Source organism: Echinicola jeungdonensis (assembly GCF_030409905.1).
GTDB classification, from domain to species: domain Bacteria; phylum Bacteroidota; class Bacteroidia; order Cytophagales; family Cyclobacteriaceae; genus Echinicola; species Echinicola jeungdonensis.
Window position 1 is genome coordinate 1,502,742 of the sequence record NZ_JAUFQT010000001.1, and the last position, 461,373, is coordinate 1,964,114.

Below are 461,373 nucleotides of genomic sequence, written 5' to 3' on the forward strand. Positions count from 1 at the left end.
TAGAGGGCCAAAGGTTTTTGGATATAGGCCAACTGATTGAGGGTCATTATTTCAAATAACTCTTCCAGAGTCCCAATTCCTCCAGGCATAGCAATAAATCCATCTCCCCGTTCTGCCATAAGCCATTTCCTGTCTCGCATGGTCTCTACCACAGTTAATTCAGAGCATCCATGGTGTGCAACCTCAATATCTACTAATTTTTGGGGAATGATGCCATACACTTTTCTACCTACCTCCAACATTTGATTGGCCATTACCCCCATCAGGCCTACTTTACCTGCACCATACACCAAATCCATTTTTCTACGAATCATTTCTTCAGCCAACCGGATGGCGCCTTCTTCATAAACAGGGTTCTTTCCCTTTTGGGACCCACAATAAATGGTGATTTTTTTCATTTTGAATCAATTAACTAACCTTACCTTTTACGAAGAACAAAAAAAATTTCAGGTTCACAAAGACTTGGGGGTTATTAGAAAAAAAAGAATTAAGTAACCGCTCATGGAAGATAAAAAAACAATTTCCGTAAAGTTTAAAAACCTAGCTTAAGGAGGGGCCATGAATAGAAATTTTAATATTTGGCCAACCACAGCTCCTTATTAATTTTCAAGCATAAAGCCTAATATTTCCGCAATTGTGCTGGTAACATAAATATTCAATAAAAAGTCAGGGATCCGCTTCAGCGGCAAGTTTTCAGGAATCCACCTTTGATCAACAAGTGGGCGGGAATTTGATTTAACTCTTCTATTTAAATAATTTTATCCATCTAAATAAAAAGCGAATAATCTGATTGAGAATTAATTCAAAACAAATTGCCAGAATTACTGCTGGAAGCCTTTTAAGCCTTCAACAAAATAATCCTGGGGTTGCATCCAGTGAGCCTTGAATTGCAATGTCCACACAACCGTTAACGGTTGAACTATCACGAAATTACTTGCAGGAATTTAAATAATCAGAAGGCATTAAATGGAATTCCAATTCCCCAAAAAATTTTACTTATTTTTGATCTATGAAAATTTGTTTTGCCACCAATAATCCCAAGAAGCTGGAAGAAGTTCAAGCCGCTTTGGGGCAGGAATTTGAAATAGTTTCTCTTAAGGAAATCGGTTGTGAGGAGGAATTGCCAGAAACCGGTGATACCCTGGAACATAATGCCTTCGAAAAAGCGAGATATGTATATGAAAACTATCAGGTAAGCTGCTTTGCAGATGATACAGGCTTGGAAGTAGAAGCACTAAATGGAGCTCCAGGGGTATATTCAGGGAGGTATGCTGGGGAACCCCGAAGCGATGCCCGGAATGTTGAATTGCTATTAGAGAATTTAAAGGGAAAGGTAAACCGAAAAGCCCAATTCAAAACGGTAATTGCCCTAATCTTATCGGGCAGGGAACACCAGTTTGTGGGGATTGCCAAAGGGGAAATCACTCTTCAAAAATCCGGTGAAGGAGGATTTGGATATGATCCGGTGTTTTTGCCTGAAGGGAGAAACCGAACTTTTGCAGAATTGTCTATGGAAGAGAAAAATGCCATCAGCCACCGGGGTAAAGCTGTACGCAAGCTGGTAGACTATTTGAACAGCTTCCGTTAATATTAGCCAACTAAGGCTTTTTCTAACAACATAATGCCATGAACCAACCCTTTATTGTAGGAATCACAGGAGGAAGTGCTTCCGGGAAAACCCTTTTTTGGATCAATTGCTGCAGGCTTTTGACCCGGAAGAGGTATGCCTGATCTCACAGGATAATTACTATAAACCAAAGGACCAACAGCCTGTTGACGAACATGGTATCCCTAATTTTGACACCCCCTACTCGATTGATTTTGACCAGTATTCCGCTGATATTTTAAAAATCAGGCAAGGGGAACAGGTTTTCCGGCAAGAATACACCTTTAACAATCCCAAAGCCACCCCTAAAATTCTGACCTTTAAGCCTGCTCCGGTTGTGGTGGTGGAAGGCATTTTTGTGCTTTATTATCCTGAATTGGCCAAACTACTGGACTTAAAAGTGTTTATTGATGCCAAAGATTATATTAAACTCAAAAGAAGAATTGTAAGGGACAAAGTGGAAAGGGGTTATGATTTGGATGATGTGCTTTATCGATACGAAAACCATGTCATGCCCAATTACGAAAAATACATTGAGCCATTTAAGCATGATGCTGACTTGATCATCCCCAATAATGATGATTTTGAAAAAGCCCTTGAATTGGTAAAAACCTATTTGAAATCCAAAATAGTTTAGCTGCCTTCTTCACTTTGATTTAGATACAAAAAAGCCATCCAGTATTTTGGATGGCTTTAATAAATGAAAACAAACTCTTTTTTAATCCTCACCCATAAATGGATACCGGTAATCGGTAGCAGTAACAAAGGTCTCCTTAATAGTCCTCGGAGAGACCCATCTGAGGAGATTGATCATTGCACCAGCTTTGTCATTGGTGCCTGATTTTCTGGCTCCCCCAAACGGCTGTTGACCTACCACGGCCCCGGTGGGCTTGTCATTGATATAGAAGTTTCCGGCAGCATTCCTCAACTTTTTGGTGGCCAGTTCAGCAGCATACCGGTCATGAGAAAAGATAGCACCGGTAAGCCCGTATGGTGAAGTTTTATCCACCAATTCCAAAGCAGTTTCAAATTGCTCTTCATGATAAACATATATGGTAAGCACCGGACCAAAGATCTCTTCACACATGGTGGTGTACATGGGATCCTGGGTGACAAAAACGGTAGGTTCAATGAAATAGCCTTTACTTTTATCATAATTTCCCCCAGCTATCAATTCCACTTCTGGAGCCTCCTTGGCATTATCAATATACTTGGAAATTTTATCAAAAGCCTTTTCATCAATTACCGCATTGAAGAAATTGGTAAAATCTTCCGGACCACCCATTTTGACCGTTTTCAAATCTTCCAGCAGGTATTTTTTGACATCTTCCCAAATATTGGCAGGCATATAAGCCCTGGAAACAGCAGAACATTTTTGTCCTTGGAATTCAAAAGCTCCCCTTAACAAGGCCGTAGCCACTTGTTTGGGATCTGCAGATTTGTGAGCAATGACAAAGTCCTTGCCACCTGTTTCCCCTACAATTCTAGGGTAGGATTTATAGGTCTCAATATTTTCCCCGATGGATTTCCAAATGGTTTGGAATACTGCAGTGGAGCCTGTAAAGTGGATTCCCGCAAATTCCGGATGTTTGAAAATCACTTCTCCCGTAACAGGTCCATCCACATAAATTAGGTTGATCACCCCATCAGGCACTCCTGCTTCCCGGAATACTTCCATTAATACATTGGCTGCATAAATTTGGGAATAAGCCGGTTTCCATACTACTGTATTCCCCATCATGGCAGGGGCAGTAGGCAGATTTCCTGCAATGGCCGTAAAATTAAATGGGGTTAGGGCAAAAACAAATCCCTCCAAGGGACGCTGTTCTGTCCTGTTCCAAACCCCATTCCCGGAGATGGGAGGTTGTTCTTCATAAATATTAGTCATGTATTTTACATTGAACCTCAGAAAATCCACTATCTCACAGGCAGAATCAATTTCCGCCTGAAATGGATTTTTGGACTGCCCCAACATGGTGGCAGCATTCATCTTATCCCTGTAAGGTCCTGCAATTAAATCGGCTGCTTTTAGAAATACCGCAGCCCTTTGTTCCCATTCCATGCATTCCCAAGCCTCTTTAGCACCCAAGGCTGCATTGATGGCTTGCTCAACATGGGAGGCATCTCCCTCATGAAAGTATCCCAAAATATGTTGGTGGTCATGAGGAGGGGACAGTGGTTTTTTATTTCCTGTCCTTACTTCCTCACTGCCAATATACATGGGAACATCCACTTCCTTTGCACGGGCAGCTTTGAGAGCTGCTTGCAGCGAGGCACGTTCAGGAGTGCCTGGAGCATAGCTATTTACCGGTTCATTTTTGGGTTCCGGTACGTTAAAGAAACCTTTGAGCATAAGCGTTTGAGTTTTTATTCTGTCCTACACAAATATAAAAACTCCCACGGGAATTCCTCATTTCAAGTCAGGAAAGGCAAATCATAATAAATATTCCAGTTCTTTTAATTCTGTAATCGTATAGGTGGGCTCTGGATCACAATCCCTATTTCTCGGATTAAAAAACACTTGATCGATCTGCGCATTTTTGGCCCCTAGAATATCTGAAGAGGGATTATCTCCTATCATGAGGCATTCCCCTGCTTGAGTCCCCAAGCGACTAATGGCAAATTCAAATATTCTTTTGTCAGGTTTTTTGTGCCCAGTTGTTTCAGCTGTTACCACCAAATCAAAAAAGGAGGTTAACCCGGAAGAATTTAATTTAAGGGATTGGCTTTCATTGAAGCCATTGGTGATAATATGGAGTTCGTATTTGGCCTGCAAATAAGCCAAAATCTCCTTGGAATGTGGAAATAAATGGGGTTTAGTAGATGTTCGATGGAGAAAATCAGCCTCCATTTCTTTAGGTACTGTGATTTTTTCAAGTCCTAATAATTCAAATATCATTTTAAACCTTACCTTCCTTAAGGTGGATTTATCAATCTTCCCTTTATTAAAGTTTTCCCACAAACCATCATTTACATGTGAAAAAGCCTTGTAAAATTCCAATTTTGAGGCAACCCCTAGTTCCAACAAAGCATAAATTTCATAAAGCTCCGCAAGGGATTCCTGTACATTTCGGTTATAATCCCAAAGGGTATGATCCAAATCAAAGAAGAGGTGTCGGTACTTTTTCAAAACGGGTGGTACTATTTATCTGTAGGGATTGTTTTCAATTTTATTGATGGCAAGTTCTCGGTTGGACCTTAAAATCTCATAAATTTCCTGGTCATGGATCAAGTTGGCATCTTTCTGAATAAACTTAAATATTTGACCAATAATATCGATGGCCTCATCCAAAATATAGTAGAAAGTCCATTGGTCCACCCTGTGGCTACCCACCAAACCGGCATTTTTAAGGTAGGCCAGATGGCGACTGGTTTTGGTTTGGGTAAAATCCAGGATATGCTCCAGATCGGAAATGCACAACTCTTTATTTTGAATCAAAAGGTGAATAATCCGGACGCGCGGTTCTTCAGAAAGGGCCTTAAAAACCCGCATTCCATAACTTAAACTTATATTTTTAAGGCGCATTTAATAACTTTTAACGAACAAACCTGTTGTCAAATTAAGAAAATACAGGGAAAATAACCTATTATAGCGTTTGAATTTGAATTGAAAGACTAAACCCATTAACTTCAATGGTCGTTAGTCATTAAAAAGGAAGATTTTGAAAAACCGGAGCCCACACTTGACTTTATTTTTGGTGATAATCCTGTTTGTCCTCGGAGGGAAACAGGCCATGGCACAAGAAACTCAAGAACCAAAAGTTGTGCAGCTGTCCGGTATAATTCTGAACGCCGACAGTACCAATGCCATTTCGGGAGTTAACGTATATGTTCCAAAAAAAAGAAGAGGAACCAGTTCCAATCAATTCGGTTATTTTTCATTGCCGGTAGTTCCAGGAGATAGCGTTGTCTTCAGTTTTGTTGGCCTGAAAAAACAAAGCTTAATTGTCCCAGATGACCCAAAGGGGGATAAAATTAGCTTAATTCTGACCATGGTGGAGGATGAAATAGCCCTTAGCGAGGTGGAAGTAATGCCTTATCCGACAGAAGAAGAATTTAAAAGGGCTGTTTTGGCCATGAATGTGGAAGAAATGCCTTTGGATAAAGAAAGCTTAAGCCCCACATTACTCCTAAAATGGGCTGAAGAAATGCCTGCCTCTAGTTATGAAAATTTCCGGAGCTTCCAGAGCGGCCAAATGCAACAAATCCAGGACCGTTATGGCCCAAGATCCTTCCCATTACTTAACCCATTTGCCTGGGCTAAATTCATCAAGTCCATTAAGGGCGGAGATCTAAGTAATGACGATTAAGCAAATAATAAGGTTTAGTGACTAACTTCCAATTGGATATGTTTATTAACCTTTAGTGGCAATATATCTTCTCCACATTAATCAATCTTTCAAAAATTGAATCCTACCCTTTACCAATAGGCAACACTTAATTTTCGGTTCATATCGAATCGAGGTGGGTTTTATATATTTGTCCACAACAAATTAAACCAAATAGTAATGAGAAAATCCCTTTCAGTGGTGCTCCTTCTTTTTATAAACAGCACCCTGCTTTTTGCCCAACAGCAGGAAAAACCCAAATTGGTCATTGGAATTGTAGTGGATCAAATGCGCCAGGAATACCTTTTTAAATATTATGATCGCTTTGTAGATGGAGGGTTTAAAAGGTTAATGCAAGAAGGGTATATGATGAAAAACGCGCATTATAACTATATCCCCACCTATACTGGCCCAGGTCATTCTTCAATTTATACTGGAACCACCCCGGCCAATCACGGGATAATTGCCAACAATTGGTATTCCAAAAAACTTGGAAAAACCATTTACTGCGCTTCAGACAGTACAGTATCGGCAGTGGGAGGAACCGAGGAAAATGGTAAAATTTCTCCCAGAAATTTACTGACAACTACGATTACGGATGAATTGATGTTGTCCACCAACAAAAGTTCAAAAGTTGTTGGCATTGCCATCAAAGACCGGGGAGCTGCACTTCCTGCAGGTCATATGGGCCAAGCTTATTGGTTGGATAAGGAAACAGGGGAATTTATGACTTCCAATTATTACCGGGAAAAATTACCTGAATGGCTAATTCAATTTAATCAACAGAAATTACCCTCAAAATATTTGTCTAAGCAATGGGAAACCCTTTTTCCTGTGGCAACCTACCGCCAAAGTATTTCGGACATAAATGATTTTGAAGCACCTTTTAATGGAAAAGAAACCACCGATTTCCCCTATAATCTTTCAGAATTACAGGACAAAAACGGAGGAATAGGCCTAATTGCAGCTACCCCCTTTGGCAATACCCTGACCTTGGATATGACTTATGCAACCTTGGAAGGAGAAAATCTTGGAAATGGAGAAAGTACAGACTTTTTGGCTTTGAGCTTTTCCTCCACCGATTATGTAGGACACCGCTTTGGTCCAAGTTCTGTGGAATTGGAAGATACCTATTTAAGGTTAGACCGGGATCTGGAAAAGTTCTTTACCTATTTGGATGAAAATTACGGAAAGGATAATTACTTGCTTTTTCTTACAGCTGACCATGGCGTGGCTGATATAGTGGGTTATATGGAAAGTGAAAACATTCCATCGGGAAGTTTTAACAGCCGCTTTGCACAAACCCAGTTAAAGGGATTTGTGCAAAACCATTATGGAGAGGGTAACTGGATCCTCAATATCTCAAATGAACAAATTTTTCTAAACAGACCTTTGATTAGGGAAAAAGAAATGGACCTGAAAAAAATCCAAAGGGAAGTGGCGGACTTTGTTTTAAGATTTGAAGGAGTCAAAGAAACCTACACGGCTTCCGAAATGAAGAAAATGGAATATACCTTTGGTAGAAAACATCTCTTGCAAATGGGGTTTAACCATAAATCCTCTGGAGATATCCTGATCGCTCTTGAACCTGCCTGGTTAAGCAACTCCTACCGGGGCACTTCACATGGAAGCGGATACACTTACGACACGCATGTTCCAATACTCTTTTATGGATGGAAAGTCAAAAATGGACATTCTGCCCGTTATTGCACCATTACCGATATTGCTCCAACCTTATCCATGTTATTGAATATCAGGCTTCCAAATGGGGCCACAGGCCAACCTATCTTGGAAGTACTGGATTAAACTTATTCAAAAGAATAATGGTGATGAATTGAGTTACTTATTTGGAAAAAATCCCTTTAATAAGGATTTAGTGAAGTGTAAAATTGGAATCCAAAACCATTAATAAAATTTATTTTAATATTCGAAATGATGAATTAGTAATTAGACGTTAATTCATCATTTCGAATTCACCCATTCATCCCTTTGCAACTGATTTTTTTCGGTTAAATTTTAGGAATAGGCTACACTTACCTGGCTTCGGGAAAACTATAATTTATTAAAATCATCTTATCCACACCTTTTCCACATATTTTCCAGTCCTTGTCTGGATCCATATATAGTGAATTCCAGGAGGCAAATCTTTGATCTCAAACTCAAATACACCCTTTTTAGGCTCAATTTCCCTAATTTTTTGCCCCAAAGTATTAATAATCGTCAGTGTTAACACAGGGGACAGACCTTCAAGCTGAAGATGGATATCTCCATCTGAAGGATTTGGAAAAACTTGAATATTTTTTTGTCCACTTTCTTCATTATTCAAATCTGTAATTAGATTTACATTCACCTCCATGGATTCCCCTGGACCTTCATTGCATTCATTCATAGGGGTAACTGTAAGCACAAAATCTCCCTCATTTTCCCATTGAACCATAACATTTGCGGTCCCCTGGCCAGAGGCAATAACTCCTCCACCACCAGTACTCCATTGATAATTGATCCCAGGTACCTCCGGCACTTGGTATTCCTCTTCGGTAAGCCCTACTATTGCTGAACCATTAATTGGCTTGGGTTGCTGTGGTGCTTGACTCACTTGAACCGTCTTTTGATAAACTACTCCTTGGCCGCAGGCATTTCGTGGTCGGACCTTTATATATTGCGTGCCTGTTTCAGTCCAATCCACCAAAACACTGGACAATCCTTGCCCTTCCTGAATGACCCCTCCAGTAACTTCCCAGATATATTCTGTACCATCGACCTCCTCTACTTCATATGCCCCTAGACTATTCATGCAAGAAACCCCTTCTCCAATTATTTCTGTAATGGCTTGCGGAGAAGTGGAAACCAAAACCTCAAGACCAGTGGTAGGGCCATTACCGCATTCATTTTGCCCCCTGACCAATACTGCATTTCTACCAGGTGTATCCCACCTTACGACCACTCTGTTGGTTCCCTGACCTTCCAAAATGGTTCCCCCATCAACACGCCATTCATATACCACATCAGGATCCAGGTCATCTTGAACTGAATAAATTTGTTGACTTAAGCAAATATTATCCTCCCCAAAGATGGTACTGGGCTCTAAGGGCACCAAACAACTATATTCATAAAAAGTCCCATTTTCACCAGCAGCATAACCTTTATTCAGATCCCCAAAACTGATACTTCTAAAATCCTGAAATGTACCCGTGGAATTAACTTCCCAAGTTTCTCCTTTATCTTTGGTTTGCAACATCAAACCATTCGCCCCTGCAATAAAGCCAACGGATTCATCCAGGAACTCCACCGCATACAGGTTTTCACCTGAAGGTATATCAACAGCTCCCCAAGTCGATCCTGCATCCGTGGTTTTAAATGCTAACCCCTGTTTTCCCACTACAATGGCAGTCGTATCATCCAAAATGGCCAAATCCATCAAATCTTGAGAAGTACCCAAATCCAGGGTGACCCAATTTTCCTGATCAACCGTCCTGAGAATTTTCCCTGCCTGCCCTGCCACCAAGCCGGTATCCGCATTAAAAAAATCTATATCTCCAAAATCTCCAAGACCACTGTTCACATCAACTTGTTCCCAGTTTACCCCCCGGTTACTGGTTTTGGACATATATCCCTGCTCCCCTACTATATATCCTTGGTTTGCATCAAAAAAATGTACCCCATAGAGATGATTTTCTGTACCGGGATTTAATGCGGTCCAGGATCCACCGGAATTAGTAGTGTTTAAGATAGTGCCATTATCCCCGGCTACATAACCAAAGGCCCCAGAAACAAAATCCAAAGCATGGAAGGGCAATGAAAGTGGCCTGGAGCGATCTGTAAAAGAAGCTCCCCCATTGCCGGTCAATAAAATGAGGCCATTATCCCCGATAAGATACCCTCTGGATTCATTAGAGAATTGGATGGCGTTAAAGTCATTATTTCTACCGGACATTCTTGGTGACCATCCCCCTCCTGAATTACCTGAGGAAATTAAAACTCCCGAATTGGCCACCGCATAAATATCACTGCCCAAAAGCTTAAACCTGATGGAATTTATATCTTGATTGGTTCTACTGTTTACTTCTGAAAAGGTAAGCCCACCATTGGTAGTGCGGAGCATGGTACCATTGACACCTCCTACTATCCCTAAATCGGAATTTAATTTACTAAACACCACCCTCCTATAATCTATTTCGGTTCCACTTTGGATAAAAGTCCAATCTTCTCCCGCATTAATGGTCTTAATAATCAATCCCCCGTCACCTACGGCATATCCTGTTGTGTCATCAGTAAAATAAATATCATACAATGGAGATTGAAAGTTCTGGGGAAGTGCAGACCAGCTTTCACCCCCATCAACAGTTTTCAAAATTTCTGCATCAGAACTTGCCACATATCCTGAATCGGCATTGATAAAATATAATCCATTTAAATCTGCCTGTGTCCCACTAGTAGAAAGCGTCCAGGAAAGGCCTCCATCTTCAGAAAGAAAAATCAAGCCCTCCTCAGCACTAATTACCACAGTTTCTTGGGATAAAATCTGAACATTAATTAAAGCGGATGGGGTTGGTAAGGATATTAACTCCCAATCCTGTCCTCCATTTTCTGTCTTAAATATTTTACCATTTTCTCCTACAATTAACCCCATGTCTTCATCAAAAAAGTCCAAGCTTAACATATGGTTTTTTATGGGGGATTTTTGCTCCGTCCAGCTTAAGCCTCCATCAATGGTTTTTAAAATAATCTCTTCCCCTGCTAGGAAGGCAGTTTCTTCATTTACCCAATGGATATCTTCAAAATCATTCCCCCAGCTTCCTATTCTCCTCCAGGATTGGGAAAAAGCAGTTTGAAAAATGAAGGCTATCAAAAAAAATAAAAGTAGTATTCTTTTCATAGGAAGATTGAAATATAACAAGCGCTGTAGTACAAAAATAAAATTTTATGGGATTATAAAAAGGAGATTGATAGAAATAAAATAGGACTAATTTTATAAGCTTGATAAAAAACCTACTAAAATGCAGTCCATTTTTTACGGTTTGCAGTAATCATCCCATCTAAACTGGGGCATTCCCCTTTCCTGGCAGGGTAGGATAAAAAAAAGAGGCCTCTAAGCCTCCTTTTAAATAATGTTAACGTTTTCTTTTTTACCGGTCTTTTGCACCCACGGAAATCATTGCGCAACGGAATCCGATATGGTTTGTGGCTGAATCCTGATGCATAAATCTCCTAGTACCAGGAGAAAGCCAATAGGCAACATCTCTCCAGGATCCTCCTTTGTAAACCCTGTAATTATTATCAATTAGAGTAGTACCATAGTTGGATGCATCATCTAAGGTTCCATCTCTCCTCAATGGGTTCAAATCTTCAAAATCCTGGTACGAAAGGGGACGATAAACATCTTCCACCCATTCATTCATATTTCCAGCCATACTATACAGCCCAAAATCATTGGGAGGAAATTCGTAAACATTAGTAGGGATGATTTCACCATCATTGGTGATACCTCCGGAAATACCAGCATAGTCACCCCTTCCTCGTTTGAAGTTGGCTAAAAAATCTCCCTGGCGGGACTTCCTTTTAACATCATATGGGTTTCTTACGCCTCTTCCATCCCATGGATATATTCTACCAAACTCTTGGTTTTCATCCAAATACTGGGTTCCTATCATGGCTTTTGCTGCATATTCCCACTCTGCCTCATTAGGCAAGCGGTAGCTGGGCAATACCACACCGCGCTCAATAAGTTGAGTTCTGCTCATGGCTGAATCCAACTCATTTTCTTTCCGGTATAATTCGTTTACATAAATGGTCCTCCACTTGGCATATGCATTGGCTTGTACCCAACTTACTCCAGCTACAGGATAAAAGTTAAAGCCAGGATGCCTAAAATAGTAAGTGGCATAAACATCATTATAGGACAAAGCCTCGGACCAAACCTCTTCATCGGGTTCCAAATTATTGAGGGAATCCGTGCTTACCCTTTTTTTCATATTGAAAAGAAACTCCTTGTAATCCACATTGGTAACCTCCGTTTCATCCATATAAAAGGAAGCAATTGTCACTGTCCTTTCGGCATTGTCTCTAAATGCCATTACATCTTCCTCTTGGGTACCAATAACGGCCCTGCCTCCCTGAATATATTTTAATTTAGGTCCAACCACTTGGTCTTTTAATTTAACCACGGTAAACTGGGTGGTATCCTCTAAATCGAAATTAAATTCTGCTCCAGTGGAAGCACTTACCTTTCCAGGATCCCCTGCAGTCCTTCTCCCATATGTTGGTCCGTTCTTTTTAGCACAGGAATCCAATAAAATCATCGAAAGCACTGCCAGTGCTACGATAACAAGGTTAAAATTCTTTTTTCCAAACACCATGTGACAATCGATTTTTGCCCTAATCTAAAATATTATGCTAATATATAATCATTAATGACTTAATACAATACATTCTCATATTCCTTATGTAATGTAAAACGGTTTTTGGTCATTTCCTCATGAATAATATCTCAAAAAATATTGACTTTTGCTATATATCCACTTTAACTTTTCATTTCATTTAACCATTTCTTGGCAATATTGACCGTTTTCACCCCGCTTATTGTAAGAATTAAACGGTTTTTATGCTCTTTTATTTTACATTTTTTTGGCTGAGTTTGAATGTACCGAAGAATATTCCCGAAAATATCAGATTTAAAATAACTTTCCCTAGTACTGGGAACAAAGTAACATTTCATCAAATTATTTTTCAGCACCAATTTTTCGAAGCCCAATTTTTCGGCCATCCACCTTAGCCTTACGGTTTCAAAAAGGGAATCGACCACATCTGGAATGGGCCCAAAACGGTCCTTGATTGACAAGGCAAATTTTTCAAGCTCCTCTTCAGTTTTGATATTGTCCAGTTTAGAATATAGGCTCAGCCTTTCTGAAATGTTAGTGACATAATCCTCAGGAATCAATAATTCCATATCTGTTTCTATCACACAATCCTGAACCAGAATCTCCACTTTTTCTTTAAGATCCTCTTCAAATAATGCCGCAAATTCATTTTCCTTCAACTCCTGCACGGCCTCATCAAGGATTTTATGGTACATATCAAAGCCTAGATCGGTAATAAAGCCGCTTTGTTCGGCACCGAGCATATTTCCGGCACCACGGATATCAAGGTCTCGCATGGCCACCTTAAAACCATCACCCAATTCAGAAAACTCTTCCAAAGTTTGAAGCCTTTTTCTTGCCTCAGGGGTTAAAACAGACATGGGTGAGGTCAACAAATAACAAAATGCCTTTTTATTACTCCTGCCAACACGGCCACGCATTTGGTGAAGATCACTCAGTCCAAACATATGGGCCCTGTTGATGATAATGGTATTGGCATTAGGAATATCCAGACCTGATTCAATGATATTAGTAGAAACCAGTACATCATATTCCCCCTCAATAAATTTTATCATTACCCTTTCCAGGTTTTTTCCATCCATTTGCCCATGAGCACCCACCACCCTGGCATCTGGGACAAGACGCATTATCAGATTGGCAATAGAGTCAATTTCACCCACCCGGTTATGAACAAAAAAGACCTGGCCTCCCCGGCGTAACTCATAGGCAACTGCATCACGTATCACCTCCTCTTTAAAGGTGTGAATTTCAGTGGTTACTGGTTGGCGATTGGGGGGAGGTGTCGCAATGACTGAAAGGTCTCTGGCCCCCATCAAAGAAAAATGGAGAGTTCTGGGGATTGGCGTGGCCGTAAGGGTCAGCACATCAACATTTACCCTTAACTCCTTGAGGTGATCTTTAACTTTAACACCAAATTTTTGTTCCTCATCAATGACCAATAAACCCAGATCTTTGAATTTGATGTCTTTATTGACAATCCTGTGGGTTCCCACCAAAATATCAATTTCGCCAGAAGTAACCTGTTCAGCAATGGTTTTAACCTGTTTGGTGGAACGGAACCGATTGATAAAATCCACTTTTACAGGAAAATCCTTCAACCTTTCCTTTATGGTCCGGTAATGCTGCATGGCCAAAATGGTAGTCGGCACTAAGATCGCCACCTGCTTTCGGTCGTTAATGGCCTTAAAGGCAGCCCTGATGGCCACTTCTGTTTTGCCAAACCCCACATCCCCGCAGACCAACCGGTCCATAGGGTAAGCCTTTTCCATATCATTTTTCACATCATAGGTGGCGGTAGCTTGGTCTGGTGTGTCTTCATATATAAAAGAACTTTCTAGCTCTACTTGCAGGACACTATCTGTATTATATTGATATCCGGAAGCATTTTTCCTTTTTGCATAAAGGGATATCAGATCTTTGGCAATATCCTTGACCTTCCTTTTAACCTTTTTCTTTTTGTTTTCCCATTCCTGGGAGCCTAGCTTGGACATGGTGGGCATGGTCCCTTCCTGGCCTGAATATTTGGATATTTTATGAAGCGCATGGAGGTTGACATACAATAAATCATCATCCCTAAACACCAGCCGAACCGCTTCCTGAAAATTGCCATTAATTTCCACTTTTTCCAGCCCTGCAAACCTTCCCACCCCATAATCCACATGGACCACATAATCACCTGCCTGAAGGGTTTTCAGTTCCTTTAGGGTTAGCGCTTTTGATTTGCTTGCCTTCTTTTGGGTTTTGTACCGGTGAAAACGCTCAAATATTTGATGATCGGTATAACAGGCAATACGGACTGAAGGGTCTATAAAACCTTCCCTTAAACTAATCAGCAAAGATTGCACTTTCAGGGTCGGGTCTAATTCCTCAAAAATATTATGCAGTCTTTCGATCTGTTTTTCGCTTTCGGAACAAATCACATTTAGCAATCCCTTTCGCTCATTTTCAACCAAATTTTCCACCAAAAGGTCAAAATTCTTATTGAAAGAGGGTTGAGGCTTGCTTTCCAGGTCAAATGCCTTGGCTCCTTTTAAATGAAACTGGTTTCCAAATTCAATCTTGGTAAATCGCCGGATAGCTTCAGCAAAGGCATCACCATCATCAAATAGGTCTTTTGGCTTTATCAAAAGCGGGTTTTTGTCAGTTTGCCCGAGAATTTGATCAAACTTTTGGGTTGCTTTTTGAAAGGAATTATCCAACACATCCAAGGTAAGTTGGAAATCCTTTATCCAAATGGTGGTTTGATCTGGGAGAAAATCCAGGAAAGATTGCCTCACCTCCTGAAGCAACCTTGTTTGAACATTCGGGATGATGCTGATTTGCTTTAACTGGTCAGTGGATAGTTGGCTTTCCGGGTCAAAACTCCGGATACTTTCGATTTCCTTTCCAAAAAGTTCTATCCTATAGGGTTGTTCACTGGCATAACTAAATACATCTATGATCCCTCCCCGTATGGCAAACTGACCCGGTTCATATACAAAATCTGTTTTTTCAAAATCATAGGTGCTAAGCAATTCCGCAATAAACTCGGTATCCACTTTTTCTCCCACCTTGGCAGAAAACGTATTGTCTGACAAGGATTTTTTATTGATTACTTTTTCATAAAGGGCCTCAGGGTAAGTGACAATGATTTCCTGCTCAGGTTCTTTGGATAGAATTTTGTTCAGAATTTCTGCCCTAAGAAGTACATTGGCATTTTCCACCTCATCATATTGATAAGGCCTTTTATAGGAAGAGGGAAATATTAGAATCTCCTTATCCTCAAACAACTCCTGTAAATCACCCGCAAGGTAAGCTGCTTCTTCCTTATCGTGAGCAAGGATAAGCTGGAAGCCTCCTACTTTTTTAGATAAAACAGCGGTCAAGACCATATCCAAACTTCCGGAGGCCTTCTTTAATTGAAAGGAATTTCCAGGATGGGATTGGACAGTGGTGATAAAGGTATTGATAAATGAATCTTCCTCGTAAAGGGACAGAAATGCTTTTTTATCCAAGATTGTAATAAATTCTTTTTGTATTAATGCTACTAATCTATTAGCCTGCAAGTTAGGAAAAACCTGCTTTTTCACAGGCATTTCCCAAGTGAACTAATTGAAAATAAATTGGTATCTTAAATTATAGTTTCCACGTGAAGAGTTGATTCCCAACTTAATCGATAGTATTACAAATCCAAGAGTAAGGGCTAGTAGTCGGTTATGGTCTGCAAATTGGTTAGTTCCCAATTAGACAGTACCCCAGTTCCCCAAATAAACTGGATCTTATCAATTTTTAAGTTTAGTGAAAACCGTTAATTTACTTCATGTCGTCTTAAGAAGATAACCAGTCCTACACATAGGGTGAAAATCCTCCATTTTAACAGGACATTTCAACCACATTGTTGATGAAAAGAAAAATTAAAGAAAATTGGTTCCAAAAATTGGAAAAGTTACATCCCTATCAAACCTTGGTTTATCTAGGAATGGTAGGGAGCGGATTGATTTTTTTATTCCTCACATTGGCCTATATGTATGCCATCTGGGGCCATAATATCAATCAGGCCTTTCATATTCCCTTTTCATTTTGGATAAGCACTGGACTCATTCTTTCAAGTAGCTTGGTGGTAGAGCGAATGGTAAAGTACTATAAAAAAGATAAAATGAAGTACCTGGAAGTATCCCTTTGGGTCACTTTTATTCTTGGGATATTGTTTTCCTTTTTTCAATTTTTGGGATGGAGGGCATTGGCACGGATGGGGTTAAATTTTACAGGAATACCATCCGGAAGTTATCTTTATGTATTGACAGGGATTCATATTTTCCACCTAATTGGTGTATTGATCTATGCTATTTGGCTAATTGTGGAGGTTCACAAAGCAGTAAAAGACCCAGTAAAAGACCTAATCCTTTTCACAAATCCCTTTATTAAGATGAAATTCAAGCTATTTGTTACCTATTGGCATTTTATGGACGCTGTTTGGATGGTACTTTTTTTGTCTTTTGGTTTACATTTTAGTTTTTTTTCGCCTAAATCCATGTTTATCCAAATAATTTTTTCAAATTTTATTTATCACATTTTAAACCAAACCTTTTATGGCAAATAAAAACTATGAGGTCAACCTTAACCCTGACTGGATCAAAAAGTATATTAAAAAGATCCTGTTGGGATTGATCATTGTTATTGCAGCTTTTACATCCACTTTTACAGTGGGGCCGGAGGAAGAAGGAGTTGTGGTCCAATTGGGCAAATACAACCGGACTGTTCCTCCAGGCTTGAATTTCATCTTACCATTTGGAATTGAAAAGATGCATAAAATCCCCGTGCAAAGGCAGTTAAAACAGGAATTTGGATTTAGGACCACAAAGGCCGGTCAACGGAGTTCTTACACTAAAGAAGGCTACCGTGACGAATCCATGATGCTTACTGGCGACCTCAACCTTACAGACGTGGAATGGGTGGTACAATACCGTATTGATGATTCCTACAAATACCTTTTTAAAGTACGAAATGCCGACAAAACCCTTAGGGACATGTCTGAAGCAGCCATGCGGAAAATTGTCGGAGACCGTACCGTAAATGAAGTACTGACAGTGGGCAGGCAGGAAATTGCAACAAGTGTAAAACAACTCCTTCAAGAACTATGCGATGAATATGAGAATGGTATCCGTATTGATCAGGTGGTGTTACAAGATGTCAACCCCCCAGATCCTGTAAAACCTTCTTTTAATGCGGTCAATGAAGCCCAACAGGAAAGGGAGACCTTGATCAACCAGGCTGAAGCAGACTATAACCGTATCATCCCGAGGGCAAAAGGGGAAGCGCAGGAAACCATTGAACTGGCCGAGGCATTTGCCCTAAACAGGGTCAATAGAGCAAAAGGGGAAGCCAACCGCTTTCATGCTGTATTCAAATCATATATCAAAGCTCCGGAAGTTACCAAACAGAGAATTTATCTGGAAACCATGGAAAAAGTTCTTCCAAAACTAGGCAATAAAGTCATCGTGGGTGAACAAGGTAACAATGTTTTACCCTTACTTAATCTGGACAAGAAAGGAGGTCAGAAATAATGAATAAGCGCATAATCATATATATCGTAGTGGGAATTCTTGCAATTCTTACCATCAATGGAAGCATTTTTATCCTGGATGAAACCCAACAAGCCATCGTCACCCAATTTGGGAAACCGGTAGGTGAACCCCGGACCAGCCCAGGTCTAAATTTCAAAATTCCCTTTTTGCATAAGGTTCAATTTTTTGACAAAAGGTACCTTGAATGGGACGGGGACAGAAACCAAATCACCACAAAAGACAAAAAATTCATCTTTGTGGACACTTATGCCAGATGGGAAATCACCAATCCACTTCAGTTTTTTATCCGGCTTAGGGATGAACGGTCTGCTCAATCAAGGCTTGATGATATCCTGGACGGGGAAACCCGGAATGCCATTGCCAATCACAATCTATTGGATGCTGTTCGTTCCACAAATAGAGACCCTGAAGTAACAGAAGAATTCATGGAGGAATTGGAAGTGTTAGAAGAGATTTCTGTTGGCAGACCAAGAATAGAGGAAATCGTCTTGGCCAAGGCTAATGAAAGGACTTCTGATCTGGGTGTTCGTGTCCTGGACTTTAAATTTAAAAGGATGAATTACGTAAACGAAGTACGTGACAGGGTGTATGACAGGATGATAAGTGAAAGAAACAGGATTGCTGACCAATTTCGTTCTGAAGGACAAGGAGAGGCCCGCATAATCCAGGGTAACAAGGAAAGAGATCTTGCCCAGATCCAGTCAGAAGCATACCGGAAAGCAGAGGAAATCAAGGGCCGGGCTGATGCGAAAGCCACTGAGATCTATGCGGAGGCCTATAACCAAAACCGCCAATCAGTGGAGTTATATAAATTCCTTCGGTCCATGGAAAGTTTTGAAAAATCATTGGATGAAAATACTACGATCATCCTATCTTCAGATAGTGAATTTTTCAAATTTCTGAATGAGCTGGATTAACAGAAGGATACCCTGATGGAATCTTTGGGCCATATTACTTCCAATTAGAAGGCCAATAATTGCGAATTAAACTGGGATTTATTTCCTTCAAAAAAAAGCTGAATAGTCATAAAAAAACCGCCCCACAATATGCAGGGCGGTTTTTTTTATATAATTGGTACCTGATTAAGCTACCCTTTTAGCTTCTTCAGAATTTTCTTTAGCAATTTCTTTTTTCATCATATCAACTACAATTGGCGTAGCAATATAAATCGACGAGTAGGTACCAATCAGGACACCTATCAACAAAGCAAAGGAGAACCCTCTCAATACTTCACCCCCAAAAATCAATAGCACGACAACTACGATAAGAGTAGTTGCAGAAGTGATCAAAGTCCTGGCCATGGTCTGGTTAATGGCATCGTTGAACATTTCCACCAATTTAGAGGTCCCTCTTGTGGCCACATTTTCCCGGATCCTGTCAAATACAATCACAGTATCATTGATGGAGTAACCGATCACTGTCAGCACCGCGGCAATAAATACCTGATCAATTTCAAAGGTGGCTCCCAATGCACTGGCGATGGCAAAAGCTGCCAAAACAAATAAGGTATCATGTATCAGGGCTATGATGGAAGCCAAAGAGAACTGCCATTTACGGAATCTCAAAAGGATGTACAAGAAGATCACCACCAAGGCAAAGAACATGGCTTCCATTGAGGAATTTTTAATGTCATCAGCAACGGTTGCCCCAACCTTTGAAGAACCAGTAATGGCAAATGAACTATCATCTAACTGGGTGGCATCATCAATAAATTCCAAACCTGTAATTTTGGCAATACCATCCTTCACTTTTGTTTCCACTTCTCGGTTAGCTTCGTCAGAATCTTCATTGATCAGGTAAGAAGTGGTCACTTTAATGACATTATTGGATCCATAAGTTTTGGCCTCAACGGATCCATCAAATTCTTTATCCAAGCCTGTTTTCAATTCAGATGCTGCAACAGGTTGGGTGAATTCTACGATATAAGAACGCCCACCGGTAAAATCAACACCGAATTTCAAACCATTGGTAGCCGCTACTGCCAATCCAATAACTATAATCGCAGTAGAGACGATATAGGCCACCTTTCTTTTGCCAAGGAAGTCAAAATTGATATTCCTAAGAACATTTTTAGAGAACGGTGTGGCAAAAGATATTTTGCTTTGATCTCCCCTTTTGCTCAGCCAATATACAATCACTCTGGTAATAAATACCGCTGAGAAGAAGGAAGAAGCAATACCGATCATCAATACAATGGCAAAGCCTTTCACAGGCCCTTGGCCCAAGGAGAAAAGGATAGCACCTGTAAGGAAGGTGGTTACATTGGAGTCCAAAATGGCACTGAAAGCTTTATTGTAACCACTGCTGATGGCCTGAAGCAATCCAGCTCCATTTGCCATTTCCTCTTTGATCCTTTCAAATATCAAAACATTGGCATCAATGGACATACCAATAGTAAGTACAATACCTGCAATACCTGGCAAGGTCAAAGCTGATCCCAATTGGGCTAAGATTCCCAGGATAAAGAAAATGTTAAATACAAGCGCTGCGGTAGCAATAAAACCACCTTTGGCATAATAGGCCATCATAAACAACACCACTATGGCCAAACCAGCAATCATAGAGTTGATCCCCTGGCTTTGGGCTTCCTTACCCAAAGTTGGCCCAATGATCGCTTCCTCTACAATTTTAGTAGGTGCAGGCAAAGTCCCTGACTTAAGAATATTGGCCAAGTCTTTGGCTTCAGTCATGGTAAAGTTCCCGGTAATTTCTGATTGACCGTTTGGAATTTCCCCTTGAACATTTGGTGCGGTATAAACATAGTCATCCAAAACCACCGCGATTCTTCTTCCTATATTTTCAGAGGTTAATTTTCTCCATTGTCTGGCACCATCTGCATTCATTTGCATGCTTACCGCCGGACGGGAAGACTGATCTAGCACCTGACGGGCATCGGTAATTACGTCCCCTTCCAATGGAGCCTGATTTGCTCCTCTTGGCGTTTTGATAGCATGAAGTTCCAAAAGCTCCATTCCATCTGCTTCCTGAGGTTTCACTGACCACAAGAATTTAAGATCACTTGGGACCATGGATTGAACATCTTCCCTTTCCAGGATATTGTTGATGGCCATAGTATCTTTCACCTCATATACCAATCCATAATTGGCTTTCAACAATGAGAAAAGTGGGGATACCTGGTTGGAAAGGGAATCTTCCTCTCCGCCACCTTCGGCAAGTTGTTTTTCAAGATCAGTTAGGGTGGTATCCCCTTCTGCCAAGGTAGTATCAGCTTCAACAGTCAGGGTACTTTTTTTGGATTGGGCTTCAGCAACCAATACAGAGTTGATTCTTTGAAGTACATTTCCAAATTCATTGAATTCAGCTACTTCCCAAAATTGAAGTTTGGCTACACCTTGCAATAGGTTCCTTACCCTTTCTTGGTTGTCCACTCCAGGAAGTTCGATCTGAATTCTTCCAGTACCTTTGATACGTTGAATATTGGGTTGGGAAGTACCAAAACGATCTATACGGGTTCTAAGAATATTAAAAGATCTTTCAATGGCATTTTCAACTTCCTTATCGATAATTTCCAAAATCTCGCTGTCAGTTGATTCCAAGGAAATTCTTCCCCGGTTGGCTGCAGTAGCATAAATGGTGTTCAATGGTTCACCCCCGGATTTTTCTTTCCAAGAACGGTAAAAAGGTCCACAAACTTTTCATCACTGGTTTTGGCCAATTCCTCGGCTTCTTCTACAGCGGCATTGAAAGGTTCATTTTTAGGATTGCCTGCCAAACCTTTGACAATCTCCACAGGGGATACCGCCAAGGTCACGTGCATTCCTCCCTGAAGGTCCAAACCAAGACCAAGTTCAGTTTCTTTTACTTCCTTAAAAGTATATTCTGCTCCCAGGAAATTATATACCGGCTCTCTCCAAACGGAGTCAAGATAAGATTGTTTTTTAGCGAAATTCACATTGCCTTCCTCATCTGTGGCATAGGCAATTGCGTCCTCTTGGACTGTACTCGATACATAGGTAAATGACAGATAGTAAAGACATAATGCTGTTACCACCACCGTCAAAAACACAATGAGGCCTTTATTTTGCATGATTATTAATTAATATGATTTAAAGTTGATTTTATTCAATAAATAGAGATAAGCCAGACCTGATGGGCCTGTTGAGGTAAAATTAAGATGAAAAAGAAATTATGGGGCGTTGGGAGATATTATGCACTCCAAAAGGATTTCTAAAAAATGACTTGGGTACCGAGCCATAGGGGCTTGTACTTGAATTCCAACATTTTTAAACCCAATAGTTTCATAAATAAGATGTAAACAACCCTGTTCCAATACAATTGAAAATGGAACAACGGCATCAACATCAACATCCAAAAAAGTTTGGTCCTGGGAAGAAGATGATTCAGCCTCCTGGCTTTTTTCCATCTGATCTTTTCCCCCTCCCTGAATGGGAGTAAAATAGGTGGAATTGGATATAAAAAAGCAGAAAAAGACCACTAACAGCATGGTCAGCCTTTCTTTCAACAAATTTTTATTTCTGCTTTTTTGAGTCATAACAGCAAATATAGAAAGTTTTCCAAAGACTCGCATTTTAAATGGTAAAAAATCCAAAACTTATAAAAAAGTTTACTTCCTATCCCTATCTGTAGTAAGAGTTGCCAGTTTATTCTTTTCTTTTCAGGATTTGAAAATGGTAAGACAATGTAAATTCCAGGTTGGTAGTCGTCATGTCAAATATTCTGTCCTGACCTTCTGGCCTGCCAAATTCATAAGAAGCTCTTGCTTCTGCCTGAAAGGTACTTTTTCCAAAAACCTTGGAAAGCCCTAATCCAGCAGTCAATCCGTACATCAATTTTTTGGGATCATCGCTCGGTTGACCATAGGTAGGCATAATGGGAATTTCCTCATTTTCTGTTTCAAATTCCCGGTGGGTATCCCTTGCATCAATCAATTTGCCAATATGGGTCCCCATTTTAATATGAAACCGGCCTGTATTCCCAAAATAAAAATTGGCTAACAATGGGATTTTAAGGTAATCAAATTGGGTTTCATTCCTGTCTCCCTGCTCGTTATATTCCTGGTAGCCGGTAGTCAGGTACTGGGCCTCAATTTGCGCCCCGGCATGATCCTTAAAAAAATGTTCAATGACCACCCCATAGATTTCCGTGCCTTTTATTCCACTAATTTTTTGGGAAGGCAAGGAGGGTATGGGCCGGTATTTCATACCGGAATAAGAAAGTCCCCCGCGAATTCCAAAGGTAGTTTGGGCATAGGTTTCAGCAGGGGAAATCAAAAACAAGCCCAAAGCAATACCCCCCAAAAAAACTGGAAACAAATGGATTTTGATGAATTGGTTCAAGAAATAGTCAATTTAAAATAGCTGGTATTATATAAAGGCAAGAATAAAAAATAGTCCCTTTACAGGACTACTTTTTCTTTCTCTTCTTGATGGCTTCCATGTCTTTCCTGTCTTTGAGTTTTTTATCCTCTACATTTTGGTTGAGGAACTCATTGATCTTGTCGATGGAAAAAGAACTTGAAATTTCTCCAAAAGAATTAATATTCATTTTAAACCCTTCTAGTTCAGGGTTTACTTTTGGGTTCTCTTCTTTTTTAGATTTTTTTGCCATGACTATTGGTCCTTTCCTTTAGATGATTGGTACAGGCACTAGAAATTAAAGTGCCTGTACCTCAATTATTGTTATTTTGCTTTAACTTCTAATTTATTTAACGCAAAATCAATCCTTTTGATTAGTTCATCCTTACCGATAATCACAAATATCTCCATCAAGTCAGGGCCAGCACCTACACCTGTGGCGGCAAGTCTCACCGCCTGCATCACTTTACCCAATTTAATTTCGTTACTTTCTGCCGATTCACTCAACATTGATTTGGCAGCATCTGGGGTAAATTCCCCCTTAAAATGCTCTAATTTTTCTTTAAAGGTGGTAAGAACTGTAACCACATCCTCATTCCATTTCTTACTGACTATTTTTTGATCAAAGCCTGTAGGAGCAATTAACAAAAACCTTCCTTCATTCCAAAGGTCACCAGGGAAAGTAGCCCTTTCCTTCATGATATTGACAATTTTTTCGGCTTTGGCCTGCAAAATATCAATCCCTTCCTTCTTCAAATCTTCCATCAGGTATTGGGCAAGATCATGATTGGATTTGGCTTTCAGGTATTGTTCATTGAACCATTTGGCTTTATTAATATCAAACTTGGTTCCTGATTTTCCAATTCTTTCCACGGAAAATGCTTCAATCAATTCATCCAAATTAAAAATCTCCCGATGGTCTCCGGGATTCCAGCCCAAAAAGGCCAAGAAATTGATAAAAGCCTCTGGCAAATAACCTTGTTCCTTAAATCCTTCAGAAATTTCACCGGTCTTGGGATCCTCCCAATTTAATGGAAAAATAGGGAACCCATGCTTTTCAGCATCCCTTTTGGACAATTTGCCGTTTCCATCGGGCTTAAGCAAAAGAGGCAAATGGGCAAACTGCGGCATGCTGTCCTCCCAACCCAAATATCGGTACAACAATACATGCAGGGGGGCAGAAGGAAGCCATTCCTCTCCACGGATCACATGGGTAATTCCCATCAAATGATCATCGACAATATTAGCCAGGTGATATGTAGGAATACCATCTGATTTCATCAGAACTTTATCATCCAAGGTGTTGGAGTGAACCATCACCCAGCCTCTGATCATATCATTCAGCCTGATTTCTTCTTTTCTGGGAACTTTTAACCGGATCACATAAGGTTCTCCAGATGCCAATCTTTCTTTTACCTCATCCTCAGGTAGCGTCAAGGAATTTTTCATCTGGGTTCTGGTAATGGCATTATATTGAGGAGATACCACCCTGGCTGCAGTCAACCTCTGCCTCATGGCATCCAGCTCATCAGGGGTATCAAAAGCATAGTACGCATAGCCTTTTTCAATCAGGTCCCAAGCATATTCCATATAAATGTTTTTACGCTCAGATTGCCTGTAGGGCCCATTTTCCCCTTGGTTCCAAGGACTTTCATCCGGTTGGATGCCCACCCAATCCAGGGTTTCCCGGATATAATCCTCAGCACCCGGCACGAAACGAGTTTGGTCAGTATCTTCTATTCTCAGTAAAAATTTACCGCCATGCTTTTTGGCAAATAGGTAGTTATACAAGGCAGTGCGGACACCACCGATATGCAAGGCTCCAGTTGGAGATGGGGCAAAACGTACTCGTACTTCTTTGTTCATCATTTTGATTTAATCCTTTGTAAAGGTAAAATTGACCGGAATTTTCCACCGGAAATTCAAAAAGCAAAGATACAAAAAAGATAGAGAAGGAAAGATAGAAAGCGGGGTTCTATCTTTCCTTTAAAAATTATACAAATAAAAAACACAGAAGAATAGCCAAACTCCTTGCCTAATATTTAAAGCAAGGCATGGAACTTGTCTTTCCCCTGAGCCGGTCATTACCCGCTAAAAAAGAATATCTGAAAGAAATTTCGTGGGCTCCGCCTGATTGGGCTTGGTTCAGCTGTGAAATGGTGAAGTCATAACTGTAACCAACTTCAATACCATTATCAAAGGAAAATCCCAAAAGACCAATGAGAGACTCATGGTTGGCTTTTCCGTTTATAACTCCGTTTTTTACCAACGGAATACCCCGATACCAGGCCCCCAGAACCACAGGATCCAAGTTCACTTGGGTTCCCAGGTCCAGTTGGTTAAAAGCTCCCTGTTTCTTGTAATTAAAGGCCAAACTCATTGTTCGGTTAGACGCCATTGAAAATGATCCTCCTGCCAAATCCCACTGAAATCCCCCGTGGGCTGAAATTTTCATGGGTAGGCGGCTTCGACTATCTTCCACAAATGACGTCTGTGGTTGTGTTAGGTGATGCCCTGCTATTCCCAGCCAAATCGACTGGGTATTGAAAAACATCCCAAAATTGTAATCCAAAAATTGATGCTTATTCCCATTTCCCAAGGATTCTCCACTTGGACCTATTGGTTGGTCATTGTCCACATCTAATTGGGATCCAAATACCAAATCCCCGAAATAAGCATCCCTGGAAACATAATTCGCCTGCCCCCCAAACCGAAGGTAGGAAGCCCTTCCCAACTGAAGCCGATAAGCATAAGAAAGACCAATTTCCTGGGTACTTAATTGAAGCTGACTTTGTTGGCTACTATTAAATAACAAGCCCACTCCACTATTGGCATCGAAAAAATAATGATCCAAATAAGCGGAATAAGATGTAATGTCCTGGTTCAAACCCGGCCATTGGTTTCGGTAATTTACCCCAACACGGGTTAATTCTGTAGCCCCCGTCATGGCGGGGTTTAGATAAAGCGGTGCCGCATAGAATTGGGAATACTGTATATCCTGCGCTTTTACAGAAAATGCAGTCATTAACAAGGTCAGTATAAGTAGCAATTTTTTCATAAACTACTTGATTAAGGTCAGCATCCCACTTTTTTGAACAACCTTATTGTCCAAATCAGCATAACTGATTTTGTACACATAATTTCCTTCAGGCATTATTTCCCCTTGGTAAATTCCATCCCAACCTTGGGAATCCATACCTTTGGAGGAAAAAAGCAACTCTCCCCAAGTATTGAAAATATACATCTCAAAACTGCTGATATTTTTGTATTTGGGCAGGAATGTATCGTTCAACTTGTCCCCATTGGGGGAAAAAGCATTGGGAATTTTCATTTTTGTCCCCCTGTCTTCCACAACTAGTGTATTAGCATGAACAGATTGACAACCATATGCATCCAGTACCCTTAAGATCACCTCAAAGGATCCTTTCTTTTTATATACATGACTGGGTGATCTTTCCTGACTGGATCTTCCATCTCCAAAATCCCATTCCCAGGTCAATACATCCTCAGCCAAAATACTTTCAAATTGTACAGGTTGGTTAACAACTATTTCTTCTGGGGCAATAAAACTATTTTGAGAATAATGGAAATTGACCCTTCCCTGAGTGGATGGAAAATCGGTTTTCAAAGATTTTTGAACCACGCAACCTTTACTGTCCTCCACCAACACTTTGATTTCCCGAGATTCAGAAAATTGAATTTCCCTGGTATTTTCTGCGCCATTATCCCAGAAAATTTTATAAGGCGAAACCCCTCCTTCAATGGAAACCCATGCTTCACCCGAAGCAAAACCGCTATTACAATCCATTTCCACTGCTGACTGCAATGAAATTTCCATCGCTTTGGGCTCTTGAATTACAAAAGAATCGGTCAGGGTACAACCTGAGGCATCTGTGATTTTTGCGGTATAGGTTCCGGGTTTTAATCCATCCCTTTCAAGTTCACCCTGGCCTTCCTGATCCATCCATTGAACTTGATATGGGGCAGCCCCTCCTTGAATGTCCAATTTTGCCCATCCATTTGCTGCTCCATTACAAGCCAAATCCTGAATTTGATGGGTTACATTTAATTCAGAAGAATTTTTAACTTCAAAATTTTGGCTTATGGAACATCCCTCCGCATCAACAACTTCCACCTGATAATCCCCAGAAGGAAGATTGTTAATTGAGGAGGAGGTTGCACCATTGGACCATTTATATCGGTATGGAGCGATCCCTCCTTTTATTTCCAGTGAAATAGCCCCCTGATCTTTTTTCCCACAGGAATTGGAGGTAATCGATTTCAATATTTCCATAGAAGTATTGGAGGCTTTGATTTCAAAGCTCAGCGTGGTGGAACAATTGTATTGATCACTAACTTTCACAGCATAAGAGCCAGGCATTAGTTGACCTGCTTTAAGCTCCCCCTCCAAGCCATGACTCCATTGAACATTATAGGGACCTCCCCTTCCCATCAGGATTTTCACTTCCGCAGAACCATTGGCTTCCCCACAACTGGATTGTTGGATTTGCTCCATCCTGGCTATTAGTGGATAGGGAGGTTGAATTAGGATTTCCTTGGAAGCCTCATTTCCATGACTGTCGGTAACTATTACGGTATATTTACCAGGATCCAAATTTTCTACTGTAGAAGTATATTCCTTCAAAGAAGGCCATTCATATTTATAAGGCGCCACCCCTCCTTCCACTGAAAGGATGATATGCCCTTTTTCCTCATAGGTACATAGTGCAAGTTTTCCAGACTCCTTAATAGAAATAGGCACTCCAGCACTGCCATGGACAACCATTGGCAGCATAAAGACCCAAATAAGGATCAATACAAGGAATCTATTTTTTAAAAAGGCACTATTCATGTAAACTTGGAAAATTGTTTCTTGTTTGAAGTTTTTAAAGTTGAATTTTTGCGTTATAAAATGGATTTTTTGTATTTCGTTATTTAGAATATTATTTTCCGTATTTTATATACACCTAAATGATATATTTCAAATAGGCGTTTGAACAGAAATAAACAAAATAAATATTCTATTTACAAAACCTAATTTCCAAATAAATCTTCAAAAGTTTCACTTAGAATAGTTCAATTTTTATTGATATATTACAATATTCAAAAAAGTGATATTATTCGGCTTTTTTATGAATTCAAATTGCATTCAGGTGCCGTATAAAAAATTTTGGTTTTTATTAATTTTTTTTGGTGAATTTCAAGCCAAACTTGAATCAAGATTTAAAAAAGCCCGGTAATGGTGAAAAATGCTTTTGTCCAAAGAATATTTTACTTTGAAGACACCCATAGAATTCACCAGGGCGCATAAATAATCTGTTTTAATAAATGATTATATGGGATTAAATAACAAATACCCCATAACTGAGTCATTAGAAAATCTTTAGAATAAAGGCCAGGGAAGGACTAAAAATTCAATAATGCCAATGTTAAACAGCCGATTAGCCATTTTTGGAAAATTTAATCACATGACATTTCAAGGTAGTTTCAATTAACTTGATGGCCACCTTATAATAATTCCACCAATTTCGGAATGCTGTTTTGTTAAATTTTCTTCACCTCTCCAGATTATTAATTCCCCTTTAATCTTAAAAAATATCCTCTGCAGATCACCCCAAAATGAACCTGTCATAAACCCCGAAAAAATTATTCACCCTGCTTAAATGGATTTAAAGACCAACAAAAGCACACCCAAAAAAAAATTATATAAAGAAAAAAGCCCAGAGAGTTGGCTCTGGGCTTTAAATAAAATATTACTATCAGGGCATTTGATTAGCCACAAACTTAGATATCAAAAATAACCATATCTATTTAATAATCAAACACTTATTTCATTATAACTCAAATTTTCAGATCAAATATCTATATCAACTTGATGGCGGAGAATATCATCAAAGGTCTCCCTTTTTCTAATCAATTGGGCTTTTCCATCCAAAACCAATACTTCAGCAGGTCTAAGACGGGAATTGTAGTTGGAGGCCATACTATATCCATATGCACCAGCATTTCTTATGGCCAATATATCTCCTTCTTTTACTTCTTTCAATTTCCTGTCTGCTGCAATAGTATCTGTTTCGCAGATATAACCAACAATGGTATATACCCTGTCAGGCCCCTCTATTCTGGAAATATTTTCAACCCCATGATAGGCATCATACATCATGGGTCTGATCAAGTGATTCAATCCGGAATCAACACCTATAAAGGTAGAAGCAGGGGTTGCTTTGATGACATTGGCTTGCACCAAAAGGTACCCGCATTCACTTACCAAAAACTTTCCGGGTTCAAACCAGATTTCCAGTTCCCTGCCATAATCCTTGCAAAACTCCTTAAATGCTACCGATACTTTTTTTCCTACGTCCATAATATCGGTGGTAATATCGGACTCTTTATATCCTACTTTAAATCCACCGCCAAAATCAAGGAATTTAAGATCTCCAAATTCCTTAGCCGCATCAAAAAGGATCTCGGCTCCTTTCAGGAATACTTCCGCATCCAAAATGTCCGATCCGGTATGGACATGGAGGCCTATCACCTGCAAATCATGAACATCAACAATTTTAAGGACATGCTTTAACTGCAAAATGGAAATTCCAAATTTACTATCAATATGTCCTACAGATATTTTGGCATTTCCCCCTGCAAGAATATGTGGGTTAAGCCGGATGCAGATAGGCACCGAGTTTCCATAATGGGTCCCAAAATGTTCCAGCATAGGGATATTGTCAATATTGATCATTACACCCAACTTCACAGCTTCCTGAATTTCTTCAAAGGAAACACTATTTGGAGTGTACATAATCTCACTCGGCTCAAAGCCAACATGCAAACAAAGCTTCACTTCCTCCACAGAAACTGCATCCACCCCGGTGCCGGCCTTTTTCATCAACTTCAGAATATTGATATTAGAAAGGGCTTTGGTAGCATATTTTATTTTCATATTGACAGATGTAAATGCTTCTTTCAATGCGGCTACCTGGTCCTGTATTTTTTGACCGTCGTATACGTAAACAGGGGTTCCGTGCTCCTTGGCAATATCCAAAAGCGGTACACCTTGAATCCGATATTGTTGATTGTTGACTTTCATGAGACTTAAAATTTGGAGGCCAAAGATAATCAAAAGATTAGCAAAACAGAACCCCATTCCTGTTGATTTAGTTGGATTATTCCAAGAAACCAAAAAAATCAACGTATAATCGAATTTCTCCATTAATAGAGCTCAATGAACCAAGGGCCTTCTTTTAGGGTTAAATTGTCAAAACTAAAAATAAATCTTCACCTAAATAAAGCAATCACCCTCAGTCCACTTGAAAAGTTTAATTGATTTAACAGAATCAAAACATCCCTCTGCCCTTAATAAACAAACAGAATTTCACACACCTAGGTATTACCCTGTTAAAAATTGTTAAGCGGCGGATATACTCCAAGATAAGCCATAAATTTGTATCATGTCCAAGTCCAAAATGAAAATCATTATCCTGCTCATGTCCCTGGCATGTTTGGGTTTGGTGGGTTTCCAGTATTACTGGGTTTCCAATGCCCTTCAAATCAATCAGGAGAGATTTGAGCAGAATGTTTACCAGGCTTTGGCAGCTAGTGCTGAAAAATTGGAAAAAGGAGAAACCAGTGACATCATCCTCAATGCCATTGCCAAAGATAGCACCATACAGAAATCCCTATTTCAGAAAATAGAGCCCATCCAGTTAAATGTAAGAAGACAGGTGGCCATCCGCAGGCCCTCCATGGTAGACTCCATTTTTAACCAACCCATGCCTCAAGTTTCCCAGACCTTTAAGCGGATCATTGCATCCAGAGGTGGGAAACCTCAAAATTTTCAGGAAATACAGAAATATTTTGACATGCCTCCGGCGGTGGCCAGTAAACTTTTCACTCCTGATGAAATGGAAATTTTCCTTCAGGAAAAACAGCGTTACCTGGACTTTGTGGCCAAAAGGGACAGTTTTGCACAAACCCGGGATTACTCGATGGACAGAGAAGCCTTTATCGTCGAGGAGTATAATGTTTCCAAGGATGTAGCCGAAACTATCGTAAAGGCCAATATGAAAATAGAACTTGTGGAAGTGGTTATGAGCCAATTGCTCTCCGAGGCCAAACAAAATATTTTTGACAGGGTGGACACCTCATTTGTCAAAAGGGATGTTCGGTCCCAATTGCGGAAAAGGGGAATAAACCAAGCCTTTGAATTGGCTATTATGCATCAGAATGACAGTTTGGTAGGTATCAACACCATTATTCACCCCGAAGAATTCAAGAAAAAGGGAATCAAAGCCCAATTATTTCCTGGAGATTTGGTGGGGGAAGATCATTTTATGATCATCAATTTCCCTGGAAAAAACACCTATTTACTTCAGCAAATCTGGTTACCCCTTTCCAGTTCACTGATCTTTTTGTTGATCATTATTTTATGTTTTGTATATGCCATCAAAGTCATAATCAGGCAGAAGAAACTTTCAGAAACCAAAAACGATTTTATCAATAACATGACCCATGAGTTTAAGACCCCCATTGCAACAGTCAGTTTGGCTGTCGAAGCATTACAGGACCCTGAACTTATCAACCAAGACACATTTAGATCAAGGTATCTTGGTATCATTAAGGATGAAAACAAACGCTTGGGCACTCAGGTAGAAAAGGTGCTACAGGCAGCCGCTTTGGACAAAAAGGATTTTAAACTGAAATTTGAACAGGTTAATATGGTCCAATTGGTCCAAGATGCTAAAAAGCATTTTGACCTCCAATTGGAAAAAAGGGGAGGCAGTTTAAAGACAGAGCTAGACATTCAGAACCCTTATTTGGTTGCAGATGCCTTTCACCTTTCCAATATCATCAACAACTTGTTGGACAATGCCAATAAATATACCCGTGAAAAACCAAAAATTGTGATCAAAGCCGAAGACAGCCCTGAGCAAATGACCCTCACCATTGAGGACAACGGCATCGGGATGTCCAAAGATGCGGTCAAAAAGATTTTTGAAAAATTCTACAGAGTTCCGACAGGCAATGTCCATGATGTAAAAGGATTCGGACTAGGCTTGGCTTATGTTAAAACCATGGTTGAAGAACATCAGGGACAAATTTCCGTAGAAAGTGAATTAAACAAAGGAAGTAAATTTACGATCAACTTACCCAGGAAAAAATGAGCAAAGCCAAACTTTTAGTCGTGGAAGACGACCCCAATTTGGGAGAAATATTACAGGAATACCTAACCATGAAAGGATATGACACCCTCCTTTGCAGGGATGGGGAAGAAGGTTGGGCTAACTTCAAAAAAGACCATTTCGACCTTTGCATTTTGGACATCATGATGCCAAAAAAAGATGGCTTTACCCTGGGAAAAGACATCAAAAAAGTGGAGGAAGACCTTCCCATCATTTATCTGACAGCAAAAAACCTCAAAGATGATGTCATAGAAGGCCTTAAAATTGGAGCCGATGATTACATAACAAAACCTTTCAGCATGGAAGAATTGCTGCTGAGGATAGCAGCAATTCTTCGCCGAACCCAAAAAGAGGACTCCACACAAGCTCCTCTGAAAAATTATCCATTTGGAGATTTAGTATTGCATTACGATGAGCAAATGTTGGAAGGACCTTCCGGGAATCATAAACTGACCTCTAAGGAAAATGAATTGATCCGCCTTTTGGCTGCTGAGCTTAACAAACCGGTCAACAGAAGCTATGCACTCAAACAAATTTGGGGCGATGACAGCTATTTCAATGCCCGGAGCATGGATGTTTACCTTAGCAAAATCAGAAAACTCCTCAAAGCAGATCCTAAAGTCCGGATTATCACCCTTCATGGAGAGGGGTTTAAAATGGTGGTCAAAGATGAATAAAACAGCTATTTCTTGTTGAATATTAAGCCTTAGAAGGAAGTACAAATGATATAGAAATTGAGAATGTGGTGTGAGAAACAGACGGAGAACCATTAAATTGTTCCCACACAATCCTAAATTCCACTTACTATTTTACAAATTCTCTTCATAGCTTCTTTCTCACTGGGCCACCATCTTATTTAGACTCTCTAAATTTTCAATATCCAGAAAATTCTGTATCAAATCGAATTTACATTTTAATTTTTCACCCAAAACCAAAAATGACTGCAAAAATAAAAACCGGCCTAGTAGGATATGGAAGAATTGGCGAATCCATCCATGCCCCATTGATTGACCACGAACCTTTATTGGAACTTACAGCAGTGGTAGAGAGGAACCGAGAAAAATCCAGAGAAAAATATCCTGATATTACCATTTACAGAAGCTTGGATGAAATGCTCATTCAATCTGAGATCCAAATGGTTATCATATGTACACCAAATGCAGAACACTTTCCACAAGCCAAAGCAGCACTGGAAGCAGGAAAACATGTTGTAGTGGAGAAACCAATTACAGTTACTTCAAAGGAAGCAGAAATTTTGGATAAATTGGCCAAGAGTAAGGGCTTGGTGCTTTCCGTATTTCAAAACCGCCGATGGGATGGGGATTTTCTGACGGTAAAACAATTATTAGAGGAAAAGGTTTTAGGAAGAATTCTTCATTTTGAATCCCATTTTGACCGTTTCCGCCCGAAGCCGAAAACCAATTGGCGAGAGAAAAAAGTACCCGGAAGCGGCATTTTATATGATCTGGGCCCCCACCTTATTGATCAGGCCATTCAATTATTTGGTATGCCCAGTTGGATATATGCAGAGATATTGCTCCAAAGATCAGGTGTAGAAGCTGATGATTTCTTTGAACTAACCATGATGTATGGAAACCTCAAAGTACGTTTGACTGCCAGCATCATGCTCAATGCCCCTTTGCCCAAATTTTTGATTTTAGGTGAAAAAGGAAGCTATAGCAAATATGGGCTCGATATTCAGGAAGCCGCTTTTAAAGCCGGAATTCAACCTGGAACCCATGATTGGGGCAGGGAAGCAGAGGAGGATTGGGGTAAAATTTTCCTGGAAAATGAATCCTATACTTACCCCACCCTGCCTGGAGATTATACCCGGTATTATAAAAACATTGCTAAAGCCATAAATGGGGAGGAAGAACTTAAAGTTAAGCCCGAAGAAGCTATTTTATCTATGAAAATCATAGAAGCAGCGCAAAAAAGTAATCAAGAGGGAAGAAGAGTCTTCAGTAGTGAGTTTTTGGACCAATAGCTAAACGAAAATTTCTACCCAAAATAATAATTGGCAAAGAGTTTGCAGTATGATAGAGTGAGGAAGAAACAAATATGTTAATATTATGAAAAAGCTATTTATCTTTTTCTTGACAGCCTTCCTACTTTTGCATACCAATGCCATGGCACAAATCAGTGCTGGCATTTACCAACTAAGTGATGGTACCTTTGCGGCAATAGGAAGTGACCCCGATAACAAAATGTTTGGAGAGGCTAGAATATCTGCAGGAGGAGATGTAGATGTTGAAGGTACTTTTGGATATAATTTTGTCCAAAAGGATGAAGTCAATTTTTATAGTGGTTTTCATTTGGGAATAGATGATCAGGGAAATGATAATGATATCTACCTGGGTATTCCATTGGGGGTTTTGGTTAAACCCTTTCCCACCACACGAAATTTTGGCTTCTTGTTAGAGGCTAGCCCTATCTTCCCAACCGGGGAAAGAAATAATTATTTTAGAGCAGGATTAGGCCTTAAATACACTTTCAGATAATTGAAACAAAAAAAGCTTGGCCCTAATATAAGGCCAAGCTTTTTTAATGATCGAAAATCACTTTTTATTTACAAGCAATCTTATTTACCCGATTGGCATGCCTTCCACCTTCAAATTCAGTATTAAGGAAGGTATCCACCATTTGCATCGCCAGATCATATTGGACAAATCTGGCAGGAACAGCAATGACATTGGCATCATTGTGTTGCCTGGCCAAAGCAGCAAGGTCTTCCTGCCAACAAATGGCCGCCCTGATTCCCTGGTGTTTATTAGCAGTAATAGCAACACCATTTCCACTTCCACATACTACGATTCCTTTTTCATATTCTCCTTCCTCGATTGCCCTGCACAAAGGATGTACATAATCAGGGTAATCAACGGATGCATCAGAATCCGGCCCAAAATCCTTGACTTCATATCCTGCTACTGTAAGATAATCGATCAATTTTTGCTTGTAATGAAAACCGGCATGATCTCCTCCAATGGCTATTTTTTTTGACATGATATTTTTGGTGTAATGTTTAATTTTCTTCTAAAGTTTCTTTCCTTCGCTTTCTTTCCAGCCTCTTGGCTATTATTATCCCTGTTTCATACAAGACCAATATGGGCATGGCTATCAATATCTGGCTGATCACATCCGGAGGGGTGATCACCGCAGAAAGAACCAGAATAGTAACAATTGCATGCCTTCTGTAGGCTTTGAGCATAGCAGAATTGACCAAACCAGATCTGGAAAGGAAGTAAATTACCACGGGCAATTGGAACATTACCGCTGAGGCAAGCACCAACATGCTCAAGGTAGAAATATAAGAAGTAATGTCAAATTCGTTAGAAATAGACATATCCAAACGGTAATTGGACAGGAAATTAATGGATAAGGGCGCTAATAGGAAATATCCAAAAGCCGCCCCCATAAAGAACAGCAAGCTCACAAAGAATACAGCTCCTGACGCTGCTTTCCTTTCCTGATCATACAGCCCGGGACTGATAAACCTCCAAACTTCCCAAAACACATAGGGAAAGGCAACAATTACCCCCACTACCAAACTAGAAGTCATGTGCATGGAAAATTGCCCGGTCATCTGCCGGCTTTGGAGGATAAAAGGAAGCTCATCAATGCATAATGCCGGAAGGTCAAAATAGGCTGATAATTTGCAAAACATCCGGTAAGTGAAGAAATCCACCCTTGATGGCCCCAAAATCACCTTCCCAAAGACCAGATTTTTGGCCAAAAAAGCCAAAACTGAAAATATCATCACTGCTGCAATGGACCGGAGCAAATGCCAACGCAACTGCTCCAAATGGTCCAGAAAAGACATCCCTTCTTCCTCTTCTTCCCGATATTGATCTAATGCCACTTCATTTAATTTTTAATACAATGGAAACTGAACCATCCACTCATTGACTTCATTTTTGATGGAGGCCAGGGCAGATTCATCCTCATGATTCATCAAGGTCCTGTCAATCAGTTCCACAATCTTTTTCATATCATCCTCCTTCAAGCCTCTGGTGGTGATGGCTGCAGTACCAATACGCATTCCAGAGGTTACAAATGGTGAACGGGTATCAAAAGGAACCATATTTTTATTGATGGTAATGTCTACTTTTCCTAGGGTTTCCTCTGCCACCTTTCCGGAAAGGTCTTTGTTCCTAAGATCTATCAACATCAAATGGTTGTCGGTACCACCTGAAATCAACTTATATCCCTTTTCCACAAAAGCTTCTGCCATTACAGCTGCATTTTTCTTTACCTGAAGTACATATTCCATATATTCGTCAGACAAAGCTTCCTGAAAAGCAATCGCTTTTGCCGCAATGATATGTTCTAATGGCCCACCTTGCATACCTGGGAAAACTGCAGAATCCAACAAACTGGACATTTTTCTCAACTGTCCTTTTGGAGTTTTAATTCCAAATGGATTATCAAAGTCGCCCCTCATCATGATCAGTCCCCCACGGGTACCTCTTAGGGTCTTGTGGGTGGTAGTAGTAACGATATGGCAATATTCCAACGGATCCCTCAGCAAGCCTCTAGCAATCAAACCCGCAGGGTGAGCAATATCAGCCAGCAAAAGGGCTCCTACTTCATCTGCAATCTCCCTGAACCTCTCATAATCCCAGTCCCGGCTATAGGCAGATGCACCGCAAATGATCAGCTTTGGTTGAACTTCTTTTGCTTTTTCAGCCACTTTATCCATGTTCACCACGCCGGTTTCTTCATCTACCCCGTAAAAATGAGGCTTATAATTTTTTCCGGAAAAGTTTACTGGAGATCCATGGGTCAGGTGACCACCATGCGAAAGATCAAAACCCAAAATAGCATCACCTGGTTTTAGGCAGGCTAAAAATACCGCTGCATTGGCCTGGGCTCCTGAGTGGGGCTGTACATTGGCCCAAGTGGCACCAAATAATTCTTTGGCTCGATCAATGGCAATTTGCTCTATTTCATCAACTACTTCACAACCTCCGTAATATCTTTTTGTGGGAAGGCCTTCTGCATATTTGTTGGTCAATACGCTACCGGCTGCTTCCATTACCTGTTTGCTGGTAAAATTCTCAGAGGCGATCAACTCGATACCTCTTTTCTGACGATCTTCCTCTTTTTGTATAAGGTCAAATACTACCTGGTCTCTTTTCATTTATATTGTATTGATTTTTTGGTCTTTGCAGATGGCCACTTTTTGTTCAACTATTTCCCAATACCATTGATTCAACTGGGAGCAGGTTGAATTTTGAATGCCCAAAATTAGTTCTAATCAATGTATTATCCAATTGATTAAGAAATTGCTTGCTTCAAAACCGCAGAATCCCATTCCTTTACAATTATATTCCCTTCATTTGAGATATGGATAAGGAATATATAATAATGAATTTTTAAAATTTAATATTGGAAAGATCAAACCTAGGCCATTTTCAGAATTACAAATCCAAAAATATTGGGCATCCGACCTTGCATAGGTCGAATTGCTGGAGGAATTAGGATTATCTTTAACCATCACCAAATTATCATTCCTCCCTTATATCTTTTATTTTTGCGTCATGATTGATTTTAATTACTCACCCAAAACGTATTTTGATGGAACGGGACCATCCGCCTTAATCGCCAAACTTTCCTATCCTGAAAGCCAATGGGGTGAAGAAATCAGTATTTATGCAGCAACACTAGATGGGGAAATATTCTACGAGGTGGTAGATTTTTATGGAAATGAATTCAAAACCAACCCTGAAAAATCAAGCAAACCTTTAACCTTACAAAACTTAATATTTTTAATTGAAACCCTGGAGGTAATTGATTTAAAAAACAAAGGGGATGTGAATCTTACCATTTCCGGTATACCGGAAGCAAAAAGTAATCTTTATCCGCAATTGGGGGATTATTTTGATGAAAAAAGAAAAAACTTTGGAATGTTATAATTAAATATCCCAAATGGTGGATGTCTCCTCCTCGACCTCATGGGATTGAAGCCAGTATTTATAAGTTTCAAACTCAATGCAGTCATGAAGCTCCATACCCCTATAGGTCATTTTTTTAATACTGGAAACAGGCAAAAAACTTCTTAGATCATTGGCTTGATCCAAAGTAAGCTGGGACAATTGGATCATTTGTTTATTATCAATTAGAATGGGAACAAGTTTATTCATGGTAGGGCAATTTGGTACTTATTCAAATTAAACAAATCAGTTTCAAATTATTGATATCAAGCAAATTACGTTTATGTTAATTAACTACACAAAAAACAGACCAGAACTTTGGAAAAAAGTCAAGCTAATACATTATTTTTTCCTGCCGCCAATGATTATCCCTCATAGTTCCTTCCAAATTCTTTAATAAGCCAAAAATAACCAGCAAATTTGTCTTGATTTAAAATTTGAAGGATTTCCCCTCCACAATATGACCAACCTTGTCCTAGTAATTCTATGTTTGATCATAGGCATATTGCTTCAGCACGTTAAAGACATGCCTGAAAATGCTCCCAAAGCCCTCAATACTTACCTAATTTATATTGTATTGCCTGCTTTGGCCTTGATGCATATTCCCAATATGGACTTAAACCCCCATTTATTGCTTCCTGTAATATCTGCCTGGATTAGCTTTGGGCTTTCCTGGTTAATTTTTGGATGGTTGGGCAGAAACTTTTCTTGGGAAAAATCCACCACAGGTTGTCTAGTCATTGTCTCCGGGCTTGCCAACACTTCCTTTATAGGTTTCCCTGTTATTGAGGCTCTTTTTGGAGGAGAAGGACTAAAAATAGCCTTGCTTATTGATCAAGCAGGTTCATTTATTATTGTAAGCAGCATTGCCATTATTGTTGCTTCCTTGTTCGGCCATGAAAGAAAAAGGAAACGTGATGTCACAAAAAAAATCCTGACCTTCCCTCCATTCCTGTTTTTTATCCTTGCCCTGGTCATGAATTTTTTCCAAATGGAATTTCAAGGAATGCCCCACGAAATCCTGGAAAGTTTTGCGGTGACTTTGACCCCTGTGGCACTGATTTCTGTAGGATTACAGGTGAAAATCAACGCGTCCACACTATCCTACCGCTATTTATGGTATGGGTTAGGATACAAATTGATTTTAATTCCGGGGTTTATTTTCCTGGTTTTCAGGTTCCTTTTTGACCCCAACGATCTTCTTTACAAAGTAAGTGTCATGGAGGCAGCCATGGCTCCCATGATTACTGGTTCGGTCATTGCCATCAACCACGACCTGAACCCCAAACTGGCCTCTTTACTTGTAGGAATAGGAATACCATTATCCTTTATCACCTTATTGGCCTGGTATGCTCTTTTGGCTTAAAATTATATTAGTACCTTTTATTCAGAGCCGCCGGATTTGGCAGTATCCGAGGAAGATTTGGATTTTGTACCAAAAGCCCCTTTGAAAAGATTCTTCACTTCATCTACTGCTTTATCTTTTGCTTTATCGACCACCTTCTCAGCTTCTTTTTTAGCACTGTCTTTTGCCACCTCTGCCTTTTGCTTCAATTCTTGTTTGACACTGTCTTCCCTTGCCTTGAATTGTTCGGTAAGTTCCTCTTTGATTTTTTCTTTTTCATCACCTGCCTTGGCTTTAAGCGTATTGGTCAGAAGAGACTCCATGCTGCTTTCCCCTGCCAAACTGATTTTTGGCTTTTGGTAGGTTCCACCCAAGTTGAAAGCCACAGGAATCATGGTTTCTTCATCAGCAGAGGTTCCTTCTAAATTGGAAAGAATATTATTGGCTGTACTTCCAAATTTTTTGGCAGGCACTTCCATATGCACCAAATAATTGATACTGCCATCAAAACCTGTGCTTCCCTGAACCTGAGCCTTATAATCCCATAATTTGACATCAAAAGGTTTAACATTCAGCATTCCTTCTTTGATCTCTGCGGTCAGGTTGAGGTTTTTGAATTGCAATGTATTACCCTCTTTTAATTTTGTTAGACTTGTAATACCTTCCACTATTTTGCTTCCCTTTAATGCCGCCTCTGCTACTTTTATAAGTCCCCTTCCATCCAATGAAGATAAAATCGGCATCATATCTTGCCCAAGGATACCGGAAAGCCTAAAATCGGTATTAAATTCCCCATCCATATTGACTGCCAGGGGCGCAAAGGCCTTGATAATATTAAAAGATTGAAAAGCTTTCTGAATGCTAAGCGACTGCACATTAAAATTCAAATCAAAAAGGGGCGTTTGGATATCTTGGGTATTATAGGAGCCATTGAGGGTCATTTGCCCGCCCAGAGTATTCAAAGCTGCATCCTTAAAAGTCAATATGCCGTCATCCAAAATCAGAACACCTCGTGTGTTGGTGAAAACCAAATTATCATAAAACACCTCATCCGCCTGCACGGTCATGGTAAAATCAATATTTCGGGGCAACTCTATAAGACTCAGTTCTGTGGTATCGGTTTCGGTGGCAGAGCTTTCAGTCATCCATTCATTCACATTAAAATGGGAAGAATTGATGTCCAGATTTCCGCTAAGGGTTCCTTTTTCCTCAAATAGGTAACTCATGTAATTACTAAGACTTCCCTTAGCCTTCACAGGACTTTCCCCTAGCCTTGCATCAAATTCTATCAAATTAACCTGCTCAGGGGAGAAATCCCCCAATGCCTTGTTGATCCTCACTCCTTGAGGCAAATCAGCATCTGTATAATAAAAATCAACTAATTCTACTTCCCCACGCGTATCCAATTGTCCATATTGCTTAGCCTCAACCACCTTGTAATTCCCCTTACTATCTATGTCAGCACGTACCTTACCTTCCATGATGACATTTTCCATCGGCAAAATGGTCAAAATTTTCCCTAAATCTGCAGATCCATGGATAACTGCATCCCAATTTAACTGATCAAAATCCTGAATTTTCAGGTTCCCTTCAACTTTTTCCCCCTCCAGTTCAAATCCAAAGGATGAAAGGTCCACCAAAAAATCCTTCATTTGGCCCGAAGAATTTGTAATGCTTGCCTTTCCATGGAGCTGGTCAATGGGGGCTGGGTAATCCTCACTTTTTACATATCCATTGTTCAAACTTATTTTGGCATCAATAGCTGGAATTACTTTGGCTACACTATCATATTTTCCCTTGGCTTTGGCATCGACATCCAACATGCCTTTCATATCCATGCCTTCTAATGGGAAAATAGAGGTAAGCTCTTCCAGATTTAATTGCCCTTTCAGTTGGCCATCCATTTTATAACTCACCAAATCCTCAAGAAGGAACCTGCCAGATATTGGATTGGATCCAACCTGAAGGCTAAATTCCGGAATATTAACCTGGGTGAGATCCAGATTTCCACTGCTGTTTTTAACTTCCAAATCAAGGTTGACATTTTTTACAGGTTGGGGAAGGTCGGGATATTGAAACATTCCTTGCTCCACCCTAAGGTTAATATCAAATTGGGGGATTTGTTTCTCTTGATAAGTCCCCTTGACAAAGCCTCCAAAATCCATTCGACCAGAGGTTTCCAATTCAGCAAAGGACTCAGTAAAAATTCCGGGTACCAATGATAGGATACTTTTGAATTCATTGTCTTTTCCTTCAAAAGTAAAATCCATATTCATTCCCTCATCTGGCATGGCAATAAAGCCGTCAAGCCCAAAAAGAAATTCATTTAACCCAAACTCACCCCTAGCCAGGCCAAATTTCATATTTTTCAAATCCACTTGGATTTCGGTATCAGCGGTGAATTTCTTTTGCGTCAGGTAATTGACATCTTCGTAATCCAGGCGGATAATTTGGGTTTCAACATCTGCCAAAAGATCATAAACATCCAGTGTAAAATCTCCACTTCCCGTCATATCGAAATCCGCCAAAGCCATAAAAAATTTCATCTGACGGTCATCATATATAAAGTTGACATCTTCTACTTCGATAAGATCAATTCCAAGTTTAAATGCAGAAGGCTCCTCGGGAATTTCTTCCTTTCCATCAGATACGGCAATGTCATAATTGGCCGTACCATCCTCTAAAACTTTGATATAAACGTTCCCTCCTTTGAGATGCAGCCCGGTTAATTCCGGATATTCATTAAATATTACTGACCAAAGGTTTAGATCCACTTGAAATTGATCCACACTAAGTAGTGTATCCTGTTCAAAAGGGGCATTTCCACTAATCCCGAAATCAGCCACAGTTGCAGAAATGGAAGGGAACCGCTTAAAGGAACTTAGGCTAACTTTATCTAAGTCATAATGGACCTTTGCATTAACGGATTTATCAATTTCCTGATCAATCCGAGCGACGATCTTGTCTTTAAAAATAATGGGGACAGTAAATAAAATAATGATAAAAATAGCCAATACAGCTAACAAGATGGATAGGAGTCTTTTCATAACTGATTTAGTTTATATTCCCGACCAGGCCTAATTTGGCCACATTGATAAAAATTGTCGGGTGGAAATTTACAAAATTTACTTCGACAAGTTAAAATTTTCCTTTAACAATATCGAATGACTCCACGCAGGCAAAAAAATATTTTCTTTTTGCTTTCCCCAGCTGAGGAAAGCTCAAACTGACATTAGTTTAAAATGGTAATCTATATTCTCCTGCTTTTGTTGGGAGATTTGTTTTCTCAAATGATAAAAGGCTTCCAATAAAGGTGCATTTTCCAATTTTCCAGCATCAATGGCTTTAAAACCTACTAATTCAATAAGCTTTTTTACCTTTAATTTATCCTCCCCCGGGTCACCACAAAAATAGGTCTCCTTCACCAATTCCAAGGGATCTGAATTAGGGTAATCCAAACCCAAATTATTAAATGCTTTAAACAGCTTTTTATATCCTGTAGTTTTTTGAATATAGCAGGTATTGCAGCCCAATTCAGGCTTATATTGCCCATTGGTGCAGTCAATTATTATCTTTCCGCTATCCTTATACTGTTCCAGGCACTCACATACCAAGGGTAAAAATTCATTTTCACAGCAAACCAACACCATATCAGCCTTTTCCATGGCTTGACAATAGCCAAAAACTTTGTCCTCCTGCATTTTTAGGATTTTCCACTCTATTTGCTTAGGAGCAAATTCTTCTCTCACTCCGAACACCACTCCTAAACCACGGGATAGATATTTATTCCCCAAGGTTGTTGAAAGTTTTGTTCCTCCAATTATTCCTAATGTCATTTCGTTTATTTATAATTTTTTACAAGAATATACCAATAAACTTAACTACAGAAGTTTCAATTTCTGAAATCAGGATTATAAGAAAATAAAACGAATGGGTGATTATTGTCAGTTAAGTTTACCTCCCCTACAATCAACTGAAAATTAGGAAATTATAATACATTAACCAAAATTTCGCTGATGTATTATTTAAACGAAACTTTTATAGCATTATTGTAAATGCAAACATCTAATTTTTGAACATAAAATGTATTGGCTTATTTAGGCTTCCATGCCTTATTAATTTCTTGATAAAGCCCCTTAAAAACATGAGGATTGGAAGCAATAATTTCCCTGCCAAATATATAGTCCTGCCCATTCTTAAAATCAGTCACTTTACCTCCTGCTTCCTGAACAATGATCGCCCCACCTGCAACATCATAAGAGTTAAGATTATATTCGAAATATCCATCCACCCGGCCACAAGCTACATAACACAAATCAACAGCTGCGCTTCCCAACCTTCTCAATCCATGGGTCTGTTTCATCAAACTTTTGAGAATATCCAAATAGTCATCGACTTTTTCGAAATTATTGTAGGGAAATCCGGTGGCAATCAAGCTGTCCCCAAGGTTTTCAGCACCACTAACTCTGATGGGGGTATCGTTGCAAAATGCTCCCCCTCCTTTTGTCGCATAAAAGCATTCGCTTCTATTTACTTCATAAACTACGCCGAGGATTACTTCCTCCTCTTTCTGGAGGGCAATGCTTACTGAAAACACTGGGATACCGTGAACAAAATTAGTGGTACCATCCAGAGGATCCACAATCCAATTGTATTTTTCTTTTTGGAAGTTTTTTGTTCCCTCCTCTGTGATAAACCCCGCTTCTGGCAATATTTTGGTCAAACAGGAAACTATCATCTTCTCAGCTTCTTTGTCCACATAAGAGACCATATCATTGAAGCCTTTATGTTCCACATCCTGCAGGTCAAAATTATGTCTTTCCCGTCTGATAAAACCACCTGCTTGTTTGGCAACGTCTATTGTTTTACTTAAAATCTCCTTCAAATCCATTTTATATTTTTCCCGATACAGTAAGTACTATTTCTCCCTTTATGGGATTATTTTCGTAATAACTGATTAATTCCTTAATTGTTCCTCTCACATTTTCCTCATAGATTTTTGTCAATTCTCTGGAAACACAAGCTACCCGATCTTCCCCAAAAGCTTCCTGAAATTGAGTCAATGTTTTTAATAAACGATAAGGAGATTCGTAAAAAACCATGGTACGGCTCTCCCCTTTTAACTGTTCAATCCGGGTTTTTCTCCCTTTTTTGTGAGGCAGAAAGCCCTCAAAAACAAACCGGTCATTTGGCAGGGCTGAATTTACCAATGCCGGCACAAAAGCGGTCGCACCAGGAAGGCAATTCACATCCCATCCTGCCTCCCGGACTGCCCTGACAAGCAAAAAACCAGGGTCAGAAATGGCAGGTGTTCCTGCATCGCTCACCAGGGCAAATTGCTCACCAGCCTCCATTCGCTGAAGCAGTTTTTCTACCGCCTTATGCTCATTAAAAATATGGTAACTCTGCAAGGGCTTTTGGATTTCAAGATGCTTAAGCAATTTTCCCGATGTTCGGGTGTCTTCAGCCAAAATCACATCCACGGATTGCAAAACCTCTATAGCCCTTAACGTAATGTCCTTCAAATTCCCTATGGGTGTAGGAACAAGAAAAAGGGGAATACGTCTTTCTTCGACCATTTTTAAATCTTATCAATGGCCTCCGCCAATTTACGGTCCTTTTCGGTTACTACATTTCCCTTATCATGAGTGGTCAATTCAATATGCACCTTGTTGTACACATTTTTCCAGTCAGGGTGATGTCCATGTGCCTCGGCCAAAAATGCTACCCTACACATGAAGCCAAAAGCCTCCTGGAAATCTGCAAATTCAAAAGTTTTGCTCAGTTTATTGTTTTTTTCTTCCCACATAACAGTTTTGAGTTAAAGTGAAATGATACCTTCTATTTTGGAAGCCTCATCATAAATGTTAAGAATGGAATCACTATCTGGCATCATGGCTTTGATAGTAACACTTACATAGGTTCCCTTGGCCGACTCCTTCAATTTAATATCATTATTAGGCAGCAAGGCTGCCACTTCGTCTTCTTTTCCATTTGGAACAATAAATTTAAACATATAAAGGGTCGGAAAAGAGGATTGCTCCTCCAGTTTTTGTTTAAACGCTTCCCTGTCAAATATTTTGTTCATAATGCTTCAATTTAACTCTTTAACATGATAGATAAAAAATTTAATCCAGAAACAAAAAAACCCACCCTCCTAGGAGAATGGGTTTCTTTTTAGCAAACTTTTTATTAAAAGAATTTATACCTATAATCTTTAACATCCGCTAGTTCCTCCACTGCCATCATGATCATATAGGCCGCCCTTTGGGAAGAAGTATTTTCCAATTGGTTTTGGTATCTGGTATAATCTGCAATTTCAGGGGCAGGGGTCATTGAATTTAATTTGGCTACAATCACACCTGTTTCTTCCTGGATAGGAGGGGTCATTTCTCCTGGTTCTTGAAGTCCGAAAATGGCTCCAATCGCCTTGGGAGCAAAACCAACGCCGGGAATTGTATTGGAATTTAATTTAAGATCCGGAGTGCTGCCCAGAGAGGCAAATTCAGGGTATACCTCCTTCATCGCTTCAAGGCTTTCCTTACCTTCCAAATTTTCTTTTATCTTGGCTGCTTTTTTCTCCTTTCTAACTTCTGCTAAAACCTGACTTCGGACCTGATCAAGGGAAGCATCTCCTTCTTTGGTTTTTGACTTTAAGGTAGCCACAACATAGGCATTGTCCAATTCAAAAACTTCTGAAACTTCGCCTACAGAAGCTTCTGCAAAAGCCCAACGCACAACTTGACGAGCACCGGATAAATTATTAAGGTTTCGGGCATTGGGGGATAATCCATTGGCACTCATTACCCGATAGCCATCCTCCTCCGCATTGTCCTTAAATTCTTGGGAATTTCCTGAATTTGCTGCGAAATAATCAGCATTACGGAACACTTCATTTCTAGTTTCCTCACTTGGACCTAGCTGAAGTTCAAGCGTGGCCAATTTAACAGAACTAGTCTGAGGCAATTCGGTTACTTTAATAATGTGGTAGCCATATTCAGTTTCCACTATTTCATCCATTAAGCCAGTAGACTTGGCAGCAAAAGTTGCATCGGCAAATTCTTCCACAAAATCCGCTTTGGCAAACCAACCCAAGTCTCCACCTCTTCGGGCGGTTCCATCCTGACCATATTGTTGAGCTGCGGCAGCAAAGTTGCCAGTTTCCTTGATTTCATTGAGTATATCCTGGGCTTGCTGTTTTACCGCTTCCTTTTCTGCACCTTCCATACCCTCTGTGCTCAATAGGATATGGCTGGCCCTCATTCTAGGGGTCCCGTCAAACCTATCAGTCACCTTATAGGCTACATAAGAAGAACGGTCTGTAATATACGGGCCATATACTTTTCCTTCCTCCGGAAATTCTACATTAGAACTTAGGGTATTGGGAAGCATATCCCCTGGACGATAAGTTCTAAATGGGGTTGAAATTTGGGAGTTTCTTAATACAAAGAGTGAATCATTATTGGTTGATTTCAGATCAGCAACCAACCGGTTCATATCTTGAACCACTGCAGCTGTATCTTCACCGCTAGGATGCAGGTTAAACTGCACATAATCGATATCTCTTGCATTGGAAACTTCAAACCTGTCAGAATGCTCTTTGAGGTAAGCCTTCAATTCCGAATCTGAAATATTAACAGCTGAATCAGAAATGACATAATAAGGCACAAATAGGTGCTGTACATCTGCTACGGCATTTTCCATTTTATGCTGCAACTTGGCTTCCTCAGAATTAGCAAAAGAGGATGAAGCCAAAAGATTGTCATATTTAATTCTCAAACGGGAATCTGCAAAAACCTTTTCCTGTTGGGCCCAGGCAGCTCTTTGTTGAGGACTGGCATTTTCAAGAGATTGCAAAAAAGCAATCAACTGTTGCCTGTCAAATTCTCCTGTTTCAGGGTTGGTTAGTTGTTGGCGCAATTCTGCAACAATATTTTTGCCCTGAACCATATCCACCAATTCGGCATCGGAAATTATCATTCCCAACTCTTGATATTGTTCAGTAAAAACTTTTTCGACCATCAGCGCTTGCCAAGCTTGCTCACGAATACTGTAAAGCTGGTTTTCGGAAGGATTCCTTCCAGTATTGCGCTGATAATTTTGCTTGATCTGTTCTACACGGTTGACATATTCCTCATAGGAAATTTCTTCCCCATTGATTTCCCCAACAACGGTATCCTGACCGCCCAATAACATGGAATTGGGACCCAATAGGTCACCGCCCACTAGGAAAAGGATCAACCCTACTGCAATTACACCTATTGCAAGACCTGTTCTCTGTCTGATTTCTTTTATTAATGCCATTCTTCTATTTTTTGAAGTGACGCAAAATAATTACATCTAGCGGTAAATTCAAAATATTATCGCTTCCAATAAATTACTTAATGCGAAGTATTATGTATTGATTTTTAATTTTACGGTATCTATGCGGTGGGCTTGTTTGGATACAATGGTAAAAGTAAAGGGGCCATATACCGCTGTTTCTCCTTTATGGGGAATATTTTCAGTTATAGAAAGGATAAACCCGGACAAAGTGTCAAAATCTCCAGTAGGAAGGTTCCAATCGTATTTTTCGTTCAAATAATCTATTTCATGCCTGGCACTGAGCAAATATTCATTTTCAGACAATTGCTGTTCAATCAGGTCATCACTGTCATATTCGTCTTCAATTTCCCCAAAAATTTCTTCAATAATATCCTCCATGCTGACGATCCCGCTGGTTCCGCCAAACTCATCCACCACCAAGGCCAAACTTTTTCTTTCTGATATAAACTGAACCAGCAATTCATTGACCAGGGCAGTTTCTGGAACAATGATAATTGGGGTAAGGATGTCCTGGATGTTTTTGGGTTTTTTGAATAATTCCAGATGATGGCAATACCCGATTACATCATCAATATTTTCCTTATAAACTATTATCTTGGAATGACCACTTTCTGTAAATGTATTTTTAAGGTCCAGGATGGAATCCTCTACATCTACAGCTACAATATCAGTTCGGGGCACCATGCATTCCCGAACACGGATGGTTTTAAATTCCACAGCATTGTCAAATATCTTAGTATCCAAATCCGTACTATCCTCTCCCTCGGTTTCCAAATGGTTTTGGATAAAACTGTTCAGGTCGGTGATTTTAAAAACGGGTTTATCCTCGCTGTAATCCAAGCGTAATATTTTTGTAATAAACACCCTGGAAAGACCAACGACCAGCCAAACCACTGGATACATCAGATAGTATATCAATAAAAAAGGAAGTGAAAAGAAGCTGAGAAGATTATTGGGGTTAAGCATGAAAATACTCTTGGGGATAAACTCAGCCGTTATCAGTACAATTATGGTGGACAGGATGGTCTGGATTATTAAAACAGAAGCCTGATGATCCAAGCCATCAGGCAGATAATAAACAATACTGGGCTCCAAAAGGTAAGCCATAAAAATACCATATACCACCAGGGAGATCGTATTGCCCATAAGGGTGGTACCAATAAATTGTCCAGGGTTTTTCACGAATCTGGAAAGGATTCTCCCAGTAAGGGTGCCTTGCTTGTTTTGCAGCTCAATATGCAACTTATTGGCTGAAACAAAGGCAATTTCCAGACCGGAAAAAAGTGCCGAAAACAATAAGGTAATCAGCACAATGACCAAATATTGATATTCCATTACTTCCTTTTTTTCTTCTGGGCAGAATTGCTTTTCCTTGCTTCTTGTTCCATGTTTTTGTTTTTTCGGTATTTAAACCAAAATAACAATACCACAGCAAACATGAAAATCGGATAACTGAAGGTAATTCCTTGTGTAATCGTCATATGGGTCCCGATGATCACCAACGCAGCTGATAATGAAAGCAATATGACATCTTTTAATTTCATAACTTATTCTTCTCCGGGCAATGGAATTTTGCTTCTTTCGATTTTATGGAATGTATATTCATTAAATTGCTGATCTGCTTCCATGCCCGTTCCATTAATGATGGTTCCGTCTTGCCTTTGCACGGTAACAAATTTTTCAGTAAAGATAATGTCCTTGTTGGGGTCCCAAAATAACTCCTCAGAATTCAATTTTTGATCCTTGATGATATTGTGCACCTCCACATCACCCTCTCCCATATACAGGTTATTTTTGCGATCATAAAACCCTCGGTCGGCACGAATGGTTGTACTCAATTCTCCATTTTTTTCAAAAAAATCTATGGAAATACCTTCAGGGAATTCAATATCCCCATTGGGAAATTCCAGCTGTTTATCTCCTGTCAATATGGTTCTAACTTTGGCTGAGTCACTATGGTAAAGTTCCATATTTGTGGTGATCCTTATGGGGCCTTCATAATTTTCCAGTTGACTAAGGTCCACATTTTCCCGGCAGGAAATCAGCAAAAAGAGGGCTAATATTAATTGTGGAATTGATTTCATTGCATTTAATTACCATAACGTATTATTCATTAACCAGTTTTCAATAAAAAAGGCGGTATGGGAACCGCCTTTTTCACTGGGAGGACAAATGCCCCTATTAATCTCTAGTACGTAAGGTTACAGATTGGCCTATCCAACATCCGGTGTTAATGGTCTGACCTACTTGGTATCCTTCGGTAAACAATTCTTCTTTGGAAGGAAATCTTGATTTGGCATTTGCCATTCCTTGGTTATCACCAGCTTTGACAAATGCTTCATAAGCGGCAATAAAGATTGAATAATCTTTTACCCGGCTTTGACCACCTCTACATTCATTGGAAGATCCCATATATAAGCTACCTATAAATGACCACGCATCTGAGGTTCTTTCGGAATCTAATTCTGCAGCTTTCAATGCAGATTGTCTGGCTGAAGATTTTTGTCCCAAATTGGCTTGTGCTTTGGCAAGATCATATTGAACTTCCGCTTTTTGCTTGTTGTTTTCTGCCAAAGTAAGGGCTCTTTCAAACATCTCAACTGCTTTTGCAAATTCTTTGCTTTGCAAGTATCTCAATCCCCTAACCTGAGAAGTGGAGAATGTAGGACTATCATTATCCACTACCTCCAAGGCCTTAGTAAATACAGGGGAGGAGGTACATTTATATTGAACGGCATACTGGAAAATCTGCTTTGCCAATTTTACATTGTTAGGATCTGCTTTCAGTTTTGGGCCCATTTTATTTTCGATAAAATCACAATCGATGATTTCCATGGCAACTAAGATCTGATCCAAAGTAGCTTTTGAGGTACTTACATCATTTCCTGCTTCTTCAGCTTTTTCCAGAGAAGAATATTGTTTCTCATAAATATTTAAAATTTCCTCAGGAGTATAAGCTTTGTTATAAGCAAAATTTCTGTAAACCAAATCAAAATAGGCAGGTACCAAGCCAGGAGACAGCTTTCCATGATGCTCCATTGCAGTTTCAAAATAACCTGCAGCATCACCTACTTTGTCCTTATTAGACTTATAGTATTTATATGCATAGTAGGCTTTATTCTCAATCCATTTTGCCTCGTTATTGTATTTTTCATTACGAAGGTCGTAAATAGTCATAACGGAATCCTGATATACACTGGCTTTTTCCTCATCAGTAGTTTTTTTGGCAGCTCCATCATATACTTCTACCCCATTGATATAAATGGCTTCATTCAGATCAGGAGCATTTACCAATAACCAATGTAAAGGCTTTGTGGCCGCAATATACTGTTCTGCTTTTCTATAATCATTATAGGCAGCATTATATTCCCTTGCCTTGGCCTCAAGTTTAGGATCTTCCGGCCAATTCCAATTATCTTGGGCTTGCACTAAACCCACCATTACAAATGATAATAACCCTATTAATGCAATTTTAGTTTTCATACTATATCTAATAATTATTCAAATACTTTTTGATAAAACCAACTGTTGTCATTGATGGAAAAACCCATGGAAACTTTGAGGTAATTTTCCCGAATATGGCCCTCTTCTGTATTACCTCTTCTCCCAACTTTTACCGCCAAATTCAACAGTGATAAACTGTTTACAGGAACTGATGCTCCAAAATTAATGCCAATATCGTTTATCTTATTTTCTCCTATCAAATAAGGAGTTTGTTCAAATTCCACTCCAGCGCGATAAGTAATTCGTTGAAAGACGCTTTCTATGGAATAAATATCTGGAGTAAACTCCCCCCCAAGGCCAATCTTAAAGGATTGGCCTAAATCGTCATTTTCTCCCTCAAAGGACTTGAATTTCGTAAAATCCTGATGCTGAGCTTCCAGACCGATCGCAAATTTATTAATTTTTTCGTAAGTTATACCATAACCTAACTTATTAGGCAAATAAATCTGTCCGCTATTATCATTATATAATAATTGCCCTTCCGAATCAGGATCATCTGCATCTCCGGAATTTGCTACTTTTGCAAATTTACTTCCGCTTATATCACCAAACGACTGATAGATCCCGCCGAAGTTTAACCTGCTGGATTTGGATAAAGGTAAGGCATAATGCACTCCCCCTTTAAATGAAACATCTCCTAAATTAAGCCTTTCGTAATACTCTGATCCAATACCTGTGGGCACCCCATCCTCATCCAATAAAGTCAGTTCTTGGGAGCGTACTGTAGAGCCAAATACATAAGAACCTTGAAAACCTAAATTAAAGTTATCGAAAAGTTCGAAGCCCGTAGAAAGGTACACTTCACTGATTCCGCCATCTCCTTCAATCCGACTCAAAGCATTATAATCTGAATTGACTACAGGGTTTTCATAAAGGTGGGCATAATCCACTTTGCTGATTTGATTGAGCCCTAACCCAATGGTCCACTTTCTGGGTTGTACCGGAAAGGACATAGCTACATAACTCAACCCCCCTCCATCAATATCGGCAGATTGATTGCCGGTATTGGCATTGATTCTTTTGTAATTAAAAGCAGCCTGAAAATTAAAAACATTATTTTTGACAGACAGGGCAGGGTTAACATGGTTAACCGACCATGCAGTTCCATAACTGATACCCATCCCCCCCATGGCCTGGTTGGTGGTCAGTCCGGAATTGTTTATCTCTCCAATACCAATAGAGCTGTAGGTCGAGGAATTGGACTGTCCAAGAACCTGATGATGAAATATGAAAAAGGCGAATAATACGCCCAATAAATGCAATCTAGTTTTTATCAACATTATAAATTAAAATTCTATTCAGTCCATACAGGACCAAATTGGGGATTACAAATATGTAGTCTTTTGTTAAGCTTTCAAAGAATTTAGCGTCACCTCCACAGATATATACCCTAAGATCCTTGTAACTGCTTTGATACTCTTTAATGATTCCTTCCAATTCCTGTTTTGTCCCATGATATACACCACTTTTCAAACAACTCAAGGTATCCCCGCCTATCAATTCTGGAGAAAGCTCCTCCGTGGAAATGGAGGCCAATGGCAATTTGGCCGTTTGTTGGTGCATAGCCAATAGCCGCATTTGGAGCCCAGGGGAAATTCCACCTCCAAGGTAATTATCCTTTGGATCAACAAACTCATAGGTTATGCAGGTTCCCAGATCAATCCCTAACACCGGACCCTTTCCGGCCAGGGCCCATGCCCCTACCGCAGCCGCAACACGGTCCAGCCCTAAAGTCTGGGGACTTTGATAGTTATTTTTGATGGGTAAACTTGTTTGGAAATCCAAAAAGAGAAAATCAAATTGGAAAACATCCTTCAACTCTCCTTTGTCCCATTTCACTGAACTCATGATAGCATTATCAAATTTTTCTTTCTGGACAAATGAGGCCACCTGGCCCAAGTTGCCAAAATCTTCCTCCCATAAGACCTCTTGGCCTGAAAACAGAGCTGTTTTGGTCCTTGTATTTCCAATATCAATAATTAAATTCCTCAAATTGTCGTTTTATTCAGGAGCTTGAATTAATTTGAATTCGGCTATCGGCACTTAAAGCCCCAAATTTGGCCCTAAATTAGTGAAATTAAAAAGTGGATATAAATCCCTTCCTTTAAAATTATATTTAACTCGAGTATTTTAACAAAATTTAACCCTATGACCAGCCCCGGTATATTTCATCTTGTTGGCTTGATGTCAGGAACTTCTGGAGATGGCCTTGATATGGCATATTGCAGATTTGAATTTAATGGCCAATGGAAATATGAAATTATCAGAGCTGAAACAGAAGCTTTTCCAAATGATTTAGGCAAAAAACTACAGAATGCTCCCAACTTTTCAGGCCTTCAGTTAAGTTTGTTGGACAGGGAGTTTGGCAACTGGATGGGTCAAGCTGTTAAAAAGTTTTGTCAAAAATTCCAGTTAAATGCAGATGCTATAGCCTCCCATGGACATACTGTTTTTCACCAACCTGAAAAAAAATTCACCCTGCAGATCGGAAATGGTTGGAGCTTGTCAAGGGCTAGTGGAATGCCAGTTATTTGTGATTTTAGAAGCCTGGACATCCAGTTAGGGGGACAAGGGGCTCCATTAGCCCCAATTGGAGACCATTATCTTTTTCCCAAATATGATTTTTGCCTCAACTTGGGGGGAATTGCCAACATTTCCATGATGAAAGAAAACCAGCGGATTGCTTTTGACATATCTCCATTTAATTTATTACTCAATTATTTGGCCGAAAAAAAAGGAATGCCCTATGATGACCAGGGAAAACTTGCCAGGAACGGGATGGTTGATCCGGAATTACTCAATGCCCTGAACCACCTTTCTTATTATGAACAAAAAGGAGCGAAATCCCTGGGTAGGGAAGATCTGGAAAAGGACTTTTTACCATTAATCAAAAATATGGATGCTTCTCCTGAAAATATTTCTGCCACTTTAGTGGAACATTACAGCATTCAAATTAGCAAATCCATAAAGGAATATTCCCTCAAAAAAGAACAACAGGTTTTAGTCAGTGGGGGAGGGGCTTATCACACTTATTTTATTGAAAAATTACAGCATAGACTGGGAAAGGATATAAAAGTAGTGGTTCCTGAAAAGAGCATTATTGATTATAAGGAGGCATTGATATTTGCCTTTTTGGGGGTATTGAGAATGAGAAATGAAGTCAATACTTTTAAATCAGTGACAGGAGCCTCTCAAAATAGCTGCGGAGGACTATTATTTGACGCAAATAAATAAAGCAGCGTTTTTTTTAGCCTTTTTTTATCCAAATCACATGTTTCATATAGAATTCGGTGTCAAATTAAGCATCAATCAGTATTTTTTATATTTTTGTACCACCACATAAAACCCTACAATAAATTAATGAATGAACTGCTAAAGAAGTTTGAAAACAAGCAGCCAGAAATTGTGTTTGAATGGAAGGATAGTGAGTCTGAAGCGGAAGGCTGGGTTGTGATCAACTCATTGAGAGGGGGAGCTGCAGGGGGAGGGACCCGGATGAGGAAGGGTTTGGACAGAAGAGAAGTCGAGTCTTTGGCCAAAACCATGGAGGTGAAGTTCACCATTTCCGGTCCTCCAATAGGCGGGGCAAAATCCGGAATCAATTTTGATCCAAATGACCCAAGAAAAAAAGCCGTCTTAAAAAGATGGTACAAAGCAGTCCTGCCTTTGTTAAAGTACTACTATGGCACGGGTGGAGATTTTAATGTGGATGAAATTCATGAAGTTATTCCCATTACTGAATCCTATGGTCTTTGGCACCCCCAAGAAGGGATTGTCAATGGACATTTCCACGCCACAGAACCCCAAAAAATCCGAAAAATCGGGCAACTTAGACAAGGGGTAAGAAAAGTTTTGGAAGACCCTCTTTTTACTCCGGTTGGATCCCAAAAATTCACCGTTGCTGATATGATTACCGGGTATGGAGTGGCTGAATCTGTCCGGCATTATTACCAGTTTTGGGGTGGTCGCCTCAAGGGGAAAAAGGCCATCATCCAAGGTTGGGGTAATGTTGGTGCCTCCGCGGCCTTTTACCTGGCATTGAAAGGGGTGAAAATAGTTGGCATAATTGACCGGAATGGTGGACTTACTAAAGCCAGTGGGTTCAACTTTGAGGAGATTAAGCCCTTATTTATCCACAGCAAAGGCCATCAACTGTTTTCAGACCACCTGGTTCCTTTTGAGGAAATCAACGAGCGCATTTGGGATATGGAACATGATATTTTCATCCCGGCAGCAGCATCCCGGCTGATCAATCATGCACAAATGGAAAGGTTGATCAAAGCTGGATTGGAAGTGGTCTCCTGTGGAGCCAATATCCCATTTGCTGATCCAGAAATATTTTATGGCCCAACCACTCAATTTGTTGATGAACGGGTGGCCCTCATTCCGGATTTTATTGCCAATTGCGGAATGGCCAGGGTTTTCACCTATTTGATGTCCAACCAAGCCGCTCATACGGATCGGGCCATTTTCAATGATGTCAGCAATACCATCCGGAAAGCATTAAAAAACACCCATCAAAGAAATTCCGGGCCAACCAAAATTGCCCGGTCTTCCTTTGAGATCGCGCTAGAATTGCTGACCTGAAGATCAGTACCCACCCTGAATTGAAAAGATTAACAAAAAATTAATTCATGTTAGCTTTCTCAATTTATTTTGGTTGGATTCAAGCAATTCAGTAGTTTAGGGATTCCAAATCCTACAAGCTACTTTTTTTTCCTAAAAAGGAAAAAGAATCATCTAAAAACTTGAAAAACAATTCAATTTCATTTTAATGAAACATATATTAATTGTATTTGGAGTCATTTTGGGAACTGTATTATTTACAGGAACCCCACAATCTTTGGCCCAAGAAAACCCCGAACCCACTCGAACCGAACACCACAGCACTGTAGATCATGATCAACCTGATCCTTCCCAAGCCTCTTCTGATGATCACCAGGGAGGTGTGCAGGCTCAAGCGCATGGGGAAGAACATGGAGAAGCCCCCCTTTGGCTGGTCATCCCTTTTGTTGCCCTTCTTTTGATGATTGCCACAGGACCATTATTTTATGAAGATTTTTGGCATCACAATTATCCGAAAATCGCCATTATCTTGGCCGTTATGGTGGTCTTATACTATTTATTTGTCCTTCATAATGTGCATGCACCTGTTCATGCCATGGCAGAATATGTTCAATTTATAGCCTTGCTATCCTCCCTATATATTGCATCTGGGGGAATACTAATTCAAATTGACAAGAAATCAACACCATTGGCCAATGTGGCCCTTCTACTGATCGGTGCAGCCATAGCCAACCTGATAGGTACAACAGGGGCTTCCATGCTTTTGATCAGACCTTTTATCCGGTTAAACAAAAACAACATTCAACCCTACCATATTATCTTCTTCATCTTTATGGTAAGTAATGTGGGAGGTTCACTGACACCCATTGGGGATCCCCCATTATTCCTTGGCTTCCTCAAAGGCATTCCATTCTTTTGGACATTGGAACATAACTGGCCGGCTTGGTTGATGGCCTTGGTTATCCTAGCAGGAGTTTTCTATTTTATCGACAAAAAATTAGGGAAAGCCAATGACAGTGGCATCATAGAAGAACCCGTATATTCCAATAAATTCGGCTTGGTTGGATCTAAAAATTTCCTCTGGCTTCTAGTCGTTATCATATCCGTATTCCTGGATCCCAATGTCATCGAATGGGTACCGGCTATCCATTATGATGGACAAAAATTTTCATTCCTCAGGGAAATCATCATGTTTTCTGTAGCCTTTTTCTCTTATAAGTTCGCAGACAGTAAAGCTATTAAAGGAAATGAATTCAATTTTGAACCAATCAGGGAGGTAGCTTTTATCTTTATTGGAATTTTTGGTACCATGATGCCAGCATTAGAGTTGGTAGGAAATTTTGCAAAATCTCCTGAAGGCTCTGCCCTCATTACCGCAAATACCCTTTATTGGGGAACAGGAATGCTTTCCGGTTTTTTGGATAACGCACCTACCTATTTGAATTTCCTGGCTGCGGCAATGGCCTCAAAAGGGGCAACAATAAGTAATGTTGCCATGGTCAAAGATTTTGCTGCCAATGGTTATGCAAATTCTGCCTTCCAACTAATGGCCATTTCTATCGCAGCGGTTTTCTTTGGAGCCATGACTTATATCGGTAACGGACCTAACTTTATGGTTAAATCCATTGCTGAGCAAAGCGGAATTAAAATGCCCTCCTTCTTTGGTTATATTATCCGTTATTCCATTCCAATTTTGCTGCCAGTACTGATACTTACCTGGCTAATATTCTTTGCGTTTGAATGAAATATTTAATCAATCATAAAAAAGGCATGGTTTCAATGAAACCATGCCTTTTTTTTTGATCTTAAAATTCAAATAAGCCCTGAATTTCCATCAAAAATTTTACTCACTTTGTACTTAATGTTAATATTATTTCAGGGCATAACTTCCCCTTTTATCTCTATTTTATTTGGGGACAAAAACCAGACTTTTTGTTGACTTTCTATTTTATAAGAATTTATGGTTTTCGTTTCCGGGTCTATAGATATTGTGGCTTGAGTAGATGATTGATAAAAAAAGTTCTCCTTTGAGGCTATAAATGCAATTTCTTTTACATTTTCAGAACCATCCAGATAGGTTATGGTAATATTTTTGACTTGAGCCTCCCTGTCAGGTTTCAACTGATGAATCTGCTGACCGTCTTTTCTTTGGGTTTGGTAAGCATCTTTCAAGGATGCCTTATTGATATCCGATTGGATAAATAAATCCAACTCTCTCCGCCAAGCTTCTTCATCCAGATAGACGGTCTCCCGTTTTTCTTCACCATTGATTTTAGACCATTTTTCCACCTTTTTTCCATCCAATTGTGAAATCTGCCGGTCCATAAATCCTTTCAAGGAAAAATATTCATTGATCTGGGTTGGATTAGCAAAAGGCTGCTCCTCTCCATTATTACAGGAAAAGAGCAGCCCCACTATTAAAATTAAATACAGTTGTATTTTCAATATCATTTATTTCAATAATACATCACCGGTCATATCAGCCGGGATTTCTACTCCCATTAATTTCAGAATGGTAGGAGCCAAATCCCCCAATTTTCCGTTTTTCACTTCCAAACGGTCATTTTTGTCGACCATGATACAAGGTACCAAATTGGTTGTATGGGCAGTATTCGGTGAACCATCTTCATTGACCATACAGTCACTGTTTCCATGATCAGCAATAACAATAACCGTATAATCATTATCCAAGGCGGTATTTACCACTGATTTGGTACAATCATCTACGGTTTCACAGGCTTTTACCGCTGCATCAAACACCCCTGTATGTCCCACCATATCAGGATTGGCATAATTCAGGCAAACAAAATCCACCTCTTTTTTGGCCAATTCCTTATTGATTTTATCGGTGATTTCGTGGGCACTCATTTCTGGTTGTAAATCATAAGTGGCCACTTTTGGAGAACTGCAAAGGATCCTGGATTCTCCATCAAATTCAGTCTCACGACCTCCGGAAAAGAAGAAAGTAACATGAGGATACTTTTCTGTTTCCGCAATCCTGATTTGCTTTTTATGATTATTGGCCAACACCTCTCCAAGGGTATTTTGAAGGTTCTCCTTGCCAAAAATGACTTCTACGTTTTTAAAGGTATCATCATAATTGGTAAAGGTGACATAATGAAGATCTAATTTATTCATTTTGTAATCTTCAAAATCCTTTTGGGTCAGTACCTGGGTGATTTCCCTACCACGGTCGGTACGGAAATTAAAGCAAATCACAACATCTCCAGATTCAATGGAACCTATTGCTTTTCCTTGATCATCAACATGGACAATTGGACGGATAAATTCATCTGTCACACCATTGGCGTAGGATTTCTTAACTGCGGCAAGGATATCTTTGGACTTTTCACCTTCACCATTGACCATGGCATCATAAGCCAATTTCACACGTTCCCAACGCTTATCCCGGTCCATAGCATAATATCGGCCAATTACAGTAGCGATTTTTCCAACAGCATTTGCACAGTGATTTTGGACATCTTCTAAGTACCCTAAACCACCTTTGGGATCAGTATCCCTTCCATCTGTAAATGCATGGATATAAGCTTCCTCCAGACCATTGGCTTTAGCGGCATCACACAGCCCTTTCAAATGATTGATATGGGCATGAACCCCTCCATCAGAAACCAATCCAATAAAATGAACTTTGGAACCTCGCTCCTTTGCCGTATCAAAAGCTTTTTTGAGGACAGGGTTTTCCTTTAATTTTCCCTCCTCCACGGCTTTGTTTATTTTGACAAGATCCTGATAAACCACTCTGCCGGCACCAATATTCATATGGCCCACTTCCGAGTTGCCCATTTGGCCTTCTGGAAGACCTACTGCCAAGCCAGAGGCTTCCAACAGGGAATGAGGATACTTTTCTAACAGATGATCAACAAATGGAGTATTGGCTTTGTCTATAGCTGATACTTCAGGGTTGGTCGCCATGCCCCAACCATCCAAAATCATTAGTAAAACTTTTTTATCCATGAGGCAAATATATAAATTTTATGCACAAAGCTATGCCTTATTTTGCCCTAAAAGCATAATTACCAACCCTCTAAACTGTTGATTATTTACTCTTTTACTTCGTTTTTACACAAATTTTGTCTTTTTTTGCTCGCTTTAAAAAGTTGGCCCTCAAACTTTCAGTTTTGGCTCAAATTTTGATTTCATTTTATTACAATGAATAAAATTTACAAATATATCCTATTTACCCTTTTCTTTGGGCTTTTTCTTTATTTACCAGATTCTTCATTGGGACAGGGTCAGCCTGTAGAAGAAATATCATTATCCATAAAAGCAGGGTCCAGCAAGGCTCTATCATCTTATTTTGGAGAAAATGTGGAACTCTCCATTAATGGCAATCAAGGGGATTACTCTAAAAACCAAGCCGAATTGGTCATTCGGGATTTCTTTAAAAAATTTCCTCCCAGTAATTTTGATATTGTACATAAGGGGAAATCCAGTAACCAAATACAATATTTTATTGGTTCATATCAAAGTAAGGAAATTCAATTTAGATTATTGATCAAATGTAAATTGAACAAGGAATCACCACGAATTTATGCCTTAGATATTAATAAAGAGTAGCGGGAGGGGAAGCTTTAGCCCAATAATATTTGACACCAAGAAAATAGTATCCTGAATAAAACTCAAAGATTTAGAATAGTTCTCTTAATCAAATTTGTTCAGAAATTGCAATTCCTGCCCTGAATTGAATGCAAACAAAAATTCCGGCCAATATTCTTATTTTTGTTCCTATCAGCCTACAATAAAGGGGAGCCTTTGTCTAATTTTCTTATTTTTACGTCGTGAAAGAAAATTATCTTACCCAGGAAAATATAGAAGCATTTATCCAATCAGCCTTCAAGGAGGACGTTGGAGAAGGTGACCATTCTACTTTGGCTGCCATTCCCCGTGATCAGGACGGAAGGGCCCAGTTAATAATTAAAGAAGACGGAATTATCGCCGGATTGGAATTGGCGGTGATGATTTTTAATTCATATGATCCCTCCCTTCAGATTGAGGTATTCTTAAAGGATGGACAACAGGTAAAAAAAGGGGATATAGGCCTTAAAGTTAAGGGAAAAGCCGCTTCCATTCTCACTACCGAGCGCCTAGTGCTTAATTGTATGCAGCGGATGAGTGGGATTGCTACAAAAACCCACCAACTCAGCGAAGTAATCTCCCATACCAAAGCAAAATTGCTGGACACCCGAAAGACTACACCTAATTTCCGGATGTTGGAAAAATGGGCTGTATCCATTGGGGGAGGGAAAAACCATCGTTTTGCTCTCTACGATATGATCATGCTTAAGGACAACCATATTGATTTTTCGGGAGGTATAGAACAGGCCGTTGCAGCTACTAGAAAATACCTCAAAGAAAATTTGCTTGATCTAAAAATTGAGGTGGAAACCCGGAATCTTGAGGAAGTAAAGGAAGTTTTAAGAGTAGGTGGAGTAGATGTCATCATGTTGGATAATATGAGCTTTGAAATGATGAAAGAAGCTGTTAGATTGATTAATGGAAAAATCCCTACTGAAGCCTCCGGAGGAATTACCGAAGAAAACCTCAAGGATGTAGCAGAATGTGGGGTGGATTATATTTCAGTAGGAGCTTTGACCCATCATGTAAAAAGTATGGACATAAGCCTAAAAGCCTATTGATTTTTTATTTAATAAAAGCCTAATAGCACCTGGGAAGCATGGAATATGAAAAGAATTTCATCAATTGCCTAATTGTACATAAACCGGAGGAAGGTTACCGGCTAAGTCATCACTTGCACCATTCATGTAAAGAAGCCAAAACCTTGGAAGTATTGTCAAACTGGGAAGAAGCTATTAGGTTTCTCGAATATGGCCATAAAGCAGATTTGATTATTGGTAGTTTTGAACTTACCGACCTCCATCCTTTTGTATTTGAAAAATTGGATAAAAAAATTCCTGTTATCTTCACATCCACCAAGCCCTTTGTTACCGAAAAAGCTTTTTCACTCAATTGCATGGATTTTTTGAATGATGACCCCAGTGAGGACAGGTTGGCCAAATCATTTGAAAAATACAAAAGACTTTACTCCCAGAATCAAATTTCCACTACTGGTACGGCACAAAGTCCTGATACTTCCCAACCAAAATCCCGCTTTTTAGTCAAATCAGGGGAAAAATTATTTTATAAAAACCCAAAGGATGTGGCTTTTTTCCTTGCCGAAGGAGGACTTACCTATTTGGTTGAAATGGACACAGGAGAAAAATTCATTGTGGACCATAAACTAAAAAACCTTGAAGACCAATACCTTGATCCGCAACAATTTTTCAGGATCAATAGAAGCATTATACTTAACATCAAAGCCATCCATTCCATAAAAAAATACCCCAATAACCGGTTACAGATTACCCCAAAGACCTCCTATCGTGATGAGATTATCGTCAGTAGGGAAAAAGTCAGCAAATTTAAAAATTGGATGAATCAGTAAGTGTCCATTGAGTATTAGGTAGTGTGAAAAAACATGGTTGATGCCCCCAACCACCGAATTCTTTATTTAATTGAAGAAATTGGGATTTTATTTTTAAAATACCACGTACAAATATCCATCCACCTAATCTGCAAATTGTAACTTCACCAGGTTGGCGTAAAATCCGCCGTCCTGATTGGCAAGAGAGTCATGGTTTCCCTCTTCTACAATTTCCCCATCTTTTAGTACATAGATTCGATCTACCTTTCTGATGGTAGACAATCGGTGGGCAATAATAATGGTAGTTCTTCCTTTCATTAACTCATCTAAAGCTTCCTGTACCAAAGCTTCGGATTCAGCATCCAAGGAGGAGGTAGCCTCATCAAGGATAAGGATGGAAGGATCTTTCAAAATGGCCCGGGCTATAGCAATTCGCTGCCTTTGACCACCGGAAAGTTTCACTCCTCTTTCCCCTACCAGGGTGTCCAAACCTTCAGGAAATTTACAAATAAACTGCCAAGCGTTGGCTTTTTTGGCTGCTTCCATTATTTCTTCATCAGAAGCATCCAGTTTGGCATAAGCGATATTTTCCCGGATACTTCCCCCAAAAGCAATACTTCCTGTGGAACGATCCCGATTTGGGAACGGAGTTGTTTGTAATTCCATTGATTGATGGCTTGCCCATCTATGCTAATTTCGCCTTGATTGATAGGGTAAAATTTTAGCAAAAGTTGGATAATGGTGGATTTTCCTGCTCCCGAATGGCCTGCTAAAGCTATTTTATCTCCAGGATTAATATCCAATTGAATGCCTTTCAATACGTCCACTTCAGGGCGGGTGGGGTAGTTGAACCTTACATTTTCAAAAGTAACTTTTCCTTCAATTTGGACATCCTGGTAATCAGTAAGGGAAACTTCGGGTTTTTCCTCCAAAATTTCCAGTACCCGCTCTGAGGAGCCAATAGCTTTTTGCACCTGACCGTAAATATCCCCCAAACCAGCAATGGAACCTCCAATGAAAGTGGTATATAGCACAAAGGAAACCAAATCACCAATACTCATGGCACCTGTACTGACCATCAAGGCACCATACCACATCACCGCTACAATACCTCCAAATAGGGCAAATATGATAAAAGAAATAAAAGCCCCTCTAAATCCTGCTGCCTTCAATGCAATTTTTACTACCCTATTTAGGCCTTTTTGATACCTATTGGTTTCATAATCTTCCCCGGCAAATGACTTTACAGTAGAAATAGATTGTAAGGTTTCCTCCACAATTACATTGGCTGAGGCCAATTCATCTTGGGTAGATTTAGACAGCTTTCGAATAAACTTCCCAAAAACCATGGCGATAATCACCAAAACAGGAAAGGTTGCCAACATAAAAAGGGTTAGCCTTGGTGTGGTCACAAATAGAAATACTGTACCTGCAAGCAGGGTGATTATCTGCCTAAATAATTCGGCCAAGGTTACTGAGAAAGTATCCTGCAATAAACTTACATCGGAGGTAATTCTGCTGATGAGCTCTCCTGTTCTTCTTTTATCAAAAAAAGTCATGGGCAAATGCACCATCCTATTGTAAAGGGAAAGCCGGATATCCCGCATGGACCTTTCACTTACTTGGGCAAAAAGCCAAACACGGAAAAAAGAAAAAACACTTTGAACAAATAATATCCCTATCAACACTAGAGCAATGCTGTTAATATCATTGAAAATCCAATCTTTACCTTGAGCAGTATCAATCAGTTTTCCAGCAACATGGGGAAAGGCCAATAAGGTAAGGCTTGATAGTAAAAGGAATAGCAGACCAACTATAAAAATGCCTTTGTAAGGCAAAACAAAATTAAAAATCCCAATTAGTTTGCTTAAGTTCTTTTTGTTCAGCTTCCTTTTTTCGTGCTCTTTCAGTGCTTTTCTTTTCTTGGCCATCTGCTATAAGATTCGTCAATTGTGGCTACAAATGTAACTGATTTGGTTTAGAAATGATAACAATCCGGACCAGCAAGCTTTATCCGTTACCTTTACTGCCGGGGCAAGATTTACGTATTATTTCTTTTTTTGGATGAAAATTGCGCGAAGTCTTCTCAATAATTGTTTTTCTTTTTGCCAGAAAAAACCAAACTGTCCAAATATAAAACCATAAAACAAAAGCATGATCTGGTACATGGGCAAAATCAATAGCAAATAAAGCAAGGTTTTCCAAAATCCACCTTTTTCCATATTAATCCCCAAAAATTGAAAAATAGGGGATTTAATAAAAAGAATGGTCAGCCCGGTACAAGCAAATACCAATAGCACCAACAAAACTTGCCTGATATTATTCAATTGCCATTTATCCTGAAGCTTGCTTAAAAAATTTTTCTGTTTCACCATTAATACCCGGTTTTTTTAATGGTTCAAATCAGATTGCTGACATCACCTGATTTGCATATTATTAGCTTCCATTTGAACAGTTTGATTTATTTAAGCCTCCATTTAAGGTTTGATGGTTTCCATAAGCAACAAAAAAAGCTGCCCTTTAGGACAGCTTTTAAATATTTACCATTGGAAAAGTCCATCATTCAGACTTTGCAGAGCTTGGTTTTTATATTTAGTGTCAACTAAGATGGATACATTGTGTCGGCTTCCTCCATAAGAAACCATCCTCAAAGGATAATCCACCAGAGCGTCCATTACTTCCTTGATAACTCCTTTGCTTTCTGCAATCAGATTTCCCGCAACGCAAATAATGCTTTGCTTGTAATCCAGTTCCACATTGCCGAATTTTTCTAACTCCGCAATGATGGCTTTCAAATAGGTATCATCATCGATAGTAACACTTACAGCAACCTCAGAAGTTGTGATCATATCTATTGGAGTGGTATATTTTTCGAAGATTTCAAATACCTTTCTCAAAAAACCATAAGCCAATAGCATACGGCTGGATTTGATCTTAATGGCAATTATTCCATCTTTGGCTGCAATGGCTTTCACACCTTGGCCAGTTTCTTTTTCTGTGATGGTAGTTCCGGCAGCTTCAGGCTGCATGGTATTCAACAGTTTAACCGGAACATTGTAGGTTTGGGCAGGCCAAATGGAGGCGGGATGAAGTATCTTGGCCCCAAAATAGGCCAACTCGGCCGCTTCATCAAAAGACAGCTGAGCTATAGGACGGGTTTGATCCACGATCCTGGGGTCATTATTGTGCATTCCATCAATGTCTGTCCAGATTTCCACCACACTTGCATTGATGGCGGCACCGATAAGGGATGCAGTATAATCACTACCTCCACGCTTCAGGTTGTCCACTTCATTGCGATGGTTTTTACAGATGTAACCCTGAGTAATAAAAATGGAGTCTTTGGAATAATTCTGTAAAATGGCCTTTAAACGCTCGCTGATTTTAGAAAGCTCAGGTTCACTTTTCTCATCAATGCTCATAAACTCCAACGCGGGAAGGAAAATGGCCTGAATATCCTGTTCTTCCAATAAGGTGTAAAACAACTTGGTAGAAAGCAATTCACCCTGGGCCAAAATATCCCTGTTGATGGCTTCATTGAAGGAGATTTTGAGAATAATGTTAAGAAATTCAAAATGTTCCTTGATGATCTTTTCCGCCTTTTTCTGGCTTGCTTCTGTCTTTAGCAATTCTTTATAGAAGGTAAGATAGTGCTCATGCAATGCATCTATCCGCTCTTTGGCCAAATCTTTTTTGCCTTCTGCCAAGGCATCACCAATGCCAACTAAAGCATTGGTAGTACCTGAAAGGGCTGATAGCACTACAATTTTTCTACCTGATTCTCTAGTGATCAGGTCCTTTACCTGATGCATCCTTTCGGGTTTACCTACGGAGGTTCCCCCAAATTTCATGATCTTCATTTGTAAATCTATAATGTTAATGGTTTAACTACTAAAAACTGCTCTTAAAAACCCAGCATCTTGACAGCGGTAATGGCGGCTTCATCTCCCTTATTACCATGTTTTCCGCCCGCCCTATCAAGGGCTTGCTTTTGATTATCCGGAGTCAAAACCCCGAAAATAACAGGTTTATTATATTTGATTCCCACATTGGTAATTCCATTGGCTACGGCATCGCAGATGAAATCAAAATGCTTCGTTTCACCTTGAATTACGCAGCCCAAACAGATGACTGCGTCAATTTCCTCTTCTTGGGCCATCCATTGTGCTCCTAATGTCAACTCAAAAGATCCGGGGACATTTTTCCGGATAATATTTCCCTTAATTGCCCCGTTTTTTAGCAGGGTTTCCATGGCACCTTGAAAAAGGCTTTCGGTAACTTCCTCGTTCCATTCAGAAACGATCAAAGCAAATTTTTTCCCACTGATATCCTGAATATTTTTTTCTGAGTGTTGGCTCAGGTTTTTTTGCGTACTCGCCATATTTTTAGTCTTGTCCAGTCAGTTATTGTATAAACACAAAAAAAGTAAGACCTTTTGGGCCTTACTCTTCAAAATGCCATATGGTACCACAAAGCATTACTTAGAAGCAAGGCCCTCCAAGCGTGCTTTATGTTTTCGTGCCAAATTATATTCGTATGAGTCGAAATATTTATTTTCGATAATTTCATAGGTATCTATGGCTGATTGCAACTCACCAGCAGCTTCATAAGCTACCGCCAGTTTGTAAAGGTACCTTGGGGTAAAGAATTTGTTCTCCTTATAATCTGCCGCTTTTTCATAAGCACTAATGGCTTCGCCAGTTTGCCCCAATTCCATATTGGCATCACCGATCAAAGAGTAAGCCTTGGCTTGCACAAAGAAATCATCAGAAGAGAATTCACTCAAATGGTCAATGGCTTGCTGGTATTCTCCGTCCTTCAAATAAATGGACCCTATATAAAAATGGGCCAAATTGGAAGCAGCGGTACCACTATATTCATCCACGATATTTAAGAAACCGGCATTTACCCCATCTCCATTTAGGGCATAGTTCAAGCTGTCCTGTTCAAAATAGTAAACTGCCTGGAACATTTCTGCTTGAGCTTCCTTATTCTTATTGGCCTTGTTAAACTGGAAGTACATGATTCCAGCAATTACCAAAATTCCAACAATTAGGATTCCTCCTACGATCCTGGAGTTTTTCTTCACAAAAGCTTCTCCTTTGCCCAATCGATCTGCAATCACATCGGGATTTTCCAGAAGCTCGTTAGCCTGCTCCTCCTGAGCCTGCGCCTGTTTGATTTCTTTCTTCGCCATTATTCTAAAATTTCAGTCGCAAATATAACGGTTTTCGTTAATTCGCAAACTATCATAATAAAGTCAGCCCGGAAGGGGAGATAAACTTCCTATTCGGGCTGACTTTAAAATCTCCATTATTTTATTCTTTTACAAAAGGATAATCCTCTTGCATATAAACGTCTTCAAAGGCTTTTTCACCATCAGGCCAAGGAGACTCTTCTGCAAATTTCACCGCATCGGCTACTTTTTGCTTCACTTTTTTGTTGATCTCCTCAATTTCATCTTCTGAAAGGATTTCATTTTCCAGGATGGTTTTCTTTACCTGCTCGATTGGATCCCTCTCTTTGTATGCTTCTACCTCTTCACGGGTCCTGTATTTTTGGGGATCGGACATGGAGTGACCTTTGTACCTGTAAGTACGGAATTCCAACAATGTTGGTCCTTCTCCATCTCTTGCTCTTTTTGCTGCTTCGGAAACGGCTTCATGAACTTCTTCCACATTCATAGCATCCACTGCAAAAGAAGGCATATCATATGATTCCCCGAGGGTAGATAGATCCTCTACATTGGAAGAACGTTTCACAGCAGTACCCATAGCGTAACCATTGTTTTCGATAACAAAGATTACCGGGGTTTTGTAAAGCATGGCCAAGTTAAACGATTCGTGTACCGCACCTTGTCTAACTGCACCATCTCCCATGTAGCAGATGCAAAGGTTTTTAGTTCCTTTGTATCTTTCGGCAAAGCCGATGCCCAGCCCCATAGGAACTTGAGCCCCTACGATACCGTGGCCGCCCATAAAATTCTTTTCTTTGTCAAATATGTGCATAGAACCACCTTTTCCTTTGGTAGTTCCGGTTGCTTTGCCAAAGAGCTCTGCCATAACAGCACCTGGGTCTGTACCCAGCCCTAGGGGATGCGCGTGATCCCTGTAGGCAGTGATCCACTTGTCATCTTTTTCAAGGGCAGTAATGGCTCCGGAAGCACAAGCTTCCTGACCAATATATAGGTGGCAAAATCCTCTGATTTTTTGTTGACCGTATAATTGGCCGGCTTTTTCTTCAAATCTCCTCATGAGCAACATGCTCTCATACCAGTAAACATAGGTATCTTTGGAGTATTTTACTTTGGTTTTAGTGGTTGTCGAACTCTTTTTCGCCATATCGTTTTCTATAAAATATGCTTATTAGGGGCCCAAATATAAATAAGTATTCACTGATTAGCAAAGGCTTTTATGATTCACAAATGACTATATGATAATTTCTTGGGGATTATATTACCATAGCCGGAACTAATATTACCATAAATGCCTAATGAACCGCTTTTCCCCACTTTATTGATCTCCAATTTATTAGCTTTAATAAGAAAGTTGCCGGAACTGTTTTTCACTAATTAAAAATGAGGAAAAAATGGCAACTACTTCTAAATAATTAGCCCACCTATCGGCTTTGGTCCATTGAATTAAAAAAGAGTTCTTTAAAAACATATGGTAAAACTAACCTTTTAATCCCCTTAGATTCTTTACTAACTTGATCTCATCTTTTACCTTTGCTGCACGCTGAAAATATTCCATTCCTACCATGCACCTTAAAAACCTCCGCCTTATTCATTTTAAAAATTACGCTCAGGCAGAGTTAACTTTTTCACCGGAAATAAACTGCTTTTTAGGAAACAATGGAAGCGGGAAAACCAATTTGCTGGATGCCATACACTACCTATGTCTTACCAAAAGCGCTTTTAATCCAGTGGACTTACAAAATATCCAGCACCAAAAAGACTTTTTTACATTAATTGGAAATTTTGAGTTAAAGGGAAAAGAACTTGAAATTAAATGCATACTAGAGGCCAAAAAGAAGAAACAAATCTTCAACAGTGGCAAAGCTTATGAGAAAATGAGCGAACATGTAGGACTATTACCTGTAGTTTTGATTGCTCCTGATGATACCGCACTTATTAAGGGTGGCAGTGAGGAGAGGAGAAAATTCTTTGATAGCTTACTTTCCCAATTAGACCGAAATTACCTTGCTCATTTGGTTCGATACCAGCATTTTTTAAAACAAAGAAATGCCTTGATCAAAAAATTTGCCGAACGGGACCGATATGACACCTCGCTCCTGGAGCCTTATGATCAGGAAATTGTTACTTTGTCAAAAAAAATATTTACTCAAAGGAAAAACTTTGCAGAACAGTTCAAACCAATTTTACTTCATCATTATGGAGAAATATCAGGGCAAAGAGAAGCCATCGATATCCGCTACGAAAGCCAATGCAACAGGGATGACTTTGAAAAAGAATTTTATCAATCCCTAAAAAAGGACCTGATACTAAAAAGGACAAATATGGGAATCCACAAGGACGATTTTGTTTTTGAAATAGATGATTTTCCTTTAAAAAAATTTGGTTCTCAAGGTCAACAAAAGTCTTTCCTGATTGCCCTAAAACTAGCCCAATTTCAGGTTTTCAAAGAGAAAAAGGAAACCAAACCTCTCCTGTTACTGGATGATATTTTTGATAAACTGGATGATTTCCGAATCAGCAAACTGATGGAATTGGTAGCTCATCACGAATTTGGCCAATTGTTTATCACCGACGCCCGACCAGAACGGACCCGAAAAATCCTTCAGGATATTGATGCTGATATTGCTTATTATGAAATTGAAAAAGGGGAAATACAGAAAAAAAATAATTAAAAATATAAATAGGTGCTTTTTCCTATTATCTAAAATTTAGTTGCGAACATCTTATCTTCACTTTCCAAACCCCACAGGTTCCAAATTATTCATATTTCGAAGAATCCAGGCTTGTCTTCGGTAGTTATATCCGGTAGGTTTAGCAGGGGACCATCGCAAGGGATTCGGTAAGATTGCTGCCATCATTGCTGCTTCCCCACGGGACAGTTGGGAGGCAGGTTTATGGTAAAATTGCTGAGCTGCAGCCTCCACCCCATAGATACCATCCCCCATTTCAATAACATTCAGGTAAACTTCCATGATCCTTTCTTTGGACCAAATCACCTCAATCAATAGGGTGAAATAAGCTTCCAAACCTTTCCTTAGGTAATTCCTTGCTGGCCATAAGAAAACATTTTTGGCTGTTTGGTTCGAGATAGTGCTACCTCCCCTTATCCTTTTACCGGACTGGTTATTTTCCATGGCTTTTTGAATGGCCTCGGTATCAAATCCAAAATGGTCCAAAAATTTTTGATCCTCTGCTGCAACTACAGCTTGTGCCATATGTCTTGATATGTCCTCAATGGAGACCCAATCTTTCTTAAACCGGACCTCCCGCTTTTCATCCATGCTCTGCTCCACCATCCGAATAACCATCAATGGCGTAATCCATACCGGAACAAACCTATAAAGGATTGTAAAACCAATGGAAAGAATAAAAAACCAAAGGATAATTTTTCCTATAAATCTAAGTAAAATCTTCATTTTAACTCATCCCGTTTTAATTTCCTCTAGCCTTAAGAAATTTTATAGCAGTAACAAAAGTGGGACCTTATGGCCTTTAATAATATCCCAAAAATTGGGAAATCAGCCCTGGGTTATATAACTATCTTTTTATTCCTTAAAATATTTTTTGCCTAAAAAAGATTGGGCAAGGCATTTTGAATACCTTGCCCCTAAATTTAAATATCAATATTTTAGTTTCCGAATAATCTTTTTCTACACGTACATTTCCCCCAGAAGTGGGAACATGTATAAGATTAACATGCTTTCTCCCTGAAAGTCATTTTCAAAATGGTTGAGGGTTACGCCTCATCCTCATCATCAAACTGGGAAAGGTCATAGGTTTGAGAAGCCAGGTAATGGGGATAAATTTTGAAATGTTGTTTTTTCACTTCCTCCACCAAAGCCTTTCTGAAATCATCAATATTGGTTCCATCCTCTGCAGCCATAAAAACAGGCTCAATCCCAGTTTTTTTTGTATAGACCTTTTTCAATTTGTCAAAATCTAAATAATTAGCCTCTTCTACCTCCAGCTCACTCATATTCATCAATTCCTCTTCAGAAGGCATTTTTGGTACCAAATCAATTTTGTTAAATACTAACAATATAGGTTTGTCCCCTGCGCCTAACTCATTCAGGGTTTGATTGACAACAGCAATATGGTCTTCAAAGCTGGGATGTGAAATATCCACAACATGGACCAGCAAGTCCGATTCTTGAATCTCCATCAAGGTGGATTTAAAGGACTCGATAAGGTGGGTTGGCAATTTTCGAATAAATCCCACTGTATCTGAAAACAAAAAGGGTATATTTTCCAATACCACTTTCCTCACCGTGGAGTCCACTGTTGCAAAAAGCTTGTTCTCGGCCAAAACATCGGTTTTTGTAACCAAATTCATCAAGGTACTTTTACCCACATTGGTATAACCAACCAAAGCCACACGAACAATGCCTTTCCTGCCTTTTCGTTGTGTTTCACCCTGCCTTTCAATTTTTCTGAGTTTTTCCTTGAGAGCAGTGATCTGGTTCCGGATGATCCTTTTATCCGTTTCGATCTCTTTCTCACCGGCACCACCCCGGGTGGAAGTCCCACCACGCTGCCTTTCCAAGTGTGTCCACATTCGAGTCAATCGCGGCAATAAATACTGATACCTGGCAAGTTCCACCTGGGTCTTAGCCTGGGCAGTCTTTGCCCGGTTTAGGAATATATCCAAAATCAACAAGGAACGGTCATATACCTGCACCTTCAATTCGTTTTCCAAATTCCTCATCTGGGAAGGGCTTAGATCATCATCAAAAATGACCATATCCACCTCAAAATGCTTTATATAAGCTTGGATTTCCTCCAGTTTTCCAGTCCCTACAAAATTTCTCACATCAGGTTTTTCCAAACGTTGGGTAAACCTATGGACCTCCCTGGCCCCAAGAGTTTCGGTGAGAAATGCAAGTTCATCCAAGTGCTCCTCCACCTCATGTTCGGATTGGTTTTGCCGGATCAAAGCTACTAAAACAGCTGTCTCCTCTTGAGGAGCTGTTTCTATCATTTTTTTTAATTTTCTTGTATATTTACTCATTCAGTTTAGTCCCCCTTATTTTGGGTTAAACGCTTATATTAATTTTATCTTGGGTTATTTTAATGCTTTTACGCCAAAACCCTATTATTTCTAACCTGTTAGGCTTATTATAACAAGTCAAAACAATTTTCAATTCCAGATTTGGACGATAATTATTTTATGCAAAATTAGTCTCCTTAGCCAAAAGAACGGAAATTTACGATTTGCTTTTGGAAATTGACCTAAATAAATCATGGAAATTAGAAATACACCCATTCAAGATGTTTTTGAAATTTACCCCAAAATATTTAATGATGCGAGGGGATATTTTTTGGAAACTTACCGGGAGGACCTTTTGGCGGAAAAGGGCATCAATACCCAATGGGTCCAGGACAATCAGTCCTTTTCTGTAGCCGGAACTGTCCGTGGGTTGCATTTTCAGCATGCACCATATGCGCAGGCAAAGCTTGTTCGTGTAATTAGCGGGAAAGTATGGGATGTATGCGTGGACCTAAGAAAAGATTCTCCTTCATTTGGCCAGGCCTATGGGGTAATTTTAGACGGGGTCAAGCACAATATGCTTTTTGTGCCCGAGGGGTTTGCCCATGGATTTGCAGTATTGGAAGATGCCGTTTTCACCTACAAATGCTCCAATTTTTATAATAAAGCCAGTGAAGGGGGGATCATTTGGAATGATATTGACTTGAACTTAGATTGGGATGTAAGTAATCCTATCATCTCAGAAAAGGATGCTGCATTACCTACATTAGAAGAATTTAAGCAACAAACTGGAGGAGGTCTTTAATGGGATTACTCGATCTGTTTAAATCCAATAAAAAAATAGAATCCTTGGATTTGTCCTGGTTGCAGGTGGATATGCATTCCCATCTTATCCCCGGCATAGATGATGGGGCCAAAACTCTGGAGGAATCCATTAATTTAGTCCAAAGGTTAAGGGGATATGGACTTAAGAAGCTGATTACCACCCCCCATATCATGACTGAATTTTATAAAAACACCCCAGAAACCATTACCAGAGGGCTTTTAAAGCTCCAACATGAACTTCAAAAAAGAGAAATTGATATCGAAATAGAGGCTGCGGCGGAATATTATTTGGACGAGGTTTTTATGGAAAAGGTGGAAAGGGGTGACCAGTTATTGACTTTTGGGGATCATTATATTTTGTTAGAAACGGGCTTTATCAACAAACCCCAAATGCTTTTGGATACTCTGTTTAAATTGGAAATGAAGGGGTTGAAGCCTATATTAGCCCATCCAGAAAGGTATCTTTACCTTCACCAGGACAACAATTTACTGGAATCTTTAATAGATAGAGGGGTGGCTTTCCAAATAAACTTGCTTTCTTTGACTGGATATTATTCCAAGCCCGTCAAATCCTTGGCAGAAAAATTAGTGGACAGGGATGCCGTCAAATTTATGGGAACGGATTGCCACAACACCCATTATCTGGATGCCCTGGAAAAACTTCCTGCCAATAAATACTATTCCAAAATCCAATCACTATCATTGTCTAACCCCGAACTATGAAAATATTAATTACGGGCATCACCGGGCTTCTCGGAAACCACCTGGCCAGGGAATTTGCAAAAGTAGGAGAAATTCATGGGCTAAAAAGGCCCAGTAGCCAACTCCGCTTATTGGGGAAGTTTGCTGAAGACATCCATTGGCATGAAGGGGATATCAATGATTATCAGTCCCTAATAAAGATATTTGATGGTATGGACCTGATCATCCATGCAGCCGGTTTGGTATCCTTTGATCCAAAAGAAGAAAAAAAACTCCTTAAGGTCAACTGCCATGGTACTGCCAATGTCGTCAATGCCATGCTGGAAGGGGGGCCAAAAAAACTTATTTACATTAGTTCTGTCGCCGCTTTGGGGAGAAGTCCTGAACTTCGTGTCATTGATGAAAACCATAAATGGGCGGAATCAGATTGGAATACCCCTTATGCTATTTCCAAGTACCTTGGGAGTTGGAAATTTGGCGGGGAGTCCAGGAAGGACTTCAAGCCATTGTAGTGAATCCTTCTATCCTCCTGGGAAAAATAAGTGACAAAAGGAGCAGCAGTTCCATTTATAATTATGTTCAAGAGAAAAACAAATATTATCCCCTGGGAACCATCAATTACATAGACACCAGAGATGCTGCTAAAATCACTCTTCAACTCTTCCAAAAAGAAACCTGGAATGAGCGGTTCATTCTCAACAAGGAAAGCATATCTTATAAAAAGTTCCTTGAAAAAATGGCCTATAGAATGGGGAAAACCCCTCCTACAAAGCCTTTAAAAAGGCCATTTCTAAAAATAGCCTTATTTGGACTTTGGGTAAAAAGGTTATTTTCCCCATCCAAAAACCCTCTTAATCGACAAACTGCGGCCATAGCACAGCAAAATTTTGAATTCGACAATAGAAAAATTAATCAGTTACTGGATTTTGATTATACGGAGCTAGAGGAAACCTTTTGTTGGGCCCTGAACGAAAAGTAATCCCATTTCGTTAAAATTCCGATATGAGGTCATACGGACCCAATTTTAAAATTTGTACCAATACCTATTTACACTACCGATAAATTGGTATCTTAAATATAAAATCAATTCAATACACATGACCGGAGATTTTGACCACAACTGGGATGAAGAAAAAGAATTGGTAAAGCGATTTGAGAACTCCCTGAAATCCAATTTAGATCTCTTCTTTGATGAGGAAGAACTGGAAGACATCATCCGGTTTTATTTTGATGCGCAGAAATTTAAAAAAGCGTTGAAGGCCAGTAAAATTGCCGTGGAAAAATTTCCATTTTCCATAGAAATCAAACTATTGCTAGGCCAGTGCCTGATATTCAATGATGAGCTGGAAGAAGGGCTTGATGTTCTGGAAAACCTCAACAATCTTTCCCCCAATAATGAAGAAGTCATTCTTGCTTTGACAAATGGGCTATTGCTAAATGGCAATGTCCGGGAGGCCATCCAAATCCTGGAGGAATTTATGCCGCTTGCAGAAGACAAGGCAGAGGTTTTTTATACCCTTGGAAATTTTTACCGGGCGGAGAACAACTTGGAGAAAGCGGCCTTTTATTATAAGGAGGCTGTAAAACAACGGATCAATCATGAAGATGCCCTTTTCCAGTTGGCAATGATCACTGAGGAAGAAGGTTCTTTTGATGAAATCCTTCAGTTTTATCAGGAATTTATCGACCAGGATCCCTACAGTGCCGGGGCTTGGTATAACTTGGGAGTGGTATACAATAGATTGGGAAAATTTGAAGAAGCCATTCATGCTTATGATTATGCCCTGATTATTGATGATTCTTTTGCTTCAGCTTATTTCAATATGGGCAATGCCCTGATGAACACCAAGCAATATGACAAAGCCATAGAAGCTTACCAAAATACCATTAGCTGCGAAGGTGCCAATGCTGAAAATTGTTGTTACCTGGCTGCAGCCTATGAAAAGACAGACCAGATTGACCTGGCGTTCAAATATTTCAAAAAGTCCGCTAAAATAGATACTGAATATGACGATGCCTGGTTTGGGCTGGGTATGTGCATGCTTAAAAAGGATAAATACTTTGAAGCCATCCATTATTTCAAAAAAGCATTGAAGCTTTCTGCAACAAACGCCAATTACTGGGTGGGACTAGCGGATGCAGAATATAACCTTGGAAACCTTCACGCCAGTTCGGAAGCTTATGAAGAGGCCATTAATCTGGAACCAGGACTGATGGAAACCTATATAAACTTATCTATCATCTACTTTGACCAAAACAGGTTTGAAGAGGCCATAGATGTGATTAAAGAGGGAATTGACGAACTTCCTGAGGAGGCAGAGCTCTATTACAGGCTAGTGGTATATCTATTAAAAACAGGTAAATACAAAGAAGCCTTTTCATATTTAGAAAATGCATTAACTTTGGATTTTGAACGACACGAAATTTTATATGAACTGATGCCTGAAATCAAGCATCAGAAAGCCATATATAAAATCATCGTTCAATACAAGGACGGGCTATAACCCTATCAAACTATTTACCTAAAATTTTAGAGAATGAATTACGTGCTGAAGAACGTACCCGAACGGACCGAAAAACCACGATCCAGAGGATACACCATGGCCATGGACAAGGGCCTCAGCCTAAGAGAAGTCCAGGATTTTATAGATTCTTGTGGAGATTATGTAGATATCGTCAAACTGGGCTGGGCCACTTCATATGTCACTAAAAATTTAAACCAAAAACTGCAACTTTATAGGGATGCTGGTATTCCCGTTTATTTGGGAGGCACCCTTTTTGAAGCTTTTATCATCAGAAACCAATTTGATGATTACCGTAGGGTGTTGGAAAAATACGATCTGGCATATGCTGAGGTATCTGATGGTTCCATTACCTTGGACCACAAGAAAAAATGTGAATATATCAGCATACTATCCCAGGATGTGACCGTTCTATCCGAAGTGGGGTCCAAAGATGCAGAAAAAATCATCCCTCCCTACAAATGGATTGAACAAATGCAGCAGGAACTGGATGCCGGTGCATGGAAGGTGATAGGTGAATCCAGGGAGGCTGGAAATGTAGGTTTATTTAGGGACTCAGGCGAGGTAAGGCAAGGTCTGGTAGAAGAAATCCTTACAAAAATCCCTGAAGAAAAGATTTTATGGGAAGCTCCTCAAAAAGCACAGCAGGTATGGTTTATCAAACTTTTGGGTGCTAATGTCAATCTGGGTAACATTGCCCCAAATGAGGTGATCCCATTGGAAACCATAAGATTAGGATTGAGAGGAGATACTTTTGACCATTTTCTTGACCTTTCCAACTGTTAAAAAATTCAAGCGGCTGCCATAAAATGCAGTCGCTTTCGTTTAATCCCTGATGAAACAACCTAAATATTACATCCTTAATTTTCTAAAAGGAATGGGAATGGGTGCGGCCGATATAGTCCCGGGTGTTTCGGGGGGCACTATTGCCCTGATTACCGGCATTTATGAAACCCTTTTGGATTCCATCAAATCCTTTGATTTAGAAGCCCTGAAACTCCTTGGCAGATTTAAAATTGCGGAGTTTTGGAAGCATATCAACGGTTCGTTTTTATTGGCCTTATTCGCAGGGATATTTACAAGTATATTTACCCTGAGCAAATTGATCACTTTTTTGATGGATAATCATCCTATCCCCCTGTGGTCTTTTTTTTGCGGATTGATCATTATCAGTTCATTACTAATTCTCAGGGATATCAAACAATGGAAAGCAGGAGTAATCCTGGCCATTCCCATAGGGGCATTGCTGGCTTTTTGGGTGACCAGTCTGCAGCCTGTGCATTCCCCTGAGGCGCTGTATTACACTTTTGTTGCCGGTGCTATTGCCATTTGTGCTATGATATTACCAGGCATTTCCGGAAGTTTCCTGCTTTTAATCCTGGGTAAATATGAAGCCATATTAAATGCCGTAAACCAAAAAGACTTTTTAACTTTAGGTTTATTTGCTGCGGGTTGTGCCATTGGGATCATGTCCTTTTCAAGACTGATTTCCTGGTTTCTGAAACACCATCATGCCAAAACCATCGCCTTGTTGTCGGGCTTTATGCTTGGATCCATCAATAAAATATGGCCCTGGAAAAAGGTGATCAGCTATCGGTTGACCAGCAGCGGAGACCAGAAACCATTTATTACTGAAAATCTTTGGCCCCACCATTATCTGACTGAAACGGGGCATGAATCCATGTTTTATATTGCTCTATTGGCCTTCCTTTTTGGAATCATTCTGGTGATTGGCCTGGAGCGAACTGCATATTATTTTAAAACAAAATGAGAAAATTCGGACTGATCGGCTATCCATTAAAACATTCCTTTTCCAAAAAATATTTCTCTGGGAAATTTGAAAAGGAAAACATTCAGGACTGCCAATATGATTTATTCGAAATCGACCAAATCGACAAATTTCCCGCGCTGATCGATGCTGATAATTCCTTGGAGGGGATAAATGTTACCATTCCCTATAAAGAACAAGTTATCCCCTATCTGGATGAGCTAGACCCTGGTTGTAAAGCTATTGGGGCGGTAAATTGCATCCATATAAAGGGAGACAAATTAAAAGGGTATAATACAGATTACATCGGTTTCAAAGCTTCCCTGGAAAAATGGCTGGATGGATCCCGCCCAAAAGCATTGATCCTTGGCACTGGAGGAGCCTCCAAAGCAGTAAAACAGGCCTTGTTAGACCTGAATTTGCCATTCCAAATGGTATCCAGAAAATCCCACAAGGAATCTGGCTTCATTACCTATGATGATCTCAAAACAGATCCAAATATTCTCGAAGAATATCCCTTAATTATCAATACCACTCCATTGGGAACTTTCCCCAATACCGAGGAAATGCCAGACATTCCTGTTGACAATATTAATGAGAACCATTGGGTTTACGATCTGGTATATAATCCTGAAAAAACATTTTTGATGAAGACCTTGGAATTAAAAGGTGCAAAAGTCAAAAATGGTCTGGAAATGCTGGAATTACAAGCAGAGGCAGCCTGGGAGATATGGAATAAGTAAGTGTCATTATTATGACCTTTCTAAAAAACATCCTTGAAGGGAGGGTTTGAAGTTTTTTAAAATGGTCTTTTGGCAACAGTACAAAGTAAGATGATTGAAGATTCCTAGTATGTGGTAAATGGAGTTTTTAGAATCTTAAAATTCAACCTTTTCCTCTCTTTCGGTCAATGCTATTTAAGAAAGTAAGGAAAACTCAAAACTCATTTTTAAATGTTCCAGACCAAATTATACCTCTGCCAATCAACTCCTTGAGTCTCACAAGGGCGAAAAGACACCATTTTTAACTAAAAAAAATGGTTAACAAAGATATAATTGTCTATCTTATTCAAGACAATAATTATTATCCTTTTTCGCCTATGCCTAGAGCCAAAGCTACCAAAAACGATTGTAAAATCTTCGTATTGGACACTTCTGTGATCCTGTACGCTCACAACTCCATCATGAATTTCGCAGAGCATGATGTGGTCATTCCCATTACCGTATTGGAAGAACTGGACCAATTCAAAAAGGGTAATGACTCCAAAAATTTTGAAGCAAGGGAATTTATCCGCCTGTTGGATAATTTGGCCAAGGACAAAATGATCCATAACTGGACCCCCTTAAATGGAAAAACCAAGGGGAATTTTAAAGTGATGATGAATGGGGATCACCCCCAAGAAAAGGCCACCATCAAAAATGCAATTGAGATTTTTGGGGAGGAAAAAAACGATCACAAAATCCTCAATGCAGCATTATCCCTCAAACATTCCGAAAAGGGCAGAAAGGTGATCCTGGTAAGTAAGGACATTAACCTAAGGCTAAAAGCCAAATCCCTTGATATCCAGGCTGAAGATTACGAAACTGGGAAAATCAAAAACATCTCCGAAATCGAAAATACCGGTAAGGTAGTCCTTGAAGGTATTGATCCAGATGTCATTAATCAACTTTATGAATCCCAGCAAGTGGATGCCAAAGCAGTGTTGGATCCAAAAAAAGAAAAGGCCAATACTTACTACATTCTGAAAAGTGATAAAAATTCGGTATTGGCATTTTACAATGCGGAAGACAATGTGGTGGAAAGGGTCGACAAAAAATTTGCCTACCATGTTAAACCCAGAAATGCGGAGCAAACCTTTGCCCTTAATGCCATCACCAATCCAAAGATAAAACTCGTCTCTATCCAAGGTGTAGCAGGTACTGGGAAAACATTATTAGCCCTTGCAGGGGCATTGGAACAAAGAAGGGACTTTAAACAAATATTTTTGGCCAGACCCATTGTCCCTTTGAGCAATAAAGACATTGGCTACCTCCCAGGGGATATCAAATCCAAACTCAATCCCTATATGGAGCCCCTATGGGACAATCTTAAATTCATCCAAAACCAATTCAAAGAAACGGATAAGGAATACCAAAAAATCACCGAAATGATCAACACGGAAAAATTGGTAATCCAACCTCTGGCCTATATCCGAGGAAGATCCCTATCCAATATCTTTTTTATCGTGGATGAAGCCCAAAACCTTACTCCCCATGAAATCAAGACCATCATCAGTAGGGCAGGCGAAAACACCAAAATCGTCTTTACAGGGGATGTACATCAAATAGACACTCCTTATTTGGACAGCCAAAGCAATGGCCTTTCCTACCTTATTGACCGGGTAAAAGCCCACCCACTCTATGCCCATATTAAACTTGAAAAAGGAGAACGTTCCGAATTGGCCAACCTGGCCAACGAACTTCTTTAAAATAAAATTCAAAAGGGTGGACTGTGAAAGCCCACCCTTTTGAATTTTGGGTTTATTAAATGGGTAATTTTTAACTCTCTGTTATGGTATTTAACTTGGCCAGAAAGCTGTTATAATATTGCCGGCCTACCTGTACGGTGGCCCCTGTTTTCAAATTAATCTCGCGGGTGCTAAAACTTTCAATTTGCCCCAATTGGACAATGTAGGATTTCTGAACCCTTAAAAATTGCTGTGAAGGAAGTTTTTCTTCCATGTCTTTCATAGATTTTCTAATTGTATAGTTACGGTTCTTAGTATAAATGGTCACCATATTCCCATTGGCCTCCACATAATAAATATCCTCGTATTCTACCCTTTCATAAGCATTATCTGATTTAATATAAACCGCATCTGTCACCAGATATGGGCTCTCTAGAGGCGGCTTGGCAGCCCCATCCGGTTGTGTAACATTGGTCCTCCGGTTATAAAGGACAATTTCCACTATAGCATGAATATCATTGGTATTGAAAGGTTTCACAATAAATCCTGCCGGATGTATTCTTTTTGCCCTTTCAATAATTGTTGGGTCACTGTAGGAGGTCACATATACTATTGGCGCATCCACCATTTGTTGGATGATTTCTCCCAACTCAATACCGTCCTTATCTCCTTTCAGCTTAATATCCATAAAAACCAGATCTGGCCGGTATTTTTTTATCACCTTGATAGCTTGGTTGGCAGAATTGGCAATGTCAATATTTACATAGCCCAAGAGTTCAAGGATTTCCTCAATATTTTCAGCAATATCCGGGTCGTCCTCTACAATCAGTATTCTTTCCTCTTTCATATGAATTTAATGTAGTTCTTTATTAGTTGATTTTGACCTTATAAAAACTTATCATCTTTATTATCAAATAATTATCTGTAGGAGTATGTACTAATTACATTATTTAATATTGAAAATCAATATATTAATCCAAAAAAACAATTTAAGAACTACATTTTTTATCCTATAAACTCATCATGTCTTTAAATCTTGCTGCTTGCCGCCTGCTAACTTCAATTCTTTCACCCCCTTTAAGGGTTACCACAAGTCCCCCATTGAACCAAGGCTCAATCTCTTCTACCCAGCTTAAATTTATAATATGTTTTCTACTGGCCCTGAAAAATGATTTATCATCCAAACGCTCATCAAGGGCATTGAGGGATTTATGGATCATAGGCCTGTTTTTGTCAAAATAAACTTTAATATAGTTACCATCAGATTCAAACAAACGGATATTGGATAGCCTTACAAACCAGCAACGGTCTCCATCCTTTACAAAAACCTGATCATCTAGTGAAAGAACTTTATTTTCCTGATCTGCGGAATCTGTTGTTTTATCCTCTATTTCTTTGTTGGAATCTTTTATTTTTTCTGACAGTTTCTGAATAGCTTCTGAAAGCCTGCCTGGTTCAATGGGCTTTAATAAATAATCCAATGCATTCACTTGGAAAGCTTTTAGGGCAAACTCATCATAAGCAGTGGTAAAAATGACATGAGGAACGGATTCCAACTCTGCCAGAAGGTCAAACCCACTTTTTTCGGGCATCTGAATGTCCAAAAACAGGACATCAGGTTTCAGCTCAGCTATTTTGATTTTGGCATCTTCTACATTAACTGCCTCCCCGACCACATCAATCTTTTCCATTTCAGAAAGCAGATTGATCAACTCCTTTCTGGCCAATCTTTCATCATCGATTACTAATGCTCGCATGTTATCTTTTATTTTTTTCTATTTTAATAAGCAACTTGGGAATTTTAATTTCAGTTACGACAAAACCTGTTTCACTGTTCTTAATATTAAAAGATGCCCGGTTTCCATAAATCAATTTCAACCTTTGAATGGTATTGGAAATACCATGTCCGCTACCATCATTTTTTCGGCCATGCCCCCCCTTTAGTTGTCCGGTATTTTTTACCCTAATATAAAGGTCTTCACTCAAGCCAATGTAGCACTGGATCAAGATACTCCCCCCTTCCATTCTATTAGAAATACCATGTTTGATGGCATTTTCCACAATGGTCTGTAACATCAGTGGTGGAATTTTATATTGATAGGCTTTTTCCTCAATTTCATATTCAACCTGAAGCCGCTCCTCAAAACGAATGCTTTCCAAATTCAAATAATCCCTTACAATATTGATCTCATCCTTAAAGTCAATGGTTCTTTTTTTATCCATGATAAGGGAGTATCTCAGGATGTTGCTGAGCTGGGTAATAGCAGATTTAGATTTAGGAGGATTTTCATCTATCAGTGCGCGGACACTATTGAGGGCATTGAAAATAAAATGGGGGTTCAGCTGATTTCTTAGTTGATTGAGCTTTATCTCATTGATCCTGGCCTGGTATTTTAGGGTAGTATTATAATTTTCCAGAAAATGATATAAGAAATACATCATTGCCCAAAGGATATAATACAAAAAACTGATGAACATATTGACTAACAAAACAGAGGGCTGTAGGTCTTCCTGCACCCGTAAAATGCCAAACAGCCAGTTTATCAGTACTGTGGCAATTACATTGGCAAAACTTAGGGCAATAAGAGCTAATGCCCCATTTACCAGCAATTTGGTCAGACTAAAATTAAACCAACCATGAGTTTTAATCACATATCGGAATAGGTGGGTGGATAATAAATAAAAAGCACCCAAGGAAAAATATGCTCCTATCTGTACAGAAGTAATTCCACGGATCAGGGAAACAAAAAATAAGTTGATCACTGCGAAACTTGACCAACCCAAAACCTGCAATATCCAATATAAACGGGTTCTATCCATGCTATTCCAAATATACTCAAGTCCATGGAAGTGGATAAGCTTTTTTTATCAATGGGGAACCAGCATGCTAAAAGGAAAATGCTTGGTTTTGAATTTATTGTATCAAGCTTCCTGGCCTAATTCCATTTTCAAAAATTTTGCTGTATAACTGCTGGGATGTTGACATACCTCTTCAGGTGTCCCTTGGGTAATGATCTCACCCCCTTTATCTCCACCTTCTGGACCCAAGTCAATAATATGGTCCGCTACCTTAATCACATCCAGGTTATGTTCAATGATCAGTACTGTATTTCCTTTTTCCACCAACCGGTTCAATACCGCAAGCAAATGTTCAATGTCTTGAAAATGCAATCCTGTAGTGGGCTCATCAAGTATATAGAAAGTCTTACCGGTATCTTTTTTGGAAAGCTCTGTAGCCAATTTTACCCGCTGGGCCTCACCACCTGAAAGAGTGGTTGCATGTTGCCCAAGGGTGATATACCCCAAACCCACATCATTCAGGGTTTGAATTTTCCTGAGGATTTTTGGTTGGTGATCAAAGAATTCCACTGCCTGTTCTACTGTCATATCCAAAACATCAGCAATGGATTTTCCTTTAAACCTTACTTCCAAGGTTTCTCGATTATATCGCTTACCCTTACAGGTTTCACAAGGTATATGTACATCCGGAAGGAAATCCATTTCAATTAATTTCATGCCAGCCCCTTCACAATCCTCACAACGGCCTCCTTTTACATTGAATGAAAACCTACCCGGTTTGTATCCACGAATCTTGGCCTCTGGAAGCCCGGTGAACAAAGCCCTAATATCAGTAAAAACACCGGTATAAGTTGCTGGATTGGACCGGGGAGTCCTGCCAATGGGGGACTGGTCCACCTCAATGACTTTATCCAAATGTTCCAACCCTTCAATGCTACCATGTTCCAAAGGTTCTCTTTTGGAACGGTAAAAATGACGGTTCATCAAAGGAAACAAGGTTTCGTGAATCAGGGAACTCTTGCCACTTCCTGAAACCCCAGTTACGCATATCATGGTCCCCAAGGGTAGTTTTAGATTTACATTTTTAAGATTATGGCCGCAAGCATGTTTGAGTTCCAGGCTATTTCCCGAACCATTTCTCCTTTGATCAGGCACAGGAATGGATTCCTGTCCATTGAGGTATTTTGCAGTAAGGCTATTTTGTTCTAAAATTTCCTGGGGGCTACCTTTGGCCACAATATGGCCACCATGTCTTCCTGCTCCAGGACCCATATCCACCACATAATCTGACTCGAGCATCATATCCTTATCATGCTCCACTACCAAAACCGAATTGCCCAAATCCCTTAAATCCTGAAGGGCTTTAATTAATTTGACATTGTCCCGCTGATGGAGTCCGATACTCGGTTCATCCAAAATGTACAATACCCCTACCAGTTGGGTACCAATTTGAGTGGCCAACCTGATCCTTTGGGCCTCTCCTCCGGAAAGGGTTTTCAAAGGCCTGTTAAGGGAAAGATAATCCAAGCCAATGTCCAATAAAAAACCTATCCTTTTGCGTATCTCCTTTAATACTTCCGATCCAATTAACTTTTGTTTTTCAGTCAAGTTTTCTTCCAGGTTCTCAAACCAATTCCCCAATTGCCGGATATCCATCATGGCAAGTTGCCCAATATGCTTTCCGGCGATCAAAAAATGGAGGGCTTCTTTTTTCAAGCGAAAACCTTCGCAATCAGGACAGTCCCTTGTGGTGGTAAAATCACTTACCCACCTTTGTGTCTTTTCTGTACCTCCTTCTTGTTGTTTTTTCAGGAAATTGACAATTCCTTCAAAAGAAGTATTCCATTTGGTTCCGGGGTATTTCACCGAGTCCACCTCCACATCCATATTATCCCCATAAAGCAACACATCTAATATTTCCGGATCCAACTTTTCGATCGGCGTAGAAATACTTGTTTTAAACCTTTTTAGGATGGCATCTATTTTTTTGAATATCCAAATATCCCTGTACTCACCCAGGGGGGCGATGCCACCTCTGGAAATGCTGAGTTTAGGATTTGGGATAATATTTTCTTTGGTAATCTCCCCAATTACACCCAAACCATTACAGGTATGGCAGGCACCATAAGGGCTGTTGAAGGAAAAGGTATTTGGAGCAGGCTCATCATAACTGAGGCCTGTAGTGGGATCCATCAAGTATTTTGAGAAATGATGCAAATTCCCATCCTCCTCCCTGAGCATAATCACCCCTTTTCCATGTTGAAGGGCTGTTTTTAGGGATTGGGTAATGCGGTACTGATCATCCTTCTCCGCAACCACACGATCCACCACAATTTCTATATCATGGATTTTATATCTGTCCACCTGCATTTTCGGGACCACCTCCATAACCACACCATCCACCCGGACTTTTGAAAAACCCATTTTTCGGATTTGCTCAAACAATTCCCGGTAATGCCCTTTTCTTCCTTTTACTACAGGAGCAAGAATATATAGTTTTTTCCCCTTAAGGTTAGCAAAAATCTGTTCAATGATCTGATCCTCGGTCTGACGAACCATTTTTTTGCCAGAAAGGTAGGAGTAAGCTTCTCCTGCCCGGGCAAATAGCAAACGCATAAAGTCATAAATCTCGGTCACCGTTCCCACCGTGGACCGAGGGTTTTTGGAAGTGGTTTTTTGTTCGATGGAGATCACAGGGGAAAGCCCGTTGATCTTATCCACATCTGGTCTTTCCATACCCCCTAAAAATGAGCGGGCATAGGCGGAAAAGCTTTCCATATACCTCCTCTGACCCTCTGAATAAATGGTGTCAAAGGCCAGGGAGCTCTTACCGCTACCGCTTAGCCCCGTAATCACCACCAATTTATTTCTTGGAATAATAAGGTCTATATTCTTGAGATTATGCTCCCTGGCTCCATAGATCTCAATTTGCTCTTCTACCGCTGCTTTTGTTTTCGTCATGAAAGGATGCTTTCCCTGAATAAGTTAATCAATTGACAAAAATATGGAATATTCACGGAATACCATTACAGTAACCTTTAATCCGATTTTTCTTCCTTTTGGTTTGTTAATTTTCTGGCTCATAACTGATTGTACCTCTCCCGGTTATTTTTTAGGTAATTTGATTTCGTACTCCTCTCCTTTTTTTAGCGTTAATTGTCCAGTTCTCAACCATGGATTATAAAGCTTCAATTCTTTGTAGGTACTATTTTGTTCCCTGGCCCATTTTGCCAAATCATCGATACTATTGGTTACCCTTATATTCCTAAAAGTAGGAAGGTGGTATTTATCCTTATCCCTTATATTATACCCATAATAACCAGGGTTTTCAAAAATTTCTTTAAAGGCCAAAACCCGAAAAACATACCGGCTGGTTTCCTCATTTAAGAGCAGGCCATAATAATCGGGCATAATTTGGTCATTCATCCTCCGGGTAAGCCCTCTTCTGCCCATATTATAACTGGCAGCAACTGAAGTCCAATTTCCAAACCTGTCATAACTATCCTGGAAATACTGGCAAGCAGCCGAGGTGGCCTTTTCCCAATGGTACCGTTCATCTACCTCTTCATTGACCTCTAGGCCATATTGCTTAGCTGTCCCTTCCAAAAACTGCCAAAAACCTCTTGCACCTGCCGGGGAGACCACATTTCTAAGACCTGACTCCACCAAGGCCACATACTGGAAATCCTTTGGAATATGGTTCTCAACTAGGATTTCCCTGATCCTTGGCAGATATTTCCCTGCCCTTTTCATCATTAATAAGGTATTGGATTCCCAGGAAACATTGACATAAATCTCGCGCTCCCAACGCTCTAAAATATCAGGTTGGTCCAAGGGAACTTCTTCCCCGGCAAATTCCAAATTTTCAGGCAAGGGGAATAGGGAAACATCGGGACGAACTGAAATACGGCCACCCTCTTGATTTTGAAACTTTTGGCCCAGACCACCATATCCATTCTTTTGGGCTATTAATATAAACAACAGGACAAACTGAATGGCAATTAAGCCATATATGAAGATTAAATGGTATTTTCTCAAAATCAAAAGTTGGGAGACAACAAATATTTGGTGTAAAATTCATCAATGACTTTTACGGCTTCGGATGCTGAATCCACCACCGAAAAAAGGTCCAGATCCTCTGGACTGATATTTCGATGTTTTTCCATCATAATTTCCTTTATCCATTGGATCAGTCCACCCCAAAATTCTTTTCCCACCAAAACTATGGGAAAACGGCCAATTTTCTTGGTCTGGATCAGGGTCATGGCTTCAAATAATTCATCCATGGTTCCAAATCCACCTGGAAGGACTATAAAGCCCTGGGCATATTTAACAAACATGACTTTGCGGACAAAAAAGTAATCAAAGGTGATCAGTTTGTCCTGATCGATATATATGTTGTTGAACTGTTCAAAAGGCAACTGTATATTAAGGCCAACTGATTTTCCCTTGGCTTGGTGGGCTCCTTTGTTACCGGCTTCCATAATCCCTGGACCACCTCCAGTAATCACCCCATATCCATGCCGAACGAGTTTGGCCGCAATTTCTTCTGCAATTTGATAATATTTATCCTCCTGAGGGGTTCTCGAGGATCCAAATATAGAAACACAAGGCCCTATTTTGGCCAGTTTTTCAAATCCTTCCACAAATTCGGACATTACTTTAAAAATAACCCAGGAGTTGGCACTTTTTATTTCACTCCAATCTTTTTCTTTAAATGCCCTTCTAATTCTTTCTTCTTCTGTCAATTCTAATTTATCTGATTCTTCCCTCATCTTCACTTTATTAAAAAACTTAACACTTTTTAAGCTTAAAACGGCCGTTTTTCTTATAAGGAATTTAGTTTTTTTTCATAATAAAAAGAAAATTCCCTTCATAATAATTTTTTATTAACAAAACCCTTCATTTCTCCACAACCTGTTGCAAAACAACAATTACAGACCTACTTTCGTGCGTTTTTTAACAATGTTTATGAATTTAAAGGAAAAGTCCCAGGCAGTCATTGAGTTATTCAATCAACTGGAAATGGAAACCCAAAAATACACATGCCAATCCAAACTCAATTGTTTCAAGGGGTGCAGCCAATGTTGTTCCCAACCCAATGTTTCAGCGACAGTGTTGGAATTTCTTCCCTTGGCATTTGAACTACACCGATTGGGAAAAGCAGAGGAAACCCTGGATCAAATTACTTCTAGGAAGCCGGAAGCCTTTTGTATAATATTAAAACAGTTAAGTCCCAGCCAGGATGCGGGTAAATGTTCCTTTTATGCCCAAAGAGGCCTTATTTGCAGGCTTTTTGGGAATGCAGCCAGATTGAACAAAAACGGAAAAAGGGAATTGATAACCTGCAAGTTATTAAAAGAAAAAAAGGCCCAGGAATTTTTTTCTTTATCAGAAAAACTAACAAACGGTTTGAACATTCCAATATCCAGGGACTTTTACCTTCAGCTTTATTCCATTGACTATCATCTAGCTGGCCAACAAATCCCCATCAATAAGGCCATTCAAAAATCCATTGAAGCGGTATTGTCATATTATTTTTATACGGAAGGAGAGGCAGTATGACCCCAGGAAAATTTTTTGAAGCGAGGTTTTAATGTATATTGTATTCCAAACCTTTTTTTTGAATAAATTTTTAATAATAACAATAGGATAATGCTAAACTTCTCCGAAATCGGCAATACAATCAAAAAACTGATTGAAGTTAGAATACAAATTCTGAAAAAGGATATAGAAGAAGAGTTGTCATCCATAGTCACTAGGATCACCATCTTAATCCTCATGGTAATTGCATCTATTTTGGTGCTATTATTTGCAAGCTTGGCCTTGGCTTTTTATTTTGGTGAACTAACCTATTCCAATTACCTGGGTTTTTTATATGTGGCCTTAATTTATTTATTGTTCTTTTTAATCCTCTATATTATCAAAGACCAAAGGGGATTACAGAATGGGATTCAGAATGTTTTGAAAAAGTTTGTCTTTTTCTCAAAGAATAACAAAAAGACCAATGACTGATTTAGACTTGAGACAACAAGCGGAGGATCTGGAAAAAGAACTCCAGCAGCAACTTGGATTTTCTTCCAAAGAAGTGGGTTCCTATGCAAAAGTAGGGGGGGCTGTATTGGCTGGAGGTCTGCTGTCCTATGGCATTACCCGGGCTATTAAGGGCAAAAAAAAGGACAAGACAGACGATATTCTCCGTGCCCTTGAGGAAAAAGGACTTATTGACAGCAGAGTTCTAAATAAAACAAAAAGGAAAAAGGCCTCAATTATGGGAGGCCTGGGCAAAAGACTTTTTTTGGTATTATTGGCTTTGGGAAAAGAAAAATTGATCGAAGAATTAAAAAAACGCCAAGCGCATGGTAAATAATACCAAGGGAATAGCCCAAAGGTTGCAACATCTACGCCAGACCGGAAAAAAAGGTCTGGCTTTGCTTATTGACCCCGAAAAAAGCCAAAACCTTGATAAACTAAAAAACATTACCAACATTGCCCAGAGTGGGGGGGCTGATTTTGTTTTTGTAGGGGGCAGTCAGGTCACAGAAAAAAACATCGACCTGACCATTGAAACCATCAAAAATGAATGTAAAGAAATTCCGGTCCTTTTATTTCCAGGCCATGTAAACCAAGTCAGCAAAGCTGCGGATGGAATTTTGTTCATTTCCTTAATTTCAGGAAGAAACCCTGAATTTTTAATTGGACAACATGTTGCGGCGGCACCATTATTAGCAAAATCAAAGCTGGAAATTTTGCCCACGGGCTATATGCTGGTGGATGGTGGGTCCTTGACCAGTGTACATTATCTCAGCCAAACCGTTCCACTTCCCAATGATAAACCCACTTTGGCCGTGGCTACTGCCTTGGCAGGGTCTTTTTTGGGATTACAGTATTTATTTATGGATGCAGGAAGTGGAGCCAAAAATCCAGTGTCCCAGAAATTGATCAAAGGAGTAAAAAACAATACCCATTGTCCCTTGATAGTGGGAGGGGGTATAGACTCAGTGGATAAAGCGAAAAAAGCCTGGTCTGCAGGGGCAGACTTGGTTGTAATGGGTAATGGCGTAGAAAAAAGCCCCGATCTTTTGACCGGGGCTTTGGATTATCTTCATCTTTATAACTTATCCCTGCACGTTAATTAGGGACTCTCTCCTTCTCATTTTTCCTGCCGGCAATCCATACATCATCTTAAATCTCCTGCAGAAATAGGCGGTATCTTTGTACCCCACTTCCTTACCAATATCACGGATGCTCTTTTTGGTAGTTCTAAGCAGCTCTACAGCTGCTTCCATTCTTTGGTATTCAATATAATCTTGGGGATTGATGCCTGTCAACATTTTGAAATATTGCCCTACATAATCTTCTGATACATTGGCCACCTTAGCTAAAACCTTATTGGACAAATCGCCCCCAATATTTTTCTTGATATAATTGAACATATCGATCAATCGGGGATCTTTGAAATAAGTGCTGTTGGTAGACATTTCTTCCACAAATAGCCTGTTTTTCAAAATATGACGAACCAGCTCCACTACTAATAATTCGGTATGGAGTTTAATTACCCTTTCTTTTCCGGGAGTATTTTGTTCAGACTCTTTTACAACATCTTCTATGATAGCGGCAATTTTATCATTGAACCTGATAATAAATGGAGGAATCCCTAAAGAATTAAAAAAATTAACCACATCAAAAACCTTGGCTTCAAAGCTTAATTGAGTAACACAATCTTCTTCAACGTTTTTGATGTCTTTAAAACTAATGGATTGAAGGTGCTTTTTCTTATTTTCTATAAAATTTTCATTAGAAAGTTCATTTCTTTTGGTAACCGTGCCATACGAAATTCTACAAGCCCTTCCAGCAGGAACAAAAAGGATTTCGCCTTCATTAACCAATTCTTGTTCATCCCCAAATTTAAGGGAACCATGGTGCAATAGGATTAAAGTATTTTCACTGTCCACATAATCTGTAATGGTAACTGGTCGTTCAACTTTATAGTTATTGCCTCTCGTGAACCGTACACCTACAGATTCTATGACTTTATTGTAATATTCCATGGCTGATGCCTTTTTAGTTTACCCTTTAAAAGTATAATTTTTTCTATTATCTTATTACAAAAATAAAGAAAAAATTAGCCTAAATAAAAAAAAGATATAAATATTAATGATTATGCCGCTTTTTTCAAATTGGACAATTTTTATCTTAATAGGTTCCTAGATATCACTATTTTTTGAATTTCGGAGGTACCTTCATAAATCTGGGTAATTTTAGCATCCCTCAAAAGCCGTTCTACATGGTATTCCTTAACATACCCATACCCTCCATGAACCTGAACCGCCTCTATTGTAACGTCCATGGCGACTTGAGAAGCATACAACTTGGCCATCGCACTTTCCTGTGAAAAAGGTTTTCCTTGGTCTTTAAGGCGGGAAGCTTTCATTACCAACAAACGAGCAGCCTCTATTTCGGTAGCCATATCGGCAAGTTTAAACTGTATGGCTTGATGTTGGCTGATGGCTTTTCCAAAAGTTTTTCGCTCCTTAGCATAAGACAAAGCCAATTCATATGCCCCGGATGCAATTCCCAATGCCTGGGCTGCAATGCCAATCCTTCCTCCATCCAAAGTCTCCATGGCAAAAGTAAAACCAAAACCCTCTTCACTAATCCTGTTGGCCAAGGGTACTTTTACATCGGTAAACATAAGGGAATGGGTATCTGAACTTCTAATTCCCAATTTTTCCTCTTTCTTTCCCACAGTAAAACCCTTCATCCCTTTTTCCAAAATAAAGGTGGATATTCCTTTGTAGCCTTTTTGAGGATCAGTCTGGGCCATAACCAAATAAATATCGGCCGATCCACCATTAGTAATCCAATTTTTAGTACCATTAATCAAGTAATGATCCCCTTGCTTGACCGCTGTAGTTTTTTGGGAAGTGGCATCAGAACCTGCTTCAGGTTCTGATAGACAAAATGCACCCAATTTTTTTCCACTGGCCAGACCCTTCAAGTATTTTTCTTTTTGCTCAATGGACCCGTACTTTTCCAGGCCCCAACAAACCAAAGAATTGTTCACTGACATGATAACGGCTGCTGAAGCATCAATTTTGGAAATTTCTTCCAAGGCCAAGGCATAAGAAATGGTATCCATACCCCCACCAAGATATTTGGGATCCACCATCATACCCATAAAACCCAATTCGGCCATATTTTTCACCTGTCTATGGGGGAATTTCCCTTGTGAATCCCTTTCTATTACCCCAGGAAGTAATTCACTATTGGCAAAATCCCTTGCTGCCTGTTGGACCGCCATTTGCTCTTCGGTTAGCTCAAAATTCATTTGGGTTTTTGGGCTTGGTTGCTTCAGGAATATAGCTTAAAAAAACAAAAGGGGCAATTTCTTGCCCCTTTCTCTAATGATATTATGTATTTGGATTATTAATCTCTCGCTCCAAAGAAAACGAATATATAATAAGCCAAGGTAGCCAGTGAGGCCAATGCAGCAACCACATAGGTCATCGCTGCCCATTTCAAAGCATCCTTGGACATTCCATATTCTTTTTCGGTTACAATATTCCTTTCTTGAACCCACGCCAATGCCCTGCGGCTGGCATCAAATTCCACTGGAAGGGTCACAAGTGTGAAAAGGGTCATGATACCATAAGCCCCGACCACAATGGCCCCAATGAATTCATAAGGCAAGCCGATCAAAAAGCCCCCAAACAAGGAGGCAATCAATACAATATTTAAAATTCTCCCGCTAGCATTTTGAAGGGGTACCATGGCAGACCTCAATTGAAGCCAGGAATAGGCTTTCGCATGTTGCACAGCGTGACCGCATTCGTGAGCAGAAACGGCTGTAGCAGCGGCATTCCTTCCGTAATAAACATCCGGGCTAAGATTTACCGTTCTGTTCTGTGGGTTATAGTGGTCTGTAAGTTTTCCCTCTACACAATTGACTTGCACATTACTTATACCATGATCTGCTAACATTAATTCGGCAATTTCCTTACCGGACAAATTAGCTTTCAGGGCAATCTGTGAGTACTTCCTGAATTTACCCTTCAGGCGTTTACTTACCACATAGCCAATAATCGCAAATACTACGACAATTAAAATTAATAGCATATTCTTGTTGTTTAAAACCTTATTTACTACGTAACTTCTCAGGCTTTAGTTTTGCTACCAAGGTAATTTTTGCTACCATAAATAATCCTAAGGCACCCAATAACAGCACCGTTAAAACCTGACTGCTGTGGATGATCACAGCAATAATTTTGCCTTCCTCTTCAGTAAGACCATATGTCATCAAAATAAAAGCTACAAGTGCATGAAAAGTTCCAATCCCCCCCTGAACAGGAGCTATCATGCCGATACTTCCCATCACCATGACCATCAAAACAGCGGAAGGGGACAAATTGGCAGTGCTTGGAATGGCAATGGCCACAAAGTACATCATCAAAAAATAAATGATCCAAATACAAGTAGAGGCCATCCAAAAACTTTTGGGATGGGTAACTTGCCGAAGGCTTTTCATTCCCTGAAAAAATTCCCGCATAAAATGTTGGAATTTTTGGACCAGTCCATGGTCCCTGTACCTTTTCCTAACCCAATTTAGGATGATTCCAATAAGGATCACCCCTCCCAACAAAAGGGGCATGTAACTTTTTAGGCTTACTGCCAAGGTTTCTAAACTGACCAGATCTCCAGCTAATTGGACAAAAACTTCATGTTCAACTACAAAGGCAAGAACCATTACCCCGAGCAAAAACAATAAATCTATCATCCTTTCCAAAATCACTGTACCCAGCAATTTACTTACCTGAAGATTATCGGTTCTTTTTAGCACCCCGCAACGGGCCACTTCGCCTGCCCGGGGAACCAGGAGATTAACCAAATAGCCCACCATCAATGCCCAAAAGGAATGAGATGATTTTACCTTTTTGCCAACATCCCCTTCAATGAGGAGCTTCCAACGCCATGCCCGGAGCCCATAACCTAATACGGAAATAAATACAGACATAAAGATCCAAAAGAGAGAAGCCTGCTGAAGTGCTTCCAACAGGCTTTCCATTTTCACATCTTTATACAAAAACCAAAAGATCCAAATGGCTACCACCAAGGAAATGCCTACTTGGATCCATTGCTTAGTACTAAGTCTCAATATTTATTATAATTTATTAGAATCATCTGGAAATACCACCAGGGGTTTATATTTTTTGGCTTCTTCGAAATCCATAGTTGCATAAGAAATAATAATCACAACATCTCCCACTTGGGCTTTCCTAGCTGCGGGGCCATTCAGGCAAACCATTCCACTACCTCTTTCTCCTTTGATCACATAGGTTTCCAGCCTTTCACCATTGTTTACATTGACAATTTGCACCTTTTCATTTTCAATGATATTGGCCGCTTCCATCAATTCTTCATCTATGGTAATGCTTCCCACATAATGTAATTCGGCCTGGGTAATCTTAACACGGTGAATCTTGGATTTCAATAACTGAATTTGCATGCTATTTTAATTTTACCGCAAATTTAATCAATATATTGGTAAATTGTCGATAAGTCTCACTTCTCCAATAAAAGAAGCCATACAAACCGAGTATTTTTTAGTATCATCTAATTCCCTGGGGTTGAAGCTATTCAGCTTTTTTAAAGAATCAGTTTCCACTAATTCAAAATACTCCAGTTTGGCCAGTGGCTCCTGATCAAACTTGCTTAGAACTTTTTCCTTTACCTCCAACCAACTTATACCCTTTAATAGTTCATCTTTTGCCAAATTAAGGGAATTAAATAATAACAAAGCGGCTTTTCGCTCCTCTTCTCCAAGCCTAACATTTCTGGAAGACATGGCCAAACCATCTTTTTCCCTAATAGTTGGGACCACTTCCACTTTCACATCAAATGAAAGGTCTTTTACCAACCTTTTGATAATAGCCACTTGCTGCAAGTCCTTTTGGCCAAAATAGGCATAATCAGGCTGGACTATGTGAAAGAGCTTTGAAACCACTATCCCTACACCATTAAAATGGCTTGGCCGAAACTCCCCCTCCAAGGTGTTTTCCAAATACCCAAAGTCAAACTTTAAAAGTGTTTCCTCTTGGTACATTTCTTCTATTTCTGGCAAAAAGACATAATCCACACCTTTATTTTCCAGCAATTCCAAATCCTTTTCCAGGGTTCTCGGATAATGTTCCAGGTCTGATGGATTGTTAAATTGAATAGGATTGACAAAAATGGAAGTTATGGTAATATCTGCGTGTGACCTCGCATGTTTTACTAATGAAATGTGCCCATCATGCAAAGCACCCATTGTAGGAACCAACCCTATGGAATTATTTTCCTTCCTATGGGCCAGTAAGGCGGATTTTACTTCTTCTTTTGTATGGAGGATTTTCAAAACACCAGGATTTACTTATACCAAAATAGAGGCAAAAGTAAATTATTCTGGATAAATACAATGGATTTTTACGTTTTTTTTTGTACCTTTGTAGTCCCGTATTATCCCTCAACTAAAAAAACAAGATATGTCTAAACTTCGTATTCTCTACGTTGCCAGTGAAATTAATCCATTCCTTCAAACTTCAGAAGTGGCCAACTTCGTGAGGGCCCTACCTCAGGCCATGCAGGAAAAGGGAATGGAAATCCGCATTCTTGTTCCAAGATTTGGTTTGATCAACGAAAGAAAGAACAGGTTGCATGAAGTAGTAAGGCTTTCCGGTATCAATATATCAGTAGGGGAGGAAGAAAAGCCATTGATCATCAAAGTGGCTTCAATTCCTAATGCCAAACTTCAGGTTTACTTTATAGATAATGAAGATTACTTCCAAAGAAAGAGTGTTTTCTTTGATAAGCAAGAAAAATTCTATGAAGATAATGATGAAAGAGCTATTTTCTTCTGTAAAGGTGTAATTGAAACTGTCAAAAAATTAGGTTGGGCTCCTGATATTGTCCACTGTAATGACTGGATGACCAGCTTGATTCCATTGTACCTAAAAACCACTTATAAAAACGAGCCATTATTCAAGGACACAAAATCCGTCTTTGCTATTTATAATAACGGATTTAATCATAAATTTGGCGATGACTTGTTGGAAAAGGTAAAAATGGTGGATATCGATGACAGCATTTTAGCCCCACTCAAGTCGAAGGACTATGAAGGATTCCTTAAAATTGGCATGGAGTATGCCGATGGGGTAGTCAAAGGTGACGAAATATCTGAAAGTCTTAATCAACTAATTGAAGAGTGCTCTAAAGACAAAAAGTGTGAGATTAACAACGAAGACGAAAAAGAACAACTTTTTGAAAGTTACTACAACATCTATAACGAACTTGCCGGCTAAACTGGCTTGCTCCTTATTACTTTCATTGACATTTGCCAGTTCATGTACCGATCCAACAGATATCGGCCTGGAACTGGATCCAAACACAAATCAGATAGGGGTTTTCTATAAAGAAATACCCCTTTCTGCTTCTTTGGTGTTGATAGATTCCGTCAATACCACCAATAGCAGTGTTCTGGTTGCAGGAGGGGACATTAGTTCCTATTTTGGCCGGACCGAATCAATAGGGTACAGTCGAATGGCTTTTAACCCTGTCACCACCAAACCTGGGGAAGATGCTATTTTTGATTCAGCGAGATTTGATCTGAACATTATAGGTCTCACCAGTGAGGATATGGATGAGCTCAAGTCCTTTTCCGCACACCAATTGACCGAGCCCATCTTGGACACAGTTTATTATAATTTTGATCAATTGGCCTATGAAGAAACTGCTTTTGCAACAGGATCCTTTGAACTGGAAGCCAATTCAGATACAACCGTTTCAATGGTGGTTGAAGAGGCCTTTGCCCAGGACCTATTCTCAAAATTACAGAATAATGATCCTGTTTTTGAGAATATCTTCACTTTTAGGGATTATTTTCCTGGCTTTGCCTTAAAAGGAAACCCGGATGAGGAAACCACCCTTACTATTCAAATGGGAAGTAGCACAGGGATGAGGTTGTATTACCATAGTGAAGGAGATACCACATCCACCGCATACAATATTACGACTTTCCAATCAAGACATTTTAACGGTGTAATTAGTGACCGCACAGGAACGCCAACTGAAATCGTACAAGTGCCAAATACAGCTTATGACCCCGGTGAATTAGCTGGTAGCAAGGCCAATTTAGGCCTAATTCTGAAGTTAGATATGGAACCATTGAGGACATTTTTGGATACCGCCCATAATATAAACCTCAATCAGGCAAGCTTGGAGATGGGGCCAACGGAAAATTTTTCTGACAGCAAATTACCACCAAGTAATCTGATTATGTATTTTGCAGATGAAAACAACAAAATCCAAACCCGGGAGGCGGATGGGGCTTTGCTTTCTGTACAGAGAGAAAACGCTCCTCAAGTTGCCACCGACAGTGAGGGAAATTATATTCCTGCAGTTTCTTCAGGCGGGTCAAGTGCTTTGATTTTTGATTCAGAAAAATATATTTATCAACAACAAATCACTTCCTACATTAATGCCTTGTACAGATTTGATGAGTTGGATAGGACCGACTTGCTCCTTTATCCCAGAACCCCATCAAATCCAAGTTACATAAATGATTTGGTAAGATCTTTGAGAGAGTATATCGTCAATCAAAATTCGATTTCTCTAAAAATTTACTATTCCAAATTACGTTAAAAATCAAAAAACTTCTTACCCCATTAAATTTCTATTTTTATGTGTGGAATTGTGGCATATGTAGGCAAGCAGGACGCTTTGCCTATCATCATCAAAGGCCTGAAAAGGCTAGAATACAGAGGTTATGATAGTGCTGGAGTGGCTTTATTAAATGACTCTGGACTAAGTGTTTACAAGAAAAAAGGCAAGGTTTCTGAATTAGAAAATTCACTAAAAGATAACGCTAATCTAAAGTCTCTTATTGGGATTGGCCATACAAGGTGGGCAACCCATGGGGAACCCAATGATGTGAATGCCCACCCTCATTATTCCTCTTCGGAAAATTTTGCCATGATCCATAATGGCATCATTGAAAATTACGAAGTGATTAAGACAGACCTCATCAATAAGGGGTATAAATTCCACAGTGAAACAGATTCGGAAGTTTTCATTAATTTCATTGAGGACATTTATAAAAAAAATCAGTGCAGCCTTGAGGAAGCGGTAAGACTTGCCCTTCAAAAAGTGGTAGGTGCTTATGCCATTGTCCTGATGAACAAAGAGGAACCTGATACTTTGATAGCCGCAAGAAAAGGATCCCCTTTAGTTATTGGTGTTGGGAAAGAGGAATATTTCCTAGCATCTGATGCGACCCCAATTATTGAATATACCAACCAAGTGGTGTATTTGGACGATTATGAAATTGCAGTAATCCGGAACAACAACCTTCAGATCAAAACCATTGAAAATGTAGAAACTCACCCCTATATCAACCAGTTGGACATGGAACTGGAAGCCATTGAGAAAGGTGGTTTTGACCATTTTATGTTGAAGGAGATATACGAACAGCCAAGGTCAATTGCAGATTGTATGAGGGGCCGTTTGGATGTTAAATCCGGAAGGTTGGTTCTTGGAGGTTTGCGGGATTATATGAAAAAATTCCAAAATGCTCACAGGATCATCATCACAGCTTGTGGAACTTCATGGCACGCTGGTCTGGTAGCTGAGTATTTATTTGAAGAATTTGCCAGAATACCTGTTGAGGTAGAATATGCTTCTGAATTCAGATACAGAAACCCGGTGATTAATGAAAGGGATTTTGTGATCGCCATTTCTCAATCCGGAGAAACAGCCGATACATTGGCTGCCATCGAGCTGGCCAAATCAAAAGGAGCAACCATCTTTGGGGTGTGTAATGTGGTTGGGTCTTCCATTGCACGGGCAACACATGCTGGATCTTATACCCATGCCGGACCGGAAATTGGTGTTGCCTCAACCAAGGCATTTACTGCCCAAATATCCGTTCTTTCAATGATGGCCCTAATGCTGGGATATCAAAGGGGTACTCTTCCAGAAGGACAATTTATCCAATTTCTCCACGAATTGGAAACGGTTCCTGCCAAAGTAGAGAAAGCATTAGCGCTTAATTCCCAGGTGGAAGAAATCGCAAAGCAATTTAAGGATGTCAGAAATTTCCTTTACCTGGGTAGGGGATATAACTTCCCTGTTGCTCTGGAGGGAGCATTGAAGTTAAAAGAGATTTCTTATATCCATGCGGAAGGATATCCTGCAGCGGAAATGAAACATGGGCCTATTGCACTTATTGACGAGGAAATGCCTGTTGTATTTATTGCAACAAGAGACAGCTCTTATGAAAAAGTAGTGAGCAATATCCAGGAAGTGAAAGCGAGAAAAGGAAAAATCATTGCCGTAGTGACAGAAGGGGATACAATGGTGAAGAAAATGGCCGACCATACCATTGAAATCCCTTCATCCCACGAAGCGTTCGTTCCTTTGATTTCTGTGATTCCGCTTCAACTCCTTTCTTACCATATTGCTGTAATGAGAGGTTGCAATGTGGATCAACCCAGAAATCTGGCCAAATCTGTAACGGTGGAATAAAATCTTTTAAGAAATATTACAAAGGCTCCAAATTTTTAATTTGGAGCCTTTTTTATTGCTTTACCCATTTGAGCACCTGTATTCCTGAAGGATGAATAAAAGAAATAAAATACAAACCAGCACTTTGTTCTTTTAAAGTGTTCTTTAAATCTTGAAATATCAACTTCCCCTTTCCCCTAAATTGGGCAATAAATGTTCCCTGACAGTCCTGGAGGTGAATTTTAAATTCATGCTTTAGCCATTTTTTTGAAACATTGAGATAAAGATTGCCCCCAGAATAGGGGTTGGGTCCAATGGCCAACCCTGTAAATTGAAAGTTTTGATTTTGTTCCAATTTAAAAACGGGACTGAAAATCCGCTTTCCATCTTTTTTTAGGATCTCAATCTGGTAATATGCAAGCTCCCCATTAATAATTCCACCATCCAAAAAAGAATAATCTTGTTTAACCTGATTTACCTTGGGATTAACCTTTCCAATTTTTTCAAAATGATCAATCCCACCCAAGGAACGGTACAGATAAAATAATTTTAAGCGATCCTTTCCTCCAATTTCCCAGAAAATCAGATTTCCCTTCTCAGATTGGTTTGCTCGATAATTCAACCAGTAAACAGGTAATATGGTGGCCACACGATAACTTCCTATGGTAAAGTCATTTCCATTTAATTCATCAAAGGACACCTCCCTTTTGGACCAAGCTTCTCCTCCAACCATTTCTCCTGGCAAATGCATACCGGGAGCTGCTTCTTGATTTCCCACGATCCTTAAATCATCCGCATCCTCCACTATCAGGTTATCAGCTGAAATTTTTAATTCCAAATCCTCCGTTCCTGCCATTGTACCAGAAAAAGTAAAATAACTGTTCAACTGATACAAAATAGGGGTGCCATCATCATCCTGGAAACCGGGATCTTGATTGACACCTTTCGCCTCATGATATTGTATGGTAATATCTGGATTTGAAGCACTATGATTTCCAACTAACTGCAATTTCCGAATCCCTCCCTCTTTTTGATCAATAAATGGGAATGTAGCATTTTCAGCGTTCAAAATTGACGGGATATTTTCATAATGAACTTCGGCCAAATTCAGCCATGTTCCGCCTGTATATTGATAAGAGCCCAAACCAGAAGTATTAAAAAAGAGATTATTGTTTGATAAATCAAGGCTCCCCTTGTTCATCAAAAAGTTATCAATCACCGTAATGTCATTATCCACCCTAATTTCACCAGCAGATTTATCAATCTCCAGCTCATCAACCTCCATAGCCCAATTAGACACATTCTGATCCTCATTTCCTGAAAAAATCAATGTTGTATTATTCTGTTGAACGCTTCCTCCTCCCAATTTTTCGAAGTCTCCTTTGACCTCTAGGGTGGAAGGTAATTCCTTAATCGCTGCTCCCGAAAAAAATAAATTTCGATATGTTTCAACTTCTCCAGAACCTGCCAATTCTGAGGTAATAAATTGCTGATTACCACTTTCCCCTTGATAGAAAACATTTCCTTCCAGGGATATGGTGGCTGCATTAATTTCAGGTTGGTTCCCTTTTAAAACTAAATTCCCACCTTCTTCTATTTCAAAAAGCGAGGAAGGCTGCGTAGAAGACCTGAAAGTTATTCCTTCAGAACACTTAGTTTCCAAGGTTGCCCCATCTTCCACAACCAAGTCACCATAAGCCCCTTCTCCAAAATCATCATTAGAATTGAAAGATAGGGTGGAACAACCTTTTTCTTCCATCCAATTTTGTACAACAGTCCCTGACTTAATAGTAAATTTGTTGGCTTTGAAAGGTTCATTAATGACAAATTCAGTTCCAACCCCTCCATCAAAAACGACTGAATAGGTACTATTTATTGAGAACCCGCTCCAAGCTCCCTCCTCAATAATAGTTCGGGAATCTCCCTTAAAAACTATTTTACTACCCAGGCTGTTTCCAATCCAATTATTGGTATTCCAGGCACCACGTGATGTTCCAGGGGCATCTCCTTCAAAAGCATTTAGACTACCATATATGTGCAGTTCCCAGCCATTAATATTAATTTTTTGGTCTGCCCCTATTGCAGCATTTAAATATAAACTTTTAACCTCCTCATCCTGCCTTAAAGTCACCAAGTGGGCATTTTCAATGTAAATGTCATAATCTTTATCGGGCTTTTTACTGGCAGCCACCCAATCACTTCCATTATAAATCTCCCAGATCTCTACTGCATCAAAATAACCAGAAGAAACCGTCCGGTAAGCATTCACCGTTTGGGCATCACAAGGGGCTGAGATTATCCCTCCGGTAATTAATATTACCGATATTATCTCGTACATTCGTTTCGGATAAAGCCTATCCAAAAAATGATTGTAGTCTAAAAAAGTCATAGTCAAAAAGTTAGCTTTGTAATAAATTTAACCAGATAATCTTATTCATGAAAAAAATTGCCTTATTTTTTTTACTTGTTTCATTGGATATTTCTATTCTACAAGCGCAAAATTACCAGGTCAGTTTGTTGACTTGCGACCCAGGGGAAGAACTCTACAGTGCTTTTGGGCATTCAGCAGTTCGTGTGAAGGACATATTGAGTGGCAGGGATTTAGTTTTTAATTATGGCACTTTTGATTTCAATACCCCTAATTTTTATCTGAAATTTTCGAGGGGAAAACTGGACTATATGTTAAGTGTAAGCACTTATCAGCAATTTATTGACCATTACACTTATCTGGAAAGGGAGGTAAGGGAGCAGGTACTGGATTTAAATCCGGAACAGACTGCCAGAGCAGTAAAATTTTTGCGGGAAAATTACCAACCTGAAAACCGGTTTTACCGCTATGATTTCTTTTATGATAATTGTGCCACCCGGATACGGGATTTATTTGAAGTGGTTTTGGGTGATCAATTGGAGTGGAAAGATCCTGGGGGAATAGAGGAAAAAACTTTCCGAACCCTAATTGATGAATATGTATATCCCTTACCCTGGGCAGATTTAGGCATTGACCTGGCACTAGGCAGTGTCATTGATCAAAATGCAAAAGAAAGGGAAAAACAGTTTTTGCCGGATTATATGGAAGCCGCATTTTCTAGGGCTGAAATAGTTGGGGATGGACCAACCAGGCCCTTGGTTAAAAAACAACAAACCGTCCTCAAACTTCCTCCAGTTAAAATTCCCGGGAGCATATTCAATCCATATGTCTTATTTTGGTTGGTAGCCATAATATTTATTATCATTACTTATATCGGTTTCAAAAAGAAGAGGCTTTATATCGGTTTTGATTTGGCCTTATTTGGGATTCTCAGCATTATCGGAATAGTGGTATTTTTATTATGGTTTTTTACCGAGCATACAGCTACAAAATACAATTGGAACTTGCTTTGGGCTTTTCCGGTCCACGGTTGTTTGCTTTATGGATTGACCCAGAAATATCCTGCCCAATGGGTAAGAAAATACCTTTTGTTTGCCCTTATTCTTGCCGATGCTGCCATAGTTTTCTGGATTATGGGCTGGCAGTCATTTCACCCTAGTATCCTGCCCCTGATATTGGTGGTTATCTTGCGGACAAATTACCTTTATTATAACTTGGAGCGATTAAAAGCCGCCGGAAGAAATGTTATGGTGAAATAAACTTTTCTTCTGTATTTTCATGTTACTCAAGGATATTGATTTATTATGGATTTTAAGATTATTTCCGAATATAGCCCTACCGGTGACCAACCCCAAGCCATTAAAAAATTATCAGAAGGAGTTAAAGAAGGCGATCCAGCCCAAGTATTATTGGGAGTTACTGGTTCTGGTAAGACATTTACCATAGCCAATGTTATTCAGGAGGTACAAAAACCAACATTGGTACTATGCCATAACAAAACCCTCGCAGCCCAGCTATATGGGGAATTCAAGCAGTTTTTTCCTGAAAATGCAGTGGAGTATTTTATTTCCTATTATGATTATTATCAACCGGAAGCCTTTATACCATCAAGTGGGGTGTACATCGAAAAGGATTTGTCCATCAATGAGGAAATCGAAAAACTTCGCTTAAGCGCCACCTCCTCTTTATTAAGTGGTAGACGGGATGTCATTGTCGTGGCCTCGGTTTCCTGTATTTACGGTATTGGTAACCCTGAGGAATTTGGAAAAAATGTAATCAAACTTCAGGAAGGCGATCGGATTCCCAGAAATCAGTTGTTGTTTAAACTTGTGGATATACTTTACAGCCGGGCCAACCATGATTTCAAACATGGAACATTTCGGGTAAAAGGTGATACCGTTGATATTTTTGTTGCCTACGCAGATTTTGCATACCGCATTTATTTTTGGGGCGATGAAATAGAAGCCATCCAAAGAGTAGAGCCGGAAACCGGCAAAAAAATCTCGGATGAAAAAATCATCACCATCTTCCCAGCCAACCTTTTTGTTACCGGCAAGGACGTATTGGATGTGGCCATTAAGGAAATTCAAGACGACCTGATGGCTCAAATTTCCTTTTTTGAAAAAGATATGAGGTTGGAAGAAGCCAGCAGGTTGAAGGAAAGGACAGAGTTTGACCTGGAAATGATGAGGGAACTGGGTTATTGTTCGGGCGTAGAAAACTATTCCAGGTATTTTGACAGAAGAGCAGCAGGAGCCAGGCCTTTCTGCTTGTTGGATTATTTTCCGGATGATTTTTTGATGGTGGTAGACGAAAGCCATGTAACCATGCCCCAAATCAGGGCCATGTGGGGAGGGGACCGCTCCCGAAAGGTCAATCTGGTTGATTTTGGTTTCAGGCTTCCTTCTGCATTGGACAACAGGCCTTTGAAGTTTGATGAATTTGAAAACCTTACCAACCAGATCATTTATGTCTCCGCCACACCGGCCGATTATGAACTCAATCAAACCGATGGCTTGGTAGTCGAACAAATAATCCGGCCAACCGGCCTATTGGATCCATTGATTGATGTTAGGCCCAGTGGAAATCAAATCGATGATCTGATGGAGGAAATAGATCAAACCATTCAACAAGGTGATAGGGCTTTGGTCACTACCTTGACTAAAAGAATGGCCGAAGAACTCCACAAATTTTTGGAAAGGGCCGGGATCAAATGCCGGTATATCCACTCAGAAGTAAAATCCCTGGATCGGGTGGAAATCCTCCGGGAACTTCGATTGGGGGTGTTTGATGTGCTGGTGGGGGTGAATCTTCTGCGGGAAGGATTGGATCTGCCTGAGGTTTCCCTGGTAGCCATCTTGGATGCGGACAAGGAAGGTTTCCTTAGAAATGAACGGAGTTTGGTACAGACCATAGGTAGGGCCGCAAGAAACGAAAATGGCCGGGTGATCATGTATGCAGACAGGACTACCAAATCCATGAAAAAAGCCATTGATGAAACCAAAAGGAGAAGATTTATTCAGATGGCATATAATGAGGAGCATGGCATCGTTCCTAAAACCGTGATCAAATCCCGTGAAAGGATTATGGGGCAAACTAAGGTTGCAGATAGTAAGAAGAATGCTAAATATTATGATGACCATTTCACCGATGAGCAATCCTATGCAGCGGATCCGGTGGTACAGTATTTGAGCAAGGACAAGCTGGAGAAATTGATTCCCCAAACCCAAAAACAAATGGAAAAGGCTGCCAAAGAGCTTAATTTTATGGAGGCCGCCCGCTTGAGGGACGAATGGGAGGGATTGAAAAAACGCTTGGAAGAGCTCAAAAGAATGGACGCATGAAAAAGAAGATCACCTTAATGGCCTTAGGCCTTTTTTTATTATTTTACTACCGTGCTGAAGCCCAACAAGCAGAAGGCAGCTATTTAATTTCAGGAGCTATTGACCTGGTAAGAACCGATGCACCAGGAGTGATCAGGAGGTACCAAATCGGAACAGAAATCAATTATTTCCACAGGCATTTCCTTTCCTTTTCTGGAGGTTACGAATTTAACTATAACCATTCCAACCAAGTAACATTGGGAGCCAGGGCTTACCCTTTTGAACCTCTTTTTGCAAGGATTAGGGGATTGGTTGGAAAAGAAAGTGATGTGGCAATTGGCTTGGGATATACTTTTAATGCTTCGTACCGTATAAGGTTTGAGGGTATGGTTGATTATTATGCCATTAGTAATGTGGCAGGATTAAGGGCTGGAATCAGCTTTTTAATTAGATAAACAAAAAAGGAAATGACACTTCGGGAGGTGACAAAACTGGCGCAGCAAGGCGAAGGGTTGCATATTGAATTCAAAAAGAAAGTGTCAAACCCTGAAAAAATAGTAAGGGAAGTCATTGCCTTGGCCAACACTGATGGTGGTTACCTGATGATCGGTGTGGATGATGACAAGACAGTGAGTGGTCATAGGTATATTGACGAAGAAGTATATGTCCTGGACAAAGCCATCAAAGACCTGATCCGTCCGATGGTCCAATATGAACAATGGATCATCCCCATCAATGAAAAGAAGGGCGTGGCTGTTTACCATTTTGAAAAAAGCCCCAAAAGACCCCATTATTTATATGAAGAAGGAAGGAAAAAATCTTTTGTCCGGGCAGATGACCGCACCATTCAGGCCAGCAGGGAAGTTTGGCAGATATTAAGAAGGCAAAAAAAGCCAAAAGATATCATCTTCAATTATGGAGAAAAAGAAACCAAGCTGATGCAAGCACTGGGGGACAAATCATCCATTACTTTAAAAGAATACTCCAAAATTGCAAAATTGCCCAGGTTTATTGCTTCCAAAACCTTGATAAGATTGGTTTTGGCTAATGTACTGGAAGTAGTTCCCCAGGAAAAGGAGGACGTGTATATGCTCAAAAATCTTCCATAACTTCCTCCAAAGCCGCTTGAACCAAATCATTTTCATATCCACGGTATAACAAAAACCGCTGAACCTTAGCTTTTCTTTTTAGGGGCTCATTGTTCGATGTGGATGCCCATTTCTTTTCGGCCAATTCCAAAAGCGTTTCCCAATATTCATCAGGGTTTATTTCTTTCATTCCTTCCTTGATGCAATTTTGGGTAAGTCGATGCTGTTGTAGGGCTTGTTGGATTTTTACCCTTCCCCATTTTTTAAGTTTAAATTTTCCCCGAACAAAGGCTTCTGCAAACCTGGATTCATTAACAAACCCTTCAGTGATCATTTCAGTAAGCAAGTCCTCCACATCACCTTTATTTAGTCCATACCCATATAACTTATCCCTTACTTCCTGCTGACTACGTTCCTGATAAGCACAAAAAGCAGCTATTTTCACCCTGGCCTGGGAAGGGCTCAGGGCTTTTTTGGGACGCTCGTTGGAATAATCTTTTCTTAGGAAGGACATTTTGATTAATTTTAGCCTCGAAACAATATTTGCCCAAAAAAATAGGGCAGTAATTATAGTTTAGATATCAAATATATTAAACCTAACACTAATTATCATGCGCAAAAAAATTGTTGCCGGAAACTGGAAAATGAACGGAACGCAGGAAGAGGGCCAAAAGCTCACTTCTGAAATTGTTAATATGGTCAAAGATGAGCCTGTAAATGATGTTACCATTGTATTGAACCCTCCATTTGTTCATGCCTCCAATGTCAAGAAATTGATCGGAGACGCTTCCAATATCTTTTTGGGCGGCCAAAATTGTTCTGACAAGGCTTCAGGTGCTTTTACTGGAGAAGTTTCCGCTCCCATCCTTGCCTCTTTTGGCGCTTCTTATGTGATCCTTGGTCATAGTGAAAGAAGAGAATATTTCAAAGAAAGCAATGAATTGCTGACTGAAAAGGTGAAACAAGCCTTGGAAAATGGATTGACCCCAATCTTTTGCTGCGGTGAACCATTGGAAATCAGAGAAGCAGGTACCCATGAAGCTTATGTAAAAGACCAATTGACAGAAAGTCTATTCGGACTGAGTGAAGCTGATTTTGAAAAAATTGTCATTGCTTATGAACCCATCTGGGCCATCGGCACAGGTAAAACCGCCACTTCTGAACAAGCTCAGGACATGCATGCAGCTATCAGAGCCCATATTGCTTCTAAATATGGTCAAGAACTTGCTGACAAAATTTCCATCCTTTATGGCGGAAGCTGCAAGCCCTCCAATGCCCAGGAAATTTTCTCCAAGCCTGATGTAGATGGCGGCCTTATCGGAGGAGCCTCCCTAAAATCCAGAGACTTTGTAGACATCATTAAGTCCTTCTAAATATTCTTTAACCCGGTTCATCTTTTGAACCGGGTTAATTTTTCTTCCTACCTTCATTTATTTAAACCATCTATTCCTCCACCATCATGGATTACCTGGAATTTAAAATCGAGTGTAAACCGGAATTTACGGAAATTCTAATTGCCGAACTGGCTGAAATTGGCTTTGATTCTTTTTTGGAAACTGATTCAGGACTGGAAGCCTATTCCCAGGAGGACCATTTTGACCGGGAAGCTTATCAAGAAATCCTGGATAGGTATCAGGAGGTTGCACAGATAAAAGTTATGGAAGGAAAAATGCCCAAGGTAAACTGGAATGAGGAATGGGAAAAACACTATGATCCCATTCAGGTGGGCAAGGAGGTTTATGTCAGGGCCTCTTTTCATCCCAGCAAAGAGGATGTCAAGCATGAAATCGTCATCAATCCAAAAATGTCCTTTGGAACCGGCCATCATGCCACTACCTATTTAATGCTTTCCCATCTGTTGGAAATAGACCATCAGGGAAAATCTGTCATTGACATTGGGGCTGGAACCGGAATTTTAGCCATCATGGCCCATAAGTTGGGGGCTAAACATATCGAAGCTTTTGATATTGACAACTGGTGCGTGGAAAATGGCAATGAGAATTTTGAACTCAATGGCATGGCCGGGGTCAAGATGGGTCATGGAACCATCAGAGAAGTCAATCCCCAAGGCCCATTTGATATTGCACTGGCCAATATCAACAAAAATGTATTGCTGGATGAAATGGAGGTATATGTTAATTTGCTTCCAACAAAAGGCTTCTTACTTCTCAGTGGTTTTTATGATCATGATATTCCAGAAATACAATTAAGAGCCGAATCCCTGGGCCTTAACCTAAAAAATCAAAAGGTTAGGGATAATTGGGCGGCTTTGGTTTTTGAGAAGGCGTAATTAGTATATCTGCACTGGTCCTAGTAGTCTCAAAGATCCAGAATAGGTCAACGAATTACACTAATTTGCGTGAATTTGATGGATTTCCAATTTTAAAAATGATTTCCTCCTTCATGTTTTCATTCGGACTATACTTGGGATGATCAGATAAGGGAGGTTTGAATACTAAAACAGTAGCCAAATTAATATTTTGTTCAGTTAGCAGTCTTCTCTTTGTATCCCGAACCTGGTACCTTGTACCCACTGACTTATTTATAATACCCTACCTTCCTCATCTCAACCTGATTTTTTTATTAACGTTACTCCCCTACTCTTCGCCAATAAAAATCTCCAAGCCACTATCCGTCAATTTGGTTGGAAAAATATCCAAATCCCGGCAACTTCCCCCGGATGCCAATTGGCCGGATTGAAGGGCAAAGCGGTAATGGTGCAAAGGACAAACTAATTCCAAATTTCCATTGATATGTCCGTCCCGAAGTGCTGCACCCCGATGCGGGCAAAAGGGCTCAAAGGCAAAAACCTTTTCCTCTATCCGGACCAAGCATATTTTGTTATCCCCCAATTTGGCCATTTGAATGGCATTTTCCGGCAACATACCCAAAACTGCTTCCTTGGTTTTTCCCAGAACAAATTTTTTCATAGACAATATTTCGTTTTCCTTTCTTTTGATTTATAATTCCAGGAATGCATAAAATCACCAAAATTCCCAAATTATTCTAATTTATGGGCCATTAATAAAAAATTAAGGATAAAGAAAAAATAATAAGTACCCTACCTTCTTTGAAATTTGTAAATTGAAACTTTCAACCAAAGGGAAATGCCATGAAAAATTTATTATTCCTTCCATTTATGATGATTGTATTTGGAGTTTTTGCTCAAGACCTGGAAGGAGCCTGGAAACTCACCCATCTCAACGGGGAGCCTGTCAAAGACCGGGAATGCGTAAAAATCTACCAGGATGGATATTTTGCCTTTGGGATTAAAACTTCAGATAACAATCATTTTTTAAATGCTGGTGGCGGATTATATTCGATCGAAGGGGAAGAATATAAGGAAACTTTTGATTTTTATACAGAAAATCCGGAATTGGTTGGCTCCACTCAGGATTACACTATGGACTTTGTGGATGAAAAATTGGTTTTATCCAGTCGAAGAATGGGAAAAAATTATATTGAGATTTGGGAAAAAATCTCAGAAAGAGAAGACCCTCTGGATGGCACTTGGGTAATTACTGGCAGGAAAAGGGACGGAGAAATCCAAACCATGACTCCCGGAGACCGACGAACCATTAAAATCCTGGGAGGAGGTAGATTCCAATGGATCGCTTTTAATTCTGCAACCGGTGAATTCAGCGGAACAGGTGGGGGAAATTATACAGCTCAAAACGGGAAATATACCGAATACATTGAATTTTTCAGCAAGGATGACAGCAGGGTGGGTGCTTCCTTAGGCTTCAATTATGAAATCAAAAACGGAGATTGGCATCACATGGGCTTAAGTTCTAAGGGGGACCCCATTTATGAGATTTGGTCCGATTACCGGAAAACTTACCTGGAAAAACAGAAATAAAAAGCCTCAAAAAGGGTAATGCTTCAAAAGGTTTTTTAAATTTTACTGGAACAATTCTACTTTATAAAATGGGGCCCAGGCAAACCAATATCCTATCATTTGAGGCATAGCCTTTAATCTTTCACCTTCTCTGGGCCCAGATACTGCTCTTCCCATGATATCCCATTGATTTCCTTCCTGGTCTTTTAAAATGGTGGCCCCTTTATTTTCTACTACCTCAAAATCCAATAATGTCCCATCCGGAAGCTTCCTATTAAATGCCACTATAAAGTTTTTAGTTTTATTGCCAACTATTACCAAATCATTAGTTCCAAACTGATCCAAGATCAAAGAATTGACCTCTCCAAACATTTCAATTCTGTAGGCCTTTACTGAATTTTCATGGATAATTCCTAAAACTCTTTCTTTTGGATGCAATCTATTGTCCCTTTTACTTACAGGAAAAAGGATAGTTTCATTTGTTCGGTAACTGCCATAAGGGTAAAAACCATAATTCCGGTTGTGTCCGGTAATAGTCGAGACAACTTTAGTTTGGGGAAACATTTCCCGCCAGTTTTTCCAGCTTGTTTCCACCAAATTAATGGTTTTTGGATTTTGGCCAGCCAAATCTCCATTTACTGCCTTTAGCAATATTTGGGACCAATTTGTGTCTGTAGCCCTATCATAGGGAATGATATTGGTATTATATAACAAACCTGAAACCCCAAAAGTGGTTTTCCCTTTCCCAATATTTCTATCCCAAGCTATTCCTGTTCCGGTTAGGGGGCAATAAATAACTGCCATTGAAATCTCATTGATGTCGTCATTGATGATTTCATGCCAATCAAGAATCCTGTGAGGATAAGCCTTTGCCTCATTAAGATCCACATAACCCAACACTAAATCCTCGTCACTTAAGTAAATAGCTTCAGATGCTGAAATGAAATTGGGATTGGTCAAGGCGGGAATTCCATCCTTTCCTGGCCCTCCATCAAATACCTCCTTGATTGGTATTAGCCAAGTAGTATCTTGTTTTGTTCCTCCAATCCCTCCTATGCTATTGGGACTATCGCCTTCAGTACATCCGGAAGAACACATTAACACCAACCAAACACTTGAAATTATTTTTTTTAAATTTTTCATAGCTACTCTAATTTAAACTTGTTCTTCCCCGCATCATTCCATGAAAATTGATAAAACAAGGATATATTATATTTATAAGTAGTTGTTAATTGAGTTCCTTTTAGATTTCGGTAAACTGGCAGGTCAACAGAAGCCCTAAGTGCAATATTTGGATGAAAACTTATATTCAAACCTGGGATAAGGTATCCCCATTTTCCTCCAGAGCCCGGAAAAACATTTTCATCAATCAAATCAACGGTTTGGCTTCTATACCTACCAAAAACAAAAATATCTGTCGGCCAATGGATCAAAAAATTATAATTAAGGCCCAAATTGAACATAAATTCATCACCGAACTGATAAACCTGACTTCCGTTATAATTTTTATTTTTTCCGGATTTCCTATAGGTAATCACCTTCATCAGGCTAAGAGAAGGCACAATAAATTTGGATTTTTGGAAGAAAATCCAAAAAAATGTATCCCATGAGCCCGATCCCGGTTGCATATCCGCAACCAATGTAAGCCCTTGGTTATTTTTAAAGTTGGTCTCCCCTGTGGGAATCTTTGGGCCTATCCCAACAATCCATTGTGAATTCGCAGGTTTATTGGGGTCAAGTAAATTATATTTCAATAACAAAATCATATCTCCCCAACCCTCCGTCAAAGTAATATCTTCCTTGCCTTGAAAACCTTTAATTCTCCTTTCTTGTCGGACATATGGGAATACACCAGTAATAGCAAAACGTTCGCTAATACCGTAATTAATTTCTAAAAGTGTTGATGTGGTAAATCGGCTCCGTGAATTATCATCCAGTAAAATCCTGAAATCCATCAGGTCCTTTAAAACATTCCTATCATAAGTCAGGAGAAATTGCAAGGATTTATCTTCTGCCGTTCCCAAACCAAGGGTACCTCCTAACGGAACACCCCCGGAACAACAAGCCTGGCCCAATAAATTGAAAGGCAAAAGGGTAAGAAACAGCAATAAAAGGAATAGGCCTATATTATTACACTTTCCTTTCATCTTTGTTTGTTCTTTTCCAAATTTCCATTTTTGTGAATTCATCATTTTATCCACCACCTCCTTGCACCAAACCTTAAGGTGAAATTCCATCGGGATATTTAACAATAGAATAGACGCTGGTACCCAGAATTCCTGACAGGGATTTTTAGCTCACTTTTATCGGTTTATCGGGAAATTCCATAAATTATCAGAAGACTATCATATTGATAGGGAATTCTGTATTTTGAAACTTATTGTTGTTTTCAGATTTTAATTAGAAAAAGATCCATATCCCTATTTCCCTTTACTCCTATTATTGGGATTCCCCTTGTCCTTTATAAAACTTCATATGAACAATTATTTAGAAAGCACCCATAACCTTTATAAAAAAGCAGCCAAGGAACCAATGCTGGGATTATGTTGCACAACAAACCCAGTATGGAATTTGCCTGGGCTTCATGTTCCGAAAATAATGCAAGAAATGAACTACGGATGTGGAACTACCGTCCACCCCCATGACCTCTCCAATAATCCAATTGTTTTGTATATAGGAATAGGGGGAGGGATGGAGCTTCTCCAGTTCGCTTATTTTACCCGCCAAAAAGCTAGTGTAATTGGTTTGGATGTTTTAGATGAGATGATTGAAGTGGCACATCATAATTTGGTGGAAGCAGAAAAATCCAACCCATGGTTTCAAAAGGAATTTATTTCTTTATTAAAGGGAGATGCTTTGTCTTTACCCCTGGCTGATCAAAGTGTAGATGTGACGGCGCAAAATTGCCTTTTTAATATTTTCAAAGAAAAAGAATTGGAAAAGGCAATTTCTGAGGCATACAGGGTGCTTAAACCAGGAGGAAGGTTAGTGCTTTCCGACCCTGTTTGTGATCAGCACATCCCTGAGGAATTAAGAAATAATGATGAACTTAGAGCTCAATGTATAAGTGGAGCAATTCCTATAAAGGATTATCTAAAACTGTTAACAGATCAAGGTTTTGGTACCATAGAAGTGAGGGCTAGACGGCCTTACCGGATATTGGCCTCAACCCATTTTCCTGAGGTAAAAAATGATATAATAATCGAAAGTCTTGAAATCTGTGCCATAAAAGACCCCATCCCAAAGGATGGTCCCTGCATTTTTACAGGAAAATCTGCTATATACCATGGTGAAGGAGAGTATTTCGATGATGAAAAGGGGCATATTTTATTTTACAATCAGCCATTAGCTATTTGTGATAAAACGGCGGAAGCCTTGAAAGGGCTTGAAAGAAAGGACATCTTCATAAGTGATTCTAGTTGGCATTATTCCGGAGGTGGATGTTGTTAAATTCTTTAATTTAATTCATTAGCAGTATATGAAAATAAATTAGTCACATGGACCAAAGGAAAATTTTTGAAAATTGGGTGAATGAGTATGAGAATGAGTTATATTCTTGGGCTTTTTATAAAACTTCTGAAAGGGAAGTTTCAGAAGATTTGGTGCAAGACACCTTTCTTTCTGCTTACAGGTCTTATAATTCGTTTAAAGGTAATAGCTCTCCTAAAACTTGGTTATTTAAAATTTTAAATAACAAAATCATAGATTATTATAGAAAATCCGCTCATTCCATTTTTAAGAATAAAGACCCTTCCCAAAATTTAGCCTTTCAAACTACCAATTCTTTATTTGATAATAATGGGAACTGGGAATTAAATGGATATGAAAATTTATGGGATGAAAACGAGCATTTGTTGGATAATGAAGCATTTAACAAGGTCATGGACACTTGTATGGATGATCTTCCCATTAATTGGAAAACGGCCGTTCTGATGAAATACAGATTGGAAAAAGGATACAAAGAAATTTGTCAGGAACTTAAGGTAAGCTCGTCTAATTATTGGCAAATAATCCATAGAGCAAAACTTTTCCTGAAAAAATGCATCGAGAAATATTGGTTTGATAAAATGTAAAGGGGAAGCCATATGAATAAGAAAATGAAAAAAATTTTAACTCCCATTTTCCTTCCTTGTATAAAAGCAACTGGGCTAATCGAAAAAAAAGAAATTGTTTCACTTACTAATTTGGAAAAAATTCGGTTGAAATTCCATCTTTCAATGTGTAATGCATGTAGCGCATATCAAAATCAAAGTAAAATTATTAACAAGACCATCCAAAGTTGGTTTGTTAATCACAAAAAAATTAATCATACACCTTCCAAAGTGAGAAAAGCCAGGATTCTTGAAATAATTGAAAATATATAATTTGTTTTTTGTCAGGATTAAATACCAGTCTCGTCTAATTGTCCAAAAGTGAAGGAGGCATTTTAATCCGTAATGGTTAAATAAATGTCTTCAAATCCATTTAATATGATCAATATAAAGAAAAGTTATGCGGACAATCAATTGGAAGAATGCAATTATCGCTGGTATTGCCGGTACAATTCTATTTGATGTACTAGGCTTTATTCTCACTGGACAGTGGTGGGATATTCCTAATTTACTTGGAAACAAAACAGGGTTAGGAAGTGCTTATGGTGTTTTCGGCCACTATGGTAATGGCATATTACTGGCCGTTCTTTATGCAGGAATAGCGCCATCTCTTTGGGGGCCGTATTGGCTAAGGCCCTTTATTTTCATTACTGCCCATACTATAGTTTTAGTTTGGTTATTTATGTTTCCTCTTTTAGGAGCTGGGGTAGCAGGAAGCAATGCAGGCCCAATGAAAGCCATCGGTTCTCTTTTAAGGCATTGGATTTATGTAGTCCCCTTCATTTTTCTCATTAATAAGGACTATTTGAAAATTGAGTCCAAAACCTAAAGAGATCAGCTTAAAATCTTACTGAAATATTTAAATAAGAGTTCAGGGTCAAAATTTTGACTCTGAACTCTTATTTACCAAAATTTCCATCTACCTAAAGGATAATTAAGAATAAAAAAATAAATCAGGAAAACCCGTAAAATACATCTAAGCCTTTTTTCCATTCAAAATTAATGGTCAAGGTTCAAAAGTGTACCTTCAATTGACTACTTTTATTCCCCTTCAGATTCCTTCATTCTCGGATGCAATTCCACCGGCTTTTCTGCCGATTTTTTCCGCATACGCATATTAACAAGTTCCACAGCAAGAGAGAAAAATACCGCAAAATAGATATAACCCTTTGGCACCTCCACATGGAATCCCTCTATCAAAAGCATCACGCCGATCAATATCAGAAAACTTAAAGCAAGGATCTGAAGGGTAGGATGTTTGTTGATAAAATCGCTTATTTTTCCAGCAAAGGCCATCATTATCAAAAGTGAAATCACCACCGCAATAATCATAATGATGACATGATCTACCAGTCCAACTGCGGTCAGGATACTATCAAAGGAAAAGATCATATCCAGGAGGATTATCTGAAACAAAACATTACCAAATGAAGCTCCTGAATTGGATTTCACCTTTTCAACCTCTCCTTCCATTTTATGGTGGATTTCCAAAGTGGATTTGAACAATAGGAATAAACCTCCCCCAGACAAAATTAGATCCCTGCCACTAAAGCCATGACCAAAAATGGAAAACAAGGGTTCAGTAAACTGGATGATAAAGGATATACCCAATAACAGACCCACTCTGAAAATCATGGCCAACATTAATCCCAGATTTCTGGCTTTGGCTTGTTGGTTTTCAGGAAGCTTATTGGAAACGATAGATATAAAAATGATATTATCTACCCCCAAAACGATCTCCAAAAATGTCAGGGTCAAAAGTGCTATCCAATTTTCCGATTGTAGAAAGATTTCCATAAAATAAAATATTTTTCTGGCCGGAAATTTAATAAAGCTTGACCATACAGCACCTACTGGAATTAATTTTTTAATTTTAGAGATACATTAAAAAAGGGGATTGGCCTGGATCGGAAAAAGTGAAGTTAAATAATATCAAATGAAAGCTGAAAAAAATAAAGTGGTCACTGTAGCATATGAACTACATGTTGATGATGGTGAAAGTGGAAATGTTTTTTGGGAAAGAGTAAATAAAGATCAAGCATTTCCATTTTTATTTGGAGCAGGAAACGTCCTTCCGGCTTTGGAAGAGGCCATTGCTGGCAAGTCAGTAGGGGATACCTTTGAGGTATTTATAGATTATGAGCATGCTTATGGGGATTATGATGAGAACAAGGTAACTATTGTCCCCAAAGCCAATTTTAAAGAAGAGGGCAAAAAAAACAAAGACTTGCTAAAAGTGGGAAAAGTTATCCCCATGCAGGATGAGCAGGGAAACCAATTGAGAGGAGAAATAATAAAAGTGGATTACAAAGGAGTACATATGGATTTCAATTCTCCACTGGCAGGATATGATTTATTTTTTAAAGGAGAAGTAGTTGCTATTCGTGATGCTGAACCCGAAGAGATCGAACATGGGCATGTGCACGGTCCAGGAGGGCACCATCATTAATTTTACCTATAAGGAAATCAAAAAAATAGATCTTTAGGAAAATGATTTCCTTAGGGCAATTTATGGAAAGGTGGCCCGGAAGTCATTTCCTTATTGATCACTTTTTTCAGATAGGTAAAGACAATAAAAGCAATCAAACTAAGGAAGGCTTTTCCCATAAACAAAAAGCCGGCAAACCATACCTGATCGGAATGGATCCTGTAAGGTTCATCAATAATTTTTAGGATTAAATTGACAAAATCCAATCCATTAAAGGCCAATAATCCCAATAACAAAAAAAGTACACACAACAGTGCAGCAATGCACTGCAATAAAATGATAAATATTCCCGACAATTGGTGGATAGGGTCTTTCATTTTTTAATCCAAATAAAAGCTCATTTACCTTAAATTTACCCAATTAAAATCAATACCGGTAGTGAATACCTTAGTTTTCATTTGCTTTTATTATCCTTCAAATACTTCCAATTTTTTGGTTTTCCTTCCTCCATATAATCAATGGCAGTTTTTAACCTTTTTTGCCTTGTACTTTTTGTTTTGGCCTCGGAGATCCAATCGATATATTCTTTTTGATGGGTATAGCTAAAATTCTCGAAGGATTCAAAAGCTTTGGCATTGGCAGAAAGGGCTTCCCGAAGATCTTCCGGTAATTGAAGGTCCTTCTTTTGGGCTAATTTTTTTGGAGGTTTTGCTCCTTTTTCATTGAGTTCCATGGCTTCATGCAAATAGGAAACCATCTCTTCATCAGATGGCAAATCAGCTAAAGCAGTAATCCTTCCAAGATGTCCCATCGCTGTTTCACCTAAGGCATTTTCCTGTAAAGCAGGATCCTTCATCAAGGTAGCCTTCCAAAATACAAAAGCACAATGCGCCTTAAAGGCGGCCATGCTGCACAGGATTTCATCCTTGTACATAAAATGCGGCATGCCCCACTTGATCGTTTCTTTTACCTCCGGGCACGCCTGGTGCACCAATGACCGCATATGAACCAAAAGAGGTTGTGCAAAAGAAGCAGATTTTCCAATGTATTCATCTATTCTAGGGTCATGCGAAGGGTGGAACACGGAATTTCCAGATGGTGTCATGACTTCAATCATTTGAAGATGAGGGTAATATAGGGTTGAAGTTATTGAAAAAATCTTTGGGGTGGAAAAACTTTGGTAACAAAATATCCAAAATTTATCATTTCTGAATTCTCCATTATTATTCATTTTCAAGGTTTTAGGCGCCAATAATCGTGGCTTTTTTCCTTGTTTATCGGTATATTACATGTAGGCATAGTTTTATCAACAAAAAACCCAACACACCATGAAAAAATTATTTGCTTTTATCTTTTTGGCCCTTTTTTGCGGCCAATTAATGGCCCAAGACAAATTTTATGCAATTCTGGAATTTATGGAGGTGGAAAATGATAAGGAGTTAGATTATTTGGAAACTGAAAAATTTTGGGAAAAAATCCACAAAAAAAGAATCGAAAAAGGAGATATCATTGGCTGGGACTTATGGCATTTAAAACCCGGGGGGGAAGATCAGCAGTACCAATATATGGTAGTTACCATGTTTGACAGTCCAGTTAAGATGCTGCAAGCAGGGGAAAACATTAGGGAGATGGCTTCCATGGCTTACCCGGATTTTACGGATGATATGATCCGCCAAAAATTCAATAACTCCATTACTTCAAGAGAACTATCCGAAAGATATTTTGTAGAGGTGCTTAAAGAAACTAATGGAAGTTTTGTGGCTGATATTGGATCAGTGGCGGCAATTACATTTATGCATGCCCATAAAGGCAATTTCGGAGATTATGAAAAAGCTGAAAAAGAAGTCTTTTACCCAGTTCATCAAAAAATGGTCGATAATGGTATAAAAGGTTATTGGGGACTTGGAAGAATTATTATCCCCTATGGAAGTAAAGCCAAAGCATCCCATTTGACTGTAAATATGTATAAAGATTATAGCCAATTTGTCAATAGCCTGGATACTGGTTGGGAAGATGTAAGTGATGAAACCAAAATGAAAGCTGAGGAAGGCAGAAAAACCAGAGATTTAAACTGGGTTTACCTTGGCAAATTAATCAGGATGGTAAGGTAATCCGAATAATTATATGTAAATTATAAGTATCCCAGAATCAAGTAATTTATTCAGCTAATCCTTCCGGTCAGAGACAGGGGCCGGAAGGAATGCTGAATTTTTTTTGTAAAACTTGGTAGGGAGATGGATCACTCCAATAACCTTTGGGGAGAGTAATAATTACCCTGTAAGAAAAAATGGGCTGGTCGGGATTTGAAATCCCGACCTACCGATATCAGGGAATCTGCAATCTTCTAACCGAAACATAGATTTGGTTTTTAGTGGTACCAAATGAAACCAAAAATGTATTAGGAAGATTTTATCCGCCCCAACTTTTCCGGTTGATCCGTGGGGATGAAAACCCTATCAATTTTTTTATAAGAAAGTCTTGATTGCAAATCAGGACCATCTTCAGGATACACCTTAATCCCTCCGGGTATAATAACGGTCCTCCAGCTTTTCTTTTATCCTCAAAAATTGTTGCCATTTAGGGTATTTTGTCACATCATGGATGGCCTGGACCTCCTTAAAGATTCTTTCAGCCAAATCATAATCACCCTTTCTAAACGCCTTAAAAGCATGTCTCATCACCGCCATGGCCCTGGCCTCCTCCAATTCTTTTTCTATTTGGTCAGTAGCAGAACGATGATGGCTGAATTCAATGCATTCAGGGCTAACTTTCACACTGGAAAAAGGAATCGGTGTCTTCAACACCATACCTTTCAAGGAAGTACAGCGACTGAGGGCAACATAGGCCTGTCCAGCTTCAAATGAACGATGAATATCCAAGATGGCCCTGTCAAATGTCAAGCCCTGACTTTTATGAACCGTGATGGCCCAAGCTAATTTTAGGGGAAACTGGGTAAAGGTGCCTATCACCTTGGCTTCCAAATGTTGCTTTTCCTCATCATATTCATATTCCACATTTTCCCATACCTCTCGCTCCACTTCGTAAAGGAACCCTTTTCGGTCCTCCACTAAAATTTTGTTTTTTTCTAATTCAGCCACCTTGCCTATCATCCCGTTATAATATTTTTCTTCCCCGTTATTTCGCATAAAAATCACCTGGGCACCAATCTTAAGGGTCAGGTCAATAGGGTCAAATGGTGCCATATTTAAGGGGAAATTATCTTTGATCTCAGCTTTATAAATCCGTGGCTCTTTGCGAATTTCTGCCAATTTTTGTTCGTTGATTTGCCCAATGGTGGCATTGTGGGTGCCAATCAAGACAAAACCCTGGTCCAAAAGATCAAAGTTATATTTCTGGGAAGTAAGATTTAGCCGGTCCAAATCCGCATAGGAATGATGATTTTCCCTGATTCGATTAAGGGTATTTTTAAAAGCCTCATCCTTTTGCCTATAAATCTTGTTAAGCCCAATGTGGATGGGATTTAATTTCTTAAATGCATGCGAACTAAAAAAATACCTTGACTCATAATGGGGGGCCAAAAACTCCCATTCCCTAGGCCTTACTACAGGAGGAAGTTGAAAGGGGTCACCGATGAAGATCATTTGAACCCCCCCAAAGGGCAAATGCATTTTTTTTCTGAAAACCCGCAACAATTGGTCTATCAGGTCCAATATTTCGACCCGAACCATTGACACTTCATCAATAACCAGTAACTGTAGGCTTTCCAAAACCTTGCGATGCTTTTTGCGGTAACGAAAATGGTCAAATATGGAATTACCTTTTTCCTTGGTCTTTACTTGCAATCTTGGATCACCAGGAAGAAAAATCTGCCGGGGGTCTATTTTAAAGAAAGAATGAATGGTTTTTCCTTTGGCATTGATGGCCGCAACTCCTGTGGGTGCTAACACAGCCATGTTTTTATTTAAGTTTATTCTCCTCAGGGTATGCAAAAAAGTAGTTTTACCTGTTCCGGCCTTTCCTGTCAAAAATAGGGACTTATCTGAAAACAAAGCCACCTCCAATGCCTGGATAAAATCCTGGTTTTGGGTATCCAATCCCTGTTGTTTAAAATCCTGATAAAGAATATTTTTTATGGAAGATGCCATAAGTTTGAATTTATATACCTGAATAAATTTCAGGATAGTTCCGGCAGGATCAATTTAATACCTGCTATATGGAAAACAAATATTACGCTGACAACAAAGCTCAACTGACCTTTTCTGATTCCTGAAAATTTCCTTTCAACCTTTTTTTCCAATAGCCCATTCTAAAATAGACAAAGGCAGCGGTGGAAGATATCCAGTTGGAGATCGGAAAAGCCCAATAAATCCCCACATGCCCCAAATCCGTATGATAGGCCAAATAATAGCCGACTGGAAACCGGATCACCCAGAGATTGAGCAGGGACACAAACATGGAGGCCTTGGTAAAACCTGCCCCATTAAAGGTCCCATTCATTACTTGTTGGACCCCTAAAAAGCCAAAACTGGGTCCCATTATTTTGATAAAAAGGGCGCCATCCTGAATTACTTTGGGTTCATTGGGCACAAAAAAACGAACCAAATCTTCTGCAAAAATAAATAATAAAATACCCACCCCGGTCAATCCAATAAAAGCCACTTTGGCACTGAGTAAACCTGTGTGCTCGGCCCTTTTGGTTTGTAAAGCGCCAATATTTTGCCCCACAAGGGAGGTGGTTGCAATAGACAAACCCAGTGCAGGAACGATCACAAAACTCAGTAAGCGGGCACCCACTCCGTAAGCGGCCACTACTTCACTGTTAAAGCTGGTCACCAAAACCACCATCATGGCCATTCCCAATGCCCTGGCAGATTGCTCTAAACTGGAAGGAATACCTAAACGGAAAAGCTCTTTAATCCATTTAAAATTAAGTTTCATTTCAGACCAGTGGATTTGGATCCCGTATTTCCCTTTCCAAAGCACATAAATCCCCACCACTGCAGATAATCCCTGGGTAATCACACTGGCTACTGCTGCCCCTGCCACTCCATAACCTGGAATGGGACCATAACCATAAATAAACAGCGGATCCAATCCCAGATTGAGCAAAACGGTAACCAAAATCACATATACAGGAAGCAAAACCTTCCCAATTCCTCGCAACAAGGATTGGAATACGAAAAATAAAAAAAGGAATACAAAGCCCAGGGAACTAACTTTAAAATAGGAAACAGCATCCTCCAAAATTTCCGGTCCGGATCCTATAAGTTTCATCAGTGGCCTTGCGGTATAAAACCCAGTCAAGGCTAAAAAAACAGACACTATAAAAACAATAAATACGGTTTGAGAGGAAATGAAATCCACCATCCTCTGGTTTTGGGAGCCTTTGTACTGTGAAACCAGGACCGTACCGGCCAATGTCAAACCCCCTCCCAGGGAAAGGATAAAAAATAGAATGGGAAAACTAATACTGACAGCAGCCACGGCATGCGCACCCAATCTCCCCAGCCAAAAGGTGTCAATTAACTGATAAGCAGTTTGGAGAACATTGGCCAGAATAATGGGGATCGCAAGACGAGTAAGGGCATGAAAGATCTTCCCTTCAGTGTATTTGCTTTCTTTAGGTAAGGTCATAAAATGAATTGCCCAAAGATAACCATTAGCAAAGAATTTACCCTTTGATCTAACTTTTACTTTTAAGCCTGGAATTTTTCTTCAAGCCAAAAACCTCCCCCCTTTGTATCCATTCTTTTCAATTAACTTCATTTGATCGACATTTCTTTTAAATTTGCTATTGTATTTCAAACACTTGTATTTAGCTCTTTTCTCTAATGCCTGGCAAGTTGGCTTTTGAAATATTTTTAGTTTATCAGGGAAGTATTTTTTAGATGCTGGGGTTTAAGTACCTTCGTGGTTCTGAAATAAATAAAACTTGAGATATACATGGAAATCAGTGGAAAAATAATCCAGGCCTTACAGGAGGTGTCCGGCAATGGCCGTAATGGTGTTTGGAGAAAAAGGGATTACATTTTGGAAACCAATGGGCAATATCCCAAAAAAGTATGCCTTACCGTATGGGGGGACAAAATTGATCAATTTGGTATGCAAGAAGGAGATGAGGTAACGGCAGGTGTAGAAGTTGAAAGCAGGGAATTTAACGGTCGTTGGTATACGGATGTGAAAGTATGGCGTGTAGATAAAAAGGGTGACAACCCAGCAGGCAATTCCGGTTCAGCACAAGCACCGGATGTAAGCACTTTTAACGACGAAAGTGGAGAAGATATTTTGCCATTTTAGTCTTTGCATCCTTTTCAAAAATAGTATATTTAAAGCGGTCTACGGGCCGCTTTTTTTATTCAGTAACCAATAAGTATATAGTATTATGTGGGATGATTTTGACGAAGAGGAAAATTGGGATGAAGGTGATGAGGATGATTTCAATAATGAACAAGAAAGGATTAAGCGGCACCCGGTCATGCGAAAAGCCCAGGATATTCTGGAACTTACCCAAGCTTTGGTGGGGGTATTGGATGAGCAAGCCAAGGAAATGTATGGCTCCTTTATGATGGAAGATGCCACTTTGATCTGTGGTAAGTTTGCCGGTGCCGAAGGAGTGGATGATTATATTCTCAAAATGGAAAATGCAGTTATCATGAAAGTGCATGCCCGGCATTTGAATTCCATGACTTATTCGGTAGCGATGGTGGATACTCATTCGGAGGAACATTTGCAATTGTTACGGGATGCTATTAATGATTTCAAAATGCTTTTTGTGGATTGGGTAAAAGACTTTGACCCCAGTAAAAAATTCGATGATGGATGGGGACTGTTTTTGGATTAGAGGAAGAAATAGAATTGGATAGGGAGAAATGGGCCCCCAGAAATCTGTACTTTTTTCAGTGGTGATTTATGAAACCTAAGTTGTACCACTTGGCTGTGCCGGGGGACTTCTGAAATTTGCAACCCTGGCTCTATAAATAATTAAAGACTTAAAGCTCAATTTCCATCGGGACGGAGGACCAACCCACAGAAAAACTAAAAACCATATTTAACAGCTTAATTCCCTCTTCTACTATTTTCTCCCAAAAAAATCAGGATAGGGCAGGATGCTCCCTTTTGCTATCATTATACTTTTGATAAAAATTAAGTTGATATGAAATTTTCTATAAAATCATTAATGCTGGTCAGTATTTTATTGAGCAGCCATCTTTTCTTAACAGCATGTGGTGGTTCCCAAGGCTCCTCCCAAGATTCCACAAATAATTCCGGTGAACACCGGGAGGGTATTGTTTTGGAGGAATTCCTATATAAAGAAGCTGACTTTCCACAATGTCACTCTGCAAGTTTGATTGAACTTGAAAATGGTGAGCTTTTGGCCACTTTTTTTGGGGGTACTAAGGAACGTCATCCCGATGTGGAAATCCGAATTGCAAGAAAAAAACCAGGTGGAGAATGGACAGACCCAGTGAGTGTGGCTGATGGTGTTCAACCTGATGGAACCCGCTTGCCCACCTGGAACCCTGTTTTGTTTCAGCCTGAGGGAGGTGATTTAATGTTATTTTATAAAATTGGACCTCACCCTAGTAAATGGTGGGGAATGGTAAAAACTTCCAAAGACGGTGGCCATACCTGGAGCGAAGCAGAAAAACTGGGAGAAGACCTGATCGGTCCTGTAAAAAATAAGCCCATCCAACTTGAGGATGGTTCCATTATAGCTGGTTCCAGCACAGAGGGTGATGGCTGGAAAGTGCATGTGGAACGAAGTACTGATGGTGGTAAAACCTGGGAAATCATTGGTCCGCTCAATGACCCAGAGAATGTAGATGCTATTCAACCTACTCTCTTAACTTATCCGAATGGAGATATTCAAATGCTTTCCAGAACACACCACAAAAAAGGAGGGTATATCTACGAAACCTGGTCAGAGGATGGAGGACTCACCTGGTCAAAAATGGAACCGACTATACTTCCCAATAATAATTCAGGTTTGGATGGGGTTACCCTGAAAGATGGCCGTCAAATTTTGGTTTACAATCATTCTACCCGTACCCAACCAAAGATGGGACATAAAGGCAGAGGCATCATAAATGTGGCTGTCAGCAAAGATGGCAAAAAATGGGATGCTGCACTTGCCCTTGATTACCTGGATGAACCTGGCAAGCAATTTTCTTACCCCGCAATAATCCAAACCTCGGATGGATTGGTGCATATCCTTTATACATGGCATAGGGTACGGGTCAAACATGTTGTAATTGATCCGGATAAATTGGAAACATTTCCTATTGAAGATGGAAAATGGCCAACCAAAAAAATCCCTTTTATTACCAGCACTGAAAAATAAAAATTACCCATATAAAAATGGAAAAAAGGTAAGCCCTACTGGTAGGGCTTACCTTTTTTGTCCCTAATTCTTCATAAGAGAATAATCTTAAGTTATTGATCCCATTGTGTAGGACCAGAACCACTTCTTATTGGAAATTCGACGTTGCAAAGGTCGAAAAGCTCTTGAATCCCGAATAGCGGGAAACACGAAAAGGATCCTTCCCAATGTGGACAAAGGTCCCTATTTGCTTTTAATTTTTGGCAAAAAAAAAGCTATGAACAAACTTCATAGCCTTTAGTCAATTAACAATAAACCCAAAATAACCTGCTGTAGGGGAAGGATTCGAACCTCCACGGGGCAGTTAGGCAAAACACGAGCTCGATATTTGCTTTATCCTGGATTCCCCACCTCTGAGACAGAGAGGCATGTCTGCCAGTTTCAACACCCTACAGTATGTAAGCTTTTAAGCGCTTTTCGCTTTGCTTTATATTACAAATGTAATACATGCTTGCTTACGTTGCAAATATAACAACAAATAAATTTATTTTTTACAGTATAATTAACAATTTAGCTAATTATTAATCAAATAAATAATTGAATATTAAAATCACCTGATCCAATTTCATTTTTAATAATTTTATAAAGCCCTAATAATCAATGAAAACAGGATTGAAAGGTTGGAAAGTGTTATTAAGTTTAAAATGTTGAAAAATTGTCCGGAGGAGATAGCTTTTTTGAAAATGTTTTAAGGTTTAATTTAAAAAGTTATTCCAACCATTTATAAGGGGCCATTCAGTTTTTTTAATCCTAATTTTATGCTACAAAATCATTAATCACTCTAAGGTAACCTATACTCCCATGTGGTTCCAACATCAATTTCCAAAACTCTTTCCAATGTGAATTCCCCAAAAAATACCTCCAATGATCATCACCAGGGCTATTCCTAGCAAAAGAAGGAAAACCCCCAGTGGCATTTCCCAATTTTCAGAACCTATCTTAAATCGAATATTTTTCTTAAAATCGATCATGGTGTAAAATAAAAAAGGACATCAGACCTAATTCAAAAAGCCCAATATCCCTTTATCAATTATTTATGGAATTAATCGTCAAGGGTTTCCTTCCAACCTTTCAGTTCTACCTCTTTAGCTGTTTCTTCCACCTTGATCCTCAAATCCTTTTTATATTTATCCATATTTTCAGCAACCCGGGCATCAAAAGCACCCACCATAGAGGCAGCCAAAATTCCTGCATTTTTGGCCCCATTGAGTGCCACGGTAGCTACTGGAATTCCTCCAGGCATCTGCAATATCGACAAAATACTGTCCCAGCCATCGATGCTGTTGGAAGACTTAATGGGAACTCCAATGACAGGAAGGGAGGTCAATGATGCCACCATTCCAGGCAAATGTGCTGCACCACCTGCTCCCGCAATGATGACCTTTACGCCTCTTTTTCTGGCATTTTCGGCATAATCAATCATCTTCATGGGTGTCCTGTGGGCCGATACGATGGTAAGTTCATAACCTACTCCCAATTCATCCAAAGCTCTGGCAGCTTCAGACATGATGGAAAGGTCCGACTTACTTCCCATAATGATTCCAACCTGTTTGCTCATTTTTTATGCTTTTATTTTAATAATATCTTTAATTTTCAGGGCTTTGTATTTCAAAGCCTCTACATTTTCCTCCAAAATAGTCACATGCCCCATTTTTCTAAAAGGTTTCGTGATTTTCTTCCCATAAAGGTGAATATAAACCCCTTTTTCATGGATGGCTTCATCCATGCCTTCCACCAATGCCTCTCCGGTGAATCCATCTTCTCCCAAAAGGTTGACCATGGCTGCAGGTGTTCTCAAATCGGTATTCCCTAATGGCATGCCCATCACTGACCGTAAATGCTGCTCAAATTGGGAAGTAAAATTGGCCTCAATGGTATGGTGACCACTGTTATGAGGTCTTGGGGCCACTTCATTGACAAGGATTTCACCGTCTTGGGTCACAAACATTTCAACTGCCAAAATGCCCACCATATCCAGTTTGGTCATTACATCTTTGGCCACCTCTATAGCTTTTTGGTTTACTTCATCAGAAATCTGGGCAGGGGCAAATAAAAACTCCACCAAATTAGCAGTAGGATGGAAGGCACATTCCACAGGAGGGAAAGCATTTAATTCACCCTGCTCATTGCGGGCTACGATGACCGAAATTTCCTTATCAAAATCCACCAGTTTTTCTACCAAACTGGGGGCTTCAAATGCTTTATCCAAATCCGCTTCAGAATGCAATACCTGCACCCCGCGTCCATCATATCCTTCTTTTCCCAATTTATTAACAGCTGGTAAAAAATCGGATTGGGCTTTTACAGCTTCCCTGTTATCCGTTAGGATAAAATCAGCCGTGGGTATCTGATGGTTCTTGTAGAACTGCTTTTGCTCCCTTTTATCCTGAATAAGTTTGATGATATGGGGTTGTGGAAAAACTTTTTTGCCCTCTTTGGCCAATTGCTCCAAGGCATCAGTATTGACATTTTCAATTTCTATGGTCAGAATGTCACAGTTTTTTCCAAACTCATAAACCGTATCAAAATCGGTCAGTTTACCCTGAGTAAATGCATGAGCAATATGACGGCAGGGAGCATGTTGGTCCGGATCCAAAATATGAATATCAATATTGTAGTTGATAGCTGATTGGATCACCATCCGGCCCAATTGGCCACCTCCTAAAATCCCTAAAGTCTTTTGCTGGTAATTCTCTTGCACTTGTTTTCCTTTTTTTGGTGAAAGATTCCCCAAAATTAAAATAAAAAACGCTATCCTTTTCAGGTATAGCGTTTTTTTCAAACCTTGAATTCAAATCAGATGGGCCTTCCTCCTATTAACCTCAATAAAACAGCAATAACTGCCAATACCAATAATATATGTATCAAGCCTCCAAGGCTATAGACAAAGGCTCCAAATATCCATCCGATCACTAAAATGATGGCAATTAAATACAATAGTGAGCTCATTTTCCTGGTTGTTTAGTGAAAACATTGATTTACAACCATTTAAGATCAATCTTTATGCCAAGAAAAATTCAATTATGAGGAATAAATCTAATCCCCATCAATTCCATAAGTTTGTGCGCATTGAAATTGGGGCAAGGACCTGGTTTGATTTTATAATCAAAGTTTATTTGGTCCTCCTGAATATCACTGTGAAAACTGAAATTGGCCAGGGATAGAATTTTTTCCTCAAGTTGGCTGAGCTCAATATCATGGGTGGAAATGATCCCTTTACAGTTGCTATCAGAGAGTTGCCTGATCAAGGCTTCACTTCCCATGACCCGGTCCGTAGTATTGGTTCCTTTCAGGATTTCGTCCAATAGAAAAAACACAGGTTCACCCTTTTCTGCAAAACTCAATAATTTTTTGATCCGCGACAATTCGGCATAAAAAGAACTTATACTCTCTCCCAGATTATCAATATTCCTCATACTGGTAAAAAGTTGAAAAGGACCACAAAGCAAATGTTTTCCCATAGGGTTGAGCCCCAAATTTACCATTACCAGATTAATGCCCAGGGTTCTCATAAAAGTGGTTTTGCCGGACATATTGGCCCCTGTAAGCAAAATAATTTTTTTATCCACCTTCATTTTAAGATCATTGCTGACACAGTGTTCCGGTTGGATCAAAGGGTGCTTGATTTGGATGGCTTCCAGAACCAGTTCATCTGTCCAATCCATTGAACCATCCAGCTTCTCTTCCCGGCTAAAGGCAGCAAGCGAAACCATTACCTGCCATTTTTCAAAAACCTCCTCCCAATTTTTGATATGGGGGGCATGTTTATCCTTCCACCTCTCCAGTCTCCAAAGCACAAAAATATCCACCCAAAATAGCAGGTTAAAAATCAAATAAATCATATTGCCACGGTTCAGCACCATAAAGCTTTGCTGTTCCAGGGATTTTAAAGCTTTGGAAGCCTTAAAGTCCATGTCAAATACCGGGCTTTGCAAGTCTTTTAAATAGAGGTTTTTAAAATCGATATGCTCAAGCTCATTGGCCCAGGCCGAAAAAGTCTTCAAATCCCCTTCATTAGGCATGGCTTTGGCAGCCATCATAAGGGGTTTAAAAACCAAACCCAAAAATCCAAAACCTATCAGGATCCAAACCCCTAAATAAGCAGAAGAAAAATCCCCTAGCAACCAGGCCATCAGAAAGAGGAGTCCTCCCATTGGGCCGATAATCATCGGAATTAGATAGCTTTTTTTCCAACTGCTCCGGGTATTTAGCCATTTATAAAAACTTCTCTTCGACTTTTCTTTTTTTATAAAAGCCTTTCCAATTGCCTCAAAATTTCTGATAAAATCCTCCTTCTCAGTCAATTCATGGATGGCCTGGTTTCTTTGCCGGGCTTTTGTCGGATTTGTGGAGGCTTTCATCCATTCTGCCAAGCGTCTTTGTCCACCCTCATTTACGGTATGATTGATCAATTGGAAAAGGGAATGTTGTCCAAAAAGATCCAGATCATCACAAAAGGGATGTTGCTTTTCTTTAAAAGTAATCCCTTGCTCAAATTCCTTTAAATCCCGTTTTTTCCTTTTCTCCTTTTGCCCTTCCATTTCCAAAAGGGCATTTAGGAAAGCTTCCTTGTCTTTTTGTTCGTTAAATAATAGGATAAAGTAGATGAATAGTGCACTCAGGGGAAAAAATAAAATTAATAGCCACCTGACCTCAGAAAGCCCTACTATCAATACTGCAGCCAATACAAAAAATACGATTAACCTGGCCAGGGCCATTCCTGCAATCTTTTGTTTACAGGCCCGCAATTCACGGGAAGGTTGGGTTGCATCAAAATCTATTGTCATGGTTTAAAGTTAATTATTCTTTCAAAAATTATTCCGCCTGGTCCTTTGTTTACTATTAAAATATACACCCTGTGCCTTCTAAGTTGGCAATATCTCCCTTATCCGTCCAATTACAAAAGGTAGTGCAAAATGTTGAATCATGAAATGCCCAAAAGTTTCGCTCAAATCACCTAATATATAATATGAAGAAGTGGATCAAAAAATATTCAAATTGGCAACATAGGCCCCTAAATGAAAAATTAAAAGGGATCCTGCTCATCCTTTTTCCACTAATATTCCTTGCGGTGGTAGTATTTGCTCCTGGTTGGTGGGCTTACTTGCATTTTAATTACCCTATTGGGATTCCTTATCTAATTGGCATTGGCTTAAGTATAATCCTTTTTTTCACGGGTTTTGGACTCTATATGTGGACCATAATATTATTTGCCCAGGCCAAAGGTAGCCAAACACCTATTTTGCCTACACAAAAATTAGTCACTACCGGCCCCTATGCCCATTCCAGAAATCCCATGGTCACCGGAACCATTCTTATGATATTGGGAATTGGAATAAGTCTGGATTCCTGGAGTTTTTTGGTCTTTGGACTAATTATTCCATCCCTTTACATATTGTACATCAAATTTGTGGAAGAAAAGGAGTTGGAAGCCCGATTTGGTGAGTCATACAAGAATTATAAAAAATCCACCCCATTTATTTTTCCCAATCTTTTTAAAGCACATTGAATTGTATTGGAAATATGTTTAAAAGTGTATTTGTTATTTAGTGACTGGGTTTCTATTGGTTTTTTTAGAAATCCGAAATGGAATCGCAGTGAGGAGTGCCCCCTTTTGAAGCTTTGCTCACAACCCAGTCCCAAAAACTCTCGGGATTCTTACTTTTTCATCAATGAAAAAAGTAAGACGAATAAATAAAATAATATTATGATCCTTAAAAGGGTAACTCTGGTTAAAAACCATTTTTTTTAATAGTTATTGCAAATAGATCTATTGGTAAGTTTCAAGCCTTCCCTATCCACCCCCAAATTATATTTGGAAATAAATAATACTTTTTTGGGGAATTAATTTCCACTTTATGTAAATTTATTTCTACTGCTTTCATATTCAAATCACCAACTACTATGGGTAAATATCAGATTGACCAAGGCAATAAATTCCGCTGTCCCTGGTGTGTAGGTTTCAAAGAATACATCAAATACCATGATGAAGAATGGGGCGTTCCGGTTTATAGCGACAGGGTTCATTTTGAATTTTTAGTTTTAGAAAGTGCCCAGGCAGGCCTGAGCTGGGCAACAATTTTAAAAAAAAGGGAAAATTACCGCAAAGCTTTTGCAGATTTCGATTACAAAAAAGTAGCCGAATTTTCTGATAGCAAAATTGATGAGCTGATGGAAGATGAAGGAATCATCAGGAACCGGCAAAAGATAGAGGCTGCTGTAAATAATGCCAGACAGTTTATGGAACTGCAAGCAAAAGTAGGCAGTTTCACTTCTTACATCTGGGATTTTGTGGACGGTAAGCCTATTGTCAACCAACTCACCAGTGTGGGGGATGCTCCTGCTTCCAGTCCCATTTCTGACCTCTTGGCCAAAGACCTCAAAGACAAAGGATTTAAATTCCTGGGAAGTACTACCCTCTACTCCCATATGCAAGCCACGGGGCTGGTCAATGACCACCTGATGCATTGCTTCCGGTACCAGGAAGTCAACCTCATGGCAAGATAAGGTTTGGAAGATTCTAAAATTAGAAGATTGAGATCAGTATTTAATTCCGGTTCGTATTTCCTAACATAAGACCCAAGACCCTATATTGAGCACTTTTGATAAACCCAATTCGATTTAAAATCGTCATTGAGAGATTAATATTTCATGATATAAAAGGACTGTATGAACCATGGTTCAAAGCGTTGCCATATCTCCCCGGCAAGGAAATCTATAATGTAACCTTAATAGATAAAAATACTCCATACCTAGGGATAACATATGCCATTCACATCAAGGGTGGGATTTGTAAGGCGGAAGCCTAATAAGCCCCAACTTTCAAGGACGGTTAAGGCAATAATCCTGTCCTTTTTTGTCGAATTCAGGATGTTACTAATATATAGCCCCTTGATACTAAAAATTGATCTTTATCAGTTTCTGTTCTGATTTTCAATCCATTAAAACAATTTCCAATTACCCGGAGCAAGAATAAAAATTTTTTCCACCTATATTTGTAGGATGAACAAAGTATTGTCCTGTATGTCCCACTTATTGCTGGTGCTTATGGTCATCAAAATTCTGACGGCCCCGGTAATTTATGTGGATTTTAAAATGCAACAGGACTATATCGCAAAGGTGCTTTGTATCAACAAAGACCAGCCTGAAATGCATTGTAATGGGCAATGTATATTGATGAAAAAACTCAATAAATCCGGTGCAGACCAAGATCAAGGTACCGAGCAAAACCCTTCCCAAAAACGGGCATTTGCTGAGCTTTTACCTAATACCAGCATCTTTACGTTTGCAGCGCAGGTAATTCCTGCTGACCATGTTTCATTTTTTGAGGACAACCTTCAGGAGGTTGACCTGGATACTTTTGTTCCACCACCTAGCTTGGGCTGAAACTTCCTTTTAAACCCTTTTTGGCCATTGTTTCCCAACAAGAGGATTTCGATTCTTCTTTCTTATGGGTAATGTGGGTTATTCATTTTATCTAAGTAAAATATTGCTCCCCTTTCACATAAATGGCTTCAAGGATTGAATGCCCAAATACATTATGGGGTCCCCTATAATAATAAGCCCCTTTTCTGGGCTGAAACGGGAAAACCATATTATACCAGGCATTCCTAATATCCTGATTTGGAGCTAAAATTCAATATTGGAATTTTACCATTCTGAAATAATGGTAAGGACCAATATTGGTCCATTTAGGTCGACCTCAGGTAAAATTAATATTCCATTCCTAAAAAATAAGCCCTCTCCATCCTTATGAAATACCTAATACAAATCGCTTTAATAACTTGTATCCAATTTGCAGCCATTGGGCAGGAAATCAGGGGAAAAATTATAGATGACCAATCCGGCTCACCAATCAGCGGTGCTGCCATCCAAGTGATTGGAAGCGAAAAAGGTACTGTTACGGATGCCCAAGGCCGATTTAGCTTAGAACAGCTACCGGAAAATAGCCAATTGAAAATTTCCTATTTGGGATATCTTAGCCAAAAGATTACCGTTTCTGGAAGCAAATCCCTTACCATCAGGCTGGAAGCTTCAGAAAAGCAAATGCAGGAAGTAGTGGTTACCGCCAACCGGGAAGCAAGTTTAAGGTCCGAGGTGCCCATCGCCATATCCAAAATATCCCCAAAAATCATCGAGGAAACCAAGGCCATCGCCCTTTATGAACTGGTCAATAAATCTCCCGGGGTATTGATGGTTAACCTTAACAATGAGCAGCATGCCATGGCCATCCGCCAACCCATGAATTATTCCAATTATTATCTTTATCTGGAGGATGGACTTCCCATCCGTCCAATGGGGGTTTTCAATCACAACGCTTTATTGGAAATCAACCAAATGGCTTTAGAAACCATTGAGGTGGTCAAAGGGCCGGTTTCTTCTATCTATGGACCTGAAGCTGTCGGTGGAGCGGTCAATTTCATTACTCAAAAACCCACCGCTGTTCCTACTGCTCAAATTGGATTCCAATTGGATCAGTTTGGCTATAAAAGGTTGCAATTTGGCGCAGGTGCACAAATGGGAAAATTCGGCATTTATGTGGGAGGTCTTACCAGCAAACAAAATGACAGCTGGATGGCCAATTCGGATTATGACAAGCACTCGGTCAATATACGGGCCGAATACCATTTCAAACCCCAAACCCGGTTGATCGGCACCCTGGCCTATGGAAATTATTTTTCCCAAACGGGCGGAAACGTGGACAGCATCGCATTTCACAGTCGTAAATATCCCAGCAATAATGATTTTACTTATAGGGAATCCATTGCACTTAGAACCCGCTTGACTTTGGAACAGGATTGGAGTGGCACCTCAAAAAGTTTCCTTACCCTATTTCACCGGGACAATGAAATGTGCCAAAACCCCTCATACCGCATCCGCTGGAACCAGGGTTCCACTACCGCCACCGGGGAAATCAATGCCAATAAATTCAAAAGTTATGGTTTGCTGACCCAACACAGCAAAAGGTGGTCCTTGCTGGATTCCAGATTGATGGTAGGAGGGATGTTGGATATTTCTCCCAATTATTACCAAGCCCACCAGATTGAACTTAATGCCATCATGAGGCCTGATGGGCTATCAGTAGAACGATATGAATTGGAGAAGGAAAGGCCTGATATTGTAAGGGCAGATTATGAAGCCCTGATCAGAAACAGTGCGGGTTATTTGCAATTTGATTTTAGTCCATTTTCGGCAATGAGAATTTCCACCGGACTTCGATATGACCGGATGTTCTTTACCTATGACAATTACCTCGATGAAAGCAGTGGGGAAAAAGCTTATCAACAGGTGACTCCAAAAATGGGCTTGACCTATGATTTTGGAAAAGACAAAGGAATCTATGCCAACTATTCCCAGGGCTTTGCCCCTCCGGGATTAACTGCCATTTTCCGCAAGAAAAATGGATCAGATGAATTTTACTATAACCTGGAACCTGCCCAATTCCAAAATTATGAAATCGGAGGATGGGCATCCTATTGGGAAAATAAATTGTACATAGATCTGGCCCTTTACCAAATGGACGGAAGGCATGAATTATTGAGTATCCGCCAGGCCGATGGATCCACAGATTATCAATCTGCCGGAAAGACCCTCCACCGCGGCTTTGAACTCGGCATTACTGCCAAACCCAATGATCAACTGCAATTCCGATGGAGTGGTACTTCCGCCCTGCACCGTTTTGAAGATTTTCAGATCAATGAAGATGGTTCCAAAGGAGTGGAAAACCTGGCAGGCTTTGAAATGCCTTCCTCTCCAAGGTGGATATGGAATACAGAACTCCGTTATCAACCCAACTGGCTGCCCAACTTTCGTTCTTCCTTGGAATGGCAACATGTTTCCGGTTGGTACCAAAACCAGGTCAATACCGTCAGCTATGATGGCTATGAAGTACTGAATTTAAGATGGGGTTATCAGTGGAAAGGCTTAGAGCTTTTTACCAATATCATGAACCTGACCGATGCCCTATATGCTTATAATGTTTCCTCAAATAATTCAGGGAATAGAACTAACTATTCCCCGGCAGCACCAAGAACCTTTGTAATGGGATTGCAGTACCGGTTTGTAGGGAAGAAGTAGATTTTGAGTCATCAGTCGACTGCCACAGTCGTCCTTCATCCTCCCTCGCATTGAAGTCTCGCCAAGGCTGGCGATATTGATTTACCGTTTCCTACTAAAAAATACCCTAATTCAGGTATTTTTCTAACAGGGAGCTAATTAATTTGCCTAAGGGTTGGGGAAATGAGGTAGATTTCTTAATCTTCAAATAGCGCTCAGGGATAAAATAGTTATTACATTATTCCGGTTGCACCACTAACAAGGGCTACTTTTGTTGTCATAATCCAAAGGGTTTGTAGGTGCAATAATTGGGATCATTATTATCCCCGGTATTCACTTATCTCAAATAAATGACCATCCGGATCTCGAAAAAAACATCTGGTTTCAGCTCCTCTTACAAATGGGGGCGTAATAAATTCAGCTCCCCTCTCTTTTAATATTTCGTAGGATTTATGGCAATCTTTCACTCGAATGGTATAAGAATGGCTGACTTTATTTTTAATTTCCGGAACAACAAAATGAACATCAGGCTTGTCTTGGGTTGGACCTCCAGGAGTAACCAGTAAAAGCCAATTCCCCAAAAATTCCAAAACCAATGAGTCCCCGCCATATTCCCTGAAAATTTTTGCTCCCAAGACATCCACATAAAAAGTTTTGGATTTAGCCATATCGGATACCACCAATATGGTAGTTAAAGCTGAGTCTTCAAATGGGTTGTTTGGCTTGTCAATCATATCTGAAAATAATAAACGGTATGGCCCATAAGTAGTTGTGTAGTTAGCGCTTATCTACGGCCCAGAAACACACCAAGGGGAAAAAGCATTCCCATAATCACCACTGAAACCAGACTGAGCTCCTTCTGTGGTCAAATTGCTTATTTTTTTGATACTGGCTTTATTTTAAATTCTTCAAAAAGTGCACTACTTCCTCTTCTTCCCAAAATCCTACTCTCTTATGAAACTCCCTGGATTCCTTGTCATTTAACCAAGTATCAGAACCTATTTGAGTACATCCTTTTTCTTTGCACCAAAATTCACCAATTCGCAAAAATTCCTTGGCCATACCCATTTTTCTAAATTCAGCCTCCACAAAAATTCCTTCTAAATAACCCGTTGGTGATTTTTCTGCACCTTCTACGTAATCAGTCCTTATGGAGAATATTGAAAACCCTACACACTTACCCTTCGGATCTTTTGCGATTAGAATATTATATTTTTCCGATTGAGTAGTCTGCTTAAGGAGATTTTCTAGTTGGGCTTTATCAAAATCCTTCCATAGTTTTTGACTCATCTTAAGAAGTTGGTCAAAATCCGAATTCTCAAATTGGAAATATGCTATTCGTTTCATCTTTGTTTTGTTGGCTGATATGGTTTTTTTCGGTATGAAACGATGGGGAAAGCGGACTGGGGTCGTATCCACCCACCCCAAAAGATGATGGGCAATGCTATTAAGTTTTCTCTTGGAGGGGCAGATCGCTGAGGTTTATAAATAATTAAACTTAGCGGACTTTCGCTTCTTGGCGTGTAACCCTTATCCTAAATTAACTTTATCAATCGTTTTTGAAATGATCCGGTTTTGCTTTGTTTCTTTTAATATACCCCAAATTATCAAGGAAATTACCAGAACAGCCAATCCAATTATTATTGATGTATAAGAACTTTTTATCCCATTAGCTACAATAGAGGGAGAAATATCACCTGCATGTGAGAAAGCATCAAAAGTACGCATCATATTCAATATCGGTCCTAAGATTCCTAAAAGTAAAGCAATGATCCCCATCAACCAGATCTCAAAAATACCAACAGCCTCCGGATTTTTTGTTTGGCGTAATTTCAAAAGTTTGATAAATCCAACAACGATAACAATCAAGCCGCAGGAAAGAGGCAGCCATGCATAAGGAGCCAAATCAAATAATTCCATCATCCTAATAAAATTTTAACCATGTTTTTTTATCCCTCAGAATGCTGAAAGCTTTTCCATAAACGACATTCCTTCGATTGCTTTATGATCTGAGATGGGCTCGGTTTTGATTTCCGTGAAATAGGTATCATAAACGGTCGCTCGTTCATGCTGCAAAGGAGTTGCACAAAAGCACATCTCTGTCCAATTAATTTTGCCACGCTCGTCTATGGTTGCTCTTTTCATCGAACTCACGATTTCAGGTCCATCCGGACGTTGTTTTTCTATCGTTCCATCTGTAAGTTTTTGATAAAACTCTCGTGCCTTATCGAAATTGAATTTTGCCTTTACTTGATAGATCATTACCCTACATCCTATTATTGAGAAATTTGAATTTCTTATGCTTCTATATATTTGGAAAGTTTGAATCGGTTTGCAGCTACCTGAAGGTGGCGATTTCGAAGAACTTCACTGTCACTTGCACCAAACTTTGATGGATGCACAAAGCTTGATTTAAAGACTGAACCGCCACTTTTGGGTAGGTGCTGTTATAGGGAGTTTATTTTCATTGTTGTTCGTTCATTTTGAATTCGATACCTTTTTTAAAGTATTAGGTTGAAAGTCATCACAGAGGTCCTTGACTTTGGCAGCAAAACTTTTAAACTCATTGCTTTCCCGCCATACCTGAATTGACTTTTCATTGTCCCAAGGTCCAAAGGAGATAAATCTCAAAGGATTTTTTTCATCTTGTAACAGATAAGCTTTTCCTGGGCCAGAGATGTTTTTTTCTGTCCAATTAGCAAATTCGTTCCACTCATTAATAAATTCTTTTTCTTTTCCAGGCTTTACTGTCCAAATGCCCAATGTATAAATGTCTTTAGGTTCGTTGTTATTTCCCATTTTACAATTAGTTAAGAGAGTTAACATTAAAATTAGCGGGATTAAATACTTTTTAGTCAGCTTCATTGTTTTTGCTTCTTTAAATGCACTACAACGTAAAGTGTTTTAAACGCAATCTAGGCAAAAAATAAACTATTTTCTTAAGACTATCAAGATTGCGTTTAAAACATAGTTGGACGGAGCCGGTGAACTGCTATGGGCATTTGTCTTTCATGGATCTTTTCTTGGCGGGAGTTTTCAGGAGGTTCTTTGGTTTCGCTGTTTAAAGCTTCTAGTTTGATTGATGGTTTTGCTGGAAAAAGGCATATTTTTCCCTGGGAAACCTTTTCCCTCCAATCTGTTCTTCATGATGTCAATGAACGTCCCGTTTATAAAGTTTCAGGGGCCTTTTTCTTTTGGTGAAGCAATCCCGAACACCATTTTTCCCCGTTTACAGCAGGGGCAAAGGAAGAAGTCCGGGCCCAGTACCTCTTCAAGTATCTCGTAAGTGGTCAGTCCCTGGTAGAAGGAGATGTACCCTGTCTTTTTCAGCAAGCTGAAGCAGGTTTCCATTTTGGTCCTGCTGTTTGCCGAGGCCATGATCCCGTAGTACCTGATCTTGTAAAATCCAGAAGGGAGGATGTGCTGCATAAACCTCCTTACAAACTCGTGGCAGCTGAGGCTCATGGTCCTGTTCCTGTTGTCCCTGTAGTCCTTCCACCTGAAACTGACCGCTTTCCCATCAGTCCATTGGATCCTGCTGTTGCTGATGGCCACGCGGTGGGTATACCTTCCCAGATAGCTGACCACCTGGTTTGCCCCCCTGAAGGTCTTTTTGATGTAGACATGCCAAAACTTTGCATAGGCTTCCCGCCTGAGAAGCCTTGGGTCGGCAAACAGTTTTGCCTGCTTTTCCGGTATCCTGAGAAGGTTTCCTTCCAACGCCCTGATAAGTTTTTCCATAAATACGCCCCTGTAAATAGCTGACAGTGCCTTCACCGGAACAAAGAACTTTTTATGGGCGACGATCCACTCCTGCCCATCGCTGTCCAGTCCCCCGGCAGGAACAAGCATGTGGATATGTGGATGGTAGGACAGGGACTGTCCCCATGTATGCAGCACCGCCATACAGCCGCTTTCAACCCCCAGAAAAGCGGGGTTCAGGGCAGCCTTTTTCACTGCGGCCGAAGAGGCTTCAAACAGGAGCTTGTAACCATACCGCTGGTTGGTATAAAAAAGCGGCCTGAGAAAGTCCGGGACGGTGAACACTACGTGAAAGTACCTCACCGGCAGCAACCTGCTCCTGAGCTTTTCTACCCATACCTGCTGTTTGATATACTGGCACTTGGGACAATGGCGGTTCCGGCAGCTGTTATAGCTCGTTTTGGTATGGCCACAGCTGTCACATGCCAGGGTATGGGAACCCATTTCAGATGTCCTGCAGGAAATGATGTCCAGATAGGCCTTGTACTGGGCGGTACACGGGCTGTTTCCTGAAAGAAAGGATTCTTTCTGCCCCAGAAGGATATCGGAAAGTTCTACCCCGCTGTTCCTCTTGTTAAGGATATCCATCACAGCTCGTCCAGGGGACTTTTGATCTGTGCCGGATTCAAGTTGGTCACATGCAGGTAAACCGTAGTGGTCCTGAGGGATTTGTGGCCCAACAGCTCCTGGATTAACCTGACATTGGTTCCCTGCTCAAGAAGGTGCGTGGCAAAGGAGTGGCGAAGGGTATGGAAAGAAGCATGCTTTGTTACCCCTGCGCATTCCATGGCTTTTTTTAAAACGCACTGTGCACTCTTTTCACTGTGGGGTTTGCCAGGTGTCCGGCCTTCGAAAAGATAGGTTTTGGGCCGGTAGTACCTGTAGTATTCCCGGAGCCTTTCCAACAGCCCTTTTGGCAGCAGGGTATACCTGTCCTTATATCCCTTTCCTCCCCTTACTTTCAGCTGCATCCTGTCACTGTCGATATCACAGGGCTTCAGGCTGATCACCTCGTTCAGCCTCAGACCGGAGGCGTAGGTGAGGGCCAGCAGGCAATAATGCTTTCTGTTCCTTATGGAGTTCAGTATAAGGGATATCTCCTCTTTCGAAAAAACAGAAGGGAGGAGTTGGGGCCGTCTGGGCCGCTTGATTCTTACCGGATCCCAGCTCCTGCCCAGGACATCTTTGAAAAGTATTTTGAACGCACTGATGGTCTGATTCACCCCTGAAGGGGACATTTTGTTGACTTCGACCTTATGGAAAAGGTATTCCTTTAACTTACCAATACTGATCTGTTCGGGGATCTTTCCAAAATGTTTGGAAACTGCCGATACAAGGCTGATGTAGGTACTGATGGTCCTGGGGGAATAGTTCCTGACCAACATTTCCTCATACATCCGTTGACGAAGACTTTTTTTTCCATGATGTTATTTATTTAATGGTAAAACATGGAGTGAATTTAGGGTAAATCACTGAAAATAAATTGGTTAACTGTTCAAAATCAAATAGCTACCGACGTAGGAGGTTTTGTTCAACTCACTTATATATCCGGATTTTCCAGACTTATCCACCGTATTCGGTTGGATAAGTCCACCCTTACCCCACAATAATACCCCATCTCTTTTTCCAAAAAAATACCCGGATTCAGGTATTTTTATTCCAAAAGGTCCATAATTCAGGGGAAGGGGATAAGCAGTTTTTAGGCTTCTGCTGTGGCCATTTTTGGATTGTTGCCGTATTTATTGGGGTAGGGATCGCCATCGGCCACCATCAATATCAGCAACCATATGGCCCCGATAAAGGGAATAAAAGCAATCAGAACCAACCAAGCGCTTTTGCCTATATCGTGAAGCCTTCTTACCGTTACCCCCAGACTGGGAAGAAAAATGGCCAGCAAATAGGTCAGGAAGATCGGTCCATAGGTAAATGCTCCAATTGTCCAGCCAATTAGGTTGTCGAGTAAAACGGCCGCTATGCTGATCAAAATATTAAAAAGGGTAAACATCCAGTATTCTTTCCTTCTGGCCCGGCCCTTAAAATCAGCATACTGGTGTAATCCTTTCAGGTAATAGTACATGATCAATCTTTTTTGGGTTCAGTGGTAAATTTTGTTAACCGATAGTTACTGAGAAAGCCTAATGGCAAAAACCCATGTTATCCTTACCAAAAAATTCTCTTTTCAACTTCTCTAATTAATATTACAAAAAACATTTGTGAATTACCAGCCGAACGCAACAATACTAACCCTTTTTTATGTATTTTATACTATGTTTTTTGTATTTCGAAAAATATACTTCAAAATCAAAACACGATATCTCCCATCCAGGATAGCCGGTTTTAGGGATATTTACCTGGCAGAACAGGAAACTTTGAACTTACATGGATTACCGGATTTATTCCAGGTTACCATTTTTCAAAAAATACATCCAAAAAAAGGAGACTTTTAAAGCCTCCTAATTAGGGTACAGACACTATTGGTATCCATTTACTTCGCCAAAGCTTGTTGCTCTAGCAATTCATCCAGATTTTCATGGCCCGCAGCAAATCCTTCCTGGAAGCCCATTTCAACGATTTTTTCCAAATCAGCTTCAGAAGAAAAGGTGATATCCACCTTTACCAGGGTTTTCCGGTCCTTGGCCTCAAACTGGACATCCCAATACATCTGGGGCATTTCATCAGTGATTTGACCATTTTCATCACAAAAAGCATCCTGACCTGCATAACGGTTTGGTGGATCTACTATTTTAAAATCAGCCCGGCTCCAATGTTTTTCCCCTTCCGGACCTTTCATGCAGTACAACCAATGGCCTCCTTCCCTGAAATCCATCTTTTTGGTTTTCGCTTTCCAGGGTTTGGGAGCCCACCATTGATCCAGCTGGGCAGGTTCCGTCCAGGCTTTCCAGACTACCTCCAGGGGAGCATTAAACTCCCTTTCCACTAAAATTTTCCGGTTTGCAAGGTCTTTTTTAAAATTGGTCTTATTCATCATCTTGCTCATTTAATGGGTCTAATAATGGGTCTAATAAATCATCCAATTGCTGGAACCTGTTCCTCCACATTTTTTGGAAAGGCTCCATCCAAATAGCAATTTCCGCCAGCTTTTCGGGCTGAAGCTGACAATATCTTTCCCTGCCATCCTTTTTGATCCTGATCACTTCACATTCTTCCAAAATTTTAACATGCAGGGAAACCGCCTGCCTGCTCATTTCAAAATGGGAAGCAAGAGAATTCAGATTCTGTGGCCGGTTGATTAATTGGGAAAGAATGCCCCGCCTGGTCGGATCTGCTATTGCCTGAAATACATCTCTTCGGGTTTCCATCTTTATTATTCCTTGCTTCTGTAAATTTATATGCAAGTATTTACTTGCGCAAATTTTAACCTGTTAATTTTCAATTAAATTGCATAAAAAAATCCCATCAGCTTCAAGGCCAATGGGATTTCCCGAATTATTGCGAAGCAAAACCAATTCAATAACTTGATCATAAATTGCTTTGCCCTTTAATATCCTTTATAAGTTCAGCTCTTTCAAAAAACGTCACTGCGAGGTTTGGAAAGGTGAAAACCGCAACCATCCCGACTATCCTAATACCTAACAGGCAGCTCACATCCTATTCCCCACGCGCACAAGGGTTCTTGCCATAGGCATCCCTTTGGGGATGGATGCTTGATCCATAACCCGGCCTTTTATTACCGAACTCAGGTTGAACGCTTAATTATTGGAATAAACCCGGGATAAAAACTCCCTGACTGAAACTGGTTTTTTCCCGGTAATTTTAAAGATATTTTGGTAAGTATCAGTGAATTCTCCTTCTTTAAATGCTCCGGCAAAACCGGCAAACATCCCGGCAAATTCATCAGTAACCCCGGCATTTTTAAGGGCTTGAAGGTATTCCTCTTCAGAAGGGGAATGGTAACTGATATTTTTGCCGGTAATCTCAGTCAATATTTTTGCAATCTCCTCAAAAGAAAGGGCTTCCTCATTGTTTATTACAAACTCTTTATTTTCATACCCTTCACCGCTCAGGACTTCCACAGCTACATTAGCCATATCCTCCCGAAGGGTAAAACTCACTGGAGCATCACCTGCCGGTAAATAGATCGTTCCAGTCTCCAATACTTTCTCGCCCATAAAGGCAGGCAACAGATCCATATATATGCCATGTTGCAACAGGGTATAATTCATGCCTGATTCCAATATCGCCTTTTCCGTTTTCAAATGGCTTTCCGCCACCGCAGCAATAGGAGAGCTTTCGGTTTCATTTTTCCTTTGAAAACTGGTATAAACTATATACTTCACCCCGGCTTCTTTGGCTGAATTGACTACATTCAAATGCAGTGGGGTCCGGTTTTGAATCTCACTGCCGGAAACAAAATATAATTTATCAATTCCTTTAAATGCAGCCAGTAAGCTTTCCTTATCTTCATAATTCCCTACCCGGATTTCCACTCCTTTTTCCTTAAGATCCGTGGCCTTTTCCGGATCCCTTACCAATACGGCTAAATCTTCTACCCCATTATCCAGCAATTTCTCGGTAACCATTCCGCCCAGGGCCCCGGTAGCTCCTGTAATTAAGATGCTGTTTTTCATTTCACTTGAATTTTAGTTGTTATTTAAATCTTTGCATGGAGCTATTAAAAAGATGGCTCCATAAAAAACTCCTCTTTGGAGGTTCTTACCTTTTTCATATTGACCAGCCAATCCTTATTTTCATCCCAGTATCCCAGGGGCAATAAAAGCACACTTTTGAGGCCTTTATCCTTTAAATCCAACAGCTCGTCCAAAGCTTCCGGATCAAAACCTTCCATGGGTGTGGCATCCACTTTTTGTTCTGCTGCTGCCGCAATGGCCAATCCAAAAGCAATATAAGCCTGCTTGGCCGCATGATGGGCATGCCATTCTTCAGATTTTTGGCTATACATGCCCCAAAGGTTATTTCTATAATCATCCATGGTATTGGATGGAAGCCCTCTTTGGTTTAATGTTTTCTTGAAAACCGAATCAATTTTGTTTTCGGTATAATTATCCCAGGCAGCAAAGATCAGCAGATGGGATGCATCTGTGATTTGGCTTTGCCCCATGGCTATGGGCTTTATTTTTTCTTTTAACTCCGGATCACTTATGACCAAAACACGGTAAGGTTGTAAACCTGAAGAGGAGGGTGCCAGACGGGCTGCTTCCAATATATAATTCAGTTTTTCCTCTGGGATGGTTTCCCCATTCATTTTTTTGGTTGCATAACGCCAATGCAAATTATCTAATAAGCTCATACTCTATTTTCTTTTTTGTTTTATGACGTCTCAAAATTACATATATTTGCTATACAAAAGTAAGCACTATACTTTTGTATATCGGTATACAAAAGTATAGCAACCTAATTCTTATGGAAAAAACAATCGACAAAGAAAAACTTCCTTTATGTTCGGGAGAATATGTCCTGGCAGTGAAGGATACCATGAATGTGATCAGCGGCAAATGGAAATTGCCCATTATCGGTTCCCTTAGTTATGGGGTAAAACGCTTCAAAGAGCTGGAAAGGGAAATCCAAAAAATCACCCCCCGCATGTTATCCAAGGAATTAAAAGAGTTGGAACTGAACAGTATTGTAAAAAGAACAGTTCATGATACCACACCTGTGACGGTAGAGTATGAATTGACCCCATCGGGAAAAAAAATCAAGCGGGTACTGGATGCCATGGTTGCTTGGGGCTTAGAGCATAGGGAAAATGTAATGGGTTAGCCTTCCAAAGCCAATCCATTACATTTGCTGTTTTAGAAGAGGTCAGGTGGTTTTGAACTGCTTTCGGTTTTTTCCTTTTGCCTTTAGGTATATCTCTAATTGGGCAGTTCAACCCTTCCTTCTCCTACTTTATTAACCTTAAATCAATCCTTCCAATAGGCATTTGGCCACCAATTCTGTGGTGGTGTTTATCCCCGTTTTCCTTAAAATATTCCTTCGGTGGGTTTGGATGGTATGAAGAGATAGGTTCAGGATTTTGGCCATTTCATTTGGACTTTGCCCATTGGCCAACATGCTGACAATTTGAGCTTCCCTTTTGGTCAACAATTTTGTCAGGGTATCATCTTGTGTTTCAGCATTATCAGGATCAAATATTCCAGGTTCAGGGTCAATATTGTAATAGGATTGTTTCCCATTTAAACTTAAAAATGATAATTTATCATTTTTGGTCAAACCCAAATGAGTGATATCAGTATGAACACTTAAAACATGCTCAATCTTTCCCTTTTCCGACACAGAAAGCGCATTGATTTGCAATAACATGGTACGGATTTGACCCTTTTTGTTTTTGATTTTATAAAAATACATGATCTTGTAAAAGGGCAAATCTTCTGGTTTTACAAAATTTTCAAAAAAGTCCTGCAATACCATTTCCTTCTTTTTGACCATTTCCATTTCCTCAGGCAAAATAGAGCCCAGCAACTTTTGTATGGAGGCCTCCTCGGGTTTAACTCCCAAAAATTCCTCTACATTGGGATGAACATAGTCCAATTCAAAATTATGCATGTTCATTATGAAATAGAAGAAGGAACCTGGTGTGAATAATGCAGCTATATGTTTTAACTGGTCAATGGCCTGATAGGGTTTATAATTATCAACTCGGTCCACATACCCCTCTTTCCATTGATTGAGCAGTTTTTCTATACTATTTTCCATTGATTGGCGAATTTATTGCTGTAATTGAACCTGCAAATATACCAATTTCAGAAAATAATCACCTGAAACTTAGCCAGATTGATTCAGAAATTTCAGGAAAAATCATTTATCCTCAATAAATGGCAGTTGGCTAACATCTAATGTCAACTTATTGATATTGTGATTTTTGGGTGATTTATTTCTAAATTACAATTCCGCAACTGCAGTACTTAATATTGGTTTTTATTTAGATTTTATGACAAGTATTTTTTACATATTTTAAAATGACTTACATCATTGATTTTAAAATTGTTTATCGCTAAGCCTGCTTAAGAACTCAGGATAACCCATGTTATCCATTTCTTCAAGTTGGCTTTCTCCTAAGATTTCCTGGACCAAACTGGTATCCAAATTCAAATCCTTTTCTCCAAACCATTCCAAACCGAAGGTAAACCAGGTTTTTCTAAAAACCTGGATCCGCGTATATTCCACCTGGCATCCAAATGGAGGAAATTGATCCATAGGAACCAATTGACAATGGCCATCTTGACCCTTTACCACTTTCATTCCCATTCTTGTTTTATGTACTGGGATCCAATTGTATTTTTTGTCCTGAATAATGGCTTTGGTTAATGGGTCATTGTTTACCGCATTAAAGCTCCACTTGACCCAGTCCTCAAAATATCCCAATGCTTTGGAAGTAAGCTTTCCTTTTTCCCTTTCCCCTAGGCGATGCTTGATTTCAATATTTCCTTCCCTCAATTTTACATTAATATCATGCTTATCAGGTAAAGGCAGGTAAAAATCAGTTCTGGAGGAAACTCCCTCCAAGGTGAGCCCCTGGGAAGAAAACCATTGGACGATTTCAGGATGTTTTTCTTTACTAAACCACCTTATTTCTTTGCTCCTAAACATAATCCAATTAGCTTATATTTTCAATCAACTAATTTACAATTTACCGGTATAAATCCGTATTAAAATCTTCTTTTTACCTCTATTGACTTTGTTTTTTTGCATTTTTGGGCTTCCTCATAAGGTTGGAGAATAATAAAAGTACCTGATAAAAGTCAATTTGATTGGAAGGAATTGGAAATATCATTTTGCAAGTTAAAATCAAAGGATATAGATAGGAAGGTCTGTTATAAGCTGCTGATTTCCCTAACCTCTATGGAAGTTCCTTTTCCTTCCAATACGGGGCAGCCTTTGGTAAGCTTAATGGCCTCATCATAGGACACTGCATGCACCAATATATAGCCCAACAAACAAACGTCTCCTTGCATATAAGGACCGGCATTAATTCCTCCCTGACCTTCCACAACCATTCCATCCAGGGTTAAATGGTTACCGCCCTCAGCTAATTTACCTTCCTTAGCCAAAGCACTGGTCCAATTCATCCATCGTATATTTCTGGTTTTAATTTCCTTATCCGTAACGGAAGTAACTGCTTCTTTTTTGGCCCGAATAAAAAAAACGTAAGTATTCATGTTTACCTTTTAAATACAAAAAATCAGTTCAACCAATTTTTTTTTAAGCTATAATTGGCCATCCAAACCATAAATATGGCCACAAGAATAATCAAAACCGGCATTACCACTGCAAGTGGTCCATACAAGTTAGGAGTTTTTGCGACAAAAAGACTATATGACATTTGAATTAAAACTGCTATCAAGGATACCCATAAAACAGGTTTAGACCATTTTTGCTTTAGCAACAATCCTATACACCCGAATACTCCACCAAAAACAGCAAAACCAAAGGCCAGAGTGGCCCAGGTAGGAAATGATTTATATATGCCTCTTTCCAGTTCAGTCATGCCAATCAAAGTGTCATCTGTGATATTTACATGCTGGATGAATGAACCCAGTCCCAATATATTCCAAATCAGCAAGAAAGTACTTACTGTCCAAAACCAAACAGGGATTTTCACATTTCTTGATTTCATGGCTTCTTTATTTAACGGGCATTAGATGTATTAATTTAAGGAAATTTACCTAATCTTCAGCTTACAAAATGATACAAACTCCCCCTTTATTTATCTCATTTACAATATATTACTGTTAATCTACTATTTCATTCATTAGACCTTAGTTTAAAGAGGAAATTTTTTTGGATTGGTATCGGCCAAAAAAGTCAAAGCTATCCTTATATTTATTACATTAAATTGAAAGTAAGTAATTAAAACCATAAAAGGGTGTTTTTACCCATTTATTTGGTATTAAAGTAAAATCCTTTTTAAAATAACGGAAAGAAAAATTTATTATGGAAAATAAGAAAGGAGCACCCCGTTTTCCCATGCCAATGAGAGGTCTCTTATTATTGGTAGGAATGTACACATTTGCCTGGGGTGCATTTTTCAAATGGTTTGGTGAACCACTATTGTCCTGGCTGGCAATACAAATTGAAACCCCCATTGCTACCAACACCAATGTTTTTGGATCTTTTGGCATGCTTATCGGTTTTTTGGTTTTCCTTAGTGCTTTTTACCCGATCAGCTGGCTGTATTTTATTTTGGCAGGAATAATTGGCAAATTAATATCCGGAGTTTGGTTTATTTTGGCTTATGGGGAACTGTTAGGGTTTAACAAAAGAACGCTTTTCCACCTTGGATTTAATGAATTCGCTGGAATGATCATATTATCAATAATTTTGATCCGGGCCCTGAAAGTCAAAAAATATTTAAAGACTCTTCCTGATTAGCAGGTCCATCAATCCAACAATAATATTAATAGAATGGTGATGATAATAATAGCACCAAGAGATAGGTAAACTCCTTTTTTTAAAGCCTTTGTTTCATTTTTTATATCTCTAAGTTCCTTTCTTAGCTCTTTCCTTTCAGCTTTATCCAGTTCTGAAAAATCCATCGCTTTGATTTCATTAATACGAAGGTTTATTTCTTCCAACCTTGCTTTTTCTTTCTCGGACAGTTCAATTTTTTCTTTCTTGTCCGTTTCTCCTTTGATTTCGGGTACAAAAGCGGTAAAACAAAACATTACCGCTAAGAAATAAGTAATTCTTTTCATATCAGTTTGTATTTATTACAAATGGTATTAAAATATACTATAAAAAAAATTTTTTTAAAACATTATTTTACTTTTTATGATTTTATAAATATTTATTAATTAGGATGGAATAATTTCAATTCCATTTCAATAAAAAAGCCCGGTAAATCACTTTACCGGGCCTTAATAAAAGGATTTGATCCTTTTTCTTAGGTCAATAAGATCAAGATCAATAATATTATGATAATGGCACCTACAGAAAGGTAAACTCCCTGCCCCATTGCTTTGGTTTCTTTATTGATGCCGCGGAGTTCTTTTTTCACATCTTTAATTTCCGCTTTGCTCATTGAAGAAAAGTCCATAGATTTGATTTCATCAACCCTGGATTTGATTTCTTCCAAGCGTTCCTCCTGTTCAGGAGTCAATTCTTTATCTTCTTTGTTTGACTTTTCCGGTGCCGACGCCATTGCAGCTGGAGCAAAAGCAGTAAATAGAAACATCACCGCCAAAAAGTATGAGAATTTTTTCATAGAGACATTAGTTTAGTTACAAACAGTTTTTAATACCAAGGGATTAATTTACAAAAATTAACCCCATTCCAAAATTCTTAAAAGCAATCCTGGCCCTTAAGGTTCGATTTCAATTTAGAAATTGAAACTAAGTTAATTTTTTTATTCAAATCAGGTTTTCCTTCCAAAAATTTTAATATCAAAACCCCAAATGGAAATTGGAATTATTCCCAACTTCCTCAATGCATATTATTGTTGGTGCCCAAAGAATATCCGGAGGTCCTTTGCTTTCCGTTATTATTCGTAATTTAGCCTCCCCCCGCCGGGATCTTGATAATCCAAATAGGGGAGTAATAAATTCCATTAAGCTAAAACGTACATTTTAAGCCAATTAATTCATGCCCAGTTCCGATAAGAAAAAACTTTTTCTATTAGATGCCATGGCCTTGATATACCGGGCCCATTTTGCCTTCAGCAAAAATCCACGGATCAACTCTAAAGGATTAAATACCGGAATCATGTTAGGTTTTACCAATACATTATTGGAGGTCCTGGAAAAACAAAAACCAAGTCATATTGCCGTGGCCTTTGATACGGCTGCCCCCACCTTCCGGCATGAACAATTTGAAGCTTATAAGGCCAACCGTCAGGAACAGCCGGAGGATATTGAAGTGGGCATTCCCTGGATCAAGCAGATTGTGTCGGCTTTTAAAATCCCAGTTTTGGAATTGGACGGTTATGAGGCTGATGACATCATAGGAACCTTGGCCAAAAAAGCCGAACACCGGGATTTTGAAATCTATATGATGACCCCTGATAAGGATTATGGCCAATTGGTGGATAAACATATATTTTTATACAAGCCTGCCTTTATGGGTAACAGTGTGGATATTATGGGCCCAAAGGAGGTTTGTGAAAAATGGGGAATTGAAAACCCTGATCAGGTCAGGGATATTCTGGGTTTGATGGGGGATTCGGTGGACAATATTCCCGGTATTCCCGGTATTGGTGAAAAAACGGCCAAAAAACTATTGGGAGAATATGGCACCATAGAGGAGCTGCTAAAAAATACTGACAAACTGAAAGGAAAACAAAAGGAAAATGTGGAAAACTTTGGGCAGCAGGGATTGCTGTCCAAGGAACTGGCCACGATAAAGCAGGATGTTCCCATTGATTTTGATCCCAAAGATTTGGTATATGATGGACCTGATGAGGAAAAGTTAAAGACGCTCTTTGGCGAGTTGGAATTCCGCACCCTGACTAAGCGGGTTTTTGGTGAAAGCCTTAAAAAGCCCAAAGTCAAAGTGGACGAGCAATTGGGACTATTTACGGGTGCTGAAGAGGAAGAGGAGGATGATAGTCCAGAAACTTCACCCATTTCGGCCCCCTCAGAATTAGATTCAATTTATTCCCTGGCCCATGATTACCACAAAATGGATAATCTGGAGGTTATTGAAGAATTGGTGGAATTCCTGGGAAGACAGGATGAATTCTGTTTTGACACCGAAACTACCGACCTTGATCCCAATAAAGCCGAGCTGGTGGGACTTTCATTTTCCTATGTTCCTGGAGAAGCTTTTTACATCCCCACACCTAAAGACCAGGAAGAGACCAAAAAACTGTTGGAACCATTAAGGAAGGTCTTTGAAAATGAAAAGATTATTAAAATCGGCCAAAACGTAAAATACGATGTTCTGGTACTTAAAAATTATGGTATCGATGTCAAAGGAAAATTATATGACACCATGCTGGCCCATTATCTTATAGAACCGGAGGGCAAACACAATATGGACTGGCTTGCGGAACATTACTTGAATTATAAACCGGTCTCCATTGAATCTTTGATAGGCAAAAAAGGAAAATCCCAGGGAAATATGCGGGATGTAGAGGTGGATAAAGTGGTGGAATATGCCTCAGAGGATGCTGATATTACTTTACAGTTGAAAAATAAGTTGAATCCAGATCTCAAAAAAAGCGGGCTGGAGAAATTATTTTATGAGGTGGAAACCCCATTGATCCCCGTTTTGGCTGTCATGGAATTTGAAGGGGTGAAAATTGATAAGGATAGCCTGGCAGAGCTGTCCAAGGCCCTTGAAAAAGAAAGTAAGGAAATAGAAAAAAAGGTCTATGAGATAGCAGGGGTGGAATTTAACCTTTCATCTCCAAAACAGTTAGGCGAGGTGCTTTTCAAAAAATTGGAATTGGATCCTAAAGCAAAGAAAACCAAAACTGGTCAATATGCAACTGGGGAAGAGGTGCTTTCCAAATTGGCAAACAAGCATGAAATTGCTCAGGCCATATTGGATTACCGGGAACTGGTCAAATTGAAATCTACTTATGTAGATGCCTTGCCTGCCTTGATCAACCCTAAAACTGGAAGAATCCACACATCTTACAATCAAACCGTAGCAGCTACAGGCAGACTATCCTCTACCAACCCTAACCTCCAAAACATTCCGATCCGTACCGAAAGGGGCAGGGAGATCCGGAAAGCTTTTGTTCCAAGGGATAAAGACCATGTCATCCTGGCTGCAGATTATTCCCAAATCGAATTGCGGATCATGGCAGCTTTTGCCAAAGATCAATCCATGACGGATGCTTTCAAAAGCGGCAGGGATATCCACGCTACCACTGCAGCAAAAATCTTCCAGGTGCCCTTGGAGGAAGTAACTGCAGAAATGCGTAGAAAAGCAAAAACAGCCAATTTTGGGATTATCTACGGCATTTCCCCCTTTGGACTGTCCCAGCGGCTAAACATTTCAAGAACAGAAGCAAAAGAAATCATTGATGCGTATTTCAAAGAATTTCCAGCAGTAAAAGAATATATGGATGCCTGCATCAAAAAAGCCCAAAAGGTGGAATATGTAGAAACCATCTTGGGTAGGAGACGCTATTTAAGAGATATCAACAGCAGAAATGCCACAATGAGAGGTTTCTCGGAAAGAAATGCCATCAATGCACCCATCCAGGGCAGTGCCGCTGATATGATTAAAGTCGCCATGATCAATGTCCATCAATGGATGAAAAATGAAAATCTAAAATCAAAGATGATCCTCCAGGTCCATGATGAATTGGTATTTGATGCCCATAAAGATGAAGTGGACAAACTGAAAAAAGAAATCCCCAAAATCATGGCAGAAGCTTTGCCCATAGAAGTGCCCATGGAAGTGGAAGTTGGGACTGGTAAGGATTGGCTGGAAGCCCATTAACTTTCGAATTGAAATATTATAAATTACCACTATAAAAAATTGATTTGATCGGCCAAATCAGAAAAACACAAACATGGCAAAGGTAAAAACTGCTTTTTTCTGTCAAAACTGTGGACAACAAAGCCCAAAATGGGTGGGTAAATGCAATTCTTGTGGCGACTGGAATACCTATGTTGAAGAAGTTATCCACAAGGAAGAAAATGGCCTGGGAAGCTGGAAACAGGGATCCTCATTATCCAAAAAGAAAAATTCGCCAAGAAAACTCCAGGAAATCAACTATGAGGAACATCCGAGACTGGTCACTTTTGACCCGGAATTAGACCGGGTACTGGGCGGGGGAATAGTCCCGGGATCCTTAACCCTAATTGGTGGTGAGCCCGGTATCGGAAAATCCACCTTGATGCTTCAAATTGCTTTGGTTTTAAAGAATACCAAAGTCCTTTATGTTTCCGGTGAGGAAAGCGAAAGCCAGATCAAAATGCGGGCAGACCGGATGCAGTACCAATCTGAAAACTGCTATGTCCTTTCTGCCACCAATACCCAAAATATTTTTCAGCAAATAGAGGCTTTGAAACCCCAGCTTCTGGTGATTGACTCCATTCAAACCCTGCACAGCAAGCATGTGGAATCCGCTGCGGGAAGTGTTTCACAGGTGCGGGAATGCACAGCAGAGCTGATGAAATTTGCCAAAGAAACGGGAACTCCTGTTTTTTTGATTGGGCATATCACTAAAGATGGAGCAATCGCAGGGCCTAAAATCATGGAACACATGGTGGATACTGTATTGCAGTTTGAAGGTGACCGGCATTTGTCCTACAGGATATTGCGGACTTCCAAAAACCGTTTTGGCGCGACCCATGAATTGGGCATATATGAAATGCGCAGTGAAGGGCTAAGGGGAGTGGCCAATCCGTCTGAAATCCTATTAAGCCAAAGAGAAGAAACCTTGAATGGAGTGGCCATAGGGGCCATGCTTGAGGGCAATCGCCCCATGTTGATTGAAATCCAATCTTTGATAAGTCCTGCTACATACGGCACTCCACAACGCAGCAGCACCGGACATGATGCCAAAAGACTGAACATGCTCCTGGCCGTATTGGAAAAAAGGGGAGGGATGCGACTAGGTCAACAGGATGTGTTCTTAAATGTGGCAGGTGGAATGCGGGTGGATGATCCTGGTTTGGATTTGGCCGTATGTGCCGCCTTGATATCCTCCTATGAAGACACTGCCTTATCTCCGGAAATTTGCTTTGCAGGAGAGGTTGGACTGGGCGGGGAAATCCGGGCAGTAAACCGGATTGAAAACCGGATCGCCGAGGCAGAAAAACTAGGTTTCAAAAAAATAATGGTCTCCAAATATGCCGTTAAAGGCGTATCTTTTTCCCAATTGGATATCAAAGTTATTCCGGTCACTAAACTGGAAGAAATGTACCAACAATTGTTTGAATAGAATCAATAATAATATTTCAATAAGTATTGATATGGAATTTTTCCAGAAAGAAATCAGATTAAAAGCTTATTCAAGAGGTTTTCACCTTATTACAGATGAAATTGTGGATAATTTACCAGAAATCCGCCAGATACAGCAAGGCAGGTTACAGGTTTTTATCCAACATACCTCGGCAGGCTTGACCATCAATGAAAATGCGGATCCTACCGTCAGAAAGGACTTTGAAACTTTCATTAATGACATGGTTCCAGAGAATTATCCACGGTTTATCCACACCTATGAGGGACCGGATGATATGCCTGCGCACTTAAAAAGCAGTTTTTTTGGTTGCAGCGTTGATATTCCCATTACTCGTGGAAAACTTAACCTGGGCACTTGGCAGGGAATATACCTGGGAGAATTTCGTGATCATGGAGGTCCCAGAAAACTGATATTGACTGCTATGGGTAGCTAAAAATAAATGTGGATAACTGTTTTAAAAGTTATCCACATTTAACATGTTAAATATGTGGAAAAGATGAAAAAATCTTGTTTATTCCACCAGATTAGCCACCATTTTAAGGTTGATGTCATAATAATTTTCAATATATAACTGGCAGGGGGGAAGCTCCTCCTTGGTATGTGAGGAAAGTACACCTACTACTTTCATTCCGGCATTTATTGCTGCAGAAACCCCGGAAAAAGAATCCTCGAACACCACACAATTATCTGGATGGGCTGATAAATTATCTGCAGATTTAAGATAAACTTCCGGTTCAGGTTTATGAGTGTTTACATCTTCACTGGCAAGAAAACTTTCCATCTTGGTATCCAAACCCAATCGCTTGATGATTAAATCCATATTGGCTCTAGGTGCGGATGTAGCTACTGCAGTTTTTATTCCATTTAATTTCAATCCATTTAAAAAATCCAAAAAACCTGGAATGGGATTTATCTGAGGCTCATAAATTTCCCTGAACAATCCTTCTTTTTCATCTTCCAATTTTCTGAATTCATCGCCTTTAACCTCTCTTTTGAGAAAGTGGTTAAAAATATAACTGTTGCTTTTACCATACATATGTTGAGCAAATTCCTCCTCTGAGGGATGAAGGTTTCTTTTGGCAAAGAATTTTTGGAAGGCTTGCGAGTGAAATGGATTGGTATGACAGATCACTCCGTCCATGTCGAATAATACAGCAAGATTTTTCATGCCACAAAACTACATTTTTTTTAACTTTTGAACATATAATCCATGGAATGGACCTCAAAAAGCTATTCAAGTGACTCACCAAATAGCTTCTGGGAAACATATAGAAGAAATATTAATTTTACAGCATGAACAGTGAAACAGGAAAATGGATCATTTTGGTAGGTATTGGAATGGTGCTCCTTGGAGTATTAGTTTATTTTTTCCATGATAAGCTCCATTGGCTGGGAAGATTGCCTGGGGATATCAGGGTGGAAAAAGAAAATTTCAAGTTTTATTTTCCCATCACTACCATGATCATTTTGAGCATTATTTTTACCCTGTTGCTACAATTATTCCGCTTCCTTTCGAAATAATCAGTTCCGGAGGCTTTCCGAGAAAAAATCCCTATTCCACAGGATTTTGGTAATGAAATTTACTTTATCCAAAATGTAATATACATTTTTAGGTACAAAAGGGCTTATTTTGGTTTGGTAATGGCCCGCATGATCCTTGTTGATGTCAATTTCAAAATCATTTTTTAACCGCAACAATTCCTTTGGAAAAAAAATACTAACATGGGTAGAAGTTGGAAATGACTTGACTCCAAAAATTTTTCCCTTATGGTGATATTGTTGAACAATATTTCTTTCCTGAAAGTATTTTTGGCTAATTATTAAAGCTGATTCTTGCCAAAAATGGGGATTAAATTGATGAATCAATACCATGTTATCTTTGACAAATCGATAATTCACCTGTTGATTGACAAAAATATCAGGAGATAAATTGTTTTTAATTCCCAGAAATTTCCAAAGGTTATTTATTTTTCTGGTATCCATATCAATCAGCTATTTTGGTTTTTTTCTACCAGCCTGAAATAATCCGTAGCCGTTGTGATAAAGGCTTTTCTTTCCTTTTCATCGGCCAGAATTTTCTTCCAGGCTCCGTTTATCTTCACTTCAAAATCCTTATCCTCTTCCAACAATAAAAACAGTTTTTTCACAAAGTCAAAATGAGCAAACCGGTCACCCGGTTCAAAAGAAATTTGTCCATTTTCCCGTTGATGCTGATCATGCCACCTCAATTGAATTTTATTTTGTTGAGAAAGGATTTCAGAGGGTTCTACGAAAATATAGGCTTCATCTCTTAAACGGCTAATAATAATGGAAAGGTTTATCAAATACAATTTTTTTGATTTAATCCGCTTTTTTAACCGGAAAATATCCATTTTTGCATCACGCCTGGTTTCCTTTTCATATTTAATTTGACGAACATTTTCAAAAAACAAACGGCTTGAGGCAGTAATGCGGGTTATTGAGGAATCACCAGAGTTATTGGCCCTTCTTTCATTAAAAAATGAAAATATCAATACTATGCAAAGAGAGGCCAATCCGAAGATTTTCATAATCCGGATCAACTCAGGAGTAAGTATGGGCTCAGCTTTCCTCATATAATAAATTTAACAATAAATAAGGGCAAATAATTGAGCACAAAGTCATCCCGTTGCATCCTTTTCGCATCCATTATTAATTTATGAGAACTAAAGTCCTATTTGATTTTTTGAATAGTTTCAACAATTCCCAGCTGCATATTACAAGTAAGGTTAACCAAGGGAAAAGGTTGAAGAGTTGATTTCTCATTCACAAAGTTCCCCGGTATTTTGTCACAAGAATTTGGCTTCCTTGAATTCTAAAAAGTATCCAATGATATAATTACAGATAAAGAGCTGATACCAAAAAAACAGCAATTTCAGTGCTGAATTAATTGTTTTATTCCATCACGGGAATAATTTCCTTTAACCCCTTCTTTTTCAATTAAATAATCAACAATCTCTTGATCACCTAAAGAATGGCTTTCCTGCAGGCCTTGGATAAGGGTTTTAAGATAATTTTCGTCAGGCCTCACCTTGGTAGGTATTGTCTTTTGATGCGTAAATGTAAATATTGGGGCATCAGAATCCTTTCCCAAATAAAGCAATTTACCATACCAGGCATTATCTCTGATGACCAGGCCACCTTTTTTTATGGCCATATCAAAATCAACATCGATTTGGGCGGCATCAGAATTCTCCTGCCTGATTACATCAATAAATTGGGAGCGTGTGATTAAATACATCCTTCCAAAAGTCGGGACCTTGACATCTTTTCTATTTCCAATAAACCCAACTCCTCCGTTATTCCAAATGGAAGCTTTCTTGGCAAAATAAAGCGGGTAATCAATTTTTATAGGCTTATTATCAAGGGGCAGGCTTTTATCAACACAGCCCAAATAAATCCTCCTGGCCCCATGGGGCCTTCCCCCTTCAATATAGCAGTGAAAGCGTTTTTCCTTCAAATTGGATCCGTAACTTGCATACCACAGGTAATCTTGCATGGCGGAAAATATAGATTAATCTGTATAAATGGAATCAAATATAATTTATCTCATCATTCTGATAATAATCCTTAGAATATTTCTTTTTATCCCCACTCCTATTATAAATTTAATGTATTTTTTTTACTATCAACGCCTCATTAACATAGTTTTTAATTGGTTTTATTAATTAAAAACATTATGTTTATTCCCCATTAATAAATAATACAGAATATTATTACTTTTACTTTCCAGCTGCAATAACTGCCAAATCCACTTTCTCTGCTCCTTCAGCCAAAAGTACATTTGCACAGGCTGACAGGGTAGCACCTGTGGTCATTACATCATCAACCAAAAGGATATATTTTCCTTGAATTTCCTGTTCATTTATTGGGGCAAAGACTCCTTCAACATTGATGATCCTATCCATCCTGGATTTTTTGGTTTGGGTAGATGTAAATTTCACCCTTTTTAAACATTCCTGCACGGGCAAATCAAGTATTTCCCCCAGGCCATCTGCAAACCTAAGACTCTGATTGTACCCCCTTCTTTTTAATTTGATAGGATGAAGGGGGACCGGAACGATCATATCCCAATTAAATTCACAGTCCGCCAATTGATAAGCAAATAACCTACCCAGTTCATTGCCCAACTCAGCTTTTCCCTTGTATTTCAGTTGGTGCAATAATTTTTGGCTGGTACCTTGTTTGGTAAACCGCAAAAAGGAGATAACCCTTTGGATATCACTTAAACCTTTTAATTTTTGGGACAAATCATTTTGATAGGGCCGTAAATAATATTTGGTCACCGGAAGCCGGGCAGCACAAATCCTACAAAGCTGATTTTCAAAATCAAAAAGACTTCTTTGACATAAACTACAGGTCCTGGGGAAAACCAAGGCCAAAAAATCCGTTAATATGGGGAAACGCATAAGGAAAAAGACTTGTTTCTTCTAATTGCCAGTGAAATACCTGTTATATTTGCTAGTTAAAATAAATGCCAGGGATAAGTTAATAAAATGGAACTTGGAATTCAACGGCTTCCCAAAGAACGGCGTTCCCAATTCCAGATTCGAATTTTCTATTTATCCCATAATGACTAAAAAGCGACTTGATGTTTAAAAAGGACCTGGAACTGGAAAAAAGGTGGGGAAAATTATTGGAAGGGATTAAAGATTTGATTGGAAAAAAACCAGCAGATCTTAATGGAGTCCTTTTTATAATAGGGGTGCAGGAACTGGGGCAGGGAGCCAGAAATTTCTCTAAAGAACAAAAACAGGACCTGATGCACATTGCCATCTGCAAGGTGCTGAGTTTGGCAGGTTTTTATGAATTGGATTTTATTGATCAAGATGGCTGGCCTCATTGGAAATTAATAAAAGAATTGCCCCATTTTGATACGCTAGAGCAGGAGAAACTTCTTAAAATCCAGGTCTTAGAGTATTTTGAAAAAGAATTTGACATAGAAATTAAATAAATAAAAATAACAGGTACAGTATATTGCCTGTTAAACCGGTAACAACAAATCCATTAAATATGAAATTCGTATCCTATAATGTCAATGGAATCAGGGCAGCCCTCAAAAAAGGTTTTGCGGAATGGTTAAAAGAAGCTGACCCGGATGTCATTGGATTACAGGAGGTAAAAGCTACCAGAGATCAAATTGACAACAAAATATTTGAAGAAATGGGCTATGAAGTTTTTTGGTACCCTGCTTCGAAAAAAGGTTACAGTGGGGTAGCCATCCTTAGCAAGATTAGCCCCAAACATATTGAATATGGTATGGGCATGAAAAAATATGATGAAGAAGGGAGAATGATCCGGGCTGATTTTGAAGATGTTTCTTTCATCAATGCTTACTTTCCTTCAGGAACAACCGGTGGTCCAAGGCAGGATTTCAAATACGACTTTTTGGATGATGTCTATGATTATACCCAAGAACTAAATAAAAAAATCCCTAATTTGATTTTAAGTGGGGATTACAATATCTGTCATAAACCAATAGATATCCATAACCCGGTGGCCAACAAAAACTCTTCTGGTTTTTTACCTGAAGAAAGAGCTTGGATGGACAAATTCACTTCCTCAGGATTTGATGATAGTTTCCGGCTTATGAATAAGGAACCGCATCAATACACTTGGTGGAGTTACCGGGCCAACGCTAGGGCCAATAACAAAGGATGGCGTATTGATTACCATATGACCGCTTCCCCATTAAGGGAAAGAATAAAAAGGGCAGAGGTATTACCTGAGGTGAAACACTCTGATCATTGTCCAATATTATTGGAAATTGATTAGACAAATAGTTTAAGTTAAAATAAAAAAAACGACAAAAGCTGAATGAAATCTTTCAAAATTTCTATTCCTTCACTTATAGAGAATATAAATATCATAGAAAGCTTCATTGATAATGCCAGGGAAAAATTCCAGATCAATGATGATATCTATGGAAACATTATGATTTCAGTAACAGAGTGTGTAAGTAATGCCATCATTCATGGTAATCGTAATGATGTCAACAAAACCGTCAAGCTGGAACTGGAATTTTTAGATGACCAATTGAAATTCATTATTGAGGATGAAGGAAATGGATTTGACTTTGAAAACCTTACAGATCCCACTTCTCCTGAAAACTTACAAAATCCTGGAGGAAGAGGCGTTTTCATCATGAAGCATTTGTGTGATGAGGTGGATTTTGAAGAGGATGGAAAAAGGACAGTGCTCACTTTTTACATGAATTAATTATGGCTATCCATTTCTTTAGTGAAGACATTGATTTCAACCTTCCCAAAAAAAACCTCACAAAAAGATGGTTAAGGGAGATAGCAAAAAACGAAGGATTTCAGATCACCGACTTAAACTATATTTTCTGTACAGACGAATATTTACACAAAATCAATTTGGATTACCTGGATCATGACACCTATACAGATATTATCACCTTTGACAATTCCGAATCAGAAAACATCATAGAAGGGGATATCTTTATAAGCATTGACCGGGTTAAGGAAAATGCCAATAATCAGGATCAGAAATTTGACACCGAACTAAACAGGGTCATAAGCCATGGGCTTCTGCACCTCTGTGGATACAAAGACAAAAACAAGGAAGAAGCGGAAATGATGAGAGAAAAAGAAAACCAATCCATCTCTTATCTGACTGAAATTACCGTTGACAAAGAAAATAACTAAACTGTTCCACGTGGAACAGTTTCTTAAATTATAAGGAATCAATTTCTAAAACCAGATGTTCCACGTGGAACAGTAGAAATAAAAAAACATATGTTTCCAGAATATGATGTAATTGTGGTTGGGGCAGGGCATGCTGGATGTGAAGCAGCACATGCAGCAGCAAAAATGGGGAGCAAGGTATTGTTATGTACAATGAACATGAATACCATTGCGCAAATGTCCTGTAATCCAGCCATAGGAGGTGTAGCAAAAGGGCAAATCGTCAAAGAAATAGATGCTTTGGGTGGAAAAACGGGAATCATTTCCGATAAATCCATGATCCAGTTTAGGATGCTCAACCGCTCAAAAGGTCCTGCTATGTGGTCTCCAAGATCACAAAATGATAGGATGCGATTTGCAGAGGAATGGAGATTGGCATTGGAAGCCACTCCAAATGTGGATTTCTGGCAGGAAATGGTCAAAGAATTGATTGTTAAAGACAACAGGGTCCTTGGGGTGAAAACAGGAATTGGCCTGGAAATAAAGGCCAAATCAGTTGTTCTTACCAATGGAACTTTCCTAAATGGAATCATCCATATCGGAGAAAAACAATTTGGAGGTGGAAGAACCGGTGAAGCTGCAGCCAAAGGGATTACCGAACAGTTAGTAGATTTGGGATTCGAAGCGGGACGGATGAAAACAGGAACTCCTCCGAGGGTAGATGGAAGAAGTCTGGATTATTCAAAAATGGAAATTCAATACGGGGATGAAAATCCGGAAAAATTCTCCTTTTCAGATGAAACAACTCCATTAAAAGAACAAAGATCTTGCTGGATCACCTATACCAATAAAGATGTCCATGAAACCCTGGAAACAGGTTTCGACAGATCTCCAATGTTTAATGGAAGAATCCAGGGCTTGGGACCAAGGTATTGTCCATCCATAGAGGATAAAATTAATCGATTTGCTGAACGGGATCGGCATCAAATTTTTGTAGAACCAGAAGGTTGGAATACAGTTGAAATATACGTCAATGGATTTTCTACTTCGTTGCCAGAAGATGTCCAATACAAAGCCATCAGAAAAATAGCAGGTTTTGAAAATTGTAAAATGTTCCGGCCCGGTTATGCAATCGAATATGATTTCTTTCCACCAACTCAATTAAAGTTGACACTGGAAACCAATTTAATTGAAAACCTTTTCTTTGCCGGACAAATCAATGGTACCACCGGATATGAAGAAGCAGCATCACAGGGATTGGTAGCCGGTATCAATGCGGCTCAAAAAGTAAAAGAAGAGGAACCATTTATCCTGAAAAGGTCGGATGCTTACATTGGTGTATTGATAGATGATCTTATCAATAAGGGCACAGAAGAGCCTTATAGAATGTTTACCTCAAGGGCAGAATTCCGTCTATTGCTTAGACAGGATAATGCTGATCTAAGGTTGACCCAAATGGGGCACTCAATTGGTTTGGCTTCAGATTCCAGATTGGAAAAAATGCTGGACAAAAAGAATGATACCTCCAAACTGATGAATGACCTAAAGCAGAAAAAACTTAGTCCTGGTTCCATTAATGAAGGTTTGGAAGAGCGGGAAACTGCTACAATAAGGGAAAAAATCACCGTTGAGAAATTACTAAAAAGACCCCAATTAGGCCTTTTGGATATTATGGAATTGGATGAAGATATAAAAGCCTACCTATCGAAATATAACAGGGATGTACTGGAACAGGCAGAAATCCAAACCAAATACAACAGTTATATCGAAAAAGAAAGGCAAATGGTAGAAAAGCTGAACAATATGGAAAACTTCAAAATCCCCCAAAATTTTGATTATTTATCCATCCCAGCTCTTTCTGCGGAGGGAAAACAAAAACTTAATAAAATAAGACCGGAAACATTAGGACAAGCTTCCCGAATAAGTGGGGTTTCCCCGGCAGATTTATCGATTCTAACAGTTTATTTAGGAAGATAAGATGTACGAAAGATTAACCAAATGTCCACTTTGCCAAAGTGGACTTTTTCTTAATCATTTGGTGGTAAAAGATCACTCGGTATCGGGTGAATCTTTTACCATTTGCAAATGCAGCAATTGCCATTTTTTATTTACCAATCCCCGCCCGGATCAATCCCATATTGACCAATATTACGAATCCAATAATTACATTTCCCATACTAACAAATCCACCAATCTGGTAAATATCATTTACAAATTGGTCAGGAAATTTACGCTTCAACAAAAAGTAAATTGGATTAATAAGTATTGTACAAATAGGGAAAGGCTTTTGGATTTTGGATGTGGGACTGGTCACTTTTTGGCAGAAGCCCAAAAAAAGGGATGGTTTACTGTTGGTTATGAACCCAACCCACAGGCAGCCCAAATTGCCGAAACCCAGCATCAATTACATCTATTAAAAAATCCAAAGAATATTGGCGAAGAAAAAAAGTTTGATGCCATTACACTATTTCATGTTTTGGAACATGTCCATGATTTGAGAGGAACAATGGATTTATTGCTTTCCAGATTGAAAAAAAGAGGAACATTATTTTTAGCAGTTCCCAATTTTGATTCACTGGATTCCCAGTTATATAAGGAAAAATGGGCATCCTTGGATGTGCCCCGGCATTTGTACCATTTTACACAGGAAACAATGACCCAATTAGCCAATGAATATGACTTACGAATTGTGGCCAAAGAACCCATGTTATTTGATAGTTATTACGTTTCTATTTTATCCGAAGAGATAAAAAAAAATAGGAAAAATTTTATAAAATCATTTATTACTGGATATAAATCAAACCAGTATGCAAAAATGAACAACAATAATTTCTCAAGTATTTTGTTTATCCTTAAAAAGAAATGAAAATAAAATTTCCTCAAATAATACTAGCCTTATTATTAGGTGCTGCCTGGATTTCCTGCGCAAGACAGAGTTCACCTACAGGAGGGCCTCAGGATGAAGAACCACCTCAATTACTAAATTCCAATCCCGCATCTCAAAGTTTAAATTCCAAACCGGATAAAATTGAGATGCAGTTTAATGAATTCATTAAAGCTGAAAATCCTAACAGAAATATCATCATCACCCCAAGAATTGACAGGGACAAGATGGAGGTCCTGGCCATCAAAAACAGGCTAAACATTAAACTCAACCAGGAACTGGAGGACAGTACAACCTATGTATTCAACTTCCAGAAAAGTATTCAGGATATCACTGAAAACAACCCAGCCCAAAATTTAAAACTTGTTTTTTCGACGGGCAATGAAATTGACAGTTTGAAATTTTCAGGAAAAGTAAAATATGTTTTTCCACCTAAAAATAAAGAAATCAAAGATGTATTGGTAGGCTTGTACAGAATTGAGGATGATACCATGGATGTATTCACGGATCCTCCATATTATCTCAGCCAAGCTGATTCTACTGGCAAATTTGAAATAACAAATATAAAAGCAGGAACTTATCTGGCTTATGCCTGGCATGATAGTAATAATACATTAAAGGCTGATTACAAATCGGAACAATATGGATTCATCAAAGACTCAATTCCCATTAACCAAAATATATCAGATGTCCATATCAATCTCTTCAGAGGAGATCTATCCGAATTGAAAATAAATAGGGCTAATTCCATAGGGAGTAATTTTGATGTAGTTTTAAGTAAAACACCTGCAGAGCTCCACGTGGAACACCCAGCTATCAATGATTCCCTTTTTTACAGAATTGATGAAAAAAACATCAGGTTCTATCATAATTCACTGAGAAATGACAGCACATTAGTTCACCTGAAAGTAAGGGATTCCGTAGGTAATAATATTGATACAACTTTTTATGCAGTTTTTGATTCAAGTGAGAGAAAGCCAGAGGACTTGGAATTAAAACTAAAATCAAATAAGGGTTTTTTAAAAACCATTGAAGCGGATATAATAGCCAATAAACCAATCCATAAAATACACTATGATTCCTTAATGGTACGATATGATACCGCCTCTTCTATTCCGCTGAATCAAAAACATTTCTATTTTCCGGACAGTACTAAAAGGACACATTTGAAATTCAGCTTGAGATTACCGGATTCTTTAGACTATACAAATTTCACCCTATTTGCGGCAGATTCTTCTTTTGAGGACATCGAGGGGAGTTTTAGTTCAAAGGAAATCAAAAACAATTATAAGAGGTTCAAAAATGAGGAATTGGCAGATGCTGTGGCAGGAGAAATCCAAACCAATGAATTACCCATCATAGTGCAATTACTGGACAAGCAGGGAGAGATTATCAAAGAAAGTTATCTAACCGAGAATTCTAAATTTAGATTTAGGAATATCCAAGCAGGAGAATATCAAATCCGTGCTATTATAGATAAAAACCTAAACCACCGTTGGGATCCGGGAAACCTTTACCTGGGAAAACAGCCAGAACCCGTGTATCATTTTACCAATCCAGAAACCAATTCCAGAAATGTTGTTTTGCGCGGGGGATGGACCAATGAAGGCATTATAATCCAACCTAACCGCCCATCCGGCCTGGTTAATGCCCCAACGGAAAAGGATTCCATACCGCTGTAAATTTCTTTTCAGGAGCAATAATTTATGTAGATAAGTATGGAATAGAATGTGAATAACTGTCCATAACTTATGGATAAAAATGAAGTTATCCCGAAAGGCCACTGCTTTTCGGGATCATTTTATTTGGCCTTGGGATAACCACTATTTTATTAACGCTTATCCACAATTGTACACACACCGATTAATTAACAAATAAGCCTGTAGCCAATTACCCACATTTACGCCATTAAATATCAAAAACCCTTAAGCTTAATAACTTACAAGTGCATAACTTGTGGAAGAAAGGTGAATAGGACATGGATAAACAGTTATAAAAATGTGGGAAAATAAATTAGGCCAGTTTACCCACAAATCCACACCTTAATAACCACTATAGTTTTTTTAAATAAATAATTAAATATAATATATAAGGTGTGGATGATTGTAAAGAAGTGAACAAACGTTTCTTGGGTTTTCCAAAGCTTTTTCATTTGGATTGTTAAAGAAATTTCTTTCTATGGATCATTTAAATATCAGGTTGATTTAGAAAGGTGTTTTAAAACCCATTTAAAAGCCTTGAAGTAAAAATAAGGGTAACTTATGCCCATGAGTAAATAATGGTTTTAAAAGCAAAGCAAATGGCTTTAAACAAGGAAATAAATGGAGATCAACTGAATAATTCCAACATCCTAAATTTAGCTTTTTTAATAGCCCTTCAATTCAACAGTTAGGACATGATTTAAAAAAGAAGATACGAATTGAAAATTTTTTCTTGAAAAATCTTGTACTTACCAGTATTTTGTAAATAAAACTAAAGACTGAGGGCATTTTTGAATTGGCCCTTAAATTGCTACTTAATGTTAGTAAATTGAGAAATTTTGAACCTGAAGATTGCAGCCATGGCTAAAAGAATACTGTTAGTTGGAATTTTGATGATTATTTCCTGTGCAGAACTTTGGGCTCAGGATAATATCCATTTTACGGATTTTTATATCTCAGCAGGATATAGAAACCAACCTTATAGCCAATTAAACCAAAATTTGTCCGGATCCGGGTATCAAACTTTTAACGAAAATACGGGTATTTTGGGGGCTGGAATATCTTATGTCAACCAAGGCCCCTTAGGATATTTTGTTGAGTCGGAATTTAACCTTAACCGGAAACAGTTCAGTAATGATGAGGTTAATTATCGGTATTTGCCCATCCATGTAACAGGAGGAATTCAGTATTACGTGGGCAATTGTCAAAATAAGGATTTTAGGGTTTATCCCAAATTGGGGGTTTTTTATGGAACCACATCTTTGGATTTGATTGCCAAAAATGTGAATGCTGATTTTGATCAGAATTTGATGGGAAATATGAACACAAGTTTCTTATATCAGCGAAATTACGGGATCAATTTCAGTCTCAATGCAGATAAACTTTTGGGAGCCTTTTTAAAACCCACCACCCAAATAGGGGTTTATTCACGGATGGGCATCCAAGTGGGGTATATGTGGAATATTATTTCCAGTGATACCAAGTTGAGGAGGAATTTCAATTCGGATTTAAGAAAGGACTTTGAAATTTCAAACGCCCCGGAATTTGATCCCAGCACTTTTTATGTGAAATTAAATTTTGCCATTGGAAAATTTGAAAAGATGAAAGAGCGATAATGAAAATTTGGATTAAGGATTTTTGAAGGTATAATTCTCCAATTTTCATTTTTAGGGATTGATCAAAATGAAAAACAATTCATATCGGTTTAATTTTTTTGATAATTTCCATATCCCAATTGATCTATTCATCCATTATGACCTCAAATCCCTTATCCCATTTTTAATCTCCAAAAAATGCTGGCCATTTTTTAATACTTAGTATGCATGCATACAAAAAAATATCTATATTACATAGAGAACATTTCAAACGGCCAATATCCATGAAACCTGAGGAAACCGTCGATTTTTATATCAAAACATCATGGCATGCCATTTCCAGGATGTACAATCAAAAAGCGGCGGAGCAGGAATTTACCACTTCCATAGGGTTTGTTCTGATCAACATCAATTCCCATGAAGGAACGCCAGCAACTAAAATTGCCCCTTTATTGGGACTTGAATCCAGGAGTCTTACTCGGATGTTGAAATCAATGGAGGAAAAGGGCTTGATCTGTAGAAAGCAAGATCCTTCTGATAAAAGATCTGTACGTATTTTTTTGACTGAGGAGGGAAAAAAGAAAAAGGAAATTTCCATACAGGCCATTCAGGAATTTAATGAATCCATCCGTAGTAAAGTCAGCCAAAATGAATTGGAGACCTTTTTCAAGGTATTCCGTAAAATCAATCAAGTTATAGAGAAAACACAAAATGAATCAATAAAACCTTCATCATAGATAAGGACCATTTTATTCAAAAATGAAACTGATATGAAAAGAACCATTCAAAAAGTAGCCATTTTAGGTTCTGGAGTAATGGGGTCCAGAATTGCCTGCCATTTTGCCAATATAGGCGTACAGGTATTGTTACTGGATATTTTGCCCAAAGCACCCAATGAGGGAGAAACCAAAAAGGGCCTTTCGTTGGAGGACAAGCCAGTAAGAAACAGGATTGTCAATGAATCCCTGACCAATACCTTAAAATCCAAACCTTCACCCATTTATGACCAATCCTTTACTTCCAGAATAAAAACGGGAAATTTTGAGGATGATCTGTCAAAAATAAAGAATTACGATTGGGTAATTGAAGTCGTTGTTGAAAAACTGGAGATCAAACAATCCCTTTATGAAAAAGTGGAAATGCACCGCAAACCGGGAACTTTGATTACTTCCAATACTTCTGGAATTCCCATGAAAATGCTTTGTCAAGGTAGAAGTGAAGACTTTCAGGAAAATTTTGCAGGGACCCACTTTTTCAATCCCCCTCGTTACCTCCGGCTATTAGAGATTATTCCTGGCCCAAAAACAAATCCTGATATCATCACATTTTTGATGGATTATGGCGACCGCTTTTTGGGTAAAGAAACCGTTTTATGCAAAGATACCCCCGCTTTTATTGCCAACCGGATTGGGGTCTACGCCATGATGTCCAGCATGCATCTGATAGAAAAAATGGGCTTAGGGGTTTCGGAAGTGGACAAACTCACAGGAACGGTAATAGGCAGGGCCAAATCGGCCACTTTCCGGACCATGGATGTAGTGGGATTGGATACCATGGTAAATGTCGCTAACAATCTCCATCAGGCTCTACAAAATGACGAATCCAAGGACCAGTTCAAATTGCCGGAGATAGTAAAAGTCCCTTATGAAAATAAATGGTGGGGAGATAAAACCGGCAAAGGATTTTTCCATATGATCCGGCATGATAATGGAAAAAAGGAATTGAAAGAGCTGGATTTTGAAAGTTTTGAATACAAACCTGTGGAAAAACCGGATATCAAAGCCCTTGGAGAGGCCAAAGATATTCAAGATGTTAAGCAGCGCATCAAATTTTTGGTAAACGATCAAAATACGGTAGGGGAATTTTATAGGTCCAGTTATTATGATCTTTTCAGGTACTGCTCGCTTAGGATTCCAGAAATAGCCGATCAACTTTTCCGCATTGATCAAGCAGTTTGTGCCGGCTTTGGCTGGGAATATGGCCCCTTTGAAAATTGGGATATCCTAGGTGTTCGGGATTCACTTAAAAAAATGGAAGCTGCAGGCCATCGTCCCGCTGATTGGGTTTTAGAGATGTTGGATGCCGGAAATGAATCTTTTTATCGTGTTGAAAATGGACAAAAGCAATATTATGATATTGCTTCGAAAACCTACCAGACTATTCCAGGGCAGGAGGAGTTTATTCAATTGGATACCCTCAGGGCAGGGAAGAAAAAAATCTGGGGCAATGCAGGAGCTAGCCTTTTTGACATGGGTGATGATGTGGTTTGTTTGGAATTCCATACCAAGATGAATTCCCTGGGAGCTGAAGTAGTGGAAGGCATCAATACTGCTATTAACATGGCTGAGAAGAATTATAAAGGATTGGTTATAGGAAATGAGGGAGCCAACTTTTCTGCCGGGGCCAACCTTTCAATGTTATTTATGTTTGCCGGAGACCAGGATTTCGATGAGATCAACCTGATGATCGCCCAATTTCAAAAAACCATGATGCGGGTCCGTTACAGTAGTGTTCCCGTTGTTATTGCTCCACACAATATGGCACTGGGGGGAGGCTGTGAAATGTCCCTTCATGCAGATGCGATCCAGGCTCATGCTGAACTGTACATGGGTTTGGTGGAATTTGGTGTAGGACTCATTCCTGCTGGCGGAGGTACCAAAGAAATGACCCTTAGGTTTTCCAATGAGCTCAAAGCAGGAGATGTAGAGTTGAACAGATTGCAGGAGTATTTTATGAATATTGCCACAGCTAAAGTATCCACCTCCGCAGTGGAAGCGCGGGCTTTGGGCTATCTGGAGGACAAGGATGATATCACCATAAACCGGAAACGGCAATTGGCTGAAGCCAAAGCCAAGGTGCTGGAATTATATGATGGAGGTTATACCCAACCCTTAGCCAATAAAAAAATAAAGGTTTTGGGTCAGACATCATTGGCGATGTTTGAAGCAGGTATCACTGGAATGCAATATGGTGCATATATTTCTGACCATGATGCCAAAATTGCCCGGAAACTAGCATGGGTCATGAGCGGTGGTGACCTCAGCCAACCTACGGAGGTAAGTGAACAATACCTTTTAGACCTGGAAAGAGAAGCTTTCCTTAGCCTGACAGGAGAGAAGAAAACCCTGGAAAGAATACAAAGTATTCTGTTTAAGGGAAAACCCCTTAGAAACTAGAGTAAAGATTAAAGAAGAAAGAATAATGACATGTAACTTTTTGACTAAAAATTAATTGATATGCACAATTTCAGAAATTTAAAGGTTTGGCAAAAGGCTGTTGATTTTGCTGTAAAAGTGTACTTCACCACAAAGGAATTTCCAAGTGAGGAGAAGTATGGAATAGTATCTCAAATGAGAAGAGCCAGTGTTTCTGTTCCGTCTAATATAGCAGAAGGCAGTGCCAAATCTTCCAAGAAAACTTTTTGTAATTCATTAGAAACAAGTTTGGGTGAAAGTTATGAACTTGAAACTCAACTGGAAATCAGTAAACGTGTGGGCTTAATTACAGAAGAAAAATCAACTTTACTTGAGGACGATCTTATAGAAATAAAAAGAATGATAAATGGATTTAAATCTAAAATTGAATCCCAATCTTGATTCTTTGATCTTTTCTCTTTGTTCTTATAAAAATATGACATTTAAAACGATAATGTAATGGAAGCATACATAGTAAATGGATATAGATCTGCAGTGGGAAAGGCAAAAAAAGGTGGGTTTCGGTTTTATCGGCCGGATGATTTGGCTGTTGATGTAATCAAACACCTTATTGCCCAAACACCGGGATTGGAAGCAAGTAGGGTCGATGACCTGATTGTGGGTAATGCGGTGCCTGAGGCAGAGCAGGGCATGCAAATGGGCAGGATGATTTCCCTTATGGCCTTGGGTAAAGTGGTGCCCGGCTTTATCATCAATAGGTATTGTGGTTCAGGCTTGGAAGCCATTGCTTTGGCAACGGCAAAAATCAAATCCGGCATGGCCAATTGTATTATTGCTGGGGGAACGGAATCCATGTCCCTGGTACCTATGACCGGGTACAAAACAGCATTGAACTGGACCATTGCCAGAGAACATCCGGATTATTACCTCAGCATGGGAATAACTGCCGAGGAACTGGCCAAGGATTATGATATTAGCCGGGAAGATTCGGATCAATTTGCTGTGAGATCACATGAAAGGGCATTGGATGCGATCAAATCCGGGAAATTTAAAAATGAAATTGTTCCCGTTCAGGTGGAAGAAACATTTGTAGATGAATCCGGAAAGAAAAATTCCAGGAATTTTACCGTGGACACCGATGAAGGCCCCAGACCTGGAACCAATATGGATGTGCTTTCTAATTTAAAGCCTGCCTTTAAACAAGGAGGCCAAGTAACAGCAGGAAATTCCTCCCAAACCTCTGATGGAGCTGCCTTTACCTTGGTGATGTCTGAAAGTATGGTCAAAGAGTTGAACTTGGAGCCGGTGGCAAAACTGGTCAGTTATTCCGTAGCAGGAGTAGATCCCAGGATAATGGGTATTGGTCCTAAAGAAGCTGTGCCCAAAGCGCTAAAACAAGCAGGAATGACTTTTAATGATATCAGTTTGGTGGAATTAAATGAAGCTTTTGCCGCGCAAGCTTTAGCGGTTATCAGGTCTTTGGACATGGATCCCGAAAAGGTAAATGTTAATGGTGGAGCTGTAGCACTCGGACACCCTCTGGGTTGTACCGGAGCCAAATTGACCGTCCAAATTATCAATGAACTTCGAAGAAGAAAACAAAAGTATGGTATGGTAACCGCCTGCGTTGGCGGGGGCCAAGGAGTTGCCGGGGTGATTGAGTTACTAAAGTAGATTTTAGTGTCTAGTAGTGAAAATTGGGTTTGAGCCTACTTACCGAATAGCGATTCCAAATTAGGTGTCTCACTAATTAAGCAGTTCTTTAGTTAGACAAAGCATTGAAAAACTAAAGGAGATAGGAGATTTTAGAAATAACCCATAACCACTTCTAACCTATAAATACTTTTAAAACGCAATATTATATAGATCTAAAAGTTTGGAAAAGGTCAATTTTTCTTGCTAAAGATATTTATGTTTTGACAGCAAATTTTCCAAATGAAGAAAGGTTTGGCCTAACTTCCCAATTGGGGAGAGCTTCTGTTTCAATTGCAGAAGGAGCAGAAAGAAGATCCGTAAAAGACTTAAAGAGGTTTCTTGATATTTCTTATAGATCCCTATGTGAACTTGAAAACCAACTGTGTCTTTCAAATTTGTCAAAATTAATAGGAAAGGAAAAGTTCCAATCTTTAGAAATAGAAATCAATGAAATTCAGAAAATGAGTTATGCTTTAATGAATTCAATCAAGACGGAAAAGTAGTATTCTCAATACTCACATCTCACTACTAAATGCTAATTCAATATGGAAACCACTAAAAAACAAACCATCAATGGCGGGGAATTCCTAATCAGGGAAACCCAGGCGAAAGATATATTTATTCCTGCAGAATTTTCAGAGGAACAGCGCATGATGGCGCAGGCTTGCCAGGATTTTATTGATACGGAGATTTTGGCCAATATCGAGAAAATCGATAGCATGAAGGACCCTAATCTTGTTCCTACGATTCTCAAAAAAGCCGGGGAATTGGGATTATTGGGCATTTCTGTTCCGGAAGAATACCAAGGCTTGGGCATGAGTTTCAATACCTCCATGCTGATCGCTGATATCATGGGGGCAGCAGGGTCCTTTTCTACCACTTTTGGTGCTCAGACTGGAATCGGGACTTTGCCCATTTTATTCTATGGGACTGAGGAGCAGAAACAAAAATACCTGCCCAAATTGGCTACCGGGGAATGGGCGACCTGCTATTGTCTGACCGAACCCGATGCAGGATCGGATGCCAATAGCGGTAAAACCAAAGCCACCCTCAGTGAGGATGGAAAGAATTACTTGCTAAATGGTCAGAAAATGTGGATTTCCAACGGTGGATTCGCAGACCTATTTATAGTCTTTGCCAAAATAGATGATGATAAAAACCTGACCGCATTTATTGTGGAAAAGGATTTTGGTGGGATCACCATGAATGAGGAGGAAAAGAAAATGGGTATCAAGGGCTCTTCCACCCGTCAGGTATTTTTTAATGATTGCAAGGTGCCGGAGGAAAATATGCTTTCCGAAAGGGAAAATGGGTTTAAAATAGCCGTTAACATTCTCAATATTGGACGCGCAAAATTGGGAGCCGGGGTGTTGGGAGGATGTAGGAGAGTAATTGACCTATCCATCAATTATGCAGCTGAAAGAAAACAATTTGGGGTGTCCATCAATACTTTTGGGGCCATTAAAGCAAAATTGGCAGAAATGGCCATCAAAACCTATGTCAGTGAATCCCTAAGCTATCGCTTGGGCCAAAATATTGAGGATAGAATTGATGCCCTCATTGAAGAAGGATTGGAGGTCAACAAAGCCAAACTCAAAGGGGTGGAACAGTTTGCCATTGAATGTGCCATTTCCAAAATTCATGGTTCTGAGGTATTGGATTATGTGGTGGATGAGGGGGTACAGGTTTATGGTGGAATGGGATATTCTGCTGAAGCACCTATGGAAAGAGCCTATCGTGATGCCAGGATTGCCAGGATTTATGAAGGAACCAATGAGATCAACCGCATGCTGATGGTGGGCATGGTATTGAAAAGAGCTTTGAAAGGGGATATTGATTTGATGGGCCCGGCCAAGGCTGTCTCTGAGGAATTGACTTCTGTGCCATCCTTTGATACTCCGGACGCATCGGTATTGTTTGCACCGGAAAAAGAAGAGTTGAAAAAACTCAAAAAGGTATTTTTGATGATAGGAGGTAAAGCTGCCAAAGACTTGGGTGAAAAGATTGAGGACGAGCAGGAAATTATGATGAACCTGGCCGATATCATGATTGAGGTTTATGCGGTGGAATCTGCTTTGCTCCGCACCGAAAAAAGAGTTAGCATCAAAGGGGAAGATGCTTGTAAACATCAAATTTCTATGGTAAGGGTTTATTTATCAGAAGCCATCGATAAAATTCAATCGGCAGGTAAGGAGGCCATTGCAGCTTTTACCTCCGGAGATGAACAAAAAATGATGCTGATGGGCTTGAAACGCTTTACCAAGATGGATCCTGTAAATACTAAAGTTCTCAGAAGGGATATAGCCAACGATATGATAGCAAAAGGTAAATATCCTTATTTTGATTAATTCTTTTATGATGTAAATTGGAATAAATATTTTTAGATCAATAAACTCTTTTAGTATTGAAAGCATTTGACAGGAAAAAGCACTGGGAGCATATTTATGAAACCAAAGGTCCGGAAGAAGTAAGTTGGTTTCAAGCCAAACCAAAAATTTCTTTGGACCTTATTAAAGAACTTGATTTGCCTGAGACAGCCCAAATTATTGATGTTGGAGGAGGGGATAGTTTGTTGGTGGATCATTTGTTGGAAATTGGATATAGGGATATTTCGGTCCTTGATATTTCGGAAATGGCCATCCACAAAACAGAGAAACGGCTGGGGCATAGAGCTGGATTGGTCAAATGGATTGTCAATGATGTAATACAGTTAAATACTTCGGATAAATATGATTTATGGCATGACCGGGCCACCTTTCATTTTTTTACCCAAGAGGATGAAATTAAAAAGTACATTGAAATAGCTTATAAAAGTTTGAAGGATAATGGCGTGCTTATTCTTGGGACTTTTTCTGATCAGGGCCCCAAAAAATGCAGTGGCATTGATATCCACCAATATTCAGAAAAACAGATGACAGATCTGCTGGAAAATTATTTTAAGAAAATAAAATGTTTCAGGGTAGATCACCCAACCCCCAAAGGTGAAATTCAGGATTTTCTTTTTTGTGTATTCCGGAAAATTCCACAAAAAAAAATAGATTGACTTTAATCGGACATTTCAGAATATCCATTTGTCCAAAAATGGACAGTGTTGATAAAAAATCCCACTAATAGTTCAAATTTGGCCTTTAAATAATTGGCACGGGTTTTATCAGGTTAATTTATTGCCTTATGACCAATGAAAACCCAAATTTTATTACTCTTTTTCCTCATATTATTAATATCAGGATGTGTTGATACGGAGGAAAAGGTGGATAATCCCACCAAAGTTAGCCAAGTGAATTTTGAGCTGGAATCTCAATCTTTATCTATGAAAGGAACTCCAATGGAAGTTAAGTTGGAGTTGGATAAACCGCTTTCCGGAGAAGAATTATTGCATATTCGGATCACAGGAAATGCCATATATGGACACCATTTTAATACCCAACCCGAAGCCCATCAAAATCTGATTCCCATCTCAATTTTACCCGGGACAAACAAGGTATTATTTACCCTGATTCCACTTCTCCCGGATGAAGAGGAGAAGATAATTTTTTTTACCATGGAGGATCCTTCAGGAAATCTAGCGCTGGGAAATAAAAAAAATTGCCAGGTAAGATTGGTTCCGCTAGTAATTAATCCTCCAGAAGAAACACCTGCCGTAATTTCTTTTGAAATTGAAAAAATAATCCTGGCGGAAAATCAGCAAACGGGAGTTAAAGTTCACTTGTCCATTGAAGGAAATGTTTACCAAAGTCGCTGGATAACATTGTCCATGATTGTTCCGGTTGGGAAAACATATGGAACAGATTTTTATACCAATCCCGGACCCGTTTTAGGGGAATTGGGATTATCAGTCAATCCGGGGGAAGAAAGAATTTCATTTACCATTTTTCCGGTTAATGACAGGGAAGTAAAAGGGGATTTTAGTATTCAATTTGAACTCCATTATCTTTCTGAAGGGCTTGAATTGGGAGAACCCAGGAGGGTAGAAATTGAAATATTAGAAGATGATATCATTCAACCCGAATTGATTCATTCCATTAAAAGTGTAAGGGAAAGATTCGAGGAATTTGAGGGAGACTGGTATTTCCCCGAGGATTATTATATCCAGGGTATAGTTACCTCTGCAAGCAATGTGGCCAATGATAAAACAATCTATCTGCAAGATGAATCAGGAGGGATAATGTTGCAATTTGTTTTACCAAAAATGGTTGCTTATGGGGACAAAGTCATGTTTAACTTGAAAAATGGCAGTGGAAAAATCGTTAATGAACAAAAAGCCATCACCGATATAGCGGACATAGTTGGGATTATACTTGGCAGAAACAGGTTCCTTGCACCTGAAATTGTCACCCTTGAGGATTTGGTGAATGGTAGTTTTCAAGGAAAAAAGGTCCAAATAGAAAATGTATCATTCCCTGCAGCCAATGGGATAGTAAAATGGGAAGGTACCCATTTGCTTAAAAATGAATCCCAAAATCAAACAGCAGTGGTCGCCACTTATGCTCATGCAAGTTTTGGACAACAAGTTTTGCCTGCAGGAAAATTAACTTTAACGGGAATCGTAGGAGATAGGAATTATATTTTGGTCCAGCATGAAGGAGATGTAATTCGGTAGGATTAATTGAAAGGGGTAAAAGCTAATTCAAACTTTTACCTTATTTTGTTTTAAAAGATTCTTACTTTTTGAAATTATCCCTTGAAGGAAAGCCTTATAATAGTTAAATTAAATGAGGGTATTTGGGAAAATAAATTTTTAATTATCCCAAATACCCTTACTCCCAATTCTTTTACTAAAATCCTAATCATAATGAAATACCTTCTTAGTAGTTTAATCCTGTTAATTGTAAGTTTTTTTTCTTGCAGCCCTAAGCAAGAAAAAGTGGAAAAAGTTGAAATGGAAATTGATTTCCCAATGGGAAAACTCATTGATCTTACTTATGAATTTTCCGAGGAGACGGTTTATTGGGTTACCTCAAAGGAATTTGAATTGGAAGAAGTAGCCAAGGGTCAGACTGAAAAGGGATATTTTTATTCGGCTTATAATTTTTCGGGAGCCGAGCATGGAGGAACCCATATCGATGCCCCTATCCATTTCGCAGAAAATGGCCAATCCGTAGATGAAATACCTTTGGAAAATCTTATGGGGAAAGCCATTAAAATCGATGTTTCCGAAAAAGCAAGCCAGAACCCTGACTATCAGGTCAGCCAATTTGATTTGGAATTTTGGGAAGCTGAACATGATCAAATTCCAGATGGAAGTATCATTCTTTTACAAACCGGATTTGGCAAAAAGTATCCTGATAAAATGGAATACCTGGGCACTGATCAAAGGGGACCAGAAGCGGTAAAAGACCTTCATTTTCCCGGTTTGGCACCGGACGCAGCCAAATGGCTGGTGGAAGAAAGAAATATTCATGCCATTGGCATTGATACACCAAGTATTGATTATGGGCAATCCCAAAACTTTGGAACCCATGTGGCCCTGATGACAGCCAATATACCGGCCTTTGAAAACGTGGCCAATCTTGAAAAATTACCAGCAAAGGACTTCCATATTATTGCACTGCCCATGAAGATCAAGGGAGGAAGTGGCGGACCCTTGCGGATAGTGGCCATTGTGGAATAAGTGATATTAAACTGTCATATATTTCCTCATGGCAGTTTGAAAATTAGGGAAGGTTAAGAAAGCCTCAATAAACTAAAGGAAATTGAATAGGTAAGGTGGTTTGTGGGACCAATAATCACGGATTAGGAAATAACCCAAGACCCATAAATCCATACTCACGACCTCTGTAAACTTTGGTAATGGTCTTAAAAATTATATTGAGTTTTATTGGAGTAATAATATTGGATAATACTTCTTTTGCCCAATCGGAATGTGCCTGTTGTACTCCATCCCACCGTCAATTTGATTTTTGGATCGGGGAATGGCTGGTATATGATACCCTGGGAAATAGGATTGGAAGAAGTAGCATTAAATTATTGGAGGATCATTGTCTGGTTAGCGAACACTGGAAAGGGGATAGTGGTGTAACAGGCAGAAGTTTTAATTATTTTAATGTAATGGATTCCACCTGGAACCAGATTTGGATAGACAACCAAGGGAATCATTTGGTTTTGAAAGGGAAAGGGCGAGAAGGAGAAATGGTGTTGTATGGCCAAGGCCCTTTAAATAATTCAGGCCCATCCCAAAAGCATCGAATAACCTGGACAGCCCTATCAAATGGAAAAGTTAGTCAAATCTGGGAAATTTTAGATGAGAATGGAAATGTTAAAAAGATGATTTTTAAAGGATTGTACCAAGGAAAATGACCCGTTTAAAGCAATTTATAGGTAAACACTTACAAACCTCAAAAGTCTTGTACCTGTTTTTATTAACCAATTTGGTTTATTTTTCAATGTTGTGGATGTCTATTCCTAAGGTGAACCGCTATGCTGATGGAATGAAAATCCTTGATATGATGCCGATGGGTTATAGTGAAATTTATGTTTGGAAACTAATGACTGTATTAGGTGAGGCCGGCAGGGATGCATATTTATATGATCAGATACCACTTGATCTTGTTTACCCCTTATTATTTGGGATATCTTATTGTTTGTTATTGGCCTATATATTAAAGAAAATTAACCTTTATAAATCAGGGGCTTTTTATCTGAGTTTATTGGCACCACTTGCAGGATTGGCAGATTACCTGGAAAACCTGGGGATTATTAATTTATTAATTAATTACCCTGATTTAACTTCTGCCGCCATAGCTTGGACTCAGTTTTTTACTTTGGCGAAAAGCATTTTGAGTTCCATTTATTTTATAGTTCTAATTATTGCCCTGGTAATTTGGATGCTGCGTATGATAAGAAAAAAAGGTTTTTCCAGATCAAAAATTTCCAATCCCAATTCATAAAAAAATTGATACATCATTTTAGATAAAACGGTTTCCTATGTAAATTAAGAGGGACCCTTAGAGGATATAAATTATTAGGAAAATGGAAAATGTATTTCATATTTTGAATGGGGATAACCTTCAGGACAAATTCCCCAAAAACCTTTTGGGCAATCAAATAGTTATCCGTGAATGTTTGGTAGATGGGGATGTTTCAGGAGAAACTTCCACAGAATTTTATGCCAACAGGGCCCATTTTATCAGTACCGCTTATGAAGAAATGGAGGAATCCGAATATTTTGAAAAGGTTGTTCCTGAACTGGAAAAGCTAAGGGAAATTCCGAAAAAGGCAGAGGTAAACCTGTGGTTTGAGGATGATTTATTTTGTCAGGTTAACTGTTGGTATGTCCTGGATTTATTAAAGGAAAATGGGCACCAAGGAGATTTGTATTTAGTAAGGCCACATACTGAGCTGATAGAAGGATTTGGGAAGTTGGATGAAAATGACTTAACCAGCATATTCAAATTCAGAAAAAAAATCAGCTCGAATGAGTTTGAAAAATGGGCCGCTTTTTGGGAGCTCTATAGGAAAGATGAAGAAGACCGGATGCTTCTGGAAGCCATAGAGCTAGAATCCTCCTTTCCATTTTTATTACCCGTGGTGGAAGCCCATCTTGCCAGGAAAGCCGTTGGCCATGATCCTGGAAGACCTGAACTGGTCCTAATGGATATTATGGACGAGCTGCAAACCCATGAATTTGAACCCGTATTTAAAGAATTTTCCAAAAGGGAAAGTATTTATGGTTTTGGGGATCTGCAAGTAAAAAGGATACTGGATAAGCTGATCATAAAGGGCTAGGGATTCACCAATCAACCTGCGCGGACAAGTTATCACCAAATAACTTGTCAGATTCCTTTTGACTTTTGATGTTGATTAAAAAAGCACGGTAAGGGTTATAACTAATTAAGCCATTATTACGCTAAAATAAAATTAGCTTAGTTTTTTAATAATTTTTAAGTAATCATATTGAAAAATGTTTTGAAATTATCATTTTGTAGAAGTAAACATTTTTATTAGCATGTTTTTTCAATAATAATTTTATTCTGTAACATAAACTCAAAATTCCATTATGAAAAGAATTAAAAAATTAGGGGTATTGCAGATTGCAAAGGTGGCTGCCATCATTTATTTTTTGGTAACGGCCGTATTTATGATTCCTATATCCCTTTTTTCAACTTTAACAGATGCAGGACCATTTGGTAGTTTGCCTTTTGGAGGTGGATTTATGTTCATCTTTATGCCTTTTGTTTATGGAATATTTTCGTTTGTGTTTACAGCAGTTGGATGTTTTGTGTATAACTTGGTATCCAGTTGGATTGGAGGGATAGAGATAGAAATAGGGGAAGACCCTAATGCAAATATAATTCGTCAAACCGAATAAAAATGCTTTCAAAAATTATGGGACTATTATCTGGAATCATTGGAAATGCCGGTATTGTTGACCGGGAAAAACTGGTAGAAAAATATAATAAGCTATTATTGGTAGATGAAAGGATAGAGATTGGCTTTAAATTGGTAAGGGACACTTTCATTTTTACCAACAAACGGTTGATTTTGGTAGATAAACAGGGTATGACCGGAAAGAAAACGGAATATCTTTCAATAGCATACAAGGCCATTTCCCGATTCAGTGTGGAAACCGGGGGAACCTTTGATTTGGATGCTGAACTGAAAATCTGGATTTCAAGTGAAAAGGAACCAAGCATTTCCAAAAAATTTAGCAAAGCAGTAGATGTATATGAGGTTCAGAAAATATTGACAAAAAATGTAATGGGGTAATCAAATGTATGTTTTTAATAGGATCCTTTAGGATACCCCAATGAAATATCGCCTGCAGTAACGAAATATTATTTTTTATTCTCAGTAATTCTAAGCCTCCCCTTTTTGGGGAGGCTTAGAAAAAAATATACCATCAAGGCAATTGTGAATAGCCATGCCTTGTTTTCCATAAAAAATATTTTTCAAAAAGAATTTTACCGAAATCATAGAAAATATTAGGAACCATAATGGCAAAATTCCGGGGTTTAAAAAGTTTATCGGTAAGGATCAACACTTCCTTCTTACCTGCATCCATGATACAGATGCCTGGTATTTTGCCCCAAGGTTTTTTCTTCAGGACTTTTTTTCCTTGTTGAACCCTGATAATATTCTCAGCTACAATTTTTCCTGTTTCATCTGAAGGATAACCGGTTTTTGGTCCGGAGAAAGGCACTTTTCCTGGTTGGAAGGGTAATTTAACATCCACTGCAATTCCTGCAGCCCAAACATTGGGCAATGAAACATGTCTATAATCATCTGTAACGGGGATATAGCCATTGGCATTGGCTTGTAAACCTGGGGAGTTTTGCACAAAATCTACCCCTACAAAAGGAGGCATCAGCATGGTAAAGCTGCTAGGTAATTCCTCACCGGTGGTCAGGATTACTTTGTCTTTTTGAACTTCTTGCACCCCAACTTCAGTCCTAAAATGAATATGAAACATTTTCATAAAGGATTTCAGCATAGTTTCGCCCCCGGCTATTCCATCGATACCGAAATGGCCCAAAAAGGTTTCTGGGGTGATCCAGTAAAGATCAACTTTTTTGCGAATATTCTGTTCCCTTAGCCATTTCTCGATGTTGAAAAGGAACTCGTAAGCGGCACCCATGCAACCTGCATTTTGAGTGGCTCCCACTACAATAGGGCCTGGGTTCTTTTTAAATTCCTCCAGTGCTTTTCTAATTTTCATAGCCCCAATTGGGGTTCCCACATAATGTGCATGCTCAGCCACCCCTGGGGCCACGTCATATTTAACTTTTGGCCCGGTCGCTATGACCAAATCATCGTAATGTACATCACCTTTTGTAGAATGGACAATTTGGGCATCAGGGTCTACCTTTATGGCCTCAGCTTCGATAAATTCCACACCTTTTTTCTTAAGAATGGTATCTTTTCTAAAAGAAATATCCTTGATTTCCCTTCGGCCAAAGGGTACCCAAATCAATGAAGGAATAAAGATGAACAAAGGAGATTTATCAATTACAATGACCCTTTGTTCGTCTTTTCCTTTTCTTTTGAGTTCAAGTGCGGCGGTCATTCCTGCAAAATTTCCGCCGATAATTACAGAAGTTTTCATGGCTTTTGGTCTTGATGGTATGTAATAAAAGTACCTACCAAAGCTTTATTTATCTGTAATATTTATTACATAAAGAATAGAAAAAATTATTGAACATTATACTTTCAAATAAGCCTTGGTTTCCTTTGAAAGTCCATTATATCGAATTCCAGCGGCAATAGAGATGATCAGGAGAATAGCTACGGTCCAATAAACCCAGGTGGGAACGGGAACAGGATCACCTTTGGCATAAGAATGGAGACCAGATAGGTAATAATTGACTCCAAAGGAGGTCATGATAATGGAAGAAAAAGCCCATAAGCTAGCAAGGTGGTAGACCATAAAATTTTTTAGTCCTGGGACAAGGCGCAGGTGTAAAACACAGGCATAAACCATGATGGATATCAAGGCCCAGGTTTCTTTTGGATCCCAGGCCCAATAGCGGCCCCAACTTTCATTGGCCCACACCCCGCCTAAAAAGGTTCCAATAGTTAGTAGAAAAAGCCCGATAGTAATGGACAACTCATTGACAATCGCTAATTCCAATAAACTATTCCACCAGTTTTTTCCGGAGCTATTGGGTCTAAAAATAATTAATAAAAGAGCCAACAAAGCCATTACGGCAGCAAGGGCCAATGGAGCATAACTGCTGACAATGATAGCCACATGGATTTTCAACCAATATGAATGAAGCACTGGCATTAGATTGGTGATTTCCGGGTTAAGCCATTCCAAAAAGGCTACAAAGAGTAAGGTGCCGGAAAATAACAAACCAAATGGAAGGGTAAACCTGGATTTTTTGGAAAAAATTAACCCAAAAATCAATGCTCCCCATCCAACAAAAACCAACATTTCAAAACCATCACTCCTGGGTGGGTGCCGGGCAATGTACCACCTGAGCCCCAAGTGGAAGGTGAAGGCTAACATCCCCAACCCGCTAAGTACCAGCCCGATTTTCCAAAGTACTTTGGATAGATTAGCATCATGAAAGGTTTTCCAAAGGGCGATTCCAAGCATTAGAATTCCAAGTACCCAAAAATATCCAAAAAGACGGCTGCCTAAATTTAATTTGGTATATAATAATTCTGCTTTAATCCGGTTATCCGATGGATATACTTCCTTACCGGCCTTTCGCTGGAAAAGATCGATATAATCCAGGGATTCTTCCGCTTTGGTCCATTTTCCCGTTTCAAGACCCTTTTGTAATCCCTGAAGGTAGATATTGGAAATATGTTTGACAAATTGCGCATCCTCCTCATCAAAACCCTGTTGGTAATTTTGCTTGGTGTACCAGGTATTGTTTTCATCCAATCGATTGGGAAAAAGCTTTAGAAAATCCCCAGTTAGCAAACCATAAAAAATATTGAATCGCTCATCAACTTCGAGAAGTTCATTGTCCCCTTCATTCCGTTCAGCCGGTTTAAGTAAATTGGCACGTTCTACCATTTGCTGTAACTTGTATTGCCCTTCTGGCCCCAGAAAATCCATAAAACTTATGGCAGGTTGGGGATCTATCCCCAATTCCTTGAAAATGTTGTAACCTTTTTCTTTATCAATCTTAATAATGGACATTTTGCTAAGCATTTCTGGGTACATCTGTACCGCCAGTAAAAACTGCTCAGGGCTTAAATGGATCCCATGTTCCTTCAATTGTACCTGGGAGCTTCCTGCTAATTTTCTAACAATTTCATGAGCCAGGGTATTTAGCGGTTTCATACGACCATCCAGGTCCTGGACGATGAGTTTTCCATATTCAGCTGCTTGCTTTTCCGGAATCACCCATTCAGGAAATTTTTTTTCTGCATGTAAGGGGATTGCAGAGCAAAAAAGGAACATTGGCAAAAGATATTTTGACTTTTTTATCTTCTTAAGTTGGGAATTAAGGTGTTGAAACCGGCTGTTTAATGTGAAAAGGCTAAAAAACATACCCAGAACCAGCAAAAAGTATCCAATATAAGTTAGCGTACTTCCTAAATAGTCCTGGTTGATGGAAAGTACGGTTCCTTTTTCATCTGTATCATAAGATGTCTGGTAAAACCTGTAGCCACGATAATCCAGGACATTGTTCATATAAATTCTAAAATCAAGGTTTTTTTGCCCATCTTTTACCACTACTTCACTGGCGTAGCTTGAAGGACTTTGGCTTCCGGGATACCTTTCCATCTGGAAATCTTTTAAATAAACCGAGAAGGGTAAAGTATGGGCTTTGGGACCATAGGTGATTTGATAGGTTTTGCCCTGATAATTGAATGTTTTCCAATCAGGGTCAAGTTTGACCAAAGGGAAATAGATTTGGTCAATGATTTTATTTTTATCGGCCAATATTTCAATTTTTACCGCATCAGGCAGATTTTCAGCAATTTTTGGATCTTTTTCTTCAACATACACCAGTTTGCTTTCTTCATTAATGGATTTTAACATAAAAGCCCCATCTTCCCACTGGTACAGGGTTCTCAATTGCAATGGTTTTTTCTCCCCAGCATGCAAAACCCCGATTTCTTGTGTACTCATTTGCATTATTTGAAGGTGAAGGTCACTGCTGATCATCCAGGTGCCGTCCCGCTTATACACCTTGATGGGGCTAGGTCCCTCTTTTTCGGTACCCAGGCTAATGTTTTTCATTGAAAGGGTCTTTCCCCTTGATAAAGTGATATCCTGTCGGCCTTCACCCAAGGTTAGGGCCAGGTCGAGGTAATCTTTATCTCCATTTTCAAATGCCATTTGGGCATTTGGAATATATTCTTTGATTCTGACATTAAAAGGTTGGTCGAATGGAATTGACACATTTTGAGGTTGAAAAGTGTGGGCTGTTAGCTTTAAAGGCATTTCAAATACCCGATGGCCATCCTTACCGATTTCTTTTATCTGCAAAAAGTGATCATTGGAATAATAGGTTTGCTCGGCTTTCCCTTCCCGTATATGGATGGTACCTGAATGGCTGAAATATCTGGTAATACCTGCCGCTATAATTATCAGTACAAAAGCAATGTGAAATAAACCTATGGGCCATTTTTGTCTGGTGAATAAGCGGTATTTTTTGATATTGGCCAAAAAATTAATAGCCAATAAAACCATGACCATTTCAAACCACCAGGATTCATAAACGGTATGCCAGGCAGTTGCAGTACCATAATCGTTTTCAATAAAAGTGGCAATTGCCATTGCTCCGGCAAATAGGATCAAAAGGAGAAGCATTAATTTACTGGAGACCAGCAACCGGAATATCTTCATATTAAATAAATTTCTACTTTAATTGGTTTTGAAAAGCCCGATGGGCTTTGTGCCTTGGGATGAATTTTGGATCATTCAGTGGATACCATTTCTACGGAATAACCTTCTTCCCGCTGTTTTCCTTCTTTTAGCCATTGGGGAACAACTTCCTCAAGAAACTCTTCCTTAGCAGCATTTTCTTTTTCTATATCTAATCCGATATAAGCTTGCAAAGCCTCAGTATCTTCAAAATCTGGCATTTCTACAGGCTTGTTGTGACCCAGGTCCGCCAGTAGCCTAGCCAATTTGATACGGGTTTCCTCGATGATGGAAGTTGCTGAAGTGACAATACTGCTAGTAGGAAGTGGGGCATGAAATGCAGCTCCATGTGAAGCTACAGCATAATCCCATCTCCATTGGGCATGACGGATACCTTGCTGGATTTCATCCATTTGTTCTTGTTTGGCCCCCAATTCCCAGGCTTTACCAGCTTCAATATGAGCTTTGGCGATGAGTCTCATTAATTTTTGGGATCCTTCTTTTATTAGACGTTGCCTTTCATAAACGTCCGTTATTAAATCTTCCTTCTTTTCTCTATGACATACAAAACAGGAATTTTCAACATTGCTAAGGGGGGATCCAATATGGTGGTCTGTAAATTTTTGCCCTCCTTCTGTTTTATAAGGCATATGGCAGTCAGCACAGGATACCCCTCTTTTTGCATGGACCCCTAAAGAATATAATTCATAGTCAGGGTGCTGGGCCTTTAGCATAGGGGTTTTACTGATTGGGTGAACCCAATCTGCAAATTCCAGTTTATCATAATAGGCTTCAACAGATTGCGCATCCATTCCATCTTTCCACGGAAAGGTGAGGTATTGGGCACCTTTTTTCTCTGGGTTATCTTTAACAAAATAATATTCCACATGGCACTGTGCACATACCAAACTCCGCATTTCCTGGTGGCTTGCGGCATTTATGTCCTTACCCATTGCCTCAAAAGCTTCTATCAAGGCAGGTCTTGTAATGGTTAAGTTCAAGGTTTCCGGATTATGGCAATCTGCACAACCAATGGGGTTAATAATTTCGGACCCAAAATCAGACCATTTCTTGCTATAAAATTCTGTTACCCCAATTTCTTTCATCAATCTGGGCACATCTGGACTTTTACAGGTCCAACAAGTACTTGGCATAGGACCTTCCCCAGGCTCCATTGGAGCGCCGGTTCGAAGGATATTTCTGATATCATTTACAGCATGGGCATGTCCTTTAGGTTGGTTGTATTCTTTGCTGAATCCATACCCTGCCCATAAGATCACTAGTTCTGGATCTTCCTCAAGGACCGCTATGTGACCACTGGTATTGTACATACTGTGGAAGGAAGTATCCTGGGTTTTCATGTAAGATTGGTATTGTCTTGGAAAATTAAGCCCCCAAATGGAATCTCGCGGTTCGATACCATTGATATCCACTTTAGGTTCATAGGCAAACCTGGCCTCGGTTCTGCGATCCATAATGGAATAAGCAAGCATGGCCAATAAAAAAACTAACACGGCAGTAATGATAAAAAGAATCCAGTTTTTCATAACCCTATTTGTTTGATTGCTGTTGGTCTTTATGTTTTTTCATGGAAGATTTTAACCAGGCTGGTATTACTTCCATTTCCTCTGATGTATATTCTTTAATAGGTTCAATCTGATAACCCACAGATGAAAGGCTTTTTATTTTACCATGGGGAACATCTCTATGACATTCCCAGCAAGTCCTGTCCGTACGGTTTTCACTATGATGTTCTACAAAACTCATCAACTTGGCATCAGTGACTTGGTCTTGGTGGCAGCGTATGCAATTACTTTGGATTACTGCTCTTGAAGGTTCCAAGGCCCTTATAACCTCCGGTTCTTGTCTTAATGTGAATATGGAGGCATGGTAAAGCCCATCTTTGGCCTTGAAAAAATATTTATTGAATACATTGTCATGTGGAACATGGCAGTCATTACAGTGGGCTACCTCCCGATGCGAGCTGTGGGTCCAGGTAATGTACTGGGGAGTCATTAGGTGGCAGTTTACGCATGCTTGTGGATCATCTGAAAGATAAGATGCGGCATTGCTTAACCTTAGAACATAAATTCCTAAGCCGAAAATGGCAGCTACTAGTACAATTGCAGGTTTTCTCCACTTGTGGGGAGGGATAAGGTTCCACCGGAATAATTTCCTTTTTGTAGTTTGCCAAAAACTCATACACTACTAATTAAAAAAAACATGAATCCATTATTACCCTTTAAAATATTGGGTGGCAATAGATTATTTCCTCAACAAATTAGGAAAATTTAATTAGGGATTAAAATGATAAAAGTCAGGGTTTATTGAATTATATTTTTGTGGGGGAATTAATTTTTTGGAAATATTAACCATGAAGGATCTGGGCAATTGTTTTTATATTTTTCAAGGTCACTTTCAGCACATACACCAAGGTAATCCCCTTCTTGCCCTTCCATATCTATCACCAATTGGAAATGAAGGTGAGGTGGCCAATTGCCATTTTCCTCATAGGCTCCAATATGTCCTATGATTTCCCCGGCCTTTGCTTTCTTTCCTTTTTCCAGCCCGGTAAGGTCTTTTTTCGACAAATGTCCAAAGAGACTATGGAAATAAATCCCTTCAATTTGATGTTTTAAAATGATTACTGGTCCGTAATTTCCCAATTCATCATGATCAAAAAAACTGTGAATTTCCCCATCCATGGGCACAAAAACAGGATGGCCTATATTGGCCCATATATCTACCCCCAAATGAATGTTTCGGTATTCTCCGGATGGAGTAGCAAACACAGGGCTTCTTTTGTAAAAGCTCCGATGTTCCAAATACCCTCCATAACCAAATTTTTTCCCATTTTTGTCCAATATCTCTGGCACATATTGACTAAAGCTAGCCATATCTGCCAAATTTAATTTTTCTAAATCATTATTGGATTCAGAAAAATCAAAGTATATTGTATTTTCTGGGGTCAACTTTTGCCCCATAATAGGGAAAAATGAGGCCTTTTTAAGTAAATGCTTAATTTTTTCCATCCCTAGTAATTTAAACAAAAAAATTTATTGTGAATTAATCGCCCTAATTATAAGGAAAATGGAGAATTATAGATTTCCCAAATTAATAGAAATCAAACAGGCTTATCAACGGATTATGGCCTATGTTCACCGTACCCCCATCATGACCTGCTCAACCATTGATAAAATGGCAGGTTGTGAAATATTTTTCAAATGTGAAAATTTACAAAAAGTGGGATCCTTTAAGGCTCGGGGTGCTACTAATGCTTTACTTAAACTTTCCCCAAGTCAAAGGGAAAAAGGCGTAGCCACCCATAGTAGTGGAAACCATGCTGCGGCCTTGGCCTTGGCTGCCAATCTTTGTGGTAATAAGGCCTACATCGTTATGCCTTCCAATTCCTCGCAAATAAAAAAAGATGCGGTAAAGGGTTATGGAGGTGAAATTATAGAATGCGAACCTGGGCAAAAATTCCGGGAGGCCAAATTGGAAGAGGTCCTTAGAAATACCGGGGCCAGCTATATTCCTCCTTATGATCATATGGATGTCATTGAAGGACAGGCCACCTGTGCCCTTGAGATGTGGGAAGAAAAGATTCCTTTTGATGCATTGATTACTCCTGTTGGGGGTGGAGGTTTATTTGCTGGTACCATTCTTACCACACATTACAAATCAAAAAAAACACCCGTTTATGCAGGGGAACCAAAAGGGGCTGATGATGCCTATCAGAGCTTTAAATCCAAAAAATATATTCCTTTAAAAAATCCCAAAACTATTGCTGATGGATTATTGACTTCTTTGGGTAAACGGAATTTTGAAATAATATTGGCACTTGGTGAGGATATTTTTACCGTTACGGACAAGGAAATTGTGGAAGCTATGCAATTGATTTTTGAACGGATGAAGTTGGTGGTGGAGCCAAGTAGCGCTGTAGCCCTTGCAGCCATATTGGCCAATAAGAAGGTTTTTGCAGGAAAGAAAGTAGGTTTGATCCTATCAGGAGGAAACATAGATTGGGAGCATTTACCATTTTAGCAAATAATGAAAATAATTAGGCCACAATGCCGTAAAGTTCCTTCAATTTTGCTACCGTGTAATCAATTTCTTCTATTGTATTGAAATGAGAAAACGAAAAACGAACTGCATCCCTTTTTGGGTCAGCTTCCAATGCCCTTAATACATGGGAGCCCACCAATGCCCCACTGCTGCAGGCAGATCCGCCTGAAACGGAAATTCCATTCAAATCCAAATTGAACAAAAGCATTCCTTCATTTTCTTCAGATGGAGGCAAGCTAACATTCAAAATGGTATAAAGGCTTTGGTCCATATCCCCCGAATAACCATTAAACTGAACCCCTGGGATAGCAGCTGTTACCAGTTCTATAAAACGCTTCTTCAGCATTTTGATATGGCTCCTACGGGATTCCATTTCTTCCTGGGCAAGTTCAAATGCTTTGGCAATTCCTACAATGCCATAAACATTTTCTGTTCCTCCCCGCATGCTTCTTTCCTGGGATCCACCTAAAATCAAGGGATGGATTTTCTTGTTTTTATTGACATATAAAATTCCTGACCCTTTAGGTCCATGGAACTTGTGCCCACCGGCTGCTACTGCGTCAACGGGTAAATTTTGGAGATCCAGGGAATAGTGTCCCATGGTTTGGACTGTATCCGAATGAAAAAATGCGCCAAATTCCTGGCAAAGCTTACCAATGGCATGCAGGTCACTAAGGTTTCCTATCTCATTATTGGCATGCATCAGGGATACCAAAGAGGAAGGGTTTTTTTCAAGTAGCTCCTTTAAATGTTCCAGGTTTAACTCCCCCTTTTTATCGAGATGAACATAACTCAATTGGATCAATCCTTTTTTTTCACAGGCTTCCAGAGTATGCAATACTGCGTGGTGTTCAATAGGGGAGGTAATAGCATGTTTTATGCCATAACTTTCTATTGCGCAAAGCAAAGCTGTATTATCCGCTTCGGTTCCCCCGGAGGTAAAGAATATTTCACCAGGGGAAGCGTTCAGCAGGTGAGCTATTTTTTTTCTGGATTTTTCAATAGCAGTGCGGACCTCTCGCCCATGCGAATGGACAGAGGAAGGATTGCCAAAGTGATTCCTCATATAAGGCAACATGGCTTCTAACACCCGCTCATCCAGAGGAGTAGTGGCTGCATTGTCTAAATAAACCTTCATTGGTACTTAGGGAATATTATTTTCTGGCTGATATCACTTCTTTGATATCGTAAATCAGTTTGTTGGCCAAGTGTTCTGCTGTAGCCAATGTTTCTGATTCAGAATATATCCGGATGATGGGTTCAGTATTTGATTTTCTTAAGTGAACCCATTCCTTTTCAAATTCAATTTTTACCCCATCAATATCATTAATAGGTTGTTTTTTATATTTCCTTTTTATTTCATCCAGGATAGCATCTACATTGATTTCCGGAGTAAGTTCTATTTTGTTTTTGGAAATATAATAATTGGGGTAACTCGCTCTCAAGCGGCTAATGGAATGGCCAAATTTGGCCAAATGGGTTAGGAACAAGCCAATGCCTACCAAAGCATCTCTTCCATAATGGGATTCGGGATAGATGACTCCTCCGTTGCCTTCCCCACCAATTACCGCTTGGGTGGCTTTCATTTTCTCAACCACATTTACCTCTCCAACTGCAGCTGCATTATAGCTTCCACTACGCTTTTCAGTTACATCTCTGAGAGCACGGGTAGAACTTAAGTTGGAGACAGTATTGCCCGGGTTATGGGAAAGGACATAATCAGCTACAGCTACCAAAGTGTATTCTTCTCCAAAGGGAGAACCATCTTCGGTCAAAAAGGCCAATCGGTCCACATCTGGATCCACCACAATGCCTAAATCAAATTTACCATTGTTGAGTTTTCCAGCAATATCCCTCAGATTTTCCGGAAGGGGTTCTGGGTTGTGAGGGAAATGTCCATTTGGAGTGCAGTACATTTCTTCTACCTGATCGACCCCTAATGCTTTCAATAGTTTTGGCAGGACAATTCCACCTGTAGAATTGACGCAATCGATCACCACCCTAAATCCACGGGAAGCAATTGCTTCTTTGTCCACAAGGGGAAGGTTGACCACATGTTCAATGTGGCGATCTATATAATCCTCTTTTAGTGTATACTTGCCTAGTTTTTTGACTTCAGCAAATGTAAAATCCTCCTTCTCTGCTTTTTCCAGGACCTCTTTTCCATCCTGGTCGGAGATAAACTCTCCTTTGCCATTTAATAATTTCAGGGCATTCCATTGAATGGGGTTATGGCTGGCCGTTAAAATGATTCCACCACCTGCTTTTTCCAAGGGAACAGCAAATTCTACCGTCGGGGTGGTACTCAATCCTAAATCTACCACATCGATTCCCAGTCCTTGGAGGGTTGCCGTTACCAATTTGGAAACCATGTCACCTGAAATCCGTGCATCCCGGCCCAACACAATCCTTGGATTGCCGGTTTTTTCAATTATCCAAGCTCCGTAAGCTGAAGCAAATTTTACAATATCCAAGGGGGTCAATGCCCCACCTACTTTACCTCCTATGGTACCTCTGATACCGGAAATAGATTTAATTAATGCCACTGGTTAAAGTGTTTAGTTGAAACAGAAAATTCCTAGGAAAAAACTAGGGATCAGGATGGATTATTATTTGAATTTTGCAAGTACTTTATTGACTTCTGAATCAGGATTGCCACAGTCCGAGCCTTCATCAACTTTTTTCCCACAATAACTGCAGGTTTCCCCATCTTTATTTAAATAGGGATTTTGAGAAGCGCAAGTTCCCTTAAACTTGCCATTTTTCAAAAATATCAGTCTTACAGACATCAAAATGAAAAACAATGCCACAAAACCTAAGGTCAATAATACAGTTGCCATATACAATTAATTTGCCCAAATTTACGTAATACTTTGAAAACGTCCACACAAATACAATAGTTTCACTAACTACCATGTCAACGACTTCTTTACGCAATTCCCAGTTAGAGGCTTTTGATCGATTATTGACCATAATGGATGAATTGAGGGAGCAATGTCCCTGGGATCGGAAGCAAACCTTAGACAGTCTTCGTCACCTTACAATTGAGGAAACCTTTGAATTATCCGATGCTATTTTGGATAATGATCTTGAGGAGATTAAAAAGGAATTGGGAGATATTCTCCTTCATATTGTTTTTTATTCAAAAATAGCCTCTGAAATTAATGCTTTTGAAATAGGGAACGTCATCCACAGTTTGTGTGACAAACTAGTCAGTCGTCATCCCCATATTTATGGAGATACCGAGGCAAATGATGAAGAGGCGGTAAAGCAAAACTGGGAAAAGATAAAGTTAAAAGAAAAAGGTAATCAAAGTGTCTTGGGAGGGGTTCCTCGATCTTTGCCTGCTTTAATCAAAGCCATGCGGATCCAGGAAAAAGCCCGGGGTGTAGGATTTGATTGGGAGGAAAAATCCCAGGTTTGGGAAAAAGTGGAAGAAGAAATGCAGGAATTCAAAGCTGAATTTGATGCTACCTCTGATAAAAAAGTGGATGCTGAGAAAGCCACAGGGGAATTTGGAGATTTACTTTTTTCCTTGATCAATTATGCCCGATTTGTGGATATCAATCCCGAAGACGCTTTGGAAAAGACCAATAGGAAATTTATCCAAAGGTTTCAATACCTTGAATCCGCTGCAAAAAAATCTGGCAAGAAAATTGGTGAAATGACTTTAGATGAAATGGATGTATTCTGGAATGAGGCTAAAAATCAATAAATTAAAGAATTATATGAGCTGCAATACTTTTTTGCAATAATAAATTTTTACTTTTGGGCCGTATCTTGAAGACATCGCCGAATACCCTTAAAGAATAACAATCACAATTCGCTTTGGCAAAAACAGACATCATCACACGGTTTTTAATCTGGCGGCTTAAACACATTAGTACCAAGAACTTTGTTTTAATCCTCAGTGGGATCATTGGCGTTTTATCTGGTCTGGCTGCTGTCATCCTGAAAGAATCCGTTCATATTATCCAAAATTGGTTGACAGAAGGATTTCACATTGAATACGCCAACTTCTTTTATATCATATATCCATTGATAGGGATTTCACTGGCTTATGGGGTGGGGAAATACTTGGTAAAAGATGTTGGGGGGCATGGCATCCCTGATATCCTTTATAATATATCCAAGAAGAATAGCCTTATTCCCCGGGTAAAAATGTACAGTCGGGTCATCACCTCCGGCCTTACGGTGGGTTTGGGCGGTTCCGTGGGATTGGAGGCACCAATCGTGGTGACCGGGGCCGCTATTGGTTCCAATTCGGGATCATTGATGCATTTGAATTCTAGAAAAAGGGCTTTGTTAATAGGTTGTGGAGCTGCTGGGGCTATTTCTGCCATCTTTGGTACCCCTATTGGTGCAGTGATTTTTGCCATAGAGGTGATTTTATTGGAAGTTAACCTAAGTTCCTTTATCCCCTTGTTGATTGCCTCGGTGACAGGCTCGTTGACTACGATGCTACTGATTGGCGAAGATATAATCTTCTCCTTTAATATCACTGAAAAATTCATTGCCGCCCATATGCCTTATTATTTGCTTTTGGGCATTATAACTGGATTGGTTTCCCTTTATTTTAACCGATCGGTGATGAAGACCGAAAGAATACTTGAGGGTTTCAAAAACCCATGGCTCAAACCACTATATGGAGGAGCCATTTTAGGGCTCATTATTTTCTTCTTTCCTCCCATTTATGGGGAAGGTTACGATATTTTGAATGCCCTAATTTCAGGTGAAACCCAAAATTTGCTGAACAGCAGTCCTTTTTTCTCTAAAATTGATAATCCCTATTTTATTTTGGTCTATTTGGCAATGATTATCATTGCCAAGCCCATAGCCGCTGCACTGACCATTGGCAGTGGAGGTAGTGGGGGGATTTTTGCTCCTTCCCTCTATGTGGGGGGTATTACTGGTTTTTTGTTTGCTTATAGCAACAACCTATTTGGACCCTATATTCCACTCCCATTAGCCCATTTTACATTGGTGGCCATGTGCGGGGTCATGAGTGGTGTGCAGCATGCCCCTCTTTCTGCGATATTCCTTATTGCTGAAGTAACAGGGGGATATGAACTTTTTGTCCCATTGATGCTTGTTTCTGCAATTTCGGTGGTAACAACCAGTTATTTTGATAAGAACTCTCTATATAAAAAGCAGTTGATTGAACAGGGTAAACATATCCCTGAGACCAAAGACGAGGAGGTACTGGGGCTTATCGATATCCGAAGAATCATGGAAAAGGATTTGCTTCCCATTAGGCCTACTGCCTATCTAAAAGATCTTTGTGGACTGGTGAAACTAAGTAAAAGGAATATTTTTCCCGTTGTTGATGAAGATGGGCAGTTAAATGGTATTATTACCCTTGACGATATCAGGGATATTATGTTTGACAGGAGTAGGCAGGAACAAACTCAAATCAGTGAATTGATGCATAGCCCGCCTGATACTATTAAGCCTTCGGAAAGTATGCGATCTGTAATGGAAAAATTTGAAAATACGGGGGCGTGGAATTTACCAGTAGTTGATAATGGCAGGTATATTGGGTTTATTTCCAAATCCAGGATTTTTAATGCCTACAGGAAAAGATTGGTACGACAACAACAGGAACAAGACCTTTAAAATTATCTTTGGTTTGCATACTTATCCACGGTCAATTTTCCGCTTGCAAAAGTGTGAAAATTAACCTACAGCAGTTTATCCACAAATTTCTACTTTAACAAAAACTTATAAATACTTGATATTTAGTGTTTTATAGGGTTAATTACTTTGTATGTGGATAAGTGTGGATAAATGTGGATAAAAATTAAATAAATGTATTTAGCACATTTTTAAGGCTTTAGGAACCTGTTTTTTATTGAAAATAATTAAATAAAAAAAAACAACAAATAATTTAAAATCCTGAAAACCTATGGGAACTTAGAATAAAATTCTGGCCTTAACTAACAAAGTTATATCAAAAAAATATTTTAATACAGAAGGTGGGATATTGTAACATACGGTATATACATACCAAAAATACAACAGATCATACTAGTTTAAGATTTTTGCAATTTGGAATTTGACAATCCCCATACAATACAAGGGAATGGCTGGTAATGGCAGATTCAAATTCCTTGCCCATGGCTTCCTTGATTAAATTAATCCTTTCATCCGAAAACTCCCTAATTTTTCGGCATTGGTTGCAAACATGGTGGTCATGATGTTTATAGGTTAAAGCCTGCTCATAGAGGGCAACTTTGTCTTTGAACTGATGTTTTACAGCCAATCCACATTCAACCAAAAGATCCAAAGTATTATATATGGTAGCCCTGCTTATTGAATAACCTTTATTGCGCATCAAGAGGAAAAGGCCTTCTACATCAATATGTTCGTCCTGGGGCAAGGCATATAATTCATCAATCACTGAAAAACGCTCAGGGGTTTTTCTGCTCCCATGCCTGAGCAAAAAGTTTTCAAATATTTTTTTTGCTTTCTCTATTATAGATTTTTCTGCCATAATCATTACTCTAAAGATTAAAGATGCAGGATTTTTTAGATTTATTCAAACAAGCCCAGTCCTCTAGGGATGGTTCTGCTCTTATTTGCTTTCATTCTAAATTATCCAGCTTTTATGGGGGGGTAATTCCGGAGAAAAAAGTGCTTTGCCGTTTACATAACCCTATATGAAAGACTCCAAATTATTTTTTATCTTATGACAGGAAAGCGATAATTAAATAAGCATGCAACCCAAATTTTACCCCATTCTTATTATTGTTTGCATGATATGCTTTGGCTCGGTTCATGCACAATTACCGGGCTTTTACATGAAAGAGGAAAAAAGAAAGGTCAAAATTCCTTTTTTTGATCATAATAATCTGGTAGTAGTGCCAGTTTCATTAAATAAAGGGGAACCTCTAAATTTTTTACTAGATACAGGAGTGAAATCTAATATTTTATTTAGTAAGGGCATTGGGGATGCTATGGGTTTGTTTTATACCCGCAAGTTGAATCTAATGGGCGCTGATGGCAAAACCGTATTAACTGCATTGGTATCTCCCAATAACCATTTTGATCTGGGCCCTGTAGAAGGGACTTTTCAGGCTATTTTGGTCCTTACTGAAGATTTTTTTGAATTGGATAAAGTGATTGGTGTCCCCATTCATGGTATCCTTGGTTATGAGTTTTTCAAATTCAATCCAGTAAAGATCGATTATGACAATCAGTTAATCTCCTTTTACCGGAAAGATGTATTTAAGTGTAAACCCTTTGGGTATAGGGAAATGAATCTAGATTTTGATAATTACAAACCCTATATCCAGAGCACCATTAAACAATACAATGGTCCTGATTTAGAGGCCAAATTGTTAATTGATACAGGGGCTAACCATGGCTTGCTATTAAATAGGGAAACTTCTGAAGACATTGTTTTACCCCCGGTAACCCTAGAAACACATTTGGGAAGGGCTTTAGGGGGAAATCTTTTTGGCCATGTGGGTCGGATAAGAAAATATTCCATGGGCAGATTAAGTTTTAAAAGGGTGATTACGTCATTTCCTGAAGAGACCGATTATTCTTCCATCATTATTGGTTCAGGAAGGAAAGGGAGCCTGGGTTCAGATGTGATATCCAGATTGCAGGTTATTTTTGACTATCCACGGGAAAGGTTATTTTTCAAGAAAGGGGGTAAATTTGGAACCCCATTTGTGTATGATATGAGTGGGATGGATGTGAAAATGGCCAGCCTCGAGGATCGGAAGTATTATATCAGTGAGGTACGTGAAAATAGCCCTGCGGAAAATTTAGGAATAAAACCAGGTGACGAAATTGTCAAAATCAATCAACTTCCCGCTGAATATTGGCAACTGCATGAAATCCTTGAATTATTGAAATCCGAAGAAGGAAAAGAAATCTTGCTTACCCTTAGAAGGAAAGAAGAGCAAGAATGGAAAATCATGGAAGTTTCCCTCACTTTGAAAAAACAGTTGTAAAGTTTATCTTATGCCTTGTTTTATTGATTGGTAATTTACCCTTATTTTGTTCTTTTAATAAGGGGATTAAATTATATTTGATCCTTAATTCCCTCAACTTTCTTATCTCATCATGGCAATAAATTCTGGAGCAATTCAACAAAATATACTCCTTACACTGAAAAGAAATTCCTTTTGCGATTTTGATTTATTGCACATATCACCTGCTTTTGAGAGATTGGGGAATGTTTTGGACAAGAAGAAAGATTGTCTAGAACATTTTGATAGCGTTTTCCCAACCCTTGAAAGGCCGGCATTGGAAACTTTGTTTCAATCGGCAAAAAGAGAAAAAGCCCTGGAAACTTTTTTATTTTCCGAACCCCATATTTTTCAAAAGGTCAATATATCTGGATATACCTTATCCGAAAACCCCGAACAAAACTGCCTTGTCAATTTATTAATTGCTCCGGTAGCTTTTAATCCAGAAATAAATTTACAATGGATCATTCACCCAGATGGGAAAACTGTTTATTTCAATAAGGAAGATATTGCTTCAGTAAGACCCAAAAACACTTCTGATCTTGCCAATTTCCTTGAATTAAAATTTCATTTTCTGAAAAAGGAATCCATTAGTTCCTTTTTGAAATCAAAAGGGACGGACCAGTTAGTGGTATATCCAGATCATATTATACTCAAAAAGGAAGAGCTTTATCAAGGGTATGAATTGATCAGCATATGCTATACCATTGATGAAAATGACCAAACAAATTATTTTAATGAAGATAAGGAACAGCTTATCCGCGCCAATTCAGGGGTGATTTATTATGAGCATGAAGTTGGGGATAAAAGGATCAATTGGTCAGGTGCCATCAAAGAAATACTAGGCTACTCCCTTGAAGAATTCAAGAGGGTATGTATTCTAGACTGGGGTGAATTTATACATCAGGAAGATTTACCATCCTTGTATACAGGATTTGAATCGGAATTTTTAGCAAAAAGTGTTTGTGAAGTAGTTTACCGTATGCGTCACAAGAACGGACAATATATTTATGTCCAGGATACGGCAAGAACTTTCTTCAATGAGAATACGGGCAAAAAAATGGTCATTGGAATGATCAAGGATATTTCCCAACTCAAGGAGATAGAGGAGGACCTCGCCGAAAACCAGTTCAAGTTAAATCAACTCACCGGAGTTGTACCTGGGGCGGTCTATATGCTGAAAACCAAGGATCTTGGCAGCCATCAATTTATTTTTCTCAGTGAGGGGATTTATCAACTTTTAGAGGTAGAACCGAAAGATTTTGGAAAGGATTATGAAAAGTTGATGGAAATGGTTCATCCCGAGGATTTGGGGAAATTGATTGAGGCGGATAAGAATGCGATAGAAACAGATTCCAAATTTGAGAATTATTTTAGAATCGTCTTACCTAATGGAAAAATCAAATGGCTTTATGGGGCTGCCAATCGACTGCATCAATATACCCAGGAAGGAATTTGGGCTGGGTTTATTGTTGATGTAACTTATACCAAGCAAAAGGAGGAGGAAGCCCAGTTAAATTTTCTAAGGTACAAATCCATTTATGACAATACCCCGCTTTCCATTTTGCACTTGGATACTGAGGGTAAAATTACCAGCGTTAACCAATCTTTTATCAAAAAATTCGGTATTACTAATGAAAGCATGATTTTGGGGAAAAATATCCTGGATTACCAGGATAAGCAACCCCTTTTCAATGCTTTCAAAGATGCTTTTAATACAGGGTCGGGTTTTTATGAAGGCCCCTATATTTCCGATTTTTCCAATAGCTTCTTTTATATAAAGTTGATGGTTGAAAAGACCGATCATGAAACAGGTTATCAAGCTACTTTGGAAGATATCACAGAGAAGGAATTTACCAATCAGGTTCTGAGCCGGGTAGCCGAAATATCAGCTCAATTTAATGAGGTGGATTTTTTTGAGGAGGTGGTCAAATTGCTTTCCATTAAACTTAATTTGGAGTTTTGTCTTATAGGAGAATTTGAGCCTAATACCGAATCTATCAAAACCATCGCAGTAGCGAAAGGGGGGAAAATCATTCCAAATTTCAAATATTCACTGGTTGGAACCCCATGCATGAAATCCATTGCTTCCAATGATGAAGTAACGATGATTTGTGAAAACGTGGCAGAGAAATATCCAGATGATCATTTTCTCATTGAGCACAAGATTCAATCTTATGGATCTATTGCCATAAAGGACAAATCTGGAAAGAAGATTGGGATATTAACCTTAATGGATACCCAACCTATCCAAAACCAAATTGGGGTAAGCAATATCATTACCATATTGGGAGACCGTACGGGAGCGGAATTGCAAAGGTTGAAGTACGAAAAAGAGCTTCGGGAATCTGAGCAACTTTATAGGAGCATTGCAGAAAACTTCCCCCAAGGAACTGTAGACGTTTTGGACAAAAATTTCAGATATATTTATACGGAAGGAAAGGAATATGAAAAAGAAAATATTAATCCTGCAGATTTAATTGGGGAAAACCATTTTTCTAAATTCTGTCCTAATACAGCGCAAAAAGCCAAATATTACCTTGATAAAGTTTTTAACAATCAAACGGTCACTTACGAGATTTCTTATGGGGGACAGCATTACCTGAAATTTGGAGTGCCTCTTCAAAATAATGCCGGGGAAATAGACCGGGTTTTACTTGTAACCCAAAATATTAGTGAAATAAAGGAAGCCGAATGTGAAAGAGAAAGGTTGATCCAAGACCTTAAATCCCATAATGAAGAGTTGCAGCGTTTTGCTTATATAGTATCCCATAACCTCAGGGCGCCTATTGTAAATATTACCGCCTTGTTGGAGATGCTTAATTATGAAAATCTTAATGACCCTGATAACCAAGAGGTTATTAAAAATCTCAAAGTTTCCACTTCCATACTCAATACGACCCTTAATGATTTGATCGAAGTGATTTCCATCCGGAAACAGAAAATTCCAAAAATTGAAACCATATCCTTTTCCCAATTGGTACACAATGTTGAAAAAAGCCTTTTCAAACAAATTTCAGATACCCAGGTAAAAATTAAAAAGGATTTTTCCCAGGTTAAAGAAATCAATTACGTATATGCGCATTTGGAAAACTTTTTGCTCAATTTTATGACCAATTCCATCAAATACCGCCATCCCGACAGGGTTCCTGAAATTCAAATTACCACTCGAATGCAGGATGACTACTGTGTGCTTTCTTTTTCTGACAATGGAATTGGAATTGATTTGGAAAGGTATAAGGACAGGTTATTCGGCCTATATCAAAGGTTCCATTCACATATTGAGGGCAAAGGCCTGGGGCTATATTTGGTAAGGGAACAACTCAGGGTCCACGATGGTAAAATAGAAATAGAAAGTGAAGTGAATGAGGGATCAACCTTTTGGGTATTTTTGAAAAATATGAAGCCTTCTCAGGATACTACAGCAAAACAAAATACTTTATTTGACAATTAAGCTAATCAAATTGAATTTTCCCCAACCCTTCTAACTCTTTTCCGTGATATTATCTAAATTCGAGCAACGTATTTAATAGATTATGAAAAAAGCAATTATTCCAATTCTGATTATTGCCGTTGTCGGCATTTTTGTGTACACCAAAGCGGTGGGTACTTACAACCAATTTGTTAAAACGGAAGAAAATATCAAAGGCCAATGGGCAGAAGTGGAAACCCAGTATCAAAGAAGATCAGACCTTATCCCAAATCTGGTCAATACAGTAAAGGGATATGCAGATTTTGAGCAGGAGACTTTGGAGGGTGTCATCAATGCAAGGGCCAAAGCTACATCTGTAAATATTGATGCCAATAATCTGAGTCCAGATAAAATAGCTCAATTCCAACAAGCTCAAGATCAATTGAGTGGCAGTCTAAGTCGCTTATTGGTGACTGTGGAGCGATATCCCAACCTAAAAGCCAATCAAAACTTCCTGGATCTCCAGGCCCAATTGGAAGGTACCGAAAACAGGATTTCAGTGGCCAGAAGGAAATTCAACCAATCCGTACAGGCTTATAATTCAAATTTGAGGACTTTCCCCAATAACCTCTTTGCAGACTGGTACGGATTTGACCAAAAAGGTTATTTTGAAGCCACAGAGGGTGCGGAAAATGCTCCTTCTGTGGAATTTTAAAAGAAATTATTTTTCCGCCAGCGCCTATAGCTGGCGGAACTAAATTCAACTATTATGGCTGAAAAACTATTTACTGACAAAGAAAAAAAATCCATTGTCGATGCCATTAAGGCAGCCGAAATGGAGACTTCTGGGGAAATCCAAGTTCATTTGGAAAGCCATTGTAAAGGAAATGTTTTGGACCGGGCAGCTGATGTTTTTGAGAAACTTAAGATGCACAAAACAAAACTGAGAAATGGGGTGCTCTTTTACCTGGCCGTGGAAGACCATAAATTTGCCATATTAGGGGACAAAGGCATCAATGCAGTTGTTCCCGAGGATTTTTGGGACTCCATTAAAGAAGAAATGATCAAAAACTTTAAAGAAAAAAAATTTGCACAAGGCCTCATCCGTGGCATAGAATTGTCCGGAAAAGAACTTAAGGAACATTTTCCTTATGATGAGGACAGTGATGAAAACGAACTCTCTGATGAAATATCTTTTGGATAATAATACCTTTAAACCGGTTTTCCTGCTTACTGCTTTACTTTTTTTATTTACACTTCCCATTTTGGCGCAAGGGGATTTCCCAGAAAAACCTTCACCACCCCGTCTAGTCAATGATTTTACCCAATCGCTTTCACAGGCAGAAAATCAAGCCCTTGAAAACAAACTCGAGGCTTATTATGATACTACCTCAACCCAGATAGCAGTGGTTTTGCTCCAATCTGTAGGCCAATATGATATTGGTGATTATGCCTTCCAGCTCGGGGAAAAATGGGGAATTGGGCAAGAAGGTAAAGACAATGGTTTATTGATCCTGGCCGCTATGAAGGACCATAAAGTTTTTATAGCTACTGGTTATGGAATGGAAGGAGCTGTCCCGGATGCAATCGCCAATCGGTTGGTGGACAATGTTATTGTCCCTGCCTTTAAAAGGGAGGCCTATTTTGAAGGTCTGAACCAAGCTACTGATATGGTGATAAAGTTGGCCGAAGGTGAGTACGATGCGGAAATGATCGAAAGTAAAGGAAATAATAGAGGTGCTCTAATCCTTTTTGGGATTTTTATTTTCATCTTTATTATTCTGCCATTTCTCAAAAACCGTAATGATAATAATAACCATATGGGAGGCCGCGGAGGTGGTGTGGACATGTTTACCTCCTTAATGCTGATGAATCTCCTTGGCGGAAGCAGTCGTGGGGGTGGCTTTGGTAACTTCTCCTCCGGAGGTGGAAACTTCGGCGGTGGGGGTGGAAGCTTTGGTGGCTTCGGTGGAGGTGGCTTCGGTGGTGGCGGAGCCGGAGGAAGCTGGTAGTAATCCACTTCCCGTTTTGTTTTGAGCCCCTTTCTTTAGATAAAAGAGCAAAGGGAAATTAAAAATGAGCTATTAAGAAATTCAAAGCAATTTCCTGATTATTTGGAGCTGGTCGGGATTTGAAATCCCGATCCCTCCCTAAAGGTGATTTGCAATCACCTTAAAAATGAATTCATTTGAATCTTTGTGCATAATACTGGGTATTTTGTACCCGTTTTTTGTCTTCAAACTAATGTCTTTTTATTGAAATCACCTCTTAGGTAATCCAAGCAAGTAAATAATGATACCTGGCCCTGATTTGACTTTTGCCATTTCCCAATTCATTTGATCACCATTTTTTAAATTCTTGATCAAATTTTCCATTTCTGAAAGGGAATAAGTGCGAAAAGATGAAACCAATCCATCCCACCATATGATCAAGGGGATAATTGGAAGCAAATAAGTAAACAACAATCTTTTCCATTTAAAGGGTCGAATGAATGGGGTGACAAGGAGAACGGTGATAGGGGAAATGAACATAGCAAATAAACTTTTTAGGCTTCTGTCCTGTCCTTCAAAAATGGCAATGGGGCATTGCTGATCAACAGCATTCTGTAATATTTTAGATGCATCTGACGGATTAAAATGGTGAAAAGTTAGAAAAAGAGTTCTTAATCCCTTTAAATTTTCCGGAACATCCCGGGCATCTACCGGATATGTAATGTAATTTATGTTTTCCTGCAGTTCATTTATTTTTTTAAAAGCCTTTTCATTTGGGAAATAGTCAGATAAGTTGATTTTTAGGTTCTCAATTTGGGATTTCAAAATTTGATTTAACCTGAACCAACCCCCACCAGAACCCGATCCCAGATCAATGATTTGAGGTTGGGGCAATTTAATTAGGCCTTTCATGATGATTGGCAAAATTGGCTCATACATGGGAGTGACATTTCCCAGAAAGCTTAAAAAATCCCTTTCATAGTCCCTCAAAAATCGAGGGAACCAATTTAAATCCTCCCATTCAAATAACTGTATCCTCTTCATTGGTTGAAAATGAAATGGTTTTATTTAGTTGTGTTGGCAATTATTTCATGATAAAATGTGGGTTGAGGATCCATTTCACATAAAGGGTAAAGTGCATCGACAAATTTTTTGCAGTGGGTGGATTGTCTATGGTACAATTGAGCCGCCTCATCTTTAAACGTCATAACATGGATAAATTTTGATGGATCATCCTTTTGTTGAAAGGATTTGTATAAAAGCGTTCCGGGCTCATTTTTTTGAATTTCCAATAGAAAATCACCAATAATGGAATGAACCTTTTCAAGAGATTGGGTTTTAACCTGGAAAGGAATGATAATATTTATCATATGGTTAAATTTTTAGGGTGAATTTTGCCTATATAATTTATCAAAAAATACGCATTAAAGTAAAAAATAGGTTTTTTATCTGCTTCACATATGGTTATAGTTACACCTTAAAAAAGAAAAAATAGCCTCTAACTAGGACAATAGTTTTTAATCCGTTTTAACAGGCAATTTCTTTTTATCAATTTCAGGCCGAAGGGAAAAAAAATAAACCCAGAAAATCAAAAGCAATTGAAAAGGAATTCTGAACCATAGATAAACAGTTCCAGGTCCATCATTTGCCCCAGATTGAAAATTTAAATTTTCCATTGCTGCATTGATATTGGCTGGTAGGATTAATATAAAAAAAAGGATTAAGAGCCAAGAGGTTGTTTTTCTCCAATTTTTCAAATGCAATCCTATTGCTGCAGCTAGTTCAAGAATGCCAGTCATCCAAATAATAGGAATTTTCATTGGGACAGGTTCAGGAATCATTTTAGCCATTCCTTCGGTGAACATAAAATGTCCCATGGAAGTAAATGCCAACATTCCAGAAATGGCAATTCTACCGGCTAAAGCCCAATTGACCCTTTTATTTCTGAGCCATTGAAAAAAAATTAACAGTAAAAATATGCTTAACAGGACAAAAAAGGGTTTCATAATTTTTCATTTTGTTTACCCCAAATTTCTAGTCAAATGGTAATTCATACAATGAACCTATGTTAAGAAATTTGTTTGCGAATCCGGCTCAATGCCTGGGGAGTAATCCCAATATAGCTTGCAATATATTTAAGGGGGATTTGACGGATTAAGGCGGGGCGGTCCTTAAACAAATTCAGGTATCTTTCTGTGGCTGACTCATTGAGCAATGACAGTTCCCTTTTGGATTTTTTCAGGAAAAGTCCTTCAGCCGCAAATCGGCCCAATACATTACCAATAGAGGTATTTGCGTACACTTCCTGCAAATCATAGTAAGTTAATTGCCAAAGAAGGGTTGGGGAAAGGGTTTCTATTTGGTAAATGCTGGGGCTTTGGGTCAAAAAAGAATCATATGCGCTCATAAATTCATTTTCAAAGCTAAATCCAAAGGTGCTCTCATTTTCCTCTCCAGGAATATAATAACGAACCATACCCGTTTCAATAAAAGAAAGGTGGTTTTCCACTTTTCCAAGGGGGAGGATTATTTGTTGGGATCCAAATTCCCTTTTTTTGAGTTTAGAGGAAAAGATTTTCCAATCCTCATCAGTAATTTGAACTTCCTTTTGGAAATATTCCCTGATTTTTTCCATTGATATGGCATATGGTTATCAAAAAAATGGATTTTATATTTCAATCATTATGGGTTTTGGAAGAACCAGCTACCAATCGATTAATTTCCTTCATTTCAGTTGGAGTAAGATACCTCCATTTCCCAACCGGAACATCCAATGGAATATTCATGATTCGGGTTCTTTTTAATTTGACCACCTCATAATCCAAATAGGCACACATCCTTCTGATTTGTCTGTTAAGCCCTTGGGTAAGGACTATTTTGAATTTGAATTTTCCGAGGGCTTCTACTTTGCACTTGCGGGTCTTCCTTCCCAAAATCGGAATGCCATTGGACATCCTATTGACAAAGCGTTGATTGATAGGTTTATTGACCGTTACAATATATTCCTTTTCATGGTTATTTCTGGCCCTCAAGATTTTGTTCACAATATCCCCGTCATTGGTGAGGAATATTAATCCTTCACTTGCTTTGTCCAATCGCCCAATAGGAAAAATCCTTTTTGGATGATTGATATAATCAATGATATTATCCTTTTCCCCTTTGGTATCTGTAGTACTAACGATTCCTACCGGCTTATTAAAAGCTAAATAAATAAATTCTTCTTTGGGCTTGGATACCAAATTTCCATCCACCCTAACTTCACTTTCTGGGTTGATTTTGGTTCCCTTTTCAGGGACTTTTCCATTAACGGTAATCCGTCCTTCTTCTAAAAGCGTATCCGCCATCCTACGGGAACAATATCCCACTTCACTCAAAAATTTATTTATTCTGACCAATTTTTCCTCCATAAAGCCACCGTCACTTTTCTTTTTCCAAAAATAAGGGATTAATCTTTAATTCGGTAAATCATGGGTTTTACCCTCGGTTCAATTTTCTCACCTTTACAATTATGGATTTGCTTATGGGTGTTTGGCTTTTGTCTGCAAAATGGTTTACCGGAACCAAAATATTAGTTTCAGGAAAATAGGCTGCCAGGTTACCTTGGGGGATTTTATAGGGAATTACTTTAAAATTTTGGGCCAATCTTTCCTGGCCCTCGTAGGAGGAAACCAAATCCACAATCTCCTGATTTTTCAGACCCCTATCATCCATATCATTTTGGTTCATAAAAACCACCCTTCTTTCATTAAAAATGCCCCGGTACCGATCATCCAAGCCATAAATGGTGGTGTTAAATTGATCATGGGAGCGAATGGTCATCAACAAAAGATCATCTTTTTCCATTTTATGTTCCGGAAGGCTGCAAATGGAAAAAGAGGCTTTTCCACCCGGTAATTTTGAAAAATCACCTTCGCGGGAATTGTTTGGAAGGTAAAATCCCAAATTTTCTGATCTTTTGGAATAATCTTCAAATCCATCCAGAACCTCTTCCATTTTTGCCCTGAGCAAATCATAATCAGATCCAAACTGATGCCAATTTATGGGGCTGTTATTTCCAAAAAAGGCTGAAGCTATTCCTGCGACAATTTCTGGTTCACTTAATAAATTTTTGCTTGCCGGTTCAAATTTCCCCTGCGAACGGTGTACTTTTCCCATACTGTTTTCCACCGTTACGTATCTTAACTGCCCATTTTCCTTATCCGCTTCAGACCTGGCTAAAGCAGGGAGAATAATGGCTGTTTTTCCCGTAACAAGGTGGCTTCGGTTCAATTTTGTGCTTATGGATACAGTGAGCTCACAGTTTTCTAAAGCTTGAGCCGTGTAAACTGTATCAGGGGAAGCAGATAAAAAATTTCCTCCCAAAGCGATAAATACTTTCGCTTTTTTTTCATGCATAGCCTGAATGGCTTTTACCGTATCTAGGCCTTCTTTTTCAGGTGGATCAAATCCAAAAACCTTTTTTAGGGATTGATTCAATGAGGGAGAAACATGGTGCATGATGCCTACGGTACGATCTCCCTGCACATTACTATGGCCTCTTACGGGACAAGTTCCTGCTCCTTTTTTACCAATGCTACCTTTTAGCAATAACAGATTGACACATTCTTTAACGTTTTCAACCCCATTTTTATGCTGGGTCAATCCCATGGCCCAACAAATGATAATTCTTGATTTATTGCTAAGCATTTGAACCGCTTCTTCTACCTTTTCCCCAGAAACTCCGCAGCACTCCAACAGGTCTCCAATATCATATTGATCCAAATCATCCATAAGCCCTTGAAAACCCGAAGTATAGTCTTGAATAAAATTTTCATCGAAAACAGCCTTCCCTTCCATGTGAAGCTTTTTCAGCCCTTTCATAATGGCTTTCAGGAGGGCTACATCCTGGTTGATTTTGACTTGGAGAAATAGGTCGGTCAATTTTGTGCCCGAACCTATCAAGCCATTCCATTCTTGTGGATTTTTGAATTTTAATAGTCCTGCTTCCTCCAATGGGTTGATAGTGATTATTTTACCACCTTGGTTTTTACATTTTTCCAATGCAGAAAGCATTCTGGGGTGATTGGTGCCGGGGTTTTGGCCAATAACAATGATAACCTCGGCCTCAGGAAAATCTTCTAAAGTCACAGACCCTTTGCCTATTCCTAAAGTTTCTTTAAGTCCAACCCCGCTTGATTCATGGCACATATTAGAACAGTCCGGCATATTATTGGTACCAAAAGCCCTGATGAACAGTCCATATAAAAAGGCCGCCTCATTACTTGACCTACCAGAGGTATAAAAAATGGCTTCATCTGGATGAGGTAATTGCTTCAGTTGCACTCCAATTTCATTAAAAGCCTCTTCCCAATGGATGGGTTCATAATGCACCTTTCCAGGGCGCAAAATAAAAGGTTGGGTCAACCTTCCACTTTTCCCAATTTCAAAATCCGTCCAATTTGAAAGCTCTTCTACGGAATATTGATCAAAAAAAGCTGCATCCACCTTTTTCGAGGTAGCTTCCTCTGCTAAAGCTTTTGCTCCGTTTTCGCAGTACTCTCCCAATTTTGATCTATGATCAGGATCCGGCCAGGCACAGCCAGGACAGTCAAAACCATCCTTTTGATTCATTTTAGAAAGTGTTTGGATAGACCGGATCAACCCCATTTCTTTTCGGGCATGATCCAAGGCTGCCCAAACACCGGGGATTCCTGCAGCATACTCTGAAGGGGAGCTTGTCTTTAATTGGCTGAATCCAATATTTCCGGTTAGGGAAATTTTGCGTTTAAAGGGAAGGCTCATAATTGGGTGTATATAAGGCTAGCCTAATTTATGGATTTTCCCGGAAAAATCGATTGATAAAATGGATCATGAGAAGTAATAAAAAACAACAAAACTTAAAGTCTTGGAAGCGAATGGGTCCAAGGCTGGAGACAATGGAACATCATAGTAAGGAGGATAAAAATTAAACCTTAATACCCAGAGTGCTATATTTGGGATAAAAATTGCTATCCCCAACTCCTCGTTTTGATTGGCGCTCATCTTTCCAAATCAAAGTCTTTTCAATTTCACCTTCAAAATCAGGGCAATTTCCATCACCTTGGCCGGTGATTCCTCCATCGGGCGCACAAACCTGCTGACATTCGCCATCATAGAGGTAGTCGAATTGGTCACAACAAGGTGAGGTGAAATAATAATATGTTTGACCATCCACCTCCCATTTCCAAACCTCTGTAGGAGGATTGCTGACTTCCTGCTGTGAAATGGTTTTTATTTTTGAAATAACACAATCAGGAACTCCTGCTTTCCAGGAGGTCTCCTCACAGGATGTGAGTGAAAAGGCAATTATCCAGGAAAGGATAAAGGATGAAATCAATTTGATTTTCATAAGAAAGATTTGATCAGAGTCGCTTCAAGTTTTAAAACGGATTTGAAGGAAGTAGGTTAAATTTCAGACTTTATTGTTCAATAATAGAATATAATTTCAAAGGAATGCTAAATGAAATCTTGATATTCTTTATAAAGGTATCAAGGTCAAAAAAACTTGAAGCGTTTTCCAGCCAGTTCATTAGGAACGTTGATCCCACCAGATCCCATTTTTTCTGTAAGAAATTCAAAGATAGGATGTTAGGTAAAAAAGGATTCCAGGTACTTAATGGGGTTTTAATAAAAAATACGTATATTTACGTAAATTAATATTTTGATTATGACTAGTCCGAAGTCTGAATGTGCTTTATGTCCCAATGAAAATTGTATCATAAAGAAAAGCCATCATCTAAGCGAGATGGCGGAATACATTGACAGAAAGCACAGCATGACCTGTAAAAAAGGTCAAAATTTCATTATTGAAGGGGCTCCGGTCCATGGTTTGTACTTTGTAAAAAAGGGCAAGGTGAAAGTGGCTAAAACGGGTTTGAATGGTAAAGAACAAATCGTTCGCTTAGCCAGGGACGGAGAAATAATTGGTCACCGAGGTTTTGGTGCAGGACATTTTTACCAAATCAGTGCTGTAGCATTGGAAGATACTCAACTTTGTAACTTCAATACAGATACATTGAATGAGATGCTGCACAAAATCCCTTCCTTAACTTTTGATTTGATGTCTTTTTATGCGGAAGAGCTGAACCGAAGTGAGACCAAGGTAAAGAAGTTTGCCCAAATGACGGTGAGGGAAAAGGTCATTGATGCATTATTATATATCAACCGAAAATTTGGCCAAAATAAGGGCTATCTCAATATACAATTGTCCAGAAAAGAAATTGCTGATTTTGCAGGGACAAACGATGAACAGGTCATTCGCGTTATTTCTGCTTTGAAAAAAGAAGGCCTAATAGTATCATCCGGAAAAAAACTAGGTATAAAAAACGTAGAATTACTTAGTAAGGAGATCTCCGACCACAATTTCTTTCTTGATAGCTAAACCTATTTAGTAATATTTTAAATATATATATTTTTTATAACCTGCCATATGGCAGGTTTTTTTATGGGTAAAAAAGCGGTTATTACCTGTGCGATATCATATTATCCCCAAGCCCTCCCCCGTAAGTTTGTAAAACAAATACGTAATAATACTTATTTAAATAACTCGAGTTACGTAAGTCAACCGAAAGCAACTAAACAATCTATCATGAAAAAATTTATTTACCTCACTTCAATTTTGGTTTGCCTTATCGCTTATAAGGCGACAGCTCAATTCACCCTATCGGCTGAAGTCCGACCCAGATCTGAATTCAGAAATGGTTTTAAGACTTTGACCGATGAAAGTAAAGATCCCGCTTTCTTTACAGAGCAAAGATCCAGATTGTATATGGATTATATGGACGATAAATTCAAATTCAAATTGGCTCTGCAAGACATTAGAATTTGGGGAGAAACTTCCCAGATTTTTAAAGAGGAGTATGGCAAAACTTTTATAAGTGAAGCTTGGGGGCAGTATTATTTTACCCCCACTTTTTCAGTAAGGGCGGGTCGTCAAATTCTTTCCTATGACAACCAAAGGTTTTTAGGAGGATTGGAATGGGCCCAACAGGGTAGAAGGCATGATGCCTTGCTCTTCCAATACGAAGGTATTGAAAACAAAACCAAACTACATTTGGGATTTGCTTATAACCAAGACGATGATGTTGCGGAACCAGGCTTTTTGCAGGCTCCAGGAGCAGATTTCTATAGTGTAGGTGGAAACTATAAGACCATGCAATTTGCCTGGTTCAATAAAGGATTTGGAAGTAGCAGCCTTTCCTTGTTGGCTTTAAATGCAGGGTATCAAAATGCCGCAGATAGTTCTGTTTCTTATAAGCAAACATTTGGAGCAATTGGGTCTACTAGCTTAGGGGCTGTAAAATTGGCCGGAGATTTTTACTATCAAACTGGATCACAGGGAGGAAATGACATCAGTGCCCTGTTGGCAGGTGTAAATGCCACCTTCAAAACTCCTGTGACTCCTTTGACCCTCGGGGTGGAATACATCTCAGGTGATGATGATCCTACTGATGGCAAAAGCAACAACTTCAGCCCTGACTTTGGTACCAACCACGCCCATAACGGTTTTATGGATTACTTCTTCGTAGGTCCTGCCAATGGAGCAGTGGGGGTAACAGACCTTTACCTAAAAACCAAATTCAATTTTGCCGGTGGTGCTTTGAAGGTGCATGCACATGAATTCCTGACCGGTTCTACTCAAGTTGCCGGTGATGGCTCTGAACTTGAAAAAACCATGGGAACTGAAATCGATTTGGTTTATGGTAAACAGCTAGCTAAAGGAGTGACCTGGAACATCGGTTATTCTCATATGTTCGCTACCGATACCATGGAAGCCCTAAGAGGAGGTGACAAAGGAGCCATTCAAAACTGGGCCTGGACCATGCTGACTTTCAAACCTACCCTGTTTACTTCTAAATAATTCAATTAAAAAGAATAAAGAAAACAAGTATGTTCTCAATCAAGCAAGTTACCGCTAAAATTACAATCCTGGCAGCTGTTGCCTCTACACTTTACAGTTGTGGAGGGAGTGGCACCAAGGGAAATACAACAGAATCGGTCGAGGAATCCAGTTCCTCGACCATACAACTGGAAATTGAAAAGCCACAGTTGACTTTTGGCTTCATCAAATTGACGGATATGGCTCCATTGGCAATTGCCAAAGAACTTGGCTATTTCGAAGATGAAGGGCTTTATGTCACTATTGAAGCGCAATCAAACTGGAAAAATGTGTTGGACCGTGTTATCGACGGTCAATTGGATGGTTCTCATATGTTGGCCGGCCAGCCCATTGCAGCCGGGGCTGGATTTGGCCGACAAGCGGAGCTAGTAACGCCTTTCTCCATGGACTTGAATGGTAACGGAATCACCGTTTCCAATGAAGTTTGGTCTAAAATGAAACCTAATGTGCCAACCAATGGAGATGGAAAACCAAAGCACCCCATCAAAGCGGATGCCCTAGCACCGGTTGTTCAAGAATACAAAAACAGCGGTCGACCATTTAAAATGGGTATGGTATTCCCGGTATCTACTCACAACTACGAGATCAGGTATTGGTTGGGTGCTGCCGGTATCAACCCTGGATTTTATACAGAGGATAATATCCAAGGCCAGGTGGATGCAGATGTTTTGCTTTCTGTAACTCCTCCGCCGCAGATGCCAGCTACTTTGGAAGCAGGTACCATTTATGGTTACTGTGTGGGTGAGCCTTGGAACCAACAAGCTGTATTTAAAGGTATCGGAGTTCCAGTGACCACTAACTATGACATTTGGAAAAACAATCCGGAGAAGGTGTTTGTAATGACCAAGAAGTTTATCGAAGAAAATCCAAACACTGCCATTGCTGTTACCAAAGCGTTGATCCGTGCAGGGAAATGGTTGGATACCCCGGGAAACAGACCTGAAGCAGTGGGTATTCTTTCTAAGTCAGCTTATGTAGGTGCCGACTCTGTAGTTATCGCCAACTCCATGACCGGAACATTTGAATTTGAAAAAGGTGACAAAAGGGAAATGAAAGACTTCAACGTATTCTTCCGTCACCACGCTACTTATCCTTTCTATTCTGATGGTATTTGGTTCCTGACTCAAATGAGAAGATGGGGGCAAATTCCTGAGAAAAAACCTGCTGACTGGTACAGCAATACTATCAAGGATATTTATCGTCCCGATATCTGGGAAAAAGCAGCCAAACTGTTGGTGGAAGAAGGACACCTGGAAGAATCCGAAATCCCACAAACAGATGGTTATAAAGCACCAACATCCGACTTTATTGATGGTAATACTTACGATGGAAAAGATCCGATCGGGTATATCAACAGCTTTGAAATAGGCAATAAAGATTAATTACTGTAGGGTTGAAAGGGCCAATGGGGTTTCTACTGCCCCGGCCCTTTCTTTTCAACTCCAAAAAAAGATCAATTATAGTACACGAAAATTGAAGACTCATGAAAGATAAAACATTAAAAACAATCAGATTTCTTGGACTGGGGTTTATTGAACCTGTCCTTAAGATAATCAATGGGGAAGAACCCAAAAAGAATGCAACGAATTTTGTCAAACAAATAATTTTCCCAATAGCTTCAATATTTGTATTTATTCTGGTATGGCACCTGGGAGCCACTGCCCTTTATAATATGGAAGCAGAAAAAAGAATAGAAAAAGCTAGAACAGAGCAGGGCGAGGAAGCAGCATTGCTGATGAAAGAATGTATTAAATCCGGAGATGTTAGCTGTCAGCCCAATACCCTGCCTTCACCTCATCAAGTGTATCAAGCCTTTAATGCCTTGTGGCAAGACCACATCATGATTTCTGACAAAAAAGAAGATTTCCAGGCAAAAGTGGCGGATACCAATGCCAAAAGAGAAGAAAAGGGGCTTGCCCCCATTGAATATACAGGCCGCCCTTCCTTTGTGGATCAGATCGGCACCAGCCTTAAAACTGTGGCAGCAGGTTTTCTATTAGCCTTGTTTATTGCAGTTCCAGTAGGCATTATTATCGGATTGAGTGATGTATTAAGAAATTCCTTCAACTGGTTGATCCAAATCCTTAAACCGGTTTCCCCAGTAGTTTGGTTGTTATTGGTTTTTATGATTGTAAAAACCCTCATCACCGATCCAAGTATGGACAAATCCTTTATTATTTCCTCCATCAGTGTGGGCTTATGTGCCATGTGGGCCACCTTGGTCAATACCAGCATGGGGGTGTCCAGTGTTGATAAAGATTATATCAACGTATCCAAAGTTTTGAAACTGAACATCGGACAGAATATTTTCAAAATAATTCTGCCTTCCTCGTTCCCACTGATATTTACCGGGCTAAGGATTACGGTTTCTGTGGCCTGGATGGTGTTGATTGCCATTGAGTTATTGGCCCAAAGCCCTGGATTAGGATCCTTCGTTTGGGAGGAATTCCAGAACGGCGCCAATGATTCCAATGCAAAAATCATCGTTGCCATGTTTGTCATCGGTATCATCGGTTTCCTGTTGGACAGGATCATGCTTACTGTACAGAACTTGATGACCTTTAACAAAGCCTAATCACTATGCCAATATTAGAATTAAAAAACGTATCGAAATCATTTGGCTCGGGACCTTCCCGGGTAGATGTCCTTTCCGATATCAACCTATCGGTAGAAGATGGAGAATTTGTAGCCATTGTGGGATTTTCCGGAAGTGGAAAAACCACCCTGATTAATATGGTCAATGGCTTGGAATTCCCGGACAAAGGAGAAGTTTTATTGCACGGTAAACCTATCACCGGTCCAGGACCTGACAGGGGTGTTATATTCCAAAATTACTCCCTTCTTCCCTGGTTGACAGTATATAAAAATGTGAAACTGGCCGTGGACGAGGTATTTCCTAAAATGTCCAAGAAAGAAAAGGACCAACATATCAGAAAATATGTGGAAATGGTAAATCTCAGCCATGCCATTGACAAAATGCCCAAGGAACTTTCCGGAGGTATGCGTCAGCGGGTTTCAGTGGCAAGAGCCTTGGCCATGAACCCTGAAGTGCTGTTAATGGATGAACCGCTCAGTGCTTTGGACGCTTTGACCCGGGGAACCTTACAGGAAGAAATTGTAAAAATCTGGAGCCAGGATCAAAAAACAGCCATCCTGATTACCAATGATGTGGATGAAGGGATCCTCATGGCAGACCGGATTATTCCTTTGAAACCAGGGCCAAAAGCCACCTTGGGACCAGAATTTAAAATTGACTTTGAGCGACCACGAGATGTGACCGAGATCAATAAAGATCCTCAATATAAAAGACTTAGAAATGATATCCTGGAGTACCTGATCGAGGTGGGATCCACCCGTAGGCAGGTAAGTGATCAGAAATACATCCTTCCTGATCTAAAGCCAACCATGCCCGGACGAGTGCGGTTTGGCAAAAAGAAAAAGAGTAATAAGGTAAAATATTTCTAATCGAAAAAAATTATCACCATGGAAGCATTACTAAAAAAAGAAAAACAATTAATACCGCATTTAGCCGGCAAGCCGGAAATGCTGGTATGTAAAGATATCCGAAAAGTGTACCCTACGCCAAAGGGTGATTATGTGGTACTTGATGATTTGCACCTTTCCATCAAAAAAGGAGAATTTGTCTCCATAATCGGACACTCAGGCTGTGGCAAATCCACCCTTTTGACCATGATTGCAGGGCTGAATGAAATTAGTGGCGGAAATGTAATTGTTGACCACGAACCCATACGGGGGGCTGGACCTGACAGAGCGGTTGTTTTTCAGTCCCCTAGCCTTTTACCTTGGTTGACGGCCTTGCAGAATGTAATGATCGGAGTCAACCAGGTTTTCCCTAAAGCCACCAAAGCTGAGAAAAATGACATTTGTAAGTATTATCTGAATAAGGTAGGGCTGGGAAATGATTTTAATAAAAAAGCAACTTCCCTTTCCCAAGGTATGCAGCAAAGGGTAGGTATTGCCAGGGCTTTTGCCTTGAAACCAAAAATACTCTTGCTGGATGAACCCTTTGGTATGCTGGACTCCCTAACCCGGGGTGAGCTGCAGGATGTGCTGTTAGAAATCTGGCAAAAAGAGAAAATCACGGCCGTAGCCATTACCCACGATGTGGATGAATCCATCTTTTTGGCCGATAGGGTCATTATGATGACCAGCGGACCTTATGCCAAAATTGGGGATGAATTGATCATTCCGTTTGAAAGGCCTAGAAACAGAAAAGACGTATTGGAGCATCCGGAATATTATGATTACAGAGGTTATTTGATGGATTTCTTAAACCACTAAACATACGCAAATGAACGAATTGAAGATAGTTAAAATTACCCACAAGGAGGCGGATATTAAAGCACGTGGGCTCTTCACGCTCCCTCATGAAGAGCGCTCCGCCTTTTATCTTCAACTTCGTGATTACTTCAATGTCCAGGAGGCATTGATTATATCAACTTGTAACAGGACGGAAATTTATTATGTCCATCCAGAGAAACTGGATCAAAAAATCATTAAACTTTTATGTGCCCTAAAAGGCCTCCAAGCTGCGGAATACCAACATTTTTTCTCCGCTATTTCTGATGGGCAACAGACCCTGAAGCATTTGTACCGCGTGGCTATTGGTTTGGAATCCCAGGTTTTAGGGGATATCCAGATTTTTGGCCAGGTAAAACAGGCCTATCAGGAATCCAATGATCTTGGCATGTGCCAAACCCTGATGCACCGTGCTTTACATACTTTGTTTTTTACACATAAACAAGTTTGCCAGGAAACGGAATTCAAAAACGGAGCAGTTTCAGTTTCCTACAGTGCTGTAAAACTCATAAAAAAGAAAAAGCTTGGTGGAGAAAACCCAAATATTTTGGTTGTCGGAGCCGGAAAAATGGGTGCCGATGTCTGCAAAAACCTTAATATGTTAGGTTTCCGGCAAATCAGCTTGACCAATAGGACCCTTCAAAAAGCTTTGGATTTAAAAGCCGAACTGTCCATGGAGGTCATTCCTTTCCATGAGTTTATTGGGATTTTGGATCAATTTGACATTGTGATCAGTACCATAGAATCCCCTAAGCCTATATTTACTTCCCCTATTTTAGATAAGGTTTCAAAAAAGAAACCTTTGGCTTGTCTGGATTTGAGTGCTCCTCAAAGCTTTGAAAATGGATTTTTAAATAGATTTTCAGGTCAATATTTCAACCTGGATCAAATCGGTCAATATTCCGAAGATACCCTGCAACAAAGACAAAAGGAGATTCCAAAGGTGGAAAAGCTTATCCTGCAGTCTATTGCAGATTTAAGCCAATGGGTAGAGGAGTATCATTTTACCCGACAGATCAAGCAGTTTAAATCCACCTTGGATCAACTTCGAAAAAGGGCCATGGCTGCTCATCTTAAAAAGTTGGACCCTGATTACCATGAACACATGGAGGAATTTTCCAAATCCCTAATTGACCTTATTGTCAAACTACCTGCTGTGCAGTTAAGGCAGGTATGTGAAAGGGACAGGGCCCATGAACTCAGTGAAACCCTCAATCACCTTTTTAATTTGGAACATCATCAATTCACTAACCATAAACAAAAACGATTATGAGCATTTTCAAATCCCTTTTCAAGAAAGAAAAAAGTCCTATTTCTCCGAAACAAAAAGAATTGGTACAGAGCACCTTTGGCCAAGTAGCTCCTATTGCTCCACAAGCTGCTGAGATTTTCTATAATAAACTTTTTGAATTGGACCCCAGCTTAAAAGGCCTTTTCAAGGGAGATATGAAAGAGCAAGGCAACAAGTTGATGACCATGTTGGCAGCAGCAGTAAAAGGCCTTGATGATATGAAAAGTTTGGTTCCCGTAGTACAGGATTTAGGTAAAAGACATGTGGATTATGGGGTGACCGATGAACATTATGATACGGTTGCGGAAGCCCTGCTTTATACCTTGGAAACCGGATTAGGAAAAGATTGGAATGGAGAAGTAAAAGAAGCCTGGGCTTCAGTATATACCGTTTTAGCGAAAACAATGAAAGATGCCGCCAAGGCAGCTTAATCAGGTCTACCCAAATCACCCTTCGCTTTTTCCAGGTTAAATTAATTTTTACGCCAAGGGCAACCTGGATAAAAAGTTGGTTTCCTAAAAAACACAGATTCAATTACCACTTAAACAACTAGCTTATGAAAACCACTACAATCCACAAAACAAAATGGTACCTGGCACTTGTATTGCTGCTGGGATTTGCCTGCCAACCTTTGCCTGAAGAAGAGTCTGAATCTACCAGTTCTGGAAAGATGTACTCTATTGAGGAAGCTTTTGAAATTGTCGCTGCAGAAAATGATGTCGCCCGTACTTTATATACCAAAGCCATAGTTGGAGAAGGGAAAAAGAATGGTCTAAAATTCCACGAAGACTGGGAAAAAGATGAAGTGGAGGCCGGTCCTCTTCCGGCTTTGTTCCTTAGAGGAATCGCCAGTGATATCAAAAAGAAAGGAGAAATTCCCCTAGGACTGTTTTTAGGCTCCGATTTCCCGGTTAGAAAGTCCAATAAGTTTGTCGGTAAACAAGCTGAATTATTTTCAGAGATCCGTCAAGATGGAAAGCCCAAATATTTTTATGATGAGGAAAGTAAGCTTTATACAGCCATGTTTCCTGATTTTGCAGGGGCCAAACCCTGTGTAACCTGCCATAATGAGCATCCTGAAACCACCAAAACGGATTGGAAAATGGGTGATATCATGGGAGCTACTACTTGGACCTATCCTAGCGATTCAGTTTCCTTTGAAGAATTGCAAGGTATGATCATGGCCTATAGAGATGGTGCTGCTGCTACTTTCCAAAAATACTTGGATAAAACAGAGACCTTCTCTGAAAATGAAACGCCCAAAGTTGGGGATGTATGGCCTTCTGCAGGGTATCAACTGCCTAGCCCTACAGAATTTTTGGACAGTGTAAACCACCTTTCCTCCAAAAATACCTTAAAGGGCATCCTGAAAATGTAAGTAAAAACCTTTCATGAGTCGGAGTTGATTGGGGTGGGCCGCAGCCAGGTAATGGTACACCCCAACTTCTCCCTCTATTAACTCCTTTCCCATGAGCAGATTAGCATTTCTTCTTACCGGAGGCATTCTTTTCCTCCTATTTATTCTTCAAGACCTGATGGGCTGGAGATGGGAATATTTGTATGAGCTTCAAGATGATCAAATGTATCGTCGTTGGTCTGGATTGGGATTGTCATTGATCATCCTTTTCCAGTGGACACTTAGCCTGGTCAGGACGCGACCCAATTGGGAAGAACTCAGCCTTAAATTTTATAATATCCATAACTGGGTGGGTGCGTTGACCCCGCTATTGTTTTACATCCATTCCATGCAACTGGGCTTTGCTTATTTGCTGGTGCTTAGTATTACCTTTTTTGGGAATTTTCTTTTAGGTATGATCAATCTGGATGTGCTTAAAAATAAATCCAAAATCGTGTTTCAGGGATGGATGATCCTGCATGTAGCCTGTTCTTTCTTTATTACCGGACTTACCATCTACCATATCTGGGTGGTATTTTATTACAAATAATATGGGAAAAGCCATTTCATTAAAAATCAAAAAGGTAATCAAGGTCACCCAGGATGCGGTGAGCCTGCATTTCAAACAACCTTTTTTCAAAAAAATCAAATATACCCCCGGCCAATTTTTGACCCTACTGGTGGACATAGATGGGGAGATAGTCAGAAGGTGCTATTCCCTCAACAGCGCACCTGGTGTGGATGATTATATCAGTGTTACCGTCAAAAGAATTAAGGACGGCAGGGTTTCCAATTTTCTTTTTAATAATATCAAAGAAGGAGACAAAATTAAAGTTTTGACTCCCATGGGGAATTTCACCACGAAGCCTGATAAAAACAAAAAGCGGCACCTTGTGCTTTTTGGGGCTGGAAGTGGAATTACACCCTTGATTTCCATCATGAAATCCATCCTCAACAAAGAACCTCAAAGTGTGGTATCCCTAATTTATGGCAACAGAGACCTCGAATCCATCATTTTTGATAAAGAGTTGGCCGAATATAAAGCCAACTTCAATGGCCGTTTAAATTTGATCCATATCCTAGATGATCCAAGGGGGGTGGAGGAATGCTACAAAGGCAGGGTGGAAAGAAGCCAGGTAAAAGGACTTCTTGAAGGTTTACCTTCCTTCCCTGAAGATGAAACAGAATATTATATCTGTGGACCCTCTGGTATGATGGTGGAGGCAGAAGAAGGACTTAAGGCTTGTGGCATACCGGAAGAGCGGATTTTTATGGAGAAATTTACTTCCCCACCACCATCTGCTGAAGAAACCAAGGCAGCTGGACCTTTACTGGAAAACAGGGAAGTTTCCATCATCCATAATGGCAAAACCTACGAAGTACCCGTCAAGGCTGGTACTACTATTTTGGATGCTGCCTTAGATGAAAAAATCAACCTGCCTTATGTATGTATGGATGGCATTTGTGGTACCTGTAAAGCCACCTGTACTTCCGGAGAAGTTTTTATGCGAAAAGGGCATGTGCTTAGCCAAAAAGAATTGGACAATAATGTAGTACTCACCTGTCTCTGCAAACCCCTGACCAACAATGTAGTTTTGGACTTTAAATAATCGGATATGATCGGCAACCTAGGACATTTATCCATCATCATCGCCTTTGTGGGCATTTCAGCAGCTATTTTTGCTTATTTCCAGGAAAACCAGGCTTCTCTGGAGAAGGATAAAAAAAGCTGGCAAATGGTTGCCAGAATTTGTTTTTCCCTTCACAGCTTGGCGGTATTATCCGCCATTGGGATATTATTTGCAATCCTTTTTGACCATCATTATGAATATGATTATGCCTGGCAACATGCTGCTAATGACCTTCCTGTGTATTATATCATTTCCTGTTTCTGGGAAGGCCAGGAAGGTAGTTTTTTGATATGGGCATTTTGGAATGTGCTCATAGGCATTTTCTTGATCCGTTCCTGTAAAAAATGGGAACCGAAGACCATGTTGGTATTTAGCGCGGTTCAGTTTTTTCTGGTTTCTATGGTATTGGGCATTCATATTTCAGATGGGATCAAAATTGGTAATTCCCCTTTTATGCTTTTAAAAGATGTTTCAGATAGTGAAATATTTAAAAGCAACCCAAATTTTATTCCCCAGGATGGAACCGGACTGAATCCCCTTTTACAAAACATTTGGATGGTTATTCATCCGCCAGTAATTTTTTTGGGATTTGCTTTATCCAGTGTGCCTTTTTGCCTGGCCATGGCGGCCCTTTGGCAAAAAAGGCCACAGGATTTTATTTACAAATCCAGTCCCTGGATCCTGGCCAGCGTAGGGGTTCTGGGAATTGGCATTGTGATGGGAGCTTATTGGGCTTATGAAACCTTAAATTTTGGGGATACTGGAATTGGGATCCGGTAGAAAATGCTGTTTTTGTGCCCTGGTTAGCCCTATTGGCCGCCACGCATGGAATGGTCCTTTATAGGAGAAAAGAAAAGGGGCTCCCTCTAACTTTGGCCCTTTCAATGGCCGGATTTATCCTGGTAGTGTATTCGACATTTTTGACCAGAAGTGGCATTTTGGGAGAGACCTCTGTCCATGCTTTTACGGACTTGGGATTATCCGGTCAATTATTATTGTTTCTCATTTCATTTGTCATAGCTGCAGTGGCCATGTTCTTGTATGGACGGAGACAATTGAAGGAAAATGAAGCCCAATCCTCCTTTTTATCCCTTGAATTCTGGATGATGTTGGGCATTTGTTTGTTTTGTCTTTCCGCTTTTCAGGTTTTGTTGCCCACTTCCATTCCGGTTTTCAACGTTTTATTGGAAATGCTGGGAATTGAAAAGAGTCTGGCACCTCCTGCAGACCAGGTGACCTTTTACAGCAAATTTCAAATATGGTTTGGGGTGGCCTTTTGTTTGGCTTCTGGCTTAGGCCAGATTTTTTATTGGAAAAGAATAGCCAGCAAGAAGATGTTGGAAAATGAATTGGGCCTACCTATTATCATCAGTTTGGTATTGACCTCCCTATTTGTTTTTCTGGCCAAAACACAGGATATCAGCTATATTTTTCTGATTGGATCGGCCATCTATCTGATTGCAGTCAGCCTTCAGATAATGGTTCCATTGGTAAAAAATATTCAAAGAACATCCCTTGGAGGCATATTGGCCCATGTGGGAATGGCTGTTATGCTCTTAGGCTTTGTCTATTCTGCTGGGCATCAGAAAATCATCAGTAAAAATATGGCCATTAATGCCCCTGAGAGCAATTTACCCGTCCATACGGTAAGGGACAATTTATTACTCAGTCAAAATGTCCCCAAACAAAATCAAGGATTCGAATTGATTTATAAGGGTGCCCACTACAAGGATAGGGAAACTGGAAAGCTAATCCCCGTCCAGACAACTTTGCCTACCTGGAATGATCATGAGAAAATTATTCAAAATGAATTTTCCAGTAATCTGGGTATTCATAAAGGGGATACCATCACTATTGACCCGGAAAATATATATTATAATATCAGGGTAAGGGAAACAGGCCGCTCAGGATTTACCCTTTCTCCCAGAATGCAAAACAATCCACAAATGGGATATATAGCTTCCCCGGATATTCAAAGTTTTTTTACCAAAGACATTTATACCCATGTCACCAATTTTCCTGATCCCGAAAAGGTAAGATGGAACCCAGCAGAAAAACGGAAAATAAGGGTAGGGGAATCGTTTGAATTGCAGGGGCTCCATTTGACCCTCAATGAGATCAATTTGAATGAAGATCCTCTGGGAATTCCTGAATCCGAGCAGGATTTTCCCTTAGAGGCTTCCGTCACCATTAGGGATCAGTATGGTGTTTACACTGCCAAGCCTATTTATCATATTGATGATAAACGGTCTGTTCGTTTATTTCCAGATGAGATCAAAGCAATAGGCACCAAGGTATTTTTAAGTAAAGTCGATCCGGAAAACCAACAATATGAACTAATGGTGATGACATCTCAGAGGGATTGGATCACGATAGAATCCATAGAAATGCCATTTATCAGTTTGGTCTGGATAGGAGCCCTTTTGATGACCATTGGAATTGGGGTATCCTTTTTTTTCCGCTTAGTGGAGACCAGAGAAAGCCAAATGGAGGAGGATTTTCTTTGGGAAGCTTCCTGGAACGGGCAGTCTTCTTCAAGAATTCAGGTCAAGCCAGAAACATCATTTAACACTTAAAATTTAAGTTCAGATGAAAATCAGCAGGAAAAGAAAAAGACAATGGATAGGTTTTGGGGTGGGGCTTTTGGTAACCACTGTTACCTATATTTTATTGAGTGTTCCTTCCAATGAGGACATGCTTTCTCTTGGGGAAATGAATACGGGCCATGAGGAGCTGAGCTGTGAATCCTGTCATACTCCTGCCCGGGGAAATGTATTCCAGCAAGCTCAGGCCAACTTGATGGTAGCAGTTGGACTTAGAAAAACAGAAGTGGATTTTGGTTCAAAAAATGTTGATAGGGAAAAATGCCTCGAATGTCATGACCGTGAAAATGACCGCCATCCACTTCATCGATTTGAGGAACCGCGGTTTTCTGAAGCCAGGAAAAATCTGGGGGTCACTGAATGTGAATCCTGTCATGAAGAGCATAACGGGGTCAGGATGACCCGTGTGGATATTGGTTATTGCGTCAATTGCCATGAGGATACCGAAATGAAAAACGACCCCTTGGATATCAGTCATAAGGATTTGATAGAAAGGGAAATGTGGAATACCTGTTTGCAATGCCATGACTTCCACGGCAACCATATCTATCATGCTCCTGAATCTATGAAAGATACCATTCCTGTATTGACGGTAAGAGAATATTTGGATGGAGGCCCCTCTCCTTATTCGGAAATAAAGAAATTTTTCCCTTTATCAGAAGAGGAATGGAAAGAAAAATATGGGGAATAATTAATTTCTGGGTTGATTATGGACAAGTCAATTTTAAATTGTAATGGTCCGAGGTGTTAAGACAATCTGCACCTGGACCAGATGAATATTCGATTAGTGCCTGGACAGAAGGTTTTAACTACTAAAAAATGCTGGTCCTGATTTCAAATCAGGACCAGCATTTGTATTCGAATTTTTGAATTAATTACAGCAGGCTCCAACCCAGTGCCCGGTTAACCGTGTCCCGGACAGCATCAAGAGCTGAATTGATGGCATCTTCAACGGCTAATATACCCAGTCCTTCTATAGTAAGGAGGACAATCCTTACACTGCTTTTTTGGATTTCAAAATAATGCTTGGCCTGGGCTTCATTGATTTTTCCTTCCAGTTTTAATTTTCCAATCAACTTCAAGTTTTCTGCTAAAACTTTGAGCTCTTGTTCGGCAAAAGGTTCTGCTTCTTTCCAATGCTTTTTGAGCACACCTTTTGCCCCTTTTATCATATTTTTCAACAATTCTTCAGTATCGATTTCTGCCATAACTTTTCTGGTTTAAAAGTGATTTATTTTGTTTTTTCTCCCCTTTTTAGGGCCATTTGGAATTTGATAATGGCTGTAAAGGCCGAATTAAAGGATTGCTGCAAAGGCCTTACTTGTTCAATGGTAGCAAAGCCCATCTTGTGCAATTCCTCCAAACTCTCCACCATGTTGCTCAGTTCTTCAATTTGTTCCCTGACAATGCGGTTTTTATCCACTGCATCAGCCCGGACTTTCAAGGTATTGAGGTCCACTTTTACCTCATCATAAAAGTTAGTAAAATGCTCATAGTCGGCATGATTGGTACCAACTACCCTTTCCAACTTTACAAAAAAGGTGGTTACCTTTTCTTCCAGTTCCGTGACTTTTTCATCTGTAATTGGATCATATTCACTGATCAAACGAACAGGGCCACAGCTCTGGGCCACAAATAATAGAATCGCAAAGAGGGGAAACCAATTACGGTAATTTTGTAGGTTATTGTTCATAAAAATATTGGGTTTAAAAATGGTATTTTATTTTTAAAAGAGATTTGGATAACTTTCCAATAAGCATTGATTATCACTGTTTTAATTTAATGAAAAAACAGGGATTTAAGAAGGTCTGACATGTGGAGGTTTTCTATTTTATTAGGCTAATCCAAATGGTTTTTTTGGGTCTTATTCCTTCGCGGTCTTCCCCCTTCAATTTCGCCCCTTCGGCTCCGCTTAGGGAACGCAGGGGCACAGGTCCTTGAGCGGAGTCGAAAAGACCGTGAAGAAGGACTGGTGGCTGAGCGGAGTTGAAGCCACCCGGCCCATTTCACTTTATTTTCTTTACCTCTGATTGCTTGAGGTCTATCAAAAAACCATTGACTACTGCAAAACATAATTCCCCATCCTTTTCCAGAAAAAAATGGGCTGGACCATCTTTGGTGGGAAATTGGGGAAAGTTTTCATTTTCCTTTAAGATCCTTAGAGGAAGGGAATGGTTTTGGTTTTCTGAAATATTTTTTACCCTGACCGCCAAATAGCCGTCTTTCAATAGTTCCAGGGCAGTTACTTGGGAGATTTCCCGGGTGCTATTAAATATTTTATTGTGAATTTTTCCAGAGACCCATTTCATTCCTGATGCATCCATTTCTTTGTAGCCATAAAAAACCGATAAATCTCCTATGTCTTCAAGGGTTCCAGAAAATAAAAAATCATCGCCAAAGCTGATTTCTTCCCTTTTTATGCCCAAATCCACTTGGTAACCATGACCTTCTCGATGAACGGTCAAATTTTTTATCAGGAGATCCAACAATTGCTCTTCATTATCCGGAATCCGGAAATAGTTTTCTACGGCATAATTTTTATAGGTCCCTTGGGCAATTTCATACAGGGCATTGAGCAGGATCATAAAGTTTAGTTGTCGGACATGCTGTTTTTCCGGGTCATTGGGATAGGCTCCGGATTCTATCAGGATGGTACTTGTTCCCCATTTTTGAAAATTATCCCCAAAAGCCCGGGGTTCGAAGGTATCATCATATTTGCCCAAATGATCGGGCAAAGTTTCCTGCATCAACCTTTTGATCCCTACAATTACTTTCATGGCATTAGCCCTGATTTCATTTACACCCTTTTCTGCATTAAAAGCTGGTGCCAAAACAGAAATGGTGGCAGGGTTGGCCGTTCCCTTGACATTATAGTAGTTGCTTTGGTCATGTAAATTAAATCCAAAATCAGGCTCTAATTCATCCCTGGCCTTTTTTAAGATCATGGCTTCAGGGCTGGCCAAACGTAAGGCATCCCGGTTCAGATCAATACCCAAAATATTTCTTCGCTGAAATACCGCAGCTCCATCTGGGTTTAGCATAGGAATAAAGTGCAACTGCAGATTTTCCTTTAGACTCTTGCGGATAACCAAAAACTCATCCCCGCTGCCTTCCAGAAAATTAAATAAATCGAAAAGGGCCATGGTGGCTGTGCTTTCATCCCCATGCATTTGGGACCATAGTAAAACTTTGGTAGGTCCTTCTCCATAGGACAGCTGGTAAATCGAACGGTTACCTACTGATTTGCCCAATTCCTCCATTTTAAAAACTTCTTTTCTTTTTTGGATTAATTTTTTGACCAGGGAAGGTTTAATTCGTCGTTTGGTAATGTCAGGCTCTTGATATTTTTCATAGGCATCTATTAAAAATTCAGGTTCCAGCCCTTTAAAAGAGGGAGAGGGACTTGAACAGGCGAAATTGATTAAGCTTGAAATAATCAAAGCCACAATACCCCAAAACCTACAGACTTTTAATTTTAACAACATGAAGGGACCTGTCATTCTTTTAAAATTTCATTTTTTATTATCAATCAAATTACTAAACTTCCGTATTAATAGAAGGGTTTTTCATTATTAACGGAATACTTTTATGAAACTACAGGTCCTTGTAAAAGAACTTTTTCTCAAACACACCTTTACCATCTCTTTTTTGAGCCGGGATGCTCAGGATACCCTGATTGTTTCCTTAGATGATGGGAATTATTTTGGATTGGGAGAGGCTACAACCAATCCCTATTATGGGGCAACTCTGGATAATATGAAAGCCTGTCTGGAAAAGGCAAAACCTATCGTTGAAGAAATGAAATGGAAAAACCCGGAGGAACTTTGGGACAAGACCAGGGAAATTTTTGTAGACAATCCATTTGCCCATTGTGCCTTGGATATGGCCGCCTGGGATTGGTATGCCAAAAGTAAAAGCAAAAAACTTTACGAGTTATTGGAGCTGGATCCCCGCAAAATCCCCACTACCAATTTTACTATAGGCATAGATACCATTCCAAAAATGATTCAAAAAATGCAGGAATTCCAATGGCCTCTTTATAAGATTAAGTTGGGCACCGACCATGATCTGGAAATTGTAAAGGAATTGAGGAAACATACAGGTGCTGCATTTCGGATAGATGCCAATTGTGCTTGGACCGCAGAGCAAGCAATTGCTTATTCTGATGAATTAAAAAAGTTAAATGTTGAATTTATGGAACAGCCCCTGGCGAGTGAGGATTGGGAAGGCATGAAGGAAGTTTTTCAACATAGCAAGCTTCCGGTAATTGCAGATGAAAGCTGTATAACAGAAGTGGATGTGGAAAAATGCCATGGTCACTTTCATGGTATAAATGTTAAATTAGTAAAATGTGGGGGCATTAGTCCTGCTTTAAGAATGCTTTATAAGGCTAAAAAGTTGGGTATGAAAACCATGATAGGCTGTATGACAGAATCCTCAGTGGGGGTTTCAGCCATTGCCCATTTGGCTCCTCTGTTAGATTATGTGGATATGGATGGTGCCATGCTCTTGGAAAATGACATTGCCAAAGGGGTTATTATCCGGCCAGATCAGGTGATTTTTCCTGAAGGATCTGGAATTGGAGCTGAATTGTTGGAATAAAAAATCACTTTGGTTAATGAAAGAACATCCTATTGCTCATCATATCGACCGTGTTATTAAAATATTGGGACAGGAGTTCCTTTATTTTAGTGGAACTGCTTATTTGGGAATTGGAACGGTTCGGGAATTTGAGGATTTGGTCCTTGAAGGAATAAAAAAATATGGTCCCAATTATGGGGCCAGTAGGTCAGGAAATATCCGGTTAGAGGTTTTTGATCAAATGGAGCATTATTTTGCTCATGGAGCTGGGGCTGAGGATGCAGCTTTGTTAAGCAGTGGGTTTTTGGCCGGGCAAATCACAATAAGGGAATTGGCCAAATTAACCCATGAATTGTGGGCTGCCCCTGATGCCCATCCTGCCATTATTCCGGAAGGGCAATATTTCCATGGTGATCAAAACATGGAGAAATTTGCCAGGGAATGCATTCAAAAAAGTCATCAAAAGAAAGGTAATTCTATTGGGATTCTGGTCAATGCTATAGATACCCTGTTTCCTGCTGTCCATGATTTTGAATGGACGAGAGATTTATCACCGGCAAACGAATATTTTCTTTTGGTGGATGATAGCCATGCTTTTGGATTGCTGGGGCATGAAATTTTTGGAACCTATCAGCAATGGAAAAATCTCCCGGCAAAATTGATAGTTTCTGGTTCCCTGGGGAAGGCACTTGGAATTCCTGCAGGGGTTATTATAGGCGAAAAAAGTTTTATTCAATCAATAAAAACCAACCCCTGGTTTATCGGTGCTTCCCCACCTGCCCCTGGTTTTTGTGATGCATTTTTAAAGTCAAAGCGGATTTATCTAAAGCAGCAGAGGATTTTGCTAGAGAAAATGGATTATTTTTTTGATCAGATTAAAGGTATCCATGGAATTAAATATGTAAATAACTTTCCTGTTGTCAGGCTGGGAAAAAATGGTTGGGCGGATAAGCTTTGGGAAAGAGGCCTCATCATTTCCTCCTTTTCCTACCCCAGCCCTAGTGATCCTCCTATGGAAAGGGCTGTTTTGTCCGCTTTTCACCAGAAAAGTGATTTAGAGTTTTTGGCTAAAACAATTCAAAAACTAAGCTGAAAGTTGACCCAAAAATTTTCAATCCTTTAATTCTTTAAAACACCCATTTTGGTAACAAAATCCCAAATGGTGATTCCCATGCTTACAGCAATGTTCAGGGAATGTTTAGTACCCAACTGTGGGATTTCCAAAACATGATCACTGGCTTTGATGACCTTTTCCTCAACGCCAAAAACCTCATTGCCAAAAACCAGGGCATATTTTCCATCCTTTTCAGGTCTAAAATCATTCAGTTTGATGCTTTTGTCCACCTGCTCCAAAGAACATATGACAAACCCTTCCTTTTTTAAATTTTCAATGGCTTCAGTTGTGTCTTTTACATATTCCCAGTCCACCGAATCGGTGGCTCCTAAGGCAGTTTTTTGGATGTCCCTGTGAGGGGGCTTTCCGGTAATTCCACAGAGATAAATTTTTTGCACCAAAAAAGCATCGGATGTCCGGAAGGCGGATCCCACGTTGTTGAGGCTGCGTATATTGTCCAGGATGATAACCAAGGGGATTTTTGGCTTTTCTTTGAACTCATCAACGGATAAGCGGTTGAGCTCATCCATGCTTAATTTTTTCATTCGGTTTTTGTTTACCTTTTTGAATCGATTAATTTCAGGCCTGAATAATTTCCAAAATTAACATAAAGATTTTAATCCGATAAAAAGATGGCCAAGGCGAAGGCAAAAGAAGCGAAAGAAACCCCATTGATGAAGCAATATAATTCCATTAAGGCCAAACATCCCGGTGCTTTGTTGCTTTTTAGGGTGGGGGATTTCTATGAGACATTTGGGGAGGATGCCGTTATTGCCAGCAAGGTGCTTGACATCGTGCTTACCAAAAGGGCCAATGGTGCTGCCAGCCATATAGAGCTTGCCGGGTTTCCCCATCATTCCCTGGATAGTTATTTGCCTAAACTGGTTCGTGCAGGAAACAGGGTGGCCATCTGTGACCAATTGGAGGATCCCAAAGAAGTCAAGGGCATTGTGAAAAGAGGAGTGACTGAATTGGTAACTCCGGGACTTTCCTTTAATGACAATGTGCTGGACAAGCGTCGTAACAATTATTTGGCTTCTTTGTATTTTGGAAAGCAGAGCTTGGGAATAGCTTTTTTGGATCTTTCCACCGGTGAATTTATGTGTGCAGAAGGGAACGAAAGTTATATAGAAAAGCTATTGCAGAGTTTTAGCCCTTCCGAAATTATTTACTCTAAAGCCGATAAAGCCAAGGCTGCAGAATTACTTAGGGACAATTATACTACTTTTCATTGTGAGGATTGGGTATTCCAGTACGATTATACCTACGAAAGGCTTACAGAGCACTTCCAGACAGCCAATTTAAAAGGTTTTGGAATAGAAACCATGGGCCATGGAATCATTGCTGCCGGAGCGGTGCTTTATTATTTGGAGGAAACAGAACATAAGGAAGTCAAGCACATTGCTTCCATTTCCCGGATTGCTGAGGAGAAATTTGTATGGCTGGATAAATTCACCATCCGGAACCTCGAATTGGTTTATCCGCAACAGGATGGCGGAGTGCCCCTGATCCATATTTTGGATCAAACCGTAACTCCAATGGGATCAAGGCAAATGAAAAAGTGGATGGTTTTGCCATTGAAGGAAAAGGAAATCATCGATGAGCGGCTGAAGGTGGTGGAGTATTTCCATGGTGAAGATGAATTGAGCGAAGAGATCCTTTCCTATTTGAAACATATTGGGGATTTGGAAAGGTTGATTTCCAAAGTAGCAGTGGGAAGGATCAACCCCCGTGAAATGAACCAGCTCAAAAAGGCCCTTAACAATACCCTTCCCATCAAGGATTTGCTCAAAAAACAGAAAAACCAAGCCTTGAAAAAGCTGGGCGATCAGATCAACTCCTGTGAATTTCTTTTGGAAAAAATCGACAAGGAATTAAAAGAGGATGCTCCCATGCTGACTCATCAGGGCGGAATGATCAAGGAAGGTGTGGACGAAGAGTTGGATGAATACCGCACCCTGGCAACTTCCGGTAAGGATTATTTGGTGCAAATTCAGCAGCGGGAAATGGAAAAAACAGGCATCAGCTCCCTTAAAATTGCCTATAACAAGGTATTTGGTTATTATTTGGAAGTATCCAATACCCATAAAAATAAGGTGCCAGCTGAATGGATCAGAAAGCAAACCCTGGTAAATGCGGAACGCTATATCACCGAAGAGTTGAAGGAATATGAGGATAAAATCCTTCATGCAGAAGAAAAAATGGTGGTATTGGAGCAAAAATATTTTATGCTTTTGGTGAAGGATGCGGGGGAATATGTATCCCAGATCCAGCAGAATGCCAGGATTTTGGCCACTTTGGATTGTCTGTTGAGTTTTGCACAAGTTGCAGCTGCAAATGGATACTGTAAGCCCAAAGTTTCCGATACGGAAACCCTTGAAATCAAAGACGGCAGGCATCCGGTTATCGAAAAGCAACTTCCTGTTGGGGAGGAATATGTGCCCAATGATATTTATCTGGACAACCAAAGCCAGCAGGTAATGATCATCACCGGGCCCAATATGGCAGGTAAATCTGCTTTGCTCCGACAGACTGCCTTGATCGTTTTGATGGCCCAAATGGGCAGCTTTGTGCCTGCCTCGTATGCCAGGATTGGGATTATTGATAAAGTATTTACCCGGGTGGGTGCGTCAGATAACCTGTCAAAAGGAGAGTCTACCTTTATGGTTGAGATGACGGAGACCGCAAGCATTCTCAATAATTTGTCAGATAGGAGCTTGGTATTGATGGATGAAATTGGCCGGGGAACTTCTACCTATGATGGGATTTCCATTGCCTGGTCTATAGTTGAATATTTGCATAACCATCCCCAGTACAAAGCCAAAACCCTTTTTGCCACCCATTATCATGAATTGAATCAATTGTCTGAGGATTTCCCTAAGGTTAAGAATTTCAATGTTTCGGTGAAAGAGGTAGGTGACAAGGTGATTTTTATGCGGAAATTGAAGCCAGGGGGAAGTGAGCACAGCTTTGGTATCCATGTGGCCCAAATGGCAGGGATGCCCAACCCAGTGGTTTTGAGGGCAGCAGAAATTATGGGTCATTTGGAAAAGGACAAAGACCTTCACCAGCAACAGGAAAGGGTGAAGGATTTGCCCAAAAACAATTTCCAGTTGAGCCTATTTGAGATGGATCCCAAATTTAAGGAAGCCCAGGAAATTTTGAATGCCATAGATATCAACACCATTTCCCCTGTAGAAGCCTTATTGAAGCTCAATGATATTAAAAAGAAATTAGAATAGAAATTAAATTGAAAATCAGCGAGGTAGGGTTATTAGCGGTATTTGTAATGAAAAAAATATTTGGGGAGGCCTTGCGGATTAAAAAATCCTGTTTACATTTGCACTCACAATACGGGAACAAACGGTCCCAAAAACATTAAATTCAAATAAGCGAAAGTAGCTCAGCTGGTAGAGCACGACCTTGCCAAGGTCGGGGTCGCGAGTTCGAATCTCGTCTTTCGCTCTCGAAGCCCTTGGAAGAAGGGCTTTCTTATTTCTGGAAAAAATTAATTCCATTTATAAGAAATAAACTTTTATATTGCCATGGCAAAAACTCTTGTAGGGTGGAGCTATGAAAAACTTTACTTCTATTCCCAAATAGAAGAAGCCGGGATGGTGGAATTGGTAGACACGCAAGACTTAAAATCTTGTGGGCGCTTAGCCCGTGCGGGTTCAAGTCCCGCTCCTGGTACAGAAGCCTCGCATTTGCGGGGCTTTTTGTATTTTGTGGGATTGGTATCAGGGGCAAGCTTAAATTTCAAATAAATGCCCTAGGTATTCGAAAAAATTTGCAAGGCCAAAGGTTAATAGCACAAAGTCCACGTTAGGAGCCCTATTTCTACCCTATGGAAAATTGAGCCCATCAGTTCAAAATTATCAATCTTTTTGCTTCCACTCTTAGAACTTTCAGAGTTCTAATCCTTTTCCAGTCATAACTAATATTGACCAAGTAACTTATTTATTTTCTGGATAAAGGGTAATTTGTTTTGGAATCAAAGAAAATCCAGGATATTGTTAGCCTAATTATTATTTATTGAAAATCAATTTAATCTTTCAAATATGTGGTCTAAAAAACTTTTATGGGTTTCGGTGTTTATACTTGGGTGTATTTTTTCGGCATTTTCGCAAAATAGGCAAAGGCCAATTAGAAAAGATGTGCCTTTGGGTGAAATCCGTTTGAGTGATCCTTGTATCCTGTCCGACAAAAAAACTTCCATATATTATATGACGGGAACTGGAGGGATGATGTGGAAAAGTAAGGATTTGAAAAAGTGGTCAGGTCCATTTAAGGTGATTGATATTGACCCTCAGTCCTGGATGGGGGAAAGGCCGCATATTTGGGCTGCTGAGCTCCATCATTATAAGGGCAAGTACTATTATTTTGCCACTTTTACCAATCCCAAAACTAACATCGATACGGTTGAGGAAAGGATCATAAAACGGCGAGCCAGCCATATTTTAGTAAGTGATCAACCGGATGGACCTTATGAGCCAGTTTCAGAATCCAATTATCTCCCTGCTGAATTATCCACTTTGGATGGAACTTTCTGGGAAGGTAAAGATGGAAAGCCATATATGATATACTGTCATGAATGGATCCAAAATGGTGATGGTACCATGGAGATGATAGAACTGAGTGCTGACCTGAGTCGCTCTATTGGGGATGGAAAGCTGCTTTTCCGTGCTAGTGATTCTCCTTGGAGCAGGAGGGAAGTTGATGGGAAGGTCATTCCCAATCAGGTTACAGACGGACCATATTTGTTCAGAACAGGTACCGGCAGATTGGGCATGATCTGGACCAGCTGGGTCTATGATGTGTATACACAAGGGGTGGCTTATTCCAAAAGTGGTCAACTGGAAGGCCCATGGGTACAGGAAGAAGCCCCCATTACTCCTCCCAATTTTGGGCATGGGATGCTTTTTCAAACTTTGGAAGGAAAATGGCTTATGTCAGTACATAGTCATAAAAGCATAGATGGAAGGTTTTACAGATATCCTAATTTGTTTGAGGTGGACCTTTCCGGTGATAAGTTGGTTGTAGGTGACCGTTATGAACCCTAAGGTTTAGGAATTCCTGTGGTCTTCTGGTTATGTGAAATTGTGCTATTCGGTATGTTCAATCCCGAATACACGGAAAATAGGATTTAAGTTAAAAGGAAAATGATGTTGTGGCTTATTTTCATCGCCAAAGCTTTTGGGATTAATGTCACCTCCCTCTTCCTATTTTCCAATCTTTTCCAATGAAAAGTGCCAAAGGCCGGTAATAGCGTTTCCTGAGGATTCATTCCTTGGGAAAGAGCTTTCAACACTTTAAATGAGTTTCATTGGACGGGCTGATTTTATCTGTATTCCAGTCTCTAAATTTCTCAAAATAAAGAGCAATTATCAGCCATAATATGAACCATACCTAGGGCATTTTTGCTTGAATTCTTCATTCCGTTAAGTGGATTAAAACCTGTCCTTACCATATTTTCCATTCCTAGCAACATTTTTTATAATCAACTTAACTTGCCAAACTACACAGGACAAAAAAATCTGATCCAATATTAACCTACTTTTCTTCCTGAATACTAGCGTTTTACAGAATTGTTAAAAATGAAATCCAGCCTAATATATTTTATCTAATATTGCTGATTTGATTTTATTATCGTGTTAATATTAAATTTACTGTAAAAAGTAAATTTATTTGTTGTGATATTTGCAACAAAAGTAAGTATGTATTACGTTTGTAATATAAAGCAAAGCGAAAAGCGCTTAAAAGCTTACATACTGTAGGGTGTTGAAACTGGCAGACATGCCCTCCGGTCTCGGGGGTGGGGAATCCAGGAAAAAGCAAATATCGAGCTCGTGTTTGCCTAACTGCTCCGTGGAGGTTCGAATCCTTCCCCTACAGCAGGTTATTTTGGGTTTATTGTTAATTGACTAAAGCTATGGGTTCTGTTCATAGCTTTTTTTGCTTAAAACTTAGACCATAAAGGGGCATTGTTCACATAGATAGAATAAGCTAATCTAGATTTGGCCCGCATTCGGTATTTGCATTTCCGGATCCCTCATTAATTGTATCTGCAATTCTGGGTAGTGATTTTTTAACCAGTTAACGATTTGGCATTATAACTACGGGGGCAGGGTATCTTCCAATTTTACAATCTTATAATTTCCACTTTTTCTTAAAATATTAAGGGGTTATGCTTTACTTCCAAAATGATTTTACAATTTCAGAATTAATTATCTGGTATTGAATTTTATGATTGAATTGGCCATATTGATAACTTATGGCACCTTATTCAAGGGCTTTTATATTTTTACACCAAACAATGAAATTATGAAAAGTGAAAAATCAAAAAATGGATTGTATTCCCATTTCCGCTTGAAAAGCAGTATGAGCTTTTTGATGGCTTTATTGGTATTTGTTTTTTCTTGTAGTGAAAGTGATGACGGTCAGATGCAAGGCCCTGAACCGGTTATGCCACCAGAGACCAGTATGGCTCCGGATATGAGTATGTTTGATGACGAGGGAGGCGAAGAGAATCGGGTCAATACCATCCAAAACTGGGCCTATGCTGCTATCAATGTAGGTGTTTATTCTTCCATATTATATTCCCATTTAATTGTTCCGGTAAGGGCATTTAAAGTGACTATCAACCAAGAGGCCCATTTTAATGAGGATGCAGGACTTTGGGTTTGGGAAAAAAGCTTTGAAGTTCCTTCCAGAGGTACTTTTTCCGTAAGGCTTACTGCAGAAGTAGATGGAACCGATGTCAGTTGGACAGGCTATGTGTCCAAATCCGGGGTATTTGAAAATTTTGTTTGGTTTGACGGAACTTCCAAGCTTAATGGAGAATCTGGAAAATGGAACCTTTATGAAAGCCCTGAAAATCCTGAAGCTTGGTTGTCAAACTCCTGGGAAATTGACCGGGAAGTAGGAAATGGAAATACTAGCTTTACAGTGGAAAAAGAAGGAAACCATCAGGGAAGCTCAATTACTTATTCCATTGAGAAAGGAGCAGATTATGACAGAACGGTTTTGATCAATGATGTGAGTAATTCCAATTTGGTCGAGGTGCAGTGGAACAAAGAATCTAAGTTCGGTCGGGTTAAAAGTGAGGCAAAATACGGCGATGAAATGTATCACTGTTGGGATGAACAGTTACAGGATTCGGAATGTCCATAAAAAAATAAGAAAATTGAATAAAGCCGGCAAAGGACAATTGCCGGCTTTTTTATGTTTTAGATTGTACTTCCTCCGCAACTGGATCCTGCACCAGCGGTGCAACCAAAACAGTGCTGGTTGACTACAATATTCCTTTGGCTTAATTCATTTTGTTCCCATTCTTTAATATGGCGACTATTTTTTGAGTCCACTTTTAAATCTAACATCTGGTTAAAGTCACAGTCGTACAAATAACCATCCCAACCCACCGATATGGTATTCCTGCACATGACATTTTGGGCAGCCATAGGATTAAAGGATTGGATCAACTTGTCCATATAATCTTCATAATTCCCAGAACGGACCAAGTAATCCAAAAAACGGCTTATGGGCAGATTGGTAATTGTGAAAAGTGAATTAAAATCTACTCCAGTGGCTTGCTTTAGCTTTTTTTTAAATTGCTCCTCCAAAGATGATTGATCAGGAGGTAAAAAAGCCCCTGTGGGGTTATAAATCAGGTTGAGTTCAAGGCCACTGTTTCCAAGGCCGTATCCTACCTTATTTAGCATTTTTAAGGCCTCAATAGACTTATTAAAAACACCTTCCCCTCTTTGGGCATCTGTTTTCCGAGCATTAAAATAAGGTAGGGAGGAAACTACTTCCAGCTGATGTTTTTTAAAAAAATCCGGCAAATCATAGTATTTTGGATTGGCCAAAATAATGGTAAGGTTACTGCGGACAATGATATGGGTATCACGCTTAATTTTTCTTATTTCCTCCACAAACCAACGAAAATTGGGGTTCATTTCAGGCGCCCCTCCAGTTAAGTCAATGGTCTGAATATCCTGTTTTTTGATTACTTCCAAACACTGTTTCATGACATCCCTGTCCATTATTTCTTTCCGGTCCGGCCCGGCATCTACATGGCAATGTTTACAGACTTGATTGCACATTTTTCCCAAATTAATCTGAAGAATTTCTATTTGGGTAGGTTTCAGTGGATATAAGTCTGCAGATTTGAGTTTGCTGGAAAAGGCCGTTTCTTCCTTCCCTGTTGGAATAGAGCTTTGAAGGAACTTGAGTTCGTATTTGGAATTGGAAAAGGGGTTGTTTTGTGCCTTGAGTGATTTCATTACATGGATATTTCTTTCACTTTATTCATCATTTGGGTGCCATGTACCAAACTAGCCCCTCCTCTAATGGCCGCTGCCACATGAACGGCTTCCATGATTTGTTCTTCGTCACAGCCTTTTTCCAGGGTGTCAGTAGTATAGGCATCAATGCAATAGGGGCATTGCAGGGCATGGGAAACCGCAAGTGCGATGAGGGACTTTTCACGGGCGGTCAGCGCCCCTTCCTTAAAAACTTCTCCATAATAGTCGAAAAATTTATCGGCAAGTGTTTTTTGGAATTCCCCTATTTTGCCAAAATTTTTAAGGTCTTCTGGATTATAATATGTTTTCATAGGTTATGAATTAAACTTATGTGAAAATATGGTTGAGTTGCTAAATTAAGTGCTTTTTAAAGATAGCTTTTTCAGCGTGAAAACGAATGGATAGTCCAATTGTTTGTTTTTATTTAGCCTTTGCACAGAACTTAGGGAGCATACTTTTTTGATGAATATAAAATCTGGCGTAAAAACTAAGATTAACTTTTGGTTATAGGTAGCGTTTATTGAAGTATGAAAAAGAAAAAGATCAAAAATGATAAAAAACAGGAAACCGAAGATTGGGACTTTTCAGAAGGATTTGGAGGCTTGCCAAATGATGCCGATCTAATGAAAAATGTAGGTTGTGCCAGTAGGAGGAAAAAGAAAAAGGATGGCTAAATCAGCCATCCTTTTTTTGTGAATATTAAGCTGGTTTCCCTTCAGGGTAATGATGGATAATATCTCTTTGTGGGAATGGTATTTCGATATCATTGGCCTCAAAGGCTTCCTTCATGGCTTCCATATTATCAAAATAGACCGGCCATAAATTAGCCGCATCTGTCCAAACCCGGATAGAAAGGTCAAGAGAGCTTTCCCCGAAGGAACTGAAAAATACTACAGGAGCAGGATCTTGGTGGATCCTTTCATCTTTTTCAAATACCCCAAGGATAATTTCCCTCACTTTTTTTAGGTCGGTTCCATAGGCAACCCCTACGCTAAATTCTGCTCTTCGGGTAGGTTTATTGGACATATTAATAATGTCCGAATTGGCCAATCCACCATTGGGAATGATAATATCTTTATTGTCGAATGATTTCATTTTGGTATACAAAATGTCAATGGTTTCCACGACACCCAAATGACCTTTTCCTTCGATTACATCTCCCACTTTGAAGGGTTTAAAAAGCAATATCAAAACCCCGCCTGCAAAATTGGCCAGGGAACCCTGCAAAGCCAGACCAATGGCCAAACCTGCGGCACCTATTATGGCCACAAAAGAGGTAAGTGGAATTCCCAATTGATAACCAATGGTTAAGAATAAAAGGATGTAAAGAATGGCACTTATAATACTGGATAAAAAATGGCTTAAGGATTTATCGGCGTCTTTTCTTTTATCCAGAACCTCTTGAAAAGCCCCCAATATCTTTTTGATGATAAAAGCACCAACAAGATAAATGATAATTGCATACAGGAGGTTTGGAACAATTCTCCATAGTAATTCTACCCCTTGATCGTAGATGGTTTGTAAAGTTTCTGCGTTGATGTCCATATAGTAAAAAGGTTAGTTTATTTTTTTTCTGATTTCTAATTTAGAATCAAATACAAGATAAAAATGTTTGACTAAATTATTAAAAATTAATTTTACCAAATAGAAAAAGTTTGACGGGTGGAATGAAAGGGGCCTTGGGCCTTCGGGATGATTTTAGGGTTTCTTTTGTTTACCATAATAAATGATAAAGAGAAAATGGAATTAGGCCAAAAAAGGGGGGAGATTATCAAACTCAAATAAATTGGCCTAGTTTTACATTAACGGAATTTGATTAAGCTTGAAGAAGAGATGCCCTTAAAGATTAATTCGATATTAAAAAGTCACCAACTTAGGGTGACCAATTGCAGAAGTGATGTATTGGATACTTTTTTGCATAAGGAAATGGCTTTATCTCATTCGGATCTTGAAGAAACTTTGCAGGAGAATTACGATCGGGTGACCATCTACCGAACCCTGAAGACTTTTTTGGATCATGACCTGATTCATAAGGTATTGGATGATACAGGGGTGGTGAAATATGCGCTTTGCACCCATAGTGCCTCAGAAGAACACCATGACCATGAACATGTCCATTTCAAATGTGAAAAATGTGGAAATACACAATGTATCGAAGAAATTTCCCTCCCGCAAATTTCCTTGCCAAAGGGTTTTGTGGGAAAAGAAATGAACCTATTGATACACGGTATCTGTGATAAATGTAGCTAACTAGCCTCCATGGGGCTAGTTGGTTTTTTTCTTTTGGGCTCATCTGAAGGCCAAATGACTCCTGGAGGAAGATCAATTTTGGGCGGAGTTGTGTCTTCTACCCCTCCATCACCATCATCTTTGTTGTTGTTTTTTCCTTTATCGAGGTTGACCCTGGTAAGTGTAGCCACAAAATAAATCAGCACCACATAGGCGATTCCACACAATATCATATCGATGATTAGGCTACTCATGGCTGATTGAAGTTTAGATTAATTTACCATTTTAAAATGGATAAGTCAATAACCTGAAGGCCTCTTGACCAGCTTTTTCCTATGGACTGGAAATTTGATTACTAATGGCCTATCCATTTGCTTAATAGGGGATATCATCGGATATTTGCGGTTCGAAAAATACCAATGCCATGATCGTTAAAACAAAAAAATATAAACTGGAAACTGGAACCTATATCAAAATGGGATTGAAGAATATCCTAAAAGAGCAGTGGTGGGTGATTTTGATTGCCTTAGCGATTGCCTGTGGTTATTTTTGGATTCCTTCCTGGTGGTGGATTGGCATGGCCATATTGGCTTATTTGCTGTACATCCTATTTTGGGTGATCCAATTTGCAGGAGTTACCCAAATGGAACAGAATAAGGTCATGTTCGATAGGTTGGCCTACGAAATTGATAGCCGGCAGGTACTTCTAAAAATCAATTCCAAGCAAGGAATGCCCATCAATTGGAATATGATTAAAAGGGCAGAAATAACTAAAGATGCTTTTGTGCTGGTTATGGGTAAAGCTCAGTTTATTCACCTCCCATTTAGAATATTCAATACCGATAATGAGCGGAAATTCGTTGAAACTATCCTTAAGAGAAAAGGATATATTTCATAAACATATAGCCGGCTTTGTCCGGCTTTTTTTATGGAAATGGTTTACAAAACCAAAGGAGAAATTAGGGGCCATGAAAACCCAACCAGGGTTTAAAACCTAAAAAGCCTCTTCAATATGGTACTTGTTGAGGGTAAAAAACAATCGGTCATTTTCCTGAAAACTCCGGTGGGGAGCTGCTTTTATATCAATTATTTTTCCTTCCTCATCCATTAGTTTGACAACTTGGTGATCTCCAAAAAATGCTGTTCGAAATAATTTGCCATTCAAGGGCTGTTCCTGACTTTTCTTGATTTTGGCATGTTCGGGCCTAAAAGTAATTCGCACTTTTTCTGAATAATTTTGAGATTCAGGATCTGCAATGAAGCCAAAGGAACTGTAAAACCCATCCTCTGTTGGGGTAGCTATGATCTCATTCATTTTCCCTATCATATTGGTCACATAGGGGTTGGCAGGTTGGTCATATATCCTTGCCGGGGAATCCAGTTGGAGAAGTCGGCCCTGGTGCAAAACAGCAATTTTGTCGGCCATAGAAAGGGCATCTTTGGAATCCTGGGTGGCAAAAATGACTGTAAGGCTAATCTCTTTTATTATCTCCATTAATTCTTCTGAAATTTGTTCTTTTAGCAGGGAATCCAAATTGCGAAAAGGCTCATCTAAAATCAAAATTTGAGGTTCTGAAACCAAAGCCCTGGCCAAAGCAACCCTTTGTTGCTGCCCACCGGAAAGTTGATGGGGGAATTTATTTTTAAGTCCTTCAAGCCCCATTTTTTTTAGGGTTTCAAGGGCTTTTTGATTAGCCCTTGATTTCTGATTTATGCCAGATTTTACATTTTCCAAAACAGAAAGCTGGGGAAACAAAGCATAATCCTGAAAAACCATTCCCAAATTCCTTTGATGAGAAGGCAAGGACTTTTTACTATCCAGAAAGGTGATATCTCCATGGTGAATGGTTCCTTTTTGAGGATGTTCCAAACCAGCAAGGATTCTTAGAAAACTGGTTTTCCCCGACCCGCTTTCTCCGATCAAGGCCAAAATCTCCCCTTCAGGGACCTTGAAGGAAATATCCAGCAAGGCATATTTTTCTGATTGGGGATATTTTTTACAGATATTTTCAATACTCAAAAGTGGCATGGTATTTTCAAATTTTATGCGATTCCAAACAAGCAGCAATTAAAATTTACTTATTGTTTGTGAATTATTATAAGAAAAAGGCGGATGGATCCAAAGCGAATGGGTGGTTACAAAGGTAGGCTTTATTATGGGAAGTCTTTAAAATCAGTCAAAGATTGATATGTATTTATGGCTTAAATGAAGCCAATAATCCCAGTTTTTATTGATCTGGTACTTCAATGATTATTATTTAAATTAAATCTAAATAAAGAAAAAAGTTCTTTATATTTGCAAGCAAATTTTCCACGAAAAAAAAATAGAAAGGGAAATGACCATTCAACAATTGGAATATGTTTTGGCAGTGGAGAAGCACCGTCATTTTGGCCATGCAGCAGAAGCTTGTTTTGTAACCCAACCTACTTTAAGTGCACAAATCCACAAACTGGAAAAGGAACTGGATATTGTAATTTTTGACCGGTCAAAAATGCCTGTCATACCTACCGAAATTGGTACCCAGTTGATCGTTTCGGCAAGGAAAGTGGTCGCTGAAAGCAAGGGGATTTATGAGATGATATCCCAATTAAAGGGCAATATCAGTGGAGAAATCAAATTGGGGGTTATTCCCACCTTAGCACCTTACCTTTTACATTTATTTGTGCAAGATTTTCTGGAAAATTATCCCCAGGTACAATTGCAGGTGGAAGAATTGATTACTGAAGAAATTGTCCGCAGATTGCGAAATGACGATTTGGACATTGGGATTGCTGTTACGCCCTTGGATGAGCAAGGGATAGCGGAAAAGCCCATGTTTTATGAAAAATTTTATGCCTATTTGTCCAAGGGACATCCACTTTTGGAGCAGGAAAAACTTTCTATTAATGATCTTGAAGGAGATGATTTTTGGATATTGAAACAAGGGCATTGTTTTAGGGACCAGGTACTGAAAATTTGTGACCAGCGCCAATTCCAAAGAATGAATTTTCATTATGAAAGCGGTTCACTGGAAGGGTTGCGGAATATGGTCAATCGGTACAAGGGGGTTACCCTACTTCCAGAACTGGCTACCTTTGATTTAAGCGAGGAAGAAAAATCCAGAATCAGGCCTATCAATGGAGAGCAACCTCCAACACGTGAAGTCAGCCTCTTATTAAGCAGAAATTTTTTGAAAAAAAGGATGGTGGAATTGCTTTACCAAGAAATTACCGGAGCCGTTCCTGAAGATATGACCTCCAAAGCCCATGGGAAGATTGTAAAATTTAAATAAAAGATGTAAGGCATTAGTTGGTAGAGGTTTATAAGTAAAGAGGCTTGGGCAGAAATCCGAATTCAGGAATTGGAAAATTCAAAATTCTCGATTCGTAATTCCTAATAAAAAATCCTCCCCTGTTAGCCCTATCCTATTTATCGGAGTAAATCCTTATTGTATTCAATACTTTGTATCCTATAAAATGGGATTCCCTTTCTAAAAATGTATTTTTGGTTTTTCTAAAATTCTTTAAAAATCCCAAATATGGCAGCAAAACAATATATTGAACAGCATAAGGATAAGTTTCTGCAGGAACTTCTGGATTTATTGCGGATTCCATCGGTAAGTGCTGATCCCAAGTTTAAAGAAGATGTTATAAAAGCAGCAGATTTTGTCAGGGAAAGCCTAATCCAGGCTGGGGTTGATCATACGGAAATTTTTACCACAGCAGGTTATCCGGTGGTTTATGGTGAAAAAATCATTGATCCCGCGGCACCTACCGTGTTGATTTATGGGCATTATGATGTGCAGCCAGCAGATCCTTATGAACTTTGGGAATCTCCCCCATTTGAGCCGGTGATCAAAAACACGGACATCCATCCCGAAGGAGCTATTTTTGCCCGTGGTTCTGCTGATGATAAAGGTCAAATATATATGCATGTAAAGGCTTTTGAAGCCATGATGGCTGAAAATGAATTGCCTTGCAATATCAAATTTATGATTGAAGGGGAGGAAGAAGTGGGGTCCGAAAACCTGGAAGTTTTTATCCGTGAAAATAAGGAAAAACTAAAGGCAGATGTGATTTTGGTTTCAGATACCAGCATGATTTCTCTGGACAACCCTTCTGTAACAGTGGGATTGCGTGGATTGGCTTATATGTTGGTGGAGGTAACCGGAGCCAACAGGGATCTGCATAGTGGGACCTTTGGTGGTTCTGTGGCCAACCCGATCAATGTGCTTTGCAGGATGATTGCATCATTGCAGGATGAAAATAAGCACGTTACAATTCCAGGTTTTTATGATAAGGTAGAGGAGCTATCTGCTGAATACCGGAGAAAATTAAACCAAGCACCTTTTAGTGAAGATGAATTTAAGCAGAAATTGGATATCAAAGACGTGGAAGGAGAGGCTGGCTTTACCACCCTGGAGCGGATTGGTATCAGACCCACGTTGGATGTGAATGGAATTTGGGGTGGATATATTGGAGAAGGTGCCAAAACGGTGCTGCCCTCCAAGGCCTTTGCCAAAATTTCCATGAGGTTGGTACCCCATCAGGACCATCGGGAAATAGCGGAATTATTTCAAAAACATTTTGAATCCATTGCTCCCCAATCGGTAAAGGTAAAAGTAAATGCCCACCATGGTGCCCAACCAGCTGTTGTGCCTACCAATTCTCCCGGTTACAGGGCAGCAGAGGAAGCCATCAAAGAAGTATTTGGAAAAAAGGCCATTCCAACCCGGGAAGGAGGATCTATTCCGATTACTTCTCTTTTCCAACAAGAATTAGGGCTTGACCCCATCTTACTGGGTTTTGGACTGGATACTGATGCCATCCACTCTCCCAATGAACATTTTGGTTTGAAAAATTACTTTAAGGGCATAGAAACCATTGTCAGCTTTTTTAAGCATTTCAAAAACCAAACTGGAGAATAAGTACAGAATTGGAGGATTTTGCAACCACAAATGGGTGAAAACGTTGAATTAATCTTTAGTAGGCAAGGCCTGCTATTGATCAATGGCCCTATTGTGGTTGCTTTAAAAAGCATATAATCATATGCTACCATGAATTGAAATCAGTCCCATGCGAAGTTCAACACTTAAATTCATTTGTTTAGTTTTTTTTATTGGGTTAATAAGTCAAACTGTATTGGCCCAGGTAATTGATCCTCCCCAATGGAAAATTGGGATTTCAGATGAAAACCTAATGGTTGGGGATACGGTTGAACTTCAATTTAATGCCGATATACCGGAGGACTGGTACATTTATTCCAATGATTTTGATCCGGACTTGGGGCCGATGTTGACCGTTTTGTCTTTTGAAGAAAAGCAGGGGATCGAACTTATTGATGGACTCAAGGCTATTAACCCCAAAAGGAAATTCGATGAAATTTGGCAAGGGGAAGTCAGCTATTTCGAAGGAACAGGGCTATTCAAACAAAAGGTGAGAATTACCGGTGCCGCTGTAATTATTAAGGGTAGCCTTTCTTACCAAATGTGTACCGATATAAGTGGAAAATGTGTACCGTTTGATGAGGAATTTTTTATTGACCAAAATGCAGCTATAACCGAAAAAAGCAAACAAAAAGAAACGACTCCTCTGGAACCGGATAATGTTGCTGAAGAGAAGAATCAAGAAAAACCAACAGCTGCTGAGGCACCATCATCTTCCAAAGAATCAGCGATTTCAAAAGCTCCTTCCACTTCAGAATTAGTAAAGGAGACCAAAGATGAAACGTCAACTCCAAAAACAGATAGTGAAAAGATTGAAGTGGGACTTGAGCCAGAGGGCAAACAAGGGGATGCCACCTCAATGGTTCCCTTTCTAATAGCCTCTTTTTTGGGAGGCTTGGCAGCATTATTGACCCCCTGTGTGTTTCCCATGATTCCCATGACGGTCACTTTCTTTACCGGAAGGAGTAAAACCAGGGCAAAAGGAATCCGAAATGCTTTTATTTATGGATTTTCGATTATCATCATTTACACCCTTGCTGGAACATTGGTGGCAGCCATCCAGGGTCCGGGTTTTGCCAATTGGCTTTCAACCCATTGGCTGCCCAATACTTTTTTCTTTTTGATTTTTGTTTTCTTTGGTTTGGCATTTTTGGGTTTATTTGAGCTGAACCTTCCCAGTCGATTTGTCAATAAAATTGATTCAAAAGCAGAAAAGGGAGGCTTGACAGGGGTTTTCTTTATGGCATTTACCCTGGTTTTGGTTTCATTTTCCTGTACTGGCCCTATTGTAGGATCCATTTTAATAGAGTCTGCCGGTGGTGAAATCCTCAAACCCATCTTGGGCATGGTTGGATTTTCATTAGCCTTTGCGATTCCTTTTACCCTTTTTGCCGTCTTCCCCGAATGGCTTCAGGGATTACCAAAATCTGGAGGTTGGTTGAATTCTGTAAAGGTGGTTCTTGGCTTTTTGGAGCTGGCTTTGGCTTTCAAATTCCTCAGTGTGGCGGACCAGGTATACCACTGGGGGCTTTTGGACAGGGATATTTATCTGGTGATCTGGATTGTGATCTTTGCCCTAATGGGTTTTTATCTTTTAGGCAAAATCAGACTCCCCAACGATTCTCCTATGGAGTCTTTAAGCGTACCGCGGTTGCTGCTGGCCATGGCCACTTTTGCTTTTGTGGTTTACCTGATTCCAGGACTTTTTGGCGCTCCACTAAAATCCCTAAGTGGCTATTTGCCTCCCATTTCCACCCATGATTTTAATTTGGTCAAATTGAACCAAAGGAATTCCAATACCTTGCTTTCAAATGAAATGACCGAGCAACCCAAACATGGGCAATTGTTGGAATGGCCACATGGTTTAAATGGTTATTTCGACTATGATCAGGCGTTGAATGTAGCCCAAAAAGAAGGAAAGCCCCTTTTTATTGATTTTACCGGTCATGGTTGTGTTAATTGTCGGGAAATGGAAGCCAAGGTTTGGTCTGATCCCGAAGTGTTGAAGCGGCTAAGAAATGATTTTGTTTTGGTGGCTTTGTATGTGGATGAGCGCACCGAATTGCCTGAAGAAGAATGGTACACATCAGATTATGATGGCAAGGTAAAAAGGACCATTGGCAAGCAAAATGCCGACTTTCAGATAACCCGTTTTAATAATAATGCACAACCTTATTATGTGATTCTGGACCATAATGAAGAACTTTTGGTCAGGCCCAAAGCCTATGAAACCGACCCGAATAAATTTGTGGAATTCTTGGATAAAGCCAAGGAGGAGTTTGAAAGGAGGAATAAGTAATTGCTTAATTGTGCAGAGGCCCTTTAGGAATTAATATTATCGCAAAATTTTGCCGAAGGCTTAAGGCTGAATGCCTTTAGCACGTTTGTCATTAATTTTTAGGGTTACCTATTCACCAATAACTTAAAAATCCAATAACTCAACAATTACTTGATATCATACTGAAGGGCAAATTTCAGAAATAGATCGGATATGGTTTCCCCTTGTCCATGGGGTTGGATAAAGAAAAAATGTCTGGGGATGCTCAGGCCGCTGACATCCAGGATGGTAATTTCTTTGTTTTGGAGTTCCTTAAGGACTGCATAGACAGAGACAAATGCCATGGCATCAGAGTTCATCAGGTAGCGCTTCATGCTTTCGGTGCTGCCCAATTGCATTTCAGTTTTCAGTTGCCCTAAGTTGATGCCTAAAGGTTTAAGGGCATGGGCGATCACTTCCAGGGTTCCGGAACCGGGTTCCCGCAAAAGCAAAGGGATTTCCATTAATTCCTCCGGGGATATGGTTTCTTTTCTGGCAAGAGGATGCTGGGCACTTGCTACCAAAACCAATTCATCCTTGATAAATTCAGTGTATTTAAAGAGGGAATGTTTGGAATGACCTTCTATGATACCCAGGTCGATTTGATTATTTTGTAAGGCCTGTTCGATTTGCTCGGTATTATTGGTGTTTAGAGTGACCCGGATATCCTCAAATTTTTGGTGAAAAGCCGCCAGGATGGGAGGCAAAATGTATTGGGCCACCGTAGTACTTGCACCCAAGCGGAGTTGTCCGCGGCGCTCTTGGGTGAAATTATTCATTTCAAACTCCAGGTTTCGGTAAAGGGAAAAAATCTGTTCTGTATATTTCAATAAGGTTTGGCCAGCAGGTGTAAGGGTGATTTTGCTGCCATGCCGCTCAAAAAGTTTGACCTTATAATGACTCTCGATTAACCTGATGTGCTTGGTCACCGCAGGTTGTGTGATAAACAGCTCTTCTGCAGCTTTGGTGAAATTAAGGCGCTTGGCCACGGTATGAAAAACCTGTAAGCGAAAATCAAACATAAATGCGAAGTTAGTTGATTTTTTTGATTTGACCGGAATTCCTTGATTTTCAAAGGCCCGTTTTTGCTAAGGACCCTGATCTAAAAAGAGTCTCAAATTTTATATCTCGCAGAACCTGGCACGGCCCATCGGGAAGCGCAAAGGTCGCCAAGGTTTATGCCTTGGAAGCCAGGATGCTTTAAGGAAGCAACCTTGGCAACTATTAATTTAATTGTTGGTGAAAAATCTTGGGGATTAATAATGGGCCGGGTTTTCCGAAATGCTCTGTTTAATAAGATATCAGCAGGGTTGAATATCGCCGACCATTTCAATTACCCTTAATTGTTCCAGGAGGAATTTTTATTGAAACCTCCTTTTATTTAAAAATCTAAATCTTCTTACATTCAGTCCAACTTGAGAGCTCACCGTGTCCAGTGGTAAAATAGACCAAGGAAACAAGAAGCAAGATTAAGGTATTGCCCCTAATACCGTTGACCTTTTTTAACCATGAAAAACTATGTTACAACCGGAAAAAGAGTTATATATATTTTATCCACTTAGGTCTTTTTTTCCAATAATTGTTTGATCATATGGGCAATTCTTTGGGCTTTGGTGCTTTCTTTTTTGGCTTGATAAATCCAATCTAAATAGGTTTTCTGCTCTCCCTCAGAAATTTTTCGGAAGTTTTCCAGGGCCTCCATGCTTTCTGTTTTAAAACAATCCAAAATTTCTTTTGGAAGCTCGAGGGGGCTTTCATCCAAATACAAGATAATTTTCACCCAATCTCCAGCCTCTTTATGGATGGTTTTCCGGATAGCAGCCTTTACAGGAAGGAATAATTGGCCTTTCCCGTTTGGCATCAACTTGTAATGCTTTAATTCAAATTCATCAATCCAACCTCGAACCTTCACCAAACCAAATGGATTCTTAAATTCAGGAATTAAGTTGGGCAAAAGAGCATAAGTCCAACCTCCTTTTCCCGGATATTTTTCTAGAAGAAATGATTTATTGACAATTGGATTATCCATGTTAATGGTATAAAATGAATATACAAGTTAGGGGCAAAATCATCCTTTTTTAATCCCTTCAACCCTGTTTTTCAAACTTAAATTCATGGCCTCAAAACCCGGTTTTGTCTCTTTTAGTAGTTTCTTTTTCAATATAGGAACCAAAATTCCTTTGAACTTTTCGCTATGAACAAAAGTGGTGCTGCCATCAGGGTTTTCTAACAACTCAAATCTGTGTTCCCCATCAAAAAGCCCCTTGAACCCAAGATTTCCCAGCCATTGGAATTCCTTGTTTTTTTCAAGTGCAATGATTTTGGGCATAAAATTCATCCCCGACAGGTTTACTTTGATGGTTTTCCCGATTTGAATTTTACCGGTAAGGGATTTGATAAAAGGGTTCCATTGGGGATAATTATCAAAATCCATCAAAATGGCCCATACTAGTTTGGGCTTTGCTTCAATATGGATTTGCGTGTAGATCTTCATGGATTTTTGTGTTTTGTTTAACACAAAGCTCAGAAAAGCATGAATAAAAAATCTTGATATACATCAAGAAATGCCATTGTTTCGGATCCTGCTGAGCGTCTCCGCGCTCATCCCCATCATGGAGGCCAGATAATGCAGCGGAACTTCATTAAAAAGTTCTTTTTTGTACTGGAAAATTTGTTGGAATCGCTGTTCAGCAGAGAGAGATAAGAAACCAAAAACCCGGTCTTCCAGGGTCAAAAAGCATTTGGCGATAAACAATTTCTCCAGTTCAGGCCACTGAGGAACTATGTTGGCTAATTGACGGTAACTTTCTTTTTCAATTGTAAATAATTCACAATCCGTCAATGCTTGAATATTTCTTCTGGCGGGAGTATGGAAGAATAAACTGGAAAGGTCGGTCACCAACTCCCCTTTGGAAGAAATCCACTGGGTGATGTCTTTGCCTTCTTCATATTCGAATATTCTAAGATGACCGCTTTTGATAAAACTGAGTTTTTCACAATAAGCACCGCTTCGGGTAAAATATTCCCCTTTTGGCAAAGTCCTGTACACAAATTTCCGGCTCAATACGTCCAGGTACTTTGATGGAATATTAAAATAGGTGCAAAGATAAGATTCAAGGGCTGTCATAGGGTTGCAGGTTGGAATCACAAAACCCAAATATAGGTTGAAATGATATATAGAGACTTAATGTGGAAATCAATTTAACTGGTAATAATTGGATTGAGTTTTGTTGTAAGTTGGAGAAAACAATTGTTCTATGAAAAAGGCATTTTATTTTTATTTGCTTTTCCTGATGGTTGCCATTGGATGCAGTCCGGAAAAAGTGGATATGCCCAAGGGAACTTTTTATGGGGTATTGCCCTGTGCGGATTGTCCAGGAATTAGTTACGAATTACAGATAAATCCTGATTCCACCTATACAGAGAAGGTGGTTTATCAGGAGAGAAGCGAGGAGATATTAAGCCATGGTGGAAATATTGTTTTTGCAAATAAGGGGATTTTGACCCTTTCTGATAAATACGAGAGGGAAAGTATGCGCAAGTTTAAGTTTGAGGGGGATAGCTTAATAATGCTTGACAATTCAGGAAAGGAGGTATCCGGAAGATTGGCCCAATATTATGTTTTGCATAAGTCAATGCCTGATAACTTTTCCCTGGATTTGGTCAAAAAGTCAACATTTGACTTTAGGGGTAGAGGAAATGAGCCCTTTTGGTCCCTGGAAATAGATTTCGGGAAAAAAATGGTTTTCAAACCTATGGAAGGGGAAACAGTCATGACGCCGGTTTCGGAGGCAATACGCACTCCAGATACCAATGTCCTTCGTTACCAGGCAGAGACTGAAAATGGTTCATTACAGGTGACCATTTTTAGAAAGAAAGGCCAGGATACCCTGTCTGGTGAAGAATTCGGCCATGAGGTAAAGGTATGGGTGAAAACCGGTAAGGAAGAGGAATTTCAGGAATATGCAGGATGTGGGGATTATCTGGGTGATTTTCGACTCAATAACCTTTGGACCCTGGAATCTATCAATTGGGAGAATTTGGTAGAAAAAAGCAAGGTCCCCTATCTGGAATTTGAATTGCAAAATAGCCGCTTTAATGGTTTTGGCGGCTGTAACCGGATCAATGGCGACATTTTCCTGGAAGGAAACAGCATTGCTTTTGGCAAAATCATTTCCACTAAAATGGCCTGTCCCAACCTGGAAAAAGAACATGTTTTTTTGGAGCAAATTAGTGAAAGGGAGTACTCCTTTACCTTTGAGGGTGAAAACCTGGTCATGATTAATGAACAGGATACTTTGATTTTCAGGAAGGGAATGGAAAAGTAGTAGTTTTCTTTAGCAAGGAGCAAAGTTTAAGGTTTTTAGAAAGTGGATTTAGTAGGAGTTCCAGTCTGGAGACTGGAATTATTTCGTAAAATCTCAATTCTAATATCTCCCATCTATTTTATCAATCGCATGGCTTCCCTCTCACTCAAATTTTCCAAGGGGTGGTTTTTTACAAATTCCCTGACCCACTGAGGACTCGTTTTACTGTATTGTGGGAGGATCCAGCCAATGGCCTTATTGATAAAAAACTCTTTTGAACCTAAAAGGGGCTGGATGATACTTTCCAGCAAATCAGTGTTCAGGGATTCCTTATAATTAAATTGAAATAGCAGGAAGCAACGTTGCAACCAAATATTTCCGGAGGCCAACCATTTTTCCACCATAGGTCCTCTTTCATCTGGGAATTTTTTGAAATAAGCTCCCAATAAATGGCTGGCAATAAAATCCACCGTATCCCACCAGGACTTTGTCAACACCATGTATTCCAATAAATAGATATCTTCCCTGGTCATCTCCTTTTGGTACTTGTCCATTAATTCCTGTGCAAAATACTGGAATTCCCTTTCTGGCTTTTCCCAAAGGGTTTTGATGATTTTTTCCAGTTCACTTTTTGGTGGTAGGGCCATTTTTATTAAGAATTCCCTTTGAAGAGGCCGCCTAATCGGGGATTTAAGGCCCAAAAACTCAAATTGATTTTTCATATAAGCCTTTTGCCCTTGGGCAATTTCCTGGTTGGAATGGCTATAAAAAGCATTTTCTAAGGATTCTAAGTAGGAGGGCATGGATGCTTGGACAAAAATAATGGATCAAGTTTAATCCAAATTTAAGCTCATATCCCGGTTTCTCAAGTCAATACCACCCTGAAGAATAGATTTAAGGTTCGCTAGATAAAAAGTCCAACCTGACTTACATTCTACATGATAACTGATCTCCGTGGTATCAAAATGGGGAATTTTTTCTTGTTTAAGTTCGATCATGCTTCCCTGCTCATGGGGATTGACTTTTACGCTGACCACCCCGGCTTCTCCAAATGTAAATTTCAAAAAGTCCTTTTCATTATTTTCCTTGATCTTTCCATGCTCCACCACGCTGTCAGGGTAGCCATGCCAAAACCATTTATAGGTGTCACCCACTTGAATTTGTGCTTCCTTTTTTCTTCTGGTACCATCCGCGCAGGTAAACTCAGCAAGCCTGAGAAACCACTTTTCTAAATTTTCCTGGCTTGTCCAGGAATGAAAAACCTCATCAGGGGAGGCAGAAATAGGGATTTTGATCGTAAACTGTCTCCAGTCAAAATCATCTTTCATAATTAGGGTAAAGGTTTTCTATGGATTATCAGTTAATTAGAATTACATATTTATGGAAAGCGTTGATATCCATAAGTTTAATATTCATTTTTTAGCTGGAATGAAGACAAACAAATGGCTTATTTTACCCTGGCATTTTCCAATTGAATATCCGCTGTAGACCATACTGTTGCCAATTGGTTTTCTACCTCAGCTAATTTTTCACTTTGATCACTTTTTTTATAGGCCCATTTTAGCCCATGTAAAGCCCATCCATTTTTAGGGAGGTTCTCCAAATCCTCCTGAAAGGTTTTGATGGCAGCATCATATTTTCCAGCATCATTTTGCACGGAACCTAAATGATGCCGAACAGAAAAGAACCAGTCTGGAGGCTCATTATAGTTGAGCTGGTCTTCAATTTCCACGGCTTCCTTCAGCAATTGGATGCTTTGATCATATTTACCCTCACTGGCCAATATTTCACCTTCCAGAACCCGGGTGGCAATCTGCATTAAGGTATGGACCGAATTGATATCCCAAATGGTCAATTCCTTTAAGCTTTCATCCTTTGCATATTGATCCAGCTTTTCCAATTCCATTTTGGCATTTTCCAGATTCTTTTTGCCCAAATAGGCCATTCCTCTGGCATAATGCCTGACAGCGGATGGATATTTAAGCTGCAAATCTTCATTTTCCATGGCCAGGACTTTATTCCAAAGGCCCAATTTTACATAAACGTAATATGGGATGGTATAATAATGTTGTAGAGTACCCCATCCCGGCTGCTTCATTATTTCTGTGTTGGTATGTTCGGCAAGTTTTTGGGCGCCTTCTATGGCCCACTGGCTATTTCCCTCCAAAGTAGCTGTGGCAGCCATGAAGTGGTAGTTATGGGGAAAATAAGCCAATGGGTAAGCTCCTTGGGCATGACATGCAGTGACATAAAGGCTGTCCACTTTAACAGCCCTTATATTGGCCAGGGTGCCTTTATGGTAATCCCCCGTGCGGATGTAAACATGAGAAGGCATATGCACCAGGTGGCCTGCTCCAGGCACAGCGTCATCATCAAATAGTCGGGCACTCTTGTAAGCATTTTCTGGATTTTTGGAGGCTTCTACCGCATGAATGTAAAAATGGTGAGCACCTATATGATCGGGATCAAGGGCAAAAACCTTATCCAAGGCATCCAGGATTTCAGGAGTCCATGGTTTGGGCTGACCCTTTTTATCCCACAAATCCCAAGGGTGCATATCCATTAAGGATTCTGCATATAGAGCACCAATATGAGGGTCCCTTGGGTATTCTTGAAATACTTTTTTCATGGCCTCTGAATAGGCCAAATCCAGGTCCGTACGATCCTCCGGGGCCGTAGCCTTATAACGTTTCGCTAGGGCCTTTATCATTGCCCTTTCTTTTGGACTGGCTTCTTCTGATGCTTCCAATGCTTTTTGGACTGCCTTATAGGCTCTAGAGTAATTATCACTCTCCATACCAGCATTATAGTTGGGCCCCAGTACATAGGCATAGCCCCAATGGGCCATGGCACAATTAGGATCCAATTTGCCGGCATAATAAAAGGACCTGGCTGCTTCAGCATGGTTAAAGCCATAGGAAAGAACCATTCCCTGATTGAAATATTGTTGGGCAAGTGGGTTAGAGGTGGTTATTGGAATGTGAAGGACATTCAGTCCATCAAATAAAGGGGCTTTATTGTCCCCAGCATACCAAGCTGTGTCCACCGTAAGGGCTCCGCAAATTTTAATGGAAGGGGTTGCTGAACTTTCTGTTTTTTTTTCTTTTGGATTACAACTAAAAAACAAAATGATCAGCAAACCCCAAAATATCAATTTTCTTTTCATCACTCCTAATTATTATGTTCCTGCATTTGGCTTAGGCGGGATATTTTGGTTGATGGAAAAGAAATTATCGGGGTCATATTTGGCTTTGATGTGGGCCAATTTTTCATAATTATCCCGGTAAGAAGCCTTGACCCTGTCGGTTCCTTCCTCCATCATAAAGTTGACATAGGCACCTCCGGCAGAATAGGGGTGGATGCCATCCCAATAAGCTTTGGCCCATTGGCTGATTTTATCTTTGTTGGCTGGGTCAGGGTCAACCCCCACAATGACCTGGGCCCAATTGGCATCCCGGTAACAGAAGGCCGTGTCAGTATTACTTTTATCATGGGATGCACCATTGATAGGATAAAAGTGAACGGTAGAATGAGGAGTGGGCAAATTATTCGCATGTTTTAAGTTTTCTTCAATGGCTTCATCACTTAAATCCTTGACAAAATCTGCTTTCCAATACCATTGTAGGCCTTTGGGATATAGGGCATCAAACATGGTTTGCAAATGGTCAAAATGAATTGGGCCTACATAATCCAATACTGGTTTTTTGAAGTCTCTGAACTTTTGTAAGGCTTTTTGGGATCGGGCTTCATCCCCAATATTGCACCATAGTAAACCGCACATTTTTTTGAGATGAAGTTCTTCTGGGAAAATGGGTACAGGGGGAACGGTCAAAAAGGCAAAATAACAGTAAATTTCCTTGGGAGCTCCCAGGATAAATTCTCTATAAAATTTCATGATTTCCCGGGCTTCAGACAATGGCCAAAACATCGGGCCACCTTGGATAATACCGACTGGATGCATCTGAAACTTGAAGGAAGTTACGATGCCAAAATTTCCCCCACCACCTCTGATGGCCCAGAAAAGGTCAGGGTGATTTTCCTGGTCCACTTTTACAAATGATCCATCCGCCAACACCATATCAGCCTCAAGAAGGCTATCAATGGTAAGGCCATATGCCCTGGACAAATGGCCCAGACCCCCTCCCAAAGTCAATCCGGAAATGCCAGTGGTAGAAAGGATCCCGGTGGGCACTGCTTGCCCAAAAGCTTGTGTGGCATGGTCCAGGTCTCCCAAAGTACATCCCCCTTCTACTCGGACTGTATTTTCAGCTAAATTAAACAAGATGCCCTTCATGTTGGATAAATCAATGACCAGCCCATTGTCTACCATGCCCAGGCCTCCGGCATTATGGCCTCCTCCTTTTATTGCCACAGTGAGCTGGTGGCTTTTGGCAAATTGGACACAATGTATCACATCGGCCACGTTGCTGCATTTGACAATCAAGGAAGGATAACGGTCAATCATGCCATTATACACCTTTCTGGATTCATCATATTCCAGGGAGTCAGGGGTGATAACCATTCCCCTTACAATATGCTCTAATTCTTGGACTAAAGTTTCGTTCAGTTTGACGACTTTGGTGTTGTGAATGGTACTTGGGCTCATGATTTTTTGGGATTTAGGTGAAATTTTTTTGAGGAAAATACTAAAGGCATTTCCATTTCAATTTACTCCATTCTCTGGTCAAGATGCTAACACTATTGGATCAAAAAATGCCAATATCTGATCAGGAAAATAGAGTGGGTAGATATTTAAGAAAAAGATTGGGAAGGTTTAAATTCCGGCAAGGAAAGAAAAGTTTTCTTTCTTTTTAGGATTCGGCAAGTTGATTTATTATTCAACTGTGATGATGGATAGCAGAAGGTTTGCAGCCGTATTTTGCAGTAAAGCATTTGGCAAAGTAGGAGGGATTGTTGAAGCCTACTTCCAAGGCAATTTGGGTAACATTATCGCTCTTTTGCTTTAATAAGTCAAAGGCTTTTTCTAATCGAAGATCCCTGAAAAACAAACTTGGAGATCGGCCGGTGATGGCAGTGATTTTCCGGTACAATTGGGGTCTGCTGATCCCCGTGATCTGGCAAAGGTGAGGAATGGTGAATTTTTGATTGGAAAGGTGGAGTTCTGTACAATTCAGGACATTAGTTAAGAATTTCTCATCAGATGGAGCCAAGCATTTTACCCCATTCCCATTAAAAAACAACTCTTCGGTGTTGACCTTTCCTGCTCGGGGGGAGATTATTACCTGGTAATCTTTAGCTACATGACTTAGCATTTGTGCCTGCTGAATAATTGCGGAAAGGGAGTTGGTTTTTTCTCCAAAGGGGCTGGATGCACTTAGGCCCATTTTGAAAATAACTTTTGGGCTAAAATTCCGGTTATGAATTAGAATCTGTTGGAGGGATCTGGCACAATGGTAGGCTGATTTCACATCATGGAATACCCCAATTATACTTTCCTCTTGGGTTTGACCTATTTCCCGGCCTCTAAATTCCCTCAATTTTTCGGTGATAATGGCTCTAGCCCAAGGAGGAACTTCCAAATTGTGGCTTTTATTGGAAAAAATTGGATCTGGGGTAATGGGCCTGATGGATATTACCAAAACCCCCCGGAAACCAAGACTATCCGTTTCCTTGTCATTGGGAAAAAAATCCGTAAACTTCTGGGTACTTTTTGGAGCAAAATTTCCGGCTTCCACTTGGGTCAAGTCAATAGGAACCTCGCCAAAGGTAAGTTCATGGGCCAAATTACAGGTTGATTTATCAGGGCCTTCAATCAAGCAAAAGAAACCTCTTCCTTCCTCATTGAACCAAAATTGGTGATAAGAGATCTCCAATTGTTGGTGAAAAGGAAGGGCTGATAAATAGGTTTTTTTAACTTCATTAATGCTTCCCAATGGGATGTGATGATAAGCCATAAAAAGTGGCATGGTTGTAACCTTTTGGTTATTATAAAGTTACGACTTTAAGCCTACTATTGGAAGATGAATCTTAGCAATGGTTTGTATGACTTTTTTTCGTCCACCAGTTGGAAAAAAATCATGATAGCTTGTTTTGCATTCCTTGAAATTCATAAAAGTTCACCAAGGAATTACACCATTTTGTGTGTAAATATCTCCCTTATTTCAGATAAGGGGCTAAAGAAGATTGCCGATTATCTAAGTTTCAATTTTTAGGTGGAAATGCTCAATTTTTATATCCCGCCGTTCAATTGGAGGGTAAATGGAAACCATTACTGGAACCCCATTGAATTAAGTACCTAATTCAACTAATCCCTAACTTTTGGTTTCGGCATAATTTTTAAAATTATTTAAGATAGCTTGCCAGCCATCCCTTTGCATTTCTATTGGGTTTTCTAATTCAGCCTGAAATTGGGTAGTGATCTTTGTTTTTCCCTCCAGTTCGTCAAAATTGATCATGACTTTTCGACCATCTGTAAGGGTGTAGACTATTTTTTGATGAGGGATCACCTCGTCATAAGTGGCTTCAAAATCAAATCCAAAACTTCCGTCTTTGGCTTCCATTCTGGAACATAGTTTGCCGCCTATCCTTAAATCATTTTCTGCTTTGGGGCAATGCCATTCCGGAATGGCAAAATTCCACTGGGTAATGTGCGCAGGACCATTGTATAATTCCCAGACTTTTTCAACAGGGGAGGCAATAACCGCTGATATGGTGATAATGGGTTTATTGGTTGTTTTCATTTTCTTGGGCTTAATTGTAGGATGCAATAAAAATGATCAGATAATTTACTGATTTTTTTTCTGAAAGGCCTTTGGCACTTTGAAAATCTCTTTGGCTTCCCAATTTTAGCAGGAAGTGGAAATAACAATTTGAAGCATAATAAAAATTTTAACTTACTCGGAATTCTGGACTTTTTGATGAACGGTTAAACCAATTATTCTGAGTTACGTTTTCAATGGTTAGCAACAAAATACTTGAATTATGAAATTCATCCTTTTAGGTTTTGCTTTATTTTTTGCCCTAGCTTTTACAATCCCTGCGTATTCCCAGGAAAGCTCTGACATTAAAATCATCTCTTTTGAAGAATTTGAGCAAATGACTGCTGAGGAATCAGACAAACTGCGGATCTATAATTTCTGGGCCACCTGGTGTGCTCCTTGTGTCCGGGAAATGCCTTATTTTGAACAAGCAAAGCAAGCTAATCCGGAGGTTAAACTTTTCTTTATCTCCCTGGATGATGGAAGGAAGCACGAAAGGGTCAATAATTTTATCGAAAAGCGCGATATTCAGGCTCCTGTCTATCTCCTGGATGATGTGGATTATAATAAATGGATCAATAAGGTGGACTCCACCTGGTCGGGTGCAATTCCTGCAACACTTTTTATTAAGGCTAATGGGGAAAGGCATTTTCATGAAGGAGAGCTGGAGAAATCCGAACTGCAATCTTTAATCAAACAACTTAAACAATAACAATCATGAAGAAATTAATGATTATAACCTTGATTCTGATGGTCTTTGGAGGCATTTCGGCTATCAAAGCCCAGGATTCCGGCTATGCTATTGGCGATGAAGCCATGGATTTTAGCCTTCCAAGTGTCGAGGGGGAGGAAATTTCCCTTTCAGGAATGGAAGATGCAAAGGGGGCTTTGGTGATATTTTCCTGCAATACCTGTCCTTATGTCAAAGCTTATGAGGATCGCATGATCCAGTTGCATGAAAAATATGCCCCAAAAGGATATCCGGTTATTGCCATCAACTCCAATGACGATCAGGTCAGCCCAGGTGATAGTTTTGAAGAAATGAAGAAAAGGGCCAAGGCAAAGAATTTTCCTTTCCCATATGTGTACGATGAAAGTCAGGAGGTCATCAAAGCTTATGGCGGGGCCCGAACTCCCCATGTTTTCCTGTTAAACAAAGAAGATGGGAAATACATTGTTAAATATATTGGTGCCATAGATAACAATTACCAGGATGCCTCTGCAGTAACAGAGACCTATGTGGAGGATGCAGTGGATGCTGTCTTGGATGGGCAACCTGTGCCGGTAGAAACCACAAAAGCCATTGGTTGTACCATCAAATGGAGTAAGGAAACCGAATAAAAGGTAATAATTTCTAATTTTAGATGGCAGAAGTCGTCCATTGATTCTTCTTAGTCATGGCGATTAAAGTGTTCAGTTGGGTGAAGTTGCAAACTTCACCCTTATATTTTTTTAGCTTTTGAAACACTTTTTAAGTGAAAATTCTTCCGTCAATTTTTACCTTGCTATTTTTTATTGAGGATGGATCCATCCATCATATCCCGCTTGTTAAATACCATTTTGTTAGAAAAGGCAATGCCTAAATAAACGGAAAGCACTGTGCCCGATAAAATGGCCAGCATAATCATGATTTGGTATTTGATAGCGATCAGGGGGGAGCTCCCGCTTATTATCTGGCCGGTCATCATGCCCGGCAAAGATACCAGACCAATGGTGGCCATTGTGCCCAGACTGGGGTTAACGGATTTTTTTAGGGCATCTCTGAAAAACGGAAATAAGGCTTCCTTTCTGCTGGCGCCATTGGCCAGGTAAAAGCGATAACGCTCCTGGTGTTCGTCCAATCCAAAATAAAAGGCATTGATGCCAATGATATTGCTGCGAAGGCAATTCCCCAGGACCATGCCAGTGATGGGAATGGTATATTGTGCGGCCAAGATATTAGGCAATTGGATGACAAAATGAAGGAAAAACAGGTCAATGACCCCAATACCCAAAAAAGTAGCAAAAAAGACAGAAAGTAGCAGGGACCTTTTATGGTGCAGTTCACTTCGATCAATGGTAGCAAAATCTGTCACACCTACCATGATGACGATCCAGGCCACATTGACCCAGGGATTGTCATATTTAAATAGGTATTCCAGGTAATAACCTACAAAAAGCAGTTGCAAGGTCATCCTAAAAGTGGCAATGCCCAGTTTTTGGATTAATCCAGTTTTGAACTTCCAAAGGATATAGGCAGGGATAAGGAGGATCAAAAAGCCAATGCCCAACTGAAACCAGGAAAGGTCGATGATTTCCATAAGTGTTTTTAATTACTCAATTCAACAACTTTTTCACAGCGTTCCAGCCACCAGGGATCGTGGGAAGTGGAGATGATGGTCCGCGATTTTTTTTTATAAAGCAATTCGGTTACTTTTTCTTTGGAAGCATCATCCAATGCTGAAGTGGGTTCATCCAGTAACAAAATGGGTTTTTGTAAAAGATAGCAAAGGGCAATACCTACCCTTTGTCTTTGGCCGGTGGAAAGGTTTTCAAACTTTTCCACCCACAATTTTTGTGGTAACCCCAGCTCATTAATAGTTTCAAGAACCGTTTCTTCGGATGGGGAATTGGCTAGGTTGGATTTAAATTGAAAAGGATGGTAGAAAACTTCTTTCAACAGACCCTGGCCCAAATCCAAATCCTGGGGCAGCCAGGTGGTCTGCTGTCGAAGTCCTTTAATGTTTGAAGGATTTAATTTTTCTCTTTGAAATAAAATGGTTCCCTGGTCGGGTATCTCAAAACCCAATAATAAACGGAAAATGGTAGTTTTTCCCGTACCGGATTCCCCTTTGATGGCCAAGCGGTCCCCGGGCTCTGCTTCCAATGAAAAACCTTGAATCAAAGGGTCTTCATTTTTGGAATAAGAAAAATCAATTTGATCAAATATTATGGACATGAAGGGAGTTTTGGTGTAAGTTAATATCTGGATTACTTTTTATAAAATCACCTATCCCAGAATAAACTCAATTTATTATACCTACTAATTTTCCAGAATTTGTTTTGTACCACCTGGACACAAGTAGGGCAATTGTTATTGGTGCTTTTTCTCCTTGAAAGTTCATCGGAAAATCCAGAGGCTAAGATGCCCGTCGGTAATGCAAAAAGGCCAATTCCAATAATAGCAATGGTTCCCCCAAAATTTTATCAAATGGTGTTACCGGTTAAAAATCCCATAACCCACGGTCGTTAAGGTGGCGATTCCCCACCACATGGTTTCCGGAATACTGGAAAAATTTGCAGGTTGGGCATCATGTTCAACGTAATACATCAAAGTGGAGGTAATAAGCAAAAGGAACATGGTGAAGATTAAGGAAACCATCAGTTCTTCTTTCTTTTGTTTGATCACCTGATGCATCAATGTCAAAGCAGAAATATACCTAGCAATTTTAAACAATCTAAAAATTCTAAAAACCCTCAAATCAATGCCCAGAAATGGAAGGTAAAAGGGTAGAATAGCCAATAAATCAATAATGGCGAGCGGGGTAAATGCATATTTTAAATTACCGATAACAGGTTTGTTAAATTTTGGGTTAAGGTTGGCCGTCCAAACCCTTAAAATATATTCCACCGTAAAAATGATGATTGATACTATTTCAATGTATTTAAAAACGGTTGGATAGCTATTCCGAAGAGGTTCAACCGACCCAAACACCATTGCGGTAACATTCAAAAGGATCAATGAAATTATAAAAATGTCAAAAAACCAGCTGGCATCCCCTTCCCGTTTGGAGACTAGTAGGAGTTTGAAAATTTTTGACTTCATACCGATTGCCGTTTTATTCTTTTTTCATCATTATATGCTTTTACATTTAAGGAAGAGGTTAAAAAAAGTCATCTGGCGGCAATTGTCCTTGAGGCTGCCCTCGTTCTGACGTTTAAGGATGGATTCCAATTTATAAGGATATCGATTTAGGATTGGTGCGTTGGGTTTCCCTTAAGGGAATTAAGGGGGCAGGGAGGAAAAAACGGAAGCCTTTCTCGACTTCCGTTTATCAAATGAATTTAAGGATGCGTCATGCGGATATCGGTAAAGGTCACATCGCTGTGATCTGTAAAAATGCCCCAGTGGGTATTGCTGGCTTTGTATATCCGGTTGGAGAGGGCCACCTGATTGTTGATATACACCACTACCATAGAGTTTTCTATTAAAATTTTAATGTCATAATTGGTATTGGCTGCCAAGGTTAAAGGAACGTCATTGACCGCTTCACTGGTGGTGGTTAGGCTATCCCGGTTGGTTTTGTCGAAACTAAAGCGGTTTTCAGAAGGGATAAAACGGAGGCTATAAAAGTCATTGTAACCATCACAGGCCCCGATCATAAAGCCAAAATCCTTGGCCGAACTGTCAAAGGACATGGTGGTACTGATCATGTAACGCTCTTCCGCAATAGGCTCAAAAATCACATTGGCCACATCAAAATCTGCCTGACTGATAATCCGGTAGGAGTGTTCTCCAGGCTGGGTATTGGTAACATCCCCCCATTGGCTGTTGATCAAAATGGTATCGGAGTCGGTTTGCATATAGGCTTCCAAAGTATGGGGGATGGTGGCTGCCAGGTCTCCATTGGGCATGGGGTAAATTTTATGCGCTACCAGGTTACCTCCCCAGGCCCAATCGCCATCATCTGTGTTTCCAGTGAGGATATTGGTCCATCCGGCCAGGTAATGGTCCCCATAGGAATCCGTAATGGCCTTGGCGGCGAATATTCCTTTCCCTGCAAAGCGGTCATTGCCCGAGGGAGCAGACCAAGGCCCAGTGGGATTGCTGCTTTTTCGGTAAAGCAGGTGCTTTCCAATTTGATCAGAATAAATCAAATAATAGGTGCTGCCGAATTGGATCACCTGGGCACATTCCATCATCCAGTAATTATCTGGCCCACCATCATAAAGCACGCCTTGATAAGTCCAATTATACAAATCCGAAGAGGTATAGTAAATGATGACACCTTTCATGATGCCACCGATATCCTTCCGGGCAGAAATCAACATGTAAAAGGTGCCATTGTCCTTGAATACATAAGGATCCCGAAAATTATCATTTTCATCAAAACCCTGTCCTAAGGGCACGTTAATGGTGGCAAAAGTGGTATCCTTAACAAAACTACTAGTTGGATCACTGGAAGTAGCCAGCATCACCCCCTCCCGGAAAGTGCCACAGGAACCTGAATTGGGGTTATGGCCGGTATAAAAGCCGTAATAGGTGCTATTTTCCTTGATAAAACTGGCCGCGCCGACGGCAAAGTCCTGGGCGCAATTATCAGAGCTGGAAGCGATGATTTCCCCATTTTCGGTAAAATCATAAAAATTAGTAGTGGTAAATGCGTGGATGGGATGTCTTTGATTGCTAGGATCATCCCAAATGTCCTTCAAATGGTACAACATAAATTTCCCGCTTGAAGCATCATAAAAAGGTGCCAGGTCACCGATGCGATAACCGTCATTGCTCATTTTATATACTTGATAATCGGTTTCTTCGGCTTGGGCCACACATTGTAATCCAGCTGAAGATAATGCCACCGTTTGATCATCGGTACTCGTGTCCCCTCCAGTAGGAAAATCTGCAATTTGACATGAAGGGCACAACAAGCCTGTGATGGCCATGACAAAGATGGCCAGTTTGCTTAGGTTGGTCATAATTTTTGGGTTTTTGTTTTGGTTAGATATGAGAATTGAGAAGGGAGGTTTTAGTTTAATCCCATCTCAATTCTTGTGAAGAGGTTTATTGATTTTCTTCAGCTAGCTTCAATTTGCCAAAGGTGCTGGAATTGTTCTGGGCATAAATCCCCCAGTTTTGGTTTTGCATACTGTAAATTCGATTGCTTAAGGCGGCTTGGCCATTGATATACATCACGGCAATGCTGCCAGAACAAATGATTTCCACCTTGTAAGTTTCCCCAGCGCTTAAATCCACATCCACTTCCGTCACCACTTGGGTATTGGTTCCATTGAAGGCCTTGATTTTGTTTTCCTCTGGGAAAAATCCAATGCGGTAAGCATTTTCAAAATCATTGTCCAGGCCAAAGGCAAATCCAGTTACTCCCTGGCCTTCCAAAAAGGAAAGGTGGGCACTGATTTTCTGGCTTCCTTCCAGCTCAGCGAAGTTTACCGAGGAGAAACCCGCCATGCCATCAAGTTGATAATCATCGGAATTGTTTTGAACCTGGCCGGTGCTGGATAGGCTTTCCAGGGGCTTTTCTTGGTCAAAAAGGGCATTGATGGCATTTGGGGCTTTGAGACCCAATTCACCATTATCTTGCTGCACCAATTCATGAATGACCATATTTCCGGCCCATTGCTTATTTCCCTGGTCGTTTTCCGGCATCTTTCGGGCTGTCCAGCCAAAGGCATACCTTTTATCCCCATCCGAAGCTGTTTTGGCAGCAAAAAAATACTCGCCGTCCAATCGGTCGTTCTCAGGTTTCCGCCAGGGTCCGGTGGAGGAATCGGCCATCCGGTAATGGGTGCCCTTTATGCCCCATTCGGAAAAAAGCAGGTACCAATAATCCCCCATTTTGAAGATATCCGGACATTCTAACATCAGGTAATCTTCTTCTTCTGAACTCACATATAGTGGATCTTGGGCTTCCCAAGGGTCGGTGAGTGGATTTTGGGAAGTGAAAAGCAAAAGCACTGCCTTTCTGCTGTCTTGGTACTGCGTACTTTGGATCATCCAATATTCCTGGGCTTCCTCATTATAAAACACATGGGGATCCCGGAATTCATAGTCGTAATACCCATTAGGGGCGGTAAGGATAAAATCCTCGTTTTTCTCCCAGTTTTGAAGGTTTTGGCTTGAGGCAAAAAGGACACTTTCCCGTGGATGTTGCTGAACAAAAGCCTCGTTGCCATTATGCCCGGTATAATAAAACAAATACTCGTCTTCATAGGGCAGTACTGATCCGGTACCAATGGCAAAATCGGGTTCATCCGCTTTACCAAAGGAGATGGCTTCTCCCTTATAATCAAAATCCACAAGGTCGGTGCTTTCAAATTGGTGGATGGAATGGAACCCTTTTCCTTCGGGCTTTATTTTGGCATCATGCAAAAAGTAAATATGGAATTTCCCTTTGTCATAAAATGGCATGATATCTCCCACCCATCCGGCGGTGTAATAAGGATTGGTGGTACCAACCCAGGCTGAAGGTGGTTTTGGGTAAATAGTAGTACTGCTGGTTTCCGTTTCCGGGATTTTGGGGGAAGTGTCTTCCTTTTCCTGACAGGCTACAAAAGCCAGCAGCACCATCAATAATTGTATCATTTTTTTGCAGTTAAACATGGTTAGCGATGCTTTAGGGAAAGGCAGTAGTTGCGCTAGTTAAACCAGGGTAATCACCGGCCATTGCCCTACGGATGTCACCATTTCCGAAGGAACAAGGCCGGTTTTACCTGACTACACTAAACCTATCCTTTCCATCATTCTGATAAATACTTGATTGTGTTTTTGGTCAGCTTTTCGATATTGCTGTGAAAGCCATTTTCAGGACTTGGGCTACCATCGGCCAGATTTTCCTGGTACCAATCATAAGCGCCGGCACTGATGACCATTACATTGCCTTGCTGAGGTTCGCCGGGGAACTCTGCGATCAATACTCTTCCATTTAGCTCATTGTCCCAGGCTTCGCTGGCCAGGTTGATGCCGCCGGTTTGGTTTCTCCAGCCTTCGCCGTCTCCATAACCACCCCATTCCGGCAAGAACCACCAGGCGGTATGGTTGAGTCTGAAAGTGCCTTTTTCCAAAAGATTGGCTTTTCCATCTTCATAGGTTTGAAGGCCCTGGAATACAGGATGGTCTTCATGACCTTTGAAGGATATGCCCCAGGAATTGTTTTCATCCACAAATCCATTGGGCGGGAAATCTCCAAAAACATTGTTAGGACCTTTGCCCATCGGCACAACTTCCAGGGCTTCCACATAGCGGGAAGCAAAGGTGGTCAGCAATAAATTGCCTCCTGTATTGCGGAAGTTTTTCAAAGCATTGAGCACTTCAGGATCCAGGGCTATTTCAGGGAGTTCCATGGCTGCATCATAATGCCACCAAATCACCCCATAAGCCGATAAGTCCTTGCCATTGGCGATATCCTGAAACGAAAGGTACTCCACATCGGAAAATTTATTGAAAACCCAGTTTCCTGCCTCTTTTTCGTCGGGATCGTTGATTTCATTCCTGTTGGCCGCCAAGCCAAGGTAGGCGACCTTCACGCCTTCCGACTGCAAAGTCACCGTGACGGTATATTCCTCCGCATGGCTTCCGGTGGAAACGGTAAATACCACAGGATTGGAAAAATCAATCGTTGATCCAGCTTCAGGGGAAAGGGAGACCCCTTCCGAAAGTTCAATTTCGGGCTGTAGGCTGCTCACATCCGTATCCGCCGGCAGGGTAAGGGAAATCGTATTTTGCACATCATCTATGGAAGCCTGTACGCCCAAGATGGAGAAATCCAAAAAGGGAGGCAAGACCTTCACATTCACTCGGTAATTGCTATATAGATTCCCATTGATCACCTTAAAGTCCACTCGACTACCAAAGTCCGTGGGACTATCAAGAGCGGGGGAAATGCGGGCACCTTTCGGCAAGCCAATCTCCGGAACAACTGAGGAGACTTCTGATCTATAGGGCAAGGTCAATGAAATTTGCCCGGTCTGGTGGTTGATCTCTCCTTCTTTGCCATGGATGCGGAAAGATTCCACTGAAACGGGCAGATCCATGATAAATCCGGATGGATCCAGGTTTTCACTGCATGAGGTTAGGAACAAGGCTATCCAACAGATTTTGGCCAAGATGAAAATTTTGGGTTTTGATTTATAGCGATTCATATTGATTCATTTTAGGATTTTTTTTTCTGATTTAGCTATTAGGGTTTGTTCCAGATGGAATGGAGCTCCCAGGCTTTAAGGGACACCAGCAAGGCTTTTCCCTCCGAAGTAAATAGCTCAATTCCCTTTTGGTCTTCACCGGGAAAGGTTAGGGCGCTCATGACCTTTTCCCCTTGATTGGTAAATACCTCTACGGAGGATTGGTCGACCAAAATGTGCAGCCGAAGCTGGCCATTTTCCGGGGACACCACCATACTCATCTTGGAGGGAAACTTCTGATTAAAAGTTTCATCTGAGGTATAGTCCGTACAGTTGGTCCTGTCCAGAACCAGATTGAATCGTACCGGATCATAGGTAAGGGATAATTTTCTGCCTTCACCGACCAAAAGGTTTAAGCCAAACTCAGAAGTCGATTGGTCCACATCCCATACCGCTTCCATTTCATAGCAGTTTTGGGCCGGACTGAAAGAGGCCAAGGACTGTATGCCTTCTACCACCCGATCGGATTCCTCGTACTTTTCTTTTCTCAATTTTTGCAATTCGGGAATGGGCTGCTGTACCAGCCGGTATCCATTCTTCAACTTCCTCAGACTGATATCCCTGGGAACGGATTCGAAACCCTTTCCCCAAGAAGTAGGAACTATCCGGGCATATTCCCAGTTGCCCATCCATCCCAGCATGGTGGTGCGGCCATTTCTCACTTGGTCCACATCCCTCCATGTTCTGGCGGCATAGAAATCCGGTCCATAATCCATCCACAAGGCATGTTCAAGGTGAAGATCCATCAATTGATCTGAAAACAGGATGTGATCGACTGCAATAAATTCCTCTTCTTCACCAGATAGGCTGTCCACGATGGCCATGCGGGCCGTCTTTCCGATCAGTTCGCTTACATCCCAACCTCTCCATCGGAAGACATCCGTATTGTCTCCTGTAGCTGTCCTCACCGTCTCCCCATCCACTATCAGGCGAACACCTAATTGCCCTGGACGCTTACCTCCTGCCAGTAGAAAGTTGATGGCCGGCTTCCGGATGATAAATTCGGAAGAAAGCAAGCTGCCTTGCATTTTATGATCTGACTGAACATAACCTTTGCCCAACCCAGCCAATGGCCCATTTTGGACAGGATAGGCACCAAAGGCCGTCCCCGAGACTTCCCAATCCCGGTAATCAGGACGATCAAAGCCCTCAAACAGCTCCCCTTCCAACCCTTTTCCTTCATTCAGGTAGGACAACATATCTTCATCCGGGATAAATTGGAAACCATCAAAGGAGCCTACAAAATATTGTACCCTATTGGGGCCCCTGCCGATGAACATGACCCATTTCTTCACTCCAGGCTCACCCTTAACGGGAAGTTCCATCAAATCCGGACACTCCCAAAAGGAATTTTGAGCTCCCAGAGGTCCAAAATCACTCATAAATTCCCAGGACTTGAGGTCTTTGGATTCGTAAAGCTGGATCAGTTGCTTGTCAGGCAGTGATACGGCCATCACCCATTTTTGCTGTGGTTCGTACCAAAACACCTGTGGATCCCTGAAGAAAATCTCCTCTATATCCAATACCGGATTGTTTTCATAATAATCAAAATACAGCCCATCCTTGCTGACCGAAATTGCCTGGGATTCGGGCAAAGAATCTCCGGGGTAATGTTGGGTATAAAAGGCCAACATGCTGCCCCTTCCAAACCCAGCCGTATTATCATGATCTACCACCACAGACCCGGAAAAGTAGGAGAATGACCCATCATCTCCCCTCATCGGATACGGTAACTCTTCCCAGTGAACCAAATCCTCAGACACGGCATGCCCCCACCAAAAAAGGTGATACTTGCCTTCTGAGTAAACCAACCCATCAGGATCCCCTATCCAACCTTCCTGAGGGCTAAAGTGGTACTGGGGGCGGTATTTTTCACCATATTGGGCATGGACTTCGGGAGCCAACAGCCACATCAATCCAATTAGCCCTAATATATGCTTATAGGATATCATCAGTAATTGGGGTTTTGTACATACCGGTTTTCACTCCAGAAAATTTGGTTTTGGGGAATGGGCAGGTATTCATGTTTCCCGGCCGTAAATTGCCCGTCCTGGAGGTATTCTTTCCGGGTTTCTTCGACCGAAAAATAAGCATTGATCACTTCTTCGGCGATGCCCCATCGGACCAGGTCAAAAAAGCGGCTTCCTTCCAGGGCCAATTCCAATCTTCTTTCAAACCGGAGGGCTTTCCGGGCATTGGCCTGGTTCCATTCGATATTAACTCCAGGTTGGTAAGGCTCTACCCGGTAATTGGCCAGTAAGCTGCCGGATTCGTCCACCAACATGGAGGTACTTTGTGCAGCCCGTTCCCTGATTTGATTGATGATAGGCAGGGCTTCACCTTCCCGGCCCAATTCGATCAGGGCTTCTGCTTTGAACAGCAATACATCGGCATAGCGCAAAACAATCCTTGGCTTGGTATTGCCATAAAATGGATCCACATTGACAAAACCCGGATCATCTGGGGAGACATTTTCCTTCAGGGAATTGTAATACCCATAAATTTCCGGGGTACGGCTCCAGCTTTCGGTGAATACCCGGTCAGTTTCATATTTCCATGGATTTCCCGGACGGGCAACGGTATGGTCCAACCTTGGATCCACGGTCTCTGCATCGAAATTCACCTGTCCCTGATTAAAGGAATTCAATTGGGGTGTGCCATCAGGAGCCGTACGGAAGGCATTGACCAGGTTCTGGGAGGGCTTTTGAAAGTCACAGCAACCCAGGCCTTGGGGGACCGTCAACATTGCTCCATGATTGACCCGGCCGCGGCCTACACCATCATCGGTGGAAAATTGAACCGCAAAGATGGATTCCTTGCCGTTTTCAAAGGGTCCGGGCAAAAAGTTGTGGCCAAAATCCGGCTCCAACTGATATTGCCCCAAAGCAATCACCTTGTCCACGGCATCCACCACTTGTTGAAGTCTTTCCTGATTGATGTTGACCACTTCATAATTATCATTTTGCTCATAAGCCTGGTAAAGGCGGGTTTTGGCCAGGTAGGACAAAGCAGCTCCTTTAGTGGCTCTTCCAACTTCCGACTGTTCCACGGGCAGGTTTTCAGCAGCAAATTCAAAATCCGCGGCGATCTTATCCCAAAGTTCATTACTGCTAAGTTCTACATTGGTGATGTACTTGTAATCTTCAGCTGGAACCGTTTCATCTATATAGGGAATTCGGTTGAAAAGAATTTTGAGGTTAAAGTAAAAGTGGGCCCTTAAAAACCTCAATTCTGCTGTTCTGACTTTTACCTTTGGAAATTCCTCTTCGGTAAATCTTTTCATGATCCTCAAAGCATCATTGGCTCTCCGAACACCGATGTATTGATAAAACCACATGCCATCCAGCTCCCACATGTTGGGTCGGGTATTGGAAAAGGTTTCCATAAAATGAAAGCCCTGACCATCACCCGGATCGCGGCCGCCTTTGTAGGCATCATCTGCCCGGACATTGCCATAAGGCCAAAGGTTAAAAGGCCGGTTGATTTCATCATTTCCCAATTGGGAATAGGCTGCAATGACGAAGCCTTCTGCTTCTTTGGGAGAGTTGATCTGGTCTTCGCTTAATACGCCTTTGGGGCCTACCTCCAATACTTTTTCGCAGGAGCCTAGCACCAAGAGGGCACTGATCAGTAGGATAATATTTTTTTTCATAACCTTCATATTTTGGGCAGGAGGAGCTTCAATGGAGAGGAATCAAGGATTGCTTCCTGATGAATTTCCTCCTGTATAATGAATTGACTTTTATTTTGATGGATTAAAATCGCACATTGATCCCGGCTGTACCTACAGTGGGGTTGGGATAACCAAAACCCGGATTTTCGGGGTCTATGCCTGTGAAGGATTTGTCCTTGAACAAGATCCCCAAATGATCCCCACCGACATAGATTCTCAGGGACTGCATTCCGATTTTGCTGGTTAAGCCTTCATCCAGGGTATAGCCTAATTGCAGGTTTCGCAGCTTTACATAAGAGCCGTTTTCAATGAAATAAGTGGAGAAACGGGCTTCCCAGTTATTGTCCACCAGGGAAATGGCAGGAATGTCAGATCCGGGGTTGGAAGGGGACCAGGCATCCAGCAAGCGGGCTCCTTTGTTGGAACCTGTTTCGGAAACACTCCAAAAGTCCGTGGAATATTTGAAGTCATTGACCACATCTATCCCAAATACTCCTTGTAGGAAAAAGGAGAAATCGAAGTTTTTGTATTCCAAAGAAGTGTTAAAACCCAGGGAAAATTTGGGATGTGGGGTGCCGATCCATGTGCGGTCATAATCGTTGATGACGCCATCTTCATTTAAATCCTTATAGCGGATTCTGCCTAAGCCTTTGCCAGGTTGGTCCGCATGGGCTTCCACCTCATCATCCGTCCTGAATAGGCCATTTTCCACATAGCCAAAGAAGGAATTGATGGGCCGGCCAAGGATATTTTGGCCCCTGCCATCACCGCCATAGGCATTGACCACTTCATCCGGAAGGTGGGTGATTTTATTGCGGTACATGTCAAAGTTGGCATTCAACTCCAAAAGCATGTCCTGGCCAATGCGGTTTCTGCTGCCCAGGGTAAATTCCAGGCCTTTGTTTTCCATGGAGGCCCCATTGACCCATTGGTTTCCGCCCTCACCCAAAGTGGCAATGTAAGGGGGCAACAAGAGGATGTCGGTAGTTTTTCGGATATAAGCTTCCGCGCTACCATACAGGCGCTGATTGAAAATTTCAAAATCTAATCCCAGGTTGGTCATGGTACTTGCTTCCCAGCGAAGGTTGGGGTTGGCATTTTGAATCAGTTTATAGCCGGAAGGCAAAACACCGCTTTTATTGGCATTGAGGTCATAAGAAGTGCTGGCATAATCGGTCACATACAGGTTGTAAATGGCATTATTGTCAATTTCCTGGTTGCCGGTCATTCCCCAGCCAAATCGTAATTTGAGGTCATCAAATATGGAAGTGTTGTTTTTGATAAAACCTTCTTCACTCAATCTCCAACCTGCCGAAAAGGCCGGGAAAGTGCCGAACCGGTTGTTTTGGCCAAAGCGTGAAGAGCCATCATAGCGGAGGGTGGCGGATAATAGGTACTTGTCCATAAGGGAATAATTGGCCCGGCCAAAATAGGAAAGCAGCACATGTTTGGCACCACTGCCCCCATTGTCTTTAATGCCTGTTCCAGCATCCAGGTACATAAAATCATCATCTTCCACCACAAAATCCTCCCGTGAAGCCCAAAAGGTATGGCTCTTGTCTTGGTACAGCTCTGTCCCGGCAAGGATATCCAAACGGTGTTCGCCACTGACCCAATGGTATTTTAAGGTGTTGGTCCAGGTGGTTTTGACATGGTGGGTTTGGTTGGACTGCAGGCGGTTGACCGGATTGTTGAGGTAACCGGATGTGTATCTTTTCCGGTACTGGCGGGAGGTATAATTGCCATAATCAATGCCATAGTTGGACCGGAAAGTTAACCCTTCCAACAGTTGGATGTCCGCATAAAAATTGCCAAACAACCTTTGATAATCGTAGTCATTTTGCTTGTTGTCCATCAGCAGCCTTACCGGGTTTTGACGGTCATTCATGCCGCCGACAGGGCCTCCCCAGCCGCCATCTTCCGTTCTTACCGGAATAATGGGCAAGGCCTGCATGGCTGCATTCATGGGAGAGCCGGAGACTTCATTGGTTTTGCTCAGACTGAGGTTTTGGCCAAGGGTCACCCTGCCATCCCATAATTTATAATCTGAATTTAACCTTACCGTCAAGCGGTTGAAGTCCGTGGTTTTGATCACCCCCTTATTGTCAAAATAGCCCACAGAAAGGAGGTAATTGCCATTTTCGGTGCCATTGGACACGGAGAAATCATAGTTTTGGATCACCCCGGTCTGGGAGATTTCATCAAACCAATCCGTGTTGGAAGATTTCATGGTCTTATTGCCATCCAGGTATTCGGGTACCAAAACCTGGTTGAGCACGGGGCCATTTTCCGGATCCACTTCCCAATCATAGAGGTACTTCACACTATTTGAATTGGGGTCAGTGCCATTGTTAATATGGGCTTGCCAAAGGGCTTTCCCGTACCCTTCGGTATCCAGCATTTTCCTGCGTGTGGTGTAGCCCGATACCGAAGTATAGACATTGGCGTTGACCTGCATTTGGCCCTTTTTACCTTTTTTGGTGGTGATGATGATCACGCCATTAGCTGCCCTGGAACCGTAAATGCTGGCTGCAGAGGCATCTTTCAGGACTTGAATAGATTCGATATTGGCCGGGTTCAGCTCATGCATGCCTGCTTTGGTGGGAACCCCGTCGATGATAAACAGCGGGTCATTATTGTTCAGCGTGCCCACCCCTCTGATCCGGATGGTAGCCGGTGCACTTGGGGAGCCATTGCCGGTAATGTTCATCCCTGCCACGCGGCCTTGCAGGGCTTTCATTGGATTGGCCACTGCCTGTTTTTTCATGGCATCCACATCCGCCACCGATACGGCGCCGGTGATGTCCTTTTTCCTTTCCGTTTGGTAACCGGTGACCACCACACTTTCCAGAGACATCATGTTCTCCTGGAGGGCGACATTGATGTTGGATTGGTTATTGACAGGGATTTTCTGGACTTGGTAACCAATAAATGAATAAACCAATACAGCTTCCTCCTGGACGGGAATGCTGTAGGTACCGTTAATATCGGTCACGGTGCCAGTGGAGGAACCTTGTACCTGGATATTGACACCGGGGATTCCTTCCCCGGAAGACTGATCGGTCACTTTTCCGGTGACCGTCCTTTCCTGGGCATGCAGTTGAAAGCCCAGAAAAAGGCATAACCAAACAAGTAGAATTGTTTTTCTCATAGGTTTTTGGGGTTAATATTTGAATAATTGATTTTTATGAATGGGTAGATGTTCCAGGTCGGTGAACTGGCTATTTTTACATCCAACTTTGCTGAGGGTTCAGGGGCATTCAGGGAGGACCTGAATGCGATCCCTTCAGGTGGGGCCTGCCGCAATGGTATAAAGCTTAGGGAAATTGAAATTTTGTGCGGAGGCACAGCAGGCGCTAAGCTTAACAAGTAAACTTTGCGCACTTTAACGTCTACGCATGAATTCCCTGGTTCACAGCCTTTATGGCATTGAAGCCGGCCGTCCCCGGGTGGCGGTTTAATGGTGAGATATGTGGTGATTGTGCTCATGGGTTTATTGTCGATGCTAAACTATGAGCGATATCAGGAAGGATTTTTTAAAATTGTTTCAAGAATTTTTAAATATGTTTAAAAAAGAAAAACCGCCCTTTTAATTGGTTAAAGGCGGTTTTTTGGCATTATTTAGAAGCTATAAGAATTAGTGATCCTCAACTATTGTCCTAATGCTTAAAATCTGTATCAAATCCTTTATCAATGGGATTTCAAGGGTCAATTTTTATGATTTTCTCTAAATTCTGAAGGAGATACACCCAGTTGGTTTTTAAATACGGTGGAGAAATAAGTGGAGGAACTAAAGCCAATTAACCCGGCAATTTCGGCAATGGTTTTGTCTTCTTCCTTCAATAGAGCTTTGGCCTTTTTGATGCGGACTTTGTTGATATAATCATTGACGCTGTAGCCCAAAATGGCTTTTACTTTCCGGTAAAGTTGGCTTCTGCTGAGGCCCAGGGCCTGGCTCAGTTCATTGGCGCCAAATTTTGGATTGACAATATTTTCCTCAATCAGGGAAGTAAAAGTCTTGAGGAATTTCTTTTCCAGGGTGGAGGGGTCCGTGATTTCCGGGTCCACGGGTAATTCATGGAGAAAATGGGCCCTTAATTTTTCCCGGTTGATCAGCAACATCCTGATCCGCTCCAACAATAATTGAAAGCTAAAAGGTTTGGTGATGTAATCGTCAATGCCCTGTCGGATGCCCTCCAAGCGGTCTTCTATGGAGGATTTGGCTGAAATGACGATTATTGGAATGTGGCTGGTCCTCAGGTCCGATTTTAATTCCCGGATGATCTCCATGCCATCACCATCTTCCAACATCAGGTCACAAGTGATCAGGTCCGGGATATTTTCCTGGGCTAAAGCAAGCCCTGTGGTAATGCTTTCTGCCTTAAAAACCTGATAGTTGGCTGCCAGTTTTTGTTGGAAATAATTTCTCAGTTCGGGATCATCTTCGATGATCAAAATGCTGTTTTGGGAAGTTTCCGTTTTGCCTTTGTCCATTTCAAATAACAAAGGCTCCTCCTGGTAAAAAACTTCCTCTGTCAGGTTTTTGTGGATCACTTCCTTGACCATTTCATCTTCCGAAAAATGGGTTTTCCCTTTTTTAAGCCGGATCGCAAAGCAGGTTTTTTCTCCGGGGCTGCTTTCCACCTGGATTTGCCCATGATGCAGTTCGACCAATTCCTTGGAAAGGGCCAATCCTAAACCTGTGCCCATTTTTTGGGAAGCCCCTCGGCCCTGGTAAAAGCGGTCAAAAATATGCTCCACCTCTTCCGGGGACATGCCCGAGCCATTATCCTCAACTTTGATCAGCACTTCATTTTGCAATTCATCCTCCTGGACATGGACCAATACCGTTCCTTTGGGCTCGGTATATTTAAAGGCATTGGAAAGCAAATTAAACAGGACTTTATCCAGCATCCCGGGGTCAAACCAAAGTTGGATATTCCGCTTGTCGGCCAATAATTTGAAGGTCATTTTTCTCTTTTTGGCTAGCGGTTCAAAAGCCGACATGATGCCTTCCAGGAAAGGGATAAGTTCTTGTTCAGCCGCTTTTACGGGCATTTTGGCATGATCGATTTTACGGAAATCCATCAATTGGTTGACGAGCCTGAGCAACCTGCTGATGTTTTTCTTGATCATCAGGACTTCCTTTTTGGCCTTAGTATCGCCATTTTTATCGAGCAATTCTTCGATAGGGGCCTGAATAAGCGTTAATGGCGTCCTGAATTCATGGGAAATATTGGTGAAAAATGTAATCCTTTCCTGGTTAGCCCTATTGGCTTCTTCGGAAATGGCCAGGATCTGGTCCTTTTGCTTGAGGATTTCTTCATTTCTTTGCTTAAGTCTCCGGTCTATTTTCCTACGGTCAACCAATAATTTCAACACAAAACCCAAAGACAAGACCATCAATACAAAAAGCAGGCTTAAGGTGTACAAGAGGTTCCTTTGGGTGGTGAAAATTTCCAGTTGTTCCTGGATCTTTTGCTCCATCCGGTCCATATCCGATTCCATGGACCTAATTTCATGGGTGTAATTTTTCATCACGTCCACATTGGAGCTGTCAATGACGGTGGTTTTGAGGATATTTTCTTTTTGGAAGGAACGGTTATTCAGAATATCCATGGCCAGCTGAATGGCCTTGTCCCCTCCGGTAGGGTATAAAATGGTGGCATGGAGTAAGCCATCCGAAACATACTGAATGCCTCCCCGGGGACCGGGCAAACCATCCACACCCATGATTTTTAGATTTGAGGAAGGGTAACTTTCAGCCTGCACTTTTTGGGCAGCAATGGCCAAGATATCATTATGGGCAAAGACCATATCGTAGTCCTGGTCCTTTTCCAATAATTGGATAAAAGCAGCCTTCCCATCCCTTTTAACTCCCCAATCTCCCTCCACGGGGCTAACCTGGATGTCCGGAAATTGCTGGATGGTTTGTTTAAATCCCTGATGCCTTTCTATAAATGGCGTGGAACCGCTTAACCCCTTGATTTCAATGATATGGCCTTTTCCATTAACGTAGCGGACAATGTACTGGGCGGCCATTTGCCCGATCTGGTAATTGTCGGCTCCCACAAAGGCCGTATAAAGATTAGAGTTGGTTTTTCGGTCCAACAAAATCACCGGAATGCCACTTTCAAACACCTCTTCCACCACAGGAGTAATGGGTTCCGCCTCATTGGGGGAAACGATCAACAGGTCCAGCCCGGATTTTACCAGTTCCCTGATCTGCTGGATTTGCAGGTCATTATTGCCCGAGGCATCCCTGAATTTGAAATGCACATTTTCATGAAAGGAAAGCTCCCTGCGCATTTCCTGGTCCATGGCTTTTCTCCAATCATCATATGTGGTGCATTGGGAAAAGCCGATTACCAATTCCTTTTCCGGGGATTCATTTTGGCAGGAACTAACAAGCCAGGAAAAAGTCAAAAGCAGCAAAAAAGGCCAAGGGGTAAATTTCATAGTTTTAGGGTTTGATAGGGCAAAAAGGGTAGTTATTCCAAACCATGCTTATGGAAAACATTTGGGATGGAATTTACATCCTTTTGGGTATCCTACAAACCTAGGGAAATTTTGGGGTTTGGTTTAATTTTCTCAATAATCGCTTACTTATACCTAAATTTTGAAATGTAATTTCTTAGGAAAAATCTTTTGGGCGGCCCTTGAAGCATCTGTTTTTTGGACGATTGAGTAGGGCGTTAAAAAAATGAATGGATAATCCGGAGTAAACTGACCCCTCCGAATTAGGCAATTATTCAGGTACCAAAGTGGCTTTAAGGGCCAGAATCGCCTGTCATTCCGGCGGATGTTGACCCCCTGAAGAAAAAATTGAGCTAAATCCGGAGCAAGCTGACCCCTTTGAGGCTTAAATTCCGGAGCAAGTTGACCCCTCTATGGAATGGTTTTGGTTTTTTAGCGGACATTTTCGAAACCGCTAAGTATAATCCGATGGCAGGTAAACCAAAACCGATGAGTCAGATCAAGCAGATGATTATTTTACGGCAGCAGGGCAAGGGCATCAAAACCATAGCCCGCATGCTGGAGATGAGCAAAAACACAGTCAAGAGCTATCTTTTTAAGCTGGACAAGCTGTTGGAAAACAATAAGAAAACAGGGCTTACGACGGAGAAGCTCCTGTCCATGGAGGTACCTGAGATTGAGAAACAGTTCCTTTCAGGGGACCCTTCTTACAAAGATCCCCGGTACGAACACTTTATCTCCAACCTTGCTTATTATCAAAAAGAGCTCCAGCGCAAAGGGGTGACCAAAACTCTTTTATGGGAAGAGTACAGGCAGTCCTATCCCGATGGATACGGCCGTAGCCAGTTTTGCCACCACCTCAACCAACAGGATCTTGCCCGGGCAAAGCCATCCATGGTACTTGAGCATAAGCCTGCAGAGAAGCTGTATATAGACTTTGCAGGCAAGCCCATCGCCTACATAGACAGGGAAACCGGAGAAGAGGTCCGGTGCCAGCTGTTTGTGGCCTGCCTTCCCTATTCGGATTATGCCTTTGCCATGGCCGTGGCCTCCCAGACCATCCCGGACTTCCTATATGCCCTAAGCCGTTGTATGGAGCAGTTGGGGGGTGTGCCACAGCTGTTGGTCCCCGATAACCTGAAAGCCGCAGTGAACAAAGCCGACAAGTATGAGCCAAGTATCAACCAGGCCCTTGAGGATTTTGCCAACCACTACGGCACGGCTGTAGTGCCTGCCAGGGCGAGGAAGCCGCAGGACAAGGCATTGGTAGAGAACCAGGTAAAGGTCCTTTACTCCCGGGTATATGCCAGGCTCAGGAATATGCAGTTCTTCGATATACACAGTTTAAACAGGGCCATTGGCCAAAAGGTAAAAGCCCATAACCAGACCCGGATGCAGCAAAAGCCCTACTGCAGGGAAGAGAAGTTTCTCGCCGATGAGAAGGGCCTGTTGGGGAAACTCCCCGGGGAACGCTTCGAGCTGAGACACTATGCCCGGCTGACCGTTGCCAAAAACAACCACATCTATCTGGCCCGGGACAACCACTATTTCAGTGTCCCCTATACACTGATAGGCCAAAGGGTAAAGGTGATCTATACACGGAGTATGCTCTATGTGTTCCATAAAGGGGAACGGGTGGCCATACACAGCAGAGGCTTCAATCAAGGGAGTTATTCCACGCTCAAAGAACACCTGTGTTCCCAGCACCAGCATTATAGGGACAGAAGTCCTGAATATTACCGCAGCAAAGCCGCCCAACACTCAAAGGTCTTGTCCAGGTACATCTCCCTGCTGTTTAAACAGGGCAAGATCCCCGAACAGCTTTACAGGACCTGTGACGGGCTGCTCGCCCTGGGCAGGAAGGTGGATAAGGAGCGACTGGAGAAAGCCTGCAATACAGCCATGGAGTACAAAGTATACTCCTATACCTTTATCAAGAACATGCTGGAAAACAATATGACAGAAGCTACAGCGGAGCCGTCTGCCAGGGAACTTCCTGAACACGGGAATGTCAGGGGAAAAACATATTATGACCAATATCAATAACTTAAACTTTAAACAACTATGCCCAATCCGATCGAAACACAACTTATCAAACTCAGGCTCCACGGCATGCACCAAACATGGACAACGCTACAGGAGACCCGTAAAAACCAAAGCCTCTCCCTTGCCGAAGGACTTGAGCTTATGTTACAGGCAGAAGAACAGGAAAGAGACAACAGGAGGTTTAAAAGACTGGAATCCAACGCAGGGTTCCGTTACAAAGCTTCACTGGAAGAACTCTCCCTGGACAAAACCAGGGGCCTGGATGATATGCTCCTGGCAACCCTGGCAACCGGGGAATATATAACCAATAGGGATGCTGTACTTGTCACGGGGGCTACCGGCTGTGGAAAAAGTTACCTGGCCTCGGCCCTTGGCCACCAGGCCTGTGTGCATGGGAAAAAGGTCGCTTACTTCAACACCCAAAAGCTCATGATCAAAATCAAGATGGTCAGACTGGACGGCACTGCCATCAGGTTCTTTGATAAACTGGCAAAAACGGACCTGCTCATCCTCGATGACTTCGGCCTGACAAACCTGGATAAACAGCAACAGATCGATCTTATGGAGCTTATCGAAGACAGGCACGGTAAAAAATCCACTATTATTGCAAGTCAGCTCCCTGTCTCAAGCTGGTACGATGTCATAGGTGAGCCGACCATCGCAGATGCCATTCTTGACCGGTTGGTACACGTCTCCTACAGAATCGAGCTGAAAGGGGAAAGTCTCAGAAAAAAAATGTAAAATTGTCAGGCCATCTGATTATTAAACCAAACCTCTCCTAAAGAGGGGTCAATATGCCCGGAACAGGGGTCAATATCATCCGGAATATCCAAAATGAATTAGCTCGCGAAGTGGACGAGCGAGATCCATTCATTTTTAGCCCGGAGCAATTGGCCAAAAATCAAATTGGGTAAAACGAAATTGTAATCGAAAGTGAAAACTGCCCAATTTGAAAGATGCTTCACAGGCCTTGCCCCGAAAGCTTTCGGGGTTGGGCACTTTTTCATCAAGGAAAAAGTGTCAAGCCTTAAAAATTAAGTAGAAGCCTTGATTTTAGGTAATGTGTGAACTTTATGGGAAGTATTATTCAAGATCATAATCGTCTTGTAAACCAAGCCAAAACTTGGGACTTGTGCCAAAAAATTTAGCAAAACGCAGGGCAGTGTCAGCAGTGATCCGTCGGTTACCTTTAATGATTTCACTGATCCTGGTTTGTGGCAGGAAAGTTTCTTTTGCCAAACGGTAAGCAGAAATACCAAGAGGTATTAAGAATTCCTCTTTTAGAATTTCACCGGGGTGTATGTTATTTAATCGTTCCATCATTTTCTCTTAAATGGTAATCTAGGATACTCACACCAATATACTATGGTAATTTGAAGGATCACCTTTTAATTAAGAACAGTAAGTATTTTTCTCTTAAGTTCCTGTTGCAAGGCTTTTCGGAAGGCTTTTTCTAGGCTGTTCTCAAGAAGTTGGTTGTATGTACCCAAAGAGCATAAACCCAAAACTTCAAAATCTCCATTAATGGAGATGTTTCCCGAACCTTTGAACAAAATCAGTTTTCCTTTATAAAGAATGTGGGTCAGTGGCAGATCGATTTCATATTGATTGGAGACCTTACTTTTCTGATACATAAAAGCCCAGATTTTGGAGGACTTGTTAGTCTCTTCTGTTAATATGGGAATCACATTCTTATTTAAAGTGTCTTGTTTTGAGAAATTGGTTACAATAGGAATTTCATCCAAACTTTCTAATGTTACGTAGTCCCCCATGCTTTCAAAAAGGAGTTTAGCATCTACCGAATCTAACTCTTCAATAGTTCCTTCCATGACCAACTGGGTTAATGGAAGGGTAACTATTGTTTCCTGCTTAAACTTAGTCTGATAGAACCCAAATGGGCTAAAAAGAAAAAGCAATAGAATAGAAATTGCGGAAAGGAGGAGTTTCTTTTTCATGGGGTGGGTTTTAACGGCACGAATATGCGTAGTGCTGGTTTTCAAAGCACTTTCCTGTCTGTTTAGCACAAAGTTTTTTTAAAAGCACAAACCTCCAGTTTACTACTTCACCCGCTATTGCCACATACACGCTGTTATGCCCAGTTTATATTTTTTAAGGTCTTATTAAAACTTTTACGTTAAATTCAGCCGTTTCTCTATTCAGGTCATTTTCAAGACCTCTTGGATTTCCAATAATTCCCTCTGGGTCATATACAAAGCATATCAATGTTTCCGTGCCAGGGTGGGACCTGTATCTTTCAATATCCTCTATTAGTTGAGTTCCGACTTCTTTTGCACCTATGCCAGTTCTTGTTTTCTTGACCTCAATCACAAGGTTAAAGTCCTTCAATAAAAAATCCATCCTTGATGACTTTCCCGCGTAACTTGGTGTCCATTCTTCAGGTCTAATGTCGTCAAAATGTAAATGAAGTAATGAGTGTAATAAATCCTGCACATCATATTCGTCTTTGACATCAAGGGTATTTCGGCCATCATACCTATTCCGCATCTGGCGTACAACAAGATGAAACTTCTCAAAAATACTCAGCAGTGGTCTTATGGGGTCGGGTTGATTTTCAATTGCAACCACCTCAAAGGAGCCTAATTCCACATCTTCTTTTAAAGATTCTAAGATTCCCATCCCAGCTTCAACAGAACCTCTATATCCTTTTTTTACCTGCTCCTTAAATGAAATCAAGTATGTATTATCAGATGGAAGGTTCGATTGAAGGTAATTCATAACCTGACTTTGCCAAGCTCTAAATGCCTTGGAGTCCAAAGTCGGCAACCCAATTACGTTTGGAGGATTTGCTCTATGAGTTGATAAAACCTGAGTTCCTTTATTAATTAATTGTTGTATTCTTTCAGTGGTCATATTTTAAATTGGGCACAACGGTCTTGTATAACAATCAGTTGCGGATTGTTTAGAAACTAAGATATCTAAAATTACCGACTTTTATGCTTGCGCGGTTGTGTCCGCAGGACACAAAGCCGCAATTGTTGTTATACGGTGTGTGTGCCTTGAATGGTGAATATAGGTCAAAAAGTTGACCGTTCCAACGGGTGAAAGTCCCTGATGCGCAGGAGTCGTTACCCGAAGCAAAGCAAGTGGCAAGGTGGTTCGGAGTGATCCATGCACTGAAGTAAGCCAGACTGCGGTGACTGAACTGACGAACAGGAACCACATACCGAGGCTATGAGGTCGGATGAGGTAGCACATCATGCCAAAGTCCAAAGCCCTGAAAAGGGACAGTACCAAAATAGTAGATGTGGCAGGGTTAGGCACAAGGATATTCATCTTACCAAGGGAGATCTCTGGATGTCGGGAACATCCAAGAGAAGTCAGCCGAGGTCATAGTAGCTGAAGGAACGAGCAGGGATTGCTAAAACCATACCCCTGATGGTCTCACGGAACAGTGAAGGACTGAACATTGGATTACGTCCAAATTCGATAAGGAGCACCACAATGGAGTAGCCTTATTTTAAGCGGACAGGGTTAACAGATTAAATTATGGTAGAAAAAGTACTCAACCGTAAGAACCTCTACAAAGCCTACCGACAGGTAGTGCGGAATAAGGGTTCGGCAGGGGTGGACGGTATGAAAGTCACCGAACTACTTTCCTATCTGGAAAGTAACAGGGATAGTATTGCCACATCCATTCTGAACCATACTTATGTACCAAAACCTATCAAAGGGGTAGAAATCTCCAAGAGTAACGGAAAGACAAGATTGCTGGGGGTTCCCACAGTGTTGAAGAACGGCTTCACAAACTCAGAGAAGTCTGGATGGGATGGGTGAACAACTACCGCTTGGCAAGTATTCAGGCCAAACTTAAACAGATCGACGAGTGGCTGAGGAACCGACTTCGCTACTGCATTTGGCATGATTGGAAGAAGCCTGAGCGAAAACGTAAAAACCTGATCAGACTGGGGATAGACCAAGATCATGCCTACGCATAGGACTGAGCGTAAAGAAATGGTCCCTTTGGATCATTTTAGCGAAGGGCCAGGTTGAAGGGAGGGAACCAGAAAAGGGGGATGGGCAGTAGCTCAAATGCGAAGCATTCGTGAATACCAATTAAAAACAATCCTTCATGAACAAAGTCCGATTCTGATAACCACTATCACTTTGTCACGCCTGAGAAGAAAGGGATATGAATCCATGCATTCCTATTACCTCAAATCACAACCTACAATCCAGTGAATTGGGGGCCGAGCGTAAAGAAACCTTCCGGCGGAAGGTTTTAGTGAGAAGCAGGGATGCGGGGGAGATGAGAACCGTACGTACGGTGGTGTGAGAGGCGCACCGTGGGCCTATGGCTCACGGCCGTCTACTCGATTAGCGGCAGGCTTAATTTAGTTTCGATCTAATAGCCATATTTAATTTAATTATCGTTTAGAAATTTTACGACGAGCTTATTGAATTCAGATGGGTTTTCTCCCTGTAAGCCGTGCGAAGCATTTGGCAACAATCTCAGCTCACTGTTCGGTAGGACTAGATTCAACGAATCGCTCGCCGTCGCCAAATAAGCAGGGGAATTTTGCCCTTTTATGAGTAGGACTGGTGCTTTTATTTGACTAAGTTCCTCATGTGAAATGGAAGCTAAATCTTGGGTTTCCGCAATGCATATTCCTTCTACCAAATTTTGTAACCAACCGTCCCGAACAGCTTGTGGTACGACATCGTAGACTTCATCCGACCCTAATACGGTTATTAGAAATTGACGCACGGCCTCTTCATGTTTTCCTCTTTTATAAAGACTGACTGCAACATCGAAGTTAGTACGAAAATCATTTATAAGAGAATCCCCTTTAACTGTACCTGAGAGCATGGTTTCCACTCCAGGTTCTCCAAGAACAAGGGATTTTACCTTAGAGGGGTGGTCAATAGTCGTTCGCAACGCAATCATGGCCCCGTAGGAATGACCAATTAAATGTGCAGAGGAAATTTTCATTTCTTCCATAAAACCAACAATATCTTTTGCATGAAGTGCCACTGTACAATCAAATGAAACATCAGGGCCTGGTTGTTGGTTTGGCCAAGCATAGCGACGACTTATAGCAATTGCCCTATGGTTTAGTGCCAAGGTATCCATTTGTAAGGCCCAAGCATTGTAATCGCCGATTGCCCCATGAATCAAGATGATGGGTTCTCCATTGCCTTTTTCGATATAATGTATAGTTTCACCGCGAACGTTGACCGATTTCGGCCGGTCGACCGCCAAGGTTTCGGTCTGGGATTTTTCTTGTAAGGTGGGATTTTGGGTTTTGCAACCTAAAAAACCTATCAAAAGCAGGAGTAACGTAGTGAATTTCAATGCTTTCATAATTTTGTTTATTAAAACTTAGAATTCAAGTTCTGATAATATCTTCTAAGTTCGTTCAAGTATCTTGCCGCTAACGTTTGATGGTATGGTGTCGTGCGGAAATACAAGGCGATTTCTTATCAGTATACACCGACTTTTTTACGAGCCACAAACTCTCGAAAACCCCTGAAACCCGCATGCACTATACACTATGTGTGTGCCTTGAATGGTGAATATAGGTCAAAAAGTTGACCGTTCCAACGGGTGAAAGTCCCTGATGCGCGGGAGTCGTTACCCGAAGCAAAGCAAGTGGCAAGGTGGTTCGGAGTGATCCATGCACTGAAGTAAGCCAGACTGCGGTGACTGAACTGACGAACAGGAACCACATACCGAGGCTATGAGGTCGGATGAGGTAGCACATCATGCCAAAGTCCAAAGCCCTGAAAAGGGACAGTACCAAAATAGTAGATGTGGCAGGGTTAGGCACAAGGATATTCATCTTACCAAGGGAGATCTCTGGATGTCGGGAACATCCAAGAGAAGTCAGCCGAGGTCATAGTAGCTGAAGGAACGAGCAGGGATTGCTAAAACCATACCCCTGATGGTCTCACGGAACAGTGAAGGACTGAACATTGGATTACGTCCAAATTCGATAAGGAGCACCACAATGGAGTAGCCTTATTTTAAGCGGACAGGGTTAACAGATTAAATTATGGTTGAAAAAGTACTCAACCGTAAGAATCTCTACAAAGCCTACCGACAGGTAGTGCGGAATAAGGGTTCGGCAGGGGTGGACGGTATGAAAGTCACCGAACTACTTTCCTATCTGGAAAGTAACAGGGATAGTATTGCCACATCCATTCTGAACCATACTTATGTACCAAAACCTATCAAAGGGGTTGAAATTCCCAAGAGTAACGGAAAGAAAAAATTACTGGGGGTTCCCACAGTGGTGGACAGATGGCTCCAACAAGCGGTAAGCCAAGTGCTGATGACTAAGTATGAACTTAGTTTCGAGGAATACAGCTATGGCTTCCGACCTGAAAAGAATATCCACAAGGCGGTTTCACAAGCCCTGAAAAACATCAACGATGGCTATCAGGACATTGTGGACATCGATCTTAAGGGATTCTTTGACGAGGTTGACCACTCGATCCTACTACAGTTCATTTACCAGCGGGTAAAATGCCCAACCACCCTGCGGCTTATCCGAAAATGGCTGCGTGCACCCATCCAAATCAACGGAAAACTGCACAGGCGTCGAAAAGGCGTGCCACAGGGCTCCCCGATAAGTCCGCTTCTTTCCAACATCCTTCTGGATGTGCTGGACAAGGAACTGGACAGGAGAAACCTGAAATATGTGCGTTATGCGGATGATTTCAGCATCTATGCCAAGTCAAAGAAGGAAGCCAGAAAAGTGGGCAACGAGATTTACTTCTTTTTGAGAAACAAGCTCAGGTTGCCCATCAACAGGGAGAAAAGTGGCATCCGGAGACCGTCCAACTTCGAACTGCTGGGACATGCATTCGTCCCGACATACAAGAAAGGAGTCAAAGGAAAATACCAGTTGGTAGTGAAAAAGAACAGTTGGGAATCACTCAAGCGAAAGCTCAAGCAGATCACCAAGAAAACCAGACCGTATAGTTTAGAGGAACGGTTGAAAAAGCTGGCAGAGGTCTGGCGGGGATGGGTAAACAATTACCGCCTGGCCAGTATCCAAGTCAAGCTAAAAGCCATCGATGAATGGCTAAGAAACCGCCTTCGATACTGTATCTGGCACGACTGGAAGAAGCCCGAGCGGAAACGTAAAAATCTGATCAGATTGGGAGTTGATCAAGACCATGCCTACGCATGGAGTAGAACCAGAAAAGGAGGATGGGCAGTAGCTCAGAGTCCGATCCTGATTACTACTATCACCTTGTCACGCTTGAGAAGAAAAGGTTATGAATCGATGCTTTCTTACTATCTCAAAACGCAACCTACAATCCAGTGAACCGCCGTATACGAGACCCGTACGTATGGTGGTGTGAGAGCCTCAACCTGAGCCGATTGGCTCAGGTCGGGCTACTCGATTGGCGGTAGTTTTTATAATTTTTCCGGTTCAGTTGATAATAGTGATAAAGCCATATTACTTGGCAAAATGTTGTCATATAAAATTTTAGAAATTATTCCACCTGACATTATAGCTTCTCCACCTAAATTTGGTAATGTCATTGAAATTGCTCTATTATTTACTACTACCATTCCTTTTCTAACTTCTTTTTGTTTTGCTTTTGCTGTTTCTTTTTTAGTCAACCATCTTGTTTTAATTCCTAAAATATTAAAGAACTCAATTAGATTGTCCAAATTAAGCCCCATAATGATTTTTATTTTACCTGTTAAAACGTCTACTATAAAGTCGGGCGGGAAAGGTTTTGCAAAAATTGGTTGAGATAAATTATTTGTGATTGAAAGCCAATCAATGATAATAAAGTTTTCTGTTTCCTTTTTTAGAATTTCTTCAATAGCGAAGCCTGCCATTGCAATTCCTTTGTCTCTATACATACCAATGTGAAGACAATTTTCAACTACTGTATAAGCCCAAATTTTTGTTTCGAGAATATTATTAAGTTTCATAAACTCTTCTTGATATCCCTCTGTTTTAATTGTTGGTGTAGAAATCTTAATTGGTGTTTCCGAAACAGGGTCAATTCCAGCATCTGTATTCATTACTTCAGTAGCTCTTTCTGCTCGCAATATTTGACGTTGCATTCTCTTTGCTTGTTTCGCAGCTTTTTCGTCAAATTTATTATTTATTAAGTCTTCCGTTACAGCAGTATCATTTTGCTTTAATTCATCGAAAAAGTCTTTGATTTGGTCATTGACTTTTCCTTCCTTTAATTCCATGATGCCAACCAAGTTTTTATTCTTGATAAGAACATCTCCTATTTGTACAAAACTTGTCAAATCAGAAATTAATGCAAAATCTAAAGGTGATTTATTTATTTCGTCAACTACCTTTTTAGCGTGCTCAATATTTGAAGAATCAAGAAATTTCGAAGAATTCTCGCCAATATGAAACCTTCTCGCTATGTGAATCTCTCCGCTAATAAGTTGCCAAGCAATTCCGTCTGCGATATGTGAAAAAGTTGACAACCTTTGTTCCAAGACCTCAATCTCAATCGAAATATTTTCTGTTTTTTCAGTTTCTCGTTTCCGCCTTGTCTCTTTTAGTTCTTCTTTTTTTTGTCTTAAAAGTTCTTGATTTACTAAAACTTCTTGTACAAGTAAATTTTGTGATTTTTTAAATCCTTCGTGAACTTTTTCTATAAATTTCTCTTGAATATTTTCGTCCCAATCTTTCGGGTGAGTTCCAATTAGCTTCTTAAAATCCGCAGAGTTAACAGCATTTGCGAAAGCTAAATCAGCAATTTCTTTAACTTTAATTCTATGTTCTTCTGTGGTTTTCATCAAATTACCGCCAACTTGTTTATCTGTAAACCAAAGGTTTACAAACCCATCTGCTTATTGTTTGTTGGGTTTGAATACCTAGAGCTATTTTTATCCTCTACCACCATAAAATCTCTACATTCCTTCCCAAAAAATGCCTTTAACCAAAAAATGGTTTTTTAAAAAGCACTTCACCCTGCGGTATGGTGGAAAAAACTAGTTCATAATAACATTTTTAGTATCAAGTAGCAAGATTTTAGGATCATGATTGACACAGTACAAGGTACAAACCTCCTTCGCACCTTTACGTGCAAAATGCTTTTCGACCTCTAATAGGAGATGGCTGCGGTCGGCCTTGGGACCTCCCTCGCCATGACGTTAAGTTGATAAGGCATTGGTTTTTTATAAGACAAAAACTCTTAGCGCACTTGGCGGCTTTGCGCGAAACCTATTCAGTCATTCTTGCTATATAAGGCAATCAAGCCCAAACCAGGCCCCAAGGCCAAAACCAAATACAGGTAATGTGGATTTAAGGAGTGTTGCAGCAAGTTGATCAACTGGATACTGATAATGGTGATGGCAAAGCCAATGGAATTGACGATGGTCAGGGCAGTGCCTTTGATGGAACTGGAGGCATTTTGGGCCACCAAGGTGGAAAATAGGGGAGAGTCCGCAACGACCATCATGCCCCAAAAAAGCAAAAAGAGGATGAGTGCCAAGGGGGAATGGACCTTAAACATCAATGGGGATAAAAGACAGCATAATCCTGATAAACCCAGGGCGGTGGAGGCCACTTTCTTGGTACCTAGGCTTTGGGAAAGATAGCCGCTGATCACACAGGCCAAGCCTCCAATTCCGATAATGGAAAAGGACAATAGGGAAATTTTAAATTGGGCATCTGGATGGGAGGAAGAGTAGGTCCTTAGGATCACCGGAATAAAAGCCCAAAAGGAAAATAATTCCCACATATGCCCAAAATAACCAAAAGCTGCTGATCGGAATTGGTCCTTACTAAATACCTGGAAGAAGGCGGTCAGGTCCAGGGTTGGGGAGGGTTTTCTGTAAGGGCCATCGGGCACGATAAGGACCATTAAAAGCCCCCCAGCCAAAGAAAGTAAACTGGTCAAAATCAGGACCCATTCCCAGGGAATACTGCCGGAAAACCCCGCCAAGAAATGGGGAAAAGCCGTTCCCAAAACCAATGCCCCGACCAACAATCCCAAAGAGCTGCCCAATGTTTTATTGAAATAATCGGCAGCAATTTTCATCCCCACAGGATAGATTCCCGCCAAAAAGAATCCTGTCAAAAAGCGGATGGCCAGCAAACTGAACATGGTATTTCCTTCCCACAGGGTGCCCAAATTAATAGTTGCTCCTAAGAGTGCGCTGATAAAAAATACCCTGGAAGGCCTAAATCGGTCTGCAATGGTCAGTAAAGCAAAAATCAATGTGCCGGTAATAAAACCCAACTGAACCGCCGAAGTCAAATGTGCCAGTGCTCCAGTTCCTAATTGGAAATAATCCACCAAATAGGGCATTACCCCATTCCCTGCAAACCATAAGCTGGTGCAGCAAAATTGGGAAATGACGATGATGGGCAGGACATATTTTTTTGAGGGCATCTTAAGGATTTTCAAAAGTATAACACCAGGCTTCCCCTTCAAGGACAAGGGTGCCATCCTGGCGGGTGATTTTTACGGCCAATTGGGTAACGGGTTTGGACGGGTGGAGGCTTTTGATTTCCGCTTCTGCGGTAATGGTATCTCCAATAAAAACCGGGGCGGTAAATTTCCAGTTTTGGCTTAGGAATACTGTGCCTGGACCGGGCATATCCATGGCCACCAAAGCATGCAATAATCCAGTGGTTAGGCCTCCCTGGGCTACCAATTTTTTGAATTTGGTTTTTCCAGCAAAATCAGGATCAAAATGTAAGGGATTTTGGTCACCGCTGATTTCCGCATATTTCCGGACATGATCGGGAGTGATGGTTAAGCTTCGGGATGTTTTCTGGCCGACATATAACTCCATAATCCGGTTTTTAATTTTTAGAGCGTTTTTTACTGGATTTTGCAATCGGGTTATAATTGAGGCATTTTTCCAACCAATAGGTTAATTGCTTATCCGTAACAATAGCTTGCCCCTCCACGAACACAAATCCATTCATGGGTTTGCCCGTAAAATTCATTTCTGTGCAACCTGGTTGTGCAAGGCAATCTTCATATTGGTCGGGGCCTACTCTGGCCATGATACGGTCTTCATGGACACCGATACACATTTTGTCGTTGACCATAAAGCAAAGCCCGCCCATCATTTTCTTTGCTTCAAAAACTTGGTTGGCCTGGGACAAGGCCCTGCTGATGCGGTCTGCGATGTAGGTATTGTAAGCCATAATTTGAGGTGAAAACCTAACCATAATTTACCTTAAAAATACCCATAAGGCAATACAAAGTTGAAAAACGGAGGTGATTAGGAGAGGGGATAGCTTTTTTTGATAAAGAAATAAGCACATAGGGGCATAGGTCACATTGGATTAGGAATTGTTTAACAATTTCAATGCCGAACATACGGGAGTTAATCTTCAAATCTTCCAACCTCTTCCAAGTGGCAAAGGCACGAAAAATAGGGTGACCTGGGGATTTATCCCTGGGAAAATGAAAATACTCGGTTCCACAGCGTGCCATCGGCACTTCCGATATTATTATCATGATATACATAGGTAAATACCAACACTAATATGGAGCATCCCTACGCCATTTCTGGGTGATTTAGCGTTTCATTGAACGGGTTAAAACCCGCCCTTACCATATATGAAATGCCTATGCATTCTTTTTTTAGCAACTTGACCCGTCATATTCGGGACATGCAACAAATACCTGAACCAACATTTCGACATTAAAATGCTTTACATCCTGAATTGTAGCGGTTTATGGGATTATCAAAAATAAAATCAAGCCTTGTATTTTTAATCTAATATTGCTGATTTGTTTGTAAAAAGATCTAAAAATTAAATTTACTGTAAAAATTAAATTTATTTGTTATGATATTTGTAACGTAAGTAAAGCTGTATTACATTTGTAATATAAAGCAAAGCGAAAAGCGCTTAAAAGCTTACATACTGTAGGGTGTTGAAACTGGCAGACATGCCTCTCTGTCTCAGAGGTGGGGATTCCGGGAAAAAGCAAATATCGAGCTCGTGTTTGCCTAACCGCCCCGTGGAGGTTCGAATCCTTCCTCTACAGCAGGTTATTTTGGGTTTATTGTTAATTGACTAAAGCTATGGGTACTATTCATAGCTTTTTTTTTGTTTAAAATTTCGTCCAGTTACTTTGCCCGGGGCTCTACCCCGGGTTGAATTTTTTCGCCCTTTCAGGGCTGGGGTCTGTCAATTTGCTTTCCGGAATTTAATTAACCACACAGGATTTTAGGTCACAGTAGGGGCGTCTATGCAGCTATTCGGGATTTGGAATCCCGAATCCCAATGGACTGAATTTGTACTCCTGGTAAGGTAAAATGAAAAATTTTGTTTGGAATGTAACCTTGTCTGTATCTATGAAAGCCAATCTTTGAATTTTTTAATTTTTAAAATTATGATTATCCGCAATCATGCCAGTAAGGATAAATGGAAGCAATAATGAGCCGGTCAAAAAGTTTTTGACCGAAATATTTTCTGTTGAGCTTATAACTAAACTCATCAAGATAGTTTTGCATCATCCTTTCACTTATCATATGGTATGTCTGCAGCTGTTTCTTTAAATTACTTATGGCTATATGAACCCATTTGAGGTTAAAATGGCCTTTATCAGTTCCAGAGACCTCTCTGACATGAACCTCAATACAGTCACCCAGATCTGAGAAGGTGGTACTCTTATCTGTTTGAAGCACTGAGTCCTGATCAATGAATTCTTTGACCAGACCTTGGGCTGTTTTTGCCTCTAAGTTCTTTATCTTCTTCATTTTAAAATATCTACAGCTCTTTTCAAGCTTTCCGGATTCAGGGTTTTCTAAAACTGTCGATTCGGCCATTACCGCTACAATGGACTGTTTTTGACTGCCCCTGCCTCTTTTGAGCTTGTTTTGGGATTTGGCTTTGGTGGCTTTTCCTACAAAGGCCTCATCATATTCTACCATATCCTCAAGCCTATAGATATCATCGCGTTGTCCCATGACCTTCCTGAGTTTATGGTACATCCTGAAAACAGGTTCATACCGCTTCATCCCAAGCTGCCTTTGTAGCTCTGAGGCACTGAAGCTCTTCTTAGTGGCGGTTATGAAGGTCATGGCCAGCAGCCAGGTCCTAATTGGAAGGTTGCTGTTTTCCATAACAGTACCACTCTTGATGCTGGTCCTGAACCCACATGAAGCACATTGAAAGGACTTCTTGTTTTCAAGCCAATAATGACGGTTACAGCTGCACCGTTTGCAAATGATGCCCGATTTTGTCCTTTGTTCTCTAAGGAACTTAATACAGGAAGACTCGTCAGGAAACCGATTAATGAAGTTGATTATATTCATGGTCAAAACCGTTTATTTTGACCCAATTTATACAGAGTAATAACTTAACTAAAGCTATTGACACTAACTGTCACTTTTAATTTATTTGGCTACTGGTGTCATTGCGGATATACATATTTTTAAATATTGCAATCCATTCAAAGTGCCATAGGCACGAATCATCCTGTAACCTAGGGATTCATCCCTGGGAATGGGACTATGCTTGGTACCAGCGAGTGCCATCGGCACGGCCGATATTTTCCTTTTTCCTGTCTCCAAACTTTTTCTAAACAGTGGATGCGCGTATTAATATGGATCATGCCTACAGCATTTATGGTTGATTTCCGCATTTTTTTTAGCGGGTTGAAACCCACCCTTACAATATTTACCATGCCTACGGCATTAATTGGTTTTACCACAATAAGGACATAGGGCCCATAGGAATACGGGTTGTTTAATGTTAATAATGCTGAATCTTCGGGAGACAATCTTCCAAACCAACTCTGCCCCAACCTTAAAACTTTCCAACATTTCAACCTTTTAACCCCAAAAACTTACTTCTTCCATCCTAACTTTGGGAGGCTGAGTTTGTAGCGCACGGCGATCAGACGGATGGCGATGATCAGGAAAAAGCTTACCAATAGATTGATATCCCTTTCTACACCAAAATTGCGTAAGATCAGGTACATAAAAGCCCCGGCAAGGCAGGCAGTGGCATAGATTTCCTTTCTGAAAAGTACCGGAGTGGCATTGGTCAGGGTGTCGCGGATCACCCCCCCCATTACGGCTGAAAACATGCCCATAATGGCGGCAATTTCCCATCTTACCCCTAGGTTTAAGGCCTTCTCAACTCCCAAAACCGTAAATAGGGCAATGCCCATGGAATCAAAAAAGAGAAGTGTTTTTCTTAATCTGGATAGGAACTTAAAGAAAAAAAGCGTGCTCAGGATACCGGCCAAAATGGTATAAAGAAATCCAATATCTGCAATCCAGGCCAAAGGATAGCTTCCCAGCAACATGTCCCTCAGACTCCCCCCTCCTATGGCAGTAACAAACCCCGTAAAACCCGCACCAAACACATCATGTTCCCGGTCCTGAACGGCCAGGGCACCAGATACGGCAAAGAAATAAGTTCCGATCAATTCTAGAATATACTGTAAATCCATATCAAAAAGTGTTATGTCATTTGGTTGGTTTTTGTTCCTTTTTGCATAACAAATACCCCCATGGCCCTTTGGTCATGTACCAATACCGATTTGGGCTGTTCCAGATGATGAAGATTATATTCTTCTTCCAATTGTTCCAGAATGGATTTTGTCATTAAAAACCGTTGAGAACCATCAGGCAATACGTATACTCCACCTTCTTTTTCGATGGCTCTTTCCTGCATTCCCCCAAAACCGGTGGTCATTCGGAGAAATAGGATCCCTTCCGGCTGAAGAACCCGCATCATTTCATCAAATTGCTTAAAAAAATGGGGTTTGTTTTGGGCAAAGTGGAGTACTGCCGAACTGATCACTGCTTCAAAAGCACCTTTGTGAAAGGGTAAGTCTTCCACTTGAGCTACTTGAAACCGGAAGACATCATATTTAGGCTTGATGGTTTTGGCATATGTTCTGGTCATTTGGATGGCTGTAGGGTTTTGATCTACCCCAAAAGCTTGGTATCCTTCCTTTATCAAATAAATCAGATTTCTTCCTTCCCCACATCCTGCATCCAGGATTTTCATTTCCTGGTCAAACCTTCCCTTTAAAATTTGGTCCAGCAGGTAAATATCTATGTTTCCCAGCAATTGGTTGAGTGCTTGGATATTCATGGATTTAACTGTTTTAAGGTGGCATAGGTCTGTTCTCTTCCTATGTCGATGATTTCTTTTGCCCGGTAAAATTCAAAGGTACCACAAATTTTCCGGGACATTTGAATGACGGCATCCACGGAATACGTCTGAATTATATAATCAGATAAGCGGTCCTGCATCAGGTCAAAGGAAAGGTTCATCAGGTCCAAAAAACTGGGCAATTTGGGCTTTTCTTTTTCTTCCTGGGGAAGGAATTTGGCCATTTTGTTTTTATAATCCACAACCCACGCGGGAACTGAAATAAGGGGTTTTGGCTGGTTTTGGGAATTAATTGTAACCTGGCAAGCTATAGGCGCATTGACATCAGAGGCAATGATTAGGTCTTGTTTAAAATCCTTGGCCAGTGCAAGGGGAATGGGCGACATCACACCGCCGTCCACATAAAATTCTCCCTCCAATAAAAAAGGCTGAATAATGGTTGGAATGGCCGCAGAAGCCCTGATGGCCTGCATCAAACTGCCAGAACTAAAAATTTTTTCCTCTCCAGTGGTGATATTAACAGCATTGCAGGCAAAGGGGATGGGGAGATCCTCAATTAGCTCATCTCCAATAAAGGGTTTGATTTCCTGAAAAACTTTATTGCCTTTGATAAATCCACGGGTGGATAATGTAAAGTCCATCAGGGAAAACACATCGATCCGGTCCAGATTGCAAATCCATTCTTTATAATCCTGTAATTTCCCCCGGGCATAAATACCGCCCACCAAAGCCCCCATGGAACATCCAGCAATGGATCCAATTTGGTAACCCGCCTCTTCCAATGCTTCAATCACCCCAATATGGGCCATTCCCCTGGCCCCCCCACCAGACAATACCAGGGAAATGGTTTGTTTTGAACTACTTTTTAAATTAGGGTTTTGATTGAACATATGTAGGCCATTGGATGCTTCTACTTAAGAATTACATTAATGGAGAATTGGTTCTCCATTGGCTAAAATGAAATCTATTATTTTCCATTTCTAAAATGAAAAAGTAATCAAAGGTTTTCATCCAATGCTTTAGTACAATTCAAAATTAAATCAACAGCGTTAAAATAGAAATCAGGGTCAATTTTTTCGAAATCATCCGTATGTTGGTGATAATCTTCATGGTCCTCTACCCCAAAATAAATAAATGGGATTCCCTTGTCATGAAAAGCAGCATGGTCAGAAGCATGGGTCCAGTCATCATTTCCGGAATTGGCAATATCATGTCCAAAGCGAAGTTTTACAGCAGCACTTTCAGATGCCTCTTTTAAAATGGGTTTAAGCTGGGGGTAATGTTGGGTTCCGGAAGCGTACAACTCATTATTATCATTCCTGCTGATCATGTCCATATTGATGTTCAGGATGACCTGATCCAGGGAAAAAGGAAAATCATTCACCAGGGCCTTTGCACCCTGAAGTCCCATTTCCTCGGCATCCAATGCAGCAAAAATAAGGGAGTGATGGGGTCTGTTTTCATTAAAATAGGCGGCCATGGCCATAAGGGCAGCAGTTCCGGAAGCATTATCATCGGCTCCATTATAAATTTTATCGTCTTGTTTTCCCAAATGGTCATAATGCGCAGTGATGACAATGATATTTTGACTTTTTTCCCCCGGGATAAAAGCAATGATGTTGGCCGCATCCACAATATTATTTCCACCATTATTAAAAGAAAAATATTGGGTGTAATTCTGATATTGACTGGTCAGCTCCAGGTCTTTAAACCGCTTTTTGATATATTTTTGTGCTTTTTTACTGCCTTCAGATAGGGGCTTTCTTCCCTGTAATTCGTCGGAAGATAAATATTTGATGTCCTGGAGAAGCTGCTCCCTGTCGATTATTTGTCCTTGGATCAACAAAGGAAAAAGTACAAAAAGCAATAAAGGCAGGATTTTTGGCGTTTTCATGGGAATATCAGGATTAATCATCTGGTATTGTTGTTAAAATACTAATTTAGCCTTTTCGAACCATCATACCTATGAAATATATTGCGGTCCTATTTTTATGGCTTTCTACCATCTTTCAAACATTTTGCCAAAATACTGTTCCTCCTTTTTTTCTGGATGGAAAAGCAGTTGTCCTTATTTCGGCTGCTCCAGATGCCAGGCCAGTTATTGATTGGAAAAGTATTGCTCAGGAAATACACCCGGATTTGGTGGAGGCAGGAGGGGACCCCGTGGCCTATTATGAATTGGAGGAAATAACACTTTCAGAGGAAATTCAGGGCCAATATGCTCAGCAATTTAAGCAACGGCAGATCAGTAATATCGTGGTGCTTACCAGAAAAAGCAGTGGTCAGGTATTTTTGAATATTATTCCCTTTAATGGAAAAAGTGATATCATTTCCGCAGGGGAAAATTGGTCAGTTCAAGCAGAAGGATTGAAGGAATTAAGCGAAAAACTAATAGCAAAAGAAGCTTCCCAAAAATCACAAAACCTTATGCCTTTGGAAGTGCCTACTTTTTTGCCCCCATTGGTAGGTGGTGCCAGTGGCGGTGGGGATGTTTCGGGAAATTTTTTGGCCAGAAATCCTTTAAACCTGAATATGTTTAAACTGGGGGTGCCCCTTTCCGGGACCAGTGGACAAACTGCCCTTTTGACTTCTTACAGGTATGATTTGATCGGAAGGTCAAAAGCAGCCATTCAAGCCGAACAACAAGCTGAAAAAGCTGGACTGGAAAGGATAATGGAGGAACATTATCCCCACGAAGTGGTTTATCTAAGCACTATAAAATCAAAAGAGGAATTGTTGGATGAAAGGATTCAGTTTGTGCTGATGCGGGTGGAAGGCCGCGAAGGTGATTTGATGGAAAGTATGGGTGTGAATTCAGCTTCTTCAATTGATAAAGATAGAATTGTGGTCAAGTATTATATCAAGTTTTTGGTTAGGGATGAACTTTACCGGGGCCCGGTTTGGGATGCCCATCCGTATGGACAAAAGGCTTTAATTCAATTTCTGGAAAATTTGAAAGTAGGAGGGTGAGGTTTGCCATTTGGTAAAATGAATTGGTCCACGAATTGTCACTTATTATTGTAGAAGCCTTAACAAGTTTCCAATTGAAAAAACATTAGACATAAAAATGTCATTTCAACAAAAGGAGGTTACCTGGAATTAATATCGATCCCCTTCCATTGAAATGACATGAATTGAAGCATTTACCCCAATAAGGTTTTAATAGGGTCTTTACCAAGCCCTGAATTGAGGGGGTTTAATATCGTTTAATCTTAAATAGGTCACCAAGTTACCACGGTGATGAACGTTGTGGGTGTCAATTAAACCCAAAGCTTGTCTTCGGGTAATCATGTTACCAAATACTTCCACTTTTTCTGAAAGTTCCTCCTCGGTAAGCATTTTGAAACTCTCCTTACCAAAATCCATGGCCATTCCTACCATTTCTACCAATTCCGCTTTAGTCAAATCTGCTTTTTCGAGGTCAAAACCTGGATCCCTTTTTTCAATGAAATTATTGGACATCATCACCGTACCTCCGGAAATATGCATGACCAATTCCCTGAAACTTCTCGCTTCATCTGAGGGCTTAAAGTCCAACTTGTCCTCAGGCATGGCTTCCACCAATTCCAAAGTATAGGCCTTCATGTTGTCCCATTTGGCCAAAAATTCCTCCATAGTGGTTTGCGCCTGAAGCGTCGTCGCTGTGCAAATAAAAATCAAGCTCAGCATTGTCAAGCTTTTGATAAAATTTTTCATAGGTAAAGTTGTTTGGTTAATTACCTCCTTAATTTCGTCAATATCAGGCAAATAATTAATGTAATTGGCAAAATTTTATATAGAAAATAGGGGAGTCTGATCTATTTTTTATCTTTGGTTCCTATGAATTGGAGAAGTAATTGCTTGTTTTTATTGTTTTTCATCTTTCTGGCTTGTGAACGTACCTATCTGCCCAAGCCTAAGGGGTTTAACCGCATTGATTTACCAAAACCAAAATATGAAAAGCTGAACGGTCCCTATCCTTACGATTTTGAAAAATCCACCTACAGCACTGTGGAGGCGGATAGCTTTAATTTGGATGAAAAACACTGGATCAATTTAAATTATAAAAATTTTGGGGCAAAAGTCCACTTGACCTATAAAGAGATAAAGGGGGGAGAAAAATCCCTTAGGAGCTACCTCAATGATGCCTTAAACCTTACTGCCAAGCACCAGATCAAAGCTTATAGCATAGAGGAATCCGTGCTGAAAACACCAAATGGCTATACGGGCGTGGTGGCAGAATTAAGTGGTGAGGTGCCTACCCAGTTTCAGTTTTTTGTAACCGATTCTACCCAAAATTTCCTCCGTGGGGCACTGTATTTCAATACTGCAGTAAAAAATGATTCCCTGGCCCCAGTAATAGAATTTATCAAGGTGGACATGATGAATTTGATCAATACGGTTAAATTTGAAAATTCAAATTGACCTTTGGCCCTATTTTTGGCCTCCTTCGATCCATTATGATGTTAAGAAATAATTGCCTTCTATTGCTGATTTGCTTGTTGACCGCTTGTGCAAGCAATAAGAATATTTCAAGGGTCCATTTACCCTGGTCTCCGAAACCTGAAGTTTCTTCCCCAGAGGTAAAACCAAAGGAAGAGGAAAAGGAACTTACCAAACTGGAAGAAAAAAAGGCCCTTCCTGCCTTTGAGGCCCCAAAGCGGGAATTGAGAGGAGTTTGGATTGCTACCATTGCCAATATTGATTGGCCGGTTTCCCCACAGGATGACTTTGCCCAACAGCAAAAGGACTTCATTCAAATCCTGGACTTTTATAAACAAAGAAACTTCAATGCGGTATTTGTACAGATCAGGGCTTCAGGGGATGCTTTTTATCCTTCCCACTATGCTCCCTGGTCCAAATATCTAACTGGAAAACAGGGCAAATCCCCTAATACCGCAATGAATCCACTTACCTGGATGATACAAGAAGCTCATCAAAGGGGGATGGAATTTCATGCCTGGCTCAATCCATTCCGGGCAACTTCTGACCTCAATACCGATCAGTTAAGCCCCAACCATGATTACTTCAAACATCCGGAATGGATGGTGGAATATGCAGGGAAATATTATTACAATCCTGGTTTACCTTCTGTACAAAATCATATGTTGGAGATAGTTGGCGAGGTGGTTGAAAATTACAAAATAGATGGAGTCCACTTCGATGATTATTTTTACCCCTATAAAGTTTCCGGCTTGACTTTTAATGACCAATTGGCCTACCAAAAATATGGAAAGGACCTATCCTTGGGAGATTGGAGGAGATCCAATGTCAACGATTTGATTAGAAATGTTAATAACCTGGTTGAGGAGAAAAAACCATGGGTACAATTTGGGGTTAGCCCATTTGGGGTTTGGCGAAATGCATCTGTAGACCCCAAAGGCTCGGACACCAAAGCGGGTCATACCAATTATGATGACCTTTATGCGGATCCTTTGACCTGGATGAAAAATGGATGGGTGGATTACCTTATTCCCCAGATTTACTGGAGTATGGATTTTCCGGAGGCTGCTTACCGGGAATTGGTTCAATGGTGGGCAGATCATTCCCATGGAACCCGGTTGTACCTGGGAAATGGAGCTTATAAAGTCAGAAATAACCAGGATAAATCATGGAATGACAAGTTGGAGCTTTCCCGGCAGGTAGCCTGGGGAAGAAGGTATCCCCAAGTAGCCGGTAATGTGTTTTTTAGGGCCAAATCATTGATGGGGCTTAACCGGGATGTGGCCGATGTGCTGGAAAATACGGTTTACCAACAGCCTGTTCTGACTCCCCCTAAATCTGTTCATCCTGCTGAGGTTTTTGATCAACTGGTGCCTGAACTTGAAAGTAAACATTTGTCTTCCCAGGGCCTTCAGGTGAGAATAGGGAATGCGTATTTGGCCAAAGCGGTTGCACTTTATGGTTTTGATGGAACTGGCTGGAAAGCCCTTCAGACACAATATGCGGAAACTTCCCTTGATGGGGAGGTATTTGTGTTTAAACAGTTTTTGGAAAATCATTATGATTATCTGGCCATCGGGTTTTTGGGCAATTTTGGGCAAACCTCACAAACAGTAGTGTTTCAGCCATAGGGATTTAGATTAATTAAGTCCAAACAATGTTCAACTCCTACAGAGTTGGAAGGGGAGAGGATCCTAAAAGGCCTCGGGATGCTCCCGAGGTTATTTTTATTCAAGCCCTACAGGCTTGAGAGGTTTTTATTTACATGGTAACTTTAAACCAATTGTAATTTTGAAAAAGTGGAATCGGTTTTTTATCTATTATCAATATAAAAAAGCTTTAAAGAAGCCTGTTAAGGCTTCAACATCAATAACCTCGGGTGAAACCCGAGGTTTATTGGACTATGAAATCTTTCCAACCCCTTTTGGGGTTGAACAAAACTAAGCATATTAGAAAATTAAACTTCAATAAGTAAGTTTAACCCAATGGTTCGGTAAGATGGTGGTTTGTTTAAAGTAATCCTTGAAGGGTTTTCCTCAAATGGCAATTTCACTGTTACAAAAACCTGATCTTTTTCCAGTTCTTAAATAGGATCACAAAACCAATAATGCTGACCAAAGTGGCCAGGCCTGCTGCTATAATTTGGCCATATACCCAAAAACCGATAGCAAATAAGGTGGTATAGATAGCAATAGAACCCGTCAGCATCAAGCCTATTTCCAATGGTAGTTGGCCTTGCTCAACCTTTTCTTTGGGGTATTTATGCAATAGCTTTTTCCACCCATAGGCGGCAGGGTGGACCTTTTTATAAAAAGCCAATAAGATACTTTCTTTTTCAGGAGGAGTGAGCAGGGTAACTGCCAGCCAGGTAATCGTGGTGATACCTACGCCAAAGAGGAGTTTGAGGTAAGCCATGTTATCGGGAATGGATATCCATTCGTAACGCGGATTGAAAACTTCAAAAAAGAGGGCTACCAAAAAGGAAATAATCATGGCTGAAATTTCAGTATAGGCATTGATCCGCCACCAAAACCAACGGAGAATAAAAATTAATCCAGTTCCGGCTCCAATTTGCAATAGGATATTAAACGCTTCCAGGGCATTGGAAAGAGCCAAAGCCAATAAAGCTGCCAAAACCATAAGTACCACAGTTGAGATCCTTCCCGTGGCCACCAATTCTTTTTCACTTGCTTCTGGCTTTACAAATCTTAAGTAAAAATCATTGACCACATAGGAAGATCCCCAGTTAAGGTGCGTGGAAAGGGTGGACATTACCGCAGCAATCAAAGATGCCAACACCAAACCGATTAGGCCATTGGGTAGATAGGTGAGCATAGCTGAATAGGCCAGGTCATTACCCAGTTTGTCGGCAGGCATATGGGGAAAGGCAGCTTGCATGTCTTGGATTTGCGGAAAAATGATCAATGAAGAGAGCGCAATGATAATCCAAGGCCAGGGCCTCAAGGCATAATGGGCGATGTTAAATAAAAGGGTAGCGCCAACCGCATTTTTTTCATCTTTGGCTGATAACATCCGCTGGGCAATGTAACCCCCTCCGCCTGGCTCAGCTCCAGGATACCAGGTGGCCCACCACTGTATGGCTATGGGCATGATCAGCAATGGGATGATCAGATTCATGTCATTGAAATCCGGCAAAAGGTTCAATTTATCTGAAACATTGGGATGGCTGAATAGCTGATTTAAAGAACCGATTTCGGGCAAATCAAGAATATAATAAGCTGCTCCAATGGACCCGGCCATGGCTATAAAAAACTGAAAAAAATCCGTCAGCAATACCCCCTTCAGGCCCCCCAGGGAACTATAAATTACCGTCACTACCCCAGTTATCAACAAGGTTTCAATGGGCTCCAGGCCCAGCATCACTCCGCCGATTTTGATAGCAGCCAGGGAAACAGTTGCCATAATGACTACATTGAAAAACACGCCCAAATAAATTGCCCGGAATCCACGCAAGAAGGCTGCAGCTTTTCCGCCATAGCGGATTTCATAAAACTCCAGATCGGTAGTGATTTCAGATCTTCTCCACAATTTGGCATACACAAAGACGGTTAGCATGCCGGTCAGCAAAAAAGCCCACCAAACCCAGTTACCGGAAACCCCATTTTTACGGACAATGTCTGTGACCAGGTTGGGCGTATCTGCAGAAAAAGTAGTGGCCACCATGGAGACCCCCAGAAGCCACCAAGGCATGTTTCTTCCGGAAAGGAAAAAGTCCTTGCTGCTTTTGCCTGCACTTCTGGAGGTAAACACCCCGATCAACATGGAAATTACAAAAAAGGCCAGGATAATGCCCCAGTCCAAAGGAGAAATGGTCATAATTTGGTGGTGGTTTTTCCGTGTATTCCACGGTCAGTTCTAAAATTTGTCCCACTAAATTTGGGGAAAGTTTTTGATTTAACCTTAAACCAAAACAATTTCAATTGGAGACCAACAGACCGGATGCTTGAACCGGTTTCAATTTTAGAATAAAAAGGAACTCAGAAATAAGACAAAACCATTTCCATATATGCCTAGGGGAGGGACATTGAAAAACCCAATTGCCCAATACCGGAACCTAGAAAAAAGAAAAACCTAATAATACCCTGGGTTAAAACAATCAAGAAAGTTTGTTCAGGACCTGAGAAGTAATTAATCAGGGTTTATTCCCTAATCCCAATTTTCCCCTAATAATCAGTGGGTTCCAATAAGGCTTGAATTCCATGGATAACCCCATTTAGAGCATTGACATTGTAATAATCCTCCCATAATCCATAACCATTGGCCTGCAGCATTTCCCTGTTTAGGGAAAGCTCCCCTCCCTGCAAGGTGGTAATTTGCAAATTGACCCCAAAATCTTGTGAATAAACCTTGCCAGGGATAATATGATTCCGAAGCAAATCTCTTAATTCCTCTAAATTGATATCTTCATAACCGGTAATTCCCTTGGTGGCATAATAACCAGCAAAGGCCGGGTCAGTAGGAGCAAACAAAGTATAATCTTTTTCTTCATCCAATTCTTCCCACAATCCTGAATAGTTCATTGCCCCCAAAAATTCGGAAAAGCTTTCTTCATTTTCAGTGATTTCACCTAAAAGGGTTTTATCCGGAGCAGAATAAATAGAGTCAAGTCCATGGATAATTCCATTTCCTGCATCCTGATCTGTTATTGTGACCTGGGCCTGGCCATTCAACCAAATTTCATTATCTGTAATTTTGCTGATATATACCTCCAATCCCAAACGCGTGGGAAAATTTCCTGAAGAAAGATCTTTTGCAGACAAATCCCCATCCAACATAAAGTAAAGCAAAAAGTCCGTTAATTCTGGTGTCTCCAACCACCCCTCTTTGCTTATCCCCTGGGCCTCAAAATAACCTTCAAAAGCTTCATCACTTGGAACGAAGAGGGTAAATGGGCCATCTTCGGAAAGCAAATTCTCCAGGCCCGCTTTTTGAACTGCCTCTACAAATATGGAAAATCCATTTTCATCCATTACCTCAATTACAGAATAAGTGGCAGGGGTAATCACAGCATCCAATGCATGTATCCAACCATTGGACGCAGGAATATTGGCTGCCAGGATTCCCACCTGTCCATTGATAACCTTTGATTCTTCTTCCTTGGTCGCAAAGATGAAATGACCTTCCAATAATGTGGGCACAATGCCATTCAATTGTTCCAGTTCATAATTCCCCGGTAAGATGTGGTATTGCAATAAACTGTCCCACTTTTGGGGCTGAAGGTCTTCATATTGTCCAATACCCATTTGCTGAAAATCTTCGTCTATTGGGGCCATTACAGTAAATTGGCCAGGCCCTTGCAAGGTGTCCGCCCATTCTGTTTTAGTTAATGCATCGGACATTATGGAGAAATTGGGGTCCTCCGAAATAATCTGTAAAAGGCTTAAACTTTCCGTTCCGGGAATGGGGTCATCTTTTTTACAGGAAAAAAGAAGGAATAATCCCCCCATCAAAAATAATCCTAATGGGATGCTCTTTGAGAAAGAAACCTTTTTATTATGACCTGCCATAAAATTTTGATGATTAAATCGGTTTGATTTGAGAACCACAAATCACGTGCTTAAGTTTATGGCTCCAATTAATGGGCAAAATTACTCAATTGATTTGGAATAACGTGGGAAATCACCCTGAAGGGAATAATTTATGAAATTATATTTCACTTTGTTTTGCTGCCTGATGCTTACCCTTGCAGCTTGTAAAAAAGAGGAGAAAGCTTGTCAAATCTCCCCTGAGGTACAAAATATCCCTTTAAACCTAAAAATCGAAAGGTTGGAAACTGGGCTATTTGAAGCGGAAAATGAGGAAGAAATTGGAGAATTTTTGGAAAGTTATCCTGGGTTTACTCAGAAATACCTGCAGGAAGATCTATATCCAAGCAGGGAAGCCCTGATCCAATCCCTTGCCAAAACAAAATCAGACACCTTGATTCAGGAGCTTTATACAGAGACCCAAAATCAATTTGAGGATTTGGAGGAAATCGAAAAATCTCTGGAAAATGCCTTCAAGCACATTTCATATTATTATCCCGATTTTGAAGTCCCAAAGGTTTACACTTTTGTAAGTGGCTTTACCTCTGATCTTTATTTGGATCAGGAGATGATTGTTATTGGCTTGGATTACTTTTTGCCTGCAGAACACCGGTTCCAACCTCCGGAAATTCCCCGATACATTGCTGAAAGGTATACCCAGGAGCATTTGGTGCCAATGATTATAACCGCCCTTTCCGCCAGGTTTATTGAAAGCAATCTGAAGGAAAACACCCTTTTGGCCGAGATGATTTTTTATGGAAAAGCGTATCATTTTGCCAAAGCCATGCTCCCTTGCACTCCTGAAAGATTAATTATTGGATATTCCGAAAAGGAAGTGGAGGCCTGCTATGCCAATGAAGCTTTTATTTGGACTCATCTAATTGAAAATGAGGCCATATATGAAACCAATGCATTCGAAATCAGGAAGTATACCGGGGAAGCCCCTGCTACAGACATTATCAGTCCGGATGCCCCGGGCCGGGTGGGCCGATGGATGGGCTGGAATATTGTGGATGATTACCGGTTCAACAATGATATTAGTCTTACTGAGCTGATGAAGGAAAAGGACTCCCAAAAGATATTTACCCAGTCAGGTTATAAACCTCGTCAATAGCCGGTCTGGGGTATTTTTGGGGAGCGATGGTGAAAAGAAGTTTCTTTACAGTCAGTTCCTTGGAGAAATAAAGTTCTGCCAGGTTTCTGGATCTGTTTTTCATGCCCTGAAGCATTTTTTTGTCTTTTTCCAATCTTTCCAACTGGTCAATAAGGAGGTCCATTTTGTTAATATCAAAATAATACCCTATTTGATGGCTTTTGACCAATTCATTCAACCAACCTTTTTGGTTGACCAATATGGCATTTCCCATGGCAAGGGAATCAAAAAACTTATTGGGGCTATTGGTTTGGAGGACCGGCCAATGGTCAAATGAGATAAAAGCCAAATCAGTAAGGGAAAGCAGTTCTCGTACCTCACCTTTATTTCCAAATGGTAAAAAAACAAGGTGCTCCAATTCCATTTTTTTGGCTTTTTGCTGAAGAGAAAAAAGGTTCTTCCCTTTGCCCATGATGGCAAACTGCCAATTTTTGTTTTTCCTTTTTGCCTCCATTGCCAAAGTCAATAATTCCTCCACGGCATTGACATCTCCAATGGCACCCGTATAGGCAATGGTCAACTTTTTTGTATCCCAGCCCAGCACCTTTAAAATTTTGTCCCCCTTTGCCATAGCAGGGTCGAAAAATGAAGTGTCTGCAAAATTGGGGATCAGGTTGATGGAAGCCTGTGGGCTCTTTTTTTGAATGTATTGGCGGATTCCAGGAGACAAGGCCACAATCTGGAGGGCATGACGGTAAATTTTTGCTTCCAGATGGTAGAGCCTCCATTTTAGAAATCTATTTTGTATGGCCCCAACCTGTATGGGGGCTTCAGGCCACAAATCCCTAACCTCAAAAATGTAGGGCAGGGCAAATTTCTTCTTTGCCCAAAGACCAATAAAACCCGTGGTCAGCGGGGTGGAGGTGATATATAACAGGTCTGGTCTGGGTAGTTTTTTGATCAATTGTTTTGCTAGATGGACAAAAGAAAAAAATGCATAAGATCTTCTGAAAAAACCAAAAGAGTTGTCATAAGCTACCGGTAAATAATGGACTTTAATTCCTTCTATTACTTTAAAATCGTATTCCGGATTATTGTGGGCGGTAATCATTTCCACTTCAATACCGGCATCAACCAATCCTTTGGCAAGGTGATAGGATCTTACCGCACCTCCTTCTCGTGGGGTCACAAAATACTGATGGATATAGATGACTTTCATAATTGATGGATCCTTATCCAACTGGCCAACACAAATACATTCCAAATTTGGAGAAAACTGTCTTTCAAATGGCTTTCCGGATTTTTAGACAAAGTACGCATATCATCAGGAAATAATTCCCCAAATTGATTTTCAAAAGCTTTAATTTCTCCAAATACCATTCTTTTGAATTCAGAATGACTCTCCAACCACTCTCTTATTGGCAAGCCAAAGCCCAGTTTTTTCCTTTTGCTTACTTTTTTTAATCCTACATCCTCCAGCAATTCCCTGATCCATTGTTTTGGTTCCAGGGAGAGATGTTGGGCTTCACTTAAAGATCTACTCAAGCTCAGCAAGGCACCATCCAAATAAGGTGCCCTTCCTTCTATTCCATGGGCCATCAGGGCATTATCATGGATTTTTAAAACATCATTGGGCAGGTAAAATTGCCTGTCCCATTCCAATGCGGAAAGGTATGGGTCCTTTTCATTTGGATAATAAGCCTCAAAAAGGCCTCTGGATTTTTCCGGTATGTTTTGTAGAGCACTAAAATTCAGGTAAGTAATTTGCTCAGATGCGGAAAGCGCATTTAGAAATTTCTTAAATCTTCTTCCCAAAGGCAACCATTCCCCCTTGCTCCCAAAGGAAGTGAGCCATTTTTTATTTTGAAGATAGTAACGATAGGCCTTGTGCCTGTTATATCCGCTGAAAAGCTCATCTGCACCAGCTCCACCTAAGAGGATTTTTACCGTTTTTTTGGCCTCTCTGGCAATCATCCAACTGATAAACCCTGCACTATCACCAATGGGTTGATCCAAGTCTTTGATATAACTGGACCAATTTTCCAAAATTGATTCTGGAGTGATACAAATTTCATGATGTTCCCCATGGTATTTTTTTGAAACCCAGGAAGCATACTTAGGGTCTTGGTATTGACTTAAATATTTGGCTTCAAATGTGGCAGTAAAAGTATGCAATGGGATCCCTGTTTCCTCATGCCAGATATCCAACAAAAGGCTACTATCAGCTCCACCACTTAATAATATTCCAACAGGGACATCTGCAAAACCTTGTTTGAGGAGGGCATCCAATAAAAGCTCCCTAAATTTATTTTTATTGGGAAGGGGGATTTCTGTTTTTTTTATTTCCAGACTCCCTTTTTCCAAAATTTTTCCCTCAAAGTTCATTTTCCAAAATTCCCCTGCATGGAATTGATGGATATTTCTAAAAAACGATTGGTCCGGAAAAGCATGTCTGTAGTAGAAAAAAGGCAAAAATTGGGATTCATTAAGACTTTTATGGATTAAGCCGGAGGTGGCAATTGCCCTTGCTTCAGAGGAAAACAACCATTTGTTTTCCTGCTTATGATAGTATAAAGGCTTTTTCCCATGAGGATCTCTGGCAATAATCAATTGTCGATTGGCTTTGTCCAAGAAAGCAATTGCAAACATGCCCTCCAATTCCTGTAAGCCTTTGGTGCCAAAATGCTGGATCCAACGAAGCAATACCTCTGAATCAGACCTGCTTTCGAAGGTTACCGCTTTATCCAAAAGGCGGTTTCTTAGGTTTTCATAGTTGTAAATTGCCCCATTCCAAGCCAAAAAAATCTGGCCATCGTCCAGACAAAGGGGTTGGTTGGACCAGGAATTCAGGTCGATGGTTTTAAGGCGGTTGCTGGCCAGCATCAAATTGGGGCTTACCATTTTCCAGTTAGAATGGTCTGGCCCACGATGACGGGTTGCCTCCATCATTTTCTGGATTCCCTTTTCACCCTTTTCTGGGTAATTAACTATCAGGTTGATACCGCACATGCCTTACTTTTTGGAACCAGGTAATAAATCTTTTTCTGCTTCTATTTTGGCTTTGTTTTTCTCAAAATATCTGCAAAAATGGGAAATTTGGCATTCTCCACATTTGGGGGAACGGGCAAGGCATACATAGCGGCCATGGAGGATCAACCAATGGTGGGCTTTATGGACATGTTCCTTTGGAATATGCCTTACCAAATGCCTTTCTACCTCAAATGGCGTTTTTGCATTTTGCGGGGCCAATCCAAGTCTTTTGGATACCCTAAAAACATGGGTATCAACGGCCATATTGGGCTGGTTCCAAATTACCGATGTGATTACATTGGCCGTTTTTCTGCCAACTCCTGGAAGTTTGATCAATTCTTTGACCGTGGAGGGGACTTCACTGTTAAATTCTTCCACCAACATTTTTGCCAAGCCCAAAAGGTGTTTGGTTTTGTTGTTGGGATAAGATACAGATTTGATATAAGGAAAAAGCTCATCAAAATTGGAAGCTGCTAAATGTTCCGGACTAGGAAAATCCCTGAAGATGGCCGGGGTGACCATATTGATTCGCTTATCAGTACACTGTGCACTGAGGACCACAGCTATTAAAAGTTGAAAGGGAGTCTCATAATTGAGTTCGGTTTCAGCCACAGGCATGTGGGTAGAAAAATAGTCAATAAAAGCCTTGTATCTTTCTTTTTTCAACATGGGCAATTTGGATTTTAACCGTAAAGATACAGGATTATGGAAGCAAAAGGGATAAGAATAGCCATAAAAAAGCCCCGAATTTAGTTTCCGGGGCTTTTGAAAGTTTGGTTTTAGTTATTACACTTTCTCAAGTCCAATAGACTTGGCTTTCTTTTTTATATTTGAAACCACCTTCTCTGAAGGTTCCATGTAGAGTGTTTCAAGGTGCTCTACTGCACTTAGCAAGTCAATGTAGTTTTGCATGAGCTCCTCGTCACGATGCAGATTATGCTCCAATTGCTCACTTTCTGACTCGCTCATTTCCTGATAAATATATCTTACCAGGTCATTTGGGGTAAAAGATTTTGTCATAGGCAACATTTATTTGTTTCAATTTTTTACGCATATTGATAAGCGCGTACCTCATTCTTCCCAATGCAGTATTGATGCTCACTCCGGTTTGATCAGCTATTTCCTGAAAACTCATATCCATATAGTGCCGCATCACCAGCACTTGCTTTTGGGCTTCTGGAAGCTCATCAACTAATTGACGGACCATGCGGTGGGTCTCATCCTTTACCGTTAGGTCTTCCACATTGTCATCCGAAAATTTAAGCGTATTAAATAAATTGGAACCGTCCTCCATTACGATAGAGGGGTACCTTTTCTTCTTCCTAAAATAATCAATTGCCAGATTGTGTGCTATACGCATCAACCAGGGCTGAAATTTTCCTTCTTCGTTATAGCGGTCAGAGTTAAGGGTATGCACTACTTTGACGAAAACATCTTGCAGTAAATCCTCTGCTACCCCTTCATCTTTTACTATTAAATAAATCGTCGTATATACTCGAGATTTATATTTATCTACCAACACCTCGAAAGCAGCTTCGCTGCCATTTCTATATTGAGCTATTAGCTCACTGTCTTTAGGTCCTAACCTTTTGTTCATAAATTCTGACGTTTAAATAACGTAGAAGTCTATCTCATATTGTGATTTTAATGGGTGAAACAATTGTTGCTAAATTCAAATGTATTGAATTGAAACACATAACGCAATGAAATTCCGCTTTTTTTTAGCATACATACCTATGATAATGGGATTTTGTCGAAATTTTCATTTGAATTGGTAGTTTAAACAAAATAATAGCCTGTTTGAGAAATAAATAAAAAAAGCTTTAAAATTCTCAATATTTGTACCAAAACAGCTGAACCATTATCAATTGCTTAGAGATATATTCCTTTTGTCGTGTCTTTTCTAATTACTACCTTTTCTATCCAGAAACTTACCATTTTCTATTGTTCGTGAATGTAGCAGGATATTCCGTTTTGTGCATTTTTTTCCACAAAACATGGTTTATAGTGGTGGAAATAAAACTGTCAGGTAAATTGGCCGCTTCAAGATCTAAATGCTTCAATTTTCAATCGAATAAAAATTCACTGGTTTTTGGAATTCAGGGGCTGGCAAATTATCATTTCCTCCCTTGACTTGGTATCTTTGTAAGTTATGAGTGAGACAGCGCCAGTAATGACTACCCAACTTGAGGATCTGGATCCCAAGAAATTCATTATCATCAAAAACGCAAGGGTAAACAACCTTAAAAACCTGAGCGTCGCCATCCCGCGAAATAAGCTGATCGTGGTGACGGGCCTTTCGGGTTCTGGAAAATCTTCCTTGGCATTCGACACCCTTTTTGCTGAAGGGCAGCGGATGTATGTAGAAAGTCTCAGCTCATATGCCAGGCAATTTCTAGGCAGGATGGAAAAACCTGATGTGGAATATATCCGTGGCGTCTCCCCGGCCATTGCCATCCAACAGAAAGTTAATACCAAAAATCCAAGGTCTACTGTCGGTACGACAACCGAGATTTATGATTATTTAAAACTCCTCTTTAGCCGAATAGGTAAAACTATTTCCCCGGTAAGTGGTGAGGAAGTGAAACATCATACGGTTTCTGATGTAGTGGATTATATCCACAGCTTCGATGAAGGGGATAAAGTGATGGTCAGTTGTCCGCTGCAAGTGAGTGATAAACGGAGCATAAAAAAAGAAATGGAGATCCTGCTTCAAAAGGGTTTTACCAGAGTGCTGAAGGAAGGGGAAGCTCATTTTGTAGAAGACCTATTGGAAGAAAAAGAAATTCCAGAGGGCCCTTATGAAATCCTAATTGATCGGGCAGTGGTTCGGAAAGAGGATGAGGACAACCAGTTTAGAATAGCCGATAGTGTCCAAACCGCCTTTTTTGAGGGACACGGGGATTGTTTTGTGTTTTTCCCCGGTAAGGAAAGCAGAAAATTCAGTGACCGGTTTGAATTGGATGGGATGTCCTTTGAGCTTCCCACGGTAAATTTTTTCAGTTTTAATAATCCCTATGGAGCTTGCCGAACCTGTGAAGGCTTTGGTTCCGTATTGGGTATTGATCCTGATCTGGTTATACCGGATAAGTCACTTTCCATTTATGAAGGGGCCATCGCACCATGGCGGGGGGAAACCACTAAAAAATGGGCTGCCCCCCTGATCAAAAATGGAATCCATTTTGATTTCCCTATCCACAGACCCTATGAAGAGTTGGACGAATCCCATAAGGAGTTACTATGGACTGGAAATAGACATTTCAAGGGGCTAAACGCATTTTTTGATTTTCTTCAAAGTAAAGTTCATAAGATTCAATACCGGGTGATGCTTTCCCGCTTCCGGGGTAGGACCACCTGCCCAGACTGCAAAGGAACCCGGCTGAGAAAAGATGCTTCCTATGTGAAAGTCAATAATAAATCGATAACAGATCTGGTTTTGATGCCCATCGAAAGGTCATTGGAATTTTTTCAAAATATCCAACTCAGCACCGCGGAGCAAAAGACAGCCAACAGGTTACTCAAGGAGATTCTGAACCGCTTAGAATACATAGAAAAAGTTGGATTGGGTTATCTCACCCTGAATAGATTGACTTCCACCCTTTCTGGAGGAGAATACCAAAGGATTAAACTGGCTACTTCTCTGGGAAGTGCCCTGGTGGGTTCCATGTACATTTTGGATGAGCCCAGTATTGGACTTCACCCCCGGGATTCTGACCGCCTTATAAGCGTGCTCAAGTCCCTTAGGGATCTGGGCAATACAGTAATCGTGGTGGAGCATGAGGAAAAGATCATGAAGGCTGCCGATCAAATTATAGATATCGGGCCTGACGCTGGTACAAATGGAGGAGAATTAATTTTCCAGGGAGAACTACCCGAACTCCTGAAACAGGGCAAATCATATACTGCCCAATATCTTAAGGGGGAAGAAAAAATCAATGTCAAAACTGCCAACCGGAAGTGGAAGGATAAAATACTCATCAAGGGAGCCAGGGAAAACAATCTAAAAAATTTGGACGTTCAAATCCCTCTCAACGCCCTCACTGTGATTTCCGGGGTCAGTGGATCCGGAAAATCCACCCTGATTAAAAAAGTGCTTTATCCCGCACTGGGTAAAATGCTGGGCACCGTGATCGATGAATCCGGTAAGTATGACAAACTGGAAGGGGATTACAGGTCTGTAAGTCAAGTGGAGTTTGTGGATCAAAACCCTATAGGTAAATCATCCCGTTCCAATCCGGTTACTTATGTAAAGGCCTATGATTCTATTCGGGCTCTATTTGCAGATCAGGGCCTGGCCAAACAAAGGGGGTATAAACCCGCTTTTTTTAGTTTTAATGTAGATGGAGGACGTTGTGAAGCATGTCAAGGGGAAGGCACCCAAAAAATTGAAATGCAGTTTATGGCGGATATTTTCCTAACCTGCGAGTCCTGCAAGGGCAAGCGTTTTAAAAATGAAATCCTGGATATTACCTATAAGGGTAAGAATATTGCCGATGTTTTGGATATGACAATTGATGAGGCGATGGCATTTTTTGAAGGGAAAAACGCCATTTTACATCGGCTTCAACCTCTACAGGAGGTGGGACTTGGATATATTGGTCTTGGTCAATCTTCCAATACCCTTTCCGGAGGGGAAGCCCAAAGGGTGAAGTTGGCCAGTTTTTTGGGTAAAACCCATGGAAAAAACAAAGACCATATCCTTTTCATCTTTGATGAACCCACCACAGGCTTGCACTTCCATGACATCAAAAAATTATTACATTCCATCAATGCCCTTATTGAAGAAGGACATTCTGTTGTCATCATTGAGCACAATACAGAAGTGATCAAATCTGCAGATTGGGTAATTGATCTGGGACCTGAGGGAGGAGAAAGAGGTGGCCACCTTGTCTTTGAAGGCACACCTGAGGCTCTTAAGGAGGATCCTGATAATTATACGGCGAAGTACCTAAGAGAGTCTTTTATGGATTAATGGGATGCATATTTGCAGGGGCAAATCAAATCTGAAATATTACCGTTAATATGCTTTAATTACCCGTTTAAAATAAAGGAAGTATAGGGGAAACTTTTCATAATTCCGGGAAGTTTTTATGGTGCTTTCAATATCTGACAAACCATTTTTGAATAGGATGAAATTTAGGAGCACCATATGTTTTCTAATGGTAATTTTAGTGGGTGTTTCTGCTTGTGATTCCCCCAGGGCGGTAGAGGTGACCTCCCCTTTAGGGTGGGAAATTTTGAGTACTCCTACCCAGCAGAACATCTTGGGATTGTCACCCATTACAGATGAAATCATATGGGCCTGTGGCACTGAAGGTTTATGGATGAGAACCCTTGATGGAGGGGAAGCCTGGGAAATAGGAACCATAGAAGGCTTGGATAGTGTAAATTTTCTGGATATAGAAGCCTTTGATGCGATCACCGCTATTGCAGTTTCTGCCGGGATGCCTGCAATGATTTATAAAACCACCGATGGAGGGAAAAAGTGGAATCCTACTTTTCAAGGTTCGAGCCATACGATTTTAAATGGAATAACCTTTATTAATGAAGATAAGGGGTATGCATTTGGGGAACCGGTTGAGGGACAATGGCTTATTCTAAAAACATTTGATGGGGGAGATTCCTGGATTAATCTTACCAACACCCCAATAGTAGAAGATCCGGAACAGGCACCAGGTAAAGGTTCCTCGCTTTTTGCCAAAGGTGCTGAAATTTGGTTTTCCTCTGGCGGCAGTCAAAGTCAAATTTATTTTTCTAAAAACGGGGGTACAGCCTGGGAAAAAATTTTTGTTAGTGAAAGAAATGGGGCATACCATCTTGGGATTTCAGATTTGGACAAAGTAGGCCGCCAAAGCCTAATTGGCGTAGGGGGAGATTATTCTAGCCCCGATAATAATGAAAATAATGTATTTCTTTCTTCCAGTGACGGCCAGGTCTGGCGAGAGCCTAAAGGTAACCCTCCTTCAGGGTTTTGTTCAGGGGTGAGCTATTACCCAAAAAATCAATGGTTGATAACTGTGGGGGCTAATGGAAGTGATTTTTCTAAAAATGGAGGAGAGCACTGGGAAAAATTTTCAGATGAAGTTTTCAATAATGTTCAAAAAAGCCATACTGAGGAATCAATTTGGGCCTCTGGCAGTGATGGCAAGATTGCAAAGTTAAAGTATTGAATAGCAATTTTTCAGAAGTCGAACTCAATTCGCAATCCAAGCCTTTTATCATTATTAAAAAACCAACCAATTCCTTATATTGAGACAGAATAGTGTAAAAAATATGGCAATTCATTGCTCAAATTCCTTCATTCATTCAATGCCATTTACAGGAAGAAAAATACCTTGTTAAAAGGAAGCAAGAACAAATTTATTATGTTTGAAATCATTCCATCCATATGGATACTTAACGGAAAATGTGTCAGGCTAAGAAGAGGGGACTTCAATACTGAAGAGTTGATCTCCAACAATCCGCTTGAAATTGCCCAGGAATTTGAAAACTGTGGTATCCAGCGGGTACATCTTGTGGATTTGGATGGAGCCAAAAGGGGTGAGCCCAAAAATTACTATATGTTACGGACGATTGCCGCTTATACTTCCCTAAAGGTTGATTTTACAGGCGGTGTAAGTACAGATGGGGATGTTATGAAAGTTTTTGAGCATGGTGCCAAAACAATAACGGCATCTACTGTGGCCGTCCGCTCTCCAGAGAAATTTACCCAATGGATCATTTCCTATGGAAGGGAAAAAATAAACATGGCAGCAGATACAGAGCCTTCCGATTTTAAAGTGAAAATCAGAGGTTGGCTAAAAAATGCCAATATTGACCTTTTTGACCATATCTCCTATTTCTATGAAAGAGGTTTGAAATATGTCAAATGTTCTGATGTTTCCAGAGATGGAGTGATGGAGGGTCCAAATTTTGAGCTTTATAAAAAAATCAGGGATAGATTTCCTGATTTATGCCTGGTAGCCAGTGGAGGGGTCAGGACAATTGATGATTTCCGTAAGCTTAAAGACTTGGGCCTAAAGGGGGCGGTCTTTGGAAAAGCCTATTATGAAGAAAAAATTAAGATCAAAGACCTGGAGGCATTTATTAAGGAGTGTTAGCAGGATAGTGTTGAATTTGAGTTCCTGAGAACACCTTAACGCACTTTATCCATTAGTATACTAGAGCAAAAAAGCAATACAGTAGTTCCGGTATCAAATTTTAAGATCGTTGGCCAATGTATCTTGTACTAAATGCCTAAAAAAATCCAATTGTGTCCACAACAAAAAAGGAGACCTTTTACAGTCTCCTTTTATTGGGTTATTGTTAATTGTGAAATGGGTTCTAAGTTTATTCTTCTTTAAATCTATCCACAATATAAAGGAATAAATTGAAAGATAAGGTAGACATTTCCTCTTTTTTTATCTCTTCTTCCTCACTTTTGCCAAAATGTCTTTTGTTATGGCTTCTGCCAGTATTTTCTTCTTTTATCGTTGATTTATTGAAAGAATTTTCTTCTTCTAAAAACGCTTCATCTTCTGAAAAATCCTTCACCAAGTCTTTACATCCCCCTTCTTTGGGTTGATAGTCATTGGCAGTTTCCAAATCTTCCTGAAAAAAATCATCACTTCCACCCTGGGCCAGTGATTGCCCCCCTACAAAAACGCCAATAAGGAACGTCAGTAGGACAAAGAGGGTTTTCAAAGGTGAAATTTGATTTGGTTTATACATTTTAAAGTTGAATCTTCAAGTATTCAAAAGAGAGAAAATGCAAATAACGTTTTCAAATATACTAATTTAAAAAAAGGATGCAAACCATTGAGTTTTTTGATTTCCAGAAAGTTGATATGAGAGCCGGGACCATAATAGAGGTCCGGGACTTTAAAGAAGTCAGAAATCCAGCTTACAAAATTTGGGTGGATATGGGACCTTTGGGGATCAAAAAAACTTCCGCACAGATCACCCAAAATTATTCTATTGAAGAACTTCCGGGAAGGCAGGTTATATGTGTATGTAATTTCCCCAAAAAGCAAATTGCCAACTTTATGTCTGAAATTTTGATCACCGGATTCAAAGATGAGCAGAACAATATTGTCCTGGCCACTTTGGAAAGGAATGTTCCCAATGGAGAAAAACTTCATTAATTCTTTCCCGTTAAGTTTTTCAAAATATTGGGTTTTCCAAGAGTTGTAATTGCCATATCTTATTTAAACAATCCTTGATTTTTCCTTAAAGAACCCCTAAAAAGCAATATCAAAACATGATCCAATTTCTGGGTATAAATAGAATCGCGTCCATCGTTCAAGGTAAAATATCCCAAAACCCAAGTCCGCAAGAAGTTCAACAAATAGTTACCGATTCCCGAAAAATTGTAAGGGGAGAGGAGACCTTGTTTGTGGCACTTAAGGGGTTTAAATTTGATGGAGCGGATTTTATAGATGGGGCCTACCAGGAAGGTGTAAGAAATTTTATATTAAAAGAAGGAAATATTAGTTCCCATATCCCTCAGGCCAATGTTATCCAGGTTCCCGACCCCTTGGCTGCCCTTCAGGCTCTAGCCGCCTGGAATCGCAAACAATTCACAGGCCCGGTGGTGTCCATTACTGGTAGTAATGGGAAAACTATTATCAAGGAATGGTTGGGTCAAATCCTGAGCAGAAAACATAATTTGGCCAAAAGTCCCAAAAGTTATAATAGTCAGGTTGGGGTTCCACTGTCACTATTTGGCATTGAAGCATTTCATCAGGTAGCTGTAATAGAAGCCGGCATATCCCAACCCGGGGAAATGGAAAAGCTTCAAAAAATGATCCAACCCGATATTGGGATTTTTACTAATTTGGGAACCGCCCATGACGAAGGGTTTTCCAGCAGGGAAGAAAAGCTAAAAGAGAAGGCAAAACTTTTTGGGAATTGTAAGTTCATCATTTATCGCAAAGATCAAGAAATGGTGAGCCAATATTTGGAGAGCAATTTTCCTGCTTCCCAATTGATTTCCTGGTCGGACAAACCGGGGGCAGATTATACCCTTTCGGTTAAAAAGGAGGAAGGCCAATCCAAGATCACCTTATTTAAACCTGACTTGAGCATTTATACCTTCCATTGCAGGTTTGAGGATGAAGCCAATTTGGAAAATCTTAGACATGCAATTGTGGCGGCACTTACCCTGGGCATAAACATGGATGAAATCCAGGAAAGCATCCCCCAGCTCAAACCCATTGAAATGCGGTTGACCTTGAAGCCGGGGATTAATCAATGCTTGTTAATCGATGATACATATAATAATGACCTGGCAGGATTGGACATTGCCCTTGAGTTTTTACAGAACCAAAGGCCTAAAAGGAGAAAAATCCTGATGCTTTCTGATTTGTTGGAAGCAGGGGAAAGCCATAAAGTTTACCAAAGGGTCAGCCAGTTAATTAGTCATTATCAAATAGATAAAATCTATGGGGTAGGGAAAGACATAGTTCTATTGGAAAAAAGCTTTCCGGAAAAATCCCTCTTTTTCCCTAATACCAAAGAGTTGTTGGACCATTTAGATAGAGAAAATTTCCAGGATGACTTGATATTGATCAAAGGAGCCAGGAAGTTTGAATTTGAGCAGGTGGTCAATAGGCTGCAGGAACGCATTCATGGGACTGTACTGGAAATCAATCTAAATGCTCTTAGTCATAATTTTAATTTTTACAAAAGAAGGCTCAAGCCTTCCACCAAGTTAATGGTCATGGTGAAAGCCTTTGCCTATGGCGGTGGCGCTACAGAAATTACCCACCATCTAGAACAGCTAAAAGCGGATTATTTGGCTGTTGCTTACACCGATGAGGGAGTTGCCCTTAGAAATGACGGCATCCAACTACCCATTATGGTGCTTAATCCTGTGCCCGAATCCTTTCATAATTTATTGAAATACAAACTTGAGCCCGTTGTTTACAGCTTGTCTTTTTTTAAGCAGCTGGGTCAATTTTGTAAATCCTTTAAGGGAAAGGTAAAAATCCATCTTGATTTGGATACAGGTATGCATCGTTTGGGATTTTCCCAACGGGATTTGGAGGATTTGAATAGATTGATTGTTGAATATCCAGAACTGGAAATTGCCAGCCTATATACCCACATGGCCGGAGCTGATGAAGCTGCCCATGAAAACTTTTCGATGCAGCAACTAGAACTTTTTAAAAAAATGGGGGATAAAATAAAAAGTTACTTAGGTTATCAGCCATTGATGCATGCATTGAATTCTGCTGGGATTATTCGTTATCCTGATTATCAATTTGACATGGTCAGATTGGGTATTGGTCTGTATGGGGTGGAGGTTAATGGGTTGTTTGAAAAAGCGCTTGATCCTATTAGTTGTCTAAAAACTACCGTATCCCAAATAAAAAAATTAAAGAAGGGGGAAACGGTGGGATATGGAAGAAAGGGAGTCATGCCTGAGGATGGGCAGATTGCCACCATTGCCATTGGTTATGCAGATGGTTATGATAGGAGGTTTAGCAATGGCAAAGGCTATGTATTGATCCATGGCCAAAAAGCTCCTGTGATCGGGAATGTTTGTATGGACATGACCATGGTCAATGCCACGGGAATAGATGTACGGGAAGGTGATGAAGTTATCGTTTATGGGCAGGACATATCCCTCAAAACCCTTGCGCAGTCCATTGGAACCATTCCCTATGAATTACTTACGAATATCAGCAGTAGGGTGAAAAGGGTTTATTATTTGGATTAGCCCTGGGTGACCCTCTTCTTTTCCCCATAAATCTGCCACAATTTTTCCACGATTCTGGTGGCTGAATGCCCGTCCCAAAGGAGTATGCCCCGGTATTGTTTCCAATTACCCTCAAGAATTTTCTCCATATAAGGTTTGAGCTTAGAGGGGTCTGTTCCGACCAGCTCATTTGTGCCTTGGGTTATAGTTTCGGGCCGCTCAGTATTATCCCTCAATGTCAAACAAGGTACATTCATCACCGAGGCTTCCTCAGTGATTCCTCCCGAATCTGTTATGACCCCTCTGGCATTTTGGACCAGGTAATTGAACTCCAAATAGGATAGAGGTTCTGTATAATGTAATCTTGGATGTTCAATTCCCAGGTTTTTCAGGACTTTAGCCGTGCGGGGATGGACAGGGAAAACAATGGGCAATTCCCCAGAACCTTCCAATATGGCCTCCATCATGGCCTTTAATTTTTCCTCTTGATCCACATTAGCTGGCCTGTGCAAGGTCAATACAAAATAGGATTTTTCCTTTAATCGGTCATAAATTTCCCCATGAGGTTGTTTTAAGTTGGGCATTTCCTTTAAAAGTGTGTCTATCATGGTATTACCCACCCAATGGATTTTCCTTTCCGGCACTCCATAATTGATTAAGTTCTCATTGGCCAATTCTGTGGTGGTAAAAAAATGGTCGGTTATGCTGTCGGTTACCATTCTATTGATTTCTTCAGGCATGCTCATGTCCCAAGAACGGATCCCGCCCTCTACATGAACCACTTGAACTTGCATTTTTTTGGCCGTTATGGAGCAAGCAAGGGTGGATGTGACATCGCCCACCACCAAAACCACATCTGGTTTGAAATTCTCCAATTCCTTTTCAAAACCTACCATAATGGCTGCTGTTTGTTGGGCTTGGGAACCTCCTCCCGCTTCCAGGTTGATATGGGGATGGGGAATCTGAAGCTGTTCAAAAAAATCTCCGGACATTTTGGGATCATAATGCTGGCCAGTATGCACCAACCGGTAATCCATTTCCCTGCCTGACTCCCGGACTTGATGAATGGCATGGATGATAGGAGCAATTTTCATGAAATTGGGCCTAGCGCCAGCAATCAAAGTTATGTTTACCATTTTAATAATCTATAAAGTATGGGTGTTCCCATTTTATTAGTGATAAAATAAATTCTAATATACACAAAGTTTAAAGCCTTCTGAAAAAGTACTTTTAAGATTTAGATTACAAGATTGATATAAAGCCCATTACAGCCGTTTTTTCCCTTAAATTTCCTTTATATTTGTGTGGTTTTTAGCTGGTAAATTTAAATTGCAGCTATTCAAAATTTCTTAATTAAGCGTAATTATCATCGGCATTCCAATTAAATGTATTTGAATCCCCCATTTTCCCGGTTATTATTCAACCTTTTGTTTGTCTCCATTTTCTTTTTTGGGGCTTGTCAGGAGGACTCCTTGGTCAATGATATTTTGGTTTATGAAAATGATTTTTCAGGGCAAGACCTGACTCAAATTGAAAACGGCAAATTGCATGTTTTCAATGAGGATACTGTGTTGGGAAATTATAATAATGAGGAAGTGCTACTTCAACTTGAGGGCCTTCCAAGGCATAATATTGTGAGAGTAAATATCGATTTGTTGGTTCATGATAGTTGGGATGGAAACTTGAAAGGTTTAGGGGGGCCAGACAAATGGTATATGAAATTGGATAATATGGAAATCATCAACACCACCTTTTCCAACAGCATCTGCTCTTACAGTTATTGCCTGTACCAATCTTACCCGGATAATTATGGAAGGCATTATGATCCAAAAACAGGAGCAATTAATATCAACCTTCCAGGCCTTTGCCAATATAATTCGGAATCCAATTGGACCAGCTTATACAAAATCAGCAAACTAGTTTATCATCACGGATCGAACCTTGAAATAATACTTGGAGATCAACTGATACAGGAGAATGCAGAAAACCCCATTTGTGATGAAAGTTGGTCCTTGGCCAAAATAGAGGTAAGTACACTTACTCAATAGCCTATCAAATTGAAAATTTCTTCAGTAATGAATAAAATAATTCCTCTTTTTTTTATGTTGGTTTTGCCTTCGCTTAGCTCGGCACAATCTATTTCCTTGAATAATTTTTTTCTTGAAGATTATCTCAGAAGGCAACAGCTTATGGGGAATTTTGAGAAAGAATATTCCTTTAACCTCAGGCCAATTTCTCCCCGGATAGAAGATTTTTGGGATCAAAGTAAGGCTACCTTTGAAAAACTGGAAATGCTTTTAGGAAAAGGGAGGGAATTTGACATAAGAGGTGAAAAAATAAATTTTAGATACCTTCCTGTAACCTTTAAAACGCAGTATAATTCCAATTATGCTTTTGGTATCAATGATGGAGCGATGATACCCAATAGGGGTTTGCAAGCTTTGGTAAGTGGAGGCATTTATGCAGAATGGAAAGGGGTTAGCCTTCAATTCCAGCCCGAATTGGTAACCGCCCAAAACTTGGAATATGAGGGTTTTCCCAGCGAACATAATGGAAGGACCTGGAAGGAATACTACGAATGGCTTAATACCCATGATAATCCTGAACGGTTTGGGACAGAGGGATATATTAAATTGCTTCCTGGTCAATCCAGCATCCGCTATAATGCCTATCAGATGTCAGTAGGAATTTCGACTGAAAATATTTGGTGGGGACCCGGAAAAAGAAATTCCCTCCTGATGAGCAATAATGCACCTGGATTTCTTCATTTTACTTTAAATACCCAAAAACCGATTTCTACCTCCATTGGCCAATTTGAAGGGCAATTGATAGCAGCAAAGTTAAAAAACTCGGATTATCTCCCGCCACGTGATGCCATGATTCACCAGAATACTCCATTGAGATTTCCCAAAAGGGATGATTGGAGGTATTTGTCCGGCATCACGGTTAGCTACCAACCCAAATGGGTGCCTGGATTATCTGTGGGCTATAGCAGCGTTTCCCAGATGTACCACAATGATATGAATAAGCTGAAAGATTACCTCCCCCTATTTAATGGAGAAAAAGGACCAGCTAATGTGGTTGATCTGGAAAGGGACAGCAGGAACCAGTTAAGTTCAGGATATTTCCGGTGGATGAGTCATGGAGGTTTGTTTGAATTTTATGGAGAATATGGTTCAAATGGAAACAGCCGGGAATTGAGGGATTTTTTGGTCAACCCGGATCTGAACCGGGCGTTTACTTTTGGATTTAGCAATTTGATTCCATTGAAAAGGGAAGATGCCTTTATTCAAATCAGTTCAGAAATGACCCAAACCGGCCAAACGGTTAGGGATAACATTGTAGCTCATAACAGTTGGTACACTCATCCCTATGTGCGGCAAGGCTATACCCATAAGGGGCAAGTGATGGGAGCAGGCAATGGCCCCGGCAGTAATGTGATTTTCCTGGAAGCAAGTTGGGTGCAGAACTTTAAGAAAATTGGTTTACAAATGGAGCGGATAGTTTATAATAATGACTTTTATTACAAGCGTTTTGAAAAGAATAAAGACTGGAGAAGAAAATATATTGACTTGGTTCCCTCTTTGGTAGTGGATTGGCAGTTTAATAAGGTTCTGTTTTCCAGTAGGCTTCAATATGTCAATACATTAAATTACAAATGGTACCTTGAAAATAGCCCTGATCCAGACCAGTATTTTGTAGCCGGTTATGATAGAAAAAATATCGTGGCCAACTTCAGCTTGTATTATTTTATTAGGTAATCTTTTTATAAAAGTTCTTTTCCTTGCTCCTTTTTTTGATTCGTTAAATTATGCCAGTGCTTTGGAGGGAAATCTCCAAAACTAAATCACCTCATTCAAGCCAAAATAAAAAGCTTTTTGGTCTCCAAAGGCTATGTCCAGTCGGATATTCAAGCCCTCATCATTAAGGCGGTAACGGAAGCCAAACCCTCCTCCGTACCGGAACCGGTCAAAGGAATAGTTCCTGAACTGAGGAGCAACCTGCCCGGCACTGCCAAAAAACACCAGCCCCAATTTCCGGTAAACGGGCATGCGGTATTCTGCCTGATAAACCATGGCCTGCCTATCCCTGTACCTCCCCTCAAAATAGCCCCGCATAATATCACTTCCTCCAATTAGGGAAAGGTGCTGAAATGGTGGATTCCCATAAGTAAAACTCCACCAAGACTGCATAGCAATGACATGCCTGTCAAATATCCGAATGTATTTCCGCAGGTCCAGCTGATACTGATTAAAGGTAAAATTGCCGCCCAAAAAAGATTGAAAGCTCATCCAGGAAAACTGATGAAAGGAACCACCGGAAGGCTGGAAGATATTGTCCCGGGTGTCGAAATTGGCAGTAATGCCCAAACCAGATAGTCTTGGATGATTGCTTCCTGGGATATTTCCACTTTCCAAAAGACCCTCTGGGATTTTATAATAAATATTATCTGCCCTGAATTCATACCTTGGACCAAGGTAAAAGCCTTTCAGCAACTCTCTTTGGTATTGAAGATGGAAATAAATGTACCTGCTGGCATAATCCTCCTCATTTTCTTGCCGAAGTTCATTTCCAATTCCATAAAATTTGAAAGGATAATCAGTCAATTCCAATCTTGCATGGAGGTAATCCTTGTTTTCATCTTTCCAAAGCTCCAATTCGGAAGTAAAAATGGCTTGATTTTCCAGGGTATAAAGGAATGTTATAGGGAGTGTGGAGGGCCTCAAGTCACCATCTGATTTTGTGGAGGTTGCCCTGAAAACTTTAATTGTCCTGGCACCAATTCCCCAACTTGTTTCGGGTGAATAGGTCAATGCAGGAATAAATGTCCAAGAATCTGTGCTGGCCCAGTCAACAAGTTCTTCCGCCGTATTGAAAGCCTTATCGATCAACCCTTCATCATTTATCTCTTTATTTTCCTGAGTAAAAATGGGTGAGACAATTAAGGCAAAAATGATTGTCAGCAGCAAAGACATTGGGATCATAAGTAAGTATTTGGAAGGGAAATTTGATAGTTTTGGCAAAATTACACTAAATCATTTATATAGCAGCCAGTGAATGGTTTACTTCCCAGTAAATTATATTTTTGGATACTCATCAGTGGTCTATTGGACAAAGGCCAACTTGAATACTGCCTTCTTTTATACCAAATTCCCCAAAAAACCAATACTTTCATACATCCATCTCAATTCTCACCACTCTCTCCTAAATACTTTTTTTCTTTCACTCTCCAAAGTCCCCACCATGGGGTTCCGGGAGAGTCATGATGTTCATAATGGTAACCAAAAAAATAACAGCTCAAAAATGCCCAGAAATGGTTTTTCGCTAAAGTTCTCGACTGATGCTTATTGTTATGGGACCCTCTATGGGGCAAATAGGTTCCAAAATAAAACAACTGGAAAGTGGCTAGAATTGCAGGAAGAATCCAAAAGGCGACAAGGTTCTCAATAGGAAAAAATATAATCAACAATTGAAAGGCAATAGCCATTAAAATCAGTTGTCCAATGGATATATAGGTTTTGATAAAATTCCAATACCATTTCCAAAATTGGCCAGAGGAATGAAAATCTGGATCATTTCCTGTTGCCACAAACTGGTGGTGTTGATGGTGTTTTGGAAAAATCCTGTTATAAAAGTTGAATGAGAAAAGGAGGGCTGCCAACCAACCAATGGCATGATTGAGCTTAGAATTTTTGGAAACTGATCCATGCATGGCATCATGGGCTGTAATAAATAGTCCTGTGTATAAATGAGTTTGTAATAAAAAGCCCAAATACATTAGTGGGTTAGCAAAATCCATTTCCAAATTCAGTAACAAATAAAGCATTAATCCCCATAGGGAAATGATCCCAAAAGCGAACAGCGTTCCGATAGGGTCCACATTATTTTTTGTTTTTTCATTTTGTGACATGAGAAATGATTGCTTATTGCCAAGGTAAGGAATGAATTAAAGGCGAAGCAAATGTTCTTTTACTTCTTCCATCAACCACATGGGGGTAGAAGTAGCACCGCAAACCCCTACTTTATCGTTTTCTTTGAACCAGCTGGAGTTTACTTGATCCCGACGTGATACAAAATAAGTATTTGGGTTTTTACTTTTGCATACTTCAAAAAGGGCCTTGCCATTACTGGATTTGCTTCCGCTTACAAAAATTACCTTGTCAAATTGTGCTGTAAAATTCCTCAATTCTTTATCCCTGTTGGACACCTGCCTGCAAATGGTATCATGTGCTTGAACCTGGATCCCTTTTTCTCCCAGTATCCTGTTGATCTCGTAAAATTTTTCAGGACTTTTGGTAGTTTGGCTAAAAAGGGTGATTTCTGAGGGCAAGGTATCCAAATCCAACTCCTTGGGGTCCTGGAACACTACTGCCTTTCCGGAGGTTTGTCCCAGCAAACCTTCCACCTCGGCATGGCCATGTTTCCCATAAATATAAATGGTCTCCTTCCGGTCAAAAGCATTTTTTATCCTGTTTTGCAATTTCAGGACTACCGGGCAACTTGCATCCACCAAGGTCAAATCATTTTTGATCGCCAATTCATAAGTGGAAGGAGGCTCTCCGTGCGCCCGTATTAGCACCTTTTCGCTTTTCAGATTTTCCAGGCCTTTATGATCTATGATCTTTAAACCTTTATTTACAAGCCTTTTGACTTCTTCATCGTTGTGCACGATATCACCAAGGCAATAAAGATGTCCTTCCTGATCCAGGATTTCCTCGGCCATTTCAATGGCATAAACCACGCCGAAGCAAAATCCGGAATGGGAATCAATATGTACATCGAGCTGTAACATAATTACTTAACCAATCTGATGGGAAATAGTTTCCAGGTTTTTATTCCTTCATAGAAAGAAATATTCATAAGCATCAAACCCATAGAATAGACAAAATCCTCAATAGGAATGGTAAAGACCCGGATGCCCAGAACTTCTTTTGGATTGTATATTACTACAGGTTCAACGCTAAAAGCCCCTGTAAGTGCACCATTTACCAATAAAAAGGGAATCAGATGAATCAGGTAAAAAACAAAGAAAAGGCCCAAATGCTTTTTCTTAAACATTAAATAATGCCCCATCAAAATTATTGCGCAGGTAAGAAAATTGACCCTTGTGTATAACTTGTCCCAATTGAAAACTGCTATTACAATAAGGAGCAAAGCCAAAGTCCAAGTGATTTCTTTAACCCAATTCCTGAATGGATCCCTTGGCCAATAATACCGCATCACTTCATAGATAAATAAGGTCGAAAAGGGAATCACCACAAAAAACAAACATTCTTCCAAAGGCAAATTCCCCCATTGTTTACCTATAAGGTACTGCTCATTAAATGACCATACTTCCAAATAGGTAAACCATTGATCCCATCCAATAAAGAAAAACGTAGTGATGAAAATGGCAGGGAAAAGTGCAAACCATTTTTTATAATATTGGATTTTGGACTCAAATGACCAGGCTAATGGAAACATGAGCGTCAATAGGATAAGCAGTAAATAATAGTATTGGTCCATTTTTACTTTATTCAAATCCCAATTTACTTTCAAAATAAATACTGACCAGCAGGGAAAGTTTCCTGAGATTGGGCACCCTGATCCGTCTTTGGGTAATGGTCCGGGAATCCAGGTTTTTTATTTTCCGGAACAGCTGACGGTAATATAAGTATGCTATTTTAACACCTGTCTTGGCACCTGCCGGCAATTGCTTGATTCCCTCCCAGGCGGCATCAAAATCCTTTTCAATGCTTGCTTCTATTTTCTTTTTTGCGCTATTGTTAAATGTTGGATAATCCACTCCGGGAAAATATACCCTTCCCCTTTCTTCAAAATCACTTTTTATATCCCTAAGGAAATTTACCTTTTGGAAAGCCGAACCCAGTTTACAGGCAGGGGCTTTAAGATGTTCATATTGTTCCGAATCTCCCTCACAAAAAACTTTGAGGCACATCAAACCGACCACCTCGGCAGACCCATAAATATATTCCTCATAGCGTACATCTGAATATGTGGTGAAATCCAAATCCATTGCCATGCTATTCAAAAATGCATCAATCAATTCATCTTCAATTTGATAACGATGAACTACCATTTGAAAAGCATGCAACACCGGATTCAAGCTGATTTTATTTTCAATTGCCTTATAAGTTTCTTCCTTAAAATGCTCCAAAAGCTCTTTTTTGTTTTTGTGGTGAAAAGTATCCACTATTTCATCAGCAAAACGGACGAAACCGTAAATCCCATAAATTCCAGGGTGGAATTTTGGATCCATGATCTTAATCCCCAAACTAAAGGAAGTGCTATAACTTTGGGTAATAAGTTTGCTGCAGGCCAAGCTAGTATCATTGAATAATTTTATGGCGTCCATAGTTTTTGTCTTTTACGATGGGAGAATGATTTTTGATAACTTCATTTGCTGCCACCTGACCGGAAATCAGAGAGGGGGGTACTCCAGGGCCGGGAACGGTAAGTTGTCCGGTATAATAGAAATTGCTAAGCTTTTTGTTTTTAAGCTTGGGTTTGAGTAATGCGGTTTGGCCCAAGGTATTGGCCAGGCCATATGCATTGCCTTTGTAAGCATTATAATCAGTAATAAAATCCCGGTGGGCATAACTCTTTTTATAAATCACATGGTCCTGAATGCTCTGGCCTGTTAATTTCTCCAACCGGGCCATTACTTTTTGATAATATTTTTCCCTTTGCTCTTCCTTATCCTCAAGCCCAGGTGCCAATGGAATTAGAACAAATAAATTTTCCATTCCTTCTGGAGCAACAGTAGGGTCGGTCTTACTGGGACAGCAAACATAAAACAAGGGGTCTTTGGGCCATTTGGCCTGGGAATAAATAGCATGGGCATGGGGTTCAAGTGGTTTATCAAAAAATAAATTATGATGATGCAAATTTTTCAATTTCTTGTTTACCCCCAAGTAAAAGATCAAAGATGAAGGAGCAAGGGTCTTTTTTTCCCAGTAACTTTCAGGATAATTTCTGTAAGCTTTAGGGAGCAAAGATGCATCCACATGATGATAATCTGCACCAGCAATGATTACATCAGCTGGGAAATAACGTCCATCCTTCAGCTGAACACCTTTTGCTTGACCGTTATCTATGTCAATGTGGGAAACTTTGGCATTGCAAATCAGCTTTACACCCTTTTCTTTGGCCAGCTGAACCATTCCTTCTATGATGCGGTGCATTCCGCCCATGGGATACCAAGTTCCGAGAGCCAGGTCCGCATAGTTCATCAAACTATAAAGTGCTGGAATTCTTTCGGCAGTTTGCCCCAGGAAAAGTACAGGAAATTCCATCATGCGGATTATTTTTTCATGTTGGAAATATTTCCGGACATGGTGGCTCATGGAATGGAATAGATCCAGTTTGATCATTTCAGTCAGGATGCCAGGTTTTGCAAATTCCCAAATGGAATTGCCGGGCTTGTAAACCCAGTCTTGAATGCCTACTCGGTATTTGTGAGCAGCCTGGTCTAAAAATTTCCGAAGATTTACGGCACTTCCCTTTTCCAGGGATTCAAACAGGTTTTCCAGTTGACCCATACTTGCCGGCACCTCCATAAAATCATTTTCCCCATAGATAACCTGATAGGAGGGATCCAGTCGAATTAGTTTGTAATAATCCGATACATTCTTGCCAAACTGGGCAAAATAAGACTCGAAAACATCAGGCATCCAATACCAACTGGGTCCCATGTCAAAAACGAATCCCTCTTCGCTAAATTTCCTTGCCCTACCCCCAGGTTGGTCTAATTGTTCCACCAACTTGACCTCAAAGCCTTGTTGTGCCAATTTTGTGGCAGCAGACAAACCTGCAAATCCAGAACCAATCACTATGACTTTTTTACCTTGGCCCACAGCGTTAATCATATTTGTAAATGCTCAAATTTTCTTTTAGCTTTTTCCTTGCCACGTGGATGCGGTTTTTTACCGTCCCAATTGGAATATCCAGGTGCTGGGCAATCTCCTCGTATTTGTACCCTTTAAAATGCATCATAAATGGAGTCCTAAAAGAGGGGTCCAAATGTCCAATGGAATGTTGGATGTCTTCAAGAGCAAAATCACCATATGCTTGATTTTCTACCTTCGTTTTTCCAGAATTCAAATAATGTTGGTTGTCAGTCGTGTCTACAAAAGTTGCCCTTCGAAGCATTTTTTGATAATTGGTAATAAAAGTGTTTTTCATAATGGTAAATAACCAGGCTTTCAGATTAGTCCCATCCGAAAACTTATCCCGGTTCGTAAATGCTTTCAATACGGTGTCCTGAATAAGGTCATTGGCATCGTCCCTGTCCTTAGTCAATCTTAAAGCAAAGGGCTTCAAAGATCTTGTAAGTCTATCTAATGAATAACTAAACTCTAAAGTTGTCATGGCTCTTGATATTTTGTTTAAGTAAAAATATAAACTATTAAACAAAATAAAAATAAAATGTTTAAAAAAAATGTAATAATGTTAAACAAAAAATCAGGTAAAGAAGCCAAAGACTTTTTAAAGGCATAATTTTTATGGAATCCAGGTTGAATAATTAGAGAATAATACCTCTTATTTTCAATCGGGAAAAGATCTTCATGCGAAGGTCAGGGGCAATGTCATCAGGTTGGTGAGGTCATACATTTCTCGCTAAGACGAAAAAAAAGCAAAGTTTTTTCATGAACCATCTGGACCTCTTGCACCTCCGCAAAAAAAAATTACTTTCAATAGCTAAATAGCATCGAGATTAAGGTGATGGAGCCAAAATTCACACTGCCTTGCTTCTTTAATTGAGTTGGTGCTCATTGCTATATGCAGGTAAAAAATGTCTTTGCTCTTGATTCCAATAATCGGTTGGGAAAAAGTGATTGGAGGATATAACCCAAGATTTAATACCTCCACCAAATCCTAAAAAACATTACTTTTCCCCGACAATATGATTTGACGATTCCAGAAAGGCATAGATCTCATTCATTTCCTTCATCAACTGGACATTTGGAGGTAATTTGATTTTTTGCCGGAGCACTTGGAATCCGGAAAGGATGATTTCACTTTTTTTAAATTTATTTCCCAGGTCAAAAATGTATTCCTTTAATGCTTTTGGTTCTATTGAAGAAGTAATTACGGTGATCAAGAAATCTGGATGGTGATATTGATAGACAGCTTCCAAGTCTTTACTTGGCGTACTTTGGCCAAGATAAATCACCTTATGCCCTCTTTTTTTGATCAGATAAGCAGCATATAATAGGGATATTTCATGTAATTCACCCTCTGGCAAAAACAGCATAAATTTTCTCCCACCCCCATGGTAAACAAACTCGTCAATTGCGACGATGAGTTTTTGCCGGATCAGATTACTCATGAAGTGCTCTTGGGCAGGGTTGATGGCTCCAATTTGCCATAAGATCCCAATTTTCACCATAAAAGGATATACCACTTTGGTCATGGTATCCTCAAACCCAAGCTTGTCAATATTAGCCGTTAAAACCCTGTCAAATCCCTCTTCATCAATTTCTATCATACTAACCGTCAAGGCATAAATTTGATCCTCATGGGCTAGAACGTTGGAGGTGATTTCAACTACTTGATTTTTTCGTTCCTCTGGACTCATTTGGGCGATTTTGGAAATCTTTACCCCATGATGGTTTAAAAGGGCGACATTTAGGATCAACTTTAAATCCTCATCATCATAATACCTGATGTTGGTATTGGTTCGTTTGGGATGCATCAAATCATAGCGTTGCTCCCAAATCCTTAGGGTATGGGCTTTGATACCTGACAAATGCTCCAAATCTTTTATCGAATAAGTACTCATGATTTGTCAGTTTTAAAATATTTGAAAGGAACCAAAAATAATCCAAAAGCCACCGCACCATTTTTCTTATTATGGGAATGATGTGCTTGATGAGCTTTGTAGATTCCACGAAGAATGGAATTTTTTGGCATTTTCATCCCTTTTACTCTCTTATGGATCAACAGATCATGTAAAACAAAATAGCTGAACCCATAAATAGAAATCCCAATTCCTATCCAAAAGCGGAAGTCAAAATTGCCATGGCCCAACCACATCAATAAAATGGAAACTCCCCCAAACACCAGAGAAAATACGTCATTTGACTCTAGAAATGAACGGGAGGGCTTGTGATGAGTCTTATGGATTTTCCAAAGTATCCCATGCATCAGGTATTTATGAATAGCCCAGCCGGCCAATTCCATCAATAAAAAACCCAAAAGCGTAAATATTATATTGATGACCATGATAGGAATAACTCGATGCCGTCAGAAATGTTTATAGTCTATGGCAGAAACCAACTAGAATTAGGAAATTGGAGTGATAGGAATATTTCAAAATCCCAGATTCCTTTCCTTACCAACTGCAACAAGTGTATATTTGTTGTTCAACTATTCATACAAAAATAATAAACAAAATCATTATTATATGATCCTTTACAACGTAACTGTCAATATAGATCAGGAAATAGAAAAAGAATGGATCGAATGGATGAAGGAAGTCCATATTCCAGAAGTGATGGCTACTGGAATGTTCCATGAAAACAAATTTTTCCGTTTGTTACATGAAGCGGAAGGAGGTGGAGTCAATTATTCTGTCCAGTATTTTACCGACAGCATTGAAAAGATTCAGGAGTATCAGGAAAATTATGCCAAGGTCATTCAGGAAAAATTTAAAAATAAGTACAAGGACCGCTACGTCATTTTCCGTTCTTTGTTGGAAACGGTATAAATGCACTTCTATCTTGGATTCCAAAGGTCCAATGCCATTAAATTAGTGAGGTCATTGATTTCTTCCATTGTCGTGAATCACATTTGTCATCCCGGCGCAAAGAGGGATCTCATCCATGAACATTTTCATTAGAGATTCCCTCGCCGGGGCGAGATGACAACCCTTCGAAGTATACGTCTTTTAGCTCTTTTATTACTTTCCCTTAATAAAATTGCCCAATGTTCTGGAGTAAATTTCTATTTTAACAGGTTTTTGATCACTTCTGCATCCAGATGGCAATTATACCAGCCCTCCTCCATGGAAGTTTGATACTTACGGTAAAAATCAATAGCAGGTTGGTTCCAGTTTAGCACTTGCCACATCATACCGGTACAATCATCCTCCAATGCTTTTTTCATCACCCTTTGAAAAAGCAATTTTCCTCCTCCTTTTCCTCTTTCATTTTCGGTTACTATATAGTCTTCAAGCCAAAGTCTTTTCCCCTTCCAGGTACTATAGCGGTAATAATATATAGCAGTACCAACAATGCTTTTGGTTTCTTTTTTTACCAAAACAAAAAAACCAAAAACTGGATTAGGCCCAAACCCATCCTTTTCCATCATCTCAATTGAGTTGGTGACCTCTTCAGGAGATTTTTCATATAAGGCCAATTCTTTGATCAGATCAAAAACCTGAGGCAGGTCTTCCTTTATTCCTTCTCTTACGATATACATGCCATGAAATTATAAAAAAAAGAAAAAAGTAAAGTGTGATTTTTCTTTTTGAGGGCAGACCTGTTAGCTTTAGTCTATTAGTAATCAACTCTTATACTTCTTATTTTAGTGATTTTAAAACCCTGGTTATTTTATGTTTTTATCTATCGATGTCGGTAATTCCAATATGGTTTTCGGATTTTATGACCCTGAGCAGGATCGATGGACGCATCAATTAAGGCTTCCTACAAGAGGGGATATGGTATTGACCTGGTTGGAAAAGAATATCAGACTTTATATGCTGGAAAATGACTTGAAAGCTTCCCAGGTAAAAGCTGTGGGTATCAGTTGTGTGGTTCCGGTAATTACAAAACCATTGATAAAATTTGTTGAAGCATTCTTTGATAAACCGGTTCATTTAGTCCATGTAAAGAGCCAGAGCCAAATAAGGGTCAATACTAAAAATCCGACCGAAATCGGAACAGATTTATTGGCCAATGCCGAAGCTGCATTTCAAATATATCAAGGACCTTGTATAATAGTGGATTTTGGAACAGCATTAACATTTTCGGTGATCAATAAAAAAGGAGAGTTGTTGGGAGTTAATATTGTTCCCGGGCTTGAAACGGCAATCAAATCTCTCTTTATGCATACGGCAAAACTACCGGAAGTGAAACTTGAATTGCCCTCCTCTGCTATTGGGAAGGATACTGTCCATGCGATTCAGGCGGGAATTCTGTATGGCTTTGCGGGATTGGTCAGGGGAATGCTTTCCAGTATCCGGGCAGAAATTCCATTGGAATTTAAAGTGATTGCCACAGGAGGCCTGTCAGCCATTTTGACTCAGTTGAAAGAGGAATTTGATGTTATTGACAAGGAATTAACGCTGAATGGGATTAAGTTGATAGCAGAAAAAAATTTTAAAAACAACAAAGCATAAAAAAAGCGGGGCTTAGGAAGCCTCGCTTTTTATGTTAAGTTCTATATCTTCTCCTGTTTCGTCCAGGAATTTATACTCCGTCACCGGTAGTGAAGAATCTTTGATCAGTTTTACCCATTTGAAATATTTAAAAAACCATTTCACCCTTTTTGAAATAATGCCATTTGTAAAGTAGGCATGAAGGTAAGGGTGTAAACCAATTTTTATATGGGATACGTTTTGGTGAACAGCCATATAATCAAGGTCTTTTTCCAGCTTATCCGCTACCAATATGGAGGCTTGGATTTTTCCGGTTCCGTTACAAGCGGGGCAAGTTTCCTTGGTAATAATATTGACCTCAGGTCTTACCCGTTGTCTGGTGATTTGCATCAAACCGAATTTCGTCAGGGGAAGCACCGTGTTTTTGGACCGGTCTTCTTTCATTTCTGATTTCATCGCTTCGTAAACAGCCTTTTTATTTTCGGCTTTTTTCATATCAATGAAATCTATTACGATAATACCTCCCATATCCCGTAGGCGAAGCTGTCTTGCAATTTCTTTGACAGCCACCAGGTTAGTTTTCAAGGCGGTGGTTTCCTGGTCACTTTCCTGATTGGACTTGTTGCCACTGTTGACGTCAATGACGTGAAGGGCTTCGGTATGTTCTATTATCAGGTACCCACCATGCGGCAGGCTTACCGATTGTCCAAATAGACTCTTGATTTGCTTTTCAATTCCAAAACTTTCAAAGAGCTTAGCTTTTCCGTTGTAAAGCTTAACAATTTTTTCCTTTTCAGGGGCAATGGATCTTATATAAGACCTTATCTGATCGAAAATTACTTCATCCTCTACCGTGATTGCATCGAATGATTCGTTGAGCAGGTCTCTGACGATAGAGCTGGCCATACTCATTTCTCCAATGACTTTGTCTTTGCTTTTGGCCTTCATCAGTTTTTTCATTCCATCTTCCCAGCTGTTAAGCAGGTTCCTCAAGTCTTTGTCCAACTCAGTGACGGACTGACTTTCGGCGACGGTTCGAATGATCACGCCAAAATTGGCGGGTTTGATCGAAGTGATGAGTCGTGCCAATCTCCTTCTTTCTTCAGCGCTCCTGATTTTTTTGGAGACGTTGACATTATTGGAAAAGGGCACCAGCACCAAATAGCGACCGGCAAGGGAGAGCTCACAGGATAGTCGTGGGCCTTTCGTTGAGATCGGCTCCTTTACAACCTGAACTAAAATTTGATTGTTTCTAGAAAGGACTTGAGAAATCTTCCCCAGCTTTTCTATTTCAGGTTCCAGTTCAAAACCCTTTAAAGTAACATTGGCCGAATGATTGTTTCGGATCTGTTTGGTGTGTTTTATTAAACTTTTCACCTTTGGACCCAAATCCTGATAATGAAGGAATGCATCTTTTTCGTATCCCACATCAATAAAAGCTGCATTCAGCCCATTGACGATTTTACGGACCGTTCCCAGATACATGTCCCCCACTTTAAACTGATTGCCTTCCTCGTCAGAGTGAAGTTCAACCAGGCCTTTGTTTTTTAAAAGGGCTATTCGACTTCCGTTTTGAGCAGAATCAATTACTAATTCCGTACTCAAATCGTGTCTCCTTTTTTATGTTAATGAACGTGTTCGTTTTAGAGTAAAAAACCCAAAAAGGAAGAAGTGTATTACTTCTTCTTATGTCTGTTTTTTCTCAGTCTTTTTTTACGCTTGTGCGTAGAGATCTTATGTCTTTTTCTTTTTTTACCGCAAGGCATAGTCTTCTAAATTTAAGTTTAACAATATTTTATAATTGTCCCAGGTAGTTGTCCACACTTGAAATGATCATGGGATCATCGGTAATGCTTTTCACCTTCTGAAACTGTTCTTTTGCTTTGTTTTTTTGTTTGGATTCAAAATAACTTACTCCCAAATAGAACTGACCCTGAATATGGTCAGGATGATATTTCACCAAGTCCTCAAATCGGCCTACCGCCTTTTTGTACTGGCCTGATTGCATGGATAAAATTCCCATGTTGAATAAGGCCTCTCTATTTTGAGGATCTTTTTCCAATATCTCCCTGATCATCATGATCCCCTGCATAGGATTGGATGATGACACATAGGTCATGGCCACCTTCGTTTTGAGATCCAAGCGGGAGGGATCATTTTCCAATACCTTATTCAGGTATTTTCGGGTCTGATTAGCAAGGTAAGTTGCTTTCTCATCCTCCATGGCAAAGCCAAAAGCCTCATAATAGGCATTCCCGGCTTTTTCCCATGACTTGATTTCCGGAAATTTCTCAGCCCTCTGTGCTAAAACGTAAGCAGCACTGTCATACATGCCGGAACTCACATAGAAAGAAGCAATTGAATCTGCAAAGATAGCAAATTTTTCTTTATTTTCTACTTTCTCAAGTTTTGCACTTAATTGGGCCAACTTTTCCCTGTCAGAAAGGGACAATTCTGCACTATGAATTTCCTCTGCTGAAGCAGAAGCCGCAGTATCGACCTGCTCAAAGTTTTCATTCTCTTCCGTGTTGTCCACTACTACCCTTGGCAAGGAGTAGAGGATACCCACTGCAATAATGACCACTATAAGCAGGATGACTTGCGACTTTTTCATAAGTGGGGATTGCTGTCAGGATTAATCCTGAAGCGCTACTTCTTTAACTCTTTGACTGTTTTTGATTTTGTCGATGAACACTTTGGATGGCTTGAAAGCGGGAACATAATGCTCATCAATCACAATGGCAGTGTTCTTAGAGATATTTCTGGCGATTTTCTTTGCACGTTTCTTGTTGATGAAACTGCCAAATCCTCTGACATAAATATTCTCTCCCTCTGACATAGAATCTTTTACCACTTTGAAGAATGCCTCAATAGTCTGAGTTACATCATCCTTCTGAATTCCTGTCTTGTCCGAAATCTTAGTAATTACCTCTGCTTTTGTCACTGTATGTAAATTTTAAATTGATTGAATTAGCTTAACAATCTATTAACCAACTAATTTTGGGACTGCAAATTTAAATGAAGGTTTTCAATATAAAAACAAATTCATGAAAATTAGCTTCATTTGTTGAACGAAATGTTGATCCATAAAATTTCAAAAGATTTGAATTTCAGCTATTTTGCAAATAAGCTTCTCCAATGGTACCCCCAAAACAAAAGAAATCTACCCTGGAGGGATACCCAAAATCCATATATCATTTGGTTGTCAGAAATTATTCTTCAACAGACCCGCGTGGCTCAGGGCTTGCCTTATTTTGAGAAATTTCTCAAGGAATACCCTTCGGTACAGGACCTGGCCCAGGCGCCCATGGATGAGGTAATGAGATTATGGCAAGGCTTGGGATATTATAGCCGAGCTCGTAATTTACACCAGTGTGCAAAAGAGGTAACGGAAAATTTTGAAGGCTATTTTCCGGACAATTACAAAGATCTTCTTCAGCTAAAAGGGGTTGGCAGTTATACCGCTGCAGCTATTGCTTCCTTTGCCTTTAAAGAACGTGTAGCCGTTTTAGACGGCAACGTTTTCCGGGTTTTGAGCCGGTATTTTGGGTTAGGGACAGACATCAGCAGCACCCAAGGCAAAAAAGAGTTTGAAAAACTAGCCAACCAAATTATCCCAGAGAATGAGCCAGACCAATATAACCAGGCAATAATGGAATTTGGGGCATTGCAGTGCAGTCCAAAGAATCCTGATTGTAGCATATGTCCTCTCCAAAAAGGTTGTTTTGCTCATAAACATCATCTAATTGACCAACTTCCCTATAAGGCCAAAAAAATTAAAGTCACTACCCGGGCTTTTCTATATCATCATATCACTTGCGGAGAACATGTTATTGCCCGCAAAAGAGGGCCAAAAGATATTTGGCAAGGTTTATTTGATTTCCCGTTGACAGAATTTTCTAACCCGGGGGAAATTAATCCGGAGGCATCTCAGCTGGGCCATGAACTTCAGTCCTTTAATCCGACAATTCGATTTGATAGTGAAAAGACTTACAAACATATACTGACCCATCAAAAAATTTTTTCAAACTTTGCATCCTTTCAAATTCCTGAAGAGCATTTTAATGCCCTGGAACAATGGGCTAGAAAAAATGGTTATTTCCCTTGCACCAGGAAACAATTGGAGGATTTGGGTAAACCAAAACTGATTGTGCGTTATTTGAACGATAAAAAATAATCCTTAATTTTATTGAGTAAGCTTTTTACTCTAAAACCAAAATAAACAAACTATGGCCGGTGTAAACAAGGTGATTTTAGTGGGCAATCTGGGCAAGGACCCGGAAGTAAGGCATTTGGAGAGCGGCAGTGTTGTAGCCAATCTTACCCTTGCCACTACCGAAGCATATAAAGACAGAAATGGCAACCGAGTAGAAAATACAGAGTGGCATGACCTGGAGCTTTGGGACGGGCAAGCCAAAGTTGCCGAGCAATATCTAAGGAAAGGAAGCCAAATATTTGTGGAAGGTAAAATCAAAACAGATACTTGGCAGGATGAACAGGGCAATAACAGAAAGAGAACCAAGATCCGGGTGTTGAGTTTCACCATGTTAGGATCCAAGGGAGGCGCCGAAAATAATTCGAATTCAAGTGGCTCCAATACCATGAGCCAGCCCAATACAGGTCAACAACAACCTGCTTCCATGCCATCCGGAAGTAATATGGAAGAGGAAGATGATCTGCCATTCTAATAATCAATAGTAAGATTATTGTGGATAAATCATTAATTTTGCAAAAAAATAGTATTACTGCTTGATGGACGATCCATACCCGAGTATCATGATTCTGGCTGAAATCAACCAGGTTTCAGCCAGTTATATCATTGTTAACAGTCTTATTTTCTTAGCACTTCTTTGTTCCTCAGCTTTGGTTTCAGGTTCTGAGGTTGCATTTTTTTCTTTGTCCCATGAAGACCTGAATACCCTAAACTCCGAATCAGACGAAAAGTCAGAATTGGTCATCAAGTTGATTGAGGCTCCTCAAAGATTGCTCAGCACCATATTGATCCTAAATAACCTGATCAATATTGGGATTGTCACATTGACGACTTTTGTGACCTGGAGTTTGTTTGGGCTCACCACCACCGGTATTGTGGTAATATTGGTCCAAACCATTGGGGTGACATTTGCCATCGTATTTTTTGGGGAAATCGTCCCAAAAGTATATGCCAATAATGCAAGGGTGACCTTTTCCAAGTTAATGGCTAAAACCCTAAACCTTTTTTCCATACTTCTTAGCCCGCTTTCTGCATTTCTTATGGCCATCAGTAATATCATTGAAAGGAGAATTGAACGTAAAGGTTATACACTATCTGTCAACGAACTCCATCAAGCTTTGGAGATAACTGCTGACAATACCACAGAAGGGGAAAAAGACATTTTTAAGGGTATTGTAAATTTTGGCACCCTATCTGTAAAACAGGTTATGAGGTCCAGGATGGATATTACCGCGGTAGATGAAGAGATGGATTTCCACGAGTTGATGGACAAAATTAATAAGAGCGGCTATTCCAGAATCCCCGTTTATACTGAGACTATCGATAATATTAAAGGCATTCTTTATATCAAGGATTTGCTATACCACATTGAAAAAGAAGAGGATTTCCAATGGCAGAACCTTACCAGGAAAGGTTTTTTTGTGCCAGAAAACAAAAAAGTGGATTCCCTGTTGAAAGATTTTCAAAACAAACGTGTCCATATGGCCATAGTGGTGGATGAATATGGAGGAACTTCAGGCCTGGTCACTTTGGAGGATCTCATTGAGGAAATTATTGGGGAAATCAACGATGAATTTGATGAGGGTGATGATCAATATTTCCAGCAAATAGATGAAAGCACATTTATTTTTGAAGGAAAAGTGTCCCTAAATGATTTCTGCAAAAAGCTTGATTTGGATCCTCAATGTTTTGATGAGGTAAAAGGAGATAGTGAATCCCTTGGAGGATTATTATTGGAAATAAATGCTAAACTTCCCAAGAGCGGATCCAAAATCCAGTTTGAAAGGTTCCATTTTACCATCCTTGCGGTGGATGCAAGAAAGATAAAGAAAGTCAAAGTGCATATCCAGTCTCCGGAAACGGATGATATTGTAGCCAATGAAGATTGACAAATAATTGGAGATTATCCCTTTTGCAAAAAATCGCAGCGCATGGGGAGGGGCTTGGTTTTTTATACCTGGTCAAATATTGGACTTATTAAAAAAAAAATAGGAATACCGAATTTGCCCTTTTTTGAAGGAAAAATTCTAAACAGAAAGAGTGAAATCCATTTTTTTTGAAAAAAATTTAATTTTCAATAAATTTTGTTGAAATTGGCTTTTTAGCTAAAAATTCCCCTTCATTTACACAATATTCAAGCAAACCAGTTGATTTTTAAATCAGTTCTAAGTATTATTGCGTAAAATTAAAAATCATCGGCTCCTTTTACGGCTTGATTTACATTTTAATAATCGCAAATAATCTTTGCTAATTTGGTTATTAATGCATTTTTTTTGTTCTTTTGTTGCCGAGATTTTAAAAAAAGAAAATTTCTTTGTAATTTATTCAATCGAATTTACAAACCTATTTAAATAATACTAACTATGAATGAAGGATTATACCATTCACAGTTTGAACATGACTCCTGCGGGATTGGGGCTGTGGTCAATGTGAAAGGCAACAAAAGCCATGAGACGATAAGCGATGCGCTTTTTATGCTGAGCAATATGGAGCATAGAGGGGGACGAGGCAGTGATCCTAAAACCGGAGATGGTGCAGGTATTTTGATTCAAATACCCCATGATTTTTTGAAGGAGGTAACCCAGCGCGCGGGTTTTGATCTTCCCGAAGAGGGAAGCTATGGCGTAGGCATGACTTTTTTCCCTAGAAACAAGCAATTACATAAAAAATCAAAAAACCAGCTAAACAAGATTCTTGAGGAGCTGGATTTTGAGCTAATTGGCTACAGAGAAGTGCCAGTTGATGAAACCGTACCCGGTTCAGGTGCTTTGGAAGTAATGCCAAATATTGAACAACTATTTGTAAAACATAAGGATGGACTGACAGGCCAAGCGCTTGAGCGTAAATTATTCATCCTTAGGAATTACGCGACCAAGGTTATCAATTCAACCATCCCCGGGGTCAACAGATCTTTCTATTTTGCCAGCTTCAGCGGCAAAACTTTGATCTACAAAGGCCAGTTGAAAACAGACCAGGTTTTGGCGTTCTATAAGGATCTTCAAAACAATAAAATTACTTCAGCCCTGGCGCTTGTTCACTCCAGGTTCTCTACCAACACTTTCCCTAACTGGAGATTGGCCCAGCCATTCCGTTATATTTCCCATAACGGGGAAATCAATACCATCCGTGGTAACCTCAACAAGATGAGGTCCAAGGAGGCCTTGATGAAATCGGAATTGTTCACCGATGATGAATTGGACAAAATGATGCCGATTACCAATTCTACTTACTCCGACTCCGCTAACCTGGATTCCATGGTGGAATTGTTGACATTGGCTGGAAGGCCACTTCCTCATGTAATGATGATGTTGGTGCCTGAGGCTTGGCAGGACAATAAGCTGATGGACAAAAACCGTAAGGCATTTTACAAGTTCCACTCTACTTTGGTAGAGCCTTGGGACGGACCTGCGGCCCTATTGTTTACAGATGGAAAATCACTTGGTGCTACCCTGGACCGTAACGGTTTGAGACCACTTCGTTATTTCACCACTTCTGATGACCGTTTGATTTTATCTTCTGAGGCAGGTGCTCTCCCAATCCGTGAGGCCACTGTGACCCAAAAAGGTAGAATTAGCCCTGGAAAAATGATCCTGGCTGACTTGGAAAAAGGCAAGGTCATGTTTGATGAAGAAGTTAAGGCTTCTGTTTGTGACAACAAACCTTATGATTCTTGGGTGAGAAAAGAAAGGATCAAGTTAAGATTGGTGCCCAATCCAAAATCACTATCCCAGCCTTACAACACCCAGGATATCAAATTGAGACAAACCATTTTTGGTTATACCACTGAAGATATCAAAACTATCCTGGCACCTATGGGAGACACTGCTTACGAACCACTTGGTTCAATGGGAGCGGATACTCCTCCAGCAGTCCTTTCAAAGCAAAGCCAGCATATTTCCAATTACTTTAAGCAACTCTTTGCCCAGGTAAGTAACCCGCCAATTGACCCTATTCGTGAGCGGATGGTGATGTCATTGTTTACCAAAATCGGTAAAGGATACAATATCCTGGAAGAAAGTCCTAAGCATACCCGTCAGATTCATATTTCACAGCCGGTATTGCTCAATGAAGATTTGGAAAAAATTAAGGGACTTGAAAGCAAAGGATACAGGGCCAAAACCCTATATGCCCACTTCAAGGCAGACCACAAGTCTGGCAGAATGTTGGAGGCCCTTAATGAGCTTTGCCAAAATGCTGTAGATGCCATCAATGAGGGTTACAATGTGCTGATTATCTCCGATAGAGATACTTATCAGGGTGTTGCCCCAATTCCTTCACTATTGGCAGTAGGTGCTGTTCACCACCATTTGGTGAATGAAAAGCTAAGAACTAAAGCAGGCCTTATTGCTGAGGCGGGTGATGTAAGAGAAACACATCACTTTGCAACCTTGGTTGGTTATGGTGCTAGCGCCATTAACCCTTACTTAGCACTTGAATCTTTGGTTCACCTTAATGAAATTGGAGCCTTATCCAAGAAATTTGAGGAACAAGAGTTATTTGAAAATTATCAGACCGCAATTGGTAAAGGCTTGTTAAAAGTCCTTTCCAAAATGGGAATCAGTACCCTGCAGTCTTACCAAAGTGCGCAGATTTTTGAAGCCGTTGGTCTTGGACCTGAGGTGATCGAAAGATGCTTCAAAGGTACCATCAGTAGAATCAGCGGGGTTTCCTTTGACGAATTGGCCGAGGAGGTATTGACTCGTCACAATGCTGCTTACCAGACCGATGGGCCATTGTTGGAGACCGGTGGTGTTTACCAGTGGAAACGTAGAGGTGAAAAACACCTTTTCAATCCAGATACTATCCACCTGCTTCAAAAGTCAACCAAAAACAACGACTATAAAATTTACAAGCAGTTTGCTGAGAAGATCAATGACCAGACCAAAGATGCACTGACTATCAGAGGTCTCTTTGAATTTAAGAAGCGTATTTCTATTCCTATTGATGAAGTAGAACCTGCTGAAAATATTATGAAGCGATTTGCCACAGGTGCGATGTCCTTTGGGTCCATTTCCCACGAGGCTCACACTACCTTGGCAATTGCAATGAACAGAATCGGCGCCAAATCCAACAGTGGTGAAGGCGGGGAGGATGAAGTTCGATTTGAAAGAAAAGAAAATGGTGACTGGGAAAGATCTGCTATCAAGCAGGTGGCTTCCGGTAGATTTGGGGTGACCAGTAATTACCTGACCAATGCCGAAGAAATCCAGATCAAAATGGCCCAAGGAGCTAAACCTGGAGAAGGTGGACAGCTTCCTGGCCACAAGGTTGATGATTGGATCGGTAAGGTAAGGCACTCTACTCCAGGTGTGGGATTGATTTCTCCACCACCTCACCACGATATATATTCAATTGAGGATTTGGCCCAATTGATCTACGACCTTAAGAATGCCAACAGGGATGCCAGGATAAATGTGAAATTGGTTTCTCAAGCTGGTGTAGGTACTGTAGCAGCAGGTGTTGCCAAGGCCCAATCTGATGTGATTTTGATTTCCGGTGCTGATGGCGGTACAGGTGCCTCTCCATTGAGCTCCATCCGTCACGCAGGTCTTCCATGGGAGCTTGGTCTGGCAGAAGCCCATCAAACCCTTGTGAAGAACAACCTGAGAAGCAGAGTAACCCTTCAAACTGATGGTCAGGTAAGAACAGGTAAAGATTTGGCCATAGCAGCTCTTTTGGGAGCTGAAGAATGGGGTATTTCCACTGCAGCCTTGGTAGTAGAAGGTTGTATCATGATGAGAAAATGCCACCTGAACACTTGCCCCGTGGGAATTGCAACCCAAAATCCGGAATTGAGAAAACTCTTTACCGGAGAACCTGAGCACGTAGTGAACTACTTCCGCTTCTTGGCAGAAGACCTTCGTGAGATCATGGCTTCCCTTGGTTTCAGAACCGTAAATGAAATGGTAGGACAAAGCAATGTGTTGAAGTCCACCGGTCACCTGAATCACTGGAAGTGGGATAAATTGGACTTAAGCCCAATTTTCCACATGGTAGAAGTACCTGAACACGTTGGTATCTACAAACAAATCGATCAGGATTTCAAATTGAAGAAAGTGTTGGATAGAAAGCTGATCAAATCAGCCATGCCAGCCCTTGAGCAGGCCAACCCTGTGAAAGACAAATTTGAAATCAAAAATACAGACCGCTCGGTTGGAGCCATGCTATCCAATGAAATCTCCAAAATCTATGGTAGTCCAGGACTTCCTGATGACACCATACACTATAAATTCATTGGCTCTGCAGGACAAAGTTTCGGATTATTCTCCACAAAAGGGGTAACCTTTGAACTGGAAGGTGAAGCCAATGATTACTTTGGAAAAGGACTATCTGGCGGACAGTTGGTAATCTACCCAAGCAGAAACGCCAATTTTGTCGCAGAAGAAAATATCATCATTGGTAACGTAGCATTCTACGGCGCCACTTCTGGACATGCCTTTATCAATGGTAAAGGCGGGGAAAGGTTCTGCGTAAGAAATTCTGGTGTAAAAGCTGTAGTAGAGGGTATCGGAGACCATGGTTGTGAATACATGACCGGTGGCCAAGTGATTATCCTGGGAGAAATTGGTAGAAACTTCGCTGCGGGTATGAGTGGCGGTATCGCTTATATCTTCAAGGAAAATGTGAAACACATCAACCAGGAAATGGTAGATTTGGATCCGTTGGACGAGGATGATTTTGCCATTGTGAAGAATGACATCCAACTTCACCTAAAATACACCAATAGTAATCTCGCCAAGTCATTCTTGGACAATTGGGAAACTGAAAAGGAAAAATTCATCAAAGTTATTCCTAGAGATTTCAAAGAAGTTTTAAGAAAAAGAGCGTTAGAAAAATCAAAAACATTAGTGTAATAAGATGGGAGAGAAAGAAGGATTCATAAAATATAAAAGAGAGTTAGAAAGTAGCCGTAATCCTAAAGACAGGATCAACGACTACAAAGAAATCCACCATCCGATTGCGCCTGAAACCTTAAATAATCAGGCAGCACGATGTATGGATTGTGGCATCCCATTTTGTCATCAGGGATGTCCTCTTGGAAATGTTATTCCTGAATTTAACGATGCGGTTTATCGTGAAGAATGGGAAGAAGCATTCAATATCTTAAGAGGTACTAACAACTTCCCTGAATTTACAGGCAGAATTTGCCCTGCTCCTTGCGAGGCAAGCTGCGTCCTGGGTATCAACAAAGACGCAGTTGCCATTGAATTGATCGAAAAGAATATAGCTGAAAAAGCATATGAACTAGGCATCGCCAAAACTAAAATTCCTGAAACCAGAACCGGCAAGAAAGTAGCCGTTATTGGTGCAGGGCCTGCTGGCTTGGCTGCAGCTGATCAACTTAACCAAGCTGGTCATGATGTGACCCTTTTCGAAAAAGATAAAAAAGTAGGTGGACTTCTAAGATACGGTATCCCGGATTTCAAACTTGAAAAACATGTGATCGACCGTAGAGTAGAGTTCATGGAAAAAGAAGGAGTTACTTTGGCCACAGGAACTGAAATCGGTGTAGATATTACGGCAGAAAAAATCATGCTGGATTTTGATGCAGTTGTACTTTCTACAGGTGCTCAGGAACCACGTGATTTGAAGATCAATAACAGGGATGCAAAAGGAGTTCATTTTGCCATGGAGTTTTTGGGAGAGCAAAACCGTGTCGTAAGTGGGGAAAGAAAGGGTGAAAATCCGATAAGCGCCAAAGGAAAGCATGTTATCGTAATCGGTGGTGGTGATACGGGTAGTGACTGTATTGGGACCTCCAACCGTCACGGAGCGGCCTCCATTACCCAATTGGAACTTTTGCCTAAACCACCCAAGCAGCGTACCAACCTTAATCCTTGGCCAGAATGGCCAATGACCATCAGAACTTCCAGTTCTCATGAAGAAGGTGCGGATAGGGTTTGGTCCGTGCTTACCAAAGAATTTACTAAAGATGAAAAAGGCAATGTAAACGGACTTACTTTGGTGGACATCGAATGGAAAGAGGAAAACGGAAGAATGCAGTTCTTTGAAATTGAAGGAACTGAAAGAACCGTTCCTTGTGACCTTGCTTTGCTAGCTATCGGTTATACCGGACCTAAACAAAACGGTCTATTGGAAGCATTCGGGGTAGAAGCTTATGATAACACCCTTCCTAAATCCAAGGAATACCAAAGCACCCAAAAAGGTGTATTCCTTGCAGGTGATATGAGAAGAGGGCAGTCATTGGTTGTTTGGGCCATCTCCGAAGGTCGTGAGTGTGCTGTAAAAGTGGATGAATACCTTAATGGAAAATCCTCCAGTCTTGCAAAAAGAGATCAGTCTTTCTACCGCAATGTAGAAGACGCCCAATTTTATCAATAATTCATAGAAGTATATTTGATAAGTTTGTTAATTCGATAAAAAGTCTCCGCCTTTGCGGAGACTTTTTATGTTTAGATCCACAAATTTTCTTGGGATAAAAAATAAAAATGTGGTCCAATTGAGCTAAATATCACCAATTAATCAAAAAGCTCAAGTCTCCTGACTTTGACTTTCCTATCAGAAGTCTTCTGATTGCACTATACTTAACTTATTTTTCATTTCTGATCAACGATCAGAAATGAAAAATCCTAGGGAATATTCAAAATCCCCTTAAGTTCCCCTAAATCCTTATATTCATCAACATCGGCCAGTTTGGGTAGTTTATGTGCATTTAACTTTAAGCTTTTCACTTCCTGCATGGTTTTGGAATAAACCTGCGGGCTGCTCCAAGGCATATGCTCAAAAAGGGAAGGGTAGGGGTCTTTCAAACCCAAAAGATAATAACCACCATCCTTGGCAGGGCCAATTACCAAATCCTGAAAAGTCAATGCCTCAAAAGCCTCATCCAAAATATTGCCATTCAATTCCAGGCAATCTGAACCAATGATAGCCACTTTTTGATAGCCCTTTTTGAAAACATCTTCAAAAGCATTTTTCATTTTTTCTCCAAGGTCATTACCAGTCTGAAGGCCAGATTTATATCTTTCATTGTTTAGGAAAGAAGGATCCACCTTTTCCTGGAAATAAACAAAAATATCTACCGGGTATTTGGCCAAAATAGCATGGGTATGTTTCAATAGATACCGGTAAACTTCCACTGCTTTTTTATCTCCAATAACTGCACTCAATCGGGTTTTTACTTTTCCTTCCAATGGGGCTTTTTGGAAAACGATGATGGCATTGTCCTGCATGGCAATAAATTTTTTTCAATATTAAAAAAATTGGATATAACTTTCTATGATTTACTAATAAGCAATTCATTTATGAATAACCGGGGTGAATGTAGGAACCATCAATTTCCAATTTTCAAAACATAAAAAGGAAGTTCAATGAACTTCCTTTTTCCATGGCCAATGGGCCAACAATAAACCAACTATTAAAAAATCAAATGCATATTTCAGGTTTAACCGTCTGATTCACCTTCTTTTTTCTTTTCCTGATGCATCTTTTTCAATTTTTCCCTGTCTGGATTTCCTTTGGCATCTCTGTATTTTCGCCTTTTTTCCCACTCATCCTTTTTAATTTCTTCCCATTTGGCTTTTTGTTCAGGGGTTAAAATTTCTTCCAATTTTGCCTGATTTTCCTTGTGCTCAGCCTCCATTTTTTCCCGCATGGCTTTTCTTTTTTCCATCATTTCCTGATGCTGTTCCTTTCTTTTTTGTAAGCGGTCCAGGTGCAACTGATATACTTTTTGTTTTTGGTCCTCGCTTAATTCTAGTTTTTCAGCCATTTTGTCTGTAATTTTCTGGGCCATTTTTTCAGGGTTAAATTCCCTTTTGTGTTCCCCCCGCTGGGCTTGGGACTGAAAAACTATCACCAACATGAGGGCGGCGACTATCAATAGATTTTTCATGGTATTATGAGTTTGTTATAGCCTTTTGACCATTGATCCACCTAAAAGTTTAATCTCGATTTTAAAAAATGATGTTAATAATTCTTAAATCGTTTATGGAGTCTTTTCAATTCACCATAAAAAAGGTGCTAGAGTCTCTTCCCTGCACCTTTTTGATGATATAATATTTGAGAGTCCACATGTCAATACTTAATACCTCTCACATTGTGGTTTATTTTACTTAAATAACAACAAAACTGAAGTATTTGTACTTCAATAAATCATTCATTCTTATCCTCCACCAGGGCTTCTTTTTCTTTGGGTTTGACATATTTTGGTCTGATAAGCAACCTCAATGCGGGGTCAAAGGATAGGTAATTCCAAGCCCAGTCCAGAAAGATGAAAATCCTGTTTTTTACTCCTACGATAGCCATAAGGTGAACAAAAAGCCAAGTAATCCAGGCAAAAAAACCTTGAAATTTCCAGAAAGGGAGATCCACCACGGCCAGTTTCCGTCCAACCGTTGCCATAGACCCTAAATCTTTGTACTTGAAATCCTTTAAAGGCCTGTTATCAGCCATTGCTTTCAAATTATAAGCCAGATTATCTGCTTGTTGGATGGCCACTTGGGCCACTTGGGGATGGCCATTAGGATAATCTTCGGTTTTTTGCACACAAAGATCCCCAACCACAAAAATCCCATCTGAATGGATCAGCTGGTTGGTCTTATCTACTATCAATCTTCCATTTTTGATCATTTGTTCCTTATGGAGCCCTTCGATATGATTAGGTTTTACCCCTGCAGCCCAAAGTAAAGTTCTGGTTTTTAGACTTTTTTGATCTTTGATTTTTATGGTAAGACCATCATAATCTTCAACTACTGCATTGAGCCGGACTTCCACTCCTAATTTTTTAAGATATTCTATAGCTTTTTCACTCGACTCCTTTGACATCCCGACCAATAAATTACCGCTGGCTTCGGCCAGTACCACTTTCATATTTTTGAAATTAAGCTCAGGGTAATCTTTAGGAAGTACATTGTTTCTCAACTCGGCAATGGCACCTGCCAATTCGACTCCAGTAGGACCACCACCCACAATGACCACATTCATCATGGCCTTTCTGGTCTCGAGGTCTTCGGTATTAATTGCCCTTTCGTAATTTGCTATGATTCTATTACGAATGTATAGTGCTTCTGAAACGGTTTTCATGGGTGTACCGTACTCCATGATATTTTTCATTCCAAAATAATTGGTGTCTGCCCCCAGGGCAAGTACCAGGTAATCATAATCTAAATACCCTGCATTGGTATAGATTCTTTTATTCTCCTGATCCACTTTTTCAGCTTCAGCCATTCTGAAAGTTACATTGGGGGTATGATGAAAAATTTTCCTAAGGGGAAATGAAATGGCACTAGGTTCCAGTGCAGCAGTAGCCACCTGATAGAACAAGGGTTGAAACTGGTGATAATTGTTTTTGTCCAACAAGACCACCTGATAGTCCGAGCCAATCAGTTTTCTTGCAAGTTTTAAACCTGCAAATCCACCGCCGAGAATGACTATCTTTTTGCGGTTGGAGACAGGTAAATTTGGGATGGGATGATTGAGGGAATTTTGCATAAAGGGGAAATTACATTATTGTACAAATTAGGTGGGTAAATGTTGATTGACTTTACAAAGATAAAAAGCTCAATAGGGAAAATCACTTGTTTAGTAAGGAATGATGAGCCAATTCAAAAGATTTATTATTTTTACAGACCTGAAAAGTAAATAACAATATGGGAAGAGCATTCGAGTTTAGAAAAGAACGAAAGTTTAAGCGCTGGAGTAAGATGTCCAAAGTTTTTACCCGCTTAGGCAAAGATATTGTCATTGCAGTAAAAGCTGGAGGACCTGACCCGGATAACAACCCTAAGCTTCGGACGGTCATCCAAAATGCCAAGGGTGCCCAAATGCCCAAAGATCGGATCGAATCCGCCATCAAAAGAGCCGTTAGCAAGGATCAAGGGGACTATGAAGAGGTAGTTTATGAAGGTTATGCTCCTCATGGTGTAGCCATCCTTGTGGAAGCAGCTACCGATAATATCAACCGTACAGTAGCCAATGTCCGTCACTATTTTACCAAAGGAGGGGGTTCATTGGGCACTTCCGGTTCTGTAAGTTTTATGTTTGAAAGGAAAGCAGTTTTTAGATTTCCAAAAGAAGAGCATGATATGGAGGAGCTGGAATTGGAATTGATTGATTATGGCTTGGAAGATATTGATGAAAATGAAGGGGAAATCTATATCTATACAGCTTTTGAGGATTTTGGAAACATGCAAAAGGCGTTGGAGGATAAGAATATAGAAATTACCAATGCGGAATTTCAACGTTTTCCAATGAACACGGTTGAACTTACCCCAGAACAGGAGGAGGAAGTCAACAAGATGATTGAAAGGATGGAGGAAGACGATGATGTCAACCAAGTTTTTCACAATATGGCTTAAAATGTTTAACAAACCTTTGGTCTATGACCAAAGGTTTTTTTATCTCTAATGCTTAAGCAATGGCATTTCCTAAAAGAAAAAATATTCAAAAAAAAGATAGGCAAAAACTGGTTATTGTTGGGAGCAAAAATCCTGTAAAGATTCAATGCACAGATAATGGATTTCACCAAGCCTTCGAGGACCAGCAATTTATTGTTCAGGGAATGAATGTGGATTCCCAGGTTAGTGATCAGCCCTTCGGGGATCAGGAAACTTTTCAAGGAGCATTTAATAGAGCCAAAAATGCCAAAAAAAGCTTTCCTGAGGCAGATTTTTGGGTGGGTATTGAAGGGGGAGTGGATGATTTTGAGGACCAAATGGTTGCTTATGCTTGGGTGGTAGTCCTTGACCACAAAAACCAAATCGGCAAGTCTAAAACGGGCACCTTCTTTTTACCGGATATTATCAGTAAATTAATCAAAAACGGGCTTGAACCTGGAGCAGCAGATGATAAGGTGTTTGATCGTGAAAATTCAAAAGAAGGAAATGGTGCAGTGGGAATTCTAACCCATGGCCATGTAAATCGTGTTGAATATTACCAACAGGCCATATTGCTTGCTTTAATACCTTTTATGAATGGACATATTTATTAATTCAATCTATAGGGAATAGATTTTTTCAATTGGATTTTTAAATCCATAGATAATACCTTTGAATCAATATTAGACAGTAAAAAAACAAAACGGATATGTTACAAGAATTAGAACAGGACAACCTGAAGGAGGTTATTGCAGAAAATGACAAAGTAGTGGTGCAATATGGAGCCAGTTGGTGTGGAAGCTGCCGAATAATGAAACCCAAGATGAAGCGGCTTTCTGGCAATTATGAAGGAGTAAAATTCTTTTATGTGGATGCCGAAAAATTCACCGAATCCCGAAAGTTGGCCGAAGTAAATAACTTGCCCACCTTTGCTGCTTTCAAAAACGGGGAACTTGTGAATCAAACTCAAACTAGTAAAGAAGAATCACTAAAAGCCTTGATAGATGAGATTGCCGATAATTAAACATGTAGTAGGGTTCATTGAGGAAAACGATGAGGATTGGGTCAATGAATCCATAGAACTTTTGGAATCCATGACCGAAATTGAATCCTTGAAGGATGAGGAAATTGAGGTGATGGGGGAATTGCTCTCCAACCTTTATGGATCCCTGGAAGTCAATAAAATGATAAAAGACGGAATGGATAAAAAAGAAGCCATGAATTCCTTTATGAAAAGGGTTATGGGGTCCATTGATAAGTAATAAAAAAACCTCAGGTTATTTTCCTGAGGTTTTTTTCAAAATTTTTGAAAGGTTTTCAGTCGACTTTCAACAGCCTAAGGAAACTCATGGTGATTTTTTTCATTAATCAATCCTACTTCACCCACCTCACTTTTTCTCCAATAGGTTTTCTTCTACCCTTGGGCCACCCATCCAAAGTTGGTTTGGCCACATAAAAGAACCCCATCAAGCGGTCATTATCTCCCAAACCAAAAAATGACTTTGCTTCCGGGTAAAACGTCACTCCACCTGTTCCCCAGTAGCCAGCCAGACCATGAGCACTTGCTGTTAGGTACATATTCTGAACGGCCATGGATACTGCTGCAATTTCTTCCATTTCAGGAATTCCTGCATTCAAATCCCTTTTCATACCTATGGCAATGATATGACTGCATTTTAATGGGTTTTCCTTCAACTTTTGGAATGTGGCTTCTTTAAAGTTGCCATCTTGTTCTGCTTTTTTCTTGTATAATTCTGATTGGAAATTGGCCAACTTTTTCAATCCATCTCCACTAAAAACAGTAAAATCCCAAGGTTCTGTCAATTTATGAGTGGGTGCCCAGTTGGCATTCTCCAGCATCTGCTCAATAATTTTATCATCTACCGGATCATTTTCCTTAAACTGCGCAACAAACATGGAACGTCTGTTTCGAATTATTTTATTGACTTCATTGATATCAAATGTGGGTTTGTCCATAACTTTTGTTTGCGATTTGAATTTAACAAGGCCTGCTCTCAATCGGGAGCTGGAAAGCAAAATTAAGAAATTGCCATTCTCTTGCCATAAATTGATTGAGCTAAGTAGATCCTATTGGGAAAAGTTGAATTTTCCCTGGTTTAAAATTTCAATAATTTTTCGAGTTCGATGGATTACCTATTTACATTCTTTAATCAATATTGGTAGGTCACCTTCAGACCTCCATAATAATTCCGTTTAGGGGCCGGCTGAAAATACCTGCCCCCAAATGCATTCAGGTCATTGCCCAGACTATAGGATTCATTGCCAAGGTTTTCAATACCGCTATACACTTCGAGGTTCCATTGAGCATTCCATTGCTTTCTCCAACCCATCCTAAGGTTGAGCAAATGATAAGCATCCTGATAAACGGTATTGTTATCATTTAAAGGGATCTTATCGACAAATTGGTGGGTGAAATTAAAATATAATCCTGGCCGGCTTTTCAAATCCAATTGGTTTATCAAAGTATGGGGTGCAACACCGGTCAAATCATTTCCGGAGTAGTCCTCCCCATCCTGGGCATAATCCTTAAACTTAAAAAAGTGACCTGTATAAGCATGGGTTAAATGGACCTCCTGTAACCAAGCCATTTCACAATGTTGCAGCCAATAATCCAATTCCATTTCCATTCCCTTTTGATCAGTGGCCCCGGCATTTCGGAACAGCACCACGCCTTGTTCATTGGTATAGGTGGTAATGGTTTCATCCAATTGAAAGTAAAAAGTCGTGATATTGAAATTCACTCGGTCTTGTCCAAAATGGGACCGATACCCAATTTCATAATTGGTTCCCCTTTCCGCTTCCAAATCCAAGTTGATGGTTCCTTCATTAGTCCGGACTTCGTCAATGGTGGGTGGGGAAAAACCTGCGCTGATACTGGCATGGAGTGCCGAGTAGTCATTGAGTTTACCCAACAAAGCTACCCTTGGCACCAAAACAGGATCAAATTTCCTTTTAGCAGCATATGGAACCCCTGTCGATGCATCTATATTCCTATTGATGTCAAACTTGGAAAAGTTCTCACTCATTCCCACCGTCATTCTCCATTGTGAGGTCCAATCCACCTCCAATTGTTGGAACAAAAAGCCTTGCGTGGTGATCAAATCATCCCCAAAACGGATGGTATCGGCCTTTCCTCCTCTATTCCCATAATTTTGGGCGCTGGTGTTGGAAAATTGATATTCCCCTCCTGCAATTACCCTTACAGGAAAGTCAGCCCAGTGGTCATTCCAGACAAATTTGGTCCTTCCTCCATAGCCATATTGGGTTTCTTTTTTATAGTCCAGGTTAAAGGGGTTTTCAAAATCGGTGGCATTCAGGTAAAAAGTGGATTGGTTGGTCAGTGATTCAGAAAAAGTATAATCATGCATGATCATACCATAAAGGGATTTTTGAAGAATGGAAGCATTTTGCTCAGCAGATCCAGGCCGGGCTTGCTGCCGGTTTTCCTCCAATTGATCGGCATTCAACCCACCTGGGATTTCATAATTTAAATCTGCATAAAGCCATTGAGTAGAAATGGTTTGTTGGGCAGATGGAAAAAAATTCCCTGTCACTTGTAGGACTTTCCGGTCCATAGCACTATGGTCCCGGTATCCATCGGACTTTTGACGGACATAGGATGTACTGATATTTCCATTTTCCAATTGTTGATCCAAACCCAAGCGGTATTTGACCATTCCAAAATCTCCGATAGACAGATCAGTTTCCAGCTTATTTTCCGCAATATCCTGTTGGCTAGTCAGGCTGATCACGCCACCATTTCCAGCTCCATAAATACTCCCAGCAGGCCCTTTGATGATTTCTGCTTCTTCCATATTGGAAAGGTCCAGGATATTCAACGGTGTAGTCCCATCTGGCGCTGTAAAGGGGATTCCATTCCAATACACTTTTACATTTCTTACCCCAAACGGGGCACGAAGTGAACTCCCTCTAATGGATATCCGATAACTTGATGGGGCCCTCTCCTCAAATCGTACTCCAGGTTTGGTATTAAATGCATGTACTGGAGAAATTTCATTAAATCGATGGAAATTTGCCTCACTTACTTTGGAAACTGAAGCTGCCTGTTCCAATAACGGCCTTTCAGATTCAAAACCCGAAACAATTACTTCGGCAAGATTATTAGCTTTGCTTTTAAGTTCAATAGTGTTTACCTGATCCGGAATGAGTTGCACCACTTTTTCCCAATACCCAAAATGGGTCAAACTCGCTTGAGATTTATTTTGGATTTCTAGTTGAACTTTTCCTTCCTGGTTTGAAATATAAGATTCCCCCCTTGAGATTTGTATCTCTACTTCAGGAATTGGAACCTTAGTTTCAGCATCTAGTATGAGGAGTTGAGCTTGCCCAATAGCGATTAAAGGGCACAGCCACATAGAGAATAAAATAAAGTATTTCGTAAAGTTTAGGTTCATTTTTCAAAAATAGGGATTTTTAAAGGCCTAATTAAATCAAATGGGTCAAGGCAAAAAATAAAGTGATGACTGGGCAATCTATTATTTTACTTATGGTAAAAAAATAAAAGCCCGGAATAACTTCCGGGCTTTTAAAGTTTGAAGGAAATCAATTTAACACTTAATGTTCGGCCTTTTTGTTTTTCTTAAACTTTTTCAATCCCAAAACCACAGAAAGGCTGCTACTAGTCAAGAATAATATCATTAAGCCTGACAAGTAGCCCATTCCATATTCGGTCAATCTATTGAAATCAAAAATTAAAATGTTCAAAATTTTTATTAGTAGTATGGCAGAAAGGATGAGCAGTCCCCAGAAAAGTGCTTTAATCATTATTTCTTGATTTTCTTGGAATGGAAACTTCCATCATTTATTTCCTTATTTTGTAACGGTAGTAGTAGTTGGAGTATAAATGCCTAAGGTAATTCCAGCAATTAAACCATTTACAAAAGTAAGTTGAGTAGTTACCGTATAATTTTCAGCATCGCCTGCCATTTTCTTAGCATCAGACACCCCAACTGGAGCCAGACCATAAACCACATAATGGTTCCATTCCGTAACTTCCCTATTTCCTTGCGCACCTTCCCCTACGACAGTAGTATAGGTATAACAAGAGGTTAACAATAAACTGCACATCAGTATACCCCCAATGGATTTTAATAATCTTTTCATAACATTAATTTTTAAAAATTTACTCCTGCATAAGGCTTTTCGGAACCGCCTTGTTTTTTAATGTGGTTTTCTACCTCCACCTATATTTTTGAGTTTTATCCCTACCTTTCTTTTGTTCCTTTAAAGATTTTTATGCCATTTTAAACAGCAACTTTCCAGCATAAAATCCATTGTTAAGAAAACCAACCTATTCATGTGGTTATTTTGCCTAAACCACTACCAATATTACCATTTTATGATTTTATTCACAAGATTAATTTGTGTTTGTGCCATAAATTATTGATTTCTCTTCCCTTTCACCCATAGGAGAACCATAAAAAAATGTAGAGTATCAGGTACCTGTATTAAAGAATCCAGAAAGCCTTTTGGTCTGTGTGCTCCCTTGGTCAACAAAACCATAATATTTATAGTGCTTCCCTAAAAAACAGGATCAAAAACTACTGTCCCCCAATTTGGAAAAAAATACTAATCAAAAGGATCCACAATCAACTGATCCTGCTCCAGTTGACCACATGTTTTTTCTGGTTCCGGATTTGGCGTAAAACCATAGCATGTTGGGGCAATACCAGATTGGGATCTTCCTGTACCAATTGTTGTGCGGCATCCCTGGCCAAAGTCAAGATTGGGGCATCTTTACTAAGGTCAGCAATCAAAAGATCCGCCAATCCGCTTTGTTGGGTTCCCATCAAATCCCCTGGACCGCGCAGTTTTAAATCCACATCAGCTATCTCAAAACCATCATTAGTCCTCACCATGGTTTCCAAGCGCACCCTACTATCTTTGGAAAGCTCATATTTGCTCATAAGTACACAATAGGACTGTTCTGCGCCTCTCCCTACCCGGCCACGCAACTGATGCAATTGGGAAAGTCCAAACCTTTCGGCATTTTCTATTACCATCACGGAGGCATTAGGTACATTCACCCCCACTTCAATTACCGTGGTGGCTACCATAATTTTGGTTTCCCCTTTAACAAAACGCTGCATTTCATAATCCTTTTCAGCAGCTTTCATTTTGCCATGGACAATGCTGATAGGATACTGGGAAAAAGCCCGGCAAATACTTTCATATCCATCCATCAGACTTTTAAGATCCATCTTTTCGGATTCCTCAATCAAGGGGTAAACCACATAAATCTGCCTGCCCAATTGAATCTGTTTATTCATAAATCCAAACACTTTCAACCGGTCCTTGTCATATCGGTGCACGGTTTGGATAGGTTTACGGCCTGCAGGCATTTCATCAATGACAGAAATTTCCAAATCCCCATAAAGTGTCATGGCCAGGGTTCTTGGAATGGGCGTGGCGGTCATGACAAGCACATGGGGATAGAACTGCTCATTTTTTGCCCAAAGTTTGGCTCTTTGCGCCACACCAAAACGGTGCTGTTCATCCACTATGGCCAATCCCAAATTATGGAACTTCACTACGTCTTCCAGCAGAGCATGGGTTCCTATCAAAATATGAAGCTGGCCATTTTGCAATTCACCATGGATCCGGGTCCTTGCAGATTTTTTGGTGGATCCGGTGAGTAGATCAATCCTCAATCCCATCAATTCTGCAAATTCCTTTAGCCCTTCAAAATGCTGAATGGCTAGAATTTCTGTAGGAGCCATCAAACATGCCTGCGAACCTGAGCTTATTGCAATCAAGATACATATAAAGGCTACCATGGTCTTGCCACTACCCACATCCCCCTGGATTAATCGATTCATCTGTTTTCCAGATCGCATATCTGCAAAAGCCTCTTTGATCACCCGCTTTTGGGCATTGGTAAGTTCAAATGGTAAATGCTTGTTATAAAACTCATTGACTAGCTCGATTTGCTTCAAGACCTGACCATTATATTTTTCAGTCCTGGTCAATTTGAGTTTAAGTAGTCTAAGCTGGACAAAGAAAAATTCCTCAAGTTTAAGTCTGTATCTGGCTCTTTTGAGCTTTTCAGGATCATCAGGAAAATGAATTTGCTTCAGGGCTTCCTTTTTTGCCATCAGGTTAAATCTTTCCAGAATGGTTTGTGGGAGTGTTTCCTGGATCTGGGGGTAAGCAATTTGAACCAGGTTAGCCATGATTTTGGATATTCCTTTGCTGTCCAAAAATTTAACCCTTAACTTTTCTGTTGTGGGATAGACAGGCTGAAATTGGCTTTTTCCCTCTTTGGCAGCTGTCAAAGGTTCCATTTCAGGGTGGGCAATGCTAAATCTTCTTCCATATTGGTTGGGCTTTCCAAAGAAAATATAGGCAACCCCCGGAACCAGTTTTTTGGCTACCCATTGGATGCCTTTGAACCAGGTCAGTTCCATTTCACCGGTTTCATCTGCAATATAAGCCACCAACCGCTTTTTGCGGGCCATCCCAATAGTTTCCACCCTTCTGATTTTGGCAATGACCTGCACATGTTCCATCCCTTCATGGATCTGATTGATTTTATAAAAACGGGTCCGGTCTTCATAGCGAAAGGGATAATGCTGCAGAAGTTCACCAAAAGTAAAAATGTCCAGCTCTTTGTTGATCAAAGCTGCTTTTTGGGGGCCAACGCCTTTTAAAAACTCAATTTTGGTATCAAAGAATCCCGGCAATTTCTTGGTGGATTGGATTAGCATTTTGGAAAATTACGCCAAATTAAATTTTTCTGACGTGAAAAGCTAAAAGCCTGTTGGGGATTCAGGTGTATTGGGGAAAAGCTATGAGCCTGGATGAATGAAAAAAAGTATAGCAATGGAAAAAATTATATGGCTATTATATTTCCTTTTTAGTATCCGACATTTCCGGTGTTGAATATTTAATAAATTGATTTTGAAATTCTGGAAATTGCTTTAGAAGAGTTTTCTATTCTATTATTTTTGAACCTTATCGTATGGGGTTTAGCTGTAAAAGGTGGCTTTTTAAATCTAGCAAAGCCCTAAAAGCTATGATTTACTAATTGGAAATCTATTTTTGGTAAAAGCCATAGTTTTTTCTATACTATTTATTTCCCAATTCTTGGGAATGAGGCTTGATACTCTTGGTCGATCTTCCTTATTTTAGCTCTTTATATTTGAGGAAAATCCATTTTTAACTTTTGCTAACCTATATTTATAATTAATGCAGGGAAAATTGACTCTAGGAATCGCATATTTGCGCTATCTCACCTTGAAAAAGGTCTGGAACATTTTCCTTTTATTGGTCTCCTTTTATCTATCAAGGCTTTTCAAAAGGCCAAAAATTTGGGGTTTGCCCACTGCACTTTCTGTAGAGCCTACCACTAGTTGTAATCTGCGTTGTCCTGAGTGTCCCTCGGGTTTAAGAAGTTTTACTCGTGCCACTGGGATGTTGAAAAGGGATTTATACGAAAAAATTATCAGGGAAGCTGCTCCTCATTTGTCATATTTGCACCTTTATTTCCAAGGGGAACCCTTTCTGCATCCAGAATTTTTGGATCTGGTTAAATTGGCGGATCAGCACAAAATTTTTACAGCCACTTCCACTAATGCCCATTTTTTGAATGATAAAACCATTCCCAGGATTTTGGAATCCGGGCTCAAACAGATGATTGTTTCCGTTGATGGTGCAACTCAGAATGTATATAAAACTTACCGGGTTGGAGGAAACCTTGAAAGGGTTAACAAGGGTATTGATCAGTTAATCAAGGAAAGAAATGCCAGAGGCTTGCAATTTCCTCAAGTAATTTTTCAGTTTTTAGTGACCGGAAAAAATGAGCAAGAAATCCCTGCGGTTAAGGAAATGGCCAAAAAATTGCAGGTGGATGAGTTGCAGCTAAAAACCGCTCAAATCTATGGCTATGAGAATGGGTCAGAGCTGATTCCCAACAATCAGAAATATTCCCGGTATATCCCTGTCGGTGATGGAAAATGGAAGCTAAAAAAGGAAATTCGAAACAAATGCTGGAGAATGTGGCAAGGGGCTGTGGTTACTTGGGATGGTAAGGTGGTGCCTTGCTGCTTTGACAAAGATGCAAGGCATATAATGGGAAACCTTAAATCTACTCCAATGAAACAGGTTTGGAAGCAACCCCAATATCAACGTTTCAGAAAACAATTACTTTCAGACCGAAAGCAAATAGACATTTGTAAAAACTGTTCAGAGTAATTGTGAAAATGATAATCTTGGGAATAAATTTTAAAGATGAGGTAGCTCTATTGGGGATTAATTATCTTTACGGGGATTTTTCCGCACTCTCAATTTATTTTAGGAAAAATTATTGGAGAAAGGCTCATGGGAGTCATGTGGCGGAGCTGTATCCCCTGCGTTCAAACGAAGAAAAGAAAACATAATAATGATAAAACTTTTGAAGTCTGCATTACCCCTTGTTGTATTTAGTTTGGTAATGTTTTTTGGTAATGAGCCTCAACTAGCGGCCCAAACCATTCCAGATGTTTCCACCATCAAAGTTGATGAACTTTCGGATGCCCAGCTTAGAACCCTTTTGGATAGAGCGGCCAATTCTGGTATCAGTAAATCTGAGTTGGTAGAAATGGCCAGGGCAAAAGGGATGTCCAATGTGGAATTGGAAAAGCTAATGGAAAGAATAGATAAGTTGGAGGCTTCTTCTACTACGATGAAGAGCGGTGCTGTTCCTTCCAAGCGGGAACCCAGACAACAAATGAATCTCAATGAGATTTTGGATGGGGTTTTGACCAATCAAGAAGAAATAGAAGAGAGGAAAGATTTGCAGTTGTATTTTGGTCTTGACCTTTTTTACCAAAAAGAACGCAAGCTAACTTTTGAACCCAGTCTGAACATAGCCACTCCTGAAAGTTACGTATTAGGTCCAGGTGATTTGGTTTATGTGGATGTTTATGGAGCTTCTGAAAATTATTATGAATCCACCGTAACTTCGGAGGGTAAAATAATTTTGGCACATATAGGCCCTATAAGTGTATCAGGCTTATCCATAAGTGAGGCTTCCAAGGTCATTAAGACAAGGCTTTCCCAGTTTTATGCAGAGATGAACGGGCCAGACCCCAACACCTTTATGGAGGTGTCTCTGGGGAATATCAGAAGCATAAAAGTCCATCTGGTAGGAGAGCTCCGGTTGCCAGGCACTTTTACGCTAAGTGCTTTCAGTACCGTTTTTAATGCTTTGTATGCAGCAGGGGGACCTAATGTGAATGGAACCATGCGTAACATAAAAGTTATTAGGAACAATAAGCAAGTAGCCACAGTGGATGCTTATGACTTTTTGGTGAACGGAAAGGCTAATATGGGATTCCAGTTGCAGGATCAGGATGTTGTTTTGGTCGAGCCTTATCAAGGAAGAGTAAAGCTAGAAGGCGCTGTGAAGCGGCCATTGATTTTTGAGGTGAAAGAGGGGGAGACTTTTGAGGATGTGTTGAATTATGCAGGAGGTTTTTCGGATAATGCATTCAAGGAAAAAGTCAGTGTCATCAGGTATACCGATAAAGAAAAGGCCGTTTCAGATGTATTTAATGGTCAATTTGGGATTTTTACTGTAAAAGGGGGCGATCAATATAAGGTTGGAACCGTGTTGAACAGGTACAAAAACCGGGTTCAAATCAAAGGGGCTGTATTTAGGGAGGGTAATTATGCTTTGACAGATGGGCTTTCACTTTCCAAGCTTATTGAAAAAGCAGAAGGCCTAAAGGGGGATGCCTATTTGGAGCGAGCAAGCATTGTACGTACCAGGGAGGATCTGTCAACTTCCGTGATTCAAGTGGATCTTAAAAATGTGATTTCCGGGGAAAGCGATGTCCAATTAAAACCTGATGATATTGTAAAAATTGCCTCCATATATGACCTGAAGGACGAATACTATTTGAAGATTTCCGGCGAAGTAAGGGAACCGGGTATTTATTCTTATTCTGCTGATATGACCGTTGAGGACTTGATTTTGAATGCTGGCGGACTTAAAGAATCCGCCTCTATTGATGATATTGAAATAGCCAGGAGAGTTAGGGATCAGGGAAATGGTGAAACGGCCAAGCTAGTTTCTGCCCATGTCAGCAATGATTTAAGCCTTAATGGTGAATCAGAAACATTAAGACCTTTTGATAATGTAATTGTACGGCGCAAGCCCAATTTTGCCATGGAGCGAATTGTGAAAGTGGAGGGGCAGGTCAAAGCGCCTGGAGAGTTTGCCCTTAAAGGGGCAGAAGAGCGGATTTCAGAAGTGATCAGGCGGGCTGGGGGATTGACAGGCTATGCCTATCCAAAAGGTGCAACCTTGATAAGAAGGACGGAATATTATAATACAGAATCTGAAAAAGCGAGGCGACAGAAAAATATGCAGCAGCTTTTGGAGCGTTTGGAAAATGAGGCGGCAGATCCTTCAGAGGCACAGGCAGACCTGAAAAAGCGGTTGGCACAGGAAACGGGCGGTTTGGCTGCGGAACAGCAAAAGAATGATTTGATCACCAAAACCAAAAAAGAAACGCTTCAGGATATTAGTCAGGAAGAGCAGCAGACCGCAATTAAGATAGAAGAAACAGAGGCCATTGCCATAGATTTGGAGGCCATTTTGGAACAGCCCGGTTCCAAATATGACTTGATTTTGGAAGAGGGAGACATTATCAGTGTACCCAAGCAACTTCAAACGGTTAGGTTAAGGGGAGATGTGATTTACCCAACCACCGTGCGGTATGAGAACAAACGCTCTTTAAAATATTATATTGACCGTGCAGGAGGGTTTGATAATAGGGCCAAGCGAAGAAAAACCTATGTAGTTTATGCCAATGGGGAGGTGGCAAGGACAAAAAGCTTTTTGTTTTTGAAATCCTATCCTCGGGTGGAACCAGGGTCAGAGGTGATCGTTCCCTCCAAAGGGCCACGGATTCCTCTTAAAATCGGAGAATTGGTTGGCTTAACATCGGGTTTGGCCACCTTGGTATTGGTGATTTCTCAAATTAACGGAAACTAATGGCAGATCAGAAACATATCATCGATGATAAAATAACATTTAGAGAGCTGATCCTGCGTTTTGAGGGATGGTTAAAATTCTTTAAAAGCAAATGGAGGTTTTTGGCCATTGCCATTGCAGCTGGAGCAGCTTTGGGTTTGATGGCCTCCTGGATTAAAAAGCCAAAATATACTGCTGAAACCACTTTTGTGTTAGAGGAGTCAGATGCTGCAGGTATGGGGGGATTATCGGGTTTGGCAAGTTTGGCAGGTGTAAATCTAGGTTCACTGGGCAGTAGCAGTGGATTATTTCAGGGCGATAATATCATGGAACTTTATCGCTCAGACAATATGCTGATAAAGACTTTGCTAAGTCCATTTGAAGGAGAAGGCCTTTTAGTTGACCGATTTGTAAGTTTCCACAAATTGGATGAGAAATGGTCGGATAAGGTTGATTTTTCCCATTTGGATTTTGATCAAAACCGGAAAGATTTTTCTGTGGAACAAGATAGTGTGATGAAGGCTTTGGCGAAGACCATTAGAGAAGAACAACTTGCAGTCAGCAAACCGGACAGGAAGTTGAGCATTATTAAGGTAGCATTGACCTCCAAAGATGAACGTTTTGCCAAGGTCTATAATGAAAAATTGGTAGAAAATGTAAATGCCTTTTATTACGAAACCAAAACCAAAAAGACCGCTGAAAATTTAGCCATTCTCCAGCACCAAGCAGATAGTGTTAGAAAAGTATTGGATAAAAACTTGATAGAATATGCCGGAATACAGGATGATCGGCCCAATCCTAATCCGCTCATGCAAAAAGCCTCCGTTGAGGCAAAAAGCAAACAAATGGACATCCAGGTAGCCAGTAGTGCCTATTCAGAAATTGTCAAGAACCTGGAGATAGCCAAGATCAATCATCGAAATAGCACCCCTTTGATACAGATTATTGATGATCCCAGGTATCCACTTACCCAGTCAAAATTAAAATGGTATGTGGGGGTATTTATGGGAGGAGTTATTGCTTTTATTTTGGCTGTGCTTTTCTTATATATTTCCCGTCTTTATCAAACCAATGTTAAAGTGCAGGAGGGATAATGTTTGAAAGGCTCACTTCAATACCTTTTTCACATATACTCAGGCACAAATCCACCCAGAATTTCATTTTTTTATTAATCATCCAGGCCTCCAATATCCTCATTTCATTGATGGCCATGCCCTTGCTGATACAAGCCATTGGGGTGGATCGGTTTGGATTGGTGAGTTTGGCCCTTTCCGTCATTTTGATTGCCAATGTATTTGTTGGCTTTGGGTTCAACTTGAGTGGGCCAAGGGAAATTGCCCTGAATCAAAAGAATAAAAAAGCCCTTTCCCAGGTCCTTTCCCAAATCATCTCCAGCAAGCTTGTTTTGGCATTGATTGCCTCAATGGCTTTGTTATTGTCGGTTTTTGGTTTTGGCCTATTCCCTGAGTACCGGGCAATTCTTACTTTTTCTATTTTGATGCTTTTTTCTGAAGCCACTTTGCCTGTTTGGTTTTTTCAGGGCATGGAAAGGATGCGCTTGGTCTCTGTAGCCAATGTGTTCAGCAAATTACTTTATCTGATGGGCATTGTCCTATTTATCAATGGCCCGGAAGATGCTAAATTGGTCAACTTCTTTTTTGGAGGGGCAGCATTTACCATCAATTTATTGCTTTTAACCTATGTCCATTATGAGTTAGGGGTAAAGTTTTATTTGCCCCAATTCTCTAAGATTACTAAGACCTGGAAGAGCAATGTGTATTTGTTCCTGTCCAACCTGGCCAATCATATTTCAGTTAATGGGGGAATAGTTATCCTTAGCTTTTTTGCTCCTGCATCTATGTTGGGAATGTATAGTTTAGCGGAAAGGGTTTCCCTTATGCTGAGAATGCTTCCTTCTATGATGATCGGGGCCATTTATCCCAATGCCAGCAAACTTTATCAAAATGACCTGGAAAGGTTTTATGGCTTTCTTGTCAAGGTGTATCGGGGAGCGGTGTTCTTGGCCTTATTTGTGGGCTTGTTGACCAATTTATTGGCTCCGTTTATTATTAAAGTTTTGTCAAAAAGTGATATGGCAGCATCCGTGGTTTTTTTAAGAATTTTGGCCTTTGTGCCTCTTTTTGCCACGATGAATATAGCTAATATGATCATGATCCTGGTGGCCAATCAGAAGAAGATATTGTTTAAGTCCTCATGGACCTTTTGTATTTATATGGTAATTGTGGCAGTATCCTTAACTTCCTGGTTGGGTGGAAAAGGACTGGCTATCGCCATGTTGTCCACCGAATTGGTGATATTCATTACCTGTTCCCTATTACTTCGCCAAACCAAACCTGTTCTGTTTAAAACCTTCTATGCAAAAGCATTCGGTCGCGATTATCATTCTTAATTGGAACGGGTATGATTTTACCAGGGCCTGTTTGAAGTCTTTAGAAGAGGTGACTTTTAAGGAGTTCGAAATTATCCTTGTGGACAATGCTTCCATTGATGGCTCTTTGGATAAAATCAAAAATGAATTTGAAGATATTACTATTCTAAAGAATAAAAAAAACCTGGGCTTTACAGGAGGGAATAATGTGGCCATCCAATATGCCCTCCAGAAAGGATTTGACTATGTCATGTTGCTAAATAATGACACTTTAGTTGAAAAAAGATTTTTAGAACCCCTTTATCAGACCTTGGAGAAGGATTCCCAATTGGGAGCAGTTCAACCTCTCATGTATTTTCTCAACGAGCGGGAAAAGCTTTGGAATGGTGGAGGAAGGTTTAATTCCTGGACCGGAGCTTCTATTTCTATAAAACAAGCTCCCAATTACCAATTTCCATATTATACAGATTGGATCACCGGTTGTTGTATCATGGTGAGAACTGAGGTGATCCGGAAGGTTGGAGTGCTTAATGACCGGTACTTTGCTTATTTTGAGGATGTGGATTGGTCACTTAGGATGAGGAAAGCAGGGTTTTCATTGCAGGTGGTTCCTGGTTCCATTATCTATCATGAGGCAGCAGGATCCTCCAAAACCAAGAAAAAAGGCAAGGAAGGTTTTCTAAATCCCAAAGCCCATTACCTGAATGCCCGTAACCAACTTTTTCAGATCAGAAATCACCTTGGATTTCCCCATATTTTGTTTGCATGGCCTTTTCAATTGGGGAAATTATTTGCCTATGGTGCTTATTTTATCCTAAGGAACCGGCCTAAGAAACTGAAGGCTATTTTCCGTGGGATCAGGGATGGAATAAGTATGAACTGCCAATCTGAAAATCAACTAAAATAAAAGACCTTGTTATTCGCCATAGTTGTCATAGGGGTTACGGTTTTACTTTCGATTACTGTCAGAAAAATAGTTTTTGAAGGGAAATGGGAATGGGTGATTTATTTTATGGCCCTTTACCTGCCTTTTTATACCACTTCGCTGAGCATTGTCTATCAGGCAACAGGTTCGCCAATCCTTGTCAATGTCTTTAAAGTGTTGAAAGAGTTTGTGGTTTTTTTGGGAATCATTTCATTTATTTTTTATCAAAAAAATATTTTTGATTATCCTTTTAGGTTTCATTGGGTGGACAAACTTTTCTTAATGTTTTATGGACTTTGTCTGGTGTTTTTGATTTTGCCTATCGGGGAGGCAGGTTTTATTAGCAAGCTGGTATATATGAAAAATATTCTAATGATGGGCTTGTTGTATTTTTTTGGAAGAAACACCCGGTTTAATCCGAATGAGTTTAGGCAATTTTTCAACATAATAATGGGAATTGCGGTGGCTGCATTTGGCTTAAGCATCCTGGAAAAAATTATGGGTTTGCATTTTCAGCAAATCACTGGTTATGCTGATTACAACCTTGCAATAAATGATATTGAACCTTCAGGGAATTATGGACTATCCTGGACTTTTGAAACCCAAACCATGGGTATGCGTTTAGCATCTTTTTTCTCAACCCCACTTGAAATGGCTAGTGCATGTCTTTTGGGGTTTTCAGTTGGTTTAATAGGATATTTGACCTCCCGAAGGGAACAATCATTTATTTTTATTCTCGTAATGTTAGCTGCTACAGGCAGTTTAGTTTTTGCAGCTTCCCGGTCATCATTTGTTTCTTTTTTTGTAATGCTGTTCTTTATTGCGTTAATTTTTAGGCTCTACGGATTGATCAAATTGGGGGTGAGCTTGTTAACTATCTTTGTGATTTATGTTGTTTTTATTGCCCCGAAAGAATTTTATTATTTTGTTATTGACACCCTTACTTTCCAAAACTCCTCAAGTATAGGTCATGTGATTGCTTGGTTGGAAGCCATAAATCAAATAATCATTGCTCCTTGGGGGACTGGATTGGCCATGAGTGGTAATATGAGTAGTGTAACTGATGAACTCAGGATAGGAGGAGAAAATCAATTTTTGGTCTTTGGGGTGCAATTAGGGGTTCTGGGGATGATATTATATATTCTCATATTAGGATTAGGGATCAAAACGGCAATTAAAGTTTTTCGTAGAACAAAAAATACCCATGCAGCTAGAATAGCATTTTTGGCAGGCACTGTAAAGGTGGGTTTATTACTCCCGCTTTTTACATCTAATGCCGAGATTTACGCCTATGTTTCCTGGTTGACCTGGTGGATGATTGGTTTTAGTGTCCGGGAATATCATCAAATTCAGCTAGCAGAAACCGATCCTCCTAATTCAATGGTCCTTCAGCATTAAATTATTATGAGCAAAAATCAAGTAAATAACGTTTTTCATCAGGATTTTAAAATTAAACCCATAGACCGGCAAAAAAGGTTGAACCAAAAACCTTTGTTGATATGGTTCACCGGATTATCCGGATCCGGAAAGTCCACCCTTGCCAATGGAACAGAACAGCGGCTTTTCCAAAATGGTTACCATACTTTCCTTTTGGATGGGGACAATATCCGAAAGGGACTCAATAAAGACCTTGGTTTTGAAAAGGAAGATAGGAACGAAAACCTAAGGAGAATTGCTGAAGTGGCCAAGCTAATGATGGAAGCAGGACTGATAGTGGTGGCTGCTTTTATTTCACCCTACCGGAAAGAAAGGGAAATGATCAAAGAGTTGGTTGGTGAGGATAGGTTCCTGGAGATATTTGTGGATTGTCCATTGGAGGAATGTGAGGAAAGGGATGTCAAAGGCCTGTATCAAAAAGCCAGAAAAGGCCTGATCAAGAATTTTACCGGAATCGATGCACCCTATGAAGCACCACAAAAACCATTTTTGCAGCTTCCCACTTCCGATTGGTCCAAAGAAGAATGCCTGGATAAAATTATAGGTTCCATCAAAGAAAAAATCACTTGGATAGCTTAATGCCCCTTTAAATGGAAAAAATGATTCCAAACCTTTTTATAATAGGTGCTGCAAAATGCGGTACCACTTCTTTACATGAATACCTTGCCCAACATCCGGAAATATTTATGGCAAGGGTCAAAGAACCCCATTTTTTTGCCCAGGTAGAAAATACCCTATATGATTATAAGGAGGAATTTTCACCTGAAAAAGAATATCATACCTGGGTGATTAAGGAAAAAGACGAGTACCTCAACCTGTTTAGGGATGGTCAAAAAAGTAAATACAAAGGGGAATCCAGCCCTTCTTATTTATGGGACCCGGAGGCTGCCCGGAAGATTTATGACTTCAATCCCCAGGCTAAGCTTATTGTCTTGCTTAGGGATCCTATAAAGCGGGCATTTTCCCATTATCAAATGGATGTGCATGCCGGTTACCAGGAAAAAAGGAACTTTTATGATGCTTTAAAAGAAGATTTTGAAATGCCAGACTCCCAAAAGGGTTGGAATAAAAGCCATTTGTATATGGAACTTGGACTTTATCATCAGCAATTGGAAAGGTTTCGAGAATTATTTTCAAAGGAACAAATTATGGTTATCCGCTTTGAGGATTTTATTCAGGATATAGAAAATGGGCTGAAAAATATTTTTGAGTTCCTGGAAGTGGATAATAGGAGGTTGACTGATATTGATTTTGGAAAAAAGCACAATCAAACTCAATCTCCAAAATATGTTTTCATATCCAAATTAAAGGATAATAAAGTAATACAAAAAATGATTGGGTTGATTCCGGAAGGGCTTAAGAATAAAATCAAGAAAAGTACTTATCAGGATGGGTATAGAAAAGATCTTGTTTTGGATGAGAAGGGCTGGGAATATTTAATCCAGTTTTATCAGGATGATTTAAAGCAATTAAAAAAGGATTGGGGTATTTCCTTTAACCTTAATATTTAATGTTGCGAAAAGATAAATACTTAAGGGCTTAAATGAAGGAAAATGCGATATTATTCACCCAAGTATAGACTTTAAAGGGATATTAATGTCAATTAAAAAAATTAGAATAGCCATTGATACCCGCGATCTTTTTCTGGCCAAGACAGGAACACGGACTGTACTGGAAGAAGTCATTAATGGTTTTAAGAAAGACCATGAAGTGGAAGTGGTAGAAATAAGACCCAAAGCTTTTTCACCCCCAAGAACTAAAATTGAAAAAGCGGTAGAACATATTCGCTTTTTTTGGTGGAAAGAAGTCCAACTTCCCTTAAGTGTTAAGAAAAATCAATGTGATGTTTTAATTTGCAATGATTATGTGGTTCCCTATTTTTTGCCAAAAGGTATTAAGGCTTTCCCAATTTTTCACGGCTGTAATATTTGGGAGCTACCTCAACATTATAATAAATATTGGCGGTTTTTTTTCACGAAAATGGCTGTTCTCGCAGCAAAAAGAGCAAAAGCCATATTTACAGTTTCAGAATTTTCAAAGGAAAGATTAATAGCTTTATTTAATTTTGCTCCATCAAAAGTCAAAGTTATACCCTTAGGGCCGAAAAGGTCTCTCCTTTCACCTAAGCCATTGGTTAATATAGAAAATTATGGAATAAAGGAAGGGGAAAAATTTTTGCTTCATGTGGGTGTGATGGAAAAAAGAAAAAATCTGGTAAAACTCATAGAAGCATTTTCCAAGATCATAGATCGAAATCTTAAATTAGTTCTTGTTGGTCAGCGACCGCCTAAAATTTTTTCGGACGATTATAAGAACATAGTTAGCACTATTTCTAGGTTAAACCTCAATGATAAGGTTATTTTAACGGGATATGTAACTGATGAGGAACTTTTCACTTTGTATAGTAGAGCAAGTGCATATGTATTCCCTTCATTGTACGAGGGATTTGGCATACCAGTAATAGAAGCCTATCACTTTTCATTACCAGTAGCTGCTTCAAATAGGGGGGCTTTGCCTGAAGTAATAGGAAATGGAGGTTTACTCTTTGACCCTAATGATGTTGATGATATTGCCGATAAATTAAAAAGAATTTCAAACTTGAGTGAATTGGAAACTGATAAGTTTCAAATTGGTCAGAAAGAAAAGATAAGAGGTTTTCAGTGGGAGAAAACTATTAATGAGATTAAGAAAAATATTGGATAAGCTATAGCTAAACCAGTAAAACCAAGTTAATTAATAGAAGGTTTAATAAACAAAATAAGCCCCCATTAAGGGGACTTTAGTTATCTTCAATTTATTCTATGGAATTAACATAGAAAGCAACTCCACTATTTGACCAATTTGGGCCAGAAGTTAAATTATTGTCCGAATTTAATGTAAAAAAGAATCCTTTAGACGGGTTGTAAAATTCATAGACCGGTTGCCTTCCAGTTCCCCCTGAGGCAAATGCATAACCAATGATTTTTATTTTATTCCACCCTGGAAAAGCAGTATCAATAGTTGGGTCTTTGCTTTTGTAATACCAATCCGATCCAGGGCTATAGTATAAATAAATAGGAACTGTACCAGAGATTTGTGTATCATAAATAAAACCATTGTAACCTATGTATTCATATCCAGTTGAAGTTGAACTTTCATAAGTATAATTACCATATTCAGACCAATCATTTGTCCAATAATATCCTTTGTTAGTCAACCTCCTGTAAACATAAAATGGTTTTTGGTTTCCGTCTAGTGGATATATCGTTCTAAATGCGAGGATGTCTAAAAAACCAAAACCATTCCAAGTGGGAACATATGGATAATATTTTCCTGAATTCATTATTGAATAGGGATCGTCATTCCATGTTCCAGACACGAGGTTAGCACCATACATTCCGGTTGCCGGATTATTAATAGACTCTCCATCTTGTTCCCAATTGGTATGCCTGAATCCTAACGTATGGCCGATTTCGTGAGCCATTACAAATTTTAATTGATTCAAAGAGAATGTTGTGTTGTAGCTTGTATTGACTGTAATTCTAGATCCAGGATCCCCAGAACTAGGCCAAGAGGCTTCAGCTACTGCTCCTCCTAAATTGGCCCCATAAAATGTTATTTCGGGGTTAGAACTTAGAGTTTCCTCAAACGTAAGTGCAAAGTTTTTGACATTGCTCCATTCTATCATTGCTTCCCTGATAGCATCTCTCCAAAAGATTTCAGATGTAGATAATGGAACTGAGCTATGAAATTTGAAAGTAACAGTCCGTGGAGTACTAGTTGTGTAATTTACGAGGTTATTTACTGTTGTTTGTAAATTTTCTCCCCCCTTTTTGGGAGTGTTGTTTACAGCTTCAAAACGTTCTATCAAGTTTTCCTCGGAAATAAAGATACAACCATCAATTAAATATCCGTCCCTGTGTAATTGAACTTCGGCATTTTCAAATCCATTTCTTTCCAAGAAGTCGTTTAGGTATTTGTTATTAATTTGTTTAGAGGATTCTTAAATAACATCATTTGGTACTTCTTCAGCTACCTTCGAACATGAAAAGCATAAAATAATGCAAAAACAACTTGTTAAAATTTTACTTAAAGTTTTCATAAAAGAATTTTTTTTGATTGAAAAACATTTAAAAATAGATATAAATAGCTGAAATAGATAATTAAAATTAAAAAATGGTTTCAATAGCATTAAAATTGTGAAAAACATATATTTTTTGGTGTTTAAATAATTATAATGACATGGTTAAGGAAGATTGCATAAATTAAATTAAAAAAATGATAAATTCCATTTTAGTCCTTCACAGCTCTTCAGACCTGTATGGAGCCAGTAGAAGTTTAATAAGGTCGGTAGTAGGGTTAAAGAAAAATGGTTTTCAACCCATTGTAGTTTTATCTTCTGAGGGGTCATTGTCGAAGGCTATCCGAAAAGAAGGAATTATGGTCAAAATCATCAAATTAGGAATAATAAGGCGAAAATATTTTCATCTATTCGGGCTGTTTAATAGAGCCAAGTATTTGTATCGTGCATATAAACAGTTAAATAGAATCGTTGATGAGGAAAAGATTAAGATAGTATATTCTAATACCACTGCAGTTTGGGTGGGAGCATTTGTAGCAAAAAGTAAAAAGCTACTTCACATTTGGCATGTCCGGGAAATAATAGAAAGTCCCAGTTGGTTCAAGAAATTTATTCAAAATCTTCTTCAAAAAACGGGGGATTTGGTGCTTTGCGTTTCAAAAGCAACAGCAAATAATTATGCTGAAAAAGTGGATGCTAATAAATTGAGAGTAATTTACAACGGTATAGATTACAAACCTTTTCTGGAAGCAAAATACAATCTCAAAGAGGAAATTGGAATTTCTCAGGATACCGTCCTAATTGGCATGATAGCTAGGGTGCATTTCTGGAAAGGTCAAACCTACTTTTTAGATGTAGCAAAACACTTAGTCAACCGTCATAAGCATATCCATTTTATTATGGTTGGAGATGCGTTTTCTGGCTATGAATATTTATATGATGAGATAAAAGAAAAGGTCAGATCGAATGGCTTAGAAGAAAAAGTGACGGATTTAGGTTACCGGACTGATATTCCTGAAATCATGGGTGGCCTGGATATCTTTATGCTTCCCTCCATTTTGCCAGACCCATTACCCACTACTGTTTTGGAAGCTATGGCAACAGGAAAACCCGTTGTGGCTACCCGTCATGGTGGTGCAACAGAAATGGTGTTAGAGGGTAAAACAGGATATCTTGTCCCCTGGAACAATCCTAAGGTAGCTGCCAAAGCTTTTGATGAATTAATTGAAAAGGAAGAGTTAAGAAAGGAATTTGGAAAAACTGGTCAAGAAAGGGTAATTCAGCATTTTTCAATTGATTCATACATCCAAAACCTGGGTGAAATTTTTCGGTCAATTTCCCATTCAAATTTAATAAATGATTAAAAAAAACAAACCACTTCGAGTCGCAATCCTTGGCACCAAAGGTTACCCCTATGTCTATGGGGGCTATGAAACCATGGTGAAGGAATTGGGTGAAAGGTTGGTCCAGAAGGGGGTGGAGTTGACCGTATATTGCCACAAGCCTTTGTTTGAGGAAAAACCTGCTGAGGTAAATGGTATCAAATTGGTCTATATTCCCTGTATTGAATCCAAGTCCCTGAGCCAACTGACCCATTCTTTCTTTTCAATGATCCATGCTTGCCTATCCAGGGCAGATGTGATTTTTGTGGTCAACAGTGCTAATGGGCCATTTGGTTTGATCGCTAAGATCTTTGGAAAACCCACAGCCATTAATGTGGATGGCCTGGAATGGATAAGGCCAAAATGGAAAGGTTTGGGAGGAAAATACTTTTTTTGGGCCTCAAAGATGGCCACCAAACTTTATGATCAGATCATCAATGATTCTGATGAAATGCAGAAAATTTATCAGGAATTGTTTCAAGCTCCCTCCAAGGTCATTGCTTATGGATCTAATCCAAGTTTGAGGGCAGATCCAAATCTGATCGATAAGTGGAAGCTGGAAAAAGAAGGTTATTACCTGATCGTAGGGCGTCTTGTTCCTGACAACAATGCCGATCTTATTTTAGAGGGATTTACTAAATCTGCCACCAAAAGGAAATTGGTGGTGGTGGGTGATGTTCCTTACAAGGACGCCTTTGCTGAAAGGTTAAAAAACCTGCCTGATGAAAGGCTGCTTTTTACCGGTTATGTCCGGGATCCCCATGAGTTGGCTGCTTTATACCAAAACTGTTACGCTTATTTTCATGGCCATGAATATGGCGGTACCAACCCGGCCATGCTAAAGGCCCTTGGCTATAGTTGTGCTATCCTTGCATTGGATACCTGCTTCAACCGGGAAATGCTTCAAAATGGAAAGTTTGGCTGGTATTTTGAGAAAAACAGGGAGGATGTAAAACAAATCATCGACAAGGCGGAACAGCATCCAGAAGAAATGAAAAAACTTAGGGAAAACTCTCCTGCAGGATTGACCCAAAAGTACAACTGGGACCATGTGACCGACCAGTATATAGCGGTCTTTGAGGAGTTGGCAAAGCGATAGGTTTTAAAAAGTCCAGAGTCAGAAACACCCGAACAACCCCAAGTCGGTGGCTTCGACTCCGCTTAGCCACCAACATAGCGCAGATGGAACTGTTCGGAATTTGTAATTCCGAACCAAAAAATAAAGGGGATTTGAAATCCCCTTAAACATTAAAGATTAATATTTTTTTATTCTACTTTTTAGCAGGCTTAACAGCTTCACATTTCCCACAGCCACAATCCAGGGCATTGGATTTTTTGGGTCTGAGGTATTGGAAAGCTTTCCAGCCTATAATTCCTGCAAACAATGTCCAAACGATAATTTCTTGCCACATAGTTTTAAATGTCTAAAGCCGAAGGCCAAAAGCCTGTTGTAATTTTGTTTAATGATAAATGCTATTCTAACGTTTAAGCCTGTGTTCGACAAAAAAACACCAAATTATGTCATCAAACGTCACTGCGAACCCTTTTGCGTATGGTAAAAGCGTGGAAAAGGGTGTGGCAATCCTCTAATTATAGGACTCCCACGGTTTTCCTTTCAGTCCCACCCCCAAGCCTCGGAGTGATGTTTTTTAAAATCGAACTAAATGTTTAGCGTCATAAACGATCAAAATTTTTTCCCAATATTTGATTTAAATATTCAAGTTCCTAACTCAACCACTGATAAACGACCCAAGCAGAAACATAAGCCAAACCGGTCATATAGGCTGTTTGAATAAGGGGCCATTTCCAACCTTTTGTTTCCCGGTAAACTACAGCCAGGGTACTCATACACTGCATGGCGAAAGCATAGAAAACGATAAGTGAAAAGGCCGTTGCTATGTTAAATACTTTTTCTCCTGTTTGCGGGTGGACTTGTTGATCTAATTTTTCCTGGATGGTCAATTCATCTTCTACATCAGCACCTACACTGTAAAGGGTGGCTATGGTGGACACAAACACTTCCCTAGCTGCAAATGAAGTGATCAGGGCAATGCCTATTTTCCAATCATATCCCAAAGGCCTAATGGCTGGTTCGATAAATTTACCCATTATCCCAATATATGAAGACTCCAGTTCTGCAGATGCGATTTGGCTTTGATAGCTTTCCTGAACTTCTACCGGGGCATTGGCTTCGGGAAGGGGGACCTCTGCAATGGCTTGTTCACGGATGCTGGAGGGACCATAAGATGCCAAAACCCATAGAATAACAGAAATGGTCAGGATTACCTTTCCTGCAGCAAAAACAAAGGTTTTTGATTTGGAATACATGGTGATCAGCACATCCTTCCATCTGGGCAGCTTGTACAATGGCATTTCCACCATCAAATAACTTTTTTCTTTAAAATTTAGGATCAATTTTAGGATCCAGGAAGTCATCAATACTGCTATTATTCCCAACAAATACATGCCCAGCAAAGCAATGGCCTGCATATTAACTGGCCCCCAATAACTATCTGGTACGGCCAATCCAATTAGGATCACATAAACTGGAAGCCTAGCTGAACAGCTCATCAGTGGGGTGACCATAATGGTGATCAAGCGGTCTTTCCAGTTGCCTATATTTCTTGTGGCCATGATTCCAGGAATGGCACATGCAATACCGGAAATCAAAGGCACCACACTTTTTCCATTCAATCCAAATGGGCGCATAAGGCGATCCATTAAGAAAACTACCCTTGACATATAGCCCGTATCCTCCAAAATGGCCAAGAAGCCAAATAAAAGGGCAATTTGGGGAATGAAAATCACCACTCCACCTATTCCGGGAATGATGCCTTCCGTTATTAGTCCGGTCAAAACTCCCTCTGGGAGGATATTTGCCACTGTTGAGCTGAGAGTCGCAAAGAAGCCATCAATCAAATCCATGGGCATTGCAGACCAGGCAAATACTGCCTGAAATATCAACAATAAGATTCCCAGGAAAATGGCATAACCTCCCACTCTATTTAAAAGTACTTTGTCTAGTTTTTCAGTAAAGTGTTTTCTGCCGATATCTGTTTTTTCAATAACCTTCGACAAAACATATTGAATTCCTTTATAACGTTGTTGGGTTTCTTCCAGTTGGGCCTTTTTGATGTCAAAGGTCGAATTGGCCACTTTTTCTTTTAGAATATCTTTTTGGGATTGATCCAACAATGGCTCCCTTTCATGAAACCGTATCAATTGATAAGCCTGATAGCTGTTTTCCAGCCCAAACTGCTCTTGTATGTCAGCTGACAAGCCTTCCGGCAAAAGGTATTGGGTATCCAAAAATGGAGCGGGGACCGAAAAAAACTGTTGCTTGATCAAATCCTCTATAGCTTCAATGCCTTTATTGCTTCTGGCATTTGTTTGGATAATGGGTACCCCAAGGGATTTATAGAGTTCATGGGTTTTTACCTTGATGCCCTGTTCCTGAGCAGTATCTTCCATATTTAAGACAATTGCCATGGGAAGGCCAAGGTCCATGATTTGAGTGACTAAAAATAACCCCCTTTCCATGCTGGACATGTCAACTACTGCCAGGACAAAATCCGGTTTGTTTTCTTTGTCCAGTCCATTGAGCACCCTGTGTACAATTACCTCATCTTCAGAATTGGGGTAAATGCTATAAGTCCCTGGCAAATCCACCAAGGTAGTTTCCTGTTCCCCCAATTTGATATTTCCATATCTTTTATCCACCGTAACTCCAGGGTAATTGCCTACCTTTTGCCGCAAACCTGTCAAACGGTTGAATATGGTTGTTTTACCCACATTAGGATTTCCAATAAGGGCAACAGTAAAGGTAGATTGGAGGGTGGGTGTAATTACTTCAGACATAAAAGGTCTTATTTTTCAAAAATCACTTCAATGAGTTTTGCTTCTGACTTTCTCAGGGCGATTACCGTGTTCTCAAGTTTAAAAGCCATGGGATCCTTCAAAGGGGCCTTTTGCAATAGGGAAATTCTTTTTCCGGGAAGAAATCCCATTTCCATTAAGTTTAAAGTCAATTCATCGGGCGTTACCCTATTGATAATGGCTGTTTCCCCTTTTTTTATTTGATCTGCCGTCCTCATATCCAGTGAAATTAGATTAAATCTAAATTGTTGCAAAATTAACGGAAAATGCGGAAATATCGTTCTTTTTTTAGGTAAATCTTAAATGGATTTCCAAAAGATTAAAGGAACTAATGGGTACGTTTACAAGGGGTTAACCCAGAAATCTTATCGGTGAAAAAAATCAAAAGTTCTGTGAATAAAAGTGGGGAATTGCCCTTGTTGATAATGGGGGGGTGACTATTCGCGATTCTGCAAATATCTTCAGTGTGGTTCAGCCCCTAATGGGGGTTAGCAGGACATCACTGTTCCAAGCCTCCAGGCTACAAACCCGGGGTTAATATTGTTTAAGCCCTTAAAGGCTTCTGCCTGAAAAACCTTGATTATTTGATTTGGATTAATCCAAATCAAATAATCTACTCCCTTGCCTGTGATAAAAATTAATGAAGGAATTTTTGAAAAGTGGAAAATTTCCTGGAGGGGGATAATAAAATTAGCCCGGGGTCAGCATAAGTCTGACCCTGGGTGAAATTTGCAAAAACGTTTCCTGTATTAGCTGCAGGCACTATAAATTATGAGCCGTAAAGGATTTATTCATTCCCATGAGTTTTTCCAAGTAAATTTTGCTTGAGGGAAATAGCTTTTGAACTTCATTATGGGACAATAGCCGTATTTCATCTATATATTGTTTTGCCCTTTGGGATTCCCATTTTTGAAGCCTGCTGATTTTGGTTTTTGTAAGTAAAAAATAACGGATAGATTTTGGGATAAATTGGAAAAAAGGGACAGCGTAATGAGGCTCTATGAAAAAGAATTTATTTGGAGTTTGGACAAAATGTTTTTTCCCTACCCTTTGGATTTCCAGGGCCATTTTGACCTGATTTTGCCAGGTATAAAGGTGTTCAATGACTGAATTGGAAAATACAAGATCAATGGATTGATCTCCAAATTGAGAAAGGTTGGTTGCGTCCCCGGCCATGCTTGTGATATTGGGCTGAGTAACTGGCTCTTCCTTTAAGTTGAGGAAAATAATTTCTACATCACCCGTCTCGATAAATTTTTTCCCTTTCCAAAATGCTTCAGTTCCCCCTACATCCAATATTTTAATAGGGCTCTTACCTTCAAAATTTTCCTTAAAGGCATTTTCAAAAAAGCGAAACCTTTTATCCCTGAACTTCATTCCCAATGATCCTTTTTGGTCAGATGCTGCAAAAAAACGGGAAAGTCGGGAAGTCATGGTGATAGAATTTTAAAGGAATTGGAAAATAGTTTTCACAAAGTTATTAACCAATATTTAATACTGGAAAAAAAATATTTTTTATAATTTTACAATTCAATCAGGTAATTGCTAAAAATTGTATCTCTGTCCGGACAAAAATGAACCTTGGTTGAGATTTGGTATTTAAATTGCTGAGGGGATATCGAATAGAGTTATGTAATGGATTTTTATGGCAAAAAGATTTTACAAATATTTCCCATGGATGTTTCTTTTTGGGGATTTGTCAGTTGTTGGATTTACTTTGGTCATTTCTCATTTCTTGGTAGGATCTTTCATTGATATCCCCAAGATGGATCTGTCTCTTTACGGAGTTTACCTTCTTATGTGGGTGATGGTAGTGGCATTTAGGAAGGATTATAAAGTAGGGAGGGCAACAGATTACTTTTTTACCTTGCAGCGACTTTCAGGTTCTTTGTTATGGTTTTTTGCAATGATCGCCTTTTTGTGGATAGCATTTCAAGCATACCATTTGAGCAGGGTATTTTTATTGGTCAATGGAACCATAATGGCCATTATGTTAAGTTTTTATCGGGTAGCTGTTCATATTTCTCTAAAACAATACCGTGCAAAAGGGGGGAATTATAGAAATGCAGTCATTATTGGAAAAGGGGGCACAAGCTTTAAATTAGCCAGGGTCTTTCAACAAAGGAAAGATTTTGGGATCAATTTTATAGGTTATTATGATGATACCAGCTCCTGTGTAGAAACTCGGGGCAATTTGTCTGATTTTTTCAACGAAGTGGAGAGTATGAACCTAAATTTGATATACATCAATGAAAGACTAGATCTCCCCACAATCAAAAAAATTATTCGCTATGCAGATGAACATTATATCAAGGTTAAGGTAATTCCCGGTGGAAGCCTTCAACTGGAGAAAAACCTATCTTTTTCCAAATATGGGGATTTCTTTGTCATCAATGTCAATGCTATTCCTCTTGATCATTTGTATAACAGGGTGATAAAAAGGGCTTTTGATATTATGTTTTCTCTTTTTGTGACCCTCTTTATTTTGAGTTGGTTGATTCCTCTGGTTGGCATTTTGATCAGGCTTGAATCAAAAGGGCCTGTGTTTTTTGTGCAATTAAGAAATGGTGAAAACAACAAAGAGTTTAAGTGCTTGAAATTCCGGTCTATGACCCCAAATGATTACGCCGATACCCGTCAAGCCACCAAGAATGATCCAAGGGTAACCCGGATTGGTTCATTCTTAAGGAACAGCTCGCTGGATGAAATGCCTCAATTTTTGAACGTATTAAAAGGGGATATGTCCATAGTTGGACCAAGACCGCATACAGTTCCCATGAATGAAACTTTTAAGAATCAAATTGAAAGGTACAATGGCCGGCACAAAATCAAACCGGGAATTACAGGTTTGGCGCAAGTCAAAGGATACCGGGGAGAAATCATCAGGTCTTATCAAATCCGTTCCAGGGTAAGGTTGGACCATTTTTACATACATAATTGGAACTTATGGATGGACCTTAAGATTGTTTTCCAAACTATACGGGAGTTGATTATTAATAGGGAAAATGCCTACTGATCGTAGGGGTGAAATATATAGGAAAAAACTTTCTATTAATTTGAACTCTGATTTGAGCCCACAAACCAATGCTTCTAGGGAACTTTATCCTGTTCCTTGAAGATCTGTATTGAGACTAAGTTTTTTAATCCTTGGAGGATCTGGTATTAAAATTCATTGTCCCGCGGCATGGCCAGCGGGACAACTTACAAAAGTTCAATGTCCTTATTTTTATCATTAAGCGTTGTTTTTCAAATCTCAAGTCTAATTTCACAATTCTAAATTTTAAACAACGCTTCCAAAAAGCCCATATTTTCCCCTTTTTGTTTTAGGATCAATAATGGGATTTCATGGTTGATAAAGGTTACCTTTTCTGCCACACTACCCAATAAAATGGCTGCGGACCCACTTCTCCCTCGACTTCCCATGATGATTAGGTCTGCTTTTTGCTTTAGGGCATCTTGGTAAATAAGATCGGCATTATGGTCATTGCCTTTCAACATAAAATCGCAGGGATATTCCTTGAATTTATTCTTTTTAATAAAACTTTTATATTCTGTGATAGCATTTTTATGCATGATTTCTGAAAATTCCTCATAGGATTTTCCAGTTTTGTGGTAACCAATAGGCACATGATAAACATGAAGGCAACGAATGCTAGGTTCCTTTTCAGTGGTAAAACCTTCAATCTTTTTAAGGGTCAATTCCGAATGATGGGAAAAATCAATAGGAACCAGAAAATTTTGAAATTGAGTTTTAATTATTGATTCTGGCACAAAAAATACAGAACAGGGAGACTTTTGGGCAATTTTTTTGGCAAAAGCCCCGGAGCCTTCCAATTCTTTTTTCCTGCCCATTACCAAATAATCCACTTTTTTGGACTTGAGTAATTTTAAAAGCGTTTCCAAAAGGTGTCCCTCTTCAACTACAATTTTTGATTCCACACTACTGGGGAGAGTGAGGTTGTCCAATTTGGCTTCCAATTCTTTTTTTATGTCCTCTTTTTTAGAAACTGCCAATTTGGGGTAAGACTCAGCAACATCCTCAGGAACAGGGTGGAGGTGGGAAATGTGGGTGAAGTATATTTTAGAAAGCCCCAATAGCTGACTTATTTTATGGATATTGTTTAGAAGGATATCATCCATTTTGGACAAATCCAGTGCGACTAATGCAGAATTATTTTCTTTCATTTTAATATTTTGGGTTTTAGACCTAGGTTCAATTTAAAAGTAAAAAAGAAACTGAAAAAGTTAATTTGAATAAATATGGAGCTTTTTTTAGCTTTATAATGATATTTTTGTTATTGAACGGAATCAATTGGGGTATAATTATTTTAAAATAAAGATGCATGGGTAAATCAATGCAAAAATATTTTATGGCCATAGTCCCTGAAGGAAAGATTCAGGAAGATGCCCTTAAGCTGAAGGAAATGGTTAAGGAAAAGTATAATGCCAAGTATGCCCTGAAATCCCCTGCCCATGTGACCATAAAAATGCCCTTTCTTTGGAATGAAAGAAAGGAAGATAAACTTTTTAATTTGTTAGAGCCTTTTTTTAAGGGCCAACAGGAATTCCCTATTATGATTGATGGCTTTGGTAGGTTTGGTAGGAGGATCATGTATGCTCGAGTAGAACATGGCGAGGAATTGGTAGAACTTCAATATAGCTTAAAAGAATACACTAGGAAAGCACTTAAGCTGGAGGAGGAATTTACCGATAAGGCATTTAAAGCCCATATGACTTTGGTTTACCGCGATCTGAAAGCCCAATTATTTGATGAATGCTGGGAGCTTTTGAATAGCCATGAATTAAAGGGAGAGATGCAGGTTAGCAAGGTTGCCCTTTTAAAGAAGATTAATTACAGGTGGGAGATTTACCATTGGTTTGAGTTTTAGTGGAAAAGGCAATTCATCAATACAAATTCTCAATTTTCATTTTTTTACTTGGTTTTTTTATTCAGGCATCTACGGCTTAATATTCATTATTTACGACTAAAGACTCCTTACTATACTATCTTTTTCATTGCTCAAGTCTAATATATCGGTTCTGACCATAAAAAAAGGGACCATTTCCGGTCCCTTTTTTTATGCTTTGAAAAAAGCTATTAATTGCTTTTTACCTGAATTTTCTCTTTTACCCTTGCAGCTTTACCTTGACGGCCTCTCAAGTAGTATAGACGGGCTCTTCTAACCCTACCTTTTCTCAATACTTCGATTTTTTCAAGGCTTGGACCCAAGATTGGGAATATTCTTTCTACACCAATGCCGCTGGAAATTTTCCTTACGGTGAAAGTTTCACCATTGGAATTCACATTTTTCCTTTGGATTACGGTGCCTTGGAACTGCTGGATACGCTCTTTATTACCTTCAGTAATTCTAACGTGAACGTTGATGGTATCTCCTGCTTTGAAAGAAGGAAATTTAGACCTTACGTCTTTGTATTCCTCTTCTACAACTTTAAGTAGTTCGCTCATATCTTTAAATTTATGTGCTTATCGCGGTTGGAATTGCAAAGGTATGCAATTCTGTTTTTTATTCAATTAATTATCAATTATTTAACTTCATCGCCAGGCTCTGAAACTGGACCTTGAAGCAGGTCCGGTCTTCTTTCTTTGGTCCGGCGAACCGATTCTTCAAACCTCCAATTGGCTATCTTTTCATTATGTCCTGACAAAAGAATATCTGGAACTTTCATTCCATTATAATCTGCCGGGCGTGTATATACCGGAGGTGCCAAAAGCCCATCCTGAAAGGAATCTGTAAGGGCGGAAGTTTCATCATTAAGTACTCCTGGAATCAGCCGGATTACCGCATCCGTCAGCACAGCTGCGGCAAGCTCCCCCCCAGAGAGGACAAAATCCCCAATACTGATTTCCCGGGTGATGTACTTTTGCCTTACTCTTTCATCCACTCCTTTGTAATGTCCACAAAGGATGATGAGGTTTCCCTTTAATGAAAGTTCATTGGCAACAGGTTGATTGAAAGGCTGACCATCCGGGGTCATGTAGATGATTTCATCATAATTCCTTTCTGCCTGGAGGGCTTGGATACATTTGGCAATGGGCTCAACCATCATTACCATTCCTGCGCCTCCTCCAAAGGCATAATCATCGACCTGCTTTTGTTTGCCACTGGCGTAATCCCTGAGATTGTGGATCCTGACTTTGGCAAGGCCTTTATCCTCCGCCCTTTTTAGGATGGAATGGGAAAAGGGGCCTTCCAAAAGGCCGGGTACCACAGTTATAATGTCGATCCTCATGGATTAATCCTCCAAATATATGTCAAGTAAGCCTTCTGGCAATTGACAGTAAACTTTCTTTGCTGTCTTGTCCACCTTTTGGATGATGCCTTCCTGAATGGGGATAAGGACTTCTTTTCCTTGGTGGTCCAGCCCCAACAGGTGCTGGGTTTGAAGGTCATAAATGACGGTTACATTTCCTACTGCTCCCAGATTTTGATCTTCCACTTCGAATCCGACCAGTTCGTGAAAGTAATACTGATCCTCTTGGAGTTTTGGCAGGTCTTTAAGGGGCAGAAACAGTGCTGAGCCTACGAGATTATCAGCCGAATCTTTGTCATCAAAACCCTCAAATTTGGCCAGTATGCGGCCGTTGGGCTGAAGGACAAAATGTTCCAGGAAGTAGGGCACAAGTCTGGAGTTTTGGTCCACAAAGACATGCTCGATGTCCTCATAATCCTCAGGAAAGTCCACATCCAGCACTGCCACGACCTCACCTTGGAGCCCATGAACTTTGGCAATATAGCCTAATTCAAAGCAATTGTCTTTGTTCATGGATTAGGAATGCAATCAGTCTTTGTTTTCTTCTTCTCCGGATTCAGGAGCTTCAGAAGATTCCTCTCCTTCAGCAGGAGCCTCTTCTTCATTGGCAGCATCTTCAGCAGCGGCTGCAGCTTTGGCTTCTTCTTCCTTTTTCTTGAACTCTTCCTGACGAGCCAGGTTTTTAGCGGCTTCAGCTTCCAGGGCTTTTTTCTTTGCCTCTTCTTTGGCTTTGGTGATTTTGTCCACTTTGCCAGAAATGGTAGCTTCCTTCTGTTCTAACCAAGCTTCAAATTTCTTGTCAGCTTCTTCTTGAGAGATAGCTCCCTTAAGCACACCGATTTGAAGGTGTTTTTTCAACAATACGCCTCGGTAAGAAAGCATCGCTTTCACCGTGTCAGTAGGTTGGGCACCATTCAACAACCACTGCAAAGCGCGGTCATTATTGATGTTGATAGATGCAGGGTCAGTGTTAGGGTTGTAAGACCCGATTTTTTCGATAAAACGTCCATCCCGTGGAGCTCTACCATCAGCTACTACTACATCGTAGATGGCTTGTCTTTTTCTACCTCTACGTGCTAATCTGATTTTTACTGCCATAGTTTATTGATATTTAGTGAATTGATGGAACCCGTCCATCGGAAATTTGGACTGCAAAGATAGCGCATTTATCTTGAAAAGAACAAGATAGCCCAAGATTATTTGCGGTTTAAGAAAATTATGTTTTAAATTGCGTCTCCAAAGAGAAACGCTCTTTGAAAACTCCTTGAGAAAAGGACAAAATACCTGACAAAGAAAAGGATTTTTGCCACCTTTGTCTAATAAATGGCCTCGTAGTTCAATGGATAGAATAGAAGTTTCCTAAACTTTAGATCTAGGTTCGATTCCTAGCGAGGCTACTAGAAACCCGCTTTACAGCTTGTAGGGCTGGTTTTCTTTTTTTGGGGGTTATTTATCTAAGGTTGGAGGAAAGGGGGCGTCAAGGTTTTGGTTTAGATAATATTATAGCCCAATTACCTTTTCAAGGGGCCTTCATTTGCAATGAGACCTTATGAAGTGTGGTATAACAATGCCACCATTAAGGGAGAAGAATCTTAAGATGAGTTTGTGGATCAATAAAGGAAGAATTTTTTGGAAAAGTTATTTGCAGAAATTTGTCGGTGCTATCGGGTGTGTGGTTAATGCAGTGACATTAATCTTTATTTTTCCTTTCCCAAATTCCAGATCATTCTTAGCGAATTTTTATAGACCCATCCAATTAAATTTTATTTGAAAAATGTTGGGGGGGGGGGGTTAAAACCAGCATTTCCAATAATTTCCCCTTGTTACACTTCTGTGATACTTAATGGATACTTTTAAAAACTTTAATCCATGAACCAAAACAGAAGTTGTTATGAAAGGCTTATTGAAACTATTATTAATGGCGATTTTCGTGATCGCAGTGGCTTGTAGGCCGGAGGAGATGCCTAAGCCGGTAACCCAAGAGTTTACGGTAACCATTGAAAATGTGGCTTCCGCATTTATGTTTTCCAATTCTGGGGTTTTTAATACTCCAGTAGGGGCAGAAATGCCAAGTCCTATTGGTCCTGGCGGGGCATTTGAATTTGATATCAAAGCTGGGAAAGGGGAAAAACTTTCTTTTGCAACGATGTTTGCCCAATCCAATGACCTCTTTTATGGTCCGGATGAAAGCGGAATTGACTTATTTACTGCAGAAGGAGAGCCACGCTCTGGTGATGTTACTGATGAGATTATCCTTTGGGATGCAGGAACTGAAGTTAATCAGGAACCCGGAGAAGGGGATCAACAAGCACCCCGACAAGAAAATCCCGGGGATGGCACGGATGAAAATGGCAATGTCCTTCCCATTAGTATGGTGGATGATGGCTATTCTTATCCTGAGGTGGAGGAAGTGATTCAAGTGACTTTGATTCCTGCAAGTGATATTACATTCAAAGTCAGAATTGAAAATGTTTCCAATGAGATGACCCTGGTGACAAGTATGGGTAATAACGCCCTGATTCCATTGTCTCCAGGAGGTTGGGTAGTGCATACTAATCCTGCTCCTTTATTTACAACCGGAGAACCAGAAAGAGGAAATGGCCTGGAAGAAATTGCTGAAGATGGAAATGCTGGTCCAATGGGGGAATTCTTACCCGACAAAACCGGCATCACCAATATTTTATCTCCAGGTGCATTTGCGGTTCATACTGGAGGAAAGCCTATTTATGACGAAGATACTCCTGATTATGGAGAAGGTTTGGAAGCCATAGCAGAAGATGGCATGCCTGGAATGCTGGCCAATAGTCTAATGAGCAAAGTGGGAGTAAATGAAAGCGGTGCCTTTACCACACCCCTTGGAGCTGATTCTCCATCCCCTATTGGCCCAGGAGGATCTTACCAGTTTAGCTTTACAGCAAGGCAAGGTCAAAGGCTTTCATTGGTCACCATGTATGTCCAATCTAATGATCTTATTTATGCTTTCCCAGACCGTGGAATTGCCTTGTTTGAAAATGGAGAAGGATTATCCGGTGACCTGACAGGCCATATTTCCCTTTATGATGCAGGAACAGAGATCAATGAAGAACCGGGATTTGGACCTAATCAAGCTCCCCGGCAAAGTGCTCCCAATACTGGTCCTGATGAAAATGGAAATGTAAGGCCAGTGGATGATGAATATAGCTATCCAGTGGTTGAGGAAGTTATTAAAGTCACAGTTACTTCTAATTAATAGCCCACCAAATCATAAACAGGGAAGGCTTTTAAATTAGCCTTCCTTTGTTTATTTTACAAAAGGGTTGATTGAAAGATGATTTGATGATTTTGCATAAATTATCATTCTTTGATATTATGAAAAAAGTGCTGGTCATAGAAGATGATTTGGATATTGCGGAATTGATTTCAATTCATTTGAAGGATTTGGAATGTGAGATGATCCATATTGAAAATGGTGATGAGGGGTTTTCAGTTGCCATTAATGGAACATTTGATTTAATCCTTTTGGATCTCATGTTGCCGGGAATGAGTGGTGAAGAAATATGTGCCAGTTTACGCAAAGAAGGAGTAAATACTCCAATCATGATGGTGACAGCAAAGTCCGAAGAAATGGATCGTGTGACCGGATTGGAGCTTGGGGCTGATGTTTATATCACCAAGCCATTTAGTGTTTTGGAATTTAAGGCAAGGGTAAAGGCCCTATTTAGAAGGATAAAAATAGCCCAGGAGGAAAAATCTGATCCTAAGAAAAAAATAAGGTATAACCACTTGGAGATAAATCTTGACGGAAAATTTGCCAGTCTATACGGGGAACGGTTATGTTTAACTCCAAAAGAATTTGAACTTTTAGCCCTGTTGGCTACCCACCCAGGAAAAAGTTTTAGTAGGAAAAAATTATTGCAATTGGTCTGGGATTATGATTACCAAGGGTTTGAGCATACTGTAAATTCCCACATTAACCGGCTCCGTACCAAAATTGAGAAGGATATGCAGCATCCGGAATATATCCTTACCAGTTGGGGTATAGGATATCGATTTGCAGATTAAAGGCAACTATGAAATTGCCTCATTGGGGCAGAGATATTGCATCAAATGGAAAAAGTTAGGTTTAATACTTTATTCTGGAAAATCACACTTATCCTTTTTGGGTTACTGCTGGTAATGTCCTTTGTGTTTTTATTGTTAACTGCCAAGTCGGCCAACCGTTTTAGTGAGGAGGCCAATCAGCATTTAAATAAGGATGTTGCTGCGCATATTGCCAATGAATTGGAAATCCTTTCACTGGATAGCCTAAATAATGAAAAGCTAGATCATATTTTTCATAACGCAATGGTCCTCCATCCTGCCATCGAGATATATTTTACGGATACCCTGGGAAATATTAAGTTTTATTCCGCTCCGGATAGCTTGATAAAAAATCACAAAATTGATATGGAGCCGGTTAAAAATTTGTTGGAACAACCTGATAATTCCTTTGAAAAAGGGTCGGACCCCCGAAATCCAGGGGAGAAAAAGGTGTTTTCCGTATCTCCCATACAAAAAGACGAAGCGCTTATAGGCTATGTTTATGTTGTTCTAACCGGGCAAAAATTTGCCGCAGCCAGAAAAGATATCCTGATCAATTATATTTTGAATATCAGTGCCAAAACTGTTGCCCTGCTAGTATTTACTACATTTTTAATAGGGACTTTGGCCATTTATTATTTAACGGAAAATTTGAATAAAGTAATTGAAGCAGTAAGAAAATTCCAACAGGGGGATTTTAATTCCCGAATTCAAATCCAGCAAAAAGGGGAAATTCAGGAATTGGCAAATACTTTCAACGATATGGCCAATACTATTTCCAAAAATATCCAAAAAATTGAAGCCATTGAACGATCCAGGAGGGAGCTGGTGGCCAATGTTTCCCATGATTTAAAAACCCCTTTATCTACCATCAAGGGATTTGCTGAGACCTTGGTTTTAAAAGAAAAGGAGTTGAATGATGAGCAAAAGCAAAAATATATTCAAATTATTCTTAATAATACCGGACAACTGAAAATATTGGTTGACCAACTTTTTCAATTGTCCAAATTGGAATCCAATGAGGTAGAGCCAGATATGGAGCCTTTTTCTTTGAATGAACTGCTTCAGGATAATGTCTTGAAATATGGAATGATCGCCAATAAAAAGGGGATTGCTATAAAAAGCAATATTCCGGTAAAGTTGTCTTTTGTTTATGGAGATATAGGTTTGATAGATAGGGTAATTCAAAACTTAATGGATAATGCCATAAAATTTACCAACAATGGAGGTGAAGTCCATATTGGGGTTAAGGAAGGAGAAGAAAAAGTGAAAATTTGGGTAGCTGATACTGGAGATGGAATACCTTCAGAAAAAATAAACCTGATCTTTCGCAGGTACCAAAAAGGTGTTCATGAAAATGGTTTGGGTAGTGGAGGTATCGGTTTGGGCCTGGATATCGTCAGAAAGATTTTGGAGCTCCATCAATCCCAAATTGATGTGGAAAGTAAACCAGGCGAGGGTGCTGTGTTTTCTTTTGAACTGGATAAATATGAGAAAATTGTCCAATCAGTCTAAATGTCTATTTTTGGGAATTTAGATTTGTTTCTTGGCTTAACCGGTTAATTAATTCATTTGCAAAACTGACAGAATATTTCCTGCAGGATCCTTGAACCAGGCCATCTGAGGCCCATGGTCGCTTTTGCAGATTCCTTTTGAATTTGTTTTAATAGGTTTTTCATATTGCTCAAAGGTAATTCCCCTGGCTATTAATTGATCCACTGCTTTTTCGATATCATCAACCGGAAAGTTTAGAACAGTAAAAGTTGCAGGTTGGTGATTGGGTTTAGGGTAAATGATCAAGGGTGTGCTTCCTGCTATATGTAACTCCAATATCCCCATAGAACCCTCTTTTACCGGAATTCCCAAAGTGTTTTCATAGAATGTTTTGGCTTTGGAAATATCATCTACTGAAAATCCACAGAAGGCTTTTGAGTTTTTAAACATGATTTTTCTATTTGATTTTCACTTATTATAACAAAAGAGATTTACTACAATTTTATTGTGATCGTTTGTCGATGGCTGTTCTCTGAGGGCAGTTAGCGGTGGACTCTTATTAATAAACAAATAAACCTATCCATCAGGTTGAGAAGGGGCTGACTTTTCATCCATACAAAACAGCTCCCATTGATGTCCATCCAGGTCAGCGAAACTGTGCTGGTACATCCAGCCATGGTCCACTGGCTCCATATAAATGTCTCCACCTGCATTTACGGCGTTTTTGACTAATTTGTCCACTTCCTCTTTACTCTCCAATTGCAAAGCCAATAAGACTTCAGTGTTTTTTTTGGCATCAGAAATAGGTTTTTTGGTAAATGTTTTAAAGAAATTTTCTGTAATTAACATAGCAAATATATGTCCATCCTCTATGATCATACAGGTAGCCTTTTCATCTGTAAATTGGGGGTTAAAGGAAAACCCCAATTCTGTAAAGAAACCGATGGATTTTTCAAGGTCTTTTACAGGTAGATTTACAAAGATTTTTTTGACATGGTTACTTAGGTTCAGTTAAAACAAATTCCTTGAAAACTTGAAAATTTTAGTTATTCAATTTACAAAAAATGCGATAGGATTGAACCCAAAAATCAAACAATTATCACCGTATCATGTTGAAATATAGTGTTTTAAATCATTTGTTAACTTTCGGGTGTACGAGAGGGGAACACTTTAGAAGCAAAAAAGCCTGAAGGAATTTTACCTTCAGGCTGTGAAATATTTTTATTAAATGATAGGGAACGGCTATTTCCCTGTTTCATTTTCCAGTTCCTTCAATGCGATCCAAGCCATTAATCCTGCTCCCACCTCTAAGGCACTTTCGTCAATGTCAAAAGTGGAGGTATGAACGCCTGATGTAATGCCCTTTTCTTCATTTCTAATACCCAACCTGTAAAAACACCCTTCCATTTCATGAGTGTAATAGGCAAAGTCCTCAGCTGCCATCCAGATATCCAAGTCCTGGACATTTTCAGGCCCCAAAAATTCCTGGGCAGCAAGGTAAGCTCTTTCGGTTAATTCCGGGGCATTTTTTAGGTGAGGATAACCTTTACGAACTTCAAAATCTACAGATCCTCCCATACCTTCAGCAATGCCTTCGGCGATTTTGATCATTTTTTTATGGGCTTTTGCTCTCCAATTCTCATCCAAAGTTCGGAAAGTGCCTTGGATCTTTACTTCATCAGGAATCACATTAGTGGCACCCAAAGCTTCCACTCTACCAAAGGAAAGCACAGAGGGTATTTTGGGACTGGCATTTCGGCTGATCACCTGCTGCAAGGCCACAATCATGTGAGAAGCAATTAAAATGGGATCCACCAGAGTTTCAGGCATGGCTGCATGGCCCCCTTTCCCTTTTACTGTCACATGGATCTCATCGGCACTTGCCATATACATACCCTTTCTAAAACCAACTTTTCCCGCATCAATAAGGGGCATAACGTGCTGTCCCAATATTCCTGATGGTTTTGGGTTTTCCAGGGCTTTTTCCTTGATCATAAGGGAAGCTCCTCCTGGAATTCTTTCTTCACCTGGTTGGAAGATCAATTTGATTGTTCCTTCGAATTGATCTTTTACCTCTTGAAGGATTTTAGCTGCCCCTAAAAGGGAAGAGGTATGGACATCATGGCCGCAGGCGTGCATTACCCCTTCATTTTGGGATTTGTAAGGAACCTCATTTTGCTCGGTGATAGGCAAAGCGTCCATGTCGGCCCTTAAAGCAAATACTTTTTTGGAGGGGTTTTTTCCTTCAATGAGAGCTACCATTCCGGTATCCGCCTTTTTTTCTATTTTTTCTATCCCATAGGAGCGGAGTTCCTTTTCCACAAAAGCACTCGTTTTGTACTCTTCAAAAGAAAGCTCCGGATGGCTATGGATATGTCTTCTGTTCTCGATTACCTGCTCAAGCTGCTGCTTGGCCAATTGCTTTATTTTTTCTTTTAACATGTTTAAATTTCTTCTTCCTCTCCTTCTTGATCCCCTTTTTGTCTTTCAAATCTTTGTTGAATAATTCTGGCAGATGGAAATTCCTTTTTGATGGAGTGAAAAAGGGCCTGTGCCTCAATACGGTTTAAAAACCGTCCCACTTTTACCAAGTAACGGGGTTGTTGATACTCCATTTCCGCTTTGAAATTACTGGAAAGAGAGCTGTATAGCTGGTTTCTGGTATCAAAAGCGTGTTCCCTGTCCACTCCACTATAAACCAAAATGGTAAAACCATTAAAATAATCTTTGGAGGCATTTTCCTGAGTGAATTTTTCAAGGGCAAACTCAAGGTCTTTGTCCACAGGAGTTCCACTACCCGCACTGACTGGGACCTCTTCAGGGATTGCCCTGGCTTGAGGAATTTCCGGAAAACTGGGTCTGTAAGAAGAAAGGTCTTCTGAATAATTGTTGTAAGAAGCTGCTGAGCGGCTCATTTTCCCGGTTCCGGCACAACTGGCCAGGAAAAGCAAAGTCAGAAAGGAAAAGAAAACTTGCTTGGTCATGATGGTCTTTTTATTCTTCTATTACAATACACTTGCCTGAAGTGATGTCCTGTTCAACACTTTTGTATTTTACATCCTTTTTGACATTTCCATTAGCATACTGTACAGAAACGCGGTCGTTCCTTCCATAAACTTTTTCTGATTTCCTTGGAGCAACGGCCTGTTTTTGTGCCCCACGGTTGGCATTGGCTGCTGCTACTGCTGCTCTGTTAGCACCTGGATTCAGGGAGCTGGTAGCTTCCTCTTTAGAAGCTTGTACTTTTGGTTCCGCCGTCTTTTGGGCCTGGGCAGCTTTTACCTGCTCAGGATCTTGTTTCGGAAGTTCTGCTTTGGAAATAAAAGAAATGATATCATCATTGAGCTTGCCAATGAATCGCTTAAACATCTCAAAGGATTCAAATTTGTAGATCAATAGCGGGTCTTTTTGCTCATAAACAGCATTTTGGACAGACTGTTTTAAGTCATCCATATCCCTAAGATGCTCTTTCCAATTTTGGTCGATGATGGCCAGGGTTACATTTTTCTCGATGGCCCTGATCAAGTCTTTACCTTCATTTTCTATGGTGGATTCCAGATTTACCACCACCCCAATCTGTTTGATGCTATCTGTAATCGGCACCATGATTTCTTTAACGGTGGCCCCACGTTGATTATGCACATCTTTTAAAATAGGTAAAGCCCGTTCAAGGATCCTTTGGTTCTTGACCTGATAATTTTGATAAGCAGCATCAAATAATTCCTGGGTAAGCACTGCTTTGTCTTTTGCTTTAATATCACTGGCCTCAAACTGGTAATCGATTCCAAGGGTGCTGTAAATATTCATTCGCAAGTTTTCCATGTCCTCAGTGGATTTGGCCATTTCGATGATATCATCACACACATCATACAAGATGTTCAGGATATCCAGCTCCAGCCTTTCACCCATTAAGGCATTTTTCCTGCGTTTATATACAACCTCCCTTTGGGAGTTCATCACATCATCATATTCCAACAACCTTTTTCGAACACCAAAATTATTTTCCTCAACCTTTCTTTGTGCACGTTCTATGGACTTGGTTATCATGGAGTGTTGGATAACTTCTCCTTCTTCCAGCCCCATGCGGTCCATCAATTTGGCAATTCTTTCAGAACCGAATAGACGCATCAGGCTGTCTTCCAGGGAAACAAAGAACTGGGAAGAGCCCACATCACCCTGACGGCCTGCACGACCTCTAAGCTGTCTGTCCACCCGTCTGGATTCATGCCTTTCTGTACCAATGATGGCTAGTCCACCTGCCTTTTTGGATTCCGGTGTAAGCTTGATATCCGTACCCCGTCCCGCCATATTGGTCGCAATGGTCACCGTGGAAGGTTTACCTGCCTCTGCAACAACTTCAGCTTCCCTGGCGTGCTGTTTGGCATTCAATACCTGGTGTTTGATCTTTTTCAGGGTAAGCATCCTGCTGAGTACTTCCGAAATTTCTACTGAAGTAGTACCTACAAGCACGGGCCTTCCCTTTTCCGTCAAATCATTGATTTCATCAACTACAGCGTTGAACTTCTCCCTGACAGTTTTATAAACTTTGTCTTCCCTGTCATCCCTTTGGATGGGTTTGTTGGTCGGGATGACTACAACGTCCAACTTATATATTTCCCAAAACTCACCTGCCTCTGTTTCAGCAGTACCGGTCATACCGGAGAGTTTGTGGTACATTCTAAAGTAGTTTTGCAGGGTAATGGTCGCATAGGTCTGGGTGGCATCCTCGACCTTTACATTCTCTTTTGCCTCAATAGCCTGATGAAGTCCATCAGAATACCTTCTTCCTTCCATCACCCGGCCGGTCTGCTCGTCCACAATCTTCACCTTGCCTTCCACCAAAATATATTCGGTATCTTTTTCGAACATGCAATAGGCCTTCAAAAGCTGGTTGACTGTGTGGATCCGCTGGGCTTTTACACCATAATCCTTAATGATTTCCTCTTTCCGGATCAGCTTTTCCTTATCATCCAAATCTTGATCCTTTTCCATATCGGCAATTTCTGACCCGATATCAGGAAGAATAAAGAAATTGGAATCTTCATTTTTCTTGGTAATAACTTCGATGCCATTATCCGTAAGATCTACCGTATTGGATTTTTCTTCTATGGTAAACAACAAAGGTTCATCTGCCTCAGGCATCATCCTTTTGTTATCCTGCAGGTAATAGTTTTCGGTTTTTTGAAGGATGACCCGGATGCCTGGTTCAGAAAGGTATTTGATCAATGGCTTATATTTGGGCATTCCGCGATAAGCCCTGAAAAGAGCCAAACCACCCTCTTTTTGGTTTCCTTCTGCAATGAGCTTTTTAGCTTCAGCTAAGTAACCTTGAATCAATTTTCTTTGCTCATCTACCAAGGTAGACACCCGGGGCTTCATTTCATAAAATTCATGTTCATCACCCCTTGGTACCGGCCCTGAGATGATCAAAGGCGTTCTGGCATCATCAATCAAAACGGAGTCCACCTCATCTATCATGGCAAAATGGTGCTTGCCCTGTACCAGGTCGTCCGCATTTCTGGACATGTTGTCTCTCAGGTAGTCAAAGCCAAATTCATTATTGGTTCCGTAAACAATGTCTGAGGAATAGGCCTTTCTCCTGGCCAAGGAATTAGGCTGGTATTTGTCGATACAATCAACACTTAATCCATGGAATTCAAACAAGGGAGCATTCCATTCACTGTCCCTTTTGGCCAGGTAATCGTTGACCGTTACGATGTGGACCCCTCGACCCGCCAAGGCATTGAGATAGGCAGGCAGGGTGGATACAAGGGTTTTACCTTCCCCGGTGGCCATTTCGGAAATTTTACCTTTATGAAGGACCATTCCACCGATCAACTGGACATCATAATGTAACATGTCCCAGATGATTTCAGTCCCTGCTGCCATCCATTTATTGTGCCAAATGGCTTCCTCTCCATTGATTTCCACATTGTCCTTTTTGGCCGCAAGTTCCCGGTCAAAATCCTTGGCTTTGACCACCAGTTTTTCGTTTTCCTTAAACCTCCTGGCAGTTTCCTTGACCACGGCAAAGGCTTGTGGCAATATTTTTTCCAATACGCCTTCCAAAGCTTCATTCCGGTCCTTTTCAACTTTATCTATTTGGGTAAACAAGGCATCCTTTTCATGGACTTTTTCTGCCGATAAAGCCTCTATTTCAGATTTGAGTTTACTGATTTGATCATCAATATTTTTGAGATCCTTGTCTATTTCAGCTTTGATCTCCCCTGTTTTATTTCTCAGCTCATCATCAGATAAACTTTGAAGTTGATTGTAGGCATCATTGATCTGGTCTACTATGGGTAATAGCTCTTTTATATCTCTATCTGACTTCGTTCCGAAGATTTTGGTCAGGCCTTTTGTTATTAAGTCTAACATATATTTTTAATACTTATTGAATAAGGGCTTTAAAATTACTTTCTTTTTATTAGAATCGGTAGTATTTGGACCTGAGTATTACCCCGATCCGTGGAAATTTCCTTTACTATTGGATTAGATGGAAATGGATCCTTTAAAAACCTGTTCTGCAGGTCCCATCAAGGAGATGTTCTGGAAGCTGCCGTTATCATTGGCTTTAAACTTTACTGCTAATTTTCCACCAGGGGTTGTGATATTGACAAGGTCTTTTTGGTTTTGTTGACCATAAACCAGGGCACATGCGGTAACCCCTGTTCCGCAGGAAAGGGTTTCATTTTCCACCCCCCTTTCATAGGTACGTACAAAAATCCCCTCATTTCCATTATTGGAAACAAAATTAACATTGGTGCCATCTGGTTGGTAGGTCTGGCTGTAACGAATCTCCGCCCCGGTATTGACTACCGGATAGTCATCTACATTTTCCACAAAGCGGACATGATGAGGGGAGCCCGTATTGACAAAGAAATCCTCTCCAGCTTTTTTAATTTGTTTGACGTTGCTCATGCCCAATTCTACCCAGCCGTCTTTGATGCACGCATCATGGGGACCGTCTATGGCCAGGAAATGGGTGTTTTCCGTTATAATGCCCAGAAATTTTGAAAAAGAAACAGCACATCGGGCTCCATTGCCACACATGCTTTGGGTGCCGTCCGCATTATAATATATCATTTCAAAATCATATCCTTCCTTATACCTGATCAGGATCAAGCCATCGGAGCCGATTCCGAATTTACGATTGCATAACTTTCGGACCAATTCCAGGTTTTCAACCTCAAATTTTTCCTCCCGGTCATCAATCATGACAAAATCATTTCCCGTGCCTTGGTACTTATAAAATGATATTTCCATTTTGCGATCTCTGTATTTTTGGTAAGCCTTTTTCCAAGGTCAAAAACCAATCCACTTTATATTTATTTTACAAACATAATCAACTTGTCATTAATTCGGACGTGTTGGCCGATTAATGGTTTTATTTTACTGTTGATTTACCTATCTTGCTATGATTGGATTTTAAAATGATCACTTTGCAATTGGATGATAAATTGCTTTAATACACAACAAAATTTTATATATGATGAAAAAAGTTTCATTTAACTCCTCAAGAAGGACTTTTCTTACTCAAAGTACAAAAGCCACATTGGCAGTTGGAATCGGCAGTAGTGCAGTGGGTTCTGCTTTTTTATCTGCCTGTGGAGGTTCTAAAAAAGGGGAAGAATCAGCAGTCCAATTGAGTACGGGTTTTGATCAAGCGGGTCTGGCATATGATTATGGTGCTTTGGAACCCCAAATCGATGCTATGACCATGGAAATTCATTATACCAAACATGCTGCTGGTTATGCCAGAAAATTGAAGGCTGCCTGTGAGGAAGAAGGGATTAGCATGGACCAGCCCTTGGAAGAGGTTTTAATGGATGTGTCAAAATATTCTACCAATGTCCGAAATAATGGGGGAGGGCATTATAATCATGAACTGTTTTGGAGTACCATGTCTCCGGAAGGAGGAGGAAAGCCTTCGGGTGATTTGGCAACAGCAATCGATGAAAATTTTGGTAGCTTTAATGCTTTTGTAGAACAATTTGAAGGGGCTGCAAAAGCCCGCTTTGGTTCCGGTTGGGCATGGCTGGTAGTGGATGAAAACCAAAAATTAAAAGTGGGATCTACCCCAAATCAGGATAATCCCTTGATGGACATTTCTGAAATCCAAGGGATACCATTGATGGGAATTGATGTTTGGGAACATGCTTATTATTTAAAATATCAGAACGAAAGAGGGGAATATGTTTCCAATTGGTGGAATGTGGTGAATTGGAGTGCCGTCGCGGAGCGATATAAACCCCTTGTTTAAAATTCTTATTACCCTACAAAATAAATTAGTTGGCTTGGTGATAAACCAAGCCTTTTTTGTCTTTTACCATTAAATGGAAATTTTTAGTCCGATAACATGAATTTTTTCCTTTAAATGAATTTTTATTCCCTTCAAAAGGTCCTATGTACCAGTCGGTTGTTGTTTGTTCTTGAAAAGTATTAGTTCGTTTATACTTTATGGCATAACGTTTGTTTCTTTTACAACTGAAATCTAAACCAACTATTAATTATTGAAACTAAAACAAAAACTGTTATGAAAAAGCAATTGAGAAATTTTGTCAAATGGATGGTGCCATTAAGTTTTGGCTTAGTATTAGTCGCTTGTTCCAATGAGGATGAGAAGCCTCAAGAAGGAAATAGCAATGTAACTTTAAAATCCACTGCTCAAGGAGAATCAGGTAGTAGCAGCGAAAATGGAAGAGTTGAAGTTGGTGCCATGAGTGTAAGTTCTTTTCAAGTAGGAACTCAAGATGCTGAAATGAAATATGTGGCCAAAGCCGAAATTGATGCTGGCATTAGTATTGGCAATGGGACTTTGTTGAGTAACGTAAGTACTGAATTGGGAGCTTCCTCCTCACAGCAAAAGAACCTTTCCTTGATTGCAGAAGGGGATAGCAAGGTGGAAGTAATCGGAGAAGGGGAAACCCCAAATGGAAATTATACCGAAGTGGTATTTAAACTTTATCAAAACACCAATGCAGGCTCCAACAGTGAGATGCAGGACAAGTCCTTGTTGATCATGGGCGAGGCAAACGGCAAGCCTGTGGAGCTTTGGATGGAAGCTGAAAAAGAATTGAGAGCCACTTCAGAATCTGCTCAAGGTTATGAAGTAGATGGTGATACGGACATGACGATTATTTTCGATATGGAGCAAATGTTTTCAGGAGTGGATATGAGTGCTGCAAGCGATTTGGATGCTGATGGTACCATTGAAATCGGACCTGGAGTTGCAGAAAATCAAGCTATCTATAGCCAGGTGGAAAGTAACATTTCCTCTTCAGTGAAATTTGTGAAACAGTAATATTGGTTATAATTGATGAGAAAAAGCCGGGAATTTTTTTCGGCTTTTTTTGTTTTTGGCTATTAATGAGTCTTTTTTTGTGGGTTCATAAAAAACCTTTAGTCCATGAAAGATCCCCAAACTTTAAGTGCTGTAGCAGCTTTTCATGAAACTTTTAAACATCCTATACTTTCTGAACCCACAATTCCAGATGAAAAAAGGACAAAGCTAAGAGTTGCTTTGATCGCTGAGGAGTTGAAGGAATTTGAAGAAAGTATCAGGGATAGGGATATTGTGGAAATTGCTGATGCCCTATGTGATATCCAATATGTATTGGCAGGGGCAGTGTTGGAATTTGGATTAGGAGGTAAGTTCAAAGAACTTTTTGATGAGGTCCAAAGGTCAAATATGAGTAAGGCTTGTAAATCTCAAGAAGAAGCTGAGGCAACTGTTGCCCACTATAAAGCAAAAGGAGAGGATTGTTTTTTTGAAAAAGAAGGAGATTTGTTTTTGGTCTTCAGGAAATCCGATCATAAAACCCTTAAATCCGTCAATTATTCCCCGGCAGATCTAAAAGGGATATTGGAAAAATAACCCCATTTCAATTGATATTAATAACTTTTGTTGGTTTGGGAAAGAAAGGGCTGCCACCACTGAGTGGGACCACGGGACCATTTTTAATTCAGTTTGAGTTTGATCAAGGGATGAAATAATGTTTTGATTTTGTTTGAATAATTAATATATTCACTTTGAAATACAAAGTACTTTTTATGGATCAACAGAAATATATAGAAGACCTTCGGGAAATTCGTGAAATAATGAATAGGTCTTCCAGGTTTATTTCCCTAAGTGGTCTTTCCGGCATTTCCGCGGGAATATTTGCCTTAATAGGAGCTTATGTGGCCTACAAAACAGTTTATGCGCCCCAAGGTGAATTGAATTATAATTCCATTTTATTTTCTTCAGAAAGTATATTAAAATTAATTTTGATAGGGGCAATAACCTTAGTGTGTGCTACAGGGGCCGCCATTTTGTTTACAAAAAGAACTGCCGAGAAAAAGCAGCAAAAATTATGGGACCATCAGACCAAGAGGCTTCTTGTTAATTTGGCCATACCCTTGTTGTCTGGTGGGATTTTTTGTTTAATGTTAATCTTAAATGGTTTCTTGGGGCTTATTGCTCCCTTGACCTTAATTTTTTATGGTCTCTCTCTTGTGAATGCAAGTAAATATACCCTGAGTGAAGTCAGGAGTTTGGGACTGGCAGAAATTGTTTTGGGATTGCTAAGTGCCTATTTTATCGGGTTTGGCCTATTGTTTTGGGCAATTGGGTTTGGGGTACTTCATATTATTTATGGAGTAGTGATGCAGTTAAAATACAAGTCGTGAAAGAATTACTTAAAAATTTAAATAAAGCATTTGAAAATAAAATTCGGTTGGGAATTATGTCTGCCTTGGTGGTTAATGAGTATTTGGATTTTAATACCCTAAAGGACTTGTTGGGAGTAACTGATGGGAATTTGGCAAGTCATCTGAAATCCCTGGAAAAACGTAAATACATCACCTTCAAAAAGGAGTTTTTGGATCGAAAACCCAACACCAAATATTCCGCTACAACTGAAGGACAAAAAGCCTTTGAAAAACATATTAAGGCCATAGAAGAATTACTGAAGTAAAAAAAATTTATTTATACACTTTGAAAAACAAAGTACTTTTAAAAAAAATATTATGAAATCAGAAAACACATTGCTTGAGAAAATAGGCGGATGGATCAGTCATTCAGTCACCTTAAAACTTATTGTCATAACTTTTCTGGCTTTATTGCTACTAATCCCAGTTTCAATGATCGGGGAAATCATTGGCGAGCGTGAGGCCCTAAACCAAAAGGTCACTACAGAGGTAAGTTCCAAATGGGCCGGAAGTCAGCAAATTAATGGACCGGTTTTAACTATTCCCTTGGTTTATGATTATCAGGAAAAAGAAAATACGGTGGAAATCACCAAATACCTCTACATTCTTCCCAGCTCTTTAAAAGTAAATGGAGAAATAAAACCTGAAAAATTGACTAGGGGGATATATGAGGTAGTTGTCTATAAGTCGGAATTAATGATTTCAGGGGATTTTGAACTGAACCACCCGATAGACCGAAATAATCTAAAATCCATCCGTTATGATAAAGCATTTTTGACAATGGGAATTTCGGATTTGAAGGGAATTAAGGAACAGGTCGGTTTCAAGTGGCATGGAGAAACTTTGGAGGTTCAACCTGGATCAAGGGTTAAGGATATATTGCCTTCTGGCATTACGGCAGATCTGCCCGACCTTGAAGAAAAATTGGATCAAATGATCCCCTTTGAGCTGTCACTTAACCTTCAGGGGAGTCAAAATATGGCTTTTGTTCCCGTAGGAGGGATTACTAAGGTAGAGATTACTTCGTCCTGGAACTCTCCAAGCTTCAATGGTAATTTTTTACCCGATAGCAGAAATGTAAGTGAGGATGGCTTTAAAGCAAGCTGGAGAATATTACAGCTGAACAGAAATTTCCCCCAAAGCTGGATAGATAACAATCAAAGCAGCAACCTACAGGCCTCTGCTTTTGGGATTGACCTGATTTTGCCATTAGATCACTACCAAAAATCTATGAGGTCAGCCAAATATGCTGCCATGACAATTATTATTACTTTTTTGATTTTCTTTTTGGTAGAAATTCTGAACAATCGAAAAATCCACCCTTTTCAATATGCACTTGTAGGATTTGCACTTTGCCTGTTTTTTGTATTGTTGGTTTCTTTGACTGAACATATCCAGTTTAATCTGGCTTATTGGATTTCTGCTTTTGGAATAGTGTGTATGATCAGTCTTTATTCATTGAAAGTGTTTAAATCTTCCAAATTAGTCGTTTTACTTGGGGTGACATTGGTTGGGGCCTTTGGCTTTTTGTTTGTTACCCTTCAGTTGACCGAGTATGCGTTATTGATGGGCAGTATTGGATTAACTATAATTTTGGCCTTAACCATGTATTTTACCAGAAATGTGGATTGGTACAGGATCGGTGTAGGGAAGGATTGAACCAGGAGTATGGAGTTAATTTCTAATTGCTGATATTATTCTGTCTTTCCCTTTTAAGTCTTGATGTAGGCGAATATTTTGATATTTCAACTGCTCCAACAATTTCTCCAATTCTTTTCCCAAGGCTTCATTAATCTCAAAATATAATTTACCCTTGGGTTTTAAGGATTTGAGGCCTTTTTGGGCAATAGTTTTGTAGAATACCAATGGATCATCATCGGAAACAAAAAGAGCAAGCCCAGGTTCATGCTCCAAAACATTACTATGCATCCAAGCCTTTTCCAATTCCCGGACATAGGGTGGGTTGCTGACCAAAATGTCCAGGTTCCTTAATGGGATTTTATCTTTTAGAATATCCTTTTGATGAAATTCCACTTGTGCTTGCAGGTCTTCTGCATTAGCCCTGGCAATTTTCAGGGCATCAGGGCTTACATCCAGGGCATGCACTACAGGCTGCTGCATCTCCAGGAATAATGTAATGGGGATACAGCCAGAGCCGGTCCCAATGTCCAATATTTTCAAGCCTTTTTCCGGGTTTTCCCGGATTATTAAGTGCACCAGTTCTTCCGTTTCATTTCGGGGGATCAAAACCCCAGGCTCTACTTGGAATTCTCTTCCATAAAATGGGGCCCATCCAATAATGTATTGAATAGGTTTGCCTTCTTCCAAAGCTTTTACTCCCTCTTCAAGTTCTTCAGGGTAAGGTCCAATTGATTTATCCCTGATAATATCTGCCCGGCTGATGTCTAAATAATGTTCCAATAACCAAAAGACTAATTGTTGGGCTTCTGGTTTGGGGTATTTTTTTTGGACCCTTGTAAGCAAATCTTGATACAACTTCCGGATGGCAATCATTACATGTAATCTATTTTAGGGTAAGTTCCCTGGGAAAGGATGGGGTATAACTTTTTCCAATTTTAGGAAAAAAAAAGGTGATTGCCGAAAGGTGGGGGGAAAAGGTGGAGCATTACTTCCATCTTCCTTTTTTCTGATGTTTCGGATGGATTCCAAAATATTTTTTGACCTGTCCAGGAGGCATCTTTTTACTTCTTTTTTTATGATGGTAGTGACTTCTATGATGTTGGTAATCATAGACAACACAGGAAGAAAAGAGAAAACTGCTGCCCATTATAAAGGCCATTAGGATTAAAGATTTTTGGAATGTTTTAATCATATTGGTCATTGGGCAATTTTTAGACCAAAATTCCTTTTCTCTGTAATAGGTGAATTAAGCTTGGAAAATTTAAGCTTAACTTTTTAAATTTTCCCGTAAGAATACATATTGATATAAATCCCCTACTTTTCCAGCTTTGATGAATCCGCCCTTAAGGATGGCTTCTTCTTCAAATCCAGCTTTTTCCAATACCCGCATGCAGGCAATGTTGAAATCGTACACGGGGGTGTAAATCCTCTGCACTGGAAATTTGGCAAATAAATGACTCACAAATAGTTTAACTGCTTCGGTAGCTATTCCTTTACCCCAAAATCGCTCCCCTACCCAAAATGACAATTCCATATTCGTCTTTAATTCGTCTTTTCCAATTTCTACCCCAATGGATCCAACCAACTCTCCGTTTTTTTCAATGGCCATGTTTTGGGGGGGATTGAATTTGATGTTATGCTCAATCCAAAAACGTGCATCATGTATAGTGTAAGGCTGCGGGAAACTGTCCTTAAGGCTTTTGGCTATTGCCGGATTGTTTGCAAGAGGATACAGTTTGTGGAAATGCTGACCTCCCCAGGAAACCAGTTCCACTCCATTTTCGCCTTTAATTCTCATATTAGGTATAATTGGTTTGTAGTGTTTCAGATAAACCAATAATTAGTGCATATTTCATACCTAAAATGTATTTCGGGCTAATTATTTTTCAAATAAAAATGGCAGCAGGTGCGTAATAAATTTTGGAGGGATTTATAATTAAAAATTATTAGTCAATGAGCTAAAAAATGAAGAAAAAATAGTGGCATGGAGAATTATTTCTCCATGCCACTATTTTTTAACCTTTCGGCATTTTCTGCAAAGCGAAGAGCACTTATAAATTCTTCAATATTCCCTTCCATAATATCGGGAAGGTTGTATACGGTTTTATTGATTCTATGGTCAGTTACCCTACTTTGAGGATAATTATAAGTTCGGATTTTGTCCGAACGGTCTCCACTGCCTACCATTGACCTTCTTTGAGCGCCTACAGCTTCATTGTGCTTAGCCAGTTCAATTTCATAAATCCTGGAACGGAGCACCTTTAAGGCTTTTTCAAAATTTTTGATCTGGGATTTTTGATCCTGACATGTAACAACAATTCCGGAGGGTTCGTGGGTTAACCTTACTGCCGAATAAGTGGTGTTGACGGATTGTCCACCTGGGCCAGAGGAACAATAGGTGTCTTTTCGGACATCATTCATGTCGATCTCCACATCCACATCTTCCATTTCCGGAAGGACGGCCACTGTTGCAGCAGAAGTGTGGACCCTGCCTTGTGTTTCGGTTGCCGGAACCCTTTGTACCCGGTGAACGCCGGATTCATATTTTAGCTTGCCATACACATCAGCACCCGAAACAGTGCTAATAATTTCTTTATAGCCTCCAGCTGATCCAAAAGTCAAATCAAGAATTGTGAGATTCCATCCTTGCTTTTCGCAAAACCGCTGGTACATGCGAAAAAGGTCACCAGCAAAAATGGCTGCCTCATCCCCACCAGTTCCACTCCTGATTTCAAGGATACAATCCTTAGAATCATTTGGATCTTTTGGAATCAGCATTTGTTTTAAATCCTTCTCCAGGACTACTTGTCGGTTTTTTAGTTCATCTAGTTCAGCCTTTGCCATTTCCCGGAAATCCGGGTCTTTTTCATTTTCCAAGATTTCTTTTGAACTGTCAATGTTTTCAAGCACCAACTTATATTCATTGTAGGCCTCAATAATTTTTTCCAGGTCTTTGTATTCCTTGGTCAGTTTTGTGTAATTATTCATATCCGACATGGCATCCGGCTGAATAATCAACTGCCCCACTTCCTCAAATCGTTCTTTTATGGCCTCTAATTTGTCAAGCATAGTAATTGAGTTTTTCGAAGAACAAAATTAGTAAAATTAGCGGTAATTCGATGGAGCCATAAAAAGGAGTGGCGGAAGAACACTTTTAAAACTTTTTGGATGGTATTTATAAAATCGGTTATTTTTAACCTTTAATCACTGAATGATCCTTTATGAAAATATATTTCAACTTAATATCGCTTGTGTTTTTCCTCTGGGCCTGCAATTCCGGAAAAAAGGTAGAAAAAGAGGTCTTGGAGGAGGTCAACCAATCCATGGAAATAAAGAAAGTCAGTGAGGCCGAAATTCTCAATGAATCCCTGAAATGGGGAAATGAAATTGCTGAGGAAGCACAAAAAGAGTTGATGTCTGCCCTTCAAAAGGCAATAGCGGATAAAGGTGTAAGTGGAGCTATTGAATATTGTAATGCTCAAGCTTTTCCTTTGGTAGAGAAGGTGGGTGAAAAACATGGGGTGGAAGTGAGCCGTGTTTCCCATAATTATCGCAATCCAGCTGACCAACCCAATGAAATGGAGGCCATGTTATTGGATGCTTATGAATATAATGAGGAAAATGGGATAGAGAGCAAGCCCAATATCCAAGAGATAGATGGAGGGGAGGTTTTACTGTACACAAAAGCCATAAAGATTCCTGGTGGACTTTGCTTAAACTGTCATGGGGAACCAGGGAAAGATATTTCTGCAGAAACCTTAATGAAATTGGATGAATTATATCCAAAAGATAAGGCTAAAGGGCATAAAGTTGGAGATCTAAGAGGAATATGGAGTATTGCAATTCCTAAAAAAGAAGTGGTAAAGCGACTATAATAAAAGTCCTGAGACGAAGGATTTTGAGAAATTAAATTCCTGTGAACATCCTTTCTTCATATCAGCTAGTAAAACTTAACCAAGGGAGGAGAATTAACAAGAGGGGAAAATAAAGAGGAAAAAATGGCGTTTGATTTGTCTTATTTCTGGCTCCCCAAATGCTAAATACCATATTTTGATTTCTTCAAAGGGTAAGATTTCCACATAATATTAAGTTGCAACTCATTAAACTTTTCTTCAATTTGCATTTCCCCAATCCAAAATGGCTTGAGGGACTTGAAAGTAACCAACCCTTCATTATTCACTTCTACAAAGGTGGCATATTGTACCTCGATCCATTGGCTCTCTTTATCGATTTTCATTTCGATCAGGCTTTTTTCGGGAGCATGTAACTGCAGTGAACCTTTTGGAAACCATTTTTTTAATTCCCCGGACCGGGCAGGGAAATATCGCATTGGTCCATCAAATAGGACAATGTTTAGGGATTCCAGCTTTTCAGTCAGGGAAAAGGCTTCACGGTGGTCAAAACCGAGGATATTGACTGCAGTATGTTTAGAAGCGATTAGAAATTGCAAACCCTCCTCCAGATAATTGTTGGTTTGGACTGAAAGGAACTTTACAGGGTATTGTTCTTCTAAAAGTTGGAGATTTTGTTTTTGAAAATTTGGAGAAGCCAATATTACATCCACTTTGATTCCCCAGGACAAAACCCGGTCCAATGCATTTTCTGCCACAAGTACCGTGGGTACCCATTCCAACAAAGAGGAAATTTGATCAAATTGGAAATCTTGAGCATCCAAAATTAGCAAGGCAGGTTCTTGTTGGTCTTTGACTATATGGTGTGAAGACATGAATGTTTTCAGATTTTTTTCAAAGGTACAATAAAGTTAGTGTATTTATGGGGGGTGATTTTTTGAAAGAAGAGCATCCTTGCGATTGGGTTCGCCAATAAATGCCAGTTTTTTTTTACTTTTAAGGCTTCAATTTCGTAAACCCAACTGGGTTTGAAGCCCAATTGGAGGAAAAGATGTACTTGTTTATTGAAATAAGTGGCACTTAAACACTAAAATTAAAAACCATGGCATTATCAAAACCAATCAATTTTAAAAGGTGGATCGATGAAAACCGTCATTTGCTCAAACCACCAGTAGGTAACCAGCAGGTTTACAAAGGAAATGAAGATTTTATTGTCATGGTGGTAGGGGGACCCAATGCGCGGAAAGATTACCATTATAATGAAGGTGAGGAGTTTTTTTTCCAAATGGAAGGGGATATTGTGTTGAAGGTTATTGAGGATGGAAAGCCTAAGGATATAGAAATCAAGGAGGGAGAAATATTTCTTCTGCCTCCCAAAGTTCCTCACAGCCCAAGAAGGCCTGCCAACACCGTTGGGTTAGTCTTTGAACGGTATAGGCGTCCTGGGGAAAAGGATGGTTTTATCTGGTATTGTGAAAATTGTCATAACAAGTTATTTGAGGAATATGAGGAGATCAATGATATAGTAAAGCAATTGCCCCCCATCATGGAAAAGTTTTGGAGCAATCCGGACCATACTACCTGTGATGAATGTGGGACAGTGATGGAGAAATGATAGGGCGACCTGAGAATGGCTATTAGAAACTGTTGAAACGTTGCATGATCTAAATTAGGGAAGGATGACATTGCCCAATTACCAATATTCAAAGGAATTTGCACGGGAAATGGATAAAAAAGACCCCTTAAGGAAATTTAAAGATCGATTTATTTTTCCAAAGGTGGGAGGGAGAGAAGCCATTTACTTTTGTGGTAATTCTCTTGGCTTACAACCCAAGGCTGTGAAAGAATATGTTCAAAAAGAACTGGTCCAATGGGGGGATAAGGCGGTAGATGGCCATTTTGATGGAGAGCAACCTTGGTTTAATGTTCACGAAAGGGCGAAAAAGGCGCTAGCTCATATTATTGGGGCCCGGGAACATGAGGTGGTGGCTATGAATAGTCTTACTTGCAACCTTCACCAATTGATGGTGTCTTTTTATCAGCCAACTGGTGAAAGGTTTAAAATCATTACCGAAGCAGGAGCCTTTCCTTCCGATATGTATATGTTGGAAAGCCAGGTAAATTTCCATGGTTTTAGCCCAGAGGAGGCTATTATAGAGCTTTCTCCCAGGGATGGCGAACATACCCTGAGGACCAAGGATATCATTGATGCTATTGAAAAAAATGCAAATGATCTAGCATTGGTTATGATGTCAGGCTTGCAATATTATACCGGGCAAGTATTTGATATGCAACAAATCACTCAAGCAGGTCATCGGGCGGGGGCTATGGTGGGTTTTGATTTGGCGCATGCTGCAGGAAATGTTCTCCTCCACCTACATGACTGGGAAGTTGATTTTGCCTCCTGGTGTAGTTACAAATACCTTAATTCGGGCCCGGGAAATGTTTCAGGGATTTTTGTTCATGAAAAATATGCCGATCAACCTGGCCTTAAACGGTTTGCTGGTTGGTGGGGGCATGTTGAGGAGGAGCGTTTTCAAATGGAAAAAGGCTTTAAACCCATGTATGGTGCAGATGGTTGGCAAGTTTCGAATGGAAATGTACTGGGAATGGCTGCCCATCAAGCTTCCTTGGATATATTTTATGAGGCAAATATTCATCAATTAAGAAAGAAAAGTGAACTATTGACCGGTTATTTGGATTTTCTTATACGGGAAATTGGTGGCCAAAATGGGGTGTTGGAAATCATCACCCCAAAAGAACTTGATCAAAGGGGTTGCCAGTTGTCCTTGCTTGTCCACAAAGGTGGAAAGGCAGTATTTGATGAGCTATATCAACATGGAATTGTTGGGGACTGGCGAAATCCCAATGTTATTAGAATAGCTCCCACTCCCTTGTATAACAGTTTTGAAGAGGTGTTTCGATTTGCAGAGATATTGAATCAATCCTTGGATAAATTTGCTTAATATATCAAAACCTATAGTATACAACCTATTAAACTGAACTGTGTTAATGAAAAACAATAACGTAGGCATAATTGGAGCAGGACTGATCGGCTCGCTATTGGGTATTTACCTTAGCAAGAAAGGAATGGATGTTTCCATTTACGAAAAACGGTCTGACCAACGGAAAAAAGATAAAGCCCAAGAAGGGAGATCTATTAATATGGCTTTGAGTGACCGTGGTTGGAAAGCCTTGGAAAAAATTGGGCTTAAGGATAAAGTAAAGGATTCTTCCATCCCAATGTATGGAAGAAGGATCCATGATGAACATGGACAAACTACCTTTTTATCCTATGGAAAAGAAAATCAAGCTATTTATTCGATATCAAGAAGTCATTTTAATCAGATATTGATAGAAGAAGCTGAGAAGGAGGGGGTTAATCTTTGTTTTGACCATCGCTGTGACCATGTGGATATATATAAAAATGAAATGTATTTTTCCCTTCCTGATGGACGCAAGCTCAAAAAGGTTCCAGATGTTATTTTAGGAGCTGATGGGGCTTATTCTTCCTTGAGGGATGCCATGCAAAAGCAAGCCCGGTTTAATTATAAGCAGGAATATATTTCCCATGGATATAAGGAATTGTCTATTCCCCCAAAAGATGGGGATTTTGCCATGGATCCCAATGCCCTTCATATTTGGCCTCGAGGAACTTTTATGTTAATTGCGCTTCCCAATCCTGACAAATCATTTACTTGTACCTTGTTTCTGCCATTTGAGGGGGAAAAGGTATGTTTTGAAAAAATCAATGATGAAGAGGATTTGGAAAGTGTATTCAGAACCTATTTTAATGATGCATACCGTTTAATGCCAAATTTGAATGAGGAGTTCTTTGGAAACCCAACCTCTTCTTTGATCACCATAGAATGTTATCCCTGGGTCGCCCACAAGTCACTATTGATAGGGGATTCTTCTCACGCCATGGTGCCATTTTATGGTCAAGGGATGAACTGTGGTTTTGAGGATTGTTTTATTTTGGATGGCTTGATTGAAAAATTTGGGACTACCTCCTGGGATTTAGTTTTCGAGAAATTCCAAAAAATCAGAAAACCGGATACAGATGCAATTTGTCAATTGGCGTTGGATAATTTTCTTGAGATGAGGGACAGCGTGGCTAACCCTAAATTTTTGATCAGGAAAAAAATTGAGGCCAAGTTGCATGAACTGTACCCTGAAGAGTGGATTCCTTTATATACCATGGTGACATTCACGGATTTGAGTTATGCAGATGCATATGCTCAGGGAAAATTGCAGGATGAAGTAATGGACAGGGTAATGTCAGATCCCTTGATTACCCAAAACTGGCAAAATCTCGATTATGAGGATATTATCCATCAGATAGAAACTGCCAAGTTGGTATAAAAAAAGCCCGGGATTTATTCCGGGCTTTTTTATTTATCAATACCTTCTTTTTTTGACTATCTGGGCATCCATGGAAATGTTCCCCGGACCTCTCATAAATAGTAAAATAAAAATCACCAGATATAGTAAAGAAAGTTCTTTGTCCGCAAATGGATCTCCACCATGAATTACAAATGCTGCTACCAACATGGTGATGGCCATAGGAATAATGGCCAGCCTGCTCATAAATCCCAGTGCCAAAAGAATGGAACAGAAAAACTCTGCAAAAATGGTCAATTGCAGAGATGTAGCTGTTCCAATCCCTAAGGGATCTGGAAATTGGGTCAAATATTCGCTGAATTTGGTGATTTTGGCCCAACCATGTGTCATCATCATAGCTGCGGCACTCACCCTAACCAGCAATAAGGCAATATTGGTAGCAATTGGATTGTTGGAAAAAAGGAAGTTTTTCATTTTTCTTATGTATGGGTTCCCTCAATTTTTGATAGTATTATTAGCCATGCTTAATAGAATCCATCAAAATTTACAAAAATCTGACCAAACTGAATTTAGGGGGTAGAATCTCTCATTAATCCCAAAGCTTTTCGGGATAATCCCCATTGTTATGTAATTTTTTCAAGGCATCTATGACCACAGGTTTATCCTTGGAATAGGTGACCCCAAACCAGGTTTTACCTCCTTTTAAGATGGAGAAAGATGCTTTGTTTTCTTCAATAAGGGTGTTTACAACTGTTGGGATGTAAAATTCTGCCTTTAAATTCCCCTTGTTTTCAGGAAGGAAAGCTTTCCAAATCCTTTCTGTTTCATCAAAAAATGATGGGTGAAAGCCCCAGCAATTCATGGATACGGGATTGTCAGGATCAATTTCAATGACATCCCCATCCGATTTGCTTAGGATTTTTCCTTCCTCACGGGTAATGGCAGTCCTTTCAGTCATACCAATTAACTCATTGTCCTTATTTGTTTCACAAATCCCCCGACTCACAGTTCCATTTTCAGAAAGTACATCCTTGATAGCATATCCAACCATGCAATGTTTATTTTCTTTTACCTGGTTTTGAAGAAAATCACCCAGTTCCTTGAATGCCTCTTTTCCATAAAAGTCATCTGCATTAATTACCGCAAATGGTTCATTGATTTTGTCCTTTGCACACAAAACTGCATGGGCAGTTCCAAATGGTTTTACCCTGTCCGGTTCCTGATATTCTTCGGGAACATAGCTTTCTAAGGACTGAATGGCAAAATCAATTTCTATTTTGTTTCCGATTTTATCTACAATATTGGTTTTGACCAAATCAAGGATTTCTTCTCTGACAATAAAAACTACTTTTCCAAATCCTGCACGGATGGCATCATAAATAGAGTATTCAATTATGGTTTCTCCATTAGGTCCAAAACCATCGATTTGCTTGTTTCCACCATATCGGCTTCCTATTCCTGCGGCTAAAATTAAAAGTGTTGGTTTATGCATTGATGTAAAATATAAAGGTTTTTGATCTTTCATGAATTAAGGTCATAAAAATAACGGTTTCTTTTGAAGTGACCATATAGACAGGTGTATTAAAAATAAATAAGGCATAGGGTGAAAAATGCCGTCCAATTTTAGAAAAAATGTTAAAATATTGTAAAAAGGGTGGTGTTTTGATCTTAAAAATCCTTAAAAAACATTTTTTTTGATAAAAAAGGTGATAATGTAAACTTGAATCCCTACTTTTGCACCCGATTAGGTCTAAAGCAGTAATAATTGTAACCAAACAGAACATCAATTGAATAAAATGAAAAAAGTGGAGGCAATAATTAGGACATCTCGATTCGAGGTGATTCATAAGTGTATCGCAGCCTTGGGCGTAAAATTCCTAACCTTCTATGAAGTGAAAGGAATGGGCCTGGAGCATGCGAAGAAAGAGACGTATAGAGGGGTAGCCTACGAACCAGCATTTATTCCAAGGACTAAATTGGAAATTGTAGTCACTGAGGATCTGGTGCAGCCGTTAATCGACTGTATTTTGAAGGAAGGTAGAACAGGTGAAATCGGAGATGGAAAAATCTTTGTCACTGATGTGTTGGAGGCATACCGGGTAAGGAACAGTGACGAGGGGCCTTCAGCCCTTTAAGGAAATCTTTCCAATTAGAATCTTAGGAACAAAAAGGAAAATTATTTATGAATCAAGAAATATTTACCATCAACAATGTGTGGATGATGGTTGCCACAATACTAGTGTTTATTATGCACCTGGGCTTTGCTGCTTTGGAATGTGGCTTGACCCGGGCCAAAAATACCATAAACATTTTATTTAAGAACACCATTATCCCTGCTTTAGGATTATTGACATATGCTTTTATTGGGTTTAACCTTATGTACCCTGGAGATGTTTTTTCTGGCGGTTTTTTGGGTCTGAGCGGTTTAGGGTTAAGTCTTCCTGAAGGTTGGGATACATCCGCGTATAGCGAGGGGTATACCTTCTTTACAGACTTTATCTTTCAGGCAATGTTTGCTGCAACAGCAGCTACCATTGTGTCTGGAGCAGTTGCAGAAAGGATCAAACTGGGGCCATTTCTGTTTTTCTCCCTGATTTATGTAGGGATTTGTTACCCAATAGTTGGTATGTGGAAATGGGGAGGTGGATTCTTGGATACCCTTAGTACCCCGTTTTATGATTTTGCCGGCTCTACTATTGTTCACTCCGTAGGCGGATGGGGAGCATTGGTTGGTGCGTATTTGTTAGGTCCAAGAATTGGGAAGTTCACTGAAAGAGGTATGAATGCTATTCCTGGTCATAATATCCCAATGGCAGTTATTGGGGTGTTTTTACTATGGTTTGGATGGTTTGGATTTAACGGTGGTTCCGTGTTGAGTGCAGACCCAGGTACCGTTTCTTTGGTTTTCGTAACTACCTCCATTGCAGGTGCAGCAGGAGCTTTTGGAGCATTAATTGCTTCTTACTTGAAGTTCAAGTCCTACGATATTACCATGGTGCTTAATGGGATATTGGCTGGTTTGGTAGGGATTACTGCCGGTGCAGATCAAATGGCCGTTTGGGAATCTGCCGTTATCGGATTGATCGGGGGAGCTTTGGTAGTTTTTGCTGTTGTTTTCTTTGACAGATTAAAAGTGGATGATCCAGTGGGTGCTATTTCTGTTCACTTGGTTGGTGGAATTTGGGGTACCCTTGCCGTTGGAATCTTTGGTGATTTGGCCAGCTTTTCCCAGTTCATTTCCCAGTTGATAGGAGTAGCCGCAGTTGGAGTTTTCTGCTTAGTATCCAGTTGGATTTTATTCTATGGAATGAAAAAGACTGTAGGCATCCGGGTCCATGAACAAGAAGAAGTTGAAGGCTTGGATATTAGTGAGCATAGCATGAGGGCCTATCCAGATTTTGCTACCAAGGAGTAATAATTAAAAAGAAGTGACTAGTCCTGAATTAACGGATACAGTTTTTATAAGGGAAAAAAGCTGCCGGTTTAACCGGCAGCTTTTTTTATATTCTTTCTGAAAAGGTTTTGTTTTTTTAATCTCCTTAAAGTGCCTAAAGATTTTATTTAAAATCGATGGAATGTTGTTTGCCTAAATGAATTATGGGTTATCTTATTTTACATGGATAAAAAGTATGCAGTATTAAGAGGTTAATGTTTAAGCCGGCTTTTACTTGTCTCCGGCTATAAGTCTGTTAATAAATATTGATTTTTTCTTGCCCAAGAGAGGCTTTTAGATTATGGACATATTTTCTTTATTCATTGGGATATTACCAATAACGGGCATCTAAAACCATCATAATTGCCATTCCCATTACCAGGGAGGAAAGAACTAAAGCCCATTCCTTTCTATTGACCCCCAAAAGACCGATTAAAATAGAAGATAATAGGATTAAAATGCCTACTACTGCCAATTGTCCTACCTCTACACCTAGGTTAAATCCTAACATGGGTTCTATAATGGCAGTGCCACTTCCAAATTTCCCTCTTAAATAATTGGAATAACCTAATGCGTGAATCAAACCATAAAATAAGGCAAAAACATAATTAGCTTGAATGCTATTGCCACTTGAAGGTCGGGGTTTGAGTATATTGAAAAAAGCTGTGATTAGGATTAGAATTGGGATTAAGAAATTGACAAGGTTATTGCTGATGGAAAAAAGGTTCAAAATGGCTATTCCAAGAGCGATTAAATGGCCAACTGTGAATCCGGTAGCCAAAACAAGTAACTTTTTCCAATCCCTTAAAAGATAAATGGCACATAGAACAGCAATGAAAAGAATATGGTGAAAAGCGTAAATGTTTAAAACATGATGGATGCCTGTATTAAAATATGCTTGAAATTGGTTCATGTTTAACTTCAAATTTAAATGTTGAATGCGATATTTACTTTTAAAATGAAAAGCCCAATTCCTTTTTTGGGCAGTCAGAGGCTGCTATTATTGGGTTTAAAATTAAACCGTAATATTAAGGCTTAAATGGGAAATTATTTAAAAAATCGTGGTTAAATGTAGGGTGAAAATTTTCGGCTATATGGATTAATCCTAATAAATGGCATTAAATAAATTGAAATTTTTTACTCAGTTAAAAGTGTTTATTTTCCTATTTCCGAAATAACCAGTTCATCAGGGTTTGCGTGATTTTTATTTTTCTAAATCCATATGGGGGATAAAGTATTTTGGGAAGAGTCCTCCCTACCCTTTGTTTTAGAACCGACTTTTCATTGGAAAAAGACAAAAAACCTGCATAGCCATGGGTTTTCCCCATTCCGCTTTGATTTATTCCTCCAAAGGGGAGTTTGTTTTGCATAAACTGTAATCCGCAATCATTGACACAAACAGTTCCAGAGCTTGTATTCTTAAGGAGAAAATCTACAACAAAATTTTCCTTAGTGAAAATGTATTGGGCTAAAGGCTTTGGTTTTTGATTGATCAGGTTTACGATATCTTCAATTTGATTATAAGTAATTATGGGAAGGATGGGGCCAAAAATTTCTTCCTGCATAAGGAGCATTTCATCATTTATCCCTTCTAATATGGTGGGTTCCATAAAAAGCTCATTTTCAATTATTTTACCTCCGTAAATAATCTTGGCCCCTTTAAGTTGAGCATCATTTAGCAAGAATTTTAACCGGTCCAAATTTTCAGAATTTATTATCCTTCCATAATCCTTGCTCAAGGCCCCTGCTTTGGGATTAGAGGAAAACATTCTTTTGACCTGTAGGGACAATTCCTGAATAAAAAGGTCTTGTTGTGATTCATGAAGTAAAAGGTAGTCAGGTGCGATGCAGGTTTGACCACAATTCATGAATTTGCCAAAAGCTATTTTGTGAGCCGCATCCCTAAGATTAATCCCTTTGTCCAGTATAATGGGGGATTTTCCCCCTAATTGAAGGGTGACTGAAGAAAGGTTTTGGGAGGCTGCTTTCATCACCATTTTTCCCACATTGGTGCTACCGATAAAGTGGATGTGATCGAAGGGTTTTGAAAGTAATAAGTTGGCAATTTCTTGCCCACCTTCAAAAACTGCCACTTCATTTTCATTAAAATTTTCTTCCACCAATCTACGGATCAGAGCAGAGGTGTGGGGAGTCAGTTCTGAAGGTTTGATAGTAACTGTGCAACCTGCTGCTATTGCTGAAACCAAGGGGCCTATGGTTAAATTGAAGGGAAAATTCCACGGAGAAATAATCAGAACCGTTCCTTTGGGTTCATAGTGGATAAAAGATTTACTCCCCAGCATATGGGTAGGAGTACTCACTTTTTTTTCTGCCATCCACTGAGCAAGTTTTTTAAGGGCCAAATTAATTTCTAAAAGTACAAAAGTAGTGTCTGTCAAATCTACTTCAGTAGCTGGTTTTTTAAAATCCGCATAAATGGCTTTCCGGATTTCTCCCTGGTTGGTTTTGATCCAATCTTTTAACCGCATCAGCTTTTCGGACCTTTCTTCCCTTGTGGACGAACGGAGCTTTATGGCTTGTTTTTCCTGGGAAGAAAAAAACTCATCAATTCTTGAAGTAGATACCCCTGTAAATGATTGGTTCATGTTAAATACAGTTTAAATACAAGTTATGAAAAAAATCCCTGATATAAGCAAACTGTTTCATAATCAATGCGTTAGGTGGTATTTTTAGCAGGTTTATTAATCCGGTAAATAACTTTCAAATACATAAAAATGTAAAAAGAAACAATAAAAACGGAATTTAATTCAAAAATAACCTGACGTTTCTTGATTTAAAAAGCAAAAAAATGTATGTTTGAGACATAAAAATATATCTAAAACGCTAGTTTTTAGATGTTTTCAGTAAGAGATAGGCCGTGCAGGGCTTTTAAGAAGGTTTTTGGTGATAAAAAAGTGATAAATGAAAAGAGATTTTTACACAAAAGTTTTAGTAAAGCCGATTTTTGAAACCGGAATTAGCAGGAAATCCCTTAAAGGAGGTTCTCGAAATAGTCAAAGTTTCCCAGTTTTTTTGGAGCCGCTGAAACCTGGTACCTGGATTTTAGGAGAGTTAAATACTTCCAATCAATCGAGGTCAAGCTGTAAAAAGTACGTACATGTTCCCCAGTGCTTTTACCATCTGAAATAAGGTGGGTTCAAAATATTTCTAAAGGTTATGAAAAGATCAAATACATTTTATTCGTTCCTATTCTCATTTTTCTTAATAGGCCTTTTGGGACTTCAAGAAGGGATAGCGCAAAATATCTCCGTGATTGCACCGAATGGAGGTTTTGAGATAGATGGCAACATAGAAGCTGATTCCCCGACATTTGGTGTTGGGGATTGGATTAACGGCTCTGGGCCAGGAGGCTTTGTGTTTCATGATAATGGCAATCCATTTAATGGGGCAAGATCCAAGTTAATTAAGGATAGTTTTGACAGCAGTACTGATGAAATATTTTCTAGTGGTACCAAAGCGTTGGACAATCCCAATACATGGACCTGGACAAATAGTAAGGCATCTAGTAAAGCAGATATCAATAATTTCTTTTATCATATCGCTACAGATTCTAATAATGATGACTGGTTATTTGTTGGATCAGATAGATTTACTACCAATGGTCAATCTTATATTGATATAGAGTTTTTTCAGGAATCAGTGATAAAAAATCCTGATGGGACTTTTACTTCAAATGGAACGGATGCCGGTAGGACGGTCAATGACGTAATGATTACCGTTGGTTATTCCAACGGGGGTAGTAATCCCATCATTGAATTTTATACCTGGCAAAATTTAGGCGGAGGAAATTATGGCTATGTTCAAGGTTCATTCTTACCAAATCAATCGGCAGGACAAACGAATTCAGGTACTTTTAATGTACCCTTTGGTGCTTTTTACACCAATGAATATACTCAAAATCAATTTGTAGAAGTTGCTGTAAACGTTAGCAAAATTGTAGCTGAAATTAATCCATGTCTGGGAGTAAGTATTAAAACGATGATTGCAAAAACCAAATCATCAATTTCTGAAACAGCTGCTGCAAATGATTTTGTAAATCCCGTTCAGGTGGCCATAAATTTCGGTACGGCTACTATCAGTTATGATAAGATTGATTTTTGTTATGGCAATAATTTCGCTCCAGTAACTTTAAATGGTGTTTCTGGAGGAGTTTTTAGTGCAAATATGGCTGGATTGGAAATTGATCCATCTACTGGAGAAATTGATGTGGCCAACAGCATACCTGGAGATTATTCTGTTATTTATTCATTTACTACTGAAGGTTGCAATAAGTCAGTGACCTATGATGTAACTATTCCTGAGGCAATTGATTTACAAGAAACCATTGTAGATGTTTCCTGTGAAGGAGGTTCAACAGGTGAGATAGCTTTGAATGTTTCCGGTGGTACCCCAAGTTATACCTATTCTTGGACAGGCCCAAATGGTTTCACCTCAAGCAGTGAGGACATTTCCGGCTTAGAGGCTGGGGAATATACCGTTTCCATTACTGATGCAAATGGTTGTACCACAAGTGAAACCTTTAATGTGGAAGACGGAGATGGAACTGCTCCAACCATTGATACTTTCCCAAGTGATCCACAAGTAAAAACCATTCCTGCAGGGCAAACATCCTATACTGCCTCTGGAGGGGAATTTGATATTGCTGCAAGTGATAATTCCGGCACGGTAAATTTAAGTTATACCTTGGATGGAGGGGCATCAGTTACAGCTCCTTCATTAGATGGGGTTGCATTTGGCTTAGGTGATACCCAAGTGATCTGGACTGCGGCAGATGATTGTGGAAATGCCGTTACTTATAGCTTTACTGTTACAGTATATGCGCCTGATATTTCTATAACAAAGTCTGTCGATGCAGCAAGTATTTCTGCTCCAGGCGTTTTGAATTACACCATTACCCTTGTCAATGAAGGTAATCAAGATCTTACAGGCGTAACAGTTACTGATTTAATGCCTAACAGTGGCTCAGAAGTAACTTTATCCAACCCAACCGGTGATGATAATTCAGATGGAATTTTTGATGTTGGAGAAACTTGGATATACACTGCCATTTATTCCGCCACTCAGGCAGACATAGATGCGGGATCAGATTTGGTCAATGAAGCCTTTGTCAATACCGACCAAACTACAGAAATTAGTGATACTGCGACAACAACGATCACTCAGTCACCAAGCTTTACGGTGACTAAAGAAGTAGATGTGGATAATATTAGTTCACCGTCTACTTTATCCTATACCATAGTAATCACCAATACTGGAAATACCAGTCTGACCAATGTAAGTCCTACAGATGTTTTGCCTGATGGAAGTGCAGGAACCTTGACTGGTCCAACTGAAAGTTTCAATACAGATGGTGTATTGGAAGTAGGAGAGGATTGGACCTATACCGTAGGATATGATGCTACCCAGGAAGATATTGATGCAGGTCTAGATTTGATCAATACAGTAACTGTGAGTGCGGATGAATTAGGCAGTCCGGTAAGTGATGATGCAACCACCACCATCACCCAAAACCCTGGATTTACAGTGAATAAAGTTGTTGATGTGGACAATATCAGCTCTCCAACAACTTTGTTCTATACCATTGAAATAGAAAATACCGGAAATACCAGTCTGACCAATGTGAGTCCACTTGATGTTTTGCCTGATGGAAGTACGGCAACTTTGACCGGCCCATCGGAAAGTGTCAATACTAATGGGGCATTGGACGTTGGAGAAAAATGGACCTATTCAGCCAGTTATGATGCTACCCAAACAGATATCGATGCGGGATCTGATTTAATCAATACCGTTTCTGTGAGTGTGGACGAAATAGGTAGCCCAGAAAGTGATGAGGCGACCACTACGATTTCTCAAAATGCAGGTATCGAAATAACCAAAGTGGTGGACGAAACAAGCATATCCTCACCTGCCACCTTGACCTATGATATTGAGGTAACCAATACAGGTAATGTAAGTTTGACCAATGTGGTGGTTACAGACCCGTTTGTAAATGGAGGTACTGCTTTAAGCCTTGCTTCAGGTGATATTGATGGAGATAATGAATTGGATATTGCAGAGATTTGGTCTTATACTATAAGTTACAATGTTAGCCAGGCAGAGATTGATGCTGGCTCAGATTTGATCAATGAAGCATTTGTAAATACCACCGAAACCATTGAAACCAGTGATATTGCAACTACTACAATTTCTCAAACTCCAAGCTTTACTGTTGACAAAACAGTTAATCCAGGCAATATCAGTGGTCCGGCTACTTTGAATTACACCATTGTAATTACCAACACCGGTAATGTGAGCTTAAACAATGTCAATCCATCTGATGTAATGCCTGATGGTAGTGGGGGCACCCTAACAGGGCCTACCGAAAGTGCCAACTCAGATGGAGTCTTGGAAGTTGCGGAAAATTGGACCTATACTGCAAGTTACGGTGCCACCCAGGAAGACATAGATGCAGGGTCGGATTTGACGAATACTGTAACCGTAAGTGTAGATGAACTGGGAAGTCCGGTAAGTGATGATGCTAAAACCACGATTTCCCAAAACCCAGGAATTGCCATAACCAAGGCTGTTGATAAAACAGGGATTTCTGTTCCAAATACCCTGAATTATACCATTGAGGTAATCAATACGGGCAATGTTAGTTTGACCAATGTGATAGTTACTGATCCATTTACTAATGGAGGTACTGCATTGACCTTAGACAGTGGTGATACGGATGGTGATGGTGAATTGGATACCAATGAAACTTGGTTCTATATCACAAGTTATGATGCCGACCAGGCCGACATTGATGCAGGTGCTGATTTGGTTAATGAAGCTTTTGTGAATACAGACCAAACTACTGAAATCAGTGATGATGCTACCACTACAATTTCGCAATCTCCTCAAATAGACCTTGATAAAACGGCAAGCAAAACAAGTTCAATCCAAGTTGGGGATGTAATAACCTATAATTATGTAGTAACCAACACTGGAAATATAACTGTTAATAATATTGATGTAACTGATGTTCATCCAGGTGAAGGAAACCTAGGTTCGATAACCCCTTCAGGTTCCACCACTATTGCCCCTGGGGAAACAGTAACTTTTACTGCAACATATACAGTACTTCAGGAGGATATAGATAATGGAGTTTCCATTACTAATATTGCTACGGCTACTGGTACTGGTACAGATGGAAGTAATTTAAGCGTACAGGATGATGAAACAATTACTCCTGAATCTGAATTGCCTAATATTAGCCTTATAAAAGAAGGAACCTATATTGACAGCAACGGGGATGGTGTAGCCAATGTAGGCGATGAGATCACTTACAGCTTTACTATAGAAAATTCAGGTAATGTAACATTACATGGCATCAGAGTAACTGATCCCCAGGTTACCGTCAGCGGATCTGCCATCACCCTGGCCCCAGGTGCTACAGACAACAGTACCTTTACCGCGGTCTATGCCTTGACCCAGGCGGATATCGATGCGGGAACATTCACAAATACCGCAGAAGTCAATGGGGTTACCCCAGGAGATGCACCGGTAACCGACAACGATGACGATACACAGACCTTTGCCGAGGCAGCCAGCATCAGCCTTGAAAAAGCAGGAACCTATGTAGACAACAACGGGGATGGTGTAGCCAATGTGGGTGATGAGATCACTTACAGCTTTACTATCGAAAACACCGGTAATGTGACCCTTGACGGTATCATGGTAACTGATCCACAGGTAACTGTTAGCGGTTCAGCTATAACTTTAGCTCCAGGAGCCACAGACAACAGCACCTTCACTGCAGTTTATGCCTTGACCCAGGCGGATATCGATGCCGGCACCTTTACCAATACAGCAGAAGTGAGCGGGGATACGCCAGCTGACAATGCAGTAACTGACAGCGATGATGATACCCAAACATTTGCAGAGGCAGCATCCATCAGCTTGGTAAAAACAGGAACCTATATTGACAGCAACGGAGACGGCGTGGCCAATGTGGGCGATGAGATCACTTACAGCTTTACCATAGAAAATACCGGTAATGTGACCCTTGACGGTATCATGGTGACCGATCCACAGGTAACCGTCAGCGGATCTGCGATTACCCTGGCACCGGGAGCCACAGACAACAGCACCTTCACTGCAGTTTATGCCTTGACCCAGGCGGATATCGATGCCGGTACCTTTACCAATACAGCGGAAGTCAATGGGGTTACCCCGGCAGATGCACCGGTAACCGACAGCGATGATGATACCCAAACATTTGCAGAGGCAGCATCCATCAGCCTTGAAAAAGCAGGAACCTATGTAGACAACAACGGGGATGGTGTAGCCAATGTGGGTGATGAGATCACTTACAGCTTTACTATCGAAAACACCGGTAATGTGACCCTTGACGGTATCATGGTAACTGATCCACAGGTAACTGTTAGCGGTTCAGCTATAACTTTAGCTCCAGGAGCCACAGACAACAGCACCTTCACTGCAGTTTATGCCCTTACCCAGGCGGATATCGATGCCGGTACCTTTACCAATACAGCAGAAGTGAGCGGGGATACGCCAGCTGACAATGCAGTAACTGACAGCGATGATGATACCCAAACATTTGCAGAGGCAGCATCCATCAGCTTGGTAAAAACAGGAACCTATATTGACAGCAACGGAGACGGCGTGGCCAATGTGGGCGATGAGATCACTTACAGCTTTACCATAGAGAACACCGGAAATGTGACCCTTGACGGTATCATGGTAACTGATCCACAGGTAACTGTTAGCGGTTCAGCTATAACTTTAGCTCCAGGAGCCACAGACAACAGCACCTTCACTGCAGTTTATGCCCTTACCCAGGCGGATATCGATGCAGGTACCTTTACCAATACAGCAGAAGTAAGCGGCGATACGCCAGCTGACAATGCAGTAACTGACAGCGATGACGATACACAGACTTTCACTGAAGCAGCCAGCATCAGTCTTGTTAAAACAGGTACTTATGTTGACAGCAACGGAGACGGCGTGGCCAATGTGGGTGATGAGATCACTTACAGCTTTACCATAGAAAATACCGGTAATGTGACCCTTGACGGTATCATGGTAACTGATCCACAGGTAACCGTCAGCGGTTCAGCTATAACTTTAGCTCCAGGAGCCACAGACAACAGCACCTTCACTGCAGTTTATGCCCTTACCCAGGCGGATATCGATGCAGGTACCTTTACCAATACAGCAGAAGTGAGCGGGGATACGCCAGCTGACAATGCAGTAACTGACAGCGATGATGATACCCAAACATTTGCAGAGGCAGCATCCATCAGCTTGGTAAAAACAGGAACCTATATTGACAGCAACGGAGACGGCGTGGCCAATGTGGGCGATGAGATCACTTACAGCTTTACCATAGAGAACACCGGAAATGTGACCCTTGACGGTATCATGGTAACTGATCCACAGGTAACTGTTAGCGGTTCAGCTATAACTTTAGCTCCAGGAGCCACAGACAACAGCACCTTCACTGCAGTTTATGCCTTGACCCAGGCGGATATCGATGCCGGTACCTTTACCAATACAGCAGAAGTGAGCGGGGATACGCCAGCTGACAATGCAGTAACTGACAGCGATGATGATACACAGACTTTCACTGAAGCAGCCAGCATCAGTCTTGTTAAAACAGGTACTTATGTTGACAGCAATGGAGACGGCGAGGCCAATGTGGGTGATGAGATCACTTACAGCTTCACCATAGAAAACACCGGTAACGTGACCCTGGACGGCATTATGGTAACGGATCCACAGGTAACCGTCAGCGGATCTGCGATTACCCTGGCCCCTGGAGCCACAGACAACAGCACCTTTACTGCAGTTTATGCCTTGACCCAGCCGGATATCGATGCCGGTACCTTTACCAATACAGCGGAAGTCAATGGGGTTACCCCGGCAGATGCACCGGTAACCGACAGCGATGATGATACCCAAACATTTGCAGAGGCAGCATCCATCAGCCTTGAAAAAGCAGGAACCTATGTAGACAACAACGGGGATGGTGTAGCCAATGTGGGCGATGAGATCACTTACAGCTTTACCATAGAAAACACCGGTAACGTGACCCTGGACGGCATTATGGTAACGGATCCACAGGTAACCGTCAGCGGATCTGCGATTACCCTGGCCCCTGGAGCCACAGACAACAGCACCTTCACTGCGGTTTATGCCCTTACCCAGGCGGATATCGATGCAGGTACCTTTACTAATACAGCAGAAGTAAGCGGCGATACGCCAGCTGACAATGCAGTAACTGACAGCGATGACGATACACAGACTTTCACTGAAGCAGCCAGCATCAGTCTTGTTAAAACAGGTACTTATGTTGACAGCAACGGAGACGGCGTGGCCAATGTGGGTGATGAGATCACTTACAGCTTTACCATAGAAAATACAGGTAATGTGACCCTTGACGGTATCATGGTAACTGATCCACAGGTAACTGTTAGCGGTTCAGCTATAACTTTAGCTCCAGGAGCCACAGACAACAGCACCTTCACTGCAGTTTATGCCCTTACCCAGGCGGATATCGATGCAGGTACCTTTACCAATACAGCAGAAGTGAGCGGGGATACGCCAGCTGACAATGCAGTAACTGACAGCGATGATGATACCCAAACATTTGCAGAGGCAGCATCCATCAGCTTGGTAAAAACAGGAACCTATATTGACAGCAACGGGGATGGTGTAGCCAATGTGGGCGATGAGATCACTTACAGCTTTACCATAGAAAACACCGGTAACGTGACCCTGGACGGCATTATGGTAACGGATCCACAGGTAACCGTCAGCGGATCTGCGATTACCCTGGCCCCTGGAACCACAGACAACAGCACCTTCACTGCAGTTTATGCCTTGACCCAGGCGGATATCGATGCCGGTACCTTTACCAATACAGCAGAAGTGAGCGGCGATACCCCGGCAGATGCACCGGTAACCAACAGCGATGACGATACACAAACATTTGTAGAAGCTGGATCCATCAGCCTTGAAAAAGTAGGAACCTATGTTGACAGCAACGGGGATGGTGTAGCCAATGTGGGCGATGAGATCACTTACAGCTTTACCATAGAAAATACAGGTAATGTGACCCTGGACGGCATTATGGTGACCGATCCGCAGGTAACTGTTAGCGGTTCAGCTATAACTTTAGCTCCAGGAGCCACAGACAACAGTACCTTTACCGCGGTCTATGCCTTGACCCAGGCGGATATCGATGCGGGAACATTCACAAATACCGCAGAAGTCAATGGGGTTACCCCAGGAGATGCACCGGTAACCGACAACGATGACGATACACAGACCTTTGCCGAGGCAGCCAGCATCAGCCTTGAAAAAGTAGGAACCTATGTTGACAGCAACGGAGACGGCGTGGCCAATGTGGGCGATGAGATCACTTACAGCTTTACCATAGAGAACACCGGAAATGTGACCCTTGACGGTATCATGGTAACTGATCCACAGGTAACTGTTAGCGGTTCAGCTATAACTTTAGCTCCAGGAGCCACAGACAACAGCACCTTCACTGCAGTTTATGCCTTGACCCAGGCGGATATCGATGCCGGTACCTTTACCAATACAGCAGAAGTGAGCGGGGATACGCCAGCTGACAATGCAGTAACTGACAGCGATGACGATACACAGACTTTCACTGAAGCAGCCAGCATCAGCCTTGTTAAAACCGGGACTTATGTTGACAGCAACGGGGATGGTGTAGCCAATGTGGGCGATGAGATCACTTACACCTTTACCATAGAGAACACCGGAAATGTGACCCTGGACGGCATTATGGTGACCGATCCGCAGGTAACTGTTAGCGGTTCAGCTATAACTTTAGCTCCAGGAGCCACAGACAACAGTACCTTTACCGCGGTCTATGCCTTGACCCAGGCGGATATCGATGCGGGTACCTTTACTAATACAGCAGAAGTAAGCGGCGATACGCCAGCTGACAATGCAGTAACTGACAGCGATGACGATACACAGACTTTCACTGAAGCAGCCAGCATCAGCTTGGTAAAAACAGGAACCTATGTTGACAGCAACGGGGATGGCGTGGCCAATGTGGGCGATGAGATCACTTACAGCTTTACCATAGAGAACACCGGAAATGTGACCCTTGACGGTATCATGGTAACTGATCCACAGGTAACTGTTAGCGGTTCAGCTATAACTTTAGCTCCAGGAGCCACAGACAACAGCACCTTCACTGCAGTTTATGCCTTGACCCAGGCGGATATCGATGCCGGTACCTTTACCAATACAGCAGAAGTAAGTGGGGATACGCCAGCTGACAATGCAGTAACTGACAGCGATGACGATACACAGACTTTCACTGAAGCAGCCAGCATCAGCCTTGTTAAAACCGGGACTTATGTTGACAGCAACGGGGATGGTGTGGCCAATGTGGGCGATGAGATCACTTACACCTTTACCATAGAGAACACCGGAAATGTGACCCTGGACGGCATTATGGTAACGGATCCACAGGTAACCGTCAGCGGATCTGCGATTACCCTGGCACCGGGAGCCACAGACAACAGTACCTTTACCGCGGTCTATGCCTTGACCCAGGCGGATATCGATGCGGGAACATTCACAAATACCGCAGAAGTCAATGGGGTTACCCCAGGAGATGCACCGATAACCGACAACGATGACGATACACAGACCTTTGCCGAGGCAGCCAGCATCAGCCTTGAAAAAGTAGGAACCTATGTTGACAGCAACGGGGATGGTGTGGCCAATGTGGGTGATGAGATCACTTACAGCTTTACCATAGAAAATACAGGTAACGTGACCCTGGACGGTATCATGGTGACCGATCCACAGGTAACCGTCAGCGGATCTGCGATTACCCTGGCCCCTGGAGCCACAGACAACAGCACCTTTACTGCAGTTTATGCCTTGACCCAGGCGGATATCGATGCCGGCACCCTTACCAATACAGCAGAAGTAAGTGGCGATACCCCTTCGGATGCTACGGTAACTGATTCCGATGATGATACACAGACTTTCACTGAAGCAGCCAGCATCAGTCTTGTTAAAACAGGTACTTATGCAGACAGCAACGGAGACGGCGTGGCCAATGTGGGCGATGAGATCACTTACAGCTTTACCATAGAGAACACCGGAAATGTGACCCTGGACGGCATTATGGTAACGGATCCGCAGGTAACCGTCAGCGGATCTGCGATTACCCTGGCACCGGGAGCCACAGACAACAGCACCTTCACTGCAGTTTATGCCCTTACCCAGGCGGATATCGATGCCGGTACTTTTACCAATACAGCGGAAGTAAGCGGCGATACGCCAGCTGACAATGCAGTAACTGACAGCGATGACGATACACAGACTTTCACTGAAGCAGCCAGCATCAGTCTTGTTAAAACCGGTACTTATGTTGACAGCAACGGAGACGGCGTGGCCAATGCGGGTGATGAGATCACTTACAGCTTTACCATAGAAAATACTGGTAATGTGACCCTGGACGGCATTATGGTAACCGATCCGCAGGTAACCGTCAGCGGATCTGCGATTACCCTGGCACCGGGAGCCACAGACAACAGCACCTTCACTGCAGTTTATGCCTTGACCCAGACGGATATCGATGCCGGTACCTTTACCAATACAGCGGAAGTGAGCGGGGATACGCCAGCTGACAATGCAGTAACTGACAGCGATGATGATACCCAAACATTTGCAGAGGCAGCATCCATCAGCCTTGAAAAAGCAGGAACCTATGTAGACAACAACGGGGATGGTGTAGCCAATGTGGGTGATGAGATCACTTACAGCTTTACTATCGAAAACACCGGTAATGTGACCCTTGACGGTATCATGGTAACTGATCCACAGGTAACTGTTAGCGGTTCAGCTATAACTTTAGCTCCAGGAGCCACAGACAACAGCACCTTCACTGCAGTTTATGCCTTGACCCAGGCGGATATCGATGCCGGCACCTTTACCAATACAGCAGAAGTAAGTGGCGATACCCCTGCGGATGCTACGGTAACTGATTCCGATGATGATACACAGACTTTCACTGAAGCAGCCAGCATCAGTCTTGTTAAAACAGGTACTTATGCAGACAGCAACGGAGACGGCGTGGCCAATGTGGGCGATGAGATCACTTACAGCTTCACCATAGAAAACACCGGTAACGTGACCCTGGACGGCATTATGGTAACGGATCCGCAGGTAACCGTCAGCGGATCTGCCATTACCCTGGCGCCGGGAGAAACTGACAACAGCACTTTCACTGCAGTTTATGCCTTGACCCAGGCGGATATCGATGCAGGTACCTTTACCAATACAGCGGAAGTGAGCGGCGATACCCCGGCAGATGCACCGGTAACCGACAGTGACGACGATACCCAGACCTTTGCAGAAGCTCCAAGCATCTCCTTAACCAAAACCTCTGATGTTACCAGTTTTGATGCCGTAGGTCAGGAAATCAATTTCACCTTGACTGTAACCAATACGGGCAATGTGACCTTGGATGAAGTTATCATCTTGGATCCACTGACTGGATTAAATCAATCAGTGGGAACCCTGATTCCTGGGGAAAGCACTGAAATCATGACCAGCTATGTAATTACTCAAGATGATTTGGATGCAGGATCAGTCCTTAATATGGCTTCTGTTTCAGGAAATTCACCAAGTGAAGCTGTGGTTGAAAATGAGGATGAAGTAGAGGTTGTTGGTGATCAGGTTTCTTCTATTGTTCTAGTGAAAGAGGCTGATAAGAGCACTTATAGTGAAATTGGAGAAGTGATTACCTATACTTTGACATTCACAAATACCGGTAATGTAACCCTTACAGATGTAGAGGTGACAGATCCTCTTACCGGATTTGCAATTACAATTGAAAGTTTAGCACCTGGGGTGACCCAAAGTGAAACCACAACTTATATGGTTACTCAAGCGGATTTGGATGGTGGAAATATTGTCAATACCGCTCAGGTTACCGCCCAGGATCCAAATGACAATACCATCAAGGATGACGACAGCAGTGAGTCTGGAGCAGACTTTAACCCAATCATTGCTAATGATGATGACATGGGAGTTCTAAATGCCCCTGCCGGAAGGGTAATGGGTAATATCCTATCCAATGACTTGTTGTATGGAAGTGTGGTAAATCCTGATGATGTTGACTTCACCTTTATTGAATTGGATGGAATCATCGGTTTGGTTATTGAGGAAAACGGTACCCTTTCAGTCTTGCCTGGAGTTGAGCCTAGAGCATACACCTTAGTTTATGAATTAAGGGAGAAATTAAATCCAAGTAATAAGGATACAGCAATAGTTAGGTTCAGAATTGAGGCAAACCAAGTAACTCCAATGGATGATGAAGCAGTTACTGATCAAAATCAGCCAGTCACTATCAATATCCTGGATAATGATGTGACAACTATTCAACCGGTTGATCCTGCAACGGTAACCATTGTCAACGGGCCTACTAATGGCACAGTTAGCGTCAATGCTGATGGAACGGTGGAATATACTCCAGATCCTAATTTCTCCGGTCAGGATACTTTCACCTACGAAGTATGTGATGCTAGCCTTCCAACTACCATTTGCGGTACAGGACAGGTTTCAGTAACGGTTCGTCCAATTGGAATAACCTTAAGCAAAACAGTGGATAGAACAGAAATCTTGGTTGGGGACTTGCTCAACTACACTATAACCTTAAGTAACAACAGTGAATTTGCAGTAAATGATATTGTGATTGAGGACTTGCTTCCTGAAGAATTGATGTTTGTTTCTGCTACTATTCAAGAAACCAATGAATTGATCTGGGAGGTTGAAAGCCTGGGAGTTGGGGAAACTCTGACTTTAGGTATTCAAGTAATGGCAATGGCTCCTGGAGTGGTAGTCAATGTGGTAGAGATCAGCGCAGGTGCATATAATATGGATGCTGAAGCTGAACCGGTTGTCATAGTGGATCCTGAAATTGATCTATCCATTACCAAAACATCTTTTGGAGCTGAAATCTATGAAGGTGACGAGTTTGAATATGAAATAGTAGTGGAAAACAATGGGGATTATGATGCCAACAATGTGGTGATAACTGACCAATTGCCATCAAGTTTAAGCTATGTCGGCTCCACATTAGAAGGGTCTTCCAATGAAATCAACCCAGCTACTAGTGTCAATAATAACAATGTCACATGGACAGTTCCCTACTTCCCAATGGGAGAACGGTTAGTAATAACCTTGACTGTTAAAGCTGAACAGGCAGGTAATATTGTCAATGAGGTGACAGTAGAAGCGGATGAGAATGAATTGAATCCTGAAGACAATACCGCTAGTGATCAAAATCAAATAGAGCCATTCTTTATCCCTAATGTCATCACACCAGGTGATATAGATAATAAAAACGATCAATTTGAAATCAAGGGTCTTGGTAAGTTTGAACAAAATGAAATCGTGATCTTCAACAGATGGGGAGACCATGTATTTGAAGCTTCAAACTATCAGAATAATTGGACCGGCGAAGGATTAAATGCAGGTACTTACTTCTATGTTCTGAAAGTAGTTGATGAACAGGGTGAGCACCACACATTCAAAGGCTGGGTTCAAGTGATTAAAGGAGGAAGTCAATTAAGAAATGAATAAGCTGATAGTAGGATGAAAAGAACTTTTAAAATATTAGGTATGACCCTGTTGGTGGCCCTTTGGGCTTCCAACGGGACTTTGGCCCAACAGCTTCCGCAGTTCAGCCAATACATTTTCAATGGATTACATGTAAATCCAGGCTATGCAGGTTATAAGGGGGTACCTTATATTCAATCTACTTACAGGAGCCAATGGGTAAATTTCCCGGGAGCTCCAAAAACCTTCACCATTACTGCAGACCTAAGTGCCAATGAAGGTTTAATGGGTTTTGGTGCAAGCATCTTATCCGATAAGATTGGCCCATCTCAAACCTCTTCTGGGATGCTGACCTATGCATATAGGATCCAAACAGGATATGAATCTTTTTTGGGTTTAGGTGTAAGTGCCGGGGTTTCGGAATACGTGGTGGATGGAACGTTGTTTAACCCTAATGATTTTGGGGATGAAAACATTCCGGAGGGGCGGGTAAATGTATTTACTCCCAATTTAAATACTGGAATATTCTTCAATACTCAGAGATTTTACACGGGTTTAAGTGTTTATAATTTGGTGGGAAAAAGTATATTGGAAAGGAAAGATATTTCTTTAGCTTATCATAACCTGCACTATTTTTTCACTGCAGGGGCTTTGATTCCCATTTCTGATAAGGTTCAGTTTAAACCATCTGTGCTGGTAAAAGAAGAAAAGGGAAGCGCAACAAATTATGATATCAATGGAATGTTCCTTTTTATGGAAACCATATGGTTGGGGGCGTCTTACCGTTCCAATTTAAATAATGGTAATGATTTAATGGATGAGAATTTGAGCAATAGAAATGCTATTGCTATGATTTTGGAGATTTTTGCCACTAATAATTTAAGAATTGGGTATGCATATGATCATAATACCAATGTTTTGAGTAATATGCGTAATAATTCCCACGAAATCTCTGTGGGCTATTACATTACACCTAAAAATGTTCGTTTGAAAAACCCTAGATGGTTCTAGTTATGAAAAGGATTTTTACATTTTTGATTTTTATGGCATTGTTTACTGCCATATCATCAGACCTGATGGCTCAAAATGCTCTTTTAAGGTATGCGGATAAACAATTTGAACTGTTTCACTACCAGGAGGCTTCAGAAGTTTATGCCAAAGCCTTTAACAGGAAACATACCTACAGAGCAGCAAAAGGAGCTGCGAAAAGTTTCCAAAAAATCAATGACTATGAAAAAGCTTATGAGTGGTGGAAAACTACTCTTGCCTTTGAGTCATCAACCACACAGGATTATGCCAAGTTTATAGCTTCTGCCAATCAATTAGGGAAAATCGAAGAAGTCAAAGAGGCATTGGATACCTTGTCTGCCAGAGATGAGCGTTTTGACCAAATTAATATTGACTCCCTAATGGGTTGGTATGAAAACCCGAAATTGGTCGAGGCCATTCCTGTAGATTCTGTCAATTCAGCAGCTACAGATTTTGGTGGAGCTGAGGATAAAAAGGGGAATTTTTATTTTGCCTCTGATCGAGGGGAAACCAGTGACTCAGGAAAACCGCTTATCCGATTTGATGTAGCCAATAAAATTGAAGAGGATGAATATGCCTGGACTGGTAGGGATTTTCTTACAGTATATAAAGTGAGTGAAGAAGGACAGGTTTCTACATTAAAATCACCTGTTCCAGATACTTATCATTTTTCTGACCCGTATTTTATGGAAAATGAGGATGTAGTGTTTTATACCATCACCCGTGAATTGGATAAAAAAGCAAAAAAGAAACTAAGAAAAAGTGACAAGGTAAACCCAGAAATGGATTATGGGCAGGGCCAAGATGATTTCGCAGATTATCATTCCGAAATATTTTATAGTAAAATAAATGATTCTGGCGAATTTGAGGGATTTAATAGTTTGCCTTTCAATTCCTTATTAAACTATTCCGTAATCAATCCCTTTTTGGATGAAAAAAATAAGGTGATGTATTTTGCCTCCGATATGCCGGGAGGATTTGGTGGCTACGATTTGTACAAGGTAAGCTATGATGAAGATTTTACTTTTGGAGAACCTGAAAACCTTGGAGACCAGATTAACTCCAAAGGGAATGAGAGAGACCCCTTCTTGGCTGGAGATGTTTTATATTTTTCATCTGATGGTCATTTTGGATTAGGCGGGCTGGATATTTTTATGGCCCAGTTAGAGGGAGGTAATTTCAGTGATATTCAAAATATGGGGGTACCTTATAATAGCTCCCAAGATGATTTCGCTATGATGTTGGGTAGGGATGGAAAGGAGTATCTGTCTTCTAATAGGCTGGGCGGGTCTGGTTTGGATGACATTTATTTGATGAAAGACATGTACCGAAGGTTTATGGCCAGGGTATTGAATTGTGATGGAGAACTCATTACTGATGGTTATGTGGCCGAGTTGAGGGAAATGGATAAAATGGAAAAGATAAGCCTTGAAAAAGGAAGTCAAGGGGAAGTGCTGGCCAATGTGAGCCCATCTTCTGATTTTGAATTGAAGATTTCCAAAAAAGGCTATTTCCCTATCATTGATAATTCCATTAGCACTAAAGGAATAGAAGCTGATAAGCTTGAAAGGGAGTATACCTTGGCTCCTATTCCTTACAGGACAACGGTATATGCAGATTTAATTTATTATGATTTGGACAAGGATGCCATAAGGGAGGATGCAAAGCCTGCCCTTAACAAATTGGCGGATTTGATGAAAGATCATTCTTTCCTAGACCTTATGGTCAGATCTCATACTGATTCCAGAGCTTCTGTAGAATATAATGATGGTTTGAGTAGCCGTAGGGCAAATGCCGTTGCATCCTATTTGGACAGCCAGGGAGTAGCCCATTCCAGGGTAAAAAAGGAATCTTTTGGGGAAGAGAAATTGACCAATGATTGTGGGGATGGGGTTCCATGTCCTGAAAGGGAACACCAGCTTAATAGAAGAAGTGAATTGGTATTGATGGCTTTTCCAGATGAAAACAAACAATATGAAATGCCCGAAGAGCTTAAGGGCTTGGATTTTTGTAATATAAGTAACCTGGGAGTTCCAGTGGATGTTCCCTTAATTCATTTTGATTTTGATAGGTATTTTCTCCGGACGGAAGACAAAAAGGAATTGGAACGTTTGGCTATAATGTTATCGGAGCGGCCTGAAGCTACTTTATCTATTGAAGGTCATACTGATATCAGGGGCTCTGAGGAATATAATGAAGCCTTATCTGAGGAAAGGGCTAAGGTGGTAAGAGACTTCCTGATAAAAAGGGGAATTGATGAATCTAGAATTAAATATTCCTGGCATGGAAAATCACTGCCTATCCATGAATGTGAGAGTTCTTGTACAGAAAAAGAACACCAGTTGAACAGAAGGACTGAGGTGAAATTGATTTTGGGGCAAGCTTCAGAATCAAAGCCCTTGAAGGGATCTATGACGAGTATAGGAAAAAAAAAGACCAGTGAAGAATTGAAGTCTGAGGAGGAAGTTGCATTTTTTATTTCAGGAGTTTTTTCTTCGGAGGATAATGCGGCATCCAGGGTAAGCCAACTAAAGAGTAAAGGGTTTGCTGATGCAGGGTTTTATTTTGATCAAGAAAAGTCGCTCTATTATTGTTATATAAGTAAGTCAACGGATCGTGAATTGGCCAAGAAGATTTTGGCCAATTTAAAAACGAAAGTCTCAGAGGATATATGGATTTTAGAAATGTAAAAAAAAAGCAACCGCCGCAGCGGTTGCTTTTTTTTTATTTCTGTGTCAATAATTTTTCATCAGTAGAGGGTTGTTGGTATGGAATGGAAGCCAACTGAGCTAACTTTTCGGTTTTCACCCTTTCAAACGCCGCCTTATTTTCTTCCAATATTGGTTCGGACGGTGGAATATCTTCATTTAACCAATCTTCCTGTCTGCCCCTTTTCCAAAATCTAAAGCAAAGGTGCGGGCCTGTTGCCAATCCGGTGCTACCTACATAACCAATGACATCCCCTTGCTTAACCCTTTTGCCCACTCTAATACCTTTGCCGATTTTGGACATGTGCAGATATTGAGTAGTATAAGTACTGTTGTGTTTAATTTTTACGTAGTTGCCATTTCCTGAAGTGTAGCTGGCAGCAATGACTGTCCCATCACCCACTGTTCGGATTTCAGTTCCTCGAGGAGCGGCATAGTCCGTTCCCAAGTGAGCTTTATACCTTTTTTGGACAGGGTGATATCTTCTTAAGCTATACCTGGAACTGATTCTGGAATATTTAAGTGGATCTCTTAAAAACGCCTTTTTTAAGCTGTTGCCTTCTTGATCAAAAAAGGAAAGTTCACCGTTTTGTTCAAAAGGAATGGCATAACATGGATCTCCCCGGTGCTCAAAATAAGCCATTTGGATATCATCCACTCCAACTACCTGTCCTTCCACCAGACGTTCATTGAATATGACTTTATATTTATCTCCCCTTTGTAATCTTTGGAAATCTACTGTCCAGCCATAAAGATCTGCAAATTGGTCAATCAAATCAGGAGAGATGCCTTGCTCCACCATATTGACATATAAAGAGGTGTTTATTTCTCCAGCCACTTCTCTTTTATTGATTTCTACAGGCTTTGCTTCCTTATAAATATCCACCTGGTCATCAAGCTGAAAAACTACAAATTCTGCAGGATTAGGTTCGTAAATAAAAAAATGAGCTTGGGAGCTGCTGTCCTTGGAGGTCAGCACCGTATATTTTTTGTCGAAGGCAATGTTCCGAACATCAAAAATGTCTTTGGACTTTTTGGCAATGGCATCAATTATCTGATAGGGGACATTGAATGGAGCTAACAAAGTGGATAAAGTCTGATTCCTTCCGACCACTCCTTCTACAATATCAAGTTCATCAATATTGATTCCATAAAGTATTTGCTCCTCCTTGATTTCCTCTTCAACTGTTGCTACGGCTTCAACTATCTGTTTTTCCTTTTCTTCCTTTTTGGGTGAACATCCGTAGAAACCATTTCCTCCCACACTCAGCAGGAAAATCCCTGCTGCAATCCATGTTTTTTTCATTACCGGTAAAGATTTTTGACGTTTTATAAGATTACAAAATAAATTGAATTTCAGTTCCGATCACAAATGGCAAGCCAATTTTTTGGGCCATTCAAAACTGGGTGAAACTTCACTATTATTTAACGGTTATTTTTACAAAAATGATATAAAGGAATGTCAAAATCCAGTGGATTTTAAAAAAAGGCAAGAAAAAAGTTAGGATACTGATTGCCATAATAGTAAACTGTGCCTCGAATTATTATCTTTGGCGATTGATCTTGAATAAAAAATTAAAAATATGCTAAGAACACATACTTGTGGAGAATTACGCTTAGAGGATGTGGGCAAAGAGGTAACCCTTTCTGGTTGGGTGCAGAGAGTCCGTAACAAAGGAGGCTTAGTCTGGGTGGATTTGAGGGATCGGTATGGAGTAACCCAATTGATATTTGAGGAAGGGTCCAGCGACAAGGATTTGTTAGAAAAGGCAGCTCATTTGGGAAGGGAATTTGTCATCCAGGCCAAGGGTGAGGTTATTGAAAGAACTTCTAAGAATAATAAAATTCCGACAGGGGATGTGGAGGTGAAAACCACCGGTTTGGAAATTTTAAATGCCGCCAAAGTTCCTCCATTTGTAATAGAGGATGAAACTGATGGAGGGGAAGACTTGCGGATGAAATACAGGTACCTCGACCTTAGAAGGAGAGTGGTCCGTGAAAAGCTGCAGCTAAGGCACCATATGATGCAAGAAACCCGCAAATTTATGGATGCAGAGGACTTTATGGAGGTGGAAACACCTGTCTTGATTAAGTCTACTCCAGAAGGGGCAAGGGACTTTTTGGTACCCAGCAGAGTTAATAAAGGAGAGTTTTATGCTTTGCCCCAGTCTCCTCAAACCTTTAAGCAGTTGTTGATGGTCAGTGGATTTGACCGTTATTTTCAGATTGTCAAATGTTTTAGGGATGAGGACTTAAGGGCAGACCGCCAACCTGAGTTTACCCAAATAGACTGTGAAATGTCTTTTGTTGAACAGGAGGATGTTTTGCAGACTTTTGAAAGACTTACCAAACATCTTTTTTCCAAAGTGAAAAAGGTGGAATTGGGTGAAGTAGAAAGAATGAGCTTCACCGATGCTATGAAATATTATGGCAATGACAAACCTGATTTGAGGTTCGACATGAAATTTGTTGAGCTTAATGATTTGGCTCAAAACAAAGGATTTAATGTATTTGATAATGCGGAGCTGGTAGTTGGGATTTGTGCGCAAGGTGCCGCTGAATATACCAGAAAACAGCTTGATGCCCTGACAAATTGGGTGAAAAGACCACAGATAGGTGCAATGGGTTTGGTATATGTTAAATGCAATGAGGATGGTTCTTTCAAATCCTCTGTGGACAAATTCTACAGTCAGGAGGACCTTGCAGCTTGGGCCGAAAGAATGGGAGCCCATCCCGGAGACTTATTGTTGATACTCTCCGGAGATGCCAACACCACCAGAAAGCAGCTTTCAGAACTTCGATTGAAAATGGGATCTGACCTAGGCTTGAGGGATAAAAATGTATTCAAACCACTTTGGGTATTGGATTTTCCTCTATTGGAGTGGGATGAGGATACCGAAAGATATCATGCCATGCACCACCCCTTTACCTCTCCTAAAAAAGAGGATATCCCATTATTGGAATCTGATCCGGGGGCGGTACGTGCCAATGCCTATGACTTGGTCATCAATGGGGTAGAAATCGGAGGGGGATCTATCAGGATTCACGACAAAAACACCCAGAAGATGATGTTCAAGCATCTTGGCTTTACAGATGAAGAAGCGCAAGAGCAGTTTGGTTTCTTGATGGAAGCGTTTGAATATGGTGCACCGCCACATGGAGGAATTGCTTTTGGTTTTGATAGGCTTTGTGCCATATTTGGAGGAAGTGATTCCATTAGAGATTATATTGCCTTCCCGAAAAACAATTCCGGCAGGGATGTAATGATCGATTCACCAAGTCATATCTCAGAAGACCAATTGGAGGAATTGAGTATCAGATTAGCGATGAAAAAAGAAGTTTAAAACCTTCTTTGATTATAGATTCAAAAGCACTTGTGGAAGTAGAAATGCGGAAGCAAGTGCTTTTTTTTAACCTTGTCTCTTGGTTCTGTTCAAGTTGTGCAAAAGTCCTCCATTTTCTCAATCCTCCCGACCACTCCCCACTATTTTTTTGTTATTGGTCCATGAATCAAATGACTTCGAATTCCCATAACGATAAGCAAATGGGCCAGGGTGAATGTTCCCCTGACCAGTACTTCATCACTTGGGATAGGTCTGAAAAAAATATCCAATGCTTGAATGCTATCTGAAATCATAAAAAGCAAAGCCCCTAAAAACACTTGGGAATAGCTTAAAATATTTGTCCGCTTATATCTTTCCCTTGCAATGGATACCATTAGAACCATAGTCAGGATATAAATAATTATGGGGGTTTTTAGTTGGTTCAATTGATCATTGATCAAATAATATAAAAAGGCAGCCAAAATATAAATAGGCAAGTTGTAAAAGAAAAGCTTGACAAAATTCATCCCTTTAAGTTGTATGGTGTGGGATTGGGTGAGCTTAAAGGCAATGATATAGCAAATCTGGGTGATAAGGTAAGCTCCCCAGCCTAACCAGAAATAAGAAGGAAACAATTTTAGAATATCCCCTGCCAAAAGAAAAATAAGAGCTGTACCCATACTTTTTCTGAGCAAGCTATTTTTGATCAATCGGGTACTGGTGAAAAAATAAATTGTAAGGGAAATTAAAATTAATGGTTTGGTGAAAATCCGGTAAGCATCTATTTGTTGAATGATCATGGCCATATCTGCCAAGCCGGCAAATAGGTATAGGTAGAGCCAGATTATTTCTTTTTTAAGCATGAGTGTTTTGAGAATAAAGCAATATCGCCCAGGGTTTTACCAGGTATAAAAATTGAAATAGGCACAAATGCAAAAAAGTAGTTATTGGCTTCATGTTGGTTATTGGTTGGGCAATTCGGTTGAGAAATGGTTTTTTTCAATGCGGAATGAATTTACAAAAAAATAAAAAAATCCCTAATCAAAGGTGAGGTTAGGTTGCCTAATAAAACTGAAAATATGTGCACCCGTAATTGCGCTTGTAATCTCAATATTTCAATTCAACCAATTAAGGAGTAGTTGTAATTAGGAGAATTTTTAAATCGAAATGCCCTCGGAGACATTTATTAATGGGCTAGCTAATAAATAAAAGAGTGAAACAATAAAAGGATTGATAAATCCCCTGCCGGAAATAGGAAAAGGAATGTATAAAGTTAAAAATTTGGTTAAAAAAGGAGACTGGGAAATAAATCGATGAATATGCTGGGACAGGATAGTGCAGGATGCTGTAAAAGTATTTTTTTAAAAAATTATGCCGTTCACCCAAAATAATACTTTTATGGCCGATGTCAGTTTTGAAAATGAGTTTGAGGTTTTAGTAGATAAAAAACGGCTTGATATAAATAATCCACAAGAATTCATCTCTACGGGAGATGTCGATCTTTGGAATGATTTCAGAAAAGGTAATGAAGGTGCTTTTATCCGGATTTACCATTTATACGCCAATATGCTCTATAATTTTGGTTGTCAAATTTGCTCTGACCATAATAGAGTGAAGGATTCCCTTCAAGATTTTTTTATTTATCTTAGGGAAAAACGGGAAAAGCTGGGGCCTACCAATTCCATTAAACCTTACTTGTTAAAGGCTTTTAAGCGCAGGGTTTTGGAGGATATGAAAAAAAACCACAAACTCATGACCCATGGAGAGGATTTTTATTTCAAAAAGTTCCCAGTAGAACTTTCCTTTGAGACCAAATTCATCCAACAACAGTTTGAAAATGAACAATTAAACCAGTTAAGTGTGGCTTTAGAAAAATTGGGTGAAAAGGAGCGGGAAGCTGTTTATTATTTTTATTATGAAGGGTTAACCTATGAGCAAATAGGGGAAATCATGGGCTTTTCACATATTTCCTCAGCCAGAAGATTAATTTATCGAGCACTGTCTCAACTAAGAAAATTCATGTTGGCCAATTTGGCATTACTACTTGTTGATATTTATTCTTCCTGATATATCAAGGGGTAATTTCTTTTAAATATATACGGGATTGAGTCCCTAATTACAGGGACCATTGAGGGGGCAATTTATCCTGAATAGCAAATTATTTTTCACTGATTTGCATAAATGGTCAGGTTTTTACTTTGGTTTAAATCCCATTTTCAAACGATTTTATTGTTAAAGAATTAAAGCCCAATTTTTTTATGCTATGTTGTATTGATAAAAAAGCCCTTATATCCCATTATTTAGCTGATTTTTGGTGGAGATTAATCCATTGGTGAATTTTTTTTAACCCTGTCCTGAAAAAAAAGTAAAATTTTTTTCAAAAACCCGGTATCATTTTTCAAAGTCTCCCCTTGTAATAGTAAAAGCCTTGAAAAGTGAAGCAAAAACAATCAGAAATATTTCAACAACTGATATCCAGAAAAGATTTTGTCGATTGGGTAAAGCACCCGAATGGTGACCGGAATCAATTTTGGGATAAGTGGCAGAAAGAACACCCTGAAGATATATCAGCTTTAAGGGAGGCTAGGGAGTTTGTTTTGCGGCTTTCTTTCCAGCAAAATCATATGGAAAATGAAGAGTTGGAAGGCATGTTGGGGAAAATCATAGCTAAAGATTCCCCAAAGGAAGTGAAAGGTAATATGGGTCATTTATACAGGGAACCCGTATTCCAATGGGCCAAAGTGGCTGCCATTCTGCTGATCTGTCTTTTGGGGTCCTATATAATCCAAAACCTGACCTTTTCATCACTTCCGCACGAGGAAGTAATGGCTTGGAAATCTGTCAAAAACCCTAGAGGGCAAAAATCAAAAGTAAGCCTTCCTGATGGAACATTGGTTCACCTTAATTATGAAAGTGAATTGAGGTTTCCTGAACAATTTTCGGGTAGTATTAGGGAAGTTGAGTTGATAGGCGAAGGATTTTTTGAGGTAGAACATGATGAGGACCGGCCATTTATTGTCAAGACCGGGGATTTAAAAACGGAAGTGTTGGGTACCACTTTCAATGTCAATGCAATTCCCCATTCCTCTCAGACCAGGGTTTCATTGGTTAGTGGAAAGGTAAAAGTAAAAGCTAAAAATAAAAAGGCTGAATTCCTTTCACCTGGAGAGGAGCTAAGGTTTCAAAAAATTTCAGGAAAAAGCAGCAAAGGACACTTTAATGTAGAGCAGGTTATTTCCTGGAAAGATGGGGTGATCCTATTTCAGGATGCAAGCTTTGAGGAATTTGTGAAAAGGCTTAGCAAATGGTACGGGGTGGACTTTCAGGTATATGGGGACACTCCCAAAAACTGGAAAGTCAATGGCCGCTATGAAAATGAAAAGCTCGAGGAAATACTGGAAGGTTTACAGTTTGTATATGATCTGAAGTATAAAATAGATGGAAAAAATGTTACCATAAAATTTAATTAAAGCCAATTAAAATACATGATGTACAATTAACAACCCAAAATTATGAAAAACACATTACCAAGATTCCCCTGGAAATACGGGGTTTTACTTCTGGGGAGCTGTTTATATTTAAATACTTCCCAGGCCAACCAAAATTTTAAGGGCAATGTCCTTCATGAAGCTGTTGCCATGAGAACTCAGGAAAAAGATTTAAACTCAAGGTTGACTGTCGATTTTGATAATGCTTCTGTCCAGGAAGTTTTTTCCAAGATCCAGTCCAAAACAGGTTTTAAGTTTGTGTACGACAAAAAAACATTGTCCTTGGATCAAACTTTTACCATCAAGGGATCCAATATTACCTTATATGATCTTCTTCAGGAAATCTCCCAAAGTTCTCCATTACGGTTTAAGCAGGTAAATGAAAATATAAATGTAAGAATAGCGGACAATGTTCCCTCAATGGAAGTAGCTGTTGAGATTACTGTCAAAGGAAAAGTAACCGATTCGGATGGAAATCCTCTTCCGGGGGCCTCTATACTAATGGAAGGCACCCAAAATGGAACCGTAACCGATTTGGATGGGAATTATTCCATTGAAGTTCCAGAAGGAGCTAAATTAGTCGTTTCCTATATCGGTTTTCAGAGTAAAAGTATAGCCGTAAATAATCAATCAGTCATTAATGTTGTTTTGGAAAATGACTTTTCTTCCCTGGAAGAAGTGGTCGTAGTGGGTTATGGGGAGGTCAAAAAGAAAGATCTCACTGGAGCGGTAGTTTCCCTTGGCAATAAAGACATTACCAAAAGGGGAACTACCAGCCCGCTTGCTGCCTTGCAAGGACAGGTGGCTGGGGTTAATATTACAGCCAATTCAGGTTTGCCTGGGACTGATTTTGACATCAATATCCGGGGTGTCAACTCCTTGTCAGGTGGATCCCCCCTTTATGTAGTGGATGGGGTCATGACGGATAATATTAATTTTTTGAATCCTAACGATATTGATCGGATTGATATTCTGAAAGACGCTTCTTCAACTGCTATTTATGGTTCCAGAGGTTCCAACGGGGTAGTCATTGTTACTACCAAATCAGGAGAGTTCAGCGAAGGAAAAGCAAGTATCCAGTATTCAGGCTTTGTGGGAATGAGGACCATTTCCAATATTCCAGACTTTTTAAATGCAGAAGAGGCCATAGAATATACCAAAAACCGTGGCATTGTGGGATTGATTTATTCAGGCAGTGAAATCACAGCTCCCGACGGTTTGTTTGGCTTTCCTTCTTCTGGCGATGCCCACGATTACTGGGTAGAAAACCTTGGGAATAAAAATTATTATGACTGGGTAGGGGAATTGACCAAACCGGGATTGAATACCAACCATTTCATTTCTGCTTCAGGAGGTTCCAAAAATGTGAATTATGTAGTAGGAGTAGGATATCAGGGAGATAATGGAAATGTGACTGCCCAGGGTTATGAAAAATATAACTTCAAAGCTAATGTAACGGGTAAAGTTTCTGAAAAATGGGAAATGGGTGCGAACCTGAATTTGGCTTATACTGATAAAGAACTACGAAGTCGGAATGTGATGAAACAGTTGTTTAGAATGCCTCCTTATGCACCGGCTTACAATTCTGAGGGAGATCTGATCCGTCAGCCTATGTTAGGGATTTCTGGAAATGTCAGTCCTTTAGCAGAATTGAAATACAATAAATTCAATACCCAGGAGTATTATCTGGTTTCCAATTTCCACCTGCAATACAAGCCTATTGATGGGATAAGGCTCCGTTCCACTTTATCTCCTAATGTTAAGTTTCAAAGGGTAGGAGAATATTGGGATAAATTATCCACTGGAAGTGGAAACGGTGGCTATATGGCTACTGATCAAAGGTTTTCATATGTATGGGATAATCAATTACACTTGAATAAAACCATAGGTGACCACCAAATTGATTATGATTTTATCTTTTCTATGCTTATGGATAGGAATGAATACCTGTACGGTTTTGGATGGGATTCACCCTTTAATTCTGAGTTTTACAATCTTGGAAGTGCTACTTATTTAAATACAGCAAGTAATTTCTCCAAAAGCACTTTGATGTCTTATACAAACAGGATCAATTACTCTTATAAATCCAAGTACATGTTGACCGCAACAGCTAGATGGGATGGGTCCTCAAGGTTGGCTCCTGGTCATAAATGGGCCTTTTTCCCCTCTGTAGGTTCTGCTTGGATCATTTCCGAAGAGGATTTTCTTCAAGGTTCTTCAGCCCTCAATAACCTTAAATTGAGATTGAGCTTTGGGTACACCGGAAATGACAATATTGCGCCTTATTCCACGCAGTTTGGGGTTAATGACCAAACCTATTATGATTTTAACGGAAATTTGGCCAATGGCTTTAAACCAAGCTCCATTGCCAATAAGGACCTTACTTGGGAGAGAACAAGAGAATGGAACCTTGGGGTTGATTTTGGATTTTACAATAACCGGATTACTGGTGAATTGAATGTGTATGACAAAAAATCCCTTAACCTTTTGATGGAAAGAAAACTGGCCGTTCCAACAGGTTGGGCCTCAATGATGGACAATGTGGGATCAGTAAGCAATAAAGGAATAGAAATACAACTGAACACTGTCAATATTGAAACAGGGGATTTCACTTGGGAAACCAGCTTTAACTTTTCCAAGAACCAAAACAAAATCGTAGAACTTTACGGCAAAAAAGAGGACGATGTACCTAACCGTTGGTTTATCGGTCAGCCTGTGGATGTGGTATATGCTATGGAGTTTGTAGGGGTTTGGCAAAAAGATGAGGTACCAGAAGGTAATAATACCTTGGAAGGAACTGCAAAGGTAAAAGATCAAAATGGTGATGGGGTCATTGATATTGACAATGATATGAAAATTTTGGGCTCCCCACTTCCTTCTTGGACCGGTGGATTGTCTTCCAGCTTTGCTTATAAGAATTTTGACCTATCTGTAAGTCTTTATTCTAAACAAGGGGTCTTCCTTTACAGCCCCTTCCATAGAGAATTTACCGATTTTAACAGTAAGCAGATCTTGGATGTGCCTTATTATATGAGAGAAAATCCAATAACTGAAGCCAGGTACAGCAATACTTATCCGCAACCTCGAAACCAAGGACAATATTGGGGAGAGGATGCAGAGGATTACGGATACCCAGGATACAATAAAGATGCCTCTTTCGTAAGGTTACAAAACATCACTATGGGTTATAATTTGGGTTCCAGTCTTATGGAGAGATTGAGCATTCAAAGTTGCAGGGTATATGTAAATGTGATTAATCCTTTCGTTTGGACCAAATATGATGGATTTGATCCGGAATGGGCAGATGCAAGTATGTCCGGTGAAAATTCCACATCAAACGCCTTCTCTGTTTATCAATTCGGTACCAATATTAAATTTTAAGAAGTCATGAAAAAATCAATATATATAGGACTGATCTCCCTCGGCCTACTTACAGGCTGTTCAGATTTCCTGGAAGAAGAAAATAAAAGTACAGCCACTGCGGAATCATTTTACTTGACTCAGGAAGGGTACAATGCCTTGATAAATTCATGCTATTCTACCCTAAGAGATGTTTATGCTCCGGTTCCCTATATGTTTATTGGAGGCACAGACTTGTTCTTTGGGACAGGACAGGAAGCTCCGCTAGGGCTTACAGCTTATCAAACATTGACTCCTGGAACAAGTCAGGTAGGAAATTTCTTCCAAACATTATACGAAAGTATCCAGGTATCTAATACAGCTTTGCATTATGCAGATTTGACTGCGCAAACCAATGATCTGACTACAAAGAAAGGGGAAGCCCGGTTTTTGAGGGTCTATTATTATTTCCTGTTGGTGCAGCATTTTGGTGGTGTGAGCATTGTATCCGATATGGTTCGGCAACCCATAACCCATTTTGACAGAAATTCTGCTGAAGAGGTGTATAACTTTATCATTGATGAGTTGTTACTTGCTGAGCAGGAGGTGCTGGAAAATCAAAATGACTTTGGAAGAGTAACCAAAAGAGCTGTAAGGCACATGCTGGCCAAAGTGTACCTGACAAAAGGGTATGAGGATTTTGGAAGTTCCAGTGATTTCGAAAAAGCTGCAGAATATGCAGATAAGGCCATTGCCAATGAATCCTTGACGGTTAACTATGAGGATATTTTTGCTTTCCAAAATGATGTCAATCCGGAAATTATTTTTTCGGTGCAATATGATCAAAGTTCCTTGCTGAATGGAGGAAGGCACAACTGGGACACTCCTTTTGGTCCATTGATTACTGGAACAGGAGAAGGGGTTTTTAAACAATTGAGATTGAAAGTTAGTGAATACCTTTGGAAAGTGTATGGAGAATATGATAGCAGGTTTGAGGGGACATTTCTGAATGTTAGAACCTCTCCGTATGTTGGTCATTACTTAGATGAAGATGGTTACCCTATCGATAAATACTATCCAAGAACTGCCGAACAATACGCCGACACGGTAACCTGGAGAGCAGAAGACCTCGAAAACAGGGCTGACACAGAAATTATACCTTTCAATGATTCCTGGTGGCATCTGAATAATCAAAGTGATTATCCTTCACTAAAAAAATTCGACCGGGTTCAGCTGCCGGATGTACGCTATACCCACGATTTGTTTGTGGCCAGATTGGGAGAAACCTATCTCATTGCTGCAGAGGCTTATTTCAAAGCCGGAGACTTGGGGACTGCTACGGAAAGAATCAATGAAGTTCGAAGAAGAGCTGCCATGCCAGGTCATGAAGGAGAAATGATGATAGCCCAAAGTCAAATAGATATTGACTTTATTCTTGACGAAAGGGCAAGAGAATTGGCTGGGGAAGGGCATCGTTGGCATGACCTTAAAAGAACTGGAAAACTGGTGGAGCGAAACAAGCTCTACAACCCACAAGTCTCCCAATTATATGATAATGGACAAGATCCATTTATGGGGGCCAATGGAAACTTGAAAATCCTTAGACCTATACCTTTATCAGTAATCTCACTGGATGCCGGGGACTACCCTCAAAATCCAGCTTATGAGTAAAACAAAAGGGCTGGAATATTATTCCGGTCCTTTTTTGATTCACTCAAAGAATGTTATTCCACAATGTTTAAGAAAAAATTTAACTATCTGTTTTATCTGTTGTTTTTTGTAACACCTTTAACCTTAAAGGCACAATATCCAGAAATCCCACCTGAGGTGGAGAAAGAAGCCGAAAAGATCAATGCGGCTAATGAAAAACATTCAGAGCAAGCTTGGGAAAAGGCTTGGCCGGTAATAAAAGCAGAAATCAAAGAGGGTAAACCTTACCTTCCCTGGGCTTCTACGCCTGGAGATCTTCCCCAGGCGGATATACCCGCATTTCCCGGGGCAGAGGGTGGAGGAGCCTATTCCTTTGGCGGCCGTGGAGGGAAAGTGTTTGTGGTAACCAGCCTGGCAGATCGCGGACCGGGAACTTTCCGGGAGGCTTGTGAAGCAGGAGGTGCACGTTATATTGTATTTAATGTGGCTGGAATAATTCAATTGGAAAGCCCCATAAATATCCGGGCGCCTTATGTTACCATTGCCGGGCAAACAGCTCCTGGAGATGGGGTTTGTATTGCAGGGGCTACGGTGTCGATTGATACCCATGATGTGGTAATCCGCCATATGCGATTCAGAAGAGGGGAAACCGATGTAAGGTTTAGAGATGATGCATTAGGAGGTAATGGTGTTGGCAATATCATAATTGATCATGTTTCTTCAACTTGGGGTTTGGATGAAAATATGTCCATGTACCGGCACATGTATGAGGCTGGAGATGGAAAAAGACACAAACTGCCCACCGTTAATGTCACCATTCAAAACTCCATTTTTGCAGAGGCATTGGATACTTATAACCATTCTTTTGGAAGCACCATTGGAGGTTTGAACAGCACCTTTATGCGAAACCTGTGGGCAAGTAATATTGCCCGGAATGCTTCTGTTGGCATGTATGGAGATTTTGGTTTTGTCAATAATGTCATCTTTAACTGGTGGTACCGTACCATCGATGGTGGAGATCATCGTTCCAGATATAATATTCTTAACAATTATTTTAAACCAGGCCCAATTACTCCTAAGGATGATCCCGTGGGCTTTAGGATCATCAAGCCAGAAGGGGATCGGTCTGTAAAAGACTCTCTTGTATTGGGCAGGTTACATGTCAGTGGTAATATCATGGAAGGTTATGAAGAAATTAATAAAGACAATTGGAATGGCGGAGTCCAGGTGGATGGTAAGCCGGAATTGACTAAAAAATTTGAGCCCTATATCCGGGTGAATGAACCCTTCCCTTTAGCGCAACTGAGCATGATGACGGCAGAGGAAGCCTATGATTTTGTCCTGGAAAATGTAGGTGCCACCCTGCCCAAAAGGGATCCTGTAGATTCCAGAATTGTCCGCCAAGTGAAAACCGGAAAAATCGAATACCAGGAGGGTGGAAAAAGCCATATTGGAAAAGAATTTTTGGTTGGTGGAAGAAGGAGGCTTGATGAAGATTCTTACAATAAAGGGATTATCACGGATGTCAGCCAAGTGGGAGGATATCCAGAATATAATGGAGTACCCTATCAAGATTCAGACAAGGATGGTATGCCTGATGATTGGGAGAAGGACCATGGCTTGAATCCAAATTACCCAGCTGATGCCAATGGAGATCTAAATGGTGATGGATATGATAATATCGAAAAATACATTCATGCCATTCCCACCGATAAAGTAGTGGACTGGACCAAAGTGGGAAATAACTACGATACTTTGTCTAAGAAATATCGTTAAGTTTCTCGCTGAGGCCGCAAAGTTAAATAGATCAAAAATATTTTGTCGAACTGTGGTATGGTCGAATCTTACCTAAGGGAGACTGGTCTTTGGAAGAGCAGCTTTTAACGAATAGTCAAAAAGTACAGCGGTCTTTATTCTTTCCTCTTTGTTCTGTTTTTTAACAAATATTGAGTTGTGATTTACCCTAGGGGATTAATATCTCCTTCAATAACTCTGTAAGGTAATATTAATTGGGTTTGCATTTTTTTTATTCTGACTGCTTCTGCCTCCTTGGTTAGTGAATTGGCCAGGGAGGCGGAAGATTTTTTACATAAATTTTGTCCGGGCAGGAATGTGCAGGATACCAAAGCTGATTTTATTTTAAAAATTTAGGATAGATAAAACCTGTAAAAGGCAAAAGGAATTTCTGCTTTTGGTCAATTTATCCATAAACCCATGAACCGATTTTATAAAAAACTACTTTGGCCCATTTTGGCCTTTTTGTTATTTCAGCCCACTTTAATCCAAGCTGAAGGTAATCCCTCCAAGACTTCTTCTGTGGAGGAAGTGGGGATTTATCGACTCTTTGAAACCCAAATAACTAACTCAAAAAAATACGGTAACCCATTTACTGAGGTTACCCTTGAAGTGCAATTTCAGGCCCCTTCCGGCAGGCTCATCGAATTTTGGGGTTTTTTCGATGGCGATGGCCAGGGAGGGGCTGAAGGCAACATATGGAAAATCCGGTTTTTGCCCGAAGAAACCGGCACCTGGACCTATGTCTATCGCTGGTCTGATGGCAGTGAAGGTGGAAAAGGAACTTTTGAATGTACCCCTGAAAATGCCGGGAAAGGCATTTTGCAACCTTATAATCAAAACCCTCATTGGTTGGCCTATAATGGGACAGATCCCGTTTGGCTAAAATCTTATTATGAAACAGGCCATGGGTCCCTGGGCCAGGATTTTGACTGGATTAAGGAAAATGTTTATCAACCCCTGATCGATCATGGCTATAACCATTTGCAAGTCAATTGGCTGCTTTCACTTTGTTGCTTCAAGCAATATTACCTGGATGGACCAGAACCGGAAACCCTGGATCTGGCCCTTTATAAAGAGGGGAAGCCATTCAGCACCATGAACATGGAGGTTTGGCACCGCATGGAACAGCACCTAGGTTGGCTTAACACCCAGGATGTGGGCGTGCACATGTTTTTAGGAGTGGATGGCAGCCAAAATGAAGGTCCTGCATGGGAAAAGCTTACCCCTGAACAGAAAGATCAGTTTGTAAAATATATGGTGGCCCGCCTGGCACCCTTTGCCAATTTGGCCGGTTGGAATTTTGTCTGGGAAGTACCTGGAGATCGGGAAAGCCATGAACTGGGTTTTGCCAGGTTAGTACAGAAATATGATGTTTTTGATCATCTCCGAACTTATGAAGATGAATTTCCCCGGGAAAATGAATATCAACGTAATGAATACAGCTTTGCAGCCGTAGAAAATCATCAGATCGCAGCACCGGATAAAGACCAGGAACGCCACTTATGGAGGTCCGCTTGGACCCATCATATGGCCTGCTTGCTCGGGTATGAAGGCAAACCAGTATTTATGAGTGAAGGCAATGCATTGTGGAGAAGGTTTTGGCATGAAAGGGTGGGTGCAGATCAGGATGATTTGAGAAGAGGCGCTTGGGCCTGTGCTACAGCTGGAGCCTCTTTTACCTGGAACGGCCATGCAAAAGAGTATGAACTTTATGCTGGAGGTCCTTCTGGATTGCCCTTCAATGATCAAAATCCATTTCAAACTTCAGAAAAATACATCCAAATTTTGGCTAAGGTCATGCAGGACAAAGTGGATTTCTACCAAATGAAACCTCATGATGAGTTATTGGCCCACCATCAGGTGCTAAGGGTGTATGCTTTAGCTCAACCGGGCCAGCAATATGTGGTTTTTGCTCCAGGTGGGGAGTCATTTTCCCTGCAGCTCGAAAAGGGAGCATATTCAAAAATAACCTGGATTGATTCGAAATCAGGTGAAGAAATAACCGGCAGCCAAGTTCAAGCTGGGGAAAATCCGGTAAACTTTCAAGCGCCCAACCAAGAGACCGATTGGGTATTGGTAGTGAAAAAATAAAAACAGAAAATAAAAATGTTCAACTAAGGATTAGTCAGAAGTCCTTAGTTGAACATCTAAAACCTACATTATGATATTTAAAGGACAAGGATTAAAGCAAATTACGCTAGGTGTAATAATAGGAAACAGGGATTTCTTTCCAGACAAATTGGTTTCTGAGGCAAGGGCAGATATCCTGGATTGTTTGAAAAAATTAAACATCAACCCTGTTATTCTGGATGACCAGGAAACTAAATTGGGAGGGGTAGAAACTTTCCAGGAGGCAGTAAAATGTGCCGAACTGTTCAGGCAGCACCGTGATGAGATCATGGGAATTTTAGTCGTACTGCCCAATTTTGGGGATGAACGGGGAGTTGCCGAAACTCTGAAATTGGCCGGGTTAAATGTGCCGGTCTTGGTTCATGGGTATCCCGATGACCTGAATAAATTGGATGTGGCCCGCAGAAGGGATGCCTGGTGTGGAAAAATTTCCGTTTGCAATAACCTGTACCAGTTTGGAATCCCATATTCCCTGACCTCCAGCCATGTAGTTCACCCTACTAATCCAGAATTTGAAAAAGACCTTCAGGATTTTACTGCCGTTTGTCGTGTGGTCAAAGGCCTTCGCAATGCCCGTATCGGAGCCATTGGGGCCAGGCCAGGCGGGTTTAACACCGTCCGCTATAGTGAAAAGCTGTTGCAGAGAAGTGGCGTGTCGGTGACCACTATTGACCTTTCCGAGATTTTAGGCAGGGCCAATAAGCTGGATCATGAGGAATCCAGGGTCAAGGAAAGACTTGACAGAATCAAAGATTATGCTCCCGTGGGTAATACCCCTCAAAAGGCCTTGTTTCAGATTGCCAAGATGGACGTCATCCTTAATGAATTTATGGAGGAAAATGCCCTGGATGCCACTGCCATCCAATGTTGGACTTCGGTGCAGCAAAATTATGGCTGTAATGTGTGTACCAGTATGTCTATGATGAGTGAAAATATGATGCCCAGTGCCTGTGAGGTGGATGTTACAGGGACTTTGACCATGTATGCCATGCAGTTGGCTTCGGGCTCTCCGAGTGCCCTTGTGGATTGGAACAACAACTATGCTGATGACCCTGAAAAATGTGTGCTTTTCCATTGTGGTAACTGGGCCAAATCTTTCTTGCCGGATATCGAGATTAGTACTGCTCCTATTTTGGGAACTACGGTAGGCGAGGAAAATACGTATGGTGCCCTTTCGGGAAGAACCCCAGCAACCCCATTGACTTATGGCCGGATCAGCACAGATGACCCCCAAGGCAAAATCAAAGCCTACATTGGAGAAGGACAGTTGACGGATGATGAGTTGAATACTTTTGGTAACCGTGCCGTTTCCCAGATCCCAAATTTACAAGGTTTGATGCAGTATGTCTGCAAAAACGGGTTTGAGCACCATGTGGTAATGAATGCTTCCCATACCGCAGGAATTCTTGAAGAAGCCTATGAAAATTACATGGGATGGGAGGTTTATAAACATGGAAGTAACGGCAGTAAATAAACCACAAAACAACAAGCCATGACAACAAGAGAATTAGAAATAAAATCACTGGAATACAGGAAAAAAATCCTCCAATATATCAAGGGGGCCAATGCAGGTCATACCGGGGGGAGCCTTTCCTGTACCGATATCCTCAATGTACTGTACAATGAGGTCATGAATGTTTCACCTGAAAATTTTAAGGATCCCAACCGTGACCGCTATATCCAAAGCAAGGGCCACTCAGTGGAGGCTTTGTTTGTAGTGCTGGCTGATCAAGGTTTTTATCCGGAATCGGAATTGGAATCCCTTTGCCAGTATCAAAGCCACTTTATTGGTCACCCAACCAAAAAGGTGCCAGGTGTTGAACAAAATACCGGTGCCCTGGGCCATGGTCTGCCCATTTGTGTGGGGACCGCCCTGGCGGCAAAAATGGATGAATTGGATTATAAGGTATTTACCCTTTTGGGAGATGGTGAATTGATGGAAGGTTCTAACTGGGAAGCTGCTATGGCAGCCTCGCACTACAAGCTGGATAACCTTGTGGCCATTTTGGATTATAACAAACTACAGATTACCGGGGCAACTAAAGATGTCTGCAATTCGGATCCTATCGACAGCAAGTTTGAAGCCTTTGGTTGGAATGTGAAGCATGTGGATGGCAATGATATTGCAGCCCTTAAGGAGGCTTTTCAAGAGGTTCCTTTTGAGGAGGGCAAACCCAACTTGGTTATTGCCCATACCATCAAAGGCAAAGGCATCAGTTTTATGGAAAACAATGTCAAATGGCATCATGGCGTTCCCAATGACGAGCAATATGCTGCAGCCCAACAGGAGTTGGATGCCCAATTAGAAAGTTTATCTAAACCAGCAATCAAATGAGCGTAAATACAGCAACTCAAAATACATTAAAAGAAGGAAAAGCCAACCTGGAGGTTTTTTCGGCCACCCTACAGGATTTGGCAGCCAATGACCGGCAAATAGTAGCCGTAACCAGCGATTCCAGAGGGTCTGGGAAATTGGTGCCTTTCGCCGAGAAATTCCCGGAACAGATCGTTGAAGTTGGCATTGCAGAGCAGAATTTGGTGGGCATTGCTGCTGGATTGGCTTCTGCAGGGAAAAAAGCTTTTGCCGTTTCCCCTGCCTGCTTTTTAACGGCCAGGTCATTGGAACAAATCAAAAATGATGTGGCCTATTCCGATAATCCGGTCAAGGTCATCGGTATCAGTGCAGGGGTAAGTTACGGGGCTTTGGGATCCACCCACCATAGTTTGCATGATTTTGCCGTTTTGAGGGCCGTGAACAATATTTCTGTGGTTGCTCCTGCGGACAATTATGAAACGGAAATGGCCATCAGGCAAGCTGCAGTATCAGATGCACCAGTTTATATCCGCTTTGGGAAAAAGCCTTTGCCATTCCTTTCAGAAAAAGATGATTTTGAATTTGGGAAGGGCAGGGTGATCCGTGAAGGTAAAGACCTGATGATTGTGGCTACTGGTGAGACCGTTCTTCCAGCATTGCAAGCAGCTTTTAAATTAGAATCCCAGGGAATCCAGGCAGGGGTGATCAGTATGCACACTATCAAACCTTTGGATACGGAATTGCTTTCCCAAGTAGCTAAGAGCTATCCAGCCATCTTGACGGTAGAAGAGCATAGTGTTTATGGCGGATTAGGCGAAGCCTGTGCTTCCTATTTAATGGAAAACGGCTTTAATAACAAGTTTAAAATCATGGGCATTCCAGATGAATATACTGTGACAGGCTCCCAAATGGCCATCTTTAACCATTATGGAATTTCAGAAGAAGGCATTGCTGAGCAAGCATTGAAATTATTGCAGTAAGCCTTGAAGGGATTTTAACCCTTCAAGGCTCGGTGACTTAATTAATTGATTACAATGAATACCAAAATACCCATACCTAAATTTACCCCATACCTGATCCTTTTACTATCCATGGTCATCACTTTATTGCCAGGTTGTAAGAGCGAATCAGCTACCTCCATTTCCAAGGGAAAAGTGGCCGTTATTGTGTCCACCTTGAATAATCCCTGGTTTGTGGTGTTGGCAGAAACAGCAGCCCAGGAAGCAGAATCCTTGGGTTATGAAGTCAATATTTTTGATTCACAAAATAATACGGCTTTGGAAACCAACCATTTTGAAAATGCCATCACGGCTGGTTACCAGGCCATCCTCTTTAATCCTACGGATGCAGAGGGTTCTGTAAGTAATGTGGTCAAAGCGGCAGATGCGGACATTGCTGTTTTTTGTATGGACCGTGAAGTCAATTCTGATAAGGCCACTTCCCAGATTTTATCGGACAACTATTCAGGATGTGTTTCCCTGGGGAAATACTTTGTGGATCAGTTGGATAAAAAAGGCAACTATGTAGAACTCCTTGGATTGGTGGGGGACAACAATACCTGGAACCGTTCAAAAGGCTTCCATAGTGTAGTGGATTTTTATCCGGAACTGAAAATGGTAGCCCAGCAAAGTGCAGATTTTGACCGCAATAAAGCCATGGAAGTGATGGAATCCATATTACAGGTTCATCAGGATATTGATGCTGTTTTTTGCGGCAATGATGCTATGGCCATGGGAGCCTATCAGGCCTTGAAGGCGGCAGGAATGCAGGATGAAGTCAAAGTTTTTGGATTTGATGGTGCAGCCGATGTAGTTGATGCGGTCAAAGATGGAAGAATTACTGCCACCGCCATGCAGTTTCCCAAAATCATGGCCAAAACCGCTGCCCAATTGGCAGATAAATACATCCAGGGAGAAAGGGATTTTGATAAAAAATTACCGGTGGATGTAGAACTCGTGCACAAGGGAAATGTAGAATATTATAAGGCATACGGTAAAAAGGAGGAATCATGAAAAGAAAAGTCATAAAAAGAATTGTCGTTGCCGGCATTCTATTAACTGGATTGGCAAGTTCTATTTCCATAAAAAAATTGGATAAAGTAAGAGCAGAAGCCGAAGCTGGAAAATTTGATCCAGTGGCTTATGCGCAGGATTTTTGGGACAATGAATTGATGCCCAACCTGGGGGGAGCCACTCTGCTTTCCCACTTGATTCCCTTATTGGACCAAAACCCCGAAAAGGCTTTTAATGAATATTCCAAAGCCCTGGGGATCGGAAATATCCGGTTTTTTATGGTCCAGGGAAAAGGTGAGATCCGGGAAATTGATGAAAATGAAATTACCGTGATGGTCCAAACGGAAGAAGGATTCCATCCGGTGCGAATTGCCACCGAATACATTTTTGGCAATGCGGTTCGGGACGCCAGTGGAAGAGTAGACATGGCAGATTTTGAACAGACCATGGATTTCAACAATGTTTCCGCAGAAATCAACCAGTTGATTCGGAAGGAGGTTTTGCCCGGATTAAAACAAAATTCCCAAGTGGGAGATAAAATCACATTTTATGGGGCCATTGAGATGAATAAGGAGCAGGTGAATCTCAGTGATTTGGAGATCATCCCTGTAAAAGTAGGTTTTGAGGAAAGTAAGAAATTGGTGGAGAATGCTGGCAGTTGAGAATATTACCAAGGAATTTACAGGAGTAAAGGCCTTAAAAGGGGTCAGTCTAGAGCTGAAAGCGGGTATGGTAACGGCCATCATTGGTGAAAATGGGGCCGGAAAATCCACCCTGATGAAAATCCTTTCCGGAGTTTATCCTGATTACGAAGGGACGATCTATTATCAAGGGGAGCCTGTTAAGTTTAAAAACACCAAGGAAGCCCAGGAAAAGGGAATTTGCATCATCCATCAGGAACTGAACCTGATTCCCCATTTGAGCATCCGTGAAAATATTTTTTTAGGCAGGGAGCCAGAAACCCAATTGGGTTTTTTGGATGTGCCATTGATGCATGAAGCTTCTGTCAAGTTATTAAAGCGCTTGAAGCTGGATGTGGATCCTGAAACCCCGGTAAACAAATTAAAAGTTGGCCAACAGCAATTGGTTGAAATTGCCAAGGCTTTATCCCTGGAAAGCCAGGTGATCATTATGGACGAACCCACTTCTGCCATAAGTGATAGTGAGGTGGAGGTGCTATTTGGCATTATCCGGGACCTTATCGCTGAAGGGAAGGCCATTGCTTATATTTCTCATAAGCTGGATGAGCTATTCAAAATTGCTGAACGCTATGTGGTGCTCCGGGATGGGGAATTGATTGAGGCGGGAGAAATGAAAGGAATGACTGAGGATGCCCTGATCCAAAAAATGGTAGGAAGGGAAATTGTCATCCAAAGAAATAAAACCAAAAAAGAGTTTACCGAAAAAGTACTTTCCGCAAAAAATATATCCCTGCCTCATCCTCAGAGGCCAGATAAGCAGTTATTGAAAAATATTTGTTTTGAGCTGGGCAAAGGAGAGGTGGTTGGCATTTTTGGATTGATGGGAGCGGGGAGAACTGAATTAATGGAAACCCTTTTCGGAATGCATCCCAGCAGTTCTGGTGAGTTGTGCATTGATGGTGAAGCGGGCCATTTCCATTCTCCCAAGGAGGCCATGGAGGCGGGTTTAGCTTTGGTTCCAGAAGACAGAAAGCAAGATGGGCTTGTGCTTTGCATGGATATTGGGACCAATTCCAGCCTTACTGTTGTAGATAATTTGCTTTCCGCAGGCTTGTTGGATGCCAAGAAAGAAAGTGATTTGGCTCAAAAGTATATGGGTGAACTGAAAATCAAGGCCACCTCTGCCCATCAGGTAGTGGAAAAACTGAGTGGGGGCAACCAGCAAAAGGTGGTTCTGGCCAAATGGATGGCAACCAAGCCGAAAGTACTCATGCTGGATGAGCCTACACGTGGTATTGATATCAATGCCAAAAATGAAATTTACAAATTGATCAAACAATTGGCTTCAGAAGGTTTGGGACTGATTGTGGTTTCCTCCGAATTGCCCGAAATCCTGGCCATTTCTGACCGGGTATTGGTGATGGCAGAAGGAAAAATGACAGCTAATATCCAGGTCAATGAAAATACATCAGAAGATGAAATTCTAAGGGCGGCTATTATTGACAACCGCTGATTAACTTGAATTAAAATGATTGCAATAAAAAAACAAATCCCCTCGCTGGCAAAATTTCAATCCATGATTGCGCTGTTGGCGCTTTGCCTGGTATTGAGTTTGCTTTCCGAACAATTTTTGACCCTGGCCAATGGTTGGAATGTCATGCGGCAGGTGTCCGTAAATATCTGCATTTCCGTGGGCATGACCCTGGTTATTTTGACGGCAGGAATTGACCTTTCGGTAGGATCCATCTTGGCCTTATGTGGGGCAGTAACGGCTTCCCTGATCAAAAACGGTATTGCCTGGGAAGCCATGAACCTGTACATCGGCTTTGCCCCCCTGGGTGCTGTCATCGTCGGAGTGGCTTTAGGTTTTGGCTTGGGTTGGTTCAATGGCTGGACCATCACCAAGTTCAAAGTGCCCCCCTTTGTGGCCACCCTGGCTATGCTGACCATTGCCCGTGGATTGACCATGCTCTGGACTCAAGGTTTTCCTATCAATGGTTTGGGAGAAAAATTTGCCTATCTGGGAACGGGTTGGTTTATCGGAATTCCCATGCCCGTTTGGATTACAGGAGCGATAGTTGGTGCTGCGGTTTTACTGACCACCAAGACCAAATTTGGCCGGTATGTATATGCTATCGGAGGAAATGAAAGGGCAGCCCGGCTTTCCGGAATCAATATCAGCAGGGTCAAAATGACCGTTTATGCCATTGCCGGCGGCTTGGCAGCTGTGGGTGGTATGATCGTGACTTCCCGCTTGGACTCTGCTCAGCCCAATGCTGGGATAAGCTATGAATTGGATGCTATTGCTGCAGTGGTAATCGGGGGGACTTCTCTTTCCGGAGGTAAAGGTAGCATCATGGGGGCTGTGTTGGGTGGTATCATCATTGGTGTACTTAATAATGGCTTGGTATTGCTCAATGTTAGCCCATTCTGGCAACAGGTGGTCAAAGGAGCCGTGATTCTTTTGGCCGTCATGATCGATAAAGCCAATTCAAAAGAAGAATAGTGATTGCTCGTAGAGGCGCCAAGGCCACAATGGAATTGGAAGATTGTTAAAAAATTAGTAGCCAGAGAAAATATTAACTGCAATGTGGGCTAAGAATTCGCAAAGATTATCGCCAAAAAATCTTGCCACCTTAGCGCATTATTTTGCAATCCTTGCAGTAAATCCAAAAACTCATGAAAAAAGAAAACCAATATATATTATCTATTGATCAGGGAACCAGTGGAACCAAAACTTTGATATTTGATCAGGAGGGGCAACAGGTGGTGAAAGGTTCGGTTCCTTTGAAAACCCATTACCTTGATGGGGGCTGGGTGGAACAGGAACCTGAAGCTATTTATCAAAATGTCCTGGAAGCGGTTCAGCAATGCTTGAAAGAATTTGAGCAAAAAGGGGGGAGCCTTGATCAAATCCAGGCTTGTGGCATTTCCAACCAGAGAGAAACCTTCGTGCTTTGGGATAAGGAAGGAAAACCCCTTTATAATGCGGTGGTCTGGCAATGTAAACGTTCCATTGAAATTTGTGAGCAACTAAAATCCAGAGGCTTGGAGCCCATGATCCGTGAAAAGACCGGATTGATCATTGATCCCTATTTTTCGGGTACCAAGCTGATCTGGTTGTACGAAAATAAAACAAAGGTAAAATCAGCCATTGATGAGCGCAAAGCCTATTTTGGGACTGTGGATACTTGGTTGCTTTACAAGCTGACCAATGGACAGGAATATAAAACCGATTATACCAATGCTTCCAGAACACTCTTTTTTAATCTGGAAACCCTGGATTGGGATCAGGAATTATTAGATCAATTTAACCTTTCCGGACTGAATTTACCGGAAGTGGGGCCATCCTCTGCAGATTTTGGACAATCTGATTTTGGGGGGATTTTGAAGCAACCTGTGAAGGTGAATTCCATGATCGGTGATTCCCATGCAGCGGCATTTGGGGAGGAATGTTTTGCCCCGGGTACGGCCAAAGCCACCTTGGGGACTGGTTGTTCGGTTTTGATGAATATTGGAGAAAAGCCAAAGGTCTCCGGGCACGGCATGGTGACCACCATTTGCTGGAGCACTGAAGGGCAGGTCAATTATGCTTTGGAGGGAGTGATTGTCACTTGTGGGGCGACAATAGAGTGGCTGAAAAATGAATTGGGGCTGATAGAAAATAGCAAGGAAACAGAAGAAATTGCCCTGTCACTGGAATCCAACCAGGGAGTTTACCTGGTCCCTGCCTTTAGTGGCCTTGGGGCCCCCCATTGGGATATGAAGCGGAAAGCTGCCTTGGTAGGAATAACTTTCGACTCTACCAAAAAACATATCGTCCGGGCTGCTTTGGAATCTATTCCCTACCAAATCAAAGATGTCATTGCTGCGATGGAAGCGGATTCAGGTTTGGATTTGAAAGCATTGAATATAGATGGAGGCATCAGTGCCAATGGATTTGTTACCCAATTTTTATCCGATCTTTTATCGAAACCTGTGGTCAATGTGGGCATACCGGATGTTTCCGCCCTAGGGGCAGCATATTTAGCAGGTCTAAAAGCGGGGGTGTATGAAAGTTTGGAACAACTTCAATATCTTCAAAACAAAAACCAAATCATTCCCAATGGCAAAGGGGAGTCGGTTCAATTGGCCTATGAAGGTTGGAAGAAAGCACTAGCAAACGGAGGGTAATTCTATGCCAAATGTTGAATATTAGCCTGAAGGTTTAAATCAAAAATAATAACTTTAACTGCCCTTTCAGGGCGTATTCACCATATTTCATTTGCGGGTTCCGGAATTTGACCAAAATCCGATTAAATGTGTCAGATTTTAGAATTTGTGGGTGGATTTTAGTGAAATCAGACTGAAAACCTATCTCAGTTTAGCCAAGGGCAAGGCCCTTGGCATGGTTGCATTGTGACAATGTCGGGCTGAAAGCCCAGCTCAATCCCTCCTCACATATTCCTCATTTTTGTAACAGCCTATCAAGTAAGTGCAGGATAGTCTTATGCGGACAAAGCATAAGTTTGTAGTTAAAACTCTAATTAAAGAATCAAATTGCTTTATCTTAAAAAGCTTTGATTCAAAATAATAGCTGCACTAAATATGAAAACGATACCCTCATTACCGAAACCCTTTAAGGGAATTGTTCCCCCTATGATCACTCCATTATTGGATGATGATACATTAGATGTGGAAGGCTTGGAACGTCTGATCAACCATATCATTGATGGGGGCGTTCACGGGTTGTTTATCCTTGGTACCACTGGAGAATCTACCAGTTTGTCTTACAAAATCAGACATGAACTGGTGGAGCGGACTTGTGAAATTGTAGATGGCAGGGTTCCTGTTTTGGTGGGTATTACCGATACCGCTGCAACCGAGAGTTTGCGATTGGCCAATACTGCTGCTGAAGCTGGTGCTGCGGCTGTTGTAGCTGCGCCGCCTTATTATTTTAGCCTTGGCCAACCCGAATTGATCGAGTATTATGAGTATTTGGTGGAAAGGCTTCCTTTGCCTTTGTTCCTGTATAATATGCCTTCCCATACCAAAATAGTCATTGAGCCGGATACGGTGAAAACCTTGTCAAAACATGAAAAAATTGTTGGCCTGAAAGACAGCTCAGCCAACAATGCTTATTTCAACAAGGTACTCTATAAAATGAAAGACCGGTCTGATTTCTCTCTCTTTGTGGGGCCCGAAGAAATCATGGCCGAAACGGTACTTTTGGGTGCCCATGGCGGTGTCAATGGCGGTGCCAATATGTTCCCGGAATTGTACGTGAAGTTGTATGAGGCGGCAGAAAACGGGCATGTGGAAACTGTAAAAGCCCTGCATGACCAGGTATTGGAGATTTCTACCAGGCTTTACGCTCTGGGTAAATTTGGCTCCAGCTACCTCAAGGGAATTAAATGTGCCTTAAGTGTATTAGGGATCTGCAGTGATTATATGGCTTCTCCGCTTCATCATTTTCGCAAAGAAGAAAGGGAAAAAATAGCCGAAAACCTGGAAGATATCAAAGTGAAGATTCAGGAATTAGGGCTAAAGGCACAGGATTAGTAAATAATCGTTTTTAGGGAATGTTTGGAATGAAAGCCTAAAAGGGAAGGCCAAACCAATGTTAATTCTGAAAATAGAGCCAATTAAGGCTTTGGCCCAAAGAGGAATGCCGAAAGTGATTGTGCCGGGAATCTGCCCCCGCAAATCTGACACAATTTCTGATATTCCAATTCCCCAATTACAAACAAACAATTAATCAAATAACCAAGAGCACATGCAACTACCCATTATAGACCTGGTCATTTTTTTCCTTTATATGTTGGGCATCCTGTTTTTTGGTGCATCATTTTATTTTAAAAAAGGACGGACAACGGATGATTACATGGTGGGAGGTAGAAAATTGCCCACCTGGGCCATTGGTATGTCCATCTTTGCCACCTTTGTCAGTAGCATTAGCTTTTTGGCTTTGCCCGGAAATGCCTATCTGAGCAATTGGAACAGTTTTGTTTTTAGCCTTTCCATTCCTATTGCAGCGTTGGTGGCCGTAAAATTCTTTGTACCGCTTTACCGGGGTGTCCAAAGTGAATCAGCTTATTATTACCTGGAAACAAGGTTTGGATCCTGGGCTAGGGGCTATGCCTCCATCTGTTATCTGCTGACCCAATTGGCCAGGATGGGGACGATTTTGTATTTGCTGGCTTTGCCTATGAATGCCCTTTTGGGCTGGGATATCGGCACCATCATCATTGTTACAGGGATTTCGGTGATCATTTATGCATCCATGGGAGGGATTGAAGCCGTAGTTTGGACAGATGCGATTCAGGGAATTGTATTGATATCCGGGGCATTGATCTGTTTGGGCTTAGTTATGTTTTCCATGCCTGAGGGGCCCATGCAAGTGATAGAAATTGGTGCCCAACAGGATAAATTTAGCCTGGGAAGTTTTGGAGTGAGTTTGACTGAAGCCACTTTCTGGGTGATTTTGATTTATGGGCTTTTTATTAACCTTCAGAATTTTGGAGTTGACCAAAATTATGTTCAGCGGTATATGAGTGCCCGGACGGAAAAGGAAGCGATCAAATCTACTTGGTTTGGCAGTATGTTATATGTGCCTGTATCCTTGCTGTTTTTCTTTATCGGAACGGCACTGTTTGCTTATTACCAGGTAAATCCAGATTTATTGCCTGCTTCGCTTCGATCAGCAGATGCCGCGGACAAGATATTTCCCTTCTTCATTGTTAATGGTTTACCCAAAGGAATGACCGGTCTTTTGATTGCCTCCATTTTTGCGGCAGGCATGAGTACCATTTCTACCAGCCTGAATAGCTCGGCAACTGTGATTTTGACAGACCACTACAAAAAATACATTAATAAAAATGCTGATACCAAAGCCAGTTTTAAAGTTTTAGGCGTTGCTGCTGTGGTTATGGGGTTGATCAGTATTGGGGTTTCCCTGGCCATGACAGAAGTAAAAAGTGCCCTTGATTCCTGGTGGGCGCTATCTTCGGTTTTCAGTGGAGGGGTTTTGGGATTGTTCCTTTTGGGATATTTTTCTAAAAAAGTCCAACAAATGGAGGCCGCCATTGGTGTGGTGGTCGGTATTTTGGTCATTGCTTGGATGAGTTTGACCCCCATCGTTCTAACGGATGGAAAATGGGTGGATTTCAAAAACACCATGCATACCAACCTGACCATTGTGATCGGGACATTGGTGATATTTCTGACAGGGTTTTTATTGTCATTATTGTTTAATAAAAAGAAAAAAAAGCAAGAAAAAGAAAAAGTTCTTAATTGATATGGAAGCAAAATTATTATCCAGAAATACCAAAGCAACTACAGGGAAACCTGTAATCGGGGTGTTCGCGCCTTGTGATCCACGGATCGACCAAGCAAGCCGGGAGAGAAGTACCAATATCATCAAACATGCCGCCAGCCAATTGGCCGGAAAAATCCAACTTCCAGATGGCAATCAAGCTGAAGTGGTTTATTCTGATATCCTTATTGATGCAGAAGCACAGGCAGATCAGGTGGCCAAGCAATTTAAAGAAGTTGGGGTTAATATTTTGGTTTGTGTACCAGATACCTGGTCATTTCCGCAATTGACCACCTTGTCTTTGTTGTCTCATTTTCCTCAGGATATTCCAATCAATTTCACCACTGGAAATAGTGGAACCCGTCCAGGTGTGGTTTATACCCATGCCACTTCAGGAGCGATTGCCCAATACGGCAAGTTGACCCATATCAATGTGGGTAAATGGCCGGATGTAGGCCAAAACCCAGAAATGAGTGCAGATACTGTGGAAGCCTTGGTGGATTGGTGTTATGCTGCGGCCACTTTCCAAGGTTTAAAAGGCAAAAGGGTGGTGGTCTTTGGCCATGATTCTATGGGTATGGAAACTGCATTACCCCATGTTTTGGAAACCAGAAATCAATTTGGTTTAGAGGTAACCAGACTGGATATGAAGCTTTTGGCAGATATGCTGAAAAAGGAAAGCTATGATAAAGATGAATTGAAGCGTTTAAGAAAATGGTTGAATGGCCATGCGGGTGAGCGAATCGAATTGCCTGATTCAGCAAAGGATAGTGAATTATTGGATCAAAGCTTGGCTCTTTACCTTATTGTTCGGGATTTGATGAAAGAAATCGATGCCGTAGGCGGTGGTTTTATGAGCCAATTAGAATGGGGATCTGATGACAGAGGGATTCAGCTTCCGGTAGCCGATATCATGGAGTCACTTTTCAATAGCTCTTTTGACCATAATGGGCCAAAACCTGTAGTTCCTTTTGCAACTGAGGCGGATGTTCAGGCTTTATTGACTCAATTATTTATGACCTGGCTTTCCGGTGGAAACCCTCCATTGTTTATGGATTTTAGAAAAGCCTGGGACAAAGAGGATGCCAAAGCATTGGCGGAGCAGAATGATTATGTCATCAAAGGCCATGAAAAATGGTTGGAGAAAGGTTTTGTGGATGGAGTGAATTCAGGTTCTGCTTCCTTTAATTGGGCCGCCAAGCCAGGGACAGGGGAAAAAGAAATCATGTCCAAAATCTCTTTTCCTAAAGCGGTGGATTATTTCTATTATTTAGGTAATTCCGTTCATTTTGTTTCCCCGGGGGAAATAAAAGGTGTAGCAGCAAGATTGGCTTATAGTTCTTTATCTGGCATGTTCTCCATGATCTGGGATGAAGCGGAAACAATTTCCCTGCCCGAAGCCATGACCAAGGAAGTTTGTGAAGGAGCCAACCCTACCTGGCCACATACTTTTGTGGTACCCAAATATGCTACCATGATGGAGTACAAGCAATATGCTCCGGCCAACCATTTCCACATGACCTGGGATTTGAAACCAGCCAGATTGCAATTTTGGATGGATTTTGCCAATGTTCTTTCCGTAACTCCCTGGCACAAAAGGCCACAGTTTATTGAAGGAGAAGACAGACCATTGCCTTTGCTTTATTTACTCAATGGAGGGGAAGATGCCACCAAAAAGCTGAAAGCTGGGAAAAGATAGATAATAGTTTTTAGATGTAAGACTTGAGATTTTAGAGCGCTTAGGTTAGGCCTAGGCACTCTATGGTCCCTGAGGGGAGCCGAAGGGACCGGAATAATATTTTTTCAATGCAAGTGTCGTCAATTTTAGTAGGGTTTTATTGACGGCACTGCTTTTTTCTTGAATTTGAT

400 protein-coding genes, 3 tRNA genes and 3 pseudogenes (1 of these 406 cut by a window edge) are annotated in these 461,373 nt (G+C 40.2%); 200 read left to right on the forward strand and 206 right to left on the reverse strand.

All coding sequences use genetic code 11. The annotated features are described in order from the left end of the window. Positions 1-398, reverse strand: the 5' portion of a protein-coding gene (locus tag QWY93_RS06345) for an LOG family protein (protein WP_290247331.1). 175 nt of this gene lie to the left of the window's left edge; only the first 398 of its 573 coding nucleotides appear in the window; its start codon is at positions 396-398; its stop codon lies off the left edge, out of view. A 611-nt stretch (positions 399-1,009) separates the two neighbouring features. Between QWY93_RS06345 and QWY93_RS06350 the strand changes: the two genes are divergently transcribed. Together QWY93_RS06350 and udk are read left to right on the forward strand one after the other, a co-directional pair. Continuing rightward, positions 1,010-1,588: a non-canonical purine NTP diphosphatase gene (locus QWY93_RS06350; RefSeq protein WP_290247332.1), complete on the forward strand. Its 579-nt coding sequence runs from the start codon at positions 1,010-1,012 to the stop codon at positions 1,586-1,588. 38 nt (positions 1,589-1,626) lie between these two features. Further along, a pseudogene (udk, locus tag QWY93_RS06355) lies at positions 1,627-2,243 on the forward strand (uridine kinase). A gap of 81 nt (positions 2,244-2,324) precedes the next feature. On the opposite strand, the gene pruA reads toward udk, so the two are convergent. From pruA to QWY93_RS06370, 3 genes are all read right to left on the reverse strand, one after another. Then, complete coding sequence (gene pruA, locus QWY93_RS06360) at positions 2,325-3,959, reverse strand: L-glutamate gamma-semialdehyde dehydrogenase (RefSeq protein WP_290247333.1); 1,635 nt, start codon at positions 3,957-3,959, stop codon at positions 2,325-2,327. Positions 3,960-4,040: 81 nt separating this feature from the next. Further along, a complete protein-coding gene (locus tag QWY93_RS06365) occupies positions 4,041-4,736 on the reverse strand; it encodes a YjjG family noncanonical pyrimidine nucleotidase (RefSeq protein ID WP_290247334.1) in 696 nt (231 codons plus the stop codon). Positions 4,737-4,751: 15 nt separating this feature from the next. After that, a complete protein-coding gene (locus QWY93_RS06370) occupies positions 4,752-5,132 on the reverse strand; it encodes an ArsR/SmtB family transcription factor (RefSeq protein WP_290247335.1) in 381 nt (126 codons plus the stop codon). Positions 5,133-5,268: 136 nt separating this feature from the next. Here QWY93_RS06370 and QWY93_RS06375 point away from each other — a divergent pair, with 136 nt between their 5' ends. Continuing rightward, entirely contained in the window at positions 5,269-5,916 is a 648-nt protein-coding gene (locus QWY93_RS06375; protein WP_435380191.1) for a carboxypeptidase-like regulatory domain-containing protein, read from the forward strand. A gap of 198 nt (positions 5,917-6,114) precedes the next feature. Continuing rightward, positions 6,115-7,740, forward strand: a complete 1,626-nt coding sequence (pafA, locus tag QWY93_RS06380; RefSeq protein WP_290247336.1) for an alkaline phosphatase PafA — start codon at positions 6,115-6,117, stop codon at positions 7,738-7,740. Between the two features lie 262 nt (positions 7,741-8,002). Here pafA and QWY93_RS06385 read toward each other — a convergent pair whose 3' ends face one another. From QWY93_RS06385 to mfd, 3 genes are all read right to left on the reverse strand, one after another. Continuing rightward, complete coding sequence (locus tag QWY93_RS06385; RefSeq protein ID WP_290247337.1) at positions 8,003-10,810, reverse strand: YCF48-related protein; 2,808 nt, start codon at positions 10,808-10,810, stop codon at positions 8,003-8,005. 250 nt (positions 10,811-11,060) lie between these two features. Beyond that, a complete protein-coding gene (gene gldJ, locus QWY93_RS06390) occupies positions 11,061-12,290 on the reverse strand; it encodes a gliding motility lipoprotein GldJ (RefSeq protein WP_290247338.1) in 1,230 nt (409 codons plus the stop codon). A 164-nt stretch (positions 12,291-12,454) separates the two neighbouring features. Then, positions 12,455-15,805 (reverse strand): transcription-repair coupling factor, encoded by a 3,351-nt coding sequence (gene mfd, locus QWY93_RS06395; RefSeq protein ID WP_290247339.1) that lies wholly within the window; start codon positions 15,803-15,805, stop codon positions 12,455-12,457. Positions 15,806-16,191: 386 nt separating this feature from the next. Between mfd and QWY93_RS06400 the strand changes: the two genes are divergently transcribed. The 3 genes from QWY93_RS06400 to hflC are packed head-to-tail and all read left to right on the forward strand — an operon-like array spanning position 16,192 to position 18,792. Further along, complete coding sequence (locus tag QWY93_RS06400; protein ID WP_290247340.1) at positions 16,192-16,890, forward strand: cytochrome c oxidase subunit 3; 699 nt, start codon at positions 16,192-16,194, stop codon at positions 16,888-16,890. Next, positions 16,880-17,854 (forward strand): FtsH protease activity modulator HflK, encoded by a 975-nt coding sequence (hflK, locus tag QWY93_RS06405; protein WP_290247341.1) that lies wholly within the window; start codon positions 16,880-16,882, stop codon positions 17,852-17,854. Before QWY93_RS06400 ends, hflK begins: the two co-directional genes overlap by 11 nt. Continuing rightward, entirely contained in the window at positions 17,854-18,792 is a 939-nt protein-coding gene (gene hflC, locus QWY93_RS06410; protein ID WP_290247342.1) for a protease modulator HflC, read from the forward strand. Before hflK ends, hflC begins: the two co-directional genes overlap by 1 nt. A 165-nt stretch (positions 18,793-18,957) precedes the next feature. Here the strand turns inward: hflC and secDF are convergent. From secDF to lysA, 8 genes and pseudogenes are all read right to left on the reverse strand, one after another. After that, positions 18,958-21,923 (reverse strand): annotated as a pseudogene (secDF, locus tag QWY93_RS06415) (protein translocase subunit SecDF). 99 nt (positions 21,924-22,022) lie between these two features. Then, complete coding sequence (locus QWY93_RS06420; protein WP_290247343.1) at positions 22,023-22,388, reverse strand: hypothetical protein; 366 nt, start codon at positions 22,386-22,388, stop codon at positions 22,023-22,025. 109 nt (positions 22,389-22,497) lie between these two features. Continuing rightward, positions 22,498-23,154 carry a porin family protein gene (locus QWY93_RS06425; protein ID WP_435380195.1) on the reverse strand — a complete coding sequence of 219 codons (657 nt, stop codon included), beginning with the start codon at positions 23,152-23,154 and terminating at the stop codon, positions 22,498-22,500. 106 nt (positions 23,155-23,260) lie between these two features. Further along, on the reverse strand, positions 23,261-23,464 hold the full coding sequence (locus tag QWY93_RS06430; RefSeq protein ID WP_290247345.1) for a hypothetical protein: 204 nt from the start codon (positions 23,462-23,464) through the stop codon (positions 23,261-23,263). Positions 23,465-23,535: 71 nt separating this feature from the next. After that, positions 23,536-25,077, reverse strand: coding sequence for a glutamate--tRNA ligase (gene gltX / locus QWY93_RS06435; protein ID WP_290248832.1), 1,542 nt, complete (start codon positions 25,075-25,077; stop codon positions 23,536-23,538). A 169-nt stretch (positions 25,078-25,246) separates the two neighbouring features. Further along, positions 25,247-26,269 (reverse strand): PorP/SprF family type IX secretion system membrane protein, encoded by a 1,023-nt coding sequence (locus tag QWY93_RS06440; protein WP_290247346.1) that lies wholly within the window; start codon positions 26,267-26,269, stop codon positions 25,247-25,249. A 3-nt stretch (positions 26,270-26,272) separates the two neighbouring features. Then, positions 26,273-28,006: a T9SS type B sorting domain-containing protein gene (locus QWY93_RS06445; RefSeq protein ID WP_290247347.1), complete on the reverse strand. Its 1,734-nt coding sequence runs from the start codon at positions 28,004-28,006 to the stop codon at positions 26,273-26,275. Positions 28,007-29,065: 1,059 nt separating this feature from the next. Further along, positions 29,066-30,298 (reverse strand): diaminopimelate decarboxylase, encoded by a 1,233-nt coding sequence (gene lysA / locus QWY93_RS06450; RefSeq protein WP_290247348.1) that lies wholly within the window; start codon positions 30,296-30,298, stop codon positions 29,066-29,068. A gap of 361 nt (positions 30,299-30,659) precedes the next feature. On the opposite strand from lysA, the gene QWY93_RS06455 reads away from it, so the two are divergent. The 4 genes from QWY93_RS06455 (at position 30,660) to QWY93_RS06470 (ending at position 34,891) form a co-directional block, all read left to right on the forward strand. Then, on the forward strand, positions 30,660-32,372 hold the full coding sequence (locus QWY93_RS06455) for a sensor histidine kinase (protein ID WP_290247349.1): 1,713 nt from the start codon (positions 30,660-30,662) through the stop codon (positions 32,370-32,372). Next, the gene (locus QWY93_RS06460) at positions 32,369-33,067 is read left to right on the forward strand and encodes a response regulator transcription factor (RefSeq protein WP_290247350.1); all 699 of its coding nucleotides are present in this window, start codon (positions 32,369-32,371) and stop codon (positions 33,065-33,067) included. The genes QWY93_RS06455 and QWY93_RS06460 overlap by 4 nt, the downstream gene beginning before the upstream one ends. Before the next feature lie 260 nt (positions 33,068-33,327). Beyond that, entirely contained in the window at positions 33,328-34,377 is a 1,050-nt protein-coding gene (locus QWY93_RS06465) for an oxidoreductase (RefSeq protein ID WP_290247352.1), read from the forward strand. An 85-nt stretch (positions 34,378-34,462) separates the two neighbouring features. Continuing rightward, on the forward strand, positions 34,463-34,891 hold the full coding sequence (locus QWY93_RS06470) for an outer membrane insertion C- signal (RefSeq protein WP_290247353.1): 429 nt from the start codon (positions 34,463-34,465) through the stop codon (positions 34,889-34,891). A gap of 64 nt (positions 34,892-34,955) precedes the next feature. Here QWY93_RS06470 and rpiB read toward each other — a convergent pair whose 3' ends face one another. Genes rpiB through glyA form a run of 3 tightly spaced genes read right to left on the reverse strand, consistent with a single transcriptional unit; the run spans position 34,956 to position 37,530 of the window. After that, entirely contained in the window at positions 34,956-35,393 is a 438-nt protein-coding gene (gene rpiB / locus QWY93_RS06475) for a ribose 5-phosphate isomerase B (RefSeq protein WP_290247354.1), read from the reverse strand. 19 nt (positions 35,394-35,412) lie between these two features. Next, on the reverse strand, positions 35,413-36,249 hold the full coding sequence (tatC, locus tag QWY93_RS06480) for a twin-arginine translocase subunit TatC (protein ID WP_290247356.1): 837 nt from the start codon (positions 36,247-36,249) through the stop codon (positions 35,413-35,415). A gap of 12 nt (positions 36,250-36,261) precedes the next feature. After that, the gene (gene glyA, locus QWY93_RS06485; RefSeq protein WP_290247357.1) at positions 36,262-37,530 is read right to left on the reverse strand and encodes a serine hydroxymethyltransferase; all 1,269 of its coding nucleotides are present in this window, start codon (positions 37,528-37,530) and stop codon (positions 36,262-36,264) included. A gap of 400 nt (positions 37,531-37,930) precedes the next feature. Between glyA and QWY93_RS06490 the strand changes: the two genes are divergently transcribed. Next, positions 37,931-38,305 (forward strand): UDP-glucuronosyltransferase, encoded by a 375-nt coding sequence (locus tag QWY93_RS06490; RefSeq protein ID WP_290247358.1) that lies wholly within the window; start codon positions 37,931-37,933, stop codon positions 38,303-38,305. On the opposite strand, the gene QWY93_RS06495 is transcribed toward QWY93_RS06490, so the two are convergent. Beyond that, positions 38,306-38,533, reverse strand: coding sequence for a hypothetical protein (locus QWY93_RS06495; RefSeq protein ID WP_290247359.1), 228 nt, complete (start codon positions 38,531-38,533; stop codon positions 38,306-38,308). A 250-nt stretch (positions 38,534-38,783) separates the two neighbouring features. On the opposite strand from QWY93_RS06495, the gene QWY93_RS06500 reads away from it, so the two are divergent. Further along, positions 38,784-39,689: an AEC family transporter gene (locus QWY93_RS06500; protein ID WP_290247360.1), complete on the forward strand. Its 906-nt coding sequence runs from the start codon at positions 38,784-38,786 to the stop codon at positions 39,687-39,689. A 17-nt stretch (positions 39,690-39,706) separates the two neighbouring features. Here the strand turns inward: QWY93_RS06500 and QWY93_RS06505 are convergent, their stop codons facing one another. From QWY93_RS06505 to QWY93_RS06565, 13 genes are all read right to left on the reverse strand, one after another. After that, complete coding sequence (locus tag QWY93_RS06505; protein ID WP_290247361.1) at positions 39,707-42,715, reverse strand: AsmA-like C-terminal region-containing protein; 3,009 nt, start codon at positions 42,713-42,715, stop codon at positions 39,707-39,709. Positions 42,716-42,889: 174 nt separating this feature from the next. Continuing rightward, positions 42,890-43,504, reverse strand: a complete 615-nt coding sequence (locus QWY93_RS06510; protein ID WP_290247362.1) for an NADPH-dependent F420 reductase — start codon at positions 43,502-43,504, stop codon at positions 42,890-42,892. Positions 43,505-43,761: 257 nt separating this feature from the next. Beyond that, the gene (locus QWY93_RS06515) at positions 43,762-44,559 is read right to left on the reverse strand and encodes an inositol monophosphatase family protein (protein ID WP_290247363.1); all 798 of its coding nucleotides are present in this window, start codon (positions 44,557-44,559) and stop codon (positions 43,762-43,764) included. 1 nt (position 44,560) lies between these two features. Beyond that, positions 44,561-45,247, reverse strand: coding sequence for a 16S rRNA (cytidine(1402)-2'-O)-methyltransferase (gene rsmI / locus QWY93_RS06520; protein ID WP_290247364.1), 687 nt, complete (start codon positions 45,245-45,247; stop codon positions 44,561-44,563). A 2-nt stretch (positions 45,248-45,249) separates the two neighbouring features. Beyond that, positions 45,250-45,477: a 4a-hydroxytetrahydrobiopterin dehydratase gene (locus QWY93_RS06525; protein ID WP_290247365.1), complete on the reverse strand. Its 228-nt coding sequence runs from the start codon at positions 45,475-45,477 to the stop codon at positions 45,250-45,252. A 12-nt stretch (positions 45,478-45,489) separates the two neighbouring features. Beyond that, positions 45,490-45,756, reverse strand: coding sequence for a DUF493 family protein (locus tag QWY93_RS06530; protein WP_290247366.1), 267 nt, complete (start codon positions 45,754-45,756; stop codon positions 45,490-45,492). Positions 45,757-45,860: 104 nt separating this feature from the next. Next, entirely contained in the window at positions 45,861-47,972 is a 2,112-nt protein-coding gene (locus tag QWY93_RS06535; protein ID WP_290247367.1) for a peptidylprolyl isomerase, read from the reverse strand. Between the two features lie 90 nt (positions 47,973-48,062). Then, entirely contained in the window at positions 48,063-49,328 is a 1,266-nt protein-coding gene (locus tag QWY93_RS06540; RefSeq protein ID WP_290247368.1) for a hemolysin family protein, read from the reverse strand. After that, positions 49,328-49,537 (reverse strand): hypothetical protein, encoded by a 210-nt coding sequence (locus tag QWY93_RS06545; protein WP_290247369.1) that lies wholly within the window; start codon positions 49,535-49,537, stop codon positions 49,328-49,330. The genes QWY93_RS06540 and QWY93_RS06545 overlap by 1 nt, the downstream gene beginning before the upstream one ends. A 3-nt stretch (positions 49,538-49,540) precedes the next feature. After that, on the reverse strand, positions 49,541-50,077 hold the full coding sequence (gene lptC / locus QWY93_RS06550) for an LPS export ABC transporter periplasmic protein LptC (RefSeq protein WP_290247370.1): 537 nt from the start codon (positions 50,075-50,077) through the stop codon (positions 49,541-49,543). 97 nt (positions 50,078-50,174) lie between these two features. Then, complete coding sequence (locus QWY93_RS06555) at positions 50,175-51,476, reverse strand: tetratricopeptide repeat protein (protein WP_290247371.1); 1,302 nt, start codon at positions 51,474-51,476, stop codon at positions 50,175-50,177. Between the two features lie 14 nt (positions 51,477-51,490). Further along, on the reverse strand, positions 51,491-52,777 hold the full coding sequence (bamG, locus tag QWY93_RS06560) for a BamG family beta-barrel-assembly machinery protein (protein WP_290247372.1): 1,287 nt from the start codon (positions 52,775-52,777) through the stop codon (positions 51,491-51,493). Beyond that, entirely contained in the window at positions 52,761-53,489 is a 729-nt protein-coding gene (locus QWY93_RS06565) for a type III pantothenate kinase (protein WP_290247373.1), read from the reverse strand. Before QWY93_RS06565 ends, bamG begins: the two co-directional genes overlap by 17 nt. Positions 53,490-53,645: 156 nt before the next feature. Between QWY93_RS06565 and QWY93_RS06570 the strand changes: the two genes are divergently transcribed. The 3 genes from QWY93_RS06570 (at position 53,646) to QWY93_RS06580 (ending at position 57,807) form a co-directional block, all read left to right on the forward strand. Continuing rightward, positions 53,646-54,731 carry an anhydro-N-acetylmuramic acid kinase gene (locus tag QWY93_RS06570; protein ID WP_290247374.1) on the forward strand — a complete coding sequence of 362 codons (1,086 nt, stop codon included), beginning with the start codon at positions 53,646-53,648 and terminating at the stop codon, positions 54,729-54,731. 126 nt (positions 54,732-54,857) lie between these two features. Continuing rightward, positions 54,858-56,084, forward strand: coding sequence for a Glu/Leu/Phe/Val dehydrogenase dimerization domain-containing protein (locus QWY93_RS06575; protein ID WP_290247375.1), 1,227 nt, complete (start codon positions 54,858-54,860; stop codon positions 56,082-56,084). 187 nt (positions 56,085-56,271) lie between these two features. Next, positions 56,272-57,807 carry a sodium:proton antiporter gene (locus QWY93_RS06580; protein ID WP_290247376.1) on the forward strand — a complete coding sequence of 512 codons (1,536 nt, stop codon included), beginning with the start codon at positions 56,272-56,274 and terminating at the stop codon, positions 57,805-57,807. A gap of 131 nt (positions 57,808-57,938) precedes the next feature. Here the strand turns inward: QWY93_RS06580 and QWY93_RS06585 are convergent, their stop codons facing one another. Both QWY93_RS06585 and gpmI read right to left on the reverse strand, forming a co-directional pair. Continuing rightward, positions 57,939-58,508 (reverse strand): hypothetical protein, encoded by a 570-nt coding sequence (locus QWY93_RS06585; RefSeq protein ID WP_290247377.1) that lies wholly within the window; start codon positions 58,506-58,508, stop codon positions 57,939-57,941. Between the two features lie 6 nt (positions 58,509-58,514). Next, entirely contained in the window at positions 58,515-60,038 is a 1,524-nt protein-coding gene (gene gpmI, locus QWY93_RS06590) for a 2,3-bisphosphoglycerate-independent phosphoglycerate mutase (protein ID WP_290247378.1), read from the reverse strand. A 195-nt stretch (positions 60,039-60,233) separates the two neighbouring features. On the opposite strand from gpmI, the gene QWY93_RS06595 reads away from it, so the two are divergent. The 3 genes from QWY93_RS06595 to QWY93_RS06605 all read left to right on the forward strand — a co-directional run bounded on the left by QWY93_RS06595 (position 60,234) and on the right by QWY93_RS06605 (position 62,526). After that, positions 60,234-60,641, forward strand: coding sequence for a DUF4783 domain-containing protein (locus QWY93_RS06595; RefSeq protein WP_290247379.1), 408 nt, complete (start codon positions 60,234-60,236; stop codon positions 60,639-60,641). Between the two features lie 221 nt (positions 60,642-60,862). Continuing rightward, positions 60,863-61,720, forward strand: coding sequence for a carboxylating nicotinate-nucleotide diphosphorylase (nadC, locus tag QWY93_RS06600; RefSeq protein ID WP_290247380.1), 858 nt, complete (start codon positions 60,863-60,865; stop codon positions 61,718-61,720). A gap of 38 nt (positions 61,721-61,758) precedes the next feature. Continuing rightward, a complete protein-coding gene (locus QWY93_RS06605; protein WP_290247381.1) occupies positions 61,759-62,526 on the forward strand; it encodes a LytR/AlgR family response regulator transcription factor in 768 nt (255 codons plus the stop codon). A gap of 123 nt (positions 62,527-62,649) precedes the next feature. Here QWY93_RS06605 and QWY93_RS06610 read toward each other — a convergent pair. The 6 genes and pseudogenes from QWY93_RS06610 to pdhA form a co-directional block, all read right to left on the reverse strand. Further along, positions 62,650-64,436, reverse strand: a pseudogene (locus QWY93_RS06610) (ABC transporter ATP-binding protein). Positions 64,437-64,553: 117 nt separating this feature from the next. Beyond that, complete coding sequence (locus QWY93_RS06615; protein ID WP_290247382.1) at positions 64,554-64,880, reverse strand: DUF6787 family protein; 327 nt, start codon at positions 64,878-64,880, stop codon at positions 64,554-64,556. 165 nt (positions 64,881-65,045) lie between these two features. Beyond that, on the reverse strand, positions 65,046-66,365 hold the full coding sequence (locus QWY93_RS06620) for an aspartate kinase (protein ID WP_290247383.1): 1,320 nt from the start codon (positions 66,363-66,365) through the stop codon (positions 65,046-65,048). A gap of 44 nt (positions 66,366-66,409) precedes the next feature. Next, positions 66,410-66,886: a 6,7-dimethyl-8-ribityllumazine synthase gene (gene ribH, locus QWY93_RS06625; protein WP_290247384.1), complete on the reverse strand. Its 477-nt coding sequence runs from the start codon at positions 66,884-66,886 to the stop codon at positions 66,410-66,412. Positions 66,887-66,982: 96 nt separating this feature from the next. Next, positions 66,983-67,702 (reverse strand): tetratricopeptide repeat protein, encoded by a 720-nt coding sequence (locus QWY93_RS06630; protein ID WP_290247385.1) that lies wholly within the window; start codon positions 67,700-67,702, stop codon positions 66,983-66,985. Between the two features lie 121 nt (positions 67,703-67,823). After that, positions 67,824-68,846 (reverse strand): pyruvate dehydrogenase (acetyl-transferring) E1 component subunit alpha, encoded by a 1,023-nt coding sequence (gene pdhA / locus QWY93_RS06635; protein WP_290247386.1) that lies wholly within the window; start codon positions 68,844-68,846, stop codon positions 67,824-67,826. Between the two features lie 418 nt (positions 68,847-69,264). On the opposite strand from pdhA, the gene recF reads away from it, so the two are divergent. Further along, the gene (gene recF / locus QWY93_RS06640; RefSeq protein WP_290247387.1) at positions 69,265-70,374 is read left to right on the forward strand and encodes a DNA replication/repair protein RecF; all 1,110 of its coding nucleotides are present in this window, start codon (positions 69,265-69,267) and stop codon (positions 70,372-70,374) included. A 57-nt stretch (positions 70,375-70,431) separates the two neighbouring features. Here the strand turns inward: recF and mtgA are convergent, their stop codons facing one another. Together mtgA and hflX are read right to left on the reverse strand one after the other, a co-directional pair. Next, on the reverse strand, positions 70,432-71,118 hold the full coding sequence (mtgA, locus tag QWY93_RS06645) for a monofunctional biosynthetic peptidoglycan transglycosylase (RefSeq protein ID WP_290247388.1): 687 nt from the start codon (positions 71,116-71,118) through the stop codon (positions 70,432-70,434). Between the two features lie 320 nt (positions 71,119-71,438). Beyond that, a complete protein-coding gene (gene hflX / locus QWY93_RS06650; protein WP_290247389.1) occupies positions 71,439-72,710 on the reverse strand; it encodes a GTPase HflX in 1,272 nt (423 codons plus the stop codon). Positions 72,711-72,942: 232 nt separating this feature from the next. Between hflX and rfbC the strand changes: the two genes are divergently transcribed. The 9 genes from rfbC to QWY93_RS06690 all read left to right on the forward strand — a co-directional run bounded on the left by rfbC (position 72,943) and on the right by QWY93_RS06690 (position 80,973). Next, positions 72,943-73,494: a dTDP-4-dehydrorhamnose 3,5-epimerase gene (rfbC, locus tag QWY93_RS06655; RefSeq protein WP_290247391.1), complete on the forward strand. Its 552-nt coding sequence runs from the start codon at positions 72,943-72,945 to the stop codon at positions 73,492-73,494. After that, on the forward strand, positions 73,494-74,237 hold the full coding sequence (locus QWY93_RS06660) for a tyrosine-protein phosphatase (protein ID WP_290247392.1): 744 nt from the start codon (positions 73,494-73,496) through the stop codon (positions 74,235-74,237). Before rfbC ends, QWY93_RS06660 begins: the two co-directional genes overlap by 1 nt. Continuing rightward, a complete protein-coding gene (locus tag QWY93_RS19670) occupies positions 74,234-74,728 on the forward strand; it encodes an NAD-dependent epimerase/dehydratase family protein (RefSeq protein WP_353959624.1) in 495 nt (164 codons plus the stop codon). The genes QWY93_RS06660 and QWY93_RS19670 overlap by 4 nt, the downstream gene beginning before the upstream one ends. Next, entirely contained in the window at positions 74,683-75,195 is a 513-nt protein-coding gene (locus tag QWY93_RS19675) for a Rossmann-fold NAD(P)-binding domain-containing protein (RefSeq protein WP_353959625.1), read from the forward strand. Before QWY93_RS19670 ends, QWY93_RS19675 begins: the two co-directional genes overlap by 46 nt. Positions 75,196-75,313: 118 nt before the next feature. Then, complete coding sequence (locus QWY93_RS06670; RefSeq protein WP_290247393.1) at positions 75,314-76,720, forward strand: tetratricopeptide repeat protein; 1,407 nt, start codon at positions 75,314-75,316, stop codon at positions 76,718-76,720. Between the two features lie 33 nt (positions 76,721-76,753). Then, entirely contained in the window at positions 76,754-77,524 is a 771-nt protein-coding gene (locus QWY93_RS06675) for a phosphosulfolactate synthase (protein ID WP_290247394.1), read from the forward strand. Between the two features lie 49 nt (positions 77,525-77,573). Further along, positions 77,574-78,509 carry a DUF368 domain-containing protein gene (locus tag QWY93_RS06680; protein ID WP_290247395.1) on the forward strand — a complete coding sequence of 312 codons (936 nt, stop codon included), beginning with the start codon at positions 77,574-77,576 and terminating at the stop codon, positions 78,507-78,509. Continuing rightward, positions 78,506-79,249 carry a shikimate dehydrogenase family protein gene (locus tag QWY93_RS06685; RefSeq protein WP_290247396.1) on the forward strand — a complete coding sequence of 248 codons (744 nt, stop codon included), beginning with the start codon at positions 78,506-78,508 and terminating at the stop codon, positions 79,247-79,249. Before QWY93_RS06680 ends, QWY93_RS06685 begins: the two co-directional genes overlap by 4 nt. Positions 79,250-79,605: 356 nt before the next feature. Continuing rightward, positions 79,606-80,973: a PhoH family protein gene (locus QWY93_RS06690; protein ID WP_290248833.1), complete on the forward strand. Its 1,368-nt coding sequence runs from the start codon at positions 79,606-79,608 to the stop codon at positions 80,971-80,973. Positions 80,974-81,043: 70 nt separating this feature from the next. Here the strand turns inward: QWY93_RS06690 and QWY93_RS06695 are convergent, their stop codons facing one another. From QWY93_RS06695 to QWY93_RS06720, 6 genes are all read right to left on the reverse strand, one after another. Further along, on the reverse strand, positions 81,044-81,799 hold the full coding sequence (locus QWY93_RS06695) for a LytR/AlgR family response regulator transcription factor (RefSeq protein WP_290247397.1): 756 nt from the start codon (positions 81,797-81,799) through the stop codon (positions 81,044-81,046). A gap of 163 nt (positions 81,800-81,962) precedes the next feature. Beyond that, a complete protein-coding gene (locus QWY93_RS06700; protein ID WP_290247398.1) occupies positions 81,963-82,709 on the reverse strand; it encodes a LytR/AlgR family response regulator transcription factor in 747 nt (248 codons plus the stop codon). Position 82,710: 1 nt separating this feature from the next. Then, positions 82,711-83,772 carry a sensor histidine kinase gene (locus QWY93_RS06705; RefSeq protein ID WP_290247400.1) on the reverse strand — a complete coding sequence of 354 codons (1,062 nt, stop codon included), beginning with the start codon at positions 83,770-83,772 and terminating at the stop codon, positions 82,711-82,713. A gap of 102 nt (positions 83,773-83,874) precedes the next feature. Beyond that, positions 83,875-86,712: an excinuclease ABC subunit UvrA gene (gene uvrA, locus QWY93_RS06710; RefSeq protein ID WP_290247401.1), complete on the reverse strand. Its 2,838-nt coding sequence runs from the start codon at positions 86,710-86,712 to the stop codon at positions 83,875-83,877. A 144-nt stretch (positions 86,713-86,856) separates the two neighbouring features. Beyond that, on the reverse strand, positions 86,857-87,789 hold the full coding sequence (locus QWY93_RS06715; RefSeq protein WP_290247402.1) for a lytic transglycosylase domain-containing protein: 933 nt from the start codon (positions 87,787-87,789) through the stop codon (positions 86,857-86,859). Positions 87,790-87,791: 2 nt separating this feature from the next. Further along, positions 87,792-88,526: an LOG family protein gene (locus QWY93_RS06720; RefSeq protein WP_290247403.1), complete on the reverse strand. Its 735-nt coding sequence runs from the start codon at positions 88,524-88,526 to the stop codon at positions 87,792-87,794. A gap of 196 nt (positions 88,527-88,722) precedes the next feature. On the opposite strand from QWY93_RS06720, the gene QWY93_RS06725 reads away from it, so the two are divergent. The 4 genes from QWY93_RS06725 (at position 88,723) to QWY93_RS06740 (ending at position 90,890) form a co-directional block, all read left to right on the forward strand. Continuing rightward, positions 88,723-89,316: a YkgJ family cysteine cluster protein gene (locus QWY93_RS06725; RefSeq protein WP_290247404.1), complete on the forward strand. Its 594-nt coding sequence runs from the start codon at positions 88,723-88,725 to the stop codon at positions 89,314-89,316. A 90-nt stretch (positions 89,317-89,406) separates the two neighbouring features. Then, positions 89,407-89,766 carry a phage holin family protein gene (locus tag QWY93_RS06730; RefSeq protein ID WP_290247405.1) on the forward strand — a complete coding sequence of 120 codons (360 nt, stop codon included), beginning with the start codon at positions 89,407-89,409 and terminating at the stop codon, positions 89,764-89,766. Continuing rightward, positions 89,759-90,121, forward strand: a complete 363-nt coding sequence (locus QWY93_RS06735) for a hypothetical protein (protein ID WP_290247406.1) — start codon at positions 89,759-89,761, stop codon at positions 90,119-90,121. Before QWY93_RS06730 ends, QWY93_RS06735 begins: the two co-directional genes overlap by 8 nt. Continuing rightward, entirely contained in the window at positions 90,111-90,890 is a 780-nt protein-coding gene (locus QWY93_RS06740; protein WP_290247407.1) for a phosphoglycerol geranylgeranyltransferase, read from the forward strand. The genes QWY93_RS06735 and QWY93_RS06740 overlap by 11 nt, the downstream gene beginning before the upstream one ends. On the opposite strand, the gene QWY93_RS06745 is transcribed toward QWY93_RS06740, so the two are convergent. The 6 genes from QWY93_RS06745 to panC all read right to left on the reverse strand — a co-directional run bounded on the left by QWY93_RS06745 (position 90,870) and on the right by panC (position 96,145). Then, positions 90,870-91,802: a helix-turn-helix domain-containing protein gene (locus QWY93_RS06745; protein WP_290247408.1), complete on the reverse strand. Its 933-nt coding sequence runs from the start codon at positions 91,800-91,802 to the stop codon at positions 90,870-90,872. The genes QWY93_RS06740 and QWY93_RS06745 overlap by 21 nt on opposite strands. Positions 91,803-91,942: 140 nt before the next feature. Beyond that, entirely contained in the window at positions 91,943-93,082 is a 1,140-nt protein-coding gene (locus QWY93_RS06750; protein ID WP_290247409.1) for an acyl-CoA dehydrogenase, read from the reverse strand. 98 nt (positions 93,083-93,180) lie between these two features. Further along, entirely contained in the window at positions 93,181-93,870 is a 690-nt protein-coding gene (locus QWY93_RS06755) for a zinc metallopeptidase (protein ID WP_290247410.1), read from the reverse strand. 19 nt (positions 93,871-93,889) lie between these two features. Beyond that, entirely contained in the window at positions 93,890-94,906 is a 1,017-nt protein-coding gene (locus QWY93_RS06760) for a lysylphosphatidylglycerol synthase transmembrane domain-containing protein (protein ID WP_290247411.1), read from the reverse strand. 6 nt (positions 94,907-94,912) lie between these two features. Beyond that, the gene (gene panD / locus QWY93_RS06765) at positions 94,913-95,257 is read right to left on the reverse strand and encodes an aspartate 1-decarboxylase (RefSeq protein WP_290247412.1); all 345 of its coding nucleotides are present in this window, start codon (positions 95,255-95,257) and stop codon (positions 94,913-94,915) included. A 27-nt stretch (positions 95,258-95,284) separates the two neighbouring features. Next, on the reverse strand, positions 95,285-96,145 hold the full coding sequence (panC, locus tag QWY93_RS06770) for a pantoate--beta-alanine ligase (protein ID WP_290247413.1): 861 nt from the start codon (positions 96,143-96,145) through the stop codon (positions 95,285-95,287). Between the two features lie 127 nt (positions 96,146-96,272). Between panC and QWY93_RS06775 the strand changes: the two genes are divergently transcribed. Genes QWY93_RS06775 through glmS form a run of 3 tightly spaced genes read left to right on the forward strand, consistent with a single transcriptional unit; the run spans position 96,273 to position 100,308 of the window. Next, positions 96,273-97,088 carry a glycogen/starch synthase gene (locus QWY93_RS06775; protein WP_290247414.1) on the forward strand — a complete coding sequence of 272 codons (816 nt, stop codon included), beginning with the start codon at positions 96,273-96,275 and terminating at the stop codon, positions 97,086-97,088. Then, positions 97,048-98,427 (forward strand): DUF4270 family protein, encoded by a 1,380-nt coding sequence (locus QWY93_RS06780; RefSeq protein WP_290247415.1) that lies wholly within the window; start codon positions 97,048-97,050, stop codon positions 98,425-98,427. Before QWY93_RS06775 ends, QWY93_RS06780 begins: the two co-directional genes overlap by 41 nt. A 39-nt stretch (positions 98,428-98,466) precedes the next feature. Beyond that, entirely contained in the window at positions 98,467-100,308 is a 1,842-nt protein-coding gene (glmS, locus tag QWY93_RS06785; protein ID WP_290247416.1) for a glutamine--fructose-6-phosphate transaminase (isomerizing), read from the forward strand. Between the two features lie 52 nt (positions 100,309-100,360). On the opposite strand, the gene QWY93_RS06790 is transcribed toward glmS, so the two are convergent. Further along, positions 100,361-102,676 carry a T9SS C-terminal target domain-containing protein gene (locus QWY93_RS06790; RefSeq protein ID WP_290247417.1) on the reverse strand — a complete coding sequence of 772 codons (2,316 nt, stop codon included), beginning with the start codon at positions 102,674-102,676 and terminating at the stop codon, positions 100,361-100,363. 47 nt (positions 102,677-102,723) lie between these two features. On the opposite strand from QWY93_RS06790, the gene QWY93_RS06795 reads away from it, so the two are divergent. The 4 genes from QWY93_RS06795 to QWY93_RS06810 are packed head-to-tail and all read left to right on the forward strand — an operon-like array spanning position 102,724 to position 107,087. Further along, complete coding sequence (locus tag QWY93_RS06795) at positions 102,724-103,914, forward strand: Lnb N-terminal periplasmic domain-containing protein (protein WP_290247418.1); 1,191 nt, start codon at positions 102,724-102,726, stop codon at positions 103,912-103,914. Positions 103,915-103,959: 45 nt separating this feature from the next. After that, complete coding sequence (uvrB, locus tag QWY93_RS06800) at positions 103,960-105,999, forward strand: excinuclease ABC subunit UvrB (protein WP_290247419.1); 2,040 nt, start codon at positions 103,960-103,962, stop codon at positions 105,997-105,999. After that, positions 105,996-106,433 carry a hypothetical protein gene (locus tag QWY93_RS06805; protein ID WP_290247420.1) on the forward strand — a complete coding sequence of 146 codons (438 nt, stop codon included), beginning with the start codon at positions 105,996-105,998 and terminating at the stop codon, positions 106,431-106,433. The genes uvrB and QWY93_RS06805 overlap by 4 nt, the downstream gene beginning before the upstream one ends. Positions 106,434-106,445: 12 nt before the next feature. Further along, positions 106,446-107,087, forward strand: a complete 642-nt coding sequence (locus QWY93_RS06810; protein WP_290247421.1) for an AlbA family DNA-binding domain-containing protein — start codon at positions 106,446-106,448, stop codon at positions 107,085-107,087. Here the strand turns inward: QWY93_RS06810 and QWY93_RS06815 are convergent. Beyond that, positions 107,071-107,580: a regulatory protein RecX gene (locus QWY93_RS06815; protein WP_290247422.1), complete on the reverse strand. Its 510-nt coding sequence runs from the start codon at positions 107,578-107,580 to the stop codon at positions 107,071-107,073. The genes QWY93_RS06810 and QWY93_RS06815 overlap by 17 nt on opposite strands. 97 nt (positions 107,581-107,677) lie before the next feature. Here QWY93_RS06815 and tpiA point away from each other — a divergent pair, with 97 nt between their 5' ends. Both tpiA and prmA read left to right on the forward strand, forming a co-directional pair. Beyond that, positions 107,678-108,439 carry a triose-phosphate isomerase gene (tpiA, locus tag QWY93_RS06820; RefSeq protein WP_290247423.1) on the forward strand — a complete coding sequence of 254 codons (762 nt, stop codon included), beginning with the start codon at positions 107,678-107,680 and terminating at the stop codon, positions 108,437-108,439. 86 nt (positions 108,440-108,525) lie between these two features. Beyond that, positions 108,526-109,356 (forward strand): 50S ribosomal protein L11 methyltransferase, encoded by an 831-nt coding sequence (gene prmA / locus QWY93_RS06825; RefSeq protein ID WP_290247424.1) that lies wholly within the window; start codon positions 108,526-108,528, stop codon positions 109,354-109,356. Positions 109,357-109,663: 307 nt separating this feature from the next. Here the strand turns inward: prmA and QWY93_RS06830 are convergent, their stop codons facing one another. After that, positions 109,664-109,996, reverse strand: coding sequence for a Rieske (2Fe-2S) protein (locus tag QWY93_RS06830; protein ID WP_290247425.1), 333 nt, complete (start codon positions 109,994-109,996; stop codon positions 109,664-109,666). A 182-nt stretch (positions 109,997-110,178) separates the two neighbouring features. Here QWY93_RS06830 and QWY93_RS06835 point away from each other — a divergent pair, with 182 nt between their 5' ends. Continuing rightward, positions 110,179-110,925: a DUF4488 domain-containing protein gene (locus QWY93_RS06835; RefSeq protein ID WP_290247426.1), complete on the forward strand. Its 747-nt coding sequence runs from the start codon at positions 110,179-110,181 to the stop codon at positions 110,923-110,925. Positions 110,926-110,967: 42 nt separating this feature from the next. Here the strand turns inward: QWY93_RS06835 and QWY93_RS06840 are convergent, their stop codons facing one another. Then, complete coding sequence (locus tag QWY93_RS06840; RefSeq protein ID WP_290247427.1) at positions 110,968-112,047, reverse strand: DUF3179 domain-containing protein; 1,080 nt, start codon at positions 112,045-112,047, stop codon at positions 110,968-110,970. A gap of 2 nt (positions 112,048-112,049) precedes the next feature. Continuing rightward, positions 112,050-113,141 (reverse strand): transporter family protein, encoded by a 1,092-nt coding sequence (locus tag QWY93_RS06845; protein WP_290247428.1) that lies wholly within the window; start codon positions 113,139-113,141, stop codon positions 112,050-112,052. Between the two features lie 238 nt (positions 113,142-113,379). Between QWY93_RS06845 and arsM the strand changes: the two genes are divergently transcribed. From arsM to QWY93_RS06865, 4 genes are all read left to right on the forward strand, one after another. Next, positions 113,380-114,354 (forward strand): arsenosugar biosynthesis arsenite methyltransferase ArsM, encoded by a 975-nt coding sequence (gene arsM, locus QWY93_RS06850; RefSeq protein ID WP_290247429.1) that lies wholly within the window; start codon positions 113,380-113,382, stop codon positions 114,352-114,354. A gap of 47 nt (positions 114,355-114,401) precedes the next feature. Beyond that, on the forward strand, positions 114,402-114,977 hold the full coding sequence (locus QWY93_RS06855) for a sigma-70 family RNA polymerase sigma factor (RefSeq protein WP_290247430.1): 576 nt from the start codon (positions 114,402-114,404) through the stop codon (positions 114,975-114,977). 12 nt (positions 114,978-114,989) lie between these two features. After that, entirely contained in the window at positions 114,990-115,268 is a 279-nt protein-coding gene (locus QWY93_RS06860; protein ID WP_290247431.1) for a hypothetical protein, read from the forward strand. A gap of 127 nt (positions 115,269-115,395) precedes the next feature. Beyond that, positions 115,396-115,824: a hypothetical protein gene (locus QWY93_RS06865; RefSeq protein WP_290247432.1), complete on the forward strand. Its 429-nt coding sequence runs from the start codon at positions 115,396-115,398 to the stop codon at positions 115,822-115,824. Between the two features lie 212 nt (positions 115,825-116,036). Here the strand turns inward: QWY93_RS06865 and QWY93_RS06870 are convergent, their stop codons facing one another. Next, the gene (locus QWY93_RS06870) at positions 116,037-116,792 is read right to left on the reverse strand and encodes a TerC family protein (RefSeq protein ID WP_290247433.1); all 756 of its coding nucleotides are present in this window, start codon (positions 116,790-116,792) and stop codon (positions 116,037-116,039) included. 139 nt (positions 116,793-116,931) lie between these two features. Between QWY93_RS06870 and QWY93_RS06875 the strand changes: the two genes are divergently transcribed. Then, positions 116,932-117,444 carry an FKBP-type peptidyl-prolyl cis-trans isomerase gene (locus tag QWY93_RS06875; RefSeq protein ID WP_290247434.1) on the forward strand — a complete coding sequence of 171 codons (513 nt, stop codon included), beginning with the start codon at positions 116,932-116,934 and terminating at the stop codon, positions 117,442-117,444. A gap of 50 nt (positions 117,445-117,494) precedes the next feature. Here the strand turns inward: QWY93_RS06875 and QWY93_RS06880 are convergent, their stop codons facing one another. Both QWY93_RS06880 and QWY93_RS06885 read right to left on the reverse strand, forming a co-directional pair. After that, positions 117,495-117,800, reverse strand: a complete 306-nt coding sequence (locus QWY93_RS06880; protein ID WP_290247435.1) for a hypothetical protein — start codon at positions 117,798-117,800, stop codon at positions 117,495-117,497. Positions 117,801-117,877: 77 nt separating this feature from the next. Beyond that, on the reverse strand, positions 117,878-118,528 hold the full coding sequence (locus tag QWY93_RS06885; protein ID WP_290247436.1) for a YdeI/OmpD-associated family protein: 651 nt from the start codon (positions 118,526-118,528) through the stop codon (positions 117,878-117,880). Between the two features lie 223 nt (positions 118,529-118,751). Here QWY93_RS06885 and QWY93_RS06890 point away from each other — a divergent pair, with 223 nt between their 5' ends. After that, positions 118,752-119,534, forward strand: a complete 783-nt coding sequence (locus tag QWY93_RS06890) for a hypothetical protein (RefSeq protein WP_290247437.1) — start codon at positions 118,752-118,754, stop codon at positions 119,532-119,534. A gap of 402 nt (positions 119,535-119,936) precedes the next feature. Here QWY93_RS06890 and QWY93_RS06895 read toward each other — a convergent pair whose 3' ends face one another. After that, a complete protein-coding gene (locus QWY93_RS06895) occupies positions 119,937-121,529 on the reverse strand; it encodes an ATP-dependent DNA helicase (protein WP_290247438.1) in 1,593 nt (530 codons plus the stop codon). 100 nt (positions 121,530-121,629) lie between these two features. Beyond that, the gene (locus QWY93_RS06900; RefSeq protein WP_290247439.1) at positions 121,630-123,018 is read right to left on the reverse strand and encodes an MATE family efflux transporter; all 1,389 of its coding nucleotides are present in this window, start codon (positions 123,016-123,018) and stop codon (positions 121,630-121,632) included. Between the two features lie 309 nt (positions 123,019-123,327). Between QWY93_RS06900 and QWY93_RS06905 the strand changes: the two genes are divergently transcribed. The 3 genes from QWY93_RS06905 to QWY93_RS06915 all read left to right on the forward strand — a co-directional run bounded on the left by QWY93_RS06905 (position 123,328) and on the right by QWY93_RS06915 (position 125,725). Then, positions 123,328-123,681 carry a DUF3127 domain-containing protein gene (locus QWY93_RS06905; RefSeq protein ID WP_290247440.1) on the forward strand — a complete coding sequence of 118 codons (354 nt, stop codon included), beginning with the start codon at positions 123,328-123,330 and terminating at the stop codon, positions 123,679-123,681. A gap of 85 nt (positions 123,682-123,766) precedes the next feature. Further along, positions 123,767-124,225, forward strand: coding sequence for a hypothetical protein (locus QWY93_RS06910; protein WP_290247441.1), 459 nt, complete (start codon positions 123,767-123,769; stop codon positions 124,223-124,225). Positions 124,226-124,537: 312 nt separating this feature from the next. Then, positions 124,538-125,725: a sialidase family protein gene (locus tag QWY93_RS06915; RefSeq protein WP_290247442.1), complete on the forward strand. Its 1,188-nt coding sequence runs from the start codon at positions 124,538-124,540 to the stop codon at positions 125,723-125,725. Between the two features lie 1,081 nt (positions 125,726-126,806). Here QWY93_RS06915 and purE read toward each other — a convergent pair. The 4 genes from purE to QWY93_RS06935 form a co-directional block, all read right to left on the reverse strand. After that, positions 126,807-127,322 (reverse strand): 5-(carboxyamino)imidazole ribonucleotide mutase, encoded by a 516-nt coding sequence (gene purE / locus QWY93_RS06920; RefSeq protein WP_290247443.1) that lies wholly within the window; start codon positions 127,320-127,322, stop codon positions 126,807-126,809. A 3-nt stretch (positions 127,323-127,325) separates the two neighbouring features. After that, a complete protein-coding gene (locus QWY93_RS06925; RefSeq protein WP_290247444.1) occupies positions 127,326-128,465 on the reverse strand; it encodes a 5-(carboxyamino)imidazole ribonucleotide synthase in 1,140 nt (379 codons plus the stop codon). A gap of 95 nt (positions 128,466-128,560) precedes the next feature. Beyond that, complete coding sequence (locus tag QWY93_RS06930) at positions 128,561-128,713, reverse strand: lmo0937 family membrane protein (RefSeq protein ID WP_290247445.1); 153 nt, start codon at positions 128,711-128,713, stop codon at positions 128,561-128,563. 68 nt (positions 128,714-128,781) lie between these two features. Next, entirely contained in the window at positions 128,782-130,551 is a 1,770-nt protein-coding gene (locus QWY93_RS06935) for a MutS-related protein (protein ID WP_290247446.1), read from the reverse strand. A 182-nt stretch (positions 130,552-130,733) separates the two neighbouring features. Here QWY93_RS06935 and QWY93_RS06940 point away from each other — a divergent pair, with 182 nt between their 5' ends. From QWY93_RS06940 to QWY93_RS06955, 4 genes are all read left to right on the forward strand, one after another. Further along, positions 130,734-131,273, forward strand: a complete 540-nt coding sequence (locus QWY93_RS06940) for a methyltransferase family protein (protein WP_290247448.1) — start codon at positions 130,734-130,736, stop codon at positions 131,271-131,273. 395 nt (positions 131,274-131,668) lie between these two features. Beyond that, positions 131,669-132,271, forward strand: coding sequence for a DNA-3-methyladenine glycosylase I (locus tag QWY93_RS06945; RefSeq protein WP_290247449.1), 603 nt, complete (start codon positions 131,669-131,671; stop codon positions 132,269-132,271). 495 nt (positions 132,272-132,766) lie between these two features. Next, on the forward strand, positions 132,767-133,150 hold the full coding sequence (locus tag QWY93_RS06950) for a hypothetical protein (protein ID WP_290247450.1): 384 nt from the start codon (positions 132,767-132,769) through the stop codon (positions 133,148-133,150). Positions 133,151-133,516: 366 nt separating this feature from the next. Then, positions 133,517-135,841: a TonB-dependent receptor gene (locus QWY93_RS06955; RefSeq protein WP_290247451.1), complete on the forward strand. Its 2,325-nt coding sequence runs from the start codon at positions 133,517-133,519 to the stop codon at positions 135,839-135,841. 299 nt (positions 135,842-136,140) lie between these two features. Here the strand turns inward: QWY93_RS06955 and QWY93_RS06960 are convergent, their stop codons facing one another. The 12 genes from QWY93_RS06960 to QWY93_RS07015 form a co-directional block, all read right to left on the reverse strand. Continuing rightward, positions 136,141-136,554 carry a VOC family protein gene (locus QWY93_RS06960; protein WP_290247452.1) on the reverse strand — a complete coding sequence of 138 codons (414 nt, stop codon included), beginning with the start codon at positions 136,552-136,554 and terminating at the stop codon, positions 136,141-136,143. A gap of 160 nt (positions 136,555-136,714) precedes the next feature. Continuing rightward, a complete protein-coding gene (gene aac(6') / locus QWY93_RS06965) occupies positions 136,715-137,167 on the reverse strand; it encodes an aminoglycoside 6'-N-acetyltransferase (protein ID WP_290247453.1) in 453 nt (150 codons plus the stop codon). Positions 137,168-137,350: 183 nt separating this feature from the next. Next, the gene (locus QWY93_RS06970; protein WP_290247454.1) at positions 137,351-137,743 is read right to left on the reverse strand and encodes a MotA/TolQ/ExbB proton channel family protein; all 393 of its coding nucleotides are present in this window, start codon (positions 137,741-137,743) and stop codon (positions 137,351-137,353) included. A 33-nt stretch (positions 137,744-137,776) separates the two neighbouring features. Further along, positions 137,777-138,082 (reverse strand): hypothetical protein, encoded by a 306-nt coding sequence (locus QWY93_RS06975; RefSeq protein ID WP_290247455.1) that lies wholly within the window; start codon positions 138,080-138,082, stop codon positions 137,777-137,779. 216 nt (positions 138,083-138,298) lie between these two features. Next, a complete protein-coding gene (locus tag QWY93_RS06980) occupies positions 138,299-138,685 on the reverse strand; it encodes a putative quinol monooxygenase (protein WP_290247456.1) in 387 nt (128 codons plus the stop codon). A 312-nt stretch (positions 138,686-138,997) separates the two neighbouring features. Beyond that, positions 138,998-140,170, reverse strand: coding sequence for an IS91 family transposase (locus QWY93_RS06985; protein WP_290248799.1), 1,173 nt, complete (start codon positions 140,168-140,170; stop codon positions 138,998-139,000). Further along, positions 140,170-140,979 carry a tyrosine-type recombinase/integrase gene (locus QWY93_RS06990; protein ID WP_290246662.1) on the reverse strand — a complete coding sequence of 270 codons (810 nt, stop codon included), beginning with the start codon at positions 140,977-140,979 and terminating at the stop codon, positions 140,170-140,172. The genes QWY93_RS06985 and QWY93_RS06990 overlap by 1 nt, the downstream gene beginning before the upstream one ends. A 302-nt stretch (positions 140,980-141,281) precedes the next feature. Then, positions 141,282-141,659, reverse strand: coding sequence for a DUF805 domain-containing protein (locus QWY93_RS06995; RefSeq protein WP_290247457.1), 378 nt, complete (start codon positions 141,657-141,659; stop codon positions 141,282-141,284). A 408-nt stretch (positions 141,660-142,067) separates the two neighbouring features. After that, positions 142,068-142,571, reverse strand: a complete 504-nt coding sequence (locus QWY93_RS07000; protein ID WP_290247458.1) for an SRPBCC family protein — start codon at positions 142,569-142,571, stop codon at positions 142,068-142,070. Continuing rightward, the gene (locus QWY93_RS07005; protein WP_290247459.1) at positions 142,561-142,902 is read right to left on the reverse strand and encodes an ArsR/SmtB family transcription factor; all 342 of its coding nucleotides are present in this window, start codon (positions 142,900-142,902) and stop codon (positions 142,561-142,563) included. Before QWY93_RS07005 ends, QWY93_RS07000 begins: the two co-directional genes overlap by 11 nt. Positions 142,903-143,292: 390 nt before the next feature. Further along, positions 143,293-144,171: an SDR family oxidoreductase gene (locus tag QWY93_RS07010; RefSeq protein WP_290247460.1), complete on the reverse strand. Its 879-nt coding sequence runs from the start codon at positions 144,169-144,171 to the stop codon at positions 143,293-143,295. Positions 144,172-144,215: 44 nt separating this feature from the next. Further along, positions 144,216-144,851, reverse strand: coding sequence for an NAD(P)H-dependent oxidoreductase (locus QWY93_RS07015; RefSeq protein ID WP_290247461.1), 636 nt, complete (start codon positions 144,849-144,851; stop codon positions 144,216-144,218). Between the two features lie 113 nt (positions 144,852-144,964). On the opposite strand from QWY93_RS07015, the gene QWY93_RS07020 reads away from it, so the two are divergent. Beyond that, positions 144,965-145,321, forward strand: coding sequence for a winged helix-turn-helix transcriptional regulator (locus tag QWY93_RS07020; protein ID WP_290247462.1), 357 nt, complete (start codon positions 144,965-144,967; stop codon positions 145,319-145,321). Between the two features lie 138 nt (positions 145,322-145,459). Here QWY93_RS07020 and QWY93_RS07025 read toward each other — a convergent pair whose 3' ends face one another. The 4 genes from QWY93_RS07025 to QWY93_RS07040 all read right to left on the reverse strand — a co-directional run bounded on the left by QWY93_RS07025 (position 145,460) and on the right by QWY93_RS07040 (position 148,178). Next, positions 145,460-146,257, reverse strand: a complete 798-nt coding sequence (locus QWY93_RS07025) for a LuxR C-terminal-related transcriptional regulator (protein WP_290247463.1) — start codon at positions 146,255-146,257, stop codon at positions 145,460-145,462. Positions 146,258-146,539: 282 nt separating this feature from the next. Then, positions 146,540-147,151 carry a hypothetical protein gene (locus QWY93_RS07030; RefSeq protein WP_290247464.1) on the reverse strand — a complete coding sequence of 204 codons (612 nt, stop codon included), beginning with the start codon at positions 147,149-147,151 and terminating at the stop codon, positions 146,540-146,542. A 224-nt stretch (positions 147,152-147,375) separates the two neighbouring features. Further along, positions 147,376-147,720 carry a YciI family protein gene (locus tag QWY93_RS07035; protein ID WP_290247465.1) on the reverse strand — a complete coding sequence of 115 codons (345 nt, stop codon included), beginning with the start codon at positions 147,718-147,720 and terminating at the stop codon, positions 147,376-147,378. Positions 147,721-147,743: 23 nt separating this feature from the next. Beyond that, positions 147,744-148,178, reverse strand: a complete 435-nt coding sequence (locus QWY93_RS07040; RefSeq protein WP_290247466.1) for a hypothetical protein — start codon at positions 148,176-148,178, stop codon at positions 147,744-147,746. Between the two features lie 317 nt (positions 148,179-148,495). Here QWY93_RS07040 and QWY93_RS07045 point away from each other — a divergent pair, with 317 nt between their 5' ends. Further along, the gene (locus tag QWY93_RS07045; RefSeq protein ID WP_290247467.1) at positions 148,496-148,933 is read left to right on the forward strand and encodes a hypothetical protein; all 438 of its coding nucleotides are present in this window, start codon (positions 148,496-148,498) and stop codon (positions 148,931-148,933) included. Between the two features lie 8 nt (positions 148,934-148,941). Here QWY93_RS07045 and QWY93_RS07050 read toward each other — a convergent pair whose 3' ends face one another. Both QWY93_RS07050 and QWY93_RS07055 read right to left on the reverse strand, forming a co-directional pair. After that, a complete protein-coding gene (locus QWY93_RS07050) occupies positions 148,942-149,256 on the reverse strand; it encodes a hypothetical protein (protein WP_290247468.1) in 315 nt (104 codons plus the stop codon). Between the two features lie 188 nt (positions 149,257-149,444). Further along, a complete protein-coding gene (locus QWY93_RS07055) occupies positions 149,445-149,765 on the reverse strand; it encodes a hypothetical protein (protein ID WP_290247469.1) in 321 nt (106 codons plus the stop codon). Between the two features lie 377 nt (positions 149,766-150,142). Between QWY93_RS07055 and polA the strand changes: the two genes are divergently transcribed. From polA to QWY93_RS07070, 3 genes are all read left to right on the forward strand, one after another. After that, the gene (gene polA, locus QWY93_RS07060) at positions 150,143-152,953 is read left to right on the forward strand and encodes a DNA polymerase I (RefSeq protein ID WP_290247470.1); all 2,811 of its coding nucleotides are present in this window, start codon (positions 150,143-150,145) and stop codon (positions 152,951-152,953) included. Positions 152,954-153,026: 73 nt separating this feature from the next. Further along, positions 153,027-154,403 (forward strand): DNA repair protein RadA, encoded by a 1,377-nt coding sequence (gene radA / locus QWY93_RS07065; RefSeq protein WP_290247471.1) that lies wholly within the window; start codon positions 153,027-153,029, stop codon positions 154,401-154,403. A 31-nt stretch (positions 154,404-154,434) separates the two neighbouring features. Continuing rightward, positions 154,435-154,857, forward strand: coding sequence for a secondary thiamine-phosphate synthase enzyme YjbQ (locus QWY93_RS07070; RefSeq protein WP_290247472.1), 423 nt, complete (start codon positions 154,435-154,437; stop codon positions 154,855-154,857). Positions 154,858-154,935: 78 nt separating this feature from the next. Here QWY93_RS07070 and QWY93_RS07075 read toward each other — a convergent pair whose 3' ends face one another. Then, positions 154,936-155,592 (reverse strand): HAD family hydrolase, encoded by a 657-nt coding sequence (locus tag QWY93_RS07075; RefSeq protein WP_290247473.1) that lies wholly within the window; start codon positions 155,590-155,592, stop codon positions 154,936-154,938. A 125-nt stretch (positions 155,593-155,717) separates the two neighbouring features. Between QWY93_RS07075 and QWY93_RS07080 the strand changes: the two genes are divergently transcribed. Next, complete coding sequence (locus QWY93_RS07080) at positions 155,718-155,945, forward strand: DUF2905 domain-containing protein (protein ID WP_290247474.1); 228 nt, start codon at positions 155,718-155,720, stop codon at positions 155,943-155,945. On the opposite strand, the gene QWY93_RS07085 is transcribed toward QWY93_RS07080, so the two are convergent. From QWY93_RS07085 to QWY93_RS07100, 4 genes are all read right to left on the reverse strand, one after another. Then, the gene (locus QWY93_RS07085; protein ID WP_290247475.1) at positions 155,946-156,407 is read right to left on the reverse strand and encodes a hypothetical protein; all 462 of its coding nucleotides are present in this window, start codon (positions 156,405-156,407) and stop codon (positions 155,946-155,948) included. A gap of 5 nt (positions 156,408-156,412) precedes the next feature. Next, positions 156,413-157,018: a hypothetical protein gene (locus QWY93_RS07090; RefSeq protein ID WP_290247476.1), complete on the reverse strand. Its 606-nt coding sequence runs from the start codon at positions 157,016-157,018 to the stop codon at positions 156,413-156,415. A 299-nt stretch (positions 157,019-157,317) separates the two neighbouring features. After that, a complete protein-coding gene (locus QWY93_RS07095; RefSeq protein ID WP_290247477.1) occupies positions 157,318-157,941 on the reverse strand; it encodes a hypothetical protein in 624 nt (207 codons plus the stop codon). Positions 157,942-158,164: 223 nt separating this feature from the next. Beyond that, positions 158,165-158,851: a ComF family protein gene (locus QWY93_RS07100; RefSeq protein WP_290247478.1), complete on the reverse strand. Its 687-nt coding sequence runs from the start codon at positions 158,849-158,851 to the stop codon at positions 158,165-158,167. 182 nt (positions 158,852-159,033) lie between these two features. Here QWY93_RS07100 and QWY93_RS07105 point away from each other — a divergent pair, with 182 nt between their 5' ends. The 22 genes from QWY93_RS07105 (at position 159,034) to QWY93_RS07210 (ending at position 180,824) form a co-directional block, all read left to right on the forward strand. Then, positions 159,034-159,396, forward strand: a complete 363-nt coding sequence (locus QWY93_RS07105; RefSeq protein WP_290247479.1) for a hypothetical protein — start codon at positions 159,034-159,036, stop codon at positions 159,394-159,396. A gap of 59 nt (positions 159,397-159,455) precedes the next feature. Next, positions 159,456-160,217 (forward strand): exodeoxyribonuclease III, encoded by a 762-nt coding sequence (locus QWY93_RS07110; protein ID WP_290247480.1) that lies wholly within the window; start codon positions 159,456-159,458, stop codon positions 160,215-160,217. Between the two features lie 42 nt (positions 160,218-160,259). Beyond that, positions 160,260-160,661, forward strand: coding sequence for an ATP-binding protein (locus tag QWY93_RS07115; protein ID WP_290247481.1), 402 nt, complete (start codon positions 160,260-160,262; stop codon positions 160,659-160,661). Between the two features lie 2 nt (positions 160,662-160,663). Continuing rightward, positions 160,664-161,110: an rRNA maturation RNase YbeY gene (gene ybeY / locus QWY93_RS07120; RefSeq protein WP_290247482.1), complete on the forward strand. Its 447-nt coding sequence runs from the start codon at positions 160,664-160,666 to the stop codon at positions 161,108-161,110. A 90-nt stretch (positions 161,111-161,200) separates the two neighbouring features. Beyond that, positions 161,201-163,066, forward strand: a complete 1,866-nt coding sequence (gene mnmG / locus QWY93_RS07125; protein WP_290247483.1) for a tRNA uridine-5-carboxymethylaminomethyl(34) synthesis enzyme MnmG — start codon at positions 161,201-161,203, stop codon at positions 163,064-163,066. 1 nt (position 163,067) lies between these two features. Next, positions 163,068-163,955 (forward strand): class I SAM-dependent methyltransferase, encoded by an 888-nt coding sequence (locus QWY93_RS07130; RefSeq protein ID WP_290247485.1) that lies wholly within the window; start codon positions 163,068-163,070, stop codon positions 163,953-163,955. Continuing rightward, positions 163,952-165,655 (forward strand): Ig-like domain-containing domain, encoded by a 1,704-nt coding sequence (locus QWY93_RS07135; protein ID WP_290247486.1) that lies wholly within the window; start codon positions 163,952-163,954, stop codon positions 165,653-165,655. The genes QWY93_RS07130 and QWY93_RS07135 overlap by 4 nt, the downstream gene beginning before the upstream one ends. 857 nt (positions 165,656-166,512) lie before the next feature. Then, positions 166,513-167,289 (forward strand): hypothetical protein, encoded by a 777-nt coding sequence (locus tag QWY93_RS07140; RefSeq protein ID WP_290247487.1) that lies wholly within the window; start codon positions 166,513-166,515, stop codon positions 167,287-167,289. A gap of 263 nt (positions 167,290-167,552) precedes the next feature. Next, positions 167,553-168,005: a MarR family winged helix-turn-helix transcriptional regulator gene (locus tag QWY93_RS07145; protein ID WP_290247488.1), complete on the forward strand. Its 453-nt coding sequence runs from the start codon at positions 167,553-167,555 to the stop codon at positions 168,003-168,005. Positions 168,006-168,038: 33 nt separating this feature from the next. Further along, positions 168,039-170,444 (forward strand): 3-hydroxyacyl-CoA dehydrogenase/enoyl-CoA hydratase family protein, encoded by a 2,406-nt coding sequence (locus tag QWY93_RS07150; RefSeq protein WP_290247489.1) that lies wholly within the window; start codon positions 168,039-168,041, stop codon positions 170,442-170,444. A 60-nt stretch (positions 170,445-170,504) separates the two neighbouring features. Beyond that, positions 170,505-170,864 carry a four helix bundle protein gene (locus QWY93_RS07155; protein WP_290247490.1) on the forward strand — a complete coding sequence of 120 codons (360 nt, stop codon included), beginning with the start codon at positions 170,505-170,507 and terminating at the stop codon, positions 170,862-170,864. Between the two features lie 57 nt (positions 170,865-170,921). Further along, entirely contained in the window at positions 170,922-172,097 is a 1,176-nt protein-coding gene (locus tag QWY93_RS07160) for a thiolase family protein (RefSeq protein WP_290247491.1), read from the forward strand. A 188-nt stretch (positions 172,098-172,285) separates the two neighbouring features. Further along, positions 172,286-172,621 carry a four helix bundle protein gene (locus QWY93_RS07165; protein ID WP_290248834.1) on the forward strand — a complete coding sequence of 112 codons (336 nt, stop codon included), beginning with the start codon at positions 172,286-172,288 and terminating at the stop codon, positions 172,619-172,621. A 42-nt stretch (positions 172,622-172,663) separates the two neighbouring features. Next, on the forward strand, positions 172,664-174,466 hold the full coding sequence (locus QWY93_RS07170) for an acyl-CoA dehydrogenase FadE (protein WP_290247492.1): 1,803 nt from the start codon (positions 172,664-172,666) through the stop codon (positions 174,464-174,466). A gap of 56 nt (positions 174,467-174,522) precedes the next feature. Beyond that, positions 174,523-175,161 (forward strand): class I SAM-dependent methyltransferase, encoded by a 639-nt coding sequence (locus QWY93_RS07175; protein ID WP_290247493.1) that lies wholly within the window; start codon positions 174,523-174,525, stop codon positions 175,159-175,161. A gap of 135 nt (positions 175,162-175,296) precedes the next feature. After that, on the forward strand, positions 175,297-176,718 hold the full coding sequence (locus QWY93_RS07180) for a DUF5689 domain-containing protein (protein ID WP_290247494.1): 1,422 nt from the start codon (positions 175,297-175,299) through the stop codon (positions 176,716-176,718). A 192-nt stretch (positions 176,719-176,910) separates the two neighbouring features. Continuing rightward, positions 176,911-177,729, forward strand: a complete 819-nt coding sequence (locus QWY93_RS07185) for a cyclase family protein (protein WP_290247496.1) — start codon at positions 176,911-176,913, stop codon at positions 177,727-177,729. 179 nt (positions 177,730-177,908) lie between these two features. Continuing rightward, on the forward strand, positions 177,909-178,415 hold the full coding sequence (locus QWY93_RS07190; RefSeq protein ID WP_290247497.1) for a hypothetical protein: 507 nt from the start codon (positions 177,909-177,911) through the stop codon (positions 178,413-178,415). Positions 178,416-178,510: 95 nt separating this feature from the next. After that, positions 178,511-179,005: a hypothetical protein gene (locus tag QWY93_RS07195; protein ID WP_290247498.1), complete on the forward strand. Its 495-nt coding sequence runs from the start codon at positions 178,511-178,513 to the stop codon at positions 179,003-179,005. Positions 179,006-179,087: 82 nt separating this feature from the next. Beyond that, positions 179,088-179,843: a DUF1835 domain-containing protein gene (locus QWY93_RS07200; protein ID WP_290247499.1), complete on the forward strand. Its 756-nt coding sequence runs from the start codon at positions 179,088-179,090 to the stop codon at positions 179,841-179,843. Positions 179,844-180,114: 271 nt separating this feature from the next. Next, positions 180,115-180,426 carry a hypothetical protein gene (locus QWY93_RS07205; protein ID WP_290247500.1) on the forward strand — a complete coding sequence of 104 codons (312 nt, stop codon included), beginning with the start codon at positions 180,115-180,117 and terminating at the stop codon, positions 180,424-180,426. A 2-nt stretch (positions 180,427-180,428) separates the two neighbouring features. Next, positions 180,429-180,824, forward strand: coding sequence for a PH domain-containing protein (locus QWY93_RS07210; protein WP_290247502.1), 396 nt, complete (start codon positions 180,429-180,431; stop codon positions 180,822-180,824). Positions 180,825-180,957: 133 nt separating this feature from the next. On the opposite strand, the gene QWY93_RS07215 is transcribed toward QWY93_RS07210, so the two are convergent. From QWY93_RS07215 to QWY93_RS07235, 5 genes are all read right to left on the reverse strand, one after another. After that, a complete protein-coding gene (locus QWY93_RS07215; protein ID WP_290247504.1) occupies positions 180,958-182,160 on the reverse strand; it encodes an NAD(P)/FAD-dependent oxidoreductase in 1,203 nt (400 codons plus the stop codon). 96 nt (positions 182,161-182,256) lie between these two features. Beyond that, positions 182,257-185,370 carry a cytochrome c biogenesis protein CcsA gene (locus QWY93_RS07220; RefSeq protein ID WP_290247505.1) on the reverse strand — a complete coding sequence of 1,038 codons (3,114 nt, stop codon included), beginning with the start codon at positions 185,368-185,370 and terminating at the stop codon, positions 182,257-182,259. Between the two features lie 71 nt (positions 185,371-185,441). Continuing rightward, positions 185,442-186,935 (reverse strand): ammonia-forming cytochrome c nitrite reductase, encoded by a 1,494-nt coding sequence (gene nrfA / locus QWY93_RS07225; RefSeq protein WP_290247506.1) that lies wholly within the window; start codon positions 186,933-186,935, stop codon positions 185,442-185,444. 4 nt (positions 186,936-186,939) lie between these two features. Continuing rightward, positions 186,940-187,590: a cytochrome c nitrite reductase small subunit gene (gene nrfH, locus QWY93_RS07230; protein ID WP_290247507.1), complete on the reverse strand. Its 651-nt coding sequence runs from the start codon at positions 187,588-187,590 to the stop codon at positions 186,940-186,942. A 149-nt stretch (positions 187,591-187,739) separates the two neighbouring features. Further along, positions 187,740-188,420: a peptidoglycan DD-metalloendopeptidase family protein gene (locus tag QWY93_RS07235; RefSeq protein WP_290247508.1), complete on the reverse strand. Its 681-nt coding sequence runs from the start codon at positions 188,418-188,420 to the stop codon at positions 187,740-187,742. Between the two features lie 58 nt (positions 188,421-188,478). On the opposite strand from QWY93_RS07235, the gene QWY93_RS07240 reads away from it, so the two are divergent. Beyond that, positions 188,479-189,432 (forward strand): threonine ammonia-lyase, encoded by a 954-nt coding sequence (locus QWY93_RS07240; RefSeq protein ID WP_290247509.1) that lies wholly within the window; start codon positions 188,479-188,481, stop codon positions 189,430-189,432. Positions 189,433-189,448: 16 nt separating this feature from the next. Here QWY93_RS07240 and QWY93_RS07245 read toward each other — a convergent pair whose 3' ends face one another. The 3 genes from QWY93_RS07245 to QWY93_RS07255 form a co-directional block, all read right to left on the reverse strand. Then, positions 189,449-190,591 carry a cysteine desulfurase family protein gene (locus QWY93_RS07245; protein ID WP_290247510.1) on the reverse strand — a complete coding sequence of 381 codons (1,143 nt, stop codon included), beginning with the start codon at positions 190,589-190,591 and terminating at the stop codon, positions 189,449-189,451. A gap of 16 nt (positions 190,592-190,607) precedes the next feature. Beyond that, positions 190,608-191,999, reverse strand: a complete 1,392-nt coding sequence (gene glmM / locus QWY93_RS07250) for a phosphoglucosamine mutase (protein WP_290247511.1) — start codon at positions 191,997-191,999, stop codon at positions 190,608-190,610. A 63-nt stretch (positions 192,000-192,062) separates the two neighbouring features. Continuing rightward, on the reverse strand, positions 192,063-192,293 hold the full coding sequence (locus QWY93_RS07255; protein ID WP_290247512.1) for a hypothetical protein: 231 nt from the start codon (positions 192,291-192,293) through the stop codon (positions 192,063-192,065). Between the two features lie 74 nt (positions 192,294-192,367). Between QWY93_RS07255 and mazG the strand changes: the two genes are divergently transcribed. Both mazG and QWY93_RS07265 read left to right on the forward strand, forming a co-directional pair. Beyond that, positions 192,368-193,168, forward strand: a complete 801-nt coding sequence (mazG, locus tag QWY93_RS07260) for a nucleoside triphosphate pyrophosphohydrolase (RefSeq protein WP_290247513.1) — start codon at positions 192,368-192,370, stop codon at positions 193,166-193,168. A 113-nt stretch (positions 193,169-193,281) separates the two neighbouring features. Continuing rightward, positions 193,282-195,069: a chloride channel protein gene (locus QWY93_RS07265; RefSeq protein WP_290247514.1), complete on the forward strand. Its 1,788-nt coding sequence runs from the start codon at positions 193,282-193,284 to the stop codon at positions 195,067-195,069. A gap of 406 nt (positions 195,070-195,475) precedes the next feature. Here QWY93_RS07265 and QWY93_RS07270 read toward each other — a convergent pair whose 3' ends face one another. Next, complete coding sequence (locus QWY93_RS07270; RefSeq protein ID WP_290248835.1) at positions 195,476-195,946, reverse strand: Fur family transcriptional regulator; 471 nt, start codon at positions 195,944-195,946, stop codon at positions 195,476-195,478. 307 nt (positions 195,947-196,253) lie between these two features. On the opposite strand from QWY93_RS07270, the gene QWY93_RS07275 reads away from it, so the two are divergent. From QWY93_RS07275 to QWY93_RS07295, 5 genes are all read left to right on the forward strand, one after another. Continuing rightward, positions 196,254-197,417: an aspartyl protease family protein gene (locus QWY93_RS07275; RefSeq protein WP_290247515.1), complete on the forward strand. Its 1,164-nt coding sequence runs from the start codon at positions 196,254-196,256 to the stop codon at positions 197,415-197,417. A gap of 112 nt (positions 197,418-197,529) precedes the next feature. Continuing rightward, entirely contained in the window at positions 197,530-200,889 is a 3,360-nt protein-coding gene (locus QWY93_RS07280; RefSeq protein ID WP_290247516.1) for a PAS domain-containing protein, read from the forward strand. Between the two features lie 82 nt (positions 200,890-200,971). Then, a complete protein-coding gene (locus tag QWY93_RS07285) occupies positions 200,972-201,562 on the forward strand; it encodes a LemA family protein (protein WP_290247517.1) in 591 nt (196 codons plus the stop codon). A 54-nt stretch (positions 201,563-201,616) separates the two neighbouring features. Then, positions 201,617-202,051 carry a TPM domain-containing protein gene (locus tag QWY93_RS07290; RefSeq protein WP_290247518.1) on the forward strand — a complete coding sequence of 145 codons (435 nt, stop codon included), beginning with the start codon at positions 201,617-201,619 and terminating at the stop codon, positions 202,049-202,051. Next, positions 202,032-202,859, forward strand: a complete 828-nt coding sequence (locus QWY93_RS07295) for a TPM domain-containing protein (protein ID WP_290247519.1) — start codon at positions 202,032-202,034, stop codon at positions 202,857-202,859. The genes QWY93_RS07290 and QWY93_RS07295 overlap by 20 nt, the downstream gene beginning before the upstream one ends. A 249-nt stretch (positions 202,860-203,108) precedes the next feature. Here the strand turns inward: QWY93_RS07295 and QWY93_RS07300 are convergent, their stop codons facing one another. The 7 genes from QWY93_RS07300 to QWY93_RS07330 all read right to left on the reverse strand — a co-directional run bounded on the left by QWY93_RS07300 (position 203,109) and on the right by QWY93_RS07330 (position 209,205). Beyond that, a complete protein-coding gene (locus QWY93_RS07300) occupies positions 203,109-203,750 on the reverse strand; it encodes a hypothetical protein (RefSeq protein WP_290247520.1) in 642 nt (213 codons plus the stop codon). A 152-nt stretch (positions 203,751-203,902) separates the two neighbouring features. After that, the gene (locus tag QWY93_RS07305) at positions 203,903-204,208 is read right to left on the reverse strand and encodes a putative quinol monooxygenase (protein WP_290247521.1); all 306 of its coding nucleotides are present in this window, start codon (positions 204,206-204,208) and stop codon (positions 203,903-203,905) included. A 147-nt stretch (positions 204,209-204,355) separates the two neighbouring features. Beyond that, positions 204,356-204,844, reverse strand: a complete 489-nt coding sequence (locus QWY93_RS07310) for a DoxX family protein (protein ID WP_290247522.1) — start codon at positions 204,842-204,844, stop codon at positions 204,356-204,358. A gap of 62 nt (positions 204,845-204,906) precedes the next feature. Beyond that, positions 204,907-205,473, reverse strand: coding sequence for a Crp/Fnr family transcriptional regulator (locus QWY93_RS07315; RefSeq protein WP_290247523.1), 567 nt, complete (start codon positions 205,471-205,473; stop codon positions 204,907-204,909). Between the two features lie 40 nt (positions 205,474-205,513). After that, positions 205,514-206,245: a 23S rRNA pseudouridine(2604) synthase RluF gene (rluF, locus tag QWY93_RS07320; RefSeq protein WP_290247524.1), complete on the reverse strand. Its 732-nt coding sequence runs from the start codon at positions 206,243-206,245 to the stop codon at positions 205,514-205,516. 67 nt (positions 206,246-206,312) lie between these two features. After that, positions 206,313-208,619 carry an FdhF/YdeP family oxidoreductase gene (locus tag QWY93_RS07325; RefSeq protein ID WP_290247525.1) on the reverse strand — a complete coding sequence of 769 codons (2,307 nt, stop codon included), beginning with the start codon at positions 208,617-208,619 and terminating at the stop codon, positions 206,313-206,315. A gap of 163 nt (positions 208,620-208,782) precedes the next feature. Then, a complete protein-coding gene (locus QWY93_RS07330) occupies positions 208,783-209,205 on the reverse strand; it encodes a DUF6970 domain-containing protein (protein WP_290247526.1) in 423 nt (140 codons plus the stop codon). A gap of 396 nt (positions 209,206-209,601) precedes the next feature. Between QWY93_RS07330 and QWY93_RS07335 the strand changes: the two genes are divergently transcribed. The 14 genes from QWY93_RS07335 (at position 209,602) to QWY93_RS07400 (ending at position 223,687) form a co-directional block, all read left to right on the forward strand. After that, complete coding sequence (locus QWY93_RS07335; protein WP_290247527.1) at positions 209,602-210,237, forward strand: Crp/Fnr family transcriptional regulator; 636 nt, start codon at positions 209,602-209,604, stop codon at positions 210,235-210,237. Positions 210,238-210,444: 207 nt separating this feature from the next. Next, positions 210,445-211,716 carry an alginate export family protein gene (locus QWY93_RS07340; protein WP_290247528.1) on the forward strand — a complete coding sequence of 424 codons (1,272 nt, stop codon included), beginning with the start codon at positions 210,445-210,447 and terminating at the stop codon, positions 211,714-211,716. A gap of 29 nt (positions 211,717-211,745) precedes the next feature. Continuing rightward, positions 211,746-213,137, forward strand: a complete 1,392-nt coding sequence (locus QWY93_RS07345; protein ID WP_290247529.1) for a CmpA/NrtA family ABC transporter substrate-binding protein — start codon at positions 211,746-211,748, stop codon at positions 213,135-213,137. A 101-nt stretch (positions 213,138-213,238) separates the two neighbouring features. After that, a complete protein-coding gene (locus tag QWY93_RS07350) occupies positions 213,239-214,330 on the forward strand; it encodes an ABC transporter permease (protein WP_290247530.1) in 1,092 nt (363 codons plus the stop codon). A gap of 5 nt (positions 214,331-214,335) precedes the next feature. After that, positions 214,336-215,220 carry an ABC transporter ATP-binding protein gene (locus tag QWY93_RS07355; protein ID WP_290247531.1) on the forward strand — a complete coding sequence of 295 codons (885 nt, stop codon included), beginning with the start codon at positions 214,336-214,338 and terminating at the stop codon, positions 215,218-215,220. Positions 215,221-215,238: 18 nt separating this feature from the next. Next, entirely contained in the window at positions 215,239-216,057 is an 819-nt protein-coding gene (locus QWY93_RS07360) for an ABC transporter ATP-binding protein (RefSeq protein WP_290247532.1), read from the forward strand. A gap of 10 nt (positions 216,058-216,067) precedes the next feature. Beyond that, positions 216,068-217,348, forward strand: coding sequence for a glutamyl-tRNA reductase (hemA, locus tag QWY93_RS07365; RefSeq protein ID WP_290247533.1), 1,281 nt, complete (start codon positions 216,068-216,070; stop codon positions 217,346-217,348). Beyond that, positions 217,345-217,797 carry a globin family protein gene (locus QWY93_RS07370; RefSeq protein ID WP_290247534.1) on the forward strand — a complete coding sequence of 151 codons (453 nt, stop codon included), beginning with the start codon at positions 217,345-217,347 and terminating at the stop codon, positions 217,795-217,797. The genes hemA and QWY93_RS07370 overlap by 4 nt, the downstream gene beginning before the upstream one ends. Before the next feature lie 125 nt (positions 217,798-217,922). After that, a complete protein-coding gene (locus QWY93_RS07375) occupies positions 217,923-218,744 on the forward strand; it encodes a c-type heme family protein (RefSeq protein ID WP_290247535.1) in 822 nt (273 codons plus the stop codon). 91 nt (positions 218,745-218,835) lie between these two features. Then, positions 218,836-219,312 (forward strand): hypothetical protein, encoded by a 477-nt coding sequence (locus QWY93_RS07380; protein ID WP_290247537.1) that lies wholly within the window; start codon positions 218,836-218,838, stop codon positions 219,310-219,312. A 1-nt stretch (position 219,313) separates the two neighbouring features. Further along, the gene (locus QWY93_RS07385; protein ID WP_290247538.1) at positions 219,314-220,372 is read left to right on the forward strand and encodes a ferredoxin--NADP reductase; all 1,059 of its coding nucleotides are present in this window, start codon (positions 219,314-219,316) and stop codon (positions 220,370-220,372) included. 6 nt (positions 220,373-220,378) lie between these two features. Continuing rightward, positions 220,379-221,173 (forward strand): cytochrome c biogenesis protein CcsA, encoded by a 795-nt coding sequence (ccsA, locus tag QWY93_RS07390; protein ID WP_290247539.1) that lies wholly within the window; start codon positions 220,379-220,381, stop codon positions 221,171-221,173. A gap of 14 nt (positions 221,174-221,187) precedes the next feature. Next, the gene (locus tag QWY93_RS07395) at positions 221,188-222,969 is read left to right on the forward strand and encodes a heme lyase CcmF/NrfE family subunit (protein WP_290247540.1); all 1,782 of its coding nucleotides are present in this window, start codon (positions 221,188-221,190) and stop codon (positions 222,967-222,969) included. Positions 222,970-222,982: 13 nt separating this feature from the next. Then, positions 222,983-223,687, forward strand: coding sequence for a cytochrome c3 family protein (locus QWY93_RS07400; protein ID WP_290247541.1), 705 nt, complete (start codon positions 222,983-222,985; stop codon positions 223,685-223,687). A gap of 184 nt (positions 223,688-223,871) precedes the next feature. On the opposite strand, the gene QWY93_RS07405 is transcribed toward QWY93_RS07400, so the two are convergent. The 3 genes from QWY93_RS07405 to QWY93_RS07415 form a co-directional block, all read right to left on the reverse strand. Continuing rightward, a complete protein-coding gene (locus QWY93_RS07405) occupies positions 223,872-224,204 on the reverse strand; it encodes a hypothetical protein (protein WP_290247542.1) in 333 nt (110 codons plus the stop codon). 23 nt (positions 224,205-224,227) lie between these two features. Further along, entirely contained in the window at positions 224,228-224,689 is a 462-nt protein-coding gene (locus QWY93_RS07410) for a hypothetical protein (protein ID WP_290247543.1), read from the reverse strand. 313 nt (positions 224,690-225,002) lie between these two features. Then, positions 225,003-226,496, reverse strand: a complete 1,494-nt coding sequence (locus QWY93_RS07415; protein ID WP_290247544.1) for a M14 family metallopeptidase — start codon at positions 226,494-226,496, stop codon at positions 225,003-225,005. 88 nt (positions 226,497-226,584) lie between these two features. Between QWY93_RS07415 and QWY93_RS07420 the strand changes: the two genes are divergently transcribed. Both QWY93_RS07420 and QWY93_RS07425 read left to right on the forward strand, forming a co-directional pair. Then, positions 226,585-227,598 carry a dipeptide epimerase gene (locus QWY93_RS07420; protein ID WP_290247545.1) on the forward strand — a complete coding sequence of 338 codons (1,014 nt, stop codon included), beginning with the start codon at positions 226,585-226,587 and terminating at the stop codon, positions 227,596-227,598. A gap of 16 nt (positions 227,599-227,614) precedes the next feature. Then, positions 227,615-228,670, forward strand: coding sequence for an aminotransferase class I/II-fold pyridoxal phosphate-dependent enzyme (locus tag QWY93_RS07425; protein ID WP_290247546.1), 1,056 nt, complete (start codon positions 227,615-227,617; stop codon positions 228,668-228,670). Between the two features lie 26 nt (positions 228,671-228,696). Here QWY93_RS07425 and QWY93_RS07430 read toward each other — a convergent pair whose 3' ends face one another. After that, on the reverse strand, positions 228,697-229,236 hold the full coding sequence (locus tag QWY93_RS07430) for an RNA methyltransferase (protein ID WP_290247547.1): 540 nt from the start codon (positions 229,234-229,236) through the stop codon (positions 228,697-228,699). 87 nt (positions 229,237-229,323) lie between these two features. Here QWY93_RS07430 and mutS point away from each other — a divergent pair, with 87 nt between their 5' ends. The 5 genes from mutS to QWY93_RS07455 all read left to right on the forward strand — a co-directional run bounded on the left by mutS (position 229,324) and on the right by QWY93_RS07455 (position 235,864). Continuing rightward, complete coding sequence (mutS, locus tag QWY93_RS07435) at positions 229,324-231,933, forward strand: DNA mismatch repair protein MutS (protein WP_290247548.1); 2,610 nt, start codon at positions 229,324-229,326, stop codon at positions 231,931-231,933. A 150-nt stretch (positions 231,934-232,083) separates the two neighbouring features. Beyond that, positions 232,084-232,156: transfer RNA gene (locus tag QWY93_RS07440), tRNA-Gly, on the forward strand. 143 nt (positions 232,157-232,299) lie between these two features. Beyond that, positions 232,300-232,384, forward strand: a tRNA-Leu gene (locus tag QWY93_RS07445). A 368-nt stretch (positions 232,385-232,752) separates the two neighbouring features. Next, complete coding sequence (locus tag QWY93_RS07450) at positions 232,753-233,754, forward strand: glycoside hydrolase family 43 protein (protein WP_290247549.1); 1,002 nt, start codon at positions 232,753-232,755, stop codon at positions 233,752-233,754. 1,261 nt (positions 233,755-235,015) lie between these two features. Beyond that, positions 235,016-235,864: a hypothetical protein gene (locus QWY93_RS07455; protein ID WP_290247550.1), complete on the forward strand. Its 849-nt coding sequence runs from the start codon at positions 235,016-235,018 to the stop codon at positions 235,862-235,864. A gap of 56 nt (positions 235,865-235,920) precedes the next feature. Here QWY93_RS07455 and arsS read toward each other — a convergent pair whose 3' ends face one another. Together arsS and QWY93_RS07465 are read right to left on the reverse strand one after the other, a co-directional pair. Next, positions 235,921-236,976 carry an arsenosugar biosynthesis radical SAM (seleno)protein ArsS gene (arsS, locus tag QWY93_RS07460; RefSeq protein ID WP_290247551.1) on the reverse strand — a complete coding sequence of 352 codons (1,056 nt, stop codon included), beginning with the start codon at positions 236,974-236,976 and terminating at the stop codon, positions 235,921-235,923. Then, entirely contained in the window at positions 236,976-237,308 is a 333-nt protein-coding gene (locus QWY93_RS07465) for an arsenosugar biosynthesis-associated peroxidase-like protein (protein WP_290247552.1), read from the reverse strand. Before QWY93_RS07465 ends, arsS begins: the two co-directional genes overlap by 1 nt. Positions 237,309-237,524: 216 nt before the next feature. Here QWY93_RS07465 and QWY93_RS07470 point away from each other — a divergent pair, with 216 nt between their 5' ends. Then, on the forward strand, positions 237,525-237,671 hold the full coding sequence (locus QWY93_RS07470) for a hypothetical protein (protein WP_290247553.1): 147 nt from the start codon (positions 237,525-237,527) through the stop codon (positions 237,669-237,671). A gap of 25 nt (positions 237,672-237,696) precedes the next feature. On the opposite strand, the gene QWY93_RS07475 is transcribed toward QWY93_RS07470, so the two are convergent. Beyond that, entirely contained in the window at positions 237,697-238,542 is an 846-nt protein-coding gene (locus tag QWY93_RS07475) for a mechanosensitive ion channel family protein (RefSeq protein ID WP_290247554.1), read from the reverse strand. Positions 238,543-238,830: 288 nt separating this feature from the next. On the opposite strand from QWY93_RS07475, the gene QWY93_RS07480 reads away from it, so the two are divergent. Further along, complete coding sequence (locus tag QWY93_RS07480) at positions 238,831-239,247, forward strand: Fur family transcriptional regulator (protein ID WP_290247555.1); 417 nt, start codon at positions 238,831-238,833, stop codon at positions 239,245-239,247. On the opposite strand, the gene QWY93_RS07485 is transcribed toward QWY93_RS07480, so the two are convergent. Then, entirely contained in the window at positions 239,244-239,480 is a 237-nt protein-coding gene (locus tag QWY93_RS07485; protein ID WP_290247556.1) for a hypothetical protein, read from the reverse strand. The genes QWY93_RS07480 and QWY93_RS07485 overlap by 4 nt on opposite strands. Positions 239,481-239,650: 170 nt before the next feature. On the opposite strand from QWY93_RS07485, the gene QWY93_RS07490 reads away from it, so the two are divergent. After that, positions 239,651-240,124 (forward strand): YcxB family protein, encoded by a 474-nt coding sequence (locus tag QWY93_RS07490; RefSeq protein ID WP_290247557.1) that lies wholly within the window; start codon positions 239,651-239,653, stop codon positions 240,122-240,124. Positions 240,125-240,220: 96 nt separating this feature from the next. Here the strand turns inward: QWY93_RS07490 and QWY93_RS07495 are convergent, their stop codons facing one another. Then, positions 240,221-241,255 (reverse strand): ABC transporter ATP-binding protein, encoded by a 1,035-nt coding sequence (locus QWY93_RS07495; RefSeq protein ID WP_290247558.1) that lies wholly within the window; start codon positions 241,253-241,255, stop codon positions 240,221-240,223. A 307-nt stretch (positions 241,256-241,562) separates the two neighbouring features. Between QWY93_RS07495 and QWY93_RS07500 the strand changes: the two genes are divergently transcribed. The 3 genes from QWY93_RS07500 to QWY93_RS07510 all read left to right on the forward strand — a co-directional run bounded on the left by QWY93_RS07500 (position 241,563) and on the right by QWY93_RS07510 (position 246,450). Further along, entirely contained in the window at positions 241,563-242,498 is a 936-nt protein-coding gene (locus tag QWY93_RS07500) for a hydrogen peroxide-inducible genes activator (protein ID WP_290247559.1), read from the forward strand. Positions 242,499-242,744: 246 nt separating this feature from the next. Beyond that, complete coding sequence (locus QWY93_RS07505) at positions 242,745-244,133, forward strand: dipeptidase (RefSeq protein WP_290247560.1); 1,389 nt, start codon at positions 242,745-242,747, stop codon at positions 244,131-244,133. Positions 244,134-244,281: 148 nt separating this feature from the next. Further along, a complete protein-coding gene (locus tag QWY93_RS07510) occupies positions 244,282-246,450 on the forward strand; it encodes a protein-disulfide reductase DsbD family protein (protein ID WP_379945440.1) in 2,169 nt (722 codons plus the stop codon). Between the two features lie 146 nt (positions 246,451-246,596). Here QWY93_RS07510 and QWY93_RS07515 read toward each other — a convergent pair whose 3' ends face one another. The 4 genes from QWY93_RS07515 to QWY93_RS07530 all read right to left on the reverse strand — a co-directional run bounded on the left by QWY93_RS07515 (position 246,597) and on the right by QWY93_RS07530 (position 249,595). Further along, positions 246,597-247,490 (reverse strand): LysR family transcriptional regulator, encoded by an 894-nt coding sequence (locus QWY93_RS07515; RefSeq protein ID WP_290247561.1) that lies wholly within the window; start codon positions 247,488-247,490, stop codon positions 246,597-246,599. Between the two features lie 536 nt (positions 247,491-248,026). Continuing rightward, positions 248,027-248,497, reverse strand: coding sequence for a DUF1905 domain-containing protein (locus QWY93_RS07520; protein WP_290247562.1), 471 nt, complete (start codon positions 248,495-248,497; stop codon positions 248,027-248,029). Positions 248,498-248,536: 39 nt separating this feature from the next. Further along, entirely contained in the window at positions 248,537-248,962 is a 426-nt protein-coding gene (locus QWY93_RS07525; RefSeq protein ID WP_290247563.1) for an SRPBCC domain-containing protein, read from the reverse strand. A 63-nt stretch (positions 248,963-249,025) separates the two neighbouring features. Continuing rightward, positions 249,026-249,595 carry a Crp/Fnr family transcriptional regulator gene (locus QWY93_RS07530; protein WP_290247564.1) on the reverse strand — a complete coding sequence of 190 codons (570 nt, stop codon included), beginning with the start codon at positions 249,593-249,595 and terminating at the stop codon, positions 249,026-249,028. A gap of 130 nt (positions 249,596-249,725) precedes the next feature. On the opposite strand from QWY93_RS07530, the gene QWY93_RS07535 reads away from it, so the two are divergent. After that, positions 249,726-250,796 (forward strand): copper resistance protein NlpE N-terminal domain-containing protein, encoded by a 1,071-nt coding sequence (locus QWY93_RS07535; protein ID WP_290247565.1) that lies wholly within the window; start codon positions 249,726-249,728, stop codon positions 250,794-250,796. Between the two features lie 113 nt (positions 250,797-250,909). Here QWY93_RS07535 and QWY93_RS07540 read toward each other — a convergent pair whose 3' ends face one another. The 6 genes from QWY93_RS07540 to QWY93_RS07565 all read right to left on the reverse strand — a co-directional run bounded on the left by QWY93_RS07540 (position 250,910) and on the right by QWY93_RS07565 (position 257,476). Further along, on the reverse strand, positions 250,910-251,578 hold the full coding sequence (locus QWY93_RS07540) for a DNA alkylation repair protein (RefSeq protein ID WP_290247566.1): 669 nt from the start codon (positions 251,576-251,578) through the stop codon (positions 250,910-250,912). Positions 251,579-251,608: 30 nt separating this feature from the next. After that, complete coding sequence (locus tag QWY93_RS07545) at positions 251,609-252,103, reverse strand: SRPBCC family protein (RefSeq protein WP_290247567.1); 495 nt, start codon at positions 252,101-252,103, stop codon at positions 251,609-251,611. 119 nt (positions 252,104-252,222) lie between these two features. Continuing rightward, on the reverse strand, positions 252,223-253,941 hold the full coding sequence (locus QWY93_RS07550; protein ID WP_290247568.1) for a tetratricopeptide repeat protein: 1,719 nt from the start codon (positions 253,939-253,941) through the stop codon (positions 252,223-252,225). 12 nt (positions 253,942-253,953) lie between these two features. Next, positions 253,954-255,381, reverse strand: a complete 1,428-nt coding sequence (locus tag QWY93_RS07555; protein WP_290247569.1) for an FAD-binding oxidoreductase — start codon at positions 255,379-255,381, stop codon at positions 253,954-253,956. 232 nt (positions 255,382-255,613) lie between these two features. Beyond that, the gene (locus QWY93_RS07560; protein ID WP_290247570.1) at positions 255,614-256,702 is read right to left on the reverse strand and encodes a helix-turn-helix domain-containing protein; all 1,089 of its coding nucleotides are present in this window, start codon (positions 256,700-256,702) and stop codon (positions 255,614-255,616) included. A gap of 345 nt (positions 256,703-257,047) precedes the next feature. Continuing rightward, complete coding sequence (locus QWY93_RS07565) at positions 257,048-257,476, reverse strand: SRPBCC family protein (RefSeq protein ID WP_290247572.1); 429 nt, start codon at positions 257,474-257,476, stop codon at positions 257,048-257,050. 241 nt (positions 257,477-257,717) lie between these two features. Between QWY93_RS07565 and QWY93_RS07570 the strand changes: the two genes are divergently transcribed. Together QWY93_RS07570 and QWY93_RS07575 are read left to right on the forward strand one after the other, a co-directional pair. Then, positions 257,718-258,206 carry a TlpA family protein disulfide reductase gene (locus QWY93_RS07570; RefSeq protein ID WP_290247573.1) on the forward strand — a complete coding sequence of 163 codons (489 nt, stop codon included), beginning with the start codon at positions 257,718-257,720 and terminating at the stop codon, positions 258,204-258,206. A 5-nt stretch (positions 258,207-258,211) separates the two neighbouring features. Beyond that, positions 258,212-258,835: a thioredoxin family protein gene (locus tag QWY93_RS07575; RefSeq protein ID WP_290247574.1), complete on the forward strand. Its 624-nt coding sequence runs from the start codon at positions 258,212-258,214 to the stop codon at positions 258,833-258,835. Positions 258,836-258,999: 164 nt separating this feature from the next. Here the strand turns inward: QWY93_RS07575 and QWY93_RS07580 are convergent, their stop codons facing one another. The 10 genes from QWY93_RS07580 to QWY93_RS07625 form a co-directional block, all read right to left on the reverse strand. Next, entirely contained in the window at positions 259,000-259,794 is a 795-nt protein-coding gene (locus QWY93_RS07580; RefSeq protein WP_290247575.1) for an ABC transporter permease, read from the reverse strand. An 8-nt stretch (positions 259,795-259,802) separates the two neighbouring features. Next, the gene (locus QWY93_RS07585) at positions 259,803-260,432 is read right to left on the reverse strand and encodes an ABC transporter ATP-binding protein (RefSeq protein ID WP_290247576.1); all 630 of its coding nucleotides are present in this window, start codon (positions 260,430-260,432) and stop codon (positions 259,803-259,805) included. Between the two features lie 258 nt (positions 260,433-260,690). Continuing rightward, a complete protein-coding gene (locus QWY93_RS07590) occupies positions 260,691-261,299 on the reverse strand; it encodes an ion transporter (protein WP_290247577.1) in 609 nt (202 codons plus the stop codon). Positions 261,300-261,538: 239 nt separating this feature from the next. Beyond that, positions 261,539-263,170: a glycoside hydrolase family 32 protein gene (locus QWY93_RS07595; RefSeq protein WP_290247578.1), complete on the reverse strand. Its 1,632-nt coding sequence runs from the start codon at positions 263,168-263,170 to the stop codon at positions 261,539-261,541. A gap of 85 nt (positions 263,171-263,255) precedes the next feature. Continuing rightward, positions 263,256-264,794 (reverse strand): glycoside hydrolase family 32 protein, encoded by a 1,539-nt coding sequence (locus tag QWY93_RS07600; protein ID WP_290247579.1) that lies wholly within the window; start codon positions 264,792-264,794, stop codon positions 263,256-263,258. A 155-nt stretch (positions 264,795-264,949) separates the two neighbouring features. Then, on the reverse strand, positions 264,950-266,350 hold the full coding sequence (locus QWY93_RS07605) for a DUF4960 domain-containing protein (protein WP_290247580.1): 1,401 nt from the start codon (positions 266,348-266,350) through the stop codon (positions 264,950-264,952). 38 nt (positions 266,351-266,388) lie between these two features. After that, positions 266,389-268,341, reverse strand: coding sequence for a glycoside hydrolase family 32 protein (locus tag QWY93_RS07610; RefSeq protein ID WP_290247581.1), 1,953 nt, complete (start codon positions 268,339-268,341; stop codon positions 266,389-266,391). Then, positions 268,341-270,041 (reverse strand): RagB/SusD family nutrient uptake outer membrane protein, encoded by a 1,701-nt coding sequence (locus QWY93_RS07615; protein ID WP_290247582.1) that lies wholly within the window; start codon positions 270,039-270,041, stop codon positions 268,341-268,343. Before QWY93_RS07615 ends, QWY93_RS07610 begins: the two co-directional genes overlap by 1 nt. A gap of 103 nt (positions 270,042-270,144) precedes the next feature. Beyond that, on the reverse strand, positions 270,145-273,213 hold the full coding sequence (locus QWY93_RS07620) for a SusC/RagA family TonB-linked outer membrane protein (RefSeq protein WP_290247583.1): 3,069 nt from the start codon (positions 273,211-273,213) through the stop codon (positions 270,145-270,147). A 557-nt stretch (positions 273,214-273,770) separates the two neighbouring features. Then, entirely contained in the window at positions 273,771-276,521 is a 2,751-nt protein-coding gene (locus QWY93_RS07625; protein WP_290247584.1) for a hybrid sensor histidine kinase/response regulator transcription factor, read from the reverse strand. Positions 276,522-277,007: 486 nt separating this feature from the next. On the opposite strand from QWY93_RS07625, the gene istA reads away from it, so the two are divergent. Both istA and istB read left to right on the forward strand, forming a co-directional pair. Next, positions 277,008-278,585: an IS21 family transposase gene (gene istA / locus QWY93_RS07630; RefSeq protein ID WP_290246349.1), complete on the forward strand. Its 1,578-nt coding sequence runs from the start codon at positions 277,008-277,010 to the stop codon at positions 278,583-278,585. A gap of 18 nt (positions 278,586-278,603) precedes the next feature. Then, complete coding sequence (istB, locus tag QWY93_RS07635; RefSeq protein WP_290247585.1) at positions 278,604-279,326, forward strand: IS21-like element helper ATPase IstB; 723 nt, start codon at positions 278,604-278,606, stop codon at positions 279,324-279,326. Positions 279,327-279,668: 342 nt separating this feature from the next. On the opposite strand, the gene QWY93_RS07640 is transcribed toward istB, so the two are convergent. The 3 genes from QWY93_RS07640 to QWY93_RS07650 all read right to left on the reverse strand — a co-directional run bounded on the left by QWY93_RS07640 (position 279,669) and on the right by QWY93_RS07650 (position 281,456). After that, the gene (locus QWY93_RS07640; RefSeq protein WP_290248837.1) at positions 279,669-279,905 is read right to left on the reverse strand and encodes a HigA family addiction module antitoxin; all 237 of its coding nucleotides are present in this window, start codon (positions 279,903-279,905) and stop codon (positions 279,669-279,671) included. 68 nt (positions 279,906-279,973) lie between these two features. Next, the gene (locus QWY93_RS07645; protein WP_290247586.1) at positions 279,974-280,609 is read right to left on the reverse strand and encodes a hypothetical protein; all 636 of its coding nucleotides are present in this window, start codon (positions 280,607-280,609) and stop codon (positions 279,974-279,976) included. Between the two features lie 85 nt (positions 280,610-280,694). After that, entirely contained in the window at positions 280,695-281,456 is a 762-nt protein-coding gene (locus tag QWY93_RS07650) for a PD-(D/E)XK nuclease domain-containing protein (protein WP_290247587.1), read from the reverse strand. Positions 281,457-282,092: 636 nt separating this feature from the next. Here QWY93_RS07650 and QWY93_RS07655 point away from each other — a divergent pair. Beyond that, on the forward strand, positions 282,093-282,380 hold the full coding sequence (locus tag QWY93_RS07655; RefSeq protein WP_290247588.1) for a hypothetical protein: 288 nt from the start codon (positions 282,093-282,095) through the stop codon (positions 282,378-282,380). Then, positions 282,368-282,541 (forward strand): group II intron maturase-specific domain-containing protein, encoded by a 174-nt coding sequence (locus QWY93_RS07660; RefSeq protein WP_290247589.1) that lies wholly within the window; start codon positions 282,368-282,370, stop codon positions 282,539-282,541. The genes QWY93_RS07655 and QWY93_RS07660 overlap by 13 nt, the downstream gene beginning before the upstream one ends. 425 nt (positions 282,542-282,966) lie before the next feature. Here QWY93_RS07660 and QWY93_RS07665 read toward each other — a convergent pair whose 3' ends face one another. Then, positions 282,967-283,908, reverse strand: a complete 942-nt coding sequence (locus QWY93_RS07665; protein WP_290247590.1) for an alpha/beta fold hydrolase — start codon at positions 283,906-283,908, stop codon at positions 282,967-282,969. A 691-nt stretch (positions 283,909-284,599) separates the two neighbouring features. Between QWY93_RS07665 and ltrA the strand changes: the two genes are divergently transcribed. After that, positions 284,600-285,880, forward strand: coding sequence for a group II intron reverse transcriptase/maturase (ltrA, locus tag QWY93_RS07670; RefSeq protein WP_290247591.1), 1,281 nt, complete (start codon positions 284,600-284,602; stop codon positions 285,878-285,880). 92 nt (positions 285,881-285,972) lie between these two features. Here the strand turns inward: ltrA and QWY93_RS07675 are convergent, their stop codons facing one another. The 9 genes from QWY93_RS07675 to QWY93_RS07715 all read right to left on the reverse strand — a co-directional run bounded on the left by QWY93_RS07675 (position 285,973) and on the right by QWY93_RS07715 (position 295,538). Beyond that, complete coding sequence (locus tag QWY93_RS07675) at positions 285,973-287,337, reverse strand: hypothetical protein (RefSeq protein ID WP_290247592.1); 1,365 nt, start codon at positions 287,335-287,337, stop codon at positions 285,973-285,975. Between the two features lie 431 nt (positions 287,338-287,768). Next, positions 287,769-288,938 carry an MFS transporter gene (locus tag QWY93_RS07680; RefSeq protein ID WP_290247593.1) on the reverse strand — a complete coding sequence of 390 codons (1,170 nt, stop codon included), beginning with the start codon at positions 288,936-288,938 and terminating at the stop codon, positions 287,769-287,771. A gap of 1 nt (position 288,939) precedes the next feature. After that, on the reverse strand, positions 288,940-289,344 hold the full coding sequence (locus tag QWY93_RS07685) for a MaoC family dehydratase (protein WP_290247594.1): 405 nt from the start codon (positions 289,342-289,344) through the stop codon (positions 288,940-288,942). Positions 289,345-289,354: 10 nt separating this feature from the next. Next, positions 289,355-289,705, reverse strand: a complete 351-nt coding sequence (locus tag QWY93_RS07690) for a TfoX/Sxy family protein (RefSeq protein WP_290247595.1) — start codon at positions 289,703-289,705, stop codon at positions 289,355-289,357. A 1,202-nt stretch (positions 289,706-290,907) separates the two neighbouring features. Beyond that, the gene (locus QWY93_RS07695) at positions 290,908-291,828 is read right to left on the reverse strand and encodes an IS1595 family transposase (protein WP_290247323.1); all 921 of its coding nucleotides are present in this window, start codon (positions 291,826-291,828) and stop codon (positions 290,908-290,910) included. A gap of 533 nt (positions 291,829-292,361) precedes the next feature. Continuing rightward, positions 292,362-292,973 carry a trimeric intracellular cation channel family protein gene (locus tag QWY93_RS07700; RefSeq protein ID WP_290247596.1) on the reverse strand — a complete coding sequence of 204 codons (612 nt, stop codon included), beginning with the start codon at positions 292,971-292,973 and terminating at the stop codon, positions 292,362-292,364. An 11-nt stretch (positions 292,974-292,984) separates the two neighbouring features. Continuing rightward, the gene (locus tag QWY93_RS07705; protein ID WP_290247597.1) at positions 292,985-293,623 is read right to left on the reverse strand and encodes a class I SAM-dependent methyltransferase; all 639 of its coding nucleotides are present in this window, start codon (positions 293,621-293,623) and stop codon (positions 292,985-292,987) included. Beyond that, complete coding sequence (locus tag QWY93_RS07710) at positions 293,620-294,534, reverse strand: patatin-like phospholipase family protein (protein ID WP_290247598.1); 915 nt, start codon at positions 294,532-294,534, stop codon at positions 293,620-293,622. The genes QWY93_RS07705 and QWY93_RS07710 overlap by 4 nt, the downstream gene beginning before the upstream one ends. Before the next feature lie 107 nt (positions 294,535-294,641). Next, a complete protein-coding gene (locus QWY93_RS07715) occupies positions 294,642-295,538 on the reverse strand; it encodes a M28 family peptidase (RefSeq protein WP_290247599.1) in 897 nt (298 codons plus the stop codon). Positions 295,539-295,609: 71 nt separating this feature from the next. Between QWY93_RS07715 and QWY93_RS07720 the strand changes: the two genes are divergently transcribed. Beyond that, positions 295,610-296,614, forward strand: coding sequence for an NTPase (locus tag QWY93_RS07720; RefSeq protein WP_290247600.1), 1,005 nt, complete (start codon positions 295,610-295,612; stop codon positions 296,612-296,614). A 201-nt stretch (positions 296,615-296,815) separates the two neighbouring features. Here QWY93_RS07720 and QWY93_RS07725 read toward each other — a convergent pair whose 3' ends face one another. Beyond that, the gene (locus tag QWY93_RS07725) at positions 296,816-297,340 is read right to left on the reverse strand and encodes a DinB family protein (protein ID WP_290247601.1); all 525 of its coding nucleotides are present in this window, start codon (positions 297,338-297,340) and stop codon (positions 296,816-296,818) included. Positions 297,341-297,463: 123 nt separating this feature from the next. Here QWY93_RS07725 and gldD point away from each other — a divergent pair, with 123 nt between their 5' ends. Together gldD and QWY93_RS07735 are read left to right on the forward strand one after the other, a co-directional pair. Then, on the forward strand, positions 297,464-298,048 hold the full coding sequence (gene gldD / locus QWY93_RS07730) for a gliding motility lipoprotein GldD (RefSeq protein WP_290247602.1): 585 nt from the start codon (positions 297,464-297,466) through the stop codon (positions 298,046-298,048). Positions 298,049-298,083: 35 nt separating this feature from the next. Further along, positions 298,084-299,697 carry a glycoside hydrolase family 10-like protein gene (locus tag QWY93_RS07735; RefSeq protein WP_290247603.1) on the forward strand — a complete coding sequence of 538 codons (1,614 nt, stop codon included), beginning with the start codon at positions 298,084-298,086 and terminating at the stop codon, positions 299,695-299,697. Positions 299,698-300,121: 424 nt separating this feature from the next. Here the strand turns inward: QWY93_RS07735 and QWY93_RS07740 are convergent, their stop codons facing one another. Both QWY93_RS07740 and QWY93_RS07745 read right to left on the reverse strand, forming a co-directional pair. After that, positions 300,122-301,903: a sodium:solute symporter family protein gene (locus tag QWY93_RS07740; RefSeq protein ID WP_290247604.1), complete on the reverse strand. Its 1,782-nt coding sequence runs from the start codon at positions 301,901-301,903 to the stop codon at positions 300,122-300,124. A gap of 347 nt (positions 301,904-302,250) precedes the next feature. Further along, entirely contained in the window at positions 302,251-303,594 is a 1,344-nt protein-coding gene (locus QWY93_RS07745; protein WP_290247606.1) for a fasciclin domain-containing protein, read from the reverse strand. 133 nt (positions 303,595-303,727) lie between these two features. Here QWY93_RS07745 and gldB point away from each other — a divergent pair, with 133 nt between their 5' ends. Further along, positions 303,728-304,726 carry a gliding motility lipoprotein GldB gene (gene gldB, locus QWY93_RS07750; protein WP_290247607.1) on the forward strand — a complete coding sequence of 333 codons (999 nt, stop codon included), beginning with the start codon at positions 303,728-303,730 and terminating at the stop codon, positions 304,724-304,726. Here the strand turns inward: gldB and QWY93_RS07755 are convergent. From QWY93_RS07755 to QWY93_RS07775, 5 genes are all read right to left on the reverse strand, one after another. After that, positions 304,695-305,924, reverse strand: a complete 1,230-nt coding sequence (locus QWY93_RS07755; RefSeq protein WP_290247608.1) for a glycosyltransferase family 4 protein — start codon at positions 305,922-305,924, stop codon at positions 304,695-304,697. The two genes, gldB and QWY93_RS07755, sit on opposite strands and share 32 nt — an antisense overlap. After that, the gene (gene asnB / locus QWY93_RS07760) at positions 305,921-307,714 is read right to left on the reverse strand and encodes an asparagine synthase (glutamine-hydrolyzing) (protein WP_290247609.1); all 1,794 of its coding nucleotides are present in this window, start codon (positions 307,712-307,714) and stop codon (positions 305,921-305,923) included. The genes QWY93_RS07755 and asnB overlap by 4 nt, the downstream gene beginning before the upstream one ends. 3 nt (positions 307,715-307,717) lie before the next feature. After that, the gene (gene nth / locus QWY93_RS07765; RefSeq protein ID WP_290247610.1) at positions 307,718-308,404 is read right to left on the reverse strand and encodes an endonuclease III; all 687 of its coding nucleotides are present in this window, start codon (positions 308,402-308,404) and stop codon (positions 307,718-307,720) included. A 117-nt stretch (positions 308,405-308,521) separates the two neighbouring features. Continuing rightward, positions 308,522-308,755 (reverse strand): hypothetical protein, encoded by a 234-nt coding sequence (locus tag QWY93_RS07770; protein WP_290247611.1) that lies wholly within the window; start codon positions 308,753-308,755, stop codon positions 308,522-308,524. Then, complete coding sequence (locus tag QWY93_RS07775; RefSeq protein ID WP_290247612.1) at positions 308,730-309,332, reverse strand: RNA polymerase sigma factor; 603 nt, start codon at positions 309,330-309,332, stop codon at positions 308,730-308,732. The genes QWY93_RS07770 and QWY93_RS07775 overlap by 26 nt, the downstream gene beginning before the upstream one ends. A 555-nt stretch (positions 309,333-309,887) precedes the next feature. Here QWY93_RS07775 and uvrA (QWY93_RS07780) point away from each other — a divergent pair. The 3 genes from uvrA (QWY93_RS07780) (at position 309,888) to QWY93_RS07790 (ending at position 314,835) form a co-directional block, all read left to right on the forward strand. After that, entirely contained in the window at positions 309,888-312,707 is a 2,820-nt protein-coding gene (gene uvrA / locus QWY93_RS07780; RefSeq protein WP_290247614.1) for an excinuclease ABC subunit UvrA, read from the forward strand. Positions 312,708-312,864: 157 nt separating this feature from the next. Continuing rightward, positions 312,865-313,905, forward strand: coding sequence for a WD40/YVTN/BNR-like repeat-containing protein (locus QWY93_RS07785; protein WP_290247615.1), 1,041 nt, complete (start codon positions 312,865-312,867; stop codon positions 313,903-313,905). A 195-nt stretch (positions 313,906-314,100) separates the two neighbouring features. Next, positions 314,101-314,835: a 1-(5-phosphoribosyl)-5-[(5-phosphoribosylamino)methylideneamino]imidazole-4-carboxamide isomerase gene (locus tag QWY93_RS07790; protein ID WP_290247616.1), complete on the forward strand. Its 735-nt coding sequence runs from the start codon at positions 314,101-314,103 to the stop codon at positions 314,833-314,835. 229 nt (positions 314,836-315,064) lie between these two features. Here QWY93_RS07790 and QWY93_RS07795 read toward each other — a convergent pair whose 3' ends face one another. After that, complete coding sequence (locus QWY93_RS07795) at positions 315,065-315,418, reverse strand: hypothetical protein (RefSeq protein WP_290247617.1); 354 nt, start codon at positions 315,416-315,418, stop codon at positions 315,065-315,067. A gap of 104 nt (positions 315,419-315,522) precedes the next feature. Here QWY93_RS07795 and QWY93_RS07800 point away from each other — a divergent pair, with 104 nt between their 5' ends. Together QWY93_RS07800 and QWY93_RS07805 are read left to right on the forward strand one after the other, a co-directional pair. Continuing rightward, positions 315,523-315,858 carry a tRNA-binding protein gene (locus QWY93_RS07800; RefSeq protein ID WP_290247618.1) on the forward strand — a complete coding sequence of 112 codons (336 nt, stop codon included), beginning with the start codon at positions 315,523-315,525 and terminating at the stop codon, positions 315,856-315,858. Between the two features lie 116 nt (positions 315,859-315,974). After that, the gene (locus QWY93_RS07805) at positions 315,975-318,437 is read left to right on the forward strand and encodes a bifunctional UDP-N-acetylmuramoyl-tripeptide:D-alanyl-D-alanine ligase/alanine racemase (protein WP_290247619.1); all 2,463 of its coding nucleotides are present in this window, start codon (positions 315,975-315,977) and stop codon (positions 318,435-318,437) included. On the opposite strand, the gene wecB is transcribed toward QWY93_RS07805, so the two are convergent. Next, positions 318,434-319,552, reverse strand: a complete 1,119-nt coding sequence (gene wecB, locus QWY93_RS07810; RefSeq protein WP_290247620.1) for a non-hydrolyzing UDP-N-acetylglucosamine 2-epimerase — start codon at positions 319,550-319,552, stop codon at positions 318,434-318,436. The two genes, QWY93_RS07805 and wecB, sit on opposite strands and share 4 nt — an antisense overlap. A 255-nt stretch (positions 319,553-319,807) precedes the next feature. Between wecB and QWY93_RS07815 the strand changes: the two genes are divergently transcribed. Both QWY93_RS07815 and QWY93_RS07820 read left to right on the forward strand, forming a co-directional pair. Next, positions 319,808-320,464, forward strand: a complete 657-nt coding sequence (locus tag QWY93_RS07815; RefSeq protein WP_290247622.1) for a hypothetical protein — start codon at positions 319,808-319,810, stop codon at positions 320,462-320,464. 27 nt (positions 320,465-320,491) lie between these two features. Beyond that, on the forward strand, positions 320,492-322,177 hold the full coding sequence (locus QWY93_RS07820; RefSeq protein WP_290247624.1) for a capsule assembly Wzi family protein: 1,686 nt from the start codon (positions 320,492-320,494) through the stop codon (positions 322,175-322,177). 81 nt (positions 322,178-322,258) lie between these two features. Here QWY93_RS07820 and QWY93_RS07825 read toward each other — a convergent pair whose 3' ends face one another. The 9 genes from QWY93_RS07825 to QWY93_RS07865 form a co-directional block, all read right to left on the reverse strand. Next, positions 322,259-323,401, reverse strand: coding sequence for a BamA/TamA family outer membrane protein (locus QWY93_RS07825; RefSeq protein ID WP_290247625.1), 1,143 nt, complete (start codon positions 323,399-323,401; stop codon positions 322,259-322,261). 200 nt (positions 323,402-323,601) lie between these two features. Beyond that, positions 323,602-324,327 (reverse strand): fatty acid desaturase, encoded by a 726-nt coding sequence (locus tag QWY93_RS07830; RefSeq protein ID WP_290247626.1) that lies wholly within the window; start codon positions 324,325-324,327, stop codon positions 323,602-323,604. Positions 324,328-324,363: 36 nt separating this feature from the next. After that, positions 324,364-325,209 carry a 4-hydroxy-3-methylbut-2-enyl diphosphate reductase gene (locus QWY93_RS07835; RefSeq protein ID WP_290247628.1) on the reverse strand — a complete coding sequence of 282 codons (846 nt, stop codon included), beginning with the start codon at positions 325,207-325,209 and terminating at the stop codon, positions 324,364-324,366. A gap of 2 nt (positions 325,210-325,211) precedes the next feature. Further along, positions 325,212-325,937: a lycopene cyclase domain-containing protein gene (locus QWY93_RS07840; protein WP_353959626.1), complete on the reverse strand. Its 726-nt coding sequence runs from the start codon at positions 325,935-325,937 to the stop codon at positions 325,212-325,214. Next, the gene (locus QWY93_RS07845; protein WP_290247629.1) at positions 325,930-326,772 is read right to left on the reverse strand and encodes a phytoene/squalene synthase family protein; all 843 of its coding nucleotides are present in this window, start codon (positions 326,770-326,772) and stop codon (positions 325,930-325,932) included. The genes QWY93_RS07840 and QWY93_RS07845 overlap by 8 nt, the downstream gene beginning before the upstream one ends. Further along, positions 326,747-328,285, reverse strand: a complete 1,539-nt coding sequence (gene crtID / locus QWY93_RS07850; RefSeq protein WP_290247630.1) for a bifunctional phytoene desaturase/3,4-desaturase — start codon at positions 328,283-328,285, stop codon at positions 326,747-326,749. Before crtID ends, QWY93_RS07845 begins: the two co-directional genes overlap by 26 nt. After that, complete coding sequence (locus QWY93_RS07855) at positions 328,278-328,787, reverse strand: RNA polymerase sigma factor (protein ID WP_290247631.1); 510 nt, start codon at positions 328,785-328,787, stop codon at positions 328,278-328,280. Before QWY93_RS07855 ends, crtID begins: the two co-directional genes overlap by 8 nt. 517 nt (positions 328,788-329,304) lie before the next feature. Next, the gene (locus QWY93_RS07860) at positions 329,305-330,201 is read right to left on the reverse strand and encodes a MerR family transcriptional regulator (protein ID WP_290247632.1); all 897 of its coding nucleotides are present in this window, start codon (positions 330,199-330,201) and stop codon (positions 329,305-329,307) included. Beyond that, positions 330,198-330,644 (reverse strand): sterol desaturase family protein, encoded by a 447-nt coding sequence (locus tag QWY93_RS07865; protein WP_290247633.1) that lies wholly within the window; start codon positions 330,642-330,644, stop codon positions 330,198-330,200. The genes QWY93_RS07860 and QWY93_RS07865 overlap by 4 nt, the downstream gene beginning before the upstream one ends. A 181-nt stretch (positions 330,645-330,825) precedes the next feature. Between QWY93_RS07865 and QWY93_RS07870 the strand changes: the two genes are divergently transcribed. Next, positions 330,826-331,128 carry a DUF4286 family protein gene (locus QWY93_RS07870; RefSeq protein ID WP_290247634.1) on the forward strand — a complete coding sequence of 101 codons (303 nt, stop codon included), beginning with the start codon at positions 330,826-330,828 and terminating at the stop codon, positions 331,126-331,128. A gap of 236 nt (positions 331,129-331,364) precedes the next feature. Here the strand turns inward: QWY93_RS07870 and QWY93_RS07875 are convergent, their stop codons facing one another. Further along, on the reverse strand, positions 331,365-331,841 hold the full coding sequence (locus tag QWY93_RS07875; protein WP_290247635.1) for a GNAT family N-acetyltransferase: 477 nt from the start codon (positions 331,839-331,841) through the stop codon (positions 331,365-331,367). 133 nt (positions 331,842-331,974) lie between these two features. Here QWY93_RS07875 and QWY93_RS07880 point away from each other — a divergent pair, with 133 nt between their 5' ends. Next, positions 331,975-332,760 carry a type III pantothenate kinase gene (locus QWY93_RS07880; RefSeq protein ID WP_290247636.1) on the forward strand — a complete coding sequence of 262 codons (786 nt, stop codon included), beginning with the start codon at positions 331,975-331,977 and terminating at the stop codon, positions 332,758-332,760. A gap of 12 nt (positions 332,761-332,772) precedes the next feature. On the opposite strand, the gene QWY93_RS07885 is transcribed toward QWY93_RS07880, so the two are convergent. The 3 genes from QWY93_RS07885 to QWY93_RS07895 form a co-directional block, all read right to left on the reverse strand. Beyond that, the gene (locus tag QWY93_RS07885; RefSeq protein ID WP_290247637.1) at positions 332,773-334,344 is read right to left on the reverse strand and encodes an Rne/Rng family ribonuclease; all 1,572 of its coding nucleotides are present in this window, start codon (positions 334,342-334,344) and stop codon (positions 332,773-332,775) included. 190 nt (positions 334,345-334,534) lie between these two features. Continuing rightward, positions 334,535-335,353, reverse strand: a complete 819-nt coding sequence (locus QWY93_RS07890; protein WP_290247638.1) for a tetratricopeptide repeat protein — start codon at positions 335,351-335,353, stop codon at positions 334,535-334,537. Between the two features lie 21 nt (positions 335,354-335,374). Continuing rightward, positions 335,375-335,683 carry an HU family DNA-binding protein gene (locus tag QWY93_RS07895; RefSeq protein WP_290247639.1) on the reverse strand — a complete coding sequence of 103 codons (309 nt, stop codon included), beginning with the start codon at positions 335,681-335,683 and terminating at the stop codon, positions 335,375-335,377. 159 nt (positions 335,684-335,842) lie between these two features. Between QWY93_RS07895 and mutY the strand changes: the two genes are divergently transcribed. The 5 genes from mutY (at position 335,843) to QWY93_RS07920 (ending at position 345,295) form a co-directional block, all read left to right on the forward strand. Then, positions 335,843-336,916, forward strand: a complete 1,074-nt coding sequence (mutY, locus tag QWY93_RS07900) for an A/G-specific adenine glycosylase (RefSeq protein ID WP_290247641.1) — start codon at positions 335,843-335,845, stop codon at positions 336,914-336,916. A gap of 52 nt (positions 336,917-336,968) precedes the next feature. After that, the gene (locus QWY93_RS07905) at positions 336,969-337,427 is read left to right on the forward strand and encodes a single-stranded DNA-binding protein (protein WP_290247642.1); all 459 of its coding nucleotides are present in this window, start codon (positions 336,969-336,971) and stop codon (positions 337,425-337,427) included. A 64-nt stretch (positions 337,428-337,491) separates the two neighbouring features. Then, positions 337,492-338,841 (forward strand): gliding motility-associated protein GldE, encoded by a 1,350-nt coding sequence (gene gldE / locus QWY93_RS07910; RefSeq protein WP_290247643.1) that lies wholly within the window; start codon positions 337,492-337,494, stop codon positions 338,839-338,841. A gap of 474 nt (positions 338,842-339,315) precedes the next feature. Beyond that, entirely contained in the window at positions 339,316-343,806 is a 4,491-nt protein-coding gene (gene gltB, locus QWY93_RS07915) for a glutamate synthase large subunit (protein ID WP_290247645.1), read from the forward strand. A 4-nt stretch (positions 343,807-343,810) separates the two neighbouring features. After that, positions 343,811-345,295: a glutamate synthase subunit beta gene (locus tag QWY93_RS07920; protein WP_290247646.1), complete on the forward strand. Its 1,485-nt coding sequence runs from the start codon at positions 343,811-343,813 to the stop codon at positions 345,293-345,295. A gap of 248 nt (positions 345,296-345,543) precedes the next feature. On the opposite strand, the gene QWY93_RS07925 is transcribed toward QWY93_RS07920, so the two are convergent. From QWY93_RS07925 to QWY93_RS07935, 3 genes are all read right to left on the reverse strand, one after another. Further along, positions 345,544-346,146, reverse strand: a complete 603-nt coding sequence (locus QWY93_RS07925) for a TIGR04282 family arsenosugar biosynthesis glycosyltransferase (protein ID WP_290247647.1) — start codon at positions 346,144-346,146, stop codon at positions 345,544-345,546. A 212-nt stretch (positions 346,147-346,358) separates the two neighbouring features. Continuing rightward, positions 346,359-346,808, reverse strand: coding sequence for a Spy/CpxP family protein refolding chaperone (locus QWY93_RS07930; RefSeq protein WP_290247648.1), 450 nt, complete (start codon positions 346,806-346,808; stop codon positions 346,359-346,361). 260 nt (positions 346,809-347,068) lie between these two features. Next, positions 347,069-348,406, reverse strand: coding sequence for an NAD(P)/FAD-dependent oxidoreductase (locus QWY93_RS07935; RefSeq protein WP_290247649.1), 1,338 nt, complete (start codon positions 348,404-348,406; stop codon positions 347,069-347,071). Positions 348,407-348,564: 158 nt separating this feature from the next. Between QWY93_RS07935 and QWY93_RS07940 the strand changes: the two genes are divergently transcribed. The 4 genes from QWY93_RS07940 (at position 348,565) to QWY93_RS07955 (ending at position 350,552) form a co-directional block, all read left to right on the forward strand. After that, a complete protein-coding gene (locus tag QWY93_RS07940) occupies positions 348,565-349,272 on the forward strand; it encodes a YebC/PmpR family DNA-binding transcriptional regulator (RefSeq protein ID WP_290247650.1) in 708 nt (235 codons plus the stop codon). Positions 349,273-349,331: 59 nt separating this feature from the next. Further along, on the forward strand, positions 349,332-349,904 hold the full coding sequence (yjjX, locus tag QWY93_RS07945; protein WP_290247651.1) for an inosine/xanthosine triphosphatase: 573 nt from the start codon (positions 349,332-349,334) through the stop codon (positions 349,902-349,904). 95 nt (positions 349,905-349,999) lie between these two features. After that, the gene (locus QWY93_RS07950) at positions 350,000-350,314 is read left to right on the forward strand and encodes a thioredoxin family protein (protein WP_290247652.1); all 315 of its coding nucleotides are present in this window, start codon (positions 350,000-350,002) and stop codon (positions 350,312-350,314) included. After that, positions 350,295-350,552 (forward strand): DUF6952 family protein, encoded by a 258-nt coding sequence (locus QWY93_RS07955; protein WP_290247653.1) that lies wholly within the window; start codon positions 350,295-350,297, stop codon positions 350,550-350,552. The genes QWY93_RS07950 and QWY93_RS07955 overlap by 20 nt, the downstream gene beginning before the upstream one ends. Positions 350,553-350,664: 112 nt before the next feature. Here QWY93_RS07955 and QWY93_RS07960 read toward each other — a convergent pair whose 3' ends face one another. The 5 genes from QWY93_RS07960 to recG all read right to left on the reverse strand — a co-directional run bounded on the left by QWY93_RS07960 (position 350,665) and on the right by recG (position 357,014). Next, on the reverse strand, positions 350,665-351,267 hold the full coding sequence (locus QWY93_RS07960; RefSeq protein ID WP_290247654.1) for a nitroreductase family protein: 603 nt from the start codon (positions 351,265-351,267) through the stop codon (positions 350,665-350,667). Between the two features lie 194 nt (positions 351,268-351,461). After that, positions 351,462-353,687: a TonB-dependent receptor gene (locus QWY93_RS07965; RefSeq protein ID WP_290247655.1), complete on the reverse strand. Its 2,226-nt coding sequence runs from the start codon at positions 353,685-353,687 to the stop codon at positions 351,462-351,464. Positions 353,688-353,886: 199 nt separating this feature from the next. Continuing rightward, positions 353,887-354,096: a hypothetical protein gene (locus tag QWY93_RS07970; protein WP_290247656.1), complete on the reverse strand. Its 210-nt coding sequence runs from the start codon at positions 354,094-354,096 to the stop codon at positions 353,887-353,889. 45 nt (positions 354,097-354,141) lie between these two features. Then, complete coding sequence (locus QWY93_RS07975; RefSeq protein WP_290247657.1) at positions 354,142-354,435, reverse strand: Bor family protein; 294 nt, start codon at positions 354,433-354,435, stop codon at positions 354,142-354,144. A 485-nt stretch (positions 354,436-354,920) separates the two neighbouring features. Further along, a complete protein-coding gene (recG, locus tag QWY93_RS07980; protein ID WP_290248839.1) occupies positions 354,921-357,014 on the reverse strand; it encodes an ATP-dependent DNA helicase RecG in 2,094 nt (697 codons plus the stop codon). Between the two features lie 634 nt (positions 357,015-357,648). On the opposite strand from recG, the gene QWY93_RS07985 reads away from it, so the two are divergent. From QWY93_RS07985 to QWY93_RS08025, 9 genes are all read left to right on the forward strand, one after another. Then, a complete protein-coding gene (locus tag QWY93_RS07985) occupies positions 357,649-358,524 on the forward strand; it encodes a radical SAM/SPASM domain-containing protein (RefSeq protein WP_379945433.1) in 876 nt (291 codons plus the stop codon). Positions 358,525-358,711: 187 nt separating this feature from the next. Then, positions 358,712-361,312, forward strand: coding sequence for an SLBB domain-containing protein (locus QWY93_RS07990; protein ID WP_290247660.1), 2,601 nt, complete (start codon positions 358,712-358,714; stop codon positions 361,310-361,312). Next, positions 361,312-362,385 (forward strand): exopolysaccharide biosynthesis protein, encoded by a 1,074-nt coding sequence (locus QWY93_RS07995; RefSeq protein WP_290247661.1) that lies wholly within the window; start codon positions 361,312-361,314, stop codon positions 362,383-362,385. Before QWY93_RS07990 ends, QWY93_RS07995 begins: the two co-directional genes overlap by 1 nt. Beyond that, positions 362,385-363,701, forward strand: coding sequence for an oligosaccharide flippase family protein (locus QWY93_RS08000; protein WP_290247662.1), 1,317 nt, complete (start codon positions 362,385-362,387; stop codon positions 363,699-363,701). The genes QWY93_RS07995 and QWY93_RS08000 overlap by 1 nt, the downstream gene beginning before the upstream one ends. Beyond that, entirely contained in the window at positions 363,667-364,587 is a 921-nt protein-coding gene (locus QWY93_RS08005; protein WP_290247663.1) for a glycosyltransferase family 2 protein, read from the forward strand. The genes QWY93_RS08000 and QWY93_RS08005 overlap by 35 nt, the downstream gene beginning before the upstream one ends. Positions 364,588-364,593: 6 nt before the next feature. Then, positions 364,594-366,003, forward strand: a complete 1,410-nt coding sequence (locus QWY93_RS08010; RefSeq protein WP_290247665.1) for an O-antigen ligase family protein — start codon at positions 364,594-364,596, stop codon at positions 366,001-366,003. Between the two features lie 6 nt (positions 366,004-366,009). Beyond that, a complete protein-coding gene (gene cysC / locus QWY93_RS08015) occupies positions 366,010-366,621 on the forward strand; it encodes an adenylyl-sulfate kinase (protein WP_290247666.1) in 612 nt (203 codons plus the stop codon). Between the two features lie 11 nt (positions 366,622-366,632). After that, on the forward strand, positions 366,633-367,553 hold the full coding sequence (locus QWY93_RS08020) for a sulfotransferase family protein (RefSeq protein ID WP_290247668.1): 921 nt from the start codon (positions 366,633-366,635) through the stop codon (positions 367,551-367,553). Between the two features lie 85 nt (positions 367,554-367,638). Next, positions 367,639-368,745 (forward strand): glycosyltransferase family 4 protein, encoded by a 1,107-nt coding sequence (locus QWY93_RS08025; protein WP_290247669.1) that lies wholly within the window; start codon positions 367,639-367,641, stop codon positions 368,743-368,745. A 91-nt stretch (positions 368,746-368,836) separates the two neighbouring features. On the opposite strand, the gene QWY93_RS08030 is transcribed toward QWY93_RS08025, so the two are convergent. Next, a complete protein-coding gene (locus QWY93_RS08030; RefSeq protein WP_290247670.1) occupies positions 368,837-369,982 on the reverse strand; it encodes a M57 family metalloprotease in 1,146 nt (381 codons plus the stop codon). A gap of 317 nt (positions 369,983-370,299) precedes the next feature. Here QWY93_RS08030 and QWY93_RS08035 point away from each other — a divergent pair, with 317 nt between their 5' ends. Both QWY93_RS08035 and QWY93_RS08040 read left to right on the forward strand, forming a co-directional pair. Next, entirely contained in the window at positions 370,300-371,466 is a 1,167-nt protein-coding gene (locus tag QWY93_RS08035) for a glycosyltransferase family 4 protein (RefSeq protein ID WP_290247672.1), read from the forward strand. After that, positions 371,459-372,583 (forward strand): glycosyltransferase, encoded by a 1,125-nt coding sequence (locus QWY93_RS08040; RefSeq protein WP_290247673.1) that lies wholly within the window; start codon positions 371,459-371,461, stop codon positions 372,581-372,583. The genes QWY93_RS08035 and QWY93_RS08040 overlap by 8 nt, the downstream gene beginning before the upstream one ends. Positions 372,584-372,755: 172 nt before the next feature. Here QWY93_RS08040 and QWY93_RS08045 read toward each other — a convergent pair whose 3' ends face one another. From QWY93_RS08045 to QWY93_RS08060, 4 genes are all read right to left on the reverse strand, one after another. Further along, positions 372,756-372,896 carry a hypothetical protein gene (locus tag QWY93_RS08045; RefSeq protein ID WP_290247674.1) on the reverse strand — a complete coding sequence of 47 codons (141 nt, stop codon included), beginning with the start codon at positions 372,894-372,896 and terminating at the stop codon, positions 372,756-372,758. 313 nt (positions 372,897-373,209) lie between these two features. Then, on the reverse strand, positions 373,210-375,342 hold the full coding sequence (gene feoB, locus QWY93_RS08050) for a ferrous iron transport protein B (protein WP_290247675.1): 2,133 nt from the start codon (positions 375,340-375,342) through the stop codon (positions 373,210-373,212). An 8-nt stretch (positions 375,343-375,350) separates the two neighbouring features. After that, entirely contained in the window at positions 375,351-375,578 is a 228-nt protein-coding gene (locus QWY93_RS08055) for a FeoA family protein (RefSeq protein WP_290247676.1), read from the reverse strand. Between the two features lie 544 nt (positions 375,579-376,122). After that, a complete protein-coding gene (locus tag QWY93_RS08060; protein ID WP_290247678.1) occupies positions 376,123-376,794 on the reverse strand; it encodes a methyltransferase domain-containing protein in 672 nt (223 codons plus the stop codon). A gap of 211 nt (positions 376,795-377,005) precedes the next feature. On the opposite strand from QWY93_RS08060, the gene QWY93_RS08065 reads away from it, so the two are divergent. Beyond that, the gene (locus QWY93_RS08065; RefSeq protein ID WP_290247680.1) at positions 377,006-378,376 is read left to right on the forward strand and encodes an exopolysaccharide biosynthesis polyprenyl glycosylphosphotransferase; all 1,371 of its coding nucleotides are present in this window, start codon (positions 377,006-377,008) and stop codon (positions 378,374-378,376) included. A gap of 257 nt (positions 378,377-378,633) precedes the next feature. On the opposite strand, the gene QWY93_RS08070 is transcribed toward QWY93_RS08065, so the two are convergent. Further along, the gene (locus tag QWY93_RS08070) at positions 378,634-379,545 is read right to left on the reverse strand and encodes a universal stress protein (protein ID WP_290247681.1); all 912 of its coding nucleotides are present in this window, start codon (positions 379,543-379,545) and stop codon (positions 378,634-378,636) included. Positions 379,546-379,703: 158 nt separating this feature from the next. Here QWY93_RS08070 and QWY93_RS08075 point away from each other — a divergent pair, with 158 nt between their 5' ends. Then, a complete protein-coding gene (locus QWY93_RS08075; RefSeq protein ID WP_290247683.1) occupies positions 379,704-380,249 on the forward strand; it encodes a 2'-5' RNA ligase family protein in 546 nt (181 codons plus the stop codon). A gap of 209 nt (positions 380,250-380,458) precedes the next feature. Here QWY93_RS08075 and rplS read toward each other — a convergent pair whose 3' ends face one another. The 4 genes from rplS to QWY93_RS08095 all read right to left on the reverse strand — a co-directional run bounded on the left by rplS (position 380,459) and on the right by QWY93_RS08095 (position 382,731). Continuing rightward, positions 380,459-380,827, reverse strand: a complete 369-nt coding sequence (gene rplS, locus QWY93_RS08080; RefSeq protein ID WP_290247684.1) for a 50S ribosomal protein L19 — start codon at positions 380,825-380,827, stop codon at positions 380,459-380,461. 77 nt (positions 380,828-380,904) lie between these two features. Continuing rightward, on the reverse strand, positions 380,905-381,612 hold the full coding sequence (gene trmD / locus QWY93_RS08085; protein ID WP_290247685.1) for a tRNA (guanosine(37)-N1)-methyltransferase TrmD: 708 nt from the start codon (positions 381,610-381,612) through the stop codon (positions 380,905-380,907). A gap of 3 nt (positions 381,613-381,615) precedes the next feature. Continuing rightward, on the reverse strand, positions 381,616-382,146 hold the full coding sequence (gene rimM, locus QWY93_RS08090) for a ribosome maturation factor RimM (RefSeq protein ID WP_290247686.1): 531 nt from the start codon (positions 382,144-382,146) through the stop codon (positions 381,616-381,618). Positions 382,147-382,161: 15 nt separating this feature from the next. Then, positions 382,162-382,731 carry a 30S ribosomal protein S16 gene (locus QWY93_RS08095; RefSeq protein WP_290247687.1) on the reverse strand — a complete coding sequence of 190 codons (570 nt, stop codon included), beginning with the start codon at positions 382,729-382,731 and terminating at the stop codon, positions 382,162-382,164. A gap of 227 nt (positions 382,732-382,958) precedes the next feature. On the opposite strand from QWY93_RS08095, the gene QWY93_RS08100 reads away from it, so the two are divergent. The 4 genes from QWY93_RS08100 (at position 382,959) to QWY93_RS08115 (ending at position 387,207) form a co-directional block, all read left to right on the forward strand. Next, positions 382,959-383,030 (forward strand) — tRNA-Arg (locus QWY93_RS08100). Positions 383,031-383,524: 494 nt separating this feature from the next. Further along, complete coding sequence (locus QWY93_RS08105) at positions 383,525-384,862, forward strand: spondin domain-containing protein (protein WP_290247688.1); 1,338 nt, start codon at positions 383,525-383,527, stop codon at positions 384,860-384,862. Between the two features lie 119 nt (positions 384,863-384,981). After that, positions 384,982-385,674 carry a response regulator transcription factor gene (locus tag QWY93_RS08110; RefSeq protein ID WP_290247689.1) on the forward strand — a complete coding sequence of 231 codons (693 nt, stop codon included), beginning with the start codon at positions 384,982-384,984 and terminating at the stop codon, positions 385,672-385,674. A 45-nt stretch (positions 385,675-385,719) separates the two neighbouring features. Then, positions 385,720-387,207 carry a sensor histidine kinase gene (locus QWY93_RS08115; protein ID WP_290247690.1) on the forward strand — a complete coding sequence of 496 codons (1,488 nt, stop codon included), beginning with the start codon at positions 385,720-385,722 and terminating at the stop codon, positions 387,205-387,207. Between the two features lie 48 nt (positions 387,208-387,255). On the opposite strand, the gene QWY93_RS08120 is transcribed toward QWY93_RS08115, so the two are convergent. The 6 genes from QWY93_RS08120 to dapF form a co-directional block, all read right to left on the reverse strand. Further along, positions 387,256-387,636 (reverse strand): VOC family protein, encoded by a 381-nt coding sequence (locus QWY93_RS08120; RefSeq protein ID WP_290247691.1) that lies wholly within the window; start codon positions 387,634-387,636, stop codon positions 387,256-387,258. Between the two features lie 126 nt (positions 387,637-387,762). Further along, on the reverse strand, positions 387,763-388,197 hold the full coding sequence (locus QWY93_RS08125; protein ID WP_353959648.1) for a VOC family protein: 435 nt from the start codon (positions 388,195-388,197) through the stop codon (positions 387,763-387,765). Positions 388,198-388,428: 231 nt separating this feature from the next. Further along, positions 388,429-389,628, reverse strand: coding sequence for a M20 metallopeptidase family protein (locus QWY93_RS08130; protein WP_290247692.1), 1,200 nt, complete (start codon positions 389,626-389,628; stop codon positions 388,429-388,431). Between the two features lie 2 nt (positions 389,629-389,630). Continuing rightward, positions 389,631-390,170, reverse strand: a complete 540-nt coding sequence (locus QWY93_RS08135) for a hypothetical protein (protein ID WP_290247694.1) — start codon at positions 390,168-390,170, stop codon at positions 389,631-389,633. 10 nt (positions 390,171-390,180) lie between these two features. Then, positions 390,181-393,564, reverse strand: a complete 3,384-nt coding sequence (gene secA / locus QWY93_RS08140) for a preprotein translocase subunit SecA (RefSeq protein ID WP_290247695.1) — start codon at positions 393,562-393,564, stop codon at positions 390,181-390,183. A gap of 114 nt (positions 393,565-393,678) precedes the next feature. Then, complete coding sequence (gene dapF, locus QWY93_RS08145) at positions 393,679-394,452, reverse strand: diaminopimelate epimerase (protein ID WP_290247696.1); 774 nt, start codon at positions 394,450-394,452, stop codon at positions 393,679-393,681. Between the two features lie 226 nt (positions 394,453-394,678). Here dapF and QWY93_RS08150 point away from each other — a divergent pair, with 226 nt between their 5' ends. From QWY93_RS08150 to creD, 6 genes are all read left to right on the forward strand, one after another. Further along, entirely contained in the window at positions 394,679-395,449 is a 771-nt protein-coding gene (locus QWY93_RS08150; RefSeq protein WP_290248841.1) for a superoxide dismutase, read from the forward strand. A 273-nt stretch (positions 395,450-395,722) separates the two neighbouring features. Then, entirely contained in the window at positions 395,723-396,490 is a 768-nt protein-coding gene (locus QWY93_RS08155; RefSeq protein ID WP_290247697.1) for a hypothetical protein, read from the forward strand. A 105-nt stretch (positions 396,491-396,595) separates the two neighbouring features. After that, entirely contained in the window at positions 396,596-397,063 is a 468-nt protein-coding gene (locus QWY93_RS08160; RefSeq protein ID WP_290247698.1) for a nucleoside triphosphate pyrophosphohydrolase family protein, read from the forward strand. 176 nt (positions 397,064-397,239) lie between these two features. Next, a complete protein-coding gene (locus tag QWY93_RS08165; protein WP_290247699.1) occupies positions 397,240-397,857 on the forward strand; it encodes a hypothetical protein in 618 nt (205 codons plus the stop codon). Beyond that, positions 397,854-398,144, forward strand: coding sequence for a winged helix-turn-helix domain-containing protein (locus QWY93_RS08170; protein WP_290247701.1), 291 nt, complete (start codon positions 397,854-397,856; stop codon positions 398,142-398,144). Before QWY93_RS08165 ends, QWY93_RS08170 begins: the two co-directional genes overlap by 4 nt. Before the next feature lie 52 nt (positions 398,145-398,196). Further along, positions 398,197-399,537 (forward strand): cell envelope integrity protein CreD, encoded by a 1,341-nt coding sequence (gene creD, locus QWY93_RS08175; RefSeq protein WP_290247702.1) that lies wholly within the window; start codon positions 398,197-398,199, stop codon positions 399,535-399,537. Positions 399,538-399,552: 15 nt separating this feature from the next. Here the strand turns inward: creD and prmC are convergent, their stop codons facing one another. After that, the gene (gene prmC / locus QWY93_RS08180) at positions 399,553-400,392 is read right to left on the reverse strand and encodes a peptide chain release factor N(5)-glutamine methyltransferase (RefSeq protein WP_290247703.1); all 840 of its coding nucleotides are present in this window, start codon (positions 400,390-400,392) and stop codon (positions 399,553-399,555) included. A 145-nt stretch (positions 400,393-400,537) separates the two neighbouring features. On the opposite strand from prmC, the gene QWY93_RS08185 reads away from it, so the two are divergent. After that, the gene (locus tag QWY93_RS08185; protein ID WP_290247704.1) at positions 400,538-400,681 is read left to right on the forward strand and encodes a hypothetical protein; all 144 of its coding nucleotides are present in this window, start codon (positions 400,538-400,540) and stop codon (positions 400,679-400,681) included. 105 nt (positions 400,682-400,786) lie between these two features. Here QWY93_RS08185 and QWY93_RS08190 read toward each other — a convergent pair whose 3' ends face one another. Continuing rightward, on the reverse strand, positions 400,787-401,317 hold the full coding sequence (locus QWY93_RS08190; protein ID WP_290247705.1) for a GNAT family N-acetyltransferase: 531 nt from the start codon (positions 401,315-401,317) through the stop codon (positions 400,787-400,789). 194 nt (positions 401,318-401,511) lie between these two features. Beyond that, the gene (gene prfA / locus QWY93_RS08195) at positions 401,512-402,588 is read right to left on the reverse strand and encodes a peptide chain release factor 1 (RefSeq protein WP_290247706.1); all 1,077 of its coding nucleotides are present in this window, start codon (positions 402,586-402,588) and stop codon (positions 401,512-401,514) included. 152 nt (positions 402,589-402,740) lie between these two features. On the opposite strand from prfA, the gene QWY93_RS08200 reads away from it, so the two are divergent. Beyond that, positions 402,741-403,394, forward strand: a complete 654-nt coding sequence (locus QWY93_RS08200) for a Tll0287-like domain-containing protein (protein WP_290247707.1) — start codon at positions 402,741-402,743, stop codon at positions 403,392-403,394. Between the two features lie 161 nt (positions 403,395-403,555). Here the strand turns inward: QWY93_RS08200 and QWY93_RS08205 are convergent, their stop codons facing one another. After that, positions 403,556-404,245 (reverse strand): thiamine pyrophosphokinase, encoded by a 690-nt coding sequence (locus QWY93_RS08205; protein ID WP_290247708.1) that lies wholly within the window; start codon positions 404,243-404,245, stop codon positions 403,556-403,558. A 227-nt stretch (positions 404,246-404,472) separates the two neighbouring features. On the opposite strand from QWY93_RS08205, the gene QWY93_RS08210 reads away from it, so the two are divergent. The 3 genes from QWY93_RS08210 to QWY93_RS08220 all read left to right on the forward strand — a co-directional run bounded on the left by QWY93_RS08210 (position 404,473) and on the right by QWY93_RS08220 (position 407,735). Continuing rightward, a complete protein-coding gene (locus QWY93_RS08210) occupies positions 404,473-404,985 on the forward strand; it encodes a 3-hydroxyanthranilate 3,4-dioxygenase (RefSeq protein WP_290247709.1) in 513 nt (170 codons plus the stop codon). Positions 404,986-405,049: 64 nt separating this feature from the next. Continuing rightward, positions 405,050-406,336, forward strand: coding sequence for a kynureninase (gene kynU, locus QWY93_RS08215; RefSeq protein WP_290247710.1), 1,287 nt, complete (start codon positions 405,050-405,052; stop codon positions 406,334-406,336). 46 nt (positions 406,337-406,382) lie between these two features. After that, positions 406,383-407,735 (forward strand): FAD-dependent oxidoreductase, encoded by a 1,353-nt coding sequence (locus QWY93_RS08220; protein WP_290247711.1) that lies wholly within the window; start codon positions 406,383-406,385, stop codon positions 407,733-407,735. 36 nt (positions 407,736-407,771) lie between these two features. Here the strand turns inward: QWY93_RS08220 and QWY93_RS08225 are convergent, their stop codons facing one another. Both QWY93_RS08225 and QWY93_RS08230 read right to left on the reverse strand, forming a co-directional pair. Continuing rightward, entirely contained in the window at positions 407,772-408,188 is a 417-nt protein-coding gene (locus QWY93_RS08225; RefSeq protein WP_290247712.1) for a DoxX family protein, read from the reverse strand. Between the two features lie 115 nt (positions 408,189-408,303). Then, positions 408,304-409,206, reverse strand: a complete 903-nt coding sequence (locus QWY93_RS08230) for a nucleotidyltransferase family protein (protein ID WP_290247713.1) — start codon at positions 409,204-409,206, stop codon at positions 408,304-408,306. Positions 409,207-409,510: 304 nt separating this feature from the next. On the opposite strand from QWY93_RS08230, the gene QWY93_RS08235 reads away from it, so the two are divergent. Both QWY93_RS08235 and QWY93_RS08240 read left to right on the forward strand, forming a co-directional pair. Continuing rightward, on the forward strand, positions 409,511-409,849 hold the full coding sequence (locus QWY93_RS08235) for a P-II family nitrogen regulator (RefSeq protein WP_290247714.1): 339 nt from the start codon (positions 409,511-409,513) through the stop codon (positions 409,847-409,849). 47 nt (positions 409,850-409,896) lie between these two features. Beyond that, positions 409,897-411,129, forward strand: coding sequence for an ammonium transporter (locus tag QWY93_RS08240; protein ID WP_290247715.1), 1,233 nt, complete (start codon positions 409,897-409,899; stop codon positions 411,127-411,129). A 349-nt stretch (positions 411,130-411,478) separates the two neighbouring features. On the opposite strand, the gene QWY93_RS08245 is transcribed toward QWY93_RS08240, so the two are convergent. Together QWY93_RS08245 and QWY93_RS08250 are read right to left on the reverse strand one after the other, a co-directional pair. Then, positions 411,479-412,060: a HupE/UreJ family protein gene (locus tag QWY93_RS08245; protein WP_290247716.1), complete on the reverse strand. Its 582-nt coding sequence runs from the start codon at positions 412,058-412,060 to the stop codon at positions 411,479-411,481. Between the two features lie 250 nt (positions 412,061-412,310). After that, on the reverse strand, positions 412,311-413,753 hold the full coding sequence (locus QWY93_RS08250) for an aldehyde dehydrogenase family protein (protein ID WP_290247717.1): 1,443 nt from the start codon (positions 413,751-413,753) through the stop codon (positions 412,311-412,313). 571 nt (positions 413,754-414,324) lie between these two features. Here QWY93_RS08250 and QWY93_RS08255 point away from each other — a divergent pair. Genes QWY93_RS08255 through QWY93_RS08265 form a run of 3 tightly spaced genes read left to right on the forward strand, consistent with a single transcriptional unit; the run spans position 414,325 to position 431,498 of the window. Then, positions 414,325-427,803: a DUF7507 domain-containing protein gene (locus tag QWY93_RS08255; RefSeq protein ID WP_290247718.1), complete on the forward strand. Its 13,479-nt coding sequence runs from the start codon at positions 414,325-414,327 to the stop codon at positions 427,801-427,803. A 12-nt stretch (positions 427,804-427,815) separates the two neighbouring features. Further along, positions 427,816-428,790: a PorP/SprF family type IX secretion system membrane protein gene (locus tag QWY93_RS08260; RefSeq protein WP_290247719.1), complete on the forward strand. Its 975-nt coding sequence runs from the start codon at positions 427,816-427,818 to the stop codon at positions 428,788-428,790. 2 nt (positions 428,791-428,792) lie between these two features. Continuing rightward, on the forward strand, positions 428,793-431,498 hold the full coding sequence (locus QWY93_RS08265) for an OmpA family protein (RefSeq protein WP_290247720.1): 2,706 nt from the start codon (positions 428,793-428,795) through the stop codon (positions 431,496-431,498). A gap of 34 nt (positions 431,499-431,532) precedes the next feature. On the opposite strand, the gene QWY93_RS08270 is transcribed toward QWY93_RS08265, so the two are convergent. Then, positions 431,533-432,822 (reverse strand): M23 family metallopeptidase, encoded by a 1,290-nt coding sequence (locus tag QWY93_RS08270; RefSeq protein ID WP_290247721.1) that lies wholly within the window; start codon positions 432,820-432,822, stop codon positions 431,533-431,535. A 277-nt stretch (positions 432,823-433,099) separates the two neighbouring features. Between QWY93_RS08270 and aspS the strand changes: the two genes are divergently transcribed. After that, positions 433,100-434,860: an aspartate--tRNA ligase gene (aspS, locus tag QWY93_RS08275; protein ID WP_290247722.1), complete on the forward strand. Its 1,761-nt coding sequence runs from the start codon at positions 433,100-433,102 to the stop codon at positions 434,858-434,860. Between the two features lie 140 nt (positions 434,861-435,000). On the opposite strand, the gene QWY93_RS08280 is transcribed toward aspS, so the two are convergent. Further along, a complete protein-coding gene (locus QWY93_RS08280; RefSeq protein ID WP_290247723.1) occupies positions 435,001-435,702 on the reverse strand; it encodes a lysoplasmalogenase in 702 nt (233 codons plus the stop codon). A gap of 508 nt (positions 435,703-436,210) precedes the next feature. Between QWY93_RS08280 and QWY93_RS08285 the strand changes: the two genes are divergently transcribed. From QWY93_RS08285 to QWY93_RS08365, 17 genes are all read left to right on the forward strand, one after another. Further along, entirely contained in the window at positions 436,211-436,906 is a 696-nt protein-coding gene (locus QWY93_RS08285; protein ID WP_290247724.1) for an RNA polymerase sigma factor, read from the forward strand. A 368-nt stretch (positions 436,907-437,274) separates the two neighbouring features. Next, positions 437,275-438,309: a FecR family protein gene (locus tag QWY93_RS08290; protein ID WP_290247725.1), complete on the forward strand. Its 1,035-nt coding sequence runs from the start codon at positions 437,275-437,277 to the stop codon at positions 438,307-438,309. A gap of 42 nt (positions 438,310-438,351) precedes the next feature. Beyond that, positions 438,352-441,708, forward strand: coding sequence for a SusC/RagA family TonB-linked outer membrane protein (locus tag QWY93_RS08295; protein WP_290247726.1), 3,357 nt, complete (start codon positions 438,352-438,354; stop codon positions 441,706-441,708). Between the two features lie 6 nt (positions 441,709-441,714). After that, on the forward strand, positions 441,715-443,337 hold the full coding sequence (locus tag QWY93_RS08300; RefSeq protein WP_290247727.1) for a RagB/SusD family nutrient uptake outer membrane protein: 1,623 nt from the start codon (positions 441,715-441,717) through the stop codon (positions 443,335-443,337). Positions 443,338-443,400: 63 nt separating this feature from the next. Continuing rightward, complete coding sequence (locus QWY93_RS08305) at positions 443,401-445,092, forward strand: pectate lyase family protein (protein WP_290247728.1); 1,692 nt, start codon at positions 443,401-443,403, stop codon at positions 445,090-445,092. Between the two features lie 438 nt (positions 445,093-445,530). After that, positions 445,531-447,204, forward strand: coding sequence for a DUF5060 domain-containing protein (locus tag QWY93_RS08310; protein ID WP_290247729.1), 1,674 nt, complete (start codon positions 445,531-445,533; stop codon positions 447,202-447,204). Between the two features lie 70 nt (positions 447,205-447,274). Beyond that, entirely contained in the window at positions 447,275-448,717 is a 1,443-nt protein-coding gene (locus QWY93_RS08315; protein WP_290247730.1) for an L-fucose/L-arabinose isomerase family protein, read from the forward strand. A gap of 18 nt (positions 448,718-448,735) precedes the next feature. Then, the gene (locus QWY93_RS08320) at positions 448,736-449,578 is read left to right on the forward strand and encodes a transketolase (RefSeq protein WP_290247731.1); all 843 of its coding nucleotides are present in this window, start codon (positions 448,736-448,738) and stop codon (positions 449,576-449,578) included. Continuing rightward, positions 449,575-450,537 carry a transketolase family protein gene (locus QWY93_RS08325; protein WP_290247733.1) on the forward strand — a complete coding sequence of 321 codons (963 nt, stop codon included), beginning with the start codon at positions 449,575-449,577 and terminating at the stop codon, positions 450,535-450,537. Before QWY93_RS08320 ends, QWY93_RS08325 begins: the two co-directional genes overlap by 4 nt. A 54-nt stretch (positions 450,538-450,591) precedes the next feature. Further along, the gene (locus QWY93_RS08330) at positions 450,592-451,569 is read left to right on the forward strand and encodes a D-ribose ABC transporter substrate-binding protein (RefSeq protein WP_353959627.1); all 978 of its coding nucleotides are present in this window, start codon (positions 450,592-450,594) and stop codon (positions 451,567-451,569) included. Further along, positions 451,566-452,231, forward strand: coding sequence for a DUF2291 domain-containing protein (locus QWY93_RS08335; protein ID WP_290247734.1), 666 nt, complete (start codon positions 451,566-451,568; stop codon positions 452,229-452,231). The genes QWY93_RS08330 and QWY93_RS08335 overlap by 4 nt, the downstream gene beginning before the upstream one ends. Beyond that, positions 452,191-453,723, forward strand: coding sequence for a sugar ABC transporter ATP-binding protein (locus tag QWY93_RS08340; RefSeq protein ID WP_353959628.1), 1,533 nt, complete (start codon positions 452,191-452,193; stop codon positions 453,721-453,723). The genes QWY93_RS08335 and QWY93_RS08340 overlap by 41 nt, the downstream gene beginning before the upstream one ends. A 15-nt stretch (positions 453,724-453,738) precedes the next feature. Then, the gene (locus QWY93_RS08345) at positions 453,739-454,716 is read left to right on the forward strand and encodes an ABC transporter permease (RefSeq protein WP_290247735.1); all 978 of its coding nucleotides are present in this window, start codon (positions 453,739-453,741) and stop codon (positions 454,714-454,716) included. Positions 454,717-454,889: 173 nt separating this feature from the next. Continuing rightward, positions 454,890-456,383: an FGGY family carbohydrate kinase gene (locus QWY93_RS08350; protein ID WP_290247737.1), complete on the forward strand. Its 1,494-nt coding sequence runs from the start codon at positions 454,890-454,892 to the stop codon at positions 456,381-456,383. A gap of 414 nt (positions 456,384-456,797) precedes the next feature. Further along, positions 456,798-457,751 carry a dihydrodipicolinate synthase family protein gene (locus QWY93_RS08355; RefSeq protein ID WP_290247739.1) on the forward strand — a complete coding sequence of 318 codons (954 nt, stop codon included), beginning with the start codon at positions 456,798-456,800 and terminating at the stop codon, positions 457,749-457,751. A 214-nt stretch (positions 457,752-457,965) separates the two neighbouring features. Beyond that, complete coding sequence (locus QWY93_RS08360) at positions 457,966-459,486, forward strand: sodium:solute symporter family protein (protein ID WP_290247741.1); 1,521 nt, start codon at positions 457,966-457,968, stop codon at positions 459,484-459,486. Position 459,487: 1 nt separating this feature from the next. Then, a complete protein-coding gene (locus QWY93_RS08365; protein ID WP_290247742.1) occupies positions 459,488-461,203 on the forward strand; it encodes a hypothetical protein in 1,716 nt (571 codons plus the stop codon). The last annotated feature ends 170 nt before the right edge of the window (positions 461,204-461,373 follow it).

Coding starts and splice junctions, on each gene's coding strand:
- QWY93_RS06350 (WP_290247332.1), top strand. CDS start 1,010: ATGAAAATTTGTTTTGCCACCAATAATCCCAAGAAGCTGGAAGAAGTT.
- pruA (WP_290247333.1), bottom strand. CDS start 3,959: ATGCTCAAAGGTTTCTTTAACGTACCGGAACCCAAAAATGAACCGGTA.
- QWY93_RS06370 (WP_290247335.1), bottom strand. CDS start 5,132: ATGCGCCTTAAAAATATAAGTTTAAGTTATGGAATGCGGGTTTTTAAG.
- pafA (WP_290247336.1), top strand. CDS start 6,115: ATGAGAAAATCCCTTTCAGTGGTGCTCCTTCTTTTTATAAACAGCACC.
- QWY93_RS06385 (WP_290247337.1), bottom strand. CDS start 10,810: ATGAAAAGAATACTACTTTTATTTTTTTTGATAGCCTTCATTTTTCAA.
- gldJ (WP_290247338.1), bottom strand. CDS start 12,290: ATGGTGTTTGGAAAAAAGAATTTTAACCTTGTTATCGTAGCACTGGCA.
- QWY93_RS06400 (WP_290247340.1), top strand. CDS start 16,192: ATGAAAAGAAAAATTAAAGAAAATTGGTTCCAAAAATTGGAAAAGTTA.
- hflK (WP_290247341.1), top strand. CDS start 16,880: ATGGCAAATAAAAACTATGAGGTCAACCTTAACCCTGACTGGATCAAA.
- hflC (WP_290247342.1), top strand. CDS start 17,854: ATGAATAAGCGCATAATCATATATATCGTAGTGGGAATTCTTGCAATT.
- QWY93_RS06420 (WP_290247343.1), bottom strand. CDS start 22,388: ATGACTCAAAAAAGCAGAAATAAAAATTTGTTGAAAGAAAGGCTGACC.
- QWY93_RS06430 (WP_290247345.1), bottom strand. CDS start 23,464: ATGGCAAAAAAATCTAAAAAAGAAGAGAACCCAAAAGTAAACCCTGAA.
- gltX (WP_290248832.1), bottom strand. CDS start 25,077: ATGAACAAAGAAGTACGAGTACGTTTTGCCCCATCTCCAACTGGAGCC.
- QWY93_RS06440 (WP_290247346.1), bottom strand. CDS start 26,269: ATGAAAAAATTGCTACTTATACTGACCTTGTTAATGACTGCATTTTCT.
- QWY93_RS06445 (WP_290247347.1), bottom strand. CDS start 28,006: ATGCTGCCAATGGTTGTCCATGGCAGTGCTGGAGTGCCTATTTCTATT.
- lysA (WP_290247348.1), bottom strand. CDS start 30,298: ATGAAAGTCAACAATCAACAATATCGGATTCAAGGTGTACCGCTTTTG.
- QWY93_RS06455 (WP_290247349.1), top strand. CDS start 30,660: ATGTCCAAGTCCAAAATGAAAATCATTATCCTGCTCATGTCCCTGGCA.
- QWY93_RS06460 (WP_290247350.1), top strand. CDS start 32,369: ATGAGCAAAGCCAAACTTTTAGTCGTGGAAGACGACCCCAATTTGGGA.
- QWY93_RS06465 (WP_290247352.1), top strand. CDS start 33,328: ATGACTGCAAAAATAAAAACCGGCCTAGTAGGATATGGAAGAATTGGC.
- QWY93_RS06470 (WP_290247353.1), top strand. CDS start 34,463: ATGAAAAAGCTATTTATCTTTTTCTTGACAGCCTTCCTACTTTTGCAT.
- rpiB (WP_290247354.1), bottom strand. CDS start 35,393: ATGTCAAAAAAAATAGCCATTGGAGGAGATCATGCCGGTTTTCATTAC.
- glyA (WP_290247357.1), bottom strand. CDS start 37,530: ATGAAAAGAGACCAGGTAGTATTTGACCTTATACAAAAAGAGGAAGAT.
- QWY93_RS06490 (WP_290247358.1), top strand. CDS start 37,931: ATGATTGATTTTAATTACTCACCCAAAACGTATTTTGATGGAACGGGA.
- QWY93_RS06495 (WP_290247359.1), bottom strand. CDS start 38,533: ATGAATAAACTTGTTCCCATTCTAATTGATAATAAACAAATGATCCAA.
- QWY93_RS06500 (WP_290247360.1), top strand. CDS start 38,784: ATGACCAACCTTGTCCTAGTAATTCTATGTTTGATCATAGGCATATTG.
- QWY93_RS06505 (WP_290247361.1), bottom strand. CDS start 42,715: ATGAAAAGACTCCTATCCATCTTGTTAGCTGTATTGGCTATTTTTATC.
- QWY93_RS06510 (WP_290247362.1), bottom strand. CDS start 43,504: ATGACATTAGGAATAATTGGAGGAACAAAACTTTCAACAACCTTGGGG.
- QWY93_RS06515 (WP_290247363.1), bottom strand. CDS start 44,559: ATGGATTTGAAGGAGATTTTAAGTAAAACAATAGACGTTGCCAAACAA.
- rsmI (WP_290247364.1), bottom strand. CDS start 45,247: ATGGTCGAAGAAAGACGTATTCCCCTTTTTCTTGTTCCTACACCCATA.
- QWY93_RS06525 (WP_290247365.1), bottom strand. CDS start 45,477: ATGTGGGAAGAAAAAAACAATAAACTGAGCAAAACTTTTGAATTTGCA.
- QWY93_RS06530 (WP_290247366.1), bottom strand. CDS start 45,756: ATGAACAAAATATTTGACAGGGAAGCGTTTAAACAAAAACTGGAGGAG.
- QWY93_RS06535 (WP_290247367.1), bottom strand. CDS start 47,972: ATGGCATTAATAAAAGAAATCAGACAGAGAACAGGTCTTGCAATAGGT.
- QWY93_RS06540 (WP_290247368.1), bottom strand. CDS start 49,328: ATGGAATATCAATATTTGGTCATTGTGCTGATTACCTTATTGTTTTCG.
- QWY93_RS06545 (WP_290247369.1), bottom strand. CDS start 49,537: ATGAAATTAAAAGATGTCATATTGCTTTCATTATCAGCTGCGTTGGTG.
- lptC (WP_290247370.1), bottom strand. CDS start 50,077: ATGAAATCAATTCCACAATTAATATTAGCCCTCTTTTTGCTGATTTCC.
- QWY93_RS06555 (WP_290247371.1), bottom strand. CDS start 51,476: ATGAAAACTAAAATTGCATTAATAGGGTTATTATCATTTGTAATGGTG.
- bamG (WP_290247372.1), bottom strand. CDS start 52,777: ATGTTGATAAAAACTAGATTGCATTTATTGGGCGTATTATTCGCCTTT.
- QWY93_RS06570 (WP_290247374.1), top strand. CDS start 53,646: ATGACCAGCCCCGGTATATTTCATCTTGTTGGCTTGATGTCAGGAACT.
- QWY93_RS06575 (WP_290247375.1), top strand. CDS start 54,858: ATGAATGAACTGCTAAAGAAGTTTGAAAACAAGCAGCCAGAAATTGTG.
- QWY93_RS06580 (WP_290247376.1), top strand. CDS start 56,272: ATGAAACATATATTAATTGTATTTGGAGTCATTTTGGGAACTGTATTA.
- gpmI (WP_290247378.1), bottom strand. CDS start 60,038: ATGGATAAAAAAGTTTTACTAATGATTTTGGATGGTTGGGGCATGGCG.
- QWY93_RS06595 (WP_290247379.1), top strand. CDS start 60,234: ATGAATAAAATTTACAAATATATCCTATTTACCCTTTTCTTTGGGCTT.
- QWY93_RS06605 (WP_290247381.1), top strand. CDS start 61,759: ATGGAATATGAAAAGAATTTCATCAATTGCCTAATTGTACATAAACCG.
- QWY93_RS06615 (WP_290247382.1), bottom strand. CDS start 64,880: ATGGTGAAACAGAAAAATTTTTTAAGCAAGCTTCAGGATAAATGGCAA.
- QWY93_RS06620 (WP_290247383.1), bottom strand. CDS start 66,365: ATGAAGATCATGAAATTTGGGGGAACCTCCGTAGGTAAACCCGAAAGG.
- ribH (WP_290247384.1), bottom strand. CDS start 66,886: ATGGCGAGTACGCAAAAAAACCTGAGCCAACACTCAGAAAAAAATATT.
- QWY93_RS06630 (WP_290247385.1), bottom strand. CDS start 67,702: ATGGCGAAGAAAGAAATCAAACAGGCGCAGGCTCAGGAGGAGCAGGCT.
- pdhA (WP_290247386.1), bottom strand. CDS start 68,846: ATGGCGAAAAAGAGTTCGACAACCACTAAAACCAAAGTAAAATACTCC.
- recF (WP_290247387.1), top strand. CDS start 69,265: ATGCACCTTAAAAACCTCCGCCTTATTCATTTTAAAAATTACGCTCAG.
- mtgA (WP_290247388.1), bottom strand. CDS start 71,118: ATGAAGATTTTACTTAGATTTATAGGAAAAATTATCCTTTGGTTTTTT.
- hflX (WP_290247389.1), bottom strand. CDS start 72,710: ATGAGTAAATATACAAGAAAATTAAAAAAAATGATAGAAACAGCTCCT.
- rfbC (WP_290247391.1), top strand. CDS start 72,943: ATGGAAATTAGAAATACACCCATTCAAGATGTTTTTGAAATTTACCCC.
- QWY93_RS06660 (WP_290247392.1), top strand. CDS start 73,494: ATGGGATTACTCGATCTGTTTAAATCCAATAAAAAAATAGAATCCTTG.
- QWY93_RS19670 (WP_353959624.1), top strand. CDS start 74,234: ATGAAAATATTAATTACGGGCATCACCGGGCTTCTCGGAAACCACCTG.
- QWY93_RS06670 (WP_290247393.1), top strand. CDS start 75,314: ATGACCGGAGATTTTGACCACAACTGGGATGAAGAAAAAGAATTGGTA.
- QWY93_RS06675 (WP_290247394.1), top strand. CDS start 76,754: ATGAATTACGTGCTGAAGAACGTACCCGAACGGACCGAAAAACCACGA.
- QWY93_RS06680 (WP_290247395.1), top strand. CDS start 77,574: ATGAAACAACCTAAATATTACATCCTTAATTTTCTAAAAGGAATGGGA.
- QWY93_RS06685 (WP_290247396.1), top strand. CDS start 78,506: ATGAGAAAATTCGGACTGATCGGCTATCCATTAAAACATTCCTTTTCC.
- QWY93_RS06690 (WP_290248833.1), top strand. CDS start 79,606: ATGCCTAGAGCCAAAGCTACCAAAAACGATTGTAAAATCTTCGTATTG.
- QWY93_RS06695 (WP_290247397.1), bottom strand. CDS start 81,799: ATGAAAGAGGAAAGAATACTGATTGTAGAGGACGACCCGGATATTGCT.
- QWY93_RS06700 (WP_290247398.1), bottom strand. CDS start 82,709: ATGCGAGCATTAGTAATCGATGATGAAAGATTGGCCAGAAAGGAGTTG.
- QWY93_RS06705 (WP_290247400.1), bottom strand. CDS start 83,772: ATGGATAGAACCCGTTTATATTGGATATTGCAGGTTTTGGGTTGGTCA.
- uvrA (WP_290247401.1), bottom strand. CDS start 86,712: ATGACGAAAACAAAAGCAGCGGTAGAAGAGCAAATTGAGATCTATGGA.
- QWY93_RS06720 (WP_290247403.1), bottom strand. CDS start 88,526: ATGAGGGAAGAATCAGATAAATTAGAATTGACAGAAGAAGAAAGAATT.
- QWY93_RS06725 (WP_290247404.1), top strand. CDS start 88,723: ATGAATTTAAAGGAAAAGTCCCAGGCAGTCATTGAGTTATTCAATCAA.
- QWY93_RS06730 (WP_290247405.1), top strand. CDS start 89,407: ATGCTAAACTTCTCCGAAATCGGCAATACAATCAAAAAACTGATTGAA.
- QWY93_RS06735 (WP_290247406.1), top strand. CDS start 89,759: ATGACTGATTTAGACTTGAGACAACAAGCGGAGGATCTGGAAAAAGAA.
- QWY93_RS06740 (WP_290247407.1), top strand. CDS start 90,111: ATGGTAAATAATACCAAGGGAATAGCCCAAAGGTTGCAACATCTACGC.
- QWY93_RS06745 (WP_290247408.1), bottom strand. CDS start 91,802: ATGGAATATTACAATAAAGTCATAGAATCTGTAGGTGTACGGTTCACG.
- QWY93_RS06750 (WP_290247409.1), bottom strand. CDS start 93,082: ATGAATTTTGAGCTAACCGAAGAGCAAATGGCGGTCCAACAGGCAGCA.
- QWY93_RS06755 (WP_290247410.1), bottom strand. CDS start 93,870: ATGCTATTAATTTTAATTGTCGTAGTATTTGCGATTATTGGCTATGTG.
- panD (WP_290247412.1), bottom strand. CDS start 95,257: ATGCAAATTCAGTTATTGAAATCCAAGATTCACCGTGTTAAGATTACC.
- QWY93_RS06775 (WP_290247414.1), top strand. CDS start 96,273: ATGTCTAAACTTCGTATTCTCTACGTTGCCAGTGAAATTAATCCATTC.
- glmS (WP_290247416.1), top strand. CDS start 98,467: ATGTGTGGAATTGTGGCATATGTAGGCAAGCAGGACGCTTTGCCTATC.
- QWY93_RS06790 (WP_290247417.1), bottom strand. CDS start 102,676: ATGACTTTTTTAGACTACAATCATTTTTTGGATAGGCTTTATCCGAAA.
- QWY93_RS06795 (WP_290247418.1), top strand. CDS start 102,724: ATGAAAAAAATTGCCTTATTTTTTTTACTTGTTTCATTGGATATTTCT.
- uvrB (WP_290247419.1), top strand. CDS start 103,960: ATGGATTTTAAGATTATTTCCGAATATAGCCCTACCGGTGACCAACCC.
- QWY93_RS06805 (WP_290247420.1), top strand. CDS start 105,996: ATGAAAAAGAAGATCACCTTAATGGCCTTAGGCCTTTTTTTATTATTT.
- QWY93_RS06810 (WP_290247421.1), top strand. CDS start 106,446: ATGACACTTCGGGAGGTGACAAAACTGGCGCAGCAAGGCGAAGGGTTG.
- QWY93_RS06815 (WP_290247422.1), bottom strand. CDS start 107,580: ATGTCCTTCCTAAGAAAAGATTATTCCAACGAGCGTCCCAAAAAAGCC.
- tpiA (WP_290247423.1), top strand. CDS start 107,678: ATGCGCAAAAAAATTGTTGCCGGAAACTGGAAAATGAACGGAACGCAG.
- prmA (WP_290247424.1), top strand. CDS start 108,526: ATGGATTACCTGGAATTTAAAATCGAGTGTAAACCGGAATTTACGGAA.
- QWY93_RS06830 (WP_290247425.1), bottom strand. CDS start 109,996: ATGAAAAAATTTGTTCTGGGAAAAACCAAGGAAGCAGTTTTGGGTATG.
- QWY93_RS06835 (WP_290247426.1), top strand. CDS start 110,179: ATGAAAAATTTATTATTCCTTCCATTTATGATGATTGTATTTGGAGTT.
- QWY93_RS06840 (WP_290247427.1), bottom strand. CDS start 112,047: ATGAAAAATTTAAAAAAAATAATTTCAAGTGTTTGGTTGGTGTTAATG.
- QWY93_RS06845 (WP_290247428.1), bottom strand. CDS start 113,141: ATGGAATTTCACCTTAAGGTTTGGTGCAAGGAGGTGGTGGATAAAATG.
- arsM (WP_290247429.1), top strand. CDS start 113,380: ATGAACAATTATTTAGAAAGCACCCATAACCTTTATAAAAAAGCAGCC.
- QWY93_RS06855 (WP_290247430.1), top strand. CDS start 114,402: ATGGACCAAAGGAAAATTTTTGAAAATTGGGTGAATGAGTATGAGAAT.
- QWY93_RS06860 (WP_290247431.1), top strand. CDS start 114,990: ATGAATAAGAAAATGAAAAAAATTTTAACTCCCATTTTCCTTCCTTGT.
- QWY93_RS06865 (WP_290247432.1), top strand. CDS start 115,396: ATGCGGACAATCAATTGGAAGAATGCAATTATCGCTGGTATTGCCGGT.
- QWY93_RS06870 (WP_290247433.1), bottom strand. CDS start 116,792: ATGGAAATCTTTCTACAATCGGAAAATTGGATAGCACTTTTGACCCTG.
- QWY93_RS06875 (WP_290247434.1), top strand. CDS start 116,932: ATGAAAGCTGAAAAAAATAAAGTGGTCACTGTAGCATATGAACTACAT.
- QWY93_RS06880 (WP_290247435.1), bottom strand. CDS start 117,800: ATGAAAGACCCTATCCACCAATTGTCGGGAATATTTATCATTTTATTG.
- QWY93_RS06885 (WP_290247436.1), bottom strand. CDS start 118,528: ATGACACCATCTGGAAATTCCGTGTTCCACCCTTCGCATGACCCTAGA.
- QWY93_RS06890 (WP_290247437.1), top strand. CDS start 118,752: ATGAAAAAATTATTTGCTTTTATCTTTTTGGCCCTTTTTTGCGGCCAA.
- QWY93_RS06895 (WP_290247438.1), bottom strand. CDS start 121,529: ATGGCATCTTCCATAAAAAATATTCTTTATCAGGATTTTAAACAACAG.
- QWY93_RS06900 (WP_290247439.1), bottom strand. CDS start 123,018: ATGACCTTACCTAAAGAAAGCAAATACACTGAAGGGAAGATCTTTCAT.
- QWY93_RS06905 (WP_290247440.1), top strand. CDS start 123,328: ATGGAAATCAGTGGAAAAATAATCCAGGCCTTACAGGAGGTGTCCGGC.
- QWY93_RS06910 (WP_290247441.1), top strand. CDS start 123,767: ATGTGGGATGATTTTGACGAAGAGGAAAATTGGGATGAAGGTGATGAG.
- QWY93_RS06915 (WP_290247442.1), top strand. CDS start 124,538: ATGAAATTTTCTATAAAATCATTAATGCTGGTCAGTATTTTATTGAGC.
- purE (WP_290247443.1), bottom strand. CDS start 127,322: ATGAGCAAACAGGTTGGAATCATTATGGGAAGTAAGTCGGACCTTTCC.
- QWY93_RS06930 (WP_290247445.1), bottom strand. CDS start 128,713: ATGAGCTCACTATTGTATTTAATTGCCATCATTTTAGTGATCGGATGG.
- QWY93_RS06935 (WP_290247446.1), bottom strand. CDS start 130,551: ATGACAATAGATTTTGATGCAACCCAACCTTCCCGTGAATTGCGGGCC.
- QWY93_RS06940 (WP_290247448.1), top strand. CDS start 130,734: ATGAAGAAGTGGATCAAAAAATATTCAAATTGGCAACATAGGCCCCTA.
- QWY93_RS06945 (WP_290247449.1), top strand. CDS start 131,669: ATGGGTAAATATCAGATTGACCAAGGCAATAAATTCCGCTGTCCCTGG.
- QWY93_RS06950 (WP_290247450.1), top strand. CDS start 132,767: ATGAACAAAGTATTGTCCTGTATGTCCCACTTATTGCTGGTGCTTATG.
- QWY93_RS06955 (WP_290247451.1), top strand. CDS start 133,517: ATGAAATACCTAATACAAATCGCTTTAATAACTTGTATCCAATTTGCA.
- QWY93_RS06960 (WP_290247452.1), bottom strand. CDS start 136,554: ATGATTGACAAGCCAAACAACCCATTTGAAGACTCAGCTTTAACTACC.
- QWY93_RS06970 (WP_290247454.1), bottom strand. CDS start 137,743: ATGATGGAATTATTTGATTTGGCTCCTTATGCATGGCTGCCTCTTTCC.
- QWY93_RS06975 (WP_290247455.1), bottom strand. CDS start 138,082: ATGATCTATCAAGTAAAGGCAAAATTCAATTTCGATAAGGCACGAGAG.
- QWY93_RS06980 (WP_290247456.1), bottom strand. CDS start 138,685: ATGAAGCTGACTAAAAAGTATTTAATCCCGCTAATTTTAATGTTAACT.
- QWY93_RS06985 (WP_290248799.1), bottom strand. CDS start 140,170: ATGGATATCCTTAACAAGAGGAACAGCGGGGTAGAACTTTCCGATATC.
- QWY93_RS06990 (WP_290246662.1), bottom strand. CDS start 140,979: ATGTATGAGGAAATGTTGGTCAGGAACTATTCCCCCAGGACCATCAGT.
- QWY93_RS06995 (WP_290247457.1), bottom strand. CDS start 141,659: ATGTACTATTACCTGAAAGGATTACACCAGTATGCTGATTTTAAGGGC.
- QWY93_RS07000 (WP_290247458.1), bottom strand. CDS start 142,571: ATGATGAATAAGACCAATTTTAAAAAAGACCTTGCAAACCGGAAAATT.
- QWY93_RS07005 (WP_290247459.1), bottom strand. CDS start 142,902: ATGGAAACCCGAAGAGATGTATTTCAGGCAATAGCAGATCCGACCAGG.
- QWY93_RS07010 (WP_290247460.1), bottom strand. CDS start 144,171: ATGAAAAACAGCATCTTAATTACAGGAGCTACCGGGGCCCTGGGCGGA.
- QWY93_RS07015 (WP_290247461.1), bottom strand. CDS start 144,851: ATGAGCTTATTAGATAATTTGCATTGGCGTTATGCAACCAAAAAAATG.
- QWY93_RS07020 (WP_290247462.1), top strand. CDS start 144,965: ATGGAAAAAACAATCGACAAAGAAAAACTTCCTTTATGTTCGGGAGAA.
- QWY93_RS07025 (WP_290247463.1), bottom strand. CDS start 146,257: ATGGAAAATAGTATAGAAAAACTGCTCAATCAATGGAAAGAGGGGTAT.
- QWY93_RS07030 (WP_290247464.1), bottom strand. CDS start 147,151: ATGTTTAGGAGCAAAGAAATAAGGTGGTTTAGTAAAGAAAAACATCCT.
- QWY93_RS07035 (WP_290247465.1), bottom strand. CDS start 147,720: ATGAATACTTACGTTTTTTTTATTCGGGCCAAAAAAGAAGCAGTTACT.
- QWY93_RS07040 (WP_290247466.1), bottom strand. CDS start 148,178: ATGAAATCAAGAAATGTGAAAATCCCTGTTTGGTTTTGGACAGTAAGT.
- QWY93_RS07045 (WP_290247467.1), top strand. CDS start 148,496: ATGGAAAATAAGAAAGGAGCACCCCGTTTTCCCATGCCAATGAGAGGT.
- QWY93_RS07050 (WP_290247468.1), bottom strand. CDS start 149,256: ATGAAAAGAATTACTTATTTCTTAGCGGTAATGTTTTGTTTTACCGCT.
- QWY93_RS07055 (WP_290247469.1), bottom strand. CDS start 149,765: ATGAAAAAATTCTCATACTTTTTGGCGGTGATGTTTCTATTTACTGCT.
- polA (WP_290247470.1), top strand. CDS start 150,143: ATGCCCAGTTCCGATAAGAAAAAACTTTTTCTATTAGATGCCATGGCC.
- radA (WP_290247471.1), top strand. CDS start 153,027: ATGGCAAAGGTAAAAACTGCTTTTTTCTGTCAAAACTGTGGACAACAA.
- QWY93_RS07070 (WP_290247472.1), top strand. CDS start 154,435: ATGGAATTTTTCCAGAAAGAAATCAGATTAAAAGCTTATTCAAGAGGT.
- QWY93_RS07075 (WP_290247473.1), bottom strand. CDS start 155,592: ATGAAAAATCTTGCTGTATTATTCGACATGGACGGAGTGATCTGTCAT.
- QWY93_RS07080 (WP_290247474.1), top strand. CDS start 155,718: ATGAACAGTGAAACAGGAAAATGGATCATTTTGGTAGGTATTGGAATG.
- QWY93_RS07085 (WP_290247475.1), bottom strand. CDS start 156,407: ATGGATACCAGAAAAATAAATAACCTTTGGAAATTTCTGGGAATTAAA.
- QWY93_RS07090 (WP_290247476.1), bottom strand. CDS start 157,018: ATGAGGAAAGCTGAGCCCATACTTACTCCTGAGTTGATCCGGATTATG.
- QWY93_RS07095 (WP_290247477.1), bottom strand. CDS start 157,941: ATGCAAGATTACCTGTGGTATGCAAGTTACGGATCCAATTTGAAGGAA.
- QWY93_RS07100 (WP_290247478.1), bottom strand. CDS start 158,851: ATGCGTTTCCCCATATTAACGGATTTTTTGGCCTTGGTTTTCCCCAGG.
- QWY93_RS07105 (WP_290247479.1), top strand. CDS start 159,034: ATGTTTAAAAAGGACCTGGAACTGGAAAAAAGGTGGGGAAAATTATTG.
- QWY93_RS07110 (WP_290247480.1), top strand. CDS start 159,456: ATGAAATTCGTATCCTATAATGTCAATGGAATCAGGGCAGCCCTCAAA.
- QWY93_RS07115 (WP_290247481.1), top strand. CDS start 160,260: ATGAAATCTTTCAAAATTTCTATTCCTTCACTTATAGAGAATATAAAT.
- ybeY (WP_290247482.1), top strand. CDS start 160,664: ATGGCTATCCATTTCTTTAGTGAAGACATTGATTTCAACCTTCCCAAA.
- mnmG (WP_290247483.1), top strand. CDS start 161,201: ATGTTTCCAGAATATGATGTAATTGTGGTTGGGGCAGGGCATGCTGGA.
- QWY93_RS07130 (WP_290247485.1), top strand. CDS start 163,068: ATGTACGAAAGATTAACCAAATGTCCACTTTGCCAAAGTGGACTTTTT.
- QWY93_RS07135 (WP_290247486.1), top strand. CDS start 163,952: ATGAAAATAAAATTTCCTCAAATAATACTAGCCTTATTATTAGGTGCT.
- QWY93_RS07145 (WP_290247488.1), top strand. CDS start 167,553: ATGAAACCTGAGGAAACCGTCGATTTTTATATCAAAACATCATGGCAT.
- QWY93_RS07150 (WP_290247489.1), top strand. CDS start 168,039: ATGAAAAGAACCATTCAAAAAGTAGCCATTTTAGGTTCTGGAGTAATG.
- QWY93_RS07155 (WP_290247490.1), top strand. CDS start 170,505: ATGCACAATTTCAGAAATTTAAAGGTTTGGCAAAAGGCTGTTGATTTT.
- QWY93_RS07160 (WP_290247491.1), top strand. CDS start 170,922: ATGGAAGCATACATAGTAAATGGATATAGATCTGCAGTGGGAAAGGCA.
- QWY93_RS07170 (WP_290247492.1), top strand. CDS start 172,664: ATGGAAACCACTAAAAAACAAACCATCAATGGCGGGGAATTCCTAATC.
- QWY93_RS07180 (WP_290247494.1), top strand. CDS start 175,297: ATGAAAACCCAAATTTTATTACTCTTTTTCCTCATATTATTAATATCA.
- QWY93_RS07185 (WP_290247496.1), top strand. CDS start 176,911: ATGAAATACCTTCTTAGTAGTTTAATCCTGTTAATTGTAAGTTTTTTT.
- QWY93_RS07190 (WP_290247497.1), top strand. CDS start 177,909: ATGGTCTTAAAAATTATATTGAGTTTTATTGGAGTAATAATATTGGAT.
- QWY93_RS07195 (WP_290247498.1), top strand. CDS start 178,511: ATGTCTATTCCTAAGGTGAACCGCTATGCTGATGGAATGAAAATCCTT.
- QWY93_RS07200 (WP_290247499.1), top strand. CDS start 179,088: ATGGAAAATGTATTTCATATTTTGAATGGGGATAACCTTCAGGACAAA.
- QWY93_RS07205 (WP_290247500.1), top strand. CDS start 180,115: ATGAAAAGAATTAAAAAATTAGGGGTATTGCAGATTGCAAAGGTGGCT.
- QWY93_RS07210 (WP_290247502.1), top strand. CDS start 180,429: ATGCTTTCAAAAATTATGGGACTATTATCTGGAATCATTGGAAATGCC.
- QWY93_RS07215 (WP_290247504.1), bottom strand. CDS start 182,160: ATGAAAACTTCTGTAATTATCGGCGGAAATTTTGCAGGAATGACCGCC.
- QWY93_RS07220 (WP_290247505.1), bottom strand. CDS start 185,370: ATGAAGATATTCCGGTTGCTGGTCTCCAGTAAATTAATGCTTCTCCTT.
- nrfA (WP_290247506.1), bottom strand. CDS start 186,935: ATGAAAAACTGGATTCTTTTTATCATTACTGCCGTGTTAGTTTTTTTA.
- nrfH (WP_290247507.1), bottom strand. CDS start 187,590: ATGAGTTTTTGGCAAACTACAAAAAGGAAATTATTCCGGTGGAACCTT.
- QWY93_RS07235 (WP_290247508.1), bottom strand. CDS start 188,420: ATGGAAAAAATTAAGCATTTACTTAAAAAGGCCTCATTTTTCCCTATT.
- QWY93_RS07240 (WP_290247509.1), top strand. CDS start 188,479: ATGGAGAATTATAGATTTCCCAAATTAATAGAAATCAAACAGGCTTAT.
- QWY93_RS07245 (WP_290247510.1), bottom strand. CDS start 190,591: ATGAAGGTTTATTTAGACAATGCAGCCACTACTCCTCTGGATGAGCGG.
- QWY93_RS07255 (WP_290247512.1), bottom strand. CDS start 192,293: ATGGCAACTGTATTATTGACCTTAGGTTTTGTGGCATTGTTTTTCATT.
- mazG (WP_290247513.1), top strand. CDS start 192,368: ATGTCAACGACTTCTTTACGCAATTCCCAGTTAGAGGCTTTTGATCGA.
- QWY93_RS07270 (WP_290248835.1), bottom strand. CDS start 195,946: ATGGCAGAAAAATCTATAATAGAGAAAGCAAAAAAAATATTTGAAAAC.
- QWY93_RS07275 (WP_290247515.1), top strand. CDS start 196,254: ATGAAAGAGGAAAAAAGAAAGGTCAAAATTCCTTTTTTTGATCATAAT.
- QWY93_RS07280 (WP_290247516.1), top strand. CDS start 197,530: ATGGCAATAAATTCTGGAGCAATTCAACAAAATATACTCCTTACACTG.
- QWY93_RS07285 (WP_290247517.1), top strand. CDS start 200,972: ATGAAAAAAGCAATTATTCCAATTCTGATTATTGCCGTTGTCGGCATT.
- QWY93_RS07290 (WP_290247518.1), top strand. CDS start 201,617: ATGGCTGAAAAACTATTTACTGACAAAGAAAAAAAATCCATTGTCGAT.
- QWY93_RS07295 (WP_290247519.1), top strand. CDS start 202,032: ATGAAATATCTTTTGGATAATAATACCTTTAAACCGGTTTTCCTGCTT.
- QWY93_RS07300 (WP_290247520.1), bottom strand. CDS start 203,750: ATGAAAGGCCTAATTAAATTGCCCCAACCTCAAATCATTGATCTGGGA.
- QWY93_RS07305 (WP_290247521.1), bottom strand. CDS start 204,208: ATGATAAATATTATCATTCCTTTCCAGGTTAAAACCCAATCTCTTGAA.
- QWY93_RS07310 (WP_290247522.1), bottom strand. CDS start 204,844: ATGAAACCCTTTTTTGTCCTGTTAAGCATATTTTTACTGTTAATTTTT.
- QWY93_RS07315 (WP_290247523.1), bottom strand. CDS start 205,473: ATGGAAAAAATCAGGGAATATTTCCAAAAGGAAGTTCAAATTACTGAT.
- rluF (WP_290247524.1), bottom strand. CDS start 206,245: ATGGAGGAAAAATTGGTCAGAATAAATAAATTTTTGAGTGAAGTGGGA.
- QWY93_RS07325 (WP_290247525.1), bottom strand. CDS start 208,619: ATGAGCCTTCCCTTTAAACGCAAAATTTCCCTAACCGGAAATATTGGA.
- QWY93_RS07330 (WP_290247526.1), bottom strand. CDS start 209,205: ATGAAAATCAAATTGATTTCATCCTTTATCCTTTCCTGGATAATTGCC.
- QWY93_RS07335 (WP_290247527.1), top strand. CDS start 209,602: ATGGCGGAATACATTGACAGAAAGCACAGCATGACCTGTAAAAAAGGT.
- QWY93_RS07340 (WP_290247528.1), top strand. CDS start 210,445: ATGAAAAAATTTATTTACCTCACTTCAATTTTGGTTTGCCTTATCGCT.
- QWY93_RS07345 (WP_290247529.1), top strand. CDS start 211,746: ATGTTCTCAATCAAGCAAGTTACCGCTAAAATTACAATCCTGGCAGCT.
- QWY93_RS07350 (WP_290247530.1), top strand. CDS start 213,239: ATGAAAGATAAAACATTAAAAACAATCAGATTTCTTGGACTGGGGTTT.
- QWY93_RS07355 (WP_290247531.1), top strand. CDS start 214,336: ATGCCAATATTAGAATTAAAAAACGTATCGAAATCATTTGGCTCGGGA.
- QWY93_RS07360 (WP_290247532.1), top strand. CDS start 215,239: ATGGAAGCATTACTAAAAAAAGAAAAACAATTAATACCGCATTTAGCC.
- hemA (WP_290247533.1), top strand. CDS start 216,068: ATGAACGAATTGAAGATAGTTAAAATTACCCACAAGGAGGCGGATATT.
- QWY93_RS07370 (WP_290247534.1), top strand. CDS start 217,345: ATGAGCATTTTCAAATCCCTTTTCAAGAAAGAAAAAAGTCCTATTTCT.
- QWY93_RS07375 (WP_290247535.1), top strand. CDS start 217,923: ATGAAAACCACTACAATCCACAAAACAAAATGGTACCTGGCACTTGTA.
- QWY93_RS07380 (WP_290247537.1), top strand. CDS start 218,836: ATGAGCAGATTAGCATTTCTTCTTACCGGAGGCATTCTTTTCCTCCTA.
- QWY93_RS07385 (WP_290247538.1), top strand. CDS start 219,314: ATGGGAAAAGCCATTTCATTAAAAATCAAAAAGGTAATCAAGGTCACC.
- ccsA (WP_290247539.1), top strand. CDS start 220,379: ATGATCGGCAACCTAGGACATTTATCCATCATCATCGCCTTTGTGGGC.
- QWY93_RS07400 (WP_290247541.1), top strand. CDS start 222,983: ATGAAAATCAGCAGGAAAAGAAAAAGACAATGGATAGGTTTTGGGGTG.
- QWY93_RS07405 (WP_290247542.1), bottom strand. CDS start 224,204: ATGGCAGAAATCGATACTGAAGAATTGTTGAAAAATATGATAAAAGGG.
- QWY93_RS07410 (WP_290247543.1), bottom strand. CDS start 224,689: ATGAACAATAACCTACAAAATTACCGTAATTGGTTTCCCCTCTTTGCG.
- QWY93_RS07415 (WP_290247544.1), bottom strand. CDS start 226,496: ATGACAGGTCCCTTCATGTTGTTAAAATTAAAAGTCTGTAGGTTTTGG.
- QWY93_RS07420 (WP_290247545.1), top strand. CDS start 226,585: ATGAAACTACAGGTCCTTGTAAAAGAACTTTTTCTCAAACACACCTTT.
- QWY93_RS07425 (WP_290247546.1), top strand. CDS start 227,615: ATGAAAGAACATCCTATTGCTCATCATATCGACCGTGTTATTAAAATA.
- QWY93_RS07430 (WP_290247547.1), bottom strand. CDS start 229,236: ATGAAAAAATTAAGCATGGATGAGCTCAACCGCTTATCCGTTGATGAG.
- mutS (WP_290247548.1), top strand. CDS start 229,324: ATGGCCAAGGCGAAGGCAAAAGAAGCGAAAGAAACCCCATTGATGAAG.
- QWY93_RS07450 (WP_290247549.1), top strand. CDS start 232,753: ATGTGGTCTAAAAAACTTTTATGGGTTTCGGTGTTTATACTTGGGTGT.
- QWY93_RS07455 (WP_290247550.1), top strand. CDS start 235,016: ATGAAAAGTGAAAAATCAAAAAATGGATTGTATTCCCATTTCCGCTTG.
- arsS (WP_290247551.1), bottom strand. CDS start 236,976: ATGAAATCACTCAAGGCACAAAACAACCCCTTTTCCAATTCCAAATAC.
- QWY93_RS07465 (WP_290247552.1), bottom strand. CDS start 237,308: ATGAAAACATATTATAATCCAGAAGACCTTAAAAATTTTGGCAAAATA.
- QWY93_RS07470 (WP_290247553.1), top strand. CDS start 237,525: ATGAAAAAGAAAAAGATCAAAAATGATAAAAAACAGGAAACCGAAGAT.
- QWY93_RS07475 (WP_290247554.1), bottom strand. CDS start 238,542: ATGGACATCAACGCAGAAACTTTACAAACCATCTACGATCAAGGGGTA.
- QWY93_RS07480 (WP_290247555.1), top strand. CDS start 238,831: ATGCCCTTAAAGATTAATTCGATATTAAAAAGTCACCAACTTAGGGTG.
- QWY93_RS07485 (WP_290247556.1), bottom strand. CDS start 239,480: ATGAGTAGCCTAATCATCGATATGATATTGTGTGGAATCGCCTATGTG.
- QWY93_RS07490 (WP_290247557.1), top strand. CDS start 239,651: ATGATCGTTAAAACAAAAAAATATAAACTGGAAACTGGAACCTATATC.
- QWY93_RS07495 (WP_290247558.1), bottom strand. CDS start 241,255: ATGCCACTTTTGAGTATTGAAAATATCTGTAAAAAATATCCCCAATCA.
- QWY93_RS07500 (WP_290247559.1), top strand. CDS start 241,563: ATGACCATTCAACAATTGGAATATGTTTTGGCAGTGGAGAAGCACCGT.
- QWY93_RS07505 (WP_290247560.1), top strand. CDS start 242,745: ATGGCAGCAAAACAATATATTGAACAGCATAAGGATAAGTTTCTGCAG.
- QWY93_RS07510 (WP_379945440.1), top strand. CDS start 244,282: ATGCGAAGTTCAACACTTAAATTCATTTGTTTAGTTTTTTTTATTGGG.
- QWY93_RS07515 (WP_290247561.1), bottom strand. CDS start 247,490: ATGTTTGATTTTCGCTTACAGGTTTTTCATACCGTGGCCAAGCGCCTT.
- QWY93_RS07520 (WP_290247562.1), bottom strand. CDS start 248,497: ATGGATAATCCAATTGTCAATAAATCATTTCTTCTAGAAAAATATCCG.
- QWY93_RS07525 (WP_290247563.1), bottom strand. CDS start 248,962: ATGAAGATCTACACGCAAATCCATATTGAAGCAAAGCCCAAACTAGTA.
- QWY93_RS07530 (WP_290247564.1), bottom strand. CDS start 249,595: ATGACAGCCCTTGAATCTTATCTTTGCACCTATTTTAATATTCCATCA.
- QWY93_RS07535 (WP_290247565.1), top strand. CDS start 249,726: ATGAAAAAGGCATTTTATTTTTATTTGCTTTTCCTGATGGTTGCCATT.
- QWY93_RS07540 (WP_290247566.1), bottom strand. CDS start 251,578: ATGCCCTCCTACTTAGAATCCTTAGAAAATGCTTTTTATAGCCATTCC.
- QWY93_RS07545 (WP_290247567.1), bottom strand. CDS start 252,103: ATGAAAGATGATTTTGACTGGAGACAGTTTACGATCAAAATCCCTATT.
- QWY93_RS07550 (WP_290247568.1), bottom strand. CDS start 253,941: ATGAAAAGAAAATTGATATTTTGGGGTTTGCTGATCATTTTGTTTTTT.
- QWY93_RS07555 (WP_290247569.1), bottom strand. CDS start 255,381: ATGAGCCCAAGTACCATTCACAACACCAAAGTCGTCAAACTGAACGAA.
- QWY93_RS07560 (WP_290247570.1), bottom strand. CDS start 256,702: ATGCCACTTTTTATGGCTTATCATCACATCCCATTGGGAAGCATTAAT.
- QWY93_RS07565 (WP_290247572.1), bottom strand. CDS start 257,476: ATGAAAACAACCAATAAACCCATTATCACCATATCAGCGGTTATTGCC.
- QWY93_RS07570 (WP_290247573.1), top strand. CDS start 257,718: ATGAAATTCATCCTTTTAGGTTTTGCTTTATTTTTTGCCCTAGCTTTT.
- QWY93_RS07575 (WP_290247574.1), top strand. CDS start 258,212: ATGAAGAAATTAATGATTATAACCTTGATTCTGATGGTCTTTGGAGGC.
- QWY93_RS07580 (WP_290247575.1), bottom strand. CDS start 259,794: ATGGAAATCATCGACCTTTCCTGGTTTCAGTTGGGCATTGGCTTTTTG.
- QWY93_RS07585 (WP_290247576.1), bottom strand. CDS start 260,432: ATGTCCATAATATTTGATCAAATTGATTTTTCTTATTCCAAAAATGAA.
- QWY93_RS07590 (WP_290247577.1), bottom strand. CDS start 261,299: ATGAAGTCAAAAATTTTCAAACTCCTACTAGTCTCCAAACGGGAAGGG.
- QWY93_RS07595 (WP_290247578.1), bottom strand. CDS start 263,170: ATGACCAACCTAAGCAAACTGGCCATCTTTGTCATGGCCATCACAGGC.
- QWY93_RS07600 (WP_290247579.1), bottom strand. CDS start 264,794: ATGATACAATTATTGATGGTGCTGCTGGCTTTTGTAGCCTGTCAGGAA.
- QWY93_RS07605 (WP_290247580.1), bottom strand. CDS start 266,350: ATGAATCGCTATAAATCAAAACCCAAAATTTTCATCTTGGCCAAAATC.
- QWY93_RS07610 (WP_290247581.1), bottom strand. CDS start 268,341: ATGATATCCTATAAGCATATATTAGGGCTAATTGGATTGATGTGGCTG.
- QWY93_RS07615 (WP_290247582.1), bottom strand. CDS start 270,041: ATGAAAAAAAATATTATCCTACTGATCAGTGCCCTCTTGGTGCTAGGC.
- QWY93_RS07620 (WP_290247583.1), bottom strand. CDS start 273,213: ATGAGAAAAACAATTCTACTTGTTTGGTTATGCCTTTTTCTGGGCTTT.
- QWY93_RS07625 (WP_290247584.1), bottom strand. CDS start 276,521: ATGAAATTTACCCCTTGGCCTTTTTTGCTGCTTTTGACTTTTTCCTGG.
- istA (WP_290246349.1), top strand. CDS start 277,008: ATGGCAGGTAAACCAAAACCGATGAGTCAGATCAAGCAGATGATTATT.
- istB (WP_290247585.1), top strand. CDS start 278,604: ATGCCCAATCCGATCGAAACACAACTTATCAAACTCAGGCTCCACGGC.
- QWY93_RS07640 (WP_290248837.1), bottom strand. CDS start 279,905: ATGGAACGATTAAATAACATACACCCCGGTGAAATTCTAAAAGAGGAA.
- QWY93_RS07650 (WP_290247587.1), bottom strand. CDS start 281,456: ATGACCACTGAAAGAATACAACAATTAATTAATAAAGGAACTCAGGTT.
- QWY93_RS07655 (WP_290247588.1), top strand. CDS start 282,093: ATGGTAGAAAAAGTACTCAACCGTAAGAACCTCTACAAAGCCTACCGA.
- QWY93_RS07660 (WP_290247589.1), top strand. CDS start 282,368: ATGGGATGGGTGAACAACTACCGCTTGGCAAGTATTCAGGCCAAACTT.
- QWY93_RS07665 (WP_290247590.1), bottom strand. CDS start 283,908: ATGAAAGCATTGAAATTCACTACGTTACTCCTGCTTTTGATAGGTTTT.
- ltrA (WP_290247591.1), top strand. CDS start 284,600: ATGGTTGAAAAAGTACTCAACCGTAAGAATCTCTACAAAGCCTACCGA.
- QWY93_RS07675 (WP_290247592.1), bottom strand. CDS start 287,337: ATGAAAACCACAGAAGAACATAGAATTAAAGTTAAAGAAATTGCTGAT.
- QWY93_RS07680 (WP_290247593.1), bottom strand. CDS start 288,938: ATGCCCTCAAAAAAATATGTCCTGCCCATCATCGTCATTTCCCAATTT.
- QWY93_RS07685 (WP_290247594.1), bottom strand. CDS start 289,344: ATGGAGTTATATGTCGGCCAGAAAACATCCCGAAGCTTAACCATCACT.
- QWY93_RS07690 (WP_290247595.1), bottom strand. CDS start 289,705: ATGGCTTACAATACCTACATCGCAGACCGCATCAGCAGGGCCTTGTCC.
- QWY93_RS07695 (WP_290247323.1), bottom strand. CDS start 291,828: ATGAATATAATCAACTTCATTAATCGGTTTCCTGACGAGTCTTCCTGT.
- QWY93_RS07700 (WP_290247596.1), bottom strand. CDS start 292,973: ATGGATTTACAGTATATTCTAGAATTGATCGGAACTTATTTCTTTGCC.
- QWY93_RS07705 (WP_290247597.1), bottom strand. CDS start 293,623: ATGAATATCCAAGCACTCAACCAATTGCTGGGAAACATAGATATTTAC.
- QWY93_RS07710 (WP_290247598.1), bottom strand. CDS start 294,534: ATGTTCAATCAAAACCCTAATTTAAAAAGTAGTTCAAAACAAACCATT.
- QWY93_RS07715 (WP_290247599.1), bottom strand. CDS start 295,538: ATGAAAACGCCAAAAATCCTGCCTTTATTGCTTTTTGTACTTTTTCCT.
- QWY93_RS07720 (WP_290247600.1), top strand. CDS start 295,610: ATGAAATATATTGCGGTCCTATTTTTATGGCTTTCTACCATCTTTCAA.
- QWY93_RS07725 (WP_290247601.1), bottom strand. CDS start 297,340: ATGAAAAATTTTATCAAAAGCTTGACAATGCTGAGCTTGATTTTTATT.
- gldD (WP_290247602.1), top strand. CDS start 297,464: ATGAATTGGAGAAGTAATTGCTTGTTTTTATTGTTTTTCATCTTTCTG.
- QWY93_RS07735 (WP_290247603.1), top strand. CDS start 298,084: ATGATGTTAAGAAATAATTGCCTTCTATTGCTGATTTGCTTGTTGACC.
- QWY93_RS07740 (WP_290247604.1), bottom strand. CDS start 301,903: ATGACCATTTCTCCTTTGGACTGGGGCATTATCCTGGCCTTTTTTGTA.
- QWY93_RS07745 (WP_290247606.1), bottom strand. CDS start 303,594: ATGGCAGGTCATAATAAAAAGGTTTCTTTCTCAAAGAGCATCCCATTA.
- gldB (WP_290247607.1), top strand. CDS start 303,728: ATGAAATTATATTTCACTTTGTTTTGCTGCCTGATGCTTACCCTTGCA.
- QWY93_RS07755 (WP_290247608.1), bottom strand. CDS start 305,924: ATGAAAGTCATCTATATCCATCAGTATTTTGTGACCCCACGAGAAGGA.
- asnB (WP_290247609.1), bottom strand. CDS start 307,714: ATGTGCGGTATCAACCTGATAGTTAATTACCCAGAAAAGGGTGAAAAG.
- nth (WP_290247610.1), bottom strand. CDS start 308,404: ATGTTGAAAAAAGAAAGATACAAGGCTTTTATTGACTATTTTTCTACC.
- QWY93_RS07770 (WP_290247611.1), bottom strand. CDS start 308,755: ATGACAAAATCTTTTACCCCAAATGACCTGGTAAGATATATTTATCAG.
- QWY93_RS07775 (WP_290247612.1), bottom strand. CDS start 309,332: ATGAACAAAAGGTTAGGACCTAAAGACAGTGAGCTAATAGCTCAATAT.
- uvrA (WP_290247614.1), top strand. CDS start 309,888: ATGAGTGAGACAGCGCCAGTAATGACTACCCAACTTGAGGATCTGGAT.
- QWY93_RS07785 (WP_290247615.1), top strand. CDS start 312,865: ATGAAATTTAGGAGCACCATATGTTTTCTAATGGTAATTTTAGTGGGT.
- QWY93_RS07790 (WP_290247616.1), top strand. CDS start 314,101: ATGTTTGAAATCATTCCATCCATATGGATACTTAACGGAAAATGTGTC.
- QWY93_RS07800 (WP_290247618.1), top strand. CDS start 315,523: ATGCAAACCATTGAGTTTTTTGATTTCCAGAAAGTTGATATGAGAGCC.
- QWY93_RS07805 (WP_290247619.1), top strand. CDS start 315,975: ATGATCCAATTTCTGGGTATAAATAGAATCGCGTCCATCGTTCAAGGT.
- wecB (WP_290247620.1), bottom strand. CDS start 319,552: ATGGTAAACATAACTTTGATTGCTGGCGCTAGGCCCAATTTCATGAAA.
- QWY93_RS07820 (WP_290247624.1), top strand. CDS start 320,492: ATGAATAAAATAATTCCTCTTTTTTTTATGTTGGTTTTGCCTTCGCTT.
- QWY93_RS07825 (WP_290247625.1), bottom strand. CDS start 323,401: ATGATCCCAATGTCTTTGCTGCTGACAATCATTTTTGCCTTAATTGTC.
- QWY93_RS07830 (WP_290247626.1), bottom strand. CDS start 324,327: ATGTCACAAAATGAAAAAACAAAAAATAATGTGGACCCTATCGGAACG.
- QWY93_RS07835 (WP_290247628.1), bottom strand. CDS start 325,209: ATGTTACAGCTCGATGTACATATTGATTCCCATTCCGGATTTTGCTTC.
- QWY93_RS07845 (WP_290247629.1), bottom strand. CDS start 326,772: ATGGACGCCATAAAATTATTCAATGATACTAGCTTGGCCTGCAGCAAA.
- crtID (WP_290247630.1), bottom strand. CDS start 328,285: ATGATTAACGCTGTGGGCCAAGGTAAAAAAGTCATAGTGATTGGTTCT.
- QWY93_RS07855 (WP_290247631.1), bottom strand. CDS start 328,787: ATGACAACTTTAGAGTTTAGTTATTCATTAGATAGACTTACAAGATCT.
- QWY93_RS07860 (WP_290247632.1), bottom strand. CDS start 330,201: ATGAGTACTTATTCGATAAAAGATTTGGAGCATTTGTCAGGTATCAAA.
- QWY93_RS07865 (WP_290247633.1), bottom strand. CDS start 330,644: ATGGTCATCAATATAATATTTACGCTTTTGGGTTTTTTATTGATGGAA.
- QWY93_RS07870 (WP_290247634.1), top strand. CDS start 330,826: ATGATCCTTTACAACGTAACTGTCAATATAGATCAGGAAATAGAAAAA.
- QWY93_RS07875 (WP_290247635.1), bottom strand. CDS start 331,841: ATGTATATCGTAAGAGAAGGAATAAAGGAAGACCTGCCTCAGGTTTTT.
- QWY93_RS07880 (WP_290247636.1), top strand. CDS start 331,975: ATGTTTTTATCTATCGATGTCGGTAATTCCAATATGGTTTTCGGATTT.
- QWY93_RS07890 (WP_290247638.1), bottom strand. CDS start 335,353: ATGAAAAAGTCGCAAGTCATCCTGCTTATAGTGGTCATTATTGCAGTG.
- QWY93_RS07905 (WP_290247642.1), top strand. CDS start 336,969: ATGGCCGGTGTAAACAAGGTGATTTTAGTGGGCAATCTGGGCAAGGAC.
- gldE (WP_290247643.1), top strand. CDS start 337,492: ATGGACGATCCATACCCGAGTATCATGATTCTGGCTGAAATCAACCAG.
- gltB (WP_290247645.1), top strand. CDS start 339,316: ATGAATGAAGGATTATACCATTCACAGTTTGAACATGACTCCTGCGGG.
- QWY93_RS07920 (WP_290247646.1), top strand. CDS start 343,811: ATGGGAGAGAAAGAAGGATTCATAAAATATAAAAGAGAGTTAGAAAGT.
- QWY93_RS07925 (WP_290247647.1), bottom strand. CDS start 346,146: ATGCAGGACAATGCCATCATCGTTTTCCAAAAAGCCCCATTGGAAGGA.
- QWY93_RS07930 (WP_290247648.1), bottom strand. CDS start 346,808: ATGAAAAATCTATTGATAGTCGCCGCCCTCATGTTGGTGATAGTTTTT.
- QWY93_RS07935 (WP_290247649.1), bottom strand. CDS start 348,406: ATGCAAAATTCCCTCAATCATCCCATCCCAAATTTACCTGTCTCCAAC.
- QWY93_RS07940 (WP_290247650.1), top strand. CDS start 348,565: ATGGGAAGAGCATTCGAGTTTAGAAAAGAACGAAAGTTTAAGCGCTGG.
- yjjX (WP_290247651.1), top strand. CDS start 349,332: ATGGCATTTCCTAAAAGAAAAAATATTCAAAAAAAAGATAGGCAAAAA.
- QWY93_RS07950 (WP_290247652.1), top strand. CDS start 350,000: ATGTTACAAGAATTAGAACAGGACAACCTGAAGGAGGTTATTGCAGAA.
- QWY93_RS07955 (WP_290247653.1), top strand. CDS start 350,295: ATGAGATTGCCGATAATTAAACATGTAGTAGGGTTCATTGAGGAAAAC.
- QWY93_RS07960 (WP_290247654.1), bottom strand. CDS start 351,267: ATGGACAAACCCACATTTGATATCAATGAAGTCAATAAAATAATTCGA.
- QWY93_RS07965 (WP_290247655.1), bottom strand. CDS start 353,687: ATGTGGCTGTGCCCTTTAATCGCTATTGGGCAAGCTCAACTCCTCATA.
- QWY93_RS07970 (WP_290247656.1), bottom strand. CDS start 354,096: ATGATTAAAGCACTTTTCTGGGGACTGCTCATCCTTTCTGCCATACTA.
- QWY93_RS07975 (WP_290247657.1), bottom strand. CDS start 354,435: ATGAAAAGATTATTAAAATCCATTGGGGGTATACTGATGTGCAGTTTA.
- QWY93_RS07990 (WP_290247660.1), top strand. CDS start 358,712: ATGATAAAACTTTTGAAGTCTGCATTACCCCTTGTTGTATTTAGTTTG.
- QWY93_RS07995 (WP_290247661.1), top strand. CDS start 361,312: ATGGCAGATCAGAAACATATCATCGATGATAAAATAACATTTAGAGAG.
- QWY93_RS08000 (WP_290247662.1), top strand. CDS start 362,385: ATGTTTGAAAGGCTCACTTCAATACCTTTTTCACATATACTCAGGCAC.
- QWY93_RS08005 (WP_290247663.1), top strand. CDS start 363,667: ATGCAAAAGCATTCGGTCGCGATTATCATTCTTAATTGGAACGGGTAT.
- cysC (WP_290247666.1), top strand. CDS start 366,010: ATGAGCAAAAATCAAGTAAATAACGTTTTTCATCAGGATTTTAAAATT.
- QWY93_RS08020 (WP_290247668.1), top strand. CDS start 366,633: ATGGAAAAAATGATTCCAAACCTTTTTATAATAGGTGCTGCAAAATGC.
- QWY93_RS08025 (WP_290247669.1), top strand. CDS start 367,639: ATGTCAATTAAAAAAATTAGAATAGCCATTGATACCCGCGATCTTTTT.
- QWY93_RS08035 (WP_290247672.1), top strand. CDS start 370,300: ATGATAAATTCCATTTTAGTCCTTCACAGCTCTTCAGACCTGTATGGA.
- QWY93_RS08040 (WP_290247673.1), top strand. CDS start 371,459: ATGATTAAAAAAAACAAACCACTTCGAGTCGCAATCCTTGGCACCAAA.
- QWY93_RS08045 (WP_290247674.1), bottom strand. CDS start 372,896: ATGTGGCAAGAAATTATCGTTTGGACATTGTTTGCAGGAATTATAGGC.
- feoB (WP_290247675.1), bottom strand. CDS start 375,342: ATGTCTGAAGTAATTACACCCACCCTCCAATCTACCTTTACTGTTGCC.
- QWY93_RS08055 (WP_290247676.1), bottom strand. CDS start 375,578: ATGAGGACGGCAGATCAAATAAAAAAAGGGGAAACAGCCATTATCAAT.
- QWY93_RS08060 (WP_290247678.1), bottom strand. CDS start 376,794: ATGACTTCCCGACTTTCCCGTTTTTTTGCAGCATCTGACCAAAAAGGA.
- QWY93_RS08065 (WP_290247680.1), top strand. CDS start 377,006: ATGGCAAAAAGATTTTACAAATATTTCCCATGGATGTTTCTTTTTGGG.
- QWY93_RS08070 (WP_290247681.1), bottom strand. CDS start 379,545: ATGAAAGAAAATAATTCTGCATTAGTCGCACTGGATTTGTCCAAAATG.
- QWY93_RS08075 (WP_290247683.1), top strand. CDS start 379,704: ATGGGTAAATCAATGCAAAAATATTTTATGGCCATAGTCCCTGAAGGA.
- rplS (WP_290247684.1), bottom strand. CDS start 380,827: ATGAGCGAACTACTTAAAGTTGTAGAAGAGGAATACAAAGACGTAAGG.
- trmD (WP_290247685.1), bottom strand. CDS start 381,612: ATGAGGATCGACATTATAACTGTGGTACCCGGCCTTTTGGAAGGCCCC.
- rimM (WP_290247686.1), bottom strand. CDS start 382,146: ATGAACAAAGACAATTGCTTTGAATTAGGCTATATTGCCAAAGTTCAT.
- QWY93_RS08095 (WP_290247687.1), bottom strand. CDS start 382,731: ATGGCAGTAAAAATCAGATTAGCACGTAGAGGTAGAAAAAGACAAGCC.
- QWY93_RS08105 (WP_290247688.1), top strand. CDS start 383,525: ATGAAAGGCTTATTGAAACTATTATTAATGGCGATTTTCGTGATCGCA.
- QWY93_RS08110 (WP_290247689.1), top strand. CDS start 384,982: ATGAAAAAAGTGCTGGTCATAGAAGATGATTTGGATATTGCGGAATTG.
- QWY93_RS08115 (WP_290247690.1), top strand. CDS start 385,720: ATGGAAAAAGTTAGGTTTAATACTTTATTCTGGAAAATCACACTTATC.
- QWY93_RS08120 (WP_290247691.1), bottom strand. CDS start 387,636: ATGTTTAAAAACTCAAAAGCCTTCTGTGGATTTTCAGTAGATGATATT.
- QWY93_RS08130 (WP_290247692.1), bottom strand. CDS start 389,628: ATGTTAAAAGAAAAAATAAAGCAATTGGCCAAGCAGCAGCTTGAGCAG.
- QWY93_RS08135 (WP_290247694.1), bottom strand. CDS start 390,170: ATGACCAAGCAAGTTTTCTTTTCCTTTCTGACTTTGCTTTTCCTGGCC.
- secA (WP_290247695.1), bottom strand. CDS start 393,564: ATGTTAGACTTAATAACAAAAGGCCTGACCAAAATCTTCGGAACGAAG.
- dapF (WP_290247696.1), bottom strand. CDS start 394,452: ATGGAAATATCATTTTATAAGTACCAAGGCACGGGAAATGATTTTGTC.
- QWY93_RS08150 (WP_290248841.1), top strand. CDS start 394,679: ATGAAAAAAGTTTCATTTAACTCCTCAAGAAGGACTTTTCTTACTCAA.
- QWY93_RS08155 (WP_290247697.1), top strand. CDS start 395,723: ATGAAAAAGCAATTGAGAAATTTTGTCAAATGGATGGTGCCATTAAGT.
- QWY93_RS08160 (WP_290247698.1), top strand. CDS start 396,596: ATGAAAGATCCCCAAACTTTAAGTGCTGTAGCAGCTTTTCATGAAACT.
- QWY93_RS08165 (WP_290247699.1), top strand. CDS start 397,240: ATGGATCAACAGAAATATATAGAAGACCTTCGGGAAATTCGTGAAATA.
- creD (WP_290247702.1), top strand. CDS start 398,197: ATGAAATCAGAAAACACATTGCTTGAGAAAATAGGCGGATGGATCAGT.
- prmC (WP_290247703.1), bottom strand. CDS start 400,392: ATGATTGCCATCCGGAAGTTGTATCAAGATTTGCTTACAAGGGTCCAA.
- QWY93_RS08185 (WP_290247704.1), top strand. CDS start 400,538: ATGGATTCCAAAATATTTTTTGACCTGTCCAGGAGGCATCTTTTTACT.
- QWY93_RS08190 (WP_290247705.1), bottom strand. CDS start 401,317: ATGAGAATTAAAGGCGAAAATGGAGTGGAACTGGTTTCCTGGGGAGGT.
- prfA (WP_290247706.1), bottom strand. CDS start 402,588: ATGCTTGACAAATTAGAGGCCATAAAAGAACGATTTGAGGAAGTGGGG.
- QWY93_RS08200 (WP_290247707.1), top strand. CDS start 402,741: ATGAAAATATATTTCAACTTAATATCGCTTGTGTTTTTCCTCTGGGCC.
- QWY93_RS08205 (WP_290247708.1), bottom strand. CDS start 404,245: ATGTCTTCACACCATATAGTCAAAGACCAACAAGAACCTGCCTTGCTA.
- QWY93_RS08210 (WP_290247709.1), top strand. CDS start 404,473: ATGGCATTATCAAAACCAATCAATTTTAAAAGGTGGATCGATGAAAAC.
- kynU (WP_290247710.1), top strand. CDS start 405,050: ATGACATTGCCCAATTACCAATATTCAAAGGAATTTGCACGGGAAATG.
- QWY93_RS08220 (WP_290247711.1), top strand. CDS start 406,383: ATGAAAAACAATAACGTAGGCATAATTGGAGCAGGACTGATCGGCTCG.
- QWY93_RS08225 (WP_290247712.1), bottom strand. CDS start 408,188: ATGAAAAACTTCCTTTTTTCCAACAATCCAATTGCTACCAATATTGCC.
- QWY93_RS08230 (WP_290247713.1), bottom strand. CDS start 409,206: ATGCATAAACCAACACTTTTAATTTTAGCCGCAGGAATAGGAAGCCGA.
- QWY93_RS08235 (WP_290247714.1), top strand. CDS start 409,511: ATGAAAAAAGTGGAGGCAATAATTAGGACATCTCGATTCGAGGTGATT.
- QWY93_RS08240 (WP_290247715.1), top strand. CDS start 409,897: ATGAATCAAGAAATATTTACCATCAACAATGTGTGGATGATGGTTGCC.
- QWY93_RS08245 (WP_290247716.1), bottom strand. CDS start 412,060: ATGAACCAATTTCAAGCATATTTTAATACAGGCATCCATCATGTTTTA.
- QWY93_RS08250 (WP_290247717.1), bottom strand. CDS start 413,753: ATGAACCAATCATTTACAGGGGTATCTACTTCAAGAATTGATGAGTTT.
- QWY93_RS08255 (WP_290247718.1), top strand. CDS start 414,325: ATGAAAAGATCAAATACATTTTATTCGTTCCTATTCTCATTTTTCTTA.
- QWY93_RS08260 (WP_290247719.1), top strand. CDS start 427,816: ATGAAAAGAACTTTTAAAATATTAGGTATGACCCTGTTGGTGGCCCTT.
- QWY93_RS08265 (WP_290247720.1), top strand. CDS start 428,793: ATGAAAAGGATTTTTACATTTTTGATTTTTATGGCATTGTTTACTGCC.
- QWY93_RS08270 (WP_290247721.1), bottom strand. CDS start 432,822: ATGAAAAAAACATGGATTGCAGCAGGGATTTTCCTGCTGAGTGTGGGA.
- aspS (WP_290247722.1), top strand. CDS start 433,100: ATGCTAAGAACACATACTTGTGGAGAATTACGCTTAGAGGATGTGGGC.
- QWY93_RS08280 (WP_290247723.1), bottom strand. CDS start 435,702: ATGCTTAAAAAAGAAATAATCTGGCTCTACCTATACCTATTTGCCGGC.
- QWY93_RS08285 (WP_290247724.1), top strand. CDS start 436,211: ATGCCGTTCACCCAAAATAATACTTTTATGGCCGATGTCAGTTTTGAA.
- QWY93_RS08295 (WP_290247726.1), top strand. CDS start 438,352: ATGAAAAACACATTACCAAGATTCCCCTGGAAATACGGGGTTTTACTT.
- QWY93_RS08300 (WP_290247727.1), top strand. CDS start 441,715: ATGAAAAAATCAATATATATAGGACTGATCTCCCTCGGCCTACTTACA.
- QWY93_RS08305 (WP_290247728.1), top strand. CDS start 443,401: ATGTTTAAGAAAAAATTTAACTATCTGTTTTATCTGTTGTTTTTTGTA.
- QWY93_RS08310 (WP_290247729.1), top strand. CDS start 445,531: ATGAACCGATTTTATAAAAAACTACTTTGGCCCATTTTGGCCTTTTTG.
- QWY93_RS08315 (WP_290247730.1), top strand. CDS start 447,275: ATGATATTTAAAGGACAAGGATTAAAGCAAATTACGCTAGGTGTAATA.
- QWY93_RS08320 (WP_290247731.1), top strand. CDS start 448,736: ATGACAACAAGAGAATTAGAAATAAAATCACTGGAATACAGGAAAAAA.
- QWY93_RS08325 (WP_290247733.1), top strand. CDS start 449,575: ATGAGCGTAAATACAGCAACTCAAAATACATTAAAAGAAGGAAAAGCC.
- QWY93_RS08330 (WP_353959627.1), top strand. CDS start 450,592: ATGAATACCAAAATACCCATACCTAAATTTACCCCATACCTGATCCTT.
- QWY93_RS08335 (WP_290247734.1), top strand. CDS start 451,566: ATGAAAAGAAAAGTCATAAAAAGAATTGTCGTTGCCGGCATTCTATTA.
- QWY93_RS08345 (WP_290247735.1), top strand. CDS start 453,739: ATGATTGCAATAAAAAAACAAATCCCCTCGCTGGCAAAATTTCAATCC.
- QWY93_RS08350 (WP_290247737.1), top strand. CDS start 454,890: ATGAAAAAAGAAAACCAATATATATTATCTATTGATCAGGGAACCAGT.
- QWY93_RS08355 (WP_290247739.1), top strand. CDS start 456,798: ATGAAAACGATACCCTCATTACCGAAACCCTTTAAGGGAATTGTTCCC.
- QWY93_RS08360 (WP_290247741.1), top strand. CDS start 457,966: ATGCAACTACCCATTATAGACCTGGTCATTTTTTTCCTTTATATGTTG.
- QWY93_RS08365 (WP_290247742.1), top strand. CDS start 459,488: ATGGAAGCAAAATTATTATCCAGAAATACCAAAGCAACTACAGGGAAA.